This window comes from Streptomyces sp. NBC_01198 (genome assembly GCF_036010485.1).
Taxonomy (GTDB): domain Bacteria; phylum Actinomycetota; class Actinomycetes; order Streptomycetales; family Streptomycetaceae; genus Actinacidiphila.
This window is the reverse complement of record NZ_CP108568.1, coordinates 4492800-4954172: the sequence shown is the minus strand read 5'-3', so window position 1 is coordinate 4954172 and position 461373 is coordinate 4492800. Positions and strand designations below refer to the sequence as shown.

Below are 461373 nucleotides of genomic sequence, written 5' to 3'. Positions count from 1 at the left end.
AGGGGAGATCTTCAGCGGGACGCGGCGCGAAGGGGAAGCGGGTCGCGGGGAGGTACCGGGAAGCTCGGGGTCCCGGCTCCTCCGTGGGGGCTCCATGGGGAGGGACCAGGGAGGGAAAAGGCCGCCCCGGCGCCGTGATCACGGCGTCGGGGCGGCCCCTCGTGCGGGGAGGCGGCCGGCCTCCTGCTCTGCTACCGCCTGCTACCGCCTGGCGACGAAGACGTGCGAGGCGACCTCCGCGTCGAGCTCGGCGGCCTCGCCGCCGCTGCCGACCAGCACGCCGCCGGCCGAGGCGGTCACGCTCACCACGGCGCCGGGCTGCACACCCGCCCGCCGCAGCGTGTACATCACCTGGGCGTCGGTCTGGATCGGCTCACCGATCCTGCGCACGACCACGCTGGCCGCGACCGCGCCGGGCTTGAGCTCGCTCAGGCTGACCATGCCGTCCTCCAGGAACGGATCGGCCTCGCCCTTCTCCCCCAGCTCCTCCAGCCCCGGGATCGGGTTGCCGTAGGGCGACTCGGTCGGGTGCCGCAGCAGCTCGAGCACCCGCCGCTCCACGGCCTCGCTCATCACGTGTTCCCAGCGGCACGCCTCGGCGTGCACCTGCTCCCACTCCAGGCCGATCACGTCGACCAGCAGACACTCGGCGATGCGGTGCTTGCGCATCACGCGGGTGGCTGTGCGGCGCCCCTCGTCGGTCAGTTCCAGATGGCGGTCACCGGCCACGTGCAGCAGGCCGTCCCGCTCCATCCGCGCCACGGTCTGGGAGACCGTCGGGCCGCTCTGGTCGAGCCGCTCGGCGATTCGGGCGCGCATGGGGACCACACCCTCCTCCTCCAGCTCCAGGATGGTGCGGAGATACATCTCCGTCGTGTCGATCAATCCGGACATGCGCGCCCCTCGTTAATTCGTGCGTGGCCCTGAGGACAATTCTGACGCATAGCACCGACAACCGGCCCCGCCGTGAGAAGGCACACTCTTTACCGCCCGCCACCGGGGGCTCCGGGCGGCCGGGGAAAGCCCGAAAAGGGGCCTTACGCCGACTCTGAACCGCTGCGGAGCCGTCCTGCCCGGTGCCGGGAGCATGCGTGACCGCAGTCACGGGCCGCCCCGGCGGTCCACATGCCGGACGAACGGGTGGACGCGGCCGCCGCCCACGGCCGATACGGCTTTCGCGGGCGCCGGTTCCTTGACACCGGCAGCGCCCTGGCACCACGGTGATCCGCATGACTGAGCCCCGCGAGGACCTGGCCGACCGGTATTTCGAGGCAGCCATCGGCCTGCTGCGGCGGGTGCGCGACGAGGAGGCGCCCGGCATCAAGGCGGCCGCGGCCGCCGTCGCCGACGCCATCGCCGCCGGAGGCCGGGTCTTCGTCTTCGGCGCGGGGCACTCCTCGCTGCCCGCCCAGGACGTCGTCTACCGGGCAGGCGGGCTCGCCCTGATCAACCTGCTGGCGGTGCCCGGCGTGGTCGGCGTGGACGTGATGCCCGCGACCCTGGGCAGCGCCCTGGAACGGGTCGACGGCCTGGCCGGGGTGGTCCTGGACACCAGTCCCGTCCAGCGCGGCGACGTGCTGTTCGTGATCTCGCTGTCCGGCCGCAACGCCCTGCCGGTGGAGATGGCGCAGAACGCCCGCGCGCTCGGCCTGACCGTCGTCGGCGTGACCTCGGTCGCCTACGCGGAACAGACCAGCTCACGGCATGTGTCGGGCAGTTTCCTGCGGGACCACTGCCACATCGTGCTGGACTCCAAGATCGCCGTCGGCGACGCCGAGCTGTCCGACGACGCCATCCCCTCCCCCTTCGGACCGGCCTCCACCGTCGTCACCAGCGCCCTGATGCAGGCCGTGGTCGCCACCGCGGCCACCGACCTGGCCGAGCGCGGCATCACCCCGCCCATGCTGCGCTCGGGAAACGTGGACGGCGGCCACGACTGGAACGGCCGCATCTTCGAGCAGTACCGCGACCGGATCTTCTTCCGCCACTGACCCGCAGGCCCCGGACCCCGGCTGCCGCTCAGCACTCCCCGGCGAGCCCGGCCAGGTCCAGCGCCATCGCGACCCGCGCGGCCACGTCCTCGGCGTAGGCCGCGTCGGCGCGGTCGAAGAGGCGGCGCCCCGAGCCGCGCAGGAAGGTCAGCGCCCCGACCGTACGGCCGCGGCTGCGCAGCACCGTGACCAGCCCGTGCACCGTTCCCGGCGGCCAGCGCCTGGCCGCGGCCCATTCGTCGACGCGCGCCCTCGCCGCGTCCTCCGCCGCCGGCGGCGGCCCGAAACTGGTCCGTACGGTGCCGATCCGCTCCAGCGCCTGAAGCGCCGGATGGGCCACCGGGTAGCCCACCGGTATGCCGCTTTCCGCGGCACCGGGCGTCAGCTCGCAGGGGCCCGGCTCACCCGTGGGGGTGGCCGCGATCCGTATCAGGCGCTCGGCGTCGTCGGCGAGGTCGAGCAGCGCGTGGTCGGCGAATCCGGCGAGCGCGAAATCCAGTTGCAGCGCCGCCGCTTCCAGGGCGGTGCCGCATTCCGCCGCCGCCCGGTCGGCGCGGTGGAGCTGCTGATAGCGGAATCTGATCTGGGCGCCGTCGGTTTCCGTCGCTTTCTGCCGGGTGATGTCGATGAACAGCCAGCCGACGCCCAGCGGCACCGGTTCCTCGCCCAGCGGCGAGCCGAGCCGGACGAAACCGCTGCGCCAGCACCGCCGCCGGTTCTCCGGGTCGGCGCTGAGCGCCAGCCACAGGTCGGCGGTGGCCGGCGGCGCGCCCTCGGCGAGCACGTGCTGCAGCGCGTTCTCCAGCTCCTCCACGCCCTGGGTGAGCAGATCCCCCAGCGGACGCCCCAGCAGCTCGTCCCGGCCGGTCTGCAGCATCCGGGCGGCTTTCGTGTTGACGACCGCGGGGCGCAGGTCGGCGTCGATCAGCACCACGCCCCAGGAGGCGTCCGTGAACAGCGCCTCGCTGAGCGCGATGGAGCGCTCCAGGTCGATCTGCACATGGACCTCGGAAAAGGCGCAGTACACCCCCGCGGGCCGCCCGTCGGCGCCCAGGACCGCGGCGGACTGGGTGCGGACCAGGACGCGGCGGCCGTCTTTGGTCAGCAGGGCGAATTCGTGCACCTGGCGCCCGGCGGAATCCATCGCCCCCAGCAGCCTTTCCTCCGCCTCGGCCGCGTCCTGGGAGCGGGCCGCCCACCCGGCGAAACCGCGCCGCCCGACGGCGTCGTCCGCCGTCCAGCCGAGAATCCTGGTCGCCTCGGCATTCCAGTGCGTGATGACCCCGGTGCGGTCGAAGGCGCACAGACCCGCCTCCATGCCGTCCAGCAGTGCCGCGAGCAGCTGCTCGTCGCCCTCGTGCCCCTCGGCGGCCGCCGGGGCCGGAACCCCCGCTGAGCCGCCGGTGTCGTCATCGCCGCTGCCGTCGCCCAGCGGTTTCGGTTGCGCATCGAAAGGCTGCACGTCACGACATTCAACCCCCGTGTGGGGTGCGTCACACGCTTTTTACATAAATCGGTTGCCTGAGCTCCCGCCGTTTTCTTACTCTTGCGGCACACACGAAGGGAGGTGGTCTGAAGCATGAGTTGCAGTCGGACACGTGAGGTGACTGCGGGCTAGCTCCGCGCACTGGGCGTGCGCGTTGCGCGCCAATCCCACGCAGTTCACCCGACCCGCGGGCTCGTCGGACTTGTCCGGCCGGTGCTCGGAGCCGCCAGGCTCCGGGGAGCAGCCCGCGGGTCGTTCGCGTTCACCCGTACGCCGTGCCGCCGGCTACGGCGCCAGCCGCTCCACCGACCAGCCGTCCGCCTCGCGTACGTACCGCAGCCGGTCGTGCAGCCGGTTGTCCCGGCCCTGCCAGAACTCGACGGTGGCGGGCTCGACGCGGAAGCCGCCCCAGAAAGGCGGCACCGGGACCGCGGCGCCCTGCGGCCAGCGCGCTTCCAACTCCGCGTAACGCTTCTCCAGCACGGCCCGCGAGTCCACCACGCTGGACTGCTCGCTCGCCCAGGCTCCGATCTGCGAGCCGTGCGGGCGGCTGTGGAAGTAGGCGGCGGTCTCCTCCGGCGACACCCTTGTGACGTCCCCGCCGACGATGACCTGGCGGGCGATGGCGTGCCACGGGAAGAGCAGCGAGGCCCGCGGGTTGGCGGCCAGGGCGCGGCCCTTGCGGGACTCGTAGTTGCTGAAGAAGACGAATCCGCGCAGGTCGTAGCCCTTGAGCAGCACCGTACGGGAGCTGGGCAGGCCGTCCGCGTCGGCGGTGGACAGCACCATGGCGTTGGGTTCTGCGATCACACCGCCCCCGGTCGCGGCGACGGCGTCCGCGAACCAGCGGGTGAACTGGGCGTACGGTTCGGCCGCGAGGTCGTGTTCTGTCACGCCCGTGCTCCGGTAGCGCTCGCGCATCGCGGCCGGGTCCGGTCGGTCCTGCTGGTCGTCATGTGGTTCTGGCACCCGCACATCCTCGCAGTGCCCGCCCGGTACGCCCGCCGGGGACAGGTCGCGCAGATGTGCGGCATCTCACGCTTTCTGTCATGTCCACATGCCGGGAGAATGACTGGTCCGAATGGAGCAGGGTGCGCACTCCTGTGACGGGGCATGACCGGAGAGCCGTACCGCCGCGAGCATCGACAGCATCAAGAGGAGCCGCCGCATGTCCGACTTCGTACCCGGACTCGAAGGAGTCGTCGCGTTCGAGACGGAGATCGCCGAACCCGACAGGGAAGGCGGGTCGCTGCGCTACCGCGGAGTGGACATCGAGGAGCTGGTCGGGCATGTGAGCTTCGGCAACGTGTGGGGCCTGCTGGTCGACGGGCGGTTCGACCCCGGGCTGCCGCCGGCCGAGCCGTTCCCGATCCCCGTGCACTCCGGCGACATCCGGGTGGACGTGCAGTCCGCGCTGGCCATGCTCGCCCCGGTGTGGGGGCTGCGCCCGCTGCTGGACATCGACGCCGAGGAGGCCCGCGACGACCTCGCCCGCGCCGCGGTCATGGCCCTGTCGTACGTCGCCCAGTCCGCCCGCGGGCAGGGGCGGCCCATGGTCCCGCAGCGGGAGATCGACAAGGCGCAGTCCATCACCGAGCGTTTCATGATCCGCTGGCGCGGCGAGCCGGACCCGCGGCACGTCGCCGCGGTGGACGCGTACTGGACGTCGGCGGCCGAGCACGGCATGAACGCCTCCACCTTCACCGCCCGCGTCATCGCCTCCACCGGCGCGGACGTGGCAGCCGCGCTGTCCGGCGCCGTCGGCGCCATGTCGGGACCGCTGCACGGCGGCGCCCCGTCGCGCGTCCTCGGCATGATCGAGGAGATCGAACGCACCGGTGACGCCGAGGCCTATGTGAAGGCCGCCCTGGACAAGGGCGAGCGCCTGATGGGCTTCGGCCACCGCGTCTACCGCGCCGAGGACCCGCGGGCCCGCGTCCTGCGCCGCACGGCCCGCGAACTGGGCGCACCGCGTTACGAGGTGGCCGAGGCGCTGGAGAAGGCGGCGCTCGCCGAGCTGCACGAGCGGCGTCCCGACCGCGTCCTGGCCACGAACGTGGAGTTCTGGGCGGCGATCATGCTCGACTTCGCCGAGGTGCCCGCGCACATGTTCACCTCGATGTTCACCTGTGCGCGTACGGCCGGCTGGTCGGCGCACATCCTGGAGCAGAAGCGCACCGGCCGCCTGGTCCGCCCGTCGGCCCGCTACATCGGCCCGGGCTCGCGCAGCCTGCACGACATCGAGGGCGACCCCACCACCCGCTCCTGACCCCCGACGCGGCCTGGCTGCCCGGCGGACAGCACCCCGCCGGGCACCCGCTACGGCGTCAGCCGGTCGGCCTGGCCGCGCTAGCCATCCGGCGCGGCGCTAGGTCCGCCGGGCCGGATCCGGTCGCTGGTCCTGCTCGGCCAGCGCCTCCGCGAGGACTTCCGCGAGGTGGCGAGCCGTCGGGCCGCCGGCGAGCTGGGCGATCTGGGTGCGGCAGGAGAAACCGTCTGCCAGCACCGCCGCGTCGGGCCCGGCCGCCCGGAGCGCCGGCAGCAGCGCCTCCTGTGCGCAGGCCGCCGAGACCTCGTAGTGCCCGGCCTCGAAGCCGAAGTTGCCGGCCAGGCCGCAGCAGCCGCCGGTCAGGTCGCCGGTCAGGCCCGCGCGTTCGCGCAGCCGGCGGTCGGCGGCGTCGCCGAGCACCGCGTGCTGGTGGCAGTGCGTCTGGCCGACCGCCCTGCGGTCGAGGCGCGGCGGGTCCCAGCCGGGCGCGTACTCCTCCAGCGCCTCGGCGAAGGTACGCACCGACGCGGCGAGCCTGGCGGCCCGCGGGGCGCCGAGCAGTTCCGGCAGGTCGCTGCGCAGGGCGGCGGCACAGCTCGGTTCGAGGACGACCAGCGGCAGGCCCGCGTCGAGGACGGGGGCCAGCCGGTCGAGGGTGCGCCGCATGACGGTCCTCGCCCGGTCGAGCTGGCCGGTGGACACCCACGTCAGGCCGCAGCAGACCGCGGCAGGCGGGAGGGTGACGTGCAGTCCGGCCGCCCGCAGCACCCGCACCGCCGCCCGGCCGACCTCGGGCGAGAGGTGGTCGGTGAAGGTGTCGGGCCACAGGACGACCGTGCGAGCGGCGCCCGGCGACCCGTCGGCCGGCCCCCGGCGTCCCCCGTTCGTGTCGTCGGTATCCCACCATCGAGTGAATGTCTCGGGCGCCAGTTCGGGCATGTCGCGCTCGTTCGCGATGCCGGCGATACGTTTCGCCACCCACGCGGTTGGTCGGACCCTGCCAAGGAAATTGACCGGCCGGGCGAATCGTGCGGCGATTTTCAGCCACACCGGAAGCCAGCCCATCGAGTAGTGCGCGCGCGGCCGCAACCGCCCCCGATAGTGCTGGTGGAGGAATTCGGCTTTGTACGTTGCCATGTCCACCTCCACCGGGCAGTCCGACCTGCAGCCCTTGCAGGACAGGCACAGGTCCAGCGCTCCCTTGACTTCCTGGGACCGCCAGCCGTCCGTGACGACCTCGCCCGCCAGCATCTCGTGCAGCAGCCTGGCCCGGCCGCGGGTGGAGTGCCGCTCCTCGCCGGTGACCCGGAACGACGGGCACATGACAGCGGAACCGCCGTCCCCATCGACCGCCGGGGTACGACATTTGGCCACTCCGACGCAGCGGCGGACGGCGGCAACGAAATCACCGCCGTCACCCGGATAAGTGAATTCGACATCGACGGGTCCGGCCGCGCCGGACGGCAGCGCGGCGAAGCGAAGATTGCTATCAATGAGGTCGGGGCGAACAAGCGTTCCCGGGTTCATCCCGCCATCGGGGTCCCAGAGGTCCTTGAAATCTGAAAAGAGTGCGATCACATCCGGGCCGTACATCTTCGGCAGCAGTTCGGCGCGAGCCTGGCCGTCGCCGTGCTCGCCGGAGAGGGAGCCGCCGTGTGACACCACCAGGTCCGCGGCGGCCTCGGAGAAGCGGCGGAAGCGTGCGACGCCAGCCGGATCGACGAGGTCGAAGTCGATCCGCACATGCACGCATCCGTCGCCGAAGTGGCCGTAGGGCGCGCCGCGCAGCCCGTGCCCGGCCAGCAGGGCCCGGAAATCCCGCAGGTAGGCGCCCAGCCGGGCGGGGGGAACCGCGCAGTCCTCCCAGCCCGGCCATGCCTCGGTGCCGTCGGGCATGCGTGTGGCGATACCGGCGGCGTCCTCCCGGATCCGCCACAGGGCGCGCTGCCGCGCGGGGTCGGCGACGACGGCGTGACCGGTCACGCCGTCGGCCGTCCGGCAGATCTCCTGCGCCCGGGCCAGCGCCTCCGCCGGGGAGTCACCGCCGGTCTCCACGAACAGCCAGGCACCGCCGCGGGGCAGTTCCGCCGCGGCCTTCCCCACCAGGTCGGCGGCCATCCCCTCGACCGTCAACGGCCGCCACTGCAGCAGCAGGTGCGCGGCCTCGGCCGCCGCGCTCTCGTCGGCATAGCCGAGTACGGCGAGCGCCCGTGCGGCCGGCGCGGGCACCAGCGCCACGGTCGCCTCGGTCAGCACGCCGAGCGTCCCCTCGCTGCCGGTGAAGGCGCGCACCACGTCCCTGCCGTGCTCGGGCAGCAGCCGGTCCAGGGCGTATCCGGAGATGCGGCGCGGGAGTTGGGGAAAGCCGGTACGCAGCAGTGCCAGATTGCCGTCCACCAGCCGGGCGAGCCCGTCCCGCAGCCGGTCGGGCAGGGCGGAGGCGTCACCTGGGGCGCCCGGCCTGACGATCTCGCCGCGGTAGGTGAGCACGTCGAGCGCCCGTACGTTGTCGGCGGTGGTGCCCCAGGCCACCGAATGCGAGCCGCACGCGTTGTTGCCGATCATGCCGCCGAGGGTGCAGCGGCTGTGGGTGGAGGGGTCGGGTCCGAAGGTCAGGCCGTGCGGGGCGGCGGCCCGGCGCAGGGCGTCCAGCACCAGGCCCGGTTGCACCCGGGCGGTCCTGGCCTGCGGGTCGATCTCCAGCAGCCGGTTCATGTGCCGGGTGAAGTCCATGACGACGCCGGTGCCGACGGCCTGCCCGGCGATCGACGTCCCGCCGCCGCGGGCGGTCACCGGCACTCCGTACTCCCGGCACACCCCGAGCGCCGCCGCCACGTCCTCCGCGTCCACCGGCGCCACCACTCCCACCGGCACCTTGCGGTAGTTGGACGCGTCCATCGTCATCACCGACCGCGCCCCTGCGCCCCACTCCACAGCCCCGCGCACGGCTTCCCGCAGCGCCCGCTCCACCTCGCCGGCCTGGTCACCCGTCATACCCCCACCTTGCCCGACCCGCGGCGCTCCGGCCCGCCGAACACCCGTGCCCCGCACCCTCCGGCGGGCCGTCCGCAGCAGGTCGCGAGCACGCCGGCGATCCGCGTCTCACCGGATGGAACGCCCGCGGAAACCGCCCCGTAACGGGCTACGCTGCGGTCGTGGCCGATATCCAGATTCCCGCTGACATCAAGCCCGCCGACGGTCGATTCGGGTCGGGCCCCTCCAAGGTGCGGACGCAGGCGCTCGACGCGCTGGCCGCCACCGGGACGTCCCTGCTCGGCACCTCCCACCGCCAGGCGCCGGTGAAGAACCTGGTCGGGCAGGTCCGCGACGGCGTCAAGCAGCTGTTCTCCCTCCCCGACGGCTACGAGGTGGTGCTCGGCAACGGCGGCTCCACCGCGTTCTGGGACGTCGCGACCCACGGCCTGATCGGGACCAAGTCCCAGCATCTGTCCTTCGGTGAGTTCTCGTCGAAGTTCGCGAAGGCGGCGCAGCAGGCGCCGTGGCTGGACGAGCCCACGATCGTCAAGTCCGAGCCCGGTACCCACCCGGAGCCGGCCGCGGAAGCGGGCGTGGACGTCTACGCCCTGACGCACAACGAGACCTCGACCGGTGTCGCGGCCCCGATCCGCCGGGTCGCGGGCGCGGACGCCGGCGCGCTGGTCGTGGTGGACGCCACCTCGGGCGCAGGCGGCCTGCCGGTCGACATCGCGGAGACCGACGTCTACTACTTCGCGCCGCAGAAGTCCTTCGCGGCCGACGGCGGCCTGTGGATCGCCGTGTTCTCCCCCGCGGCCCTGGAGCGCGCCGCCTCGATCGCCGCGTCCGGGCGGCACATCCCGGCGTTCTTCGACCTGCCGACCGCGATCGACAACTCGCAGAAGAACCAGACGTACAACACGCCCGCGCTGGCCACTCTCTTCCTGCTCAAGGAGCAGCTGGAGTGGATCAACGGGCAGGGCGGCCTGAGCTGGGCGACCGAGCGCACCGCCGACTCCTCCTCGCGGCTGTACGGCTGGGCGGAGAAGGCGCCCTACGCGACGCCGTTCGTGGCGGAGCCCGCGCAGCGTTCGCAGGTCGTCGGCACCATCGACTTCGAGGACGGGATCGACGCGGCAGCCGTGGCGAAGGTGCTGCGGGCCAACGGCATCGTGGACACCGAGCCGTACCGCAAGCTGGGCCGCAACCAGCTGCGGGTGGCGATGTTCCCGGCCGTCGAGCCGTCCGACGTGGAGGCGCTGACCGCCTGCATCGACTACGTCATCGGTCAGCTCTGACCGGTCGGCTTCAGATCCGATCAGTCGGTTTCAGCTCTGACCGGCCGGCTTCGGCTACGGCCGGCTGACCGCACGTCACCGCACCGCCGCCGGGTTCAGGCCCGGCGGCGGCGTGTCGCCCGGCGCAGGCCGAGGCCCAGCAGGCCGACGAGTGCCAGCGCCCCGAGGCCCAGCGTCCGGTGGCCGCCGCCACCGGAGGACGAGTCCTGGCCGGCCGCGCCACCCTGGCTGCTTCCGCCGCTCTGCGGGGTGCCGGCGCCGCCCTTCGTGGGGGAAGGCGACGAGGTCCTTACGCTGTCGGGCAGTTCGCTGCCGGACAGCGGGGCCCGCCACACCTGGCTGTTCCTGCCCTCGCTGCTGTACATGACTGCTCTGCCGTCCGGCGTGAAGGTCACTCCCTCGCACTGCGGCTGCATGGGGACGGTGAGGTCGGTGAGCTTGTGCGGGGCGCCGCCGGTCCAGCGGTATTCCGCCGACCAGAAGTAGCCGCGCAGCACCAGGCGGCTGCCGTCGGGGGAGAAGGCGCCATCGGTCACCCACGGCACGTCGGCGATCCGCCGGAAGAGGTTGACCCCGTGGGCGCTGAGCTCGGCCGGGCCGCGGTAGAGGCCGCCGCCGTCCTCGTTCTTGCTGGCGATGTAGACCCGCCCGGTCTGCGGCTGGACCATCATCGCCTCGGCGTTGCGCGGGCCCGCGTCGTAACGGACGGTGTAGCGGGTGACGTCCACGGTCTGGTCGCGCAGGTGCGCCGGTTCGTGGAAGCGGTAGATCCACACCTCCGGCCAGGCGCCGCCGAGGTTGTCGCCGATGTCGCCGACGTAGAGGTCGCCGTCCGGGCCGATGGAGATGGCCTCCACGTCCCGCGGGTCGATGCCGCGCATCGTCACCCGGGCGACGGTCTTGCCGGTGGCCGAGTCGACGGCGTAGACGTAGGGGCCGTCGCTGCTGTCGTTGTGCGTCCAGTAGACCCCGGGGTGCAGGCGGCTGGCGGCCAGGCCGCTGGACTCGGTGATGCGGGGGTCGGTGATGGTGAAGGCGGTGGACGGCCCGGAGTCCGCGGCGGCGGGCACCGCGCAGCCCCAGGCCAGGGCGAGGGCGGCACAGGCGGCGGCCGTCGGAATGTACGCGCGCATGGACCCCAGTGTCCCTGGTCGGCCGGCGGTCGGGGATGATGCCCGGCATGCGTTACCTCTTCGTCGGCGACTCCATGACCGTTGGCGCCGCCGGCGACTACACCTGGCGCTACCGGATGTGGCAGCACCTGTGCACGCTGGGCGAGCCCTTCTCCGTGGTCGGCCCGCGCGACGGGCTCTACGACAGGGCGGCGGACGCGGCGGTCTCCGCCGACTACGCCGACCCGTCGTTCCCGCCGCGCGCCCGGCGCCATCTGGCGGGCTGGGGCGAGGGCTGGCAGCACCTGGCGCCGGTGATCGGCGACGTGGTCCGTGAGCACCGGCCGGACGTGCTGCTGGTCTCGCTCGGCCTGATCGACCTCGGCTTCTACACCGACCCCGGGCAGACCGCGGCCAACGTGGAGCGCTTCATCGCCGAGGCCCGCGGGGCCGCGCCCCGGCTGCGGATGGTGCTGCTGCCGGTGATCCCCAACACCCGCGCCGATCTGGATCCTGGCTTCGCCGACCAGTGCGCGGAGCTGAACACGCTGCTGGCCAAGGCGGTCGCCGACCACGACTCGCCCGTCTCCCCCTTGCTGCTGGCCTCCCGCCCTGAGGGGTACGACATCCTGCTCGACACCTACGACGGCACGCATCCGAACGCGGCGGGCGAGCACAAGCTGGCGGCGGCCTTCGCCGACGCCATGTATCAGGCCTGGGGCCTCGGGGCGCCCTACGCCGTGCCGTAGTCGCGCCGGTCGCCGGCGCGCGAAATGACGCGGCTCACGCGGCGCCGGCCGGAAAGCCCGCCCAGCCGGTCAGGGCGAAGCGGCTGCCCTCGCGGGCGACCTCGACCGCGCGGGCGCCTCCGAAGTGCGCAGGCACCAGCAACGCGCGCTCGTCGGCGGCCTGTTCGAGGACCCGTCGCCGGGTGCGGGCGGCAGTCGCCGGGTCGTGGCAGAAGCAACTGGAGACCTCTGGGGTGAGCACCTGAAGCGGGGAGTGCAGCAGGTCGCCGACGAAGAGCGCGCGTTCGCCGCCCGCGGTCAGCGAGAGGACGGCGTGCCCCGGGGTGTGGCCGGGGGCCGGCTCAAGGTGCAGGTGCTCGTCGATGACGTGGCCGCCCTCCCAGACGTCGGCCTGCCCGGCGCGCAGCACCGGCTCGATCGACTCGGCGTGCACGACGGCACTGCGGCCGGGCTGTTCTGTGAGCGTGCGCGAGTCGAAGAAGTCCAGGTCGGCGCGGGAGAAGAGGTAGCGGGCCCGGGGAAAGGCGGGAACCCGCTCGCCCGCGGAGCTGTCGAAGCGGGTGTTGCCGCCCACATGGTCGGCGTGCAGGTGGGTGTTCACCACCGTGTCGACGTCGTCGGCGGCCACCCCGGCAGCCGCGAGCGCCTCGACCAGCGAGACGCCGCCGGGGTGGACGCCGGTGCGGGCGCTGTCCGCCGCGAGCCCGGTGTCGACCAGGACCGTACGCCCGGCGCTGCGCAGCAGCCACGCCTGTACGGCGATCCGTACCCGGTCGGCGTCCGGGTCCCAGTGGGCGGGAGCCAGCCACGAACGGTTGGCCTCCCAGCGGGCCCGGTCGGTGGCGGGGAAGAAGGCGGCAGGCGGCAGCGGTGCGTTCTCGAACAGCCCGATACGCGTCACACGGACGCCGCCCCACTCGATGGTGTCCATGGGCCCCATCGTCCGTCCCGGGCCCGGGGCCGGAAAGAAGGCACATTCATGTCCACTGGAGGCAGTCATGTCCGCTGACGGCGGCACCGCCGACCGCCAGGTCCCGCTGGTCACCACCGCGGCGTACGAGAGCTGCCCGGTGACGGGTGTGCTGCGCACGGTCGGCGACAAGTGGAGCCCGGCGGTCATCCGGGTCCTGGCGGAACAGCCGTGCGGCTTCAACGAGCTGGACCGCGCCATCGAGGGGATCAGCCGCCGGATGCTGACCCGCACGCTGCGGAACCTGGAGGAGCGCGGCCTGGTCAGCCGTGCGCCGCAGGGGGGCGGCAGTACGCCCTCGCGCGTCGAGTACGCCTTGACCGCGCTCGGCCGGTCCCTGCGGGAGCAGTTGCGGGCGCTCGGGACGTGGGCGGCGGCCGGCGGGCAGGACGTGCCCGGGTGAGCTCTCGGCCCGAGGTGCCCGGGCCTTGGGGTCGGGTCCGGCCCGCGGGACTCCCGGGACGGCGGTAAGGGCCCCTTGATTCGAGCGCACTCGAAGGGCTTGGCTGGAAGCCATGAAGTACACACAGCTCGGACGTACGGGTCTCAAGGTCAGCCGTCTGGTGCTCGGCACCATGAACTTCGGTCCGGAGACCGACGAGGCGGACGGCCACGCGATCATGGACGCGGCACTCGACGCCGGCGTCAACTTCTTCGACACCGCGAACGTCTACGGAGCGGGCGCGAACAAGGGCCGCACCGAGGAGATCGTCGGCAGCTGGTTCGCCAAGGGCGACGGGCGCCGCGACAAGACCGTGCTGGCCACGAAGGTCTACGGCAACATGGCCGCCGAGGGCGACGCCTGGCCGAACCACGACAAGCTCTCGGCGCTGAACATCCGCCGGGCGGTCGACGCCAGCCTCAAGCGGCTGGGCACGGACTACATCGACCTCTACCAGTTCCACCACATCGACCGGGCGACACCCTGGGACGAGATCTGGCAGGCGATCGACGTCCTGGTCGCCCAGGGCAAGATCCTCTATGCCGGGTCGAGCAACTTCGCCGGCTGGCACATCGCCCAGGCCAACGAGGCCGCGCAGCGGCGCGGTTCGCTCGGGCTGACCTCCGAGCAGTGCCTGTACAACCTCGCGGAGCGGCGGGCGGAGATGGAGGTGATCCCGGCGGCAGAGCAGTACGGCCTCGGCGTGATCCCCTGGTCGCCGCTGAACGGCGGGCTGCTGGGTGGCGTGCTGCGCAAGCAGCGCGACGGCGGCGCGTCCCGCTCGGCCGGCGGGCGGGCCGCCGAAGCGCTGGCCGATCCGGCGCAGCGCGCACAGATCCAGGCCTACGAGGACCTGTGCGAGAAGCACGGGCAGGACGCGGGTGACGTGGGCCTGGCGTGGCTGCTCACCCGTCCCGCGGTGACCGGGCCGATCGTCGGGCCGCGCACCGCCGGGCAGCTGGAGTCGGCACTTCGGGCGGTGGAGCTGGAGCTGTCCGAGGAGTTCCTGGCATCGCTGGACGAGATCTTCCCCGGCACCGGCCCGTCCCCCGAGGCCTTCGCCTGGTAGCAGGACGGGCGGCGGGACGTTCCCGGCCCGGGCACGACCCGGGCGAACCCGATGAGCCCGATGAGGCGGTCAGCGCACCGCGGCGGCCACGACCACCACCACGAGCATCAGGACGAAGGCGGCGGTCATCACACGGGTTCGGGTCTTGGGGTCCACGCTCCGAAGGTTAACCGCCTGGGCCCGGTGTCCCGCGATCGGGCGGCGGGGCACCGGGGGCCCGGTGGCCGCGGCGGGTGCCGGACGGCACCGCCGCGGACGGCCGGACCGCCCTCCCCGGCCCTACACCGCCGGGGTCAGCTGCGGGGCGGTGTCGTCGGCACCGCTCGTACCGGTGCCCGTGCCGGAGGCCGAGCCCGTACCGGAGGCCGGGCCTGACCCGGAGTCCGAGCCCTGGCCGTCGCCCGAACCCGGGTCCCGGTCGGACGGGCCGCCGTCGTCAGCCTTGCCGGACCCGGAGCTGGAGCCGGTGCCGGTGCCGGTGCCGGTGCCGGTGCCGGCTGCGTCGGCAGGGGCTGCCGCGCCCGCCCGGGCGGGGTCACGCGGGACGAAGGCGACCAGCGGGCGGCCGCTGCCGCGCCTGAGGTCCAGGCGGGGGCGCAGGCCCGCCGCCCTGGCCAGCACCAGGCCCACCGAGATGGCGGCGGCAGCGGAGATCAGGCCGCCGGACAGGAAGCCGACCCGGGCCCCGTAGGTGTCGGTCACCCAGCCCATGACGGGGCCGCCGACGGGGGTGCCGCCGACGAAGACCATCATGTACAGGCTCATCACCCGGCCGCGCATGACGGGCTCGGTGGCGAGCTGCACGGTGGCGTTCGCGGTGGTGTTGAAGGTCAGCCCGAAGATGCCGATCGGCACCAGCAGCGCGGCGAAGAGCCAGAAGGCCGGCGCGAGGGCCGCGGCTCCCTCCAGCAGGCCGAAGACCGCGGCGGCTGCCACCAGCATCCTCAGCCGGGTACGGGTGCGGCGGGCGGCGAGCAGGGCGCCGATCAGGGAGCCGGCGGCCATCAGGGTGTTGAGCAGGCCGTAGGTGCCGGCGCCGCTGTCGAAGACCTTGTTGGCGAAGGCGGACAGCCAGATCGGGAAGTTGAAGCCGAAGGTGCCGATGAAGCCGACCATCACGATCGGCCAGATCAGCTCGGGCTTGCCGGCCACGTAGTGCAGGCCCTCGCGGAGCTGGCCCTTGGCGCGCGGGGCCCGTTCGATCTTGTGCAGGTCCGCGGTGCTCATCAGCAGCAGGCCGGTCAGCGGGGCGATGAAGGACAGGCCGTTGATCAGGAAGGCCCAGCCGCTGCCCACCGCGGTGATCAGCACACCGGCGACGGCCGGGCCGACCAGCCGGGCGGCCTGGAAGTTGGCGGCGTTGAGCGAGACGGCGTTGCGCATCACCGAGGGGCCGACCATCTCGACCACGAAGGTCTGCCGGGTCGGGTTGTCCACGACGGTGACCATGCCGAGCAGGAAGGCGATCAGGTAGACGTGCCAGACCTGGACGACACCGCCCAGGGTGAGTCCGGCCAGCAGCAGCCCGAGCAGGCCGAGCGCGGCCTGGGTGCACAGGAGGATCTGCCGCTTGGGGTAGCGGTCGGCGATCACTCCGCCGTAGAGGCCGAAGAGCAGCATCGGCAGGAACTGCAGCGCGGTGGTGATGCCCACCGCGAACGAGGAGCCGGTGATGCTGAGCACCAGCCAGTCCTGGGCGATCCGCGACATCCAGGTGCCGGTGTTGGACACCACGGCCCCGGTCGCGAAAAGCCGGTAGTTGCGGATCTTGAGAGCGCTGAAGGTGCCCGTTTTCGTGTCCGCGGGACGGTCAGGTTCGGTTGCGGCGTCTGGTCCGGCTGCCGAACTCAATCGGTACTCGCCTCCCCATTATCGGTTGCTGCGGTCGGATTACAGGTGCGCGAGCTTTTCGAGGACGGGGGCCGCCTGGCACATCACGGCCAGCTCCTCCTCCGTGAGGCCCTCGGCGAGCGAGGCCAGCCAGGCGTTCCGCTTGGTGCGGCTCTCGGCGAGGATCGCCGCGGCCTGATCGGTGCGGCTCACCACGACCTGGCGCCGGTCGTCGGGGTGCGGTTCCCTGCGGACCAGCCCTTTCGACTCCAGCATCGCCACGATGCGGGTCATCGACGGGGGCTGCACGTGCTCCTTGCGGGCCAGCTCCCCCGGCGTGGCGGAGCCGCAGCGGGCAAGGGTGCCGAGCACCGACATCTCGGTGGGGCTCAGCGTCTCGTCGACCCGCTGGTGGCGCAGCCGGCGGGAGAGCCGCATCACTGCGCCCCGCAGCTCGTTGACTGCGGCGCGGTCGTCCTCGGACAGTTCGGTCACGTTGCTTAGCCTAGCTCATTAGGTAGCCTAAGTACACTCTGCACGCAACACCCCCGCCCCGCGAGAGTTCCCCCGACCCGCACGTCCCTCCAGATCGTCCACTACGGCCCGGCCCCACGCCGCCCCCCGCGCGTTCAACCACCGGGCGCGCACATCTCACCCGAACGGGTGAGATGGCAGGCGAAAACGACACACATGGGCGCTCCTGCCCGCGACCGTGGGCACATGGCATCGAGAGTGCTCAGCCTGCGCATAGACGCAGACCTGTGGGACCGCATCCGCGAGCGTGCCGCCAAGCGCGGGATGACCGCACAGGACTACGTCGTCACGACGCTGGTCCGTGACGACTTCGACGAGCGGTTCACGGCCGCGGTCGAGGAGACCCGGCGTTTCTACGACCGCCGGCCGGACGGAACGGACCGGGACCAGGACCCCGACGAGGCCCCGGTCCCGGTCCCGGTCCCGCACCACGTCCCGCCCTACAGCAGCCCGAGCGCAGGCATCAGGTAGTAGAAGGCGAAGACGGCGGCGACCGCGTACAGCGCCACCGGGACCTGCTTGCCGCGCCCTGCCACCAGCCGCAGCGCGCAGAAGCTGATGAAGCCGATGCCGATGCCGTTGGTGATCGAGTAGGTGAACGGCATCAGCAGCATCGTCAGGAACGCCGGGATGGCGATGGTGAAGTCGCTCCAGTCGATCTCCTTGATCGACCCGGCCAGGATCAGGAAGCCCACCGCGACCAGCGCCGGAGTGGCCGCCTGCGCCGGGACCATGGTGGCCAGCGGCGTGAGGAACAGCGCGAAGACGAACATCAGCCCGGTGACGACGCTGGCGAGCCCGGTCCGCGCGCCCTCCCCGACGCCGGCGGTGGACTCCACGAAGCAGGTGTTCGCCGAGGACGAGCTGGCGCCGCCCACCGCGGTGGCGACACCGTCGATCATCAGCACCTTGTTGATGCCCGGCAGGTCGCCCTTGGCGTTGAGCAGCCCGGCCTCGTCGCTGACGCCGAGGATGGTGCCCATCGCGTCGAAGAAGCACGACAGCAGCACGGTGAAGACGAACAGCACCCCGGTCACGACGCCGACCTGCTGGAAGCCGCCGAAGAGGCTGACCTTGCCGATCAGGCCGAAGTCGGGGCTGGAGACCGGGTTGCCCGGCCACTTCGGCACCGTCAGGCCCCACTGGGCGGCCGGGACGTCGGCGACCGCGTCCACGATCAGGGCGAGCACCGTCATCGCGACGATGGAGATCAGGATCGCGCCCGCGACCTTGCGGATGATCAGCGCCAGGGTGAGCAGCGCGCCGAGGATGAAGATCAGCACCGGCCAGCCGTGCAGGTGTCCGTCGGAGCCGAGCTGCACGGGCACGGTGGTGTGCGCGGCGTCCGGGATGCGGGTGACGAACCCGGAGTCGACCAGGCCGATCAGCAGGATGAACAGGCCGATGCCGATCGCGATGCCCTTGCGCAGGCCCAGCGGCACCGCGGTCATCACCCGCTCCCGCAGCCCGGTGGCGACCATGATCATGATGGCGATGCCGGCCAGCACCACCATGCCCATCGCGTCGGGCCAGCTCATCCGGGGGGCGAGCTGCAGCGCCACCACCGTGTTGACGCCGAGCCCGGCGGCCAGTGCGATGGGCACGTTGCCGATGACGCCCATCAGCAGGGTGGTGAAGGCCGCGGTGATCACGGTCGCGGTGACCAGCTGGCCGCCGTCCAGGTGGTGGCCGAATTTGTCGACCGCGGAGCCCAGGATGATCGGGTTCAGCACGATGATGTACGCCATCGCGAAGAAGGTGGCCAGGCCGCCGCGGATCTCCCGTGGGATCGAGGAGCCGCGCTCCGAGATGCGGAAATAGCGGTCCAGGGCGTTGGCGGGCGGCCGGCCGGACGACCGACCCATGTCGACCGGAGCGGGGGCCGAGGTGGGCATGTGAGTCCTCAAAGGTGGCACGATCTCGCCCGCAGTTGGGCGATCATACGAATGTTTTCAGTCAACAGTGACGAGATTCAGTATGAATACCCAACTGGTCAAACACCATCTCCGCGCGTAGACCCCGGCCGTACGGCCTCCCTCCCGGCCCGGCGGGGCCGCCGCATACGATGGCGGGCATGAGCAAGCAGCGGAGTCCCCTGCGCGAGGCCCCCGAGCCGCTGGAGGCCAACGACGTGGCCACCGTCACGGTCGGCACGATCATCTGGTTCGCGCTCTTCGTCGTGCAGCTCCCCTTCTACGGCTGGTACTCCGACCACGGCCACACCTGGTTCATCTGGGCGTGCGCGGCCGGCGGCGTGCTGGGCCTGATCGGCCTGAAGTACGTGCGGGCCCGCCGCGACGCCATCGCGCGGGCGGCCGCGGCCGCCGAGGGGCAGACGCCCCAGCGCGCGTAACACCCCCGGCGCACAAGCACGCAGAACGGGGGGAAAGCCGCACTTGCCACGTACCGTCGGTCCATGACGGAACGCACGGGCGCCGGCGCGGGCTCGGGTACCGGCAACGACGCCGGCAGCGGTACGGACGCCGGGGTGGTCGCGCGGCACCCGGGGCTGAGCGGTGCGGAGGTGGCGCAGCGCATCGCGGCGGGCCAGGTCAACGACATCCCCGTGCGGTCCTCCCGCTCCACCGCAGGGATCGTCCGGGCCAACGTCCTCACCCGCTTCAACGCGATCATCGGCGGGCTCTTCCTGGTCATCCTGGTGGTGGGGCCGATCCAGGACGGCCTGTTCGGCTTCATCATCGTCGCCAACACCGCGATCGGCATCGTCCAGGAACTGCGCGCCAAGCGGACCCTGGACAGCCTCGCGGTGATCGGCGAGGCCAGGCCGTCGGTACGCAGGGACGGCGTGGCCAGCGAGATCTCCACCTCGCAGATCGTGCTCGGCGACCTGATCGAGATGGGCCCGGGCGACAAGGTGGTGGTCGACGGGGTGGTCGACGAGGCCGACCGCCTGGAGGTCGACGAGTCGCTGCTCACCGGCGAGGCGGACCCGGTGGTCAAGCACGCCGGCGACACGGTGATGTCCGGCAGCTTCGTGGTCGCCGGCGGCGGCGCCTTCACCGCCACCAAGGTCGGCCGGCAGGCCTACGCCGCCCAGCTCGCCGCCGAGGCGTCCCGCTTCACGCTGGTCGACTCCGAACTGCGCCAGGGCATCAGCCGGATCCTCAAGTACGTCACCTGGATGATGATCCCGACCGCGATCGGGCTGATCATCAGCCAGTTCACCGTGGACAGTCACGACACCCGCGAGGCGGTACGCCGTACGGTCGGCGGCATCACGCCGATGGTGCCGGAAGGCCTGGTGCTGCTCACCTCGATCGCCTTCGCGATCGGGGTGGTCAGGCTCGGCCGCAAGCAGTGCCTGGTGCAGGAACTGCCCGCTATCGAGGGCCTGGCCCGGGTCGACGTGGTGTGCCTGGACAAGACCGGCACCCTCACCGAGGGCGGCATGGACGTCACCGCGCTGCGGATCCTGGACGGTGGCGACGAGGCGTACGCGGTCCGCGCGCTGGCCGCGCTCGGCAGCGTCGACCGGCACCCGAACGCCAGCCTGCAGGCGGTCATCGACGCCTATCCGCCGGGCGGCGCGGCGGACTGGCGCGGCACCGGGACGCTGCCGTTCAGCTCGGTCCGCAAGTACAGCGGCGCGGCCTTCACCGAACCGGACGGCACGGACAGTACGTGGCTGCTCGGCGCGCCCGACGTGCTGCTGCCTGCCGGGCATCGCGCGCTCGGCGACATCGGCCGGCTCAACGACGAGGGGCTGCGGGTTCTGCTGCTGGCCCGCGCGGAGCGCCCGCTGGACGACCCGCAGGTCGCCGCCTCGGTGCTGCCGGTGGCGCTGGTGGTGCTCGAACAGCGGTTGCGGCCCGACGCCCGCGCGACCCTGCGCTACTTCGCCGAGCAGGACGTGCAGGCCAAGGTGATCTCCGGCGACAACGCCGTGTCGGTCGGCGCGGTCGCCGGCAAGCTCGGGCTGCCGGGGGCCGAGGACCCGGTGGACGCACGCGATCTGCCGCGCGAGCGCGACGCGCTGGCGGCGGCGCTGGAGCGCGGCGCGGTCTTCGGCCGGGTCGCCCCGCAGCAGAAGCGGGACATGGTGGGCGCCCTGCAGTCCCGCGGCCACACCGTGGCGATGACCGGTGACGGCGTCAACGACGTGCTGGCCCTCAAGGACGCGGACATCGGCGTGGCCATGGGCTCGGGTTCCGAGGCGACCCGGGCGGTCGCGCAGATCGTGCTGCTGGACAACAGCTTCGCGACGCTGCCCTCGGTGGTGGCCGAGGGGCGCCGGGTGATCGGCAACATCACCCGGGTCGCGACGCTGTTCCTCACCAAGACGGTGTTCTCCGTGCTGCTCGCGGTGCTCGTGGTGTGCTGGCAGGTGCCGTATCCGTTCCTGCCGCGGCATCTGACGCTGCTGTCGACGCTGACCATCGGGGTGCCGGCCTTCTTCCTGGCGCTGGCGCCCAACAAGGAGCGGGCCAGGCCGCACTTCGTCCACCGGGTCATGCGGTACTCGACACCCGCCGGGCTCATCTGCGGGGTCGCGGCCTTCGTGGCGTATCTGATGGCGCGCCACCACTACACGGGGGCTGGATCGTTGGGCGCGGAGACCAGTGCGGCGACGCTGACGCTGTTCCTGACCGAGATGTGGGTGCTGGCGATCGTCGCCCGCCCCTACACCTGGTGGCGGGTGACGCTGGTGCTCGCGATGGGCCTGCTGTTCGTGATCGTGCTGGTCACACCGTCGTTGCAGCGCTTCTTCGCGCTGCGCCTGGTCGGCACCCTGGTGCCGTGGTCGGCGGCCGGGATCGCGGTGCTGGGGGCGGTGGCGCTGGAGTTCTCCTGGGCGCTGGTGCGGCGCAGGGAGGCCGCGGCGGCGTGAGCGGCGGCGCCACCGCGGGCGGCGGGGTCAGTCGAACCAGCGGTCGCGGGCCAGCTCGTCGGTGCGCGACGGGTCCTCCAGCAGCGCGGCGAGCTCGAAGCGGCGCTCCCAGCGGCCCGCGGCCCAGGCCAGGCCGGCCGCGACGCCCTCGACGGTGGCGGCGTGCAGCGTGCCGTCGGCGTAACGCCAGTCGACCTCGACACCGCCGGCGAGCAGCAGCTCCTCGTGCTCGACGTAGGAGGCCGGGGCACCCGGCAGCAGGTCGTGGACGGCGGGAAGCACCTGGTGCGGCTCGCCCTGCGAGGTCACCGCGGCGTCCACGGCCTCGCTGAGGCGGCGCACCTGGAAGAGCTCGGCCAGGTCGGCGGCCAGCCGCGGGGGCACCGGCAGCAGCGCGAGGCCGCCGGACAGCGGCAGCAGGTCGGGGGCGTCGGCGACCAGGGCGTCGGCGGCGTCCACGACGACCGTCTCCCCGTCGAGCACCGCCCGCAGCTCGTCGGGCAGCGTGACCTGCTCGGGATCGAGCTCGGCCAGGGCCGCGTAGAGGCGGTGCAGCTGGGCCGGGGCGACCGTACGCTCCGGGTCGGCGAGCCGGGCGAGCAGTTCGGCGGCGCCGCCCGGTTCCGCCAGCAGCGCGGCCACCGTGGTGCGGACGCCGAGCGCCCGCAGCACCTGCTCGTCGACGGCGGTGTCGGTGTGGGCCTCGTCGTAGAGCCCGGCGAGCAGCCGGTCGCCGCCGGCCGCGCGCAGGCCGACCGGGCGGCGTCCGTCCAGGACGGGGTGGTCGCGCAGCCACCAGGCGGCGTAAGGGCGTACGGATTCGGTGGTGCCGTCGGGGAGCAGCACGCGGACCGGGGCGGTGACGGCGTCCCGCAGCGGCGGCCGGGAGAGCAGCGCGAGGGCCTGCGGCCAGGCGTCGTCGTCCACCAGGTCGAGGTCGCGCACGCCGATGATCTCGGTGGCGACCGGCGGCACGTCGGTCTCGGGCAGCTGGTCGAGTACGTCCTCGCACCAGACGTCCACGGCGTCGAGCAGGCCGACGTCGTCGGGTTCCGCCCAGTCGCTGTCGCGCGGTTCGAGGTCGTCGGGGTCCAGGACCACGTCGGCGGCCTGGACCAGGGCGAAGGTGGCAAGCACGCCGACCGCGGTCAGCGGCTGCTCGCCCCAGCGGTCGGCGAGTTCGGCGTCCACGGTGCCGAGTTCACCGGTCCGCAGGACGGCCTCCAGCGGGCTGCCGGGCAGGACGAGTTCGCCGGCCGGGGCCAGCTCGCCCTCGTCGTCGGGCAGCGCGAGCGCGGCCAGCCACGGTTCGTCGCCGGGCGCGAGGCCGGCGGCGCGGGCCAGCGCCAGGACGGTGTCGGCGAGTTCGTCGGCGTCCAGCCCCCGCTCGTCCTGGTCCCAGGCGGTGTCCTCGTCCAGGGAGGCGGCGACCGCGGCCCGTACCTGCGGGGTGGTCAGGACCGCGCGGGGTGTGGCGGGGGCGGCGCCGAGCTTCTCCAGCAGCGGGTGGGCGGCCTCCGGGTGCGCGACCCGCAGGCCGAGCCTGGCCAGCAGCGCGGGGTCGACGGCAGCCGGGTCGTCGCCCGGCACCGGCAGCAGCACCTGCCGCGGGCCGACCACCGTACGGCCGTCGGCGAGCGGTACGGGCAGGCCGCTGAGGACGTCGGCGTCGGTGCCCGCGAGGGCGTCGTAGAGGCGCCACCACCAGGCGGCGGGGCGCTCGGTGCCGGAGAGCCGGTCGACGGCGTCGGCCAGCGACAGCCGCGCGACACCCAACTGGCGCAGAGCGGGGCGGCGTTCCAGGGCGGACGGCACGAGGGTGGGCAGCACCTCGGCCAGGACGCGCACGGCCTCCGCGGTGGCGCCCTCGACGACCTCGGCCTCGACGGGCCGCAGCGCGTGGCTCTCGCCGGCGAGCGGGCCGCCGCCGTCCCAGCCGTCGGCGTCCGCGTCGGGAGCCACGAAGGAGGCGTCCGGCGGGACCTCGGCGGCACGCGGCAGGAAGGGGGTGCGCGGCAGCTGCGCCAGGATGCGGCGGCGCAGTTCGGCGTCCAGCACGCCCTTGCCGAGGGGCCCGGGCACCAGGTCGACCACGCCTGCGCCGCTCGGGCGCCAGCCGGCGAGCAGCCGGACGTAGGCGTCGGCGGCGCGCTCGACCAGGAAGTCGGTGAGCGGCCCCGGGGCGGAGTGCCTGCGGGTCGGGTCGAGCGGGAGCGAGGCAAGCAGCAGGGCGGGCAGGCCGAGCGGTTCGTCGGTCGGCGTCGGGGCGTGCACGACGTCGGCGGTGCGGGGCGCGGCGGGCGAGCCGTCGGGCGCCACGGGCACGGCCCAGGTCACCGACCAGACCGGGCGCAGGCGCTCCTCGACCGGGCGGTCGGCGAGCAGGTCGGCGGTCAGGGCGCCGCCGTCGCCGACGACCCGCCAGCGGGTGGCGGTGGGCGCGTCGGAGTCCTCCACCAGGACGTCGCCGTCCTCGGCCTGACGGCGGGTCAGGGTCCGCACGCCCGCCGGGGTGTCGACGACCACCTCGGACAGGCCGGGCAGGGCGAGCAGCAGCGCGTCGTCCACGGCGGCCAGCAGCCGCCCGGCCAGGTCCTCCGCGGCGCCGTCCCGCAGCGGCAGGACGACGACGGTGTCGTACGTGTCCGGCGCGCTGCCCTCCGCGGGCAGCGGCAGCCGCAGCAGCGGGACATGGCCGTCCCGGCGGCGCAACTCCTCGCCGAGGCCCGGGACTTGTGCGGCCAGCTCGCGCGCCTCGGCCAGCGACCAGCGGACACCGCCGCTGCGCCCGACCACGGCGGGCTCGTCGCTGACGGCGAGGACGGCGGCGAAGCCGACGCCGAAGCGGCCGACCGCGGCGGGTCCCTCGTCGCGCTTGGCGGAGGCGCGCAGGGTGGACAGCGACTCCACGGCGAGCGCGTCCAGCGGGGCGCCGGTGTTGGCGGCGGCGAGCAGCGCGGGGGCGTCGGCGGTGGGCTCGTGGTAGGTCAGCCGGAGGCGGCCGGGGACGCCGGCCCGGGTGGCGGCGTCCGCGGCGTTCTGGGCCAGCTCGATGATCAGCCGGTCGCGGTGGCCGCCGAGGGCGAGGTCCTCCTCGGCGTTGGCGTCCTCACGGAAGCGGGCGGCCGACGCGGCCCAGGCGGTGAGGACCGCCCGGCGCAGATCCGCGGTACGGAAGGGGTCGGGGTGGCCTTCCGGGGGCGTCCGGATTACGCCTGCGCGGGTCACGTGCGGTCCTTCGCTCGCCGGGTACGCCCCTGTCGGGGCCGTGCACGGTGACCGTACCGCCATTCGGCGTGCCCTTCATCCCACCGCCCGGGCCGCGGGAGGCCCGCCGGGTCCCCCCGCCGCCGCCGGGTGGCCGCGGGGCGCCGGGAGGGGCCGTGCAGGGCCTCAGGAGGGGCCGTGGTCCTCCCCGCCGGAGCTGCCGGGGCCGGCGGACGCGCCGGACCTGCCAGAGCCGCCCGGCCCGGCCGGATCGGCGCCGTCCGAGGCCTGGCCGGCCGCGCTGCCGCCCGTCGCCGCGGCGTCGCCCGCCGCGGCAGGGCGCAGCGACAGCGGGTCGGTGTCGTGCAGCTCGTCGAGGACCATCGGCGCGGGCTGCGGCGGACGCGGCATGACCGCGGCCTCGGAGTGGCCGCCGCATCCGTAGCCGAGCGAGACCACGTGGCCGTCGGCCGGCGAGAACTCGTTGGCGCAGATCCCGAAGGCCTGGCTGAGCGAGCCGGTGATCGGCACCAGGAAGCCGCAGCTGACGCAGTTGGCGGGCGCGGCCTGCGCCATCGCCGTCTTGGGCCCGAACTGCTCGTCCCAGCGGTCCGCGGCGGCGTGCAGCCCGTAGCGGGACAGCACCCGGGGGCGGCCGAGACCGAGCTGCCCGGCGATCGAGCCGATCGTCGCCACGGACGGCACGACCAGGTCGACGCCCTCCTCGGCGTCCGCGCCGGGCTCGCCGGCCGGCGGCTCGTCGTCGCCGGTCCAGCCCGGTTCGAGCCGCAGGTCGTCCGCCTCGGTGGGCAGCAGGTCGCCGGGGCCCATGTCGCCGGGCCGCAGCCGCTCGCTCCACGGCACCCACTCGGGCGCCAGGATGGAGTCGGCGCCTGGCAGCAGCACCGTTTCGTCGACGGTCACGGCCTTGGCACGGGACGCCCTGGTCAGCGTGGTGGCCCAGCGCCAGCCGCGGTAGGCGGGCTCGGTACAGGCGAAGAAGTGGGTGACGACCCGGTCGCCCTCCGCGGCGACCCCCAGGTGCGCACCCACCGACTGCGGCCCCGCCGCCTCCAGCGTGACCGCCAGGGCAACGTCGACGGCCTCGGCGCACAGGCGGTCAGGGGTACGGCTTCGCATCGCTGCACTCACAGAAATCGTTTCTCTCTCTACGCCGTCTCACGTGTGCGCTCGCGGGCGGAAGGACCCGACGCGGAGAGTTGCAGCGGAGCGGACCTGCGGACCGCTTCGACGCCTATTTTCCCTGCCTCATCCGGTCCTGCCCGAGCGTCCTCGGGCGCACCTGTTGCCACCCATTCTGCGTGATCGCACGGTACCTGTGCGCACCACGCCAGCAAAGGAGGGGGTGAGCTCTCTTCCGATTGGGGCAGGATTGCGTCATGGCAAGAACCGACACCGCCGCCCGAGGGCCTGTGCGCAGAGCCGGACACGTCCTCGTTCGGGGCGTGGGCGGTCCGGCCGGAGCGCTGGGCCGGCGTATCCGGCGTACGACACATGCCGGAGGCGCGGGCGAGTCCGGTCTGGCGAAGTTGATCGAGCTGCACGCGGTCAACTCCGCCGGCGACATGATGATCACCGTCGCTCTGGCCAGCACTGTCTTCTTCTCGGTGCCCAGCGGCGAGGCCCGTGGCCGGGTCGCGCTGTATCTGCTGGTGACGATGGCGCCCTTCGCGCTTCTCGCACCGGTGATCGGCCCGCTGCTCGACCGGCTGCAGCACGGACGCAGGGCCGCGATGGCGGTCTCGATGATGGCCAGGGCCGTGCTGGCCTGGACGATGGCCGGGGTGATCTCGACCGCCGGGCTCGGCCTGTATCCGGCGGCGCTCGGCGTGCTGGTGTCGTCGAAGGCCTACGGCGTGGTGCGCAGTGCGGTGGTGCCACGGCTCTTGCCGGGGCGTACGACCCTGGTCAAGGCGAATTCCCGGGTCACCCTGTCGGGCCTGCTGGCCACCGCTGTGGCGGCCCCGGTCGCCGCGGGGCTGAACGTGATCGGCCCGCAGTGGCCGCTCTACGGCGCTTTCGTGGTCTTCATCGGCGGCGCCCTGCTGTCGCTCTCGTTGCCCGGCAAGGTCGACTCGGCCCGCGGCGAGCAGCGGGTGCGGCTGTCGGCGGACGAGGAGGCGCAGCCCGAGCCGACCGGCATCCCGGGCCGCAAGCCGGGGCTGCTGGGCGTCGGCTCCTCGGTGCTGCACGCCCTGCAGGGCAACGGCGGGCTGCGCTCGCTGTCCGGCTTCCTGACGATGTTCCTGGCCTTCATGATGCGCGAGCACCCGCTCGGCGGGCTGTCGCCGGCGATGTCGCTGGGCGTGGTCGGCGTGGCGGCGGGTGTCGGCAACGCGTTCGGCACCGCGCTCGGCGCCTGGCTCAAGGCGCGCGGCCCCGAGGTGATCATCGCCGCCGTGCTGATCTGCGCGCTGACCGCGGCGACGCTGGCCGCGGGCTGGTACAGCCTGGTCACGGTGGCCGCGCTCACCGCGGTGGCCGGTATCTCGCAGGCGCTGGCGAAGCTGTCGCTGGACGCGCTGATCCAGCGCGACGTGCCGGAACTGGTGCGGACCTCCGCCTTCGCCCGCTCGGAGACCGCACTCCAGCTGTCCTGGGTGGTCGGCGGCGGCCTCGGCATACTGCTGCCGCTGAACGGCCCGCTGGGCATGGGGTGCGCCGCCGGCCTGGTGGCCCTGGCGTTCCTGCTGTCCGTACGCGGCCTGTTCGGGGCCGCCCGCCGCGGCAGTACGGCCCGCGCCCGGGTCGCCTAGCGCGGCCATACGCCCACGGCCCGCGCCCGGACGGCAACCGGGGAGTGCGGGGACGTACCGCGGCGGTAACCCGTACGGGTCGCGTCGCGGACGGCCGGGGCGGGCCCCACCTGGGGACACGCGCACCCCCGCGCGGACGGGGCGCAACCGCCCGGTAGCCTCCTGCCATGAGCATTCGCCGCGCTGCCACCACCATCGGTGCCCTCTCCCTCGGGCTCGTCGCCCTGACCGCCTGCGACAAGCCGACCGCGATGGCGACGGTGACCGTGGGCAGCAAAAGCGTGCAGGCGGAAGCCGCGGACAAGTGCTACGACGGCGGCAAGAAGCTGCCGCAGGCGATCTTCCTGGCGTGCCTGCAGACCACCCCTGTGCACCACATCACCGTCCCGGTCGGGGACCAGGTGCGGATCGGCGTCGACCCGTCGATCGCGAAGAAGGGCTGGCTGATCGCCCAGGGCACCACCCTGGTCACGCCGGAGCCGCTCAAGGACAAGACGTACTGGTCGGTGGACAGCGAGCAGCTGTTCAACTCCCAGGACCAGCAGACCGGCGGGACCACCACCGCCAAGAAGGTGACGCTGAACATCGTGGAGTCGGCCGACACCAGCGGCGAGGCATCCTTCCGGGTCATCCAGTTCACCCTGGTCCGGGGCAAGTAGGGCCGTGCGCGACCGCCGCAGGCGCGTGCTGGTGCTGACCGCGGTCGGCGCCGAGCGGGACGCTGTCGCAGCGGGTCTGGCGGCCGCGGGCGAGGCCGCCGGCGGCACCGAGGTGAGCGTGGCGGGCGTCGGCCCGGCAGCCGCGGCGGCCGGCGCGATGTACGCGCTGACGTGGGCGGCGGAGGGCGGCGAACGGCCCGCTCTGGTGGTCTCGGCGGGCATCGGCGGCGGTTTCGCGCCCATGGCGCCGGTGGGCTCGCTCGCCGTGGCGCGGACGATCGTGGCCGCCGACCTCGGCGCGCAGACCGGCGAGGGCTTCGTCCCGGTCGCCGACCTCGGTTTCGGCCGCTCCGAGCACCACCCGCCCGCGCGGCTGAGCCGTGCGGTGGCCGACGCCCTCGGCGCCGCCTACGGGCCGGTGCTGACGGTCTCCACGGTGACCGGGACCGCGGCCCGCGCCGCGGAGCTGGCGGGCCGTCATCCGGGGGCCGTGGCCGAGGCGATGGAGGGCTTCGGGGTGGCGGAGGCGGCGGCGCTGCTCGGCGTGCCGGTGCTGGAGATCCGCGCGGTGTCCAACCCCGTCGGCCCCCGGGACCGCGCGGCCTGGCGGATCGGCGAGGCGCTGGCGGCGCTGACGTCGGCGTTCGGGAAGCTCCCGGGCGTCTGGGAGGTTGAGGCAGCACATGACGACACCTAGCCGCGACACCAGCGAGGGCGCCGGGCCCGACCCGCTGCGGATCGCGTACTCCCCCTGTCCCAACGACACCTTCGTCTTCCACGCGTGGGCGCACGGCCTGGTGCCGGAGGCGCCGCCACTTGAGGTGACCTTCGCCGACATCGACATCACCAACGGGATGGCGGAGCGCGGCGAACTCGACGTCCTGAAGGTGTCCTACGCGGTGCTGCCGTGGGTGCTCGACGACTGGGCGCTGCTGCCGTGCGGCGGGGCGCTGGGGCGCGGCTGCGGGCCGCTGGTGCTGACCCGCGAGCCGGGCACGGACCTGGCGGGGCGGACGGTCGCGGTGCCCAGCGAGCGCTCGACGGCGTATCTGCTCTTCCGGCTGTGGGCGGCGGCCGAGGTCCAGGGCGGCGTCGGGGAGATCGTGGTGATGCCCTTCCACGAGATCATGCCCGCGGTGCGCGACGGCCGGGTGGACGCGGGCCTGGTGATCCACGAGGCGCGCTTCACCTACCAGAACTACGGGCTGCACAAGCTCGCGGACATGGGCGAGCACTGGGAGGCGACCACCGGCCTGCCCATCCCGCTCGGCGCGATCATCGCCCGCCGGTCGCTGGGCAAGGAGCGGCTGCACGCCCTCGCCGACGCGGCCCGCACCTCGGTGCGCATGGCGTGGGACGACCCGGCGGCCTCCCGCGACTATGTGCTGGCGCATTCCCAGGAGATGGATCCGCCGGTCGCCGACCAGCACATCGGCCTGTATGTGAACGAATTCACGGCCGACCTCGGCACGGACGGATACGCCGCCGTACGGGGGCTGCTCACTCGGGCGGCCGCCGAAGGCCTGGTGCCCGCGCTGAGCGCGGACGCGCTGGCTTTCTGAAATATTGCCCCGCCATTCGCGGGGGCCGAAAAAGGCGGTGCGGCGCTTTACCGGACTATGGGACTCCGGTAAAACGCCGCCTTCCGGCACCTCGGGTGTCGCCCCGCGTGTTACGGCGCGCCGCCGCTAAACGTCGAGCTGGTCGGCGACCACCCTCAGCACGGACGCGATCTTGTGGCCGTGGGCCTTGTCGGGATACCGGCCGCGCTGCAGCGACCTGGCGACGTCCTCGAGCAGCGTGGTGAGGTCCTGGACGATGGGCAGCAGCTCGTCCGGCTTGCGCCGCTGGGCCGCGGCGACCGAGGGTGCGGGGTCCAGCAGGGTCACAGAGAGCGCCTGATCACCGCGCTGGCCCGCGACGACCCCGAATTCCACGCGCTGGCCGGGCTTGAGCGCGGCGACCCCGTCGGGCAGCACAGAGGAGTGCACGAAGACATCGCCGCCGTCGTCGCGGGAGAGAAAGCCGAAGCCCTTCTCACTGTTGAACCACTTGACCTTGCCGGTAGGCACGTCCGACCTCGTCCTCATTGCTCGAAATTGCTCGAAACCGCTCGGTAAGACAGCGGCGGATCCACCGGAGACCCGCTGACACCAAGGCTAATGGCCAGGTGCTGTGTGACAAGACGGCGAGGTCCCGTTCCCGCGCGCCCCACAGCACGGACCTACCCTTGTGCGGTGAGCAAACAAACCAGGGCCGCCGGTGACCTGCTCGTCAGGATCGGCGCGATCGTCTTCATCGTCGGGGCAGCCGGCACGCTGGCCACCGTGGCGCCGCTGCTGCTCGGCACCCGCCGGCTGCCGACGCCGGCGTATTTCGTGTCGATGCTGATGGGGGTCGGGCTGGCGCTCGCGCTGCTCGGGCTGCTGCGGTCCGCGCTCGCGCAGCGTCACCCACAGGCGTGAATTGCGAGGTCAGGCGGCTGCCGAGGTGTGAGCAGCGAGCCAGCCGGGAAATTCTCTGAGGTCGGCAAGTACGACATCGGCCCCCGCCGCCCGCAGCTCCGCCGCGCTGCACGGCCCGGTGGCCACCCCCACCGACAGGGCGCCCGCCTTGTGGGCTCCCCTGACATCACCGGTGTGATCGCCGACGTAGACGGTCGCACCCCACTCGACCAGCGCCTCGGCCTTGGCTTCCGCCCAGAGCCAGCCGCGCAGCTCCGCCTCGATGCCGACATGGGCGAGGTGCAGCTCGGCGTTGGGACCGTATTTCGCGGTGACGACCACCGGACGCCCGCCCGCCGCCCGGACGGCCGCCACCGCCTCGGGGGCGCCCGGCATCGCGGGCGTCGGAAGGATGGCGTGGTCGGGGTAGAGCGTGCGGTAGCGCTCCGCCATCTCCGGGACGCGCTCGCGGGGGAACCAGTTGACCAACTCGTCGTCCAGCGGCGGGCCGAGCCGGGTGACGGCCAGACCGGAGTCGATGAAGACGCCCGTCTCCGCCGCGAGCCGGCCGTACACGGCCTTGATCCCGGGCCGGGAGTCGATCAGGGTCATGTCGAGGTCGAAGCCGACCGTCAGGGTCGGCGGAACGGAGGAGAAGTCGTTGGTCACAGCATCCATTGTCACCTGTGCGGTCAACCTCCCCCCGGAGGTCCGGGCGGCAGCCCGTATAGTTAGCGCAGCCTAAGCTAAGCCCTGCCCGGCGCCAGACGGTCGCCGCCTCCCGGAGGACCGCCTGACATGCACTTGCGCCGCCGCACCGGCTGGATGGCCGCGGCGACGGTGGCACTGCTGCTCGCGGTACTGCTCAGCCTGGCGGTCGGCAGCCGGGAGATACCGCCCTCGCAGGTGCTCGACGCGCTGCTGCACGGCGGCACCAGCCAGAACGCCGAGGTCGTCCGCAGCCTGCGGGTGCCGCGTACGGTGATCGGGATCATGGTCGGCGCCGCGCTGGCGGTGGCCGGGGTGGTCATGCAGGGCGTCACCCGCAACCCGATCGCCGAGCCCGGCATCCTCGGAGTGAGCCAGGGCGCCTCGCTCGGCGTGGTGTGCGCCATCGCCTACGCCGGGGTGGGCACGCTCAGCGGCTACGTCTGGTTCGCCTTCGCAGGCGCCGGAGCCGCGGCCGTCGCCGTCTACGCGGTCGCCGCCCGCGGCAGGGGCGGCGCCTCGCCGGTCAAGCTCGCGCTGGCGGGCGCGGCCATGAACGCGTTCCTGACCTCGATCGTGTCCGGGGTGCTGACCACCGACGCGCAGACGCTGGACACCTACCGCTTCTGGCAGGTGGGTTCGCTGTCCGGCCGGGACACCGACATCATCGCGATGATCTGGCCCTTCCTTGCGGTGGGCCTGCTGCTGGTGCTGGCGATGGCCCGCGGCCTGGACGCGCTCGCGCTCGGCGAGGACATCGCCAAGGGCCTGGGGCAGAACGTGGCGGTGCTGCGGCTGACCGGAGCGCTCGGCGCCACCGTCCTGACCGGCGCCGCGGTCGCCGCCGCGGGCCCGATCGCCTTCGTCGGCCTGGCCGTGCCGCACCTGGCCCGTGCGCTGGTCGGCACCGCACACCGCTGGGTGCTGCCGATGGCGGCGCTGCTTGGCCCGGTGATGATCCTGGTCTCCGACGTCGTCGGCCGGATCGTCTTCCCGCCCTCCGAGGTCCCGGTCGCGGTGATGACGGCGCTCATCGGCGTGCCGTTCCTGGTGGCGCTGGTGCGCCGCAGATCGGTGGTGGCGGCATGACCGCGACACGTACGGCCGCCGGGGCGCCGGAGCGCGTACGGCCCGCGGGCTACGCCGTCGTACGCCCCGGTGGGCGCGGGTCCTTCCTGGTACACCGGCGCTCGCTGGCCGTCACCTGCGTGCTGGCCGTGCTGCTGGCGGCGGTCTGCGTGGCGTATCTGTGCGTCGGGGAGTCCTTCGTGGCGCCCGGCGAGGTGGTGAAGGTGGTCTTCGGGCAGCCGAGCCCGGACCAGCTGGTGGTCGGCGAGCTGCGCGAACCGCGGCTCGCGCTCGGGCTGCTGGTCGGCGCCGCCTTCGGCGTGTCGGGCGCGCTGATCCAGACGGTCGCCCGCAATCCGCTGGCCAGCCCGGACGTGATCGGCGTGACCCATGGCGCGGGCGCGGTGACGGTGGCCGCGATGACCTACGGCGTGACCTCGTACAGCGCGCTGCCGTACCTCTCGATCACCGGCGGGCTCGGCGCGGCGGCCCTGGTCTACGTCTTCGCCTGGCGGCGCGGGCTGCACGCGGCCCGCTTCGTGCTGATCGGGATCGGCTTCTCGGTGGCGCTGTCGTCGGTGACGCAGCTCTTCTTGACCAAGGGCGACTACCTGGTCGCCCAGCAGGCCAAGGTCTGGCTGACCGGTTCGCTCAACGGCCGCGGCTACGCCGAGGCGCGGCCGCTGGCCAACTTCGTCCTGCTCGCGGTGCCGTGCGCGCTGTGGGCGGCGCGGGCGCAGCGCACGGTGTCCTTCGACGACGACACCGCGACCGCGCTGGGCATCAGGCTGGGCCGGATCAGATTCGGCCTGGTGGCGCTCGGCGTCGTCCTGGCGTCGGTCGCCACCGGGGCGGCCGGGCCGGTGGACTTCGTGGCGCTGCTCGCCCCGCAGATCGCCCGCCGGCTGACCAGGACCGCGCAGATCCCGCTGCTGGCCTCGGCGCTGACCGGCGCGCTGGTCGTGGTGGTCGCCGACCTGCTGGCCCGCAAGCTGTTCTCGCCGACCGAGCTGCCGGTCGGCGTGATGACCGCCGCCGTCGGCGCGCCCTACCTGATGTGGCTGATCGTCCGCAGCCGCAGCCGTTCCGGAGAGCCGTCATGACGACCCCAGAGTCCACGCCCGCGCGGCCCGTTCCCGCCCAGCAGGCCGCGCCCGCACCCCGGCTCGCGCCCTCGGCGGGCAACCGGCTCGCCGCCCGTGACCTCACCCTCGCCTACGAGGACCGGGTCGTGGTCGACGGGCTCGACCTGGAGATCCCCGACGGGCGGGTCACCGTCATCGTCGGCCCCAACGCCTGCGGCAAGTCCACCCTGCTGCGCGCCCTCGGCCGGCTGCTCAAGCCCCGGCACGGCTCCGTGCTGCTGGACGGCGCCGAGCTGGCCCGGGTCCCGACCCGGCAGATCGCCAGGACCCTGGGCCTGCTGCCGCAGTCGCCGGTGCCGCCGGAGGGCATCACGGTCGCCGACCTGGTCTCCCGCGGCCGCCAGCCGCACCAGAAGTGGTGGCAGCAGTGGTCGGAGTCCGACGAGCGGCTGGTCGCCGAAGCCATGGAGCGTACGGCGACGAGCGACCTGGCCGGCCGACTGGTGGACGAGCTGTCCGGCGGCCAGCGGCAGCGGGCGTGGATCGCGATGGCGCTGGCCCAGGACACCGACCTGCTGCTGCTCGACGAGCCGACGACCTTCCTCGACATCGCCCACCAGGTCGAGGTGCTCGATCTCGTACGCCGCCTCAACCGCGAGCGCGGGCGGACCGTCGTCGCGGTGCTGCACGACCTCAACCAGGCCGCCCGTTACGCCGACCACCTCATCGCGATGAAGGCCGGGCGGATCGTCGCCGAGGGCGCGCCCGGCGAGGTCGTCACCGCGGAGCTGGTCCGCGAGGTGTTCGGCCTGGCGTCGGTGGTCGTGCCCGACCCGGTGACCGGCAGCCCGCTGGTGGTCCCCGGCGCCCCCTGGCAACTCCCCGACGACGGCGCAGCGCAGGGCGTCACCGCAACTCCGCATCCCTGAACGGAGATCCGCCATGTCAGGTAGCCGCAGCACCCGTTCGACCCGCCTGCCGGCTGTCGCCGCCGTGCTGCTGTGCACGGCTCTGGCGGCGGCGTGCAGTTCACCGTCCACGTCCTCGGGCGGCGCCCCCGGCGACGCGTCCGGCAGCGCCTCGGGCACGCACACCGTGGACACCGCCATGGGTCCGGTGAAGGTGCCAAGCCATCCGCGCCGGGTGGTGGTCCTGGACACCGCGGAGCTGGACTCGGCGATCACCCTCGGAGTCAAGCCGGTCGGTGCGACCAGCGCGGGCACCAGCAGCGGCTTCCTGGACTACCTGCCGCAGGGCCAGGTCGCCGGCATCGCCGACGTCGGCGAGATCGCCGACCCCAACCTGGAGGCGGTCGCCGCGCTCAACCCCGACCTGATCCTCAGCAGCAAGGTCCGGGACGGCGCTCACTACGACGCCCTGTCGAAGATCGCACCGACCGTGCTGACGGAGTCCACCGGGGCGCCCTGGAAGGCCGACTTCCAGCTGCACGCGGCCGCGTTGGGCCGCACCGCGCAGGCCGCGCAGGCGGTCGCCGCGTATCAGGCGCACGTGGCGAGGGTCACCGCCGCGCTCGGCGGCAGCGCGAAGGCGGCGGCGACCACGGTGAGCATGGTGCGCTTCGTGGAGGGCGCGGACATCCGGCTGTACGGCAACGCCAGTTACATCGGCACGATCCTCAAGGACGTGGGCCTGGCCCGGCCTTCGGCCCAGGACGTCGACCGGCTCAACGTCGACGTCAGCCCCGAGCAGATCGGCACGGCGGACGGCGACGCGCTCTTCTACGCCACCTACGGCGATCCGAAGGCCGCCAAGGAGACACAGGTGACGGGGAGTCCGCTGTGGAAGCAGCTCACCGCGGTCGGCGCGGGACACGCCCACCGGGTGGACGACCAGCTCTGGTACCAGGGCATCGGCTACACCGCCGCCGGCAAGATCCTCGACGAGCTGCAGCAGGACCTCACCGCGAAGTGAGGCCGGGCTGTGGGGGGTTGGGGGCCGGGTCAGGCCGACCTGCGGTTCCGCCACAGCAGATACAGCGCGGTGCCGACGGCGGCCAGCCGCACCACCGGCGGGTAGGCGTCCTGGAAGGCGGGCCCCATCTGGCCCTGCGCGATCGGGGTGCCCCACTTGCCGACGTCCCGGCCCCAGATCCACACGACCATCCCGGCCGCGAAGGCGCCCGGGATGACCAGCACCGCGAATTTGGCCTGCGGCCGGCTGAGGCGGCGCGAGAGGTAGGCGACCAGCCAGCCCAGGCCGAGCGGGATGAGCGAGCCGATCGCGGCTCCCACGACCAGCAGTGCGGCGGCCAGCAGCAGTACCGGGCTGCCCCAGTTGCGGGGGACGCCTTCCGGGCGCGGGCCGCGCCGCAGCAGGCGGCGGCGGCGCGGTGCCGTTGCCGGCTCGCCGGTTTCGGCGTCGTCGGCCGCGTCGGCGTCCTCCGGGGCGGCCGGGGCGCCCGGCTTGCCCGACAGGCCCTCGGGGGTCAACTCCTCGTCGTCGAACGGGATGAAGACGCCGCCGGTCATCCCCGGCAGCCCGGCCAGCTCGTCCCCGGGCCGGGGCCGCCCGCCGCGGCCGTCCCCCTGCCACCACTCCCGGCCGTTGTCGTCCCGGCCCCGGCCCTGGTCCCCGTCGTCCGGGCGGCCCGGCTTCGGCACCTGCGGCCCCCGCGCTTTCGCGTAGGGCCCGTACGACCCGGGCGGCGGCTCCTCCACCGGGGGCGCCGCCTCGCGCCGCGACCCGGGCGTAGTCGCGGCGGCCTCCACCACGTCGTCCGGGCTGCCGATCCGGCCCAGGATCTGCCGCACCGCCGCCGCGGAGTCGGCTCCGCGCCGCTCCCGGTCGATGTCGTTGCGCAACTGCGCGACCAGTTGCATCCGCTGGGCGGCGGGCAGCGCGGTCTGAGCCAGGTCTCCGACCCGGCTCAGATAGTCGAACACCAGCCGATCGCTCTCGACCCCCACCGCCCAAACCCCCAGACGCCACCCGGGACTTCACCTCCGCCGACCGTACCGTGCGGCTGCCGCCGCGGCACGCCAGCCCACCCCGATTCCCCCGGGCACCGACCCGAAGGGGCAGCCCGGTCCGCCCCGGACCACCCGCCGGTGGTGGGCTGAGCACGCAGTTCCCCGCCCCCCCGACGGGGCACCCCCTCCCCCAGACCCGAGCCCCGAAGGGGCGGCCCGGACCGCCCCGGGCCAAGCGGCCGTGGGCGCGAGAGGGCTGGGCCTCCCCCGGAGGGGATGGGTGTCGGCGGGATCGGGTGGGCAGGGCCTAATGTGGGAGGGATGACGACCGGAGGCCACAGCGGTGCCCCGCGCACCCTCGCGGAGGACCTGCGCGCCCGTGACGACGGCGCGCTGGTGGTGCTGTTGCGCGCGCGGCCGGATCTGCTGGCCCCGGTGCCGACCGACCTGACGCAGCTGGCGACCCGGGCCGCGACCCGCACCTCGGTGCTGCGGGCGCTCGACCACCTCGACGCCTTCACCCAGCAGACAGCCGAGGCGCTGGCGCTGACCGCGGACGGGTGCCCGTACGAGACGTTGCGGGCGCTGATGACCGGGCGCTCGGACGGCGCGGGGCCCGGTGAGCCGCTGGACCCGGCGGTCGCCGACGCCGTGGCCGCCGCCCTGCCGGGGGCCGTCGCCGCGCTGCGGGAGCGCGGGCTCGTCTGGGGCGAGGACGACCGGCTGCGGCTGGTGCGTACCGCACGGGACCTGCTCGCGCCGTCCGCCGCGACGCCGTCCGCCACCGGGCTCGGCCCTTCCGTGGCCGAGGCGACGTCGGGGATGTCGCCCGCCAGGCTGCAGGAAGTGCTTTCGGACGCCGGGCTCGCCGGGACGCACGACCCGCAGAGCGCGATCACCGCGCTGGCGGAACTGTTCGCCGACCCGGTGCGCTTCGGGCAGCTGCTTGCGGCCGCACCCGACGGCGCCCGCGCGGTGCTCGACCGGCTGGTGTGGGGGCCGCCGTACGGCGAGGTCAGGGACGCGACGGCGGCCGTACGGGCGTCCGGCGCGGCCACCCCCGTGCAGTGGCTGCTGGCCCGCGGCCTGCTGCTGCCGGCCGGCCAGCACAATGTCGTGCTGCCCAGGGAGGCCGCGCTCGCCCTGCGCGGCGGCCGCGCCCACCGCACCCCGCAGCCGCTGCCGCCGCCGCTCGACCCGGTGGCGCGTACGGCGAAGACGGTGAACGCCACCGCCGCCGGCCAGGCCTTCACCGCCGTACGCACGATCACCGACGTGCTCAAGGAGTGGCAGTCCGGCGGCCCGGCGGTGCTGCGGGCCGGCGGCATCAGCGTCCGCGACCTGCGGCGTACGGCCGGCGCGCTGGACCTCACCGAGCCGCAGACCGCTTTCTGGCTGGAACTCGCCTACGCGGCCGGCCTCATCGCCACCGACGGCGAGCTCGACGAGGCCTACGCCCCCACCCCCGCCGCCGACGAGTGGCTGCTGCTGCCGGCCGAGCGGCAGTGGGCGGCGCTGGCGTCGGCCTGGCTGGCAGCGACCCGCACGCCGGGGCTGGTGGGCAGCCGCGACCCGAAGGGCAGGGCGCTGGCGGCGCTCGGCCCTGACCTGGACCGTTCGCTCGCGCCTCAGGTACGCAAAGGTGCGCTGCGGCTGCTCGCGGCACTGCCGGTCGGCTCCGTGGCCGGCCGGGAGGAACTGCTGGCCCGGCTGCGCTGGGAACGCCCGCTGCGGGCCGGCGCCGAGGCGCTGCGCGAGGACCTGCTGGGCTGGACGCTGCAGGACGCCGAGACCCTGGGCCTGACCGGCCGCGGCGCGCTCGCCGCGCACACCCGCCCGCTGCTCGGCGCCGAGCCTGACCGGGGCCGGGCCGCCGCGCTGCTCGCGCCGCTGCTGCCGGAACCGCTCGACCACGTGCTGCTGCAGGCGGACCTGACCGCGGTCGCGCCCGGCCCGCTGATCGCCCCGCTCGCCGAGACGCTGGGCGTGCTGGCCGACATCGAGTCCAAGGGCGGCGCGACCGTCTACCGCTTCACCCCCGAGTCCGTGCGCCGCGCCCTGGACGCCGGGCGTACGGCGGCGGAGTTGCAGGCCTTCCTGACCGAGCACTCCCGTACGCCGGTGCCGCAGCCGCTCAGCTATCTCATCGACGACGTGGCCCGCAGGCACGGCACGCTGCGGGTCGGGGCGGCAGCGGCGTATCTGCGCTGCGACGACGACGCGCTGCTGACCGAACTCCTCGCGGACCGCCGCGCCTCCGGGCTCGGCCTGCGCCGGCTGGCCCCCACGGTGCTCGCCGCGCAGACCGACCCGTCGACGCTGCTGGAGCGGCTGCGGGCGATGGGGCTTGCGCCGGCGGCGGAGTCCGCCGAGGGGGACGTGCTGATCACCCGGCCCGACGCCCGCCGTACGCCGCCGCGCAGCGCGCCCCTCCCCGTGCCGGACGGGCCGCCCGTCCCCGACCCGGCGCTGCTCGGGCTCGCGGTCAAGGCCATCAGGGCCGGCGACCGTGCGGTGACCGCGGTCCACCGCGCCCCCTCCGACCCGCCCGCCGGCCTCCCCCGCACGCCGGCGGCGGACACGCTGGCGACGATGCAGTCCGCGGTGCTGACCGGGGAGTCGCTCTGGATCGGGTACGTCAACGCGGAGGGCAACGCCACGCAGCGCGTCATCGCACCGGTGCGGGTCGAAGCCGGTTACGTCACCGCGTACGACCACACGGCCGACGAGGTCCGTACGTTCGCGATCCATCGCATCACGGGTGTGGCGGAACTCGCCGAAGACCCGGCCTGACCTTGGCCCATGCCGGGCCTTACCCCACCCCTCGGCCGGTGGGCCGCCCCGCACCGGGCTGCCGCCCGTTCCCCCCGCCCCTGACGGGCGCCGCCTGGCCGCGGAGGGCAACCCCCAAGGGGCGCGAGGAACCGCCCGCGCAACCCACCACCCGCCGATGGTCCGGAGCGGACCGAACAGCCCCTTCGGGCCGGTGACGAACCTCGCCCCGGTGGGGGCTGGTCGCGCAGTTCCCCGCGCCCCTGGGGTGGTGGCGGTCCGTCGCCACACTGCGGCAAGTGGGGGGCTTGTCGCGCAGTTCCTCGCGCCCCTGTGGGCTCGGGTCCTCCGCACAGGGCGAAAGGGCTAGCGCGGCGGATCGTTGCGGGAGCGTTGCCACCAGTGGGTGCGGTGGGGGTGGAGGGCGGAGCCCAGGCGGCGGCCCAGGAGGACGTAGCCGATCAGCGCGCCCAGCGTGTTGAGGATGACGTCGTCGATGTCGAACGCCCGGCCCTCCACCAGCGCACCCTGCGTCGCCTCGATGAGGACCATCACCAGCGCGGTGACGACGGCGACCCGGACAAAGCCGCGGGCGCGGGGGAAGAGCATCGGGAGCAGGACGCCGAAAGGGACGCCGAGCAGGACGTTGCCGCCGATCTGCTTGACCGTGTCGCGCAGGGCGGGCTGGTCGAGGTAGGCGCGGATGGACGCGCCGGGCCGCAGGTTGGTGTGGATGAGCGCGTCGGAGGCCGGTGACGGCACCAGCGTGACCTTCGCCAGCGCCACCGCGAACGCGACCATGCAGACGATGGCCACGGCCAGGACCGCGGCTCGCGCGAGCGTCGGGCCGAGGGTGCGGCGTTGCAGCACCGGCGGCGGGGTCTTACGTTCGCGGGGCCGCGGTCGCGGTCGTGCCGTCGGCGTCGGCTTCGGGGTTGCCCGGGCCTTCGGCTGGGACTTCGGCCGGGGCTTGGCAACCGCCCTCGGCTTCGGCTCCGCCTTGGGGGCGGGCGGGTCCTCGGGCTTCGGCCTGCGCATCCGGTCGAACAGTGCGACTCGGGTCGCCATTGCCGTACCCCCCTCAGTGAACGCCTTCAAGGCGCCGCTTACCCGGGTCCGGCCGCCGTACGCCGGGTGACGGCGTAGGCGGCCGGAAACCGTCTCCCCATCGCGAGGGGGTGGCCGCGATGGTTACCGGGTGTTACTGCGGTGGCAGCGTCAGCCGTGCTGCCCGCGGCGGCGTCGCGCCATGAAGATCAGCGTTCCGCCGGCCCCGAGCACCGCGACCGCCGAGGCGGCGATCCACTCCACCCCGTCGGCACCGGTGTGCGGCAGTCCCGGGGGTGTGGTGGGCGGGTGCGAGGGGTGGTGGTGACCCGGCGGGGTCGTCGGCGGCGTGCTGGTGGGCGGCGTCGTCGGCGGGTGGCTCGGGTGGTGCGTCGGCGGGTGCGACGGGTGGTGCGTGGGCGGGTGGCTCGGGTGGTGCGTCGGCGGCGTCGTGGGAGGCGTCGTCGGGGGCGTCGTCGGCGGGTGGCTCGGGTGGTGCGTCGGCGGGTGCGACGGGTGGTGGTGACCTGGCGGGTGGTGCGGCGGGTGGTGCGGCGGGTGGTGCGGCGGGTGGGACGGGTGGTGCGTCGGCGGCGTCGTCGGCGGGTGCGACGGGTGATGCGTCGGCGGGTGGCTCGGGTGGTGCGTCGGCGGGTGCGACGGGTGGTGGTGACCCGGCGGGTGGTGCGGCGGGTGGGACGGGTGGTGCGTCGGCGGCGTTGTCGGGGGGGTCGCCGGCGGGTGCGACGGGTGGTGGGACGGGTGATGCGAGGGGTGGTGGGGTGGCGGCTGGTGTGGGTGGTGATGCGAAGGGTGGTGCGGGTGGTGATGGGTCGGCGGGGCGTACGTCGGCGGGGTGGTGGGCGGACAGCTGGTCGTCTGGTCCGGCCACGAGGTGTCCGGGCCGGCGTCCTGCCACGAGGCGTCCGGGGCGGTGCCTGGCCATGAGGTGTCAGGACCGGTGGTCTGATCGGAGGGCTGGGAGTGCCCGAAGCCGGAGGACGGCCACCCGTCGCCCGGCCCACTGCCGCCGGCGCCGGCGGATGCGGAGGCGGAGGCGGGGAGCAGCAGGCCGGCCGCGGCCATGACTCCCGCGACGACGACAGCCGAGGAGGCCGCGAGCGCGCGGAACGTCCCCCGCCGGCGCGGCCCGGTGGAGGGATGCGTCTGCTGATGATCCATGGGGGCAGAAAACATCAAATACGACTAATCCCGATGTAAGCCACGGGTAAGAGCGGGCCAATTCCCACGGATGGCGCCGCCGCCCTGCGGCACCCGGGGCACTGGGGAGCGCCCCGCGCCCCGACCGGGCTGCACAAGGCCCCCGGGCTGCGGGCGCCGCGGGGAAGGCCGGGCCGCGTACAATCGTAAGTTCGCCCTCCACCCGGCCCGTCCGGAGGTACCACGCGTGTCCTGCCTGATCGTCCAGAGTGACAAGACCCTCCTGCTCGAGGTCGACCACGAGCAGGCCGACGCCTGCCGCCGAGCCATCGCCCCGTTCGCCGAGCTGGAGCGCGCACCCGAGCACATCCACACCTACCGCCTCACCCCGCTCGGGCTGTGGAACGCCCGGGCCGCGGGGCACGACGCCGAGCAGGTCGTCGACGCGCTCGTCGAATACTCCCGCTACCCGGTGCCGCACGCGCTGCTCGTCGACGTCGCCGAGACCATGGACCGCTACGGGCGGCTGCGGCTCAGCAAGGACCCGGCGCACGGGCTGGTGCTGACCAGCACCGACCGGCCGGTGCTTGAGGAGATCCTGCGCTCCAAGCGGGTCCAGCCGCTGGTCGGCGCGCGGATCGACCAGGACACCGTCGCCGTGCATCCGTCCGAGCGCGGGCAGATCAAGCAGGTGCTGCTCAAGCTGGGCTGGCCGGCCGAGGACTTCGCCGGCTACGTGGACGGCGAGGCGCACCCGATCGAGCTGGCCGAGGACGGCTGGGCGCTGCGGCCCTACCAGAAGCAGGCCGTGGAGGGCTTCTGGCACGGCGGCTCCGGTGTCGTCGTGCTGCCGTGCGGCGCGGGCAAGACGCTGGTCGGGGCCGGCGCGATGGCCGAGGCGAAGGCGACCACGCTGATCCTGGTGACGAACACGGTCTCGGCCCGCCAGTGGAAGCACGAGCTGGTCAAGCGGACCTCGCTCACCGAGGAGGAGATCGGCGAGTACAGCGGTACGCGCAAGGAGATCCGCCCGGTGACCATCGCCACCTACCAGGTGCTGACGACCCGGCGTAAGGGCGTCTATCCGCACCTGGAGCTGTTCGACTCCCGCGACTGGGGCCTGATCGTCTACGACGAGGTGCACCTGCTGCCCGCGCCGGTCTTCAAGTTCACCGCGGACCTCCAGGCGCGCCGGCGGCTGGGGCTGACCGCGACGCTGGTGCGGGAGGACGGCCGCGAGTCGGACGTCTTCTCGCTCATCGGCCCGAAGCGCTTCGACGCGCCCTGGAAGGAGATCGAGGCGCAGGGCTACATCGCGCCCGCCGACTGCGTCGAGGTGCGGGTCAACCTCACCGACGCGGAGCGGCTGGCCTACGCCACGGCCGAGACCGAGGAGAAGTACCGCTACTGCGCGACGACCGAGACCAAGCGCAAGGTCACCGAGGCGCTGGTGGCCAAGCACGCGGGGCAGCAGACGCTGGTCATCGGGCAGTACATCGACCAGCTGGACGAGCTGGGCGAGCATCTGAACGCCCCGGTGATCAAGGGCGAGACGCCGAACGCGCAGCGCGAGAAGCTTTTCGAGGCCTTCCGGCAGGGCGAGTTGTCGGTGCTGGTGGTGTCGAAGGTGGCCAACTTCTCGATCGACCTGCCCGAGGCGACGGTCGCGATCCAGGTCTCGGGCACTTTCGGGTCCCGCCAGGAGGAGGCGCAGCGGCTCGGCCGGGTGCTGCGGCCCAAGGCGGACGGGCACGAGGCCCGCTTCTACTCGGTGGTCGCGCGGGACACCATCGACCAGGACTTCGCCGCCCACCGCCAGCGGTTCCTGGCAGAGCAGGGCTACGCGTACCGGATCGTGGACGCGGACGATCTTCTGACGGGCGCGGACGAGGACAGCTGAGGCGGTCCGCGCGAGGTCGGCGTGCGGGTGGGCGGCCCGCGCGGGGTGGGTTCAGTAGCTTTCCTTGCCGAGCAGCACCACCTCCGCCGCGGCGACGGCGAAGACGCGGAGCGCATGCAAGGCGTTGCCGATCCGGTGCCGTGGGTGTTCGGGAATGGTGTCGTGCACGGTGGCACCGTGCACGGCCGGACCTGGGGTGAGGGTGGTGGAGGCCATGTCTCAACGGTACGAAATCGGACACCCCCGCCGCGTCGGACTGAGGGCGTAAATCTCGCCCCCGGAGATCACCCCCCGGTCGGACCTCCGACCCCTACCCCGGTCTCAGGGTCGTCCCTGAGTCTCCCCCCGGACGCGTAGCGGCAGGTCCGCGCCGCGTCGCCGGGCCGGGGCGCGTCGCTGCGCCGGGGCGCGGATAACCGTTCGCGTCCCCCGCCGCCGGGGCGTAACATCTCCGGTCTTGCCGCCTCCCGGACGCCTCCCGGACGGGAGTGCCGCCGGCCGGACGGAAACCGGTCGGCCTCCTCGCGTACACGTACCCCCGCCGGAGGCGAAGCCGTGCCCTCGCACGCCCCGATCCACGCCCACACCCCCGATCCCCTCCAGCGCGAGCGCGACCACCTGTCGTCGTCCCGGGCCGCACTGCGGGCCATGCGGGAGGACGTCGAGGCGCTCGACATCACCGATGTCACCGGCAACTGGGTGAACGCCAGGATCCTCGCCGGCGAGATCGAGGTCCGTATCAAGGCGCTCGCCGACCTGGTCCACACCCCGCTGTTCTTCGGCCGCCTCGACTACGGCCACGCGCCCGGCACGGAGCTGGCCGAGGGCGCGGAAGGGGAGAGCTTCTACATCGGGCGCCGCCATGTGCACGACGCCGAGGGCGATCCCATGGTGATCGACTGGCGCGCCCCGGTCTCGCAGCCGTTCTACCGCGCCTCGCGCGCCGAGCCGATGGACGTGCGGCTGCGCCGCCGCTTCGGCTACACCGGCGGGGAGCTGACCGCCTACGAGGACGAGCACCTGACGGACCCGGCGGAGGCCGACACGGCGAGCAAGCTGCTGCAGTCGGAGATCGAACGGCCCCGCGTCGGCCCGATGCGGGACATCGTGGCGACGATCCAGCCCGAGCAGGACGAGATCGTCCGTGCCGGGGTCGGCGGCACGGTCTGCGTGCAGGGTGCGCCCGGCACCGGGAAGACGGCGGTGGGCCTGCACCGGGTGGCGTACCTGCTGTACGCGCACCGTGAACGCCTGGCCCGTACGGGCACGTTGGTGATCGGGCCGAACGCCTCCTTCCTGCAGTACATCGAGCAGGTGCTGCCCGCTCTGGGCGAACTCCAGGTCAAGCAGGCCACGGTGGACGACCTGGTGGCCCATGTGCCGCTGCGGGGCGCCGACTCGGCGGGGACCGCCCGCGTCAAGGGCGACGCCCGGATGGCGGAGGTGCTGCGCCGGGCGGTGCGCTCCGGCATCAGGATGCCCACCGAGCCGGTGATGGTGGTCCGGGGGTCCCGGCGCTGGCGGGTGCCGGCCTACGAACTGGCGGAGATCGTCCAGGAGATGGCCGAGCGCGACATCCGCTACGGCGCCGCGCACGACGCGCTGCCGCAGCGGATCGCGCATGCGGTGCTGGTGCAGATGGAGCGGGCGGGCGAGGCGCCCGACGACCGTGTGCAGGACGCGGTGGCACGCAACGCGGCGGTCAAGGGGGCGGTCAAGGCGTGCTGGCCGCCGGTCGATCCGGCGAAGCTGGTGCTGCGGCTGCTGTCGGACCCGGAGTTCCTGGCCGAAGCGGCCGACGGGCTGCTCGACGCGGACGAGCAGAAGGCGATCCTGTGGGAGAAGCCCGCGCGGGGCCTCGCGTCGGCGAAGTGGTCGGCGGCCGACGCCGTGCTGGTCGACGAGGCACGGGACCTGGTGCAGCGCACGGCCTCGCTCGGCCATGTGGTGCTGGACGAGGCGCAGGACCTGTCACCGATGCAGTACCGGGCGGTCGGGCGGCGCTGCTCGACCGGCTCTGCGACCGTCCTGGGTGACATCGCGCAGGGCACCACGCCCTGGGCGACGGCCAGTTGGGCGGAGGCGCTGCGCCACCTCGGCAAACCGGACGCGAGGGTCGAGGAGTTGACCCGCGGCTTCCGCGTGCCGCGCGAGGTCATCGCGTACGCCTCCCGGCTGCTGCCGCAGATCGCCCCCGACCTGGCCCCGGCGTCCTCGGTACGCGAGGCAGGCGGCGACTTCGGCGTACGGGCGGTGCCGGAGGGCGAGTTGGAGGCGGCGGTGGTGGCCGCGTGCCAGGACGCACTGCGGCACGAGGGGTCGATCGGCCTGATCGCGGCGGACCCGCGGATCGCGGCACTGGGCGCGGCGCTGGCCGAGGCCGGGCTGGCGTATCTCCCGCCGGGAGCCGAGACCTCCGCGGAGGCGCGGCTGACGCTGGTGCCGGCGTCGCTCGCGAAGGGCCTGGAATACGACTACGTCGTGCTCGACGAGCCCGCGCGGATCGTGGCCGCCGAGCCCGACGCGCGCACCGGGCTGCGCCGCCTCTACGTCGCCCTGACCCGCGCGGTGTCCGGCCTGTCCGTCCTGCACGCGCAGCCGCTGCCCGCGGCGCTCGCGGACTGAACGCGACGCCGCCCTGACCTGGGCGGTGTCCCGGCGGTTCCGTAGGTGGAGCCGCCGGCCGGCGTCCGGGACCGTTTACGGACGCTGACGCGGGCGAGCCCGTCAGCCCACGGCGACGGGGGTGTCCAGGACGGTGCGCCAGGTCCGTACGGCGTCGGCGTCCACCGGGCCCGCCCAGCCGCCGGCCCTGACCGCGCCGCCGACGTGGAAGGCGTCCAGGCCGGCCGCCCGCAGCTCCGGCACGTGGTCGAGCAGCAGCCCGCCGCCGACCAGCAGCCGCGGCTCGTACCCCGGCTCGCCGCCGCGCGCGGCCTCCGCGCACAGCACGTCCATCCCGGCGGCCACGCCGTCCGCGGACCCGGCGGTCAGATACGTGTCGAGGCCGGGCAGCCCGGCGAGCTGGAGCCGTACGGCGTCCCGGTCGGTGGCGCGGTCGATGGCCCGGTGGAAGGTCCACCGGCAGCCGTCGAGCACGTCCACCAGCGCGTGGACGGCGTCGAGGTCGGCGGCCCCGAGCGGGTCGAGGAAGCCGAGCACGAACTCCTCGGCGCCCTCGGCGCGCAGGCCCTGGGCGGCCTCGCACAGGTCGTCCAGCCGGCTCGGGCCGCCGGCGCTGAAGCCGTCCGAGAGCCGCAGCATCACGCGGAGCGGGATGTCGACGGCGGCGCGGATCGTGCCGAAGGTCGCGCGGGAAGGGGTGAGGCCGTCCGCGGCCATATCGGTGACCAGTTCGAGGCGGTCGGCTCCGCCGGTTTGGGCTGCGACGGCGTCGTCCGGGCCGAGGGCGATCACCTCGAAGATTGGTCTAGACATATGGCCACCTTGCCACATGCCTACGCGGCACGCGACCCCCGGGTGCCCCTTGCCCCCCACGTCCCCCTTCGGCAGGGGCTGCCCACCCCTGGGCCGGGGTTGGGCGGCTCCCTCTCGGCGAGGGGTGCCCATCCGCTGGGCGCGGCGGCTGTGCGGTGCCCCTTCGGGAAGGGGGTGCCCGCGCGTGGCGGTACCCCCAGGCGAAGCGCTGGGGGAGAACGGAGCGACCGGCCGTCGACGGGGTGCACGTCGCCACCGGGCGAAAGGGGCTGTTGCTGTCGCATCCGGACCACCGGCCGGTGGACGGCTGAGCGCGCAGTTCCCCGCGCCCCCAGGTGACTGCCACTTGCGGTGGCATGCGCACGCGGCGCGCCGACCACCCGGTCCGCCGCGGTCGGCAGCCTCCGGCCCGGCCGGACCGTCGCCCTCACCTGCAAGACCACCGGCGAGGACGTCGAGGGCAACTCCCTCTGGTACCGCCTCGATCAGGACCCGGCCGGCTGGGCCACCGCACGCTACATCGACAACCTCGGCCCCGTCCCGGTCTGCCCGGACGCCTAGGACACGGTCACTGGCCGAAGGTGTCGCAACTCGCGGCCTTGCCCGACCTGTACCCCGTGCTGAACCACTGCTGGCGCTGTGCCGCGGAGCCGTGGGTCCAGGTGTCCGGGGTGACCTTGCCCTGGTACTTCTGCTGGATGCGGTCGTCCCCCACGGCGGCGGCCGCGTCCAGGCCCAGGTTGATGTCGGCCTGGGTCAGTTCGGTGATCAGCGGCTTTCCGCTCTTGGGATCCGGGGTGGTGGTGGCGTGGTGGGCCCACACCCCGGCGTAGCAGTCGGCCTGGAGCTCCAGTTTCACCGAGCCGCTGTTCTGGCCCTCGCCGCTGCCCCGGGAGATGGTGCCGCTCAAGTCCTGGATGTGGTGCCCGTATTCGTGCGCGATGACGTAGGCCTCGGCGAAGGGGCCGCCCTTGGCGCCGAATTTGCTGGTGAGCTCGTCGAAGAAGCCGAGGTCCAGGTAGACCTTGTCGTCGGCGGAGCAGTAGAAGGGCCCGACGTCGGACGTCGCGTTCCCGCAGCCGGTGTTCACGCTGCCGGTGAACAGCAGGGTCGGGGCCTGGGTGTACGACTTCCCGCCGGCCTCCTCGGTGTCCTTCCAGAACTCCTGCACGCTGTCGACCACGGCGACGACGCGGCACTCGTCCTTGGTGTTGGCGTCCGCGCCGGTGCGGCAGTTCGCCGCGAGGTCGCCGGAACCGGTGGCGCCGGCGCCCGTACCGGTACCGCTGCTGCTGCTGCTGCTGCTGTCGGAGCTGAACACGCCCGGGTTCACCCCGAAGACCACCGAGGCGATCACCACCAGCAGCCCGACCACCCCACCGCCCACGGTCCTCCCGCCACCGGGGATCCCGCCCAGCGCCCCGCCGCCCCTGTTGTCCTGGACCTCGGAGGTGTCCAGGCCGGCATTGTCGTCGAACTCCATCCGCTGACTCTCCTCAGGCAGCGCGCCGGCCCGCCCAGCGTCGCCCCGCTCGCCTACCCCCTCCCAGGGACCCCATCCGGCACCGGGCCGGTGGCGTAGAACGGGCCGGGTCAAGTGAAGTACGGGCGGCGGGCGTTGGGGCGCTGGACAATGGCGGCGCGGGAGCGGAGCAGCCCGGCGTGCGGGCGCCGACGGCAAGGGAGCAGCGGGATGGCCAGGCAGCGGGTGACCCGGCAGGAGCTGAACCGGCGGAAGTCCGCCCGCGGTTTCGTCGGCCGGACCGAGAAACTGACGATGTTCCGCGACAACCTCGGGCGCAATCCGCAGGACGAGGACTTCCAGTACCTCTTCCACGTGCACGGCAACGCAGGTGTGGGAAAGACGTCGCTGGTCCGGCAGTGGGAGAACGCCGCGCAGGCGCGGGAGGCGCAGACGGTCTACCTCGACGACGACGTGCACGGCCCGCTGGAGGCGATGGAGGCGATCGGCGTCCAGATGGAGCGCCAGGGGCTGCCGCTGCGGGCCTTCCAGGATCTGCTGGCCACCTACCGGCTGCGCCGCCACGAGGCGGAGACCGCTCCCCAGGCGCTCGGCGCGGCCGATCCGAGCGTGCCGGGCCAGGCGTCGGTGACCGGAACCGTCGTGGCCCAAGCGGGAGTTCTCGGCCTGTCCATGCTGCCGGTGCCCGGCGCGGGGGCGCTGGCCGGCGTGCTGGATCCGCAGCAGGTCGCGCAGAGCCTGGACCACAGCGCGGACCGGCTCCGGGCGATGGTCGCCTCCCGGCTGCGCAGCCACGACGACGTCCAGCTCGTCATCTCGCCCCTACGGGTGCTGACTCCGGTGTTCCTCCAGGATCTGGGCAAGGCGGCGGAGCGGCGGCCGTGGGTGGTGTTCTTCTTCGACGTCTTCGAGCGCACCGGGCCGCTGCTGAACGAGTGGCTGTCGGACGTGCTGGTCGGCGAGGAGTACGGGACGCTGCCGCTGAACGTGATCGCGGTGCTCTCCGGCCAGGGCCGGCTCGACGCCCGCCACTGGGCCGACCACCAGCGGCTCATCTGGGACGTGCCGCTGGAGGTCTTCACCCATGCGGAGGCCCGCGAACTGCTGGCCGCCCACGGCATCGTGGACGAGCAGGTCGTCGAGGTCATCGTGCGGCTGACCGGCCGGCTGCCGGTGCTGGTCGATCTGCTCGCGCAGACCCGCCCGCAGGATCCGACCGACGTCGAGGACCCCGCCGACACGGCCGTCGACCGCTTCCTGAAGTGGATCACCGACCCGGCGCGCCGCGACGCCGCCCTCGCCTGCGCGCTGCCGCTGCACCTCGACGAGGACGTCTACCGCGCCGCCGTCCCCGAGGCGGCCGCCGAGCAGTACACGTGGCTGCGCGGGCTGCCCTTCGTGACCGGCCGGGAGGGCCGCGCCCGCTACCACGACGTGGTCCGCACCCCCATGCTCCGCCTGCAGCGCGGCCGTTCTGCCGCCCGGTGGCAGCAGCAGCACCTGCGTCTGGCGGACGCGTACCGCCGCTGGCGGGAGGAGCGCGAACCCGGGGACGACCCGGAGGGCCAGGAGCACCGGCTCAGCGAGGCCTACCATCGCCTGTGCGCCAACCCGGCCACCGGCTGGCCCGCCGCCCTCCCGCACCTCGTGGCAGCCTGCGACCAGGGCATCCCGGTCCTGCGCCGCTGGGCCCAGATCCTCACCCAGGCCGGCCACGACAGCCCGTCCGCCGCGCTGACCAGTTGGGGCAACCGCCTGCAAGTGGCCGCCGGCGACGAGGCGAACGGCACGGTCACCGCCCTCACCCACCTGCTGGCGGCCCCCGAACTGACCCCGGCCGCCCGCGCCCTGGCCCACACCCTGCGCGGCCGCGACCACCGCATGGCGACCCGCTACGACCTGGCCCTCACCGACTACGCGGCAGCCCTCGCCCTCGCCCCCGACCTACCCCGCGCCCACTACGGCCGCGGCGAGACCCACCGCCTGGCCGGCCAGTACGACCAGGCCCTCGCCAGCCTCACCCGGGCAGTCGAACTCGAACCCGACGAGGCCGTGAACATAGCCTGCCGAGGGCTGACCTACTGCGCTCTGGAGCGCTACGACGACGCCCTCACCGACTTCACCGCCGCAATCCAACTCCACCACATCAGCGACTGGCTCGTCGCCAACCGAGGTGAGGCCCACCGCCTCGCCGGAAACTACGACGACGCCCTCACCGACTTCAACCGCGCCATCGAGATCGCCCCCCTATACGCCTGGGCCATCGCCAGCCGAGGACAGACCCACCGCGCGCTGGGTCGCTACGAGGACGCCCTCACCGACCACGACCGCGCCATCCAACTCGACCCCGCCAGCGACTGGATCGTCGCTGCCCGAGGCGAGACCCACCGCCTCGCCGGAAACTACGACGACGCCCTCACCGACTTCAACCGCGCCATCCAACTCAACCCCGCCAGCGACTGGACCATCGCCAGCCGAGGACAGACCTACCGCGCGCTGCAGCGGTACGACGACGCCCTCACCGACTTCAACCGCGCCATCGAACTCAACCCCAACGCCAAGTGGATGATCGGCAGCCGAGGCGAGACCCACCGCCTCGCCGGAAACTACGACGACGCCCTCACCGACTTCGACCGCGCCATCCAACTCAACCCCGCCAGCGACTGGAATATCGCCAGCCGCGGGCGGACCTGCCGCGCCGTCGGACGCTACGAGGAGGCCTTCGCCGAGCTCAGCCGGGCCATCGAGCTCGACGCCGGCGACGCTGCGTACCACGCGGATATGGCGCTCATCCTGCACCTGCTCGGCAGGCCGGAAGAGCCCGATCACTGGCGAACGGCAAGGGAGCTGCTTGCCGCTGAGGCATCGGCCGGAGACTCCCCGGGGGGCCGGGTGCGGGCGCAGTTGATGGCGGTCCACTGCGCCCTGGGCGAGTGGAACGAGGCCGCTGCCGAGCTGGACCGGTTCCTGGCGTGCGGGCCGCGCGTCTGGCACATCCGCGACGCGCTGGACGATCTGGCCGAGCTCGACACCGTGCTGGCGCTGGATCCCGCCGCGCTGGGGCCGCTGCGGCAGAAGCTGCACGACGCGCAGGCGGCACTCAGCTGTCAGCCGTGACGGGCTGCACCAAAGCCGGCCCAGCTGCGTACAGATTACTGCCCCGAGTCGCGTTCTTGCGGAAAAACTCGTTGATTTTGCGGCACCCCTCTGGTGGGATGTCCCGGCCGCCCGCCCGAGCGGGCAGCGGGCACGTACGGGAGGGCGACAGTGGCCGAGCAGGGCACGGCAGAAGGACCGCAGGCGGAGGCACCGCCCGAGACCGCGACCGTGGCGTTGATCGAGGCGGCAGGGCTGCGCAAGGTGCACAGCCCGCGCGGGGAGGGCGCGCCGACCGAGGCGGTGGCGGGGATCGACTTCACCGTGCGGCGCGGCGAGGCGTTCGGCTTTCTCGGGCCGAACGGCGCGGGCAAGTCCACGACGATGCGCATGATCGCCGCCGTCTCGCCGGTATCGGGCGGCCGGCTGCGCGTGCTGGGGATGGACCCGGCGACCCAGGGCCCGGCCATCCGCGCCCGGCTCGGGTCCGTACCGCAGGACGACACGCTCGACACCGAGTTGACCGTGCGGGAGAACCTGCTCGTCTACGGGCGCTACTTCGGCCTGCCACGCGCGGTGATCCGTGAACGCGCCGCCCAGCTGCTGGACTTCGCGCGGCTCGCGGACAAGGCGGACGAGCAGGTGGAGGCGCTGTCCGGCGGGATGCGGCGGCGGCTGACGATCGCCCGCTCGCTGATCAACCGGCCGGAGATCCTGCTGCTCGACGAGCCGACGACCGGCCTCGACCCGCAGGCCAGGCATCTGCTCTGGGAGCGGCTGTTCCGGCTCAAGCAGCAGGGCGTGACGCTGCTGCTGACCACGCACTACATGGACGAGGCCGAGCAGTTGTGCGACCGGATCGTGGTGATGGACCACGGCCGGATCGTCGCCGAGGGCAGCCCGCTCGAACTGATCGCCCGCCATTGCACCCGCGAGGTGCTGGAGTTGCGCTTCCCGCCGGACCGGCAGCAGGAGGTCACCGGCCTGCTCGACGGCATCGGTGACCGCGTCGAAGTGCTGCCCGACCGGCTGCTGGTCTACGCCGACGACGGTGAGGACGCGCTCGCGGCCGTGCACCGTGCGGGAGTCGAGCCGCTGACCGCGCTGGTGCGGCGGGCCGGGCTCGAAGACGTCTTCCTCACCCTCACCGGCCGGACGCTGGTGGACTGAGATGACCACCACCACGGAAACCGCCCCGCCGGCCGCCGACTTGCTCGACTCCCTGGTCGCCCGGGTCCCCGCGCTGCGCGAGTTCGGCTACTGGATGCGCCGCTACCGCCGCATATGGCGCGGCACCGTCGTGATGAGCGTGGCCAACCCGCTGCTCTTCCTGGCCGCGATGGGCGCGGGCCTGGGCAAGCTGGTGGACGCCAACCACAGCGGCTACCTGGCGGGTACGCCCTATCTCGACTTCCTCGCCCCCGGCCTGCTCGCCGCCTCCGCGATGCAGAACGGCTTCATCGAAGGCGCCTTCCCCGTCTTCCAGTCGTCCCGCGCCCGCGGCAACTACCCGGCGGCCGCGGCCACTCCGATGCGACCCGCCGACATCCTCGCGGGGCACCTGCTCTTCGTGGCCTTCCGGGTGCTGCTCAGCGGGCTGCTCTTCCTGGCGGTGGTCGTCGCCTTCGGGGTCGTCGGCCCGCTCCGCGCGCTGCTCACCGCCGGCCCAGTGCTGCTCACCGGGATGGCCTTCGCCGCGCCGCTGATGGCCTGGGCGGTGGCCGTGGAACGGCAGAGCCGCCTCAACGGGCTCTACCGCTTCGTGGTGATGCCGCTCTACATGTTCTCCGGCACGTTCTTCCCGGTGAGCCAACTCCCGCACTGGCTGCGGTCGGTGGCCGCCTGCACGCCGCTCTACCAGGGCGTGCAGCTGACCCGCGCGGCCGCCCTCGGCCACGCACATACCGGTGCCACCGCCGTGCACATCGGCTACCTGCTCGCACTCACCGCCGCCGGAGTCTGGGCGGCCCGCCGGGCCTACGCCCGCCGGCTGAACCGCTGAAAGGACCGCCGTGCTCAGCGCGTTGTGGAGGTCACCGGCCGTGGCGGGCCCCGTCGCCCTGGTCGAACGCAACCTCGTCATCTACCGCCACACCTGGTATCTGCTGCTGGCCGAGATCTTCGAACCGGTGCTGTACCTGCTGTCGATGGGCGTCGGCATCGGTGCGCTCGTCGGCCATGTCCCGGGCCTCGGCGACCCGTCCGTCGGCTACGTCGACTTCGTCGCGCCCGCGCTGCTGGCCACGGCGGCGATGAACGGGGCGATGAACGAGACGACGTTCAACATCTACGGCAAGCTCAAGATGCTGCACACCTACGACTCGATCCTCGCCACCCCGCTGCGGATCCGCGATGTGGCGCTCGGCGAGGTCGCGTGGGCGCTGCTGCGCGGCACCGCCGTCACCGTCGTCTTCGGCGCGGCCATCGCCGCGTTCGGGCTGGTGCACTCGGTCTGGGCGCTGCTGATCCTGCCGGGCGCGCTGCTGATCGCCTTCGCCTTCGCCGCGACGGGGCTGGCAGTCGTCACCTACATCCGCAGCTGGCAGGACTTCCAGCTGGTCCAGCTGGTGATGCTGCCGATGTTCCTCTTCGCGACGACCTTCTACCCGCTCGGCGTGTACGCCCGCCCGGTGCAGGTCGCGGTCGAGTGCCTGCCGCTCTACCAGAGCATCGAGCTGATCCGGGAGCCGTCCCTCGGCGTCATGAACGCCGGGGTCGGCCTCGCCGCGCTGTATCTGCTGGTTTTCGGGGCGGTCGCCCTGGCGGTCGCCTTGCGTCGGCTTGAGCGCACGCTCGTGCCGTAGCCGTGCCCGGGGCGTGCCGTGGTCCCCGCCGCTTCCGGCGCCTGTGTCGACGTGCGTCGCCGTTCCGGCGGCGCACGTGGGATCCGGCCGAGCCGTCGCCACCTCGCGTGGTCACGCCACGCCAGGTACCCCCACCGGCACCACGTTCACCATTCCGCCACAATGGCCCGCATGCCGCACACCAGGGCCGCCGCCCACCCCCGCTACGACGCACTGCTCGCCGAGTGGAACCACCTGCTGCGCCGCTGCCAGGCCGCCACCGACGACGACGGCCCCGACCCTGAGCCGTACGGGCGTGAGCTGCTGGAACGGTGGAGCGAGCCGCAGCGGCGCTACCACACCGTCGACCACCTGGTGGACGTCCTGGCCCGCGCCACCGAACTGACCGCCTACGCCGACGACCCCGACACGGTCGCGCTCGCCGTCTGGTTCCACGACGCCGTCTACCGCCCCGACCGCAGCGAGAACGAAGAGCGCAGCGCCGACCTCGCCCGCCGCGCCCTGTCCGAGGCCGGCGTCCCTGACGACCGCGCGTCCGAGGTCGTCCGCCTGGTGCGCCTCACCATCACCCACGACCCCGCCCTCGGCGACGCCAACGGCGAGGTGCTCTGCGACGCCGACCTCGCCGTCCTCGCCGGCGACCCGTCCTCCTATGCCTCCTACGCCGCCGCCGTCCGCGCCGAATACGCCTTCGTCCCCGACGCCGACTTCCGCGACGGCCGCGCGGCCGTCCTGCGCCAACTCCTCGACCTGCCCGAGCTGTTCCGCACTCCGTACGGCCAGGAGCACTGGGAACGCACCGCCCGCCGCAACCTCACGACCGAGCTGGAACTGCTGGAGGCGTAGCCGCCGGGGCGCGGGCGGGGGACGTATTCACCCATTCACGCCACACATTGCGTAGTACGCGCTACTGTCGGCCAGGGTGCGGGTCCCCCACGCCCCTTGAACGCACGGGAGTCACGAGATGGCCGAACGCAAGCCTTCCTCTGCGAAGAAGCTCGACCCCGCACAGTCGCCGCGCGCCATGTACGGCGCCGAGTTGCGCTACCAGCGCGAGCGCGCCGGGCTCAGCCAGGCCGCCCTGGGCGAGAAGCTGTTCGTGGGGCACTCGCTGATCGCGAAGATGGAATCCGGCGAGCGGCGCGTCCAGCCGGACATGGCGGAGCAGCTTGACCGCGTCCTGGACGCGGGAGGTTTCTTCGTGCGGAACATGGCCGCTGCCCGGGCCACGCCGTATCCCGAACACTTCGCCGACGTAGTCGAGTTGGAGGCCGACACGACGGGCATCCGGCAATGGGAGCCCCTGCTGGTCCCCGGCCTGCTCCAGACCGAGGCCTACGCGATGGCCGTCATCCGCGCCTACGACCCGGTACTCGCCCACGAGTTGGTACAGGAGAGGCTGGCTGCCCGGCTGGTCAGGGCACGCATCTTCGACAGCGCGACCCGACCGCTCTACTGGGCCATCGTGGACGAGGCTGCGATCCGCTGCCCGGTGGGCGGCCAAGCCGTCATGGCCGCACAGCTCCGTCACGTTGCCGCGATGATCCACCGCAACCGGATCATCTTCCAGGTCCTGCCGTTCAGTGCGGGCGCGCATCCAGGAATGGACGGCCCGCTCAAGCTGATGGCGTTCGAGGACGACGCCCCGATGGCATACCTCCCCGGCGCGGAAACCGGCATGCTCGTGGACGATCCGGCAACCGTCAAACGCCTCTCCCTGGCATACGATCTGCTCGGAGCGGCGGCCCTGCCGCCGGAAGCTTCCCTGACTTTCATCGAAGCGGTAGCCGAGGAGTACGAGCATGGACCCGAAGTACAGGCTGGCGGCGGTCACATGGCGTAAGAGCACGTACAGCGGCGGCAGCGGCGGGGAATGCATCGAGGCCAGCGACAGCCTGACCAGCGCCAGTTGGCGCAAGAGCACTTACAGCGGCGGCGACGGCGGCAACTGCGTCGAGGTCGCCGCCAACCTCCCCGGCGTCATCCCCGTCAGGGACAGCAAGGACCCCCAGGGTCCCGCCCTGGCCTTCACGCCCGCCGCGTGGACCGCGTTCGTGGATGCCGCCGCCAGGGGCGAATTCCCCACCGCCTGAGACCGCCTCGGGAACCGCCCGGTGGCGATCAGGCCGGCGCAGGCCACAGCGGGGACAAGATCTGCCGTCGGCATGGCTCGGCGCAATACTTGAATTGTGGGTGCCTGGCGTACTGAGTGGGACCACGTTGTTACGAGGCCATGGGGCCGCGCAACAGTAACGATACCGCTTGCGATCATCGCGGTGATCAGCGTGGTGGACATGATGTCCTCGACGGCCATCCACCTCGGACCGCTCGTCGCGCTGGCCCCTGCCCTCGCCGCCGCCTTCGCCGGGCCGCGGATGACCGCGCTCATCGGGCTGGTGGCGATCGGCGCCCAGGAACTCGTCGACGGGTTCAACGGACTGGGCATGGCCAACCACGTGGCGCAGTTCGCGGCCCTGGCAGGCCTCTGTGCTGCGATGGTCGCAACCAGTTACGTGCGGGAGCGCCGGAGCTGGCAGCTCACCCGCTTGCGGTCGGTGGCCGACGCGGCACAGAGATGCATCCTGCGGCCTCCGCCGGATGAGATGGGTCCGCTGCGGCTGGGATGGCTGTATCTGGCCGCCGAGGACGAGGCCAGGATCGGGGGCGATCTCTTCGCCACCGCCCGAGGGCCCGATCCCTGCACCCGGGTGATCATGGGCGACGTCCGGGGGAAAGGGGTGGGCGCGATAGGTGAGGTGTCGGTTGTCCTGGGAGCCTTCAGGGAAGGCGCCCACCGCTGTCATAGCCTGCCTGATCTCGTCGCGGCGATGGAGGAGAGCGTCAGCCGGGACATCGAGGACGTCGCCGATGTCGAGGTCGATCTCGGCGAGCACTTCATCACCGCGCTCATGCTGGAGATCCCCGATGACGACCACTCCGCCGATGTGATCAACTGCGGGCACCCGCCGCCCCTGCTGATCCGTCGGAGCCAGGTCACCACCGTCGACTTCGAGCACTCCTCGCCACCGCTGGGAATGGTCGGGCTGCCCACTGCGGGCCCGCACATCGACTCGATCGGCTTCGTGCCGGGCGACATCCTGCTGCTCTACACCGACGGCGTCATCGAGGCCCGTTCGCCGAGCGGGCAGTTCTACCCTCTCGCCGAGCGCCTGGACTCCTTCTCCGGGTCCACCCCCGACACCCTGCTGCGGGAGATCCAGAGCGACCTGATCAGCCACGTGGGAAAGGAACCAGGCGATGACGTCGCCCTCCTGGCGATCCAGCGCCTCCCGGCCGGGAAAGAGCACGGACGGCACACCGGCGCGTAGCCGCCACTGAGGTGCGCGCCTCCGATGCCGGGGGTCAGCCGGCGCCCGGGGCGTGTTTGCGGCGGCGCAGGCCGGCCTCGGTGAGGCGGTGGACGAGCTCCTTGCTGCCGACGGGCAGGGCGCCGAGGCGCACCGCGTCGGCGTAGCGCTCGGACGGGATGTCGTAGTGGTCGCGCTCGAAGGCGCGGGGCGGGGCGCCGAGGTCGGCGGCGAAGGCGTGGAGCTCCGCGTAGGACGTGTCCGAGACCAGGTGGGACCACAGGCGGCCGTGGCCCGGCCACGTCGGCGGGTCGACGTAGACGCTCATCGGGACGACCCCAGCGCGCCGACCGGGGCGACGGCCTCGCCGCGCGCCTCGCAGACCCAGTGCGGGTCCTCGCCGAGTTCTGGCTCGACGGCCAGCGCGTGGTCGTCCTCGCAGTGCGGGCACAGCGGCCAGCGGCCGTAGGTCTCCAGCAGGGCGTCCTGGACGTCCTGCGCGACGAGCCCGGGGACGAAGGCGGCGCCGTCCGGCCACTGGTCGAGCCACCAGCGGCGTTCCGCGACGGCGTCCTCCACGAGGGACACGACGGCGGGGCCCGCGATGTCGCGGGCGGTCAGGTCGGCGAGTACGAGGGCGCGGGCGCTGTGCAGCACCGCCTCTGCGGGGTCTTCCATGTGACCCATTGTCCCAGGGCTCCCCCCGCGCCGGGGGCCCCGGACCCCAGCACCCGCACCAGGCCCGGGGGCCGCCCCCAGACCGCGCCAGGCGGCTGTCCCCAGCCCCCGCCGTCGCGTGCGACGCCACCCCCCAGGGGCGCGTGGGGGTACCCCCAGGCGAAGCGCTGGGGGAGAACGGAGCGCTCAGCCCCCACCGGGCGCGCGGGTCGTCACCGACCCAAAGGGGCAATTGCTGTCGAAGACGGACCACCAGCCGGTGGTCGGCTGAGCGCGCAGTTCCCCGCGCCCCTGATGGGCACCCCCAGCGGCAGCTGCACCCTCGGAGCCGAGGCCCCCTCGCGGGGCGCGAGGTCGCCCCCCGGGCCGGAGCCGCCACCCTCCCGGGGGCGGGGGTTGATTCCTCAGTCCGGGCCGGAGGCCGGTGGTGCTGGAAAGTGCCTTGACGGTGGGCAGGGGTGAAAATACCTTTCATCGGGTGACCCACAGCGTGAAGGAAAATTTCCCCCCGAGCGTCCGCCCCCTCCGCGGCGCCGCGGACGCGCCCGTCATACCTGTCACGCCCCCCGACCCCGGGGCACTCGCCGCGAAGGTGCGGACGCTCGCGCCGTCCATGACGCGGTCGATGCAGCGCGTCGCGGAAACAGTCGCCGGGGATCCGGCGGGGTGCGCGCAGCAGACCGTGACTGCGCTGGCGATACGGACCGGCACGAGTGAGGCCACCGTCGTCAGGACCGCGCGGCTGCTGGGGTATCCCGGGTATCGGGACCTGCGGCTCGCGCTGGCCGCGCTCGCCGCGCAGCAGGCGGCCGGGGTGCCGCCGGCGGTCACCGCGGACATCGCCGTGGACGATCCGCTCGCCGACGTCGTCGCCAAGCTCGCACTGGAGGAGCAGCAGACCCTCGCCGACACCGCCGCGCAGCTGGACATGGCGCAGCTGGAGGCGGCGGTGGCCGCGCTGGCGGTGGCGCGCCGCACGGATGTGTACGGGATCGCCGCGTCCGGGCTCGTCGGCCAGGACCTGGCGCAGAAGCTGCTGCGGATCGGGCTGATCGCGCACGCGCACGCGGACCCGCACCTGGCGGTGACCAACGCCGTGCAGCTGCGGCCCGGCGATGTCGCCGTCGCGATCACCCACTCGGGCAACACGCACGACGTGATCGAGCCACTGCGGGCCGCCTTCGACCGCGGGGCGACGACCATCGCGCTGACCGGCCGTCCCGACGGCCCCGTCACCCAGTGGGCGGACATCGTGCTGACGACGTCGAGCTCGCGGGAGAGCGAGCTGCGGCCGGCCGCGATGTCGAGCAGGACCAGCCAGTTGCTGCTGGTGGACTGCCTGTTCGTGGGGGTCGCGCAGCGCACGTACGAGTCCACCGCACCGGCGCTGGCGGCGTCGTACGAGGCTCTGGCACACCGCCACCGGCCCCGCGCCGCTCGTGGCTGATATTCGCCCTGAGATAATGCGCTGAACCCATTTTCCGCGACCCCACCGCCACCACCCGCCTCTGAGTCCCCACCGCTCACCGGCCAGGAGGACGCCTGGCCGGCCCATCCCCCCATGCCCGCACCTGACCACTGCGAGAAGGATGAACGAGCCGCATATGCCCCAGTACACCGAGCTGCGCCGCGAGCTCGACACGTTGACCACCGAGGCGTTCCGGCCGGAGCTCGCCGAGATCGACCGGATGCCCACCCTGGAGATCGCGCGCACGATGAACGGTGAGGACGCCACCGTTCCCGCCGCCGTCGCCGCCCAACTGCCCCGGATCGCCGCCGCGATCGACGGCATCGCCGACCGGATGGCCCGCGGCGGCCGGCTCGTCTACGCGGGTGCCGGCACGGCGGGCCGGCTCGGCGTGCTGGATGCCAGCGAGTGCCCGCCGACCTTCAACACCACGCCGGGGCGGGAGGTCGTCGGCCTGATCGCGGGCGGGCCGACCGCGATGATCACCTCGATCGAGGGCGCCGAGGACAGCAAGGAGCTGGCCGCCGAGGACCTGGACGCGCTCGGGCTGACCGACGCCGACACCGTTGTCGGCGTCTCCGCGTCGGGGCGGACCCCTTACGCCGTCGGCGCCGTCGAGCACGCCCGTGCGCTGGGGGCGCTGACCGTGGGGCTGTCCTGCAACGCCGACTCGCCGCTGGCCGCCGCCGCCGACCACGGCATCGAGGTCGTCGTCGGCCCCGAGCTGGTCGTCGGGTCCACCCGGCTCAAGGCGGGCACCGCGCAGAAGCTGGTGCTCAACATGCTCTCGACCATCACCATGATCCGGCTCGGCAAGACCTACGGGAATCTGATGGTGGACGTGCGGGCGTCCAACGAGAAGCTGCGGGCCCGCTCGCGGCGGATCGTGTCGCTGGCCACCGGCGCGGACGAGCTGGCCATCGAGCGGGCGCTGACCGCCACCGACGGCGAGGTCAAGCCGGCCATCCTCACCCTGCTGGCCGAGGTCGACGCCCCGACCGCGGCCCGGCTGCTGACCGAGTCCGGCGGCCACCTCCGCAAGGCCCTGGAGTCCACCGGGAGCTGACCCCCCGTCCGGGCGAGGAACCCCCTCCGCCGGTCGTGCGTCCAACGGCCACACCGGACGAGGGGGGACCAGCCGTGAACGTGACACGACGGCGAAGAGCGGCCGCGACGGCCGCCGTACTGCTGCCGGCGCTGCTGCTGGCGCTGGGCGGCTGCTCGGGCGCCGCGGGGGCGGGGGCGGGCGCGGACTGCGCCTGGGAGCTGCACTACGGCGGGGCGCTGTACCTGCGGGCGCCGGGCGACGCCGCGGCCAAGACCGTGCCGCACCACGGCAGCCCGCTCGGGACGGGCTACTTCGAGGGCTGCCAGGACGGCGGCGGGCCGGAGAACCGGACGGACGTGAACGTCTACCCGGTCGCCGGGGTCGACCCGGCGCTCGCGGTGATGACCGAGGACGACGTCATCGGCGTCACCGACCCGGACCACGTCCCCGCGCCACTCGCGCTGCCCGCCAGCTGACCCGGGCGGCGTACGATCGGCGGCACGACAAGGCGGCGCCCCCTTCCCGTGGTAGGGGGAAGGGGGCGCCGCCTCGCGTGCTGGACGGTGATCCCTGGCGGGATCAGAAGTCCATGTCACCGCCGGGCATGCCACCCGGGGCGGCAGCGGACGCCTTCTCGGGCTTGTCCGCGATGACGGCCTCGGTGGTGAGGAAGAGCGCGGCGATGGACGCCGCGTTCTGCAGCGCCGAGCGGGTGACCTTCGCCGGGTCGATGATGCCCTCGGCGATCATGTCGACGTACTCGCCGGTCGCGGCGTTCAGGCCGTGGCCGATCGGCAGGTTGCGCACCTTCTCGACGATGACGCCGCCCTCGAGACCGCCGTTGATGGCGATCTGCTTGAGCGGGGCCTCCAGCGCGAGCTTCACGGCGTTGGCACCGGTCGCCTCGTCGCCTTCGAGCTCCAGCTTCTCGAACACCGCGGAGGCCTGCAGCAGGGCCACGCCACCACCGGCGACGATGCCCTCCTCGACGGCGGCCTTCGCGTTGCGCACCGCGTCCTCGATGCGGTGCTTGCGCTCCTTGAGCTCGACCTCGGTGGCGGCACCGGCCTTGATGACGGCCACGCCGCCGGCCAGCTTCGCCAGACGCTCCTGGAGCTTCTCGCGGTCGTAGTCCGAGTCGCTGTTGTCGATCTCGGCACGGATCTGGTTGACCCGGCCGGCGACCTGGTCGGTGTCGCCCGAGCCGTCCACGATGGTCGTCTCGTCCTTGGTGATGACGACCTTGCGGGCGCGGCCGAGCAGGTCGAGCCCGGCGTTCTCCAGCTTGAGGCCGACCTCCTCGGAGATGACCGTGCCACCGGTGAGGATGGCGATGTCACCGAGCATGGCCTTGCGGCGGTCGCCGAAGCCCGGGGCCTTGACGGCGACGGACTTGAAGGTGCCGCGGATCTTGTTGACGACCAGCGTCGACAGCGCCTCGCCCTCGACGTCCTCGGCGATGATCAGCAGCGGCTTGCCCGACTGCATGACCTTCTCCAGCAGCGGGAGCAGGTCCTTCACCGCGGAGACCTTGGAGTTGACGATCAGGATGTACGGGTCGTCGAGCGACGCCTCCATACGCTCCAGGTCGGTGGCGAAGTACGCCGAGATGAAGCCCTTGTCGAAGCGCATGCCCTCGGTGAGCTCGAGTTCGAGACCGAAGGTCTGCGACTCCTCGACGGTGATGACGCCTTCCTTGCCGACCTTGTCCATCGCCTCGGCGATGAGCTCGCCGATCTGCGTGTCGGCGGCGGAGATGGAGGCGGTCGAAGCGATCTGCTCCTTGGTCTCCACGTCCTTGGCCTGCTCGAGCAGGGCGGCGGACACGGCCTCGACGGCCTTCTCGATGCCGCGCTTGAGGGCCATCGGGTTGGCGCCGGCGGCGACGTTGCGCAGGCCTTCCTTGACCAGGGCCTGGGCCAGGACCGTCGCGGTCGTCGTGCCGTCACCGGCGACGTCGTCCGTCTTCTTCGCGACTTCCTTGACCAGCTCGGCGCCGATCTTCTCGTACGGGTCCTCCAGCTCGATCTCCTTGGCGATGGAGACACCATCGTTGGTGATCGTGGGGGCGCCCCACTTCTTCTCAAGGACGACGTTCCGGCCCTTGGGACCGAGGGTGACCTTAACGGCGTCGGCGAGCTGGTTCATCCCGCGCTCAAGGCCGCGCCGCGCCTCCTCATCGAACGCGATGATCTTAGCCATGTGAAGTGTCCTCCGCGGACTGGGGGTTCCCCCACCGAGGCGGGGGGCGGTGGATCGGACCGTGTTGGCGCCCGCGACGGACGGCCTGCCGGCCGCCGGTTCCTTCCCGACGTCCGGGCGGGCCTCACCGACCCGGTCCAAGTGGCACTCTCACTCGTAGAGTGCTAACGCCAATGATTAGCACTCACCCTCTGCGAGTGCAAGCGCCTCGGGGTCCCTGACCCCCGGGCGCGGAGGTTCCGACACCGCCCCCTCGGCAGGGGGTTGCCCTCCCCCGAGGCGCGGGGGGTTGCGCGCTTCCCTCTCGGCGAGGGGTGCATCCGCTGGCCGCGGGGGCTGTGCGGTACCCCTTCGGCAAGGGGGTGCCCGACAGGGGCGGGGGAACTGCGCGCTCAGCCGACCACCGGCCGGTGGTCCGTCTTCGACAGCAACAGCCCCTTTGGGGCGGTGACGACCCGCGCCCCCGGTGGGGGCTGGTCGCGCAGTTCCCCGCGCCCCTGAGGGGCCAGCTCCCGCGCAGGGGAGCCCGGGGGCGGCGGGGAGGTCGGGAGGGGTGCCCGGGGAAAGGTGAAGGGCCACCCCTGGTGGGGTGGCCCTTCGTGGTGGCGTCGCGTCGGTGGCCGAACGCGCCCGAGCCGATCAGCCGGCCAGCCGGACCATGTCCGCCTGCGGCCCCTTCTGACCCTGCGAGATCTCGAACTCGACTCGCTGGCCTTCTTCGAGGGTGCGGTATCCGTCCATCTGTATCGCGCTGTAGTGGACGAAGACATCCGCACCACCGTCGACCGCGATGAAGCCGTAGCCCTTCTCCGCGTTGAACCACTTGACGGTGCCCTGAGCCATTCCTAACTCCCCTATTACTGGCCCTATCGCGGCCCCGCGCTCCGCGGGCCCGGGTCAGACCTCACCCCCGCAGGGGGTGTGCGCCGGAACGCGTCGACCGCCGCTGAATGTATCTGCACGGATGCCGTCTGCAACAGGTCAATTGGACGAGAATTCTGGGTGCGACCGATCCGAAATACCCTAGGAAAAAATGATAATGCAGGGCAACTCGGACCGGACATAAAGGGTGTTGCGGGCTTTTCGCCGGCGACTTTGGCGATAAATCGCCGCAACCGCTGCACACCGGTGTCCGGGAGTTGCCACATGCCCCTGGCAACTGTACAGCGGTTCAACTACCGCCCCACATGCGGGCGCCCCACCCGGGGACGAAAGCAGTTCCCGGGTGGGGCGCAAGTTAAACGTCGGAGCCTCTGCGGATTCCCGTCAGATCGGGTACGGTGCCGGCTCAGCCGCCCGCGACGGCGGGAATGATCGAGACGCTGGCACCCTCGGGGACCACCGTGGCAAGACCCTCGGAAAAGCGGACATCGTCATCGTTGACATACACGTTCACGAAACGACGGAGTTTTCCGGTGTCGTCGAGAACCCGCGCGGAAATACCCGCATGATTCTTTTCCAGCGACTCGATCACCGCGGCCAGCGTCGCGCCCTCGGCCTGGACCTCGGCCTGGCCGCCGGTGTAGGTGCGGAGAATGGTGGGGATACGGACGGAAGCACTCATGCGAGGCCAGCCTCTCGGAAAGCGGCAACGGTGGGACGGATGGTCGCGGTCGGCCCGGTGGTCGGGGACACCGCGTCCAGGGTCTTCAGGCCGTCGCCGGTGTTCAGCACGACGGTCTCGGCGGCCGGGTCGAGCTGCCCGGACTCGATCAGCTTCCTGAGCACGCCGACGGTCACCCCGCCGGCCGTCTCGGCGAAGATGCCCTCGGTGCGGGCCAGCAGCTTGATGGCGTCGACGACCTGCTCGTCGGTGACGTCCTCGACCGCGCCGCCGGTGCGCCGGGTGATGTCCAGCACGTAGGGGCCGTCCGCCGGGTTGCCGATGGCCAGCGACTTGGCGATGGTGTCCGGCTTGACCGGGCGTACGACGTCGTGGCCGGCCTTGAATGCCGCGGAGACCGGCGAGCAGCCCTCGGCCTGGGCGCCGTAGATCCTGTAGGGCTTGTCCTCGACCAGGCCGAGCTTGATCAGCTCCTGGAGGCCCTTGTCGATCTTGGTGAGCTGGGAGCCGGAGGCGATCGGGATGACCAGCTGGTCCGGCAGCCGCCAGCCGAGCTGCTCGGCGATCTCGTACGCCAGCGTCTTGGAGCCCTCGCCGTAGTACGGCCGCAGGTTGACGTTGACGAAGCCCCAGTCCTCGCCGATCGGGTCGCCGATGAGCTCGGAGCAGAAGCGGTTCACGTCGTCGTACGAGCCCTCGATCGCGACCACTTCGCCACCGTAGACCGCAGCCATCACGACCTTGCCCTGCTCCAGGTCGTGCGGGATGAACACGCACGAGCGGAAGCCCGCCCTGGCCGCCGCGGCGCCGACCGCGCCTGCCAGGTTGCCGGTGGAGGAGCAGGACAGCGTGGTCAGGCCGAAGGTGCGGGCCGCCTCCAGGGCGATCGCGACGACCCGGTCCTTGAAGGAGTGCGTCGGGTTGCCGGTGTCGTCCTTGACGTACAGGCCGCCGGTGACGCCCAGCTCGCGCGCCAGGTTGTCGGCCTTGACCAGCTTGGTCCAGCCGGGGTTGAGATTCTGCTTCTCGGTGACGTCGGCGGGCACCGGCAGCAGCGGGGCGTAGCGCCAGATGTTCGCGGGGCCCGCCTCAATCCGCTTGCGCAGGCCCTCGGGGTCGCCCAGCGGCAGGTCGTAGGCCACCTCCAGCGGCCCGAAACACTCCTGGCAGGCGAACACCGGGCTCAGCGGGAAGCGGGTGCCGCACTCACGGCAGGACAGTGCGGCGGCGGGGCCGAACGGGGCGGGGGTCTCCGGGGCGGCGGAGTCGGTAGTGGTGGTGGTGCCGGCGTCGGTCTGCACAGCCATGATGGCGAGGCCCTTTCTCCTCATCTTCCTCGCGGCGGAATCGCCACAAGACGGAATTGGCACCTTCCCCACCATGACCTCGCGGTCGGCGGGAGGGTTGCCGGGGCTTCAACGGGCCGTTCCCTCTGCCCCTCTGGATGAGCGGTATGGCACCGGACGGCGGGGTCCGGGCGTTTGTCCTGCCGTGGCACCCCGGCATGCGGGGCGCACAGGCGTTGTTCAAGACTGTAACGGACGAGGGCGGCTGTTGAGATAGTCGTCCGAACCGCGAGATGGATCACACGGGAGACGCGCACGTGCTGGATGAGGTGGAGCGCTGGCTGACCACCCGGTCCTGGTCGGCCGCCGACCGGCCGCTTGACCTGCTGCTGGCCGCAAAACGGGCAGCGGGTTCCGCGGGGACGGTCAGTGTGGTACTGCCCGCGCTCGACGAGGAAGCCACGGTCGGGGAGATCGTCGGCGTGATCCGCCGCGACCTGATGACGGCGGACGTGCCGCTGGTGGACGAGGTCGTCGTCGTCGACTCCGGGTCGAGGGACGCCACCGCCCGGGTCGCCGCGGACGCCGGCGCCACGGTGGTGTCGCGGGACGCCATCCTGCCGCGGATGCCGGCGGTGGCCGGCAAGGGCGAGGTGCTGTGGCGGTCGCTGCTGGTCACCAGCGGGGAGATCGTGTGCTTCGTGGACGCGGACCTGCGGGAGTTCGACTCCCGCTTCGTGTCGGGGATCGTCGGGCCGCTGCTCACCGATCCGTCCCTGCACCTGGTCAAGGCGATGTACGACCGGCCGCTTGAGACCGGCGGCGGCGTCGTCGCGGCGGGCGGCGGCCGCGTCACCGAACTCGTCGCGCGCCCGCTGCTCAACCTGCACTGGCCGCGGCTGGCCGGTTTCGTGCAGCCGCTCGGGGGTGAGTACGCCGCCCGGCGCTCGCTGCTGGAGCAGTTGCCCTTCCCGGTCGGATACGGGGTCGAGCTCGGGATGCTCGTCGACTCCCTGGAGCTTGTCGGGCTCGACGCGCTCGGGCAGGTGGACGTCGGGGTGCGCCACCACCGGCACCAGGACGAGCAGGCACTCGGCCGGATGGCCGCGGCCATCTACCGCACCGCCCATCTTCGGCTGGCCCGCGGCCACCTCGTGCGCCCGCGGCTCACGCAGTACGACCGGGCGTCGTCGGGCTTCGTGGCGTCGACGTACCCGGTCGACACGGAGGAGCGCCCCCCGATGCGCCACATCCCGGAATACCTCCGCCGCCCGGCGGCCTAGCGCAGGCACCAGGGCGCGGATCCTTCCCGGATGGCGGGGATGATGGCTGGTCGCGGGCGCCCCGGGAGGTTTGAGGCGGGCGCAGGGTGGCAAGGTTCGGCGTATGGACGGATCATCGCGGGCTGCCCGAATCCTGGTCGCGTCCAACCGCGGCCCGGTGGCTTACAGCGTCGGGGACGACGGCGAGCTCCGCAGCAGACGCGGGGGCGGCGGCGTCGTGTCCGGGCTGAGCGCCATCGAGTCGGACAGCGCCTCGCTGTGGGTGTGCGCGGCTCTCACCGAAGGCGACCGGGAGGCGGTGCGGCGCGGTGTCGGCGAGCCCGGCTCGCGGATGATCGCCGTCGACCCCGACGTCTTCCATGCGGCCTACAACGACGTCGCCAATTCGGTGCTGTGGTTCGTGCACCACATGCTCTACCAGACCCCGCTCGAACCCGCCTTCGACGACGACTTCCGCACCCAGTGGGCGGCCTACGAGGCGTACAACGCCGCCTTCGCCGACGCTCTGGCTGAGGAGGCCGCGCCGGGGGCTTCGGTACTGGTGCAGGACTACCACCTGGTGCTGGTCCCCTCGCTGCTCCGGGAGCGCCGCCCCGACCTGCGGATCGGGCACTTCTCGCACACCCCGTGGGCCCCGCCCGACTACTTCCGGCTGCTGCCGGACGACATCGCGGCCGCCGTGCTCGAAGGCGTGCTGGGCGCGGACCGGGCGGCGTTCCTGACCCGGCGGTGGGCCGACGCCTTCGCCGCGTGCTGCGCCGACATCCTGGGCGCGACGGTGTCGGACGACGGCCGCTCGGTGACGCACCGCGGGCGTACGACCAGGCTGGGCGTGCACGGCCTCGGCGCGGACGGCGACTTCCTGCGTGAGCGCGCGCACCGCGACGACGTGGCCGAGCGGATGACGGCGCTGCGGGCCGAGACCGGGCCCGGCCGGCGGCTGATCGTCCGGGTGGACCGCACCGAGCTGTCGAAGAACATCGTGCGCGGCCTGTACGCGTACCGCAGGCTGCTGGCCGACCATCCGGGCTGGCGCAGCCGGGTGGTGCATGTGGCGTTCGCCTACCCGTCGCGCCAGGACCTGACGGTCTACCGGGAGTACACCGAGGAGGTGGGCCGGGTCGCGGCGGAGATCAACGCGGAGTTCGGCACGGCCGACTGGCAGCCGGTGCTGCTCAAGGTCGACGACGACTTCGCGCGCTCGCTCGCGGCCTACCGCCTGGCGGACGTGGCGCTGGTCAACCCGATCAGGGACGGGATGAACCTGGTCGCCAAGGAGATGCCGGTCGTCTCCGACAACGGCGTCGCCCTGGTGCTGTCCCGCGAGGCGGGCGCCTACGCCGAACTGGGCGACGACGCGATCGTCGTCAACCCCTACGACGTCCGGGCCACCGCCGAGGCGCTGAACACGGCGCTGACCCTGCCGGACGCCGAGCGCGCGGACCGCACCAAGCGGCTCGCGGCGGCGGCCACCGCGCTGCCGCCGACCCAGTGGTTTCTGGACCAGGTCACCGCGCTGGCCGAGGACACCGGGGCCGAGGAGACCCGGGCCGAGGACGGCGACGCGAGCTAGGGCCGGGTGATCGCGTCGGCCAGCGCGTCGAGCAGCGCCACCACGCCTGCCGGGCCCGGCACCACCAGGTCGGCCTGGGAGGTCAGTTCCTTCGGGGACTCGGGGGCGCCCGCGCTGGCCACCAGCAGGCCGGGCAGGCCCTGTTCGCGCAGCTCGTGCACCGCGGCGAAGGCGGCGAGGTCGCCGAGGTCGTCGCCGCCGTAGAGGACGCAGCCCGCGTCCACCTCGCGCAGATACGCCGCCAGGGCCACGCCCTTGTCCACGCCGGGCGGGCGCAGTTCGAGTACGTACCTGCCGGGCTCGACCACCAGGCCGTGGTGGGTGGCGAGTTCGGACAGCGGGGCGCGCAGCGCCTCGAACGCGGCGTCCGGGTCCTCGGTGCGGCGGGTGTGGACGGCGACCGCCCTGCCGCCCTTGTCCTCGATCCAGGTGCCCTGCCAGGCGCCGTTGCGGTCCAGGAAGCCGGGCAGCTCCGCGCGGACCGCCGTCACGCCGGGATGCGCGCCGGCGTTGTGCATCCCGGCGGTGTGCGCGTCCCAGCGCTCGGCGCCGTAGTGGCCGAGGACGACCAGGTGGTCGAGGGCGGCGACACCGGCGAAGCCGCCGTAGCGGACCGCCACGCCGGCCGGGCGGCCGGTGACGACCGCCACGGCCGCCACGTGCGGCGCCAGGCGGGCCAGCGCCGGGACCGCGCCGGGGTGGGCGCGGGCCTGCTCGGGGTCGGGCACGATCTGGGCGAGCGTGCCGTCGAAGTCGAGGGCGACGACCGCGCGGTTCGGCTGCGCCAGCAGGGCGGCGAGGCCTTCTTTGCCCTCGGGGGTGGTGGGAGTCGGGATCTCGGCCATGCCTTCGACCCTACCGCCGGGGATCCGCCCGGGCTGCCGGTTCCGGCCGCCGGGTGTGAGCCCTCAGCGTTGCCGGCGGCGGTCCGCGCGGCTGGCGCGGAGGCGGTTGACGGTGACCGGGGCGTGGGCGAGGGCTCGGGGGTCGTCGAGGAGGGCGTTGAGCAGCTGGAGGTAGGCCGTCGGCGACATCCCCAGCTGCTCGCGTATCGCGCGGTCGCGCGCCCCCGTGCCGGCCCACGTCCTGGACGCGAAGTCCAGGACGGCCAGGTCCCGCTGCGACAGCTCCGCCCCGCTCACGACAGCCCTATTCCCCGGCTCGCGCCACGGCGAACCGCTGCGGTGCGCCGGGCACCTGGCGGGGGTCGCCGTCCACGGCGGAGCCGGTCGCCTTCTCGACCCGGTCGCTGACGGGCCCCCAGGACGCCTTGCCGACGGGCTGGAAGACGGCCTCGGGCAGCCGGTCGGGGAACTGCAGCATGTCCGCGTCCTTCGGGTCGTGCTCCATCGCCGGGGAGGCGGAGGTGGTCACCGGGAGCAAACCGTACCCTTCCAGGACCTTCAGCGAATCGTCCGGGCTGTGGGCCCGCCGTACGGGTGGCCGGGCGGCGCGACGGATCTTCCTCGACGAGTGGACTAGACCTTTAGTGGGGTTACCCGCGAGACTGTCCCCCGTGAGACATGTCATCGCCCTTGATGTGGGCGGCACCGGGATGAAGGCCGCCTTGGTCGCAGCCGACGGCACCCTGCTGCACGAGGACCGCAGGGCCACCGGCAGGGAGCGCGGCCCGGACGCCGTCGTGACCGCGATCCTGGACTTCGCCGCCGACCTGCGCGCGCACGGCATACGCGAGTACGGCGGGCCCGCCGCCGCGGCCGGCGTCGCCGTACCCGGCATCGTGGACGACGTCAACGGCATCGCCGCCTACGCCGCCAACCTCGGCTGGACGGACGTGCCCCTGCGGGCGCTGCTGTCGCAGCGACTCGACGGCGTCCCCGTCGCCCTGGGCCACGACGTACGCACCGGCGGGCTCGCCGAGGGCAGGCTCGGCGCCGGCCGCGGCACCGACCGCTTCCTCTTCCTGGCCCTGGGCACCGGCATCGCCGGCGCCATCGGCATCGACGGGCGGATCGAGACGGGCGCGCACGGCTGCGCCGGTGAGCTCGGGCACGTCGTCGTACGGCCCGGGGGACCCGAGTGCGGCTGCGGCCAGCGCGGCTGCATGGAGGTGCTGGCCTCGGCCGCCGCCGTCTCCCGCGCCTGGGCCGCGGCCGCCGGCGACCCCGGCGCGGACGCGGCGGACTGCGCCCGCGCCGTCGATGCCGGCGACCCGCGCGCCATCGAGGTCTGGCGGGACGCCGTCGACGCGCTGGCCGCCGGCCTGGTCACCGGGATCACCCTGCTCGACCCGCGGGTGCTGATCATCGGCGGCGGCCTCGCGGAAGCCGGCGACACCCTCTTCGGCCCGCTGCGGGCGGCGGTCGAGGCGCGCGTGACCTTCCAGAAACTCCCCCTCATCGTCCCCGCCGCCCTCGGGGACACCGCTGGATGCCTGGGCGCCGGCCTGCTCGCCTGGGATCTACTCTCCGTGGAGGTATCCGCCTGATGGCCCCCGTAACGACGACGCAGCGCTCGGTGCTGGCGGGTGCCCGTGTGGTCCTGCCCTCGGGAGTGGTGGAAGGCGGCCGGATCACGGTCGAGGGCTCGCGCATCGCCGCCGACACCGGTCCGCTGCCGGACGACGTGGTGGTCGACCTGGCCGCCGGGCACACCGTCGTGCCCGGCTTCGTGGACATCCACAACCACGGCGGCGGCGGCGCGTCCTTCACCTCCGGCACCGCCGAGGAGGTGCTGACCGGCGCGCGCGCCCACCGCGAGCACGGGACGACCACGCTCGTCGTGTCGACCGTCACCGAGACGATGGACGCGCTGGTCCGGCAGGCCGGGCTGCTGTCGGAGATCGTGGAGCAGGGCGACATCGCCGGCATCCACTACGAGGGCCCGTTCATCTCGCCCTGCCGCAAGGGCGCCCACGACGAGGGGCTGCTGCGCCACCCCGACCCGGCCGACGTGCGCAAGCTCGTCGAGGCCGCGCGGGGCACCGCCAAGATGGTCACCCTGGCGGCGGAGCTGCCCGGCGGCATCGAGTCGGTACGCCTGCTCGCCGACCTCGGCGTCATCGCGGCGATCGGGCACACCGACGCCTCGTACGAGCAGACGGTCGAGGCCATCGACGCGGGGGCGACGGTCGCCACCCACCTGTTCAACGCGATGCCGCCGCTCGGCCACCGGGCGCCCGGGCCGATCGCGGCGCTCCTGGAGGACGAGCGGGTCACCGTCGAACTCATCAACGACGGCACGCACTTGCACCCGTCGGTGCTCGAACTCGCCTTCGGCACGGCGGGTGCCGGCCGGGTCGCCTTCATCACCGACGCGATGGACGCGGCCGGCTTCGGCGACGGCCTCTACGACCTCGGTCCGCTCAAGGTCCAGGTGGTGGAGGGCGTCGCCCGCCTGGTCGAGGGCGGCTCGATCGCCGGCTCCACCCTGACGATGGACACGGCCTTCAAGCGCGCGGTCACCCTGGACGGCCTGTCGCTGCCCGACACGGTGCGCGCGGTTTCCACGAACCCGGCGCGCTTGATCGGCCTCGCCGACCAGGTCGGCTCCCTTGAGCCGGGCAAGTACGCGGATCTCGTCGTCCTGGACGAGGCCTACGACGTGGTCGCGGTGATGCGCCAAGGCGAATGGCTCCGCCACCCCTGACCCCCACGGGCCGGTGGTCCGCCCACCCCCTCCGGGGGCTGGTCGCGCAGTTCCCCGCGCCCCTGATAGGCGCCGCCTGCCGCAGAGGGCAACCACCCCAGGGGCGCGGGGAACTGCGCGCTCAGCCCATCACCGGCCGGTGGGCCGGGAGGGCAGCCGCGCCCCGGTGGTCGGGGGCTGAGGGTGGGCTGGGACTATTTTCGGGTGATCATTACTGTCACCGTGAACGTCGCACTCGACGTCACCTACCGCGTACCCGCCCTGCTGCCGCAGGCATCTCATCGGGTGGCGGAGGCTGTTGAGCGGGCCGGGGGGAAAGGGGTGAACGTCGCGCGGGTGTTGGCCGCGCTCGGGCACTCCGTCGTGGTGACCGGGTTCGCCGGGGGGAGCGCCGGGGGCGAGGTGCGGCGGCGGCTCGCCGCGGACCCGCATGCCGGCCGGCTCCACGACGCGCTCGTGCCGATCGCCGGGCGGACCCGCCGTACCGTCGGCGTCGTGGACGAGGCCAGCGGCGGGGCGACGCTGTTCAACGAGCCCGGCCCCACCGTCAGCCCCGCCGAGTGGGAGGCCCTGCTGGGGGTGTACCGCGAAGCGCTGGCGGCGGGCGCGGACGCCGTGGCGCTGTGCGGCAGCCTGCCGCCGGGCGTGCCGGTCGGGGCGTACGCCGAGCTGATCAGGGAGGCCCGCGCGGCCGGCGTCTACGTGCTGCTCGACGCGGACGGCCCCGCGCTGCGGCGCGGCCTGGCCGCCAGGCCGGACCTGATCAAGCCGAACGCCGACGAACTGGCCGGCCTCACCGGCTTCGCCGAGCCGGTCAGGGCCGCCAGGGACGCCCGCAGGCGCGGGGCGCGGGCGGTCGCGGCGTCGCTGGGCGCGGACGGCATGCTGGTGCTCGCCGAGGAGGACGGCGGCTGGCGGGCCGCAGCGCCGGTCCGGCTGACCGGCAACCCCACCGGCGCCGGCGACTCCGCCGTCGCCGGCCTGCTCTCCGGGCTCGCCGAAGGCCTGCCGTGGCCGGCCAGGCTGGCCCGCGCGGTCGCCCTGTCGGCGGCGACCGTCCTGGCGCCCGGGGCCGGCGAGTACGACCGGGCGGCCTACGACGAGCTGCTGCCCCGCGTCCAGGTCGTACCGGCTACTTCTTGACCTTGCCCTGCTTGAGCCACGTCTGGTCCAGGTTGACCGCACCGGTGTTGCCCTGCTGGAAGGACAGCGCGAGCGTGTTCGCGCCCTTCTTGAGGGTGACATAGGCGTAGGTGGTGTTGTTCCACGCCTTGGACCAGTCGGTGGACGCGCCCCAGTTCTTGAGGTTGACCGGCGTGCTGCGCATCTTGCCGTTGACGGCGAGCGAGAGCGTCGCGTCGGGACCGGCGTTGCCGTAGTCGACGAAGAGGGTGTAGTCGCCGTCCTCCGGCACCGTCACCGTCCAGGTGGCGCTGGCACCCACCGCGTTCATGTGGTCGACGTACATGCCGTTCGCGGCGTTCGCACCCGGCCACTGGGTGCTGGTGACCGCCCCGCCGGCCAGGGCGAGGGTCGCCGCGTCGACCTTGTCCGACGCGAACTTCGTAGGCGCCGCGGAAGGCGTCGTCGGCTGCGTCGTGGGCGCGGAAGTGGCGGAGGGCGCGCTGCTCGGCTTGTCGCCGGCCGTGTCGTCCTTGCCGTCGCTCTGGCTCATGGCGAAGGCGATGCCGATCGCCACCGCGGCCACCACTGCGATCGCCCCGATGAGCAGGCCCTTGCGGTTGGGCGGGGTGCCGCCGCCGTGGCCCTGGCCCGCGCCCCGGCGCCCGCCGCCGTCACCCGGCTGGGCGGGGGCGTGCTGCGGCTGCTGCCGCGTGTACTGCTGCCGGCCTGCCGCTTGGCCGCCCTGGGGCTGGTCGTAGCCGTACGGCTGCTGCTGCGGCTGCGGGTACCCGTAGCCGCCGGTCTGCTGCGGCTGCGCCTGCTGCGGGTAGCCGTACCCGCCCTGCTGCTGCGGGCTGCGCCGCTCGCCGACGCGCTGCACCTGGTTGTACGAGCTGCGTGGCGCCGCCGGCTGCTCGGTGCCGTCCTCGGCCCGATAGAGGTACCCGAACGGGTCGTCGTTCTCCGGCGTGCCGTCGTGTCCGGCCGTCATCCGCTGTCCACTCCCTCGTACTGCCTTACCGCACATCCGCCGCCACCCGCATCGGCGCCATCGGCACTGTGGTATTCCGGAACCCTACCGGCCCCGGGCGGCAAGCCGCCCAGCCCTACGACGCAACTCCAGGTCAGGAAGGTTCCCGTGTGACCAGCCCCACCCCGCAGTGGCTGCCGTGGCGGACGGCGATGGAGCGGGCGCTGTACGGTCCCGGCGGGTTCTTCCTGCGCGAGCGGCCCGCCGGGCATTTCCGCACCTCGGTGCACGTCTCGCGACTTTACGCCGACGCCGTGGCCGAGCTGCTGTGCCGGGTCGACACCGCGCTCGGCCACCCCGCGGAGCTGGCCTTCACCGACATGGCCGCGGGGGGCGGGGAGCTTTGCGCCGGCGTGCTCGACGCGCTTCCGGCCGCGGTCGCCGCGCGGGTACGCCCCTACGCCGTCGACCTCGCCCCGCGCCCCGCCGGGCTCGACCCGCGGATCACCTGGGCCGCGGAGCCGCCACCCGACGCGCACGGCCTGCTCTTCGCCAACGAATGGCTCGACAACGTGCCGCCGGCGGTGGCGGAGGCGGACGAGGACGGCGCCGTCCGCTACGTCGAGGTCCGCCCGGCCGACGGGGAGGAACGGCTCGGCGCCGAGGTCGGCGGCGCGGACCTGGCGTGGCTGCGCCGCTGGTGGCCGCTGGAGCCCGGCGCCAGGGCCGAGATCGGGCGCTCCCGGGACGAGGCGTGGGCCGCGGCGGCCGGCTCGCTGGCGGCGGGGCTCGCGGTGGCCGTCGACTACTGCCACGTGCTGGCCGAGCGGCCCCCGTACGGCACCCTCACCGGTTACCGTGCCGGGCGCCAGGTCCCGCCCGTACCCGACGGCAGCTGCGACCTGACCGCGCATGTGGCCGCGGACTCCCTGCCGGGCGCCACGCCCGTGCCCCAGCGCACCGCCCTGCGCGCCCTGGGCCTGGCGGCGGCCCGGCCCCCGCTCGCCCTCGCGACGGCCGAACCGGCCGCGTACGTCCGCGCCCTTGCCGCCTCCGGTGAGGCCGCCGCGCTGACCGCGCGCGGCGGGCTCGGCGACTTCACCTGGGCGCTGACCCCGGTGACGGCCGCCTGCGCCGGGGTCGCCGCCGGGCTGGGCTGAGCGCGGACGGGGTCAGGCCACCAGGGTCGCGAAGACCGCCGCCAGCGCCGCACGCTCCTCGTCCGTGGGGTCGGGGGCCTCGTGCTTCACGGTCGCCCGGGGGTCGACGACGGCGACGGTGTCGTCGCGCCCGTGCGGCGCCCGCACGGCCAGGGCGAGCAGCGCCGCGGGGTCCAGGGGCGGGTCGCCGATACGGTCGCGCCAGGCGGCCAGCTCGGGCCGCAGGTCGACTTCGGGGAAGCGGGCGCTGCCGCCCGACCGGGCCAGCTGCTCGCGGTGGTCCGCGCCCCAGAAGTCCAGCCGCCAGTCCTCCCAGCCCGGCAAGGGCCAGTCGTGGATCCCCGGCACGATCCCCACCGTCCAGATGCCGAGGGTGCGGGTGGGCAGGTCGAAGTGCAGGCCGCCCGTCGGCATGACCGGCAGTTCCGGCGGCGGTATGCCGGCCGGCAGGTGGCCGGGCAGCCCGGGGCCGCCGCACAGCTCCTCGTCCACGTCGTAGATCGACCCCCAGGCGCCGGTCACACCGTCCTGGCCGGTCACCGTGACCAGGGTGTCGATCCTGCCCTCCGGCGGCTCCCAGAACGACGAACCCGTCTCGCGGAAGCCGGGCTCGCGGACGAAGGCGCGGCCGAGGCCGAGATACGCGTGCAGGTCGCCGATCCCGTCGAAGGCCCAGCGCACCTCCCAGCCGGCCCAGGCCCGCTCCAGTACGGCCCGGTGGGCGGCCTGCTCCACCCAGTGGTTCGCCTCGCCGCTGAACCACAGCAGCACCCGGCGGTCGGCGTCCACCAGTGCCGCGCCCTCGCACCACACGTCGTCCAGCCACCCGCCAGGGGCGGTCCGCTGCTCGGCCGGCACCTGCGGATTCGCCCGGAAGCAGCGGATCGCTGCCGCCGGCCCGTACGCCAGGTCGGTGGCCATCCCGGCCGCGCCCCAGCGCGAGGTGTGCAGGGTCCACGAACCGCCCTGCATCACCACGTAGTTGGCTCTCGCTCCCATAGCGGGGGACGCTAGCAGGCGCGTCTGCGCCGGTCGGCGCCGGTTCGGCTGCGGTCCGCTGCGGTCCGCCTCCGTCAGCCGAGCCCGGCGAGCACTCGCTGCTCGACCGCCGGGTCCAGGCCGAGCACCGGCCGGTCGGGGCGCTGCGGAGGCGGGCCGGGCAGCGAACGGAGCCAGGCCCAGGTGTCCGCGACGGTCTCCGTGACGTCCCGGCAGACCAGCCCGGAACGCAGCGCCTTGCCGACGTCCGAGCGGTGCATGCCGTCGTGGTCGGGACCCGGCGGCAGCCACACCGGCAGGTCCGTCCAGGGCTCGATGCCGGCCGCGGTGACCGTCTCCGGCTCGGCCCAGACGAGCTCGGCTCCCCCGCCGGTCTCCTGGACGCAGGCGTCCAGGAGCGAACCCATGGTGGCGTGGCCGGACGGGCTGACCAGGTCGTAGGGCCCGCCCAGCCCGGCCTCCAGCGCGTCCAGCGTCCACCGCGCCAGGTCGCGGGCGTCGACGTACTGCAACGGGAGGTCCCGCGGGCCCGGGGCCAGGACGCGGCCGCCGCGCGCGGTGCGGTTCAGCCACCACGGGAGGCGGCCGATGTCCTCGTACGGCCCGAGGATCAGGCCGGCCCGCACCAGCAGGGCGGCGTCGCCGAACGCCTCCTGCGCGGCCAGCTCGCCGCCGCGCTTGCTCGCCGCGTAGTCGGCTTCGCCGCCGGCCACCAGCGGGGCGCTCTCGTCCGCCCCGGCGGCCGGGGGGTAGGTGTAGACGGACCTGCTCGATACGTACGCGTAGCGGCCGACGCGGCCTTTCAGGGCGCGGGCCGAGGTCTCCACGACGGAGGGAGACGCGGACCAGGTGTCCAGGACGGCGTCCCATTCGGCCGCGCCACGCAGTTCGGCGAGGTCGCCCTGGCGGTCCCCCACCACGACGGCTGCCACGCCGTCCGGGGCGCGGCCCCGGCCCCGGTGGAAGACGGTCACTTCCCACCCGCGCCGTACCGCGGCCTCGGCCGCGGTTCTCCCGAGGAATCCTGTTCCGCCCAGCATCAGCAATCTCATCGCCCCACGATGGCTCGTGCCAGGCCTTTTGTGGCGTCCGGGCGGGACGCCATGAGCGAACACGAGCCCCTTGCCGGGCGGGCTTTGACGACGCGCAGTTCCCCGCGCCCCGGGGTGAGTGCCACTTGCTGTGGCGTTGCTCCTTTCCCGCCGTGGGGGCTTGTCGCGCAGTTCCCCGCGCCCCTTGAGGCCTGCGTCTTCCGCCGTCGGGCGTTGGATCCCCGGCAGGGGCCGCTACCGCAGAGGGTGAGCGTTTTTCAGGGGCGCGGGGAACTGCGCGACCAGCCACGACGCAGCGGCACTGCGAGCGCCACCGCACGTGGCGACCACCCGCGGGGCGCCGGGTCAGGGTGGGCGGGGGGGCTGAGAGGATGGGGGGATGACGGAGACCACGATCGGTATCGGCGGGGCGGCCGAGGGCACCGACATGGTGCTGAACATCGGCCCCCAGCACCCCTCCACGCACGGAGTGCTGCGGCTGCGGCTCGTGCTGGACGGGGAGCGGATCCGGACGGCGGAGCCGATCGTGGGGTACATGCACCGCGGCGCGGAGAAGCTGTTCGAGGCGCGGGACTACCGGCAGATCATCATGCTGGCCAACCGCCACGACTGGCTCTCCGCGTTCGCCAACGAGCTCGGCGTCGTCCTCGCCGTCGAGCGGATGCTCGGCATGGAGGTGCCGGAGCGTGCCGTGTGGACGCGGACGCTGCTCGCCGAGTTGAACCGGGTGCTGAACCACCTGATGTTCCTCGGGTCGTATCCGCTGGAGCTGGGCGGGATCACGCCGATCTTCTACGCGTTCACCGAGCGCGAGGAGCTGCAGCAGGTCATGGAGGAGGTCTCCGGCGGCCGGATGCACTACATGTTCAACCGGGTCGGCGGCCTCAAGGAGGATCTGCCGAACGGCTGGACCGGGCGGGCGCGGGCGACGGTCGCGGCGGTGCGGGCGCGGATGGCGCGGATCGACGACCTCGTGCTCGGCAACGAGATCTTCCGCGGCAGGACCCGCGGGGTCGGCGTGCTGTCGCGGCAGGACGTGCACGGCTTCGGGGTGAGCGGGCCGATCGCCCGGGCCTCGGGGGTGGACTTCGACCTGCGCAGGGACGAGCCGTATCTGGCGTACGGGGAGCTGGCCGGCACGATGCGGGTGGTGACCAGGACCGAGGGCGACTGCCTGGCCCGCTTCGAGGTGCTGCTCGAGCAGACGCATGTGGCGCTCGACCTGGCCGACGCGTGCCTGGACCGGCTGGCTGAGCTGCCGCCGGGGCCGATCAACCAGCGGCTGCCCAAGGTGGTCAAGGCCCCGGAGGGGCACACCTACGCCTGGACGGAGAATCCGCTCGGCCTGAACGGCTACTACCTGGTGTCGAAGGGCGAGAAGACCCCGTACCGCCTCAAGCTGCGCTCGGCGTCGTTCAACAACATCCAGGCGCTGACCGTGCTGCTGCCCGGCACCCTGGTGGCGGACATGGTGGCGATCCTCGGCTCGATGTTCTTCGTGGTCGGCGACGTCGACAAGTAGCGCGGCCCGCGGCGCCTGCACCGGCGCCGCGCCCCGTCACATCCCGGCCCCGCCGCTCGTCAAAGCGGTGACGGACCGCGACGGAGGAATGTGACCGATGGACGACGAGCTGCTCGCCGAACGATTCGAGGCCAATCGCAGCCGCCTGCGGGCGGTGGCCTACCGCATGCTGGGCTCGGCGACCGAGGCGGACGACGCCGTCCAGGAGGCGTGGCTGCGGCTCAGCCGTTCCGGCGGCGGCGAGGTCGCCAACCTCGCCGGCTGGCTCACCACCGTCGTCGGCCGGGTCTGCCTCGACATGCTGCGGTCGCGCAGGACACGCAGGGAGGAGCCGCTCGGCGCCGTTCCGGAGCCGGGGGCCGCCGACCCCGAGCAGGAGGCGGTGCTGGCCGACTCGGTGGGGGTCGCGCTGCTGGTGGTCCTGGAGACGCTGGAGCCCGCGGAGCGGCTGGCCTTCGTGCTGCACGACATGTTCGCGGTGCCGTTCGACGACATCGCGCCGATCGTGGACCGGACGCCGGCCGCCGCGCGCCAGCTGGCCAGCCGGGCCAGGCGGCGGATCCAGGGCGCGCCCGTCGCGGCCGAACCCGATCTCGCGTTGCAGCGGCAGGTGGTCGGCGCCTTCCTCGCCGCCTCGCGGGACGGCGACTTCGAGGCGCTGGTGGCCGTACTCGACCCGGACGCGGTCGTACGCTCCGACGCCCCCGCCGTGCCGGTGTCCCGGGGGGCGGCGACGGTGGCCAGGAACGCGATCAGGACCGCGGCGATGGTGCGCGACGCCCGGCTGGCCCTGGTGGACGGCGCCGTGGGCGTCGTGGCGTCCGCCGGGACGCCGGACCACCGGGTGCTCACCTTCACGATCGCCGGGGGCCGGGTCCGTACGATCGAGGTCGTCACGTCCCCGTCGGTGCTGGCCACCCTGACGGTGCAGCCGCTGGCCTGAGGCCGGCCTCAGGCCTGGGCGCGCAGGCCCGACATGTCGAGCTGCTCGGTCTCGTCGTGGGCGGTGAGGTCGATGACCTCGGTTTCCGGGTCCGCGGCCTGGGTGTGCTCGCCGGCGGAGTGCGCGTCCTCGGCGCCGGCGGCGTCCGCGTCGGGGGCCGGCAGCTCCTTCTGCGTACCGAAGAAGTCGAAGCCGCCGATCGTCCGCTGCGCGGAACCGCCCGACGAGGTGGACGGCTGGGCGTAGGGCAGGACGGCCGCGGCCACCGCGGGGACGAGCCGGTGCTCGCGCACCGGCAGGCCCGCCGCGGAGGTGCGCGCGTGGGACTCCGCGGTGTGCCGCCCCTGCGGCTCCTCCTCCGCGGGCGCCGCTGCCTCGCGGCGCCTGGCCTCCTCGACGGTGGCCTGCGCCTGCTGGCCCGCGGCGTTGCGGGACAGGTCGCGCAGCGCCTGCTCGGCCTTGAGGAAGGCCGCCGGGCCGATCGCGGAGGTGCCGCTGGTGAGGGCCAGCTGGTGGGGCACGTCGCCGACCCGCAGCTGGCGGTTCTTCTCCAGCGCCCGCGCCCGCTCGGCCTCGGCGGTGGCGTACCGCCGCAACAGGTCGGCGTGCTCGGTGCGGAGCCTGGCCAGTTCCGTGCGCTTGGCGCGCAGCTTCTTCTCCAGCCGGCCGCGCAGCTCGCGGGACTCCTCCAGGTCGGTCTCCAGCTCGGCGACCCGCTCGTCCGTACGCCATTCCTCGCGCACCCGGGCGGCCTCAAGCTCGGCGACCTCGCGTCCCGCGGACCGGTCCCAGGCCCGGGCGAGGGCGGCGCCGGCTATCGCGGTGAGCGCGGTGGCAGCCGTGAGGACCCGTATCACGCCCGTATCCGCGGCCATCAGTGAAGCGGCGGCGAGCACCGCGGCGCCGCCGGCGATGCTCAGCGGCGGCAGCATGCGGTGCAGTGGCTGGGAATGGCGGTGACGTCCACGGGGCATGGCCAGAAATTTAGCGTGCGTGACGGGCGCGTGGGGCGGCGGGTCACACTTTTTCTGTCCGATTCCGGTAACTAATGGCGGCCGAATACGGAGGGCATTCGGCGCGGCCCGTTGTGCCCCTTTTGCGACGGGGCGAATGTCGGGCATCGCCCCCGACGGCCGCTTGGGCCGGGCGGCCCCGACGGCCTCGGCCCGGCCCGGTCGGCGCCGATACCGCCGGTCCGCTTCGGCCCGGCAAATTCGATCTTGAGTGCGGGTGCGGCAAGATCGAAAAGCGGCGGCATATTCCGCTGGAACGTCGAACCGGCCTACGGCGTACGGCCTTTAGCCGGCCGCGTCCGGTGCCGCGACCGAGGGCGTCGGGCGGGTCGGGGTGCCGTCCGGCGGGGTGACCGGGAGGCCCGCCGCCCGCCACGCCTGGAAACCGCCCGCCAGGTCGGTGGCCCGGCTCAGGCCCAGCGTGTGCAGGGAGGCCGCGGCCAGGGTGGAGGCGTAGCCCTCGTTGCAGATCACCACCACCGGCAGGTCGTACGACACCGCCTGCGGCAGCCGGTGCGTGCCGGCCGGGTCGAGCCGCCACTCCAGCTCGTTGCGCTCGACGATCGCGGCGCCCGGTATCGTGCCGTCGCGGTCCCGCAGGGCCGCGTAGCGGATGTCGACCAGCAACGCGCCCTCCCGGGCCGCCCCGGCCGCCTCCGCGGGCTCCAGGCGGTGGTACGTCGTCCGCAGCGCGGCCAGTTGCTCGTCCAGGGACGCGGCCATCACCACTCCTCGGGGCGCTCGACCAGTTCGAGCCGGAAGGTGCTGCCCTTGCGGCTGTAGCGGCGGATCAGCGGCAGCGGCGGGTAGTAGGCGTGCACCGAGACGGCATGGGTGGTCTGCGAACGGTTCTCCACCTGGTGCACGTGGTGCCGCCCGAACGCGCGCCCCTCGCCTTCCGGCAGCACCCGGTCGCGGTCCAGGCCCTCGGCCAGTTCCAGCGAACGCCAGCCCTCCGAGGGCAGCGGGACCGCCAGCGACTGCTCGGTCAGCTCACCGGCGGCGGTCACGAACACGCCGTACGAGCCGCCGTGGTCGTGCCAGCCGGTCTCGGCGCCGGGTGGCCACCCGATCAGCCACGCCTCGGCCCCGCCGGGGCCTTCCAGCCGCACCCAGGTGCGGCCCTCCGGGTCGAGCGGGAGATCGCGCACCAGCTCGGTGTCCGCGGCGGTGCGCTTGGCGAAGTCCAGCAGTTCGGTGGCGGTGGGGGCGGTGGTGGTACGTGAGGTGGACAAGGTCTACCAGCCTGGGGGTGTGTGCCGCGGCGGATCACGCTTCGCGCGGCGGGGTGAACGGAGGGCCGGAGGCGCGCGTCAGCGCGCGGCCGTACACACGCAGCCCGCGTACCGGAGGAGGTCCAGGTGGACCCTCCGGTGAAGGCGGACCGCGAACACGTTCACGATCCGACCAAACCACGCACCCCCCACGCGGGTCAACTCACCCCCGCCCCGTCCGGGCGTGCGCCCCCGGCTCCCGGGGGAGTGCCCGCCACCCTGCGGTGAGCCCCCGCCTGCCGGCGCGCCGCGCGCTCCGCTGCCCGCGCCCCGGGGGTGACTGCCACTTGCGGTGGCGCGCTTGTCGGCTGCGCCGTCTCGGCTTGTCGCTCCGTTCTCCCCCGGCGCTCCGCGTGGGGGTACCCCCACGCGCCCCTGGAAACGCTCTCCCTCTGCGGCAGAGGGCAAGCCCCCCGCCAGGGGCCGACCCTGGGCGGAGGAGGACCCGAGCCCCGAAGGGGCGCGGGGAACTGCGCGACCAGCCAGGACGGCGGGAAAGGCGACAGGCCACCGCAAGGGGCAATCACCCGGGCTCAGCCACCGCGCCGGGAAAGCAGCGGCGTCAGCGCAAGGGGCAATCACCCGGGGGCGCGTGGGGGTACCCCCGGGCGAAGCGCTGGGGGAGAACGGAGCGCTCAGCCACCGTGGTGGGAGGGGCGCGGCCGGGAGGGCGGGCGGACCCCGGGGAAAGCTAGTGGTGGCGGCTGTGGGGGGTGGGGACGGGGGGATGCGTGTCCTCGTCGTCGGGGAGTTTGCAGATGCGCTCGAGGAATATGGCCGCGGCCACCACGGCCACGCCGGTGAGGAACGCCAGGCCGGCGTAGACGGCCTGCTGCTGCCGCGGGTCCATGTCCAGCTTGTACATGATCAGGTAGACGCACGCGCCCCCGTAGAGTCCCGCGACCAGCGAGGCGACCAGCGCGCTGGACTGCGCGAAGACCACCGCCCGGGCGGCGGCCAGCGGGTCGACGCCCTTGGCGCCGGGACGGCGTTCGCGCTGGGCGCGGAGCCGGGAGCGCAGGGAGAGGGCCGTCGCGAAGAGGGCCGTCGCGATGACGGCGAGAACGATGGGCGCGGCCAGCGGGACGCCGGGCAGCGTGCCGACCGTGTCCCACAGCCGGGCGATGGACCAGGCGATCACCAACGCGATCGCGAAGAGTCCCGCCAGCATCCTGATCCGCAGTGTCCTCACCGAGTGCCCGCCTCCACCATCGTTGTTGTCTACCGGTCGCAACGATTACTCGGGCAGCCGTAGTTCCACGTCGTCTCGGCGCTGCACGCCCTGCCGGTCGACGGTCGCGAGCAGCTCGGCGACCGGGCCGCGGCCGGGGACGACGGCGGCCGGGTCGATGTCGTACCACGGTACGAGGACGAAGGCGCGCTCGTGGGCGCGGGGGTGGGGCAGCGTGAGGGCGGGGTCGTCGGAGACGGCGCCCTGGTAGGCGACGATGTCGACGTCGATGGTGCGCGGGCCCCAGCGCTCGCCGCGTACGCGCAGGTAGGCCTCCTCGATGGCGTGGGCGCGCTCCAGCAGCGAGGCGGGCGGCAGGGTGGTGCGGATGAGGACGACGGCGTTGAAGTAGCCGGGCTGGGAGCGGGGGTCGACGCCCCACGGCTCGGTCTCGTAGACCGGGGAGACGGCCTTGACCCGGACGCCGGGGGTGTCCTCGAGCGCGTCCACGGCGCCCTGCAGGTTCTCCAGGCGGTTGCCGAGGTTGCCGCCGAGCGCGATGACGGCGGTCTTCGGGTTCTGCAGGGTGCTGTCGGCCGCGTCGACCGCCGCGACGACGGACGCCGGCACCGGCTGCACGGTGGGGTCGGCGGACTGCTCCGGCCATTCGGCGGTCACGGGCGGCTCCGGGTGATGGTCACGGTCACGTCGTCGAAGGGCACGGTGACCGGAGCGTCGGGTTTGTGCACGGTCACCTCGACCTCCTGCACCGCCTCGTGCCCCAGGCAGGTGTCGGCGATGCGCTGGGCAAGGGTCTCGATCAGGTCGACGGGCTCGCCGGCGACGACGGCCGCGACCTCCTCGGCGACCACACCGTAGTGCACGGTCCTGTGGAGGTCGTCACCGGCCGCCGCGGGGGCGGTGTCCAGGCCCATCACCACGTCGATCACGAAGATCTGGCCGTTCTCCCGCTCGTGCTGGAAGACCCCGTGGTTTCCGCGCACCTTCAGGCCGCGCAGGGCGACTCGGTCCACCGTCACTCCTCGTGTTCTGCTTCTTCGGTCTCGTCGTCCTCCTCGGCCAGCACCGGGGAGCCGTGGTGGACCCACAGCCGCCAGCCGTCGGCGGTGCGGCGGAAGACGTTGGTGGCCACCACCAGTCCGCCGACCAGCGAGCCGGCCGAGCCGTCGTCCTCGGCGGGGCCGCCGGTGAGGATGTTCTCGGTGCAGGTGACGACGGCGGCGTCGCCGTCGACGCCGACCTCTACGTCGGTGAGGAAGAACTGGATGTAGTCGGTGTTGGCCATGATCAGCGCGAAGGACCGCATCACCTCGCGGCGGCCGCGCAGCACCGGCCAGCCGGGGTGGACGACGGCGACGGACTCGGCGAGCGGCCCGTCGAGGACGACCGACTCCAGCGCGTCGAGGTCGGAGTTCTCCACGGCGTCGTAGAAGGCCTGGTTGGCCCGCTCCACGGCCCGCGCCTCCGCGGTGCGCGGCGTCATGCGCCCTCCCCCGTCGCGGGCGCTCCGGCGGCCCTCTCGATGGCGTGCGCGACCCGTACGGCGTCGGCGCTGGCGTGCACCTCGTGCACCCGTACCGCCCAGGCGCCCTCGCGGGCGGCGATGGCGGTCACCGCGGCGGTCGCCGCGTCCCGTTCGCGGGCCGGCGGCGGGTCGCCCGCGGCGCCGGCCAGGACGCGGCCGAGGAAGCGTTTGCGGGAGGCGGCCACCAGCAGCGGGCGGCCCAGCGCGCGCAGGGCGCGCAGGTGGGCGAGCAGCGTCAGGTCGTGCCCGGCGTCCTTGGCGAAACCCAGGCCCGGGTCGAGGATGATCCGCGCCGGGTCGATGCCGCCGGCCACCGCCCGGTCCAGGCCTACCCGCAGTTCGGCGAGGACGTCGGCGAGGACCTCGCCGTAGACGGCGCGGTTGTTCATGTCGATGCTCTGGCCGCGCCAGTGCATCACCACGAAGGGCACGCCGGCCGCGGCGACCACGGGGATCATCGCGGGGTCGGCCTGGCCGCCGCTGACGTCGTTGACCAGCGTGGCCCCGGCGGTGACGGCCTGCTCGGCGACGGACGCCCGCATGGTGTCGACGCTGACCAGCACCCCGGCCGCGGCCAGTTCGCGGACCACGGGGAGCACCCGGCGCAGTTCCTCGGCCTCGTCCACCCGGGCGGCCCCCGGCCGGGTGGACTCGCCGCCGACGTCGACCAGGTCGGCGCCCTCGGCGACCAGGTCGAGGCCGTGCTTGACGGCGACGTCCGGGTCGAACCAGCGCCCGCCGTCGGAGAACGAGTCGGGCGTGACGTTCACCACGCCCATGACCGCGCAGCGGTCCCACTCCGGTAGTCCGACGGGTCCGCCGGGACCCTGCTGGGTTGTCATGCGCCCCAGCGTAGGCGGTACGGGTCAGGCGACCGCACTCCGCTTGCCCGAGTCCCGCGACAAGGCCTCGGAGCCGCCGGGCGCGGCGGCGTAACCGGTGCGGTGCCGGTGCGGGGGGCGGGCGGCCCGGCCGGGCAGGAAGCGCTGGACGGCGGCGGGCAGCGGCAGCGACAGGGTGACGAAGCCCTCGGCCTGCATGATCGCGAAGCCGATCCTGGGCAGGTCACGGGAGTTGGGGAAGACCAGGAAGCGCGGCACCCACTCGGGCTGGAACTTCGCGTTGAACTTGTACAGCGACTCGATCTGGAACCAGCGGGACAGGAAGACCAGCAGCCCGCGCCAGCCGCGGAGCACGGGGCCCGCGCCGATCCGCTCGCCGCGGGCCAGCGCGGAGCGGAACATCGCGAAGTTCAGCGACACCCGCACCACGCCGAGCGCCGGGGCCTGCTGGAGGGCGGCGACGATCAGCAGCTCGTTGAGCCCCGGGTCGGCGGCGCGGTCGCGGCGCATCAGCTCCAGCGACATGCCGTCGGGGCCCCACGGCACGAAGTGCAGCACGGCCCGCAGGTCGCCCAGCTCGGGGTGCGGGGCGCCGGGCTCGCGGTCCTTGTGGGCGGTGACGACGACGCAGTCGCCGTCCAGGTCCTCGCCGAAGCGGCCGAGCGCCATCGAGAAGCCGCGCTCGGTGTCGGTGCCGCGCCAGGCGTCGGCGGCCAGCCGCACCTTCTGCTTCTCGCCCTCGGTCAGCTCCCGCACCCGGCGGACCCGGCACACGTAGCCGGACCGCTCGATGCGCTTGACCATCTGCCGCACATTGCGCATGGCGCGGCCTTCGAGGGTGAAGTCCGCGGCGTTGACGATGGCCTCGTCGCCCAGTTCCAGCGCGTCCAGACAGGTCTGCCGGGTCCACACCTCGCCGCCGGTCTCGCTGCACCCGACGACGGCCGGCAGCCAGGCGTGCGCGCGGGCCAGCTCCATGAAGCGCTCGATGGCGCCCGGCCACGCCTCGACGTCGCCGATCGGGTCGCCGCCGGCCAGCGCGACGCCGGAGACCACCCGGTAGCAGACCGCGGCCTTGCCGCTGGCGGAGAAGACCACGGACTTGTCGCGGCGCAGCGCGAAGTGGCCGAGCGAGTCGCGGGCGCCGTGCCGGGCAAGCAGGGCGCGCAGCCGGTCCTCCTCGGCCTCGCTGAGCTCGGCGACCGGGCGGGCCGGGCGCAGCGCGAGGTAGACGGTGGAGATCGCGATGAGCAGGCCGAGACCGCCGAGGGAGTAGCCGACCACGTCGTCGACCCGGTCGCTGGTGTACGTGACGGGGCCCTCGACGCCGAACAGCCCGAGCAGCACGTGCTCGCAGCGGTCCAGGAAGCCGGGGTTGCCGCGCTCGGAGGCGGGGTGGGCGCTGGTGATGACCAGGCCCAGGGAGAAGGCGACGGTGCTCAGGCCGGCGAAGTTCAGCAGCGCGCGCCAGCGGGTGCGCGGGTCGGACAGCGCGGTGAACTCCTGCCGGTGCAGCAGCAGCACCGTCATCAGCGCCAGCGACACGCCGACGCCGAAGAAGGAGTGGCGGTAGATCAGCTGGGTGGCGGCGCCGACCGGCAGCAGCGCCACGGCGGCCCACCAGGCGCGCTGCTTGCCGCGTTTGAGCGCGTGAGCCAGCATCAGCAGCAGGATGCCGGTGACCACGGAGGTGGCGGCGGCCAGCGAGCTGACGGTGCCGGGGAAGACCGCGGCCATGTGGTGCATCCGGCCGTTGCGGAAGGCCGGGAAGACCGCGGAGATCACGTCGAGCAGCCCGATCACCGCCGTGGCGCTGCCGATGATCTTGGGCACGGCGGCGGACCGCACCGGCCAGCGGTGCCGGCGCGGGGCCGGCTGCCGGTCAGCGGACATCGCCCACCGCCGACGGGACCCGGACCGGGCTATCGCCCTCAACCAGCACAGACATGGGCCACCAAACCACAGCATCAGCCGGAATCACGGGAATGTCCCGCAATCTGCTCCAGTACGAAGAATCCGCGCCCTCTAGGACGCGAACTCTGCCGTCCGGGTTCCTTCCCGGCCGGCGCGACTGGACGCCGACGCAGAAAGTACACCTGTCGACCTGGGTCTTACGAGTAAGGAGCTGCTGACGGCCCCGCGCCGGGTGTCAGCCGCGGCCGATGATCAGGCTCATCGCCTCGGAGCGGGTGGCCGGGTCGCGCAGCTGGCCGCGGACCGCCGAGGTGATCGTCTTGGCGCCGGGCTTGCGCACGCCCCGCATGGTCATGCACATGTGCTCGCACTCCACGACCACGATGACCCCGCGCGGTTCGAGTATCCGCATCAGGGACTCGGCGATCTGGGTGGTGAGACGTTCCTGCACCTGGGGGCGCCGGGCGTAGACGTCGACCAGCCGGGCCAGCTTCGACAGGCCGGTGATCTTGCCGCTGGTGGACGGGATGTAGCCCACATGGGCGACACCGACGAAGGGCACCAGGTGGTGCTCGCACGAGGACATCACCTCGATGTCCTTGACCAGCACCATCTCGTCGTGCCCGATGTCGAAGGTGGTGGTCAGGACGTCCTCGGGCTCCTGCCACAGGCCGGAGAAGATCTCCCGGTAGGCGCGGGCCACCCGGTTCGGGGTCTCCCGCAGGCCCTCGCGGTCGGGGTCCTCCCCCACCGCGAGCAGCAGCTCACGAACGGCGGCGGCGGCACGCTTCTCGTCGAACTCGGCGATCTTGTCCTCGCCGTCGAGTGTCACGGGGTCCGTCATGGTGCCTCGATCCTGCTGCTGGTGCGGTCGGCCGGTGCCGCGGCGGAAAAAGGCCACGGCCCCAGGGTAAAACCCCGAGGCCGTGGCCTTCATTCCGGGAGGAGCCCGGACCTGCGGTGACTCAGTTGTCCGACCGGCCGTCCTCGGGCAGGTCGACCGGGTCGGCCGGCGGCTTGGTCGTGGAGACCGCCGCGGGACCGTTGCCGTTGCCCGCCTGGCTGCCGTTGGTCAGCGCCAGTTCCTTCGGCGAGAGCACCGGAGGACGGGTGGACGGCGTACGACGGGCGGAGCCGGTCCAGGCCGGACGCGGCGGGCGCTTCACGATCCCGGCGAAGACCTCGGCGATCTCCTCCTTGTTCAGCGTCTCCCGCTCCAGCAGGGCCAGCACGAGGTTGTCCAGGACGTCGCGGTTCTCGACCAGGATCTCCCAGGCCTCGTTGTGCGCCGTCTCGATCAGCTTCTTGACCTCCTCGTCCACCAGCCCGGCGACCTCTTCCGAGTAGTCGCGCTGGTGACCCATCTCACGGCCGAGGAAGGGCTCGGAGTCGCTGGAGCCGAACTTGATCGCGCCCAGCCGCTCGGTCATGCCGTACTGGGTGACCATCGCGCGGGCCGTGGTGGTGGCCTTCTCGATGTCGTTGGACGCGCCGGTGGTCGGGTCGTGGAAGACCAGTTCCTCCGCCGCCCGGCCGCCCATCATGTAGGCGAGCTGGTCCAGCATCTCGTTGCGCGTGGTCGAGTACTTGTCCTCGTCCGGCAGCACCATCGTGTAGCCCAGGGCGCGGCCGCGGGACAGGATCGTCACCTTGTGCACCGGGTCGGAGTTCGGAGAGGCCGCCGCGACCAGGGCGTGTCCGCCCTCGTGGTACGCGGTGATCTTCTTCTCCTTGTCCGACATGATGCGGGTGCGCTTCTGCGGCCCGGCCACGACGCGGTCGATGGCCTCGTCGAGGACGTCGTTGTCGATCAGCTTCTTGTCGCCGCGGGCGGTGAGCAGCGCTGCTTCGTTCAGCACGTTGCTCAGGTCCGCGCCGGTGAAGCCGGGGGTGCGGCGCGCGACGGCCATCAGGTCGACGCCCGGCGCGATCGGCTTGCCCTTCTGGTGAACCGTGAGGATCTCCAGACGGCCCTGCAGGTCCGGCGGGTCGACCGCGATCTGCCGGTCGAAACGGCCCGGGCGCAGCAGCGCCGGGTCGAGGATGTCGGGCCGGTTGGTGGCGGCGATCAGGATCACGCCGCCCTTCACGTCGAAGCCGTCCATCTCGACCAGCAGCTGGTTGAGGGTCTGCTCACGCTCGTCGTGACCACCGCCGAGACCCGCACCGCGGTGCCGGCCGACGGCGTCGATCTCGTCGACGAAGACGATCGCCGGAGCGTTGGCCTTGGCCTGCTCGAACAGGTCGCGGACCCGGCTGGCGCCGACACCGACGAACATCTCGACGAAGTCGGAACCCGAGATCGAGTAGAACGGCACGCCCGCCTCACCGGCGACGGCCCGCGCGAGCAGGGTCTTGCCCGTACCGGGGCGGCCGTAGAGCAGCACGCCCTTGGGGATCTTGGCGCCGACGGCCTGGAACTTGGCGGGCTCCTGCAGGAACTCCTTGATCTCCTGGAGCTCCTCCACCGCCTCGTCGCAGCCGGCGACGTCGGAGAACGTCGTCTTGGGGGTGTCCTTGGTGATCAGCTTGGCCTTGGACTTCCCGAACTGCATGACGCGGGATCCGCCGCCCTGCATCTGATTCATCAGGAAGAGGAAGACCACCACGATCAGGACGAAGGGCAGCAGCGACAGCAGGATGCCGAGGAAGGCGTTCTGCTTGGACTGCGAGACGGTGTACTTGTCGGGGAGCTGGACTCCCGCGACCTTGCCGTCCACGATCCGCTGCAGGTCGTTGGCGATGTCGGCGCCCTGGTCGCCGATGTAGCTCGCCCGGACCTTGGAGCTGCCCTCGATCTTCACGCCGTTTTTGAGCTGCACCTTGATGGAGTTGTCGTCCCCGGTGGTCAGCTCGGCTGACTTGGCCTGGTTGGTGTCGATCGCATGCAGGACCGCGCCGGTGTCCACCGTCTTGTAGCCGCCGCCGGACCCGACGACCTGCATCAACACGATCACAGCGAGGACAACCAGCACGATCCACATCACTGGCCCACGGAAATAGCGCTTCACGTCCATCCATGCGGGGCGAACGCGCCCCGTCCCTCCTGCCACAGTGAGGCACCGCCGCCTGTTGGCGGCGCATGCATCCGGTGTTGTAATGACCCGACCTTCGGACGGTACCCCAGCATTGTCACCCGAGGGCGCCGCCGACTGTTAACCAACCCGCTTTCCCCTGCTCCAACGCCGGGAAAACGGCATCGGTTCCCCGGGCCGTCCGGGCGGCGGCTCAGCCGCCGTAGACGTGCGGGGCGAGCGTGCCGACGAAGGGGAGATTCCGGTACTTCTCGGCGTAGTCCAGGCCGTATCCGACGACGAACTCGTTGGGGATGTCGAAGCCGGTGTACTTCACGTCGAGCTCGACCTTGGCCGCCTCGGGCTTGCGCAGCAGCGTGCAGACCTCCAGCGAGGCCGGCCCGCGCGAACCCAGGTTGGTGATCAGCCAGGAGAGCGTCAGGCCCGAGTCGATGATGTCCTCGACGATCAGCACGTCCCGGCCGCCGATGTCGGTGTCCAGGTCCTTGAGGATCCGCACCACGCCGGAGGACTTGGTGCCCGCCCCGTAGGAGGACACCGCCATCCAGTCCATGGTGACCTCGCTCGACAGGGCACGGGCCAGGTCCGCCATCACCATGACCGCGCCCTTGAGCACGCCCACGATGAGCAGGTCCTTGCCCGCGTAGTCCCGGTCGATCTCCGCGGCGAGCTCCACCAGCTTCGCGTCGATCTCTGCCTTGGAGATGAGCACTTTCTCCAGGTCCGTGCCCATGTCGATCTCGTTCACTGCCTGGTACGTCCCTCAGCTGCTCGGGTCCACGTCGGCGCGTCTACGACGGCGAGAACACCAGTCTGCCATTGGCCCGCAGCACGGCGACGCCGCCCGGCAAGTTGAGCGCCTTCTGCCCGTGCCAGCCGGTGACCAGGCGGTCCACCTCCTCGATGTGCCGGGCGAAGAGGAAGCCCGGCGGTGAGCCGGCCGCGATGGCCGTCCTGCGCAGCACCCGGCGCCGCACCGCGGCGGGCAGCGTGGCCAGCCGGCGGACGTCCAGGCTGCCGTCGTCGCCCGCCGCGTCGGCCTGGGCGTCCGCCGCCCACTGGTCCAGCGCGTCGGCGTCGTCCCTGGACAGCTGGGCGGTACGGGCCAGCGCCTCGACGACGCCCTTGCCGAGCGACTTCTCCAGCACCGGCAGCGCCTCGTGCCGCACCCGGGAGCGGGTGTAGGCGGGGTCGTGGTTGTGCGGGTCCTCCCAGACGGTGATGCCCTGGGCCAGGCACCCCTGCCGGACGGTGTCGCGGTCCAGCAGCAGGAAGGGCCGCCGGTAGCGGCCGCCCGCCCCGGAGACCGCGGCCATGCCGGACAGCGAGCGGATGCCGGAGCCGCGGGCGAGCCCGAGGAGCACCGTTTCTGCCTGGTCGTCGCGGGTGTGGCCGAGCAGCACGGCGGCGGCGCCGCGCCGGTCGGCGGCGGCGTCGAGGGCCGCGTAGCGGGCGTCGCGGGCCGCGGCCTCGGGGCCGCCCTGGCGGCCGACGGTCACACCGACCGCGTCGACCGGGTCGAGGCCGAGGGCGCGCAGCCGGCCGGCCACTTCCTGGGCGCGGACGGCGGAGCCGACCTGCAGGCCGTGGTCGACGGTGACCGCGCCGGCCCGCACGCCGAGCCGTGGCCCTTCGAAGGCGAGGGCGGCGGCCAGCGCCATGGAGTCGGCCCCGCCGCTGCACGCGGCGAGCACCACGGGATGCGGGTCGGCGGACGAGCTGAGGACGTCGTGCAGGACGCGGCGGACCGCCAGGCGTATCGCCGCGACCGTGGGGTGGGGTCCCATGTCCGGTTCCCTCCTGAGGAGGCTGTGAAGGCTGCGCGAAGCAGGATCGGCGAGAGGAGATGACGCAGGGTATCCAGATGGTGACAGAACTCTGGGCATTACCCGAGCATCGCACGCCCTACCCTGCGTCTACGGTCCCTCGGACGGGTGAACCGGGGGCTCGCAGGGGGTCAGTTCTCGGTGCGCCGGTGCACTCGGGCGACCCATTCCGCCGGTTTGCCGATCTCCGCCTTCGTCGGCAGCGTGTTGGGCGACGTCCACACCTTGTTGAAGCCGTCCATGCCGACCTCGTCCACCACGGCCCGCACGAAGCGCTCGCCGTCGCGGTACTGCCGCAGCTTGGCGTCCAGGCCGAGCAGCCGGCGCAGCGCCTGGTCCAGGCGCCCGGCGCCGCTGGCACGGCGGCGGCTGAACTTCTCCCGGATCTCCGCGACGCTCGGCACCACGTCGGGGCCCACGCCGTCCATCACGTAGTCCGCGTGACCTTCGAGCAGCGACATCACGCCGGTCAGCCGGGCCAGGATCTCCCGCTGGGTGGGCGTCTGGACCAGGTCCACCAGGCTGCGGCCGTCGTCCGGCGCGTCGGCGGGCTCGCCGGCCTCCGGGTCCCTGCCGGCGTTGCCGCCGGTGAAGGACTGCACGGCCTGCCTGACCCGCTCGATCACCGTGGAGGCGTCGAGGTCGGTCTCGCCCAGGAACGACTGGATCTCGCCCTCGATGTGGTCGCGCAGCCACGGCACCGCGGAGAACTGCGTGCGGTGCGTCTCCTCGTGCAGGCACACCCACAGCCGGAAGTCGTGCGGGTCCACGTCCAGCTCCCGCTCGACCTGCACGATGTTCGGCGCCACCAGCAGCAGCCGGCCCGCCCGCGACTCGCCGGGACCCGGCTTGACCGGCCCGGCCGGCAGCTCGCGGGTGGGCGGCGCGAAGGTCTCGTACTGCCCGAGCACCCGGGAGGACAGGAAGCTCAGCAGCATCCCCACCTCCACGCCGGTGACCTTGCCGCCGACCGTGCCGAGCACCACCCCGCCGGGACCGCCCGGCCTGCGGGCCTGCATCTTGACCAGCAGCGGCTTGAGGACCTCGCGGAAGCCCGCCACGTTCGCCTTGACCCAGCCGGCCCGGTCCACGATCAGCACGGGGGTGCCGTGCGGTGGCGCGTCCACGTCGCCGTACATCCGGGTGTAGGCCCGCACGTGGGCCTCCGACTCCTGCGCGTGCCCGCGCAGCTCGGCCACGATCGCCCGGGCTTCGTCGCGGCTCACCTCAGGCCCCGGCCGGGTCAGCCTCTGGGCTGTCGCCACGGCGAGGTTCCAGTCGACCATCTCGCTTCCACCGATGCTCGTCATGTCTTCACGGTACGTTGCCGGTCCGCGCTTTGGGGCACGCGGCGGAAGGCGAAGGGGCGGGCCGGGGACATTCCCCGGGCCCGCCCCTCGGCGGCAGGTGACGCTCAGGCCTTCAGTGGCCAGGTCCGTGCTCCTTGAGCCGGCGGAAGGAGTCCTCGATCTCGGCCTCGGCCTCGGCGCGGCCCACCCAGTCGGCACCCTCGACGGACTTGCCGGGCTCCAGGTCCTTGTAGACCTCGAAGAAGTGCTGGATCTCCAGCCGGTCGAACTCGCTGACGTGGTGGATGTCCCGCAGGTGCTCCACGCGCGGGTCGGACGCCGGCACGCACAGCACCTTGTCGTCGCCGCCGGCCTCGTCGGTCATGCGGAACATGCCGATGGCGCGGCAGGTGATCAGGCAGCCGGGGAAGGTCGGCTCGTCCAGGATCACCAGCGCGTCCAGCGGGTCGCCGTCCTGGCCGAGGCTGTTCTCGATGAAGCCGTAGTCGGCGGGATAGCTGGTCGAGGTGAAGAGCCGGCGGTCCAGGCGGATACGACCGGTCTCGTGGTCCACCTCGTACTTGTTCCGCGAACCCTTCGGGATCTCGATCGTGACGTCGAACTCCAAGGCCCTACTCCTCCATGATCAGCGCATACTGCGGGTGATTAAGTGTCTCCCACGCAAGTGGGTGGTCGTGAAAGGGGCTGGTCGGGGGTGCCGCACGGCAGAAAAGTGCAGGTGGTGGCGATATCCGCGGCTATAGGCGCGGTGGTCGCCACGGGCGCGGTGGCCGAGGCGGGGCCGTGGGACGGCGGCCAGCGCACGGCCGAGCGGTCGCTGGCCGCCGCCAGGGACGGGCGCACGGCCGTGCCCGCCGCGCGGAAGCCGGCCGCGGAAGCGGCGGCGGGCGGCCGGCCGCGGGCCGCCGCCGCGCCGCCCGCCGCCGCCTCCGCGGCACCGGTGTTCGCCGCCGCCGGCACGGGGCCGGCGCCCGCCGCCGGCAGCCTGGCCCCCCGGCTCGCCCCGCTGATGAGCTCGCCGGACCTCGGCACCGTACGCACCGGGGCGGTGCTGGACGTCGCCGGCGGCACGCTGCTCTACGACCACCGGTCGGGCACCGCCTCCACCCCGGCGTCCACCACCAAGCTCGCCACCGCCGTCGCCGCGCTCGGCACCCTCGGCGGCTCCCGCACGCTGACGACCCGCACCGTCGCGGTCGGCGCCAAGCGCGTCGTGATCGTCGGCGGCGGCGACCCGACCCTGGAACTCGACGGCCTCGCCGCCGACACCGCGGCCGCGCTGCACGCCCGCGGCACCACGTCCGTACGGCTCGGCTACGACACGTCGCTCTACTCAGGCCCCGTGCTGCACCCCATCGGCGTGAACGAGAACCTCGCGCCGGTCACCGCGCTGATGGTCCGCGAAGGCCGGCTCGACCACAGCGCCAGCGGCCCGGCGACCCGCGCCGCCGATCCCGCGCTCGCCGCGGCCACGTCCTTCGCGGAGCTGCTCCGCTCGCACGGCATCACCGTGACCGGCACGCCAGAGCCGGCCGGCGGCAAGGGGGGTACGCGGCTGGCGGCGCACGAGTCCGCGCCGATGCGGTCGCTGGTGGAACGGATGCTCACCGACTCCGACAACGACCTCGCGGAGGCGCTGGGGCGTCAGGTCGCCCTGGCGGGCGGCCGGCCCGCCAGTTTCGCGGGCGCCGCGAAGGCGATACGTTCCGCTCTGCAGCGGTACGGGGTGCCGCTGGCGCGGGCCGTCTTCGCCGACGGCAGCGGGCTCGACCACGTCGACGCGCTGTCGCCCGCGACGCTCACCCGGATCCTCGCGCTGGCCGCGTCGCCGGCGCATCCGGAACTGCGGCCGGTCCTTGACGGCCTGCCCATCGCGTCCTTCACCGGGACGCTCGCGTCCCGGTTCGCCTCGACCCCCGGGGCGGGGGTCGTCCGTGCCAAGACCGGCACGCTGACCGGTACGAACACGATCGCCGGGGTGACGGTCACCCCCGGCGGGCGGGTGCTCGCCTTCTCCTTCATGACCCAGGGCGCCCCCTCCGCACCCGCGGCGCAAGCCGCTCTGGACGCCCTGGCCTCGGCCCTGTCCTCCCTCTGAACCCGGGGGCGGGGCCGGCGCCCCTGGGTGATTGCCACTTGCGGCGGCCGGTCGCCTGAAGCCCGGCGGGGACTGGTCGCGCGGTTCCCCGCGCCCCTGAAAAACGCTCACCCTCTGCGCTAGCGGCACCCCTGCCAGGGGGCAACGCCCAACGGCGGAAGACGCAGGCCCAAAGGGGCGCGGGGAACTGCGCGGCCAGCCACAGCGGCGGGAAAGCAGCGCTGCCACCGCAAGGGGCAATCGCCCAGGGGCGCGGGGAACTGCGCGGGCAAGCAGGACGTGTCGGCGCTGTGGGCGCCACAGGCGGTGGCGGGCGCTAGAAGCCGCGGGTGCGCTTGGCCGCGCGGCGTGGGGGGAGCGGGCCCGGAGTCGGGAGCGCCAGGCGGGCGATCTCGTTGCCTAGGTTGACGCCGATCGCCAGGGCCAGGGCGAGGGCGGCGGCCCGGGAGAGCTGGGTGAAGCCGGCGGACGCGTGGTTCTGGGTGAAGGCCAGCAGGCCGAAATACGTCGCAGAACCCGGCAGCAGCGGGCCGATCGCCGCTGTCACGTACGGCAGTACGGAGACGTAACGGTAGCGGGCCATGAGCTGGCCGAAGAGGCCGACGAGGCCGGCCGCCGCGGCCGTGGAGGCGACCGCGTTGCCGCCCGCCTGCTGGTGCAGGACGCCGAAGACCGTCCAGGCGACGCCCCCGTTGAGCGTGGCGAGCACAAGCACCGTGCGCTCGCACTGGAGCAGCACGGCGAAGGCCAGCGTCAGCACCATCGCCGCGACCAGCTGCACCCACGGGTGGTCGTACGCGCGGAGCGCCTGATCGGGGTTGAGGTCGGCGCCGAGCTTGACGCCGACGTAGAGGATCAGCGTGACGCCGACGACGATGCCGACCACGAGGTAGGCCACTTCGAGCAGCCGGGCGGACGCGGTGATGTAGAAGCCGGTCAGGCCGTCCTGGACGGCGGCCACCAGCGCGCGGCCGGGCAGCAGCGCGAAGAGCCCGCCGGTGATGACCGCGGAGGACTGGACGCCTGCGGCGCCGGGGATCCAGTGGGCGCGGTCCACCACGACCCCCATCGCGGCAGCGGGCATCGCGGCCGCCGCGAACTGGTAGAACTCCGGGATGCCGCGCCCGGCAAGCAGCCACGCGAGCCGGTCGCCGAGCATCGCGGCAAGCGCCGCGCCAAGGAAGATGATCAGGTTGCCGCCGACCAGCACGCTGGCCGCGCCCGCGAGCAGCCCCGCGGCGGCGGTGAGGCCCCAGCTGCCGTACGGGTGCCGGTTGCGCCGGATGTCGGCGAGCCGGCGATACGCGTCCTCCAGCGTGACCTCGTCCGCGGCGATGTCGTCGACGAGCCGGTAGACCGCGGCCAGCCGCGTGTAGTCGGTGCCGCGGCGCCGCACCGTGCGGCTCATGGTGAGCGGCGGTTCGGTCAGCGAGGGCTGGTAGGAGATGCCGAGCAGGGTGAAGGTGACGTTGGGCTCCACCCGCGCGAGACCGTACGCGTAGGCCACCCCGAGCATCGCCGCCTCGACGTCCTCCGCGCCCTCGCCGCCGGCCAGCAGCAGCTCGCCGATCCGCAGGGTCAGGTCGAGCACCCTGGGCACGGAGACGGTGTGCGGGCGGTCGAGTACGGTCTCCGGCCCGGGCCGCTCGGTGGCCGGCAGCCGTACGAAGGTCCGCATCCGGTCCTGCCAGCGGGCGTCCTCGGCCGGCAGGGCCACCACCGGGATGCCCTCCGGCGGGGTGAACGCCGAGCCGGCGGCGTACGAGACCGGTGGCGCGCCCGACGGCCGCCCGTTGTCCGGTCCGCGCTCCTCCCCCGGCCCAGGGCCGCCCGTCACCCGGCCGTCCTCAGTTCTTGTGCGCGCGGTGCCGGCCGCCGCGCGGCGCGGTGATGACCTCGGGGGTCTCCACGCCCTCGGCCGCCGCCGGCTCCTGCCGCGCGGGCGCGGACTTGCCGCGCGAGCGCAGGTACTCGATGCCCAGCGGCACCACGGACACCAGCACCACCAGGACGAGGATCGCCTCGATGTTGTTCTTGACGAATTCGATCTGTCCGAGCCAGTAACCCAGCAGGGTGACGCCGGCGCCCCACGAGGTGCCGCCGATGACATTGAAGGTGGCGAAGGTGCGGTAGTTCATTCGGCTGACGCCTGCGACGATCGGGGTGAACGTCCTGACGATCGGCACGAAGCAGGCCATCACGATGGCTTTGGACCCGTGGTGCTCGAAAAACGCGTGCGCCTTCTCGATGTTCTCCATCTTGAACAGGCGGGAGTCGGGGCGGCTGAACAGCGACGGGCCGACCTTGCGGCCGAACGCGTAGCCCACCTGCTGCCCCAGCACCGAGGCCACCGCGATCAGCGGGGCCACCAGCCACAGCGGGCGGTCCAGCGTCCCGCCGGCCACCAGCAGCCCCGTGGTGAACAGCAGGGAGTCGCCGGGCAGGAAGAATCCGATCAGCAGTCCGGACTCCGCGAACACGATCAGCAGCACGCCCCACAGGCCGTAGGTGTTGATCAGGTGGTCAGGAGAGAGCCAGGTCGGACCGAGCGCGAGGTTCATCACGATCCAAAAGTATCAATGCAGTGTTGATACAAACGTTCCGCAACCTGCGAGTAGTGGACTACCTTCTCCGCAGTGTCACCCGCGCACCACCGCATGTCCGGAAAGTCATCCCCCCACGTGCCCCGTCACTGCGTCCGAAACATCTGGCGGCTCCCGTTATGACTCGCGCCATCACCCTGCACGAAGTTTCCAAGTACTACCCGAAGCAGCCGCAGCCGGCCGTGGACCGGTTCTCGCTGGACATCGCGCCAGGGGAGTTCCTGGTGCTCCTCGGCCCTTCCGGCTGCGGCAAATCGACCGTTCTGCGGATGATCGCCGGGCTGGAGGACATCACCACCGGCGAGCTGCTGCTCGACGGGGAGTACTCCAACGACCTCGCGCCCGGCGACCGACGGATGGCCATGGTCTTCCAGAACTTCGCCCTCTACCCGAGCATGACCAGCAGGGAGAACATCGGTTTCCCGCTGCGGTTCGAGATGCCGGGCGAGGAGCACGGGCCACGGGTCGACGAGACCGCCCGCATCCTCGGCATCGAGGAGATCCTGGACCGCTACCCCGGCCAGCTCTCCGGTGGTGAGCGCCAGCGCGTCGCCATGGGGCGGGCCATCTCCCGCCACCCGTCGGTCTTCCTGATGGACGAGCCGCTGTCCAACCTGGACGCGAAGCTGCGCGCCCACCTGCGCGCCGAGATCGCCCGCCTCACCCACGGCATGGGCGTCACCACCGTCTACGTCACCCATGACCAGGCCGAGGCGATGTCGCTGGGCGACCGGGTCGCGATCATGCGCAGCGGCGTGCTGCAGCAGATCAGCACCCCGCGGGAGGCGTACCACCTGCCGGAGAACGTCTTCGTCGCCGCCTTCGTCGGCACCCCGCGGATCAATCTGCTGCAGGCCACCGTCATCGCCCCGCTCACCGGCGGCATGTGGATCGACTTCGGCCGGCAGCGGCTCGGGCTGCCGGAGCCGCTGAACGCCGACCACCAGATGCTGCGGATCCAGCAGGGCCGCCGGATCATCGTCGGGCTGCGCTCCGAGGCGGTGCGCATCGCCCAGCCCAGCCAGGCGCACGCCGGTGAGGTCGTGCTCAGCGGGATCGTCGAGCACGTCGAATACCAGGGCCACGAGTCGCTGGTGCACCTCAACACGGGGTCGCGTCCCGCGGTGGTCCCCGAACTGGAGGCGCCGCGGCCTGCCGCGGCCCCCAGGAGCGGGTCCCGGCGGGGGGCCAGCAGCGGTGTCGGCCTCGGCAAGCTCGCGCAGAAGGCTGCGCGGCGGATCCAGGCCAGCGTGATGGAGCGGGAGGGTTCCGCGTCGGGCGCGTCGGGCGCCTCGCCCTCGTCGGCCGGCGGGCCGCCGCCTCGTCCTGCGCACGCGCCGGTGTCGGTCATGGACCGGCCCACGACGCCGGAGACGCAGACGGGTGATCTCGTCGTCCGCACCGGACCGGATATCCGCGTACGCCGCGGAGACCGCGTCCCCCTGCTTGTCGACCTGGCCCACCTCTACGTCTTCGACCAGGATGGCCTCCGCATCTGCCCGGCCCCGGCCCAGCAGCCCCGCCTGGAGTAACCCCCTCCGGGGGCGGCCCTGCCGGAGGGGTGCGCGCCCGGAATGGGCGTAATGTCGGGGTGGGCTGAGCTCGCCCCGACACCGCAGGAGGTACGCCCATGGCCGACGTCAATGTCGCCGTCATCTACTACTCGGCCACCGGCACCATCGCCACCGTCGCCGACTCCATCGCGGACACCGCGCGGAAGGCCGGCGCCGAGGTGCGGTTGCGGCGGGTGGCCGAACTGGCGCCGGACTCCGCGATCGACTCGAACCCGGCCTGGCGGGCGAACATCGACGCGACCGCCGACATCCCGGAGGCGGAGGCCGCGGACATGGAGTGGGCCGACGCGGTGATCTTCGGGTCGCCGACCCGGTTCGGCAACATCACCAGCCAGCTCAAGCAGTTCCTCGACCGGCTCGGCCCGCTCTGGCTGGAGGGCAAGCTCGCCGACAAGGTCTACACCGGCTTCACGTCGTCGGCGACGACCCACGGCGGCCAGGAGACGACGCTGCTGGCGCTGTACAACACGATCCACCACTTCGGCGGCATCCTGGTCACGCCGGGCTACACCGACCCGTCGAAGTTCATCGACGGGAACCCGTACGGCACCTCGCACGTCGCCGGGCAGGGTGACATCCCGGTCGGGGAGCAGACGCTGACCGCGGCGCGGGTGCAGACCCAGCGGGTGGTCCGCTTCACCCGGGCGCTCAAGACCGGCCTGGCCGCGGGCACCTGAGGCGGCCGGACCGCCGCCCCCGCCGAGGCCCGCCGCCCCGCACTTCGTTGTTTCGACGGTCATCCGGCGGAATACGTTCCGCCGCCTGACGCCGGCTGTTCACTCGGCGACCATCGGGGTTTCCGCCGTCCTCTCCTAATGTTTCAGGCTCAACCACGGGTATCCGGGGCTGTTGACGCTTGGAGCACCATGACGAAGACGCTCGGCAGGCGCCTGTTCGGATTCGGCACGTCCGGCAGGGCCGCCGCCCGCACCCCGGCGGGGGCGACGACGGCCGCCGACTGCCTGCGGCTGTACGAGGAGGCGGGCGACGGCGACCCGGAGATGGCCGCCGCGGCCGCCACCGTACGGGAGGCGGCCGACGCCGACCTGACCGACGCGCTGCTCGCGCTCGGCGGCGCCGCCCTCACGCGGGACCTGCCGCCGCTGGCGCTGGCCGCGGCCGACGCGGTGCTCACCCGGCGCAAGGGCTCCCGGGCGGCCTGGCAGCTGCGCGGGCGGGCGCTGGAGGCGGCGGGCGACCTGCCGGCGGCCGTCGCGGCCTTCGAGGGCTATCTGGAGCGCACCGACGCCGCGTCCGCGGGGGCGGCCGAGGTGACGGCCAGGATCGGCGCGCTGCGCGCCGACCACCGCTGGCGGCAGGACGTGCTGCGCGCCCTGGACGGCTCCGCCCCGGATGTCGCCGCCCTGGCGGCCGGGCCGCTGCCGGCCTTCGAGTCGGCGGTCGAGCGCCACCTGGACGACCGGCTGACGGCGCCGGGCGGCGCCGGCGGTGCGGCGGCCGGCCTCGCCCCCGTCGTCGGGCTCTACGCGGACCGCCGCAGGCACCGGCTGCGCCCGCCGGTCGCGGATCCCCTCTACGGCGGTACGGGCCGGCTGCGGATCGGCGAGTTCCGCAACCTCATCGCGGGCCGCTCGGTCTGCCTGGTCGCCAACTCGGGGACCGTACGCGGCGGCGCGCTGGGCGCGGACATCGACGCGTACGACCTGGTGGTGCGCTTCAGCTCCTTCGTCCTCGACCCGGCGGCGACCGGTGAACGCACCGACGTCCACGTCACCGGCCACCGCGGCGCCCTCAACTGGGACCGGCAGGTCACCACCCGGCTGGTCTTCTGCGACAAGCCGGACGACTGGCGGCAGGCGCTGCGCACGCATCTGGTGCCCGGGGCGCAGCGCTTCACCGGCGACGACTCGCTCCGCCGCCCGGTGCGGGGTGTCGGCGGCCTCACCCCGGCGCTGTGGCCGCCCCGGCTGACCTGCGGCTTCGAGATGGTGTGGCTGCTCGACTTCCTCGACGTCAGCCCGCGCCTCGACCTGATCGGCTTCGACTTCTTCGCCACCGACCCCTACCGGCTGCCCGAGGCGTCGCACATCGCGACGCCGTCCGACTACACCAGCGAGAAAGCGTGGGTCATGGAACGCGCCCAGCACGTCACCGGCCCGGTGATCGCACTGCGATGAGCACCGCCGCCGCCCCCCACGACCCCGTCGTCCCTTCCGCCGCCGACCCCTCATCCGAGGTCCATTCCGCCGCCGCGCTGACCGGCAAGCGGCGGCTCGCCTTCGCCGCGTACGTCGACGAGCGGCGGCTGCCCGGCTTCCTCGCGCTGCTGCGCAGCCTGGCGCTGACCAACCCCGGGGTGTGCGAGGACTTCGTCGTGCTGCACGACGCGGCCCTGCCCGCCGCCGCGGCCGACCGCATCCGCGCCCTGCACCCCCGCGCCGACCTGCGCCCGGGCGAACCGGGCGAACCGGCCGAACCGGGCGGCCTGGACGGCCACCCGCTGCTGGCCGTCCTCGGCGTCCGCGGCTACGACACCGTCGTCGCCTTCTGCGCCGACACCGTGGTGACCGGCCCGCTCGGCGAGCTGCTGACGCTGCGTACGGGCGCGGCGGCCACGCCCGCCCCCGGCGCGCTGGTCGTCCAGCGCGACCTGCTGACCGATGCCTTCCGCGCCCGCCTGGCCGCGGCCGGGCCCGCCGCCACCCCCGGACCGCACCCCGACGCGCCCGCGCTCGCCCTGCTGCGGGCCGTACTCGGTACGGAGCTGGCCGAGCTGGACGGCGCCCCCTTCGCCCCGGCCTGCGCCCCGGAGGACGTCCCTGCGGCGGACATGGCGGCCGCGTATCTGCGGGCCAAGGGCGTCACCCACCCTGACCTGCTGGTGCACTTCGGCACCCCGCACGTCACGCGCACCGGCGACGCGACGACCGCACGCCGGGTCGCGGCGGCGCACATCGCCGCGGGGCGCTACCAGGAGGCCGTCGACCTGATGGCCTCCGTCCGGCTGCCGCTGGACGCGGCCTGGCCGCACGAGGTCTACGGGCACGCGCTGATGAGCGTGTCCCGCTACGCCGAGGCCCGCACCCACCTGCGGGTCGCGACCGCGGTGCCCGAGCACGCGGCTGCGGCCTTCGCCCGGCTGGCGCAGATCGAGTGGGTGCTGGGCGACGACGAGAAGGCGCAGCAGTACGCGCTGGCCGGCCTGGACGCGGACCCCGGCCACGCGCCGAGCAACAACGTACGGGTGATGACCGCGCCCGCCGCCGCGACCCGGGCAGGCGGCGCGAAGTCCAAGGCGAAGGCCGACAAGGAAGGTGCGCCGCGCAAGCAGCTCGCCCATGTCGCCTTCTACATGCCGCACCAGGGCAACGCCGGGGACAAGCTGCTGCCGGAGTCCGTACGGCTGGCGTTCGGGTCCGAGACCGGCCCGCGCCGCTGGCACTCCGTCCACGCCCACCGGCTCTTCGGCGAGGCGGCGCTCGCCGAGGCGAACTCGCGCCGGGCGCTGGTCGTCGGCGGCGGCGGGCTGTTCATCCCCGACACCGCGCCCAACGGCAACAGCGCCTGGCAGTGGAACGTCAGCGACGACGTGCTGCGCCGGGTCGAGGTGCCGGTGATCGTCTACGCGGTCGGCTTCAACGCCTTCGACGGCCAGTCCTACCGGCAGCGGCGGTTCGCGACGGCGCTGCGCACCCTGGTGGAGAAGTCCGCCTTCTTCGGGCTGCGCAACCACGGGTCGATCGAGAAGGTGCGGGCGCTGCTGCCCGCGCACCTGCACGACCGGGTGCGCTTCCAGCCGTGCCCCACCACCGTGACCCGGCAGCTCGTCGGCGGCTGGAGCGACCCGGCGTCCCGCGAGGACACCGTCCTGTTCAACGCCGCCTACGACCGCGCCGGGCTGCGCTTCGGCCACGACTACGGCCACTTCCTCGCCGAACTCGCCGCCGCGGTGCGCAGGATCGGCGACCGGGCCGAGGTCAGGTGCGTGGCGCACGCCCAGGAGGACGAGCGGGTCGTCTTCGACCTGCGCCGCGAGCACGGCATCTCGCTGCCGGTGGTCCCGATGTACGACTTCGACAACCCGCGGATCCTGGACGTCTACGCCCGCACCAAGCTGGTGATCGGGATGCGCGGGCACGCGAGCATGATCCCGTTCGGCTGCGGCACCCCGATCGTCAGCCTCATCTCGCACCCGAAGATGGCGTACTTCCTGGCCGACATCGACCGGCCCGAGTGGGGCGTGTCGGTCCACGACCGGCGGCTCGGGGCGCTGCTCACCGAGAAGGCGTTCGCGGTGCTCGACGACCACGAGGCGGCGGTCGCCGACGTGCACGGCCGCCAGCAGGAGCTGTGGAAGGTCACCCAGGCCAACGCGGCGGACCTGCGGACCCTGGTGGGCGGCCCGCTGGACTGACCGGCCGGGCCGCCCACGGGGCCGGGCGAAGAAAGGTCAGCCCGGCACCCGGCGAAGCGGTGGCGGCGCACGTATCGTGACCGGCATGTCACTGCACAAAGGCTCAGGCAGTCCGCGGGTGATGTCGGTCAACCCGTTCTTCGGCGAGGCCGACCCGGTCGGCGGCATGAACACCGCGCCGCCCAAGCACCATCTGCCGGACGGGCCGATGACACCGCACGCCGCCTACCAGCTGGTGCACGACGAGCTGATGCTTGACGGCAACTCGCGGCTGAACCTGGCGACCTTCGTCACCACCTGGATGGAGCCGCAGGCCGACGTCCTGATGGAGGAGTGCCGCGACAAGAACATGATCGACAAGGACGAGTACCCGCGCACGGCCGAGCTGGAGCGGCGGTGCGTGTCGATCCTCGCCGACCTGTGGAACGCGCCCGACCCCGGCGCGGTCATCGGCTGCTCGACCACCGGGTCCTCCGAGGCGTGCATGCTCGCCGGCATGGCGCTCAAGCGGCGCTGGATGAAGCGCACCAAGGGCTACCCGGCGACCGCCAGGCCCAACCTGGTGATGGGCGCGAACGTGCAGGTGTGCTGGGAGAAGTTCTGCGCCTTCTGGGAGGTCGAGGCCCGGCTGGCGCCGATGCGCGGCGACCGGCTGCACCTGGACGCGGAGGCGGCGCTGGCGCTGTGCGACGAGAACACGATCGGGGTCGTCGCGATCCTCGGCTCGACCTTCGACGGGTCCTACGAGCCGGTCGCGGAGATCTGCGCGGCCCTGGACTCCTACGAGGAGCGCACCGGTACGCATATCCCGGTGCACGTGGACGCGGCCTCCGGCGGGATGATCGCGCCCTTCCTCGACCGCGACCTGATCTGGGACTTCCGGCTGCCGCGGGTCGCCTCGATCAACACGTCCGGCCACAAGTACGGGCTGGTCTACCCCGGCGTGGGCTGGGCGCTGTGGCGCGACGCCGACGCGCTGCCCGACGAGCTGGTCTTCCGGGTGAACTACCTCGGCGGCGACATGCCGACCTTCGCGCTGAACTTCTCCCGCCCGGGTGCGCAGGTGGTGGCGCAGTATTACTCCTTCCTGCGGCTCGGCAAGGACGGCTACCGGGCGGTCCAGCAGAGCAGCAGGGACGTTGCGACGTCGCTGTCCGGGCGCTTCGCCGAGATGGACGAGTTCCGGCTGATCACCCGGGGGGAGGAGCTGCCGGTCTTCGCGGTCACCACCGCGCCCGACGTCACCTCCTTCGACGTCTTCGACGTCTCCCGCCGGCTCCGGGAGCGCGGCTGGCTGGTGCCCGCCTACACCTTCCCTGCCGACCGCCAGGATCTCGCGGTGCTGCGCGTGGTGTGCCGCAACGGCTTCTCCCAGGACCTGGCGGATCTCCTGATGGGCGATCTGGCCACCCTCCTCCCCGAACTGCGCCGCCAGCCGCACCCGCTGAACCGCCCCGAGTCCGTGGCGACGGCCTTCCACCACTGACCCGCTCCACGGGGGGTCACGCGCAACCACCCACCGGCCGGTGGTCCGGCACGAACCGAACAGCCCCTCCGGGCCGGTGACGACCCGCGCCCCCGGTGGGGGCTGGTCGCGCCGTTCCCCGCGCCCCTGGGGTGGTGGCCGTCCGTCGCCACACTGCCGGCGGGTGGTGGGCAGCCCCGCAGGGGCGGTGGCGCGGCGGGGTGGCGGAGTGCCAGAGTGGCCACCGCGGTGCGCTGACCCGCCGTCAGGCGGCTGGGCGCGGGACACGGGGGTTGCGGGAGATGGAAGCGCTGAGGGCGGACGACCCGGCACAGGTCGGCCCGTACGCACTGGTGGGCAGGCTCGACGCGGGTGAGCTGGGGCAGGCCTACGCGGGCCGGCATCCGGCCGGACCGCTGGTCACCGTCACGGTGCCGTATCCGCACCTGGCGGCCGACCCCGGCTTCCGGGACCGTTTCCGCGCCGACGTCGGCGTCACCCGCCGCGTCGCCGGGCCGTTCGTGCTGCCGGTCGACGCGGACACCGAGAGCCCGACGCCCTGGCTGGTCACCGCGGGGCCCGACGTGCCGACGCTGGCCTCGGCCGTCACCGGCGGCGGGCCGCTGCCGCCGTACCGGATACGTGAGCTGGCGGTGGCGCTGACCGGCGCCCTGGTCGGGGTGCGGGAGGCGGGAGCCGCCCTCGTCGGCCTTGAACCGTCCGCCGTGGTCATGACGCCGGACGGCCCGCGGCTCTCCCCCTTCGGGATCACCCGCCTGGCGCACGGCGACGCAGGGCGGTCGGACCCGGACGCCGTGTGGACCCTGGGCGCGGTGCTGCACTTCGCCGCCACCGGCCGCCCGCCGACCGCCGCCCCGGCGGGCTGGCAGCCGGGCCCGCCGGTGGTCGCCGAACCCGTCCTGGCGCAGCTGATATCCGACTGCCTCGCCGCGTCGCCGACCGCCCGGCCCACCCTGGCCGACCTGGTCGGCCGGCTGAACGCCACCGCGGTGCCCGGCGCCGTGCTGCTGCCCCCGGTACGCCCGCGGCCGTGGTGGCGGGACGTCCCGGCGTCGGTGGTGGCCACCGCGGTGGGGCTCGCGGTGATCGCCGTCCTCGTGCTGTCCGCGGGCGGCTCGCACGACTCCTTCGGGGCGCAGCCGCCCGGCGTGGCGGTGTCGGGTATCCCGGGACTGCCGGGCACCCTGCCCACCGACGACGGCGACGGCGGCGACGGCGGCGACGGCGGCGACCAGCCGGACGGCTCGCAGGACCCGTCCGACTCCCCCTCGGCCACGCAGGACCCGATCGGCACCGCGGCGACCGGCGACTGCTTCGACGACACCGGGGCCCCGCAGACCGCCGGCCTCCGGCCGACCGGCTGCGCGCCGCGGACGTTCAAGGTGGTCGACGTGCTGCACGGCACCACCGACACCGGCGGCTGCGCGAACGTCCCAGAGGACTCCTGGAACGTGCCCTACCCGGCTCAGAACCTCGTGCTGTGCCTCAGCTACCTGTACGACCACGGCAGCGCCTACCACGCCGTCCCCGGCGACTGCGTGTGGGGCACCAGCGCGGACAGCGCGTGGAACGGGATCGACTGCCAGAACGGCGCCTTCACCGTGCAGAAGCGCTACACCGGGACGACGGACGGCAGCCGCTGCAACAGCCTGCGGGACAACGACTGGGTGGAGCACTTCACCGTGGGCGGCCGGTCCGACCTCGACGTCACGCTCTGCCTGACGATGAACTACCCGGACGACGCCGGCCACGCCACCCAGCACGAGTGCATGCGCTTCACCGGCACGACCACCCGCCCGTCGCTGCACGCCTCGTCGTGCGGCTCCGCCAACGTGGTGGTGACCGGCCGCACGCCCACCTACAACAACGCCAAGTTCTGCGGCACGGACGCCTGGGCGACCTGGAAGCCGGACTACTACCCCAAGCTGGCGTACACCGTCTGCTACCGGCGGCGGTGACGGCCACAACGGCCGAGTGCGGCCCGGCGGCCGCAGCGGCTCGTGCGGTCGGTCCGCGTGCGTTCCGGCCCGCTCTGCGGCACCGTGGGAGACGCAACCCGACCCCCAGTGAAGGGCAGTCCGCCATGGCCGAGCACACCTACCGGGTGACGGAGATCGTCGGCACCTCCAAGGAGGGCGTGGACGACGCCGTACGCAACGGCATCCGCCGTGCCGCACAGACCCTGCGCGAACTCGACTGGTTCGAGGTGACGCAGGTGCGCGGGCACATCGTGGACGGCGAGATCGAGCACTACCAGGTGGGCCTCAAGGTCGGCTTCCGCCTGGAGTCCGGGGAGTAGTCCCGCCCCTTCCCGCGCCCGCCGCCCGCGCGGCTCCGCCCGACGGCGGCGGCGCGGGACCCCCGCATGGCGCAGCACCGGCGGCGCGAAACCCTCGCATGGCGCACTCCCGTACGGCCCAGTCCTGCTCGCATTATCCGACTGATCGTCAGATCATGTTGTCGTCAAGGCGGGTTTTGTACGGGTTCGTTCCGTTCCCGCCGTCTGCTGCAGACTCGGGAGCCGCAATGAGCCGATCCACCCCCTCCGCGCAACCGCCCACCGGACCCGGACACTCCGGGCACGACGCCGACCGCGAGGCCTGGGCGGCGAGCGGCACGGTCTTCGCGGCGATCCTGCTCCTGGTCGGCGGCGTCCTGGCGGTCCTCGAAGGCATCGTCGGCATCGCCAAGGACTCCGTCTACGTCATCACCCGGGGCGGCTCCGCCTACAACTTCAACGTGACGGCGTGGGGCTGGATCCACCTGGTGCTGGGCGTCATCGCGGCATTCATCGGCATGGGCCTGCTGCTGGGCGTGCCGCTGGCCAGGTTCGCGGGCATCGGCATCGCCTCGATCCAGATCATCGCGAACTTCATCTTCCTGCCCTACCAGCCCGTCTGGTCGGTGATCATGATCGCGATCGACCTGTTCGTGATCTGGTCGCTGGCCAGCTACCACCCGCACCGGAGCCACCAGCAGGGAGGCATGCGGTGATCGGCTTCCCCTCCAACCCCACGCTCGACCAGTTGCGCCGCTGCACGGTCGCGGTCGACCTGGGCGCCGCACGCACCCGGGTCTACCTGCGCGGCAGTGGGGTGGTCGCGGACGAGCCCAGCGTGGCCGCGGTCGACATCCGCACCGGCGCGCTCATCGCGGTCGGCGCGCAGGCCGAGCAGATGGCCGGCCGCACCCCCGAGCACATCAGGGTCGTCCGTCCGGTCGCGGGTGGCGCGGTGGTGGACATCGCGATGGCCCAGCGGATGCTGCGGCACATCCTCGGCGACAAGCTCGGCCGCCGCAGGCTCCGGGTGCCGATGATGCGGGCGGCGGTGTGCACCCCGCACGGCAGCGAGCCGATCGCCCGCAGGGCGGCGGTCGAGACGCTGTACGGGCTCGGCGCGCGCCGGGTCGAGCTGGTGGACACGCTGATCGCCGCGGCGGTGGGCTGCGGGCTGCCGGTGGAGCACCCCGAGGCCACCATGATCGTGGTGTGCGGCGCGGGCACCACCCAGGTCGCGGTCCTCTCGCTCGGCTCGATCGTGTCGGCGGAGACCGTGCCGGTCGGCGGCGACGCGATCGACCGGGCGGTCGTCCAGCACCTGCGCAACGCGCACGAGCTGATGCTGCCGAGCCAGTCGGTGCGCCCGCTGCACCAGATGCTCGGCGCCCCCGCGACCGGCGGCACCCCCACCACCGAGGTGCACGGGCGGGACGTCATCAGCGGCATGGCCCGCTCGGTGCTGGTCGAGACCGAGGGCGTCAGGCACGCGATGCGCACCCCGCTGACCGCGGTCCTCGACGCCATCACCGGGGTCCTCCGGCAGTGCCCGCCCGACCTGGTCGCCGACCTCGGCGACCGCGGCATCATGCTGGCCGGCGGCAGCGCGCTGATGCCGGGCCTCGACCTGATGCTCCGCGAGGCCACCGGCATGCCCGTGCACGTCGCCGACCGCCCCGACGTGGTCGCCGTCCAGGGCCTCGGCGCCATGATCGAGGGCCGCGTCCGCCCCCTCCTGCTCGATCCCCTGACCGTCTGAACCACCCTCACGAGGGCGGCCCGGGTGACGCGCCCGGGCCGCCCTCGGCGTGTCAGCTCCCGCCGCGCCCCGGGGCGGGGTTCCACCGGTGGGCGGTACGGGCGGGCCCGGGGGCGTCAGGCCGTACGGCGCCGGCCGGGGAGGCCGAATCGCACCTGGCGGAGCAGGGACGCCACACAGCTCAGCAGCACACCGCCCACCGCCCAGGCGCACAGCACCCACCAGGCGGTGAAGGTGTCGTGGCCGCCGAAGTAGACGTAGTTGCGCACCAGCGTCACCCCGGCGCCGCTGGGCAGCGCCGGGCCGATGTCCCGCCAGAACGGCGGCAGCAGCGACGCGGGGAAGACGCCGCCGGCGCTGGGATTGCCCAGCACCACGAAGATCAGTACGGACACGGCGATACCGAGCGGCCCCAGCAGCACCTGGAAGGCCATCCCGGCCGCGGCCGCGGCGAAGGTGATCAGCACCCCGATCCACCACAGCGGCGCGAAGTGGTTCGGCAGCGCGTCGAAGACCAGGTCGGCGATGACGGCCCCGCCGAGCCCGGACAGCACCGACAGCACGGCGAGCGCGGCCAGCCGGATCAGCGTCCGGTGCAGGTTGGCCGGCCGCGCCCCGAACGACATCGCGAGGGCGGCGGACGCCAGGTAGCCGCCGATGATCAGGCCGACAACGAGATAGAAGCTGCTCAGCCCGCGCCCGTCCGCCGAAGTCGGCGGCCGCAGGTCGGTGATCACCAGCCGGCCCGGGCCCTCCACCTTCTGGAAGACCAGCTGCAGCGACTGCACCCCCGCCGGTCCCGCGGCCGACGCCACCAGCAGCCGGTCGGCACCGCCGGCGGGCGCGACCACGAGTGCGGCCTCGACACGGCGGTCGAGCACCATCGCCCGTGCCTGCCCCACGCTCCCGGCCGGCCTGACGGACAGCGGCCGGCCGGGCAGCGCGTTCAGCTTCCCGACCAGCGCGGACTGCGCCTGCGCGGGAGCCACCACGACCAGCGCGATCCGGCTGGGCTTCGGCGAGTGGAAGGCGCCGATGTAGGAGACGACGAAGGCCAGTTCGAGGATCAGCACCCCGAGGATCATGATGGTGGCCCGCAGGCTCACCGCGTCCTTCACCTCTTGGGCGAAGCCCTTGGACGGCCGGAAATCCGAAGGGGTCGACGGTTCGGCCATGGCAACTCCACGCGGTGACTCGACAGCGCTGAGTGACCATAGAAGCACCTCACGGCGACGGAACGTGTCCGCCGCCCGCAGGGTCCGCCCCCGAACCGGCGTCAGATCCGGAAGTGCTCACCCTTCACAGCGGCCACGAAGGCCGCCCAGCTGTCGGCCGGGAAGACCAGGGCGGGGCCCTGGGGGTCCTTGGAGTCGCGCACCGGGACCAGGCCGGAGAAGCCGTCGGCGACCTCGATGCAGCTGTCGGGGTTCGAGTTGCCGCTGTATGACGACTTGCGCCACATGGCGGTGCTCAGGTCTGGCGTGGAGTTGCGCATGACGTGTGGTCCTCCAGCGTGGTCCGCAGCAGTGCGAGGGAGTCGGCAGTCGAGAGCGCGGCATCCCTCAGCAGATCGTAGGCCAACCGAAGCCGCTCCACGTCCTCGATTTCCTGGACCAGTTGGCCACTCCAGATGTTCTCGAAGTACGCGACCGTACGCCCGCTGGGCAGCCACAGGAGTTGGACCGCGTTGAAGACCAGCGCGTGCGGACCGATCCCGAACGGCACGATCTGCAAGGAGATGTTCGGCTCCTGGGCCACCTGCACGAGGTGTGCCAGCTGATCGCCCCATACCTGCGAGTCGGGGACCGGCCGGTGGATCACCGACTCGTCCAGCAGTCCCCGGTACTGAAGGGCCTTGAGGCCGGTGAGGCGATCCTGCCGCGCCATCCGGGCTTGCACCTGTTCCGCCAGCACCTCCTCGCTTGCCGGTCCGTCGAACCGCAGCACCGTCTCGGCGTATCCAGGCGTCTGCAACAGGCCCGGGACCGTACTCACGCTGAATTCGTGGATCCCGGTGGCTTCGGCCTCCACCTCGCTGAATCCCTCGTATCTGTTCGCGCCCGCCTCCCGCTTGGCCAACCGCCACAGGTGGGAGAGGAGTTCCCCAGTGCCGTACGTACGGTCGAGCATCCCGGCCGCATCGACCGAGCCCAACCGGCCGCCCTTTTCGAGCCGTTGCAGATACGACCCGTCGTATTTCGTGCGCTCGGACAGCTCGGCGAGCGTCCAGCCGCTGCGTTCCCGTTGCCTTAGCAGCTCGTTGCGGTAGACCGCGCGAGCTGACAGGCCGTCATCCCCGTTGCCGTCCATGCGAAGCTACGCACCCACTTCCCTTGCCTGACGGCCAGGCAATGCCCGCCTGGCCGAGCCGTTCAGCACGGCCGCGCGCTGGCGGAGCGTGACGGACACGCCCGGACGGCGGCAGCGTCGTGCCGGTCGGAGGGGGCAATGCCCCACCTCTGTCGATCGTAGGCGGCAGCCCCCACGCTTGCCTACGGAACGTCAGAAATCGATCACGCAGAGGCGGCTCACCGGATGGCGACCACGGCACACCCCTACACCCCGGCGCAGATCCTGTGGCCCGCCACCCCGCGCGGCGTCCACCAGGCGCGGCACTCGCTGGAACGCAGACTCGCCGAGTGGGGGCGCCCTGACCTGGCCCCCGTCGCGGGTCTCGTGCTCACCGAGCTGATGACCAACGCCTGCCAGCACGCCGCCGTGGAGGGGCGCAGGACCGGGGTGAGCGTGCTGCCGGTGCCCGGCGGCGTACGGATCGAGGTCCACGACCCGGCCGACCTGGCGGCGGGCGAACCGACCGTGCGGGCGGCGCCGCCGGAGGACGAGCGGGGGCGCGGCCTGGCCCTCGTGGACACCCTGACCGGGCACCGATGGGGCGTCACCGACCGCGACGGACCCGGCAAAGTCGTCTGGGCGGTCTGCGCCGACCCGGAGTCCTGACCGGCCGGACCCCTCTGCGTAGTACGCGGCACGCGGGTGGGCTGACCCCGGGGTGATGGTGCAGGTCGTGTCACAAAGTTGTTGATGCACTGTCAGGAGTGGCGCCGAGTGGCTAGCGTGGCGTCCATCGCCCCGGACCCTGCCGGCCAGCGGGCCGGTCTCGGTGCTCACCCGGGGCGGCTGAGCGCTTCGGGGGTGCGGGACGATGAGCAGCGGATTCGGGGGGCCGCCCCAGTGGCCGCCGATACCACCCAAGCCGGCCGCTCCGCCGACCGTGGGCCGCAGGCCCTGGTGGCGGCGGCACAAGGGCTGGCTGGGGCTCGGGGCGGGTGTCGTGGTGGTGGGACTGGTCGCCGGGGCGCTCGTCTGGCAGGGGTCCCGGCAGGCCGAGCCGGACCGGGCCGCGTTCGAGACGGCACTGGCGAGCCTGGCCGCGCAGCCCGCGATCCGGTACGACACCGGCGCCGGAGCCGGCACCTCGGCGGAGATCCAGGTCACGTACACCGGTGACGTCCTCGGCACGATGACCGTCGCCGGGCAGAAGGTCAGCACGATCACCGTGAACGGCACCACCTATGTGAAGATGCCGAACCTGCTGGGCGACAAGGCCGCCGACCCGACCGGGCTCGCCGGGAAGTGGATCACCGGCAGCAAGGCGTCGGCCACGGCGGGCACGAGCAGCACGGCGTCGGGGGTGCAGACGCCGGCGGCGCTGGCGAACCGCCTGTTCACCTCGCTGAACAGCAGGAAGACGGTGCTGTCTGACGGCAAGAGCCCGGCGGACGACGTGGACGGCACGCGGACGCGGAAGGCCAGCACACCGGACGGCGACCTCTTCATCACGCGGGACGAGCCGTACCGGCTGCTGCGGTACGTGCCGAAGTCGGTGGCGGGGGGCGGGCCGTCCGGGCTGCCGTCACTGCCGACGCTGCCGCCGATGCCGTCGCTGCCCTCGGGGATGCCCTCACTGCCGTCCGGCTTCCCCTCGCTGCCCTCGGCGTTCCCGTCACTGCCGTCCGGCTTCCCCTCGCTGCCGGGGCTGCCCTCCGACCTCGGGCTCGGCGCGCACGGCACCGCGTACACCGCGGTGGCGCCCGCTCGTTACGCCACGCCTGCGGGGACCCTGGACCTCACCGAGCTGGCCCCGCAGGACGTCGACGCCTTCTACCGGGAACTCCAGGACTCGACCAAGCAGTTGAAGACGGCGATCAACTCCGACATCGACTTCAGCCTCAAGGGCAAGGCGGACCTGTCCTGTTCGGCGGGCGGCTGCTCGGTGGTCGCCCATGTCAGCAGCGACGTCACGAGCGGCGCCCCCGGGACGAAGATCGCCGGCGGGCAGGTGAACGCGACGCTGACCGCGACCGTCGAGATCGAGGGCGAGCCCGCGGGCACCTGCACCGCGACCGCCGTCCTGCCGCTGAAGGGGACGAACGACATCGGCTGCGAGGACGGGACGGCCGGGGCGGTCTTCGCCGAGCAGGAGGCGCTGAAGAAGGAGGAGGCCGAGGCGCAGTCCGAGGCCGAGGGCGGCGAACCCGTCCCGTACAGCGTCAGTTCCAGCGGTCAGGCCATCGTCCAGGCGCTGGCCCAGGTCGACGTGGACGCGCTGCTGGCGATGGAGCAGGTGGAGCAGCAACTCCTCGACGCCTTCCGGCGGAACGCCACGCCGACACCGACACCGACCGCGACCGGCAGCGCGAACCCCACGCTCGCCCCGACCGACGCGCCCACCGGCCTGCCCAGTTCGTCGCCCACCGCCGTCCCCACCGCCCCGCCCGGCGACGACGACGGCAAGAAGAAGCCGACCTGCGTGGACCGGCCGCCCGCCGACCACGAGCCGAACGGCCCGGACGGCTGGACGTACTACTCCCCTGTCGGATGGCAGAAGCGCGCCACTGGAGCGGCGGTGTGCCTCAGCTTGGAGGCCGCCAGCGGAGCGCCGTCCAACTCCGGCAGTCCCGGCATGGACGTGGCCAAAGCGCGTGCGGCGAAGCTCTTCCCCAGCGAGCGGACGCCGGTGAACAGCTGCCACCTCATCCCGCAGGCACTGGGCGGCCGCGGCGTCATGGCCAACCTCTCGCCCTGCTGGACCAAGCCGGTCAACGTCGGGGAGATGACCCGCGTCCAGGGGTGCGTCACCGGCCTGATGAAGTCGGGGGTCGTGCAGATGCTGGTCGCGCCCGTCTACAAGACGCCCAACAGCCTGATCCCGTACCTCTACCGCTACCAGGTCGAGGCATGGGACCTCAACGGCAACACCGTCCCGCAGAACTGCTCCGCCGTCGTCTACAACGAGAAGGACGGGTATTTCCTCAACGGCGACGACTGAACGCCCGCGGCGGGGTTCGCGGTCGGGGACGGAGCATCGGTATGCGCGACGACATCGAGGAGTTCGGGCGGCTCGCCCAGCTCACCCCCCGCCAGGGGGAGGTGCTGCCCTGGGCGGCCGCGGCCACCGCCTACGGCGTCGAACTGCCCGCGGACTTCAGCGCGTTCGTCGACGCCTTCGGCGGCGGGGAGGTGTGCGGGCGGCTCAGCGTCAACACCCCCTGGCCGCTGGACGATCCGCCGGTGCCGGCCTCCGCGGTGGGGGCGATGCTGGACGACGCCGCCGAGACGAGCGCCCTGCTGCGCGACATCAGGGCCGACTACCCCGACCAGTTCCCCCACCCCTTCTTCCCCGAGCCCGGCGGCCTGCTCGCCTGGGGCAGCGGCATCGGCGGCGAGCAGTGCTTCTGGCTCACCGGCTCCCCCGACCCGGACGCCTGGCCGGTGGTGATGTGGGACAAGGCGCACTGGCGGGGCTACGACCCGGGCATGCTCCGCGTCCTGCTGCTGACGGTCACCGGCGCGGACGCCTTCCTGCGCGAGCAGTTCCACGACCCGGCCGCGCCGGTGTGGACCCCGCGCGGCTAACTGCCCTGCTGGCCGCGCAGGTTGGCGCTGTCCGCCGCCGACTCGCCGTGCTGCCAGCCGTCCGCGTCGCGCGCCTTCAGGCGGGAGGTGGTCGTCGTGGGGAAGAGCCGGCGGGTGGTGTCCTCCACCGCCAGGGCACGGGAGGCCAGCGCCGGGAGCAGGCCGGGGGTGGCCTCGGCCGACTCCTCCTCCGCCGTCGCGGCGGTCAGCCGCGCCCGGATCCGGGAGCCGTAGGCGATCAGGAACGACTCGCGGAAGTCGCGGGAGCGGGACGTACGGCCGCCCTGGAGGGCGCGGTCCGCCTGGACGAGGAGTGAGGTGTAGAGCAGTTCGACGGCGTCGAGGTCGGGGGCGTGGCCGACGACCGTCGAGAAGCCGATCTCCGAGGACCAGACGGACTGGGCGCGGTTCGCGGCGGCGACGGCGTCAAGCAGGAGGGCCTTGGCCGCCTCGTAAGGTCCGTCGATCCAGATCCGCCGCGCTCCCGCAGCGGCCCCGTCCGCGTGGGCGGCCGCCAGCAGCGCCGCGTCGATGCTGTGCCTGGCCATCAGGTGCTGGGCCTTGGCGGACAGGGCTTCCGCCTCCTCCGGATAACCGGTCGACTCCGCCTTCGCCAGCAGGGCCCGGATGCGGGCCAGCATCTTCGGCGGGGCGGCCTGCTCCGCCGGTGCGGCGAGGACGGGGAGCGCGGGCAGCCGGGCGTAGAGGCACAGCAGCTCCACGAAGGCGGTCGCCGCGGCGAATCCGGTGAGGCGCTCCTCGCGGGCGAAGTCGCCGAGGCTGCGGCCGTCCGGCCACTGCGCCAGGCGCTGATGCAGCGCGCCGAGCTCCCGCCCGGCCATCCGCCCGAGGTCGTCCCCCCGCCACCCCCTTCGCTCGCACCCGCCGACCACGTCACGCATCCACCGCGCGGCCACGGCGTCGCGCCCGCTGTCCGCGGCCAGCACGGAGGCGGCGGCGTCGACCTCGTCGGCCCCGCCGTGGATGGCGCGGGCGTAGGCGTCCCCGAAACGGTTGTCCACCCGCCCATTGTCCCTGGCGGGACGCCCCCGGGCCCGTTCGCCCCCGGCCGGGCGGCCGCCGGGCCTGCCGGCCGTGGGCGGCGACCGCCACGGGTCCCGCCCGACATCTTCGCTTCATGTGCCGAACGCCTCGCGACCATCCCCCGATCACCCGCCGGCGGAACGTTCTTGGCATGACCACTACTTCCTCGGCCCGTCGCCACCGCACCGCCGCCGCGGTCGGCCTCGCCGTGTCGTTCACCGCCTCACTCGTCGTCCTCGGCCCGGCGGCGCCGGCCTTCGCCGACTCGAACGCGAAGCCGACCTACGAGGTGAAGATCGACCTGACGACCGCCGCACTCGACGCCTCGCACGCGCCGCTCTCCGCGGTGAAGTCGGCCTTCGGGATCTCTGGCTCGGCCAAGTCGCGCTCCTATGAATACTTCGACACCTCGGCGCTCGCCCTGAACGCCCAGGGCTGGGACGTCCGGCTGCGTCACAAGTCGGGCTCGGACTTCGAGGAGTCCTACAAGAAGCGCTTCCCGGTCACCGGCGGCGACATCGACGCGGCCCTGGACGAGGCCGACGACGAGGGCTTCGACAGCAGCGACACCAACTACGACGCCGAGGTGGACTGGGGCTACGCCAAGCAGACGCTGAGCTTCAGCAACGAGAAGAGCCACAGCGACAGCGGCTACTCCGGCACCTCGATGCCGTCGAGCAGCACCGGCAGGTCCTGGCTGGCCGACGAGATCCCCGGCAAGCTGGAGGACTGGAACAGCAAGAACTGGGGTGCCGACACGCTGGACGCCGCCGCCGCCAACGGCCCGGTGACCTCGCAGGTCTGGTCCGGCGACTGGGAGTCCTCGGACGACGCCAGCATCGAGGTGCTGCCGGTGAAGGCCGCCAGCGGGACCGGCACCGAATACGTCGTGGAGGTGTCGTTCAAGACCGACGACCACGACGACGCCGCCGACCTGCACGCCGACGCCATCGCGGTCGCCGACGCGCACGGCTGGCTGTACCACGGCGACATCCTCAAGACGCAGCTGATCCTCGACCGCTACTGAGCGACCCGGCGGGCGTCCGCGCCCGCCAGCAGCGCCCGCAGCCTCGTCTCGCGCAGCCGCAGCACGACCGGTGCCGCCGCCTGCCGCGAGGCGAGGGCGAGGGGCCAGGCCAGCAGCGCGCCCAGCAGCAGGGCGGCCAGCACGTCGTGGGGGTAGTGGACCCCGATCCACACCCGCGACGCGGCCATCAGGACCGCGACCGGCACCGCGGCGAGCCCCACCCGCGGCGCGGCCAGCGCCAGCGCGACGGCGGCGGCCGCGGCGAGGGCCGAGTGATTGCTCGGGAAGGAATAGTCCCCGAGCGGCGGACACGCCTCCACCGTCACCACGTGCAGCGTCCTGCACGGCCGCTGCTCGGCGAACACCGACTTCACACCGTCGTTGACGAGGTAGACCGCGACCACGACCAGCGGCACGCACAGCGCCGCCGCCATCGTGCCCGCGTCCGCGGACCGTGCGCGCCACCACACCACGAGCATCATCACGGCGAAGACGCCGAGCCCGTAGTCGCTGAAGAGGCGGACCGCCTCGTCCACAGCATGCGGCGCCCGCTGCGCGAGCTCGGTGACCCAGCGGTAGGCCCCCGCGTCGAACCGCCCGGTCACAGGCCCTCCGCCGAGGAACCGCGGCGCCGGCTGCGTACGAGCTCCAGGACCAGCGGGGCCAGGGAGACCGCGACGATGACCGCCACGATCGGCAGCAGGTAGGTGTCGACGTGCGGGACCGACGAGCCGAGCGCGTATCCGCCCAGCACGAGCCCGACGCTCCACACGGTGCCGCCGGCGACCTGCCAGAAGGTGAACGCTCTGGCGGGCACGCCGAGCGCGCCGGCCAGCGGGTTGAGCACGGTGCGGACCACCGGGACGAAGCGGGCCAGGACGACGGCCTTGGCGTGCCCGTACCGTTCCAGCAGCTCACCCGCCCGCGCGGTGCCCTGGTGGATCTTGCGGCTCTTCGTCCTGGCCAGCAGCGCGGGCCCGCCGCGCCGCCCGATGACGTAACCGGTCTGCGCACCGAGCAGCGCCCCGGCCGTCGCGGCGACCAGCACCTGCCACAGCGTGAGGTGCACCACGTCGGAGGCACCGGACACGCTGAGCAGCCCGGCGGTGAACAGCAGCGAGTCGCCGGGGAGGAAGAAGCCGATGAGCAGACCGGTTTCGGCGAACATCACGACGGCGATGCCGACGGCGCCGAAGGACGACAGCAGCGAGGTCGCGTCGAGGACGTTCACCGCCTGGTGCAGTGCGGGCAGGGGCATGGCGGGGGAGCCCTCCCATAATGGGTCCGGGGGCGCGGTGCGGCACCCCTGCTGACTACAGTCCTGTAGTCGGTCTACAGCACTGTAGACGAATGAGCGGGAAGGAGCGATTCATGCCGGACGCCAGTGCGTCGGCCCGCCGCCCTTCGGGCGAGCTGGAGGCAAGCGTGCTCGCGGCCCTCTGGGCGGCGAACGGCCGGGCGCTCACCCCCGCCGACGTCCAGCGGGAACTGGTCGCCGCGGTCGGCGCCGACCTCGCACGCACCACCGTCACCACGATCCTCGCCCGCCTCCACGAGAAGGGTTCCGTCAGCCGCACCCGGGCCGGGCGCGGCTACGCCTACCTCCCCGCCCAGGACCCGCCCGGCCTCGCCGCCCGCCGCATGCGCACCGAGCTGGACAAATCCGCGGACGCGCTGCGCGGCACCGTGCTGGCCCGCTTCGTCTCGGAGCTGGACCCGGACGACGAGCAGCTGCTGCGGGAGCTGCTGGCGCAGGAGCCCGAGGATCCGGGCGGGCTTTCCGGCGGGCTTTCCCGCGGCGTCGCGGACTCGGGTGACGCCTCCCGCGGCGGCGGGGACGGTGCCGGTGACACTTCCACTCGCGGAGGTTCCGGCTCGTGAACTACGCCGTCTGGGCGCCCCTGCTGCTCCCGCTGCTCGCCGCGCCCGCCGCCCGGCGGCTGGCCGAGGCACTGTCGCCGCGCGCGGCGGCCTGGCTGCTGGCCGGCTCCGCCGTGGCGCTTGCCGCGTGCAGCACGGCCGCGCTTGCGCTGCTCGCCGGGGCCGGCGCGCTCCGGCTCCCCCCGGTGGCCGCGCTCGGCCACCTCGTCCTGCCGGTCGTCGGCGACCAGGTGACCGTGCCGGCCGCTTGCGTCGCCGCGGTGCTGCTGGCGGCGGTGGGCGCGGCCCTGGTCCACACCTCACGGCAGCGGGTGGTGCTGGCCGCCCGTGCCCGCCGCGCCGCCGCCGCGTCCGGTACGGAGGCCGGCGACCTCACCGTCCTGGACGAGGACGGGCCGGACGCGTACGCCCTCCCCGGGCGCCCCGGGCGGATCGTCGTCACCACCGGCATGCTCAAGGCGCTCGACCCGGTGGAGCGCGAGGTGCTGCTCGCCCACGAGCGCGCGCACCTGACCGGGCGCCACCACCTCTTCCTCACCGCCCTCGCGCTGGCCTGCGCCGGCCACCCGGCGCTGCGGGTGCTGCGGGCGCCGCTGTCGTACACGCTCGAACGCTGGGCCGACGAGGCCGCGGCGGCGTCCGTCGGTGACCGCCGGGTCGCCGCCCGGGCCATCGGGCGGGCGGCCCTGGCCACCCGCCCGTCCCTGCCCCGCCCCGCCGCGGCCCTGTCCGCGGCCGCCGGCCCCGTCCCCCGCCGGGTGGCCGCCCTCCTCACCCGCCCCCATCCCTCCCCCACCCCCCGCACGGTGGCCCTCCTCCTCGCCGCCTGCCTCACCCTCTCCGCGGCCTGCGCCCTTGAGGCCGCCCACGACCTCCACGGCTCGATCGAGGTGGCCCAGGCCGAATAGCCCGCCGGCTATGACCGGCGTCACGGGAACCGGGCGCGGGCGGGCGGACAGCTAGAGGGTATGGAGACGGATGAGCGCTCCCGCTTGCGCGCCGGGGATCCCGGCGCGTTCGGGCGGCTGTATGACGACTGGGCCCGCTCGGTGTACAACCACGCGTTCCGGCTGACGGGCAACTGGGCGACGGCCGAGGACGTGACGGCCGCGACCTTTCTCGAAGCGTGGCGGCTGCGGGTGCGGATCGACGCCGAGGGCGGCTCGTTGCGGCCGTGGCTGCTGGGGATCGCGACCAACGCCGCGCGCAACTCCTCGCGTACCGCCCGCAGATACGCGGCCGCCACGGCACGGCTGCCGCGCGAGGACGTGACGCCCGACTTCGCCGACGAGGTGGCCGGCAGGATCGACGACGTCCAGAGACTCGCCGCGGTCCAGGCGGCGTTGGCGACGCTGCGACGCGGCGAGCGGGAGGTCTTCGCGCTGTGCGTGTGGTCGGGGCTGGACTACCGGGAGGCCGCGCAGGCGCTGGGCGTGCCGGTCGGCACCGTACGGTCGCGGCTCTCCCGCGCCCGGCGGAAACTGCGGGAACTCACGGATACCTCGCTTTCCACCAGAAATCGGGAACTCCGCCCCGCCCGCGGACAGGTACCAGGAGGCCGCAGCACCGCGGCCCGGCCAGCACAGGAAGGAACCCGATGAACCGCCAGCCGAACGGGCCGAGCCCGGCAGAGCGCGAGGAGTTGGCGCGGATGGCGCCGGTACCGGCGGATCGGGACCTGCCCGCGGGCCGCCGACCCGTCCTGAAGGAACACCTCATGCACGAGATCGAGCAGACAGCCGCCGCCCCCGCCCCGCGGCGCCGGCGGCGCCTGACCGCGATCGCCGTCCCCGTGGCCATCGCGGCCGCGGTCGGCGTCGCCTTCACGGTGCTGGGCAGCACCGGCGCCAAGCCCTCACAGGCGGCGGGCGGAACGACCGAGAAGATCGTCAACGCCAACTACACCCTGGAGAAGGGCAGGGACGGCTGGGTCGAGGTCAGCGTGAAGATCACATCCAAGCTCGACCAGGCCAAGATCCGGGCCGACTTCGAGCGCGTGGGCATCCCGGCCGAGGGTATCTTCGTCGCGCGGGACGACTGCGACGCGGCTCCGCCTGGGGCGGGCCACCGCAAGAGCCTGCCGAATCGGCAGATCGACAAGATCTACTACCCGGGCAAGGTGGTCAATGAGGCCTTCGTCTGGCACGTCAAGCCCAGTGCGATCCCGGCCGGCTACTACTTCGACCTCACCTTGATGGAAGAGCCCGCGGACTCTCCTTCCGGTATTGCCGGGATCGCGGTCTCGGGCATCGCGCAAGGCCCCCCGCCCGCCTGCAGGTCCGCGCACCCGGGAGAGCGGCCCTTCGGCTCCTTCCCCCCCGGCCCCACCAGCAGCGGCGTCGGCCGCAAGGGCTGAGTACGCGAGTAGGCCGCCGCCCCGGCGGCGGCCGGCGCACCGGCGACGCCGCGGCCGGGCCCTCGCCGGCCAGCCGGTCATGGCGCCCTCCGTGGACGCCATGACCGCTGCTCCCCCCTGCTCCCCCGTGCCCCCGTTCCCCCCTGCCAACCGGTGGCGCATTGATCGTGGCAGGACCCGGGGACGCCGGGCATTGCCGCTTTCCGGCAGACTTCTTGCATCGATCGTGTCCGGGTCGTGCGGGAACCGAAACGCCACCGGCCGCCGTCCGCGTACTGAAGCGGAGGGCGGCCGGTGGCGATGGAGCCGTACTGCGGTGCCTGGGGTCAGGCCTGGGTGATGCCCGCCTCGATCTCCAGGGCGATCTTGATCTTGTCGCTGACCGCGGCACCGGCGGCGCCGCCGGTGACGCCGAAGTCGCCACGGCTGATCTCGGTGGCGGCCGAGAAGCCCGCGACGGCGTTGCCGTCGAAGCCCTTGCCGAAGCCGTTCAGCTCCAGCGTGAGGGTGACCGGCTTGGTGACGCCGTGCAGCGTCAGCTCACCGTCGACCTCGAACAGCTCGGAGGTCTGCGGGCGGACCCCGGTGGAGGTGAAGGTCATCTCCGGGAAGTTCTCGACGTCCAGGAAGTCCGCGCTGCGCACGTGGCCGTCCCGGGTCTCGTTGTTGGTGCTCACCGACGCGGTCTTGATCACCGCGTTGACGGTGGACTCCAGCGGGTCCTCGGCCGTGACGATGGTGCCCTCGAAGGTCGCGAAGTGGCCGCGGACCTTGGAAACGCCGAGGTGACGGACGTAGAACGACACGTCGGAGTGCACGGTGTCGATCGTCCACGTACCGGCGACATAGCCGTCGATCACTGCGGTCTGCGAGCTCATGGCTGATACTCCTTGGACGGAACCATCAATGGTTGCTGGTGATTGAAACCTCATTCACCATATCCCGATGGTGTTGAGAGTTCAACCACCGGTATGATGAACATATGAACGATGTGCGCTGGCTGAGTGCGGAGGAGCAGGAGATCTGGCGGGCCTACCTGTCCGCCAGTGTGGCCTTCTCCGCACACATAGACCGGCAGATGCGGCAGGACTCGGGCATGCCCATGGCCTACTACGAGATCCTCGTCCGCCTCTCGGAGGCACCGCACCGACGCCTCCGTATGAGTGAACTCGCGGATGCCTCGCTCTCTTCCCGGAGCCGGCTCTCCCATGCGGTGGCCGCACTGGAGCGCAACGGCTGGGTCGAGCGGCGCCCCGCCGACGGCGACCGCCGCGGGTGGGTCTGCGCGCTGACCGACGAGGGCTACGCGGCGCTGGCCGCGGCCGCCCCGGGGCACGTCACGACGGTGCGCGAGCACATCTTCGACGTGCTGACGCCCGAACAGCTGGCGTCCCTGCGGGACATCGGGCTGGCGATCAGTGCGGGGCTGCGCGCCGAGTGCGCCGCCGCGCGGGCCGAGGACGAGGAGGCCTGCGGCGCCTGAGCCGCGCCTGCTCAGGGTGAGGCCGGCGGCCAGCTGAGCAGCCGGGCGCCCAGGGCGGCGGTCTCCAGGGTGTAGCGCTGGAGCGGGTCGTCGGGGTCGAAGCCGGTGAGCGCGGCTATCCGCTCCAGGCGGTAGGACAGCGCGCGCACGCTGAGATCCAGCCGGCGGGCGGCCTCGGCGTTGACATAGCCGGCGGCCGCGTACGCCGAGATCGTCTCCAGCAGCGGGCCCGCGCCGCCCCGCGCCGCCAGCAGCGGCCCGAGCACCGACTGGACCAGGTCCGACATCGCCGCCCGGTCGCGCATCAGGACCGGGAAGACCAGCAGCTCCGCCACGTTCAGGACCCGGCCGTCCAGGGCGAGGCGCTCCGCGAGGTCCAGCGCGCTCAGCGCCTCCTCGTAGGAGCGCACCACACCCACCGCGCCGCTGTGCGTGCGGCTGACCGCGACCCGGGCGGGCTCGTGGGCGGAGGCCAGCCTCACGAACGCGTCCAGCACCTGCTGCTGCCCGGTGGGGGCCACGCACACCAGCCGCCCGTCCTTGGGGGCGATCAGCGCGTCGTGGTCGCCGAAGCGGCCGGCCAGCTCGCGTTCGATCCGCCGCAGCAGCGGGTGCGCCTCGTCATACGTCTCCCCCGGCGGCGCCGCGGCGACCGCGACGGTGTGCCGCTCGGCCAGCCGCAGCCCGAAGCCCTCGGCCTGCTCGGCGATCCGGCCCGGGTCGCTGCGGCCGTAGAGCAGGTCGTCGACGAAGGCGCGGCGGGCCGCGTCGGCCCGGCGCACCGCGTGCCGCTGGGCGCGGGCATGGCCCTCAGCCAGCGCGCCGATCCCCGCTTCGAGCGCGGCGAGCACCGCGGCCCCCGCCTTGCGCAGCTCGGCGGTGTCGCGGGCGGCGGCCACCCCCGGCAGCGACGACCAGGCCTGCCGGGCCGCGGCGAGATGGCTCGCGGTCAGTTCGCGCAGGCCGAAGCCCGCGTCGGCGGCCTGCTCGCCGAGCGCCCTGCGGCTCTCGCGCTCCGCCCGGGTCAGCGCCCGGCAGCTGCGGGAGACGTCGGCGAGCGTCTCGGGGAATCCGGCCAGGAACTCCGCCGGCACCGCGGGCGGGTGCGTCCCCGCGCCCTTGCCCTTACGCGCGGCCGCCGTCCCCACGCCCGTACCTGTCCCGGCCGCCACCACTGCCCCACCCCTGCTTCCAGAACCCGGACACGCGAACCTACCAAGGCTGCCGGATCCCGGCAGCGGCGGCCTGCCCCTCCCGGGCAGCGCGAAGCGTTTCCCCTCCCGGGCAGCGCGAAGCCCCGGACTCCCGTCCGGGGCTCGTCCCGCCTGGGGCGGGTGCGCTTACTTGGCCGTGGTGGTGGGCTGCAGCGTCGGGGTGGCCTCGTTCGCGGTCACCACGTCGGTGGGGGTGAGGGCGTCGGGCGCCGGCGTCGCCGAGGACCCGGGGGTCGGCGATGCGGTGGTGGCCGGGTCGTCGTGCTTCATCGCCCTGGCCTCGGACCTCAGGATGCGCATCGACTTGCCCAGGCCGCGGGCGGCCTCGGGGAGCTTCTTCGAACCGAAGACCAAGATGACGACGATCGCCACCAGGACCAGGTGCCACGGCTCCAGCCCGTTTCGAAACATGGGATCCTCGCTTCACTCAGGGGGCTAACTCTGCCTCGTACGTCTTGCGCCTCGACTTCGCATTGTCACCCGAAAGCCGCGGCAGACGGCACCCAGGTACTCAAAGCATGCGCAAAAAGCACGTGAACGGGAAGACCCCCAGGTCTGGCGCCCGCAGCCCGGCTGTGTCAGCCGGCGCCGTCACTTGCCCGGCACGGGCCCGCACTTCAGGCACTTCGCGGGGTCGGGGAGCGCGTCCAGGACCGGCTTCCAGAGGTCGCTGGTGACCATGGTGGTCATCTCGGTGACGTTCAGCGGCGGGTCCGTCCGGGTGGCCGAGGCCCCCTTCTCCCGGGTCGAATTCCACTGGCTCAGCTGGATCCCGGTGTCGTCCGACGTGACGAAGGTCGCCGTCCAGTCCTTCTCACCGCCACGGTGGTCCGGGTACTCCCAGCCCTTGAAGACCTTCAGGATGCCGCCCCTGACATGGGTGATCGAGCACCACGTGCCCGGGTTCTGGGCGGCCGGCGGGCAGTCGCCGACGGGACCCGCCCCGCGCTCCAGATTGATCGTGACCTCGCCGGGGCCGGCGCCGTCGTCGAACAGCGCGGTCGCGGAGGCGTACGGGCGGTACTCCGTGCCGACGCCCTCCAGGTCCTTGACGCTGCCGGCGGGCAGCAGGCGGCCGAAGATCTGGGCGACCTTCTGCCCGCTCACCGGGCGGACGGCCGAAGCCGACCCCACCAGCTGCGGCTGCTCAGGCGCGGCGGCCACTCCGCTGCCGTGGTCGCCGCTCCGCGCGATCCCGGAGCCCAGCACGCCGCCGACCGCGACCACCGCGAGGGCGGCGGCCCCCGCCACGACGGTGGCCGTACGCCGGCGGCGCAGCCGGCGGCCTCTGAGATGGCCCGCGCCCACGAGTTCCGCGGGGTGGTCGGGCTGGAAGGTGTCGGCGGTACGGCGCATCGCGTCGCCGAGGTCGTCTTCGAATTCCATGGGCATGGGTGTCCTCACAAGTGCGGGTTGTCATGACGGATGGGGGTGGGTGCACGCGGCTGGGCGCGGGTCAGCGTGCGGTCAAGTCCGAGAGCTCGCCGCCGAGTTCATCCCGCAGCCGGCCGAGGGCGCGTACGGAACGGGTGCGGATCGCGCCGGGTGACGCCTCCAGCGCGGCGGCGGTCTCCTCGATGCTGCGGTCCTCCCAGTACCGCAGCACCAGCACCGCCCGGTCCTTCGGGGCCAGCCGGGCGAGTGCCTCAAGCAAGGTGACGCGGAGAGTGGTGTCACTGCCGGGCGCCGCCGGGAGGTCGGGCGGCTCGGCGATCGGGCGCTCCCCGCTGCTGCGGCGGCGCTGATGCGTCAGGAACGCCCGCACCAGGACGGTCTGGGCGTACGCGGCCGGATTCCCGAGCTTGGCCGTCCGGCCCCAGACCAGGTACATCCGGCCCAGCGTCTCCTGGACCAGGTCCTCGGCCAGGTGCGTGTCGCCGCTGGCGAGCAGGCACGCCGAGCGGTACAGCGGGCCCGCGCGGGCCCGGGCGAACTCCAGGTAGGCCTGCGTCTGCACTTTTCGCACGCCTGCGGCTCCTTTCGGGGGGACGCGGTCTCACCCTCTTCGACGCGATGACGCTGCGCTTGCGTTACAGGGGGAGTGCCACCTGCGGTGGCGCCGCTACCTTTCCCACCCCGGCGGTGGCCCGCGCCGTCACCCGCGGCTGCCACTTGCGGTGGCGTCGCCGGCTTCCCGCCGCCGTGGCTGGGCGCGCAGTTCCCCGCGCCCCTGGGGTGGGTGCCCCGTCCTGTTGCGTTCACAGTGCCGCCGCACTCGGGCTGGGCGCGCAGTTCCCCGCGCCCCTGGGGTGGGTGCCACTTGCGGTGGCGTTCGCAGTGCCGGTGCGTGGGGGCTTGTCGCGCAGTTCCCCGCGCCCCTTGAGGCCTGCCTCTTCCGCCGTCGGGGGTTGGTCCCTGGCAGAGGTGTTGCTGGCGCAGAGGGTGAGCGTTTTTCAGGGGCGCGGGGAACTGCGCGACAAGCCACGACGGCGCAGAAGACGCATCGCGACTGCAAGTGGCACCCACCCAGGGGCGCGGGGAACTGCGCGTCAGGTCGGAGGGAGAGGGGGGTGGCCGCGGAGGAGGGAGGCGGTGGAGGCCAGGAGGCCCATCGCGGCCGCCGTCGCGAAGACGATCAGCAACCCGTGATGGAACGGCGCCGAAATCAAGTTCGGGAAGAACGACTTCCCCGTCAGCACCGCCCGGTTATGCGCGGGCAGCGTATCGAGCACCCCGCTCGGCCCGAGCAACGTCCGCACCGGGTTGATGCCGAGGAACGCCGAGAAGACCGTCGACACCGGCGGCAGGGACGCCGCGTGCTGGGCGGTCGCGGCCGGCACGCCCTGCGCCTGGAGCCCCGACGAGAGCGCCGCAGGCAACCGGTTGGCCAGGCCGATGATGAGCAGCGAGAAGAAGATGCCGATGGACAGCGACATCCCGCTGTTCTGGAAGGTGGACCGCATCCCGGACGCGGCCCCCCGGTGCGTGACCGGGACGCTGCTCATGATCGCCGACGTGTTCGGCGCGGAGAACATCCCCGACCCCATCCCGTTGGCCGTGATGAGCAGCGCGAAAGCCCAGTAGGGGAAGGTGATCGGCAGCAGCAGCAGGCCGACGAAGCTCGCCGAGAACAGCAGCAGCCCGCCGGTGGTGAAGAAGCGCACCCCGTAGCGGTCGGAGAGCCAGCCGCACAGCGGGCCCGCGATGAGGAAGCCGGCGGTCAGCGGCAGCAGGAAGATGCCGGCCCACAGCGGCGCGTCCTCGAAGTCGTAGCCGTGCAGCGGCAGCCAGATGCCCTGCAGCCAGATGATCAGCATGAACTGCAGGCCGCCGCGCGCGACGGAGGCCAGCAGCGAGGCGGCGTTGCCGGCCGCGAAGGCCCGGTTGCGGAACAGCGAGAGGTGGAACATCGGCTGCGGCACCCGGGATTCGATGACGCAGAAGACGACCAGCAGCAGCGCGCCGCCGATCAGCCCGGCGAGCACCTTGGGGCTGGTCCAGCCCATCGTGTGGCCGGCGTAGGGCTGGATGCCGTAGGTGATGGAGACCAGCAGCGCGCCGAGGCCGCCGGCGAAGGTGAGGTTGCCCCACCAGTCGATACGGGACTTCTGCCGGGCCGAGGTCTCCCGCAGCGAGCGGTAGGCCCACACCGTGCCGAGGATGCCGACCGGCAGGTTGACCCAGAAGACCGCCCGCCAGTCCCACGCGGAGAGCAGTCCGCCCAGCACCAGGCCGATGAACTGCCCGCTGAGCGCCGAGATCTGGTTGATGCCGAGCGCCATGCCGCGCTGGCGCGCGGGGAAGGCGTCGGTGATGATCGCGGCGGAGTTCGCCATCAGCATGGAGCCGCCGAGCGCCTGCACCACCCGCCAGCCGATCAGCCATAGCGCGCCGGACCCGCCGAGGAAGGGGTCGAAGGACAGCGCGACGGAGGCGAGGGTGAAGACGACGAAGCCGAGGTTGTACATCCGCACCCGGCCGACGATGTCGCCGAGCCGTCCGAGCGTGACCACCAGCACCGCGGTGACCAGCAGATACCCCATGATCATCCACAGCAGGTAGCTGATGTTGCCGGCCGCGAAGGGGTCCAGGTGGATGCCGCGGAAGATCGCCGGCATGGAGATGATCACGATGGAGGAGTCCACCGTGGCCATGAACATCCCCAGGCTGGTGTTGGACAGCGCCACCCACTTGTAGCGGTCCGGGCGTTCGCCCGCGGTGGCGCCGGAGGGGGCGACGCGGAGGTCCGCGGGCTCAGACACGTCGGGTGATCCTCTCCAGCAGCGGGAGGGCGGCGGCGAGGGTGACCTGCTCCTCGGGCGACAGCTCGTCGGCGATGGCGCGGGTCAGCCGCCTGGCCTTCTCCTGCCGGGCGCCGTGCAGGCCCGCCAGTCCGGTGGCCGACAGCGACACGACGATGCGGCGCCCGTCGTCCGGGTCCGATTCGCGGGCGACCAGGCCGCGTTCGTGCAGCACGTTGACGATCGTGCACATGCTCTGCGGGCGTACGCCCTCGCCCGCGGCCAGTTCGGAGGAGGTCGCGGGGCCCTCCCGGTCCAGCCGGACCAGCACCGAGGTCTGGGAGAGCGTCAGTTCGCCGTCCGGGCGGAACTGCCGCAGCCGCCGCACCAGCGGGCCGAGGGCCGCGCGCAGATCGGCGGCGAGACGGGCCGGGCCGGCGTCGGCGGGCGGCGCGGGCGCCGGGTCCGCCTGGTCCGGGTGCGTCTGCGTCCTGCTGCTGGCCGACATAATCATCAGTATAAACTGATCAGTTCAGCCTTATGGTATAGCTGGCGCCATGACTCAATACCCGGACACCTCCCCCGGCTCGCTCTTCGCGACAACCATTGCCATCGCCGGACACGACGGCGACCAGATCGAGGCGTATCTGGCCCGCCCGGCCGGCGAGAACACCCGCGGCGGGGTCGTCGTCATCCACCACATGCCCGGTTACGACCGGGAGACCAAGGAGATGGTGCGGCACTTCGCCGAGCTGGGTTACGACGCGATCTGCCCCAACCTCTACAGCCGCGAGGCGCCCGGCGCGGACCCCGCGGACGCCAGTGCGGTGGCCCGCGCGAACGGCGGCGTACCGGACGACCGGCTGGTCGGCGACGTCGCGGGCGCGGCCGCGTATCTGCGGGCGCTGCCCGCGGCCAGCGGGAAGGTCGGCGTCATCGGGCACTGCTCGGGCGGCCGGCAGGCCGTGCTCGCCGCCTGCCGGCTCGACCTGGACGCGGCGGTCGACTGCTACGGCGCCTTCGTCGTCGGCGAGGTGCCGCCGGGCCTGGGCCTGAAGGTCACCAACCTGCTGCCCGACCTGCCGAACCTGTCCGCCCCGCTGCTCGGCCTCTTCGGCACGGAGGACCAGCACCCGAGCCCGGAGCAGGTCGCGGAGCTCGGCCGGATCCTCACCGAGCACGGCAAGGACTTCGAATTCCACAGTTACGAGGACGCCGGGCACGGCTTCTTCGCCGTCAACCGTCCCGGTTACCGCGTCGCGGCGACCAATGACGGGTGGGAGCGGATTGCCGGGTTCTTCGCCAAGCACCTTGCGGAGGGCTGAGGTTTGTGCACGTACACGACGGTCAAGGACGCGGTTGACGGCAGTGCCAAGGGGCCGGGCGGGTCGTGGTTCCACGTCTCCGACGTGACGGTCTACTTCGACCATCCCGTCCATGCGATGGCCGAGCACACGCTGAACATCGATTTCACGGACCCCTCACGCGGGCCTGCGGCCCGCGTCGCGCTCGAACTCACCGCGGAGTCCGCGGAGCGGCTGGTGGCGGCGATCCAGTCCGCACTGGCGGCCGCGCCGGTCGAGATGCGGCACTGACTCCCGCCCCTATGGGCTCGGCCCCCCTCCGCGGAGGGGGGCCGTGGGGCACCCCCGGGTGTGGCCCGGGGGTGCGGGGGTGGCGTTCGGGATGGGGTGCGGGCGGCGAGGGGGCGCCGCCCGCACCGGTGCATCCGAAGGCACGACGTGCGCACTACTCAGCGCGCACGGCTACTGCTCGCCCTCGACTTGCCCATGAAGCCCAGCCCCATCGTGGCCAGCCCAAGCGCAATGGCCACACCACCTACAACCGCGTTGTTGACGATCGTGTGGGTGAACGCCGCGTTTGGTCCGGCGATGGCCCAGGGAGCCAGGATCGTCCAGACGCCGATCGCGATGGCGCACCATCCGAGACCGACCGTCCGCTCCAGCACCGAGCCGAAGCCCATGGCCAGCACGGCCAGCGCGATGCCGGTGATCAGGTTGCTGATCCGCAGGTTGGTGAAGCCGGCGAAATTGACCACCCATGGCGAGATCGCCAGGTACAGGCCGGTCAGCAGGCACAGGCCCTCGACAATTCCAGAGATCGGCTTCGCAGAAGCTTCCGCGTACCGGCCGCGGAGGGCCATGAGGTCCGGATGTTGCTCGATCCGCGATGTCGAATGAGTCGAATCGGTGGCCATTCCAGCCACCTCCTTCGCAGTGTGCAGTGTCGTTTCTACCGACGGATGTCCTCCGGGTCTCCGGCCCGAAGCTGCTGCATCCTCACTCAGCGTAAATCCGTAGGCAGCTCCCCTGCCACTTACACAGCCCTTAACTTTGTGCAGATTTGTCCGTTACGTTCCATGACCATGCCCCGGCGGGCCCCCTGCCGGGCCGAGGCTGCGTACCAGCAGGCAGCCGTTGAGTACCGGTACTCATGCGGTGCGGCGACCCCCGTCCGCACACTCCCCTCATGGATGCCTATCGCTGCCCGGACTGCAACGCGATCACCGGGCCCGCCGTCACCGACGGTGGCCCCGCCGCGTGCCCGCTGTGCCGGCTGCCGCTCGACGGCCCCGAGGTGGCGGAACTGCGGGCGCTGGACGCCGAGTTGCTGGTGGTCGAGACCAGGCGGGCGGTGCTGCACCGGCGCAGGGCAGCACTCGTCGGGGCGCTGCGGGCCCGGCGGCGGCCGGTAGCCACGGCGGTCGCGGCTACCGCCGGCCACGTACCGCCAGCGGACGGTCCCGCACGGTCCGCGCAGACCGTGCTGCTCACCCTCGGCGGGATGCTGATCGTGGTGGCCGGTCTGGTGTTCACGCTGGTCAGCTGGGGTCGGCTCGGCATCGGCGGCCGCGCGGCGGTGCTCACGGCACTCACCGCGCTCGTCCTGGCGGCACCGCTGGCGCTGCGCCGCCGCGGCCTCGACGCGACCGCGGAGACCGCTTCCGCGGTGGGCCTGGCGCTGGTGCTGCTCGACGCCTACGCGGCCAGGGCCGCGGACCTCGGCGGGCTGCTCGCGGCCAACGGCGCCGGCTACTGGGCGGCGGTCACCGGGCTCGGCGCGGTCGGCGCGGGCGCCTACGGCCGGCTCACCCGGTCGGTGCTCGCGCCGTACGCGGCCCTGCTGCTGCTCCAGTGCGCCGCCCCGCTCACCGCCGCCGCGCTGCACGCGCACGCGACCGGCCTGGCGTACGCCCTGCTGGCCGGCGCGGTGCTGGATCTGGCGGTGGCGGTCCGCATGCCGGTCGCGCTCGGCGCGGCCGCCGGGTGGACGGTGGCGGCGGGCGTCGTGGCGGCGGGGGCCGCGTACGGCTCCGGCGGCTACGGTCCGGCGCTGCGCGCCTGCGGGCCGCTGCTGCTGGCCGCCGCCCTGGCACTGGCCGCGGCCCGCTCACGGCGGCTGCCCGGCGGCGGCGGCGCGGCGGCCGCCTTCTGCGGGCTGGCCCTGGTCGCGGCGGCCGCCGTCACCCCGTGGCTGGCGCTGCCCCAGCGCTGGGCGCCGCTGGCCGCGGTGGCGCCCGCGGCGCTGCTGGCGGCGGCCGCACTGCTGCGGCTGCGCCAGGTGCCCGCGGTCGGGCCGCTCGGGCGGCCCCAACCGCCGCTGTGGGCGGGGCTGTTCTACGCGGCGGCGCTGGTGCTCGGGCTGTCCGCGCTCGACGTCCTGCCGCTCTTCCTGCGCGCGCTGCGGCACTTGACGTCCGCGGGTGTGGTCCCGGTGGTCGCCGCGGTCCTCGCGCTGGTGCTCGCGGGCGCCGCCGTACGGTTCGGGCGTGCCGGGTCGGTGCCGCGCTGCGCGGCCGTACTCGCCGCGGTCGCCGCGGTCGTGACGGCGCCGCTCGCGGCCGGGCTGCCGTACGCGGCCGCGCTCGCCGCGGCCGGGGTGCCCGCGCTGGGCGCCGGCGTCCACCTGCTGCGCAGGCCGACGGCCGACCCCGCGCCCCAACTGTGCGCGCTGCTGGCCTCGTCGGCGGTCGCGCTGGTCTGGTCGCTGCCGCACGACACGGCCGCGCTGACCGTCTGGGACGCCGCGGCCGTGCTCGCCGGCTGCCTCGCGGCCGGCGGCCGGATCCCCCTGCCGGCAGCGGCGTTCGCGGTCTGCGCGCTGGCCTACACGGCCGCCCGTGCGGGCGCCGCGGCCGGACTGCCCCTGCACCAGGCCGCGTTCGCGGTGCTGGGCGTCGCGGTGGCGACCGTGCCGGTCGCCGCGCGGCTGCCCCGGCGTCTCTCGGCCGCCGTCGAGCGCGCCGGCTACGCGGTGGGCGCGGTGGCGCTGCTGGCCACCGCGGGGCACCCGGACGCGCTCAGCCTCGCGCTGGCCGTCGCCGGCGCCGCCTGCGCCGGGCTCGCGCTGCGGCCGGACCGCCGTACCGAGGGCGCCCTCGGCGCGGCCGCGCTGCTGGCCGGGTCGTCCTGGGTGCGGCTGGTCCTCGCGGGCGTGGGGGCGCCCGAGCCGTACACGGTCAGCGTCTCGGTGGTCCTGCTCGCCCTGGGCCTGCTGCGGCGCCGCCGCGACCCCGCCCTGGGCTCCTGGCCCGCGTACGGCCCCGGGCTGGCCTTCTCGCTGCTGCCCAGCCTGGTCGCCGCGTGGTCCGGCACGGGCTGGCAGCGCCCGCTGCTGCTGGGCCTGGCCGCGCTGGCGGTCACCCTGCTGGGCGCCCACCACCGGCTGCGCGCTCCGCTGGCGCTGAGCGCCGGGGTCCTCCTCGCCGTCGCATTGCACGAGCTGGCCCCGGCCGTGGCCGGGTCCGTCAGCCGGCTCCCGCACTGGGCGCCGGTCGCGGCGGCCGGCGCGCTGCTGCTCTACGTGGGCGCCACCTACGAGCGGCGGCTGCTCGCCGCGCAGCGGTGGCGCCGGGAGTTCCGCGCCCTGCGCTGACCGCGTGCCTCACCGAGACCGCGCGGCGGGCGTGGGCCCGGTTGGTTGGCGCGGACGGCGCGGCCGGAAGCGCGGCGCCCGTGCCCGGGCGGCCCTCAGCGCGGCGGCCGTAGCGGGCCGGCCCGCCTCAGCCGGGGCGGTGCGCCGTCAGGGTCAGGGTGGCCAGTGCCTCGGGGGCGCCCGGCTGGTCGCGGACGCCGGGGAAAGCGTTCACGTCGACGATCAGCGGGCGGCCCGCGCCCGCGTCGATCACGTCGACGCCGTAGACGTCCAGGGCGAAGACCTCGCCGACGCGGCGGACGAGGGCGGGCCAGCCGGGGGGCAGGTCGGCGAGCGGGACGGGGCCGCCGCCCGGGGCGGCGGGGGAGAGTTCCGAGCGGCGGAGTGCCGCGAAGACGTGCGGGCCGATCGCCCACAGCTTGTGGTCCCAGCCGGGATTGGGGACGAAGTCCTGGACGACGAAGGGCTCGTGCGGCGCCGAGGAGGCGAAGTCCCGTATCCGTGCGGCCCCTTCGAGCCGCACGACCACGTCCTCCTTCCTGCTGCACCGGCTCTTGACGACCACCGGCCCGGCCGGCGGCATCTCGGCCAGGGCGAGGGCGAGTTCGCCGCCGGAGGCGTAGGTGCGGGTGGGCGCGAAGGGCAGGCCCGCCCGTAGCGCGTCCCGCGCCATCGCCGTACGGTCCTGCAACCGGGCCGTCGCGGCAGTGGAGTTGACGACCCGGGCGCCGGCCGCCTCCAGGTCGCGGGCCAGGGCGAGGGCCCGGGGCGTGCGGGACTTGAGCAGGTAGACGTCGGCGGGCCGGGCCGGCGCCCGCCCGACGGCCGGGTCGAGCACCTCGACCTCGTGCTCGCCCGAGGCGGTGAGCAGTGCGGCGGCCGCGGCCAGCAGCGGGTGGCCGGGGTCGGGGGTGATCAGGCCCACCCTCACAACGTGTCGCCGACCGCGACCGGTACGGGCACCGGCACGGCGGCCGCGTGCGGCCGGTCGCCCGCGGCCAGCGCGAGGACGGCACTGGCGACGCGGGACGCCGCGTCGGGGACCTGCCGGAAGCTGGGGAAGTCGTTGACGTCCACGACGACGGGCCCGTCGGGGCCCACCAGCACGTCCAGGCCGTAGAGGTCGAGCCCGTAGACCGCCCCGGCCTGCGCGGCGATCGCGGCGATCTCCCGCGGCAGCGGCACCCGGCGCTCGCGGTGCGGCCGGTCGGGGTGCAGCGGGGAGCGGCGCTCGGTGGCGTAGAAGTCGTCGCCGACGCAGTAGACCTTGATGTCGACGCCCGCGTTGGGCACGTACGGCTGCGCGATGAGGAAGCCCTCGCCCTGCAGCACCGGCGTCAGCGCGGGCAGCCGGTCGGGCGTGGCCACCAGGTGCACCGCACGCCCGGAGCTGCCGTCGGCGGGCTTGACGACCAGCGGGTAGTCCGACTCGGGTATGTCGGCGAGGAGTTCGGGGGTGGCGGCCGCGTAGGTCGTCGGCATGGGCAGGCCGCGGCTGCGCCCGATCGCCGCGGCGAGCGCCTTGTCGCGGACCCCGCGGATCGAGCGGGCGTCGTTGACGGTGGTCATCCCGGCGGAGGCGGCGGCTTCCAGCAGGGTGAGCCCGGGCCCGCCGGACACGGTCTTGAGCACCCAGGCGTCGTGGCTGCCGGCCCTGACCACGTCGGTCATCCGGTGCAGCGAACCCCCGGGCCGCAGCACGTCCACCTGGTGGCCCCAGGCGTGGAGTCGGCGGATCACCTCGACCGGCATCCCGTCGTGGCGGTAGTTCTCCTCCACGAGGAAGCAGAGCTTCATGCGACCTTCCCCCCAACCCCCCTGAGCGTTCGCCGGTCGCGGCCGGCGAAGCGTGAAGGTCACAGGATGCCACGCGTATCAGGGAGTTCTGACGCTGGTGCCAACTGCCGCCGGGGCAGGGCGTGACGGGGCGGAAGGCCGGCGCCCGGCGGGGCGCCGGGGGCTCACTTCCGGTGCCCCAGCGGGTCGAGCTGCTCGGGCGTCGCGTCGTCCGCCGCGGTGGACCTGCTCAGCTCGCCCCACCGCTCGTCCTCGGCCAGCAGCGCGCGGCCCGCGGCGGTGGCGTAGGCGTACGCGTCCGGGCCGACCAGCAGCCGCAGCGGCGGCTCGTCGAGCGCGACGACGTCCAGCACCAGCCGGGCCACCTTGGCCGGGTCGCTGGCCGCGGTCGTCTCCGGGTCGTGCAGCGCGGCCATCACGCCGACGGTGCCGGCGTACTCCGGGCGGACGGGGGCGATCCGCATCGAGGACCCGGCCCAGTCGGTGCGCATCCCGCCGGGCTCCAGCACCGTCACCTTGATGCCGAGCGGCCCGACCTCGCGGGCCAGCACCGAGGAGAAGCCGCCGACGGCCCACTTCGCCGACTGGTACGCCGACAGGCCCGGGGTCGCCATCCGGCCGCCGACCGAGGAGACCTGCACCACGTGCCCGGAGCCCTGCTCGCGCATCACCGGCAGCGCGGCCCGGGTGAGCCGGACCACACCGAGCAGGTTGGTGTCGATCTGGGCGCGGAAGTCGTCGAAGTCGACGTCCTCGACCGAGGCGACGTTGGCGTATCCGGCGTTGTTGACCAGCACGTCGAGCCGTCCGAAGCGGTCGACGGCGGTGCGTACGGCGGCGCGGGCGGCCTCGTCGTCGGTCACGTCGAGCGCGACGACGGCAAGCCGGTCGCCGTGCTCGGCGGCGAGGTCGTCCAGCGCGGTGACACTGCGTACACCGGCGACGACCTGGTGTCCGGCGTCCAGCGCGGCCGTGACGATCGCCCGGCCGAGGCCGCGGGAGGCGCCGCTGACCAGGAAGACGGTGGGGGTGGGCATGGGGTCGCTCCTCGTGAGTGCTTCCTTACTAACCGGTTGATTAGCAACATCTTCCATGGAACTGCACGGCGGGCCCTGTGTCAACTGTCTGGTTAGTTGATAGGCTGGGTGCCATGAAGAGGGACGTCATCGGCCGGGACGCGGACGCCACCCGCCGCCGCTTGCTGGACGCGGCGACCCGCGAATTCGCCGCGTACGGCATCGCCGGCAGCCGGGTCGACCGCATCGCGGCCGACGCCCGCAGCAACAAGGCGCAGATCTACCACTACTTCGGCAGCAAGGACGGCCTCTTCGACGCCGTCTTCGACGCCATGTGCGGCGAGACGGTCGACGCCGTGCCCATCGACACGGACGACCTGCCCGGATACGCCGGCCGCCTGCACGACTCGTACGTCGAGCGGCCCTGGGTGCAGCGGCTGGCCACCTGGTACCGCCTGGAGCGGGCCGGCAGCGGCGAGCTGCTGAGCGTGGTGCTGGACAGCAACGCGGCGAAGGTGCGGGCCATCGCGGAGGCACAGCGGGCCGGCCGGGTGCCCGACCGCTTCCCGGCGGCCGAGCTGCTGGGGCTGGTGCTGCACCTCTCCGGCTTCTGGAGCAGCAACGTGCCCGAGTACGAGGCCGTCGTCTCCGACGCCTCCGCGGCGCACCGCCGCGAGGTCGTCGTGGCGGCGGTGCGGGCGCTGCTCAACGGGTGACGGGGCCGGACGCCTGCGGCTCAGTCCTCCGCGTGCAGCCTGGACGCGCGCCACCTCGGCAGCAGGGGTCGCGTCTCGCCCATGTGTGCGGGCAGGTCCGGCGGTTGCCCGGTGGAGGACTCGTGGGCGAGGCGCCGCCAGTAGGTCAGCGCCTTGCCGGTGTCCACGACCCTGGGGTCCCGCTCGCTCAGGGCCGCTCTGCGTTCCGCGACCAGGTCGGTGAAGGCGGCGACCGCGCCCTCGGCGTCCCCCGCCTTGCCGCGGTACCAGGCGAGTTTGTGCCGGGTCAGGAGAGTGACGTCGTGGTCGGGGCCGAGGATCCGGCCCTGGTCGGCGGCGACCGCGGCGAGGTCGATGACGGCGCCCAGCGGGTCCCCTGCCTCGCCCCGGCACCTGCCCAGGTCCGACCGGGCGGACAGCGTGTCCAGGTGGTCGGGGCCGACCACCCGGCTGCGGCGGCTGACCAGCTCGGACAGCGCCACGACCGCACTCATGGCGTCCCCGCGCGAGCTGTGGTGGTCGGCCACCGCGTGCAGCGTCTCCAGCGTGCGGGGGTGGTCGGGCCCCAGGACGCGGCGGCGGTCCGCCAGCAGGGCGAGATATTCCTGGAACGCCCGTTCCGTGTCGCCGGAGTTCTCCCGCCAGACGGCCACGAAGCCCCGGGTGGACAGGGTGCCGGGGTGGTCGGGGCCGAGCAGCCGGAGCTGGTCGGCCAGCAGGTCGGTCAACTCCGCCCCCGCCTTCGCCTTGCCCTGGACGACATCCAGATACGCCGCCCACTTGCGGCAGTCGAGGGTGACCGGGTGCTCGGGCCCGAGCGCCGCGCGCGCGTCGGCGACCGCCTGCGCGGCGATCTCGGCCGCGCGGAGCGGTCCGTCCTGGAGCAGCTGGGCGACCGACAGGAGGTGCCGTGCCACGATGGTCTGCTGGTGGCCGGGGCGGGCGACCGCCTCCACGTCGGCGAGCAGCATCTCCGCGTCGACGAGCAGCGCGAAGGCGCCGGCCGAACCCTCCCGGTGGCCTTCGGCCAGCCGCCCGAAGAGCAGTTCCGCGCGGGTCCTCAGGGTGTCGAGGTGCTCGGGGCCGAGCACCCGCGTGCGGTCGTCGAGCACGCTCCGGAGGGCGGCCATGGCATCGGGCCCAGCGTCCGTCAGCATCCTTGCGAAGCGCGCGAGGACAAAGCGGGTCATCAGCGTGTCGGGCCGAAGCGCCCCGAGCCGCTCCTGCACCTCGCGCACCACCGCGAGTTCGGGGATCGCACCGAGCGTGTCCCCGGCCTCGCCGCGCCACCGCGCCGCGCAGGCACGGGCTTTCAGCACGTCGGGATGGTCGGCGCCGAGCACGTCGGCGGCCTCGGCGGCCAGCCGGGCGCAGAGGAACTGCGCTTCGGCGAACTGCCCCCACTCGCCCGCGCTGCGGCCGGCCCTGAAGGCCACCGGGTGGATGCCTCTACGCATCCCGTTGCCGTCACCGCGCCCCCACAGCAACGCGAAGGCGTTGGTCCTGAGGTTGCCGGCGAAGTGCTGGTTGTCCTCGACCTCGGGCCACCCGTCGAGCAGCGCCTCGGCGGCGCCGTACACGAGACCCGGCAGCACACCGGCGGGGACGTCGGCCAGCACGTCACGGCGTACGGGGGCTTCGACCGGCATCGTGACATGGGTCAGGTACTCCCGCCGATCGACCAGGCTCAGGTCGTAGAGCACCTGTGTCGCGCGGGTGACGTCGTCGGCGGTCACCGGCGCCCGGTCCGCCTTCTCCCCACCCCTGCTGGCCCGCAGCCAGGTGAGCAGTCTCAGCCCCGCCTCGCTGGTCAGCACCTGCTTCGGGGCTCCCTCCTCGGCCAGTACGGCGGCGAACTGCAGCAGCGGCAGGGCGACACCGGCCGGGTGCCTGCGGTTCGCCGCGTCGATCGTCAGCCGCAACGGGGCGTGGGCGGCTGAGACGTCGCTGCCGCGGTCCTCCAGCCGCCGCAGGTAGGCCTTGACGTCGATGTCCTCGGCGGCGATGTGGCGGACGGCCAGGGCCAGGGACGCGGGCAGCGCGCCGAGCCGCTCGGCCAGCACGGCCACGTCGGCGGAGCCGGGCGGGCCGGAACGGTGCGCGCCGAGCGCCCGTTCCAGGTAGGCGGCGGCCTCCTGGTCGGTGAACGACCGGACCGGCACGATCACCGGGCTCATGGCCCGGTCGAAGTCCCGGCGGCTGCTGGTGACCAGCACGCGTCCGACCGGGCTGGCCGGCGGCCACAGGCCCTCGGCGAGTTCGGCCGGCTCGGTCACCCCGTCCAGCACGATCAGCCACGGGCGCGGCTTCGTGCCGCCCGCCGGGCGCAGCCAGTTGAGGAACGCCTGGGCGCCTTCCGCCGGATCGGGGAAGTAGCGCCCCAGGATGTCCTGCGCGGCCTGCACGTAAGCGGCGGTGACCGTCTCGCGGCCGGCGTCGGCGACCCACAGCAGCAGCTGCAACTCGCCCCGCTCCCAGGCGGTTTCCGCGTACCGCACCGCGAGCTGGGTCTTGCCGGTGCCCGCGGTGCCGGTGAGGATCAGCGGCCGGCCGGGCGGCACGGACAGCGCCTCGGTCAGCTCGCGCTGCTGGAAGTGCGGCGCAAGGGCGGGGACGCGGCCGATGCGATGCGGCAGCGGCAAGGGGGTCAGCGGCGCCGCGCTCTGGTAGTGGTTGAAGGTGTGCGCCCGGCCGACGGCCACGCCGCCGTTGCTGCTCTCCACGTGCAGGGCGCCGCCCGCGGCGGGGGTCGGGGGTCCCGGCTGCGGGTGCTCAGGCGGTCGGACCGGCCGCCGTGATGGGCTCTGTGCCGCCGGATCGCTCAGCCCTGGGAGGCGTCCGGCGGAAGAGGGCGGTCCGGGCTCCCCGCGCCGCCGCCGGGTAGCGGGTGGCCGATGTGCACGTCGCCGTGCACGAGGCCCGCGGCCACCGAGCGCTCACCCTCCGCCCGTACGGTCAGATCACCGCCCACGGCGATGCCGCCGGGGCCTGCGCCCACCTGCGGCCGGGGGGCTGGCAGTCGCGCCAGCAGCGTCCCCAGCGCGTCAGCGGCCCCCGCGCGCTCGTCCTCGTCGTCGAAGTCCTCCAGCAGGTCCTGGATACGCGCCTGCCAGATCGCCCGGCACGTCGAGCGCAGGGTCTCGCGCTGCGCGAGGGGCGCCGCCACCAGCTCCGCCCCGGCCTGGTCGAGGCGTTCGAGCACCACGGCCTCGCGGCGCTCCACGCCGCGGCCGAACCAGCGGGCCAGACCGTCGCGGAGGGCGGGCCAGTCGCCGGTGCCCGGCACCGTGGCGACGGCTGCTCCCCCCGATGCCGCGAGTGCGGCGAGCGCTTCGTCCTGCATGTACACCCCTGTACGCAAAGGCCGTTGAGGAGACGGTAGCCGCTGGCGCGGGCGCTGTCCCGGCCATTGGCCAAGCGCGCCGCCGCCCTGCCGGCGACGGGCCGGCAGGGCAGGGGAGAACGGGGAAGGAGGGGACGGGCGGCGGTCAGTAGCCGGCCGGCGCGCCTCGCCGGGCCGGGGCGGCCGGGCGGCCGGCCCGCTCCCACTCGGTGAAGGTGTTGGTCCGCACGTGCACGAACCGCTTGAGCGGCTCGTCGGCGTACGTCCACGGGATGGCTCCCGCGTAACCGCCGATGGCCCGGAACTGCTCGGCCGCCTCCGCGTAACGGTGCAGCCGGAAGAGGGTGTTCGCCAGCAGGTGGCGCACCAGCGGGATCCGGAAGTATCCGGGGTGAGCCTCGTCGATCGCGTCCAGCATCGCGTCGGCGGCGGCCGTCACGAACGGCTGGTCGTAGATGCTGTAGTCGGGGTCGTTGAGCGCCTGCTCGTAGATCGCCAGCAGCGGCATGTACGCCAGCAGGCTGCCGCGCGGCGCCGAGGCCGCGGCCTGCTCGGCGAAGGCGAACATCAGCTCCCGCGACCCGCGCCACTTCTCGCACCAGTACTGCAGCGCGGCGTGGTGCGCGATGAAGTGGTGCGGGTCGCGCGCGGTGATCTGCGCCCACAGCTGCCGGAAGTCGTCGTGCGACCAGCCGAGCCCTTTTGCGATGGAGATCTGGGGCACCCAGGGGTTCGGGTCGTAGGGGGCAAGGCGCGCCGCCTCCTGGCAGGCCGGCAGCGCCCCGGCCAGCAGGCGGCGGAATCCGTCGAACTGCTCGGCCGTGGTGTTCTTCGCCTGCTGGCTGCCGCGTACGTCGCCGGCCAGTTTGACCAGGGCCATGGCATGCACCAGGGCGGCGCCCGGGTCACCGGGGAGCCGGCCGCGCCAGACGGTGAGCCACGTGTCGTCCTCCACGGCGACCTCCGCGAGCTGCGAGGCCCGGTAGCCGCGTACGTCCCAGTCGGTTCCGGCCGCCGCGAGATAGCCGGCCGCGTACTGCCAGTCGCCTGCGCGGGCGGCGGCCAGGGCGGCGTCGACCTCCGGGTCGGGACCAGGCCGGGTGATGTCCACCTGCGCGGCGGGCACGAGCCCGTAGGCGGCGGGGTCGATCCTGAGCGGGACGTCGGCCTTGGCTTGCGCCTTCAGGGCGCGCGCCTTCTTGATGTTGCGCGGGACGGTGACGGCGGCATAGACCAGCAGGGCCGCGCCGGCGATGGTCACGAGGACGTTCATGGAAGCCTTCGGGTGTGCGTGGCGATGAGCGCGTCCCCGGACGGGGGCGCGGTGTGGAAGAGCTCTCGTAGCGGGGCAGTGCGGGGCGGGTCGGCGATGGCCGCGTCGAGCGCCGGTTCCAGCGCCTCCGCCAGGCCCGCGGTCGTCAACCGCCGTACGGGCGGGCCGGACCAGGACAGTTCCCAGCGGATCCGCCCGGTGTCGGCGAGGGCGACGACGGTGAGCGCCCGCAGCGCGGAACGGAAGGCCGTACGGGCGAACTCGCGGGCGGCCCGGCCGCCGGCCCCGGCAGCGGCACTGGACTTGGGCAGCAGGTCGGCGATCTGCGGCCGCATCCCGGCGTCGACCAGGTCGAGCACCGTGCCGAGGCCCGGCGCCCCGCCCAGGGCGATCCGGCCGGCCGCGGCGGCGTCGGCCGTGGCGGACAGCAGCGGCTGCGCGGCACGGAGGTGGGCGGCGCGCTCTGCCTCGTGCGGCAGTTCGTGCCACGGCACCCGGTGCATCTCGTCGGCGGCCGCACCGAGCTGCAGGCGTTCGAGCGCCGCGAACGTGCCGTCGCGGTCGCGCAGCAGGGCGACCGCGGGACCGGCGGCCGGGGCGCCGCGCCCGTCGGGCGGCAGCGCCTCGACGACCGCGACCCGCTCCGCCAGCGGCGGGTGGCTGTCGTACGGCGTCCGCTCCTGCTGCGGCAACCACCGGAAGGCCTCGGCCATTTCGCGGCGGCGGTCCCCGTCGGCCAGCAGCAGCGCCAGGCCGCCGTGGAACTGCCCGGGCGGCGGGAGCAGTTCGTTCTCCCAGCCGAGGCCGGCGTAGTCCCGCACGTACAGCTCGGCGGCGGCGTCGAGCCCGGGGAGGCGGCGCAGCGCCGCGGCGGTGCTGTCCCGCCCGGCGACCCGGACGGCGACCAGGTCGGCGGCGTACTCCTGCCGCCGGCTGACGCCCTCGGTGCAGCGCAGGCCGAGCTTGGCGTAGGCGGCGTAGACCTTCGCCAGGTAGTGGTCGGGGCCGCGGGTGCCGCCGCCGACCGGCGCCGGTTTCCCCCGGGCCCTGCGCCGGGCCGCCCTGGCCGCCGCCTCCCGCTCCTCGCGCGCCTGGTAGGCGGCCGCGCGGCCGGTCAGCTCGCCGACCGTCCGCGCCAGCGCCGCCCGCCCCGCCCACACGGTGGTCGCCAGCCGGGTGTCGGCGTTGGCGTAGTGGCCGAGCTCGTGGGCGACGACCGCGTCGAGTTCCGGCCCGGTCAGGCCGATGAGCAGCGAGGTGCCCACGAAGAGCCGCCGCTTGCCGCGGACCAGGCCCAGCATCCTGGCGTCCTCGACCACCACGGCGTTGACGTCCGCGATCAGCCGGATCTCGGCGGGCGGTGCGGTGCGGGCCGCCCGCGCCAGCTCCCGTACCCGGTGCCACAGTTCGGGCTGTTCTGCGGGGGTCAGCGGCAGCCCGGGGAGCTCGTCACGGCCGGCGGAGTCCCCCCGGGTGAGGTAGACGACCCGGACCAGCGAGTAGGCGACGGCCACCGAACCCGCGTACCCCTCAAGGCTGATGGCGGTGAACGGGTGCGGACCGTGCAGCAGGAAAAGGTCCGCGCCGACCAGGGCGGCCAGGATCAGCGGCCCCAGCAGGTGGTAGCCCGCCAGCAGGAGGAGAGCCAGCAGGGCTCGCGGGAGCACAAAGTGGCCGTCGCGGCCGGACCTCGCCATGGGAGAAACCCCTCTTAGGGACGCACGCACGAACCCGTCGGCGGGCGTCGAGTACCGAACACCAGTGCAGGGGGAAGGCGGATAGTACAGGAGCCGCACCAAGCCCGGGTAAAGGCGCCGCCCTGCCGGAGAGGGGCCCGGCAGGGCGGCGCCAGAGGCCGGTCGTGCGGCTGGCGGACGAGGTCAGGACGGCTGCGGGGCCGTCCACTTCTGGGCGTTCGTGCCGTTGCAGTCGTAGAGCTGGAGCTGGGTGCCGTCGGCGGTGGAGGACGCCGGGTCGTCCAGGCAGCGGCCGGACACCGGGTTGCGGTAACCGCCGCGGAAGGTCTGCCACTGCTGGTTGCTACCGCCGTTGCAGTCCCAGATCTGGACCTTGGTGCCGTTGGCGGTGCCGGCGGCCGTGGCGTCAAGGCACTTGCCGAGCACGCGGAGCGTGCCGTCACCGGAGGCCGTCCACAGCTGGGCGTTGGTGCCGTTGCAGGTCCACAGCTGGACCGCGGTGCCGTTGGCGGCGGAACTGCCGTTGTCGTCCAGGCACTTGCCGCTGATGCCGGAGTGGACGACACCGGTGGCGAGACCGGCGGGCGGGTGGATCCAGCCGGCGGCGTCGGCCGCCTGGACCCCGGAGTTGAAGGCGGTGGCCATCTTGACGTAGCCGCCGTCGTTGGGGTGCAGGGCGTCGGAGAGGTCGGCGGCGGTCAGCGCGCCCATGTCCACGTAGCCGACGTGCCTGCCCGCCGCCTGCTCCGCCTGGACGATGCCCGGGATCGCCTGGTTGAAGGCCGGGCGGTTGGGCTCCTCCGTGGAGTTGGTGGAGATGATCAGCGAGGCGACCAGCACGGTCGCGTCGGGGACGTCCGCGGTGATCTGGTCGACCAGCGCGTGCAGCCGGTTGGTGGCGGTCGGCACCTGGTAGTTCTGGTTCAGGTCGTTGGTGCCGATCTCCAGGGTGATGACGTTGGGCCGGTAGCGGGCCAGGGTGGCGTCGGCGATACCGGCGATCTGGTCGATACGCCAGCCGGAATGGCCCTCGTTGTCGGGGTCGGACATGGTGCCGTTACGCCCGCTGCCGACGAAGTCCAGCGCGTGGCCCTCACCCGCGAGGTCGTTCCACAGCGTGGAGCGGTAGCTGTTGCCGGTGCTGCTGCCGACGCCCCAGGTGATCGAGTCGCCCAGCGGCATCAGCCGCAGCGAGGCGGGGGAGGCCGCCGCGGCGGGGGCCGCGTGCGCTGCTCCGGGTGCCGCGGCGGCCGCCGCAGCGCCGCCGGCCGCGGTCAGGGCCGCGACCGTGGTGAATGCCACGGCGAGAGCTGTGCCGAGTCGTCGTCTCATCGTCCGGTCCTCCAGATCGGGTTGGCGCCACCGGTGCAGGTCAGGATGTCCGGCGGCGTGCTGCTGGCCGTGCCGTTCATGGCCGGGGCGGGCCCCTCTCGCCAAGGGGTGGGGGGAGTCAGCCGGCCGCGTTGAGCAGGTCCAGGACGCTCTGCTGGCAGCCGTAGTCGCTGCTGCCGGCGCCGCCGGACCAGTGCGGGCCGTACTGGTCAGCGGCGTTGCGGTCGTGCGCGTAGGCGGAGTCGGCCCAACTGGACAGCACCGCGCTGTAAGGGTGGTCGGACAGCTGGGCGTTGAGCTTGCCGAGGCCGCGGACGTAGGCGCCCTTGAAGCTGGGGCCGTCGCCGGTGCACGAATCGCCCTCGCCCGGCTCGCGCAACACGCCGCCGGAGGCCAGCCGTACGGTCGAGGCGCCCGCCAGGCTGCGGGCGGTGGTCAGCAGGCCGGCGTCACCGGTGGCCCGGTAGAGCTCGCTGAGCCCGCCGAGCACCACGCCCTGGTTGTAGGTCCAGGTGGTCTGGCCGTTGTTGGCGCAGGACGAGGTGAGGCCGTCGTTGACCATGTGGTCGCCGTTGATCATCCCGCTGGCCTTGAACCAGTTCCACTCGGCCTACGCCTTGCCGAGGTAGCCGGTGTCCCCCGCGATGCGGTTGTGCAGGGCCGCGGTGAGCTGCAGGAACAGCTCGTTGGTGATGGCGTTCTTGTACGTGCTCGCCTGGCTCCACCACACCCCGCCGCCGCAGGTGCCGTTCCAGTAGGCGTACATGTGGTCGGCGTCGGCGCGGGCGGTCGCGAGGTAGCGGCTGTCACCGGTCAGGTCGTAGGCGTCGATCCACGCCAGGCCCCACCAACCGGTGTCGTCCAGATACTCGTTGGTGAAGTCGCCCTGCTGGGCGCCCAGGTTCCTGTCGTAGGTCTCGGCGACGGCGTAGCGGTAACTGCCCATGCCGGTCCCGCGGATGTTGTCGATGATCGCGGTGAGCGCGTTGGCGCCGGTCCACCAGCCGTTGCCGCCGAAGAGCTTGGTGGAGCGGTCGAAGGACATCATCAGCGCGGTGGCCGCCGCGGTGCGGCGGTTCCCGGCGTTCCAGGTGGTGCGCGCCCACGCCGTACACGCGACGTCGGCCCGGTCGCCGGCCTTGCCGTGGGCGCGCAGGGCGCCGACGCCCTCGGCGTTCCAGTCGTCCACGTTGTACATCTGGGTGCGCCAACCGCGCAGCCCGGCCGGGGTCTTGGTGTCGCCGAGCCGGCTGCCTGAGGACCAGGTCCTGCCGCCGTCGAAGGACCGGTCGAGCCACACCTCGTCACCCGGGTTGCCGTTGCCGATCGACGCCCAGCCCATCGCGTCGGCGTCGTCGAAGTGCAGGGCGATGGTGCGGGAGAAGACGCTCGCGGTGACCGGCATGCGGTCCTGGGTGCTCAGGCCGGGGTCGCGGGCGTCGCAGTAGGCGTTGCAGACGGTGGCCGCGGCCGCGCCGGCGGCACGTGGGCCGCTCGGGCCGCCGGTCGCGCCCTGCGCGGACTGCAGGGAGAGCGCCGCCAGCGCGGCGGCGAGGACCGCGGCGACGAGAGTACGCGGGGGTTTCATGGGGGGATTCCTGTCTGCCGTGGAGGGACGAACGACAACGTTGTCGAGCCGAGAGTGACCCTGAAAGCAACAGATCTCGCCAGGAAAACTGCTCCCGCCGGCCGGTACTGTCAATGCACCTGACAAGACGTCGGATGACCGGTGCGCGCGGTCATGGGACGCCGCGGGACCGCCCTGCCGGGCCCGGCCTGCGGGTTCGACCGCGCCGGGGCGCACTCGGGGACGCGGCCGGCGACGGGGCGGCGAGCGGGCCGTCCGAATGTGATCACACAGGCCCGATGGTGGCAATCTGGGAGATTATGTGCGAAGCCGTTGCCCATGCGAGCCGAGCACGAGCGCGCCGCCCGCTCGGAAGAGGTGGCTCGACGGGCGGGCCGGGGCAGCCTTGGTACCTCTGACGTGCTGAGAAGAGCCCGCCGCGGGGCATTTTGCCGATACGGGACCGGTGCCGGGCGGGACGGAATACGATCCCCATTCCGAGCGGTAGCAGACGGTACGGGCCGTGTGACGGTCCGGAGCGGCGGGGGAACGGTCAGATGGCGGACACCAGGGTCAGGCTGCACGGCCGTGAGCGGGTGGTGGAGTACGTCAGGGCGGCGCTGGTGCGCCACGGGGTGCCGGAGCAGCCGTCGCCGATAGTGCTGCTCGCCGGCTCGCGTGGCTCCGGCGGCTCGGTGCTGCTCGACGCGTTATGGGCGCAGTTCGCCGGCGACTGCCTGAGCGTGCGGCTCGACTTACGGTCGGCGCAGGGCGTCGAGGACATCGTGCTGGCGGCGGTGCGCGGCCTCGGCCGGCGTATCGCCGGGATCAGGGCGATCGACTTCCCGCGCACCGCGATGCTGCTCAAGGCGCTGAGCTTCGTGGACACCGGCGGGGGGCACACCGCCTTCGAGGCGTATCTGCGGGCCCGCGCCCAGGACGCGCAGACCCAGTCGTCGCTGAACGACTGGGCCAACAGGGCCGCCCCGCTGCTCAGTCCGGAGCAACGGGGGCTGCTGGAGGCGCTGACCGGGCTGCTCGGCGCGCTGCACTCGGCCGTGGGCAAGCACCGGGACAACAAGGCGCTGCGCTGGCTTGCCGAACGCGGCGACGGCGGCCGGGAGTATGACTCGCTGTGGGAGCTCTACCGGCAGCACCACGGCCAGGACGCGCCGACCGGCACCCCCCGGGTGGTGGCCCGCACCCTGTGCGCGGCCCTGCTGGCGGACCTGCGGTCCGACTTCAACGACTCCTGGCCGCGCATGCAGCGGCCCCGCAACTGCCTGCTCCTGCTGGACAACGCCGGCGGCAGGACCGCCGACCTCTTCCTGGAACTGCTCGCCGAGTGCCGCCGGGAGAGCGCCGCGGCCGGTGAACGCGCAGACCCCGCCGTGGTGGTGGCCGTGCAGCGCGGCCGGATGCGACCCGAGGCAGACCGCCTGCTGGACCCGACCGACGAGCGGCTGACGTTCGGCGTCCGGCACCCGCTGGCGCCGGGCGGCGACGGGCACCCGGTCTGGTGGTATCCGGTGGCGCTGGCCGACCTCAACGGCGAGCAGGTGCTTGCCCTGTGCACCAGCAGCGTGCTCGGGCGGCACAACCGCGACGCCGACTTCCTCTACGAACTGACCGGCGGGCACCCGGAGTCCACCGACCGGCTGGCGTATCTGCTGGCCCGCTTCGGCCGTACTCCCCCGCGCGACCCGCGGCGGCCGCCCGCGGAGGTGCCGGAACCCTTCGACCCGCGGCGGCTGCTCGCCGGGCCGCTGGCCGCCGACCAGGCACTCCCCGACCACTGGCCGCCGCCGAGCCGGGCCGACACGACCGTCGAGGACTACCTGCTCAGGCGCACCCTCGCCGACCACCTGACCGCCGCGCCCGACGGCACGGTGGCCCCCGAGGACAACGCGACCCTCAACACGATGGCCGCGCTCGCCGCGACCCCGGGCCTGCGCAGGGGCGCCTGCAACGCGGCGCTGCACTACCTGGGGTGGAGCGGTGTCGACGCGGACTCCGCGCAACTGCGCCTGACCGCCTCGATGTGGCTGGAGGAGACCGCGGAGGGCGAGGCCCTGCGGCTGCACCCGCTGGTGGAACTGCTGCTGCGGCACTGGCTGGCCAGGAACCCCGAGACCTGGCGGGCGGTGCACACCGGGTACGCGACGCACTACTCCAGCCGCACGGACGCGCCGCTGCGGCACCACCACACCCTGGCCCAGGTGGAGTTGGCGCGGCGAGAGCCGCTGACCACGGTGGTCGGCTACCTGGACGAGGAGTACGGGCGCAGCACGTCCTCGCAGGCCTGGCTCCGGGTGCTCGACCAGGTCACCGCGGCGCCCAACCGGCTGCGTACCGACCTCGACCCGCGGACCTTCGTCGCCTCGCTCGCCGGCCCGGCGGAGGCGCGCAACCGGCGGCGGGCCATCACCCGCCTGACCGTGGCGCGCTGGCTGCACGGCGACCGCTGCTTCGACCCCGCGCACCAGCTCGCGCACACCATCGCCAAGGAGTACGAGCACCTGGCGGAGATCACCGAGGACAACGAACTGCTCTACCGGCAGGCGGGGAAGTTCCGCCGTATCGAGAACAACTGGAAGGACTGACGTGCACCCCGTCGCCACCGTCCGCGCGTATGTCGCGCACCTCCCGGTCGGCGCCCGCCGGCTGCTGGCCGCGGTGTGCGTGCTGGCGCTCGCCGCGGTCGCCTACGCCGTCTACGTCCCGGTCGACCACCTGCTGAACAAGCCGTGCATGCGCAAGGGAGCGACCAACGTCACCCACCACGGCTCGAACGGCGAGTGCGTGGGCATCACCGACGGCTCGTACGTCTTCCACTCCTCGCTGCGGGACGCCGAGAGCGCCATACGCAAGGAGAACCGCGACGTCGTCAAGCACCACGCGACGAACTACGTGAGCGTCGTGCTGCTGCTGCCGATCTCGGCCGACAAGGGCAGCATCCTGTCGATGCCGAACGCGGTGGAGCAGCTCAAGGGCGCCTTCACCGCGCAGTATTACGCGAACCGCAACAACGTCGAGGGCATCAGCCCCTTCATCCAGCTGCTGATCGGCAGCGACGGCTACCAGGCCAACGAGTGGCAGGCGGCGGTCGACACCATCGAGCACGACAACGGCCGGCACATCGCCGCCGTGACCGGTTTCGGCCTGAGCCTGGCCGGGACCGAGAGCGCCATACGCGAGCTGACCGCGCAGAGCATCCCCACCTTCGGCGCGACCCTCACCTCGGACAACTACGACAACATCAAGGGCTTCGTGCGCGCCTCGCCCAGCAACGTCGACAACATGGCGGCCGCGCTGTCCTACGTCCAGTCCGACTACAAGCGAGCGGTGCTGGTCGAGGACGGCAACGCAGGCGACTCCTACGACGTCACCCTGGTCAGCGGCTTCAAGAAGTTCGCCGCCATACCGGGCCACAAGATCGTCGGCGTGGAGCCGTACGACACCACCGAGCGGGACAAGGACGGGCAGTCGGTCGACGAGCGCAAGCGGCACCAGACCGAAGTGGCCACCCGGATCAGCCAGATGACCACCAACATCTGCGCCGCGCAGCCCGCGGTGGTGCTCTTCGCCGGCCGCGGGCAGGACCTGGGGGTGCTGGTGCACGCGTTCTCCAACACCTGCCTTGACAAGCAGATCCGCATCGTCAGCGGCGACGACGTCACCAACCTGCCGGACAGCGGGCAGCTGCGGGCCGATCTGCGCGGCCACGTCACCGTCGACTACGCCGGCGTCGCGCATCCCCGCGAGTGGTCCGCGCCGGCCGGCCGCGACCAGAGCCACGCCGCCGCCGCGGCGGACGGTGCGCAGGGCTTCCGGATCTTCAACACGACCTTCCAGCAGCTCTTCCCCGGCGGCTACCTCGGCGACGGCAACACGATAATGGCCTACGACGCCACCCTGACCGCGACCTCGGCCATCCGGCTCACCGAGCAGCAGCAGCCGGAACCGGACGCGGTGACCAACGAGTTGGGCGCGCTGCATGGCGCGCACAAGGTGCTGGGCGCGAGCGGGCCCATCCAGTTCACCGCCAACTACCAGACCAGCCGCACGGGCAGCAATCCGGTCAGCAAGCCGATACCGATCATCCGCCTGACCCCGCAGGGCAACCCCGAGGTGCTGACGGTGAAATGGCCCGACGAGGCACCGGCGGTGGGCTGACCGGAGGGCGCCCGCACCCCTCCGCCAGGGCGGTGGTCGGCTAGGGTCTGTCGGGATCGGGACGACAGACCCCGGGGTCGGGACGAGATCACGGCCGGGGGGCCGGAGGGGGAGAGACGGTGCAGGCGAGCCCGCGCATACCGGCCGGCGACGGGCCGGTGGCCGCATCCGCGGTGACGTCCGTCGTGGTGCACTCCTCGGGTGCGGTCTGCACCCGGCTGGCCCGCCTCGACCTGCCGGAGCCGCCGCCCGGCGACGGCACGGCGACCGTCCGCGTCACCGGGCTGCCGCCGACCCTCGACGAGAACTCGCTGCGCGGGCGTGTCACCGCCGGGCCGGCCGGACTGCGGGTCACCGACATCCGGGTCGAGCTGGGCGCGACGCTGCGCCGCGGCGACGAACTGCCCCGGCTGCGGCTGGACCTGGAGGACGCCGAGGACCGGCAGTCGCGGCTGCGCGACCGCAGGGAGCGGCTGACCGCCGAGGTCGCGGAGGTCGCGGGCCTGCGCGCCGAGCCCCCGGCACCGCGCCGCGGCGACCCGCCCCGCTGGGCACCGGTCGAGTCGATCCTCGCGCTCGCGGGCTTCGTCGACTCCCGGCTCGCCGTGCTGCACCGCCGCCTGCGCACCGTCGAGGACGAACTCGCGCTGGCCGATCACGAGTCCGACGTGCTGCGGCACCGTCTCGCCGAGGCGTCCAGCGCGGTCGACACCGGCCGCGCGACCCCGTCGGCCACCGCGCTGGTGACCCTCGCCGGGGCCGGCGACGCGGATCCGCCCGGGGCGGAGGACGGCAACTCCCCCCGCACGCGGGACGGCGGCGACGCGGACGCGGACGCGGGCGGTGCCGGCACGGCCGCGGGTGCGGCCTCGGCCGCCACGGACGTGGACGCGCGCGCTGCCGGCTCGGACCCGGACGCACTCTCCGCCGGCTCGGACCCGGACGCACTCTCCGCCCGCTCGGACGCGGGCGCCGCCTCCGCCCGCACGGACCCGGACGCGCCCTCCGCCGCCACGGACCCGGACGCCGCCGGCCAACCCGCCCCCGTCGAGCTGGAGTTGGAGTACCACGTGCCCGGCGCCGGCTGGGTGCCGGTCTACCAGCTGCGGCTCGACGGCCGCAGCGGGGCCGGCACGCTGGTGCTGCGGGCCTGCGTGGCGCAGCGGACCGGCGAGGACTGGTCCGGGGTGCGGCTCGGGCTGTCCACCGCCGACCTGTTGCGGCGGGCCGACCTGCCCGAGCTGCGCTCGCTGCGGATCGGGCGGCGCCAGGAGGCGCCCGCCGACCTCAGCTGGCGGGAGCCGCCGGCCGGGCTCGCCGATCTCTTCACCGGTTACGACGCCGCCGTCGCCCCCAAGGCCCCGGCCCCGCTCCCGCCGCTGCCCGCGCCGATGGTCGGCGGCGGCTACGGCTCCGCGGCCGACATGCACGCCGCCGTGGGCGGTGTCCCCGAGCCCGGTGCGGCCCCGGTCGCCCGTAGCGCGCCCGCCGCGCCCTCCCGCCGCCGGGCGGTGCCGTACGCCTCGCTCTCGGCGCCCGCCCCCGCCGGTCCCGCCCAGGACGTGTCAGCCAAGTTCGGCGGCGCGCAGGGCGACGTGCCGGACGCCGCTCCCCCGGCACCCGGCGCCGACCTGCTGGACTACGCCCGGCTGGCCCTCGCCGGGCCCGACGCGCCCGAGGGCCGCGGCACCCTGCGGCCCGCGTCCCCTGCGGCGCACCCGATCGCCGTCGAGTACCGCAGGCGGGCCGAGTCGGTGGCCGCCCTCCCCCGGCCGCCGCACGCCGTGGACGTCCGGGCCTCCGCCGGGTCCTTCGACTACCGCTTCGACACCGCCGCCCCGGTGGACGTCGCCGCCGACGGGCGCTGGCACACCGTGCCGGTGACCGAGGTGCCGGTGAGCACCGAGTTCGAGTACGTGTGCGTGCCCGCCGTCGACCCGGCGGTCTTCGGCACCGTCCTGGTCACCAGCACCTCGCCGCACGCGCTGCTCGCCGGACCGGTGGACGTCATGGTCGACGGCGACTTCGTGCTCACCGCCCCGCTGCCGACGCTCGCCGCCGGGCAGCGCGAGGCCGTCGGCACAGGCGTGGCGGAGAGCGTGAAGGTCGCCCGCCGGGCGCACATGCGCGAGTCGACGGCCGGCATGCGCGGCGGGACGACCGTGCTCGACCACACCGTGGAGATCGACGTCGCCAACCGGCTGCCGTACCCGGTCGTCGTCCAGGTGCGCGAGCGCGTACCGGTCTCGACCGACAAGGACGTGCGGATCGAGGAGCACAGGGCGCGTCCGCCGTGGTCCGCGCCGGACCGGCCCGTCGACGGCCAGGAGGACGACTACGTGCGCGGCGTGCGCAGTTGGCGCGTGCCGCTGGAGCCGGGCGGCACCGCGACCCTGGCCGGCGGTTACGAGATACGGGTGCCCGCGGGCAAGGCCGTCGTCGGCGGCAACAGGAGGAACTGACCGTGGACGACACCCTGCACGCCCCGCCGGCCGGCGCCGGAGCGCCCGGCGGCCCGCCCGAGCTGACCGCGCTGCCCGTCACCGCCGTCACCTGCATGGAGGACCGCGCCCAGGTCGAGCGCTCGGGCACCGTCCGGCTCACCGCCGGCGTGGCCCGGCTGCGTATCGGCCCGGTCACCCCGCTGACCGCGGACCGCTCGCTGCGCGCGGACGTCACCGCGGGCGACGCGGCCCGGGTGGTCGACGCGCGCGTCGTCCGCGCGTACACCCCCGCCCCGCCCGGCGAACCGGACCAGGACGCCTCCGGGTTGCGCCGCGAGGTGCACGAGCTGGAGCAGGAGCTGGCCGGCGCCCGGCTGCTGCGGCAGCGGCAGGAGAGCGCACTTGAGGTGATCGGGCAGGCCAGGACCGACCTGCACCGCGACATCGTGCAGGGCGCGGGCGGCGGCGACGCCGACCCCGAGCGGTGGGCCGACCGGCTCGACCGGGTCGAGCAGGAGGCGGAGCCGCGGATCGGCGAACTCCACAAGCTGCGCCGCCGGCTGCACGACCTCGCCGAGGAACTGCGCGAAGCCCGCGAGGCGTTGGCGGTCATGGAGGCCGAGCCGCAGCAACTGACCGCTTATCTGGACCTGGTGGTCGAGGCCGAGCGGGACGGCACGGCGGAGCTGCGGGTGACGAGCCTGGTGCCGTGCGCGCTGTGGCGGCCCGCCTACCGGGCGACGCTGGCCGCCGACGGCCGGTCGGTGCGGGTGGAGACCGACGCCTTCGTGTGGCAGGAGACCGGCGAGGACTGGACCGGCGTCCGGCTGACGCTGTCCACCGCCCGCCCGACGCTGGCGGCGAGCCCGCCTGTGCTGGCCGACGACGTCCTGACGCTGCGGGAGCGCTCGGTGGAGGAGCGGCGCACGGTCGAGGTGAACCTGCGCGAGGAGGAGATCCGTACGGTCGGCGGCCCGTCCGCTGACGCGCCGGCCGGCCTGCCCGGCCTGCAGGACGGCGGCGACGTGCGGGTGCTGTCCGCGCCGCACCCGGTCACCGTGCCCTCCGACCACCGCCCGCACCGGGTGCACGTGACGTCCTTCACGGCTCCCTGCACCGTCGAGAGCAGCTGCGCCCCGGAGCTGTCGCCGCTGGTGGTGGCCACCGCCCGGCTCACCAACACCTCCGGCCACGTGCTGCTGGCCGGCCCGGTCGACCTGGTGCGCGGCAGCGGCTTCGTCGGCCGCGGGCGGCTCGACTTCGCGGGCGCGGGCGAGGAGTTCGAGATCGCCTTCGGCAGCGAGGACACCTTCCGGGTGGTCCGCCACACCGAGGAGAGCCGCGACACCACGGGCCTGGCGGCGATCAACCAGCGGACCGTACTGACCCGCCGGATAAGGCTGTTCGTCTCCCGGCTGGACGCACAGCCCGGTGCGCCGGAGCGCGAGATCACCGTGCGCGAGCGGGTCCCGGTCTCCGAAGTCTCCGCCGTCGAGGTCGAGTTGCGCACCGCGGACTGCCGGCCGGTGCCCGACGTCCTGGACGACGAGGGCATCGCCCGCTACGCCCTGCGGCTCGGCCCCGGCGACCACCGCGAGATCGAGCTGGCCTACGACATCACCGCCGCCAGCTCCGTGACGGGCCTGTAGGCCGGCTCTGGCACATCCCGCCCGGCCCGCGGCGACTGGCACGGCCTGGCGCCGGTCAGTCGCCGTCCGGCGGCGGGGCGTCGTCGTAGTCCTGCCACGCCTGGCGCTGGATCTTCGCGCTGTCGGCCAGCAGCCGGGCGACCCGCTCCGCGCCGCCCGGCGGGGGCGCGGGCAGCTCGGTGACCAGGTCGTAGAGCCGGGCGCAGGCCGCCGCCTCGGTGGCGTAGCGGCCGAGCACGGCGTCCTGGCCCCGCTGGCGCAGCACGACCAGCCAGCCGCCGCCGGGGTCGGGCAGCAGCACGTAGAAGGCGTCGAGCTGGATCGGCACCGGGTGCACGCCGGGGATGTCGTAGAGCGCGTCGGGGGCGCCCTCACGGGCGAGCCTGGCGGCGACCTGCGCTCGGTTCACCGGGTCCTCACCACCCGCGGCACGCTACAGGGGCGGGCCCCGGGTCGTCCCGGGGTCCGCCCCTGCGCGGTGCCTGTGCCAGCGGTCAGTTCAGTGCCGCCAGGCTCTGCGCGGCGACCAGGTCCGGAATGGGCACGCTGGTCTTGTACTGCAGCCCCATACCCGGCTGCCCGAACCACGGCCGGATCGGACCGGCCTCGACCGTGATGGCCGCGGTCACCCGGTAGAGGTGGTAGCTGGACGGGTAGTCGGTGGTGTACTCGTCCAGGTTGCTCGGCGGGATGGCGCGCTTGGCGTACGGTGTGCCGGCCGGCGCGAGGAAGTTGCCGCGCCCGCTGCCGAACAGGTCGACCAGCTGGCCGACGCGCAGCGTCAGCGGCTTCTCCCGGGGGTCGCCGTTCCTGTCCAGCGCGAAGCCGTCGTTGTCCGGGTACCACCAGCCCGACTTCTCGGTCACCGGGTCGGTCTGCCAGTAGCAGCCGAGGAACCAGTACGGCGAGGTGCCGCCGGTCCGCTGGTATCCGCGCAGCATCGCGCCGATCGGGCCGGTCTTCGGCAGGTCCTGCGGGCCGAGCCGCCAGTCGGTGCGGAAGTACGGCTCGAGCGGCGGCTTGGGGGCGGTGTTCGTCCCCCGGTTCCGCCCGTCGACCGGGCAGTTCGCCCCCGGCCGGGAGTGGGTGTCCGCCGCGACGGCGGTGGCCGGCGCGAGGCCGACCAGGAGCAGCGAAGTGATCGCGCTCCAGATGAGATAACGCAGTGCCCGCACGCAATGTCCCCTGTCCGCCCGGGCAGCAGCCGGCGGACCGGGTTTGCGTGCGCGGGCTTGGCGGCCGGACGGGGACGGCCGGATCCGCCCGGCCGCCCCCGCTTCTTGTGACGCCCAGTCAAGGACGCCGGCCACCCGGGCCGGGAGAACGCCGGGGCGTCGGCCACCCGGACGGCCGCCGGGTTTCACCCGTATGAGCGCAGGCCGGCGGGCTCGCCAGGTGGAGGCGCGGGTTTCGGGGCGAGGCGCGGGAGCGGGCGCGGGCTTCGGGTGAAGGCGCAGGGGAAGGTGTGCGCGCGGGTGGGGTGCGACGATCGGCTACGGCAGCCGGCGGCCGCCCTGCGCTCCGGCCGCCGCGCGCAGCCGGGCGGCGTCGAGTCCGGGCGGGGCGCCGAACAGCCTGCGGTACTCGCGGTTGAACTGCGACGGGCTGTCGTAGCCCACCAGATGCCCCACACCCGCCACGTCCCCCGGCCGCACCGCCAGCAGCGAGCGGGCCTCCTGCAACCGGATGCGCTTCTGGAACTGCAGCGGGCTCATCGCCGTGATGGCGCGGAAGTGCCGGTGGAAGGCCGACGGGCTCATGGCGGCCAGCGCGGCGAGGTCGGCGATCCGCAGCGGCTCGGCGTAGTTGTCGCGGATCCAGCGGATGGCCCGGCCGACCAGGGCCAGGCCGCTGTCGGTGCGGCCGATCTGCCGCACCGCCGCGGCGTGCGGGCCGGTGAGCAGCCGCCCCATGATCTCCTGCTCGATCAGCGGGGCCAGTACGGGCAGGTCCTCGGGGTGGTCGAGCAGCCGCAGCAGGCGCACCACGGCGTCGAGCAGGTCGGCTCCCGCCGGGCCGGTGCTGATCGCGGGCGGATCCGCCGCGGGGCGCGGCCGCGGCGCACCGGCGGACAAGGTCTCGGCCCCCGACCTGGACTACCCGGCCCCGATGCACGGCGCGCTGCGCGCGATGCTGCAGTTCGCGGGGGCGACGGTCGACGGCGAGACGTCGGCCGTCTATCCCCCGCTGCTGCAGAGCGACGTCCGTTACTGAGCGCAGCCGGGCCGCACCCGGAGTGCATTGCCAGGCTCTGCGGCGTCGATTACCGTCAGCCGTGTGCATCAGGGAATGAGGCTGGTCTGCCGCCTCCACGTCGACCTTCTGCGGTCGGCGAGCGCGCTGTGTCCGTAGCGCCGCCGGCACGCTGACTCCGCCGGCGGCCGCTCGTCGCGTTCCGCGCATCCGCCCGTTTCCCCGCACAGCAGCGCATCGGAGTCCTGGCATGAGCCGAGAGTTTCTCTGGTACATCCCCAACACCGTCGAGCCGGGCCACCGCGGCGACGACACCAAGGCGGGGTGGGGCACGCTCGACTTCTCCACCGAGCTCGCGCTCGCCGCCGAGGCCCACGGCTGGGGCGGGGCGCTGCTCGGCACCGGCTGGGGGCGGCCAGACACCTTCACGGTGGCCACCGCGCTGGCCGCCCGCACCACCAGCTTCAAGCCGCTGGTGGCGATCCGGCCCGGCTACTGGCAGCCCGCGCACTTCGCCAGCGCCGCGGCCACCCTCGACCAGCTCAGCCAGGGGCGGCTGCTGGTCAACATCGTCAGCGGCCTGGACAACGCGGCGGCGTACGGCGACGGCGAGGTCGACCCGGCCCGCCGCTACGACCGCACCAGGGAGTTCCTGCAGCTGGTCCGGCGGCTGTGGACCGAGGAGGACGTCACCTTCCGCGGCGAGTTCTTCGGCGTCGAGGGCTCGACGGTGAGCCCGCCGCCGTACGGCGCCGAGGACGGCCGCACCCCGCGGCTCTACTTCGGCGGTGCCTCGGCGGCGGCCGAGCGGGTCGCGGCCGCCGAGGCCGACGTGCAGCTCTTCTGGGGCGAACCGCTCGACGGGGTGGCCGAGCGGATCGACCGGCTCAGGGGGCTCAGCTCGTCGCTGGAACGCGCCCACGCGCCACTGGAGTTCGGCCTGCGGATCACCACGCTGGTCCGCGACACCACCGAGCAGGCCTGGCACGACGCCGAGGCGAAGGTCGCCTCGATGGCGGACCGCGCCGACTCGACCATCACCGCCCAGCGACGCCGGGCGGTCGGCCAGCAGCGGCTGCACGACCTGGCCGAGCGCGGCGAAGTGCTCGACAGCTGCCTCTACACCACGCCGGGCAAGTTCGGCGGCGGTGGCGCGGGCACCACGTGGCTGGTCGGCTCACCCGACGACGTGGCCGAGGCGCTGCGGGCGTACGGCAAGCTCGGCATCACGCACTTCGTGCTGTCCGACACCCCGTACAAGCCCGAAGTCGCCAGGATCGGCGACCAGTTGCTGAGCCGGCTCAAGGAGCCGAACCCGGTCTGACCTGCTCTACGGGGGTGGCGGCCCGCTCAGGCCGCGCCCCCGTTGGCGTACAGCGTCTGGCCGTTGGTCCAGCGGCCGCCCGGGCCGGCCAGGAAGGCGACGGTCTCGGCGATGTCCGCCGGGGTGCCGAGGCGCTGCATCGGGTTGAGGCCGGCGATGTGGTCGATGACCTCCTGCGGCTTGCCCTGCGTGAAGAGCGGGGTGTCGGTCGGGCCGGGCGCGACGGCGTTGACGGTGATGTCGCGGCCGCGCAGCTCGCGCGCCAGGATCAGCGTCATCGCCTCGACCGCGCCCTTGGAGGCGGCATAGCCGGCGTAACCGGGCTGCTGGAGCCGGGTGACCGAGGTGGAGAAGTTGATCAGCGCGCCCCCGGCCCGCAGCCGCCGCGCCGCCAGCTGCGAGACGACGAAGCTGCCGCGGATGTTGACCCGGTGCATACGGTCCAGGTCCGCGAGGTCCAGCTCGGCGACCGGGGCGAGGAACATCAGTCCCGCCGTGTTCACCACGACGTCGACGCCGCCGAACTCCTGCTCGGTGCGGTCGAAGACGGCGGCCATCTCGGTCTCGTCGGCGATGTCGGCGCCCAGCGCGATCGCCCGGCCGCCGCGCCCGGTGATGGCGGCGACGGTCTCGTCGGCGCGCTGCCGGCCGCCGCTGTAGAGCACGACGACGGCGTCGCCGTCGGCCGCAAGCCGCTCGGCCACCGCGCGGCCTATGCCGCCCGATGCGCCGGTGACCAGGGCGACCCGGGTGGCGGCGGCGGCCTGGCCGCTCGCCGCGGCCGTCGGGGTGGTTGTCATGGCGGTGCCTCCTCGCGATCATCTATGTGGACGGCACGTCCACATAGAGAATGTAGACGGATCGTCCATATAATGCAAGGGACCACCCGCCGACCACCCCGGAGGACGCGATGACCACCGAGCCCGCCACCTCGCGCCCCGGGCGGGGCCGCCGCCCGGCCGCCGAGGTCCGCTCGGCCGTGCTCGCGGCGGCCGGCGCGATGCTGCTTGAGGACGGCCTGCGCTGCATCACCTTCGAGAAGGTCGCCGCCCGCGCCGGGGCCAGCAAGATGACCCTGTACAAGTGGTGGCCCTCCCCGGGGGCGCTGGCCTTCGACGCCTACTTCGCCGCCACGAAGCAGACCTTCGCCTTCGACGACACCGGCGATCTCGAAGCCGACCTCGTCCGGCAACTGCGCGCCTTCATCGGCTTCCTCACCTCCCGCGGCCACGGCCCGGTGATCGCCGAGTTCGTCGGCGCCGCCCAGTCCGACCCCGACCTCGCCGCCGCCCTGACCGAGCGCTACACCCTCCCCCGCCGCGCCCTGGCCGTCACGCGGCTCCGCGGCGCCCGCGACGCCGGCCGGATCCGCCCCGACGTGGACCTGGAGAGCGTGGTCGACCAGCTGTGGGGCGCCTGCTACCACCGGCTGCTGCTCCCCGCCCTGCCGCTCACCCCCGACTTCGCGGACGCCCTGGTCCACAACCTGCTGCCCGGCATCCTCGCCGACCGGCCGTACGACGGGTGACGGGTGACGGGAGCCATCCGTCACCGGCTTGACTGGTGACGGAAGGGGTGCGAATGTGTGTGCAGACGCGCGGAAGCGCGGCACGCACAGAGCGGAGGGCGACGATGGATCGCGTCAGCACCAAGGACAGCGCCGCTGCGGCACGGCACGCACGGTTCGGCAGCCTGCCCGAGCGCATCCGGTTCGAGGACATGGTCGAGGAGCAGCGCCCCGCCACGAAGAACCCGGCCGGCGACGGCTACACCTCAGAGAGCTCCTGGATCTCCTACTCCTGCCTGGCCCTCGACCTGGGCCTGTGAGGCCGCCCCCGCCGAAATCGCCTGACGGCCGCCGCGCGGAGCGCTACGCTCATCGTGATGACGACTCGAATGCTGATCAGATCGGAGGCCCCGTCCGCGCAAGGTGAGTGCTGACGCTCACTCAGTTCGCGAAAGAGGACTCCCGGCTTTCCCTGTGGCTGCACGTGCGGACGTACGCCGTGCCGGCCCCCATGATCGAGACCGCGACCGCCCGCCGGCACGCCGGGGACTGGGCGGGCGCGTGTGCCGCCGCCGGTCTCGACCTCGACTCCACTCCACGCTCGGTCGCGCGCACCCACGGCCGCGAGTCGGCCGCGCGCCTACGGGCCGACCTGCGGCGGCTCGCTCCCGACCTGCTGCGCTGGCACATGCCGAGGGTCGCCCCCGACGGCCTGCTGCGCCCGGGCCTGACCGTGGCACTCGCCCGCTACGACACCGCGGAAGGCCCGCTGCACCTGGTCGCCAGGACGCCGCCCGCCTGGGCGGACGCCGGGCAGCGGATCAGCCTGGCCCTGTGGGACGGCACGGCGGCCGACCCCGCCGCCCGCCGCCATCCGCATCCCCGCCCCGACCGGCGCTTCCGGCTCGACCTGCACCGGCATCTGTGGGACGCCGGCCGGGCAGCTGAGCTGCCGGTACGGTCGGGGTCCTGCCTGCCGCCCGCCGGCAGCCGGGATCCCGCTGTGCCGGCGACCCTGCCGCGGCTCGGGTCCGGCGGCCTCGCCGACGCCGTGGCCTTCGCCCGCCGCGCGGTGTGCGAGTTCCTGACCGCCCGCCCCGCCCTGGTTCACCGGCTGCCCGCCAACGAGGCACGCAGGGGCGGGCCTTGGCCGTCGCCCAGGAGCTGGGAGATGACGCTGCGCCTTGTCGCCTTCGCCACCGCGGCCGGCTCCTCGCGGGAGGTGCTGTCGCTGCTGGTGCGCGGGACGGTCGGGGACGGCCCCGGGCTCGAACTGCTCGCCGGACTCGACCGGATGGACCTGCCGGACCCCGAAGTGCTGCTCGCCGACCCGGCGGGCGCGGTGCTGCCCGCGCGCGGCGACCTGCGGCAGGCCGTACTCGACGGCGTGGTGGCCGCGGTACGCGCGCGCCCCGAGCGGTCCCGCTGGGACGCGGCCTGGGCCCTGCTGGTACGGGCGTTGGAGACCGGCGCCCCCCGACCTGGTGGTGGTCCCGGCGACCACGCTGGCCACCCTGCGACGCGAGGACTGGGTCGTACCGGCGTCCATCGAGCGCCTCTCCGGGGTGGTGGCGATGTCCCGCCGCGCCGATCACGCGGCAGCGCGGGTGGCCGGCATCGCGAAGGACCGCAGGTGAACGGGCGCGTGACGTCCGGCGGCACTCGACCCGCAGCGCGCGGGCTGGACTTCGACAAGCTCTTCACCGCCCGGCTGCACGCCGCCCGGGCCCGGCCCTACCTGGCGTCGGCGCTGTTCGCGCTGCACGCGGTGGAGTCGCGGGCGGTGCTGACGATGGCCGTCGACCGCCACTGGCGGTGCTATGCCGCACCGGCGTTCGTCGACCGGACGCCGGTCGAGGAGCTGGCCGGCGTCTGGGTGCACGAGGTGTCGCACCTGTTGCGCGACCACCTCGGCCGCGGCGAGCGGCTGGCACGCGAGCAGGGGCTGACCGGCCCGGGCGAGCGGCCACAGCCCTGGCGGGACCTGCTGGGCGCGGCGATCCGCTCTGCCGCGTCTTCCGGCGGCGCGGGCGAGGACTACACCTACGGCAGGCCGTCCCGCCGGTCCGCCGGTGTGCCCGGCGCGGTGCTGCCGAGCCTGCGGCGCAGGCCGCCCCGGGTGTGCGTGGTCATCGACACCTCCGGCTCGGTCAGCGACAGCGAGTTGGGCAGCGCGCTGCTCGAAGTCGCCGCGATCTCCCGCGCGGTGGGCGGCCGCCGGGACCTGGTCAGCGTGCTGGCGTGCGACGCGGCGGCGGGCGAGGTGCACCGGCTGTGCGGCGCCGAGGGGATCCCGCTGGTCGGCGGCGGCGGTACGGATCTGCGCGCGGGCTTCGCCAGGGCCCTGCGCACCCGGCCCGACGTCATCGTGGCCCTGACCGACGGCCACACCCCCTGGCCCGCCGCCCGCCCCGGATGCCGTACGGCCGTCGGCCTCTTCCGCCCCGGCCCGTCCCGCGCGTACGACGACGGCTCCGGCTACCGCCCCGCGCCGCCACCGGACTGGGCCCGCGTGGTCTTCATCGGCCTCGCCGCCGGCTGAGCCGCCGCGTTCGCGGACCGGCGGCCGGGGCAGCCCGGGGGCAGGCAAGGGGGCGGGCCGGCCTGCGGATTCGGGGCGGCGTCGGGGTGCGCACCGGCGCTGTGCCCCAAGCCGACGCCAACCCGCTGGCAAGTCGGGTGGCAGATGCTGGACGCCGCACGGCAGCCGGAAGGGGATGCCGCCGCAAAGCGTCCGTCAAGCGGTGGTCCACAGCCGCCGGCCGGCCGATGTCAGATCTCGGTGCTCGTCGAGCGCGCCCGTGTGCGCCGCCGAGCCGGCGACGGCCCGAACTCCATCTCATTCCTGGAAAGGGAGCTGGTCCCGATGATGGGCTTCATGGTCGACCGTGCGATAGCCAAGCACGGTCTTCAGCTCGGCAGCATGCCGGAAATGGCCGCGGCCAAGAACAGTTCGACGCGGCTCACCCTCGACCACGACCTCGATGTGCTCCCGCAGGCCGACCGGCGGCTGACGGTGGGCCGGCTGGCCGAGTACGTGGACGACCTGGCGGGCCGGCTGTCGGCGGCCGGGGTCCGGTCGGGCGAGACCGTCGCCATCTACAAGTCCCCCAACTTCGACGTGTGGATGCTGGCGTCGGCCGCCGCCCGGGTCGGAGCGGTCCCGGTGATGCTCTCGCCTGCCCTGGACGGCGCGACCGTCGGCATCCTGCTCGGACGGCTCGACCAGCCGCACCTGCTCACCGACCTGCGCAAGCTCGACGTGCTGGCGGACGTGCCGGTCAAGGACCTGGCCAGGACCGTGATCATCGCGAGCGGCGAGTGGGCGGGCGCGGTCGCGCTCACCGACCTGGCCGGGTCCCCGCGGGTCGAGCCGGTCTTCCGCGGCCTGGACGACCCGGCGATGATCACCCACACCTCCGGCACCACCGGGGTGCCCAAGCTGGTCGTGCACACCCCGCGGACCATGGGCGTACGGCTGCGCCCGCAGTGGTGGCTGCTGTCGCTGATGTGGCGGCGCGACACCGTCGCGATCAACCTCCCCTTCGTGCACTCCCGGATGTACGCGGCGATGTCGCTGGTGCTGCTCAAGGCGATGCCGGTGCTGCTGATGAACAACCCGAAGTCCGACGACGTCGCCGTGCTGCTCGCCGCGCACAAGCCGACCTTCATCGAGGCGCTGCCCAACGCCTTCATGGACTGGGAGCCGCTGGCCGAGGACCCGCGCAAGCCGTTCGCCTCGGTCAAGTACTTCAGCAGCACCTTCGACGCGATCCACCCCAGGACCATCACCCGGCTGATCGCGTCCTCCAAGCGGCGGGTGCCGCTGTTCTTCCAGATCTACGGGCAGAGCGAGGTCGGCCCGGCGGTCGGCCGGCCGTACTTCAGCAAGTCCGTGCACCGTACGGACGGCCGCTGTGTCGGCTACCCGATGCCCGGCTGCGCGAAGATCCGGGTGGTCAGCCGGAACGGCAGGCGCCCCTCCAAGGCCAACCCCGGTGCCATCGAGGCCCGTTGGGACGGCATCGCGCACAGCTACTTCGGCGAGCAGGAGCGCTACGACGCCAACAAGCACGACGGCTGGTGGCGTACCGGCGATGTCGGCTACCGCACCAAGCGCGGCTGCCTGCACATGCTCGACCGCGAGGTCGACATGGTCCCCGACACCAGCAGCACGCTGGAGATCGAGGACCTGATGCTCAGCCGGCTTGACGAGCTGACCGAGCTGGTCGTGGTGATCGGCCCGAACGCCGAGCCGATCCCGGTGATCTGCACCGACGGCGACCTGCCGCTGGACCTGGAGCGCTGGCGCGCGGCCGCCACCGACTTCCCGCAGCTGGCCGACCCCGTGCAGATCCCGCAGGACGAACTGCCCAGGACCGCGACCATGAAGGTCCGCCGGATCGAGCTGTCGCAACTGCTCCAGAACCAGCTGGAGAAGCGGGCTTGAACCGCGGACTGCCGTACCACCCGGGGTCCGGCGCCCGCACCGGCGCCGGCTCCCGCGCGTTCGTCACCCGCACGTCTCGTCCGGCCTGAGGACGATCCCTCACGCACAGAAGGTGGATGGCAGCCATGTCAACGCTATGCAAGCCGTCGGTGAGCGTGCCGGAACAGGTCATCACCATGGAGGAGACGCTCGACTTCGCGGCCCGCGTGCACGCCGGCAAGCCGCAACTCCCCCTGGCCTTGCGGCTGATCCGGAACACCGGGGTGCTCAAACGGCACATCGTGCAGCCCATCGAGGAGACGCTCAGGCACCCGGGGCTCGAAGCGCGCAACCGGGTCTACGAGATCGAGTCCAAGAAGCGCTGCCCGGCGGTGATCGAGAGCGCGCTGCGGAACGCCGGCGTCGGGGTCGGGGACATCGACGCGATCATCTATGTGTCGTGCACCGGCTTCCTGATGCCGTCGCTCACCGCGTGGCTGATCAACGCGATGGGCTTCCGCTCCGGCACCCGGCAGATCCCGATAGCCCAGCTGGGCTGCGCGGCGGGCGCGGCGGCCATCAACCGCGCCCACGACTTCTGCCTGGCCTACCCCGAGGCGAACGTCCTGATCGTCTCCTGCGAGCTGTGCTCGCTGTGCTACCAGCCCACCGACGACGGCGTCGGTTCGCTGCTGTCCGACGGCCTGTTCGGCGACGCGGTCGCCGCCGCGGTGGTGCGCGGCAGCGGCGGCACCGGGATATCGCTGGAGCGCAACGGCTCCTACCTCATCCCGCACACCGAGGACTGGATCTCCTACGCCGTCCGCTCCACCGGCTTCCACTTCCAGCTGGACCGCCGGGTGCCGGGAACGATGGAACCGCTGGCGCCGGTCCTGCGCGAACTGGTCACCGCCCACGGCTGGGACGTCGGGAACCTGGACTACTACATCATCCACGCGGGCGGCCCGCGGATCCTGTCCGACCTGAGCAAATACCTCGGCGTCGACCTCGCGATGTTCCGGCACAGCTGGGCGACCCTGACCGAGTACGGGAACATCGCCAGCGCCGTGGTCTTCGACGCGCTGCGCAGGCTCTTCGACGAGGACACGATGCTGTCCGGCGCCACCGGACTGGTCGCGGGATTCGGTCCCGGTATCACCGCCGAGATGGCGGTCGGCAGCTGGACCACCGACGACTTCGAGCGCGACCTGCTGGCTGCCACCCGGGCAGCCGCGACGGCGACCACCGCGACGGCGACGGCCGCGACAGAGAGGGCAATCGTATGAAGGGCCTCATCGTCCCGCCGGGCCAGGGCAAGAAGCTGCTGACCAAGGCCCAGGACGTCACGTTCAAGGTCACCGGCGCGGACGGCGGCTTCGCGTCGACCTTCGAGGTGGTGGTGCCGCCGGGGTTCAACGTCGGTGCACACGTGCACGACCACTCGACCGAGTTCTTCTACGTCCTCGAAGGAGAGCTGGACGTCTTCGCGTTCGAGCCGGTGGAGCGCACGCCGGAGGACTGGCGGGACTGGAAGTCCCCGGACGGGGACCAGATCGTCCGGGCCGGCGCGGGCAGTTGCATGTTCGTGCCCAGCGGCACCCCGCACGCGTTCACCAACGCCACAGAAACGTCCGTCCGGATGCTCTTCCAGGCCTCCCCGCCGCCGGACCACGAGCGCTACTTCGAGGAGATCTGCGAGATCTTCGCGGAGGGCAGGACGGTGGACTCCGGCGCGGTGCAGCGGCTGCGCGACCGCTACGACGTCAACCAGATCACCCCGCTGCGCTTCGAACCGCCCACCTTGCGGGGCGCCGGGGCCGCGACAGACGGCGGGGCGTGAGGGCAGATGGCCACGAACGTTGCGGCGGCCCCGCGCACCGCGCTGCGGCGCCCCGCCCGCCCCTCCAGGTGAACGGAGTGTCCTTGTGACCGGAGGACCCATGGAAGTGTGCCTCGTCGGCGCCGGACCGCGCGGGCTGTCCCTGCTGGAACGGCTGTGCGCGCAGGAGCGCAGGTCGCCCCGGTGGTGCGCCGTCACCGTCCATGTGGTCGACCCCGACCCGCCGGGCGCGGGCCGGGTGTGGCGGCCCACCCAGTCCCGGCACCTGCTGATGAACACCGTCGCCTCGCAGGTGACGGTCTTCACCGACGCCAGCGTCCGGATCGAGGGACCGCTGGAGGAGGGCCCGAGCCTCTACCAGTGGGCCAAGGCACTCGAACACATCGCCGCCACCTCGGGCGCCACCTCCCCCGACGGCGCGGCGCTGTCCGAGGCGCGCGCTCTCGGCCCCGACACCTACCCCACCCGGGCCCTCTACGGGCAGTACCTGACCTGGGCCTTCCGGCACGTCGCCGCCAACGCGCCCGAGCATGTCGCGGTACGCGTCCACCCGGCGCGGGCGATCGGCCTGGTGGACGGCGACGCCGAACTCGGCGGCTCCGGGCCGCAGACGGTGCTGCTGGACAACGGCACGGTGCTGACCGGGCTGTCGGCGGTGATGCTGGCGCAGGGGCACGTGCCGGTCCGCCTCTCCGCCGCCGAGCAGGAACTCGCCGACTTCGCCACCCTGCACGGCCTGACGTACATCGCCCCGGCCAACCCCGCCGACGTGGACCTGTCGTCCGTCGCGCCGGGCGAGAACGTCCTGCTGCGCGGCCTCGGCCTCAACTTCTTCGACTACATGGCGCTGTTCACCCAGGCCAGGGGCGGCGTCTTCGAACGCGTCGACGGCCGCCTGGTCTACCGCCCCTCCGGCCGCGAGCCGCGCCTGCACGCCGGCTCCCGGCGGGGCGTGCCGTACCAGGCGCGCGGCGAGAACGAGAAGGGCGCGCACGGCCGTTACTCCCCCCGGCTGCTGACCGCCGCCTACGTCGCCGAGCTGCGCGACCCCGCTGCCGCCCGCGAGCCGATCCGCTTCGGCACAGGCCTGTGGTCGCTGATCGCCAGGGAGGTGCAGAGCGTCTACTACGAGACGCTGCTCGCCGCCCGCGAAACCCCGGCCCGCGCGGCCGAGTTCGCCCGCAGCTACCTCGACACCGCGCCGGGCGAGGCCGAGCGGCGGCTGCTGGACGAGGCCGGCATCGGCCCGGCCGAGCGCTGGGACTGGGAGCGGGTCGCCCGCCCGTACGACTCCGCCGCCCTGCGCGACCTGGACACCTTCCGCGGCTGGCTGCGCCGCCACCTCGACGAGGATGTGCGCAAGGCCCACGAGGGCAACGTCAGCGGCCCGTTCAAGGCGGCCCTCGACGTGCTGCGGGACCTGCGCAACGAGGTGCGGCTCGCCGTCGACCACGGCGGGCTGGACGCCGCCTCGCACCGCGACGAGCTGGACCGCTGGTACACCCCGCTCAACGCCTTCCTGTCGATCGGGCCGCCCGCCTCCCGCATCGAGGAGATGGCCGCGCTCATCGACGCGGGCGTGCTGGACGTGACCGGACCGGGGATGCGGGTCGGCACCGACCCGGACGAACCGGCCTTCGTGTGCACGTCGAGCGAGATCCCGGGGGTGCGGGTCCGCGCCACCGCGCTGGTCGAGGGCCGGCTGCCCGACATCGACCTGCGGCGCACCGCAGACCCGCTGATGGGCCAGCTGCTGCGCACCGGGCAGTGCCGCCCCTACCGCGTCCCCGGTGCGGACGGCCCGGACTACGAGACCGGCGGGCTCGCGGTCTCCGAGCGGCCGTACCGCCTGCTGGACGCCAGGGACCGGCCCCATCCGCGGCGCTTCGCCTACGGGGTGCCGACCGAGTCCGTGCACTGGGTGACGGCGGCGGGCATCAGGCCGGGCGTCGGCTCGGTGACCCTGGAGGACTCCGACGTCATCGCCGCCGCGGTCCTGGGGCTGCCCGCGCTGCCGCTGCCGCCGGTGCGGCTGCCCGAGCAGGTCGTGCTGAGCACCCACGGCACGGCCGCGGGGGCGACGGCGTGACCGCGGCCGATCCCGCCGCCCTGGACGCGGGCCTGCTCTCCCCGGTCAGGGCGGGCACCCCGGTGGAGGCGGCGGTGAGCGACACCGCCTGGCTGCAGGCGATGCTCGACGCGGAGGCGGCGCTGGTACGCGCCCAGGTCCGCTGCGGCACCGTCCCCGCGCACGCGGCCGCGTCGATCACCGCGGCGGCCCGCGCCGAGCACCTGGACGTACGCGAACTGGCCCTGGCGGCGCGGGAAACGGCGAATCCGGTCGTCGGGCTGGTCAAGGCGCTGACAGCGGTGGTGGCCGCACAGTCCCCGGAGGCGGCGGAGTACGTGCACCGGGGCTCGACCAGCCAGGACATCTTCGACACCGGCGCGATGCTGGTGGCCGCAAGGGCGCTGCGGCTGATAGGCGCCGACCTGCGGTCGGTGGCCGACGCGCTGGCCGGCACGGCCGCGGCGCACCGGGACACCGTGATGGCAGGCCGCACGCTGGCGCTGCACGCGGTGCCCACCACCTTCGGACTCAAGGCGGCGGGCTGGCGGCAGGTGGTGCTCGACGCGGCCGAGCGGCTCGACCGGGTGGCCGGCGGCGGGCTGCCCGTGTCGCTGGGCGGCGCGGCGGGCACGCTGGCCGGCTACCACCAGTACGCCGGCGAGGGCGCGGAACCGGCCGCCGTCGCGGACCTGGTGGCCGCCTTCGCCGACGAGACGGGCCTCGCGGTGCCGGTGCTGCCCTGGCACACCCTGCGGACGCCGATGGCCGACCTGGCCGCCGTGCTCGCGCACACCGCGGGCGCGCTCGGCAAGATCGCCGCGGACGTGCTGGTGCTGGCGCGGACCGAGATCGCCGAGGTGGCAGAGCCCGCCGGGGCGGGACGGGGCGTGTCCTCGGCGATGCCGCAGAAGCGCAACCCGGTGCTGGCCACGCTGATCCGCTCGGCCGCCGTCCAGGTCCCGGCGCTGGCCTCGGTCCTGACGCAGTGCATGGCGGCCGAGGACGAGCGCGCGGCCGGCCTGTGGCAGGCCGAGTGGCAGCCGCTGCGCGAGTGCCTGCGGCTGACCGGCGGGGCCGCGTACACCGCCGTCGAGCTGGTCACCGGGCTCACCGTGCACCCCGGGCGGATGCGCGCGAACCTCGCGGCGACCGGTGGCGCGATCGCAGCCGAGCGGGTGTCGGCGGTGCTTGCGCCCCGGCTGGGCAAGGCCGCCGCCAAGGAACTGCTGGCCGACGCCTCGCTGCGGGCCGCGCGGGCGTCCCGGCCGCTGGCCGACGTGCTGGCCGAACTGCCGGAACTCGACGGGGTGGTGAGCCGGGCGGAACTGGCCGCGCTGCTCGATCCCGCCGCCTACACCGGGGCGGCCGGGGCGCTGGTGGACCGGGCGCTGAAGCAGTGAGGGAGGGGACCGATGCCGGTCCCCTCCCCCGTTCACCGCGGCGGTCAGGCCTGCTCGGCCTCGCCCAGCGCCGCCTCGTCCGGCACGGCGGCGGCCGGCGCGGCCGCGGCCTGCTTGGTCGCCACGATCTCCAGCACCACCGTGGTGGTGTCGTTGATGAAGGAGGAGCCCTTCGTCACGCCGAGTTCCTTGTTGCTGAGCTGCGTGTCGGCGGTGAAGCGGGCCACCGGCTGCCCGTCGGTGCCGGTCTCCGAGCCCTTGGCCGCCAGCCTCAGCGTCACCTGCTTGGTGACGGCGAGGGCGGTGAGGTCGCCGTCGACCAGGAAGTCGTCGCCGTCGGCGCGCACCCCGGTCGAGTTGAAGGTGATCGTCGGGTACTGCTCGACGTTCAGGTATCCGGCGTGCTGGATGTCCTGGTCGCGCTTCTTGTTCTTGGTGTTCACCGACGCGGACCTGATGACCGCGTTCACCGACGAGTCGAGCGGGTTGGCGGCTATCACGATGGTGCCCTCGAAGTCATCGAAGGTGCCCCGGGACTTCATGAAACCGAGCATGCGCACGTGGAAGGCGACTTCGGAGCGGGCGGAGTCGATCACCCACGTGCCGGCGTCGTAACCGGGAATGTTGACCTGCGTGGACATGATGGTGAGTGCTCCTCGCGGTGAATCGAACCGGAACAGCTGGTGACGGTGGTTCTGCCGTGCTCACGCCGTCGTGCGCCGGGCGTCGCGCACTTCGGGCTTGCACTGTGCGTGACCAATGATGACATGACCCGCTCCGCGATCTCACACGGCGTCAGACATCGGGGACTCTGCGAGGTCAGCCCGCCTCCGGGCTGCGCGGGCCGGCCTCCTCGCCCGTTCAGTCGGCGAGTGGCGCCGCGGCCGCCCCGGACGAGGCGCGGGTGCGGGGCAGCACCACCAGGGCGATCAGGACGGCGACGACCAGGAGCCCGGCGCCGACCGCCATGCCGAGCGAGTAGCCGTCGTCGAGGGCGGCGGGTGTCGCGACCCGGCCGGTGCGGTCGTGGGCGACGGTGCCCAGGGCGGCGAGGCCGAGCGAGGCGCCGATCTGGCGTGAGCTGCTGAGCAGCCCGGACGCGCTGCCGGTCTCGTGCCGTGCGACACCGGCGGTGGCGGCCGAGGTGGCCGGCGCGAGGCAGACGCCGATGCCGATGCCGGCGACGACGGACGGGCCAAGCACGTCGGCGAGGAAGGAGCCGTCGGCGCTGATCAGGCCGAACCAGCCGAAGCCCGCCGCGGTCAGCAGCCCGCCGCCGACCAGCAGCGTACGGGGAGCCAAACGGTAGCCGAGCCTGACGGCGAGCACCGAGCCGACGACCACGCCGAGGGCGAACGGCAGGAACTCGATCCCGGTCCTGGCGGGTCCCGCCCCCAGCACGCCCTGGAGGTAGAGGGACACGAAGTAGAAGGCCGAGGTCATCGCGGCGCCGAGCAGCAGGGTGTACGCGTTCGCGCCCGCGACGGACCGGTTGGCGAGCAGCCCGAGCCGGATCAGCGGGTCGCGGGCGGTCGTGCGCTCCACCACGACGAAGGCCGCAAGCAGGGCGGCGGCGACCGCCAGTGTCCCCAGCGTGGCCGGCGAGGTCCAGGCGTGGCGGTCGGTGCTGACCACGCCGAAGACCAGCAGGGCCGCGCCCGCCGTGGCGAGGAAAGCGCCGAGCACGTCGGGCCTGCCCCGCCGGGCGACGGACCGGTCGGCGGCGACGCCGCGCCAGGCCACCGCGAACGCGACGGCGACCATGGGGACGTTCACGAACATCACCCACCGCCAGCCCGCGTACTGCGTGAGCAGGCCGCCGATCAGCACGCCGAGGGCGGCGCCGGCCGCGTTCGTGGCGCTCCACACACCGAAGGCCCGTACCCGCTCCCTGCCGGAGGGGAAGGCCGAGATCAGCAGCGCCATCGAGGCCGGCGCCAGCGTGGCGGCCCCGACGCCCTGCACGGCCCGGGCCGCCACCAGCTGGCCCGGTTCCTGCGCGAGGCCGCCGGCCAGCGAGGCCAGGCCGAACAGCGGCAGCCCGAGCAGCAGCACCCGCTTGTGGCCGTAGCGGTCGGCGACCTTGCCGCCCAGCATCAGCAGCCCGCCGAAGGTGAGGGCGTAGGCGTGGATGACCCAGGTCAGGCCCGGCGCGCTGAAGCCGAGCCCGGCGCCGATCCTCGGAAGTCCGACGTTCACGACGGACAGGTCGAGCGACACCATGAACTGCACGACCGCCACGGCGGCCAGGGTGAGCCCCGGCCGGCCGGCGGATCGCCGTCCACGCGTCGCTCCCGCGTTGTCTGTCATCGCGACAGCAGAGTTTTCGAACATGTTCTGAAATTAACACCGGGCTGCCCGGCTGTCGAGCACGGGCATGGCACGGCGGCGGCAAAAGCGTGGCGGGGGGGTGGTCCGCGGGGCGCCGGGGCGCGGCTGCCCGAAGGTCCTGTTCGGCGGAAGTGCATGATGGGAGGGTGTCCCGAACCCCAGCAGCGCACGGCCGCGTCGGCCGGCCACCCGTCACCTCGCGCGCCCAGATCCTGGCCGCGGCCCGCCGGCTCATCGATCAGGACGGCTGGGAGAAGCTGACGATCCGCGGGCTCGCCGCCGAGATCGGCATCGGGGCGACGACGCTGTACCACCATGTGCGGGACAAGGACGACCTGCTCTTCCTGCTGATCAACGAGTACGCGGACTCGATCCCGCACCCCGAGCTGCCCGCCGACCCGCGGGACCGGGTGATCGCGGCCGCCACCGCCATACACGACGCCCTCGCCGCCTGGCCGTGGGCCGCCGAGGTGCTGACCACCGACGGCTTCATCTCCCGGCTCGGCGAGTCGGCCCTGTGGCTGGTCGAGACGATCATCGCCGGCGCCGTCGAGAGCGGATGCACCCCCGAGCAGGCGGTGCTGGTCTTCCGCAGCGTCTGGTACTACACGGTCGGCGAGATCCTGATCCGCGTCCGGGCCTACTACAACCACCAGCTGGCGGGCGAGGAAGTACCCCTGAACGCCCAGGCCTTCCCCGACACCATCGACACCTCCCGGCTGCCGCACCTGGCGTCCCTCAGCGGCCAATGGGCCACGCTGGCCTGGCAGGACACCTATCCGCAGGGGCTGCCGGTCTTCGTCGACGGCCTGCTGGCGGCGTACGCCAGGCCGTAGCACCCCTCCGGCGGGGCGCCTTCCAACAGCCCCTGGGCACCGGGCAGTTACCGATCCCCGGCCTGGCGTCAGGCCTGGTCGCGCGGTTGTCGCGCTGTTATAGTCGAAGTCGGTTATTCGAACTCGGTCACCAGGAGGCCCGATGCCGCCAGGCGCGCTGCGGACACCGCTGACGCTCGCGGTGCTCAGCCTGTTGCGTGAACGCCCCCGGCACCCCTACGAGATCCAGGCGCTGGTCCGCGAGCGGCATGTGGACCAGGTCGTGAAGATGCGCGGCGGCTCGCTCTACGACGCGATCGCCCGGCTCGCCGAGGCCGGGCTCATCAGCCCTGTCACCTCGGAGCGGTCCGGCGCCCGGCCGGAACGCACGGTCTACGCGATCACCGCTGAAGGCACCTCGCTGGCCGAGGTGTTGCTGCGGGAGTATCTGCGCTTCCCTGCGCAGGACTATCCGGTGTTCGTGGCGGGCCTGGCCCACATCCTCGCCCTCGACGCGGCGACCGCGGCAGGCCTGCTGCGCGAACGCCGGGACGCGATCCGGGGCACCCACGACGGCGTCGCACGCCAACTGGCCGCCGACACCGGCGGACTGCCGCGGGTGGTGACCCTGGAGGCGGAGTACGCCCAGGCGTTGCGCGTCGCGGAGCTGGCCTGGCTGGACCGGGTCGTCCACGACATCGACGCGGGCGCGCTGCCCTGGCCGGCCGTGCCGGCCGCGCCGCCGGCCGGCACCTCGTAGCCGCGCCACGACAACTCGTCGCCGCGCCACGGACAAGCGGAGGATCACATGGGAACGGTCGTGCTGGCGGTCGACGTGGTTCGCGACGGTACCGGCACCCTGGGCGTCTCCTGGGAGCTGGCCGGCGCCGGTCCGGTGGAACTGGCGGTCGGGCCGTCGCCGGAGTCCGTCGACCACGACCACCCCGTCGCCCGCGTCGAAGGCGCGACGCGGATGTCGCTGCCCCAACTGGGCCCCGGCCGGCACTACATATCCGTCGCGCCGGTCGACGGCGGCGCCGCGGTGCTGGCGGCGGAACGGGTGATGCCGCTGGAGGGCGCGGCCAACTTCCGTGACCTGGGCGGCTATCGCACCCGCGACGGCGGCCGTACTCGATGGGGCCTGGTCTTCCGCGCCGACGCGCCCGACCGCCTCACCCCGGCCGACCTCGCCGCGATCGACCAGCTCGGCCTGCGGGTGGCGTACGACCTGCGCACCGACGACGAGCGCACGAAGGCGCCCTCCGCGCTGCCGGCCGCGGTCCGGCACGAGCCCTTCGCCATCGGCGGCGACGCCTCGCGGCCGAACCCGCTCGGCGACCTTTTCCGCAGCGGCCGCGGCGACGCCATCCCCGACGACTTCCTGCACCGGGTCTACCTGGACATGGGCGAGCAGGACGCGGCCGTCCTCGGCCAGGTCCTCACCGCACTCGCCGCACCGGACGGCGTGCCCGCGGTGATCCACTGCACGGCGGGCAAGGACCGTACGGGCATGGCGGCCGCGCTGTTGCTGTCGGTGCTCGGCGTGGACGACGCGACCGTGCTGGACGACTACGCGCTCAGCCGGGTCTACTTCAGCGAGCGCCGGATGGAACGGCTGCTGCCCAGGCTCGCCGCGCTCGGTCTGGACGCGGAGCGCTACCACGCGGTCTTCGGTGCGCCCCGGCACGCGATGGCGACGACGCTTGCGGCGCTGCGCGCCCGTTACGGCTCGCTGGAGGACTACCTGGCCGAGCGCGGCGGCGTGACGCCCGCGACGCTCGCCACGCTGCGGGCGCGGCTGGTGGCCCCGGCAGCCGGGTCCCGACCCGCGGGCGGCCGCGGGAACGCGTGAGGGGCGGGCGCCCGGCGGGAACGCCCGAGGGGCGCGGCGAACTCGCCGCGCCCCTCGGGCTGTTCACGGGTGGGGCCCGCTCAGACGCGGGCCGCCCAGTCGATCCGGTAGTCGAGCACCCAGTCCAGCGAGTTGTCGGGCGCCGCGTCGTTCAGCTTCGCCGCCGACGCGCGGGCGCCGAGCGCGACGATGCCCTCGACCCTTTCCCGGCGCAGCTGTTCGTAACGGGCCGCGGCCTGTGTCCTGGGCAGGTCGCGCAGGCACTTGGCCAGCACCACCGCGTCCTCCAGCGCCATCGAGGAGCCCTGCCCCGACGTCGGCGTGGTGGCGTGCGCCGCGTCGCCGAGGATGACCAGGTTGTCCCGCCACCAGGTCGGCACGGTGGGCAGGTCGTGGGTGGGCAGCGCGTAGAGGTCGGTGTAGGTGGAGCGCAGGACGTCCGCGACGAAGGGCGGCGCCTCGGCGAAGGTGTCGAGCAGGCGGGCGGTGAGGGAGGCGCGGTCCATCGCCGCCAGCTCGGCCCGGCTCGGCTCCGCGCCCCAGGGCAGGTTGGCGAACCACCACACCTCGCCCGTCCCCGAGGTCGCGTAGCCGAAGAAGCCCTTGGGGGCGCGGACGAACTGCAGTTGCGCCGGGTCGCCGGGAGCTTCCACCCCGGACGCGAAGCCGCCGAGGTTCAGCAGCGGGACGTAGCGGGTGGCCGGCGCGGCCGGATCGATGATCGACCTGGTCCGCGAGTGGACGCCGTCGCAGCCGACGAGCAGGTCGCCGTGCAGGGTCGAGCCGTCGGCGAACCGCGCGACCACGCCGTCCGCGGTGGTGTCGGCGTCCACCAGCTTCCTGTCGTGCTCGATCCGCGCGCCACGCGCCACCGCCGCCTCCCGCAGCAGCCGGTAGAGCCCCAGGCGGCGCACCGGCGCGAAGCCGGACGGCCCGACCTCGCCCGCCAGCGACTCGCGCAGCACGGTCTCCCGCAGGCCCAGCATGTCCAGCGCCGCCAGGCCGTTCGGGGCGACCATCACCCACAGCCCGGCGTCCTTGTCCTCGGCCGGGCGGGCCTCGCAGACGGTGACCTCGACACCGATCGAGCACAGGGCGACGGCGGTGGCCGGACCGGCCACCCCGCCACCGATGACCAGGACGTGCATCACTGGCTCCTCTCTCGTCGCGCGGCACGTCCGGCGGCAGGTCCGGGCGCGGTTCCGGCGGCAGGTCCGGGCGCGGTTCCAGTCGCGGTCCCGGCGGTGGCCGCCGTCGTTCCCGGCCGCCCGGACCCCGTGCCGGACGCGCGGGCGTGCACGATGCGCCCGCCGAACAGGTCGGGCAGCGACGGGTCGAGCCCGTAGCGGGCCAGGCACTCCCGCCAGCCGACGTCGGCGACGCCGTCGAAGCCGGCGTCGGCCAGCTCCGCGGCGATCTCGGGCGGGGTGAAGAACGACCGCCAGGGCTCGCCCATCCGCGCCATCGCCTCGGCCTGCGCGGCGAGCGCGGGCCTGCGGTGCGGCGGCATGGCTGCGGCGGGCTGGTTGTAGTCGAAGACCAGCTCAGCGGGTGCGGGCATCTCCGCCACGAAGCGCGCGGTGGCCAGCAGCGCGTCCCTGGTCAGGTAGGGGGCGACGCCGAGCAGCAGGAAGAACGCCGGTGCGTGCCGGTCGAATCCGGCCGCGGCGAGCCCGTCGCCCACGCTCTGCTCGGCGAAGTCGACCGGGCAGAACACCACCGTCTCCGGCACCTCGATACCGGCCTCGGCCAGCCGCCGGCGCTTCCACTCCTGCGTGGCCGGCAGGTCCACCTCGAAGACCCGCAGCGCCGGATCGCGGTTCCGGTAGGCGAAGGTGTCCAGGCCCGCCCCGAGGATGACCACCTGGCCGGTGTGCGGGGCGGCGGCCAGTGCGTCCTCGGCCACCCGGTGCCGCAGCGCCATGAACAGCCGCACCTCCGCGGGCATGCCGGGCGCGCCAGCCGGGAGCGGGGCGTCCTGGACACCGTCCACGCCGTCGATGATCCGCGCCGCCAGCGGGTCGGCGAACACCCGTGGTGTGTCCGCCACCTGGTGCACGGCGCGGGCGCGCGCCGAGCTCAACGCGGTACGGCTGGGCCGGCCCGTCTGCATCACCGATCGCCTCCTGTCGTGGTCAACCGCAGCCGCCGGGCGTAACTGATCAGCTCCGCCCGCCTGCTGACTCCGAGCTTCACCTTGATCGACGCGCGCTGCGCCTCGATGGTCCGCACCGACAGGCCGAGCTCGTCGGCGATCTGCTGGTGCGTCAGGCCGTCCGCGATCATCCCGAGCACCTCGCGTTCCCGCCGGCTCAGCGCGTCGTCGGTGTCGTCCTGCCGGTCGAGCAGCGCGGCGCCGAGCGCCGGGTCGAGGTAGCGGCCGCCGGCCGCGAGCGCGTCGACCGCGGCGACGAGTTCCCCGGCTGCGGCGTCCTTGGGCAGGAAGCCGTGCGCGCCGGCGGCGAGCGAACCGCGCGCCGAGTCCAAGTCGTTGTGCATGGTCAGGATCAGCACCCGGGTGGCGGGCGACAGCGCCCGCACGGTGGGCAGCACGCCGAGGCTCAGGGTGCCGAGGAAGCTCAGGTCGAGCAGCAGCACGGCGGGCCGGTGGAGGTCGACCTGCTCCACGGTGCCGGCCAGGTCCTCCGCCTCGCCCACCACCTGGTAGCGGTCGTCGGGGAGCAGCGTACGGATGCCGCAGCGCACCACCGGGTGGTCGTCGCAGATCAGGATGGTCGGCCGGTACGCGGGGTCGTACGGCGTCATCGCTCGGCCTCCCCCTGCGGCGCCGGGTTCCTGGGCAGCGAGAGGGTGACGAACGTGCCGGTGCGGCGGGACCGGACGGCCAGGTAGCCGCCCGCGTCCCGGGCCTGCGCGTACATCGCTGGCAGCCCGAAGTGCGGGCGGGCGGTGGGCGGTGCGAAGCCGCGGCCGTCGTCGGAGACCACGCAGACCAGCCGGTCCCGCCGCGCGGCCAGCGTCACCCAGGCGTGCCTGGCGCCGCTGTGCTTGGCGGTGTTGTGCAGCGCCTCGCGGGCGATCCGGTAGGCCACCAGGTCGTTGCCCGCCCAACGGCCGCGCGGCGCCGCGCTGTTCTCGACCCGGATGCGGATGCCGGTGACCGACTGGAGGTGTTCCGCGGTGGCCGCCAGCGCGCTGGGCAGGTCCGGGTGCGGCGGGGTGGGCGGCGCTGACCCGCTGATCAGCCGGCGCAGGCCGGCGATCTCACCGTCCACCAGCAGCCGAAGCTCCGTTGCGAGCTCGCGGGGCAGCGGGCCGGGCGTGGCGAGCGCCCGGTCCAGCCGGATACGGGCGACGGCCAGCGCCTGCAGCACGCCGTCGTGCAGCTGCTGCGCCAGCGGGTCCGGCTCGCGCAGCTGCTGGGCCGGCTGGTTCGGCTCGCCGCTCATCGCGCCCCCGGGAACCGTGCCGCGAACAGGCAGACCGCGCCGGACCTGACCGTCTCGACGTCGGTGAACCGGGCGCGCAGCTGCTCGTTCAGGTCCTCCAGGCGGTCGTCGAGGTTGCTGAAGACCTCACTGCGGTTGAGCTTGGCCAGCAGCTTGCCCGACCGCCTCGTGTGGTGCGGCCCGCTGCCCAGCACGGTGCTGCCGAACACCCGCGCCCCGGGGCGCAGGTACGGTCGCACGTGGTCGAAGACCACCGACTTCTGCCGCATGGTCCCCGGCAGGCAGTGCAGCAGGAAGTTCATGCCGACCGAGTCGTAGCGCTCGGTGCCCAGCGCGAGCGGTTTGAACGCGTCGCCGACCCGGGTCTGCGGGTGGTAGCGCCTGATCCGGTGGGCCGCGGTGGCGAGCACCACCTCGTTGAGATCGAGCAGGGTGATCGAGGGGGATTCCACCGGAAACCTGCTCCTGTCCAGGAACCAGCCGGTGCCGGGACCGATATCCAGGTGCGTCGCGCCGACCTGGCGGTCGTAATGCGCCAGCATTCTGCCGCGCGGGCAGCGCCACATGAACCGGCTCATCATGCCGAGCACGAACAGGTCGTAGGCCGCGAGCATCGGCCGCCGATAGGACTCGGCGGCAGCCTGAATACGTTCCTCTGTCGGATCGGGACGTTCGGTCTGCGCCTGGTTCGATTCCATATCCTTCGTCCCGGTCAGTCGCGGGTCGCGGTGATGAACTGCCCGCCGGGCAGCCGGTCGTCGGGCCGCCCGTAGCGCGGCCCGAGGTCGCCGCGCTCGGTGACGTGGATCGTCCAGCCCTGCCCGGCCACCCAGTCCCGGCCGCCCGGGCCGAGGCCGCCGCGGACCATCGCGCTGATCCGGTTCGCACCCGGCGTGCTCAGCGCCGCGGTCGCCGCGCGCGGGTCGGGCCCCGGCTTGTCGGAGTGCTCGAAGACCAGCCTGCTGCCCGGCGCGGACAGCCGGCCGACGTCGGTGATCACCTGCCGCGCCTGCTCGGCGGTCAGGTACGGCAGCACGCCCTCGGCGACCCACGCGGTCGGCCTGCCGGGGTCGAAGGTGCTGCCGGCCAGCCGTGCGGCGAAGTCCTCCCGCAGGTCGGCGTACACGGCGGTACGCGAGCGGGCGGTCGGCCGGGCGCCAGCGTCGGCCAGCACCTTGTCCTTGAAGCCGAACACCGAGGGCGTGTCCACCTCGAAGACGTCCGCCTCCGGCAGCGGCAGCCGGAAGGCCCGCGCGTCCAGGCCGGCGCCGAGGATGACCACCTGGCCGCAGCCGCCGGCCGCAGCCTCGGACACGAAGTCGTCGATGAAGCGGGTGCGCACCACCCCGCGGGAGTAGAACAGGTCCACCCAGGCGACCAGCGACGGCCACTCGTCCGCGTCGAGCACCGCCCTGGCCGCGTCGACGAAGGGCTGGGCGTACGGATCGTGGAACATCCGGTCGGCGCGGCCGGTCTCCGTGGCCCTGGCCATCGCCACGGCGACCGCGGTGACGCCGGCGCCCGCCGGTGCCTTTGTCGGTGCTGCTGACGCGTCCATTCCAATCTCCTCACAATCGGGGAAATCAATTGGAGCCAGTGAATCACCGATTCTGAAATGGCGTCAATAACTCCCGTGGTAGGCAATGAATCATTCGCGAGGATGGGTCGGCCTCGTTCTCGGGTATGAGCCGATTTAGTTCTCTGGGCTGAAGATAATCGGGCTAGTTATTGCGTAGCCTGAGTTGCCGGGTTCGTTGTCGAAATGTGAAGGGGAATCGCTGTGCCGACATTCACAATTAACGACCTGATGGAGATCCTGGTCGTCAAAGCCGGACTGCCGCGTTCCGCGGTGACCGCCGACCCGAGTGCCACGCTGAGCGACGTCGACCTGGACTCGCTGGCGCAACTGCAGGTCAAGGCGGAGATCGAGGACCGCTACGGCGTCGAGCTCGACGACGAGCACGCGAACGCGACCTTCGGTGAGCTGGTGACGCTGGTCAACGAGGGACTGAGCGAGCACGCGCGATGAGCGGCCCGCGACGCATCGTGGTCACCGGGATCGGTGTGGTGGCGCCCGGCGGCGCCACGCGGAAGGCCTTCTGGCAGCTCATCACCGACGGGCGCACCGCGACCCGGCGGATCTCGCTCTTCGACCCGGCGCAGTTCCGCTCCCAACTGGCCGCCGAGGTCGACTTCGACCCGCTCGCCGCGGGTCTGACCCGGCAGGAGGTCTTCCGCAACGACCGCTCCGTGCAGTTCGCGCTGGTCGCCGCCGACGAGGCGATGGCCGACTCGGGCCTGGTGCTCGACGGCGGCTTCGACCCCGACCGGATGGCGGTGTGCCTGGGCAGCGCGGTCGGCGCGAGCACCCGCCTGGAGGACGAGTACGCGGTGGCCAGCGACGGCGGCCAGAACTGGCTGGTGGACCCGCAGTTCGCCTCCGGATTCCTCCACCAGGCGTGGGTCCCCAGCACCATGGCCGCCGAGGTCGCCTACCGGTTCGGCGCGCACGGCCCGGCCTCGGTGGTCTCCACCGGCTGCACCTCGGGCATCGACGCGATCGGGCAGGCGTATCAGCTCATCCAGGACGACCTGGCCGACGTCATGCTGGCCGGCGCCAGCGACGCGCCCATCACACCGATCTCGATCGCCTGCTTCGACGCCATCGGCGCCACCAGCACCCGCAACGACGACCCCGAGCACGCCTCGCGGCCGTTCGACGCGACGCGCGACGGGTTCGTGATGGGAGAGGGCTCGGCCGTGCTCACCCTGGAGGAGTACGAGCACGCCCGGCGGCGGGACGCGCACATCTACGCGGAGATCGTCGGCTACGCCAACCGGTGCAACGCCTTCCACATGACCGGACTGCGCCCGGACGGGGTGGAGATGGCCGCCGCGATCGGCAGCGCGCTGGACCAGGCGCGGCGGGACCCCAGCGCGCTGGACTACGTCAACGCGCACGGCTCGGGCACCAAGCAGAACGACCGCCACGAGACCGCCGCGTTCAAGCTCAGCCTCGGCGCCCACGCCCACCGGGTGCCGGTCAGCTCCATCAAGTCCATGGTGGGGCACTCCCTCGGTGCGATCGGCTCCATCGAAGTGGCCGCCACCGCCCTGTCCATCGAGCACAACGTCGTGCCGCCCACCGCCAACTACGCCACCCCCGACCCGCTGTGCGACCTGGACTACGTGCCCAACACCGCGCGCGACCACCGGGTGGACCTCGCGCTGTCGGTCGGCAGCGGCTTCGGCGGCTTCCAGTCCGCCATCGTGCTGGCCGGGGTGCGCTGATGGCCGCCGTGATCACCGGACTCGGCGTGGTCGCGCCGACCGGCATCGGCGCCGACGAGCACTGGCGCGCCACCCTGGCAGGCGAGTTGGCCGTGCGGCCGATCGACACCTTCGACACCGGCCGCTACGCCACCACGCTGGCCGGCCAGGTGCCCGGATTCGACGTCGGCGAGCACGTACCCGACCGGCTGGCCATCCAGACCGACCGCTGGACCTGGCTGGCGTTCGCCGCGACCGGCATGGCGCTCGCCGACGCCGGCTACGACCCGTCCGCCCACGACCCGTACGCCACGTCGGTGATCCTGGGCAGCGGCTCAGGCGGCAACGAGTTCGGCCAGCGGGAGATCCAGGCGCTGTGGAGCCGGGGCCGCAAGGCGGTCGGCGCCTACCAGTCCATCGCCTGGTTCTACGCCGCGAGCACCGGCCAACTGGCCATCCACCACGGGGCGAAGGGACCGTGCGGGGTGCTGGTCTCCGACGCGGCGTCGGGCATCGACAGCCTCGGCTGGGCCGACCGGGCCATCCGGCGCGGCACCGGCGCCGTACTGGCCGGCGGCACCGAGGCCCCCATCGCCCCCTACGCGCTGACCGCTCAGATGGCCGGCGGCCAGCTGTCCACCGCCACCGACCCGAAGGCCGGCTACAAGCCCTTCGACCGGGCCGCCAACGGCCATCTGCCCGGCGAGGGCGGCGCGGTGCTGCTGGTGGAGGACGAGGCGGCGGCGCTGGCCCGGTCCGCCCCGGCCGGCTACGGGGTGATCGCCGGCTACGCGGCCACCCAGGACGCGCACCACTACCGGGACACCGCCACGGACGGGCGGCAGTACGCCCGGGCCATCGCGCTGGCCCTGCAGCGGGCCGGGGTGCGCCCGGAGGAAGTGGACCTGGTGGTCGCCGACGGAGCCGGCCGCCCCGACGCCGACGCGGCCGAAGCCCGGGCGCTGTGCTCGGTGTTCGGCCCACTCGCCGTCCCGGTCACCGCGCCGCAGGGCCTGGTCGGCCGGCTGCTGGCCGGCGGTTCCGCGCTCAACGTGGCCACCGCGCTGCTCGCGATGCGGGCCGGCGTCATCCCCCCGGTGGGCAATCTGGACGACCCCGACCCCTCCTACGGCCTCGACCTGGTCCGCGAGCCGCGCGAGCGCCGGCTCGGCACCGTCCTGGTCACCGCACGCGGCCACGGCGGCTTCAACAGCGCGGTGGTGCTGCGCGGCCACGCCCCGCGGCGCGCGGAGCGTCCGGCACCGAGGGGGCCGCTGGCCGGCTGACGACGACTTCCCCCCGACCGACCGGGGGCGGGACCGCGGCACGACGGTGGCCGCGCGGGCTTCTTCGAGTGTGCTCAAGAAGTGTGCCCGCGCGGCCTTGTCCATGCCCGGGACCCGCCCGCCCCGAGCACGTATCCCGTCCACCCTCTTCCGCGACTCCGCCGGCTGATTCCCACCAGCCGAACCGCCGGGCCCGCACACCCCGTTCCGGACACTATCGGCAGCATTCGGACAGCGGCCACGGCGTACCGGTATTCGGTGCACTTGCCGCGGACCATAAGCGAGTGCAGACACCGGTTACGAGAGTGCGCCGCAGGGGGAGCCAACTGCGGGTGGCGGTGTCGTCTGCCACACAAATCCACAGATGGTTTATCACTCTGCGGGGGTCTCGATGGATATTGTACGTGGTTTAGACGATTTGTTGCCGGTCGCAGTTTGTGGTGGTCCCGGCGTATATCGGGCAGGCATGATGACGGTACTGCGCGGTATACAGGGGATCGATGTGGTCGTCGAATTCGACACCGCGAGTTACAGTCCCAGGCTGCTGCGGGACCATCGGGCGCGCGTACTGCTGATGGACCTGGACAGTTTCGACATCGGGGACGTACTGGCCAGACAGGTGGTGAGCCGGACCGCGGAGCAGGAGGTGAAGGTCCTCGCACTGTCCGCCAACCTCGACCCCGGCACCGCGATCAAGGTGCTGCTCGGCGGCGCGCAGGGCTTCCTGCACAAGGACACACCGGTGCAGGGGCTGGTGGACGCGATCCGGGCGGTGGACCGCGGCGGGGTGGCGCTGGACCCGTGGGTGGCCGGTGAGCTGGTCACCGCGCTGCGCTACAACGGGCCCTCCGAGGTGCCGGCCGGCCCGGGCGACGGCGTCAAACTCACCCCGCGCCAGCGGCAGATACTCGGCCTGATCGGCCACGGCCTGACCAACGTGGAGATCGCCGACCAGCTGCAACTGGGCAGACCCACGGTCAAGACGCACATCTCCTCGCTGCTGCGCGCCCTGGACCTGCGCGACCGCACCCAACTGGCGGTCTACGCCTGCATGCACGGTTTCCGTGCGCACGCTGCGATGCCGATGAACTGAGCGCGCCGCGGGGCGGACCGGAACAGGTCCGCCCCGCGGCTCACCCGGGGTCCGCCGACGGCCGGACGCGCCCGTCGGGAAGCCGTTGCGGATTACCCGCGAAATGGTGCGGATCAGCCGCCGGATTTTCGCGGCAGATCGCTGATGCGGACCCGGGAGAGCGTCGGAGATGATTTCCCCATGAGTAATTCACAGGTGAGCCGAATACGGGCGGCGGAAATAGAGCCCTACCGGGCGCGCGGCGGCCAGTTGCGTATGGTGCTGCACCCCGGTTCGGTGGGCAGCAGGTCCGGCTACATGGGAACGGCGGTCCTGCAGCCCGGCGAACACGTCGTCGAGCATTTCCACCCCTATTCCGAGGAGTTCCTATTCGTCGTCAACGGCGATCTGGTACTCGAAGTGGAGGGCGAGAACTGGACGCTGGGCGCCGGTGAGGGCATCTACGTGCCCATCGGCAAGCGGCACCGGCTGCGCAACGTCGGCACGACCGAGTCGCTGACCGTCTACCACATCGGCCCGCTCGCGCCGGACCCGTCGCTGGCGCACGTGGACACCGAGGTGCTCGGCGAGCCGGCGGCCGGGGAGCAGGCCGACAGCGCCGCCGGCACGGCCCGCGTGCTGTTCATGATGAAGGTGGCCGAGGAGAAGCGGGAGGACTTCCTCACCGCCTACGAGAAGGTCAGGTTCAGCGTCGCGGCGACCCCCGGGCACATCCGCGACCAGATCTGCCAGTCGCCGGAGGACCCGCGGAGCTGGCTGATCGCCAGCGAGTGGACCTCGATCGCGGACTTCTTCAGCTGGGAGAAGTCCGAGGACCACAAGGAACTGGTGCGGCCCATGCGGGAGTGCTACTCCGAGCCGGAGTTCCGCAGCTTCACCGTGGTCGCCGAGACGCTGGCGACGTGGTCATGAGCACCATCTCCGCCGAAGAACGGCTGATGACCTACATCAACATCTTCCACTGCAAGCCGGAGAACCAGCAGGCGCTGTCCGCCGCGATCCGCAAGGAGACCGACGAGATCGTCCGGCACATGCCCGGCTTCGTCTCGGCCAACGTGCACTGCAGCGTCGACGGCAGCCGGGTGACCAACTACGCCCAGTGGAGCGAGCTGGCGGCCTTCCAGGAGCACATCCGCAGCGAGGCCGGCCGCGCGCTGATCCTCGAACTGCACAAGTACGCCGACGACGTGGACGTCCACGTCTACCAGGTCGACTGGATCGTCTCCGGCGAAAAGGAGGAGTGACCATGAGAACCGCACGCGAACTCTGGGAGTCCGTCTACACGGAGATCGACGCCGACAACGCCCCCGCGCTGTTCGAACTGTGCGCCGCGGACGTGGAGATCCGCACCGCCAGCCAGCACACCAAGGGCGCGAACCGGCTCGGCGAGATGTTCGCCCAGCAGCGCGGGCTCTACGACGAGCTGGAGCACAAGGTCGACGGGATCATCGAGTCCGCCGACGGCTCCGCGCTCTCGGTCGAACTGAGCCTGTCCGGCGTGCCCAAGGGCACCGACCGGCGGCTGGCGTGGAACGTGGTGGAGACGATCAGGGCCGACGCCGGCCACATCGTGTCCTGGCACGCCATGCTCGACCGCACCGGCCTGATCCAGCAGATCCGCGCCCTGCACGGATGACCGCCATGCCGGTCCTGATACCCGTGCGCCAGGAGGTCGAGGTCGCCGACGGCGTCGTGGCGGTGGTGAACGGCGACGGCAGCGCGGGCCAGTCCAACAGCGTGCTGCTGCTCGGCGGCCCCGCCACGGTGATCGACACCATGCTGCTGCCGGAGATGGCCTCCGGCATCGTCGACGCGCTGACCCGCCGCGGCCGTCGCGCCGAGCTGGTGGTCAACACCCACATCCACACCGACCACATCGGCGGCAACGTGCTGTTCGACGGGGTGCCGATCATCGCCCATCCGCGGACGGTGACCGGGATGCGCAAGATGATCGGCGAGCCCGGACTGCCCTCGCTGCTCGCCAAGGTGATGCCCAGGTTCGCGGCGCTGCTCGCGGACTGGGACAGCGTGGCCGCCAAACCGGTGCCGCCCGCCGGGATCGAGGCCGCCCTGCCCGAGGGGGCGCGGGTGCTCGCATTCACCGACACCCACTCGGCAGCCGACCTCGCGGTGTGGCTGCCCGCCGAACGCGTCCTGGTCAGCGGCGACCTGTGCTTCGCGGGGGTGACCCCGCTGGCCGTGCACGGGCGGGTCGGCCGCTGGCGGAGCGCGCTCGACCAGCTGATCGCGCTGGGCCCGCGGGTGATCGTGCCCGGGCACGGCCAGCCGGCCGGGATCGAGGCACTGCACGACCTGGCCGGCTACTTCGACCGGGTGCTCGCCGCCGCCCGGCTGGCACAAGCGGAGGGCCTGTCCGCGGAGGCGGTGTGGGCGCGGTTCGACCCGGGCCCGGCCGCGGTCTGGCTCGAACCGGAACGGACCCTCGTCAACATCCAGGTAGCCCTCTCCGAGACAACCGGCAAACAATTCCAAGGAGAACACCGTGTCCCACAAGATCCAGACCCGTCGCATTCTCGATGAGGCATTCTCCCAGGGCAATACGGACGTCCTCGACGAGCTGATGACCGAGGACTTCGTCAACCACAACGCGCCGCCCGGAATGGACACCAGCCGCGAGGGCGTCAAGTCGGTCATCCGGGTCGAGCGGGAGGGCTTCCCCGACCTCAAGGTCGACCTCATCCGCGATTTCGAGGACGGCGAATACGTCATCCAGCACGTCCGGCTGACCGGCACCCACAAGGGCACCGTCTTCGGCGCCGAGCCGACCGGCCGCACCATCAGCTGGAACGAGATCCACATCGCCCGCATCCGCGACGGCCGGGTCAGCGACCACTGGGCCTGCAACGACCTGCACGTCCTGATGATGCAGCTGGGCAAGATGACGCCGCCCGACACCTCCGCGTTCCGCCAGGCGGACGCCGGTTCCTGACCGGCAACTCCGCTCCGCCATCCGGGATTTCGTCGAGGAGATGCATCATGACAGACGGGTTCGCGATCATCGGCACAGCCGCCCGGCTGCCCCGGGCGAACGGACCGGCCGAGTTCTGGCGGCTGCTGCGTTCGGGCACCGACGCGGTCACCGACCCTCCCCCGGGGCGGCCGACCGCGCGGCGTGGTGCGTTCCTCGACGACATCACCGGCTTCGACGCCGGTTTCTTCGGCCTCTTCCCCCGGGAGGCCGCCGCCATGGACCCGCACCAGCGGCTGATGCTGGAGCTGGGCTGGGAGGCGCTGGAGAACGCCCGGCTGACCGAGGCCCGGCTGACCGGCACGCAGACCGGGGTGTTCGTGTCCGCGCCGGCCGAGTTCGCGCCGGCGGCCGCGCCCGGCCTCTACACCTTCACCGGGCGGCAACGCGGCATGGCCGCCAACCGGTTGTCCCACGCCCTGGGCCTGCGGGGCCCCAGCCTCACCGTGGACACCGGGCAGTCCTCGTCGCTGGTCGCGGTGCACCTGGCGGTGCAGTCGCTGCGCACCGGTGAGTGCGACCTGGCCGTCGCCGGCGGGGTCAGCCTGATCGTCGCCCCGGACGAGGGCAGCGGCCTGGCCGAGATGGGGGTGCTGTCCCCGGACGGCCGCTGCCACGTCTTCGACAGCCGCGCCAACGGCTTCGTCCGCGGCGAGGGCGGCGGCCTGGTCGTCGTCAAGCGGCTGGCCGACGCGCTCGCCGACGGCGACCCCGTGGCCGCGGTCATCCTCGGCAGCGCGGTGAACAACGACGGCCGTACGGACGGGCTGACCGTGCCCAGCGCGGCCGCGCAGCAGGCGCTGCTCACCCGGGCCTACCGGCAGGCCGGGGTCGACCCGGGCGCGGTGCAGTACGTCGAACTGCACGGAACCGGAACCGCCGTGGGCGACCCGATCGAGGCAGCGGGCCTCGGCGCCGCGCTAGGCAACGCCCCGACCCGGACGGCGCCGCTGCTGGTCGGCTCCGTGAAGACCAACATCGGCCACCTGGAAGCCGCCGCCGGGATCGCAGGACTGCTCAAGACCGTACTGAGCCTGCGGAACGGGCAGCTGCCCGCGAGCCTGCACTTCGCCGAGCCCAACCCGGCCATCCCGCTGGCCGAGTTGAACCTGCTGGTCAACACCCGCGCGCGGCCGTGGCCCGAGGGCGGCCCTGCTGTGGCGGGCGTCAGCTCGTTCGGCATCGGCGGCACGAACTGCCACGTCGTCCTCACCGAGGCGCCCCCGGCGCCGAGTTCGTCCGCGCCCTCGGGCCTGCGGGTGGTGCCATGGGTGCCGTGGGTGCTGTCGGCGAAGACCCCTGAGGCCCTGCGCGGGCAGGCGAGGCGGCTGCTGGACCAGACCACTGCCGGGTGCGACCCGGTGGACGTCGGCTACTCGCTGGCGACCACCCGCACGGTCTTCCCGGTCCGCGCGGTCGCCCTCGGCCGCGACCGGGCCGAACTGGACTCGGGGCTGCGGGCGTTGGCGGTGGGGGACGGGCCCGCGGTGCTCGGGGACGACCCTGCGGTGGCCGGTCCGGCCGGGGACGCCGCGCTGTCGGCGGCGGCGCACGACTTCGTGGCGGGCGGCGAGGTGGACTGGCCCGCGGTCTTCACCGGCACCGGGGCCCGGGCGGTGGACCTGCCCGGGTACGCCTTCGACCGGTCGGGGGCGGGTGATCGGTCGGGTGTGGGTGGCCGGTCGGGTGCGGCTGCCCAGTCGCCTCAGGATGACCGGCAGGGTGCGGCTGACCGGCCGACTCAGGGTGACCGGCCGGCCGGTGCGGTGGCTGTCCCTGCCGGCGACATGCTCGGGGTCGTCCGGGCCGAGGTCGCTGCCCAGTTGGGGCACCACGACGCCGACGGCGTACCGCGCGAGCGCAGTTTCCGGTCCCTCGGCTTCGGCTCGCTCAGCGCGGTCGAGCTGGCAGAACGGCTGTCGGCGGCGACCGGGAGGCCGGTCGAGGCGACCGCCGTCTTCGACTTCCCGACACCCGCCGCCCTCGCGGCGCACCTGGCCGAGCAGGCCGGCGAGGGTGAGCGGGACAACGGGCTCCCGGGCGGCGGCCTCCCGGGTGGCAAGACCCCCGGCGGTCCTTCGGCGGGCACGCTTCCCGCGAGTGGGCGGTCCGGCGGTGAGCTCCCGCCCGGCCGGCCAGCCGGCGCCCCGCAGCCCGCCGCCGACGACCCGATCGCGATCGTCGGCATCGGCTGCCGCTACCCCGGCGGCGTCACCTCGGCGGCCGGTCTGTGGGAGGTGGCGGCCGGCGGACGTGACGTGATCTCCGCGTTCCCCACCGACCGGGGCTGGGACCTGGCCGCGCTCTACGACCCCGATCCGGACCGTACGGGCACGACGTACGTCCGCGAGGGCGGCTTCGTCAGCGATGTCGCCGGGTTCGACGCGGGGTTCTTCGGGATCAGCCCCAGCGAGGCGGTCGCGATGGACCCGCAGCAGCGGCTGCTGCTCGAAGTCACCTGGGAGGCGCTGGAGAACGCCGGGATCGACCCGCTGTCGCTGGCCGGCAGCCGTACGGGCGCGTTCCTGGGCATGTACGGCTGGGACTCCAGCGAGTCCGTCGAGGGCTACCGGATCACCGGCGGCCTGTCGAGCGTCGCGTCCGGCCGGGTGGCGTACACGCTGGGTCTTGAGGGTCCCGCGGTGACCCTCGACACGGCGTGCTCCTCCTCGCTGGTCGCGATGCATCTGGCGAGCCGGTCGCTGCGGTCGGGCGAGTCCGACCTGGTGCTGGCCGGCGGTGCCACCGTGATGTCGACGCCGCGGGTCTTCCTCGAATTCGCCCGGCAGCGCGGCCTGTCGCCGGACGCACGCTGCAAGTCCTTCGCCGCGGCGGCCGACGGCACGGCCTGGGCGGAGGGCGTCGGCGTCGTCGTCCTGGAACGCCTCTCCGACGCGCGCCGCCACGGCCACGAGGTGCTGGCGCTCCTGCGGGGCAGCGCGATGAACCAGGACGGCGCCTCCAACGGGCTGACCGCGCCGAACGGCCCTTCCCAGCAACGGGTGATCCGCGCCGCGCTCGCCGACGCGGGCCTGTCCGCGCTCGACGTCGACGTGGTCGAGGCGCACGGCACCGGGACCACGCTGGGCGACCCGATCGAGGCGCAGGCGATCCTGGCGACGTACGGACGCGGGCGGCCGCGCGGCCGCGAACTCCTCCTCGGCTCGCTGAAGTCCAACATCGGCCACACCCAGGCGGCCGCGGGCGTGGCCGGCGTGATCAAGATGGTCGCCGCGATGCGGCACGGCGTCGTGCCCGCGACCTTGCACGTCGACGCGCCGAGCCCGCACGTCGACTGGTCATCCGGCGCGGTCCGGCTGGCCACCAGCGCCCAGGACTGGCCGGACACCGGGCGGCCGCGCCGCGCGGCCGTGTCGTCGTTCGGCATCTCCGGCACCAACGCGCACGTCATCCTCGAACAACCGCCCGCCCGTTCGCTGCCGCCCCGGAGCGAACCGCGCTGGCCCGCGGTGCCGTGGGTGCTGTCGGCCAAGACCGAGGACGCGCTGCGCGGCCAGGCCCGGCGGCTGCTCGACCACACCGCCACCGGGCACCACTCCGAGCACGACAGCGGGCCCGACTCCGGCCACGACACCGGCGGCGACACCGGGCACGACGCGGCCGACATCGGCCGGTCGCTGGCGTCCACCCGGTCGCGGTTCGCCCACCGTGCCGTCGTGGTGGGCGCGGACGAAGCCGACCTGGTCGCCGGGCTGTCGTCGGTGGCCGCCGGGCTGCCCGCCCCCCAGGTGACGTACGGCCGGGCGGAGGACGAGCCGGGCAGGACCGCGTTCGTCTTCCCCGGGCAGGGCATCGAGTGGCTGGGCATGGCCGCCGAACTGCTGGACACCGCACCGGTGTTCGCCGCCCGGATGGCCGACTGCGCCGCGGTCGTCGACCCGCTCGTCGACTGGTCGCTGCTCGACACGGTCCGGGAGACCGTCGACGACTCGTGGCTGGAGCGTGCCGACGTCGTGCAACCCGCGCTGTTCGCGGTGCTGGTGTCGCTGGCCGAGTTGTGGCGCTCGCTCGGCGTGCGGCCGGACGCCGTCGTGGGCACCTCGCAGGGGGAGATCGCGGCCGCCTGCGTCGCCGGTGCGCTGTCGCTGGAGGACGCCGGCCGGCTGATCGTCGCCAGGTCGCGGCTGATGGCCGAGCAACTGCCCGGCGCCATCGTGTCGGTGGCCGCCCCGGAGAGCGAGGTGGCCGGACGGCTGCTGCCCGGCCTGACGATCGCGGGCGTCAACGGCCCGAACGGGACGACGGTCGCAGGGCCCGCGGACGTGCTGGACGCCTTCGCCGCCGAGCTGCGCGCGAACGGCGTCCGGGCCAGGATCGTGGCCCGGCTCGCCTCGCACTCCCCGCTCGTCGATCCGCTGGAGGGCGAGTTCGCCCGCCTGACCGCGTTCGTCCGCCCCCGCGCCGCCGCGGTGCCGGTCTACTCGACGGTGACCGGGGCGCCCGTCGCGGGCGAGGAGCTGACGCCCGCGTACTGGTACCGCAACTGCCGGCAGCCGGTCGCCTTCCAGCGTTCCGTCGAGGCGCTGCTCGCCGACGGCTTCAGGCACTTCGTGGAGTGCTCGCCGCACCCGGCGCTGGGCATCCACATCGAGCAGACCGCCGAGCCGGCGGGCCGCACGGTCACCGTGGTCGGCTCGCTGCGGCGCGACGAGGGCGGCCCCGCGCGGCTGCTGGCCTCCGCCGCGGAGCGGTACGTGCGGGGCGGCGAGGTGGCGTGGGACGCGGCGTTCGGTGACGCCCGGCATGTGCCGCTGCCCACCTACGCCTTCGACCGCACGCGGTACTGGCTGGAAGCGGCGCCGCGGACGGACGTGACGGGTCTCGGCCTGACCGCCGCGGACCATGCGCTGGTCGGTGCCGTCGCGGAACTGCCGGACACCGGGGCGGTGTTGCTGTCGGGACAGCTGTCGCTCGGCATGCACGGCTGGCTCGCCGACCACGCGGTCACGGGCGCCCTGCTGGTGCCGGCCACCGCGTTCGTCGAGCTGGCGCTGCGCGCGGGCGCCGAAGTCGGCCTGGAGCGCGTAGGCGAACTGGTCGTGCAGGCACCGCTCGTGCTGCCCGAGCAGGGTGGTGTGGCCGTCCGGGTGGTCGTGGACGACGGCGAGATCGCGATCCACTCCCGCACCGGCGACGAGTGGGTGACCCACGCGCGAGGCGAGTTGACCGCCGCGGACCCGCCCGATCTGCCCCCGGAGCTCGGGGAGTGGCCCCCCGCGGCGGCGACCCCGGTGGACCTGGCCGGCGCCTACCAGCGGCTGGCGGAACGCGGTTACGGCTACGGTCCGGCCTTCCAGGGCCTGCGCGCGGTGTGGCGCCGCGGCGAGGACGTCTACGCAGAGGTCGCGCTGCCGGACGGCACCGATACGGCCGGGTTCGGCCTGCACCCGGCGCTGCTGGACGCGGCGTTGCACGCGGCGCTGGTGACCGTCGCCGGGGAGGGCCTTGCGCTGCCGTTCGCGTGGGCCGACGTCCGGCTGCTCGCGACCGGCGCGACCGCGCTGCGGGTGGTGATCACCCCGACCGGGCCGGAGGAGTTCTCCCTCGCGGCCTACGACCTCGGCGGCCGGCCGGTGTGCACGGCCGGGTCGGTCGTCCTGCGGCGGCTGTCGGCCGAGCAGCAGGCCGCGGTGTCCCGGGCCGGCCACGCCACCGCCCACCGCCTGCTGGAACTGACCTGGCCGCCGCTGGCCCGCCGTGACGCGCTCCCGGTGTCCGTCGCGAGCTGGGACGACCTGGACCGGACGGTGCCGCTGCCGAACGTCGTGCTCCTCGACGGCGGACCGGCCGCACCGGCCGGCCCCGATCTGCCCGCCGCCGTGCACGCCGCCACCCACCGGGTGCTGGGCGTGCTCCAGGACTGGCTCGCCGACGAGCGGACGGCGGGCAGCGTCCTGCTGGTCGCCACCCGTGGCGCGGTGCAGCCCCCCGGTGGCGGCGCGCCCGATCCGGTCGCCGCCGCGGTGTGGGGTCTGGTGCGGGCGGCGCAGGCCGAGGCGCCCGGCCGGATCGTGCTGGTGGACGCCGACACGGCCAGCGGCGCGGACATCGACATCGCCACCGTCGTGGCGAGCGGCGAACCGCAGGTGATGATCCGCGCCGGAGTGCTGCGCGCGGCCCGCCTCACGCCCGTACCGGACTCGGCCGCCGGAGGGTTCGACACCGGCGGACCGACACTGATCACCGGCGACACCGGCGGACCGACACTGATCACCGGCGGCACCGGCGGCCTCGGCTCGGCGCTGGCCCGCCACCTGGCGGCCCGGCACGGCGTGCGACGGCTCGTACTCGCCTCACGGCAGGGCCCGGACGCCCCCGGGGCCGCGGGACTGGTCGCGGACCTGGCGGAGTTGGGCGCGAAAGCCCAGGTGGTCCGGTGCGACGTCACCGACCGCGACGCGGTCGCCGCCCTGGTGACGCCGGAGCTGACCACGGTGATCCACGCGGCCGGGGTGCTCGACGACGGCGTCATCGACGCACTGACCCCGGACCGGATGGACGCCGTGCTGCGCCCCAAGGCCGATGCGGCCTGGTATCTGCACGAGGCGACCGAGCGGACCGGTGCCGCGCTGGTGCTGTTCTCCTCCGTGCTCGGCGTGTGCGGCGGCCCCGGGCAGGCCAACTACTCGGCGGCCAACGCCTTCCTCGACGCGCTGGCCGCGTACCGGCACGACCGCGGGCTGCCTGCGCTGTCCATCGGCTGGGGCCTGTGGGACCGCGGCGCCGGCATGGCAGGGCAGCTGCGCGACGCGGACCTCGTCCGGCTCAGGCGGCGCGGCCTGACCGAACTGCCGGTGGACGCGGGGCTTGCGCTCTTCGACGCCGCCGTCGCCCAGCACCGGCCGTCCGTGGTGGCGATGCCGGTCGACCGCGCGGTGCTCCAGATGTCCGCTGGCCTCGGCGAACTCCCCTCGGTGCTGGCCGACCTGGCGCCGAGCCGGCCCATGGCGGCACCCGCCACGGGCTCCGGGACCACGGACCTGCTCATGCTGACCAGGACCCAGGCCTCGCTCCTGCTGGGGCACGGCGGCGGCGCCCCCGTCGACCCGGACCGCAACTTCCGCGATCTGGGCTTCGATTCGCTGCTGGCCGTCGAACTGCGCAACCGGCTCAAGGCGGCCACCGGCATGGCGCTGCCCGCCGGCGTGGTCTTCGACTACCCCACGCCGACCGCCTTGGCCGGTTACCTGCGCGACCGCGCCGCCGGACGCGGCGGGAGCGCGGACGCGCCGCCCGCCGGCGTGGTGGACGACGCCGACCCGATCGTCGTGGTGGGCATGAGCTGCCGGTTCCCCGGCGGCATCGACTCCCCCGCCGACCTGTGGGAGGCCGTCGCCACCGGCCGGGACGCGATCGGCGACTTCCCGACCGACCGCGGCTGGCAGATCTCCGGACCGTCCACCCGGCAGGGCGGATTCCTCGCCGACGCGGGCGCGTTCGACGCCGCCTTCTTCGGCATCAACCCGCACGAGGCGGCCGCGATGGACCCGCAGCAGCGGCTGCTGCTCGAAGTGTGCTGGGAGGCGGTGGAACGCTCCGGCATCGCGCCGGAGTCGCTGGCCGGCAGCCGGACCGGGGTGTTCGCCGGGATCATGGCGCAGGACTACGGCGCCGGCGTGGACGACGCGGCCGCCGGGGTGGAGGGCTACCGGCTGATCGGCAGCCAGGGCAGTGTCGCGTCCGGCCGGGTCGCCTACGCGCTCGGCCTGGAGGGGCCCGCGGTCACCGTGGACACCGCCTGCTCCTCGTCGCTGGTCGCCGTGCACCTGGCCGCGCGCTCGCTGCGCTCCGACGAGTGCGACCTGGCACTGGTCGGCGCCGCCACGGTGATCGCCACCCCGCGGGTCTTCGTGGAGTTCGCCCGGCAGGGCGGGTTGGGCGCCGACGGCCGGTGCAAGTCGTTCGGCGCCGCGGCCGACGGCACCGGCTGGAGCGAGGGTGCGGGCGTGCTGGTGCTCGAACGGCTCTCGCGGGCCCGGGAGTCCGGGCACAAGGTGCTGGCGGTGGTGCGCGGCAGCGCGGTGAACCAGGACGGCGCCTCCAACGGCCTGACCGCGCCCAACGGCCCCTCCCAGCAACGGGTGATCCGCGCCGCCCTGGCCGACGCGGGCCTGTCCACCGGGGACGTCGACGTCCTCGAAGCGCACGGTACGGGCACGGTGCTCGGTGACCCCATCGAGGCGGAGGCGGTCCTGGCCACCTACGGCCAGGACAGGCCCGCCGACCGCCCGCTGCTGCTCGGCTCGGTCAAGTCGAACATCGGGCACACCCAGGCCGCCGCGGGGATGGCCGGCGTGATCAAGATGATCGGCGCGCTCAACCAGGGCGTGGTCCCGCCGACCCTGCACGCCGACCCGCCGACCCCCGCGGTGGACTGGTCGGCCGGGGGTGTCGCGCTGGCGACCGAGCCGGTCGACTGGCCGCACACCGGACGGCCGCGGCGCGCGGGCGTCTCCGCGTTCGGCATCTCCGGCACCAACGCCCATGTGATCCTCGAACAGCCGCCCGCGCAGCCGGAACCCGTGCCCTCCGAGCCCGACTGGCCGTTGCTGCCCTGGGTGTTGTCCGCGCGCAGCGAGCCCGCGCTGCGCGGCCAGGCCGCGCGGCTGCTGGCCCACGTGCGGGCGCACGGGGACGTGGACCCGGCGGCGATCGCCTCCGCGCTGGTCGCGACCCGATCGCACTTCCCGCACCGGACGGTCGTCACCGGCGCGGACCGCGCCGAGCTGATCGACCGGCTCGCCGAAGCCGCGCACGCGGAACCGGCCGCACCGGCCTCCGGGCCGCTCGTCTTCCTCTTCCCCGGCCACGGCAGCCAGTACGCGGCCATGGGCGCGGCGCTGTACGCGGAGTTCCCGGCGTATGCCGCCGCGCTGGACGACGTGCTCGCCGCACTCGACGCGAATCTGGAACGGCCGCTGGCGGAGCTGCTGTTCGCCGAGAAGGGCTCGCCTGAGGCGGGGCTTCTCCAGGACCAGACCGAGTTCACCCAGCCCGCGCTGTTCGCCGTCGAGGTCGCGCTGTTCCGGCTGGTCGAGTCCTTCGGGCTGCGTCCCGACTACCTGCTCGGCCACTCCTTCGGCGAGCTGGCCGCGGCGCATGTGGCCGGGATCCTGTCGCTGCCCGACGCGGCCAGGCTGATCACCGCACGCGGCCGCGCCATGGGCGCGCTGCCGCCCGGCGTGATGGTGCAGATCCAGGCGGGCGCCGACGAGATCGAACCCACCCTGGAAGCCGGGGTGTCCATCGCGGCGCTCAACGCGCCGCAGGCCACGGTGATCTCCGGGACGCCCGAGGCCGTCGAGCGGGTCGTCGCGCACTGGCGCGAGCGGGGGCGGCGGTCGGTCAAGCTGCGCAACCGGCACGCCTTCCACTCCGCCGAACTCGACGGCCGGCTGGAGGAGTTCGCCGCGGTGGCCCGGGAGGTGAGCTACCACCCGCCGACGATCCCGATCATGTCCAACGTCAGCGGCGGACCCGCCGCGCAGGGCGATCTGCGGTCCGCCGACTACTGGCTGCGGCACGCCAGGGGCAGCGTCCGCTTCCTGCCGTGCGTTAACGCCCTGGCGGAGCTGGGCGCGAGCACCTTCGTGGAGATCGGCCCCGGGCGGGCGCTGGCCACGCTGGCGGCGCAGACCATCCCGACCGAGGTCGTCGCGCTGTCGCTGCTGCGCCGCGACCTGCCGGAACTTGCCAGCCTGCTGCCGACGCTCGGCGAACTGTCCGCGCGGGGCCTGCCGGTGGACTGGCGGGCGGTGTTCGGCGTGCGGTCAGGGCCGTACGCGGAGCTGCCCACGTACGCCTTCGACCGGCAGCGCTACTGGCTGCGGCCCGAACCCCCGCTCGCCACCCCGGGACTCGGCTTCGTCGCGGCCGGCCACCCGGTCCTCAGCGCCCGGATGGAGCTGCCCGACGACGGGACGGTGGTCCTGTCCGGCACGGTCTCCCGCACCTCCCCCGGCTGGCTGACCGACCACGCGGTGGCCGGTACGGTGCTCGCCCCCGGCACCCTCTTCGCCGAACTGGCGCTGCGCGCGGCCGCCGACGTCGGGGCGGCCGCGGTACGCGAGTTGGTGATCCAGGCGCCGCTGGTGCTGCCCGAACAGGGCGCGGTGACCGTCCAGGTGGTCGCCCACCCGGCGGGCGAGGTGGTGCTGTCCGCCCGCGCCCACGAGCCGGCCGCGCCCTGGGTGGTGCACGCCAGGGGCTCGCTGGCCACCGCGGTCCACGCGGTACCCGCCGAACCGGCGGCCTGGCCGCCGGCCGGCGCGGTGCCGCTCGACCCGGCGGGTGCGTATTCCCGGCTGGCGGACCAGGGGCTCGGCTACGGCCCGGCCTTCCGCGGGCTGCGGGCCCTGTGGCGCGACGGCGACGACGTGCTCGCCGAGGTCGCCGCCGATCTCGACACCGTCGGCTACGGCCTGCACCCGGCGCTGCTGGACGCGGCGTTGCAGGCGTGGGTGGTGGGCACCGGGCGCGGCGGCACGGACGTACCTTTCGCGTGGGAGAACGTGGTGCTGCACCGGCCCGGGGCTGACGGCCTGCGGGTCCGGCTGTCCCCGGCCGGCCAGGACGGCGTCGCGCTGGCGGCGTACGACCAGGCGGGGAGGCCGGTGCTGACCGCAGGGCCGGTACGCCTGCGGCCGATGTCCGCGCCGGGCGGCCTGCTGCGGGAACTGGCCTGGACCCCGCTGGACTCCGCGCCCGCGCCCCGGCCGGCCGCGTTCGACGACGTCGTGGTGCTCGACGGCTTCACCACCGGCGCCGACGTCATCTCCTCCGTACACGCCGCCACCCGGCGGGCGTTGGACGCGCTGACCGCGCCGGGGACGCGGCGGGTGGTGGTGGTGACCCGTGGCGCGGTCGCGCTGCCGGGCGAGGACGTACCCGATCTGGCCGGGGCGGCGGTGTGGGGCCTGGTGCGGTCCGCGCAGGCCGAACAGCCGGGCCGGTTCTTCCTGGTGGACACCGACGGCGAAGTGGACCTGCCCGCGGTCCCGGCGACGGAGCAGCCGCAGGTGGTCGTCCGCTCGGGTGTGCCGCACGTGCCGCACCTCGCGCCGCTCGCCGAGCCGGCGGGGACAGGGTCCCCGTTCGGTCCCGAAGGGAAGGTGCTGATCACCGGCGGCAGCGGCGGTCTCGGCGCGCTGTTCGCCCGGCATCTCGTCGTCGGCCACGGGGTCCGGCGCCTGCTGCTGGTCAGCAGGCGCGGCCCGGCCGCGCCCGAGGCGCCCGCGCTGCGCGCGGAGTTGGCCGCGGCCGGCGCGCAGGTCGAGGTCGTGGCCTGCGACGTCTCCGACCGGGCCGCGGTGACGGACCTGGTGGCGTCCGCCGGAGTGACCGCGGTCGTGCACGCGGCGGGCATCCTCGACGACGGCGTCCTCGACTCGCTGACACCGCGGCGGCTCGCCGCGGTGCTCGCGGCCAAGGCGGACGCCGCCTGGCATCTGCACGAGGCGACCCGCGGTCTTGATCTCAGCGCTTTCGTGCTGTTCTCCTCGGTGGCCGGCGCGCTCGGCTCGCCGGGCCAGGCCAACTACGCGGCCGCGAACGCCTTCCTGGACGGTCTCGCCGCGCACCGCCGGGCCGGCGGCCTGCCCGCGGTGTCCATCGCGTGGGGGCTGTGGGCCGGTGAGCGCGGCATGACCGGGCAGCTGGGCGAGGCGGACCTGGCGCGGCTGCGCGACCGCGGGCTCGCGCCGATCTCCCGCTCCGACGGCCTGGCGATGTTCGACGCCGCCCTGACCGCGCCCCGCGCCCAGGTGGCCGCGGTGACGCTGCGCGCGCCGGTACGGCCGGGCGGCCAGGACGACGTGGTCCGGCTGCGGCGCGAACTGGCCGGGCTCGGCCGGGACGAGCAGCGGCAGCGCGTACTGGACCTGCTGAGCCGGAAGTTGGTGGCGGTGCTCGGCCACCGCGAGGGTCAGCCGCTCGACGCCGACCGCAACTTCCGCGACCTGGGGGTCGACTCGCTGATCGCGATCGAGCTGCGCAACGCCCTCGCACCGCTGACGGACGCGCCGCTGCCGGCCACGGCGGTCTTCGACTACCCGACTCCCGCGGCGCTCACCGACCACATACACCGCATCCTCGTCGTCGCGCCGGCGCCGCAGGCGCGGCCCAGCCAGAAGGAGTTGATCGAGGCGATGGACACCGAAGAGCTGATCGCGGCCGCGCTGGGCGAAGGCGGCCCGCGATGACCGGCCGCGGCCCCAGGGCGCGGACCGGCAAGGCACGGACCCTGCGGGCACGGGTCTTCGGGCCACGCGCCCCCGAGGTGTGGATCCCGCGGCAGCGGATCCCCCCGTCCCGGACCCCGTCCGCGCGGAGGCCGGTCGCCGGCTCCGGGACCCGGCCCGCGCCGCCCCGGCGGGAGCGGGACTTCCTGGACGCGCTGTGGCAGATCCTCGTCACCATGGGCGGCGCCTGGGTGCCGCTTCCGGTGGAGTACGCGGACGACCCGCAGGACCCCGGGCGGAGTGACCCGCGATGAGCCAGGACACCGAGGCCAGGCTGGTGAAGGCGCTGCGCGAGTCGCTGAAGGAGATCGAGCGGCTGCGCGGGAACGGCACGGGAGGCGGGAACGGCGGCGACGACCCGGTCGCGGTCGTCGGCATCGGCTGCCGCCTCCCCGGCGGCGCCGTCTCGGCCGCGGACCTGTGGGACCTGGTGGCCGACGGCCGCGACGTGATCTCCGGCTTCCCCTCCGACCGGGGCTGGGACCTGGACAACCTCTACGACCCCGATCCTGACCGGCCGGGCACGACGTATGTGCGCCACGGCGGATTCGTCGCCGGGGCCGCGGACTTCGACGCGGGATTCTTCGGCGTCGGCCCGGGCGAGGCCCTGGCGATGGACCCGCAGCAGCGGCTGGTGCTCGAAGCCGCCTGGGAGGCGCTGGAGAACGCCGGCATCGACCCGCAGTCCCTGGCCGGCAGCGCGACCGGCGTCTATCTCGGCCACATGGCGCAGGAGTACGGCCGCGACCTCGACGAAGCGGGCACCGAGGGCTACCGGTTGACCGGCACGGCGGGCAGCCTGATCTCCGGCCGACTGTCCTACACGCTGGGACTTGAGGGTCCCGCGGTGACCCTCGACACGGCGTGCTCCTCCTCGCTGGTCGCGGTGCACCTGGCGTGCAGGTCGCTGCGGTCGGGCGAGTCGGATCTGGCGATGGCCGGTGGGGCGACGGTGATGGCCACCCCGCGCGGCTTCGTGGACATGGCCCGGCAGCGCGGCCTGTCGCCGGACGGGCGGTGCAAGTCCTTCGCCGCCGCGGCCGACGGCACCGGATGGGCCGAGGGCGTCGGCGTCCTGGTGCTCGAACGGCTCTCCGACGCGCGGCAGCGCGGCCATCGGGTGCTGGCCCTGGTGCGCGGCAGCGCGGTGAACCAGGACGGCGCCTCCAACGGGCTGACCGCGCCCAACGGCCCCTCCCAGCAACGGGTGATCCGGGCCGCCCTCGCCGACGCGGGGCTGTCCGCGGTGGACGTCGACGTGGTGGAGGCGCACGGCACCGGGACCACGCTGGGCGATCCGATCGAGGCGCAGGCGGTGCTGGCGACGTACGGGCAGGACCGGCCCGCCGACCGGCCGCTGGTCCTGGGGTCGCTGAAGTCCAACATCGGGCACACCCAGGCCGCCGCGGGCGTCGCGGGCCTGATCAAGATGGTCGCCGCGATGCGCCACGGCGTGGTGCCCGCGACGCTGCACGTCGACGCGCCGAGCCCGCATGTCGACTGGTCCGCCGGGCGGGTGGAGCTGGCCGTGGAGCGGCGGAGCTGGCCGCGTACCGGACGGCCGCGCAGGGCGGGGGTGTCGTCGTTCGGCATCTCCGGCACCAACGCCCACGTCATCGTCGAGCAGGCGCCCCCCGAGCCGGAGCCGCCCCGGCGGCAACCGGCCGCGGTCCCTTGGGTGTTCTCGGCGAGGACCCCGGGCGCGCTGGCCCGTCAGGCGGCCCGGCTGCTGGCGTTGCTCGAGCGGTCCGACCTCGACCCGGCGGACGTCGGTCACACCCTGCTGTGCCGGGCGCGCTTCACCCACCGGGCCGTCGTGCTCGGCGCGGACCGGGACGAACTGCTGGCGGGGCTGCGGGCCTTCGCCGCCGCTCCCGAGCCGGGCGGCGTGTTCGGGCGGACGGCGCTGCGCGAGGCGGCCGAGCGGTTCGTGACCGGCGACGCCGTCGACTGGGCGGCGGTCTTCGCCGGTTCCGGCGCGCGGCCGGTCGACCTGCCCGCCTACCCCTTCGCCCGGCAGCGCTACTGGGCTGCTCCCGCGAGGACCCCGGCCGCCGCCATTGCGCCTGCCCCCGGCGGGGGTTCGGGCGACAACCTCACCACCGTGAGCACCGCGGTCGGCGACGTGCTCGGCGAGTACGGCACGGTCGGCCTGGACGACGACATCGTCGCGCACGGGCTGAACTCGCTGGCGGCCGTCGAGCTGCGGGGCCGGCTGCAGGCGCTGACCGACGCGCGGATCGGCCTGACCGACATCTTCGACAACCCGACCATCCGCTCGCTGGCCAGGTTCCTGGACGAGCGCTGACAGTTCCGGAGGCTCCGATGTCCCACGATCCCGTTGCCGCTCTCGGCTTCGACGAGCTGGTGCCGCCCCAGACGGTGAACCGGCGGTCGGCCCGCGAGGTGTTCGTCACCGACCACGCCCGCCTCGGCGCCCACGAGTTCGCGATCGCCGTGCGGATCGCGCACGACCACCCGCTGTGGTCCGACCAGCAGGCCCCCTGGCACGACCCGGTCGCGATGGTCGAGGCGTTCCGGCAGGCCTTCGTCGTGGTCAGGCACGAATACCTCGACGTCCGGCGGGGCACCCCCTCGGCGGTGCAGCAGGTGTCGCTGGCCGTGCCGGGGCTGGGGGCGTTCCGCGCCGACGGGACCTCCCCGCTGCGCGGCGTCATCAAGGTCCGGGTCACCGAGCGCGACGGCACGTTCGACATCGCGGGCGACTTCCTCGTCGGCCGGGAACCGGCGATGACGCTGTCGTTCGGCAGCATCCTCTTCCCCCGCGAGTCCTACCGCGAGATCCGCAGCTACCAACGGGCCCGCCGCGCCGGGGACGTGGGCGCCGCCGGTGACGTCAAGCCGGTCGACCCCGAGCTGGTCGGGCGGCGCGACCCGGCCAACGTGGTGATCGGCCCGGCCGTGCGGCCCGACCGGTACCCGCTGGTGGTGGACCGGAGCCACCCGTCGTTCTTCGACCGGGACTACGACCACATCCCCGCCTCGCTGCTCATCGAAGCCATGCGGCAGTCCGCGCTGCACAGCGCGGCCAGGTCCGGCCTGCGCACGGGCGAGGCGGCGCTGACCCGGGCCGAGTTGGACTTCGGCATCTTCGTGGAGATCGACGTACCCGCCGAATGCGTGGTCGCGGTGAGCGGCGGGCCTGACGCGCTCACCGCCTCGGTCGGCATCGACCAGGCCGGCGTCCGCGTCGCGAGCGGAACCCTGGAACTGACCGGGCTGCACCCGTGACCAGGCCGGCGAAGGCGGTGGCTCCCCTGGACGTCCGGCGCGAGGTCGCCCTGGTCTTCCCCGGGCAGGGCGCGCAGCAACCGAGGATGGGCGCCGATCTCTACCGCGTCGAGCCGACGTTCACCGCGGTGATGGACGAGTTCTTCGCCGCGGGCGGTGCCGAAGGGCGGCGGCTGCGTGCCGACTGGCTCGCCGAGCAGCCGGTGCCGGACTTCGACGACTGCTGCCGGGCGCAGCCGTTGCTGTTCGCGGTCGGCGCGGCCCTGGCGTTCGCGGTGATCGCGCGGGGCCTGCGCCCCACGGTCCTGGTCGGCCACAGCGTCGGCGAACTGGCCGCGGCCGCCGTGGCCGGGGTGTTCAGCATCGCCGAGGGCAGCCGGGTGATGGCCGCGAGGACCGCCGCGATGGCGGCCACGGAACCGGGAGGGATGCTCGCGGTCGCCGCGGGCGTCGGCCGGATCCGGGAGGTGCTCGGCGCCGACCTCGCCGAGCAGGGCATCGCGGTCGCGGCGATCAACAGCCCCTATCAGACGGTGCTCTCCGGCGCGACGGCCGAACTGCGGTCCGCAGAGCGGGCCCTGACCGCCGAGGTGGTGGCGTGCCGCCCGGTGAAGGCGCGGCAGGCGTTCCACAGCCCGCTGTGCGCGGGGGCCGCCGCCAGGTTCGGCGAACTGCTCGGACGTATCGAGCTGCGCCCGCCGGCCATCACGATCCGCTCCACCTGCACCGCCCGCGACGTGACCGCCGCGGAGTCGGTCACCCCGGAGTTCTGGTCGGCCCAGCTGTCCAGACCGGTGCTGTTCTGGCCCGCGATGGACGACCTGCTCAGGTCCGGCAGCCGCCTCTTCCTCGAAGCCGGCCCGAAGGGCAGCTGCGCGGCCGTGCTGCGCCTGCACCCCGCGGTCCAGTCCCGTACGCACGTCGTGCTGCCGCTGCTGCCGGCGGCGTCACGGGCCGACGCCCGCGCCGTCTTCGACGAGTCCGTCGGCGCCGCCCTGGCGATGACCGCCTGACCGGCGCCGCACGGGCACCTGGTCGCCGCCGGGTTCAGACCCGGTCGAGCCAGAGCACGATGCCCGTCAGGTCGTTGAGCACGGCCGCGACACCGGCCCTGATGGAGGCCGCGCAGCGCTCGGTGGTGAAGGAGGCCGGGTCGTAGGTGGAGGACATGCCGAGGCCTTCGCCGCGGAAGGACGCCCCCGACCAGTCGACGGCGGTGACGTTGGCGGTGGGCTCGGCCAACTCCGCGCCCACCACCAGGAACTGCTGCGAGAGGTGGTTCGGGGTGACGGTGGCGAGCGGGTCGATCAGGTCGTTGCCGGCGCTGACGATGAGGTCGGGGTGCATGTCCAGCGCCCTGGTGGCGCTGGGCAGCAGGTCGGCGGTGCCGTCGGCGGTCACCGTCCTGAGCCCGACGTGCTCGGCAGCCGCCCAGTCCTTGACCGCCGCCACCAGCGCGGCGGTCGGGCGGTCCCTGCCCGCGGTGAGCAGCACCACCCGGTAGCCCTCCGAGGGGCGCACGTGGTCCCACGAGCCGGGCTGCGGGGTCGCGGTCGCCTCCGGGGCGGGCGGGGCGGCGGGGTCGACGAAGCCGGGGCCGAGGGCGCCGACGGCGGACGGCCTGGGGTGCGGCCGCGACCAGTCGTCGCCGGAGCCGCATCCGGCGACCAGCGCGGCAGCCGCGGCCAGCGCCGCGACAGCTGGAAACGAGGGGCGCAACGGATCGTCCTTCCAGGTGGTGGCGGGGGTGTGCCGCCATCCTGCTATGCCGCGCCCTGCCGTATTCGTCACCGGGTGCCCTTCCCACGCTTGTTTTTCCATCATTCCCCGGCGGGCCCGCTCCTGTTCACCCGCGCCGTGCACGGTGCGCTGGCAAGCAAAGGAGCCACATGTCCTCACGAGTCCGCCGCAGCATCCTCGCCGTCACCGTGGCGGTGATCGCCTTCCTGGGGTTCGCACAGCCCGCCCTGGCCCACGGTTTCTCCTCGGTCGTCTACGTGCACGTCACGGCGGGCGACGACGGCCGCGTCCGTACGGAGCTGCAGCTCGAATACGACCTCTTCGTCGTGTCCGCCGCCGACTTCGAGCACGACGACCCGCTGTTCAAGGCGGGTACGGCCGCCTTCGACGCCGGTGACGCCGCCGCGCAGGCCGCCGCGCTCGACGGGCACGCCAGGTCGGCGGTCGGCTACGTCACGCGGCGCTTCTCGGTCAGTTCCGACGGCAGGCCCTGCACCCCGGCAAAGGCCGGCGGCTTCACGATGGGCCGGCAGGAGGGCGTCCCCTACGCCGGCCTGGTGCTCGACTGGACCTGCGGCAGGCAGGGCGAGGACCACGAGGTGCGCAGCGGGCTGTTCCCGGACGCCGAGCACTACGTCACCGGCACCAGGTCGATCGTCACCTACGACGTCGACGGCCGCTCCGGCAGCGCCGCCCTGGACGCCGGCCATCCGGCGTTCTCCACCCACCAGGCGTGGTACGAGCGCTTCTGGGAGTTCTTCCGGCTGGGCACCGAGCACCTGCTCACCGGGATCGACCACATCCTCTTCCTGCTGGCGCTCATCGCCGGTTCGCGGCGGCTGCGCGAGGTCGTGCTGGCAGCCACCAGCTTCACCCTGGCCCACTCGGTGACGTTCATGCTCGCCGCGCTCGGCCTGGTCGACGTGCCCTCCCGGGTCGTGGAACCGGTCATCGCGCTGTCGATCGCGGTGGTCGCCGGCTGGTACCTGTGGCGGATCTGGCGGCACGGCGGCCGGGCCACCGAGCTGGAGACGGCGAACCGCGGCCACTTCGGCCTGGATCGCGCGGGCTGGCTGCGGCTGGGGGTGGTGTTCTGCTTCGGGCTGGTGCACGGCCTGGGCTTCGCCGGCGCGCTGGGGATCGACAAGGCCTTCTCGTGGACGCTGCTGTGGTCGCTGCTGGTGTTCAACGTCGGTATCGAGGCGGTGCAGTTGTCGATCATCGCGCTGGTCTTCCCGCTGCTGACCGTGCTGCGGCACCGGTGGCCCGCGGCCGGGTTGCGGACCACCGGCGCGATATCCGCGGGCGTGTTCGTCATGGGACTGGTGTGGTTCACGCAACGGGCTTTCAACGTCTGAGTGAACGGCACCATTTTTTTTGCCCCGCCAAACGTTTAGCAATCACCAAGACCATGTTTAGCAGTGGTTAACCCGCCGCTGAGAGCTTGACGATCCCCACTTCATGTACTTTCCGTACGCAGAAGGAACAGGAACTGATGAAATCGAGACCCTCGATGCAGGCCTCAGGGCTTGTGCGGCGCCGCGTGGCCACCGGGACCGCCGCAGCGCTTCTGGGCCTGACCGTGGCGCTGGGCAGCGGCATGGTGTCCCCCGCCGGAGCCGCCGAACCGACCTCGGTGACCGGCATCATCCTCGGCGTGGGCGCCAACGAGACCCAGCGCACGGTGACCTGGTACTCCTCGACCGACACCGCGCAGCAGATCCAGGTCGTGCCGACCGCCGCCCTGGTGGCCGGTGAATTCCCGGCGGACGCCGCCACGTTCGACGCCACCGGCGGCCAGAACATCGCCGCCAGCGGCGGTTACAACCGGCACGCGACCGTCACCAACCTCAAGGAGAACACCCCGTACTCCTACCGCGTCGGCAGCGCGGGCAACTGGTCGGCCACGTACGCATTCAAGACGCAGGACTTCGAGGGCGACTACGACTTCCTGTTCTTCGGCGACCCGCAGATCGGCTCCTCGGGCGACCTGGCCCAGGACCAGGCCGGCTGGCAGGACACCGTGGACATCGCCACGGCGGCCAACCCGAACGCCGAGCTGCTGGTGTCCGGCGGCGACCAGGTCGAGAGCGCCAACAACGAGTCGCAGTGGAACTCCTTCCTCGCGCCCGACAAGCTGCGCCAGTACCCGTGGGCCGCGACCATCGGCAACCACGACGTCGGCGGCAAGGCGTACGAGCAGCACCTCTACACCCCGAACACCGACCGCACGGCGCCGTACTACTCCAACGGCAAGCCCGAGTCGGACAGTTCGGGCGGTGACTACTGGTACATCTACAAGGACGTGCTGTTCATCGACCTGAACAGCAACAGCTACGACACCGCGCAGGGCGGCGGCGGTGACGCGGCGCACATCAAGTACGTCACCGACGTCATCAACCAGCACGGCGCCGAGGCCAAGTGGAAGGTGCTCACCTACCACCACGCGATCTACTCGCCGGCCGACCACGCGAAGGACGGCGACAACAAGGTCCGCCGGGTGGACTTCCCGACGACGTTCTCCAAGCTCGGCGTCGACCTGGTCCTCCAGGGCCACGACCACAGCTACTCGCGCAGCTACCTGATCAAGAACGGCGCGAAGGCGAACCCGGACGAGCAGCCCGGCGACGCCGACGTCTACCCGGGCCCCGGCGGCGTCCTGTACGTGACGGCCAACTCCTCGTCCGGCTCGAAGTACTACGACATCACGGCCCCCGACAACAGCGGGACCAGCGGTGCGGGCAACGGCGCCGACCCGCTGAAGCCGGACGACTACTGGTACAACTCGGTCGAGAACCAGGAGCACGTCCGCACCTACGTCAAGGTCCAGGTGCGCAACGACAAGCTCGTCGTCGAGGACGTCCGCAGCGGCACCTGCGCTGCTCCGAACTCCTCGGTGTCGCACGGCAACTGGTGCAAGAACACCACCGCCGACCAGCCGGTCGGCTCGCTGGTCGACAAGGTCACCGTGCACCCGTTCCACGGTGACGGCCAGGACATCCAGGTCAACGTGCCCAACGCGGCGCCGGGCGAGTTCGGCTGGACGATCGACGGCTACAACGGCCTGGTGGACCTCGGTACCGCCACGGAGAACGGCGACCACTTCGAGGCCGCCGGCAAGATCAACCCCATCTCCGTGTCGGACACTCGCCGTTCGCTCGCCCCCTGGTCGATCTCGGCCGGCGTGAGCGACTTCCAGGACGCCGGCAAGACCTTCCCCGGCTCCTACCTCGGCTGGTCCCCGCGCGTGCTGCAGGCCGGCGCGGGCGCCGAGGCCGGCGACTCGGTGGCCTCCGGCTTCGACGGCAACGGCAAGGGCCTGTCCGTCTCCAGCGGCCTCGGCTCCGCCGACCAGGGCCACACCCGGGGTACGGCCAAGCTGGGCGCCGACCTCAGCCTGAAGATCCCTGACAGCGTGGAGAAGGGCAGCTACCAGGCCACTCTCACGATCACCGCGCTGAGCAGCTGACCCACCCCGGCGGGGCAGGCACCACGCGGTGCCTGCCCCGCCTCCCCCGCCAGGCACCGTGCCGCGCCCGACCCCCGCGCCAGGAGAACAAGAGATGCACGCGCCCACCGCGCGGCGGAAGACCGCCGCCACCGCCCTGATACGTCGCGTCGTCCTGGCGCTGCTCATGGCCCTCACCGTCGCCGGCCTGGCCGGCGGCCCCGCCGCCGCAGCCGGCGGCGACGTCACCTGGACGGTCAGGACCGCCGCCAACACCTTCGGTGCCGACCGCTCCAGCTTCAGCTACAGCGTCAATCCCGGCGGCCAGGTCAAGGACACCATGACCGTCGCCAACCGCGGCAAGGCCCCGCTCACCCTCGCGGTCTACGCCTCCGACGGCTACACCACCGGCAACGGCCAACTCGACCTGCTCACCCGGGACAAGAAGTCCGTGGGCATCGGCGCCTGGGTGCGGGCCGGCCGGGCCGACGTCGTCGTCAAGCCCGGGCAGTCCGCCGACGTCCCCTTCACCGTCACCGTCCCCGCCAACGCCACCCCCGGCGACTACGTGGGCGGCATCCTCACCTCGCTGAAGCAGCCCGACGCCGAGCAGGGCATCACCGTCGACCGGCGGCTCGGCATCCGGATCGCGGTACGGGTCAGCGGCGCGCTCAAGCCCAGCCTGGCGGTGGAGAACCTGCACACGCACTACAGCGGCACCCTCGACCCGTTCGCCAAGGGCGACGCCACCGTCACCTACACCGTCCACAACACCGGCAACGCCGTGCTGTCCGCCGAGCAGGCGGTGTCCGTCTCCGGTCCCTTCGGGTGGCTGCGGACCGACGCCGCCGAGATCGAGGCACCGCCGGCGCTGCTGCCCGGCGAGAGCTGGAAGGTCAAGGTGCCCGTGCACGGCGTGGCCCCCGGATTCCGGCTGACCGCGACCGCGACGCTCACCCCGCTGCTCACCGACGCCTCGGGCTCCACCACGGCGTTGCGGAAGGTCTCGGCGAGCACCCACACCGCCGCCGTCCCGTGGACGCTGACGCTGCTGGCCCTGATCCTGCTGGCGGCCGCGGGCTGCGCGTTCGTCCTGACCCGCCGCGCCCGCGCCCGTCGCAAGCTGCGCGAGGACGCCCGGGTCAGGGAGGCGGTCGAGCGCACCCTGCGCGAGCAGTCGGAGCCGGCGGGCCAGGCGGCGCCGGGCGCGTCCGACGCGCCCTGAAGAGCCCCGCCGCGAGCCGCCGTGGCCCCTGCCCGCGAGGCCGGCGTTCGCTGGCCCCGCGATGCCAGCGTTTGCGGCCCCGCCCGCCGGGACCCAGGCTGATGACAGGCATGCGCGGGACCTGGCGTGCCATGGCCTGGCCTGCCGGCTCCCCCACCCCCCGATCGGACAAGGACATGACCGAGATCAAGCCCCGGTTCCGTACGATCGACGGACTCTCGATCCGGTACGCCGAGAGCGACGGGCCAGGCGACAGCGAGGCCCTGCTGCTCAGCCCGTGGCCGGAGAGCCTGTACAGCTACGACCCGATCTGGTCCGAGCTGGCCGCGCACGCGCGTCTGACCGCGGTGGATCTGCCCGGTTTCGGGCATTCCGAGCTCCGGGAGGACCTGCTCTCCCCGACCGCGATGGGCGAGTTCGTCGTGCGGATCGCCGACGCCTTCGGGCTGGCGAAGCCGCACGTCGTGGGCCCGGACATCGGCACCGCGGCATCGCTTTTCGCCGCGGCCCGGCACCCGGACCGGTTCCGCAGCCTGGTGGTGGGCACCGGCGGGGCGGCGGTCCCGATCACGCTGGGCAGCCCGCTCGACGACTGGGTCCACGCCGAGGACCTGGGCCCGTACCTGGCCATGGGCCCCAAGGCCGCCGTGACGCTCGCGATGAGCACCATCAACGGCTACGAGCTGCCCGACGTCGTACGCGAGGACTACCTCGCGGCCTACTCGGGCCGCCGGTTCGTCGACCAGATGGCGTACGTCCGCGCGTACCCCGCGGAACTGCCGGTCCTCGGCGAACTGCTGCCCACCCTCCAGACGCCCGTCCAGCTCCTCGCCGGCCGCAACGACCAGGTCGTACCGCTGGCGAACGCCGAATACCTGCACGAGCGGCTGCCGAACAGCGCGCTCGACCCGATCGACGCGGGCCACTTCGCCTGGGAGGAAGCCGCCGACGCCTACGCCGGGGTGATCACCCGCTGGTGGCAGGCCAACTGAGGGGCGCCGGCTCCTGGGATGCGGTGGGCACGCCCAGTGCCTATCGTTTCCGTTATGGCCTCCAACAGGCGATTCGCTCCCGCGGGCCGGCGAGAGACACGGTCGGGGTGACCGGCGAGAGCAGTCACCCGCCGGAGCCGCCCGGCGATCCCCGCGGCGTCCGGGGCGACGTCGAGGCCGCCGGGGGCGCCTCCGGCCGTACCGCCTCGCAGCGGGCCGCGGCCGGGATACACCAGGCGCTGTCGCAGCTGACAGCGGATACGGGTTCGCACGTCGGGGCGGTGTATCTGCCGGTCCCCGACGAGCAGGTCCTGCGGATGGTCGCGGTCTTCGGAGTGTCGGCGAGGATCGCGCGGCCGTGGGCCCGGGTGGCGATGGCCGCGCCGGTCCCGGTGGCCGACGTGGCACGCCAGGGCCGTCCGGTATGGCTGCGCAGCCACGACGAGCTGGCCCGCCGCTACCCGCGGACCGGACTCGCGCTCCCCTACCAGGTCGCCATGGGCGTGTCGCCGGTGCTCTCGGGTGACGCGGTCAAAGGCGTGGTGCTCCTGCTGTGGCCCGGCACCCACCCGCCCGAGCTCTCCCCGCGGGAATCCGAGGCCATCACCGAGGCGGGCCGCCGCATCAGCCGCTTCCTGGACCAGGCCGAGAAGGCCGGTGATCCGCTCCGGCCCGGCGACGAACCGCACGCGGTGGCACCGCCCCCCTCGGACCCCTGGCCCGAGGCGGAGGCACGCTCGGGGGCCGGCCTCACGGAGCGGTTCCAGGAGGGTCACCTCTCGCTGGACCTGGACGGCCGGATCACGTTCCTCAGCAACAGGGCCGTCGAGTTGCTCGGCGGGGGCCGCGGGGAACTCCTCGGAGCCCGGTTCTGGGAGGTCCTGCCCTGGGCCCACGACCCCGTCCACGAGAACTGCTTCCTGGAGACGCTCTTCAGCCGGCTGCCGGCCTCCTTCAACGCGCTCAAGCCCCCGGACACGTGGCTGTCCTTCGCCCTCCACCCCGACATCACGGGTGTGAGCGTGCGCGTCACCGTCCTGGACCACCCCCCGGCGGGAAGCGAGCCGGCCACCGGCCCTCCCGCCACCCCCGAGGCCAGCGCAGGCACCCTCTTCTACCTGATGCACCTGTCCTCGTCACTGTCCGACGCCGTCGGGGTCAAGGACGTGACGGACGCGGTGACCGAGCAGATCATGCCGGTCCTCAACGCCCAGGCGCTGGCGCTGGTCGTCGCGGACAACGGCAGGCTCCGGGTGCTCGGTACCGGTGGTTTCCGCCGGGCAGCGCAGCGCCACTTCGACGGTCTCTCGCTGTCCTCGAACGTTCCGAGCATCCGGGTGCTGGCCACGGGCGTTCCCGAATTCTTCCCCGACAGCGGGGAACTGCTGCGCGCCCATCCGCAGGGGGCCTCCGTCTACGCGCAGCAGGCCTCCTTCGCCTACCTGCCCCTGATCGCCGCCGGGCGTCCGATCGGCTGCTGCGTGCTCGGCTACAGCGAAACGCACGCGTTCCCCGCGGACGAGCGTGCGGCCCTGACCGCACTGGCCGCGATGATCGCCCAGGCCCTGGAGCGGGCGAGCCTGTACGACACGAAGAACCAGGTGGCGTACGGACTCCAGGCCGCCCTGCTGCCCCGCCTGCTGCCCGCCGTCCCCGGCCTCGACAGCGCGGCCCGCTACCTGCCGGCAAGCCAGGGCATGGACATCGGCGGCGACTTCTACGACCTCGTCCGCCTCGACGAGACCACCGCGGCCGCCGTCATCGGCGACGTCCAGGGTCACAACGTCAACGCCGCCGCCCTCATGGGCCAGGTCCGCACCGCCGTCCACACCCACGCCGACTCCGGTGCGGGCCCCGGTGAGGTCCTCGCCCGAGCCAACCGGCTGCTGGTCGACCTGCAGTCGCAGCTGTTCGCCAGCTGCCTCTACGTCCAGCTGGACCTGCGCAACGGCAAGGCGCTGCTGGCCAGCGCCGGCCACCCGCCCCCTCTGCTGCGGCACCCCGACCACCGCGCGGAGGTCCTGGACCCGCCCCCCGGACTGCTCCTCGGCATCGAACCCGACGCCGACTACCCGACCACCGAGATCGCGCTGCCCCCCGGCGCCGTCCTGGCGCTGTACACCGACGGCCTGGTCGAAAGACCCGGCGTCGACCTCGGCGAGTCCATCGCCGACCTCGCCCGCCAACTGGCCGCCGCGCAGGCCCCGTCCTTGGACGCGCTCGCCGACACCCTCATCGACCACGTCCAGCAGACGGGCGGCGTCAGCGACGACGTGGCCCTCCTGCTGCTCCGCCCGCCCGCCCCCGCGACCCGCGGGCCCGCCCGCCGACCCTGACGCCGGTGGGGCGGCCCCCTCGTCGAGGAGACCGCCCCACCCGTGAGCTCGTACGCGCTTTGGGTGCGCGCTTCAGGTGCCGGCCTTACGTGCCCGCTTTACGTGTGCCTGCCGGCGTTTTCAGCCGGCCGCGGGCCCGCCCGCTGCGGGCTTGCGGCGGCGGACCAGGAAGACGGTGCCGGCCCCGATGACCACCACGGCGGCGCCGACAGCGGCGATGGCCGGCGTCGCGGACGACGAACCGGTCTCGGCCAAGTCGCCGCCGGACGTGTTCAGTTGGGTGTCACCGGCCGGCTTGACCGGCAGCGGCGTCTTGCTGCCGGTCTGCGTGCCGGTGCCCGAGCCGTCACCGCCCGAGTCCCCGCCGGTCGACCCGTCGGCGGCCACGACCGCGAACTCGGCCACGCCGTTGTCGCCGCCGGCCTCCACGCACTTGCCCTTGTCGTCGGCGTAGATGCCGAATCCGACCGCGAACCCGTCACTGGCCTTGGCCTTGGCGTCGACCTGGATGCGGGCCTTCAGCTTGAAGGAGGCGTGCGGCTTGACCTCGGTGTAGCCGAGGTAGCCCGCGCCGGGGTCGTCCTCGTCCAGCGACACGGCGGCCCAGTCGCCGGTGTCGGGATTCTGGAACTCCAACTTCAGGTGGCTGGTGTCCGAGTTCCAGGTGTCGGAGTCGACCTGGGTGGCGAACAGGCCGAAGTCCACGCGGCGGTAGTCGGTGCCGGAGGAGTTCGCGACCGCGAGGCTGAACCCGTGCCAGCCGCTGCCCGCCTTGATCTGCGCCGGCAGGCCGGTGATGTCGGCGGTCAGCTTGTCGTCGATCCGCGGCTCGTCGTCATCGGAGGAGTCGCACGTGGTCCCGTTCGGGGGCTCGGTGGTCGCGGAGGCGGACGGCGTCGGCGCGGTGGTCGGGGAGGACGTGGGCGTGACCGGCGGCGTCGACGCCGATGTCGTCGGGGTCGCGGAGGCCGACGCGCTCGGTGTCGCGGTCGCGGTGGCCGTGTCCGTCACCTCGGTACTGGCGCTCACGGACGGGCTCGCCGTCGCCGCGCCGGGCGCCGCGGACGCGGAACCGGCCGTGAAGAGGGCTGCGGGCGCTATCACGGCGGTCACAGCAGCCGACGCGAAGACATGACGGAGCTTCATGAAGACCTCATATGGTCTGGCAGACGCGAAAGAGAATGTGGGGCCGCCGCCGACAGGTCAGGCGAGCGACCAGCGGACTGTATCCGAGCCGTACGAACGCCCGGCCAACAATTCGCCGTCGCCGGCGGGCGGACCCCCGCGCCCAACGGGACAAATACCAGCAAGCCCGCACAGTTGCACTCTGGAAGGGACAATTCCGGGTGCTTAACGTCACACCGCCCCGCCCGGGTCCGAGGGTTCGAAGGCCGAGGCCGGCCCGCGGACCGACGCGCAGGACGGGCGAGTTGTCCCGACCGAGCCTCGCTCGCGAGCGCTTGGCCACTCCCGGACACCAGCATCCGTAGCTACTTGACTTTGCCGGGTAGTGGAGACAGTCTAGTTGCATGACACCGAGCCACGATCCCCAGCTGCTGAAGGGCGTCCTGTCCGTGGTGCTGCTGCACCTGCTGGCGGAGCAGGAGTCCTACGGGTACGAGGTGGTGCAGCGGCTCCAGGCGGCCGGCTTCTCCGACGTCCTGGAAGGCACGGTGTATCCGGCCCTGTCCCGCCTGCAGCGGGAGGGCGGGCTGAGCACCCGCCTCGTCGCCTCCCCGAGTGGCCCCGCACGCAAGTACTACCGGCTCACCCCGGCCGGCCACGAGGCCCTGGCGAGCGGGACCGCGGCCTGGGCCCGGCACGTAGCAGTCGTCGACTCCGTCCTGACCCGCCCCCTGCCGACCGACCCCCAGAAGGGACGCTGACACCATGCCGCACACCCTCTCGTTGCTCAGCCGACTGCGCATCGAACGCCTCGTGTGGGCCCTGGACCAACGGCTCTACGATCTGCCCCGCCGCGCGCGCATCTCCACCCGCCGCGAGGTCCGGGCGAACCTCGTGGCCGCCGCCGGGGACGTGGGAGCCGGCCAGGCGCTGCGCCGCATCGGCGGCAGCCGCCAGCTGGCGGACAGCTATCTGACCGCCGAGCTGGGCGAAGGCCCCCGGCACTCCTGGACGGCCGCAGCGTGCTTCCTCGCCGTCGTCCCCCTGGTGCTCAACTACGTGCTCTCGGAGGCGGCTTCGGCGTTCCAGCACGGGATCACCGTCCAGGACCCGCACGCGACCGGGACGTTCACCTGGAACGGCGTCAGCTTCCTGCAGAGCGGGATGACGTTCACCTTCGACCAAGGCCACAGCACCCATGCCGGCGGCGCCTGGACTCCGATGGTCTACCTGCTGTGGCTGGCCGGCACCATCGCCTGCGGCCGTCTCTGGCGACTCCTCCCCCTCCGCCGACCCCACCGCCGGCACCCGGCCCCCACCCCCTGACTCCCCCCGGCCCGCCACCGACACGAGGGCGGCCCCCGCCCCACCTGCCTCCCCCTGCACCTCGGGTGCCATGTCAGAGAAGGCCTGCCCCGCTCGTCGTTCCCGTCAGACGCTGAAGCGTTCGACGAGCATCTTCATCGTCTCGAAGGCGGGCTTGGGGGCGTAGTCATCGGTGGTGAGCCCGAATTGATGGAAAAGTCCTCTCTTGGCGCTGTCGGCATCTCGCAGCGCAAAATGCGTGTAACCGCTCAGGCGGAGTTGCTTCGACTGGGCGGCGACGACATTCACCACGGTCTCGACGACGTCGGCCTGCCGGCGCGGGGGGCGTTCGGGCCCGGTGGGCCAACCGTGCTCGGTGATGTGCAGCGGTAGGTGTCCCAAGCCGGCGGGTGCAAGTACCGCTTCACGGTGATGACGCAGCAGTCCCTCAACGGCCTGCGGGAGGTCGGACGCGTCGACGGGTCGGAAGACGTCGGGAAAGAAGTCCAGGCCCGCGTAGTCCAGATCGGCGATGAAGCCCCCTCCCCCGAGGTTCGTCAGGTCAGTGACGAAGGAGGTTGCCGGCCCGAAGAGAGGGGTGGTGTTGAACCCGACCCGTAGGCCGGTGTACCCGAGTTCACGTGCTGCCGCTTTGACGGCGGAAACCCCACGGACGATCGCCTCGCGCACCGCCGGGTAATAGCCGTCCAGCGTCGGGTTCGACGTGACGTTGGGCTCCTCCGTCACTTGCAACGTGCCCGTGACCGCGCCGTACTGCTCGACCAGCTCGCGCAGGAAGTCGCAGTAGCCGTCGACGTCTCCAGCTGCGGACTGGTACTGCGCCACCAGGTCCAAACGGCGCCCCCGGACGGCGTATTGGGCCGCGTCGGCCGGTGAAGCGGTCGCGTGTGGCTCGCCGAGGCGGGTGGCATCGTCGAAGCCGATGTAGGCGCGTACCAGGAACGGACGGCCTGGTCGGCCCTGGAGGCGGTCGAGCGCACTCGACACGAGGGCCGGCTCATCGGGCAGACCGCCGGCCAGGCCCCCGGTGTCATCACCGGCGACTCCGCCCGGGTAGATCCCGAAGAGCAAGCCGTCAGGCGCTGTCGGTGTCACGCGTTCGGTTCCTTTCGGTTCGGCGCAACAGGGGGCGTGGAGGTGGTCGCCGCTGCGGTCGGCCAGGGCAGTGAGCCGGTGCGGATCTCGTCGATGACCGAGTCGACCCACGCCATCTCGGCGCGAGCAAGGCACAGCGCGTATTCCGCCTCGATGACATGCAGGCGGGGCACGCCGGCCGCCAGTGCCTTCGCGAGGCGTTCTTCATCGGCGCCCGTGCGTTGCCGCAGGCGCTGGCCACGCTCAACCAGGGCCTCCACCGCGCCAGTCACCCCGAGGGCGCCGAGATAGGTGACCGCGCCCAGGAACTGCGAGAACTCCCGTTCCGGGTTGCGGATCTGGGAGTCCAGCCGCCGTACGAGTTCGCCAAGGCCCTCCTGCGTGAGGGCGTAGACGGTCCGCTCCGGACGGTTCCCCAAGCGCTGCTGGCCCTGCGAGGCAAGCCACCCCGCTTCGACCAGCGCGGCAACGGTGTTGTAGAGCGTGCCCCGCGTGATCGCGGCCGCGTGGTTGTCGCTGCGTTTTCGCAGCTCAGCAAGCATCTGGTGCGGGTGCGAGGGCTGTTCGAGCAGGAGGCCGAGAACTGCCAGAACGATCGGGTTGTCGAGAGCGCGACGTGGCATAGTCGAACTCTACCAGTCCAAATAAACTATATGACAACCCGTGGGAACCTGGACTCGCGTCAGAGGGCCCAGCGGCCTGCGGGCCGATGCCAGGTGCCCGAATCCTGTCGGCGGCTCCCGGGAACTCCAGTCCGGTCACCCCACCCGGCGACCCCCTCCGGCGGCACCCGCGAGCCACGACCTAAATACCATCGGGGCGGAAGAGCACCGGCAAGAGGAGAACCTGTGACCAGATCACCGTCCCCACGCTCCACCGTGGTCCTCTACACGGTGTCCGCGACGTGCGCCGCCCTGGGCGCCCTGCTGTGGATCCGCGACCGGTCGACCCACACACCCCCCAGGTTCTACGGGAACGTCCTGGTGGCCGACAGCCACACCACGTCGGCCTGGCGCGTCTGGTCCCGGGCGGTCACCGAGGAACGCCTGGGCCTCTACCTCGTCGTCGCCGGCCTGGTCCTGGCCCTCGCGACACGGCTGCTCTCCGCCCGGCGGGACTGACTGGCCCGTCCCACACCTCGGCAGATCCTCACGGCGGCACCCTCCGGTGCCCAGTAAGTCGCGAGACCTGTCGAGTGAAGTTCCCCCGTGATCTCGGACACTCGTTCTTGTGCGGCGAGGGTGTGTCGTTGTCGGGTCTCGTTTGGGGTCAGGTAGCCCCAGTCGGGGTGCTTGCGTAGCCGGCGGCGGTTGTAGAAGGTCTCGATGTAGGAGAACACCGCGGCGCGGGCGGTGGCCCGGTCGGGCCAGGTCCGGGTACCGATCTCGGCCTTCAGGACTGCCCACACTGAGCCTTTTCCAACCTCACGTTGAGGGTGCGAGATGGGAAGACCGCAGTGCTTCCTCCCGTATCGCTCGGCTGCGCCATCGGCCCGGCGCCGGTTATCAGGTGCGGTCTTCGGCGCTGCTCTCGGTGACCGCTCGGAAGAGCTCGCGAGCCCGCTCGCAGAAGTGCTCGACCGCTCATTTGCGGTGCCCGGTCCAGTCCTGGTGCCGGTCCTCGGAGCGTCAGCGGTCGTATTGGTCGCCCATCGCGGCGGCGTTGTGCACGGTGCGGGCGTCATGCACGGCCCGCGGTACGGCGGCCGTGGTGACCCCCATCGGACGTTTCTGTGACGAGGACGGCGAGCGGACGATGGGTACCGGTCAGGCCGGCCCGACGACGCTCGCTCTGCGCCGCCGCCTGGTCGACATCCGGCACGGCCGTGCGCCGGACCCTGCCGACTGGCTGCACCCTGTCCACCCGCCGGGCAGCGCGGGGTGATGTCCGCAGACTCCTTTCGGCCGGTCCAAAGGACCGGCCGAACCGCTGGGCACACAGTCCCCTCCTCGCGCCGGCGCCGGCGCGAGGCCCGCCACGCCGCCGTATCGCCTCACTCCCGCTTGAGGGTCGGCTGAAGCCGTTCGGCTGGGGCATGGGCCGAACGGTGCCTTTCCCCGCCCGCCCGCAGGCCCGTCAGGGAAATAGCCGCGGCCACCAGGTACAGCGCGGCCTGGCCGTCGAGCACGAAAGTGACATTGACGCGGTCTCCCAGCAGGCCTCCCACCAGCATGCCGAGGCACTGGAAACTGTTGTTGACCATGTAGAAGATGCTGAACACCCGGCCCAGCTCGCCGTTGGCCACCCGGCCCTGGACCAGCGAGAAGACACCGCTGTTCGAAGCGATTCCGGGGATGCCGACCGCGATGAACAGCGCGATGTACACCGCCTCGCTGTGGGTCACGTACGCGGTGTTCCACAGTACGAGACTCAGCAGTCCGAACGATGTCGCCCCTATGATCATGAGCCGCCGGGGCTCCGCCCGGTGGCCCAGTGTCGCGATGAACACCCCGCCCATCAGCCCGCCGATCGCCTGTACGCCGCGCAGCACGCCGGTGACGTCGGCACTGTCGCCGAGGACTCGGCTGACGAAGACCACGAAGAGCACGACGAACATGCCCTGGGACACCGACCAGGTGGCGGTGCTCAGGAACGCGACACGGATGTCCCGGTCGGCCCTGACCAGGCGGATTCCCTCCCGCCACGCACCAACAGCCGAGGTCCCCTGCCTCGCGGACACTTGGGCCGCCGGCCCCGATGCCCGGCGTCCGAGGTGCAGCAGCGCTCCGGCGGCCAGGAAGCACACGCCGGATCCGACGCACAGGAATCGGGTGCCGCCGTGGGCGAGCGCGAAGCCGCTGAGGGAACTGCCGACCAGTCGGCCCAGGTTGGTGTTGAACGCAACCATGCTGTTGGCCCGCACGGTCTCATCCGTGCCGACGAGGCTGGGCAGCAGTGTGTTCTTGGCCGGTTCGTAGGTCTGCGTCAGGATCGCCTCGGCTGCCGCCACCAGGTAGATGATCCACAGTTGGTGCGCCGAGCGGACGAACAGCAGCGGCACCAGCGCTCCGGCCTGCAGTGCGGTGACCGCTGTCATCAGGCGGAACCGGTCCAGCCGGTCCACGAGCACGCCGGCGAACGAGCCGCAGGAGATGCCCGCCGCCAGTTCCACGATGAGGACTGTCGAGGTGACAAAACTCGAATCGGTCAGCCCGAAGACATAGATGGGCAGACCGGTGATCAGCAGCCAACTCGCCGCGTCCGCTCCCAGCCCGGCCGTCCAGACCAGGCAGAAGGCCTTCCTGCGCAACAGCGACAGCATGGGGGTCAGAGGCATTCCGGGTTGAGGTGCGCCTGCACGCTCAGGTTCACCGGCCGTGCGTCCGGCGGCACGTACTTGCGCGTGGCCCGGATGTACGGGCGGATCACGGCGTCCAGCGTCACCACCAGGTGTGCGAGCTCCTCGGCAGTCAGCATCAGCGCGTAGTTGTTGAACGCCGCGCTGCTCTGCCACTCCTCGGGGAGCCGACCGGCGAGTTCCAGGTACTCGCGCATGGCGCGGAAGACCTCGTTCAGCTGGAGCGAGGACAGCGTCGCGCCGATCTCCTCGGCCTGCTCCGATTCCAGATCCGGCAGGAAGTCAAAGCCCGTCGCGCTGGCCCGCCATGGGCGCTCCCGTCGGTCCTGTCCGTCCGGCTCCGCCCGCTCCACCAGGCCGAACCGGGCCAGATTCCGCAGGTGGTATCCGCAGTTCGCGCCGGTGTCGTGCAGTGCCTCGGCGCACTGGGCCGCGGTGCGCGGCCCAGCAGCCAGGAGGTGGTGCAGCAGCCGCAGACGCAGCGGATGCCCGAGGCTGGTGAGGGCGCGGACATCGCGCACCGCCATTCTGCGCTCGGCCTCACCCATGGCAACCTCCAGATGCGAAGCAATCCTTTGTCATCTCAGCATATTCTATCCTAGTGCGGAAGACATGTTGCGCATCTGCCCGGGCGGCGCCGCACGCGGGATCCGGCCTGGGCAGAGCGCTCGGCTGCCGGGAGGCCGCCGGTCGGAAGCATCGGCCGTAGCAACTGCACGGAAGAAGGTCACCCCATGCGGACCCGCTGAACGCCTACGGAAGGCTTGCGCCCCGGATCCCCGGGTGCGGCAGGCGCGACGGGCCATACATCTGTGCCGCAGATCACACTCACGGAATATTCGACACGCAACGTGACAAGAATCCCCGGGTCTCCTCCGCGAAGAAAGCCGCTTTAGATTCAACCGGTCGAGCAACAGGGCTGGTTGAGGACGGTACACGTGGCGAGGATGGGTCGGCCGGGGATGTCGGGCAGGATGAAGGCCGACCTGTGGCGGCGGTGGAGGGCTGGGGAGTCGATCAGCGTCATCTCAGGGCAGATCGGCAAACCGCCCGGCTCGGTGTTCACCGTCCTCAAGCATCATGGAGGAATCGCTCCAGCGCCTCGCAAGGCGCGGCCTGGAAGCCTGACCGTGGGCGAGCGGGAGGAGATCTCCCGCGGACTGTGCGCCGGCGAGTCCTACCGGGCCATCGCCGGCCTCCTGGGACGCGCAGTGTCGACGATCAGCCGTGAAGTGAACAAGAACGGTGGACGCGACGTCTACCGGGCGATAGCTGCGCAGGAACGGGCACTTGACCGCGCCCGGCGCCCGAGGCAGTGCCTACTCGCTCGCAGACCCGAGTTGAGGCAGGCGGTCCTGACCCTGCTGAGGGAGGAGTGGGCGCCGGAGCAGATCACCGGGCACCTGCGTCTCCGTCACAGTGGCGGCCCGAAGCGGCAGACGACCGAAGCGAGTTCGGGCAACGGCCCGTGGCCGGCCCCCACGCGGTCCCGCGCCGTCTGGCACCACTCCAACGCGGGCCCGCCTTGTTCCGCTTCGCGCAGAGCACCCCTGCGCCAGATGGACAACGGGCACCAGCACAGGGTAAGCACGCGTATCGCCCTGTTCATCATCCCGGAACTCGAGGACAAGCCGTGCGTAGAACCCAACTCATACCCGGAGCGGTCGTCGTGCTGCTCGCAGCCGCTCTCGCGACCGGCTGCTCCGGTGGACACAGCAGTGAGGCCGGATCCGGGCCCGCGGAGTCCTCCGTCACGGCGACGCCGACACCCGGGAGCACTGCAGCAGAAAACGTCGGAAGTTCGACGGCACCGAGCACCGCCGCATCGAGTGGCTACCCGACCACCGCGGCCGCCCCGGGCGCGGCCGTCCCGCAGGTGCGAGACGCCTTCGCAGTACTGCAAGCAACATACAACGACAACTGTGGGGCCCCCGGGAACTGCGAGTACTTCCTCAACCGCCTCCTGACCAACCTCGACGACCTCGGCAACTCGATGAAGGCCAGCCCGAAGGGCACAGCCCACTTCAGGCACCCGCTCGCCTGGATCGGGCAGATGCAAGCCGCGTTGGACGGCGATTTCACGTTCGACAACCTCCACAAGCACCAGAGCCTGCTGGTCACGACCCGCGACAAGATCAACACTTGGATGCAGTCACACCCGGACGACTACCGCTAGTCAGACAACGTGTCACCCGCCGCAAACAAGGGCGAGACCGCGGGTGAGGACGGCCCCGTGCCGGACAGCCCAGCCGTCGGAATTCTCCGCAGACATGGTGGGGCACGGGCCGATGAGAAATTGTCCAGCCCGTCCTGCTGAGCACGGTCGAGGGCCGGGGCCCAGGGGCAGCCGCCCGGGGTCAGCGGAGTACCGTAGCCCGACGGTGCACTCACCGGCCACAATGAAGAGGTGAAAGCCCTGCCCCGTGGCCTGCCGCCGGCGAACTCCCGGAAATGGCACAGCCGTCGATGGTGGGATCAATTGGGATACCTGAGGGTTCGTTCCCTGGCGAACCCGAACTGGCCCCGAGACATGCCCTGGCTGATCCGGTGGTTCCGGCGCGAGCGTTCGGCCGCGCTCCCAGACGAACAGGTCCTCTACGACAGGGCCATCACCGCGGCTCAGGCCTATGCGCGTACCCCCATCGGCTCGGCGGACGCCGAACGGGCGTGGGACCGTGTTCTCATGCCCGTCGATGAGCTGCTCGCCCGGCGGCAGGCGATGCATCTCGACAGGGTCCGTCGAGTTCAAGCCGAACACGGTCATGCCAGTACCCAGGACCACCGGAACCCCTGACCGGGTGCGCTTCCGCCAGCGCGGCATCCGTGCGATCATTCCGCAGCCCTCCGACCAGGTCGGACACCGGCTGCGACGCGGCCGCGCGGGAGGCCGCCCGCCCCGATTCGATGTCGAGGACAACAAGCAGCGCAACACCGTCGAACGTTCCATCAACCGTTCTCAAACAATGGCGCGGCCTGGCGATGTGCACGGACAAGCTCGCCATCGGCTACCAGGCCGCACTCCGCCTCGCCGCCATCCTCATCTGGACACGGCGATAGCCCCTCCCTCAGCGATCGACGACCCAGCGCGCGTCCGGAGGCCAAGAGCCCTTGCCGACGATGTGGTGGACGATCCTGAATGCTTCCGCAAGGGGAACGGTGTCCTCATCCGGGTATTCGTCGTACTCCCCGTTGGACAGAAGGAAACCGTCGCTCGATCCCTCAGCTCCAGGGTCGGATGCATGCTCGCCGGGGTCTCCTTCACCATCCATCAGCACCAGCATTACGCGCCGGCTGTTGGTCACAAAGGCCAGCCTGCGACCGGACGAACTGGTCAGCCAGGTCTCGAGCTCGCCTCCCCCGATCCTTGCCTTGAGGGTCTCCAACACCACCTCGGGCGACACCACCGCGCTGCCGTCATCGATCACCCAGGAGCCGGTCATGAGCACGACGATCTCATAGCTGAGTTTGAGAGACAGACCCTGGCTAGTCGGGCACCCCGCCGGGTATGGCGGCGCCGGGCAGCGGAACAAGTCTGTCGGTCTCGATCACGGATTGAGTATGCCGGTGCCGTTGTCTCCGAGCGCCTGCCCGAACGGCCACTCCGAGCGGGAGGGGGCTGCCCCCTCGTACGACGGCATCGCTGACACGTGTCCGTCGTTCCCGACACTGAGTTGTCAGGACCAGACAGTCCCGTCGCTTCTGACCACACCATCAAAGATGGTCAAAGCGTTGGAGTACCGCTTCGCAGAGGCCGAGTCAGAGCTGTGGCGAGGAGCCGTCTGACCTGGTGCGTTGTTCTTCAGGATGAGGCGGCGATCGGCGGAGTACGCGCAGACGTATCCGACGTCTTTGAGAACTGTTCCCTCTTCACCCGCCTTCTGGTGATAAACGACTCCTTGCCGGAGGCTCTGGAGGGCGCGGCAGTGGTGGATTCCACTTTCCGTGCTCATCGAAGTGCGGCCGAGCACCACATGATGCCTCGGTCCAATGTCGGTCATGGATGACAGCGACCTACGAGCTCGTACGTGTTTAGCCTTCACCGATCCGGATCGGTACTCCCTGCTCGTTGCGCTCGTACACGCGGCGGGTGTTCTTGTCGATCTTGTGGGCCACCTCGTCGCCGAGGTCGATGCCGTTCATCTCGGCCAGGGCCACCAGGTAGAGGAAGACGTCGGCCAGCTCCTCGCCGAAGTCGGGCAGGCCCTTGCGCCAGGCGGTGAAGGCTTCGCCGACCTCGGCGGTGAGGAGGCCGAACTCCAGCGGCACGTCGGTTGTGTTGAAGCCCTTGGCGGTCTTGTTCTCCCAGGCGAGCTTCTGGGCGGACCGGATGTCCATGGCTCCTCCGACGGCGTGGCAGCAGGTGCGGTCGCAGCCTAGCGAGGTGAGGAACGCGTCCCGGGAGAGGGGTAGGGAAGTTCACCCTGTCGAGGGGATGTCCAGCGTGCTGGTGTCGATCGTCAGCACAGGTGCGTAGTCCGCCAGGGTGTCGAACACGCGCCGGTACGCCGCGATCAGAGCCGTGACGTCGTCCAGGCTGATGGCCTCGCCGTCGCGGGCGAGGAGCCGCTGGTGGACGACGGTCGGCGGGGCGGTGAGGTGGACGAGCAGGCCGTCTCGGGCGATGACGGTTTCGGCGAGGTCGATGGCCTCGCTCCACGCGATGCGTGAGCGGCCGCGGTTAAGAGGGCCGTAGACCAGTTCACTGAGAAAGCAGCGGTCGAACAGAAGGTGCCCCTCCTGGGCCAGGATCGCTCGGTATCGGCCGGCGAGGTCGAGGTGGTCGGGGGTTCGCGGGGAGTGCACCACGGTGAAGCCATGGTCGACGGACAGGCGTCGGGCCAGGGTGGTCTTTCCGACGCCGTCGCACCCTTCGAGGACCAGGGTCCGGTGGTCTGCGGCGATCTGTTCGACGCTCATGCCGACAGCCAGGCGGTGACGGCCTCCGGGGTGTCGAGCCGGGCCTGTACGGCGTACTGGATCATGAGGTTCCGCAAATTCGGCTCACGCCCGACGGCGTGGGTGAAGCCGGTTCGGCAGGCGTAGGCAGCAGTGGGCGTGCCGGAGGCGCACGCGGCGCCGATCAACAGTGCGCCACCGGGTGGGGTTTCCGGTCCGGAGACGTCGACAAGGAGTCGTCTCGCACCTACAGCGGCTGTCAGGTCTGCCAGACCAGCCGAGACGGGTTCAGGCGCGGCAAAACGCTGCGGCCCGACAATGCGGTGCCCGACTGAGACGCACGCCTGGACGAGATGATCGACACCCTGACGGCTGTACGGAGAGGGCTCCACGTACGCCTCCCCTCCAACCGGTGGGTGAGGTTCGTATCGAGCAGTCGCCGACAGTTCGAGCAGAGCCTCGACAGCGGTATCGAGTGCGGACGCCACTTGCACGAGGTTGCGCTCGCGGAAAGCGGTGAAACGTGAGGCCGTACCCGACCCCGACGCGGTACTCGGCGTGCCAAGGCGGGGTAGCCGGATGACGCGAGTCGCCGCCGCCTCGATCAACGGATCGGGGAATTCGAGCCGCGGACCGTCCTCCGTCAGCGAGTACGTCTGGAAGTCCGTCGTCAGTACGACGACCGGCACGCCGCACGCCCAGGCGTACCCGATCTCCATGCAGACGCCGTCGTCCAGGCTCGGGCCGTGCAGGATGGCCACCATCGCGTCGATGCGACGAAGGCGTTCACGGTCCAGCTCGAAGAGACGTCGTCCCTTGACGTCGGCGACCAGTTGTTCCTCGTCGGTGTCGCAGAACGGCAGGAAGACGCGGTCCGGGCCGGTCTTGTCGGCCAGGCGGTCAGCGAGGTCGGCGCCCAAGGCGCGGTCGTGCGCGGCGAAGAGCCGGTGAGCGATGTAATACACCGGGTGCTCCCAACGGATGGGTCAGGCGCGGCGGGGCGCCGGAATCGGCAGGGGCGGTGCTGTGACGTGCTCGGCGGCGGCGAACACCGCCCGGGCGAGAGCCTGCTGAGCCGTGGAGCCTTGGGCGCGCTGTGCACGGTAGGTGCCGGCCAGCGTGTCGCCCGCCCCGGTCACGTCGCGAGCAGCGCGGGTCGGCGGCCGGGCCTCGGCGACTGCCCGCCCGGACTCAAGGACGCGCGCCGTGCGGGGGCCGTCAGTGATCACGACTTCCCGCAAGTGGGCGGGATCGACCAGGCCCCGGAGTGCCTGGTATTCAGCCGCGTTGACGAAGACGGTGGACGCCTCCGCCAGCCAGGGAAGAGCCTCCCGGATCAGCGGTGCTGCGCTGGGCAGGTAGAAGTCGAGGCTGAAGTCGGCCCGTTGTCTGGTCAGCTCGGCGAGGACCGCGCGGACGCCGAGGGGGCGCCGGCAGCAGACGTGGTACGTGCCGTCGGCGGAGCGGGCCAGGTGTGCGAGCACGTGGTCGGTGAGTTTCTCGGCGACGCCGTAGTCAGCGGTGACCGCGAGCAGTTCACCGGTCACGTCGTAGGTGAGGCCGAACGACGGAGTCGGGCCTGTGAGTCGGGATGCCGCCGACCAGTCCAGTGCCGCGAAATCGGCTGCCTCCGGGAGGTGGGCGAGGTCGTCGCCCAGGACGCAGACCGGTCCGGCGCGGAGTCCGGCCCGGGTGGCGGCCAGCGAGATCAGCAGTGCCGCGCCGCCGAGGCTGGTGCCTCCCCGGCGTCGGGGTAGCGCGTCGTGTCGCGGGAGACGTTGCCGATCACGGCCAGCGCGGTCACCTTCCACGCTTCCGATGCGGGCAGTCGACCACCTGCGTGCACACCGGTCGGTGGGTGCACAGCCGAGGGGACGGGCCGTTGAGGTAGAGGCGCTTGAAATAGATGAGGACCAGGTGGACCCACCAGGTCGGCCTGACGCCGTCCGGGATAGTGACCGCGTACTCGTGCCGGAACGCGAGCGCCCGGAAGTCTTCGCGGTGCGCGTGGACCGCCGCTTCGAGGATGTGCCGGAACCTCTCGTGGGCGACCGCACCGTTCGGCAGCTCAATGCCGAGAGCGGGTGCGAGCTTGCCGACCATTCCGGAGTCCACCGGGATGATGCCGCTGTGGTAGCCGCGGGCGTTGAGCAGGGCGCACTGCGCGACCTTGAAGGAGGCACCGCGTACCCGTTCGGCATAGTCCGCCACGAGGTCATCGACGTCTGCGGTGGGAGATGACGGATCGATCGCGTGCTTGTCCCACAGCGTGCACAGGTCGGCGAGCGAGCGCAGGTAGTCGATCCGGGTTCGGGGCAGTCCGATCGGCCGGACCAGCGCGGCGAGGTCGCCGTCCGACGCGTTCGCCAGCGCGTCGAACCCGCGGGCGTCGGCCGTCAGGATCACCTGCCGGTAGGTCTCCACCATCCGGTAGGACACCCGGGTGGACCAGCCGGCGGCGAGCATGCGCATGCGGGGATCGGTGATGGACAACGGCCACCACCGGTTGTCGTCGTGGTTGGCCTCGACCTCGGTGCGGACGTCGGGCAGGGCGGCGGCCCGTTCGACAAGGCGGTGGATACGCCGGTTGTCGATCGAGCGGGGCCTTGGACGTTCGAGGGTCACAGGGCTGCTCCGGCGGAAATGCGGGCTGCCAGCAGCCCGATGGCGAGGTTGGACGTAACCACGGGCTTACCCGTTGCCTGCTCCACGTCCCGGACGACCGGAAGGGTGTGCCACCCGGTGCACGACAGCACGACGGCGTCAGCCGCCCGCACCGCCCCCTCCGGCAGGGCGCTGACCAGGGCCAGCACTTCCTCCGCACTGACCGCCGGATAGCCGTCATCGAGCCCCAGGCTCGCGTGGGCCAGGACATCGATGCCCATCTTGCTCAGAGCCTCGCTCTCCGCCGCGGTCACCGGGTGCGGATAGGGCGTGGCCAGGATGACCCGCCCCAGTCGGGCCGAGGCCAGGGCGCCGACCAAGGCGTCGAACGCCGTGATGACGCCGGGCGGCAACTCAGGACCGCCGGTGAATCCCGCCGAGGTGCAGGCGAGGACGACCGCGTCCAGCGGCACGTGCGACAACGAGTCCAGCGCTCCGGCGGCGGCTTCGCGCAGTCCGTTCCAGAAGGCGTCGTCGACCGCCGTGGTCCGTGACTCCGGCACGAGACGGGCGTGGTGGAAGACCGTGTGCGTCAGGCCCAGGCGCGGGAGTTCGGTCTCGACGGCGACGTTGGCCCAGGGCAGCAGCACCCCGACGCGGACCGTGCGGCTGCTGCCCTCGTCAAGCCTCGCGAGCAGGGCGAGGGTGCCCTCAGGCCGCTGCGGCAAAGCGCTCTCCATAGATCGTCCGAGGGGCATGGCCGGTGACGGTGAGGTCGCCGACGGTTCCCACGGGGGTGGCGGTGTCGCGCTCGATGATCTGGATCGAGTACGAGCCCAGGCGCCGCCACCAGGTGCCGCCCTGGCCGACGAAGTAGGAGTGCAGGCCCGGGACGCGCAATCCGGTGGGGTACACGCGCTCCTTCATCGGCTGGTCCCAGCCGAAGTCGATGTCCGCCTTCCACGAGGCGAAGTGCTCGGCGGACGGCAGGGGATCCTGCTGGCCGAGGGCGGCCAGCGGCGTTCCCGGGAAGGCTCGGGCCAACCGGACGTTGGTGCGGTGGCACAGGAGCCCCGCGTCGAGGATCCGGCTGAGGCCCAGAAGGTTGGCGACGTGGGTGCCGTGGGTTTCGCCGGGCAGTCCGTAGATCAGGTTCAGGCCGGGCAGGAGCTTCGGCAGTCCACCGGGGCCGCTGCCTGCGCCGGCCTCGTTGATGTGCTGGACGGCACGCATCAGGATGTCGGGGGTGCACGTGAGGTTGTTCCGGTCGACGACGGCCGGATCGAAGCTCTCGATGCCCATCGGCGCGCAGTTGCCCTCGGTGCAGTACTCGGCCACCAGCTTGGCGATCCTTGCCCCGACCGGGGCCGCCACGGCGAGCGGGTCCGCGTTGTCGATGTGGAGCACCTCCAGCTCCGGGCAACGCTCCCGGATGCCGCCGAGCAGTGCTCGGATCGCTTCCTCGTCCCGGTTGCGGTAGGAGAAGAAGCAGGTCTGCTGGCCGAGCCGGAAGTTGCGGATTCCGGCCGCGTAGAGCTGGGCGGCCTCCTCCACGACGTCCTCGACGTCCCGGAAGGCGACGAGCGGCGACTTGGCCGGCTCGTTGCAGAAGTCGCAGAACTTCCGGCGCGTGCACCCGCGGTACAGCTCCAGCTCGGCGATCGGTCGCCACGGCATTTGCGCGACCAGCCCGCTGAAGTCGTCCCGGTCTCCGCGCATCAGGTCGTACGGCGCCGCCTGGCGGCTGCCCAGGGTGACGTCCCTGGACGTGATGGTCGCCGCGTGCACGGCGTCGAACAGCCCGGCGTACTGCGCGGGAGCGTCGTTCACGTACGCCGACAGCGGCCCGAGAAGGCAGCGTCGGCCCCGGACGCACGCGAGGGCGCGGGCGATCTCCTCCGGCGAGCCGTTCACGGCGTGCAGGTGGACGGACGGCACCGCGTCACCGGCGACCACGACGACCAGCTCGGCGTCACGCAGGAGCTGGATGGCGTTGTCGCGGTTGGCGGTGACGGAGTACGTCAGGGGATCGCTCTGCGGCGGCTCCACAGCGGGCCTTCCGCCCGCGAGGCACCAGCGGACGTCGTCGATCGTCAGGTAACGCGCGTCTGCGTCCGGCCGGGACCGCCGCAGAGCCGACCATGCGCTCCGGACGTACGTCGACAGGTAGGGCGGCACACCGAGGCCGCTCGGCTCGACGGTGAAGCAATCCAAGATCACGACTGGGCTCATCGTTCCCCTCCCTCTGCCGGGGCTACCTCAGGCCACGGGATCCCCCGGAGCACTGGACCTTCGCCCCCGCGTTCTCAGTCTCGGGCGGGGACAGGCTCCCGACGAGGGGTCGTCAGGGTTGTTCGGTTGCATAGGGGTTGTAAATCAGCTACCCGCCGTACGAAGACTGGGACGCCGCGTGACCGACAGGGCATCATCAGAACATGGTCAGGAACAGAGGCCCTGCGGACGGGAACACCGCACTGGGGTCGGCGATCCTCGAAGCCGGTTGCTCACATGCGGCCTTGGCCCGCAAGGTCAACGAACTCGGACGGGCACAGGGCGTGGTGTCGCGGTACGACAAGGCGTCCGTCACCTGGTGGCTCGTCGGCATGATCCCGCGAGGGCGGGCTCCGGAGTTCATCGCCGCTGCCCTGGCGGGATTTCTCGGCCGCCCGGTGTCGCAGGTCGATCTCGCTTTCCCCACTGAGCCGCAACGCCCGGTCGTAGCAAAAGCACTGACGTATCGTGAAGATGTGGCCGAAACGCTGCACATCCTCGCGGAGCTCGGCTCCACCGACACCTCGCGCCGCAGTCTGCTCGGGACCGTTCCGTTCGTGGCGACGGCCTTGATGGATCCCCAGCGCCAGTGGCTGCTCTGGCTCCTGGAGGAGGACCAGGCGCCACGGCTGGCCGCTGTTGCGGGCGGAGGCCCTGCGCAGCGTGTGCGGGCGATGATCAGCATGTTCGATGAGATGGACAACAGGTTCGGTGGTGGCGGCGTCCGGGCCAGCATCGTGAATTACCTGAGCACAGAGCTGACGCCGATGCTCCAACAGCGCGGCACGCCTCCCCACCAGCGACGCCTTCTCTTCACGTCCGCGGCCAAACTCGCCGCGATGGCCGGGTGGTGCTCGTACGACTCCGCCGACTACGGCCTGGCACAGCGGTACATGACCCAGGCCCTCCGGCTGTGTGCCGAAGGCGGTGACCGCGTTCTCGGCGGTCAGATCCTGGCCGGCATGTCCCACCTGGCCACCAGCCTCGGAAATCCGGCCGAAGGGATCTCGCTTGCCCGCGCCGGGATCGCCACAGCCAAGTCCGCGGGCAGTCCGCTCGGGCTGATGCGCTTGCACGCGATGGCCGCCCGTGGCCACGCCGCTCTGGGCGACTCACAACCGGCGACCCGCTCCCTGGTCGCCGCGACCGCGGCTTTCGACCTGAGCCGCGGGACCGACGAGGAGTCCCGCTGGGTCGGATATCTGGATCATCACTATCTGGAAGCGGAGGCCGCGCTCGTCCACCGCGATCTCGGTGAGTCCGCGGAGGCGGAGCGCCTGGCGGAAGCGTCCGTGCGGGCCAACGCCAACCGGCGCCGCCGGCAGGCCATCAGCCGCTCCGTACTGGCGACGGCCCTCTTCCAGCAGAACCGTCTGGACGAGGCCATCGGAACGGCGACACGTGCGCTGGACCAGTTGGGAGACGTCCACAGCGAGCGGTCGGTGCAGGCGCTCAGAGACTTCCGGTCCCGGCTCGCTCCTCGCCGGACCGAGGCTCTCGTGCGTGACTTCGAGCGGAAGGCTCGGCCGATTCTCGGCGAGGCGGCCTGAGGTCCGCTGATCAGTACCCGTCGGGTGTAGGGGCGTTCTGCCCCCGGTCAACGGGGATGTTGGCCCCTGTCACCCCCCGGGACTCCGCCGACAGCAGGAAGGCGATCACGTCGGCGACCTCGCGCGGCTCGACCAGCTCACGGCCGGGGAACTCGTCACGGAACCTGTCGAAGGCGGCCGGGTCCTCCTCCCGCATTCGGTCCCAGCGCTTTCCCCGGATGAGCATCGACCCCGGGCTGACGGTGTTAACCCGGATGCCGTCGGCGCCCAGCTCCCGCGCCAGAGACGACACCATGTGGATCTGAGCGGCCTTGGCAGCCCCGTACTGAGCCTGGGGACCCGGCCGGGAGCCGGAGATCGACGAGACCACCACCACGGACCCGCCGCCGGCGGCCCGCAGGTGGGGAACCGCCGAGCCGATGAGCCGGGCAGCGTGTCCCGCGTTCATCTCCCAGGTCGTCGACCAGTCCTGATGCGTGGCTTCGGCGATACCGCGACCCCGCGCTCCACCGGCGCTCGCGACCGCACCGTCCAGGCCGCCGAGTTCGTCGGCTGCCTCCGCGACGAAGGTCTCGACAGCCCCAGATTCGACGAGGTCAAGAACTCGCGTGACCAGCCGGTGTCGATCGCCAGGCTCAACGGCGTCACGTAGGGCGTCGAGGTGATCGGCCGTCCGCCCGCAGGTTGCGACAACGGCCCCCTCGGAGAGCAGCAGCCGGACCACTTGCTCTCCAAGGCCACGGGAACCACCGGTCACCACCATTCGGCGCCCTTCGAAGCGACCGCCCCGCCCACCCGCTGCGCTGGTTTCCCTGATGGTGGACATCGCTTCCTCCTGGTGCCTTCCTGCATCCCCGCCTGCTTGATTACACCCCCTGTTGCCCCTGCTGCGAGCGGTGCCGAGACGGTTCTGTGGATGCCTACCACTTCAAGGGTCTACGGCGAGGCTGTCGCCAGTCCGTGTGCCGGCGATCCGCCTCGCCTCCGGGCAGGGCGACCCGAATCGAGAACGAGTCGAGAGCCAGCAGCCGAACGCTCCCCTCCGACCGGGAGGTACATCGTGTCCCAGGCATCACCCTTGATCAGCATCCTGACGTTGGCGGATACGCCCAGTTCGCCCGCCTCGGCTCGACGGCACGTCGCGGACGTGCTGCCGGGCTGGAAGGTGTGCTCCGAGGAGACCGTCGAGACGACCCGCCTCGTGGTGTCCGAGCTGGTCACCAACGCGATCCGCCACCCGGGGACGGCGGCGGGCTCACTCCCGTCCAACCCGGAGCCGGTCAGCACCGTCAAGCTGGTGCTGGAGGCCACCGACTCGATGGTGCGGATCTCGGTACGGGACCGAGATCCGACACCCCCTCGGTTGAAGGAGGTCGGTGTCGAAGCGGCCGGAGGAAGAGGCATCTTCCTCGTGGCAAGTCTGAGCACGCGATGGGGCCATTACCCCTGCCAGCCGGAGCTGGGGAAGGTCGTGTGGGCCGAGGTACCGCTCCTCTCTGAGAGCAGCGTCGGAAGCTCACCTACGTCCCTCCACCTGTCCGCCGATCTACGTCGTCCACGAGAGAGCCCCTTTCCATGAACACGCGAAACGTTGCACGAACGCCGACGCACAGGCTCGGCGGAGCCCAGAGCAAGGCGCGATCGCACGGGTCCCAGCGGAGCGCGGTGCCGTTCATCGCGCGGTGGAGCGGGGAGCGGGACGGGGACATGCCGATGGTGTTTCGTCGGGGCCTTCGGGGGATCGGCTACGCGAACGAGCGGTCGTTCGACCGGGACTCGTACGGGATTCTGTGGAGCAGGACTCCTTCCCAGCCCGGCCATGGTGTGCCCCAGTACGGGAAGGTGCACAGTCTGCGGCAGCGGTTGTGTATGGCGGGGCTCCGTTGCCAGGTCTGCGGCGGGCCGGCCGACCGCACCGCCGACGGCGTGCTCTGGATTGTCGACACACCTGCCGACGACCTGAGGCCCGGAGCGGAACACACCGCCCACCCGCCGGTCTGCCGCCCCTGCGCCCACCAGGCGGTACGGTCCTGCGTCCATCTACGAGCCCGATACGTGGCTGTGCGGGCCTCGGCCTTCACCTTCTACGGCGTCCAAGGCACCGTCTACCAGGCGGCCCTGTCCGGCCCCCGCGTGTACGACGCCGCAGCCGTCCGCCTGGGCGACCCTCGCCTGTCCTGGACACGGGCCAGCCAACTCCTCATGACTCTGACCGACTTCACCGTGATCGATCTGAGCGACCCGACCGCTTGAGCCCCTCGCCGACGCGGCCCGTCTCGACGTCTATGCCGCGCGTGAAGTGCTGCACCACCCGCCCGCCAGAGCCATCCCCAGCGCCGAGCGGGCATCCGCACTCGGCGCGGTGGTCGGGGCCGCAGGTCTCAGTGCCGGGACCATGCCCACGGGCCATCAGCGGTTTCTGTCCGACTCCGTCACCCTCGGCGAAGCCGACCTGAAGCGACTTCTGCGGGACAGAAGGCGGCACCAGGCAATCCCCTGACGGAGGTACCGGAACCCACATGAGTGATCGAACGCAGCATCACAGCCCGCCTGCCCGACCACAGAAGGAGAAGGCCGGGCATTCGAATTCAGGTTCTAGATTTCGCCCGCCTTCACCCGTTACGGCGACAGGAGAACCCCCGTTACCCGATTACCAGTCCGCACCTCACCCGAGGAGCCCCCATGAATCCCGTACGCTGCCCTGCGCTCGTTCATCCCGCGTTCGAAAACGCCACCGCCTTCTCGGGCACCACCCTGCACTCCACCGCCGACCGCAACACCCTGCCCACCCGTGGGTCACGACCGGATACGAGGTACCTGGCATGACCCGCGGCCCGTCCCACCGGGCCACCGACTGGCCTGCGGGAGGCGCCCGGTGAAGAGGTTCTTCGGACCGGTCACGATGGCCGACCCGCAGGTTTCCGACGCCGAACACGAGCTGTTCGGCGGGCCCCTGCGCTACGACATGGGCTGGTCCCAGCACGAGCACGCGAGCCTGGACCTGACGATGATGTCCGCGCTGCGCTCCATGCCCTCACTCGTCGGCGCCACGCTGCGCATGGCGTGGCAGGCCGACCGGCGTGCCCTGCTCTCGGTCGGCGTCAGCGAGATCTGCCAGGGCATCGCCGCAGCCGCCGGGCTGCTGGCCGTCAACGCCGTCATGCACGCGCTGCTCGCCGGCACCGGTAGCGCCCCCGAGCGGCTGCACGCGCTGCTGCCCGGTCTCCTGGCCGCCGCGGTCGTCGGTGTCGTCAACTCCGCCCTGTCCGCCTGGTCCACCTCCCGTGCCGGGCGGCTGGAGCCCAAGGTGGAGCGGATCGCCACCACCCAGTACCTGGCCGCGGCAGCCAAAGTCGAACTGGAGGCCATCGACGACCCCGACTTCCGTCGCCTCGTCGACATCGCCCAGCACGGCCCCGGCTCCGCCCGCCGCATGATCAGCGCCTGCGTCGCGGCGCTGAACGGCCTCATCTCGCTGATCACCACCGCCGGTGTCCTGGCCGTACTGCACCCGCTGCTGCTGCCCCTGCTGATCCTCATCGCCGCCCCGCGCGGCTGGGGGGCCATGCGCGTGGCCCAGGAGCGGTACGTGTCGGTGATGAGCTGGATCGAGCACGTACGGGCCAGCCGCCTGATCGGCAACCTGCTCACCGAACGCACCGCCGCCCAGGAGGTCCGACTCCACGCCGTCGGCCCCTTCCTCCTCAGCCGCTACGAGCGCATGGCCGAGAGCGCGGAGGCCGAACAAGAACGCCTCGCCTCCAGCAAGGCCCTGACCGAATGGGTCGCCTCAGCGCTGTCCGGCCTGGCCATGGCCGCGACCTACGGCGCCATGTTCTGGCTGGTCACGGCCGGGCACATGAGCCTCGCCGTCGCCGGGACCGCTGTCATCGCCGTGCGCACCGGCTCGGCGAGCCTGGGCGCACTGGTCATGAACATCAACCAGCTCCACGAGGAGAGCCTCTACGTCCGCGACCACGGCCGCTTCCTCGCCCAGGCCGGGCGGCGGACACTGCCGTCCGGCGGGGCGCCCGTACCGGAACGGGTCAAGGAGATCGTTCTGGACCAGGTCACCTACCGCTACCCCGACCGGGACACCGCTGCCCTGGACGGGGTGTCCCTGACCCTGCCGATGGGGTCGGTGACCGCGGTGGTGGGCGAGAACGGCTCCGGCAAGAGCACCCTGATGAAGGTCCTCTCCGGCATGCTGCTGCCCGCCTCCGGCGCGCTGCGCTGGGGCGAGGCGGACCTCACCGGCCTCGACCGCGCCCAGGTCTTCGAGCGGGTCTCCCTGCTGACCCAGGACTTCCAGCGCTGGCCCGTGACCGCCGCGATGAACATCCGCCTCGGGCGCCCCGACCACCCCGCAACAGACCAGGACCTGGGGCCCTCGGTCGACTACGCCGCCGCCGGCCCCGTCATCGCCAAACTCCCCGACGGCCTGCGCAGCCTGCTGGCCCGCATGTTCCGCGGCGCCATAGAACTGTCCGGCGGCGAATGGCAGAAAGTCGGCCTGGCCCGCACGCACTGGCGCAGTTCGACATCACAGGCAGACGGTGTCCTCATCGTCGACGAGCCGACCTCCGCCCTCGACCCCGAAGCCGAGATCGAAGCCTTCGACCGCATCCACCGCCTCGCCGCCCCGAACCGGGCTGTCGTCCTGGTCACCCACCGCATGTCCGGCGTCCGCCACGCCGACCACATATACGTCCTCGCAGGCGGGCACCTCGCCGAGCACGGCACCCACGACGAACTCATGGCCGCCCGCGGCCGGTACGCCGCCATGTTCGACGCCCAGGCCGCCCAGTACACCCCGACCGCGGCCATCCCCCACCCCGCCCCGCCCGCCGTCTCGGACCAGGTATGACCCGCTCGACCGAAAGGCCCGCCGTGACCACGTCGCCCACCACGGACCTCGACGACCCCACCGCCCTGCGCCACGGGCTGGCCGACCAGCTCGCCGCCGCAGGACACATCCGCACCCCCGCGGTCGACCACGCCCTGCGCACCGTGCCCCGTCACGCCTTCGCCCCCGAGGTCCCCCTCCACACCGCGTACGCCGACGACATCGTCGCCACCCGCCACAGCGACGACGGCACCGTCACCAGCTCCATCTCCGCGCCCTGGCTGCAGGCCGACATGCTCGAAGCAGCCCGGATCCAGCCAGGCCACCGCGTTCTGGAGATCGGCTCCGGCGGCTACAACGCCGCGCTCATCGCCGAACTCGCCGGCCCGAACGGCCAGGTCACCACCCTCGATATCGATCCCGCCGTCACCGACCGGGCCACCCGATTCCTGCGCCAGACCGGATACGACCAGGTCCGCGTGGTCACCGCGGACGCCGAGCACCTGCCCGCCGGTGTGGTGCCCGACGGCGGATTTGACGCCATCGTGGTCACCGTCGACACCTGGGACCTGCCCTGGATCGACGCCCTGGCCGAGGGCGGCCGTCTCGTCGCACCCTTGCGTCTGCACGGCTACCACTGGGCCATCGGCTTCACCAAGGACAAGGGAGCCCTGCACAGCGACGAGCCCCTCGTCGTCTGCGGCTTCGTCGCCATGCAGGGCGACGGCGTCTGGAACACGAACCGCCGCACCGTCCCCGGCACCGGCGTCCACCTCTCATGGGAAGACGGCACCCCGCTGCCCGTCGACCAGCTCGCCCCCGCCCTCACCCGCGAGCCGACCGTGACCCGCACCCACATCACCGTCGGCGGGCAGGAACCCTTCGACACCCTCACCCTCCACCTCGCCGGCGCCCTGCCCGGCTTCTGCCGCCTCTCGGTCGACCCCGACGCCGACAACGGGATCCTGAACCCGCCGCCCCGGCACTGGCCCGGCGCCGCCATCGTCCGCGGAGCCTCCCTCGCCCGGCTGGCCACCGAACGCATCGGCGACGGGACCGACGGCAAGGGCCTGTACGAGTTCGTCGTCCACGGCCACGGCACCCAAGGACACCTCGCCGCGCAAGAGATGGCCGAGCAGGTCGAGCACTGGCACCGCAACCACCGCAGCGCCCGCTGCCCCCTCATCACCGCCCGCCCGGCAGCCGGCTGTGCCCCGGCGGGCACGGACCACGAACCGCATGTGTTCGCCAAGAAGCACACCCGTATCACCGTGGACTGGCCGATCGTGCCCGGCAGCGCTGCCCTGCTCACCGACTCTGGGAGCTGCGGCGCCGGATGAACGGCGGTGCTTCCTGATCACCGTTCGCCGGGCCTCGCTGCACATTCGCCCCCCTACCGTCTCGGAAGGCAGAGCCACGTGACCTCTCCCGTCTCCCCTTCGGATCGCGTCGCCCGCGTTCTGCTCTGCCCGCGGCGCGGTATGCCGTCCCCCGGCATGCGGCGTGGCTCGGCGCCGCCGCGGTCATCACCGCCCGCGGCGGAGACGGCACGCGAGCAGTGGGGCCTGCCCACCGCTCGCGCCGCCGCCGTCGAGGAGATCCCTGCGGAGGGGATGCGGCTGAGCTGACACGAACGCCCACCCCGCCTCCGACTCGTCCCACCCCGCCTACCTCCGAGGTCGTCCCATGCCGTTGTCGCACGACCACATCCGCACGGCCGTCGCCACCTATCTCGCTCGCCAGCCTCAGGAGCGCGAGCAGCTCGGCATACTCCTGGACGCCCTCGACCGTCCCACCGACATCGCCAGCCGCTCCACCTTCACCGGACACGTCACCTGCGGCGCGATCGTCGTCGATCCGCTCGGCCGCGTCCTGCACGTGCTGCACCTTGCGAGCGGGAAGGTCCTCGCCCCCGGCGGACACCCCGAGCCCGCCGACGAGTCCCTGGTAGGGGCGGCGCTGCGGGAACTGCACGAGGAGACCGGGATCCCGCCCCAGGCCGTGGCACCGTGGCCCGGCTACGAGACCGTGCCGTTCGACATCGACATCCACACCATCGACGCCCGCCCGAGCAAAGGCGAACCCGGTCACCAGCACTTCGACCTCCGGTTCCTCTTCCGTCTGCACACCGCGGCAGAGGTGCCGGTGGTGCTGCAGGAAGACGAGGTCGGCGGTGTCGAGTGGCGGCCCATGGACAAGGTGACCTCACCCTCCCTGCGCGAGAAGCTGCTCAAGCTCACGCCCGAAGCCGAACCGGAGGCCGGCAACGCCTCCGCCCTGATCTACAACGACCGCGGCGAGTACCTGCTCCACCTGCGTGACTACTTCCCCAGCCGGATCCGGGAGCCTGGCATGTGGTCCCTGCTGGGCGGCGGCCGCGAACCCCAGGACGCCACCATGGAACACACCGTCCGGCGTGAACTGGCCGAGGAGGCCGGCCTCCACATCGCCGACCTGATTCCCTTCGGCACCGAGTACGCCGCCGACGACGCCGGCGCTACCGTGCCCATCGCCATCCACGCCGGCCGCTGGAACGGCGATCCCCGCGAACTCCACCTCACAGAAGGGGTGATGCTGGCCTGGTTCGCCCCCGACGACCTGCACCGTCTCCGTATCACAGACACGACCAGCGACCTCGTACGGCGCCACGCCGCCAGCCGCCCGGCCAGTACCGCGCCCCAGGACGGGCTCGCACCGCAGGAGGAGCGCCGAGCTTCGCCGCTCGGCACGGTCCTCAACGTCATCGGCGTCCATCTCTACCTGGAGCGGCCCGACGGGACGGTGCTGCTCGGGCTGCGTCACCCCGACTCCGCATTCGCGCCGTCCGCCTGGCATGTCCTGGCCGGCCACTGCGAGCAGGAGAGCGCCATCACCTGCCTGATCCGGGAGGCGCAAGAGGAAGCCGGCCTGCACATCGAGCCCCAAGACGTCGAACTCGTCCACGTCATCCACCACATCGACAAGGCCGGGGACCGGCCCCGCATGGGCTTGTTCTTCCGCGCCCGCGCCTGGAGCGGCGAGCCGGAACTGCGCGAGCCTGACAAGTGCACCCAGTGGAAATTCTGGGACCCGACCGCGCTCCCCGACGACCTCGTCCCCTACACCCGGGTGGCCATCGCAAAGATCCAGAACGGGGAGCTGTACAGCGAGACGGGCTGGCCCACATGACCGGCACGCCGAGTGGCGCACACCGTCGCCTGTCCACTGCAACCGCGGCCGGCCGCGAGGACACCCGCCTTGTGGTGATCCGCGGCAACTCGGCTTCAGGCAAGTCAAGCGTGGCCCAGAGCCTGCGAGATCACTACGGCCGCGGTATCGCGATCGTGGGGCAGGACGTGATCCGCCGGAACGTGCTCAGGGAACACGACACCGCGCGCGGCGCCAACATCGCCTTGCTGGCCCGGATCGCCCGCGAAGCACTGAACGCCGGCTTTCACGTGGTGCTCGAAGGGATCCTGTACGCCGACCGCTACGGCCACATGATCACGTCTCTGGTGCGGGACCACCGCGGCGTCTCCAGCTGCTACTACCTGGACGTGCCGTTGGAAACGACATTCGCCCGGCACGCGTCGAAGGCGGATGCCGCTTACCTGGCGCAAGTCACCGACAGCCACCTCGCCTCCTGGTACCGCGAGCTGGATCTGCTGCCCGGCGGTCTGGAGACCGTGATCCCGGCCGACAGCACACTGCGGGAAACCCTCGCGCGAATCGTGCGCGAAACCGGCCTGGCCGCTGCCTCCCCCATCCCGCCGCCGCAGTGCGAGCCGTCACAGGGAGACTCGATGAACGCTCTGGTGCTGATGTCCGATCCGCAGGTCGCCGCGATCCCGGTGCGCGAGTGCGGGGAGCCACTCGTCGACATGCGGGGCCACAGCTTCCGCGTCGATCCCCGTAAGCAGGACCCGCTCGGCGCGTTCACCCTCGTCCGCGAGGGCGTCCTGGCCCGGCTGGAGCACGCCCGCTCGCTCCTGCCCGCCGGCACCGACCTGCTGTTCATCGAGGGCTACCGGCCGCTCGCCCTCCAGCAGCGCTACTTCACCGAATACCGGGACGAGCTGGCCGCCGCCCACCCCGGCTGGACCGCTGAACAGCTGCACCAGGCCGCCGGCCGCTACGTATCGCCACCGCAGATCGCGCCCCACTCCGCGGGCGCGGCGGTGGACGTCACCCTCGTCGACCAGGACGGCCACGAAATCGACCTCGGCACCCGCGTCAACGCCTCCCCCGAGGAGAGCGACGGCGCCTGCTTCACTCACGCCACGAACCTCAGCCATTACGCACGCCACTACCGCGCGCTGCTGCTCAACGCCATGGAGACCGCCGGCTTTACGAACTACGGAACCGAGTTCTGGCACTTCTCGGTAGCGGACCGGTACGACGCGCTGATGCGGCAGGAGCCGCACGCGCGGTATGGGCCGATCGAACTGGCTTAGCACCTTGCAGCGTCGGCCGCTTCCTCGCCACCCGTGCCGAGCCGCGGGCACAGGAGTGTGGACATCGCCCCCGGCCCTGTTGCGATCCCAAGACCGCAACGGACGGAACGCATCGAACGGAGGCACGTATGCCTGACGACACCCAGCAGTCGATCCCGGCCGTCCCGGGTCCGACGGCCGGATACGAACCCCAAGAGCACCACATGCACCTGCTCGGGCGGTACTACCGCCAAATTGAAGCCGGCCGCAAGACGATCGAAGTGAGGGTCGCAACCCCGAACAAGCGCGCTGTCGCCGCCGGGGACACGGTCGTCTTCCACGACCGGGACACCGCACGGGAACTCGACGTCACCGTGCAGCGGATCACCCGGTACCACTCCTTCGAGGATCTGCTCACCTCCGAGGACCCCGCACGCGTCGACCCGGACGGGTTGCCCGAAGAGCAACTCGCCAACCTCCACAGCATCTACCCGCCGGCCAGAGAGGCGCTAGGCGTTCTCGCCCTCGCGTTCGATCACCGCCCTGCCCGGCCGGGCCGCCCCATGCCGATGACGCCCACGCAGTACGCGCAGACCGTCCCCCACCACACGGTTTACGGCTGCCTGTACATCCGCGACGAGCACGACCGGCCGGTCCAACTGCGCTCGGTCTACGGCTCGCGGCTCTGGCAGTTCCCGGGCGGCGATCTCGACGCCCCTGGCGAGGACCCTCTGCAGACCGCACAGCGCGAGACGGTCGAGGAGACGGGCCTCGAACTCGGTCTGGACACGCCGAAGCTGCTCCTGACGCACTTCCTGCACGCCGGGCCGCGCCTGCCGCTGAACAAGGTAGGGCTCATCTTCGACGGAGGGCATCTGACCGCCGACCAGCTCGGCCGGATCCACCTCGATCCCGCTGAGCACGACATGTGGGCCGTCCACGACCTCGCGACCTGGCAGGAACTGATGGGGGCGCGCGCCTTCGCCCGCCTCGACGCCGTCGAACGGGCTCGGCACGGCGAGGGCCCCGCCTACCTGATCACGCACACCTGACCCCCCGAACCCGCCCGCCCACCAGGAGGCAACCGGTGCCCGCCGAGGACACCGACACCCGGGCCTGGCAGATCTACGGCCAGCGCCAACTAGCTCGCGCCTTCACCCCGCCCATCCCCGACCGGCTCGGCTGGACGCCCTGGGAAGGGATCGGACCGGGAGCAGAAGTGCTCGGTGACATCACCGGCCGCCGCATCCTGGATATCGGATCCGGGGCCGGCCACCACGCCGTCCACCTCGCCCACGCTCATGGAGCCCGCGTCACCGGTATCGAGCTGTCCCCGACCCGGCACGAGCGCGCCGTCTCCACCCACGCAGACATCGGCGGCGTGGAGTTCGTCCGAGGAGACGTGGCCGAGTACCTGGCCGGAGCCCAGCCGTTCGACGCCCCGTACGCGATCGGGACGCTCGCCTTCATCGACCCGCACCGCTCGCTGCCGGCACTGCGCGATCGGCCACCGCCCGAACGTCAGGTATGTGATCATCGTCGGAATCGAAGCGGCTGCGTGAGATCTGTCGGCACCGGACAGTCCCGGCGCCGCCGACCCTCCATCGAGGATGGCCGCATACTCACCCGTCCGTTCAGGGACAGCGACAGACCCTGATGAAGCGTCATGCACACCTGTCCACCGGTTGTCCACCGAGACCCACTGCGTGCGCCCGCCTCACCCCTCCCAAATGCACAAAAGACCAGGTCAGAAGCCCTAGTCGTCTATGCGGTCACGGAAACCAAACCTGCGACCCGCGCATTGCGATGCATAGACCACACGTGTCCGATTAGGCCGGATTCCAAGGTCAACGAAAACAAGAAACCCCAGGTCAGAGGCCTGACCTGGGGTTCACCGTGGAGCCGCCTTCGGGATTCGAACCCGAGACCTACGCATTACGAGTGCGTTGCTCTGGCCAACTGAGCTAAGGCGGCATGCCGCGCGCTCGGGGCCAAGGGTGGCAGGCGCAGCGGCGCCAAGTCTACAGGGTTGTGGGGGGTGGTTCCGACCAGGTGGGGATCTTGGAAGGGTGCAGGTCAGGTGCACTTCTGGTGGGGCGGGGGGACCGTGCCGGACAGGAGGTAGGCGTTGACGGCGGAGTCGATGCAGGTGGAGCCGCGGGCGTAGGCGGTGTGGCCGTCGCCGTCGTAGGTGAGCAGGTGGCCGGAGGAGAGCTGGGAGGCGAGGGACTGGGCCCAGGCGTAGGGGGTGGCCGGGTCGCGGGTGGTGCCGACGACCAGGATCGGGGCGGCGCCCTTGGCGGGGATGCGTTCGGGGTGGCCGGTGGCGTGCAGCGGCCAGTAGCCGCAGATCAGCGAGGACCAGGCCAGGGCGGCGCCGAAGTGCGGGGAGGCGGCGCGGAAGCCGGCCAGCGCCTTGGTGACGTCGGCCGGGGAGTGGAAGGCCGGGGGGAGGTCGAGGCAGTTCACGGCGGCGTTGGCGTACATCAGATTGCTGTACTTGCCGGAGTCGTCCCGCTCGTAGTAGCTGTCGGAGAGCTGGAGGAGCGCGGCGCCGTTGCCCTTGTTGGCGGCGATCAGGGCGCCGCGTAGGGCCGGCCAGGCCTCCTGGTCGTACATGGCGGCGATCACGCCGGTGGTGCCGAGGGCCTCGGTGAGCGGGCGCTTGGTGCCGGTGGGCAGCGGGTGCTTGTCGAGGCCAGCGAAGAGGGCGTCGAGGCGGGTGCCCGCGTCGGCGGCGGAGGTGCGGCCGAGGGGGCAGTCGGAGCGGGTGACGCAGTCGCGGGCGAAGGCGTTGAAGGCGATCTCGAAGCCGCCGGCCTGGGTGCGGCTGCTCTGCAGCGCGTTCACCGAGGGGTCCATGGCGCCGTCGAGCACCAGCCGCCCGACGCGCTGCGGGAACAGGCCGGCGTAGGTGGCGCCGAGGAAGGTGCCGTAGGACTTGCCGACGTAGTTGAGTTTGGTGTCGCCGAGCAGCTGGCGCAGGACGTCCATGTCGCGGGCCGAGTCGACGGTCGAGACGTGGCCGATGAGGTCGGCGGACGTCTTCTTGCAGCCGGCGGCGAAGGAGCGGTCGGCGGTGGCCAGCTTGTCGGCCTCCGCGGTGGTGTCCGGGGTGGAGTCGACGGCGGTGTACGCGTCCATCTGCTTGTCGCTGAGGCACTTCACGGGCTCGCTGCGGGCGACGCCGCGCGGGTCGACGGCGGCCATGTCGTAGCGGCCGGTGACGGCTGCGGGGTAGCCGGTGGCCGCGTACTGCAGGTAGTCGATGGCGGAGCCGCCGGGGCCGCCGGGGTTGACGAGCAGCGAGCCGAGGCGCTTGCCGGGGCCGGGCGCCTTCTTGCGGGCGACGGCGAGCTTGAGGTCGTCCGCGGCGACGGGGTGGCTGTAGTCGAGCGGCACCTTCATGGCGGCGCACTGGAAGTCCGGGACGCCGCAGGAGCGCCAGGACAGCTTCTGCTTGTAGTACGGCGCCAGGTCGGCGGGGGTGGCGGCCGGCAGCGGGGCGAGCGTGGCCGTGCCGGTCGACGCCGTGTCGGACGGGGCCGGGGCGCCCGTCGCGTCCTGGGCGGCCGGGGCCTGGGTCGAGACGGACGCGGCGGCCCGGTGGCCTGCGCCGCTGGAACAGGCGGACAGCAGCAGCAACCCGGTCACCGCGATGACGGTGGCCGGGAGGCGGAGCGGGCGCGTGGGGTGCGTGGGGTGCATCGGCGGCTCAGGTCCTCCCGTCGGATGAATGCGAGCGTAGCTGGCGGCGAGGGGGGTCCACCGGGAACGGTGTCCCCTAATGAGTGATTACTGGCTTTGGGCCGGTTTGCGGGATTGCGGTGCGCTGTGGGGTGGGTAGGCAGTCGGTGGGGTCGCCGAGGAGGTGTGGGTGGCGGGGGACAAGCGGGATCGGGGAGGTGCGGGGGATGCGGGAACGGTGGGGGATACGGAGGCCGGCGGCGGGGTGACGGCCGTTGCGGGGCCGTCGAGCTTCTCCGTCAGGTAGCCGGCGATCAGAGCGAAGCGGTCGCGGTGGGCAGCGAGGGCGTCGATGACGCGTACCTGGTCGCCGTGCGGGTGCAGGGCGTCGCGCAAACGCAGGGCTGCGGCCTGGGCGGCGGTCTCACCGGGGGCGGTGGCGAGCAGCAAGGAGGGGTGCGGTGAGCGAGAGGGGACGAGACGTGGATACAGACCGGAGATCCCGACGGCGGCGCCGAAGCGGCCAGTGGTGGCAAGTGCTTCGCGTACGGCGCAAGGGGCGTCGGCGCCGGCCCCGATGACGCCGGCGGCGGTACGGGCGGGCAGCACGCGGTAGCGGCGCGCGACCTCGGCGATGACGGCGGGGTCCTGGGTGCAGCCGGTGGGCAGCACGAGGACGAAGGCGTCGGCGAGCCCGCGTTTCGCGGCCCGGGCGAAGCCCTCGTAGAGGTCCGCGTCCGCGCCGGCGGGCAGGTGCGCGACGACGACCGGGAAGCCGATCCGGGCCGCCTTCGCGGTGGCGTACTTCGGCGGGAGCCACACCCGGGTGCCGTCGCGCAACGCGTCGAGGGTGCCGCCCGCGGGATGCCCGAGGGTGTGGACCTCGGGCGGCGGGGGGGCGGGTTCGGGCGTACGGGCCGGCGGCGCCGGTGCGACGACGGGTGCGGGTGCGGGTGCGCTCATACCGGCTTCGGCCTGCCCGCGGCCACCGGCGAACAGTGGTACGGCCATCCCCGCGGCCAGCAGGGCAGCGGCCCCGGCGGCGCCCGCGCGCAGGGCGGTGCCGGTACGGTCCTCCGGCAGCTCGTACGCCCGCCCGGCGCGCTCGGCCCACCAGTGCCGCAACGCGCGATGCCCGAGCAGTACGGCGGCGGCAGCGGCCACCACCATCGTTACGGACCGCACGACGTCAGCCACGGCAACCCCTTCGGGACGGCTGCGGCCCCGCGGGGGACACGGCGGGCAGGACCACTGCCAGCACCTTGCAACGGCGACCGGCCCAGCTCCGGCTGCCGTTACGTTCGCGGGGCCGCGATCACCCGAACGCCACATCGCGGGCGGCCTGAGGCCGCAGCACGGTCTGGTTTGCGCCGCCGCGCGGGCGGGTTCGCGCTTCGCGCGGGGGCGCGGGCCAGGCGGCCTGGGGTGTGTTCGCGCTTCGCGCTTCGCGCGGGGGCGGGGCAGGCGGCCTGGGCGCCCGTGCCCCCGGGCTGGGGACGCCGCGGGCACGGGGGCCGGTTCGCCCCGGAGGTGGCGGCCCCTGGCGGGGCTCGGGGCTGCGGAGGAGGGGATCATCCGCCGGTGGTCTGACTCCGACCGCAACTGCCTGTCGGGGTGAGTGACGACCCGCGCGCCGGTGGGGGCTGGGCGCGCAGTTCCCCGCGCCCCTGAGAGCTCGGGCCTGCCGCGAGGGGGGGCCGGGGACTGCCGACCCGGGGGGGGGGAGGAGGACGGGGGACGGCCGCGGCGCGTGGCCTCGACGCGACGGATCAGGGGGCGGTTTTCACGTTTCAGGGTCTCGGGCGGGCGGGGGGTTGGCTCGGGTTGGGGGGTGGGGTCAGCCGGTGCGAAGGGCGAGGGTCATGGCCTCGACGGCCAGGAGGGGGGCGACGTTGCGGTCGAGGGCCTCGCGGCAGGCGAGCACGGCCTCGATGCGGCGCAGGCTGTGCTCGGGGCGGGAGGTGGCGGCGATCTGGCGGATGCCGTCGCCGACCTCGGTATTGGCGATGCGCTCGCCCGTACCGAACTGGACGGTGAGCACATCGCGATAGAAGGAGGCGAGGTCGGTGAGAGCGAGGTCGAGGGTGTCGCGCTGGGTCCGGGTGGAGCGGCGCTTCTGGCGGTCGGCGAGGTCCTTCATGACGCCCGCCGTGCCGCGCGGCATCCGGCTGCCCGCGCCGGCCGAGGCGCCGAGGGCGGCGCGCAGCTCCTCGGTCTCCTTGGCGTCGACGTCGTCGGCCACCGCCTTGGCGTCCTCGGCCGCCGCGTCGACGAGTTCCTGCGCCGCCCGCAGGCAGCCGCCGATATCGGCGACCCGCAGCGGCAGCCGCAGCACCGCCGCCCGGCGCTCGCGCGCCGACTCGTCGGTGGCCAGCCGCCTGGCCCGCCCGATGTGGCCCTGGGTGGCCCGTGCGACCTCCGCCGCCAGCCGCGGGTCGACACCGTCCCGCCGGGTCAGCACGTCCGCGACGGCCCCGGCGGACGGCGTACGCAGGCTGAGCAGCCGACAGCGCGAACGGATCGTCGGCAGGGCGTCCTCCACCGAGGGCGCGCACAGCAGCCAGACCGTACGGGGTGCGGGCTCCTCGACCGCCTTGAGCAGCACGTTGGCCGCGCCCTCGGTCAGCCGGTCGACGTCCTCCAGGACGATCACCTGCCAGCGGCCGCCCGCCGGCGACAGCGACGCCCGCCGCACCAGGTCACGGGTGTCCTTGACGCCGATGGACAGCAGGTCGGTGCGGACGAATTCGACGTCGGCGTGCGTGCCGACCAGCGTCGTATGGCAGCCGTCGCAGAATCCGCACCCGGGATCGGCGCCCAGCGCGCGGTCCGGGCTCACACACTGCAGCGCCGCGGCGAAGGCGCGGGCGGCGGTCGAGCAGCCGGAGCCGGGGGGGCCGGTGAAGAGCCAGGCGTGGGTCATACGCGACCCGGCACCACCGGACGTCACGACCGCGTCGGCGTCGGTCGCAGCCGCGGAGAGCTCGGCCACCACGTGAGGCTGGCCGACCACGTCGTCCCATACGGTCACCGCGTACTCCTTTCGCCGCCAGCTTCCATTCTGCGGCACGCATGGTGCGGGCTGAACGCCCGCCCACCCAGCGGTGACGGGTGCACGTCCGTGCGGGGTGCCTCGCGGCGGCGGTCCCGGGTGCGGGCCGCCACCGCCGGCGGGTGCACGTCCGTGGGGGTTTCCCGCGCCTGGCGGCGCGGGGTGTTTCCCACCCTCCCCCACGGCTCCGCGTGGGGGTGCCCCCAGACCCGTGCGGATACGACGTCGTCTGCAGGTCTTCTTGTGGGAGTGGCCCACCATCGGCGGCTGTTCCGCCCGTGCGTGACGGTGTGCCGTGGGCACGGATGGCGCCCCCGGGGAGACATCCAACGCCCCCGGGGGAAGGTGCGGGAGGGGGTGCCCCCGTCCGGACCCCCTCCTCCTCAGCCAGTGTCGGCAGGGAGCCGCCGGCGGCGGGGAGGGGACGGTCCGGGGGTGTCCCCGCAGGCATGCGCACAACTCCCGCTGGAAGGAACGGTCAGAGCAGAGGTGCGCAGGCCGAGGAGATACCCCCGGGGCGGCACCGACCCACCCACCAGCAGCACCCGCACCCGACCAAACACCCGCACGGGTGGGCGGGCGGGCAACACACCACCCCTCACAGAGAAAGCCGCTGCACCCCACTCGCAACCGCCCGCCGCCGAGGCGACTCCGTCCCGGTCCAGCAAGACCCCCGCCGCGCCAGCAACCGCCGCAGCCACAGCTCCACGGCAACCACCTCCCCCAACCCCTCCAGCGGCGCCCCAGGCGTGTCCACCGCCGCCCGCAGGGCATCGCGTACGACCCGCGCGTCCACCAGACCCGCGTCCGCGAGGAGCGGCGCCTCGAAGAGCTCGACCAGCGGGTCGATCGCGCACCGCATCCCGGCCCTGGCGGCGGCCGCCGCGGCCGAGGAGTGGGACGCGACGCCCCAGCCGGCCGGCAGCTCGCGTACTCCGGCGCTGGCGAGGACGTCGCGCAGGATGTCGGCGCGGGCGCCGGGCCGTACGCGCAGGGCGCCGGGGAGGGCGCGGGCGGCGCGGACGACGGCGTTGTCGAGGTAGGGCGCGTGCAGCCGCTGGCTGGGGACGGCGGCGGCCTGCTCCAGGACGCGGAAGTCGGCCGCGTGCCGGGCGAGCGCGGCCCGGGCGCGCCGCTCGCCGGGGCGCTCCATCGGCCACGGCCGCCTGGCGGCGTCCTGCAGGCGGACCGACACCTCGGCCAGCGCCTCCCCGGTGAGCCACCGGGCGGCGGGCCCGGGCCGCACCCAGGCCATCGCGGCGAGCGACGCGCCGATGGGCCCGTCGGAGCCGCCCACGGAGCCGAAAGAACCGAAAGAACCGAACGAACCGCCCGACACCCCGCCGGAGGCGTACCGCAGCAGCCGGGCCGCCGCGTCCTCCACACCCTGTTGATAGGGAGTGCGGGCCAGCCGCCGCGCGGCCCGGTAGACGGTGATGGGCACGGTGAAGGGGACCAGCACCGCGGGGCCCGCGGCCGGGCCGCCCGCCCGGGTCAACGCGGCGACGGGCCGTACGAGGTGGCGCCGGCGCCGGTCCATGAGCAGGTCGGCGAGCCGTGCGGGGTGCGCGTCGAGGACCTGCCGGGCGCCGAAGCCGATGAGGTGGTCGGCGCCGCCCGCGGCGAGCCTGCGCCGGTGGCGTTCTGCGACGATCAGCGACGGGCCTGGCTCGTCGGTGAGCGGTACGGCCGGGCCGCCGGTCAAGTCGGCGTAGGGCAGGGCTTCTTCGCCGCCGGGGACGACGACGTGCCGCAGCCGCGGGTCCGCGGCGAGTTCGCCCGCCCGGGCCAACTCGCCGTCCCGCAGCGGCAGTCCGCCGGCGGTGAGGTCGTTGAAGGTGACGGCGAGGAGACGTTCGCCGGCCAGCGAGCCGGGTGCGCCCGGCAGCATGCCGGGCATCCCGGGCAGGCCGGCGGCGAGCAGCGCCAGCGTGGCGGATGCGCTGCCACCGGACAGGTCGGCCCCGATGCCGGGCGCGGGCATCGGGCCGCCGCCGTGGCCGTCCGCCTCTTCCTGGCCGGGCATCGCGGTCCCGTCCGGCACGAACCGCGGCTGCGCCAGCCGGGCCCGTACCGACTCGACCAGCGCGTCGCGTATGGCGGCGATGGCCGCGTCCGCGTCGGCCGCGGTGGCGGGCTGGTGGCCGACGGCGAGCGAGGCGGTCGGTTCGTAGCCGGTGATCTCGGGGGCGCCGTCGCGCAGGGTCAGCGCGTGGCCCGGCGGGACCCGCCGCACCCCGAGGTACGGGGTCCCGTCGCCGAGGGCTTCGGGCGCGTCCGGGCAGGCGAGCATCGCGGCGAGGTGGGTGACGTCGAGCCCGGCCTCGATGAGGTCGGCGAGCGGCAACGCGGCGGTGGCGTAGGCCGTACCGCGGGAGAAGCGGGTGTGGAAGACCGGCCTGGCGCCGGCGAGGTCGCCCAGCACGGTGATGCGGCGGCCCAGTTGCAGGACGGCGGTGTAACTGCCCGGCCAGGCGGTCACGTGGCGCAGCGCGCCGCCGCGGGCGGCGACCAGGCCGAGCCTGAGCTGCGCGTCGCTGGCCCCGCAGCGCCCGAGCACCGCGAGCCGGGCGATCCCCTGCGGGCCGCCGCTCGGGCCGCCGTTCGCCCGCGACCCGTAACCGCCGCCGTAGGCGCTGCCGTTCGCGCCGGAACCGTAAGCACCGTAGGACGAGGAGCCGTACGTGCCGCCGGCGCCCGCGGCATGCGCGGAATCCGCCTGCACCACCCGGACCTCGTCGGGCCGCCAGTCGCCCACCGCCCACAGCGGATCGAGGTCGCCCCACAGCAGTTGGGCACCGACCGGCCGCAAGGTCGCGCCGCCATCGCCGGGAACGGGACCCGCGGTGGCACTGCTCCACCCCACCAACCACCGCATCGTCGCCTCCACAGGCTGTGGACAGCCGATGCGAAGGTAAGACCCACCGCTCCCTCGCGCGCGCCTCGCCCCGCCGTGCCGCCACGTCTGACGTCCGAAAGACCATGCTGCCACGTGGACGCGCGCAGAGAGGCGCATGAGGGCTCCCAGGTGCGCCGGTTCGTGCGCCGGACACCGGCCGGGTGTGACGTACGGGACACGGATCGACGTGGATCCCGGCGGATCGGCGTCGGCCGGCGGCCACCGGTGGTGCGTAATCGGGGCGTTGCGGACAGCGACGCGATCCGGAAGTCACCGCTCGGCCGAAACGTCGGGTTCGCGCCAAAGTTTTGGCGCGGCTGCGGCACATGCCGGGGGTGATATGCCGGGTAACCGGGACCGCTCGCGACGATCGTTTTCCGCCGCGGATCTTCGTCCTGGACGTTGCGGAACGCCCCGCCCGCCACCCGGGACCGACCGCGGCCGCCACCGTGAGCGACCTCGGGTGCGCCGTACAACTACCCTGCGTACTCGGCGGTACGTCCTTCCTCGCCGCCAACTGCCGTCCGTAGCAACCGAAATAGGGCCGCCGGCCCCCTGCCGGGTGGGCGGCCCGCGCACAACACACGGCCCGGGAAGCGACTCAACGCCCCCCGGGCCGGTCCGCCACCCGCGGGGATTGTGGCAGCGGAACTTGCTGGCCCGCCGCACCCCGCCATAGCCGCCTGACGGAAGCGCGGGCCGACCCACGGATCACCATGCAACCCCTCGCGGCCATTCCGGCACAGAGCGCACAGCCGGGCGCACGGCCACATATACCGGGAGCACGCGCCGCACGCCGCCGGCGGCCCTCCGCCCGCGCCCGTTCGAGTGGTCGGGACCGCCAATCATCGGATGGCCGCGGGATCTTCGGCAGGGGCACTTTCCGCGCCATCACGGCGTTCGAGTAAGGGGCTGGATTCGCGCCATCCGACACGAGACCCTTAACGGTCGGGAGGCGGCGAACTACGCTGGGTGCATCCGGTTCGCACCCGTACGTGCGGCTCGGTATTCCGGCACAGGCACCGCGGTCGCCGCCAACAGGCCCCCGCGGTGGCTGAATCGGGTTCCAGGGGAGGGTGGCCCCCACAGCCCCGACGACCGACCAGGCCCGCCGGCCTGCCCCAGCGGCATCACGAGGTGAACCGCAGTGAACAGAGAACACCGCGGGCCGAACGAGAAACTCGGCACCCTTCTCGGTCTGGCCGGCATCAGCAACGCCGGACTCGCCCGCCGGGTCAACGACCTGGGCGCGCAACGCGGTCTGACGCTGCGTTATGACAAGACGTCGGTCGCCCGCTGGGTCGCCAAGGGCATGGTCCCGCAGGGCGCCGCGCCGCATCTGATCGCCGCCGCGATCGGCAGCAAGCTCGGCCGCCCGGTGCCGCTGCACGAGATAGGGCTCGCGGACGCCGATCCCGCCCCGGAGGTCGGTCTCGCCTTCCCGCGCGACGTCGGCGAGGCGGTGAAATCGGCCACCGATCTGTGGCGGTTGGACCTCGCGGGGCGGCGCGGGCCGGGCGGATCCGGTATCTGGCAGAGTTTGGCTGGATCTTTCGCAGTGAGCGCTTACGTGACCCCCGCGTCGCGCTGGCTGATCACCCCCGCGGACGCGACAGTCGCCCGGGACGCGCCCGCACCGGGCATGGCGCACGTCGGGCACACCGATGTCTCCAAGCTCCGCGAGGCCGCCGAGGACGCCCGCCGCTGGGACTCCAAGTACGGCGGCGGCGACTGGCGTTCGGGCATGGTGCCGGAGTGCCTGCGGGTCGAGGCGGCGCCGCTGCTGCTCGGCTCGTACAGCGACGACGTCGGCCGCGCGCTCTTCGGCGCCACCGCCGAACTGACCAGGCTGGCCGGGTGGATGGCCTTCGACACCGGCCAGCAGGAGGCCGCGCAGCGGTACTACATCCAGGCGCTGCGGCTGGCCCGCGCCGCCGCGGACGTTCCGCTCGGCGGCTACGTGCTCGCGTCGATGTCGCTGCAGGCCACCTACCGCAACTTCGCCGACGAGGGCGTCGACCTGGCGCAGGCCGCGCTGGAGCGCAACCGGGGCCTGGCGACCGCCCGCACCATGAGCTTCTTCCACCTGGTCGAGGCGCGCGCCCACGCCAAGGCCGGCGAAGCCGCGGCCTGCGGGGCATCGCTCGCCGCCGCGGAGGCGCTGCTCGAACGGGCCAGGGAAGGCGACGCGGACCCGAGCTGGCTCGGCTTCTACTCCTACGACCGGCTCGCCGCCGACGCCGCCGAGTGCTACCGCGACCTGCGCATACCCCGCCAGGTGCAGCGCTTCACCGAACACGCGCTGGCCAAGCCGACGGAGGAGTTCGTCCGCTCCCACGGGCTGCGGCTCGTCGTGTCGGCCGTCGCCGAGCTGGAGTCGGGCAATCTGGACGCCGCGTGCGCCGCGGGGGTGAAGGCGGTCGAGGTCGCGGGCCGCATCTCCTCGGCCCGCACCACGGAATACGTCCGCGACCTGCTGCACCGCCTTGAGCCGTACAACGACGAGCCGCGGGTGCTCGAACTGCGGGAGCGGGCGCGGCCGTTGCTGGCGGCACCAGCGTAGGTGTTCCGCAACCCCCGGACGAGGATGCCGCTTTCGGACGGTGAGCACACGCCTCCCGGTCCGGGCTGGGCGCGCAGTCCGTCGCGCCCCTTCGACGTGGCCGTGACGCCCCACGCTTCCCGAACGTACCTGCCGCATTCGGACAGTGGGCATCCGCCGCCCGGTCCGGGGCCGGGCGCGCAGTCCGTCGCGCGCCTTCGGCGTCGCGGCGCCCCGCAGGGGTGCCCTCCTCCGCAGCGGGCACGCGAGGTGTGCGGCGCGGCGGGCACCGTACGCACCGCGACAGCCGACGCCCCGTTAAGTTGATCACCAGCACCCGGGAGGAGGCGCGCCATGACCGCGACCGGCGGCACCGCCGCGACCAGCGCGGCTCGGTCCGAGCCGTACGACGTCACCGTCGTCGGCGCCGGCATCGTCGGCCTCTCCACCGCCTACGCCCTCACCCGGGCCGCGCCCGCGCTCCGGGTCGCGGTGGTCGAGAAGGAGGCCGGTCCCGGGCGGCACCAGACCGGCCACAACAGCGGTGTCATCCACAGCGGCATCTACTACCGCCCCGGCTCGCTCAAGGCCCGTTACGCGATGGCCGGTTGCGCGGAGACGCCGGAGTTCTGCGCGAAGCACGGCGTCCCGTACGAGGTCACCGGCAAGCTCATCGTCGCCACCGAGCAGGCCGAACTCCCCCGGCTGCACGCGCTCGCCCAGCGCGGCCGTGAAAACGGCATCACCGTACGGGAGTTGGGTCCCGCGCAGATCGCGGCGCGCGAGCCCGAGGTCGCCGGCCTCGCGGCGATCCACGTCGGCTCCACCGGCATCTGCGACTTCGGCGCCGTCGCCGCCGCGCTGGCCGGCCTCGCGGCGGACGCGGGCTGCACGATCCGCTACGGCGTCCGGGTCACCGCCATCGGCCGGGCCGCGGACGGCACGGTCACCGTCTCCGCGGGTGCCACGCCGGCGCTGCGCACCAAGGTGCTGGTCAACTGCGCCGGCCTGTACAGCGACCGCGTCGCGCGGCTCGCGGGCGACGACCCCGGGATGCGCATCGTGCCCTTCCGCGGGGAGTTCTACGAGCTGGCGCCGGCCCGCCGCGGCCTCGTCCGCGGCCTGGTCTACCCGGTGCCCGACCCCGACTTCCCCTTCCTCGGCGTGCACCTCACCCGGGACGTCCACGGCGGCGTCCACCTCGGCCCGAACGCGGTGCCCGCGCTGGCCAGGGAGGGCTACGGCCGCTGGACCGTACGCCCGCGCGACCTGGCGGGCACCGCCGCGTACCCGGGCGCCTGGCGGATCGCCCGCAGGCACTGGCGGCAGGAGGCGGGCGAGGTGCTGCGCTCGCTGTCCAAGCGGGCCTTCACCGCGAACGCCCGCCGCCTGCTGCCCGCCCTGCGCTCCTCCGACCTGCGCCCGGCCCCCGCGGGCGTCCGCGCCCAGGCCGTGCTGCCCGACGGCACCCTCGTGGACGACTTCCGCTTCGCCGGCTCGCCCCCGTTCGTGCACGTGCTCAACGCCCCCTCCCCCGCCGCGACCGCCGCCCTGCCGATCGGCCGCGAGGTGGCCCGGCGGGTGCTGGCGGCGCTGTGACCTGCGGCGGGCCACCGGAGCGTTCCCGTAGAATCGGTGCCACTGTGTCCACGTCACCCCTCGCCCCCACCGTCGCGTCCGCCAATGCATCCGCTGGCGCGAAAGCCGACGCGCGATCCACCGCGCCCGCCGCCGAGGCGTCCCCCTCCGGGGCGCCCGCCCCCGCCGCGCCCGCCGCCGGTGCCTCCGCCCCCGCCGTGCCCGGCGCCCGCTTCCCCGAGGGGCCCGCCGCCGACCCGGCCGGTTCACGCGGTGAGCGCCGCATCCGCTCCTTCCACGCCCGCCGCGGCCGTATCACGCAGGCGCAGGCCGCCGCGATCGACCGGCACTGGGACACCTGGGGCGTCGAGCTGGACGGCAGCCCGCTGGACCTCCCCGCGCTCTACGGGGCCGGCGCAGGACCGGACGGGGCGGGCGCAGGGCCGGGCCGCCCGGGCATGCCCGTCGTGCTGGAGATCGGCTTCGGCATGGGCGACGCGACCGCGCAGATGGCCGCCGCCGACCCGGGCACCGGGATACTCGCCGTCGACGTCCACACCCCCGGCCAGGGCAATCTGCTGGCGCTGGCCGACCGGGCGGGCCTGACCAACGTCAGGGTGGCCAACGGCGACGCCATCGTCCTGCTGCGCGACATGCTGCCGCCAGCGTCGCTGTCCGGGCTGCGGGTGTACTTCCCCGACCCCTGGCCCAAGGCCAAGCACCACAAGCGCCGGCTGATCCAGCCGTCCTTCCTCGCCCTGGTCACCCCGCTGCTGCGGCCCGGCGCGGTCGTGCACTGCGCGACGGACTGGGAGCCGTACGCCGAGCAGATGCTGGAGGTGCTGAGCGCGGCGCCGGATCTGGCCAACATCCACCCGGCGGAGGGTTTCGCGCCGCGGCCGGACTTCCGGCCGATGACGAAGTTCGAGCGGCAGGGCCTCGCCAAGGGGCACGTGGTGCGCGACCTGCTCTTCACGCGGGTCTGACCCCCGGCCCGCCCGTACGACTCCCGTAGGACCTCCCTTAGGACTCCCGTCCCTCGCCCGTCCCCCCTCCCGTACGACTCCCGTACGAGCGCCGCGCCGCCCCGCCCGGCCTGAGCGCCCCCCGCCCGCGCCCCGGAGCACGCTCCCCGGCGCAGGCGGCGGCACACGTATCCACCTCCCCCGTACCCTCGCGGAGCAGGGCAGTCCCCCCGTACTGTCGACTGGTGGCCACGTACTCGTACTCGTCCTCACCCGAGCCCGGCTCGCCGTCCGGCAGCCCGCGGTCAGACGAGCAGATGTACGTACCGGCGCCCTCCACCTCCTGGCACTACGGCCCCCGACGGCCGTTCTGGGAGAGCCGGGCGGTGCGCACCGGTGCGCTGTTCACCGCGCTCGCGGTGTGCGGGGTCGTCATCCTCGCGGTGGTGCGGCAGCACATAGGCACCGAGCCGTTCCTGGTCGGCATGGCCCTGGCGGTGCTGCCGGTGCCGCTGCTGCTGTGGGCCTTCCTGTGGCTGGACCGGGTCGCGCCGAGCCCGTGGAAGAACGTCGTGTTCGCGTTCTCGTGGGGCGCCTGCGCCGCCACCCTCGTTGCGATCTTCGCCAACGAGTACGGCGCCAAACTCCTGGCCACGACGCTGTCCGCGAGCCCGACCCAGTCTGACCGGTGGGGTGCGATCTTCGTCGCGCCGCTCGTCGAGGAGACCGCCAAGGGCACCGCGATCCTGCTGCTCTTCCTCTTCCGGCGGCGCCACATCGAGTCACTGCTCGACGGCATCGTGCTCAGTGGCCTGGTCGCCACCGGCTTCGCCTTCACCGAGAACGTCCTCTACCTCGGCTCGGCCTTCGGCGAGGACAAGGCGGTGGGCGCCGGCGTCCTGGACTCCACCACCGCGGCGACCTTCTTCGTCCGGGTGCTCATGACGCCCTTCGCGCACCCGCTCTTCACATCCATGACCGGCATCGGGTTCGCGATCGCCGCCACCACCCGCCCCGGCCGCCCCTGGCGCTGGCTCGCGCCGATCGGCGGCTGGCTGCTCGCGATGGTGCTGCACGGCTCCTGGAACGGCTCCTCGCAGCTGTCCCCGGTGGGCTTCTTCGCCGTCTACGTGGCCGTGATGATCCCGGTCTTCGGCCTGGTCGTCTGGCTCGCCTTCTGGGCCCGCGCGGGCGAACTGCGCACCATCCGCACCCACCTGGCCGTCTACGCCACCGCCGGCTGGCTGCACCCGCGCGAGCCGGTCGCCCTGGGCTCCATGCGGATCCGCGGTGACGCCCGCGACGCGGCCCGCCGCCACCACGGCGACGCCGGTGCCCGCGCCGTACGCGACTACGCCGGTTACGCCACCCACCTCGCCTTCCTGCGCGCCGCCGCCACCCGGGGCCTGGCACCACCCGACTTCGCGGCCCGCGAGTCCGAACTGCTGCACCACCTCTGGCGCGACCGCCCCCTGGCGCAGCCCGCCCTCCTCCACTCCGCCCCCCTCCCCTGGCCCCCACCCGTCCCGGGCCCCCGCCCGTACCCGTACTGGCACCAGCACTCCCCCACACCCCCGACGCACCCACCAACCACGTGCGTCCCCCAGGCGTTCGGGCCCTCTACCTACGCACCGTCCGCGTACGCGCCACCCGCGTACGGGCCACCCGGTCCGAAGCAGCGCTAGGCCCCCCGGATCCGCCGACCGCCTGACGTGGTGTCCCGGGTGTCAGCCCCTGCTGTTACATATGGGGGCGGGATCTTGGCGGCACAGGGGGGACGTTTCGATGGCGGACATCGTGGGTGGCGTCGGGTTGGGGACCGGCGAGCCGGTGACCGGGATCTACGAGGAGCTGATCACCCGCCGGCTGGCCGAGCGGATCCGGGAACTCGACGCCGCGGGGCTGCTGGCGATCGACGAGCTGGTGGGTACGGAGTCCTCGCCGCACGTCCTCGCGCGACATGTCGGCGAGACCGTGCACCGCGTGCTGCAGGGCCTGCCGCCGGACGAGCAAGTGGCCGCAGCCAACCGGATCCTGGCGTCGGTCGGGACGGTACGCGGCGCCGAGGAGTGGATCAGCGCCGTGGTGGAGGGTCCGCGCCGGCTGATGGCCGTCGCGGAGCAGAAGGCACCCGGCGTGTACGAGATCCACCGGCCGGCGACACCGCTGTCCGAGACCGCCTTGATCACCAACGCCCCGGAAGACCCCAATCTCGGCTCCGAGTTGCGTGCCGAGCTGGCCACCGCCGACAGCATCGACCTGCTGTGCGCGTTCGTGAAGTGGCACGGCCTGCGGGTGCTGGAACGGCCGCTCAAGGCCGCGCGCGAGCGCGGCGCCAGGATCAGGGTCATCACCACGACGTATATCGGCGCCACCGAGCGCCGGGCCCTCGACCGCCTGGTGCGGGACTTCGGCGCCGAGGTGAAGGTCAACTACGAGACGCGCTCGACCCGCCTGCACGCGAAGGCGTGGCTCTTCCGCCGCAGGACCGGCTACGACACCGCGTACGTGGGCAGTTCGAACCTGTCCAAGGCGGCGCTCCTGGACGGTCTCGAGTGGAACGTACGCCTGTCGTCGGTGGCCACCCCCGCGGTGATGCGGAAGTTCGAGGCGACCTTCGACTCGTACTGGAGCGAACCGGCCTTCGAGTCGTACGACCCGGCACGCGACGGTGACCGCCTCTCCCGGGCGCTCTCGGCGGCCGGCGGCGGTACGGCGGGCGGCCGGTCCACGCTGAGACTCTCCGGTCTTGAGGTGCGGCCCTATCCGTACCAGCGGGACATGCTGGAACGCCTGGAGGTCGAGCGCGAGGTGCACGACCGGCACCGCAATCTGCTCGTCGCGGCGACCGGTACCGGGAAGACGGTCATGGCAGCGCTGGACTACCGCGCGCTGCGCCGGAAGCTCGGGCGGGACCTGCGGCTGCTGTTCGTGGCGCACCGCCGGGAGATCCTGGACCAGTCGATGCGCACCTACCAGGATGTGGTCGGGGACGCGAATCTCGGCGAGGCCCTGCACTCCGGTGACATCCCGGCGAGTTGGACGCATGTCTTCGCCAGCGTGCAGTCGCTCAATGCCGAGCGGCTGCGGCGGCTCGACCCGCGGCACTTCGACGTCGTCGTGATCGACGAGTTCCACCACGCTACGGCGAAGACCTACCGCCGCATCATCGAGCACTTCGCACCGCTCGAACTCCTCGGCCTCACCGCGACGCCCGAACGCACCGAGGGCGCAACCGTCCAGGACGAGTTCTTCGACGGCAGGATCGCCGCCGAACTGCGCCTGTGGGAGGCGCTGGAGAACGACCTGCTCAGCCCGTTCCACTACTTCGGCATCACCGACAACACCGACCTGACCGGGGTCACCTGGCGGCGGAGCTCCCAGGGGTACGACCGGGCGGAACTGACCGCCCTCTTCACCGGCGACAGCGCCCGCGCCCGGCTCGTCCTGCGCGCCGTCCGGGACAAGATCGCCGACCCGGGCGCGATGCGGGCTCTCGGCTTCTGCGTCTCCGTCGAGCACGCCCGCTACATGGCCGCCTGCTTCCGGGAGGCGAATCTGGCGGCCGTCGCGCTGTCCGCCGAGACGCCGAAGGCCGAGCGCCACGCGGCACTTGCGGGGCTGGCCGCCGGCGAGATCCAGGTGATCTTCTCCGTCGACCTGCTCAACGAGGGGGTGGACATCCCCGACGTCGACACCCTGCTCCTGCTGCGTCCGACGTCCAGCGCCACGGTCTTCCTCCAGCAGCTGGGCCGCGGGCTGCGCCGGACCGAGAGCAAAGCGGTGCTCACGGTGCTGGACTTCATCGGCCAGCACCGGGCCGACTTCCGCTTCGAGGAGCAGTTCGGCGCCCTGACCGACCTGCGCAGGAATCGGCTGGTCGCAGGCGTCGAGCAGGACTTCCCGCACCTGCCGTCCGGGTGCCAGATCATCCTGGAGCGCAAGGCCAAGGAGCGCGTCCTCAAGAACATCCGCGACCGGATCAGCATCAACGCCCCGCAACTGGCACGGGAGATCGCCTTCTACGCCCGGCCGGCCCTCGCCGACTACCTTGCCGAGAGCGGCCGCGACCTCAAGCAGCTCTACCGTGGCGGCAACTCCTGGACCGCGCTGCTGCGGCGCGCACGTCTGCTCCCGGAGAACGCACCGGCCGGGGAGGACGGACTCCTGCGGCGGACACCCGCCTTCCACCACGTCGACGACCCGGTACGGATCCACGCCTATTCCGTCCTGCTCGCCGACGACGCCGCGGACTACGACACCCTCGACCCGCAACTCCAGGCCTACGCCCGCATGCTGGTCTTCACGCTCTGGCCGAGCGGCGGCGGCTTCCCCGGATATGCCGCGGCCTTGGGGTCGTTGGCGGTGCAGGACGCCTTCCGCGACGAGGTGCGGCAGATCCTCGCGTACAACCTCGCGCGCACCGAGCACGTCCCCGTCCCGCTGCTCGGCGACCATGCCGGACTTCCGCTGACCGTGCACGGCTCCTACAACCGCGAGGAGATCCTGACCGCCCTCGGCCAGACGGCGCTCGGCGGCTACACACCCGTCACGTTCCAGGAGGGCGCCCGGTGGTGCCCGGACATCGCGACCGACGCGCTGTTCGTCACGCTGGAGAAGGACGCGAAGGACTTCTCCCCGCAGACCCGCTATCGCGACTACGCGATGAGCGAGACCCGATTCCACTGGGAGAGCCAGGGCCGGACCTCCGACACCTCGCCGACCGGCCTGCGCTACCGCACCCACGCCGAGCGGGGCACCCACGTCCTGCTGTTCGTCCGGCGCTTCAAGCGCACCGACATCGGCGGCCCCCAGCCCTGGATGCTGCTCGGCCCCGCCCGCTTCGTCGACCACCGCGGCAGCAAGCCGATGGGCATCGTCTGGGACCTCCGCCACCGCCTGCCGGCCGACGTCTGGACCTACTCCGCCATCGCGGCGGGCTGAACACCTCACGCCCGGCGCCGTTCACCGTGGTCCGCCCGGACCCGGCCGGCGATGTCGCGAAGCCGTCCCAGGACATGCCGGACGGCCCGCACGCCCAGCACGTCCGACGCGGGGCGGATCTCATCCCACTTCGCAGGAGGCGCGTGAGCGAACACGCCCGGGCGGAGCTCAACGGACACGAGGACGATGTCACGTTCGTCCTCATCCAGGAGTTGGAAGACATCCACGTCCAGCAAGACGCCGAACGACCGGGCTGCGACAAGTAGATGATCCAGGCACGACGAGTCGGTCCAGCCGGAGAGGGTCTCGACGGCGTCGCCGCATTCGACGCGAATGGCAAGGATCTGCGCCTCGGACACCATTACCGCGCGCCAACGGAATCAGCGAGTGAGGAGACCATTACGCTCGGCACGTCGCTATGGAGGGCGTCAGTCTCTGCCTCGAAGTGGGTCTGGGCTTGGTCCAGGACGGTGTCCGGGTCGCGGCCGTTCGCGGCGAGCCAGTGCAGCAGGTCGGTGATCAGGGTGACGGCTACCGCATCCGGCACCGCATGGCCGGTGGGGCTGTGGGCCAGGGGGACCTGCGGGCTGAAGCCGTAGCTCTCGATGAGCTCCGAGGCGCGGGCGACACGGTGGCCGAAGCGCCGCAGGTGGTCATCGGTTCTCACAGCGAACTCGCAGCAGACCGCCTTACCGCTGAGGGTAGGGGTGGCCACCCAGCCGCCCGAGCCGGCGGCGACAAGGGCGAGTCCACGACCGCGGGCCGGGACAGGCATGAGGTCAGTCCTTCACGTTCAGTACGCACTGCGGTCACGTCGGCACGTGTCGTGACCGGAGCACTGAGGATGACAGCTGACATCCCGTCATGCAATATGCACGGAAGAATTTGCACTGAGCGGTTGCGGCTTGGTAGGGCTCGGCTTGCTGCCGTCGCACGGATCTCGGGGGACTGATCCACCGCAACACCCGAAAGGCAGGCAGAAGTGGCCGGTTCACCCACTGCTCGTCGCCGTCGGCTGGCGATCGAGCTCAAGAAGCTCCGCGAGGACAGCAAGCTCACGTGTGCGCAGGTCGGGGAGGCGCTGGACTGGAGCGGGTCGAAGGTCAACCGTATGGAGACCGGCCAGGGGCGCGTGCAGCCCTCGGATGTTGACGCGCTGTGCAGGCATTATGGAGCCGCTGACGAACTGCGGCTGCTGCTGATGGGGCTGGCCAAGGACTCGAAGACGCGAGGTTGGTGGCATGCCCACGGTGACGCCGTCCCGGCGTGGTTCTCGGTCTACGTCGGACTTGAACAAGCAGCTTCCGGCCTGCGCACATACGAGAGCGAGTTCGTACCCGGCCTGCTCCAGACCGCCGACTACGCGAGGGAACTGCATCGAGCAACGGCCAGCCTGAGCGACGAGGAAACGCAGCGTGTCATCGCCGTACGGATGGAGCGGCAAGCGCTGCTCACCGGCCCGCGGCCGCTGGATTTGTGGGCAGTGGTGCACGAGAGCGTTCTTCGCCACACCATCGGCGACCGTCAGGTGATGCGCGGCCAGCTCGAACGCATACTGGAATCAGGCGGTTTGGCCAACGTCACTGTGCAGGTCCTGCCCTTTGACGCAGGAAGCTATCCGGCCACCGGCTCCTTCACCGTTCTGGGCTTCCCCGAGCAGGAGGATCCAGATGTGGTCTACCGCGACGGCCTGACGGACGCCGTCTACCTTGAACGTCCGCATGACATCGCGCAGTACACGAAGGCCTTCGACAACCTGCGGGCCCTCTCGCTGAGCCCGCAGCGATCCATTGACCTGATCAAAGCCACGATCCGAGGACTTGCTTCATGACCGACCGCACACGAGACGAATGGCTCAAGAGCAGCTACAGCAACGGCTCCGGCGGCAACTGCGTCGAGGTGTCGCATGCTTCCGAGCCCATACGGGTTCGGGACTCCAAGGATCCCGGCGGGACCGTCCTCGCCTTCTCTGCCGGCGAGTGGGACGCGTTCCTCCGGGAGGTAGGACGGGGCGACGGGGAGTTCGGACGGAGCTGAGCGCCCGGGGCCGGGCGTCCCGGGGGTGTCAGAGGAGGTGGGGACGGGGAGCAGGTCGTCTCCGAGGTCGAGGTGCCGCATGAGGTGTCGGGGGTCTTTCGGGCCGCTTCGTTCTGGACGGTGCGGGGAGGGTTGATCGTCCGGGAGACGGAATATCGGGACGACGGTCGGTGGAGAACCGGCGCAGGAGTGGCGTGCCGGGCTCATCGAAGCCATGGGAGGGAAATTGGCATATGCCACTGGACGTTCCGGCTCGTGGGAGCCGTGCGGGCGACCAGCGCAGTGTCCGCAATTCCATGGTTTACGCCGGTTGATTTCCTCGACGGATTCGCCCTGGAAAACGCGTGACACCCCTGTAACACTCTGTATCTGACGGGTCGACAGCACCGCACCGGGAGCTCGTACGCGCCCGGGCGGTGTGCGGCCGGCCGCCTGGTGGACGCGGATGCGAGCGAGGAGGACCGGGCAGTGCAGCCAGATGCGAGGGCCGGGAGGATGGCGGGCGCGGGGTGGTTCTGCCGGGTGCCCGGTGCGGTGTTCGAGACGGGGGCGGTGGTGGCCGGGGGGCCGGACCGGGCGCCCCGGGTGGTGGTGGAGGAGTATCCGCTGCCGCAGCAGCACGAGCAGGTGCTGCGCGAACTGACCGGCGGCGTAAGGGAGTCGGCGGACGCCCTGCGGCAGGGGGGAGGGTGGACGGGGGCGGCCGGGCTGGAGGTGGCGCTCGCGCTGGACGCCGCGATGGCCAGGCGCGGGGTGCGGGTCAGGGCGGTGTATCCGCGGGCGCTGCTCGCGGTGCCGCGGTATGCCGCGCATCTGCGGCAGGTGTCGGACGCCGGGGTGAGTGTCCGCGTCCTCGACCACGTGCCGCACGACCTGCTGGTCTGCGACCGGCAGACGGCGTGCCTGACCGCCGAGGGGGCGGTGGAGCCGGGTGCGGGGGGCCCGGCTCCACTGGTACGGATCAGGGAGCCGCTGCTGGCCGCGTCCTTCGTGGCGATCTACGAGTCGTACTGGCAGCGGGCCACCCCGCTGTCGCGTACGTCCGCCGGGCCGCACCACGCCCAACTCGGCACCCGGGAGAAGGCGGTGATACGGCTGATGACCAACGGCTACAGCGATGACAGGATCGCCAGGAGGCTCGGCATCACCACCCCGGACGTGCAGGCGGTGATGACGGCGCTGATGGAACGGCTGGACGCAGGCAGCCGTTTCGAGGCCGGGTACAAGCTCGCCCGCGAGGTCGACCCGCGGGACCTGTGACCGCCGCGGCAACGACCACCGCATCAAGGGCGACAGCGGGTACGGCGACGACGGCCGGTACGGCGAGGACCGTCTGGGGGCGGAAGGGAGCGGGCATGCGCGACCGCGAGGCGATGCAGACCCTGCTCGCCCGTGCCCGCGCGCGCGTCGACCCGGGGGAGTTCGGGCTCGCGCCGCGCGGCGACCCGCGGGGGCGCAAGGTCGCGGGGCTCACGCACGAGCACATGACGCGGCTGCTCGGCTGGCCCGAGCACAAGTACGGCTACGTCGAGCGCGGCCGGCTCGCGGGCATCGAGACGGAGTTGCTCGAACCCATCGCCCGCATCCTGCACCTGTCCGACCACGAGTGGGAGGCGCTGGTCCTCTACGCCACCGGGCTGCCGCCCGCCTACCGGCTCGATCCGCAGCTGGGGCGGGCGGTGCCGAGCCCCTGGGAGCGGGTGCTGCGCGGCTCGCGCGAGATGGCGTACGTGAACGACGCCGCCTGGGACCTGGTCGCGTACAACTCGGCCTTCTCCCGGCTCTTCCGGCGGCGCGAGGTGCCGGGCAACGTGATGCGCTGGATGCTGCTCGACCCGGAGGCCCGGGTCACCCTCGGGGACTGGGAACGCAGCTGGCTGCCGCTGCTCGTACCGCAGTTGCGGGCCGCGGTGGTCGCCAACCCGCACAACAGGACGCTGGCGCAACTGCAGGCGGACGCCGGGTGCGATCCGGTGGTGGCCCGGTATCTGCGGACGCCGACGACCGAGTACATCGGGCCGCGGGCGGAGAACGCCCTGCCGGTCGTGCACGCCGAACTCGGCCCGGGCTGGGCCACGCTGTGCACCGCGGGGCCGTTCGGGGTGCCCGGCGGGCGGCTGATGTTCGTGTTGTTCGACCAGGGCGAGCCGCCGTGCCACGAACCCGCCCTCTGCGCCCCGGCGACCGGGTCCGTGGACCCGACGTGGCCCGAACTCCCCTGCGGGCACACCCATACGGCCGCGTGTTCTGCCGGGCAGCACAATGAGGCACCATGAGCTTCCCTCTGCCGCACGCGCTCCAGGCGCTGACTCCGAACGTCCACGCATGGCTGCCTGACGGCCACGCCACCTGGGGCATGGCCAACTGCGTGGTCGTGACCGGGCGGAGCCCGGGGTCCGGCGCCGCGCTCCTGGTCGACACCCCGTACACCGCCGACATGACCCGGCGGTTGCGGCGGCTGATCGCCGGGCTCGGTGACCGACCCGCAGGCGGACCCGAGGTCCGCACGGTGATCAACACCCACGGCAACGGGGACCACTCGTACGGCAACGGCCTCTTCCCCGGCGCCGAGATCATCGCCACCGAGGCCAACGCCGAGCATCTGTGCGCCGAGCCGTCGCCCGCCGAGCTGGCCGGCCTGGTCGCCGGGAGCGACCCGGACTCCGCCCTCGGGGCTTACGTGCGGCAGCACTTCGGCCGCTACGGCGACTTCGGCGGCGTCAGCACCGTCCACCCGACCCGTACCTTCAGCGGCGAGGTGGAACTGGACGTCGACGGGGTGGCGGTGCGGCTGATCGAGGTGGGTCCCGCGCACACCGCGGGCGACCTGATCGTCCACCTGCCGGAGGAGGGCGTCGTCTGTGCGGGCGACGTCGTCTTCAACGAGGACCACCCGGTGCACTGGGCCGGGCCGTTGGAGTCGGTGGAGCGCGCCTGCCGGCGCATCCTGGACTGCGGCCCGCGGGTGGTGGTGCCCGGGCACGGCCCCGTGATGACGCCCGCGGACGTCCGCGGCTACGCCGACTACCTGCTGGAGCTGCGCGCGGCGGTGCACCGCGGGCACGCGGCGGGCCGCCCGCTGCCGGTGCTGGCCGCCGAGCTGATCGCCGGCGACCCGTACCCGCACTGGGGGCTGAACGAGCGGATGGCGATCCTCGCGGCGGTCGAGTACCGCGCGCTGGACGGCGAGACCGGGCGCGCCGATCTGGTCGGCCTGGTGGGCCTGGCCGCCGAGTTCGCGCACCGCCAGGAGACCGCACGGGGCCTCGGACAGGACCCCGGACCCGACGCCCGCCTCGGCGCCGGAGCGGACAGCGTGGCCGCCGGGAGCGTCAGGACCGGCGGCTGACCGACGCAGGCAGCCCGGCCGGGGCGACCCGGCCGGGCGGACATGCCGACGGCCCCGGCGTCGGGGGGGGTGTACGCCGGGGCCGCCGGCTGTTCTCGGGGCGGCGGGCCAGGGGGCCTGCGGGCGGAGGGTGCCGCGGAAGGCGGTGCGGAGCGGCCTACGGCCGGCCCTGCACCTCAGACCGCGACATCATGACCGTACAGCCACGGCACCGGATCGACGGGCGCGCCACCACCGGGTCGTACTTCGAGGTGCAGGTGCGGCCCCGGTACGTTGCCGGTCGCGCCGACCCGGCCGATGGTGTCGCCGGTGACGACCTCGCCGGACGTGGCGACCATCGTCGACAGGTGGCAGTACCACAGCTCGGTGCCGTCATCGAGGCGGAGGACCACCCGGTAGCCGAACGAGCCCGCCCAGCCGGCCGAGGTGACCGTGCCGCTGTGGACGGCGTGCACCGGGGTGCCGGTGGGGGCGGCGAAGTCCTGGCCGGTGTGGGTCGCCCACATGTTGCCGGACTCGCCGAAGGCGGTGGTGAGGGTGTAGGAGGCGACCGGCTTGACGTAGGAGACGGCGAGCCGGGCGAGCCGTTCGGCCTCCGCCCGCGCGGCGGCGTCCGCGGCCGCCTTGGCCTTCGCCTCGGCCTCGGCCTTCGCGGCTGCGGCCTGCTCGCGCACCTTGCGGGCGGCGGCCTCCTTGGCCGCCTGCTCGGCGGCGGACTTCTCGGCGGCCTCGCGCTCGGCGCGGGCGGCGGCGTCGCGCTGCCGGGTGACCTGGTCGACGATGCGGGTGCGCAGCGCCTCGCCGGGGTCGACGGGGGTCGCGGCGGCGGCCACGTCCTCCTCGCCGTGCGCGTCCTGGGCGGCGTCATTAGCAGCCGCCGTAACGGCCGGGTGTGGGGCGTCCGCCGTGCCGGTCGCCTGGACGACGGCGGAGGGGTCGTACGACGGTGTGCCGACCGAGACCTCGGGCTGCGGGGCCGGGACCGCCTGTGCGGGCAGTGCGTCGGGGAAGCCGGGCGAGTCCGGCAGCGATATCGGCGGCCCGGCGGGCGGCGCGTCGGCCGCCTCGGCCACTCCACCGGCACCGACCGCGGCCATGGCCGCCATGCCCAGCACGGCGCTGCCGACCGCCGCGCCACGGGCGGGCAGGCCGGTGCGCTGCCGCGGCAGGCGCAGCTGGCTGCGCAGGCCGGCGGGCTCCGAACCGTAGTCGTAGCCGTCGTGGGACGGCGCGGACGACGCCGGCGAGGACGAGGAAGGGGTGGCGGCGGAGCCGTCGGAGGGGGCGCCGGACGGCAGGGGCTCGTCCCGCTCCCCGAAGGGCCACTCCCCGGTCGGTTCTGCTACCGGGGCAGGAGCGTAGGCAGGCTGGTTGGACGCCACGGGGGCGCACTCCTTTCCTTCCTTCTCGCCTACCGGGTTAGCTGACGGGTTCGGAGCAGGAAGGTCTCCTACGGGCCTGACGGCTGCCCGATTCACCCCATTGGACCCCTCCCGCGGTAGCGGAAGGGCGGGTCCCCGGTTCCCGCGGACGGGATTCGGCAAGCGCACGGTGCCGCCTGTCGGCGGCGGTGACGACCGCGCTGCGTTATCGAACGTTAATAGAGCCGGAGAGGTTTTCCAAGCCGAATGGGAGAGTTGGGGACGGGAACCAATCGGGCAAGGTATACGTAGAGTGGAGGAACCGGACAGGTGGCGTGGCCGGGCAGTGATGTGAGTGTGCGTCAGTTGTTATCGGAGAGGCCGACATGGCTACGGGCGGTGAGCGGGTGACGGCGGGGCGCAGCGGCGTGCGGGCGCAGATATCCGCCTGACCGGCGCGGTACCAGTGGTCTGGACCTGTGCCAATTCGCGAACCACTTGGCATGCCAGGGGCGCGGGCCGCACGATGGGCGGGCCCGTTCTTGTCATGCACCCGCCCTCATCATGACGCCTCAGGGAGCCTTCGATGGAACGCCCCAATCCCGCCGTGCCCAGCCGCCGTTCGCTGCTGCGCGGCGGCCTCGGCCTCGGTGCCGCCGCCACCGCGGGCCTCACCGCCGGCCTCTGGCCCGCCGGAGCCGCGCAGGCAGCCGACGGACCCGCAGGTGCCGCGCTGACAGCCGACGGACCCGCCGACGCCGTGCGGGCGGTCGACCGACCCGCCGCCCTCCGCGCCGGGACGGTGGACTACCCGTCAGCCACCTGGGCGGCGGCCAGCACCGCCAACTACACCGCCGCCAGCAGGCCGACCACGTATCCGATCCAGATGGTGGTCATCCACGTCACCCAGGAGACCTTCGCCGACACGATCACGCTCTTCAAGGACCCGGCCCACGCCGCCTCGGCGCATTACGTGGTCCGGTCCGCCGACGGCGCCATCGACCAGTGCGTCCGCGAGCACGACGTCGCCTGGCACGCGGGGAACTGGGACTACAACACGCGCAGCATCGGCATCGAGCACGAGGGCTGGGTGGACCAGCCGTCCTACTTCACCACCGCGCTCTACCACGCCTCGGCGGCGCTCACGGCGGAGATCTGCGACAAGTACGGCATCCCCAAGGACCGCAACCACATCATCGGCCACTCCCAGGTCCCCGGCACCGACCACACCGACCCGGGGCCCAACTGGGACTGGGTGCGCTACATCCGCCTGGTCAACGGCGTCTGAGGCCCGCGGCCGCCGGCTCAACGCGGATCGGAGCCGGTGCCGGTGGGCCCGTCCAGCGGGAACATGACGCTGAGCCGGGGCAGCCGCCTGGCCGCCTCCTCCTCGTCACGGGCCGTCCAGCGGCTCCCTGACGGGTCGCGGCTGCCGTACGGGACCGGTGGGGCGCCGCCGTGCCCGGAGGGGCCGGCGGCGCGGCGTACGGCGGCGTAGAAGGCGTCGCCGAAGTCGTCGGACGGCCCGGTCGCCAGCTCGTACGCCTCCAGCCCGAGCCTGTCGAGGGTCGGCCAGCCGGGCCGGTCCTCGGCGGGCCAGGCGGACCTGGGGCGGCCGGCGAGCCGCAGGACCTCGGGGGCGTAGGCCAGGACGTCGGCGTCGTTGACCGCCGCCTCGAACGCGGCCCGGCCCAGGCCCATCATCCAGTGCTGGAAGGCGCGGAAATCGTCGTCGGAACACCAGCCGCCGAAGATCCGGTCGGCGGCACCCCACAGATTCCAGGTGAAGGCCTCGTCGGTCATCCGGTCGAGGCAGGCCTGAAAGCCCACGATCTCCCCGGCGGACAGGCACGCGAGCGCTTGGCGGAGCCAGGCATCACGCTTGTCACCGCCGAATCCATGCCGCCGGGAGTCCTCAAGGAGGGCCCAGAAGGAGTCGGTGTCCATGGCTGCTGACTATGCCAGGGGCGCCTGATCGCGCCAATTCCCGGGCCGGAAAGCCCAGTTGTTGGACAGGGGCGCCGGGTGCGATCGCCGGCCGGGCGCCGGATGCCGGGACCGGACGGCCGGACCGCGGGGTGCCGGGCCGCCGTGGCGCACCCGCCGACCCGCCTGCCGCGTGGCGTCGCTCGCTGCTCCCGCGCCCCGTCCGGCCCGCCTGTCCCGGCCGCCCCGCGCCCGACGCCCGCCCACGAGGCCGCCGCTGCCGCCCGCCCACGACACGTGAACCATCATTGGCACCGCCAAACATCCACCGGAAGCGCATACTTGTGCTGCACACGCGCGGGTCGCGCGCCCGGCTCGGCAATACTCCCGCCGAGCATTCCCGGTCGGAAACGCGCCGCGAAATCAGCGCCTTTCCGTGCCTTCGCGAAAACATCTGACGTATTGCTTTCATCGCTCCTTTCCTTTGGCCCGTTCGGGTGACTCACCGGCTTTTTCCTGTCACCTTGTTCGGCGGCGCGGGGCCCCCGTGACGGGCGCCCGCGCGTACCGAGACGAAGGTGGGGACATTCATGCTCCGGCTCCTACTCTCCCTTTCCGCGCACCCTCCGGCCCCGAGACCGCGCCGGTTAGCCGCGCGGGCCGCCGTCGCCGTGTCGGCGGCGCTGCTCGCGACGGCGGCCGCTTCGCTCTCCCCGGTCGTCGCCCAGGGCGCGGCCGGGACGCAGGCCCCGGCGGCCGCTCCGCTGAGCGGCGGCTCGACGCTGGTCAAGACCGCGCAGAACACCACCAGCCCCGGCGCCGCCCAGGCCCAGCACGCGGACACCCTCAACTGGGCCGTCGCCTACCACAGCGCGGCCACCGGCGACCCGGCCGCGGCGACCGTCACCGACCCGATCAGCGGCGCTGGCACCGGGCAGTCGTACGTACCCGGCTCGCTGCACGTGCCGCCCGGCTGGACTCCGCAGTGGTCCACCGACGGCAGCACCTTCACCGGCACCGACCAGGGCGCCGCGACCACCGCCGTGCGGGCCACCGATCCGTCGGCGACCGGCCCGGGCACCGGCGTGAGCAGTGACCTGCTGCCGCCGGTCCAGGCCGCCACCCGCACCACCGGCGGTGACGGCTTCACGCCGATCCTCTTCCGGGCGCCGTCCGGGGACGTCGAGGCGTGGAACATCTACCACCACAGCGGGCCCGCCGCCCCCCTGGTGGTCTGCAACGACCTGTCCTCCGGCCAGCCCTGCCCCGGCGGCCCGTGGCCACGACCGCTCAACACCGCGCCGGGGCCGCTCGGTTCGGGCAACACCGGCAACGTCTTCACGACGCTCACCCCGCAGTACGTGCAGGACCCGGGCCGGCCCGGCGTCGTCTACTACCCGGCCGTCGCTGCCGGTTCGGTCGGTGCCGGCTGCCTGGACATGGGCGCCCGCGCCGACTGCGGCTTCTTCCCGCTGGCCGCCGCGTCGGGCTCCCCGAGCAGCGCCAACGGGCTCGCCGGACTCGTCGCCCAGGGCGGCAAGCTCTACGGCGTCGCCAGCACGGGCCAGGTGCTGTGCCTGGACATCGCGTCCCAGTCCCCCTGCGCGGGGCAGCCGTTCGCCGCGATCGTGCCGCCCAACCACGACCTGCCGGGCAACACCAACGCCCTCTACCAGGGCTCCATGGTGGTCGGCGCCGGCAAAGTCTACGCGTCCTCGGCGCCGATGTCGTCCGGCTCCACCGCGCCGGGGCGCCCGGCGCTCGGCTGCTTCGACCCTGCCACCGGCGCGGTCTGCGCGGGCTGGACCACCCCGCACCCGGCGGGACCCAACGCGAACGCGTACACGTACAACGCCTTCCTGGCCTACGACACCGCCGGCCAGCCGACCGGTGTCTGCACGGCCGACAGCACCGGCGGTTCGCCGTCGACCAGTTGCTACGCGCTGGACGGCGGCCCGCTGGCCGCGCCGGCGACCGGGCTGGACGCGCTGCCCGCCGGGACGCTGATCTTCAATCCCGAGGTCGTCAACGCGGGCGGTGACAACCGCAGTTACTTCGGCGTCTGGGGCGGCCCGCTGCCCGGCGACACCGTCTGCTACAGCTGGACGCACGCCCAGCCGTGCGCCGGCTTCCCCGTGGTCGCCGGGCACCCGGCGGTCAACGGCGGTGTGACGCGGGACTACGGCTACGCCTACGACGCCACCACCCGCTGCCTGGTCGGCCTCGGTGACGCGGGCATCCTCTTCTCCATGGACCCGGCGACCGGCAGCTCCCCCTGCCTGCACACCGGCGCCTCGGTCACCCTCAAGCCCGCGGACTTCTACTGCGACGGCGGCACCGGGCACGTCGCCGCCTACACCGAGGCGCGGCTGACCGGCCTCGACCTCGCGCACACCGACCCGGCGGCCACCACCGTCTCGGTCACCGACCCCGACGGAACGGTCATCGCCACCCCGCCCCTGTCGCCGTCCGGCACCGTCGACCTGTCCGGCATCTCGGCGGCAGCCCACCCCTCGATCACCGTCACCGCGCAGTTCAGCCTCACCGACACCAGTGACTTCGGCGCCGGAAAGCATCCGGCGCTGACCGCCTCCTTCCAGGGCGACGACCCGCAGGTCTGCCTGCGTACGGTCGTCACCGCGGACTGCGCGACCAGCCAGGTCAGCGACACCGCCACCGGCAGCGACGCCACCGGCGCGCTGACCTCCAACACCGTCACCGTCCCGGTGCAGCCCGGGTCGGCGTGCCAGCCGCATGTCTCGATCAACAAGGAGATCTGCGCCGGCAGTTCCTCGCACTGCGGTCCCGGAGGGTCGGGCCCGTGGGTCAAGTCCAGTCCCGTCGGGCTGCTGCAGGTGCTCGGCACGGCCTACTGGCGGATCACCGTCAGCAACGCGGGACCGGTCGCCGCGACCGGCGTCACCGTCAACGATCCGACGACGCCGTCCTGTTCACAGGCGGCCGGCACCTTCACCCTGGCTGCGGGCGCCAGCCGGCAGGTCTACTGCAACTCCTTCCTGCTGGCGCTCCCGGTGAAGAACACGGCGACGGCGAGCTACACCGCCGCCAACTCCCCGCAGGGCACCCACCCGACGACCACGGACCCGTCATCGGCCGTGGCCTGCTCGCTGCTGTGCTTCCTGCTGCCGACCGAGCACCACTGACCCTCGTCCACGAACCGGTCTGCCCCGCCTCCCGGCGCCCTGCACGGCGCCGGGAGGCGGGGCCTCGGAACGGGCGGGGTCAGCCGGCGGTCGGGACGTCGTACGCCTCGCGCCACCTGTCGCCCAGGCGCGGCACGATCTGGCCGATCAGCACGTCCTGGAAATGCGCCGTCCGCTCGTGCTCGGCGAATGCCGCGCGCGAGGTGTAGCGCTCCAGGATCACCACGGAACGCTCGTCGTCCAGCTGCCGGAAGACCTCGAAGGAGACATTGCCCGGCTCCTTGCGGGCAGCTTCCGCGAGCTTCGGATAGAGGGCGAGCACCTCGTCCAGGTCCTGGTCGGGAGCGATGTGGTGGTGGGCGATGACCTGGTAGTGCGTCATGTCGAGCTCCGTCGGTTCTGTCCGGTGCGCTCTGGCCGGGGGCCTTCCGCTCCGGCCGCGGACCGCTCTGAATTCCCACGCTAGCACTGCTTTATGGGCTGTCAAGCCCATTTTGTCCGGTGCGGGATCCGCCGGGCCGGGCGGGCGGCGCGGTCGGGACGACCGGTGCGGGGGCGTCGGTCGGTGCGGTGGTCGCGAAGGTCGCGATGTACGAGACGGCGCCGTCCAGCGCCGCGCGCGACGCCCGGGTGTCGCCGGCGGCCTGGTCGAGCAGCATCCCGCCCTGGAACGCGGCCATCAGCAGGTGGGCGAGTCCTACGGGGTCGGCGTCCTGGGTGAGTTCGCCGCGGTCCGCCATCGCCTGCAGCCCCGCACGGAAGACCTCGCCCCAGCGGGCGAACCCCGCGGCCACCTCGTCCCGTATCTCCGGGTAGACCTTGAGCACTTCCGCCGCCAGCGCCCCGAACGGGCAGCCGCCACACGCCAGATCGTCCCGGTCGCCGTAGGACCGCGCCCACCGGCGCAGGGCCGGGACGCTGTCGAACGCGCCGAGTTCGCGAAGCGCGCCGACAACGGCCTCCGCCTGCCAGGCGATCACCCCTCGGACCAGGCTCTCCTTGGTCGGGAAGTGCCGCATCAGCTGGGACCCGCTCACTCCCGCCGCCTGCCGGACGTTCTCGTTGTTCGTGAGGTGGGCGCCCTGCTGGTGGATCAGCGTCGCCGCGGCGTCGAGGATGCGCGCCCGGGTGGCCAGGCCCTTCGGGGTGAGCCGGCGCTCGGGGGCGGCGGGTTCCGGCAGGTCACCCCGTGCGGCGGGGCCGCCGTGGGGCGGGCGCCGTTCCGGTATGGCCGAGGTGTCCATGAGGCCAGCTTAGATCGGAGTGGGCCTGGCGGCCCATACTCGGCGAGGCGCTGCGGATTCCGGATCGGGCCGCCCGGGCCGCCCGAAGGCGCCCCGAGGCCCCGCATTCCGCCGGTCGGCAGTACCCTCTTGATCCTCACGGCACCTCCGCTCCGGCCCTCCACCATTTCCCGGGCCCTGCCCGTGTCTTCGACGCGCAGCCCCTTCCGGGGGACGGACGACGGACGCCGTGGGCCCCGGCAGATCCGCTCGGCTGCCGGTGGAACCGGAGAACGGAACCGGGCGTCGAGGGGCTACGAACTGCGGCTCCGCCACAAGGGGCAGCGCGAGGGACGGGATCAGGTGGACGACGACCACGACGGCACGGGCATACCCGGCGAGAACAAGCAGCAACCCCCGGTGGCGAAGCCGCCCCGGGGACGGCGACCCCGCACGGCTCCGGCGGCGAAGCCGGCGGCCGGCGCACGGACCGCCAGGTCCGCCCAGCCGCCCGCGAAGGCCGCCCGGCCGGCGCAGAGCCCGGCCCGCCCGGCGGACCCACCCACCCAGGCCGCGACCCCGCAGCCGCCGACGGCCGACACCGCCCCCCAGGACCCGAGGACGGCTCTGGCCCAGCCGCCCACGACACCCCCGAAGCCGTCGGGGGCGTCGAAGCCGTCGGGGGCGTCGAAGCCGTCGGGGGCGCCGGGGGCGCCGGGGGCGCCGACTTCGACTGCCGCTGCAACTCCGGCGCAGCCCGCCGGTGCACCGCCGCAACCGGCGACGCCCCCGGCTTCGACAGGTACTCCAGCTCCGCCCCAGCCCACGGGTGCCGCGACAACTCCGGGCCTGCCCGCCGGTGCACCGCCACGACCGGCGACAGCTCCCGCACAGCCCGCCGACGCACTGCCGCAGCCCGCGACGCCCCCGGCCGGGACGGCGAAGTCCCGGAAGTCATCGACGGCCAGGAACCCGCAGGCGGGCCCGGCCAAGGCTTCGGGCCCCGGCGCCGCTGCCGCTTCCGGCAGCGCGACTCCGGCCACGCGCAAGCGGGCAGGTGGCCCGATGGCTGCGGGTGCTGGCGCCGCTACGAACGCGGGCGCGGCACCGGCCGCCGGTACGGACGCGGCCCCGGCTCAGGCTGCGGGTACGGGTACGCCCGCGGACGCTCCCCAGACGACCGCCCCCGGCACGGACGCAGCCCCAACGACGGCCGCAGGTAAGCCCGCAGCCGCGAACGCCGCTCCCGCCGCGTCTGGCGGGGACGCGGGGGCGACTCCCGCCGCCGCAGCCGCTGGGAGCGCCCCCGCCGCCAAGAAGCCGGCGGCCGCGCGGAAGAAGGTCGCCGCGAAGAAGGCCGTGCCCGCCAAGCGGGCGGTGCCCGGCAAGAAGGCGGCTGCGGCGAAGGCCACGAAGGTCACCGCCGCCGCCAAGACGGCTCAGCCTCAACGGTCCGCCCCGGCCATCGAGGAGCCGGTCGGCGGGGTCGGCCTCGACGTGTTGCTCGGGGAGAACGGCCTTCAGGCCGGGCCCGAGGCGGCGCTCGCCGTGTTGAAGGGCTCGCTGGTCGGGCTGGCCGCCGCCCATGCGGCGGGCCAGGCGCACAGCCGGTACCAGCCCGCGAACGTCCTGGTCACCGCCCAGGGCGCGATCAAGCTCGCCGGGGGCGCTCCGGTGGCCCCCAGCACGGAGGCGGCCACCGACGTCCAGGCTGCCACGGCCACCTTCTCCGCCTGCCTGGCAGGCACCGCGCCGGAGCCCGTACAGCCGCTGATCGCCCGGGGCCTGGCGGGCGAGCCCGCCGAACAGGCCCCGAGTGCCGTCGACTTCGCGGCCGAGGTCGATGCGGTCGCCGTCGCGGCCTACGGCGAGGACTGGGAGGCGCGCGGGCAGCACGAACTCGCGTTCCTCGTAGCCCCGTTGCTGGCCCCGGCCCCCGCCGAGCCGGTACCGCCGGCGCCCCCGGTGCCGCCGGCGCCCGTACCCGTCGCGGTCGGAACCGAGGACGAGCCGCCCGCGCGGCGGAGGTTCGGCCGCCGGGCCAAGCTCCTCGCGATCGCCGCAGCCGTGGTGATCGTCGCGGGCGCGGTCACCGTCACCGCCGTGGCGACCGGCAACAGCGACGACGTCGCGGCCACGGTGACCCCGTCCGCTACGGCCAGCGTGGCGCCCAGCTCGGCCCCGGCCGCCGCCCCGGCCACGACCGCCCCGTCCCCGACGGGCGCGCCGTCGACCACGCCTGCGACCAGCCCGTCCACCTCGCACGCGCCTGCCGTACCGCCCACGACGTCCAGCCCGGCCAAGGCGCCCACCAGCGCCGCGCCGCCGCCGACCGTGTCGCCGTCCAGTGACCCGACGAAGCCCGCGGGATCGGCGGGCGGGCCGCGCGTCTCCGGCATATCGACCCAGCTCACCTGCTCCGGCGGCCACAAGGCGCAGGCGGTCGTACGGGTGGACTACGACGGCACGGCATCCGGCACCCTGCACCTGACGTGGTGGCGCAACTCCACGGCCACGTCCCGGGGCGCGACCACGATGACCCCGCAGTCCGCGAAGCTCCCCAAGGGGTCCACGAGTTACATCTTCACGTCCAACTTCACCTACCAGGACAACCCGAGCCGGCCCTACATCGGCGTGACCGTCTCCACCGACCCGGCAGCGGCGGGCGGCGCTCGCACCGCGTCCGTCCTCTGCCACTGAGGCCACCGAGGCCACCGAGGCCACTAAGCCGTAGGCAGCCGAGGCCACCGCACAACGGCCCCGCCGCAGCGACAACACGTCGCTGCGGCGGGGCCGTTGCCCGTCCCGGCGCCCGAACCGGCGCCGGCGCCCAGGTCAGGCCCGGGCCTCGCGGGCGGTCGAGGTCTGCGACATGTCCGAGTAGCGGTCGCCCGCGACCTGCCCGGCGATCGGCTCCAGCAGCGCCAGCTCGTCGGCGGTCAGCGTGATCCGGGTGGCGGCTGCGTTCTCAAGCAGGCGGCTGCGCTTGCGCGTTCCGGGGATCGGTACGACCGCGAGACCGTGCACCTGGGACCGCTGCTGCACCCACGCCAGCGCGATCTGCGCCGCGGTGGCGTCGTGGACGCCCGCGATCTTGTGCAGCGGTTCGAGCAGCGCCGCGTTCGTCTTCGCGTTGTCGCCGCTGAAGCGCGGCTGCATCTGCCGGAAGTCGTCGCTTGACAGCTCCGTGCTCGCGTCGGTGAAGGACCCGGTCAGGAAGCCCCGGCCCAGGGGCGAGTAGGGCACCAGCGCCACCCCGAGCTCGGCGGCCGCGCCGACCGCGCTCTGCTCGACGTCGCGGCTGAAGAGCGACCACTCCGACTGCAGGGCGGCGATGGGGTGCACGGCGTACGCCTCGCGCAGCTCGGCGCCGGTGACCTCGCTCAGGCCGAGGTGCTTGACCTTGCCCTCGCGCACCAGCTCGGCCATGGCGCCCACGGAGTCGGCGAGCGGGACGGCGGGGTCGCGGCGGTGCATGTAGTAGAGGTCGATGACGTCGACCTTCAGCCGGCGCAGGCTCGCCTCGACGGCCGCTTTAACGTAGCCGGGGTCGTTGCGGACGGCACGGTACGCCGGGTCGTCGGGGCGCAGCTCGATGGCGAACTTCGTGGCCAGCGTGATCTCGTCGCGGTGCGCGGCGACGAAGGGCGCGAGAAACTCCTCGTTGGCGCCGATGCCGTACATGTCGGCGGTGTCGATGAGGGTGACGCCCGCCTCGACGGTGGCCGCCAGGGTGTCGCGGGCCGCCGCGTCGTCCGTCTGCCCGTAGGCGGCGCTGATGCCCATGGCACCGAAGCCCTGGACGCCGACGAGGGGTCCGCCGGTGCCCAGTTGGACCTTGCTGATCTTCTCGATGGTGTGGCTCATGATGGCTCTCAGGCCTTTCCGGCGCCCGCCGGGCGCCCGCGCGGAAGTCGTGCTCGGGAACTGCCGATCACCGGCGTGCCTGCCACGCTAGACCTTTGGAGTGCCCTCCAGGCAAGCGAGCGCCCCGCGCTCCACCTGAGGGGGGCGGCGCTCATCCCTCCCGCGGAGGGGTGTTCGGCGGGGCGGCCTGGGGGTCGGCCTGGCGGCAGGGCGTGGACCAGCGCTCGCCGTCCTGGGCCCAGTCGCCGTCGCGGGTGAAGCCGCAGCGCCGCAGCGTGCGGTCCAGTTCGGCCGCGGGGAACCCGGCAGCGGGGCGGTCCGGGGTCACCGTCACGACGACGGCGTCGACCTCGCCGCGGTCCGGGTGGTCGTGCAGGCTCTGCACGGTCACGTGCCACTTCCCGTCGTCGGGCACGGCCTCCACCCGGTAGGGGGCGGTCGTACGGGGCGGCACCCCGTCCGCGCCGTCCGACGCCTCGGCGCCCGCGGCCTCTGCACCTTTCTCGACCTCGTCGGCACTCTCCGTGCTCTCCGCGTCACTGTCCTGCGTCTCGGTCTTCGCCACCGATGTCTCCTCCCGGTGAACGGAACGTCACCATGTCTCTGCCCGACCGGCCTGCCGCCCGCTTCCCGCCTGCCGTCTTCCCCGGCCACACCCCGGAAACACCCAGGCGAGGGCCGGGTTCGGTGTACCCGTCCGGGTGCGGGAGAGAAACGAATGTACGCACGGGTCGGATGTTCTGTCCCTGAGCGGTAACGCGATGCCACAGAGACACGTCACGCGGGCAGGATGACGTACGGCAGCAGGCTTCACTGCCGGCACACAGGAAAGAGGGACACCATGGGCACCAGGAACAGCGGTCGTGGAATACCGGCACTTCTGTTCGTCGCGGCAGGGCTCGCGCTGACGGCGTGCGGCACCTCGGACGCCTCGGGCCCGGCTGCCGACTCGTCGCCGACCCCCTCCACCGCGGGCACCTCGGCCGCGTCCTCCCCGACCGACCCGGCCTCGACGCCCTCGTCGCCGGCCGGCACGGCCGCCACGTCCCCCTCGGCGGCCGGAGCGCCCAGCACCGCGGGCGGGGCCGCGGGGTCGACCGAACCGTCCTGCGCCACCAGCCACCTGAAGGTCACCGCGGGGCCCGCGGACAGCGGTGCGGGCAGCACCATGCTCCAGCTGGTCTTCCAGAACACCGGCAGCGCCCCCTGCACCCTGCACGGCTACCCGGGTGTCTCCTTCGTGAAGGCCCACAACACGCAGCTCGGCAAGGCGGCCGAGCGGACCGGCACCATCAAGTCCTCCCCGGTCACGCTGATCCCCAACGCCCACGCCTACGCCGACCTGCGGACCGTCAACGGGGTGGGCGGCTACGACCCGGGCAAGTGCGACCTGACCACCGTGCCCACCCTCCGCGTCTACCCGCCGAACCAGACCGAGTCCACGAACATCCCGTGGAACAAGAAGGAATGCGTCGGCTCCTCCGTGCAGAACCTCCAGGTGGGCCCGGTGCACTCCAACCGCTGACCCCGGCGCGTGCCCCGGCGCCGGATCCGGGCAGCTGAACCGCCGAGACGGCCGAGTGCCCCGCCCCCTGGCCGGGGACGGGGCACCTGGGTTCAGGCAGGGTCAGGTCGGACCAACTCAGGTCAGCCCGTCAGCAGGACAGGTTGCCGCCCGTCGGCACGCCCAGGACGGACGTGAAGCGCTGGTAGGCGTTCACGCGGTCCTGGACCTCGCCGGGGTTGCCGCCGTTGCACTCGATGCTGCCGTTGATGCTGCGGATGGTCTCGCCGAACCCGGCGCCGTTGACCATGGCGTTGTGCGGGGTCATTGTGCCGGGGCCGGACTGGGTGTTCCAGTACCACAGGCCGGTCTTCCAGGCGACGGCCGGATCGGTCTGGACGAGGTTGGGGCTGTCCAGCAGGTCGATGCCGAGCGAGTCGCCGGCCGCCTTGTAGTTGAAGTTCCAGCTGAGCTGGATGGGCCCGCGGCCGTAGTACGCCGACTGTCCCGCGGGGCAGCCGTAGGGCTGGCTCGCGTCGCAGTAGTGCGGGTAGTTGGCGGTGTTCTGCTCCACGATGTAGACCAGTCCGCCGGTCTCGTGGCTGACGTTGGCGAGGAAGGCCGCGGCCTCCTGCTTCTTCACCGTGTCGCTGCCGGTGGTGGCGAAGCCCGGGTACGCGCTGAGCGCCGCGGTCAGGCCGCCGTAGGTGTAGAAGGAGTTCCGGCCCGGGAACATCTGGTTGAACTGCGCCTCGCTGACCACGAATCCGCTGCTCGGCGGCGGGTTGGTGCCCCCCGAGGTGCCGCCGGTGATCGAGCCGGAGCAGGTGTAGGGGCTCCAGTACCAGGTGCTGATCGTCGGGTCGTAGCCCGGGTTGTCGTGGGTGGCGATGTAGTTGAGGCCGTTGCTGTACCGCACGATGTCACCGGTGACGTACGCGTGGCCGGCCGCCCAGGCCGGGTAACTGCAGCTGCCGGTACCGCCGGTGGAGCCGCCGGTGCCGCCCGAGCCGCCGCTGCATGTGCCCTGGTCGGCCCAGACGTCGGCGGCGCCCGGCGTCTCGCCCTGCGTCCACCACTTCGCGGACCAGTTGTGGCTGTTGTACGAGGCGGACATGCCGCCGGTGTAGACCGAGGACGACTTCCAGGCGGCGGCGCAGCTCGCCGCCGAGGCCGGGGACGACAGGGGCACGAGGACGACCAGGCCCACGACGGCCGCGAGCGCGGCGAGGAAGGCGATGAGACGCTGTCTCGACAACGTGACCACTCCTTATGGGGGTTGAGTGGGGTCGAGCACACTCCAACGCAATGGTCTGGACCTGTCAAGCACTCCGGCCACACCCGTCCCGTTTCCGCCGATGCGGCGGCCCTCAGGCCCCGTTGGAGGGCGCGACCGCCTTCCGGCGGCTGCGGCGCGGCGCCGGCGGGCCGGACGGGGTGCTGCGGGCGGGGGCGTCGTGGATGGTGAGGGCGAAGAGGGCCGAGACGAGGGCCATGACCGCGAGGACCAGGTAGACGGTGCGGTAGGCGGCGGGCGGCGCGATGTGCGTGGCCGCCGGGGTGCCGGCGATCAGCAGGGTGGCGACCAGCGCCGGGGCGACGGCCATGGAGAACTGGAAGATCACGCTGCTGAGGGTCGAGGCCTGGCCCATGTCGGCCTTGGGGATGGTGCTGAACGAGGCGACCGTGACGGGCATGAAGACCGCGCCCATCCCGAGGCCCAGCAGGAACATGTACAGCCGGAACGCCCAGGGCCCGGTGCCCGCGTCCACGGTGGCGGTCATCACGGCCAGGACGGCCGCGACGCCGACCAGTCCGGAGGCGATGATCAGCCGCGGGCCCACCCGGTCGTAGAGGCGGGCCACCAACTGGACGGTCAACAGCACCCCGACGGCCTCGGTGAAGGTGCTGCTGCCGGACTGGAGCGCGGTGTTGCCCTGCGCCTCCTGGATGAACAGCGGTGCCGCGTACATGGCGCCCATGAACGGCACCATGCCGATCAGGCCCACCACCTTGGTGTCGCGGAAGAGCGCGTCCTTGAAGAGCCGCAGCCGCAGGATCGGTGCGGGGGTGCGGAGTTCGACCACCACGGTCGCCGCCAGCAGCGCGGCTCCGCCGGCCAGGCTGCCGGTGATCAGCGGGTCAGACCAGCCCTGCTGCGCCCCCTCGCACAGCCCGTACATCAGCAGCGACATCGCCGCCGCTGACAGCAGCAGGCCGGGTATGTCGAGCCTGCTCGGTTCCCCGTGGCGGGGGTTGTCGAGGAAGAGCAGCCCGAAGAGCAGGGCGGCCGCGCCGAAGGGCAGGTTGACGTAGAAGACCCAGCGCCAGGAGAAGCCGTCGACCAGGACGCCGCCGAGCATCGGCGCCACCGAGGGGGCTATCTGCTGCGGGAGCGTCATGATGCGGGAGGCCCGTACGCGCTCCGCCGGGGTGAAGGTGCGGAAGAGCATCGCGCCGACCACCGGCGTCAGCAGGCCGCCGGCCAGGCCCTGCAGGCCACGGTAGGCGACGAGTTGGGAGAGGCTGCCGGCCATCCCGCAGAGCACGGAGGACGCGGTGAACAGGCCCATCGCGGCGAGCAGCACCGGCTTGCTGCCGAACCGGTCGCCGAGCCAGCCGGAGACGGGGATGCTGATGCCCACGCACACCGGGTACACGACGACGACGCTGTCGCTCCCGGCCGCCGACACCCCGAACTGGCGGGCGATGGAGGGCAGTGCCACGGTCGTGATGGCGCCGTCCATCACCACGAGGAAGAACGTGGCGACGAACATGACGGGTACGACCAGGCGCTGGTCGAGGCGGCGGCCGGGCATGTCTCTCCTTCGCGGGCCGGAGCGCGGCTCAGCACAGGTGGGCGGATATGCTGAGTATACTCACTATGAGTCGGCACACAATGGTGTTTCTGGTCGCGGAAGAGCAGAAGAAGCGAGGCGGGCCCGGTGGTGAACACCCGGAGCAGTGACGTACTGGTCGACGACCTCTTCAGGACGACCGTGCGCCTGCGCACCTACGTCGACGCCCAGCTGCGCGGGCACGGCCTGTCCGTCCCGCGGCTGCGGCTGCTGCGGGCGCTCGCCACCGCCGCGGAACCGCTGCGGATGCGGGACCTGGGCGACGTCCTGAACGTCGCCGCCCGCACGGTCACGTCACTGGTGGACGCCCTGGAGCGGGAGGGCCTGGTCGTGCGGCTGCCCCACCCCACGGACCGCCGGGCGTATCTGCTGGCGCTCACCGACCGCGGCCGCACCACCCACGCCAAGGCCGAGGAGATCGACCGGGCCGCCCTCGCCCTGGCGACCGGCAGCCTGAGCGCGGGGCAGCGGGGCGTCCTTCTCGAGCTCCTCGCGGTGCTCCGCGAGTCCCTTCCGGAGGCGGGGCCGGACCTGCCGGAGGAGTGACGGGCCCGTACCCGCCCGTACGGGGTCGCCGGCCCGGACATTCCGCCCTCTGTTCACTCCCCGCCACAGGGGTCACGACTGCCACGAGGACCACCCGTATCCCACTGGTCACGGAAGTTTTCCGGGCTCGGCCGTATGCCGGGCCGCAGGATGGGCACCCGAAGGCTGCACAGGCTCTGAGACACGCGTCCCGGCGCGGACGCCTGAGGAGACGGCCATGAGCAACGGATACATCGGTCCTGGCGGCCCCGGCGGCCCCGGTGACGACCCCCTGGGCGACTTCTTCGCACGATTCCTGGGCGGTGGCGCCAAGGGCCCGCGGCAGATCGACATCGGGCGGCTGATGAGCGAGCCGGCACGGCAGCTGGTCAGCGCAGCCGCCGCCTACGCCGCCGAGCACGGCAGCAGCGACCTGAACACCGAGCACCTGCTCAGGGCGGCGCTGGTCGGCGAGCCCACCCGCAGCCTGGTGGCCAGGGCCGGCGCCGACCCGGACGCGCTGGCGGCGGAGATCGACCGGCACTCGGGCGCCGCGGCGGCGCCGTCCGGCCAGCCGCCCGCCTCGCTGGCGATGGCCCCCTCGGTCAAGCGGGCGCTGATCGACGCACACGAGCTGGCCAGGGGCGCAGGCGCGGGCTACATCGGACCCGAGCACCTGCTCATGGCGCTGGCCGCCAACCCGGACTCCGCCGCCGGCCGGATCCTCAACGCCGACGGCTTCGGTTCCCGCCCCGGGCCCGTGCCCGGCGGCATCCCCGGTCCCGGCCCCGGCAGGCCCGTACCCGGTGGCGGCCCGGCCCCCGGGCCGGGGTGGGGGACGGGGCAGGGCGAGGGCGGCGGCACCACCCCCACCCTGGACAAGTACGGCCGCGACCTGACCGACCTGGCCCGGCAGGGCCGTATCGACCCGGTCGTCGGACGCGCCGAGGAGATCGAGCAGACCATCGAGGTGCTCTCCCGGCGCGGCAAGAACAACCCGGTGCTCATCGGCGACGCCGGGGTCGGCAAGACCGCCATCGTCGAGGGCCTGGCCCAGCGCATCGCCGACGGCGACGTGCCCGACATCCTGGCCGGACGCCGGGTGCTCGCGCTCGACCTGTCCGGCCTGGTGGCCGGCACCCGCTACCGGGGCGACTTCGAGGAACGGCTGACCAACGTCATCGACGAGATCCGCGCCGACTCCGACCGGCTCGTCGTCTTCATCGACGAGCTGCACACGGTGGTCGGCGCCGGCGGGGGCGGGGGCGGCGGCGAGGGCGGCTCGATGGACGCCGCGAACATCCTCAAGCCCGCACTGGCCCGCGGCGAGCTGCACATCATCGGGGCAACGACGCTGGAGGAGTACCGCCGTATCGAGAAAGACGCGGCGCTCGCCCGGCGCTTCCAGCCGATCCTGGTCCCCGAGCCGACCACCACCGACGCGATCGAGATCCTGCGCGGCCTGCGCGACCGCTACGAGGCCCACCACCAGGTGCGCTACACCGACGAGGCGCTGGTCGCGGCGGTGGAGCTGTCCGACCGCTACCTGACCGAGCGCTTCCTGCCGGACAAGGCCATCGACCTGATGGACCAGGCGGGCGCCCGGGTGCGGCTGCGTGCCCGTACCAAGGGCACCGACGTGCGGGCGCTGGAGCAGCAGGCGGAACAGCTCACCCGGGACAAGGACCAGGCCGTCGCGGCCGAGCAGTACGAGCGCGCCACCGAGCTGCGCGACCGCCTCGCCGAGCTGACCCGGCGCATCGAGGACGGCAACGGGCAGCCGCCCGGCGAGCCGACGATCACCGAGGTCACCGGCGAGGACATCGCCGAGGTGGTGTCCCGGCAGACCGGCATCCCGGTCAGCAGCCTGACCCGGGAGGAGAAGGAGCGCCTGCTGGGCCTCAAGGACCACCTGCACCGGCGGGTGATCGGCCAGGACGAGGCCGTCGACGCCGTCGCGGACGCGGTACTGCGCTCCCGCTCGGGACTGGCCAGCCCGGACCGCCCCATCGGCAGCTTCCTCTTCCTCGGCCCGACCGGCGTCGGCAAGACCGAACTGGCCCGGGCACTCGCCGAGGCCCTGTTCGGCAGCGACGAGCGCATGGTCCGCCTCGACATGAGCGAGTACCAGGAGCGGCACACAGTGAGCCGGCTGGTGGGCGCGCCCCCTGGTTACGTCGGCCACGACGAGGCAGGACAGCTCACCGAGGCGGTGCGCCGCAACCCGTACTCGCTGCTGCTGCTCGACGAGGTGGAGAAAGCACACCCCGACGTCTTCAACGTCCTGCTCCAGGTCCTGGACGACGGGCGTCTGACCGACGCGCAGGGACGTACGGTGAACTTCACCAACACCGTCGTCGTCATGACCAGCAACCTCGGCTCCGACGTGGTGAGCGGCCGCGGCGCCGTCCTCGGCTTCGGCACCGGCGATCCGTCGGCCGACGAGGAGAGCCGCAGGGAGCGCGTACTGCGGCCGCTGCGGGAGCACTTCAGGCCCGAGTTCCTCAACCGGATCGACGAGATCGTCGTCTTCCGCAGCCTGACCGAGGCGGAACTGCGCCAGATCACCGGCCTGCTGCTGGAGGAGACCCGCCGCCGCGTCCACGCCCAGGGCATGCAGTTGGACGTCACGCCGGAGGCGATCGACTGGCTCGCCGCCCGCGGCTACGAACCCGAATACGGCGCCAGGCCGCTGCGCCGCACCATCCAGCGCGAACTCGACAACCGGCTCTCCCGGATGCTCCTCAACGGCCAACTCTCCGAAGGCACGCACATCCGGGTGACGGCGGTGGACGACACCCTCACCATCGAACCGGAGCCCGCGCCCGCGGCGGACCCGGAACCCGAGGCGGCGGCGCCGCCCGAGCCGAAGTCCGACCCGGAGGCCGGGGAGAAGGCCGAGGACAAGCCCGGGCCGAAGCCCGGTGCCGACCCCGACCCGGGGGCGTGGGGCTCGCCCGGCTGACGGCGTCAGGGGCAGGATTCGCCGGTCTTCACCGCGGTGAAGGTCACGGGCTGCCCGGTGAACCGCGCTCCTGCCTTCGGATCCTGCGAGCACACCTTCCAGTTGGACTCCACGACGACCAGCCGGTGCTTCCCCAACGCGTCCTTCGACGTGACCGAGGCGTCGTCCGGCAGGCTGCCGCGAGCGGCCGCCAGGCCCTTCCCCACGAAGTCCGGCATCGTCCGGCCTGCCTTCGCCGGTGGCCGCGCGTCGGTCTTCGGGCACGTCTCAGCGACCTTGACGGCACCGAAGTCCAGCGTCGTGGCGGTGGCGGTCCGCGTGCCGGCCGCCGGGCTCTGGAAGCAGACCTTCCAGTCGCGGTCGAGGATCTGGTGGCGGGCCCGCCCGAGGGAGTCGTCACTGCTCAGGTCGTCGAATCCGGCGGCCTGCGCGGCGTCCTGGGCCGCTTGCAGGCCCTTGCCGACAACGTCCGGCACGGCCTTGACGGTGGTCCTGCCGGCGCTGGTCCCGGCACTGGTGTGGGACGCTCCTGAGTCCTTCGGGTCGGTGGTGGTCGGTCCGCACGCGGCAACGGAAAGCAGCGCGGCGGTGAGGGCGACGGCGACGGTGGCGGCGCGTGTGTGCATCTGTCCCCCTTGGGACGGTCACGCACAGCATCCCGGATCTGGGCGGTGTCGCGCCAGGATGCGACGGGTGCGCCACCGCCCCCGGGGGGGTACGCCGGCGTGCGGGTCGGTCCGCCCGGTCGAGCGGGGACCCGGGCACGCCGGCCGAGCGGGCGCGGCCGGCGAGCTTCCTGCGGGGCGATCTGAGTAGGGCTACTCATGTCATGGAACCAACAATGCACCGTAGTCTGATGCCGATGTTCCGCCGGGAGCGGTGGGGGTTCGGGAGGGGTGGGGGGCTGTGTCGTTCGAAGCGGAATGGGCCCGGATCAAGCAGGAGGTGTCCGCCGAGCCGGTGTCGACGCTGGCGCACGCCGACGTGGACGCCGTCGGCAGCGGCGGGGTGGCGTCGGACGCGGCCGCGTGGAAGGCGGCGGCGCAAGGCGTGGGCACGCTGGCCGAGAACCTGTCGAAGGCCGGCGGCAAGCTCTACGAGGCCCAGCAGGGCATGGACACCAGCCACCAGTCCTCCGCTGGCACCTTCGAGACGCTGGCGGCGCAGGCCGCGCTGCACCCCACCTGGAGCGGCTACGTCAGCAGCCTGCTGGGCCGATGCGCGGCCCTCAAGCAGCAGTTGGCCGCCGCGGGTGCGACCCTGGGCGCGAGCGACGACGTCGTCAAGTCCGAGTTCGACGCGCTGGACGACGACTACCAGGACACGCCCGCCGTCGGCGGCCAGAGCCAGGCGGGCTGACCTGTGGACGTACCGGCCCTCACCGCGCTCAGGACCGCCCAGTTCGAAGGCCTGGCGGACGGCTACCGGGCGCTGAGCGACATGGCCGACCAGGGCAGGGGCGACATCGAGAACGGCATCAGCGCGAGGATGCGCGGCTCCCTGCAGGGCGTCGCCGCGGACGCGGCGCACGCCCAACTCAGCCAGCTGACCGAGAACTTCCACTACGTCCAGGTGGAATGCGGCCTGGTCAGCACGGCGTTGCGGGCCTTCGCCTCCGACGTGGGCCCCGCGAAGGCGAAGTTCGACGCGGCCGTCGCGGACGCGGCCGCCCACAAGTTCACCGTCTCGGCCGACGGTTCGGTCAGCTACCCCGCCGGGGGCGGGACCAAGGGCAAGCCCGTCGCGGGCGGCACGGCGACCGGCCTCGCGGACCCGACAGCCCGGGCGATCTCCCACCAGGCTGCCCAGCAGGACCCCAACCCGCACCACACCGCGGCCCAGGACATCGCCGACCGGATCTCCGACGCGCTGCGGGAGGCCACCGCGGTCGACGGGAAGTGGGCGCCGCAGCTGCGCAAGCTGATGGCCGACGACGACCTGACGGTCTCCGCGGCGGACTGGGCGGACGCCCAGCAGGACATGGCAGGGGTCGACAAGGACGCGGCCGCCTATCTCGACCGCATCACCCCACCGCCGAAGAACGGCCGGCCCCAGGCCGACGCCGACTGGTGGCGGAGCCTGACCCCCCAGGAACAGGCCGACTACCTCGGGGCCCACCCCGCCCAGGTCGGCGCCCTCGACGGCCTGCCCGCCGCCGTCCGCGACCAGGCCAACCGCACGGTCCTTGCGGAGACCCGCGGCAGCTACCGCACGCAGGTGAACGCGGTCCCGCCGCCGCCTGCCGAATGGGCCGACATCGCCGACCCCTCGGGCCGCGGAGTGCACACCCCCGAATGGATGGTGTGGAACGCCGAGTACGGCGACAAGTACCGCGAACTCCAGCACGCCCGGGACCGGTTGAAGGGGATGGACGCCATCCAGGCCCGTTTCGACGCCACCGGCACCAACGGCCTGCCGGAGGCGTACCTGCTCGGATTCGACGCCGAGGGGAGAGGCGACGGCAAGGTCATCCTGGCCAACGGGAATCCGGACACCGCCGACCACACGGCCGTCTACGTACCAGGGACGACGTCGAAGCTCGACAAGATCGGCGGCGACATCGACCGGGGGGTGAACCTGTGGCAGGCGAGCCACGCCGAGGCGCCGACCGCGAACATCTCCACCATCACCTGGTTCGACTACAACGCTCCCGACAACATCCCCGCCGCCATCCACGACTCGTACGCGCACGACGGCGCCCCCGCGCTGCGCGGCTTCCTCGACGGCAACACGGTGGCCCACCAGAGCGCCACCGGCGGCCACGCCCACACCACGCTGATCGGCCACAGCTACGGCAGCACGCTCATCGGCGACACCGCCAAGTTCTCCTACGGGGACGGCGACTGGGGCGACAGGATGGACGCCGACGACGTGATCGCCCTCGGCAGCCCCGGCATGCAGGCCGAGCACGCCGGGGATCTGGGCATCGACCCCACGCACATGTGGGCCGAGGGAGCCGGCGGCCTCGACCACCTCGTCCGCGAGGGCGGGCGCCTCTTCGGGCTCGGCGGCGGCGGTGTCATCCCGACCGACGAGGAGTTCGGCGGCAACATCATGAGCTCCGACGCCGGCGACCACAGCGCGTACTGGAACACGCACAACGGCAAGCCGTCGGTCAGCCTGCAGAACCAGGCCGACGTCATCGTCGGCCGGTACGGTGACACCAAGCTCGATCACGCGTCGCCGTGGGGGAAACCGAGGTAATGGGAAAGGAGCGACGTGTCGGAGGAGTTCGGGTACGAGCCGCGGGTCCGTCCCGCCGGTGAAGTGAAGGCGGAGGTCGCCGCGTTGTCGAGCGCCGTGCTCGACATGGTGCGCGTCCAGGGCAGGATCACCGAAGCGGGCCCCATGGAGCTGCCGTGGGACGAGGGGGACGACCCCGACGCGTTCCACAACGTCACGCACCTCTGGTCGCTCTACGGAGTGGACAACTCGGTGCTCGAGCAGGGAATGGCCTTCCTCGCCGACCAGCTGCCCGCGCGTGACTGGACGGTGGTGAAGAACGGCCCCGACTCCAGCCGGAACCGCAACCAGGAGATCCTCGCCGTCCATACGCCGACCCGCGCCCAGCTCGAAGCCACCTGGAAGCAGGGCCTCGACGGCCACGAACCGCTGATCGCCTTCTCCGTCTACTCCCGCTTCTTCATCCCCGCAGCGGAGCCCGGCCGTTGAGGCCGCGCCACATGCCGCCGGCCGTGGCGCTCGCGAGCGTCCTCGCCCTTGCCGCGGGATGCGGCGGCGGCGCAGGCACGCCGAAGCGCGACCCGCGGACGGTCGAGAGCGAGGTCGGCGCGCAGTCCGTCGCCGTCCGGCAGATGACCCAGGTCACAGGCAGGACGACCGCGGGCGCTCCCCCGGACGGCACCCCTTCGGACGTGTCGTGCGACGAGGACGACGACAACAGCCCGGACCGCCAGCGGCTGCAGATGTGGTCTCTCTACGGAGTGGCCAACACCACGTTGTCCGAGGCGATGACCCACCTGGCCGCCGGCCTCCCCGCGCACGGCTGGAAGGTCGTCCAGAACGGCCCCGACTCCAGCAGGAACCGCAACCAGGAGATCCTCGCCGTCCACAAGGCCACGAAGATCCAGCTCGACGCCACCTGGATGAAGGGCCTCGACGGCCACGAGCCCCTGATCACCTTCTACGTCTCGTCCCCCTGCTTCCACGCCTCACCCACCGGCTGAACCCCGCCCCGGTGTCGGGGCCGGGTTCAGCCGGTGCCGGTCCCGGAAGCGTCGGAGGGGGTCAGCGCTGGGCTGCCGCCAGGGCCGCCTGGACGTCGGCCGCCGACGCGGGGCCCGCGGGCTCGGCCATGAAGTTCGGGACGGGCTTGGCCGCGTAGGGCATGCCGTAGGCCGCGGCGCCGGGCTGGAAGCGCCAGCCCTCGGCGAGCGGGCCGGCGTCCAGGGTGTCGAAGCCGAGCAGGCCGATGAGCTCCGCCGCGTGCTTCTTCGCACCGGCGTCGTCGCCGGCGATGGGCAGGACGGTGCGGTCGGCGGCTCCGGCGGGGCGCGGCAGCGCCGCCAGGTGCTGGAAGAAGATGTTGTTGAACGCCTTCACCACGTGGGCCCCGCCGCCCAGGTGCCCCTGCAGCAGCTCGCTGTCCGTACGCTCCCCGCTGTCGAGCTCGGCGATCTGGCCGTCGCGCTGCGGGTAGTAGTTGCCGGTGTCGATGACGGTCTTCCCGGCCAGCGGCTCGCGCGGGACCTGCGCGAAGGCCTTGAGCGGGATGGTCACCACCACCCAGTCGCCTGCGGCTGCCGCCTCCGCCGGGGTGCCCGCCCGGGCGCGCGGGCCGAGTTCGGCGACGAGGTCGGCGAGGGTCTCCGGTCCCCGCGAGTTGCTGAGCACCACGTCGAGCCCGCTGTCGACCGCCAGCCGGGCCAGAGTGCTGCCGATGTTTCCACTGCCGATGAGTCCCAAAGTAGCCATATCGGGAGCAACGAGATGAGTGACGGATCTGTTCCACCCGGGCCTGCGCGGCGTAATGCTCCCCGGGCGGGAAAAGGGTTGGAGGCGCGCTGATCGCTCTGATAGTTTCCGGTCGACCGTGACACCGCCGAGGAGGTGAGACCCATGACCGCTGTATCCCTGTGGGTGCTCCCCCTTGCCGTCACGGCCGGCGATTGACGTAGCTGTCGCCGGGAGCGCCTCGACAACGAAGCACTCCCGAAGGGCAACACACCATGTCTTCCTTGCAGTTCACCGCTGAGGCGTCCGCGAACGGCGTGCTCGAACGCGATTTCACCGTCGTCGGCCTCCCGGAAACGCCCGGCATCCCCGGCGTCCTCTGGTCCCCCTCCTCCGACGCGGCCGGCCGTGCGCCGCTGGTCCTGATGGCCCATGGCGGCGGCAACCACAAGAAGCATCCGGCCATGGCGGGCCGCGCGCGCCTCCTGGTCACCGCCTGCGGTTTCCACGTCGCCGTCATCGACGCGCCAGGACACGGCGACCGGCCGCGTACGGCACACGACGAGCGCGAGGTCGCCGAGCTGTTCCGGGCGAGGGCGGCGGGCGAGCCGGAGGGCCCGATCGTCGTGCGCTACAACGACCACCTCGCGGAGCTCGCCGTCCCCGAGTACCGGGCGACCCTGGACGCGCTCCAGGGGCTCCCGCAGATCGGCGCCGGCGGGCCGGTCGGCTTCTGGGGCATCAACATGGGCACCGCGATCGGGGTGCCGTTCGTGGCCGTCGAACCCAGGGTCACCGCCGCGGTCTTCGGCCAGCACTGGCCCGACGCGCTGGCCGAGAAGGCCCGGCAGATCACCGTCCCGGTCGAGTTCGACCTGCAGTGGGACGACGAGCACATCACGCGCGACCAGGGCCTCGCGCTGTTCGACGCCTTCGGCTCGAAGGAGAAGTCGCTGCACGTGAACTCGGGGCGGCACAAGGAGCTGCCCCGCTTCGAGGCGGACAGCGCGGTCCGCTTCTTCGCCCGGCACCTCGGCGGGGCAGCCGGCGCGTCGGCCTGACGCAGTTCACGGTCACGGCGTCCGGCCCGCAAGCCGGGCGCCGCGGCCGGACCACCCCGCCCGGGCCGAGCTCACCCCGCCCGCGGCCGGGTCCGGGCCGCGGCCTGGGTCCGGGCTGCGGCCCGGGTCCGGGCTGCCGCCTGACCACCCCGCCCGCCGCGCGCCGCTTCCCGCGTCTTCGCCCGCCCGTCACCTGCCGATGGCCTTCCCCTCACCGAGCATGCCCAAAGTTGGCTGTACAACTTTCGCCCACCTGGATCACCGAGGGAACCGCCATGACAGATCAGCCGGGGGCCGCAGCCGCCTCCCACCTGTCCGCACGGGTCGCGGCGCTGCCGCCGGCCTGGCTGCGGGACAACTGCCCGTGCCCCGAGTGCCGGGACCCGCGCTCGGGCCAGAAGCTCTTCCAGATCACCGACCTGCCGCACGGACTCGCCGTGGGCGAGGTCGTGGAGCCGGCCGCCGGCGGGGAAGCCCCGGTCGAGGTCCGGTGGGTCCCGGACGGCCACCGCTCGTCCTTCCCCGTCACCTGGCTGGACGCCCACCGGCCGGCGGACTCCGCCCTCACCGGTGACCGGCGTACCGAGACGGGCAAGGAGCTGTGGACCGCGGCGGACCTGACCGGGCGCGTGCCGGAGGCCCGCTGGGACGACTACCTGGCCGGCCCCGTACGGCGGGCCCGTGTGCTCGACGCGGTGCAGCGGCTGGGCTTCGCGCTGCTGCGCGGAGTGCCGCGGCAGGAAGGGCAGGTGCTGGCCGTCGCCGAGACCTTCGGCCACGTCCGGGAGACCAACTACGGCAGGCTCTTCGACGTCAGGGTCGAGCCCGACCCCAACAACCTGGCCTTCACCTCGGCGCGGATAACCCCGCACACCGACAACCCGTACCGCGACCCGGTCCCCACCCTGCAACTGCTGCACTGCCTGGAGAACTCCGCGACCGGCGGCGACTCCGGGCTCGTCGACGGCTTCGCCGCGGCGGCGGCGCTGCGGGCCGAGGACCCGGCGTCGTTCGCGGTGCTGACCCGTACCCCGGTCCCCTTCGTCTTCCGCGACGACCGTACGGAACTGCGCGCCGACCGCCCGCTGATCGACGTGGACCCGCTCGGGCGTATCCGCGAAGTGCGGTTCAACAACCGGTCGATCGGCACGCTGCGGCTGCCGGCGGCGGCGCTGGAGGAGTTCTACGCCGCCTACCGCGGCTTCGGCGAGCTGCTGCTCCGGCCCGGGCTCCAGCTGGACTTCCGGCTCGCGCCGGGCGACTGCCTGATCTTCGACAACACCCGGCTGCTGCACACCCGTACCGCCTTCGCGCAGGACGGTTGCCGGCACCTCCAGGGCGCCTACGCCGACCTGGACGGCCTGGCCTCCTCCCTCGCCGTCCTGCGCCGGGCGGACGACCTCGACGCGCTGACCGGGCTGTTCCACGGCCCCGGCGCCGCGGAGTATCTGGGTGAGGAGGTCACCATGGCCGAGCACATGCTCCAGGCCGGCGCCCTGGCGGAGGCCGCGGGGGCGCCCGCGCACCTGGTGGCCGCGGCGCTGCTGCACGACGTCGGCCACCTCAGCGGCCACGCGGCCGAGGAAGCGGGGGACGGCGACCACCGGCACGGGCAGGCGGGCGCCGACCTGCTGTCCCGCTGGTTCGGTCCCGAGGTCACCGAGCCGGTACGCCTGCACGTCGCCGCGAAGCGCTACCTGTGCACGGCCGAGCCCGGCTACCGGGCCGGCCTGTCAGCGGCCTCGGAGCACACCCTCCGGCTGCAGGGCGGTCCGATGACCGAGGCGGAGGCGGCGGCTTTCGCCGCGATGCCGCAGGCGGCCGGCGCGGTGGCCGTCCGGCGCTGGGACGAGCAGGCCAAGGAGCCCGGCGCCGCGATGCCTGGGTTCGACCACTTCCTGCCGCTGCTCACCCGGCTGCTGCGCGGGTAGGGGGCGCCGCTCCCGGCCGCTCCGACGGCGGGCCCGGCGTACCCCGCCCCACCGGCCGTACGCCGCTCCCGCGACCTGCGGGTGCCCCGCCGCGCTGCGGCTCAGACCGGGCGGCGGTGGCGGCGGGAGAGCGCCGAGGTGGCGATCGAGTTGTGCACCGTGAAGGCGACGGTGCCGTGCAGATACCGGTCCTCCGACCACTCGACGGGTGCTCCCACCGGGTCGGTGGAGCGGCGGCGCTCGCGGAGCAGCGCGTCACCGGCGCGGCACCCCAGCAGCCGGGCGTCGTCGGCGTCGGCGAGCACGATGTCGATGGTGTGGTCGGCGTCGGCGAAGACCACGCCCTGCTCCTGGAGCGGCTCGGTGTGCGAGACCGCGTCCGCCGGTATCCGCGCCACCAGCTCGCCGACCCACAGGGGGTAGACGCTGCGCTCCACCATCACCGGCCGGCCGGACAGCGTCCGTACCCGCAGCACGACGACGACCTCCGCGCCCGGCTCCAGGCGCAGTTGCTCGCTCTCCCTGGCGTCCGCAGGACGCCGTTCCAGGCGCTCCACCCGGCCGCCCGGGTCCTCGCCGACCGAGCGGGCCCAGGTGGTGAAGCTCACCAGTTCCGAGAAGCTCTGCACGCGCGTCGTGCCGAGCACCACGCGCCGGGTCCCGCGCCTTGAGGTGACCAGGCCGTCGGCGCGCAGGGCCGCGAGTGCCTGCCTGACGGTGCCGCGGGAGACGCCGTAGCGCTCGGCCAGTGCGCTCTCGGCGGGCAGCTTGCCGCCCGAGCCGTACGCGCCGGCGGCTATGGCCTCGCGGAGGTCGGCCGCGACGGTGCGATAGAGCGTGCCCCTGGCCGGCTCCGCGCTGTCGTCCCGCACCGTCCCCCCTCGATCCCGCACCACGATCCGGGTGCCTCCGTCCCGCTGGACCCTATCCGCTGCCCGGCACCGGGCGACGTCCCAGGTGGACCGGGAGCCGCAGGCGGACTACGACATTCCGCCGCCATCCCTCTGAAGTCGCCGGATTGTTCACCTGCCGGACACCGGCACCCGGCGTACTGGCAAAAGTTGTACAGCCAACCTCGGCACTCCGTCGGCGGGCCGTCCGACTGCCCGCCGTTCACACGTCGCTTTCCAGGAGAACCCCGTGATAGTCCCTCGTGTCCGAGTCGCCGCCATGGCTGCCGGGCTCACCGCCGCCGCGCTCGCCCTGACCGCCTGCGGCTCCTCCTCGTCCTCCACCGGCTCGGCATCGGCCGGCGGCGGCAAGAACGCCGCAACGGCCACCTCCGCCACGGACTTCGGCGGCATCACCGCGCTGATCGCCGCCGCCAAGAAGGAGGGGACGCTGAACGCCATCGCCCTTCCGCCGGACTGGGCCAACTACGGCGCCCTCACCAGCGCCTTCGAGAAGAAGTACGGGATCAAGGTCGCGGACGAGAACCCGGACGGCGCCAGCCAGGACGAGATCACCGCGATCACCTCCCGCAAGGGCCAGAGCCGCGCCCCCGACGTGGTCGACCTGGGCAACTCCTTCGCGCTGAAGGCCGCCGCGCAGGGCATCCTCGCCCCCTACAAGGTCGCCTCGTGGGACGACATCCCGGACGCGCAGAAGGACGCGGGCGGCCTGCGGTACGACGACTACGGCGGCTACGTCTCGATCGGCTGCGACGCCAAGGCCGTCAAGGTCTGCCCGACCACCTTCGCCGACCTGCTCAAGCCCGAGTACAAGGGCAAGGTCGCGATGAACGGCGACCCCACCAAGTCGGGTTCCGCGTTCGGCGGCGTCTTCGCGGCCGCGCTGGCCAACGGCGGCTCGCTGGACGACATCCAGCCCGGCCTGGACTTCTTCCACAAGCTGAAGGCGAACGGCAACTTCAACCCGGTCGAGTCCACCCCGGCGACCGTCGAGAAGGGCGAGACGCCGATCAGCATCGACTGGGACTACCTGAACGCCGGCTACGCCAAGGAGTTCGCGGGCAAGGGCGTGGACTGGAAGGTGACCGTGCCGGCCGACGGCCAGTACGCGCAGTACTACAGCCAGGCCATCAACAAGTACGCCCCGCACCCGGCCGCCGCCCGCCTGTGGGAGGAGTTCCTCTACAGCGCCGAGGGCCAGAACCTGTGGCTCCAGGGCTTCTCCCGCCCCGCCGAGATGCCGGCCATGACGCAGAACGGCACCGTCGACAAGGCGGCCGCCGCCAAGCTCCCCGCGGTCACCGGCAGCCCCACCTTCCCGACCACCGCCCAGGTCGACGCCGCCCAGCAGGCCGTGGTGGCCGGCTGGGCGAAGGCCGTGAGCTGACCGGCGCCATGACCACGGCTCGCGTCGCAGCCCCCTCCCCCGCCGCCGGCCCCTCCTCGGAGAAGGCCCGCGGCGGGGTGGCCGCCGTACCCGCACCGCGCAAGGCCGGAACCCGCCGCCGGCCGCGCGCCGCCGGATGGCTCGCCGTCCTGCCACTGATCGTCTTCGTCCTCGTCGTCTTCGGACTGCCCGCCTTCGCGATCCTCACCAACGCCTTCAAGACCTCACCGGGTTCGCCCGGCGGCCGGCACTGGACCACCGGCAACCTCAGCCAGTCGGTGCACGGCGCCTACCTCACCGCGCTGTGGGGCAGCGTGAAGCTGTCCGCGCTCACCGCGGCGATCGGCGTGCTGCTCGGACTGCCGCTCGCCCACGCCGTCGTGACCTCGCGCTTCCGCGCGCTGCGCGAAGGGGTGCTCGCCGCCTCCGGCGTGCTGGCCAACTTCGGCGGTGTGCCGCTGGCCTTCGCCTTCGTCGCCACCCTCGGCAACTCCGGCGAGCTCACGCACGCCCTGGACCTCGACAAACACGGGTGGAGCCTCTACTCCTTCACCGGTCTCGCCGTCGTCTACCTGTACTTCCTGGTGCCGCTGATGGTGCTCACCATCACCCCGGCGCTGGACGGCCTGCGCACCCAGTTGCGGGAGGCGGCGCAGAACAACGGGGCGACCGGCCGCCAGTACTGGCTGCACGTCGCGCTGCCCATCCTCGCCCCCTCGCTGATCGGCGGGTTCGTCCTGCTTTTCGGCAGCGCCTTCGCCGCCTACGCCACCGCGGCCGCCATCGTCGGCAGTTCCGTACCGCTGATCACGCTGCAGATCGCCAACGCGCTGTCCGGCAACGTCCTGGCCGGCCAGGGCAACGTCGCGCTGGCGCTGAGCCTCGACATGATCGTGATCGCCGGTGTGGTGATGGCCCTGTACATCCCCCTCCAGCGCAGGAGCGCACGATGGCTGCACTGACCCCGCCCGCGGGCACCGCCCCCGCAGCCACCGCCGCACGGCCGGCCCGCGAACGGGCCGGGCGCCGCCGTCCCCGGCTGTGGCGCGGCGTCGTCGGCCTGATCGCCGTGCTGTACTTCCTCGGCCCGATGGTCTCCTCGCTGATCTTCACCGTGGACGTGCCCGGCGAGGGCTTCACCCTCAGCTCCTACAGCGGCATCCTCGGCGCCGAGGGATTCTGGCCCAGCCTGCGGCTGACCCTCGAACTCGCCGCCGCCACCATCGCGGTGACGATGCTGCTGCTGGTGCCCGCGCTGATCGCCGTACGGCTCACCGCCCCCCGGCTGCGGGTGCTGGTGGAGGTGCTCTGCTCGCTGCCGCTGGTGGTGCCCGCGGTGGCGCTGACGGCGGGCATCAGCTCGGTGCTGCAGTGGGGGCCCGACGACTTCGCCGGCACCCCGCTGTTCGAGACCTTCAACTCCATCCAGAAGCCCGGCTTCCCGGTGGTCCTGCTGCTCGCCTACGTACTGATGGCGCTGCCGCTCGCGTACCGGACGCTGGACGCGGGACTGCGGGCCATCGACCTCAGCACCCTGATGGAGGCCGCCCGCAACTGCGGTGCGAGCTGGCCGCGGGCCGTCGTCCAGGCCGTGCTGCCCAACCTGCGCGGCGCCCTGCTCAACACCGGTTTCCTCACCCTGGCCCTGGTCCTGGGCGAGTACACCGTCGCATCGATCCTCGGCTACCAGCCGTTCGCGGTGTGGATCGTCTCCATCGGCGGCAGCAACGCCCAGATGTCGGTCTCGGTGTCGATGCTCAGCCTCGTCCTCACCTGGGTCCTGCTGCTGGTGCTGGCCGCCGCGGGCCGCGGGCGGTCGACCCGTGCCCCGCGCGAGAACCGCAGGACCCGCGGGGCCCGCGGGAGTTCCGCCGTCCCGGCGCCCACCGTCCAGGAGGAATCATGACCGCGACCACCGTAGAAACGTCCCTGCCGGCCCGCGGGCTCGACAGCGCCACCGTGGAATTCCGCGGGCTGTACCGGAGGTTCGGCGCCACCGTCGCGCTGGACGGCCTGGACCTCACCGCCCACCCGGGTGAACTGCTCGCGCTGCTCGGCCCCTCCGGCTGCGGCAAGACCACCGCGCTGCGCATGCTGGCCGGCTTCGAGCACCAGGACGCGGGCGAGGTGCTGGTCGACGGCCAGGACATCACCGGCGTGCCCGCCCACCGGCGCGGCGCGGGCATGGTGTTCCAGTCGTACAGCCTCTTCCCGCACCTGACCGCCGCGGGGAACGTCGCCTTCGGCATGCGCATGCGCGGCGCCGGCAGGGCGGAACGGCAGCGCAGGTCCGCGGAGTTGCTGGACCTGGTCGGCCTCGCGGGACTCGCCGACCGCTTCCCGCACCAGATGTCCGGCGGGCAGCAGCAGCGGGTCGCGCTGGCCCGCGCGCTGGCGCTCGAACCCCGCGTGCTGCTGCTGGACGAACCCCTGTCCGCACTCGACGCCAAGGTCCGGCTGACGCTGCGCGAGGAGATCCGCCGGCTCCAGCAGGAGCTGGGCATCACCACGTTGTTCGTGACGCACGACCAGGAGGAGGCGCTGTCGATGGCCGACCGGGTGGCCGTGCTGCGCGCCGGCCGGCTGGAACAGGTCGCGGCACCCGCGGAGTTGTACGCCCGCCCCGCCACGGCCTTCGTCGCGGAGTTCGTGGGCACCATGAGCCGCATCCCGGCGGTCAGGAGCGGCACGCAGGTCGAGGTACTGGGTGTGAGGCTGCCCGTGCAGGGCGAACTCCCCCCGGACGGCGAGCTGGACGCCCTGCTCCGGCCCGAGGCCGTCCGCGTCACCCCCGATCCGCGGGGCGGTGCGACAGTGGTGGCGGCCTCCTTCCTCGGCGCGATCACCCGGGTCACCGTGCGGCTGCCGGACGGCACCGGGGTCAAGGCCGACATGGCGACCGAGACCGCCGCCGCCCTGCCGCTCGGCTCCACGGCCGCGCTCACCCTGCCGGAACGCCCCGTTCTGGTGGACCGCAGAGCCGCCTGACCCGCTGCCCCACCCCAACTCCTCCCGTCCGGAAAGGCATTCGTGCACACGCCCAGCACCCCGGCCCGCCCCGCCGCCGTCCTGTTCGACATGGACGGCACCCTCGTCGACACCGAGCACCTGTGGTGGGGGGCGGTCAGCGAGGTCGCGGACCGGCTGGGGTACGGGTTGACCGACGTCGACCTGCCGGACGTCCTCGGCCGCCCGGTCGCGCACACCGCGAGGTATCTGCGCCGGACGGCCGCCCCCGCCGTGCCCGAGGCGGAGATCGCCCGCGACCTCGACGGCGCCTTCGCCGCACGGGTGGCCGGCGACGTACGCCCGCGGCCCGGCGCGCTGCGGCTGCTCGCGGAGCTCCGGGACGCCGCGGTGCCCGCCGCCCTGGTCACCGCGTCCCCGCGGCGGGTCGTGGACCTGGTGCTGCGGACGCTGGGGGCGCACTGGTTCGCCCTGACCGTGACGGCCGAGGACACCGCCCGTACCAAGCCCGCCCCGGACCCGTATCTCGCCGCGGCGGCCCGTCTCGGGGTCCCGCCGCGGGACTGCGTCGCGGTGGAGGACAGCCCGCTCGGCCTGTCCTCCGCGCGGGCGGCCGGCTGCCACGTGGTGGCGGTGCCGTCGACGGTGCCGATCGCCGGGGAGCCGGGGGTGCTGGTGGTCGGCAGCCTGGAGGAGGTCGACCTGGCGCTGCTCGCGTCACTCGCCGCCGGCGGGGCCTGAGCCCGCCGGGGGGCCGGGCCCGCTCGGCGTCCGGGCCCCTTTTGGGGGCCGAGCCCGCCCGCCTACCTTCTACGGGAGTCACCTTGCCGTACGTGCTGCTCGGCCTCGCCATCGTCTCCGAGGTCTGCGCGACCAGCTGCCTCAAACTCACCGACGGGTATACCCGCTTGCTCCCCACCATCGCCGTGGTGATCGGGTACGTGGTGTCGTTCGTGCTGCTCGGCCGGGCCCTGACCCAGATCCCGGTGTCGGTGGCCTACGCCGTCTGGTCGGGTGTCGGTACCGCGGTCGTCGCGGGCGTCGGGGCGGCGGCGTTCGGCGAGTCCCTCGGCTGGCCCCAGTGGACGGGCATCGCCCTGATCATCGTCGGCGTCGTGGCGCTGAACATCCACCGGGCCCACTGACGCCGGCTCCCCTTCTCCCGCTACCACCTCAGCGGGGGCGCCACTGCGGGGACACCCCAGCCGGGAACGCCCGGGCCACCGCGGCCATGCGGTGCGAGACGTGCAGCCGGCGGTAGGCGTTCTCCAGGTGCTTGCGGACCGTGCCTTCCGACAGGCCCAGCCGGCGCGCGATCTGGCTGTTGGTGTGCCCTTCGGCGAGCAGGTGCAGCAACTGCCACTGCCGGGGCGTCAGCTGGGGTGTGGGATGCCGGCGCCGCTCGGCGTCCAGGTAGGCCTCGTGCAGGTGCGGCCGCAGCAACGTGAGCAGCGCGCGGTCGCGCTCGGAGAAGTCCGGGCCGGGCCCGCGGAAGAGGAAGATCCGCAAGGTCCGGCCGGGGCCGCCGGTCCCCGGCGTACCGGCGGGCATGCAGAGCATGAGCTCGTGCTCGATCCCCAGCGGCCGGTAGTAGTCGGTGTACATCCCGGTGCTGTGCCACTGCCTGGCCGAGTAGAAGTCCGCGATCGTCACGACGCTGCGCAGGTCGCCGCTGCGGTCGGGGTGACTGCACGGCCGGCAGTCCCAGTAGTGCTCCCAGTGCCTCAAGTCCGCGTCGGTGTCAGCCTCGTTGTCCGCCCGGTCGTCGGCCAGGTCACCGGCCACGTCCCTCGTCTCGCCGCCACCGGCCAGCGACTGCCCCAGCCACCACGCCTGCCGGTGGCTGTCGAAGCCCGCGACGGTCAGCTCGTCACAGCGGATCTGGCCCATCAGGTCGCCGAGCAACGACGGTGGCAGCCCCTGCGCCGGCACGTCGGTGCGTTCCTCCTGGACGATCCCCGCCAGGGCGCGCAGATCCAGGTCGCTGATCGCGCTCACGCTGCGCATCCGGGCCCCCCGTCACCGGTTCCAGCGTATCCGGCCGCCGTGGCCCGGGGGATACGCAGAGCCGCGTATGGCGACCGGTCACCGGCCGAACCATGCTGCACGGGACCGACGTTGCAACATTCGCACGCTCGCACGTTCACACGGAGGGGAGTTCGTACGATGCCAGGGACCTTGACCGCCCGGCTGTCCGGTACGGTGACCGCGCTGGCCACCGCCGTCGTCCTGGTGGCCGCGAGCGGTTCGACGCCCGCCCAGGCCGCCTCGATCGGGGATTTCACCGGCTACGCGGGTTACGTGAAGCAGGCCTATGACGCCTACCAGAAGTTCTTCGGCGGGGCGCTCACCCTCGACCAGGCGACGACGCAGATCGAGAACGCGATCACCGTCGCCAAGACCCAGATCCTCAACGAGATCGACGCGGTCCAGGCGGCCGACGTGCAGGCCTGCGCCCGCAGCGCGGTGATCGAGGTCGCCGACATCCGGGTGCTGTCACCGGACAACGCGCAGGCGTTCGCCGCCGCCACGACGAGCTGCGTCACGCTCGCCCAGGCGGACGTCAACGCCTTCTCCGACCTGCACGCGGTCGACAGCGTCGGGTTCGCGATCAACACCGTTGGTCCCATCGCCCTGTTCGCCCGCACCTACGCGGGCGAGAGCACCGTGTTGCTCAGGTCCACGCTCGCCTCGGCCGAGCAGTCCGTCATCACCCGGCTCACACCGCACTGCTTCGGCACGCCGTTGTGGGGCGACACCGAGCCCGGCGCCAAGTTCGTCGAAGTCCAGCTCCAATGCACGGCGTTCAACGGCACCTCCGGCTTCGACTGGGTCACCGTCCAGCTCAAGCGCGGCCAGCCGCTGCCGCCACTGGACTACTCGTACGCCATCGAGCAGGCGATGACGGCGACGAGCTATCCGGTGGCCGAAGCGGCACTCCCCGCCCTGGCGGGCTGACCCGCGGCTCCGAGCAGGGAGGCGGGGAGTCCTCCCCCACCCGCCTCCCTGGTCCGCAGGCCGGCACCCGTGTGTCGGGCTCCGCTCAGGAGCGGTCACCGAGGTCCAGATCGAGCGCGGCGGCCCGGCCGACGGTGGCGAGGAGTTCGAGCGGAAGCTCCTTGTCCCCTTGGCCGATCGACAGCGCGAGCCAGCGATCGCCGTCCCCCAGCGGCCACACCTGCATGCTCACCGCCTGCTGGCAGAGGAAGTCGATCGGCTCTGGCACGGCTTCTCCCGTGCAACTGGCGCTGAGGTACGGCCCCAGCTCCACGGCGACCGGATTCCCCCAACGCGTCCCCAGCCGTGCGCTCAGGGCGTCGAGGCAGGCCCGCAGCCCGGCCTCGGCCTCCACCCGTGCCTGCCCGTCGTCGTCCGCCCAGAAGTCCCGGCTGACCTGCAGGACGCGCACCCGGTACCCCGGGCCCCCAACCCGGTCACGTCGGCGAAGTCCGCCTCGGGCAACGGCTGCGCGAGCAACGCGTCAATCGTCGCGAGGTGCTGCTCAACAGCCGTACCCGGTGCGGTTCCTGGCTGGGCATGGGTCATGCGCGCACGCCATGGGACCGCGCCGACAACCGTCAGCCGCGCCTCGCGGCCGGTGCTGGTTGTCGTGGACGTCCCGGTTACTGAGGGTCCTTCCGGGACCTGCGGGGGTGGAGGGATTCGCCGCGCGCGAGCATGTCGACGTACTCGGCCAGCTTGCGCTCACGGGTGGCCGGGCGCTTGACGGCGTTGAGCCGGTAGACGATGGAGTAGCGGTTGGCCGCGTCCAGTTGGTCGAACGTCGCGGCCGCGGCCGGGTCGGCCGCCAGCGCCTGAGCCAGGTCGGACGGGATCTGCATGTCGGCCTGCCCGCGATAGGCCGCCTGCCACTGTCCTGACGCCTTGGCCGCATCGACTGCCGCGATTCCGGCCGGCCGCATCCGTCCGGCCGCGGTAAGGCGGGCGACGTACTCGACGTTCCTGGCGGACCAGGGGCTGTTCGGCCGACGAGGGGTGAAGCGCTGGCGGTAGCTGCCGTCGTCACGCCGGGCGATCTGCCCGTCGATCCAGCCGACGCACAACGCCTCGTCGAGCGCTTGCGCGTAGGTCAGGGCCGTCACCCGGCCGCCCTTCTTGTGCAGCACCAGCCAGACCCCTGGGTGGTCGTCGTGGTGACCGTCCAGCCAGGCATGCCACGCCTCGGCGTCCTGGACAAGCAACTCCTCGAGATCGGTCACGGCGGCGCTACGGTGCGGCCACCGGACGGGGGCTCAGGCGGAACGGCCGACCGCCTGGCGAGCCCGTGCGCTGCCCTGTAGACTGTGTGTGACTCATGCACATAAAGTAGAGCCGTGACGCAATCCCGGTCAAGCCACCAGCACACAGCCAACGTCCTGGGCGCCCTGAGCCTCGTGGTCGCCGACCGGATGAACTCCGCCGTCGAAGCGGTCGCGTCGCTCGGCCCGTCGACCCCGGCCGCACTCGCCGCGCTGCACGAGTTCCTCGACGGCGGCACGGTCACCCAGTTGAGTTCCGTACTCGGCCTGAGCCACTCGGGCACCGTCCGCCTCGTCGACCGCCTCACCGCGGAAGGCCTGGTCGAACGCGGCGGAGCGGACGACGGACGGGCCGTCTCCGTCGTCCTGACCCCACGTGGCCGGGACGCGGCCGCACGCGTCCTTCAAGCGCGCGAGCAGTCACTGGCGGGCGCGCTTGCGGCGCTCTCCTTGGACGAGCTGGAGAGTCTTGCGACAACGCTGGACAGGATGCTGACCACAGTGACCCTCGCCCGAGCCGAGGAGCGCTCCGCCCGCACCAACGGCCGTCCACAGCCGTGGCTGTGCCGGCTGTGCGACTTCGCCGCATGCGGCCGGAGCGAGGGTGACTGCCCGGTCAACAACGCGGCAACGACCGGCGACGGCAGTTGACCACGCTCTAACCGAAGTAGAACTCCTGGTGGTCATTGGTGCCGAAATCGCTGCAGGGGGCATCGCGCAGATGGAGTGTCGGGCTGTCGTCGAGACACCTGCCCCTTGCGGCACTCACGATCGCCCAGGACGAATTGCCGGTGAAGACCCATTGGAAATGCTGGTGGATGTTATTCGTCGTGCAGTCGATGGTACGCAGTTTCAACGTCTCGCTGTCGTCCAGGCAGCGGCCCGTTCCCAGGTTGCGGAAGGTCCGGTTGCCTGGGTTGCCCGAGGTGTCCTCCCATAACTGGTGAAGGTTTCCGGCGTAACCGTTGCAGTTCGTATCGCGCAGATCGGTCGTCATGCCGTCGTCCACGCACAGCTGCGTGTTGAAGTCCTGTGCCACCGGCAACGCGACCGCCAGCGCTACGAAGTTCCCGACGGTCTGGGTAGTCGGGCCGCGAGACCGTCGAGTACGCAGTCCAGGCCGAAGGCGAACTCGACGTCGGGGTCGACCTCCTCGCCTTCGTGGACGCGGCGGGCGAGCATCGGGTGCTCGCCCGCCGCGAGGACCTCGCTGATGTACGGGCCCACGCTGCGCTGCCACTGCTCCTCGGTCAGGCCGGTGCGCTGCTCGGCCCGCCGAGCGGCCTGCTGCGTGGCCACCGAGCCGAGCACGTACGAATGCACGGTGCCGAGCGCCTGTGAGGCCAGGGTGATGTCGGGCGTGAGCGCGACGGCGGCACGCAGCGCGGATTCGGACCGGCGCAACGAGTTGGGGCCGAGTGAGGGCCGGCCCGCCAGTTCTCCCGCCAGCCACGGGTGCCGCATCAGAGTCGCGCGCAGCGCGGTGGCGAACGCGGCCAGATCGGTGCGCCAGTCCCGGGTGGGCTCGGGAAGCGGTTCCTCGCCCCGCACGGCGTCGACCATCAGGTCCACCAGCTCGTCGCGGTTGGCGATGTAGCGGTAGAGGGTGGCCGTTCCGGACGCGACGTCGCCCGCGACCCGGCGCATCGACACCGCGGCCAGGCCCTCCGCGTCGGCGACGGCCAGCGCGGCGGCCACGTAGCGGTCCACCCCCGGGGCGCGCCGGCGTGGTTCGGGGCGAGGGCGGGCCCACACCGTCGGAGGGGCAGGGTCGGTCATCGCGTGGTTCCTTTCCTCGTTGTCCGGCATTCTCTCTTATGGCTACGATGTAGCCATGACGGAGACAGTGTATCCAGATGTGCCGGTGCTCGTGGTCGGAGGCGGCAGCGTCGGACTGCTCACCGCCGCGCTGCTCGTCCACCACGGCGTCCCCGCGGTGCTCGTCGAACGCCGGTCAGGGCCGTCCGTCCACCCGCGCGCCACCGGCATCGGGGCGCGTACCGTCGAGATCCTGCGCGAACTCGGGCTCGACGCGGCCGTCGACGCCGGCGCGGTCGACCTCAGGGGCGCCACCGGCAAGGCGGTGGCGCGGACCGTCGTCGACATGGGTGCGGGCGACGTCGTGACCATGGCCATGGCGACCCCGCCCGCCGCCGAACTTGACCTGACGCCGTTCCGGCTGCGCGGCGTCTGCGCGCAGGACCGCCTCGACGCCGTGGTGGCGGCCCACCTGGAGCGCCGCGGAGCGGATCTGCGCTGGTCGACCCGCCTGGTCGGCATCGCGCAGGACGCCGAGGGGGCCGACGTCGAACTGGCGGGCCCCGACGGCCACTACTCGCTGCGCTGCGCGCACGTGGTGGCCGCGGACGGCGCGCACAGCTCCGTGCGGACCGCACTCGGCGTGGGCGCCTCGGGGGCCGGCGACCTGGGCAAGTCGAAGATCAACATACTGTTCCGCGCTGATCTGCGCCCCCATCTGCGGGGGATGTCCTTCGGCACCTGCACGATCACCACGCCGGAGGCGCCGGGCCTGCTGGTGACCGTGGACGGCGAGACGAACTGGGTCCTGCACGTCGGTTGCGACATCGAAGGAGGCGAGCGCCCCGACGACTTCACATCCGAGCGCTGCGCCGCGCTCGTCCGGGCGGCGGTCGGCGATCCCGAACTCGACGTCGAGGTCCGCAGCGTGCTCCCGTGGCGCCCCCGGAGCTCGCTGGCCGACCGCTTCGCCGCCGGCCGCGTCTTCCTCGTCGGCGACGCCGCGCACACCGTGGCGCCCCTGGGCGCGTTCGGCCTCAACACCGGCGTCGCCGACGCCCACAACCTGGCGTGGAAACTGGCCGCCGTCCACCACGGCGAGGCGGGCGCCGGCCTGCTCGACACCTACGCCCAGGAGCGCGAGCCGGTCGCCGCGGCGACGCTGGACCAGGCAATGCGCCGGTACGCCGACCCGAAGCTGCACTGGGGCCGTGGCCCCGAGGCCGACGCCGCCAGGGCCGCGGCAGGAGTGTGGGCAGCGCCCGTCGTGCACCTCGGCCAGCGGTACGCCTCGGCCGCCGTCGTCGACCCGCAGCCCGAACTCCCGTCCACCGTCGACCTGGCGGCGGCACTCGACGGGTCGCCGGGCTCGCGGGTGCCCCACGCGTGGGTCGACGGGGTCTCCACGCTCGACCTGGTCGCCTCCCGCTGGACCCTGCTGGTGGGCGCCGCCGGCGACCGCTGGCTCGCCGCGGCTTCGCACGCCGGCCTCCCGGCCCACCGGGTCCCCGCCCCCTGGCTCCCCGCCACCGGAGCCCTGCTCGTACGTCCGGACGCGATCGTCGCGCTGCGCACCACGACGCCGCCCCCGGACCCGGCACGCTTCCTCACCGACGTCCTCGACCAGGTGCTGTCCCGACCGGCCGCGGTGCCGAGCGCGTGACCGGTCGGCGGCGAGGCGCCCTCGCGCCTGGTACGTGCCGCCGGCCACGCGTCCAGCCGGCAGCTCGCCGCCGCCCGGTGCTGGCCCCGGCGTCCGCCTGCGCAAATGATCAGCCCGCGCCCGCCGGCGTTCAGGCTGGGACGAGGAGTCCGCGCAGCTCGGCCAGTTTGCTCTCGGCGGGCGAGCCGGCGGGGGCGCTGTGGACGTTCATCTTCTGGACCGCGCTGCCCGGTACGGGGAAGGCCTCGCAGTCGAGCCGGAACTCGCCGACCGCGGGGTGGCGCATCAGCTTGCTGGCGAAGGTGCACTCGAAAGCGCCCTGCTTCGCCCACATCAGGCGGAAGTCCGCACTGCGGTCGCGCAGCGTCGCGATCACCTCGGCCACCCGGGGGTCGTCGGGGTGGCTTGCCGCCTGCATGCGCAGGCCGTGGGCCATGCCCTCGGCGATCTGCTCCCACTCGACGAACCGCTCCCCTGCCTCCGGGACCAGGAAGGTCCACACCGCGAGGTTCCGCCCGGAGGCCGGCACGGTGGCGGAGTCGAAGAAGATCTCGGCTGCCAGGGCGTTCACCGCCAGGACATCCATGCCGCGGCCCGTCACCATCACGGGTACGTCGGCGAAGGCGTCCACGAGGCGCCGGATCGTCGGCCGCGCCCGTTCACCCCGAGACGGCGAGGTGCCGACGCGGGACGCCGTGGAGGGGCGGCGCGGCCCCTCCATCAGATCGCGCAGATAGCGGCGCTCCGCCTGGTCGAGGCTGAGGGCGTCCGCGACGCCTGCCAGCACCGCGTCGGAGACATGGCCGATGCGGCCCTGCTCGAGCCGGGCGTAGTAGTCGAAGCTGACGCCGGCGAGCTGGGCGACCTCTTCGCGGCGCAGACCTTTGACCCGGCGCTGCCGAGGACCGTCGCCGGGACCGCCGGCCGCAAGCCCGGCGACCGTGGTGGGCGCCGTACGGGCGCGGGCGGCACGGAGGAAGCTGCCGAACTCTTCCCTGCCGTCCATCGCGCCTCCAGCTCCGCTGCCTGCCCTGATGAGCACTGCCAGTCCTAGGTAACGCAGGGCTGACCAGCATGCATTCCTGACCGCTCGGTCCCGGTTGTGATGGGTGGACGCGGAAAACAGCGTCCGCCCGTCGCATCCCGACCGAGGAGATCCCATGTCCAAGGTGCTCATCATGCTCACCGGCGCGCGCGTTTGGAGCCAGAACGACGGCACCGAGCGTCCGACCGGCTTCTGGGCGGAGGAATTCGCCGTCCCGCACCAGCTGCTCACCGAGGCGGGCGTCGAGCTCACGCTGGCCACCCCGGGCGGCGCTGTGCCCGTCGCCGACGAACACAGCCTGTCGGCCGGGGCCAACAGCGGTGACGCGGACGCCGCGGCGCGCTTCCGCTCCTACCTCGAACAGGTGCGCGAATTCCTGGAGAGTCCGCTGCGCCTGGAGGACATCGACCCGGCGGCGTACGACGCGGTACTCATCCCCGGCGGCCACGGGCCGATGCAGGATCTGGCGGTGAACGCCGAGTCCGGCCATATCCTCGCCGCGATGCTGCCGGACGGCAGCAAGACGGTGGCCGCGCTCTGCCACGGCCAGGCCGCCTTCCTCTCCGCGGGCGACGCGGAGGGTAACTGGCTCTTCACCGGCCGCAAGATGACCTCGTTCACCGACGAGGAGGAGCACATCACCGGTCTCGACGCGAACGCACCCTGGCTCCTGGAGTCGCGCCTGCGCGCGGGCGGCGCCGAGTTCACCGGCGGCCCGGCCTGGCAGTCGCACGTCGTCGTCGACGGCAACTTGATCACCGGCCAGAATCCCGCATCCGGCGCGGCCGTCACCAGGAAGCTCCTGGCAGCCCTCGCCGTCCAGAAGCCCGCCGCCACGACCGGCACTCCGTTCCATGCGGCACCGCGGTCCGTCGAGGAGACCAACAAGGCGATCGTCCGGCGGGCCTACGAACTCGCCGCGGCCGACGACCTCGAAGCCCTCTTCGAGGTCCGCGCGGCGGACTACCGCCTGACGCTGCCCGAGGGCCATCCGGTCCCCGGCTCGTGGACCGGACCCGACGCCAACGCGGCCCGGGAGCGGATATTCGCCGCGATCGGCGCCGACGGGATGACCACCCGCGAACTCGTCGCGGACGGCCCCCACCGCGTGATCGCCATCGTCGAGCCGACCGGCCTCGACGGCGCAGGCAACCGCTGGTCGATGCTGTTGACCGAGCTGTTCCGGATCGAGGACGGAAAGGTCACGGACATCAAGCCGTTCTGGTGGGACATCGTCGAACTCAACCGGATCGCTGCCAGCAGGCGTTGAGCCCCCGCGGTGACAACGTGCGGTGCCGCCCATGCGAAATGCAGGGCGGCCCGCCCCGGACGCCGCACCGGACGCCGCACCGCCGCTGACGCACGACACCTGGCGCAGATCCGTGGCGGTTTCTGCATGTTACTTCCTGTTACCGCTTGTTACTGCGAGCCTGTGGCCACCAGGGCCGCAGCGATGGGTTCGAGCTCGGTGATCAGTTCGTCGAGTTCGGCGGGGGACAGGACGTCGTAGGGCGCGGTGGCGAGTTCGTCGGTGAGGGATTCGATGCGTTGCTTGGTCGCGCGGCCGGCGTCGGTGAAGTGGCCGTCCGTGTCGATGAGTCCGCGTTCACGCAAGCCCTCCATGACCGTGGCCAGGCGCTCTTTCGGCAGGTGATGGATGCGTCCGAACGACTCCGGAGGGTGGATGCCCTGTTCCAGAGCGGAGAGCACGTGGGCCTCCGTGCCACCGATGCGCACGCTGACGAGAGCGGCGATGTGCCCGTCGCCGCGGTGCTCGCGCAGCATGGTCGCGGAATGCCACAGCCGGGCGACGGGGTCGCCGGGTACCTCAAGGGTGCGCATGCCGGCGTACATCACCCGTCCGTCGGCGGGGGCGCTCGTCGCGGCCTTGGTGGTCAGGTCCGCGGCGCGCACCAGGCCCGGGGAGCCGGCCAGCTCGTCGCCGAGGATGCGTCGTAGGGAAGCCGCGCTGCCCCGCTCCCGCGCGGCGACGGAGGCCTCCGGCGGGATCGTCTCCCAGGCGCTGGGGATGTGCCGTGCGGCTTCCCCGTCGGCGAAGTTGTAGAAGGCTGCGTGCACGACCTGGGCCGGCACCCGTCCCAGTGGTGCGGCACGGCTGGCGAAGTAACCGTCCCAGTAGGTGCGGTGGCCGAGAGCGGCCAGTTCCTCGTTGCACTCGTCGGCGCAGAAGGTGACCAGGCAGATCGGCTCCAGGAGCTCGAACATACGACGGGCGAGGTGAGGCGTCGGATGCAAGCGCGTCTTGCCCATCGGGTTCTCCCCTTGTTAGGTGTGCCGACTTGGACCGTCCGGCACGGCGAAACTCATCGGCGACGGAGGGGAAGCAGCACAGACGGGCCGGCGCCGTCCTCCCGCTCACGCGTACCCGGACCGCTCACCCGCCGATCACGGCTGGACCGGTCCCGCTGCCGGAGAGCCGCTGAGGTGCACGGCCGCGGGTTCTCACGTCCGTGGCTGGACCGGGCGTGGACGCATGACGAGTGCGGCGACGTAGTACGTGCAGGGCCCAGGACCCGCGTTTGCATAGGCGTGGGTGACGTCCGCGGCGAAGTAGGCCGAGTCGCCCTCGCTCAGGTCCAGGGACGTGTCGTCGATGGTCAGCCGGAGCGTGCCGGACTCGACGACGATGTACTCGTGGGAGCCCGGAGCGTACGCCGGGAATCGGCCGGCGTCGCAGTCCGGCGGCAGGGTCGTGCGGATCCACTCGAAGTTCACGCCGGGCACCACCGGTGTGAGGATCGTCCGCCGCCATCCGCCTGGCTCGTCGATGCTGTCCTGGTCGGCGGCGCGGCGCACGATGATCCGCGTGTCGTCGGGCTGGGCGACGAGATCGACGAGAGGCACGCCGAGGCCGTCCGCGATGCGGGCCAGGACCACGATCGTGGGCGCCTTCTGCCCGCGCTCGACCGAGGACAGCATGCTCACGCTCACGTCGGCTGCTTCGGCCAGTTGCTGAAGGGTCAGGCCCCGGTCGCGTCGCAGCCCCTGAATGTGGGCGCCCAGTGCCACAAGCTCAACCATTCCTCTATAATAGCATTTAGTTTCGCTATAGAGAAATGAGCACGCCGTGGCAGTTCCCGAAGCGATCATCCGCCCCGCGGTCCCCGCAGACCTGGCGGCCGTGACCGAGATCTTCGCGCACTACGTCTCCCAGACCGTGATCACCTTCGAGCAGACTCCGCCGACCGTCGCGGAATGGCAGCGACGGCTCCACGACCTCGCCGATCGCGGTCTGCCCTTCCTGGTCGCCGACCTGGACGGCGACGTGGCCGGGTACGCCTACGCCGGCCCCTGGCGCCCCAAGCCGGCCTACCGGCACACCGTGGAGAACTCCATCTATCTCGCGCCGGACCAGACAGGCCGAGGGCTGGGCGGAGCCCTGCTCGGCGCCCTGTTGACCGGATGCGCCCAGGCGGGCGTGCGCCAGATGATCGCGGTCATCGCGGACACCGGAAGCGGCGCTTCCACCGCGCTGCACAAGCGTTTCGCCTTCACCCACGCCGGCCGGCTGACCGGAGTCGGATACAAGCACGGCCGCTCGATCGACACGGTGCTCATGCAGCGGGCCCTGACCACCGACCAGAACGGATGAGCCTGCACCGACCCGTCCCGCATTTGCTCACGCATTGAGCGCGAGAACTTCGACCGGGGAGACCGCTGATTCAAGCAGAGCCATGGGCGGCGGCTCGTGGTGGCGGCCGTCGGCGAGACCGTTCGAAGGCTCGACGGTCAGCAGGTGCTGGAGGGGACCGGGACGCCGGCCGGTCTCCTCCAGCACCTCGCGAGCGGCTGCCGCTTCGATGTCCTCGCCGTGCTCGACGACCCCGGCGACCACGCTGGGGAGTGGGCGGATCCAGGCGCCCACGCAGGGTCCAAGGATAGGAGTACCATCTGGTACCAGGAGGCGACACATGGAGATCGCAGAAGGAACGCGAAGTCGAGCAACTCGCACAACGGCACCCCTGAAGGTGGATGCAGCGGTGGACGAGCTGATCTCCGATGGTGCCCACTTCCTCGGGATGACCAAGAAGGACTTGGTCGCCGCAGCAGTCCGGACATATCTGGAGCTCCGCCGTGAGGAGGTCCGCGCCAGCATGAAGGAGAAGATGCGCAAGCTCGACGGATCCGTTGAGTCGAGCGTTTCGCTCCTGACTGGGCTGTCACCTGAGCGGATAAGGGAACTCGGCGGCGTAGGCGAGGACGACTGACCGTGCCACCCGCTCGCCCCACCCTTCGCACGCTCCGCGACGACCTGAAGCTTCCGCTGCCCTCGGCACGGACGCCACTCGACGAACTGGACCACCCCCTCCTCGTAAAGGCCCGGGAGCTCTTCGGCGACGACGAGGCAGGCCACGAGCTAATCCGCGCCATCGACGACGAGATTCTTTTCAAGGTCAAGGTCCAGAGGTGGCGCGGAGCAGCCTGGAGCGACAAGGATCTGGACCTGCCCTGGCTCATAGCCGCCGGACAACGCGAGGACGGGTCGTTAGACGACTTCTACTCTGCGCTGGAGACCAACGCACAAGCACGAGCCCGCTACAACGCCGACCACCGCCAACCCCTGGCCGGCAAGACCTACGTGGGCCATCTCCTGCCCGACCACGACGATCGTGATCGCTACCAGCTCGAAGCCGGCACCCGCCTCGTGCGCCGGCTCGCTTCGGCGATCCGTGATCTGACCCGTGGATCACTGCACGACGGACACGAGCACGCCGCGGACTTCGCCACGTTCCGTCTCGGCATCCTGGTACGCGCCGAGGACGGCCATGAGACCTACGTGGCGGTACGTATCACCGGCTCCGTCCCCGACGACCTGACCGCCGTCGTCCTGCGCCATGTCCCGGGGTGTGAGCCCGCCGACTGGTACCCCGAATACGCCCTCCCCAGCCGCTCCCTCCTCCCAGCCGAACAGGCCTGGTCGACCCTGATGGATCCCAAGGCGGCCGCAGAACTCCTGAACGAGGAGTGACCCGGACAGCTGATCTCGCGCCACGCCCGTTCGGTATGAGTTCTGCCATGCCCGAAGCCACCATCACACCGCAAACGGTCACCATCCCCACGTGCGACCACGGAGTCGTCACCATCCCCGAGCCCGACTGGTGCACGGGCGAAAATCACCAGCCCGGTGGCTACCGCGTGGACATCACTCACTCAAGCGCTGACGACGAGTTCGCGGTCCCGACCGCCCACGGCACTGCGGTGCTCCTGCGCACCTGCTTGCAGCAATACCCGTTCACCGAGCGATCGCCTGGTCTCGAACCCTTCCTCTCCGTCGAGTTGGACGGCCAGTGGTACCCGATCGAGCCCGATGAGCTGTGCGATCTCGCAGACGGCCTCGCCGGATTGGCGGACCGGCTCCGGTCTGTAGCCGGCCATTTCAATGAACTAACCGGCGCGGCTGATCCGACACCGCCAGCGGTCTGCCCAAGCTGAGCAGCGCGCTGAACGGTGCAAGCCGGCAACCGCCCCCGGTGTCCGAGGGCGTGTGCCTCGTCAAGCGGAGCCACGCATCACACATCGCTCACGCATCCGGCGCGAGAACTCCGTCCTGGCGACCGCTGATCAAGCAGAGCCGTGGCGGCTCTCTACCCTCCGGCGTGCATGTGGTGGAGCAGGAGAAGCGCCGCCACCGCATTGGCGGACCTGATCTCGCCGCGCCCGATGAGGGACGGGACGGAGGCCAGCGGCACCCACTCACGGCGGTCGGATTCGAAGTCGTCCTCGGGGTGGCCGACGTATTCTGCGGTGGTGGACCAGTAGACGTGGTGGCGGCCGTCGGCGAGACCGTTGGAGGGCTCGACGGTCAGCAGGTGCTGGAGGGCACCGGGACGCCAGCCAGTCTCCTCCAGCATTTCGCGAGCGGCTGCCGCTTCGATGTCCTCGCCGTGCTCGACGACCCCGGCGGCCAACTCCCAGCCCCAGGAGTCGGTGATGAAGCGGTGTCGCCACAGCAGCAGTGCCTCACCAGCCTCGTTGACGGTGGTGGCGAGGGCGACCGGCCGTTGCCGGATGAGGTAGTGGTCGAGGTGGCGGCCGTCGGGGAGTTCGACATCGGCGAGGTTGAGAGTGAGCCAGGCGTTCTGGTAAACGGTCTTCTCGCCGTGGTTCTTCCAAACCGACACGTGCCCTCTCCGTACCTGATCGTCCGCTTCGGTGCCTGGGACGCTATCGCACCGGACAACCCCTGTGCCCATCACAACGGCAGCGACAGTGAGACGTCGATCTGCTCGACCGCATCACGGCCTGCGGCAGAACCGTGGTCAGCGAGCAGGCCACGGAGTCTGGTGAAGCGGTCCCGTAGCCGCCGCGACTCCTGCCCTCTGGCCAGGTTCAGTGCGGCCAGGCTGTGTGCGGCGGCCTGTTCGGGATTGCCAAGGCCGAGGTCGGCGGTGGCAAGTGTCGCCAGGCGGTGTACGGAGCCGCGGGCGTGCGCGCGGGCTCGTACCGCTTCGGTGGCGTACGTCTGGGCCGGAGCCCAATCGCCGAGGCTGATGAGGGCCTCCGCCAACTGCGCTTCGACCAGGCCAGGTTGAACGTAACCCAGCTCGGCCGGCTCGTCAGCGGGCCGGATGCGCGCGGCGGCAGATTCGGCGAGAAGCATGCAGCGGCGGGCCGCGGCCTGGTCACCCATGCGGGAGAACGCCTTGGCCTGCATGGCGTACAGGTCGGTGGCCAGCGCTGGGGACATGTGAGCGCCAGCGGTACGGATACCGGCTTCGGCGAAGGCCACCGCCTGCCGGAAGTCCCGCACGAACACGGCCTGGTTGACCAGGAGCGCTATGACGTAGCCGCCAAAGGCGCGGTCACCGGACGCCTTGGCAAGGCGTAATGCCTGGTGGAAGTAGCGCTGAGCGAGCCCCTGGGCGTCGGAGTCGTACGCGCAGATTCCGGCAACTGCCGCCAAGCCGCCTACCGCGCGGTGGAGTTCACGGCCAGTGGCATCCGTGTAGGCACCCCGAACCAGCGGGGACGTGTGCTCGGCGAGGAACCTTACGATTCGGCCTCGCGTGGCGACGCCGCCCGTCTGGCGGTACATCGCCTCGTAGTGCGTTCGGGCGATGCGTAGCACCTCCACGTCGACGCGCCCCACATGAAGGCTGCCCCCACGCGAGACGTCGAGGTCCTCCGGTGGGTTCTCCCACTCCCAGACCGGGCTGATCGCGGCCATGCCGGTGAGGAGTGGGGCGCACACGAGATCGTCGCGCTGCTGGCCGTCTCCCCGCCACAGCGCGGTGGAGTGCTCAATGGATCCGGACAACGGCGAGGCGTGCCCACCGGTCCCGGGAAGGCCCATGCCGATGTCATCGAGGCTCACCGGTCGGCCCAGGCGCTCGGAGAGAACATCGCAGATCAGGTCGGGCGCGATGCCGCGTGGACGTTGCCCGCGCAACCAGCGAATCACCGAGGAGTGGTCATAGCGCATCTGCCTGCCCCGAAACCTGCCAGCGGCGTTCACGCGCGCGGCCAAGCCGATCCGGGACATACCGGCTTCGTCAAGCAGAGCGTCGAGCAGGGTGTTCGGCTCCATGTAGTCCTCGCATCACTCAGTGCAGCCGAGCGTAACCAATTCGCCTTCACACAGTGTGTGTTCGCGAACCCCGTACCCGGACCCCGCACACACTCCCGCCGGGCGGACCGTCGGCGGAGTCTCTTCTTATCGCTACGCCACCTGCGTGCTCCGTCTCCTCCCCGAAGGGTCTCCACGACATGTCACACACCATTGCGCCGGGTGAGGCGGCGCACTCCGCTCCCCCTGCCCCGTCGAACCTGAGCGACCTGCGCCTCGCCTTCAGCCACGGATTCCGCGTGTCCGCGGACGAGGCGGCTGTCGCGGCAGCCCGGCGAGAAGTGCCCGACGTGGCACGTGGCTGGGGCGTCCCGCTCACAGAAGAGACGTTCAGCGATCTGGGCCTACTGTCCAGCGAGGTCATCACCAACGCGATCCGGCACACCAACGCTCCTTGTGCCGTGGTCGTGCGCTGGACCGGCGTACGGGTCCGGGTCGAGGTCACCGACGTAAGTCCAGCCCGCCCGCACCGACGCCACAGCTCGCCGGAAGCGGAGGGCGGACGCGGCCTGCTCCTGGTCGAGTCCCTGGCCACCGCTTGGGGAAGCGCCCCCGATCCGGCTGGGAAGGTCGTCTGGTTCGAACTCGGGCCCTCCGACGGGACGCCTCCTCCCTGGAGCACTCCGGGGAAGTGGACGATCACCACCGACACCGGATCGGCGACGTCCGGCTACCTTCCCGCCTGGGCCGAGGACGACCCGACCGAGGCCAATGTGCCCCTGGGCCAGCTGCCGGAACGGCTGGCCGGCATCAACCACCGGAACCTCTTCGAAGGCCCGATGCTGCCCCTCACAGCCCCGGACGTATGGCAAGGGGCGGAGGAGGACGCGGTCTTCGAGGGCAGCATCGACTGCAACCCCTACGACCCCGACCCCGGCCTCCGTGTGCCGGTCGTCAACCTCCAGGTCTGCGTGGGGCGCTGGATTCTCGGCCTGGACCCGTTGGGAGTCGCCGAGGTCGCCGCGAAGCTCCGCGTCCACGCCGACTTTCTCGACGAGAAGGTACGCCCCGCGCTCGACGCCGCGCGCGAGGACTGGGCCGCCCACCACCCGTCAGCCCAGCAGTGCTCCCCAGCCTCAGGCCCGGGGGGCCGCACGTAACCGGCACACTCGCCGCCCCGGCCCCTCCCCGCTGGCGCGGCTGTGCGAGCGCCGCCTAGGGAGCCCGGGTGCCGGTGGATGTCACCGGTTGCCCGGAGACCCGACTGCAAAACGTCACGCCTTCAGGGCGCCATGCGGGCCCCCAGCAGCCGCTGGAGATCAGAAACCTTATCCACCCCCAAAATAGGAGGACAGCACCATGACTACAGCCGTCCAGATCGACACCGGTATCGGGTTACGCACTCGGGACCCGAAGGAACTCCTCAACGCCGTCCTGCCCCACATCGCGCACCTGACCGTCAACATCCTCGACAGCGGCATGACCCTCTGGGACCGCGAGATCGCCCTCCTGCTGCGTGACCACACCATGGTCCGCGACATGGCCGAACGGATCCTCGGCAACGCCGTCATGTACACCCTCGCCTGCATCGAGCACCCCGAGGTGCACCTGGGCGTCGGCAAACTCGTCGACATCGGCGTCCACCAGCTCATCCTCGACACGCCCGTGTGGTTCGCGATCTGCGGCCTGTACAACGGCGGTCGGTACAAGCACCACGCCCCGTTCATCGAGCGCCGCAGCGACGGACTGTGCCTGCGCACTGCGGACTTCCTCACCTCGATCGGATTCGCCATCGACGAGGAGCTGTGGGCGATCGACGGAACGGACTGCTCGCCGTGCGACAACAAGGTCCCCGACAGCCACTGAACGGCACTGTGCCCTGCCCCTTCCGATGCTCGCGGGCATCATGGGGCGGGGCACAGCCCCTTCCCGCAAGCAGAGGACACAGATGCCTGCGCAACACGACATCACCGCCGAGACCGAACTGTGGGACACCTACGCCCGCACCGCCTTCAAGGACGAAGCCGAGCCAGTCTTCCGCTGGACGCAGTACGCCGGCCACGGCCCCGGCCCTGAGCTCCTGGGCGACCCGGGCAGCGTCCTGGAGATCGGCTGCGGCACCGGACGCGCTCTCGCCCACCTTGCGCAGAACGGCGTGAAGGCCACAGGCGTGGACCTGTCTCCGGTGATGGTCGAGAAGATCGCTGAGCGCTGGGCGCCGTCAGGAGCGCAGTTCCACTGCGCCGAAGTGCTGGACTACCTCGACTCCACAGCGGAGACCTACGACGCGGTGTACTCGATCTTCGGCGCGGCCTGGTTCGCCGACCCGTCGAAGCTCTTCCCACTCATCCGCCGCCGACTCAATCCCGGCGGGACCTTCGTCTTCTCCCAGCCACCCGCGATCCCGGGCGCCTACGGCCCACAGGGCATGTACAAGGGTGGCTTCGCGGGGAAGGCCATGTTCACCTACCGCTACAGCTACCGCCCGCCCGTATGGGAACGCCTGCTTGCCCGGGCCGGTTTCACCGCTTCCCAAGCCCGCGTCCTAGACGCCCCCGAGCCTGACCACATTGGCACGCTCCTGGTCCGCGCCCGGGCGTAACGCCGTGAGGGAACCCGGCGGCATGAGCGAGGACGACTGGCGGCGCAGCCCGCTCGCCCCACCCTTCGCACCCTCCGAGACGACAACACGGCTGCTTCCGCGGCCTTGTGTGCTTTGACGACGGCCTGCAGTACTTCCCTCGCTTCCGGAGGGAGCTGGGTCTCCACCTCGACCTCGATGCTGTCAGCTCGACATCCAGCATCAAGCTAATGGCTTCCCGTGTCTCGCTGGCAGCGCGGTCCAGTCGCTTCGTCTGGCTGTGAACTCCGGGCAGGTCGGGAACTTCGAGAGCCCCCCAATCGCCGCTGCGGCGTGCCGTGACGCGATATGTACTCATCGCCACCGCCCCTCTCCGAGTTCGGTTTCCAGCGTCTTGCAGATGCTTGCTGCTGTGAGGCGTTGACTTCGCTGTGTGTCAAGTCAAGCGAGACTAGACACAACTACCCCGACGGCGGAGGCCTGCCCCGGGGTGACGACTCAGCCCTCGGAGCGCCTCAGCGCGCTGATGGACGGGTGACCCATCGACTCATGCTGCAACTGCGTGGACGTCGCCCTCAAGGTGCCCCGCCGACCGGCAGTCGACATCAGAGCGGGACGGACCGGCGAAGTCAGCAGGCACGGTTCGCTACCCCCACTCACGCATCGCTCACGCACGGCCCCCGGACATGGCTGTGCCCCGGCCGTCCGAGGACGACCGGGGCACCGTAACCGCAGGTCAGCGACCCCGTAGAGGGATCGGCCTGGTAGGCCGTGTGGGACTCGAACCCACAACCAATGGATTAAAAGTCCTGGCCAGGGCGTGCCAGGCGGTGGTGGACGGTGGGCCGACACCCGAAAGCCGCAGCTCAGGTGGACAGAGGTTGCCGCCCTGTCCGCTGCGCGTTGCCCTGTGCCAGCACATCCGCTCACGCATCGCTCACGCATGGGAACCGGAGGAGCACCGGCCAGCACGCACCGCCATCCGTTGAACGAGCTTCCCGCAAAGTCCCTGGAACCTCAATTACCCGGCAAGGGCCAGAACATTCTGCAGTAGCAGTCGAAGAAGCAACGGGGGTTCGGAGTCGGCTGTGCGCGCCGCCTCGCGGTACGTCGCGGCGTTCTTGCCGGCGAATCCCTCGCCTTCCCGGACCATCCCTTGTTTCCGCTCCACCCAATCCGGCCAGTGAGAGCCCAAGTAACCCTCCAGGTCGTCATGGAAAACGGTGTACGCACATGCGGACTCATCGGCCGGGTCGCCTGTTGGCGTGCCGCCGAGATAGCCGAGCAAGTTGGTGTTGTCCAGCATGTTCCTTCGTACAGCCTCATCAATCTTGCGCAGCGCGTCGGCCCGCTCCTTGCCCTCAAGGTGCGCCTGCAAGCCTTCCCGTTTCCGCTCGTCCATCCCGGCGTCGCCATCGAAAACCGTGTAGCAACGCACGTTCAACGCATGCAGAATTGCGTGACAGAGCATCAATTTGCTTTTGCTTCCGGCGCTGACAATGTGAATCCCCTGCGCACCAAGGTTGACGTTCTGCCGCTCAGCACAGCCGAGGATCACCGCAGCGTCAGTGTCCCCCTCTACCAGCACAGCGACATCAGCGAAGAAACCCTCAGCCAGGGTGCTCACGCATCTGAGACCTGTCTGCCTCCGCACCGAGTCGGCTTGTACACCATAGGGCTCCAGAGCCTCGCACAGCTTCAGATCAGACACTTGATTCACAGTCGTCGTCGGGTGCCTGTCAGTGAAGTCACGACTCAGGCGACGTACTTCCCGATAATGGCGATGGTCAATGAAGACCGGACTATGGGTCGCGTACATGACCTGGGCGAGACCCTCCGAGGACGTTACCAGGCCCCTGAGAACCTCGGCGAAAGTTCGCGCCTGGGCCGGGTGCTGGAACAACTCAGGCTCTTCGACCGCAAGGCACAATGTCCGCGTACCAGCCTCCGGATGCCGCCGCTCCGCCAGATACTTCAGGGCCGCAATGATCAGAGCTCGCTGGAATCCATGCCCTTGACGATAGACAGAGGTCTCAGCCGCCCCGTCTTGAACGCGAACTCGGAAGACGGTTCGCACGGGCTTCGGGACCTGCACAAGAGGAAGTACGCGCACAGACCGTCCGAATGTAAGCAGCGAGACTTCACGCGAAAGTGCCGTCGAGATACCGTCCAGCACCTCCCCGTAAACCTTCTCGTGGATCTTTTCTCGCTCTTGAGCGATACCTTCCTCGGCCGATCTGATCTCGTTGGCGGCTTCACTCCGGTCCACTGCGTGATCGAGAATCCGTCCGAGCGCCGAGGCCTTGCTATCGTCGGCCTCTTCATAAGCGCGTAGGTCAGCGGAGACAAAAACGAAGTCGATGAGCTCGGCCAACTTGCTCTGGCCGGCGAAGCCGAAAAAATGCGTCCCTTCAATCTCTGTCTCCATCAGCTGACTTCGGTTATCCAACTCCCACGCCCGCATGGATTCTTCAACCGCAGCAACGGTGCCAGCCGCCGGCAGTCCGAGGCCAGGCTGCTCTTCTCGGAGCTTGCTGTAGGCCCTGCGCTTGTCCATCGCCGAACCCTCCTGACGAACGGCCTCGAAGGGCGGGAAGGCGAGTCCTTTACCCGTGATCTTGTCTTCGCCCTCCTCCCATGTGCGCCAGACGATCATGCTGTCGGTCTCGGGCGACGCATAATGCCCGAGCGTCTCTCGGTCATGACTTGTCAGCCCATCGAATTCAACTTCAACGCTGATACGTCGATTTCCACGAGCCGAGTGCAAGTCCTCGTCACTCAAGGCGACGGACTTCTCGCCGTTGAAGAACCAATCAAGCGCACGCAGCACTGTGGACTTACCGGCGCCCGTGGGCCCCAAGAAGGACGTGACGTCTTCCATCTCTATATCTACCTTGCACAGGCAGCGGAAGTTCTCGATGCGGACGCGCTTGATCTTCATGCTTCTCACTGTTCCGAGGGCCGGCAACGCAAAGGTATTCCACGAGTCAGAAGAGCCGACTGACCGGGGTTGCGATGCTAACCGCTATCCGCAGTGCCGCGCGAAGGATTATGAAATCTCAGCAAACTGAACGTAGCTGTGCTATAGGGTATTCTGGAAGCACGTCCGGTGCAAAATGGCCCCACCGAAAGGCGTTGCAGACCGTCATACGCTCTGCGGACAGCTACACGATGGTGCCGCCGTCGTGCAGATACCGGGGGGCAGACGCCATGCAGGTGGCGATTGCAGCACGGAAGCGGTCGCGTAGGCGTTCTCGAAGTGCGCCGATTGCCTCCTCGGTCGGAACAAGTCGCGCTTCGGCGAGTTCACTGTCATGCGGTCGCAGAGCAGCAGCTTGTTCTCCAGTGAGCATGCCCCCGTCGAAGATGAAGGCGAGCTGGTCGTCCCAGGGGCCGTGTGGGGGGACCCAGTCGACGACCAGGAGGCCGTGGAGGGTGACGTCCAGGCCCAGTTCCTCCTTCAGCTCGCGACGGGCCGCGTCGTCGGGGGCCTCGTTCGCCTCGGCCATGCCACCGGGGAGGTCCCAGCCGGGCTTGTAGGTGGGCTTCACCAGGAGGATGCGGCCGGCGTCGTCGCGGAGGAGGACGTCGGCGGAGACCCGTTTGCGGGCCTGGGTGGCGTTGCCCTCGGCGAGGTAGGCGTTCCAGGCTTCGGGGTCGGCGGGGGTGGGCCTCATAGGGTGACGCCTTTGCTGGACGGGGGAACGATGTCGGCGAGTAAGAGCATTCTCGCCCGTCTCGTCTCGTCGAATCGCGTCAGCAGTGCGCGGACTGGTGGGTGACTGCGGTGGGGTGCGAGCAGTGCGCGAAGGTCGTCGAGTTGGCGGAGGACGCGGATCGAGCCGAGGTTGGGGTCCGCTGCGAGCACGTCGTGGCCTACCGTGACCGCGGCGTCCAGCTCATCGCAGCTCAGGTGAAGGCGAACCAGGGTGATCCGGCTCAAGGCCAGCGATCGGGCACGGCTCGACTCGCGCAGGCGGATGGCGTGTTCGGCCCGTGCGCGTGCCTGGTCGTGGCGTTGGAGGTCGCGCAGGACGAGGGCGGATTCGAGGGCCAGTGCCGCTGCGTCGAACGGACTCAGCCAGGGGCGTTCCGCATCGGCCGCCCCTTCGAGAGCTTCTTCGGCGCGGCCGAGGGCTCGTAGAGCTGGATCGGGTTGGTTGGCTGCGGCCAGGGCTCGGGCGGACATGGTGTGCAGGCGGGCAATCAGCGTGGGGACGACGGGGCCGGCCAACGCCAAGTCGAGGCCTGTCCGCGCCCAATGCACGGCTGCAGCGGGGTCGCCGGTCTGCAGGGCAAGGTGGCTAGTGCTCGCCGCGATGCTGGCCGCGAGCGGGGTGTCACCCGAGGCGCGAGCCAGTGGAAGCGCGCGGGTGAAGTGGCGTCCGGCCAAGCCGTCCTGCCCTGAGTCGTGGGCCATCCAACCCGCCATCTCGGTGAGCACCGCGGAGATGGCGAAGACGTGCGGGGTGCCGTCAGCGTCGACAAGCCGCGGTCCGATGTTGTCACGCAGGTGCCGGACGACGGCGTTGTAGAGGCGTCCGCCACCGGCCTGCCGGTCTGCGGTCCGGAAGGCGTCCATCGCAGCCAGGTCGTCGCCGTCCGGCAGGGGATCGCCAACTGCGGGAGGCGGTGGCGGCGCGGCCGGCTCCCAGGGGCGATTCGCCAGGCCGAGGAGGTGGCCGGGGATGTGGAAGGCGTCAGCGATCTGCTCGAAGATGGCCAGCTTCTCGACCCGGCTCTTGCCGTTCATGTAGTCGTATAGCCGCCCCTGAGTGATGTCGACGACCGCGGCGATGCGGCGAGTGCTGATCCCGCGGTGGTTGAGCAGCCGGAAGAGCGTGCCCATGTCGCGCTCCGCGCAGGCAACGAGCAGGCGCTGGTCCGCGAGAAGTCCCGCGACAACCTCCTGCGGTTCTCGCTCCGCACCGGTCACGAGCACCTTCTTCCGTACCGTACGGCCTGGTCCGAGGCTACGACCCGGGTCCGCCCGCTGACTCCAAGTTGGGATCACGCGCTGGAGTCTCTTGCGTGCGGCACGCAGTCGTCTACTGAGGGTGCTCCGTTGCACCAGATGACGCAACGGTGCGTCACCACTCCCTCCGCCGCACTCCCGAAAGGTCAAGCACCATGCCCCGCACCGTACTTCCGCGTCATCGCGGCCGACTTCACGTGAAGGGCCGCGGATGATGACCGGCCATCACACGAGCCCGTACGGATTCCGCGTCGAAGCCGAATCCGAGGCGGTGCCCGAAGCCCGGCGCAAGATCGTCGCGTTGGTGCGGGACTGGGACGTGCCGCTGCCGGACGACACCCTGGGCGACCTGGAGTTGCTGTCCACCGAACTGATCACGAATGCCGTCCGGCACACCGATTCCTCCTGCGCTGTGGCCGTGCGCTGGACCGGCGTGCGGGTCCGGGTCGAGGTCACCGACGTGAGTCCTGTCCGCCCGCACCGACGCCACAGCTCGCCGGAGGCGGAGGGCGGACGCGGCCTGCTCCTGGTCGAGTCCTTGGCCACCGCTTGGGGAAGCGCCCCCGATCCCGCTGGGAAGGTCGTCTGGTTCGAACTCGGGCCGTCAGACGGGACGCCTCCTCCCTGGAGCACTCCGGGGAAGTGGACGATCACCACCGACACGGGATCGGCGACGTCCGGCTACCTTCCCGCCTGGGCCGAGGACGACCCGACCGAGGCCAATGTGCCCCTGAACCGACTTCCGGAACGGCTGGCCGGCATCAACCACCGGAACTTCTTCGAAGGCCCGATGATGCCCCTCACCGCCCCGGATGTATGGGAAGGGGTCGAGGAGGACGCAGTCTTCGAGGGCAGCGTCGACTGCAACCCCTACGACTCAGACCCCCGCCTCCGCGTACCGGTCGTCAACCTCCAGGTCTGCGTGGGGCGCTGGATCCTCGGCCTGGATCCGCAGGGAGTCGCCGGGATCGCCGCAAAGCTCCGTGCCCACGCCGACTTTCTTGACGAGAAGGTACGCCCCGCGCTCGTCGCCGCCCGCGAGGACTGGGCCGCCCACCACCCGGATTAACCGCTCGCCTACCCGTGGAGGTCGTCGTGACCGCACACCCGCTCGTCACCACAGACAGAGAGACGTCGTATAGTCCGGCACCACTCCTCGTCGCCAGCCCGTTCCTCGGCCAGTACCTGCTCGTCCAGCCCGGTCACGCCGCGGGCGTGCGCATCCCCGAAGTCCGTTACGAAGAGCTGCGGCGCGCTAGCGACAACGATCAGAAGATCCCGGCCTGGCTGATCGACGCCGCCGCGCGAGCGTGGGGCACGGAGCTTCCGCAGACCGGACTCCGTAACGTTCTTCTCGTCCGGGAGCGGTCCCGGTACGGCTACGCCAAAGCGTCGTGGGAGATCAACCTCGGCTGTGACTACGACTGCGAGTTCTGCTATCTCGGAGAGAAGCGCTTCGCGGGCTTGGACTGGGACGGCAAGCAGCAGCTCCTCCGCGTGATGCGGGACGCCGGGGTCCTGTGGTTGCAGATCACCGGCGGGGAGGCCCTGATCGACCGCGAGTTCGGCGCTGCGTACGAGTACGCCCACCAGCTCGGCATGATGGTCCAGGTCTCATCGAACGGCAGCTCACTGCGGAAGCGGCCGATCCGGGAGCTGTTCGCCCGACTCCGCCCGTACCGCCTGACCGTGAGCCTGTACGGGGCGACCGCCGAGACGTACGACGCGGTCACCAGGAACCGCGGTGCCTTCGGCAGGTTCGTGGAGGGCCTGGACGCCGCCCGCGAGGACAGGCTGCCGATCCGGCTCAACGTGATCGTCTCGGACGACAACGCCCACGAGGTCGGCGCCATGGTCCGGCTGGCCGAGGCATACGGCTTCCCACACCAGGTGTACACGAGCATGTCGCCCACGATCGACGGTGAAGCGAACCCGCTGGCTACTCAGGCGTACGACCACCTGCGGCCCCGCAGCGTCTTCACCGGCTGCAACGCCGGCCACACCTTCTTCCACGTCGACCCGCACGGCATCGCGTCGATCTGCAAGGTCGGCCGCGACCCGAGCGTGAACCTCATCGCCGAGGGCGTCGAAGCCCTCCGCCGGCTCGGCGCGATCGCCGAGTCCCTTCAGCTCCGCGCCGGTGGCTGCTCCGGCTGCACGAAGACCGGCACCTGCCGTACGTGTCGGCCGCTGGCCAAGCTCTACCAGGAGGCGGGGGACCGCAGAGATCTCTACTGCCAACACGGAGGTTATGGATCATGACACCACCCACCGCAGCCCTGGCCCCGCCGCGTCAGCCGGTGCCGGTCACCATCGGCTTGCGCCCGCCCACTGAGCCGACCGGCATCCTGCGGGTACCGCTGACCGTCACTCCGATCGGCGACGACGAGTTCCAGATCATCGCCGACCTGGACGAAGCCGCCGAGGGAGCCGAGTGCTCCTGCTCGGCAGGCGACGACCAGCCGTACTAATCCCCAGCGGGCGTGCCCGGTGCCGCTCCGGCCTTACCCTGGCCGGGGCGGCACCCCCATTCCCCGAGCAGCCGAGGAACCGCGCATCGTGTCCATGTCCCGTATCCCCTTCGAGCAGCTTCCCGCCGACGTCCGCCAGGCGATCGCCGGCAAGACCGGCGCCGTGCACCGGGCGGTGACCGCGCCCGGCGGAATGAACTCCGGCATCGCCTCCGTGGTCGACACGGACAGCGGCCCCGTCTTCGTGAAGGGCATCCCGGCCGACCACCCCCAGGTCGGTGCGCAGCGCCGTGAGGCGGCGGTGGCCGCGCACCTGCCTTTCTCCTGCCCGCGCCTGCACTGGCACCTGGAGCTGGACGGCTGGAGCCTCCTCGGCTACGAGGTCATCGACGGCCGCCATGCCGACTACGCGCCCGGCTCTCCCGACCTGCCGCTCGTGGAAGCGGCACTCTCCGAACTGCAAGGGATCACCGCACCGGCGGACGTGGAGATCAAACAGGCCGTCGACCGGTGGGCGCAGTACGCGCCGCCAGACGCCGTTCAGCACTTCGACGGTGACGCACTTCTGCACACGGACTTCGCCCCGGACAACGTCCTGATCGCCGGAGGTCGGGCGCGGCTCATCGACTGGGCGTGGCCGACGCGCGGCGCGGCGTGGATCGACCCGGGCGCGCTGGCATTGCGTCTCATGGAAGCCGGCCACCCGGTCGGGGCCGCGATCGAATCCGCCCGCCGCTTCCCGTCCTGGCGCAGCGCAGCTCCCGAAGCGCTCACGGCGTTCGGCACCGCGACGGCATCTCTGTGGCGGGAGATCGCCGAACAGGACCATGCCCCCTGGAAAAGGGCGATGGCAGGGCAGGCCGCCACGCTGGAACGCGCCCTCAGCACTAACCCGTAGGCGCCGCAGGAGAAACCTGGTAGGCGTCCAGGAGGGCTTGCCCCAGGGATTGTTGCCAGCTCGGCCCACGGGGCATGATCCTCGATCTTCCGGCCCAGCAGGGGCCCAGCAAGTGCTCTCCACGGTCCCGCAAACGCCGTGGAGCCCCCGGCCAGATGATTCTGACCTGGGGCTCCAGCGGTAGGCCGTGTGGGACTCGAACCCACAACCAATGGATTAAAAGTCCACTGCTCTGCCAATTGAGCTAACGGCCCGCACGGACAGCATAACCGGGTCCCCGGAGGGGGTCCGCAGGGTTGTGGGGTGTCGGGGGGGGTGGCGATGCCGTCGGGGGGCCGGGGCGGGTCCGGGCTCTGCCGGGGGGCAGGGCGCGGACCCGGGCCGGGGGTCAGGCGGGGGGTGGGGTCAGCCGTTGCGCTTCCAGCGCGGCTTGCGGTCGTTGTAGGAGGACGACGGGGCGTTGCCGTCGCGGGTGTACGACGGGCGGCTGTCGCGGTCGTCGCGCGGGGCGCCGTACGAGGGACGCTCGTCGCGCGAGTTGCCGTAGGACGGGCGGGAGTCGTTGCGGTTGCCGTACGACGCGGGACGCGAGTCCGTGCGGTTGCCGTAGGACGGGCGGCTGTCGCGGCGGTCGTAGGAGGACGGGCGGCGGTCGTCGCGGTCGCGGTTGCCGTACGCCGGACGGGAGTCGCTGCGGTTGCCGTACGCGGGGCGCGACTCGGTGCGGTTGCCGTACGCCGGGCGGCTGTCGCGGCGGTCGTCACGGTTGCCGTAGGACGGGCGGCTGTCGCGGCGGTCGTCGCGGTTGCCGTACGCGGGGCGGCGGTCGTCACGCGAGGCGCCGTAGGAGGGGCGGTCGTCGCGGGAGTTGCCGTAGGACGGGCGGTCGTCGCGGGAGTTGCCGTAGGACGGGCGGTCGTCGCGCGAATTGCCGTACGACGGGCGGGAGTCGCTGCGGTTGCCGTAGGAGGAGCGGTTGTCGCGGCGGTCGAAGTTGCCGCGGTCGTCACGGCGTTGGTACGACGACGACTGCTGGCGCTCCTCGCGCGGGGCGGGCACCGCGGCGGCGGCCGCGGCCGACGCCGACTCGGCGGCGAGCTCGGCCATCTCGGCGGCCTTGGCCGCGATCGCCTCGTCCGGGTCCTCGCCGCGCTCGCGGGCCGAGCGGGCGGTGAGGCGGTCGGCCTCCTCGCGCAGTTCGGTGGCGCGGCGCTGGACGCGTTCGAGCTGCCGGGTGAGGTCGGCGACCTCGCGCTCGGCCTGGGCGGCGGCGTTCTGCACGGCGTCGGCCTGGACGTCGGTGAGGGAGCGGGCGCCGGTGATCTTGGCGACGTCCTCGTCGAAGACGCCCGCGCCGCCGATGATGTGGCGCGAGGCGTCCACGCCCGCGTCCTCCATCAGCCGGAAGATCTGCTTGCGCTGGTGCGGCAGGGCCAGCGAGACGACCGTGCCGGACTTGCCCGCGCGAGCGGTACGGCCGCTGCGGTGCAGGTAGTCCTTGTGGTCGCCGGCCGGGTCGACGTTGAGGACCAGGTCGATGCCGTCGACGTGGATGCCGCGGGCGGCGACGTCGGTGGCGACCAGGACGTTGACCTGGCCGGCCTTGAAGTCCTCCAGGGTGCGGGTGCGCGCGCCCTGCGTCATGCCGCCGTGCAGCGCGTCGGCGCGCACGCCGGACTCGATCAGCTGCTCGGCGACCCGGTCGGCGCCCATCTGGGTGCGGACGAAGATGATCGTGCGGCCCTTGCGGGCGGCGATGGCGGCGGTGACCGGCGCCTTGTCCTTGGGCTTCACCACGAGCACGTGGTGGGTCATGGTGGTGACCGCGCCCTGGGCGGCGTCGACCTCGTGCGTGACCGGGCTGACCAGGTAGCGCTTGACGAGGCTGTCGATCTCGTTCTCCAGCGTCGCGGAGAACAGCAGGCGCTGGCCGCCGGCCGGGATGAGGTCGAGGATCTCGGTGACCTCGGGCAGGAAGCCCATGTCCGACATCTGGTCGGCCTCGTCCAGCACCGCGATCTGGACCTGGTCCAGGATGGCCGCGCCCCGGTTGATCAGGTCGCGCAGCCGGCCCGGGGTGGCGACGAGGACGTCGACGCCGCGCTCCAGGGCGTAGATCTGGTTCTGCATGGACGTGCCGCCGCAGACGACCTTCATCTTCAGCCCGAGGACGTCGCCGTACGGCTGGAGCGCGTCGGCGACCTGCATGGCCAGCTCGCGGGTCGGGGTGAGGATGACGCCACGGGGGCGGCGCTTGTCGGTGTGGCCGCCGGAGAGCTGGGTCAGCAGCGGCAGGCCGAAGGACAGCGTCTTGCCGGAGCCGGTGCGGCCGCGGCCCAGGATGTCCCGGCCGGCCAGGGCGTCCGGGATGGTCGCGGCCTGGATCGGGAAGGGGGTGACCACGCCGTTCTGGTTGAGCTTGCGGACGATGCCCTCGGCCAGGCCCAGGTCGCCGAAGGTGACACCGGCCTCGGCGGCTCCGGTGGCCTCGTCCGACTCGGCGTAATCGTCCGACCCGGCGGACTCCGCGGCGACCGGACCGGGCTCGATGATCTCTGCTGCCTTTTCTGCTGCTGCGGCGTCGGCGTTCTCGGGCATGGTGGAACGGTCGGCACTGTCAATGGACATGCTGAAGCTAAACCTCTCGGAGACTTACGGCACGCGCCAGCTCCGCAGGTTGCTTACAACCGCCTCGATGCGGTCAGCCACAGGAGAAAAGGAACGCGCCACGCGGCGCGCAACGGATCAGGCGCCAGGCAATGGGATCAGGGGATCAAACGATCTACCAGCATACGCATGAGCCGCCGCTTTAGCGAATCCCTTCCGGGAACCGGCTCTGACCTGCCAGTACGTCCTACAGCGACGCCCTGCACGTACAGCTTACGGCCCCGTGGGCTCCTGACCGCCGCCCGGGTCGGACGCGGACGGGGACGGGTCGTCCGGCGGCTGGGTCGTCGGGTCCGCGGTCGGCGGCGGGCCGCTGGTCGGCTCGGCGGTCGGCGGGGTGCCCGCGGTCGGCTGCGGTACGGAGGCGTCGCCGCCCGGGGGCGATGCGGCGTGGCCACCGGGGCGGCCGCCGGCGGAGTGCCCGGGGCCCGGCGTGCCGGAGGCCCCGGGCGAGGTACGCCCGCCGGGGGCCGCGGGGGACGGCGACATCCCGTCCTTCCCGCCGCCTGACCGGTCCGCGCCCGGCCCCGCGTGGCCGCCGCCCCGGACGTCGGCGCTCCCGCTGACCCCGGCGGGGGACGGCCTGGTGTGACCGGGTTCACTGCCCGCACTGACGCACGACGCGACGGCGGCCGCGACCAGCGCGACGAGCACGGCGGAACGCAGCCCGGCGCCTCGGGTCCGGGTGGCGCCGGCGGGCGGCGGTGGGGGTGCGGCCGCCACGGCATCGTCTGAGGGGGCGGGTACGGCTGCGTGCACGTGCGCTGGGGGCATCGGGCGCGGACCTCGGGGGCTCGTGACGGGAGCGGACGCACGCAACGCGCGTACGACGCCGGGCGGTGTCTCCCCGTGTCCAACGCCCCGCACCCGCGCCAGGACACGCGCCCGTGCCCGTACGGCTCACCGGCGCGAGTGCCGTAGGGGTGCCTCGTGGGTGTCGTACGGGTGCCTTGCGGGTGCCCGCCGCCGGGTCACGGGTGCCGTTCCGATGCCGCCGACCTCGCGGCTGACGCCTCCCACCTCGGGCCGGCCGGAGGCGTCAGCCGTAGCCGAGCGCGTGCAGCCGCGCGTCGTCGATACCGAAGTGGTGGGCGATCTCGTGGACGACGGTGATCTCCGTCTCGGCGACCACGTCCTCCCGGGACTCGCACATCCGCAGCGTGGGCCCGCGGTAGACGGTGATCCGGTCGGGCAGCACCCCGGCGTACCACTCGCCGCGCTCGGTCAGCGGTGTGCCCTCGTACAGGCCCAGCAGATCGGGTTCGCCCGCGGGCGGCTCGTCCTCGACGAAGACGGCCACGTTGTCCATCAGGCGGGTCAATTCTGGCGGGATCCGGTCGAGGGCTTCCCCGACCAGCTCCTCGAACTCCTCGCGGCTCATCTCCAGCACACCGCCCATTGTCCCGGCCCGCGCCGTCCGCGGACCCCTTGGGACGCCCCGCGCGCCGGAGCCGCCGCCCCGGGCGCAGCGCCGGACCCGTCCCCGGCCCGCGCCGCCTCGAACCCGCGTGCGGCCGGGTCCGCCCGGCCGGAACGCCTCGGGCCGAACGCGTTTGGATTAGCCCCCGCGGATCCTCTATGCTCCTCACGTCCCCGAACTGCGTCGCAAGGCGCTGACGGCTGGCCGATTAGCCCTCATCGTCTAGTGGCCCAGGACGCCGCCCTTTCAAGGCGGTAGCACGGGTTCGAATCCCGTTGGGGGCACCACCGATTCCTGCGCCTGGCGCCGCGCGCTGCCCCGTCCCTGCGGGCGCGACCACTCTCACGTACGGCCAGCCCACGGGGCCGGACCGTCGCGGACTTCCCCGGCCGGGTGCTCAGCCGGCGCCCACGCGCCGGCCTCGCTCATCAACCGCGCCACGCGCCGACTCCTCGGCGCCGGGCCGGTCTTCGTACGCGTGTGTGACGGGTCCTGCACCCCTTCGGAGGGGGCGCCGGACCCGTCACGTAGCCGTACGAGCGCGGGCTCAGGCGACCAGCTGCGGCGCCTCCGCCGTGGCCGGGTCGGCGGACGGCTTCGTGTCCCGCATCAGCACCGCGGCCACCGCGGAGGCGGCCAGCACGCCGATCGCGCTGACGGTGAACGTCGTGGACATCGAGGTGGTGAACGCCTCCCGTGCGGTACGGATCAGGCCGGTGTCGCCGTGCGCGGCGGCCAGGGCGCCCGCGATGGAGTGCCGGGCCTCGTCAGGGGCGGCGGCCGGCATGTGGCGGGTGTAGCCGCTGGTCAGCAGCGAGCCGAGGATGGCGATGCCCAGGGCCGTACCGGCCTGCTGGACGGTGTCGTTGAGGGCGGAGCCGACGCCTGCCTTGTCGGCCGGGATGGTGTTCATCAGCGCACCGACCGCGGCCGGCATCGCCAGCCCCGCGCCCACCCCGAGCAGGCCGAGCGCGGCGGCGGGGACGGCGAAGCCGGTACCGGTCGTCACGGTGGCCAGCAGGGCGAAGGAGCCGGCCATCGCGACCATGCCGGCCAGCACCAGCGGGCGGTTGCCGACCTTCGCGGCGGCCTGCGCACCGACGATGTTGGCGCCGAGCGCGGCGACGGCGAGCGGCACGAAGGCGAGGCCGGCCTTGACCGGCGAGTAGCCGAGCACGAACTGCAGGTACTGCGTGAGGACCAGCAGCAGCCCGCCGTTGCCGATCTGGACCAGGGCGAGGGAGAGCGAACCGCCGCTGAAGTTGCGGTGCTTGAACAGGACCAGCGGCACCATCGGCGCATCGGTGACGTTCTCCCAGACCACGAACCCGGCGAGGGCGAGGACCGCGACGGCGACCGTGAGGGTGGAGCGGCCGCCGAAGGCGCCCTGCTGCGGGATCTCGATGATCCACCAGACCAGCGCGGTCATTCCGGCTGCCGAGAGCAGCGCGCCGAGCGGATCGGGCTTCTGCCAGGGCGCCTTGGACTCCGGCATGAGGGTGATGCCGGCGACGATCGCCAGCGCGACGACCGGCACGTTGACCAGGAAGATGGCGTGCCAGGAGAAGTGGTCGATCAGCACACCACCGAGCACCGGGCTGCCGACCAGTCCGAGCATCGACACCGAACTCCAGGCCGCCATCGCCTTGTTGCGCTCGCGCTCGTCGAAGACGGTGATGAGGATCGACAGCGTCGAGGGCATGATCAGCGCTCCGCCGACGCCCATCGCGACCCGCACGCCGATGACTTGGCCCGGCGTGGTGCAGAAGACGGCGGCCAGCGAGGCCGCGCCGAACAGCAGCAGGCCGATCAGCATGACCTTCCGGCGGCCGAAGCGGTCGCCGAGGCTGCCCGAGGTCAGCAGGAGGCCGGCGAAGACCAGGATGTAGGAGTCGAGGATCCACTGGGTGTCCTGGGCGCTCGCGCCGATGCCGGCGGTCATGTCGGGCACCGCGACGGTCAGCGCCATGCTGTCGATCACCAGGACCAGCGAGCTCAGGCACAGGACGACGAGGATCCACCACCGGCGGGGGTCGCGAGTTGCTGTCGTGGTCATGAGGTGTCCTTTTCGGTCTGCGCACACTGTTCCTTCGGTGCGCACACTGTACGCACGACGGAACAGCGTACGCAAGGGGCGTTCCCTGTACGCTGGACGCGAACGCCGTACGCAGAGCAGGTGAGGAGCGCGCCATGGCCGCAAGGACCCAGCCGGCACCGTCCGTGTGGACCCGCAAGCAGCCGGAATCCGACCAGCCCGCGCTCAGCCGGGACGCGATCGTCCGCGAGGCCATCGCGATGCTCGACACCGACGGCATCGAGGCGCTCAGCATGCGCAAGCTCGGCGCCCGGCTGAACGCGGGCGCGACCTCCCTCTACCGCCATGTCGCCACCAAGGACGAGCTCATGGAAGTCGCGGTCGACGAGGTCTTCGGCGAGATCGCCGTCCCGGCGGCCGGCGACGGCTCGAACTGGCGCTCCGCCGCGACCGAGGCGGCCGGCTCCTTCCGCGCGACGGCCCTGCGCCACCCCTGGCTCGCCTCGGTCCTCGGCCAGGCGGGCCTGGCCTACCTCGGCCCCAACCTGATGTCCTTCTCAGAACGCCTCGCCGCACTCTTCGCGGCGGCGGGCTTCCCCGAGCCGAGCCGCGCGATCGACGCGCTGCTCTCCTACGTCATCGGCATGAGCACGACCGAGGCCGCCTGGCTCACCACGGTCGCCCGATCCGGCAGCACCGAGGCCGACTTCACCGCGAGCCTGATGCCCGCCGCCCAGCGCGCCGCCGCCGACCACGACCACCTGGCCGTCGCCTACGCCACCGACGTCCCGGACCCGGTCGCCCTGCGCGACGCCAAATTCACCTACGGCCTCGACGTCGTCCTCGACGGCCTCTCGTTCCGCCTCCCCACCCCCTAGCCTGCGGGCCGACGCGCGCCGGCACCGGTGAGGCGCTCGCACCGCGGACTTCACCCGGCCGTCCGGCCGCCTGTGAAAGGATCACCGGGTCAGCTAGAACGGGAGGAGGCAGACATGATCAACAGGTTCAGCGACGGGCTCCTCACTCCCAAGGAGACGTCCTCGTATCTGCAGATCCCGCACTCCACGCTGTCCGACTGGCTGACCGGCAGAGCCGCCGGCGCCCCGCTCGTCCACCAGGTCGAACCGGTGCGCAGCGGGCAGCCGTCGGTACCGTTCGTCGCGGTGGCCGAGGCCTACGTACTGCGGTCGCTACGGACCGAGGGCCTGCGCATGCGGCAGATCCGGGAGGCGGCCGAAGCGGTCAGGGACGCCTTCGACACCCCCTACGGCCTGGTGTCGCGGCGGATCGCCACCGACGGGGTCGACATCTTCGTCGAGCACGGACTCGGTGACCTGCGCCGGGCGAGGGACGGGCAGGCTCCCATCCGCGAGGTGGTCGACCAGTACCTGCGGTACCTGTCCTGGGACGCCGGTGACGACTTCCCCTCCAGTCTCCAACTCCGGCAGTACGGCGAGGCGGTCCCCGTCGTCATCGATCCCCGGTTCGGCCACGGCCTGCCCGTGGTGTCGGCCAACCGGGTTCCGGTGAAGGCCGTGATCGACCTCTGGGAGGCCGGCGAATCGGTCGAGGACATCGCCTACGAGTACGACATGGAGCCGGACCAGGTGGACGAGTTGTGCCGGGCTGTGGTGCGCCTTGCCGCATGAGTTCTTCCTCGACCGGAATCTGGGGCGCAAGGTCGCGGACGAACTGCGCGCGCTCGGCTGGGCGGTCCACCGCATCGGCGACGTCTTCCCGTCCGACGCCCAGGACATATCCGACCAGGACTGGATAGCGCACGGCCTGGACCAGGGCTGGGTCCCGCTGTCCAAGGACGGGCGGATCAAGACCCGCGACCTGGAGATCCAGCCGGTGTTCGACCGCTCAGCCGTGCTCTTCTACCTGAACAACCAGCAATTGCGCAGCATTGAGATGGTCGAACGCCTTCACCTGTGCCGTGACGCCATCCTCCGGGCGGTCGACAAGGGCGGCCCGGCCGCATACGCCGTCGGTGCGGACGGAATCGAGCGCACCTGGCCCTGAGAGCCATACCGCTACTGCTGCGGTTGGGCAGAGGGCTGCGTCGGGGCGGGGCGTTGATCGGGTGGCTGAGGGGGACGTAGGTTCCGGGGCATGACGAAGCTACGGATCGGCGTGATGTACGACCGCGACTGGGTGCCGGCGGGGTTGCCCGGGTTCGCGCGGGAGGTCGAGGCGCTCGGGGTGGACGATCTGTGGGTCGTCGAGGACCTGGGGTGGAACGGGGGGATCTCCGCGGCCGCCGTGGCGCTCGGGGCGACGGAGCGGTTGCGGGTGGGGATCGGGATCGCGCCCGCGCCGTTGCGCAGTCCGGCCCTGCTGGCGATGGAACTGGCCACGCTGGCTCGGGTGTTCCCCGGGCGGCTGGTGGCGGGCATCGGGCACGGCGTGCCGGAGTGGATGGAAGCGGTCGGTGTGGCGGCACGTTCGCCGCTCGCGCTGCTCGAGGAGACCGTCACCTCGGTGCGGGCCCTGCTGCGCGGGGAGAAGGTCGAGCTGCGGGGTCGGGAAGTGCGGCTGGACGGCGTCCAGTTGGTGCACCCCGCCGTCGAACCGCCGCCCGTCGTCTCGGGCGTGGTGCGGCCCCGCTCGCTGGAACTGTCCGGGCGGGTCGCCGACGGGACGCTGCTCGCCGAGGGCCACGGGGCGGCCGACGTGGCGAACGCCCTGTCCCTCATCCGCAAGGGCGGCGGTACCGCCGACCACAGCTTGACTGTGTATGCGTACTGCGCTGTCGGCGACGACGCCGAGCAGGTGGCACGGTCCCTGCGTCCCGCCGTCGAGGGCCAGGCCGCCTGGCTCGGCCGCCCGCCGGAGGAGGTCTTCACCGTCTCCGGTACGGCCGCGGACGCCGCCGAGCGCGTCCGCGAACTGGAGGCGGCCGGGGTGGACACGGTCGTGCTGCGGATCTACGGGCCGGAGCCCGCACGGCAACTCGAAGCTGTGCTCGGTGTGCTGGCGGCTGGCTGAGGCCGGTGGCCACGCGCTGCCGGTGAGTCGGCGGCCTCTCGCGGCCGGACGGGACCTGGCGTTCTCCGGATGGCGCCCGGGCCGCCGCACTATCGTGGTGGCGGGCCGGGCCGGGGGAAGGCCGGTCCCTGCCAGGGGGGTTGGGGGGCTCATGGAGCTGATGCCGGTTCCGCCGGACGGCGGCGGGACCGTAGTGGCGGCGGACGCGCAGGGCGCCGGGGCCGTACGCGGCGAGGCCGCGCGCCTTCCGCAGGCGGCTGCCGCAGACGCCGGCTGATCACCGCGTGAGACCAGCCGAGGACGACGTGCCGGCGGGGGCCCTGCCGTTGTCCGGGGACGACCTGCCGGCGGCCGGCGGCCCGCCGTCGCCCGGGGACTTCCCGCGCGGGGTCGCGCGGATCGCCGCGGCCGGCGGAGCGGTGTGCGGGGCGGGCTTCCTGGTGGCGGACGGCCTGGTCGTCACCTGCGCGCACGTGCTGACCGCCGCGGGCGCGCGGCCCGGCGGCCGGGTACGGCTGGCCTTCCCGCAGGCGCCGGGTGCCCCCGAGGTCGGCGGGCTCGTGGTGGCCGAGGCGTGGTCGACCGGCGAGGACATCGCCGCTGTCCGCTGCGATACGCCGCCGCCTGGCGTGCGGCCGCTGCGGTTGGGGCGACGCATCACGCCGGGCAGCCCGGTGTCGTCGTTCGGCTTCCCCGAACAGACCTTCGCGGACGGCCACTTCGGCTACGCGACGGTCGGGGACACGCTGAACTCGGCTGCCGGGGCGCGCCCGTTGCTGCAGTTACGGAACGCCAACGACGTCACGCGCGGCTTCAGCGGAGCGCCCGTGGTGGACCGGACGAGCGGCCTCGTGGTCGGCATGGTCACGTCGATCACCGCACCCGACGGTTACGCACGCGGCCAGAACGTCGCCTACGCCACTCCGGTGGCACGGCTGCGGGCCGCCCTCCCGGGCGTCGGGCCCGAACCGGTGAACCCTTACCGGGGGCTGGCCGCGTTCTCCGCCGAGGACGCGGAACGGTTCCATGGCCGCGACGACGCCGTCGGCGCCGTGCTGGCGGCGCTGGACCGGCGTCCGCGCGTCCTCGTACTTCTCGGCCCGTCGGGGTCGGGCAAGTCCTCGCTGCTCAGGGCGGGGGTGCTGCCCGCGCTGCCCGCGCTGTCCGCGCGCGGGACCGAGCGCTGGGTTCCGCTGCTCGCGGACCGCCCCTCCGACGGCGTCCTCGCTGCCGCGGCCGCCGAACCCGCCGGCGCGAGCGGCGCCGGCGGCCTCGTCGCAGCCGCCGGCTGGCACCTGGCTCGGGCCGGCCGCGACGCCCGACTGCTGCTCGTGGTCGACCAGTTCGAAGAGGTCTTCACCAGGGAGGCCGCGGCCACCACCGCCCCCGCGGGCGAGACGCTCGCCGGCTGCGGCCCCGGCCCGCTGGGGACACCGCCGGACGAGGCTCCGGGAGCCGCATCGCGCTCCCAACCCCCGCCGGGCGCGCGGGTCGTCACCGACCCGAAGGGGTGGTTCGGTTCGCTCCGGACCCCCGGCCGGTGGTGGGTCGCGCGCGCAGTTCCCCGCGCCCCTGTCAGGCACCCTCCTGCGGAAGAGGCACCGCCGAACCCCCTCAGCCCCGGCACGGCACCCGGCGCGCCCCCCGCCCCAGAGCCACCTGCGGCGGCAGACGCACTGCACCGCCTCCGCACACCACCCGACAGCACCTCTCCCCATGCGGACGCACCCCCCGCACCACCACCCGCGGCGGCAGACTCACCCCACCACCCCCGCACACCACCCGACCGCACCGCTCACCATTCCGACGCGGCACCCGAAAGCCCCACCCCCGGCGCGCCCCCCGGCGTCGGGCTCGTCAGGGAGCTTGCCGCGCTCGCCCGGGCTGACGTGCCGGTCACCGTCGTCGTGGTCGTGCGGGACGACTTCTACGCGCATCTTGCCGCGCAGGCGGGCGAGTTGCTGGAGGCGGCCGCGCAGAACCTGCTGAACCTTCCCGCCACCGTCGGCCCGGCCGACCTGCGGGAGATCGTGGCGGCGCCCGCGCCCCGCGCGGGGCTGGTCTTCGAGGACCGGCTGGTGGACCGCATCGTCGCCGACGTCCTCGGGGCCGGTCCGGCCGGGCCGGCCGGCACGCCCCGCACCGCGGAACCGCGAGCGCGAGCGACCTTGCTCGCGCCGTTGCAGGTGGCGTTGCGGGACCTCGCCGACCGGCACCGGGACGGCGTCATGACGCATGCGGCGTACGAGTCGCTCGGCACCCTGTCCGGGACGATCGCCCGCTGGGGGAACGCCACGGTCGAGGCCCTGCCGGGTGACCAGCGGGAGCCCGCCCGCCGGCTGCTCACCGCGCTGGTCAGGCCCGCGGACCCGGAGCGCGGCGTGCCCGCGACCCGGCAGCAGGTGGACCTCGACACCCTGCTGGAGCTGGCGTCGGCGGCACCGGGGAGCGGCGGCGGCCGGGAGCCGGAGCGGGACCGTACCGCCGCGACGGGGGCGCTGCGCGCGCTCACCGGCTCGCGGATCGTGACGACCTTCGCCCGCCGCCCCGGCCCCCCGCCGGAGGGGACGGTCGCCGAGCTCATCCACGACGCGGTGATCCGCGAGTGGCCGGAGCTCCAGGCGTGGGCCGAGGCCGACACCGCCTTCGCGGGCTGGCTGCAGCGCGCGCAGGAACGGCTGCGGCTGTGGCGGCGCGACGGCGGCGAGGGGAACCTGCTGCACGGTTCCGACCTGGCGGACGGCCTGGACTGGGGTGCCCGCAGGCCGCTGCCCGCGCCGGTGGCGGCCTTCGTGACCGACAGCCGCCGCAAGCAGCAGGCGTCGCTGCGGCGCAGCCGCGTGCTGGCGTCGGTGCTCGCGCTCCTGCTGGTGGCGGCCGTCGGGGCGTGGGGGCTGCTGCTGCGGCAGCGCGGGGCGCTGGAGGACCAGCGGCGGCAGGCCCAGTCGCAGCTGCTGGCCCGCGAGTCCGTCGCTGCGGCCGGCTCCGACCCGGACCTGGCCTCGCTCCTCGCGGTGCTCGCGTACCGGACGGACCCCACCCGGCAGGCACAGGACGCGCTGACCGCGGCCCGTGAACAGCCCTCCTACCAGCGGGTGGACGCCCGTGGCGTGACACCGGCCGCCCTGGCGTTCAGCCCTGACGGTCAGCGGCTGGCGGTGGCCGGCCAGGGCGGGGTGGTCACGTGGAGCGCCGGCGCGGGCGTCTCGGAGCCTGCCGAGGGCAGCCGCACGGCCATCCGTCCGTCGGACGGCAGGCCCGACGTCTCCATATTCACCGGGGCCGCCTTCACCCCCGGCGGGGATGTCGTGGGCGCCGACGACTCCGGCGGGATCCTGCGCTGGACCGGGGGGCCCGCCACCTCCCCGCACCACGTCACCCCGACCGGCACGGACGGCTCCTTCACGCTGACGGCGCTGGCCCCCGCCGCGGGGCGCTACGCCGTGTCCCGTGACAACGCCGTCGTGGTGGGCGACCTGGCCACCGGCCGCGTCCTCAGGCGTTTTCCCGCGGCCCCGAGCGCGGTCGAGACGCTCACCTTCACCGACGACGGCGGGCTGCTCGCGCTCGGCCTGGCCGACGGGCGCCTGCAGACCGACGACCTGCGCACCGGCCGGCAGCACCTGCCCACGGAGCCGGACGCGAACGTCAGCGCGGTCGTCGACGTCGCCTTCTCCGCCAACAGGACGCTCGCGGGTGTCGTCCACGCCGACGGCGAGGCGCGGCTGGTGGACCTCGCCTCGGGCCGCAGCTCCTACCGCGTCACGGCCGACGAAGGACCCGTTCGGCAGCTGGCGTTCAGCCCGGACGGGGTGACCGTCGCGGCCGGGACGGCGAACGGGGAGGTCCAGCTGTGGAGTGCGGGGCCCGGCCTGCGCCGCGGCACCTTGCGCGGGCCGCAGTCGGCCGTGGCGGCACTGCGGTTCAGCCCGGACGGGCGCTCCCTCGCCGTCGCCTGCGACGACGGTTCGGTGCGCATGTGGTCCACCACTCTCGGACGCGCGCAGGCGGGCCTGCGCGACGACCGGCTCAGCGTGCAGGACGTGGCCTTCGCCGCCGGCGGCAGGAGCGTCACCACGCTCGGCTCCGACGGCGCCGTCAGCAGCTGGGCGGTGGCGGGCCGCGCGATCCGCCCGCTCGGCAGGACCGCGATGGCGCCCGGGGGCGGCTACCTGCCCGGCAGCGCGCTGTCCCGCGACGGCCGGACCGTCGCGCTGGCCGGCGAGGACGGCAGCGTGGACGTACGCGACGCCGCCGGCGGGCGCCTGCTGCGTACGCTGCCCGGCGCGGGCCGGGCGGTCGACGGTCTCGTGCTGGACGCGGACGGCGGCCGGGTCGCGGTGCTCCACCCCCTCGACGTGGAGGTGTGGGACGTCCGCACCGGCCGGCGGTTGCTCAGGGTGCCCGTGTCCACCGCCCCGCTCCCCGCCCTCGCACTCGCCCCGTCCGGGAAGGCGGTCGCCGTGGTGGCCGACGGGAAGACGGTGCTGGCCGACGTCGCGACCGGCCGCTTCCGCACGGTGCCGGAACCCCCGGTCTCCGGGGCGGTGTCGGTGCGCTTCTCCGCTGCCGAGGACGTCCTGGCGGTCGGCGACTCCTACGGCGTCTCCCTGCTGGACGCCGCCACCGGCAGGCAGCGGCTCCTGGTGCGCGGCGACTTCCGCTCGACACCGACCAACCACCCGACCATGACCCTCCCGGCTCCCGCCCTGGCGTTCAGCCCGGACGGCCGCTCGGTGGCGTCCCGTACCGCCGACGGCGTCGTCCGCCTGTGGGACACGGCGACCGGCCAGCCGTACGCCGCGATGACGACGCTCGACGCCGACCTCGGGCCCGGCGGGCTGGCGTTCAGTCCCGACGGCGGCGCGCTCGTCGCCGCGGCCGGCGACACCCTCACGGTCTGGCGGGTGCGCGAGGACCCCGCCGCGTCCGCCGCCGGGCTGTGCCGCCAGGTCGGCCGCGACCTGACGGCGGAGGAGCGCGCCGCGTACGTACCCCCGGGGGCGCCGGGACGCGCCTGTCCCTGACCTCGCGCCTGCCGCCGCCTGGCGGTACCGGCGCGACAAGCGCGACGAGCGCCGCCAGGGAGGGCTCCCGGGGTCTGATACGCTGATCCAGCGACAACGGCCTGTCAGGCAGTGCTCATCCGGTCACGGAGGGCAAGCCCCGGGAGCGTCGCAAAAACCAGTGCGTGAGCATGGCACAGCATGTGTCAGACTTGTCCCGCACGAAGCAGTACGCAGTAAAAGCAGTGAGCAGTAGAGGCAGTACAGCAAGGTCCTGTGGAGCAGTTTGGAGTGCTCGCCACCCTGTCAAGGTGGAGGCCGCGGGTTCAAATCCCGTCAGGACCGCTGCGGCTGGGTAGCTCAGTTGGTACGAGCGACCGCCTGAAAAGCGGTAGGTCGCCGGTTCGACCCCGGCCCCAGCCACCGCACGGCGTAGGCCCCGTCCCCGGACGGGGCCTACGCCGTTTTCCGTGTCTCCCGCGTCCCGGTGCCGCAGCGGGCCGCGCTTCGGCGGCGCCCGCAGGCACCCCCGGGAAACCGGGTCGCCGGGCGTGCCGGACAAGTGCGAGCATGGGTCGCGTATGTCTACTTACGCGACCACGGCTGAACTGGCCCAACGCCTCCCCGCCCTCTCCCTGCGCGACGAGCAGCGGCTCGGGCGGCGGCTCGACGGTGCCCGGCGCATCAAGAAGCCGGAGGCCCGCGCCGCGGTGCTCGCGGAGATCGACGCCGAGATCGGCAGGGGCGAGCAGCGCATAGCGGCCCGCAGGGCGGCCGTGCCGCGGATCACGTATCCGGAAGCGCTGCCGGTCAGCCAGAAGAAGGACGACATCCTGGCGGCGGTGCGCGACCACCAGGTGGTGATCGTGGCCGGCGAGACCGGCTCGGGCAAGACGACGCAGATCCCGAAGATCTGCCTGGAGCTCGGCCGCGGGGTGCGCGGCCTGATCGGGCACACGCAGCCGCGCAGGATCGCGGCCCGTACGGTCGCCGAGCGCGTCGCGGAGGAGCTGTGTACGCCGCTGGGCGAGGCGGTCGGCTGGAAGGTGCGGTTCACCGACCAGGTCGGGGACTCCACGCTGGTGAAGCTGATGACCGACGGCATCATGCTCGCGGAGATCCAGACCGACCGCGAACTGCGCGCGTACGACACGATCATCATCGACGAGGCGCACGAGCGTAGCCTCAACATCGACTTCATCCTCGGCTATCTGGCCCAGCTGCTGCCCCGCCGCCCTGACCTGAAGGTGATCATCACCTCGGCGACGATCGATCCGCAGCGCTTCTCGCGGCACTTCGGGGACGCGCCGGTCGTGGAGGTGAGCGGGCGCACGTATCCGGTGGAGGTCCGCTACCGGCCGCTGCTCGAAGAGGGCGCCGAGGACACCGACCGGGACCAGATCACCGCCATCGGCGACGCCGTGGACGAGCTGCAGGCGGCGGGCCCCGGCGACATCCTGGTCTTCCTCTCCGGCGAACGGGAGATCCGCGACACCGCCGACGCGCTGGTCAAGAAGAACCTCAGGCACACCGAAGTGCTGCCGCTGTACGCCCGGCTGTCGTCGGCCGAGCAGCACCGGGTCTTCCAGCAGCACACCGGCCGCCGGATCGTGCTGGCGACGAACGTGGCGGAGACCTCGCTCACCGTCCCCGGCATCCGCTACGTCATCGACCCGGGCACCGCCCGGATCTCCCGCTACAGCCACCGCACGAAGGTGCAGCGGCTGCCGATCGAGCCGATCAGCCAGGCCAGCGCGAACCAGCGCAAGGGGCGCTGCGGGCGTACGTCGGACGGCATCTGCATCCGGCTCTACGACGAGGACGACTTCCTGTCCCGGCCGGAGTTCACCGACGCGGAGATCCTGCGGACGAACCTGGCGTCGGTGATCCTGCAGATGACCGCGGCGGGGCTCGGCGACATCGCGCGCTTCCCCTTCATCGACCCGCCGGACAGCCGCAACATCAAGGACGGCGTCCAACTCCTGGAGGAGCTGGGCGCGCTGGAGCCCCAGCAGAAGGACCCGCGCAGGCGGCTGACGCAGACCGGCCGCAAGCTCGCCCAGCTCCCGGTCGACCCGCGGCTGGCCCGGATGGTGCTTGAGGCGGAGCGCAACGGCTGCGCGCGCGAGGTGATGGTGATCGCGGCGGCGCTGTCGATCCAGGACCCGCGCGAGAGGCCGTCGGACAAGCAGCAGCAGGCCGACCAGCAACACGCCCGCTTCCGGGACGAGAGCAGCGACTTCCTGTCCTTCCTGCACCTGTGGACGTATGTCAGGGGCCGGCAGAAGGAGTTGTCGTCCTCGGCCTTCCGCCGCATGTGCCGGGGCGAGTTCCTGAACTACCTGCGCATCCGCGAATGGCAGGACATCTACAGCCAGTTGCGCTCGGTCGCGAAGTCGCTCGGCATCGAGGTGACCGAGCCGAAGTCCGCGGAGGACGCGATCGACCCGGTGCGGGTCCACCAGTCGCTGCTGGCCGGGCTGCTGTCCCACCTGGGGCTCAAGGACACCGACAAGAACGAGTATCTGGGCGCCCGCAGCGCCAAATTCGCGGTCTTCCCGGGCTCGGCGCTGTTCAAGAAGCCGCCGCGCTGGATCATGTCGGCCGAGCTGGTGGAGACCTCCCGGCTGTGGGCGCGGGTCAACGCGCGGATCGAGCCGGAGTGGGTCGAGCCGCTGGCCCAGCACCTGATCAAGCGCACCTACAGCGAGCCGCACTGGGAGAAGGACCAGGCGGCGGTGATGGCGTTCGAGAAGGTGACCCTCTACGGCGTCCCGCTGATCGCCCAGCGCAAGGTCAACTACGGGCGGATCGACCCCGAGGTCTCCCGCGAGCTGTTCATCCGCAACGCCCTGGTCGAGGGCGACTGGCGCACCCACCACCAGTTCTTCCACGACAACCGCAAGCTGCTCGGCGAGGTCGAGGAGCTGGAACACCGCGCCAGGCGGCGGGACATCCTGGTCGACGACGAGACGCTCTACGACTTCTACGACCGCAAGCTGCCGGAACACGTCGTGTCCGGCGCCCACTTCGACTCCTGGTGGAAGCACAAGCGGCGCGAGGAACCGGAGTTGCTCAACTTCGAGCACGCCATGCTGATCAACGAGGGCGCCGAGGCGGTCACCAAGGCCGACTACCCCGACTCCTGGCGGCAGGGCGCGCTGAAGTTCCGCGTCACCTACCAGTTCGAGCCGGGCACGGACGCGGACGGCGTGACCGTGCACATCCCGCTCCAGGTGCTCAACCAGGCGGTGCCCGACGGCTTCGACTGGCAGATCCCGGGCCTGCGCGAGCAGGTCGTCACCGAGCTGATCCGCTCGCTGCCCAAGCCGATCCGGCGGCACTACGTGCCGGCGCCGAACTACGCGAAGGCGTTCCTGGACCGGGCGGTGGCCGGCCCCGACCCGCTGCCCTGGGTGCTGGCGCGGGAGTTGCAACGGATGGTCGGGGTGCCGGTCACCGCGGAGGACTTCGACCTGGCGAAGGTGCCCGACCACCTCAAGGTCACCTTCCGGGTGACCGACGACCGGCGCCGCACGATCGCCGAGGACAAGGACCTGGACGCGCTGAAGCTGCGGCTCAAGCCGAGGACGCGGGAGGCCATCACGAAGGCCTTCGAGCGCGCCTCCGACCCGGCGCTGGCGTCGGTCGAGCAGCGCACCGGCCTGAAGGACTGGACGATCGGCACGCTGCCCCGCACGTTCGAGACCCGGCGGGCCGGGCAGCCGGTCAAGGCGTATCCGGCACTGGTCGACGACGGCACCTCGGTGTCGGTGCGGCTCTTCGACACCGAGCCGGAGCAGGCCGCGGCGATGTGGCGCGGCACGCGCCGGCTGATCCTGCTCAACGTGCCGGTGAATCCGGCCAAATTCGTCGCCGACCAGCTGTCCAACCAGCAGAAGCTGGCCCTGTCCAGGAATCCGCACGGCAGCGTGCAGGCGCTGTTCGAGGACTGCGCCACCGCGGCGGCCGACCGGCTGATCGCCGAGCACGGCGGTCCCGCGTGGGACGAAGAGGCGTACCGCAAGCTCTACGACGCGGTGCGGGCTGACCTGGTCGAGCTGACCGGCCGCAGCGTCCAGCGGGTCCAGCAGGTGCTGGCCGCCTGGCACTCCTGCGAGCGGCGGCTGAAGGACACGAAGTCGCTGGTGCTGGTGGCCAACCTCCAGGACGTCAAGGAGCAGCTGGCGGGGCTCGTGCACCCCGGTTTCGTGACGGAGGCGGGCCTCAAGCGCCTGCCCGACCTGATGCGCTACCTGGTCGCCGCCGACCGCCGCCTCCAGCAGATGCCGACGGGGGCGCAGCGCGACGCCACCCGGATGGAGAAGGTCCGCGAGATCCAGACGGAGTACGCGCAGCTGCTGGCCTCGCAGCCCGCAGGGCGCCCCGTGCCGGCCGCGGTGCGGGACATCCGCTGGATGATCGAGGAGCTGCGGGTCAGCTACTTCGCCCACGCGCTGGGCACGGCGTTCCCGGTCTCCGACAAACGCGTCTTCAAGGCCCTGGACGAGGCATGGAGCTGACCGGCCCGCCCGCCGCCGGCCCCCTCGCGATCGAGTTCGACCGCACCCCCTGACCTGCTGTACAGTCTGTCTCGCAGCAAGGTCCTGTGGAGCAGTTTGGAGTGCTCGCCACCCTGTCAAGGTGGAGGCCGCGGGTTCAAATCCCGTCAGGACCGCACAACATGAGCCCGGCCCGTCGTCCCCCTGGACACGGGCCGTTCGCATGTCCCGGCCCGTCGTCCCCCCGGACACGGGCCGTTCGCATGTCCGGACGCCCTCAGGGGCCGGGCCCGTGCCCCCCTTCCGCCGGCGTACGCGTACCCGCGGTACCCACGCGTGCCCCGGGCGGTGCGTGTGCCCCCTCCTGGCGCGGGAGTTCACTACCGCACCGCACACAAGATCCACAACCCCCCTGCATGTGACGGGAGTCACGTAAAGTCGATTCGGAATCGCGGAACCCGACGCCCTCCGGAGGGCTGTCGATTTAATATGTGCAATGGCACCCCGTCCGGGACGTACACCCAAGGCACGAAAAAGGACCGCATCGGACCCGGCGGAGTCCGATGCGATCCCGGTGACGCTGCAATGCTGGAGGTGCTGTTACGCGCGGATCCGGCGGGATCCGGGTGGTACAGGTGGTGCGGGGTGGTACGAGGTGGTGCGGGGTACTGCGGGTGGATCCGGTGGATCCGGTGGTGCACGAGCCTCGGGCCGTCCCTGATGGGGGCAGGTGAGCCGTTCGGCCGGGCGCCGTTAAGGGGGACGGCGCCCCGAAGAGCTGTCAGGCCTCGCTGCGCTGCTGCGGAATACCCGCGAGCAGTGCGCGGACCTCCGCTTCGCGGTAGCGGCGGTGGCCGCCCAGCGTGCGGATGGACGTGAGCTTGCCTGCCTTGGCCCAGCGCGTGACCGTCTTGGGGTCGACGCGGAACATGGTCGCGACCTCGGCAGGGGTTAGCAACGGCTCGGCATCAGGGGTGCGAGCGGTCATGAGCGGCCTCCTTGAGAGAACCGAACCAACGCGGTTCTTTCCTCTAAATTCTGCACCTTGACCCACGTTGCCCGAAATGGCAGACGCGGGCCGAGTCGGTAATAGGACGAACGGCTTGTCCTCGGCACTACAACTACACCATCCGTCCAGCCGCGTCGGCCAAACCGATGGATTTGCCCTCTCAGGTGTTCAAGCTCGACGGAAGCCGATGGACCGTGTCATAACGGACAGTCACACGAGCGTGACGATCAGTCACAGGACGATCATCTGCAACATCCCCACCTTCGAGGCGCGCCCGAGGCGGACCCGTTGTCCCATTTTGGCATGACACATGGTGATGCAGGCAAGACTCCGGGTACGTGCTCTCCGTCACCCTTGGGCCAAAGATCCGGAAACACCCCCCGCCCCCAGGGGGCGGCTCAGCTGGAGAACTGGCGTTCCCGTACCGCCCGCCACCGCTCGGTCAGGCGTTCGTACGCCACCCCGGCCGCGCCCGAGTCGCCGGCCCGCAGCGCGGCCAGGCCCTCGGCGACGTCGGCCGCCGAGCGGTCGTCGACCAGCTGCTCGGGGCCCATCACATGGACCAGGCCGCCGTAGTCCAGCTCCACCAGCGAGCGCGGGTGGAACTCCTCCAGCCAGCGGCCGACGTCGATCAGCCCGTCGATCAGCGGGCCGCCGTCGTCCAGCGCGTCCTTGAGCACCCGCAGGCCCCGGGCCACCCGGCGCCTGGCCTGCACCATGGGGGTGCGGTAGCGCAGCAGCGGCTCCTTGGACTCGCCGGCGCCCGCCGGCTCGTACTCCCGCTCGTCGTCGCCGACCAGCACGAACCAGCGCACCGGCACGTGCCAGGTGGCGGTACGGATCCAGGGCCGCGCGTCGGGGTTGCGTTCACGCCACGAGTCGTGGTCGGCGGCGGCCTGCAGCCGTACGACCGGCGGCAGCATCGCGTCGAGCACCGACTCGGGCACCAGCGCGCCGGCCTGCTCCAGCGCCAGCCAGCCGCGCAGCCGGGTGCGCCACGGGCAGACGTGGGTCACCCCGCCCACCACGGCGACGAAGGCGTCCGCGCTCTCGTGCACGGGGACGGCGATCGGCGGCACCGGGACCAGGCCGGCCAGCGACTGCCGCAGTTCGTCCTGTGCGGTCCGCTCGGAGCCGGCCGCGGCATAGCGGTACCAATGGCTGCGTTCGGGCTCGGGAAAGGCCGCCAGCGGCTCGTACACCCGCAAGTACGCCGCGTAGGGGACCACTACCGGTGAACCGCCCACGCCCGCTCCCTCGCGCCACCGTGCCGACATCACGATCGTCCCACGCGACCACGCCGACCGGACGTGATCCCGGCCACCCGGGCGGGCCCGCAGGGCCTACGCTGTGCCCATCAACCCCTCCGCCACCCGCACGGGGGGCGCGACAACCCGAAAGCACTAGGGACCACTGGACTATGGGAGTCACCACCGTGACCGACGTACGACAGACCGAGAGTGTCGTCGCCACGCTGTTCCGATCGGAGCAGGGCGGACACGAGCAGGTCGTCCTCTGCCAGGACCGCACGTCAGGGCTGAAGGCCGTGATCGCGCTCCACTCCACCGCCCTGGGCCCCGCCCTGGGCGGTACCCGTTTCTTCCCCTACGCCTCGGACGACGCGGCCGTCGAGGACGCGCTGAACCTCGCCCGCGGCATGTCGTACAAGAACGCGCTGGCCGGCCTCGACCACGGCGGCGGCAAGGCCGTCATCATCGGCGACCCCGACCTGGACAAGACCGAGCAGCTGCTGCTGGCCTACGGCCGCTTCGTCGCCTCGCTCGGCGGCCGCTACGTGACCGCGTGCGACGTCGGCACCTACGTCGCCGACATGGACGTCGTCGCCCGCGAGAACCGCTGGACCACCGGCCGCTCCCCCGAGAACGGCGGCGCGGGCGACTCCTCCGTGCTCACCGCCTTCGGCGTCTTCCAGGGCATGCGCGCCGCCGCCCGCGTCCAGTGGGGCGAGCCGTCGCTGCGCGGCCGCCGGGTCGGCGTGGCCGGCGTCGGCAAGGTCGGCAAGCACCTGGTGCAGCACCTGCTCGACGACGGGGCCGAGGTCGTGGTCACCGACGTGCGGGCCGACGCGGTGGACGCGATCACCGCACGCCACCCGCAGGTCGGCGCGGTCGTCGACGCCGACGTGCTGGTGCGCACCCCGCTCGACGTCTACGCCCCCTGCGCGCTCGGCCACGCCCTGGACGACGCGACGGTGGCCGCGCTGACCGCGACGGTGGTGTGCGGCGCGGCCAACAACCAGCTCGCCCACCCCGGGGTCGAGAAGGACCTCGCCGACCGCGGCATCCTCTACGCGCCCGACTACGTCGTGAACGCCGGCGGTGTGATCCAGGTCGCGGACGAACTGCACGGTTTCGATTTCGACCGGGCCAAGGCCAAGGCGACGAAGATCTACGACACGACACTGGCCATTTTCGACCGTGCGAAGGCCGACGGTGTGCCCCCCGCGGTCGCCGCCGACCGGCTCGCCGAGCAGCGGATGGCGGAGCGCACCGCGGCAGCGCAATGGCTGCGTCCTTGAGTGACGCACGTGACCGAACGCACGGCCCGATAGCAAGTTCGCGCTAGAAGAAGGTAAAATCGGGCCTGACCAGGCAGGACAGGGTCGTGAACGACCCCTGATCCGACGCGCGTCGTGCGGGCGACGTACCGTGCGGCGTCGGAAGCAGGTACCGTTGAGGCCCTACGGACCGGTCTCTCCCCGGAGAGACCGCTCCGCATCATGAACGCGTGTCAAGACTCGGGGCCGTTGAGCCCCGCCGTTAAGGGGGTCGAGCCATGGGGCGCGGCCGGGCCAAGGCCAAGCAGACGAAGGTCGCCCGCCAGCTGAAGTACAACAGCGGCGGTACAGATCTCTCACGTCTGGCCGACGAGCTGGGCGCATCGCCGTCGAGGCCGGTTAATCCGGAGCCTGTCGAGGACGATGACGACGAGTTGGACGACGACGACCCGTACGCTCAGTACGCGGAGCTGTACAACGACGACGACGATGACGAGGACGACCAGTCCTCCGACTCCTCGTCCTCGTCACAGCGCCGTCGCGCTTGACGCAGCGAAGAGACCGCACACGCTGACCCGGCCGGGGGCGATCAGCCCCGGACCGGGTTTCGTCGTGCCCGAGCACGGCCGGCCGGGCGGACGAATCCGGCCACCGGGGGGATCCCCGGGTGCGCCGGCGTGGCCGCCACCTGGCCGGTCACCGGGTCAGCCGGCGTAGTCACCGACGAGCTCCACGGTGGCCGCGCCGCTCTCGCGTGCCGTGACCTCGCCCGCGACCCAGGCCTCCACGCCCCGGTCGGCCAGCGTGGCCAGGGCCACCTCGACCGACTCCTGCGGCACCACCGCGACCATGCCGACGCCCATGTTCAGCGTCTTCTCCAGCTCGCCGCGCGCGACCCGGCCCGCGTCGCCGACCAGGCCGAAGATCGGCGCAGGCGTCCAGGTGGAGCGGTCGACCGAGGCGTGCAGGCCGTCCGGCAGTACCCGGGCCAGGTTGTTGGCCAGCCCGCCGCCGGTGACGTGCGAGAAGGCGTGCACCTCGGCGGTGCGGGTCAGCGACAGGCAGTCCAGCGAGTAGATCCTGGTCGGTTCGAGCAGCTCCTCGCCGAGGGTCCTGCCCAGCTCCGGGACCTCCCGGTCCAGCGCCCAGCCGGCCCGGTCGAAGAGCACATGGCGGACCAGGCTGTACCCGTTCGAGTGAAGCCCGGAGGACTCGATCGCGATCACCGCGTCACCCATACGGACGCGCTCGGCGCCCAGCAGGTCGTCGGCCTCGACCACTCCGGTGCCCGCGCCCGCGACGTCGAAGTCGTCGGGGCCCAGCAGCCCGGGGTGCTCGGCGGTCTCGCCGCCGACCAGCGCGCAGCCGGCCAGCACGCAGCCCTCGGCGATGCCCTTGACGATGGCCGCGACCCGCTCGGGGTGCAGCTTGCCGACACAGATGTAGTCGGTCATGAACAGCGGCTCGGCCCCGCACACCACCAGGTCGTCCACGACCATGCCGACCAGGTCGTGGCCGATGGTGTCGTAGACGCCCATCCGGCGGGCGATGTCCACCTTGGTGCCGACGCCGTCGGTCGCGGAGGCCAGCAGCGGCTGCTCGTAGCGCTTGAGCGCGGAGGCGTCGAAGAGGCCCGCGAAGCCGCCGATGCCGCCGACCACCTCGGGGCGGGTCGCCTTGCGCACCCACTCCTTCATCAGCGCCACGGCGTGGTCGCCGGCCTCGATGTCGACGCCCGCGGCGGCGTAGCTGGCACCTGTCGTTCCGGTTGTCTCAGACATTGCTGGCACTTTCGTGTCGGGTGAGAGGTCGGAAGCTCACGGCCTGCGCAGGGCGTCGGCCGCGTCCGCGCCTCCGGCCAGCTCGACCTCGAGCAGCTGCTTGCCCAGCAGCTCCGGGTCGGGCAGGTCCATGGGGTATTCGCCGTCGAAGCAGGCCCGGCACAGGTTGGGCTTGGCGATGGTGGTCGCCTCGACCATGGCGTCGAGCGAGATGTACGCGAGCGAGTCGGCGCCCAGCGAGGTGCCGATCTCCTCGACCGACATGCCGTTGGCGATGAGTTCCGCCCGGGTGGCGAAGTCGATGCCGAAGAAGCACGGCCATTTCACCGGCGGCGACGAGATCCGTACGTGCACCTCGGCCGCGCCCGCCTCGCGCAGCATCCGCACCAGGGCGCGCTGGGTGTTGCCGCGGACGATCGAGTCGTCCACCACCACGAGGCGCTTGCCGCGGATGACTTCCTTGAGCGGGTTGAGCTTGAGCCGGATGCCGAGCTGCCTGATGGTCTGCGAGGGCTGGATGAAGGTCCGGCCGACGTAGCTGTTCTTGACCAGGCCCGAGCCGTACGGGATACCGCTGGCCTCGGCGTAGCCGACCGCGGCCGGGGTGCCGGACTCCGGCGTCGGTATCACCAGGTCGGCGTCGACCGGCGCCTCCTTGGCCAGCCGGCGGCCCATCTCGACCCGGGAGAGGTAGACGTTGCGGCCCGCGATGTCGGTGTCGGGCCTGGCCAGGTAGACGTATTCGAACACGCAGCCCTTGGGGCGGGCCTCGGCGAAGCGGGACGTCCGCAGCCCCTGCTCGTCGATCGCGACCATTTCGCCGGGCTCGATCTCCCGGACGAAGCTGGCGCCGCAGATGTCCAGCGCGGCGCTCTCCGACGCGACGACCCAGCCGCGCTCCAGCCGGCCGAGTACCAGCGGGCGGATGCCCTGCGGGTCACGGGCGGCGTAGAGGGTGTGCTCGTCCATGTAGACGAGGCTGAAAGCACCCTTGATTTTCGGCAGCACCTGCAGTCCGGCCTGCTCGACCGACAGCGGGGTGCCGTCGGGGCCGGTCTGCCCGGCGAGCAGGGCGGTGATGAGATCGGTGTCGTTGGTCGCGGCCACCCGGGTGGTACGCCCCGGGGTCTGCGGCAGGTCGGCGACCATCCCGGCCAGTTCGGCCGTGTTGACCAGGTTGCCGTTGTGCCCGAGCGCGATGGAGCCCTGGGCGGTGGCGCGGAAGGTGGGCTGCGCGTTCTCCCACACCGATGCGCCGGTGGTCGAGTAGCGGGCGTGGCCGACGGCGATGTGGCCGGTCAGCGAGCCGAGCGAGGTCTCGTCGAAGACCTGGGAGACCAGGCCCATGTCCTTGAAGACCAGAATCTGGGAGCCGTTGCTCACTGCGATGCCCGCGGATTCCTGTCCGCGGTGCTGCAGGGCGTACAGCCCGAAATAGGTGAGTTTGGCGACCTCTTCGCCGGGGGCCCAGACACCGAAGACGCCACACGCGTCCTGGGGGCCCTTCTCGCCGGGGAGCAGGTCGTGGCTGAGTCGTCCGTCACCACGAGGCACATCACCGAGTCTAGGGCAGGTTCGCCGATCGGCCGAACGAGGGACCCGCATGATCAGCGCTTCTATGCGCGTAGCGCCTTGGGGGACACGGGGGTGTGACGTGCCCCCCAAGGTACGTGCTTGCCGGCCGGTAAGGGGGTTCGCACCCGGCCGACGACTGCGCCCCGCATCATAGGGCCGCCGTGCCGCCCGCGGACGCACACGTCGTCGCCCGGCGGGCAATCCCCGCCGGGGTCGGCGCGGAAGCGTCGCGGAATGGCTGGAAATGATCGCCGCCGGGCGGCGGGCAGCCGGCCGCTCCCGGGGTTCAGGCGGGCACCTTCCCTGGTCGGGCCGGGTGGCCGGAATTCGGAATTCCGGGTGAGTTCCTGGGTGAATTTTCGGGAGCAGATCGCCCGGGCATATGCGGGAGAGACGACCGGCATCATTCCGTCACGCCATTACCGCGCATTCAGGGGCATCACGGGCGGGAAATGCGCGGCGGCCGGACCGCGGCCGGATCACGGCAGGATCGCCGCCGGATCGCTGTGACGCGGCGGTCAGCGCATGACCGGCAGATACGGGCCCAGGTCCGCGCGTTCCCCGCTGGCCGCGACGGCGGCCGCCGCCAGCGCCTCGGACCAGGCAGTACGCCCGGTCGCGAGCCGGATCCAGGTCAGCGGGTCGGTCTCCACGACGTTCGGCGGTGTGCCACGGGTGTGCCGCGGCCCCTCGACGCACTGCACCGCCGCGTAGGGCGGCACCCGTACCTCGACCGCGTTGCCCGGCGCCTTCGCGGCGAGCGCGTCGGCGAGCAGCCGGACCACCGCGGCCAGCGCCTGCCGGTCGAAGGCCACGGCGTGGCCCGTCGCCCGCGCCAGGTCGTCGCCGTGCACCACCAGTTCGACCAGCCGCGTCACGGTGAAGTCCAGCGCCCGCATGCCGCCGAAGGGTTCAGCGAGCGCCCTCCCGGACCGCAGGGCCTCCTCGCGCAGCCCGCCGAGGCCGTCCACCGCCGCCTCCATCGCGGCCACCGGGTCCCCCATCGCCTGCTCGGCCTCGCGCGTCGAGGCGTCCAGCTTCGCGGCCATCGGCCCGGTCTCCTGCGTCCACGCGTCGAGCCCGGTCAGCTTCGCGCCGGGCGCGGGCCGCGGGCCGGCCAGCAGCGCCCCGAGCAGATCGACCTGCCGCGCCACGTGCGCGACCAGCGTCCGCACGTCCCACCCGGGCAGCCCGGACGGCCCGGCGAACGCCTCGGCCGGCAACTCCCTCACGGCGTCGCGCAGGTGGCCCGCCTGCGCGATCAGCGCGTCCCAGGTGCGGTCGGGGTCGTAGGTCCGCGCGCGGCGGCGGTTGGCAGGCGGCATGGCGCGAGCCTAACCGCCGCCGGCGCGGCTGCCGGCGGCACTCGGCCCCGGGGTGGCCCCGGGGTGGCCCCGGGGTGGTCCCGGGAGGCGGTCAGGCCTGGCGGGGCCGCTCGAAGGTGAGGAGCAGGCCCTCGACGGCGCCGGGGCCTATCCGGCCCTTCACGTCGGCCGCGGTGATGGACTTCAGCGCCCAGCCGTCGTCCGCGTGCTTGTTGAGGGTCTTCTCCAGCTTGTCGCCGTCGAGCGCGTCACCGATCAGCGATTCACGGAAGGAGACGACCTTGTACTCGTACATGCTCTGGTCCTCGCTCGGGTTCGTTGTGCGTTGTCCGTTGTCAGGGGAGGGCGGGCAGCCGTCGACACGACCGTCCCGCCCGTCCTCGCGACAGCCAACCACGGACGGCCGCACCGCGTCAGGCCGCCCCGGCGGCCACTGCCGGGCCGGCGCCCGCCGGGCGGCCGAGGGGGATGTCGCGCAGGCGGCGCAGCGGCGAGAAGAACAGCCACAGGCCCGCGGAACAGCCGCCGGTCACCGCGATCCACAGCGTCGCGCGCACCCCGAGCGTCGTCGCGAGCGCCCCGCCGACCAGCCCGCCCAGCGGCAGCGTGCCCCAGTTGATCCAGCGGGCCGCCGCGCTGACCCGGCCGAGCAGTTCCGGCGGGCAGGTCGCCTGGCGGTAGCTGACCAGCGAGATCCCGGTGACGGTGGAGGCGAAGGTCCAGGAGATCCAGCCCGCGCCGAACAGCAGCACCGCCCAGCCGTGCCCGGCCAGCGGGATCAGCAGTCCGGGCAGCGACAGCAGGGTCATGGCGACCCAGCTGATCCGGGCGGAACCGACCCGCCGGGCCAGCGACTTGGCGGCCACCCCGCCCGCGACCCCGCCGACCGCGCCCAGCGCGAGCAGCAGCCCGACCAGGCCGGGACGCAGGTGCAGGGTGCGGATCAGGAAGACCGGGCCGAGTGTCTCGACCATGATCACGAAGAAGTTGGCGGTGCCGTTGAAGGCCACGGAGTTGCGCAGGATCGGGTCCCGCAGCACGTGCGCGAGCCCGGCGCCGATCTGCGCCCGCAGGGTGGGCCGCGGCCCCGCGGCGGGCGGCCTGGCCGGCTCGCGGGTGCGTATCGCGGCCAGCGAGGCCGCCGACACCGCGAAGGACAGCGCGTCCGCGGTCATCGCGGCGGCCGCGCCGACCAGCGTGACCAGCCCCGCCCCTGCCCCCGGCCCGGCGATCTGGGCGGCGGACTGCGACGCGGCGAGCTTGCCGTTGCCGTCCATCAGCTGCTCGCGGTCCAGCAGCGTCGGGAGATAGCTCTGGTAGGCGACCGAGAAGAAGACCGACAGCACGCCGGCCACGAGCGCGACCCCGTACAGCTGTCCGAGCGTCAGCGCCCCCGCCGCGTGTGCCACCGGCACCGAGCCGATGACGGCGAGCAGCCCGAGGTTGCACCCGATCATCAACCGCCGTTTGGCGACCCGGTCCACCACGGCCCCTGCGGGCAGCGCCACCAGGAGATACGCGCTGGTCTGCGCCGCCGACAGCAGTCCGACCTGGAAGGCACTGGCGCCGAGCACGACGACGGCGACCAGCGGCAGCGCGAGCACGGAGATCTGCGAGCCGATCTCGCTGACGGTCTGCCCGCCCCACAGCAGCGCGAAGTCCCGTTGCCGGTGGAGGGGTCTGCGTTCTGGATCGTTGACAGCCACCGTTCCGATGCTTGCACCGCGCACGCACTGATGTCCACGAATTCCGGGGAACGTTCGCATGTGGGGGTGGGAGCTTCCGCTCCCCGGCTTCCGGCGTCCGCGGTGCCAGCCCGGCTACGTCCCGACCGTGCCGTCGATCGCCTCGCGGAGGAGATCCGCGTGGCCGTTGTGGCGGCCGTACTCCAGGATCACGTGGATCATCACCGTACGCAGCGAAACGTCCTCCCCGCCGCGGGAGTTGTGGACGACGAGGTCCAGGTCGGGGGCGGCGGCCTCGATGCGGCGGGCGTGGTCGATCTCGGCCTGCCAGGCCGGGAAGGCCTCCTCGCGGGTGGCGCCGGACGCGTCGTAGGCGACCTGGAAGTCCATGGCGTCGGACCAGACGAGCGGGATGTCCTCGCCGCCGACGACCCGGCGGAACCAGGCGCGCTCGACCTCCGCCATGTGCCGCAGCAGGCCGAGCAGGCTCAGCGTCGACGGCGGCACGGACTGCCTGCGCAGGTCCTCGTCGGTCAGGCCGTCGCACTTGGCGGCGAGCGTCGCCCGGTGGTGGTCGAGGAAGCCGCGCAGCGTCTCGCGCTCGCCGGCGATGGAGGGCGGCCAGGGCCGTTCGATGGTCACCGGCTCATTGTGGCGGCCGCCGAGGGGGCCGCCCGCCGCTGGTGACCGGCGTCACTGCTCGCCGAGGGCCATCCACTTGTCCGGCTCGGCGATCGGCTCGAAGCCGATCTTCGCGTAGACCCCGTGCGCGTCGGCGGTGGCCAGCATGAGCCGCCGCAGGCCGTACGGGGCCAGGTGGTCGCGCACGGCGGCGGTCAGCCCGGTGCCGATGCCCTTGCCGCGCGCGGCGGGAGCCACGTAGACGTCGCACAGCCACCCGAAGGTCGCCCTGTCGGTGACGACCCGCGCGTATGCGAGCTGTGCGCCCGAAGCGCTGTCGTAGACGCCGAAGTTGAGCGATCCCGCGATGGCCGCATCCACCTTCTCGCGCGTACGCCCGAGGGCCCAGTACGCATCCTGCGAGAGCCACTGGTGGATCAGCGCGACGTCGAGCCGCGCGGTGTCGGTGGATATCTCGTACCCGTCAGGGAGCTTGTCGTTCATCCCTTCACCCAACCAGCCCCGTCCACCCCCGGACCACTGCTTATCCCGCCGCACGCGGGGGCCCGTACGTCAGCAGGCCACCGGTGTCGAGCTTCCACGGACCGACGCTGACGGTGTCGCCGAAGACGAAGGCCGTCCGCTGCCGGTAGCCGGGCAGCGAGTGCACGATGCCGGTGCCGTCGCGGGGGTCGACGATCACGTAGTGCGGAATGCCCATGGCGGAGTAGTCCGCCACCTTGTCGCGGTAGTCGTTCCGCGGGTTGGAGCGGGAGACGATCTCGACGACGAGCAGCACCTCGTCCGGCCGCAGGGCCGCCTCGGTGTTCTCCAGGCTGGCTTCGGGAAAGACCATGATGTCCGGGCACCGGAGCTTCCCGAGGCCGGGGTCCTCGACGTCGGCACCGGCGTGGGCGATGTAGCCGGGATGCGTCCTGCTCACCTGTGCGTCGAGCTGACGGCGCAGGCGCAGGACCGCGAGCTCGTGCCGGTTGACGGGGGCCGTCATGACGATGACCTCGCCGTCGGCGATCTCGACCTTGCCGAGGCCCGGCAGCTCGGCCAGATCCTCGGCCACGCGGCGCAGAGCGGCGTACGACTCGGGGTCCATGCCGTCCACGTTAGCCGGAAGGCGGTCCGGGAGTCCGTAGCCCCCGGTCGCAGTGCGCTTGGTCATGATCGACATCATGCCGATCCCAGCGCGATGAATATGCCAAAAGCATAACCACCACCCGAACGAGTGAATGTGGACACGTTCCGCCGAGGTCGGCTCGGGCAGGCCGCCGGGGCGGCGAGGTCGTGGAAGGGGGTGGGGATGCCGGGTGGCGGGAGGCAGACGAAGAGGTGGGCGCCAGGGGTGGGGAGGGGCAGCAGGGTGTACGGGCGGGTGGTGGCGGTCATCCTCGGGCGGTGTAGGGCCAGTTCGCACTCACCCGGGGCGGCAGCCCGCTGCGTGGCGAATTCCGGGCTGGCGGCCGAGAGCCGGTTGCGCCCCCGGGTAGCGTCGGGCGGATCCACCGGGAAAAGAGGGGCTCATGAGTGCAGGTGCGGGTGGCGAGCGGCTCGCCGGGGGGATGGCGAACGCCGGCGGGGTCTTCCGGCGGGGCGGGGTGGTGGACCGGCCCGCGTCGAGGAACGCGGCGGGGGTGCACGCCTATCTGGCCGGTCTGCGCGAGCGCGGCTTCGACGGCGCGCCCCTCGGGGTCGCGTTGGGGGGCGGGCGGGAGCAACTGACGTACGTCGAGGGGGATGTGGCCCTGCCGCCCTTCCCTGCCCGGGTGATGACGGACGGCGCCCTGCGCTCGGTGGGCCGGCTGCTGCGGCGGCTGCACGACGCGGGCGCGGACGTGCCGTTCGACCCGGGGGCGGACTGGGACCGCGCGCTGGCCGATCCGGCGGGCGGGCCCCTGCTGTGCCACAACGACGTGTGCCCGGAGAACGTCGTCTTCCGCGGCGGGCACGCCGTCGCGCTGATCGACTTCGACCTCGCCGCGCCCGGCCGCCCGTTGTGGGACGTGGCGATGGCGGCCCGCTTCTGGGTCCCGATGCTCGACCCGGTCTCGGCGGCCGCGCAGTATCCGGCCGGCCTCGACCCGCTGCGGCGGCTGCGGCTGCTGGCCGACGCGTACGGGCTGACGCCGGACGAACGCGCCGACCTGCCCGCGGTGGTCGAGCAGACCGCGGCCGCGGGCCGGTGCTTCGTCGAACGCCGGGTCGCGGACGGCGACTTGGCTTACGCCGAGGCGGTCGCCCGGCAGGGCGGCTGGGCGCGCTGGGACCGCGCGCAGGCCTGGCTGGTCAGCCGGCGGAACGCGTACGCGGCGGCGCTGCGCGACTGAACGCGCGGCGCCGCCGCGTACCGACGCGGGGATCTCAGGCCAGCAGGCCGGGGATGGTGCCCTCGTGCACGGCACCCAGTTCGGCCAGCGGGATCTCGAACTCCCCCTGGACCTCCACCGCTTCACCGTCGATCACGCCGATGCGGGCGACCGGCAGGCCGCGTGCACCGCACATGTCGGTGAAACGCAGCTCCTCGGAGCGCGGGACGGCGACGATCGCGCGGCCCGCGGACTCGGAGAAGAGGAAGGTGAAGGCGTCGAGCCCGTCGGGCACGACCAGCCGGGCACCCTGGCCGCCCCGCAGGCAGGACTCGGTCACCGCCTGGATCAGGCCGCCGTCGGAGAGGTCGTGGGCGGCGTCGATCATGCCGTCCCGCGAGCCGGAGATCAGGATCTCGGCCAGCAGCTTCTCCCGCTCCAGGTCCACCGCGGGCGGCAGGCCGCCGAGGTGGTCGTGCACGACCTGCGACCAGGCCGAGCCGCCGAACTCCTCACGGGTGTCGCCGAGCAGCAGGATCAGCTGGCCCTGCTCCTTGAACGCCATCGGCGTGCGCCGGTTGACGTCGTCGATCACGCCGAGGACGGCGACCACCGGGGTCGGGTGGATGGCGGCGTCCCCGGTCTGGTTGTAGAGCGAGACGTTGCCGCCGGTCACCGGCGTACCCAGCGCCAGGCAGCCGTCGGCCAGACCGCGGGTGGCCTCGGCGAACTGCCACATCACCGCCGGGTCCTCCGGCGAGCCGAAGTTCAGGCAGTCAGAGACGGCCAGCGGCTTGGCACCGGTCGCCGCGACGTTGCGATACGCCTCCGCCAGCGCGAGCTGAGCGCCGGTGTAGGGGTCGAGCTTGGCGAAGCGCCCGTTGCCGTCGGTGGCGATGGCGACGCCCAGGTCGGTGTCGGCGTCGATGCGCACCACCCCGGAGTCCTCCGGCTGCGCCAGCACCGTGTTGCCCTGCACGAAGCGGTCGTACTGGTCGGTGACCCACGCCTTGGACGCCTGGTTGGGCGAGCCGACCAGCGCGAGCACCTGCTCGCGCAGCTCCTCGGCGTCGGCGGGCCGCGCCAGCCTGCCGGCGTCGTCGGCCTGGAGCGTGTCCTGCCAGTCGGGGCGGGCGTAGGGGCGGTTGTAGGTGGGGCCCTCGTGCGCGACCGACCGCGGCGGTACGTCCACGATCTGCTCGCCGTGCCAGAAGATCTCCAGCCGGGTGCCCTCGGTGACCTCACCGATGACGGTGGCGATGACGTCCCACTTCTCGCAGATCTCCAGGAAGCGGTCGACCTTCGCCGGTTCGACGATCGCGCACATCCGCTCCTGCGACTCGCTCATGAGGATCTCCTCGGGCGAGAGCGTCGCGTCACGCAGCGGCACGGTGTCCAGCTCGACCCGCATGCCGCCGGAGCCGGCCGAGGCCAGCTCGGAGGTCGCGCAGGACAGGCCCGCCCCGCCGAGGTCCTGGATGCCCGCGACCAGCTGCTCGCGGAAGATCTCCAGGGTGCACTCGATGAGCAGCTTCTCCTGGAAGGGGTCGCCGACCTGGACGGCGGGCCGCCGCGAGGGGCCGGTCGCGTCGAAGGTCTCGCTGGCCAGCACCGAGACGCCGCCGATGCCGTCGCCGCCGGTCCTGGCGCCGTAGAGGATCACCTTGTTGCCGGTGCCCGACGCCTGCGCGAGGTGGATGTCCTCGTGCTTCATGACGCCCACGCACAGCGCGTTGACCAGCGGGTTGCCCTGGTAGCAGGGGTCGAAGACGACCTCGCCGCCGATGTTGGGCAGGCCCAGGCAGTTGCCGTAGCCGCCGACGCCGGCGACGACACCGGGCAGCACGCGCTTGGTGTCGGGGTGGTCGGCCGCGCCGAAGCGCAGCGGGTCCATGACCGCGATCGGCCGCGCGCCCATCGCCAGGATGTCCCGCACGATGCCGCCGACGCCGGTGGCCGCGCCCTGGTAGGGCTCGATGTACGAGGGGTGGTTGTGCGACTCGATCTTGAAGGTGACGGCGTAGCCCTGCCCGACGTCCACCACCCCGGCGTTCTCACCGATGCCGACCAGCAGCGCGTCGGTCTGCGGTGCCTTGTCGCCGAACTGCTTGAGGTGCACCTTGCTCGACTTGTACGAGCAGTGCTCGGACCACATGACCGAGTACATCGCCAGCTCGGCGCCGGTCGGACGGCGCCCCAGGATCTCCCGGATCCGCGCGTACTCGTCCTCCTTGAGTCCGAGCTCCTTCCACGGCTGCCCCGTCTCGGGGCTCTGCTCCGCCTGCTTGACGGTGTCGAGGGTCACGCTCGGTCGCTCCTTCGCGCGAGGTTGAACTGGCGTCGTGCTCCGGGGCGCTCAGTCACTCTCTCGGCTGCTCCGGTGTCGAGGGTCATGCGTTGACCAGCCTCTTCAGTACCGACGTGAAGAACGGCAGGCCGTCGGTGCGGCCGGTGCCGATCAGCGACTCCACGGCGTGCTCGGGGTGCGGCATCAGGCCGACGACGTTGCCGGCCGCGTTGGTGATGCCGGCGATGTCGCGCTGCGACCCGTTGGGGTTGCCGTCCAGGTAGCGGAAGGCCACCCGGCCCTCGGCCTCCAGCTCGTCCAGGGTGCGCTCGTCGGCGGTGTAGCGGCCGTCGATGTTCTTGAGCGGGATGGAGATCTCCTGGCCGGCCGCGTAGTCCGCGGTCCAGGCGGTGGCGGCGGTCTCGACCCGCAGTTTCTGGTCGCGGCAGACGAAGTGCAGGCCGGTGTTCCTGAGCATCGCGCCCGGCAGCAGATGCGCTTCGCACAGCACCTGGAAACCGTTGCAGATGCCGAGCACCGGCATTCCGGCGTTCGCCTGCTCGACAATCGTCCCCATCACCGGCGAGAAGCGGGAGATCGCGCCGGCCCGCAGATAGTCGCCGTAGGAGAAGCCGCCCGGCAGAACGACCGCGTCGACCTGCTTGAGGTCCTTGTCGCGGTGCCACAGCGGCACGGCTTCCGCGCCCGCGATGCCGATCGCCCGCTGCGTGTCGCGGTCGTCGAGCGTGCCGGGAAATGTGACGACGCCAATGCGGGCAGTCACGACTCGACCTTTACGTCGAAGTCCTCGATCACGGTGTTGGCGAGAAAGGTTTCCGCCATCTCCCGAATGCGGGCGAGGGCGGCGTCGTCGACGGGCCCCTCGACCTCGAGTTCAAAGCGCTTTCCCTGGCGGACGTCGGAGATCCCGGCGAAGCCGAGGCGTGGCAGCGCGCGCTGTACCGCCTGGCCCTGCGGGTCGAGGATCTCCGGCTTGAGCATGACGTCGACTACGACGCGTGCCACTGGCACTCCCGGTGGTGTGGTGCGTGAGGTTCCTCCAGCGTACCCGGTGCGAAACTCTACGCGAGTAGATATGGGATGCCCGTCCGATCAGCGGCAGATCATGCATCACGTTTATGTATCGGCTGTCAAAATGCCTGGGGAAACGCGGCGGAAAATCATAGGGTCCCGATGGCGTACAGGCTTGGGATGACCCACGGCCGGGAATTATCAGTAACATCTGCCGTCCCATTCCGTGACACCGCACAGCACCGCCCTGAATGCACATTTGTCGACACCTGCGCGTCGGCGTGCCCGCGACACCACTGCCGGGCCGGACCCCGAACCGCACCGGGCCGCACCACGCCCGCGCGGCAAGGCACCGGTCACCGGCCCCGGCAACACCGGCCGGTCTTCGCGGCGGCATGCCGGCGGCGTACGAAAGGACCGATTCCCATGGCGCAACGCGTACTGGTCACCCTCGCCGATGATCTCGACGGCGGCGAGGCCGCGGAAACGATCGCATTCGGCGTCGACGGGCAGTGGTACGAGATCGACCTCTCGTCCGAGAACGCGGACAAACTGCGTCACGAGCTGGCGCCCTACGTCGAGGCCGGCCGCCGCCGCACCCTTTCCGGCCGCGCCTACAAGCGCACCCCGATCGCCCCCACCCCGGCGACGGTCCGGGCCTGGGCCCAGTCCAACGGATTCGAGGTCCCCGCCCGCGGCCGCATTCCCAAGAAGGTCTACGAGGCGTTCAACAAGGCGGGCTGAGCGCACGGCAGTTGGGGTGTGCGGCCGGTCCGGCCGCACACCCGCGGGTCGTCCGACACGGCTGGTCCAAGCCGACTGGACAGCCACCCCCACCTGTCCGCTAGTGTGTGGAGCACGCCGAGGGCAGGACCGAAAGGCCAGGTCAACGGACATGCGGGTGTAGCTCAGTAGTAGAGCGCCCCCCTTCCAGGGGGGAGGCGCAGTGTGCAATTCCTGTCGCCCGCTCCGATCGCTTGCGCGAAAGCGCCACCGTCTCTGACCTCAGGTCATTGACAGGTGGCGCATCGGGTAGAGTGGTCTGCACGACCTGCGGACGTGGCTCAGTTGGTAGAGCATCACCTTGCCAAGGTGAGGGTCGCGAGTTCGAATCTCGTCGTCCGCTCCAGTCAGATGAAGGCCCCGGTTCTCGTGACCGGGGCTTTCGCCGTGTTCCCGGCTCCTCGCTCCGTGCTGCCTGCGCGCGGGACTTCTGCCGCGGATACCCGTTTCCTGGGCGCTGGGCCGATCGGGTAGAGTATCTGGCACCACCTGCGGACGTGGCTCAGTTGGTAGAGCATCACCTTGCCAAGGTGAGGGTCGCGAGTTCGAATCTCGTCGTCCGCTCCAGTGAGGCGAAGGCCCCGGTTCTCGTGACCGGGGCCTTCGTGCTGCGTGAGCGCGGCTACGTCAAGAAGTCATGACCAGGGAAGGCCGGTCAGCCGCTCGTACGCCTCGATGTAGCGCGCCCGCGACTGCTCGACGATCTCGGCCGGGAGCTGCGGCGGCGGGGTGTCGCCGGTGCGGTCCCAGCCGGACGCGTCCGAGGTCAGCCAGTCGCGGATGAACTGCTTGTCGAACGACGGCTGCGGGTGCCCCGGCTCCCACTGGTCGGCCGGCCAGTAGCGGGACGAGTCGGGGGTCAGCACCTCGTCGGCGATGACCAGCCCGCCCTGCTCGTCGAACCCGAACTCGAACTTCGTGTCCGCCAGGATCAGCCCGCGCTCCCTGGCCACCTCGCGCGCCCGGCCGTAGACCGCGAGGGTCTTCTGCCGCAGCTGGGTCGCCGTCTCGGCGCCGACCTGGCGGGCGACCTCCTCGTACGGCACGTTCTCGTCGTGACTGCCGACGTCGGCCTTCGTCGCCGGGGTGAAGATGGGCGCCGGCAGCTCGGAACCGTCGACCAGGCCCTCGGGCAGCGCCAGACCGCAGACCGTGCGGAACTCGTTGTATTCGAGCAGCCCAGAACCGGTCAGATAACCGCGGGCCACGCATTCCACCGGCACCATCTGCAGCGACCTGCACACCATCGTCCGGCCCGCCCAGTCCGCGGGCGCGCCCTCGGGCACGTCGGTGGAGATCACATGGTTCGGCACCAGGTCGACGAGCTGCTCGAACCACCACAGCGACAGCTGGGTCAGCACCCGGCCCTTGTCCGGGATGTCGGTGGGCAGCACCCAGTCGTATGCCGAGGTGCGGTCGCTGGCCACCATCACCAGGTCGCCGGCGTCGTTGCGGTACAGCTCCCGGACCTTCCCGGTGTGCAGATGGACCAGTCCGGGCACCTGCACGGGCTCCGGCTTGTCGACGAATCCGGGCATCGGTCGTCCTCCCCAATAGGTGGTTCAGCTGCTGATTCTGGCGTACCCGGGAGGGTGCGGGGCCCCCGGGGCGCGCCGGGGGAACCCGAAGGGACGCGTCGCAGCAGCGGATCGCCTCAGTGGTGCTTGCAGATACGGTCCAGCAGATTGGCCGTCGCCCGCTGGATGCGCGGCTCCACATGCCCGGGACGGTCGAGCGCGGGCGACCAGGCGAAGGTGCCGGACGCGAAGACGTACGCGCCGCTGGGCGAGCGGTAGAGGGACGTCTCCTGGTGGCAGCGGCGGCCGTCCGCCGACTCGTACGGCGAGTGCGCCAGCAGGATGCGCTCGGTGGACTCCGGCAGTGCGACACGCGGGAAGTAACGGTCCGCCTCGCCGGCCACCAGGCCCTCCACCAAGTCGCCCTCGGCCGCGCCGGTGGCCTCCCAGAGCCAGTGCCCGGCATTGCGCACCACCAGCGGCGACGGCTGCGGGACCCGGCCCGCGTACTGCACGCCGAGCAGCTGCTGCTCCGGCTCGCCGAGGTCGCGCCACAGGCCGCTGCGGCCCCGGGCGTCGCTGCGCGGCTTGCGGCAGCTCAGCAGCCGGTCGGCGTCGCCGGCCGGCGAGGGCGCCAGATCGACCTGCCAGTACATCGTGTTGGCCGACAGGAAGATCAGCGACGTGCCCATGTCGCGGGCGGCCTCCACGGCCCTGCGCATCGGCACCGACCAGTATTCGTCGTGCCCGGGGAAGACCATCCCCCGGTACAGCGCCGGATCCACCCGGCCCGCGTGCAGGTCGCGGGCGTCGGCGTAGGCGAGGTCGTAGCCGTAGCGCTCGGCGAAGCGCACGAAGTCGTAGGCGTGCCCGATGTGCAGCGGCAGGCCCGCGCCGGCGTAGGGCCGGTCGAAGGACACCGTCCCGGCCGCCTCCTCCTCGCCCAGCAGCCGGCCCGCCCCGTCCCACGCGTGATAGAGGCTGGCGCCCGTCCTGCCGTCCTCGGGATACAGGTTGTACGCCTGCCACGTCACGTCGGGCAGCAGCAGGAGCAGGTCGGCGTGGGCCGCCGGATCCCGCACGGTGAACGGCACGTGGCTGCGGTAGCCGTCGACGGTGGTGAGGACCGCGACGTAGGCGCCGGTCCGCCAGTGCGGCGGGATCTGCAGCCGCCAGGACTGCCACCAGTGGTGGCAGGAGATCGTCTTCCCCGCCGCGAGCGGCGCCGGCTGCACGATGCCCGACAGCCGGGGGCTCGCACTGACCTGCGCGGCGCCGTCACCGCCGTAGTGCCCGATCCGGTAGACGTCGACGGTAAACTCCTGCGGCGGGTCCACGGTGATCCGGAAGTCCATCGCCTCCCCCGGCGCCACCGCCCCGGCCGACGCGAACCCCTTGATCTGCCGCCGCACGTCGTCCGCGGTCCGCGGCCCCGGCAGATGCGGCCGCCGCGGCGCCTCCCCGCTGCTCGCCGCCAGATCCACGTACCAGGGCACGACCTGCCCGTCGTCCCCGAGATACTCCGGCTCCCCCCGCAGCCACGGCAACGGCCCCTGGCCGAACGGATCCGACACCCCGTGCGCGAGCGCACCGGACTCCCACCGCCTGATCTGATCCGCCGCCATCACCCATCCCCTCCGTCCCCACCGCACCCCCCACCGCGGGCGGCGGGGCAATGGTGCGGTACGAGGCAAGCACATCACAGAATGCGGCACGGCTGTCACCGTTCGTGGTGAAAATATGCACCGATTTGATGGGCCCCCAGCACGAATTTCCGATCCGGCCCCGACCCCCACGACCCCCGGACTCCCACGGCCCCCGGACCACTGCGGCCCGGGGCCCCGGACCACCGCCCGGTGGTCCGCCTCCGACGGCAGGTGCCCCTCCCGGCCGGCGCCCCTATGGGGCTCACCAGGCCGCAGAGGGCAGCGGAACGGCGCGCGCAACCACGACGGCGGTCAGCAGGCAATGCCACAGCAAGTGGCACCCCCCGAGACGCGCCAGCCCCCCGCAGGGGAGCGGCGCGCCGCCCCGCAGGGCGAACCCCCGTCGTTTGGCCTAAGCCAAACGAATGGTCTGCTCGGCCCGGACCCCGATCGCCGAGAGCCACGCCCGCAGGGGCGCCGCATCCCCGTTCTCCACCAACCGCAGCACCGGCCACCCCAGGTCGCTGCGGCGCGCGCCGTCCACGACGAGGGTGGGGCCGTCCAGCCAGTCGAGCCCGGCGCCCGCCCCGGCCGTGTCCACGGCCGCGCAGCACACCATCGCGGTGACGTGGTCGGCGAGCAGTTCCCGTCCCGTCCTGGGCGGCAGCAGCTGGTAGACCGGCGTCGTGATCTCCACCGCCGCCCCGGCACCCAGGGCCGGTAGGGGCGCCGGGGCCGTCGAAGCGGCAGCCCGCCCTGCCTCGTCCGCCGCGACCAACGCCCCGATCCGCGCCGCCAGTTCCTCGCTGCCCCCGGACGCGAGCCGGTCGATCACCCGGTCCAGTGTGGCCCGGCCCGGCTCGTCCCGCAGTGCCGGGACCACGCTGCGGTCCACCGCCGTGCGCGGCACCGTACGGCCGCCCAGCAGCAGCCCGCGCCCTCGCGACCCGAGCGCCGGCGGCGGCCCCCCGATGTCGTCCAGGTCACCGCCGGCGACCTCGGGCACCTCCACCTCCGCAGCGGGAAGGGAAGCGCGGGCGGGGCCCGGCCGTACTTCGTCCAGCACGCATATGAGGCGCGCGGCCTCCGCCCGCCAGATGCGGTCCACGACCTCCTCCGGATAGCGCGCCCAGCTCACCGGCGCCCAGTCGGGGCCGGTGCGGCGCGGGCCGCCGTGGAAGAGGCGGGCCGCCAGCAGCGACACGGCCTCGTCGACGACACCTGGCTCTTCGAGCAGGTCGCAGGCGGGCCGCTCGCCGAGCCTGGTCTCGAAGCCGTCGGCCAGCCGGTCGCGGCGGGAGAGCTCGGTCAGCGCGGCGACCACGCCGGCGTCCAGCCGGGACGGCCAGCGGCCCATCCGCCAGGCGGGCAGCGCGACCCGGGTCAGCAGCCGGTCCCACCCGGCGTAGGCGAGCCCGACCTGCTCCTGGGCGACGATCCGCAGCCCGTAGTCGACCGCCTGCGCCCGCTCGGACGCGGACGCGGCGACACCCCGCTCCATCTCGGCGACGTGCGGACCGCACCCGCGCAGCAGCAGCCGGGCGGCCCAGCCGAGGACGCCGTACGCGGGCCGCAGCAGCACCGAACGCCGCTGCCTGCCCTGCCCGGCCACGCCGACCGCGGCGTCCAGACCCCGTACGAACCGGCGGGCCGCGTATATCTCCGGGTCGGCCGCGGCACCGGTGCCGGCGACCACCGGGGCCAGCAGCGCCCGCAGCTCGGCGACCCGCATCCACCACAGGAACGGTGAGCCGATCACCAGCACCGGGGCCGGGCGGCGGTCCGCCTCACCCGCGGCCGGCCTGCGGTCCTCCAGCCAGCTGTCGCAGTCCGGCGTCAGCTCTATCGCCGAGGGCAGCGGGACCTGCAGCTTCTCCGCCAGCTCCTGGACCATCCGGTGCAGGTCGGGTGCCGCGGTCGCGGAGACCGCCACCGCGGGGCTCACGGCGGGCCGGGCCCGTACGATCACGGCGGCCACCGCCGCGGCCACCGCGATCACGACGAGCGCGGCGCCCGTCAGTCCCCACCGCACCCCGTCCCACGCCCCACCGCCGAGCCGGCCGGTCGCACCGGCCACATGCAGCACCACCGCGGCCGCCGCGGGCAGCAGCACCGCGCCGACCGCGGCCCCGCGAATACGCAGCACCGCCAGCGCGCGGGTCCGCGCCACTGCCTCGCCTGCTTCTCCAGCCATCGGGCGGCTCACCCCCTGCGCTGTGGTGACCGCCCCGGTGACGGCCTCCCCCCACTGTCGCACCGCCCACCGACATCGCAATGGCCGTACGGCTGTTTGCCGCAATGTCCCGCAGTGCGCCTCCGCGGCACCCTAGTTCGCCCCCGCGAACGAGTCATCCATACGGCCTACGCATCACTCCTTGGAGTGGCTTCCCCCCGAACTCCCAGCGAGTACGTACGCCTCCCACCACCCCCGGGGGGGCCGGGGCCCGGGTCCCCGAGGCGCGCGCAGCGCTGCCGCAGGCGCGGCCACCACCCCAGGGCCGCGTGGGGGTGCCCGCGGGTGAAGCGCTGGGGGAAGAAGGCGCGCCCAGCCACGCACACGCCGCAGGCGACAGGCCACCACAGATGGCACCCACCTCAGGGCCGCCTGGGGGTGCCCCCAGGCGAAGCGCAGGGGGAGAACGGAGCGACCAGCCACGACGACGCCGAGGAAGCCACGCCACCTCAGGTGGCAGGCACCCAGGGGCGCGTGGGGGTGCCCCCAGGCGAAGCGCCTGGGGGAAAACGGAGCGACCAGCCACGACGACGCCGAGGAAGCCACGCCACCTCAGGTGGCACCCACCTGGCGTACCCCCCAAAAAAGCTACGCGCCCGTGGCCGCCGCAGCGATGTCGGTACGGTGGTGGCCGCCGTCGAGGCCGACGCGGTCGACCGCCCGGTAGGCCCGCTCGCGGGCCACTGCGAGGTCCGCGCCGGTCGCGGTCACCGAGAGAACGCGACCGCCGGCGCTGACGACGCGCCCGTCGTCCTCACGCCGCGTCCCGGCGTGCAGGACGTACGCGTGGTCACCCTGCTCCGCGATGGCGTCGAGACCGGTGATCGGATCACCGGTGCGCGGCGTGTCCGGGTAGTTGTAGGAGGCGATGACCACCGTCACCGCTGCACCCTCGCTCCACCGCAGCGCGGGGAACGCCGCGAGCTGCCCGGTCGCGGCGGCCCTGAGCAGCCCGGCGAGCGGGGTGCGGAGCCGGGCCAGGACGACCTGCGTCTCGGGATCGCCGAAGCGGGCGTTGAACTCGATGACCCGCACCCCGCGCGAGGTGATCGCGAGCCCGGCGTAGAGCAGGCCCGCGAAGGGCGTACCGCGGCGCCGCAGCTCGTCGACGGTCGGCTGGAGCACGGTCCGCTCGACCTCGTCGACCAGTTTCGGGTCGGCCCACGGCAGCGGCGAATACGCGCCCATGCCGCCGGTGTTGGGACCCTCGTCGCCGTCGAGCGCCCGCTTGAAGTCCTGCGCGGGCTGCAGCGGTACGACGGTCTCGCCGTCGGTGACGGCGAAGAGCGAGACCTCGGGGCCGTCCAGGTACTCCTCGATGACCACCCGGCCGGGCGCGGCCACGCATGCGAGGGCGTGCGCCCGCGCCCCTGCGAGGTCACCGGTGACGACGACGCCCTTGCCCGCCGCGAGCCCGTCGTCCTTGACGACGTACGGCGCGCCGAAGGCGTCCAGCGCCCGGTCGATCTCGTCCGCGGTCGTGCAGACGTAGGAGCGGGCGGTCGGCACGCCGGCCGTCGCCATGACGTCCTTGGCGAAGGCCTTGGAGCCCTCCAGCTCCGCCGCCTCCTTGCTGGGCCCGAAGCAGTCGATGCCCCGCGCGCGTACGGCGTCGGCGACCCCGGCGACCAGCGGGGCCTCGGGGCCGACGACGACGAAGTCCGCCCCGAGCGAGACGGCGAGCCCGGCGACCGCCGCACCGTCGAGCGCGTCGACCGGGTGCAGCTCGGCCACCTCGGCGATCCCGGCGTTGCCGGGAGCGCAGTGCAGTGACGTCACGTCGGGGTCGAGGGACAGGGAACGGCACAGGGCGTGCTCGCGGGCGCCGCCGCCGATGACAAGGACCTTCACGCGCACCAGGGTAGTGGCCCGTGCGGCCACCGGCCGCCCTCACTCTTTCGGGTGACCGCATCCGCGGCCTATACCTGATCACGCAGCCCATACGGGCGGAAATCCCGCCCCACGCACCCCACGCTCAGCCGTTCGGCGCTAAGAAGAGACGTTCATCACGGCCCGGAAGCGCCGGAAGCCATCGAGGGAGCGTGCAGTGAGCCAGCCGGACATGTTTCCCGAGGAAGCCCCTCGGGAGGAGCCTGAGCGGCGGGCGCTGCACCACCAGCAAGAGGACCTGCGGCCGCTGCCGTTCCCGCTGGGCGACTGGGGCGAGCCCGCGGAACGCCTCGAAGAGCTCTACCGCTGGGCGGAGTCCGGCGCCCTGCGTACGGCCGACTGGTATCTGCGGGACCGGCTGTGGAAGCGCCGCGGCGCCCGCGCACTGCGCTGCGGCGCCACGCTGTTCGCCGCGGTGGGCGCGGCGCTGCCGCTGGTCGAGCTGACCGGCGCCGGCGGCGCGACGGTGGCCTGGGGCTATCTCGCGCTGCTGGTGGCCACGGTGTGCGTGGCCGCGGACCGCGTCCTGGGTCTGACGGCGGGATGGATGCGCGACGTCGGCACCGCGCAGAGCGTCGAGCGGCGCCTTGAGCAGCTGCGCTTCGACTGGGCGTCGGAAAGCGTCCGCGAGGTCCTCGGCCCGACGGAGGGCACCGCGGCGGAGGCCGCCGAGCGCTGCCTGGCGATCCTGCGCCGCTTCTGCGACGACGTTGCCGATCTGGTGCGGATGGAAACCGCGGACTGGATGCTGGATTTCGGCTCCCGCACGTCCGCGCCGCCCTTGCGTACGCAGTCCCCCGCCTGGTCCCCCACCCGCCCCGAGCCCCCCTTCTCCCCCCGCCTCCCCCACCCGAGCACCCGCCCGAACATGCCCCGCCAACGCCCCCCGGAGAACCCCCGCCAGGGGTGACGCGGCCGGCGTTCGCCCCCATGTCTCGGGCTGAGCCCGTCCCCCACGACCTTTCCCCGGTCGACCCCGTGTCGGCGGTGAGCCGAAGGGCGCGCCACCCCTCCCCCCGGACACGCCAAAAAACCACCCCGGGCTCGCCGGTAGCTGGGGAACCGAAGGGCGCGCCACCCCTCCCCCCGGACACGCCAAAAAACCACCCCGGGCTCGCCGGTAGCCGGGGAACCGAAGGGCGCGCCGGCGTCGAAAGGGAGAACGCGCGGAGGTCGCGAGGAACGAGCGACCGAGCACGATCGAGTGTCGACACCGGATCAAAAGCGCCCGGAGGCGAGCCGGCGGCAAAAAAGGCAGTTGATGCGGCACCGAACTCGGAAGACGGCTCCCCCGCACGCTCACCCCGCCCAAGAGGGCAAGCCCGGGGGGCGAGCACGGTGGGGGGGACGCCTTACATGCCCGGCACCCTGCTGGGCTCACCCGGGGCAGCACCCGCACCCTGCGGGGGAACCGCCCTACGGGCCGCACCCCACCGGGCCCACCCGGGCAGGACCCGCACCCCACCATGGAACCCCCCTACCGACTCGGCACCGCCCACTGCCTTATTGCCGCCGGCTCGCCTCCGGGCGCTTTAAATCCGGCGTCGACACTCGATCGTGCTCGACCCCCTCGTCCCTCGGGGGCCTCCGCGCGTTCTCCCTTTCGACGCCGGCGCGCCCTTCGGCTCCCCGGCTACACGGGGGCGACCGGGCGGAAATCATGCGGGCCCGGGCCGGCCCCACCCACACACGCCCTCCCCCCACCCGCGCGGCGCCGCGCGCAGCCCCGGACACCGCGCCGCCGGGGGAAAGGTGCCCCGGGGCCGGCGGGTCAGCTGAAGACGATCATGGAGCCCTGGGCCAGGGATCGGGTGGCTGCCGCGTGGAGGCCCAGCCAGACGTGGTGTTCGCGGGCGAAGGGGCCGGACAGGGCGGTGGGGGGGTGGAGGGCGGGCTCCTCCAGGGTGGTGTGGCGGGACGGGGGGGCCGGGGGGAGGGGCGGGTTGGCGGGGTCGATGCCGATCGCGGGGGCGACGAACTCCAGCTCGCGCAGCAGGCCGTGGCTGGAGCCGAGCGGGCCGCCGCCTTCGAGCAGCTCGTCGTTGACGACGGGCTGCGGGAAGTCCAGCGGCACGTACGCGCCGGCGTGGTCGTAGTGCCACACCAGGTGGGAGCGCTGGGCGGTGCCCTCGAACATCTCGAGCAGCTGCTCGTAGTCGCCGCCGAGCGCGTCGACCGGGGAGACCTCCAGGCCCTGGAGGCTCAGCAGGTAGGCGCGGCGCAGGAAGTGCAGCGCGTCGTAGTCGAAGCAGGCGACGGGTCCGACGTCGCCCGACAGCCCGGGCATGTAGGCGTAAACGGGGACGGGCGGCTGCCCGGCGTCGCTCAGGGCCTTGTCGTAGCGGGCGAGTTCCTCGGAGAACGGGTTTTCCGGGCTGTGGCAGAGCACGTCCACCAGCGGCACCAGCCACAGGTCGCAGGCCACGAACACTCCATCCGGTCGGGGGCGTACAGCGTAAATCGGCCGCGCCCGTCGCGTCAGGAGCGTGCGGGGGCCAGCTTCTCGATCAAGGCGCGGGTATGGGCGTCGCATTCGGTCGTCAGGGCGTACGCGGCGGCCGTGTCGCGGGCGGCGACGGCGTTCACCAGGTCGACGTGGCCGGCCCAGCAGACGCCGGCGGGGTCGCTGAGCGCGCGCAGGTGCGGCACCGCGTAGACCCAGGTCTGGGTGCGGATGCGGTCCAGGAATTCGCAGATGTGCGGGTTGCCGCCGATGCCCGTCAGCTCCCGCCAGAAGCGCAGGTCGCAGCCGACCAGCACGTCGAGGCTGCCGGACTGGGCGGCGCGGGCGGCGGCCTCGGCGCGGCGGCGTACGGAGGCCACCGCGTCGGCCGGCAGGTCGCCCATGCCGCGGTCGGCCATCTGCCGGAAGGCGGCCTCGACGATGAAGAGCTGGGCCTTGCTGAGCGAGCGGAAATCGGCCGCGGTCAACCTGCGCACCTGGAAGCCGCGGTGCTGTTCGACGTCGAGCAGCCCCTGGGCGGCGAGGTCGACCAGCGCCTCGCGGACGGGGGTGGCGGAGACGCCGTAGAGCTCGGCGATCTCCTTGACGGTGAAGTGCCGCCCGGCCTGGAGCCTGCCGGTGAGCACCTCGTCGCGCAGGGCGTCGGCGATCTGCTGGCGCAGGCTGCTGCGCCGCACCGGCGTGGCCGGACCGCCGACCTCCGCCATGCCGTCTCCTTGTCGCGTCGCGGCTGCGGGTGGGTTCCCGCCGCACGTCCGCCGCACACGATACGGCGAGGCGCGGCGGGGTGGCGCCGGTGCGTGCGCGAGGTACGCCCGGCGCCGCCCCCGCGCGCGGTCGGGACCGCGTGGCGCGGGCGGGCGGAAACCGTGCCGCGTACCGCCCCGGTGGCCTCGTACGGAGGTCGCGGCTTCCGGTGAAAGACCGTCTGGTAGCCCCTGGCGTTCATACGCATATTCTTCGCTCTGGGGTTCGGGAGCCGATGACAGCGGCGGGGGAGACGACATGGAGCAGCTCAGGGCGGAGGATCCGCAGCGGATCGGGGCATATCGGCTGCTCGGCAGGCTGGGCACCGGGGGGATGGGCCGGGTCTTCCTGGCCCGCTCGGAGCGGGGCCGCACCGTCGCGGTGAAACTGGTACGGGCGGAACTCGCCGCACAGGAGGAGTTCCGCACGCGTTTCCGCCGCGAGGTGCTTGCGGCGCGGCGGGTGGGCGGCACGTGGACCGCACCGGTGCTCGACGCCGACACCGAGGCCGGGATCCCGTGGGTGGCGACCGGATACGTCGCGGGCCCCTCCCTGCAGCAGGTGCTCAAGGACTACGGGCCGCTGCCTGAGCGTTCGGTGTGGGTGCTGGCCGCCGGGCTCGCGCACGCGCTGGCCGACATCCACACCGCGGGTCTGGTGCACCGCGACCTCAAACCGTCGAACGTGATGATCACCATCGACGGCCCCCGGGTGATCGACTTCGGGATCGCCCGGGCGCTGGAGACGGTCGCCGACGGTTCTGCGACGCTCACCTACACCGGGGCGATGGTCGGCTCCCCCGCCTTCATGTCGCCGGAGCAGGTGCGTGGCGACCGGGTGACCCCGGCCTGCGACGTCTTCTGCCTCGGCTCGGTGCTCGCCTACGCCGCCACCGGGCTGCAGCCCTTCGGCGCGGCCAGCAGCGGGGTGCACGCCCAGATGTTCCGCATCGTCCAGGAGCCGCCCGACCTGCACGCGGTGCCCGACGGGTTGCGCGCCCTGGTGACGGCCTGCCTGGTCAAGGAGCCCGAGGAGCGTCCGTCGCTGGACGAGGTGCTTGCGCTGATCGAGAGCGCCGAGGAGGAGACACCGAAGGACACGCCGGCCGGACGCGTCGAACCGTGGCTGCCCGGCGCGATCGTCGCCCAGCTGGGCCGGCGCGCGGTGCAGTTGCTCGAGCTGGAGGCGGAAGCCGAGGTCGAGGTCGAGGCACCCGTCCCGGCCGGCGCGGCCGTCGCGGAGGTGGCCGCGGGCGCGGCCGCCGGGCCGGGGGGCGGGTCGGGGGGCGGGTCGTCGGAGGGCGGGTCGGTCCCGCCCGGCCGTACGGGCAAGGCGCCCACCGCGGGTGCCGGGCAGGCCGCTGTCCTCGCGGCCGAATCCGTGCCTGGCGCGGGTGCGGGCCAGGTCGCGCCCCCGCCGCCGGGACCCGGTGACGGCACGTCCGGCGCGGGCGGGCCGCGGGAGCCCGCCGGGCCGCGGCGTGGCAGGCGCGGCGCGCTCGTGGCCGTACTGGCGCTGCTCGCGGTGACCGCCGGCGCCACCACCGCCTACGTCGTCGTCCATGAGACCGGCGGTGGCGGCGCGGCGGCGCACGCCGCGCCACCGGCCACCGCGAACCCGCCCGCCGCCACCAGCGGGACGCCGACCGCGACGCCCAGCGCCACCTCGACGCCCAGCAGCACGCCGACCAGCGCTGGCGCGACGGCGACCAAGCCCACCTCGAAGCCGACGCAGACTCCCACGCCGACCGGCGCGGCCGGCACCACGCCCGCCACGCCGGTGACGGTGGTCGCGGCGCCCGCCGGCCTCGTCGGCACCTGGCAGGCGTCGTACCGCACCCCGCCGGCGATCTACGACAACCGGACGCTGACCGTGCGCGCGAACGGCTCCGTGGAGCTGTCCGGCTCCCGCTCGGACGGCACGGACACCCTCTACAAGTGCGTCTGGTCGATGTCGGTCGTCTCCGTCGGGCCGCCGGCGAGGCTGAGCCCGTCGCTGGTGACCGGCGACTCCCCCGCCGGCTCGTGCCAGGCGGGCACCACGACGACCACGCTGACCCTGATCGACGACACCCACCTGCAACGCGACGGGGTCGCCGGCGAGAAGAAGCCGCTGACGTACTACGAGAAGGTCAGCTGACCGCCCGTACGAGAACGTCCGCCGACCCGCCGACCCCGGACGCCGGTAAGCCCCGCACACCAGGGTGGCGGGGCTTACGGCTTACCGCTTAGCGCTTACGGCTCGCTCAGAGGAAGGAGTTGATCTCGATGGTCTCGGTGCGGCCGGGGCCGACGCCGATCGCGGAGACCGGGGCGCCGGACATCTCCTCCAGCGCCTTGACGTAGCTCTGCGCGTTCTTGGGCAGGTCGGCGAAGGTCTGCGCCTTGGTGATGTCCTCCGACCATCCGGGCAGGTATTCGTAGATCGGCTTGGCGTGGTGGAAGTCGCTCTGGCTGTACGGCAGTTCCTCCACCCGGCGGCCGTCGATCTCATAGGCGACGCACACCGGGATGCGCTCCCAGCCGGTGAGGATGTCCAGCTTGGTGAGGAAGAAGTCGGTCAGGCCGTTGACGCGGGTGGCGTAGCGGGCGATGACCGCGTCGAACCAGCCGCAGCGCCGGTTGCGCCCGGTGGTGACGCCGAACTCGTGGCCGACGGTGCGCAGTCGCTCGCCGTCCTCGTCGAACAGCTCGGTGGGGAACGGTCCCGAGCCCACACGCGTTGTGTACGCCTTGAGGATGCCGATCACCCGGGTGATCTTCGTGGGACCCACCCCGCTGCCGGTGCAGGCTCCGCCGGCGGTCGGGTTGGACGAGGTGACGAAGGGATACGTGCCGTGGTCGACGTCGAGGAGCGTGCCCTGCCCGCCCTCCATGAGCACGACCTTGCCCTCGTCCAGCGCCTGGTTGAGCACCAGCGTGGTGTCGGCGACGTAACCCCTCAGCCGGTCGGCGTAGCCCAGGTATTCCTCGACGACCTGGTCGGTGCTGATCGCCCGCCGGTTGAAGATCTTGACCAGCACCTGGTTCTTGTCCTGCAGCGCCGCGTCGACCTTCTGGTGGAGGATCGATTCGTCGAAGAGGTCCTGGACCCTGATGCCGACCCGGTTGATCTTGTCCGCGTACGCCGGGCCGATGCCGCGCCCCGTGGTGCCGATCTTCCGGTTGCCCAGGAAGCGTTCCGTCACCTTGTCGATGGTCTGGTGGTAGGGCGTGATCAGATGGGCGTTACCGCTGATCAGCAGTTTGGACGTGTCCACGCCGCGCTCGTCGAGTCCGCTCAGCTCGGAGAGCAGGACCGCCGGGTCGACCACGACACCGTTGCCGATCACCGGAGTGCATCCCGGTGACAGGATGCCGGAGGGGAGGAGATGCAGTGCGTATTTCTGGTCGCCGACGACCACCGTGTGGCCGGCGTTGTTGCCGCCCTGGTAGCGGACCACGTAGTCGACGGAGCCGCCGAGCAGGTCGGTGGCCTTCCCCTTGCCCTCGTCACCCCACTGAGCACCGAGCAGCACAAGTGCGGGCACAGGCGTACACCCCTTCCGGGCGGGGCATGTCCAACGTGCAGAGAGCCGTCGAACCTGCCCCGGAATAGACGAAGCCCCTGACGCAAAGGCGCAAGGGGCTCTTGCACCGAGATTTTACCTGAGGAAGGACCAAGGTGTCGGCTCACCCTCCCGGGCATCCTCCGCCGGACTCCGTCCAGCGGTGGCCCCTGCTGCTGGTCATCGATCCGGCGGCACGCGCGACCGACGGCGAGTCCGTACGTATCGCGAAGGATGTCCTGTGTGCGGGCGCGCCCTCGGTGAAGATCGTCTTCCCCGAGTCCGCGGAGGAGGCCGAACGCGCCCTGGCCCACCGCGGCCGGCGGCACCCCGTGGTGCTCGGCGACGACCTGGCCCTGCTGCGTACGGTCCGCGCGCTGCACCGTGACCGGACCCTGCACGAGGCGCCGGTCTCGCTGGTGCCGATCGGGCCGCGTTCGGCGCTGGCCCGCGCGCTCGGCGTACCGGGCGACGTGCCCGCGGCGGCCCGCGCGGTGCTCGACGGCATGCAGCGCGAACTCGACCTGCTGGTCGACGAGAGCGGCGGCATCGTGCTCGGCGCGCTGAGCATCCCGTGCGACAGCCCGGTCTCGCCGTCCGGCGCGCACTGGTGGACGCCGGTGGAGAAGACCGCCCGCTCGCTGGTGCGCACCCTGACCGCGCCGATCCCGGCGGGCAGCCACCAGCCGCCCCGGCAGCGGTTGCGGGTGGAGGCGGACGGCGTGCTGCTCGCCGACCTCGACCAGCCGGTGCAGGAGGTCTCGGTCCGCCCGGCCCCGGCCGGCTTCGCCGAGGTCTACGTCCGGCGGATGGAGGGCGCCTCGCACGTACGGGCCAGGGCGCGCACGATCACCGTCTCGGGGCGGGACTTCCGCTACCGCGCCGACTCGGCGGTCACCGGTCCGGTGCGGACCAGGACGTGGACGGTGGAGCCGGCGGCCTGGCGGCTGACGGTGCCGCGCCACTGACGGGACGTCATCCCGCGGCGGCCGGACCTGCGGGCGGCCCGACCCGCGGGCGGCGGGGCCCGGGCCTCACCAGCCGACCAGCAGCTCCTCCACCCCGCGGATCACGTAGTTGGGCCGCCAGCGCGGCTCCGACAGCAGCTTCATACCGGGGGCGTGCCGCAGGAAGGTGCCGAAGGACGCGCCGAGTTCGACCCGGGCCAGCGGGGCGCCCAGGCAGTAGTGGATGCCCGCGCCGAAGCTGACATGCCGGTTGTCGGCGGCCGGGCGGCCGACGTCGAAGCGGTCGGGCGCCTCGAAGCGGGCCGGGTCGCGGTTGGCCGAGCCGAAGAGCAGGGCGACCTCCGAGCCGCGCGGGATCACCGTGCCGCCGACCTCGATGTCGTCGAGGACCCAGCGCTCGAAGAGCTGCAAGGGGGTGTCGTAGCGCAGGATCTCCTCCACGCCGTCCTGCAGCCGCTCCGGCCGGTCCTGGAGGATCCGCAGCTGGTCGGGATGCCGGAAGAGGCTCAGCCAGCCCAGGGTGGTGCTGTTGACGGTGGCCTCGTGGCCGGCGTTGAGCAGCAGCACGCAGGTCGAGACCATCTCCTGCTCGCTGAGCACGTCGCCGTCGTCCTGGACCGCGATCAGCGCGCTGATCAGGTCCTCGCCCGGTTCGGTGCGCCGGGCGGCGATCAGCTCCCGCAGATAGCCGGAGAACTCCTCACTGGCCGTCACCGCGGCACGGGCGGCGTCCTCGCCCGGGTTGAGCTCGAACATCCCGGTCATCGCCGCCGACCAGGGCCGCAACTGGTCGCGGTCCGAGGCCGGTATGCCCAGCATCTCGGCGATGACCGCCACCGGCAGCGGCTCGGCGACCCTGGCGTGCAGGTCGCCGCCGCCGTCGGCGTGGAAGGCGGTGATCAGTTCGGCGGCCAGCCGCTGCACGGTGGGCACCAGTTCCTCCACCGTGCGGGGGGTGAAGGCCTTGGCGACCAGCCGGCGGATCCGGGAGTGCGCGGGCGCCTCCAGGTCGAGCAGGCCGTTGTTGTTCAGCACGGTGAACGGTTCGAGCTCGGCGGGCGGCGGGGTCCGGCCGAACTCCTCGTGCGTGAAGCGGTGCAGATACGTACGGCCGAGCCGCCGGTCCCGCAGCAGCGCGTTGACGTCGTCGTAGTGCGGGATCAGCCACTGCCGGGTCGGCTCGTAGTAGTGCGCGCGGCCGGCCGCGCGCAGTTCCCCGTAGGCCGGGTAGGGGTCGGCGGCGAAGGCGCGGGAGCCGGGGGTGAAGACGCTGGAAGGAAGAGTCATGGCAGGTCGATGAGTCCGTGTTCGCGCAGGTAGTCGAGTTGCGCGCGGACTGAGAGCTCCGCGGCGGGCCACAGTGCCCGGTCGACGTCGGCGTAGACGCGGGCGACCACCTCGGCCGGGGTGCGCAGCCCGGACTCGATGGCGGTCTCGACCTGGGCGAGCCGGTGGGCACGGTGGGCGAGATAGAACTCGACGGCGCCCCGGGCGTCGCCGAGCACCGGGCCGTGGCCCGGCAGGACGGTGTCCACGGCGCCGTCGACGGTGAGCGCCTGGAGCCGCCGCAGCGAGTCCAGGTAGTCGCCGAGCCGGCCGTCGGGGTGCGCGACCACGGTGGTGCCGCGGCCCAGCACGGTGTCGCCGGTCAGCACCGCGGCGTCCGCTGGCAGCAGGAAGGACAGCGAGTCGGCGGTGTGGCCCGGGGTGGCCACCACCCGCAGTTCCAGGCCGCCGGTGGTCACGGTGTCGCCCGCGCCCAGCCCCTCGTCGCCCAGCCGCAGCGCCGGGTCCAGCGCGCGGACCGGCGTACGGGTCAGCTCGGCGAAGCGGGCCGCGCCCTCGGCGTGGTCGGGGTGGCCGTGGGTGAGCAGGGTCAGGGCGACCCGCTTGCCCGCCTGCTCGGCAGCCGCGACGACCCGTGCCAGATGGGCCTCGTCCAGCGGGCCGGGGTCGATGACCACGGCCAGCGGGGAGTCCGGTTCAGCGACGATCCAGGTGTTGGTGCCGTCCAGCGTCATCGGTGAGGCGTTCGGGGCGAGCACGCACAGCGCGCGGGCGGTCGCCCATCCGCCGACCGTGTCCCGCGGCTGCCCCGGCACCGTCCCGGCGGTCACCGGCCCCCATCCCCGGGGGCGGCGGTGCGGGTGAAGTCGTCATGGCCCGGCCAGGTCAGCACGACCGCGCCCGCGGGGTCGACGGTGGCCGTCGCGATGACCGGGGTGAGGTCACCTACCGGTGCGGCGGCCAGCGCGGCGGCGGCCGAACCGTACGGGAGCAGGTCGCGCAGCATCGTGACGGTCGGCGGCAGCATCGTCAGCTCGCCGCCGTCGTAGCCGGCCAGGGCGTCGGCGGGCCGCAGCCAGACGGTGCGGTCCGCCTCGCCCGACACGTCCCGGGTGCGCTGGCCCGCGGGCAGCAGGGCCAGGAAGAACCAGGTGTCGTAACGGCGCTCCTCGAACTCCGGGGTGATCCAGCGCGCGCACGGCCGCAGCAGATCCGTGCGCAGCACCAGGCCGCGGCGGTCCAGGAAGTCGGCGAAAGCCAGCTCGTGGCCGACCAGGGCGTTGCGGTCGGCCTCCCAGTCCTCGCCGGTGGTGTCGGCGACGACGGTGCCGGCGTCCGGGCCGGCCAGCAGCACGCCGGACTCCTCGAACGTCTCGCGCACCGCCGCGCACACCACCGCCTGGGCCGCGGCCGCCCCGACGCCCAGCAGCCCGGCCCACTCCTCCAGCGCCGGCCCGGCCCAGCGCACCGGCCGCTCGTCGCGCGGGTCGACCCCGCCGCCAGGGAAGGCGTAGGCGCCGGCGGCGAAGGCCATCGACGCGCGGCGCCGCAGCATGTGCACCGCCGGGCCACCGTCTTCGCCGGTGTCCCGCAACAGCAGCACGGTGGCCGCACGCCGCGGCACCACCGGCGTCAGCTCCCCCCGGGCCAGCGCCCGGATGCGCTCCGGCCAGGCCGCGGGCACGGCCCCGCCGCTCATCATGCTCATGCGGCGGAGCCTACGTGGCTGCGCCGCCATGTTCGACCCCCCGCCTCAACCCCCACCGGGGGCGCGGGTCGCCCTCTCACCCCACCGGGGCGCGGGTCGTCCCCGACCCGAAGGGACTATTGCTGCCGAACCCGTACCACCGGCCGGCCGGTGGGGGTTGGGCGCGCGGCAGGTCCCCGCGCCCCTGGTGGTTGGCCCCCGCCGAGGAGCCGAGCCCTCAGGGGCGCGGGGAACGGCGCGACCAGCCCCCACCGTCGGTCGCGTGGCGACGCACCGCCACCACCCCAGGGGCGCGGGGAACTGCGCGAGGAGCCCACCACCGGGGCGCGGGTCGTCACCGGCCCGGAAGGGCACTTGCTGTCGGAGACGGACCACCGGCCGGTGGCGGGCGGAGCGGAGTCCCCCGGACCGGAGGTCACGGTGCCAGTTCGACCTGGAGTTCGACTTCGACGGGAGCGTCGAGGGGAAGCACCGCGACGCCCACCGCGCTGCGCGCGTGGACGCCGCGGTCGCCCAGCACCTCGCCGAGCAGCTCGCTCGCCCCGTTGACGACACCGGGCTGCCCGGTGAAGGAGGGGTCGGACGCGACGAAGCCGACGACCTTCACCACCCGCGCGATGCGGTCGAGGTCACCGGCGACCGACTTCACCGCCGCCAGCGCGTTGAGCGCGCAGACCCGCGCCAGCTCCTTGGCCTGCTCCGGCGTGACCTCCGCGCCAACCTTGCCGGTGGCCGGCAGCTTGCCGTCCACCATCGGGAGCTGGCCGGAGGTGTAGACGTAGTTCCCCGACCGTACGGCCGGCTGGTAGGCCGCCAGCGGGGGCACGACCTCGGGCAGCGTCAGGCCCAGCTCGGCGAGCCGGGTCGCGACCGTCCCGCTCACGCCTGCTTCTCCCGCTTGAGGTACGCCACCAGCTGCTCGGAGTTGTTGGGCCCGGGCACCACCTGGACCAGCTCCCAGCCGTCCTCGCCCCAGGTGTCGAGGATCTGCTTCGTCGCGTGCACGAGCAGCGGCACGGTCGCGTATTCCCACTTCTTCGCCATGCCGCGACTTTATCGCCTCGCCGGGACCCAGGGCGTGGCCCGCCCCATCAGTGGTTAGGCTCGCAAGGTGAGCGCTCATCAGTCATCCGCCGTCAGGCTCCACATCGTGACCGGCAAGGGCGGCACGGGTAAGACCACGGTCGCCGCCTCGCTGGCACTCGCCCTCGCGGCGGAGGGCCGGCGCGTACTGCTGGTCGAGGTCGAGGAGCGGCAGGGCGTGTCCCAGCTGTTCGAGACCGAGGCGCTGCCGTACGAGGAGCGCCGGATCGCCTCCGCTTCCGGTGGCGGGGAGGTGCACGCCCTCGCCATCGACGCCGAGCTGGCGATGCTGGACTACCTGGACATGTTCTACAAGCTCGGCCGGGCGGGCCGCGCCCTGAAGAAGCTCGGGGCGATCGACTTCGCCACCACCGTCGCCCCCGGCATCCGGGACGTCCTGCTCACCGGCAAGGTGTGCGAGGCGGTCCGCCGCAAGGACAAGGCGGGCTGGCCGGTCTACGACGCCGTCGTGCTCGACGCCCCGCCCACCGGACGTATCACCCGCTTCCTCAACGTCAACGACGAGGTCGCGGGCCTGGCCAGGATGGGCCCGATACACAACCAGGCGCAGGCGGTGATGCGGGTGATCAAGTCGCCGCAGACCGCGATCCACCTGGTGACGCTGCTGGAGGAGATGCCGGTCCAGGAGACCATGGACGGCGTCGCCGAGCTGCGGGCCGCCGGCCTCCCGGTGGGCGCGGTGATCGTCAACATGGTGCGCCCGGTGCTGCTGGGCGACGCGGACCTGGCCAAGGCCGCCGCCGACCGCAGCGCCGTGGCCGTCGGCAAGCGGCGCACGGCGGTGGCCAAGGCGCTGTCGCAGGCCGGGCTGGGCGGCGCCCGGCGCGGCGGTGTGGCCGAGCGGCTGGTCGACCCGCTGCTCGCGCAGGCCCACGAGCACGCCCAGCGGGTGGTCCTGGAGCGCGAGCAGCGCGCCGAGATCGCCGCGCTCGGCCTGCCGGTGCGCGAGCTGGACCTGCTGAGCGACGGCGTCGACCTTGGCGGCCTCTACCGGCTGGCCGACAGCCTGCGCAAGCAGGCCGTGCCTGGCCTGACGGACGCGCCGGGTCCGGTGGAGGTCGGCGAGGAGCTCGACGAGCTGGCCCACACGGTGGCACAGGAAGAGGATCCGGACGAGGACGAGGAAGCGTGAGATGAGCCTGGAGAGCCCCGTACTGGCGATCGACCCGCTGCTCGACGACCAGAGGACCCGGATCGTCGTCTGCTGCGGCTCCGGCGGCGTCGGCAAGACCACGACGGCCGCGGCTCTGGGCGTACGGGCGGCGGAGCGCGGGCGTACGGCGGTGGTGCTGACCATCGACCCGGCCCGCAGGCTGGCCCAGTCCATGGGGCTGACGGAGTTGGACAACACCCCGCGCGAGGTGGCTGGAATCGATCGGTCCGCCGGCGGCTCGCTGCACGCGATGATGCTGGACATGAAACGGACGTTCGACGAGGTCGTGGTCCAGCACTCCGACCCCGAACGGGCCAGGGCGATCCTGGAAAACCCTTTCTACAAGTCGCTGTCCGCCGGTTTCGCCGGCACGCAGGAGTACATGGCGATGGAGAAGCTGGGCCAGCTGCGTGCCCAGGACGCCTGGGACCTGATCATCGTGGACACCCCGCCGAGCCGCAGCGCGCTGGACTTCCTCGACGCCCCCAAGCGCCTCGGCTCGTTCCTCGACGGCCGCTTCATCAAGCTGCTGATGGCCCCGGCGAAGGTCGGCGGCCGGGCCGGGGTGAAGTTCCTCAACATCGGGATGTCGATGATGACCGGCACCCTGAGCAAGGTGATGGGCGCGGGCCTGCTGCGTGACATCCAGACCTTCGTCGCGGCGATGGACACGATGTTCGGCGGTTTCCGCACCCGCGCGGACGCCACGTATCGGCTGCTGCAGGCGCCGGGCACCGCGTTCCTGGTGGTCGCGGCGCCGGAGCGGGACGCGCTGCGGGAGGCGGCGTACTTCGTGGAGCGGCTGGCCGACGAGGACATGCCGCTGGCCGGGCTGGTGCTGAACCGGGTGCATGGCAGCGGGGCGGCCCAGCTGACCGCGGAGCGCGCGCTGGCGGCGGCGGAGGCGCTGGAGGACTACGCGGCCGACAGCGCCGAGGAGGGCGGCGCGGAGGGCTCGGACGGCGCCGGCGGCGCGGAAGAGGCCAGGTCCGGGGCCGCCGCGGAAAATCTTGCCGGCGGCGGCATTGTCGATCACGGTGCCGGGCATGCTGACTCCCGGCAGAGCAGCCGCGGGGGCACCGGCAGCACCGCCGGTACCACAGGCACTGCCGGCACCGACCGGGCGGATGGCGCCGACGACGCCGACAGCACCGGCGGTACGGAGCGGCTCGCCGCCGGACTGCTGCGCCTCCATGCGGAACGCATGCAGGTGGTCGCGCGTGAACGACGCACCCGCGACCGCTTCGTGTCGGTCCATCCGGAGGTGCCCATGGTGGATGTCACCGCCCTGCCGGGCGACGTGCACGACCTGGAGGGCTTGCGGGCGATCGGACAGGAACTCGCGGAGGGTCAGCCCGCCGCGGCGTAGTCGTCCTCGTCACCGAGGGGCAGCAGGCCGGTGCTGCGCTCGTACTCGGTGCGGGCGGTCTCCAGCAGCCGTCGCCAGGAGGTCACCATCGGGCGGCGGCGCAGCAGTGCCCGGCGCTCCCGCTCGGTCATGCCCCCCCACACCCCGAACTCCACCCGGTTGTCGAGCGCGTCGGCCAGGCACTCGGTGCGGACCGGGCAGCCGGTGCACACCGCCTTCGCCCGATTCTGCGCCGCACCCTGGACGAACAGTTCGTCCGGATCCGTCGTCCTGCATGCGGCCTGCGTGCTCCAGTCGGTTACCCAGCTGCTCATGCTGGCGCCGTCCTCTCCCGAATCGAGGCTCCCCCACGGCGGCAACCGGCATATTCACCGGTGCCAGTTGGGACGTTACGGAAGGTAGGCGCGACGCAACAGCCCTTTCAGGCCCAATCTTGCATGGCCCGAATGGACTATGCGTGCCCAGCAGATCACCCAACGGAGTGACCGCAGGTCATATGGGAACTATGGGGTGATCCAGTGAGGTATCACCCGCCGAATGGACCAAGTCCTCCGGCATATACCGAATTTCGGGCACTTCTCATCACTCACACGAGTGACGACGGGGGACAGTGATGCGCCGACGTTCGCATCCTGTCTGTTACACACTAGGCGAACACCTGGGCGTACGTCCGGGGAATCGCCACGTAGGCTGCCTCCATGGCTCACAAGCGTTCGGGCGGGGGGCTCACGACGGCCCAGCAGGCCGCCAAGTTCCTCGGCGTCAGCGTCCTGGCCGGCGCGGTCCTGGCAGGAATAGCCCTGCCGGCCGCCGGTGCACTCGGCCTGTCCGCGAAAGGTACGGCGGCAGGCTTCGACGACCTACCGGGAGAGCTGAAGGCTCCGCCCCTCAGCCAGGCGTCCAAGATCCTGGACTCCAAGGGCGGGCTGATCGCCACCGTCTACTCGCGCGACCGCACCGTGGTCCCGATCACGGCCATGAGCCCGAACATCCTCAACGCCCTGGTGGACATCGAGGACTCGCGTTACTACGAGCACGGCGCCCTCGACGTCAAGGGCATCCTGCGCGCGCTCAGCAACAACGCCTCCGACGGCGGCACCCAGGGCGCGTCCACGCTGACCCAGCAGTACGTCAAGAACGTCTTCGTGGAGGAGGCGGGCGACGACGCCACCAAGGTCGCCCAGGCCACCCAGCAGACCGTCGGCCGCAAGATCAAGGAGATGAAGTACGCGATCCAGGTCGAGAAGGAACTCGGCAAGAAGAAGATCCTGGAGAACTACCTCAACATCACCTTCTTCGGCGAGCAGGCCTACGGCGTCGAGGCCGCCGCGCAGCGCTATTTCAGCACCACCTCGAAGAACCTCACCCTGACCCAGGCCGCGCTGCTGGCCGGCCTGGTGCAGTCGCCGAGCCGCTACGACCCGATCAACGACGTGAAGGCCGCCACCGACCGGCGCAACACGGTGCTCGCCCGGATGGCCCAGCTCAAGGACATCACCCCGGCGCAGGCGGCGGCCGCCGAGAAGGCCCCGCTCGGCCTCAAGGTCAGCTCGCCGAAGAACGGGTGCATCACCGCCGTGAACGGCGCCGGCTTCTTCTGCGACTACGTGCGCGAGACGTTCCTGCAGAACGCGGCCTTCGGCAAGACCAAGACCGCCCGGCAGCAGGCCTGGGACATCGGCGGTCTGACGATCAGGACCACGCTCGACCCCAAGGCGCAGGCGTCGCTGCTCAAGGGCCTCGGCAAGCACGTGTACAAGACGGACAAGTTCGTCGCCGCCGACACCATGGTGCAGCCAGGCACCGGCAAGATCATCGCCATGGGCCAGAGCAAGCCGTACGGCTTCGGCAAGAACCAGACCCAGCTCAACCTGTCGGTCGACAAGAACATGGGCAACAGCGGCGGCTTCCAGAACGGCTCGACCTTCAAGCCGATCACGGCGGCCGCGGCCCTGGAGGCGGGGTTCAAGCCCGACCAGTCCTACCCGTCGCCGTACAAGCTGGACACCTACCCCGACGTCAAGAACTGCGCCGGACAGACGCTCCACTACAAGGACGTCGGCACGCAGAACGAGATGCCGAGCGAGGTCGGCCCCTTTGCCATGCCGGACGCGCTCAAACACTCGATCAACACCTATTTCGTCGCGCTTGAGGCGGACGTCGGCCTCTGCCCGATCGTGAACATGGCCGCCAAGCTCGGCTTCGCCCGGGCCGACGGCCGGCCCCTTGAGCAGAGCGCCGCGCTCACCCTCGGTGTCAACGAGGTGTCGCCCCTCACCGTCGCCGCCGCCTACGCGGCCTTCGCCAACCGCGGCGTCTACTGCACGCCCATCGCCATCGAGTCGGCCACCGGCCCGAACGGCAAGAAGATGACCGTGCCGAAGAGCCTGTGCAGCAGGGCCATGTCGCAGAACACCGCGGACACGCTGAACAGCATGCTCAAGGGCGTCGTCGACGACGGCACCGGCAAGGCGGCCGACCTCCCCGGCCGCGACACGGCGGGCAAGACCGGTACGACCGACGACCGCAAGGACGCCTGGTTCGCCGGCTACACCCCCTCGCTGGCCTCCGCGGTCTGGCTGGGCGACCCCTTCGGCCAGGGCATCAAGGGCATGCGCCTGGCGATGGACGACGCCCACCCCAAGATCAACGGCAACAGCGACCCGGTCAAGATCGGCCCGAAGTCGTACGCCAAGGTCGAGGGTGCGACCGGCCCGGCGCCGATCTGGCGCGACGCGATCCTCGGCGCGCTGAAGGGCACGCCGAACGAGCACTTCATCACCGTGCCGCTGCCCGACTCGCCATCGAAGAACAAGCCGGGCGACCCCGGTGACCCCACCCAGCCCCCCGGTGACGGCAACGGCGACGGGAACGGCGACGGCAAGGGCCACGGCCCCGGCGGCACCACGACAATCGGCGCCACCACCGGCGGCCAGCCGAGCCTCCCGGGCTTCCCGCCCGGCCAGACCACGGGCGGCGGCGGCACGGCGGGCGCCGCAGGCGGCGGAGCCGCCGGAGGAGCCACGGCCGGCGGCAACGGCCGCTCCGGCGGGAGCAGCGGCGGCGGGCCGTGAGGCCGGCGGTAGGCGGCTGCTGAGCAGGCTGAGCAGGTAAGGGGCGCCCTCTTGGGAGGGCGCCCCTTACGTTGTGCGTTGGACGGGCGGGGGGCGGGCGTGGCCGCGGTTCGGCCGGGCAGCGGGCGTACCCGCGGGTTCGGCCGGGAGCGGCGCGTTCGGGCAGGCGCGGGCAGGCGCGCGGGTACAGGCGTCAGGCCACAGGGCTCAGGCCCCAGGCTCCCGGCCCCCAGCCCCCAGGCTTCAGCCCGCGAGCTGGCGCTTGACCTCGGCGGCGACCCGGCCGCCCTCGGCGCGCTTGGCGACCTTGGGGTTGACCAGCTTCATGACGGCGCCCATGTTCTTCGGCCCGGTGGCGCCGGACTCGGCCACGGCCTCCCGTACGATCGCGGCGATCTCCTCGTCGGTGAGCTGCTGCGGCAGATACCCGGCCAGCACCTCGCCCTCGGCCCGCTCCCGCTGCGCCGACTCGGCCCGGCCGCCCTGCTCGAACGCCTCGGCCGCCTCGCGCCGCTTCTTCGCCTCCCGGGTGATCACCGTCAGCACCTCGTCGTCGGAGAGCTGCCGGGCGGTGGTGCCGGCGACCTCCTCCTTGGTGATGGCGGTCAGCGTGAGCCGGAGCGTGGCGGAGCGCAGTTCGTCACGGCCCTTGATCGCCGTGGTGAGGTCGTCCTGAAGTCGCTGCTTGAGCGTCGTGGTCATACCCCGATTTTCGCACCACCGCGACCGGCCGCCCCGCATTAACCCCGCCCGTTCCCCTCTCACCCCTCCCGGCCCGTCCGACCCGGCCGCCCCGTATCCCGCCCCCGTCGCCCGTACCTGCGGCGTCCCGGACTCTGACACGATGGGGGCATGCGCGCGCGATACGGAGTACCCCTCGGAGTGACGGCGGCAGGCGCGGCCTGCCTGGCCTATGCGGCCGGTTTCGAGGCGAGGTCGTACCGGCTGCGCCGGGTGGACGTCCCGGTGCTGCCGCCCGGGATGCGGCCGATCCGTATCCTCCAGCTGTCCGACATCCACATGGTCTCGGGCCAGCACAAGAAGCGCCGCTGGCTGCAGTCGCTGGCCGGCCTGCGCCCGGACCTGGTGGTGAACACCGGCGACAACCTGTCCGACCCCACGGCGGTCCCCGAAGTCCTCGACGCCCTGGGCCCGTTGCTGCGGTTCCCGGGCACGTACGTCTTCGGGTCGAACGACTACTACGGCCCGAAATTCCGCAACCCGGGCCGCTACCTGGTCGAGAAGGCCCGCGGCCAGCACGGCCTGAACGGCAAGAGCGGCGGCGGCCACGGCATCATCCGCAACCCCTGGGGCGACCTGCGCGACGCCTTCGACGCGGCCGGCTGGGTCGGCCTGAGCAACACCCGCGGCCAGGTCAAGCTCGACCACGGTCCGATCCTGGGCCTGACCGGCCTGGACGACCCGCACATCAAGCGCGACCGCTACTCAGCGGTAGCCGGCGGCCCCGACCCGGACTCCGACTTCAACCTGGCCCTCGTCCACGCCCCCTACCTGCGCGTTCTCGACGCCTTCACGGCCGACCGCTACCCCCTGATCCTGGCCGGCCACACCCACGGCGGCCAGCTCTGCATCCCCTTCTACGGCGCCCTGGTCACCAACTGCGACCTCGACACCGACCGCGTGAAGGGCCTCTCCACCCACACCGCCACCGGCTCCACCTCCTACCTCCACGTCTCCGCAGGCTGCGGCACCAACCGCTACACCCCCCTCCGCTTCGCCTGCCCCCCCGAGGCCACCCTCCTGACCCTGACCCCCGCCAAAACCGGATTTCGCTCCCAGCCCCAGGTCCGCTAAAGTAAACCCCGTTGCACCGGGGTGTGGCGCAGCTTGGTAGCGCGCTTCGTTCGGGACGAAGAGGCCGTGGGTTCAAATCCCGCCACCCCGACGGTATAGCAGCAGGTCAGGGCCCCGATCCTTCCGAGGATCGGGGCCCTGAGTCGTTCCCGGGGGCGTCTTGGGAGCCATTTGGGAGCCAACCTCAACATGCGGCTCCCCGGCGGGAGAGGCCCGGCTCGGCGGAACGCCTGAGACGGCCCTCACGACGGCGCTACGGTCGCCTCCACGGATTGCCGACCCGGGGGGATGCCACATGCAGGAAAGATCAGCGGAACGGGGCTTGGGGGCCGTGACGACATCCGGACCTCTCATCGCCGGCGAAGTCTCCCTGCCGGAGGTCATGGCCCGGCTTCAGCAGGACCGCCCGGTCTTCCACTCCGAGCGGGACCTCCAGCACAGCTTCGCGCGCGTGCTCTGGGAGCTGGCGCCCAAGATCCAGTCCAGGCTGGAGGTCCGCCAGAACGCCCGGGATGCCGTCGGCGCCGAATACCTCGACCTGCTTTGCATCGGCCCCTTGGGCCGTACGGCCATCGAGTTCAAGTACTTCACAACGCAGTGGACCGGAACGGCCGGGCAACCCCCGGAGGAGTACGCGCTGAAGTCCCACGCCGCCACCGACCTGGCCCGCTTGGGCTTCGTCTCCGACATCGCCCGCCTGGAGCGCTTCGGCAACCGCCCCGACCAGAACGGCCTGGCCCTCCTCATCACCAACGCAGTTGGCCTGTGGACACCGCCGAAGCAGAGGAGCAGCCGCGACCGCGACTTCCGCCTCCACGAGGGCCGCACCCTCCCGAACGAACTGCTCTGGGCCGGCGGCGACTACCCAGACAACACGCGAAACCTAAGCGGCTCCTACACGCTCCACTGGCAGCCCTACTCACTGCAAGACGGACTCGGGGGCGAATTCCGCTATCTCGCCGTCGTCACCGACCCCGCCCACCAAGCCCCACGGTAGAGCCGTAGTGCCAGACCAACGGCAGCAGCCACGGAGCACCGATGACCGTCGAGGCTGCGTGTCTGCCCCGCCTCAGTCGTAACGGCATCAAGTCCAGCGCGGAAGGCGAGATCGTCTGGCGCCAGCCCACGTTAAGTGGGGCCGATCTCGCTCTTGTGTCGGCGGTTCTTCGCGATCTGGAAGGCGCAGCGCACCGAGCCTGGACGGCAAACGCGCCATACTGACAACCCTTGATGGGCTACTGCTGGTAGGGCCAAGCGTGTCCGGTATGGCGGTACTCCGCCATGGCGCGCACACCCAACGGATCGAGCCATCGCCCCCGACCGAGAGGCTGTCACGGGCGGGCAGAGTGCGCCGGGCAGCAACGAGGAGGGTGGGCCCTCAACCGTGCCGAGGGCCCACCCATAACCGATCTGACCGGTCAGACCTTCAGAATCAGCGCTTCCACCTGTTCGAGCGTCGTCACACTGGCCTGTGCGGCGGCCCGTGCCTTCGACAACTTCTCCATCCACTCGATCCGCTGCTGCGCCGGGAGGGGTTCTTCTCCGAGCTGGATGCGCAGGCGGTGCGCCTCTTCGAAATCCATCATTAGGGTGTGAGCGGCGTCCACCGCTTTCTGGTAGCTCCCCTCGACGAGTTCGACCCTCGCTGGCAGCTCCCGGCGCAGCTTGGCCAGTTGGTCGCGTGGGTCGGCAGCCGCCTCGCCATTCGCGGTGGTCGGAGCGCCGGCGCCCGCCGTGTTCCCCGCGCCGGCAGGTGCATTGGCGGGGCCTCCGGACGTGGCCGGTACCGGGGTGCAAAGGTCGACGGGGAAGAGCTCGTCGAACCACGCCTTGTCAGCAACGTAGCGGGTGGATCGGCCCTCGCTGTCCGGAGCGATCACCATCCCCGCAGTGATCGTCGTCCGCTCCGACTCGGCCCAGTGCTGCTCGCCGTAGCAGACCAGGGGCGTGTCGTCGTCGGCCTCGGGCGGCCGCAGCGCGTCAGGGTGCTCCAGCACGGCCTTCGCGAACGCCAGGAGAAGTGCCCGGCTAACACCCGGTGCACCTACCGTATATGCCAGCGTCAGGGCGGCGAGGGCGCTCTTGGGGGTGCGGCGCACGCCCTTGCGCCCGGCTCCCGCCTCGCTGCCCTGGCCGGGGGTGATGAACGGCTGCGGGGCGTGCATCAGCACTGGCGCCATCCGCTGGACCAGGGAGGCCCAGGCGGCCGCGTCACCGGCCTCCGCCCCGAGGAGCAGCTCCGTGAGCGGCCTCGGATCCTGTCCGGCGCCTTCCTTGGTCTCAGTGGTGCCGAAGAGACCGAGGGCGGAGAGGATGTTGCCCCGGTGTACGAACAGCTGCGCGACGGCGGCGGACCACAAACGCGTGCGTCCCTCGGCCGTCTTTGCTCGGATCTGGCTCCACGCCGGTTCCTGCAGCGTCCCCCTGACGACCGGCCAGAACCGTCCTGTGTCTCGAACGGTGCGCACGTTCGCCTTCTCCGGGGCCTCGGCCGGGATTCCGGGAAACACCAGCGCGGTGATGGCGCGTACCGCGACGTCCCGCAGCACGACCGGGGAGACGTCGGCGCCTGCAGGCACGAGCGGTTCCAGCGGGTCGAGCGGCCCGTTGACCGTCAGCGCGTCACGCACCCCCGCCAGATCGAGGAGGTCCGCGGCGCGCGCGTCAGGGAACGCCTCGGCAAGCGCGTCCGCGAGGAGGGACTCCCTGGCATAGGCGTCGACGAGCGTCGCGAACAGGGCGATCAGGCGCGCGTCCTCGTCGTAAGGCTGGATGCCGCGCAGGTGGTCGTTGACGTTCAGGGCTCGCAGAACGTGTTCCAGAGCTTCGGGCTTGGTGCAGCCGATCACGATCTCCGCGGACACCGTGGCGATCTTCGCCGCCCTCCGCGACGGGTCAGTCGCCTCCGTCTCCGGCTTCGCACCGTCCCGGTTGAGCCGGGCGGAGAGCCGGTTCAGGACCTCTCGCAGACTCAGCAGCAGCGGCTCGGGGCCGTCCTTCTTGTCCTTCGGCATGGGCACAAGGGACTGTGGCATCCCCGTAACCAGGTGCTCCGGACGCACCCGGAAGACGTCAAGACGGGCCAGAGCGCGGTTGTTCCCGGTCACGGCGGCCAGCCGCCACAGCTTCGACACCGTGCCGTCGGAGTGGGCGATCTGCCACTGCTGCAGGACACTCATGCCCTTGGACAGCTGACCCGTGTCCGCGAGGGACTCGGCCAAGTCGTATCCGCGGGTTTTCCCGGCACGCTGAAGGTTGTCGGCAGCGTACCGCTGCATGTGCACGGCGACCGCGTACGGCTGCTCGGCGAGGGTGAGCGCCGCCTTCGGCTGCCCGTCCTCCTGGGTGGCGCGGACCACCGGGCGCGGCCGTCGGTGGCCCAGCGCGGCGAGCAACGCGTGCTTCTCGGCCTCGACCTCGTGCATGCGGCGTACGGCGTCCTGATACTTCTGCGTGGCCGCAGCCAGCGCCTGCGCCGCGTACGTATCGTCCCCCGGCGCCCGGCGCAGAGCATCCCGCTCCTTCTCGGCGGACTTCGTGCTCTTCGTCGCCTCCTGGAGCGCCAGCTCGGCGGCGACGAGGCCCTTGACTCGGTTGCTGGCCTCTGGGGCGGGCGAAGACCAGCAGACGGCGGTGCGGTCGTTGAGGTCCCACGGGACCACCGCGGCGCCGTGGACATCGCAGGTCAGCAGGAGCACCTGCTCGTCTCCGGCCTGCACGATCCGGTAGGCGTTGGGCTTGAGGACCTTCCTGCCACGCTGGGTGGCGATCAGGGCCTTGATCTCTGTGTCGGGAAGCCCGGCGGCCAGACCCTCAAGGATCGCCTGCCGCGGCGGCGGCACGACCTCGTGATCCGCGCAAGTGTTCTCGATCGCGTCCGCGAGTCGTTCGGCCCAGAGGGCGTTGCCGATCTGCGGGTAGATGTCGTCGGACCGTTTCACGGCCATGGTGTCGCGTCCTTCCACCCAGGCGTCCCGGGCGGCCACAGAAGCTCCCGTCCGTCGGGAGCGTGTCACGCGCCCGAGTGCAGAAGCCTCGTGCCGGCGAGGAATTGGGCCGACACCCGTGAAGGTGTGCAGCGGTCCTCGCCCCGTACGGTCCACCTGCCAGCGTCCGAAGAACGATCAGCCCCAACAGCGCCTCGGTGGCACCTGGACCTCTCGCAGCCTGCTCCTGCTCCACCGAAGGTGGCATGAGGCGGACGCCGGTGATGAGCCACCGACGTGCGTCACGGAATTTGCCACTGTCTGCGACACAACCGCCACTCACAACGGTCGAGTTAACCCATTTAGGTGAACGACCGCCTCAACCAGGCTGCGTGAAGCCTGAGTTGAGGTATGAGCGCGGCGTGGGGGACGGGGTGCCTGGCTCTGGCCCCTATGTGGTCCGGCGGGCTCTCCAGTTGTCGATGTCACCAAGGGCGCTAGCCTCCCGATCCTGCGGTTTGGACACGAGATCTGGCAGGCCACCGAAAGCCCTGGACTGAACGCTGGATGCCAGACGCGGCCGGTGCCACCGAGGCCCCCCGAGGTGACACCCGCCGCACCCGGCGACTCGCCCCTACCTGGACGCCGCTCGCGCGTGCAGAAGCTGGTTCAGCGAGTCGACCGGCGAGGCTGGATGCATGGTCAGCCGGGCGTCCAGCGCGGCCTCCCACTCTGCGGTGAGGCCGGCCGTCAGCCGCTTTCGCATGCTCGGCGTCACGTGGGCGTACCGCGCCGAGACCGAGCCGTCGAAGTGACCCATGCGGTCGTCCATGAGGACCTTCTCCGTGCCCAGGTCCTCCATCACCGTCCGGTGGGTGTGCCGCAGGCCGTGCGGGGTGAGCCCCTCGGCGATCGGGGTCCAGCAAGCGTCAGCTCGGCCCTGGGAGTTGCGTCCCCGCACCGGGATGCCTGGCCAGGGCTCGCCGACGAGCGGCACAGGTCCGGACCCACCCCTCGCCGGGTACCGTCCCGAGACGGCCGGCGCGAACAGCCACGTGGCGAAGCTGCTGCGGCGCCAGTGTGGGGTGTGCCCGACGATGGTGCCGCCACGTACGAAGCCAAGGTCGGCGATGGCCTTCTCCACGCGGGTACGGGTGGCCTCGGTGACCCGGTCCGGGTGGTTGAGGACGTTGGACACGGTGCCGGCGGAGGTGCCGGCCCGTCGGGCGACGTCGACGAGCTTCGCGCCGTGGTGGCCTCCGGTGCGTGCTGCCCGCTGGCCTCGGAAGACGTACGTCTTGCCGTGGCAGGTGCACGGAGTCGGCTTGGTTCGGGCGATGTGGTCGGCCAGCAGGGCCCTCAGCCAGGGCGGCAGGTCGATGGTGCGGTAGCTGTCGTCCTTGGGCGGACAGCGCACCATTTCGCCGTCGTCGAGCTGGTACAGCTGCCACTCGACGCGTATGGCGCCGGGGCGTACGAAGCCGGTCTCCAGGCCGACGACTTCGCCCCAGCGCATGCCGGTGAAGGCCATGAGGACGACGGCGACGAACTCGTCGTCACGCCCGGACAGGAGAGCCGCCCGCTCGGCGATGAGCAGGGCTCCGAGCGGATCCGTGATGGCCTTTTCCGGTCCGCGGTTGCGGGAGCGGCCGGCGCGCTTGCCCCGTCCGCGCCGTGTCGTAGCCGGATTGGCCTCGATGAGGCCTTCGTCGACGGCGTCGGCCAGGATGAGGTGGAGCACCGCCCGCCAGGTCTTCACGCTGGTGGCGGCGTACTGTGCCTTCTCCTTCTTCTCCCACAGCGCGACGTCGGTCCGCAGGATGCCGCCGAGTGCCTTGTCCTCGAAGTCCGGGAGCAGGTGCTCCTCGATGTGCCGCCGATAGTTCTGCATGGTCGATGCGGCCAGGTCCTGAACGGCGTACCAGCGACTGGCGTACTCGCCGAACGTCTCCTGACCGAGCCCCGGATCGCGCCACTTGCCGCGCCGAAACGCGAACTCTGCCTCATCCGCGGCCCGCTTCGCCTCCCGCTTGGTCGGGAACTTGACCACCGAGCCCGCCGCGTCGACGACAGTGCCGTGCTTGCCTGGTGCGGTCTTGAACCGGCCGCGCCAGTAGCTTCCCCGCTTCTCCGCGAAACCCATGGGTCCTCCTCTCCAGTGTCGCTCTACGCGGCCGTATCGAACTGGTCGCGGCGTAGGCGGCGGGGAGAACGCGCGCGAAGGCGTTCCACTTGGACGGGATGGGCAGCCCTGGACACGGGTGGCTGGGGAACCGGCCTCTGAGCGGCCACGTCGGGCGTCGGTATCCGCGCCGGGCGCTCTTCGTTGAGGCGGATGATCTCGGCGAGGTGTTCGGCGGTGAAGCGGTACGCGCGGCCGACCCGTGTGAAGGGGATGAGGCGTCGGCGGGCACGGTCCTGGACCCACCAGGCGGAGCAGCCGAGGACGTGGGCTAGGTCCTCGGGGCGGTAGAGCCGGGGCACCGGGGCCTCGTGCTGGGGGCGTTCAGGCATGGGCGGTCGCCTCCTCCGCGCGGGCGCGGGCAGGGGAGGTCGCGGGCATGGCGGGATGACGCACGGGGTGTCCTCTTCTGGCGGCGTGTGGAGCGGCAACTCCGTGGGCTCGCCGGTGTGGTGCTCAGGGATGGGCGGTGCGGTGCGGGGGCTTGCAGGCGGGGCTATTCGGTGTCCTTCTGGTTGGGGCTGGGGCGGTTGCGCAGTTGGTACGGCTGGGGCAGGCCGATGAGTTCTTCGGCGACGGCGAGGGACGCGGCGGCTTCGGCTTCTTCGCGGACATCTGGGTGTTCGTCGAGGTAGGCGTCGAGGGCGTCGCGGGCCTGGGCGGCGGCGAGGTTGGCCATGTGGGAGGCGCGGTAGGCGCGTCTGATGTCCTCGACGAGCTCCGTCGCGCGGGCGTGGGCGGCGAGCCTCGGGGGGCCGACGAGGTTGGCCAGGGAGATGCCGAAGACCTCGGCGAAGCCGAGGGCGTCGTCGACGGTGACCCGGCGCTGGCCGTTCTCGATCCGCCACACGGCGGAGGGGTTCATCTCGTAGCCGGCGGCGTTGAGGCGGTCGGACAGGGCGTTGGTGCTCCAGCCGCGGGAGTCCCGTTCGAGCTTGATGCGCACCGCGACGTTCTCCTCGCCGGCGAGCTGGTTGATGCTCGGGCCTGGCAGGTCCTCCTCGTTGTCGCCCACCCACCACTCCTTCCGTTCGTAGTATCTCACTGCAATCCGCAGGGAGACTACTAGGATACACGCCGTTCTGCCGATTGCAACTAGTTGCTGCGATCCGCAGAGATGTGGTATTCTCCTACCATCCCCCGCACCCTGCCCACCGACCACCCACACACGACAAAGCCCCCGGCGCTGATACGCCGGGGGCTGAAGCAGAACCCTCGAAGACCGCCCATCCCTGAACGACCAGTACCGGCATACGGCCCCGGGGTTGCCGCCCCGAAGCCCGCCAGGAGAGGAACTTCTGTGAACCAGCGTACGGCCCTGCCCGCCGTGCTCGCATCCCCCTCGCCACAGCCCGCCCCGAAGGCGGGGTGCTGAGGCATGGCCCGGATACGCACGATCAAGCCCGAGGCCTTCGCCTCGGAGTCCCTGGCCGCGGTGTCGCTGTCGGCCGAGCGGACCTTCTTCGGCCTGCTCACCCAGGCCGACGACCACGGCCGCTTCCGCGACCAACCCGCCGTCATCGCCGGACTGCTGTGGTCGCTGCGCCCCGACCACGGCCCCCTCGGCGTCGAGGACGACCTCACACAGCTCGCCGGCGCCGACCTCATCTGCCGCTACGAAGGCGACGACGCCAAGCAGTACCTGCACATCGTCACCTGGCACCACCACCAGAAGATCAACCGCCCCAGCGGCGTCCGCGCACCCGTCTGCCCCCGCCACGAGGCCGCCGGGAGCAGTGAGCCGTCACGACGAGATCGGCGAGTCCTCCGTGAGGAGTCAGTGAGCCCTCACGGAGGACTCGCTGAGGACTCACAGCAAACGCATGCACTCTCACTGAATCGCGAACCCGGAGGTCAGGTGGGGTTCAACGAGCCCTCACCGAGGGCTCACGGAGGACTCAGTGAGCCCTCGGTGAGGGCTCACTGTCCGGATCTAGGACCTAGGATCCTGGACCTAGGATCTGTCCCTTCGGGGAGCGCGAGCGCCCCCGCGCCCAGCCCCACCGTCTCGGCGAAGCAGCTCATCGGCGAGTACGTCGCGGCATGCGCGCACCGCCCGCCGGAGAAAGTCCTCGGGCACCTCGGCCGGGAAGTCCACCAGCTCCTGGGCGAGGACATCGCCGCCGACCACATCCGCGCCGGACTGGACCGGCTGCGGACCAAGGGGCTGAGCCCGAGCGTCCTGCCGAGCCTGGTCAACGAAGCGATGAACGCCACTCCGGCACGGACCGACCCCCGGACGGTGCACCGTGCGTGGACCAACCCGGCAGACGTCGAGGACGCCTACGGCGGTGACCTGTGACCACCGCAACCCGCGAACCCCGCACCGCCGCCGGGGCGGTGAGCCGTCTCACCGCGATCCTCGCCGACCGGGGCATTGACCCACGAGCCGAGGTCATCCCGGAGCCGGAGCCGGTCACTGCGCTGCAGCTTGCCGATGCCCGCATCCCGCCCCGGTACCGCCACGCGCTGGCCGACCACCCGCGTATCACCGCCTGGACCGACGAGATCGCCCGCACCGGCCGGCGCGGGCCGGGCGGCGTACCCGGCATCGCGACAGGGCCGTCGCTGCTGATCGCGGGGCCGACCGGCACCGGCAAGACCCACCAGGCGTACGGCGCGATCCGCGCCCTCCTGGCTGCCGGTGTCCGGCTGCGGTGGGAGGCAACGACCGCCGCCGACCTCTACGCCGCCCAACGCCCCCAACAGGGCAGCGACCCCGAGCAGCAACTCTGGCGCCTGGCCCGCAGCCCGCTCCTGCTGCTGGACGACCTCGGCGCGGCCAAGCAGTCCCCGTGGACGGAAGAGCTGACCTACCGCCTGGTCAACCACCGCTACAACCAGCTCCTGCCGACCCTGATCACCACCAACCTGCCCGTCGCCGAGCTCCGCGACGCCGTCGGCGACCGCGTCGCCTCACGCCTCGCCGAGATGACCGACCGCGTCATCCTCACCGGCCACGACCGCAGAAGGCGCACCGCCGCCTCGTAACCGGCCCCGGGCCGCCCCGCGGACCCGCCGTCACGCCACTCCCACGCCTCGCTCCTGCGCTGACGCCTGCCCGCGCGCGGAAGCAGAACCCACACCCGGAGTTCCCGCATGCCCCCGAACACCCCCGCCACAGCCCACCGGGCAACCGCCTGGGACCGCGCAGCCGTCGCGCTCCTCGGTGCCGCCGGCTGCACCCTGTCCTACGACGCTCTCCAGCAGATCGCCATCGCCATCCACATACGCCCCGCCCTGACCTACCTCTTCCCCCTGGTCATCGACGGCTTCATCGCCTACGGCGTCCGCGCGCTCCTCGTCCTGCGCACCGCACCCTTCCGCGCCCGCCTCTACATCTGGACCCTGTTCGCAACCGCCACCACCGCCAGCATCTGGGCCAACGCCCTCCACGCCGTCCGCCTCAACCAGCAAACCCCCACCACCGGCCTCCACCTGGGCGACACCACCGTCGGCATCCTGTCCACCATCGCCCCGCTGGCCCTCGCCGGAGCCGTCCACCTCCACATCCTCATCACCCGCGCCGACACCACCTCGCCGACGACCGGCAGCGGCACACGGCCCGAGACCGCCGAGCGCGAGCCCGACATCCCCGTCGAGGTGCCGGGCGGCTCCGATCAGGAGATCCAGCACACCCACCCCGAACTCCCGCCGGCACGCCACAGAAGCGACCACCCGGTCCGCCGCATCGGCAGGCCTCCCAGCGCGGAACTCGACGAGCTCCTCGTCCTCGCCCGCCCCGCCTTCCATCTGCACGAAACCCCCACCCGCGCCGTGGTCCGCGACGCCATCCGCGACGCCGGCCACACCATCAGCGAGGACCGCCTCACCCAGCTCATCGCCACGCTGCGCCGCGAACGCGACGGCCACTGACCGGAAGTCTCCCCAGCTCAACCGGCGGACCAGCCCCAGCTGGTCCGCCCATCCGGTCAATACGCCAAACGGCGGTCCCCCACCCGAATGCCTCCGGACCACCACCCACGCCCTCTCCACACGGCCCGCCGGCCTCTGCTCAGTTTCTGAACAGGCGGGCCGTTCAGAAACTGAGCAGAGGCCGGGCTCAGAAACTGAACGCACGCCCCTTCCCTGTCCCGCCACGGAGCAAGACCTCCGCTCCGCCGCGGAACCCGCTCCCGCTGCCTGTTCCGCGACGGAACACAGCGCCCCAAGCAGTCAGCAAGAGACCGGCCGCGCAGCAGCGTCCGGCCCGCCCACCCACACGCCCTTCAGCGCCGAAACGAGCCCCTGATGCCCCTCCGCAACGAAACGCCCGTCATCCCCACTCCACACACCCGCCCTGTCCCCGACGAGACCAGTACCGCCTCCGCCCGCTCCCTCAACGGCACAGACAGCACCGAACGCCATGCCTCCGGCGGAGCAAGCTGGAGCGGTCGACACTCCTTTCGGGTTTCGTCCGCGCTTGCCTCCGCCCCGGCGGGGGCGGAGGAGGCCCGGCGCCAGGGGGCGCCGGACCAGGTGAGTGAGGCCGAGCGCGGCCTCACCCAGGACAACCCGCCGATGCCCATCGGCAACCGCTGCCCGGCCTGCGGCCACCGCCCGCCCCTCACGCCTACCGACGAGCCGTTGTCTGCGCGCGATTCGGCTGATCCGCCGCTGCCAACACCGCTGTACCGCAAGCGCACCAAGGAGACCCGCGACCGGGTGCACAGCATCCGCTTCACCCCGACCGCGGACGCGGTGATCCAGGCCGCCGCCCAAGCGCGCGGCCAGTTCTTCGCCGGCTACGTCGGTGACGTCGCCTACGCCCACGCCCTCGGCAAGACCACGACCAGCAGCCCCGAGGACGACCCGGCACGCCCGCTCGTCGAGGCCGTCGAGCAGCTGATCGCCCAGCTGCGGCGGACCGGCAACAACCTCAACCAGATCACCCACGCCATCAACTCCGGTGTCATCCCCGACCACGCCGAGCACATCCTGGACCGCGTCGATCAGACCGTGGAGAACGCCTTCACGCTTCTCGACGGGTTCGTCGGCAAGCAGCAGGCGGCCTGATGGTCCCTGACGTCTCCACCGGCTCCCACACCGCCGGCCTGCTCTACTACCTGTTCGGACCGGGCCGCCGTGACGAGCACACCGACCCGCACATCGTCGCCGCCTGGGACATGACGGGCGCCCCCGACCCCGGGCGCGACCCGAACGCCACCATCGGCCGACTTGCCGGCCGCCTCGACCTGCACGCGCGGCTGCGGGCGAAGGAGACCGGGAAGATGCCGGCCAAGCACGTCTGGCACTGCCCCGTGCGCACCGCGCCCGGCGACCGCTACCTCACCGATCCGGAGTGGGCCGAGGTCGCCCGCCGGATTGTCGCAGCCACCGGCATCGCCCCCGAGGGCGATGACTTGTCCTGCCGGTGGATCGCGGTCCGGCACGCCCACGACCACATCCACATCGCCGCCATCTCCGTACGCGCCGACGGCCGCCGCGCCCGCACCAACCGCGACGGCATGCGCGCCCAAGCCGAATGCCGCCTGATCGAAGCCGAGTTCGGGATGCGGCAGCTCAAGACCGGCGACATGACCGCCCCCAAGACCCCCACCAGTGCCGAACGCGCGAAGGCCGAGCGCCTCGGTCGGACGGTGACCAGCAGGGAGTGGCTACGCGAGCAGGCATACGCCGTGCTGGCCGCCGTCGGCAGCGAGCAGGAGTTCTTCGACGTCCTGGGCAGCCTCGGCATCACCGTCAACAAGCGCCTCGGACCGCAGACCGGGGACGTCACCGGCTACAGCCTCGCCGCCCCCGGCGACACCAACACCCACGGCGAACCCGTCTTCTACGGCGGCTCGAAACTCGCCCCCGATCTATCCATCGTCCGCATCCGCGAAACCCTCACCCACCCCGAACAAGCCCCGGCCCGACGATCCCGTCCCCACCCCCGCGAAACCTGGCAGCACGCCGATAACGCCCTACGCCAGACAGCGAAGATCCTCGACAGCGGCGACGACGCCGCAGCCCAGGCGCACCTCGCCGCCTACAGCACCATGCTCCACAACACCGCCCTGCACGCCCCACCCACCTACAAGGCCGAACTCCGCGCCGCAGCCGTCGCCTTCAACCGCGCCCGACGCTCCGCGATCCGCGCCGACCACCACAAAGCAACCGCCCTACGCGAAGCAGCGAAGGACCTCATCTACGCCTCCCACGACGCCGGCGGCCTGCCCGTCGCAGTGATCGCCACCCTCCTCCACCTGGCCATCGCCGCCACCCGCTGGTACGAGCAACGCGGCTACCAGCAGCAAGCAGCCGCCGCGCACCAGACCCTCACCCACCTCCAGGCCGGCTACCACCACGCCGCCGCCCCCGTCCTGGCCGACCTCGCCCGCAGCACCCCACGCCCCCACACCACCCACCGCCTGGAGACCACCGTCCGCCGGGCCATCCCTGACCACGCAGACCGCATCCTCACCGACCCGGCCTGGCCCGCCCTGGCCACCACCCTCGCCCAAGCCGAAACTGCCGGCCACCACCTCCCCACTCTCCTCCAGCAAGTAACCGCCGAACGCGAACTCGACACCGCCCACTCACCCGCCGAAGTCCTCACCTGGCGCCTCACCACCACCCCCAACCGCCGGGTCCAAGCAGCCCAAGCCCGCACGGCCATAGGAGTTGCGCGACCCAGCCCCGGCTCCACGCCAGCACCTTCCGGGAACGTCCCGCCGGAACTGGGGTCGCTTCACCGCCGATAGGAGGAGCGAAGCCATTGGGGCCGGGCACATCTGACGCCGGTCACCGCGGCCGTCAAGAGAGCGTGGATGCTCTCCGCGGAGGCGGAAGCTCACGCAGCACTTCCCATATGGGCTGTGAACCCGACGCCCACATGCCCAGCAGGCGCCGGTCGACCAAGTGGAGTCTCTGGGACTTGGCCAGGGGCGGGCAGTTGGCGGAGAAGCGGCCGTTGGTGACCAGGACGACGACGTCCGCGCCGTGCAACTGCCGGGCGGTGCCGTTCAGGACGTGCAGGTCTGGTGTTCCGACGGCGGATCCGCGGTCGCCGTCGCGGCGGTGCTTGCACTGGATGACCCAGCGGCGGCCGAAGGGATCGGTGGCCTTGACGTCAGCACCGTTGTCGCCGGTGCCACCGACCTGGACGGCGTTGCGACAGCCGTCCCTGCGCATGAGGTCTCGTATGGCGTACTCGAACTGGCGGTGGTGGAGGGCGTCGAGCTGCGTGAGCGCGTAGCGCAGGCTCTGGGACCGTACGGTCTCCCACTGCGCGTTCTGGAAACGCTGATAGCCCCATGTCCCACCACCGGCCGCCACCACGACTAGGAGAAGGAGAAGGATCCACCAGTGGGCGAACAGCCAGGCGAGCACCGTCACCACGAGCCAGATCGCTGCGACGGCCACCCCGAGAAGTACGAGCAGGTCGGCCTCGCGGTTCTTCTTCGTGCGCCGGTGCCTGGCCGGCTTCTTGGCGCTCACCGTGCGGCTCCGGGCGAGGGGAACCTGATCGGATAGGACACCGTCGACCGCGGCACCGCCGATTGGCGCTTGGGTGCCACGGGCGGGAAGGTGATCGGATAGTGCACGGTGCTGGCGGGGCGTGGGACCACGTGTCCCGTATCAGCCGGGGCGTGGCCGCCGTGGTAACTGGCGGCGGCGATCAGAATCACGCCGAACAAGACCCCGCTGCTTGATCCCGCAGCGGGGCGGAAATGGGCCCGCACCTTCGTTCCGTCGGACCTGGCATAGCTGTCTATCCAGGGCATGCCGCCCCCCTCCATTCGTCAACCGTCCCCGCACGTATGGATGCTGACAGCCACCACTGACAATCAGTGGCGGCAAGATCGCAAAGAGTAACCAATTCGCGCCATGATCGGCACGCCGCTGGCCTTGCGCTGGAGCAGATGCTCCACGCCAGCAGTTCCGGGCGGAGTCAGGGCTTGCGACGCTGGCGCCGGTGCCTGCCCGACTGCTTCGCAGCAGTGGAGTGCTGGACCCCGGTCCTGCTGGGCTGGGCGGGAAGCGGGGGATCGTCCTTCAGGAGAATGGCCTGCCAGATGCGCTCCTGCAGTTCGCGAAGGCAGGATCCGCACGCGTACATCGGCGCCTCGGCTCCAGCGACGCTGGCAGGGCCGATCCACAGGACGCGGCTCCACTGCCGACCGCAGAACAGCCAGCAGTGCCCGTCACTCCACTCGTTGCCGTCATCGGTCACGGCGGGTTCCGGCAGCCCGCCGCGGACGAACGCCGCTATGCCCGGGATCACGCGGTGCTGGCGGGAGACCTCCGTCAGCACGACTTCGTCCCAGCTTTCACCGGCCGGGTGCGGATAGCCCGCAGTGCCTCGTCCCGCGCCGTGTCGGCGAACAGGAGGGTGGGCTCGGTGAGGATGTCGCGGCCGGCCTCACTCTTGTAGATGGCGTCCACGCTGCCGAAGCGCGCCTGGGCGTACTCCAGTCCGAGCTCGGCTGCCGCCTGGCGGACCGACTGCTCGTCGGGGCCTTCGATCTCCAGGAAAGTGGGGAGGTCGGGCCAGGTGTCGAAGTCGAAAGCGACATCGCCAAGCTGCCATTCCTCGCGGTAGTTCTCCTGGTAGCGCACCTCACGCAGACCCAGGTTGGTGAGGATCTCGGCCATAGCGCCCAGGTCACTCACCTCGGTCTCGATCTCGGTGGTGCCGTGGATGGAGCCGGCGTCGGTGACCTGCTTAAGGGTGAGCGTCGTACGCGTCCCCTCGTCGCGCAGCCGCACCCACTGGGAGCCGTCCAGGGCGTCGCTCTCGAAGATCTTCCGGGTGAGCAGGGTGCGAGGGAAGGCCCGAACCGCTCCCAGGGACGTCAGCTTGGCCTGGAGGTCGACGACATCCACGGCCAGGAACTTCGCTTCGTACTCGTGCTTCATGGTGTCGTGCCTCTCTGTGTTCGGCGGAGCACCGCTCAACCCTGAACGGTCGTGGTCTCGGCATTCTGGTGTCGCTCCGGCCTGCTTGCGAGGAAGAGAGCCAGAGGGCCAGCAGGGAGGAGGAAGCGGCCTTCGGCTGCGGCGTCCAAGGCTTGATCCATAGGCCACCAGGCAAGCTTGAAGTCCTGCTCGGTGGGGGTCAGTTCCTGCGCTCCGAGGGTGAGGTGCCGGGCTTCGTAAAGGTGGATGCGGGCGGCAGAGGCGAGCGTGAGCGCGTATGTGCCGAGGGGGCGCCAGAGCGTCGCGGTGATGCCGGCCTCTTCGCGTAGTTCGCGGCGCGCGCAATCCTCGTCGGTTTCACCGGGTTCCTTGCGGCCGCCTGGGAGGAAGAGGTAGTCACCTCCGTGGTCGGGGAAGTGGGCGCTGAGGAGGGCTACGAGGCCGCTTTCGTCGCGGGCTACGACGACGGAGGCGTCGCGGGCCGGACCACGGTCGGGCTGGGTTGTGCTCACAGCGGCCGAGGCTAGCGCTGGCCGGGGGCGGGTCAGCGGACCGTCGCGCCGTGCGGTACTCGTCGGCTCGGCGGCAACCCACCGCCGAGTTGCCCGGGTGCTCCATGAGTCCTTGGACGCTGTGACGGACAACCAGGCCTTGATCACCTCTTCGCTGGAATTCAGGCCATAGGCCAGCGAGTCGGAGTGCTCCGAGGCCAGGAGCCCAGAGTCGAGGCCGCAGGCGTAGACCAGATCACGGCAGTCCCGGGTCTGGTCCTCGGTGGCGACGACGGCCCACAGGGGGTCTGCCAGCAACTCGCGGGCTGCATAGCCGTCGCGCGCGGCCATCGTCCGGCGGGCCAGGTCCTCCACGAGGGCACGGGCGGCCGGATGGTCCGTGGACACTGCGATGTCGAGCACGGTGAGGCCGAGGCGTGTGTCGAAGACGGTCATCCCCGGACTGGCCTCTCGGGCGCGGCAGTAGTCGACCAAGTTGCTCAGCAGGGTGGACGTCTCCCGGCCGGCGTCGTTGAGGCACAGGACAACCAGCGCGTCGGTGACGGCCTGCTCCCACGGGTCGCCGGGTGCGGTGGTGTTGAGGAGCTGCTGGGCACGTCCGGTGTCGCCTTCGGTGAGGGCGGCGACGACGGCGACTTGGCGGCCGTCGAGCATGCGGGTGCCGATGCCGCGGTGCTGCTCGATGTGGGCGAGGGCTTCGCGCCACCGGCCGGTGTTGGTCAGGGTGCGGGTGCCGTCGGCGAGGACGACCCGCCACAGCCACGCCCGGACCTCCTGCCGATCCTTCTCAGTGCGGGTCAGGTCGCCTGGCACCTCGGTTCCTTCGAAGGCGACGGGTTCGCCGGCGCTGACTGCCTCGTACAGGGCCAGGAGGCGGGCGCGACCGTCGTCGCCGTGGCCGGCGCGGATCTGCAGGCGGGCGAGGTTGACCAGGGGCTCCAGGCCCCGGATGGCGCTCATGGCCGGGAGCGGACACGCCTGGAGGTAGGCGCTGGCGTGCCGGTGGCACATCGTGCGGGCGAGGTCGGGCAGGCCCACGTCGGAGGCGAGCAGCGCGGATTGGTTGAAGACCGTCGAGGCGGTTCCCGGATGGGAGCGCTTCGCTGCCTGAACCGCCAGTTCTGCCAGGGTTCGCAGGCGGTCGGGTAGCGGCAGGCAGGCGGGGCGGTGGCGGGCGATGAGCGGGAAACGCCGGGCTATCTGGCCGTGTGGGTCCATATCTCCCCCTGGGGTGTGCGGCGCGGCGTGGGCCGGTGGAGCGCGTGGGCCCCACCGGCGGGACATCGGCTGCTACTGCCAGTCGACGACCATGCGGTTCAGCGGGGTGTCCAGGGCGAACCGGCCCGGTCGCTCCTCGATCGTGGGGGCGTCCAGCGGCTGGATCTCGAAGCTGGCTTCGCGGCCGCGGTAGTCGCGGTCCCAGGTGCGGATGGCGTCGGCGACCTTGGCGGCCAGCTCGTCGCTGCCGGGGCCGTGCCCGATGGCGCCGAACTCCCAGAGCTTGCCGCCGTCCGGCGTCGTCTGTTTCAACAGGCGGCGCGCGAGGTAGGTGACGGCGCCCTTGTCGACGGCGGCGGTCGCCGACGGGTAGGGGTCGTCGGTGAGCAGCGTGCCCTTGGCGGCCGCGGGGAACAGCATCCGGACCAGACCGGATGGCAGGCTCGCGGAGACGAACAGCTCCATCCACTCCGGGGACTCCATGGCGCGGACCGTCATGCCGGTCCACTCCTCCACGCGCGGCTGGTCGAGCACGCTCGCGAGCGCGTCTGCGTCGATGCCGTGGCCGGCCGGGGCCTGGAGACGCACCTTGCCGTCGGCGCTGAGGGGGATGATGCGCCGGTCGTCGTCGGCGATGCCGCGCCGCAGCGGCATGAAGGTGTTCATCTGGCTGCTGACGCTCCGCCAACGCCCGTCGTGCGACTCGTAGGCGATGGACCGGGAGACGCTGCCCTTGAGGCGCTGCGGGACGACGAGCCGGCCGCCGGGGGCCAGCTGGTCGAGCCAGGCGTGGGGGACGCCGTGCGCGCCGACCGTGGCGATGATCCGGTCGTACGGTCCGCTGCCGGCGTGGCCGAGCGCCCCGTCTCGCGTCAGGGCCTCGACGTGGGGGAACCCGGCGGCGGCCAGGTGCGCGCGGGCTCCTTCCACCAAGTCCTCGTCGACGTCGATGGTCGTGACGTGACCGGCGTTGCCGACCAGTTGCGCGAGGAGCGCGGCGTTGTAACCGGTGCCCGCGCCGAGTTCGAGGACACGCATCCCGGGCAGCACTCCGAGCTGGTCGAGCATGAGGGCGACCACCGTGGGCTGCGAGGCGCAGGAGATGGCGGTGCCGTCGTCGTCGTACTTGATGTTGACCGGGCTGTTGGCGTAGGCGTCTTCCAGGGACGCGTCGGGCACGAACAGATGCCGCGGTACGGCGCGCAGCGCGGCCTCGACGGCGGCCGATCGGGCCTGTCCGGCCTGCCGGATCTGGTCGACCAGGGCATTACGGAGCTGCGTGGCGTCGGCCCCGTTGGTGGCGAGGGTGTCGGTAGTCACCGCTCCGACGCTAGCGGCTTGCGGCGTGCCCTCGGCGGACGGCGCGGTGTTGTCGCTGGATCCCATGACTGCCTCTCGTGCGATGGCGAACAGGGCGCTCTGGTCTCCGAGACGGAGACCGGCGCGGTTGGCGTGGAAGATCACGTGGTGGGCCAGGACGGCGCGCACACCGCGCGTCAGTCCGGCCCCGGTGGCGAGGTAGGCCAGCCTGGTTCCGGCCCGCTCGAAGGCGGCCACCCACTCGGCGTGCCCGTCCAGCGGGCGGCCCGGTCGGCACAGGCTGCGGGCGTCGACGGTCATCAGGGTCCGCATCGCCGGTATCAGGGCTGACACTTCGGGGGCGGGAGCGGCCGGCCGCAGCGCGGCGGCTTTCGCCCACACGTCGCCCTGCTCGAACCAGTCCAGGTTGGCGGCGCGCAACATGGCGCTGATGAGCAAGACCGCGCTCTCTTTGCGTCCGAGCCGACCGGGGCCGGGCTGGTAGGTGAGCAGGTGCCGGCTGTCCTCGTGGAACAGGTCGTGGGCGGCGTCCATCGACAGGGGCCCACCGAAGGCCGCGGATTCCGGCTCGTACAGGCCGGGCAGCCACGACGTCACCGTGCCGTCGTCGACGAGCTCGCTCAGCACGTTCTCCACAAGCGGCGAGGGCTGCACGGCCCGGTAACGCAGCGGCCACGGCTGCTTGTTCATGAACCACCAGCCGTTGATCTGTCCGGCGCTCTCGGCCGCGAGGAGAGCGGGGCCGAGCCGCTCGGTAATGGCGCGCTTGCCGCTGTCGCGGTCGGTGAAGGTCACGTTGTGCTGGTGCCAGCGTTCCGGGTCCATGGGGTCCTTCGATCTGGTCAGGCGATGAGCAGGCAGGCGTCCCAGCGGGATATGGGCGTGGAGTCGGATTGGGCCAGGGCGACACCGGCCGCGCCGTCGAGGAAGCCGGGCGATGCGAGGTCCGGCGGTCCGATCTGGTCCAGCAGGGCCGGGATCGCGGCACGTAGCCGCGAGGCGGTGGCCGGGTCGGCGTCTTCGGCGGCGCGGGTGGCGATGTGGGCGAGGCCGGCGAAGCCGTGGCACAGACCGTCGTCGGTGGTGGCCTGCATCTGCGGGAGGTCGGTGAAAGCGGCGAGGAGCGTGATCTCGGCCTCCACTTGCAGGGCCTGGTCGCCGAGCGCGATAGCGGCGAGCTGCCGGGCGCGGGCCAGGCCCGCGGTGCCGTAGCACCAGGAGGGGCGTCGCGCTGCAGTCGGTGCCAGGCGCCTGGCTCGCAGCTCGCGGAGGGTCACCCAGTACGGCCAGCTGATCCCCGGGCTCCCGGCTTCCCGCCAGCTGTCCAACCACGTCAGGATGCTGCGTATCGCGTCGAGGTGGCCGTGCACGACGGTGCCGCGCCGGGCAGCGAGTGCTAGGAATGCCAGGACACCGCCGATGCCGTGCGCGAGGCCGCTGTTGGCGTGCCCGCGGGGGAACAGCGGGTCGCGCCTGCCTGACGGGCCGTCGCTGGTCCACCAGCCAGGCAGCCGCTCCCCTTCGACGTGGACGGGGTCGACCAGGCGGACCAGATACTCAAGTACGTCCCGCACGATGGGGGCGGACGGGTCGCGGTGCAGGAGGTACGCGCCGTATCCAGTCAGGCCCCGGATGGTGTCGAACTCCGACAGGCGGGGCAGCTCGCCGGCGTCGATACGCCGGTGTGCGGCGTCCAAGCGGTGCCGGGCGTCCCTGGTGATCTGCGCGTCCAGTGCGGCCAGCGTGGGCTGGTAGCGGCCGGGTTGGTGGTCGGCAGCGCAGGCGACGACGTGGGCCAGTGCAGGGGCGCCGTAGAAGGGGTGGCTGTCGGGTCCGGCGGTGAACGGCTGGACGGTCGCGACGGCCATCCAGTCGTGGGCGCGCTGCCACGGGCCGAGGCCGGCGGCGGCACGCTCGATGTGCAGCAGCGCGATCCCCAGCGGCCCGTACGCCAGGTGCTGCCGGTCGGCGGTCAGCGTCCTGGCCGGCATAGGGGCGGTCGCGGGGTCGGCGAGCAGGTCGGCGACGGACGGCGCGGTGCGGATGGTCATCGACGGCTCCGGGACATCCAGGCCAGGGCGGCGGCTCGTGTCAGGTGCAGGCAGACTTCTTCCTCGGGGAAGTCGACTGCCAAGTGGCGCACGAAGTGGACGTGCAGCAGCGAGGACACGACGTCGTCCAGGCGGATGCCGTCGGTGTCCAGGCCGGGCAGGTGCGGCCGGTACGCGGCGAGCGCCGCGGCCCGATCGGCCCACGCCTCGATGACGGCCTGCCCGCCCGGGACACCGCGCAGCGCCGCCCAGTCGTCCGTGGGGTCGGCGAGGTGGACGACGTCGGCGAACTGCGGTCGGGCGACCGGCGTGGGACAGGTGGCCGGGATGTGGTCGATCAGCCAGCGCATTCCGGCTTCCGTGGTCCCGAGGAAGGCGTTGGTGATGGCGACGGAGTGGGCGGCAACCAGCACGCGGTGGTGCGGGCGTTGCGCAAGGCCGAGCTGGGCGGCGACGGCGCGGGAGTCGGCTCGGAAGACGTCCTCAGCGGCGTTCCACGCCGTCCCGGAGCCCCAGCGGCCCATCTCCCGGAAGGAGGTGGGGAACCGCACGTCGGCCAGCAGCCGCGCGGCGCGCAGCTCGTCCGCCCACGCCGCCACAGTCTGCGCGGTCGCGGCGAACGCCCCGGGGTCGGGCAGGGCGATCCGCAGGCGCAGGTGGTGGTCGGGGTCGCGGAAGCGAATGAACCACCACGGCGGCCCCCCGAGGTGTTCCAGCAGGCCCGGGATGTGCCGGGCTAACAGGTCGTCCTGGCGGCGGCGGTCGCCGTACAGGGTGGCCAGCAGGACGGAGGAGACGCCCGGGGTCTGGGTCTGGTCGGGTGACAGGGTGCGGGCGGGTGTCGGCGTCGGCAGCGGGGGCCACGCGGGCGGGCGGGTTGCCTTGAGCGGCACGACGAGCTCGTGCGCCCGGCCGCCGCACCATCCGTACGCGTCGGCGTCCGGTGTTTCGGTCAGCACGGCGGAACCGGTGTGCTGCAGGTGCTGGCGCAGGAGGCTGCGGTGCGCGGCGTCGTCGAGGTCCAGGAGCAGTCGGCGATCGTCCTCGACGAGCTCGACGCGGGCCGGCATGCGGCGCCGTTCTCGCCACTCCTGCAGATCGGCCGACCAGTTGGCGTGGTCCTCGTCGCGGCCGAGAAGCTCCGCAGCGTCGAGTCGCCACCGGGCCGGTGCGAGGATCGTGCGCCCGTAGCGGACCCGTGGCAGGAACGGCATCGCGTTTGCCGCCCCCCAGTCGAAGGCGGTGACCTGCGCGCACTGCGCCCGGGACAGCTCGGTGAGGAACCGCACGAGCGGCGGGGTGTGCTCGTGCAGGTTCAGGGCGTGCATCCCGGCCGGTTCGATGCGCAGGCCGTGCCGGGGCGCGGCCAGGTACATGCGGCGGCCGTCGCAGGCCACGGCCAGGTCGTCGGGGCCGAGCATGCCGGCGGCTGCGGGGCGGTGCTCCCCGACGCTGATCACGATGGGCAGGACCCGCGGGGCCCGGGTGACGTGCGCGGTGGACGCCAGCAGCGGCGGGAACGAGATCTGGGCGGCCACGCTGCGCGGGTCGGCGGTGGGCAGGTCGGCCAGCTCCGCGGTCAGGCGCTTGCAGTCGCCCGGCGCGAGGACGGGCAGGAACCGGCCGGTGGTGACGCCGGCACCGCGGGAGACGCTGGCGACTTCCAGGCGGAACCGTCCCCGGGCTAACTCCTCGGTGCTGGTGGCGTGAACGCGCACGCCGATCTCGATGTGCGGCGGGACGCGGGGCGTGTCCAGGCCCAGGTCCAGGGCGTCGATCACCTCGTCGGTGAGCACGATCTCGTCGCGGCTGTCCAGGACCGCTGTCTGTGCCAGCCGCAGCAGGGCGTCGTGCCGCTCGTTCAGGCGGGACCGGCGCGTATCAGGAGCGCCCGGGTAGCCGTCGGGGAAGCCGGTGCCGCTGTCCACGATGACTTCGGCCAAGGGCACCATCGTGCCGATGCCGTACCGCTCGTAGAAGCGGCGCTGATACGCCTTCCACGCCTCCGTCCCGTACGGCAGGGCGCTGACCCGGGCCAGGACGCCAGCGGCACGCTCGATCTCCCGGACCACGCCTTCGGGCAACTCGACGTCGGCATCGAGGCGCAGGTCCAGGGCCAGCGGGTGGCGGCGCAGTTCCGGCACGAGGCCGCGCATACGGGCCGTGGCGCGCTTGCGCCCGTCCGCAGTGTCACAGTGCTCCAAGGCCTGGTAGACGGCCTGTAGTTGGCTGGTGACATGGGCTACACCGATCGCCTCCGACTGCCGCAGCAGGTGGGCCAGGGCGTCAGTCTCGGTGCTCGGCGCGCGCAGGTTCGTGATCAGAACCTCGTTGCGGATCAGCTCCCCGACCAGGCGGCGAGCCCGAGCGACGTCGGCGGCCGGGAACTCGGTCGCCAGCTTCTCGACCAGAAGCCCCGCGCGGATCGGCTCCCGGGCCACCTCCACCACCAGCTGCACGGGCCCGGTCAAAGCCACGGACGCCTCGACCGCCCGCCGGCGTGTGCCATCGACGTCCGAGCGGTAGGGCACCACCAGGCGGTCGCCGCGGCGCGCGGCGGTGTTGTTGAGGACCACGTGCAGGCGGTCAACCAGCTCGGGCGAGGACTCCAGCTCCTCGACCACGGCAGCCAGCCACTCTGCGCTCGCGCGGCCGATGACGGTGTGGCCCGTCCCCCAACGGGCGGCCGTCCTCGCCCCCAGCCTGGCTGTCGTCACCCCGGCGAACAGGCCGAACGGGGTAGCCCGATGCTCGGCACGTAACGCGTAGCGGGCGACGGAGGAGACCGCGCGCCGCACGTCACGCGCGGGCGGCGTGGTGGCGGCGCACAGGGCTTCCACCTGGGAGGCAAGAGCAGGACTCGCGTGCGTCAGGGCCTCGGCGACATCCGGCCGCGACCAGGTGTCGCGGAGCCAAGCGAGACGAGCCGCCGCGGCGTGCGGTGAGGTGTCGTCCAGGTCCGGGCACGCGGACAGGGCAAGGTCCGGGCGGGCCACCGCGCGGACGAGCGCGGTACGGCCGGCACGGAACGCGGTGCTCGAAGCCATCTCATCCTCCTGGTCCAGCCGGCGGCCGGTGCCCTTGAGGCAGGGCACCGGCCTGGGGTGGGTGCGCTCTGAGTCAGGCCACGTTGGTGGTGCAGGCGCCGCAGGTCGAGCCGCAGCCGTCGTCGGTCAGGTTGACCAGCCCGGCGGTGTCGCCGACCTCGACCAGGTACACGTCCAGGTCGAAGCCGTCCGATCCGGCCGGGGCGGTCGTAGAGGCTGCGCTGGTGATGGGCGTGATGTTTGGGCTCATGCCAACTCCTCATGTGAAAGGGACTGGTGCTGCCCGGCCCGAGGTGCCATGCCCGCAACGGGGAGGTGCTGGCTGCTTGTCTCGGGCCGGGGTCTTTCGCCACCCCGACGCGCCGGGCTCGCGGCATCCGGTGCGCCGGGGCGGCAGTCTGTGGTCCGCTCAGTGGGGTGTGAGCAGAGCGGCGAACGCCCCGGCGAAGATGAGGGTGGGTATGGCCAGTCGGCTGACTATGCGGCGCCGGATGCTGGGCTTCTTGCGGCCGTGAGTGTGCCTGCTGCGAGGGACCTGGGGGATCGGCCCCGCCGGAGCGCGGTATCCCCCCTCGGCCACGGGCAGGCCCTGCACGAACACCTCGTACCTGGCCTGGTCGTCGCTGAGGAGGAACGTTACCGGCCGACCGTCCCGCAGCCTGGAGAGCGTCATCTGCTGTGCGCGGGGGTCGTTCAGCCAAGCCCTGGCGATCTTCTGCGCGGGGCCGTCGAGCTGCACCGCGGTCTCCCGTACACGGCGGCGGATCCACTCCTGTGCCGCCTCTGGCGTGCGCGCCGTGCAGCCGGCTAACCAGTAGCGTCGCCGGTATCCGTCGCGCTCGAACGCGGTGTGGTTGCCGCGGTACTCCAGGCGCGGATGCACGTGCGGGGAGCGCCATGCGTTAGCGGAGCCCGGCATCATCGGCGGCTCTTTCCCACGGTCGCCCAGACGGTCTTGCCATCCGGCTCACGGTCGCGTGCCCCGAAGCCGGCGGCAGCGGCCCGCACCAGCATCAGGCCGCGCCCACTCTCGGCATCGCTCGTAGCGGTGCCCGGCCGGGGACGCACACGGCTGGGGTCGGACACCTCCAGCCGTAGTTCGGTGCCCTCATCGGTGATGCGCACGAGCACGAGGTGAGCGGGGTCGTCGTAGTGGCAGTGCCGAATCGCGTTGGTCAGCAGTTCGCTGGTGACCAACACAGCCGTCTCCACCGCGTCTTCAGGTACGCCCCAGGCAGTCAAGGCCCGACTCACTTGGTGACGTGCGGTCCGGACCGCCTTCGGTATCGGCGTGAACCACATGCTCCACGTCTCGGGCGCGGGGACCGCCGGCACCGCCGGTACCGCTCTCTCTCCAACGTCGTTCACGCCTGTACTCACCCGGCCCCCTGGCCTGAAGATGGCGAGAGAAAGCGTGCTTACGGCGCTCCTCTCCGTGATGAGAGTCAGATTGGAGGTGGAGCGGATATCGCCGCCATGCCGTGGGGCGCATCATTTGTTCGCCGTTGACGATGCCCGGGTATCGCCGAGGTGTCGCATGGCTATCTCTTCACGGTGAAGCGTTGCGACGCACCGTCTGCGCGGGTACTCCTGTCTGGGGAGTCTCACACCTGCCTGTCTCGCCGCACCGAAAGCGAGGAGCCGGCCACGGCCGACGTCCCGACATTATTGAAGGCGCTCGTGATCGAGCGCGTCTGGAGCTACCGGGACTTCGAGGACATGTTCCGGCGAACCGCTCGACGAGTCGTCGGTTTCGAGCTGACCGTCTCCGAGCCGCAATTCAGGCGATGGACCAGCGGATCACTGACGAAACTGCCTCGTGCAGAGGCGTGCCGAGTGCTGGAAGAGATTTTCGGGGTGGTGCCGGCCGGGCGTCTGTTCCAGGCGCCGGAGCTGCAACTCGCCGAGACTCAACCCTCGTACGACCTGGAAGCAGAGATCGCAATGACCGCACGTGACGCCCAAGACCGAGCCGGTGCCGCCGCACAGTCCGTCTCGGACATCTCCCTCGACCAGCTGCGCGAAGACGTGCTCACGCTGGCCCGCGGGTACAACACCATCACTTCGGCGGACGTCTTTCACCGCGCAAAGGCGTTGCGGGACGAGGCGGAGGCTCTCCGCGACCGCACCGCGGTCCCGACCCAGCAACAGGAACTGGTCATAATCGCCGGCCAGACCTGCGCTTTGCTGGCTGTGTCCGCCTTCGACCTGGGGTCCCTGGACGGCGCGAAACGCCTGTCCCGTACCGCGGCTCTGTACGGGGAGATCGCCCGGTTCACGCCGCTGCAGGCGTTCGCCGGAGGCACCCTCGCGTACATCGCCTACTTCAACGATCAGCCCGCCGAGGCTGTCCGCTTCGCCCAGGCCGCGCAGGCGATCCCCGGACTGGGAGACATCGCGCGACGCCGCCTCGCCACGATCGAGGCGCGGGCGTACGGGCACCTGGGCAACGTCGAAGCCGCCCTCCAGGCCCTGCGCACATCCGAAGAGCCCGTGGGCACCCGTCGCGATGATCTTCACGAAGGCGTCGGCGGCGAATTCGGGTTCTCCGACGAGCGGCTGGCAATGTCCAACGGCTCCACGTACCTGCTCCTCGGCGACGGTCCCAACGCCGAGGCCGCAGCGCAGCGGGCCCTCCAACTCATCGAGAGCCGTCCCACCGCGCAGCAGTCCCCGCCCGTGCTCGGCGGTGCCGCGGCCAACCATGCCGCAGCACGCCTGCTGAGTGGCGATCTCGACGGAGCCGAAGACGCCCTGCACCGGGTGTGGGTCATCCCCGCCCAGCAGCGAGTCCACGGACTGCTGGAGCGCACCTCCAGCGTCCGCCACGCCCTGACAGCGCAGCAGTTCCACGGTTCGGCCACCGCTGCGGCGCTCGGTGAGCGCCTGGAGGACTTCCACCGGGCTCCTGCCGGCGCGCAGCGCGGGGTGGCGCCGGGTAGCCGTTCGGCGCTGGAAGGGTGAGCGGACTCAGCTGAGCCCGCTGCCGAGCGCGGCCAGAATGCGAGCCTCCTGCTCGGGATCCATGCCGTGCTCGGCCCACCGCGGGTGGTCAACCGGCCGCCCGTCAGCCTGGAGCCACGCCCAGGTGTCCTCTACGGTCTGTTCCAGCGGCCGGCAGGTCAGGCCCGCTGCGTACGCGCCTGCCGAGTCGATCCGCCACACCCCGGCGTGAGTGCGCCACAGCGGCAGTTCCGTCCACTGCCGCACGCCCTGGTCCACAAGGAAGGCGTCGGGGGCCCACACCAATTCGCCCGTGCTGCCGGTGACTTCCAGGCACGAGCGGAGGAAGCCGCCCATCGTCTCCCGGCCCACTGGCGCCGTCACGTTGTAGACCCCGCCGGTAGGAGCTTGAGCCTGGTCGACGGCGAAGGCCGCGACGTCGCGCACGTCCACAGGCTGGATGCTCCGGGCAGGATCGCCCGGCGCCAGGATCCGGCCGCCGGTCTCGGTGCGGCGCAACCACCACGGCAGCCGCCCCACATACTCGCCCGGCCCCAGAATCACGCCCGGCCGCAGCACCACCGACCGGTCCTTGAACACCTCCAGGACGGCGTTCTCCGCCCCGGCCTTCTGGGTGCCGTAGTGCGTGTTCGGGCCGTCAGCGCCGGGCGGCATGGCCCCGTACTCGGGGCCGGCGTCTGCCGGGCACGGTAGCACCGGCGACGTCTCGGTGAGCGCCTCGTCAGGCCAGCCCTGATACACCGACACCGTCGACACATACACGTACCGCCCGGTGGCACCTGCCAGCGCCCGCGTGCCCTCCAGGACCACCTTCGGAGGCATCTCCGATGCGGAAGTGTCCACCACCGCATCCCACGGCCCCAGCTCGGCCAGATACGCCAGGCTCGCCGGATCGGACCGGTCCCCGTGAACAGCGGTCACACCTTCCGGATCCGGCGCCGACCGGCCCCGGTTGAAGGTGGTGACTTCCCACCCGCGCTGTTTCGCCTCCTCGACGACTTCCCGTCCGAGGAACCAACTGCCGCCCAGCACCAACAGCTTCATGGTGGCGATCCTGCCGGTAATGGACCAGGTGTCGCTACCACCTCCACTGCCTTGGGATGCGTGGCGTTGGCGTAAGAGCCACGCCAGGACCCAGGGTCACAGAATCTCTCTCGGCTGGCGGAGAGCCCCGTCCGAACTACGCAGACGGCACGCCCCGTAGGTCGTAGTAGGCGCGCAGCGCGGCCTCACTACCCGAGCCGGTTGCGGCCATGATGCGCTGGAAGCGGGCCGAGCGCAGGTCTCCGGCAGTGATGATGCGCGGGTGCTGGCGGTCGGGCGGACAGTAGCCGGAGCTGTCGCGCACGATGTCGCCTGGCGGGGATGCTGGGGAACTGCCGAGGTTGAGGTAAGCCGCGTCGACTGTTTGGGCGCCGTGGCGGCCCTCTCTGTCGACCCACTCTGCAGTGACCGCGGAGGCGCCCTGAGCACGAACCGACAAGCAGGCGACCGGCATTAGCGCGACGCGAGCGTCGTGGCCTACTTCGTCGACCTTATAGTCGTCGACCGGCGGATAGGCGACCAGGACCGTCGCATCGAGAGCCGGGTGGGCGCGGAGGAAAGTGCCCAAGGGACGGTCAGCGCCAATCACGAGGACGGAAGTGGTCGGTCTCTCTGCGACTTTGGCACCCCAGAGAGTGGGCAGAGCCGAGTCCGTCGACACCGTGAGCCAAGGAGCTGCTGCTGTGGACAGCGGGCCCACTCCGGTTGCCACGACCGCATACGGGGCTGCGACCTCGCGGCCGGCGTCGGTGGTGACCGTCACGTGGTCGGCAAAGGCGTGGACCTCGCTCGCCCGTGCCCCGAGGTCGGCCTCGCAGAGTTCAGTGCGGGCAACGTCTCTCGCGATGGCGGCGGCGAGTTCGGGTCCAGTGGTGTGACCGCCTACGACGTTATCGATAGCAGCGATATGCCGAATTTTGGCGCACAAGGCGTCTGGCTCGAATAGGACGGACCGCATGCCGACGCTTGCGGCCATCACCGCCGCGGCGCAGCCGGCAGGGCCCCCACCTACGATGATCAGGTCTGTGGAGGCGTGGCCGGGAGGGGCGGTCGCTGTCATGGTGCTATTCCAGCACCGGAGCCTCCACCTCCGGGATCAGCTGCGCCAAGAGGCATTCCGTGAGCATCAGTTGGCGCGGGCCGATCATCCGGCGAGCCACCACGAGTCCCGAGTCATGGACGGCTGGCCCCGCGTCGCTGGCGGAGGCGTCGGTGACGATCCAGGGAGCGTGGCCCCGCTCGAAGGCATCCGCGGCGGACTTCAGAACACAGGAGTCCGTAGCGATGCCGCAGAAGACGAGATCGGTCCAGCCTGCGTCCGCGAGCAGGGCGACTGCCTCGTCGGTAAATAAGGAGTACCCAGCCTTGTCGAGCACGGCGTATGCGGACGCAGCGTGCGTAACCAGCTCTGGAGCGATCTCCGTTTCAGGTGGGTCTTGAAGCCGGGTCCAGCCGAAGAAGCGCTCGAAAGGGCTGCCGGGGTAATTGTGGTAGCGAGTGAAGACGACAGGACGGCCCGCAGCCGACCACCGGGATACGAGTTCGGAGACCACCGGCACGATGTGCCGACTGTGGTGGTTGATGAAGCCGTTCTGCATGTCGATGACGACCAGGGCCGCGCCATCGATGTTCACCACAGCATCCGTGACGGCCACGTCGTTCTCTCCCGTCGTTCCCTGTGAGGACCCAGTGCAGGGCAGTCGATCTGAGGTCTGCTCGTCTTCATCATGATCTCCTTGCATGGAGGCGTACTGGGCTCTGTTTCCGCCGTGCGCTCTCGCTCATCACGTGGGTGGCGATCATCCGCCGTTGAGCTCCGTCGGTGGCCTCTGGGGCAGTCGGACCGAAGCTCCGTGATCAGCTGCTCGGCTGCCAGTCGGACTGGCTGGAGTCGTGGGTCTTCTGGGTGTGCGTACGGGCCCGCGATCTTGGCGCAGGAGAACAGCGCCATCACCTCGCCGTCCTGGCTGCTGAGGTCACTGTCACGCTCCCTGCGCACCCGCTCGGCCAACTACGGGACGGCGAGGGACTGCGCCCACAGCGATGCCGAATCCAGCCCGCGTGGGGCCATGCCCCAGTCCTCCCAGTCGACCGGGCAGAACCGCGGTCCCGTCACGTTCGCCCAGTTCAGGTCGGCGTGAGGGGGACGCCATTGCTCCCCCCGTAGCCCGGAGGCCGGGGAGGGCCGCCCGGATGACTTCGTCTACGTGACCCTGAGTGATCGTGACGGTGTCCGGTGTGGCGACCCCTGGTGGTGTGGGCGCTCGCCAGGGCGTCCAGGGAGGCGTTCAGCGTCGCCCACCACTCGCCGGGCAGCTCAGCTGATGCATATGAACGACGAAACCCGACCTACGCCGGATCCGGAGCGCCTACGCTGTTCCGGTGCCCGATCCTGGTGTGCAGGCGCTCGGGTGGGTGAGGGAGCGCTGAGCGGTAGATGGTGGGGATGTCTGAGCGAATCGGCCGGTACACCGTGGCCAAGGAGCTGGGCTCGGGGGGCATGGGTGAGGTCTACCTCGCCTACACTCCGGGCGGTGATCCGGTGGCAGTGAAGCGGATCCGCAGCGACAAGCTGGATCCCTTGATGCGAGCGCGCTTCGAGAAAGAGGCGCTCATCGCGCGAACCGTTGTCGGCACAAACAGGGTCGCGCGGTTCCTGGATGCGGACCCGTTTGCCGACAGGCCCTGGCTAGCGATGGAGTACGTGGCCGGACGGACCCTCCTCGCCTGCGTTGATGAGGACGGGACACTGCCCCTTCCTCTCGTCGCCAGCCTCGGTGCGCTGCTCGCCGAAGGGCTGAGCGCCGTACACGAGGCGGGGCTGCTCCATCGGGACCTCAAGCCCCAGAACGTGATCATGGGTAAGGAAGGGCCCATGATCATCGACTTCGGACTCGGCGCGTTCATGGACGCCGCGAAGGAGTCGCTGTCGCACAGCGGCATGATCATCGGCACGGTGCGCTGCATGCCCCCTGAGCAGGCGAGCGGGCACCCAAAGGTGACGGCCGCGGCGGATGTCTACGCGTTGGGCACGGTGCTGCTGTACGCAGCGGCTCGCCACTACCCGTACGACGGGGCGGGGTGGGAGGCCATCGCCGTTCAGGTCGCGAATCCCGATATCGGCCCGGATCTGAGCGGCGTACCGGAGGAGCTCAAGCCGCTGATTGCGGCGACGCTCGCCCATCTCCCGGAAGACAGGCCAACCCTGGAAGCCGTGGCCGACGCATGCGCGGACATGCTGAACGTCGCCGGGCTGGCGCCGGCCGATGCCCGCCTTGCCCTGATCTCGCGTACGACCGGAGGCAGTACGCGGGATCCGGCGGCGCAGCCGTTGTCCGCGTCGTTCGAACGGGTGCTGGAGGACCAGGCCAGGGTCGAAGCAGGCGGTCCCGACTCACCCCTCGACGGTCTTTCGACGAGTCCTGCCTCTGAGACATCCGACGCGGAGGAGGAGCAGCCGTCCGTGCCCCTCCCGCAGCCCGCGGGGCCGGACCTGCTGGAACAGGCAGAGCCGAAGCCGCGGCGATCGAGCGGGAGGCCACCGGCGTCCAAGCGCGTGGCGGACGAACTGCGGGCGGACTATGCGGTGAACGCCAAGCTGTGACCGCGGCCTGTCAGAGCCGAGTGAGAAACTAGGCGGAATAGGTGTATAGAGCGGCTCGGAACCGCTCGCATGCCAGATGCGGTAAAGACCCACGTGGGGTTCAGGCGCAGAGCATGCGTCGAGGGTGATGATTCGGAGCGGGTGTTGAGCGTCGAGACGGGAACCGTGAGCGGTCGGAGCGATTCGGAGGGACGCGCCGACCGGCCCGACGAGGATGCGCGGCAGAGGTGGCTCCCGTCGTCAGGCGGGTATGCGCCGGGTGCTCAGGTCCTCATCCGCGACGAGCTGTGGCTCGTGCGCCAGTGCATCCGCACCGACCACGACGGATGGATGGTGGAAGTCACTGGCATCTCGTCGTTCGTCCGGGGTGTGGACGCCACCTTCTACGACCGCCTCGACGTGGTGCAGGAGCTGGACCCCCGCGAAACGGAGCTGGTGTCGGACGACTCGCCGAACCACCGCCGGTCCCGGCTCTTCCTCGAAGCGATCATGCGCAAGGCGTACCTGCCGCAGACCGAGCACGGCCTGGCGTTGGCGGACAACTTCCTCATGGACCAGCAGGTCCACCAGTTGCGGCCGGCGGAGCTGGCGCTGTCCATGAAGAACCCGCAGCCGCGAATCCTCGTCGCCGATGTCGTGGGTCTCGGCAAGACCCTGGAGATCGGGGTGCTCCTGGCGGAGCTGATCAGGCGAGGGCGTGGCGAGCGGATTTTGGTGGTGACACCGCAGCACGTGCTGGAGCAGTTCCAGCGAGAGCTGTGGACGAGGTTCGGGATTCCGCTCGTGCGCCTGGACTCGACCGGCATTCAGCGCGTGCAGCAGGACATTCCCGCGGGGCGCAATCCGTTCGCGTACTTCAAGCGCGTGATCATCTCGGTCGACACGCTGAAGAGCGATGTCTATGCGCACCACCTGGAGCGCACCGACTGGGACGCCGTCGTCATCGACGAGTCGCACAACCTCGTCAACCGTGGCACGAAGAACAACGCGCTCGCCCGCCTGCTGGCCCGCAAGACCGACGCGCTCGTCCTGGCCTCGGCCACCCCGCACAACGGCGACGCCGCATCGTTCGCCGAACTGGTCGGGATGCTCGACGAGGCCGCCATCGCCGACCCCTCGAAGTACGACGTGGAGGATCTCGGCCACCTCTACATCCGGCGGACGAAGAGGTCGCCGGAGGTGCGAGAGTCGCTCAAGGGCGCGTGGGCGGACCGCGGTCCCTCCTTGCCCATCCACGTGCCGGCCACTGCGAAGGAACTTGCGGTCTTCGAGGAATTGGCCACGCGATGGATCCCCGCGAGCCCATCGGCGGCATCGGTCAGCAGGCATCAGCTCGTCCCCTACCGGTTGCTGAAGTCGTTCCTGTCCTCGCACAGGGCCCTGCTGGAAACGATCAAGACTCGCATCGGCACTCTCGACAGCCCGCCTACGGAGAAGCCGAGCAGCGGCGCGAAACGCCAGACCCGCCCCGAGGACCCGGCGGCACGTGAAGTGGCGAGGAGGATCGAGCGGGCAGCACTAGTCGACCTGCAGGGCCTGGCCGAGCGGATCGAGGACCAGGACTCGGCGAAGCTCACCGCGCTGGTGGACGAACTGCGCACCATGGGTGTCGGGCCAGGCTCCGATGTCCGAGTCGTCGTGTTCTCCGAGAGCATTCCCACCCTGAAATGGCTGGCCGGGAAAGTGCCGGCCGCCCTGGGCTTCAAAGCCACCACGAGCCCGGACGACAAGAAGCCGTGGCTGGCGTTCGGCGGCGTGGTGCAGGTCATGCACGGCGAGGCGACCACCGACCAGGAGCAGCAGGACATCGTCGAGAAGTTCGGCCTGAGCGACGACCCCGTGCGCCTCCTGTTCACCGGCGACGTGGCCTCCGAGGGGGTCAACCTTCACCAGCAGTGCCACCGGCTGATCCACTACGACCTGCCCTGGTCCCTGATCCGTATTGAGCAGCGCAACGGGCGCATCGACCGGTACGGGCAGGAGCACCCACCCGAGTTCCGCGCGCTGATCCTCACCAGTGACGTCCCATGGCGCACGGACGAGGCCACTGGCCGCCCGCGGACGCTGGACGACCGGCTGGTGGGGGAGAAGCTCCTCAGGCGTGAGGAGGAAGCCCACAAGATCGAGGGATCGGCTGAGGCCGTCACCGGCCTGTACCGGGCCAAGGAGGAGGAGAACCGCCTTACCCAGGACCTGGTCGCCGGCCGCACGGTCGAGCAGTCCATCAAGCAGTCGCAGCAGGGCGGTGCCGCCTTCCTCGCCGGGCTGCTCGGACAGGTCGGAGCGGTGCACGAACACCCCGAGGTGGCACGGGCAGAAGTGCCGAAGCTCTTCCCCTCCACGGCCGACTACTTCGACGAGGCGCTGCGGCAGGTCTGCCATCCCAACCCCGAGGACATGCTCTCCCTGCGGCGCGAGGACAACGGCACCATCGCCTTCGAACCGCCGAGGGACCTGCTATACCGCCTCAAGGCGCTGCCCAAGTCGTACCTCGACGAGCAGGAGATCCTGCCGCGCAAGAACGCGCCCGGCCGTATCCGCGTCACCTTCTCCAAGGGCCTCGCCGGTGCGCGTCTGAAGGCGGCACGGGAGACCACCGCCTCCCAGTGGCCGAACGTCTCCTACGTCACCGACATCCACCCCGTCCTGGACTGGCTGACGGACAAGGTGCTGGTCGAGATCGGGCGACACAAGGCCCCCGTGCTCGCCGCCACCGTGGACAGCCCGACGTACCTGGTGCAGGGCGTCTACTCGAACGCCCTGGGCAAGCCCACCATCGTCGAGTGGATGGCCGTTTCCGGCCTCTCCGGCGACCCCGTCGTGGAGAAGCTGACCGCGGACACTCTGGAGCGCTACGGGGTGGGCCCGAACATGCCGGGCCGCGCTACCCCCCGCGACCTTCCCGGCCTCGGAGCACTCGTCCCCAACGCTATCGACGCCGCGCAGGACCATCTGGTCACGCTGGAGGCCGACTACCGCAGGAAGATCGACGAGACGCTCGCCCCCTACCGTCGCCGCGTCGCCGAATGGCGGCAAGACGCGATCTTCGCCAGCGCCCGCCCGAAGGAAGCCGAACTCGACCGCACGGCACGGCGGCGACTGCAACTGATCACGTCCCTGCAGACCGCCAGCGAGCCCATGCTCCGCCTACTGGCCGTCCTCGAACCCCACGACGCCGCTGAAGGAGGCACCGCGCGATGAGCACCGAGTTCGACTCCTTCACCAACCGCGGCGAGTACCTGTCCGCGCACTACTTCGCCGAACAGCTCGGCACCGACCTCAAGAAGGGTCTGTTCACGCGCTGGACAGTGCGCGAGACGGACGAGAACGACCCGCGCAGGACACCGCGCGAGCTGGTACGCACCCTGCGCACGCCCTACCTCGCCGAGGAAGTGCGCGGCTACTTCGCCCAGGCGGCCCTGGCCGACGCCGAGGATGAAGCCCGCCTCCACACATACAACGACCCCGAGTGGACGAAGCGGCTCGCCGAGTGGCACCAGACGGTCCTGCGCGCGCTCGGCTACGACCCCGCGCCGACCGAGCTCACCGTGCACCGCGCTGGGCGCGACCACACCGTGCCCATCGCCCACCACGGCCACGGCATCATCGCCCTCGACTGCGGCTGGACCGCGGACAACGACAGCGCGCTCAACGCCGACGGCGCGGGACGGCTGCTCGCGCCCTTCCGCGCAGCCGCCGGCGAGTCGTACGACACCGGAGCCGCCCTGGCCTCCTGGCTCTTCCAGAGCGAGATCGGAGAAGCGGGCGGGCCGCACCCCCGCTTCGTCCTGCTGCTGTGCGGCGGCGTGCTCGTCCTCGCCGACCGCCAGGCGTGGAGCGAAGGCCGCTACATCGCCGTCAACCTCGACGCCGCCCTCGAACGCAACGACGGCACCCAGCACGGCGAACTCGCCACCATCGCAGCGCTGTTCAGCCTGGACATGCTCCGACCCGGCGAGAACGACCAGAGCCGGGGGATCGATGCCCTCCTGAAGTCCTCCGGCGCCAACGCGGCCGGCGTGTCCACCGAACTGCGCTACGGACTGCAGCGCTCCGTCGAGATCATCGCCAATGGAGTCCTGCGCCGGATGGCCGAAGCGGGAAGCGACGTCACCCCGGCCGCCATCGAAGACCCCAAGATCCCCTTTGCCCGGGAACTCACTCGCGAAGCCCTCCGCTACCTCTACCGCATCCTGTTCTTGCTGTATGCCGAGGCCCGGCCCGAACTCGGCATTCTTCCCGCCGACGATGGCTCCTACGAGGCCGGCTACTCCATGACCCGGCTGCGGGAACTCGTGGAGCGCGACGAGGAACTCGTCGAAGAGGAGGCACGCAGCGGCTTCCACCTCTACGAGTCCCTCGACGTCCTGTTCAACAAGGTCAACTACGGCCACCGCGAGTACGGCAGCGAGCCCGACGACGACCAGCCGGGCGACGACGAGGAGACCCGCAGGGCCAAGGCCGCCCGCCGCACCGAGGACCGGGGCCTGCGCTTCGAGCCCCTGAGCAGTGCACTCTTCGAACCCAGCGCCATCCGCCTCATCGGCCGGGGCGTCCTCGACCCCCGCAGCGACGAGGACGACGACCCCCGCTGGCTCGACCTGCGCCTGCGCAACGAAGCCCTACACGAGGTACTGCGGCTTCTCACCATGAAGAAGGGCAAGCGCGGAGAGCGCGGCGGCTTCATCTCCTACCGAAACCTCGGCATCAACCAGCTGGGCGCGGTCTACGAGGGCCTGATGTCCTACACCGGCATCATCGCCGACGAGGAACTGTGCGAGGTGGCCCGCGGCGGAGATCCGGAACAGGGCTCGTGGCTCGTCCCGTCCCGCAAACAGGACCAATACCCGGACAGCACTCTGGTCCACTACGGCGAGGACGACGCCCGCAAGGGCCTGCGCGGCGTGAAGAGATACCCCAAGGGCTCCTTCGTGTACCGGCTCGCCGGCCGCGACCGCGAGACCTCCGCCTCGTACTACACCCCCGAGTCACTGACCAAGGTCACCGTCGAACTCGCCCTCGAACACCGCCTCGACCAGGAGCGGGACGAGCACAAGAACATCATCAAGACCCGGGCCTCGGAACTGCTGAAGTTCAAGATCTGTGAGCCCGCGCTCGGCTCAGGCGCCTTCCTCAACGAGGCCATCAACCAGGTCGCCGACGAATACCTGCGCCGCCGGCAGGAAGAACTCGGCATCAGCATCCCGGCCGACACCGCCATCACCGAGAAGCAGAAGGTCAAGGCGTACGTCGCCTTGCACAACGCCTACGGGGTCGACCTCAACCCCACCGGCGTCGAACTGGCCGAGGTGTCCCTCTGGCTCAACACCATGCACCCCGGCATGCGCGCCCCCTGGTTCGGCCTGCACCTGCGTCGCGGCAACTCCCTCATCGGCGCCCGCCGCGCGGTCTTCGCGGGTGACGACGTCGCGAGCGCGGACAAGGCGTGGCTCAAGGCGAAGGACGCCCTGGCCCCGACATCGCTGCCCTTCCTGAAGGACGGTGAGCCGCAACTGCTTCCCGAGGGAGCGGTTCACCAGTTCCTGCTGCCGAGCCCCGGTTGGGCCGCGGTCGCTGGCTCGAAGGAAGCACGGGAGCTCGCGCCGGAGGATGTGGCGCGGCTCGCCGCCTGGAAGAAGGGCATCCTCAAGCGGCCCAAGCGCAGCACCGCCCACCTCAACAAGGACGGCACGGTCGCCCTCAACCCGCGCACCAGGAAGCCGAAGACGGAAGCGACGTCGCAGTACACGCGACTGCGGGACGCCGCCCGGCGAGCCGAGTTCCTGTGGGCAGCCGTCGTCAAGCGCATGGAGCTCTCCGAGAAAGAAATCGCCCGACACATCGACGTCTGGCGGGCCGACCCCGACGACCCCGAGTACGCCTTCCTCCAGCGCCCCCGGCAGGCGGTGCCCAAGGAGAAGGTCCTGGAAGACCTCTTCAATGCCGTCGACACCCCGTACTGGCGGCTGAAGAAGGTCATGGACGCCTGGTGCGCGCTGTGGTTCTGGCCTGTGGAGAAGGCTGCGCAACTCGACGGGACGGACGCGGAGTACGCCGCGCCGATCGAGGCCGGCGACGTGGACGGTCTCGGCGAACTGCTGGGCACCGTCCCGCCGATGAGGGAGTCGGACGAGGCCGCGGCCCCGGCCGTGGAGGCCCCGGAAACGTCGGCTCCCGCGAGCCCGCGGTACGTCGAGGTGTCGGCTCTGTTCGCCATGGGGCCCGAGCAGACCTCCTTCGACGATCTCCGCGACGAGGTTGTCGAGGTGAAGGAGATCCTTCCGAAGCAGGTGAAAGCAGGCCCGGCAAAGCCGAAGGCGCCGGGACGGCGAGCGTCCGTGCCCCTCCGGGACCTGGACGATTGGCTGGAGTTCGTTGAGGCCATGCTCGGCACAGCCGACCTACCCGACGGCAACACTCTCATCGACGGCTTCCAGAGCCTCGGCGACCTCAAGGCGTGGGAAGAGGCCCTGCCCGGCTTCATGGGCATGGACGCCGGCAACCCGGAGGACCGCTTCCCCTGGTTGCGGACGGTACGGGACGTTGCCGACGAGCAGGGCTTCCTGCACTGGGAGCTGGAGTTCGCACTCGTGTTTGCCCGGAGAGGAGGCTTTGACCTCCAGGTCGGGAATCCGCCGTGGGTGCGGCCCCGGTGGGACGAGTCCGCGCTGCTGGCCGAGCATGAGCCGTGGTTCGAGCTGGAGGCGAAGGCGTCGACGGCGGACAGGGATCGAAGGCGCCGGGAGGTGCTGGGGAAGAGCGAGGCGCGGCGGTACGTGCTGGGGGAGCTCACCAGCACCAGCGCGCAGGTTGCGGTGTTCGGGTCGCCACAGGTGTACCCGCTGCTGGCGGGGACGCAGCCGGACTTGTATCGGGCGTTCATGTCCCAGGTATGGGCGCACACGTCAGCGGACGGGACAGCGGGGATGGTGCATCCGGACACGCACTTCACCGGAGACAAGGAAGGGGCGATTCGGGAGGCGGCGTACCAGAGGCTCCGGATCCATGGGGACTTCGTAAACTCGGGGCAGCGCTTCTTCCCACGACCGGTCGGGGATACCGCCCACTTCGGTGTGCACGTCTACGGGCGGCCCCGGGGGATCGGCTTCGATCACCTCTCCTGGCTGGTTTCCGCGGACGCGTTGCGAAACTCGTCGAAGCACGACGGCTCCGGTGAGATTCCGGGGGTCCGGTATCGGAACGGTGAGTTTGACGAACGGGCGCATCGGGCCCGCGTGGTACGGGTGGACGCCCGTCAGCTTGAGGTGTGGCAACGGCTGCTGGATGAGACCGACCAGCCGGTCGAGCAGGCGCGCTTGCTGTTTCCGGTGAGCACGGCTGAGGCCGTGGCGATCGAAGCCTTGGCGGACTACCCGGTGCGGTTGGGGGCCATGGGGCCACAGATCACGCCGGGTTACCACGAGAGCGGAGCCAAGAAGGATAAACTGATCGACTACAACCGGCCCGATACCAGGACGGGTGAGGAGTACCAGCCGGACCGGTGGCGCCAGGTGATCGTTAAGGGAACCCAGATCAGTGTTGCCACGCCGGTGTTCAAACGGCATGACGCGAACAGCAATGACCCTTATGGCGCGGATCTCGTTACCTTGGCCCCGGATTTTGTGCCCGACACCGAGTACGTGCGGGCCCGAGGCAGGAACCTCCAGTACCTGGCCGCCCAGGACCGATGGGTCGATTACCAGGCACTCGCCCGTCTGCGAGCGAGTGAGAAGGCGTTGGGCCGCGCCCGTCGGCAGGTCGCTCGCGCGCGGCTCATTCCCGAGGAAGAGGTGACTTCGGAGCAGATCGATGCCGCACTGACGGAGCGGGCTCGGCGGCGCTTCGCGGTTTTCCCCCGGCTGGCGTGGCGTTCCATGATCGCACCAAACACCGAACGGGCCTTGTACGCAGCCATGGTCCCTCGGGGCATGGCACATGTTGACAACGTCCATAGCCTTGCTATGCCGTCACTTGCTGCCACCGCCCTGGTGGGAGGGTTTTGGGCATCCTTGCCGATGGACTACTTCTTGCGGGCGACTGGAAGAGGACACCTGCGTAACGCCGGCGTCAAAGCTATGCCCGCCCCCACCCCCGACCACCCCCTGGCCTCCGCCCTCCTCCTCCGTACCCTCCGCCTCAACTGCTTGACCACCGCCTACTCCGACCTCTGGGCGGAGCTCTACGAGCCCGCCTGGCAGACTGACGAACCCTGGGCGCGCGACTGGCCCGACCTCCAGCCGCTCAACGACGTCACCCCGGGCTGGCAGCGAGAGACGCCCCTCCGGACCGAGCGTGCACGTCGTTCCGCCCTCGTCGAGATCGACGCTCTCGTTGCTGTGTGGCTCGGCATGGACGCGGACGCGCTGATCGCCGCTTACAAGGGACGGTTTCCCGTGCTCCAGAAGTACGAGGCCGTGACGTGGTTCGACGCTGACGGGTGGAAGATCGCCGGGAATGCCCGCACCATCGGCCAGCGGCAGAGCAAGGACTCCTGGAAGGACTTCGAGCCCTACCGGATGGCCGTGGAGCAGGGCCGGGACACGGAGGGCTTGCCCGTCCCGGTTGGCTACCGCGCCCCGTTCTACCAGGCCAAGCGCGAGCTTGAGATGCGCGAGGCGCACGTCCACTTCAAGGAGCGCCTGGACGCGGCGGTTGCCGCCGGTACGTGGGCGCCGCCGGCACGGGAAGTGGAGCAACCGTGAGGCCGACGCTCCAGGCGCGAGGGCTCAAGGAAAGCCTGCTGCAGTACCTGTCAACGACCTATGCGCTCAGCGACGAGGGTGCGCGTGAGGCGCTGCACCGGTTCCTCGGGGATGAGACGGCGGGGATGTTCCGTGGGCCGTACCTGCGTATCCGGACGCCTTTCACCACAGCCGATGTCGGCTGGCGCGAGCATCTGGACTGGCAGCGCGAGGGGTTCGTACCCTACGTGCATCAGGCCGCCGCCTTCGCCCGGCTGACGTCCGCGAACGGGCACATCCCGCAGCCGACCCTCGTCACCACGGGCACGGGCTCGGGCAAGACGGAAGCCTTCCTCTACCCGGTACTCGACCACTGCCGCAGGGAGCGCGACGCAGGTAAGGCCGGCGTCAAGGCGGTGTTCCTGTATCCGATGAACGCGCTCGCTACCGACCAAGCGCAGCGCATCAACGAACTGCTTACGCAGAACGGCGACCTGGGCAAGCTGCGGGCGGGCTTGTACATCGGGGACAGGGCGGCCACGCAGTACGAGAAGGTGCGGACTCGGCGTGCCGACATGCAGTTGTCGCCGCCGGACATCCTGATCACCAACTACAAGATGCTCGACCTGCTCCTCCAGCGTGAGGAGGACGCCCCGCTGTGGCGGGAGGCGGACATCCGGTACGTCGTGGTGGATGAGTTCCACACCTACGACGGGGCGCAGGGCACGGACGTGGCGATGCTGCTGCGTCGTCTCGCGTCCGCGGTCGGCGCGTCCGAGAAGGGCCGCCCTCTGGGGAGCATCTGCCCGGTCGCCACCTCGGCCACGCTCGCGTCCGGGACGGACGAGGACGGCGTGGCACGCCTGCTGGAGGTGGCGACCGACGTCTTCGGCACCGAGTTCACCCGGGAGTCCGTCGTCGGGGAGAACCGGATGTCGGTGGAGGAGTTCATCCCTCGCCTCGACGTGCAGATGCAGCGGCTGCCTAACCCCGACGAGCTGCTGGCGCTGCCCGACCCCGCGTCCGGCGATGAGGCCCTGCTCGACCTCATCGAGGCCGTAACAGGAGTACGCGACGCCGATCCCGTCGTACTTGGAAGAAACCTGAAACAGCACCTGTTCACGCGTGCCGTGATGGAGGCGCTGGACGGCGAAGTGAAGAACAGCGCCGAGGTACTGGACGTCATGTGGCGGGTGGGCGCGGCCGGCTGGGCGGAGGCCGTGGCGCGGCAGCCCGAGAAGGCGGCCGAGGCGCTGGCCCGGTTCGTGGCGCTGCTGTCGTATGCGCGGGACCCGAAGTCACCGCCGGGGGAGCCTCGGCCGTTCGTGCACGTCGAGGTGCATCAGTGGGCGCGGTCGGTGTCGCGGCTGCTGCGCGGAGTCTTGCCGTGGCCGAAGGCGGAGTTCCGCTGGGACGTCGCCGGGCTGGCCGATGCGAGTGCCGTGGACGGCGATCGCGCAGCGCCGGTGACGACGGCGACGTCCGGGCAGAGCGCCAACCTCTTCCTGCCGGCCGTCTACTGCCGTGACTGCGGGCGGTCTGGCTGGGCGGTGTTCTCGCCGGAGAGCGACGACCACGACGTGCAGTTCGACACGTTCAAGGTCCGGCGGGCCTCCCTGGGGCAGGACAAGGCCCGGGTGCGGAACCTGATCGCGGCGACCGACGAGGAGGCGCGGGAGGGCTCCGGCGCTGGGCTGATGTCGGCCGCGGGACGGCGGGCGGGCTCCGCCGCCGCAGGAGGGCAGGGCACCGGCGGGGTGCTGATGGTGCTGGACGGGGCGCGCAAGCGGCTCCGCCTGCCCGACCCGCTCAACGACTACGACCAGGAGACGAAGGAGCCGCGGCTGACCGCCCGCGACTCGGCGTTCGTACTGGTGCACTTCGGCGGCACGGTGGCGAACACCGCGGCCAAGGAGGACTGGTGTCCGGCGTGTGGGGAGCGCAACGCGATCCGCTACCTCGGTACCGGCTCGGCGGCGATGGCCGCGGCGTCGATCACGCAGCTCTTCACCGGCGGGGAGCTGGACAAGGAGCTGCACGAGGACAAGACGCTGATGTTCAACGACTCGGTGCAGGATGCCGCGCACCGAGCCGGGTTCGTCGCCAACCGCTCCTACACGTTCTCCCTGCGCGCGCTGCTGGCCAAGCACCTCACGAACCAGCAGCCGAAGGCGCTCAACGACCTGATCGCCGACGTGGTCGAGGCCACCACGGACAAGGACACCCTCGCGGCGGTGGTCCCTCCGGACCTCCACGTCTACAAAGGCGTCGACAAGCTGCTGTCCGGCAAGGGACGTGGCGGCAGCATGCGGGTGTGGCAGTTGATCGGACAGCGACTGGCCTTCGAGACGCTCATGGAGTTCGGCTTCCGCTCCCGCAACGGCCGGACCCTGGAACTGACCCGAACAGCCGCCGCACAGGTGCGTATTGAGGACCCGGCGGCAGTCGTCGCGCTGGTCAGGCGTATCCATGAGGAGTGCGTCGGCGACCGGGTGCCGCTGGTGGCGCAGGACGACGCGCGCTACTTGGCGTTCGTGCGGATCTTCCTGGAGCGGCTGCGTACCCGTGGCGCGGTCGCCCACCACTGGCTGGACAAGTACATCGACGAGGCCGGCACGAGCCGGTACTTCATCTGGGGGAAGCGGGCCCGGGGGATGCGCGCGTTCCCCAAGCGGGTCGCGGCCCCAGTGTTCCTGCTCGGGCAGCCCAAGAACGGCAGCGAGTTCGACTTCGCCACCGGCCGGCTGTCCTGGTACGAGCGGTGGGCGGGGCGCTGTCTGAGCCTGCCGCGCGAGCTGGCACCGGAGTTCTGGTCCGCGCTGCTGCCCGAGCTGGCTGCGCTGGGCCTTCTGTCGGTGCGCACCCCGAACGACACCTCGCTGAGGGTCTACGGGCTCAAGCCCGGCAACGTCGAAGCCTGGTTGCTGGACGACCAGCACGTGCGGCACGCGTACGTGCGCTGTCCGGTCTGCTTCTGGGAGCAGACCGTCCACCCATCCCTACTGGATCAGTGGCACGACCAGCCCTGCCCCTCCTACCGCTGCCGCAGGGGCCGACTGGTGGCCGGTGACCGCCCCGAAGGGCTGGGCGTCCACCACCGCGACCGCGACTACACCCGTGACTACTACCGGAGCCTGTACCGCAGGGCAGGCACGTACCAGGTGGTCACCGCCGAACACACCGGCATGCTCACCCGCCCGCAGCGCGAGAAGGTGGAGAACGCCTTCAAGCAGCGCGAAGGCTTCAAGGACCCCAACGTGCTGTCCTGCACACCCACGCTGGAGATGGGCATCGACATCGGTGACCTGGCCGCCGTGGTGCTCGCCGCGCTACCCCGACGCCCCGCCTCCTACGCCCAGCAGGTGGGGCGGGCCGGTCGCCGCACCGGCAACGCGTTCCTGCTGACGATCCCGGACCGCCGGCGCCGCGACCTGTACTTCCTGGAACGACCGAAGGAGTTGATCGCGGGCACCATCGTGCCGCCGGGCTGCTACCTCTCGGCCGTCGAGATCCTGCGCCGCCAGTATCTGGCGCACCTGCTGGACCTTGCCGCGGCCGGACGGCTGATACGTGCCGACGGCGTCGCGCTGCGTGCCATGCCGCGCAAGGCGCCGCGGTTGTTCGGGCCGTCGGGCTACCTCACCGACCTGGTCGAGGTGGCCCTCACCCGGGGCGAGGAACTCGTCAAGGGCTTCCTCGACCTCTTCCCCACCGGCGTCAGCGACCAGGCGCGCAACGATCTCATCGCGTTCGCCACGCACGACCTGCGCGGCAAGGTCGAGGAAGCCGAGCGCGAGTGGTTCCGGGACCAGCACGCCCTGCGGGCCCGGATCAAGGACATCGACGAGGCTCACGACGAGCTGCACGACTCCGACCCGGACCAGCTCCGGCAGAAAGCGGAGCTCGATGCCGAACGGCGCGGCGTCGGCCGGCGACTGATGAACCTGGGCGAGACCGCCGCGCAGACGGCGCTGTGCGACCTCGGCCTACTGCCGAACTACGCGCTCATCGACACGACCACCGTCCTGGCGGCGACGCTGTACGGCGAGAACGAGGCCGACCCGACGAAGTTCGACTCCGACACCTACTCCTACGAGCGGCCTCGCCGCCTGGCCCTGCAGGAGCTGGCCCCCGGCAACACCTTCTACGTCAATGGCTACAAGCACGAGATCAGCGGCCTGGAGATCTCCACCGGCGGCCGGCAGGAGTGGCGCACCTGGCGAGTGTGCCCCGGCTGTGGCTACGTCCGCACCGAGAACGCCGCCGAGGACCGCTCGCCGTGCCCGCGCTGCAAGACCACGCACATCGCCGACGACGGCTCCTGCCTGTTCCAGATCGTCGAACCCGCTACCGTCACCTCGCGCGACAAGCGGGAGGACGCTCGCATCCGCGACGACAAGGACGACCGAGACCGCCGCACGTACACCGTGGTGGACGCGGTGGACATCCCGCTCGGCGACATCGAGCCCGGCTCCTGGCGGCACAAGCACCAGACCTTCGGGGTCGACTACTGCCGCCGCGCCATGATCCGGCGGATCAACGTCGGACCGGTTCGCTACGACGCGCAGGCCCGCGACGACTTCGCCGGCAACCTTGTGCGCCTCAACCCCTTCCACGTGTGCACGGCGTGCGGGGCCGCCAGCGCGGACGGTCGGCCGGTCTTCGACCACGACACCGACCAGGTGGACTCGCTGGCCGCCCGCAGCGGGCTGCTCAAGCACCACCGCCCGTGGTGCCCGTTGCGTCGGGGCAAGAAGACCGAGGCGCGGGAGGAGCCGGTGCTGCTCGCCCATCAGTTGCAGACCGAGGCCCTGCGCGTACTGATCCCGGCCGCCACCGCCGACGTCGACTCCAAAGTGCATTCCTTCCGTGCCGCCCTGCGGCTCGGCGTGGACCTGCACTTCGGCGGCGACCCGCAGCACCTGTCCACCACGGTGGCGTCCATGCCCGACAACGACAGCGGCGAGCGCCGCTGGTTTCTGGTGCTGTTCGACTCCCTGCCCGGCGGCACCGGCTACCTGGACCGGCTCACGAACCCCGACACCTTCCGCGACACGCTGACCGCCGCGTACGAGATGCTCAAGGGATGCCCGTGCGCCGAGGAGCAGCGCCGGGCCTGCCACCGCTGCCTGCACCGCTACACCCCGGAGCCCTTCCAGGACGTCGTCTCCCGGCAGGCGGCGCTGACCATGCTGGAGTCGCTGCTGTTCACCAAGGACGGCGGGGACGGCTGGGAGACCTCCGAGGTGGAGCACACCGGGCTGGTCGGCTTGGACGCCCAGGTGGAATCCGACCTGGAAGCCCGCTTTCTGGCCGCCCTGCGCGGCTGGGTGAAGGTCACCGACGACGCTTCGCTCGACGAGGACGGCCACGCCAGCGGACACCTCCGGTTCGCCGACACCACCGGCGTGACCCACTGGAGGCTGACAGCGCAGCAGCAACTCAAGGGCACCGTAAGCGACTTCACCTTCACCCGAGTCGATGGCCCGGCCCAGAGCGTCAAGGTCTACCTCGAAGGCTTCCGCTTCCACGCCAGCCGTGAGCACAACCGCATCGCGGACGACGCCGCCAAGCGCACGCGCCTACGCGCGGACGGCGCGACCGTCTTCCAGATCACCTGGGCGGACATCGATCTGTTCGAGAAGAACCCCACGCGCAGCAAGCCCGTCTGGCCGCCCTACAAGGGGATCGCTCAGGAGGGAGCCAAATCGGCCTATGAGCAGTACGGCGGCCAGCGCGCCCACTTCGCCGGCGCTGTCTTCGCCAACCCGATCGATACGCTGATCGCCTTCCTGCGCGACCCCGACCCCGAGACCTGGACCCGCCGGGCCCGCGCCCTCGTCACCGGGCTCACCGCCCAGCCCGGCACCGCGCCGGTGGCCGCCACGGGACGCCGCAGCGAACTCGTCGCCGCTCTACGCGGTCAGCTGGCCGCCTTCTCCACCGCCCCGCGCCGGGACGAGCCGGTGACGCTGGACGCGGCAAGCATCGGACCCGTCCACGTCTTCCGCACCCACGACGAGGCCGGCCTGCCCACCGTGTTCACCCTCGACGCGGCCGATCCCGAGAACCTGAAGTGGACCGCGATCACCGTCCTGGACGACAGCGACGCCGCGCTGGACACCGAGGAGCACAAGGAACGCTGGCGGTCCTGGCTCTACTGGACCAACCTCACCCAGTTCCTGTCTCAGGCCGGCGGCGACGGTGTGCAGCTCGCCGCCAGCAAGGCCGCGGACTTCGAGGTGGAGATCCTGGCGGTGTGCGGGGGACTCGGCGAACTCGACTCCCTCGTGGGCGCCCCCGCTCCCGCAGGGGTCGGGGTGCCAGCCGCCGTGGTTAAGCCTGTCGACCCGGACCCGGCGCGCCTCTCGACCGTCGAGGCCGTCCTGGTCCGAGCCCTGCGGGACACCGCGTGGGACGAGGACATCCTGGAGATCCTCCGCGACGACCCCGATGAGTCGCCGGCCCTCCTCCGGCTCGCCGAGACCCTCGCCGACCTCGGCAAGCAGGCACCGGTCTTCGGCTACGAGCTCGGCGACAGCCGCTGGCAGGCCGACTTCGCCTGGCACACGAACGGCATCAAGATCGCCGTCGTGTCCGCCCACGAAGGCGCTGACGACGTCGAAGCAGGACGACGCGACGACGCGTTCACCAAGGACGCCTGGACGGTCCGCACCGCCGCCGAATGGCTCGCCCACCTCGACGAACTGCTCGAACAGCTCCCCGACACGGAAGAAGGCACGCTCCGATGACCGCCCGGCTCAGCCTGTACCGCAAGGCCGAAGAGGAGCTGTACAGGCTCGACCGCTCGGTCAAGGCTCAGTTCTACGACTTCTCCCACAACTTCCGGAAGAACCCCGACCTGCCGGGCCTGCGGAGGAAGCGGCTCAAGGGCGACTCGCGGATCTTCTCCGCTCGCGTCAACCACGACTACCGGGCCCTGCTCACCCCCACCGGCACCGACGCCGACGGCACCGAGAGCTGGCTCGTCATCGCCGTCCGCCACCGCAGGGACGTCTACGAAGAGCTCCAGGTCGCCGTCAACCGCGTCACCGGCGAGATCGAGTTCGTCGACCTCGCCGTCGTCGGTGACAGCGCCCTGCGCCGGGCCGGCATCACCCTCACCCCTGCCGAGCCGGAGCAGGCCGAGCAGGCCCCGAAGCCGAGTCCCGCACTCGAGTCGGCGGCCCGGCCGCTGCTGGCCGACTACCAAGCCGAGCAGTTGCGCAACCTCGGCGTCGCCGAGCAGCTCCTCGAACTCGCGCTCGCCGTGACCACCAGCGCCGAACTCGACCAGCTCCTCGAAGGCGCACCGCTGCTGTCGAAGGACGTCCTGTACGGTCTCGCCGCCGGCATGGACTACGACGAGGTGCGGAAGGAGATCACTGCACCGGTCAAGCTCGACGAGGAGCCTGATACCGAGGACTTCGCCACCGCACTCACCCGCACCAAGGTGACCACCGTGGACGATGCCGTACGCGCCGTCATCGAAGAGGGCGACTTCCGCGCCTGGAAGGTTTTCCTCCACCCCACGCAGGAACGGATCGTCCACCGCCACAACAACGGCCCCGCGCGGGTCTCGGGCGGCCCCGGCACCGGCAAGACCATCGTCGCCCTGCACCGCGTCAAGCACCTGGCCGAGCAACTGCCCCCCGGCCACAACAAGCCCATCCTGCTGACGACCTTCACCAAGAACCTCACCACCGACCTGCGGCTGCGTCTTGCCTCCCTCGTCGGCCCCGAATTGCTGGCCCGTGTCGACATCGCCCACATCGACCAGCTCGCCGCCCGCGTCCTCGGCGAGAACACAGCCCCAGGACGCAACAAGCAGCGCGTCTACGACCATGTAGCCCTGAACGAGATGCGCCAGCTGCTTGCCGAACTCGACGACCAGCGCTTCGAACCCGACTTCCTCTTCGAAGAGTGGGAGCAGGTCATCCTCGGACAGTCGATCCCCACCCGCTCCGACTACTTCAAGGCCCGTCGCGCCGGCCGCGGCCGTGCCCTGACCCGCCCCGAGCGCAACCACGCCTGGAAGCTCGTCGAGCAGTTCACCGCCCGCCTCGACAAGCTCGGCGTAGAGACCTGGGGCCAGGCCGCCGAGCGGGCCGCCCGCTTCGAGATCGAACGCGCCTCGAAGATCAAGGCGCGCCAGGAGCACAAGGACGAGATCGGCGGCAAGGATCTCATCCACCGCGACGATAGTTCCGGCATGCGCTACCTCGGACACCGCTACCGACACATCGTCGTCGATGAGGCCCAGGACCTTCGCCCCGCCCACTGGAAGATGCTGCGGGCCATGGCCGACCCGGATCTGCCCAACGACATGTTCATCGCAGGCGACACCCACCAGCGCATCTACGACCACCAAGTGGCCCTCGGAGCCCTCGGCATCAACATCCGCGGCCGAGCCGACCGCCTGACCCTCAGCTACCGCACCACCAAGGAAATCCTCGCCGAGGCGCTCCGAGTCGTCGACCCTAAGGGAAAGAGCGGGAAGGTCGTCTACGACGACCTCGACGATGGTTCTGACACGCTCGCCGGCTATCGCTCCGTCCTGCACGGCCCCGAGCCCAGCCTCAGCCAGTACGACACGTGGGACAAGGAACTCGCCGCCCTCGGCACCACGTTGCGCACCTGGCTCGGGGAACTGTCCACCGACGACAGCGGAGCCCCCCGCGACCCCGGCGGCCGCATCGCCGTGTGCGTCGCCGACCGCGAGATGGTCAGCCAGACCATGTACTCCCTGGCTACGAAGGCCGGCATCACATGCGCGGAACTCACCAAGGACGGGCCCAAGGGGGACGGTGAAGTCCACGTCGGCACCATGCATCGTTTCAAGGGCCTCGAATACCAGCGCCTGGCCATCATCGGCGCCAGCGACGGCATCATCCCCCGCACCAGCGTCATCGAGCGCTACCGCACCGAGGACCCACCCCGCTACGAGCGCGAACAGCGCAAGGCCCGATCCCTGCTCTTCGTCGCCGCCACGCGGGCCCGAGACGCCCTTCGAATCAGCTGGCACGGAAAGCCCAGTCCATATCTGCCGGACGCATGAGGAGCGGAGTCCGGGTCCAGACACTGAGTGACCGAACTTCCCAGCGGGGTTCCGTAATACGTAGCGTCCTGGCTTTCGGTCCGGTAAGTCCCGGTAACCATCACCCTTCTTGCGTCCGCTCAGGACATAGCATGATGCTTTGATCACGCAGACCTCTCCGTTTGCCACCACCGGTCGACGGACCGCATCAAGGATGGGGGATTCGTGGAGATTGGCCTGACGGAGACCATTAGGGCACTGCGCAGCGACCTGGCCCAGGCAATGGCGGACGGAGAAGGCCATCTGGTCCGGCTCCGCGTGCAGTCGGTGAAGCTCGACGTGCAGGTCGCCGTTACGGCGTCGAAAGAAGCCGACGGCGGGGTCAAATTCTGGGTCGTTTCAGGCGGCGGCAAAGCTGCCGAAGGGGTCACCGCCACACACACGGTCTCGCTGGAGTTCACCGCCGAGAGGGCCGACGGCGGCTCGATCCTGACGAGCTCCGGACGTGCGGCCCTTTTGGAGGACTGACACCGTGCATCCTTCGGCTCGTAAGAACCAGCCTGGGCCATGCCCGAACTGATCGCCGCGCCGGACACAGCGGACCGTCTGGCCATGGTCGTCAGTCGCGGCTCCAACGGCTCTGCTCTCTTCGCGCGGTCCGGCTACCTACTGGCCACACGCTTGGTGGTAACTGCTGGGCACGAGCTCGCCCGGTCCGGTTCCGGCTACGAGGTGCGGTTTCCTGGACGGTCCGCGCTTCGGGTTCCCGTGACGGCGGTGATTCGGCACCGGATTCAGGAGGTGGATCTGGCCCTGCTGGTCCTCGGAGAGGGCGTGCCTCCCATCGCTCCCGCCCGATGGGCCGAACTCCCCCGGGCTGCGGCCTCCGTTCCGTTCGTCGCCGTCGGCTTCCCCGATCATGCGTTCCAGGAGGGCGTACCGATTACGCGTCAGCTGACTGGGGCGATCCTCCCGGGCTCGTTTCTGGGCAGCCACAAGATGGAGCTCTCCCTGAGCAGCCCCGCGCCGCAGAAGGCAGGTAAGTCTCCCTGGCGGGGCATCTCCGGGGCAGGTGTGACCACGGCGGACGGAGTTCTGGTCGGCCTGTGCACGAGCCACCATGTCCCATCCGGGACGGCGAGCCTGACGGCGACGGACCTCTCCCGTATGACCGATGACGCGGAGTTCGCGCGCTTGCTAGCAGAGCACGGTGTGAAACCGGTCGCGCTGGGCGGTCACGTGTCGTCTGCCGATGCTGCGGTCGGGCACGATTGCGTTCGGACCCACGCCGATGTGAGGCGCGGGCTTCTCGGACGGCGCAGTTTCCTCGACCAGGAGCGCCTGCCCTTCGTCCATCCGGGAACGGACCACCTCTCGCACCCGGACAGGCTGTTCGGTCGGCTGAGCGGAGCCGGCACCCGCGGAGTCCTGCTGATCGGCCCGGCGGGTTCGGGGAAGACCAGGACATCCTTCGAAGTGGCGCGCCGAGCGCACCGTGCCGGATGGCAGATCCTGCACGTGCAAGCTGACACTGCGGCAACCGTCGACGACGTGGCCGCCGCGGTTCTGTCGTGCGAGCGGCGGCGGATCCTGCTGATACTGGACTACATCGACGCCTGTCCTCAGCTGGACCTGCGCGCCCTCAGCGAAGTGGTTCTCCCCGAGGCGCGCCGGCGTGGGATCACGCTGTCTCTGCTTGCAGCAGTCCGCCCCGGGTCGCTTCGGGCCGTCCAACTACGGGGCAGCGCCGCCGTCCTCGACGAGGTCCATCTCCGCGACGACTGGCCCCATCAAGCCGCCATCATCACCCAAGTCATCCAGCACTCAGCCCCGAAGACCGTGCACCTGTGGGGCGCGGAGGCACTGGCCCGCCTCTGTGGCCGTCGCCCGATCACCGCGCTTCTGATCGCCCGGACGATCGAGGAGCCGGGTTTGGCCGAGCTCCAGCTGCCAATCCCGGCCTCGGCCCGACCGGGCGAACTGCTGGACTGGCTGCGTGAGGGGATGCGGCGGGACGCTCTTGCGACCGCCGAACCCGGCCCCTCGCCTCTGCACGCCGCCTCCCCCGACACCACCCACCTTGCGCTCTCCGTGGCTGTCGCCGCCACCCCCCAGCCCAGAGAAGCGGTCGAGCAAGCCGTCAACGAGCTGCTGGAGACTGTCGACAGTCCGGCAGGGTCGTATACCGGCCGGCGGGTCGTCGACACGCTCGTCTCCTTGGGGTGGCTGGACGACTCAGATGGCCGGTTGATCGTGGTTCACGACGTCGTCACCGATGAACTTCTGTTGCAGTCGCTGTTGCCCCCTCCGGGATGGAGTGTCGACGTGCACCCCGCCACCTCGGTCTTCTCGGCGCTGGCGCGGCAGCCCCGTACCTTCGCGGTGCTGACCGGGCATGTGCGGCGGCTGGCCGCCGACATGGAGGAAAGCGGATCGTCCCGTCAAATCGCAGCCCTGGAACGATTCTGCGCGGAATGGATCACCGTGCACGCGGATCCGCTGGGCCGCCTCCTGGCGAACGCTGGCCGCGACGGTGGGCAGGCGCTGCTGACGCTCGTGACAAGCCGCCCTTGGCGGGGGTTCGACCACGCGGTGTGGGAGCGCCTCGTGGAACCGTGGCTCGTTCAGGCCGAAGCCGACCGCATCGCGCAGCCGTTCTTGACGGCCGCCCTGCAGAGTGTGGACCGCGCACCCTCTTGCCTCGTCGAGGCGTCCCTGGGCTGGCTCACCCGACGCGGCGATCAGACCGACACCGAGCATCTGCTGCTCGCGCTGCTGGACAGACCCGATCTCACGCCTGAAGCCGAGGACGCGGCGGTCGACCACACCCTCGCCTGGGTCTCTTCCCGGCCAGACTGGCGCCACACGCCCGCCCTGCTGAAGCGGCTGCTCAGGATGCGCCACCCAGACGCCCGCCTGGGGCGGGTAGTGGAGGTCGCGCGAGATTGGCTGACCTCCTACCGCAGTTTCGGGGTCGCCCCGGTGGTTCGTGTCTTCCTCCAGCGTGCGGATACCGGCGCAGCTGCGCGCCAGGAGATCATCGACCGGACGCTGACATGGCTGCGCACTGCTTATCGCACCGGTTCGGACATGGGTCCAGAGCTGTGCGCACTCCTCGAACACGACGGTCTCCCCGCTCCTGACCGTGCGCGCCTAGCTCGCTGTGCAGTGGACTGGTTGGAGCGACAAGGGACGCACCCAAGGTCGGGCCGGGTTCTGCGTAGTCTCCTTTCCCAGGACAGCTGCCCCTCGGACCTCAGACCCAGGTTGATCACCGTCGCCCAGCGCTGGGCCACCGAGAGGTCGGCAGGCCTGTCGGGGCGGCCCTCCGTCATCGGCGCGCTGCTGTCCGACGTCAGCGCACAGGGAACAATTGTTTCCCTTCTGGACAATTTGGCCGAGCAGCCAGATGCTCCGTCGGCCCCGGCTCAGCTCCAAAGCCTTCTGCTTCACTACGAGCACCTCGGCTCGGACCACAAGGGGACCATCGTCACGTACGCTTTTGCTTGGCTCGACGGCCATCCGGCACACGAAGAGTGGGTTGGGGTTCTCGGCCTTCTCCTGAACGTGCCAGATCTATCCTTCGCTCAGCTTCGACACGCCGTCCACCTGGGAATCACGGCACTCCGCAAGCGTCAGCACGACAACAAGCTGATGGCCGTCCTGCTCAGCCAACTGGAGGGCCTGACGGCCGAGCAGGCATCGGCCATTGCGGACGTCAGTCTGGAGTGGCTGACATGCCGCGGGGGGAAAGTACAGCGCGCGGTGCTCGCAGCATTTCTCACGCGCCCGGACCTGTCCGTCGAGCAGGCACGCAGGGGCATCGACATCGCCCTGGACCGGCTGAGCACCGAGACGCCGGCCAAGGATCGCACCATACTCTCGGGCGTTCTCCGTCATCCTGCGCTGAACGAGAGCCGACGGTCACGCACGGTGGACTGTGCTCTGCGATGGCTCTCAGCCAATGGCACCCTCGTGAGGGCGCGTCTGATCATCGAAGACCTCCTCACGCTCCCGGCCCTCCCTGCTGACGTCAGACGTATTGCGATCCGCTCCGCCGAGGACTGGTTGGCGCTCCACAGCGAAGGCAGCGAGGCCTTCGCCTCTCAGCTGCGCGCCGCGCTCGACAGTGGCCGCGTGGAATCGCTCGCTGAGGCCCCGCCGCCGACCGCCCTGTGATGCGTTCCGGCGACAATGAATGGGAGAAATGCCCCAAGTTCAAGTATCGGCCCGCCTTATTGTCCCGTTCAACAGCGGGCTACTTTGTGAGTTTATGCCGCGGAGTGATCAGGCAACGTGCATCAACGGGTTCTCGTCCAAGCCATGAGCCCGGTCGAGATCTTCATCCGGCTCGCCCTGTCCGGCCCTCCCGTCGGGGGGCCGAAAGTTCACATGAATTGGCCACGACAAGGGGCTCGATAGAGCTCCCTGTCGTGGTGTCGCGAGACTGGCATCTACTTCGCCGATCAGGCGTGCTGTATGGCCAACCTTTGGCAGCTTGCGCCGCAATTACTTGGCGACAGGGCCCACTTCGACGCTAATGAGCTGACCGGCCGACGGCCAGATTCTCAGGGCCAGCGACGCAAGGTACGCGCCACGCTCCCGGATACTGTGCTCGTTCCAGGACACCGCCCAACCCTCGGCAGCCACGGTCGGTGGAGCGTTGAGCAGCGTGCCATGGGTGAGGCGGAGCAGGCTGTGCTCTCCCAGCCAGCGTTTCTTGTCGTCCCAGCCCATATTGCCGAGGGCCGGGTTCAGGCGGGCGGTGACCAGGGTGAGGTTGCCCAGGGTGTGGACGAGTTCGTGGCGGTCGGCGCCTTCGCCGGCGTCGTCCGCCAGCACGGGCCAGTTCTCCTCCCAGCTCTGTGGCATGACGTGCTCGATGGTGAGCTTCGCGCCGAAGTGCTCGCCAACAGGCACGGTGAGCTGTTCGGTGTGCCCGGTACGGAGTTCGTCCTCAAGACCCTCGAGGAGAATGCGGACGCGATGCCGGTAGAGGCGGGCATAGATGGGGTCCTGTTCCAGAGCTGCCTGAAACGCGGCATCGGTCGGCCATTCGCGGTGCTGTCCCTGCATCGCACGGAGAGCGTCGATGATCAGTTCGTCGGCCCGCTCGGGCTGCTGTGAGGCAGCGGCGACGAGATCGCGGAACACGTGGTTGAAGTCCCGGTTGCTCAGATTGAGGACGGCGCGGCGGACGATGTAGCTGTCGATCGCCCGGATGGCCCGTTGACGCCGCTCAGGCGGCAGTACGGCGTCACCGAGTCCGTAGAGGAACAGCAGAAGGGGCATCGGGGTGGAGGTCTGCAGGACTTTCATCCTGTACAGGAACCTGCCCTCGACGCCGTCGAACGGGTGCTGGTCGATCTGGTCGTAGATCTCGGCATACTGTGCCAGTTCCGCGAAGACGTCCTCTGTGGCGGGAGCATCTGACCGCAGCCAGTGCTCGAACTCCTTGAACAAGGCGGAGGACGTGAATTCGCGGCGGGTCCTCATGGTGAGCCAGTAGGTGAGGAAGACATCGAGGCGACTGCGGGTGATGCGCCCTGTGGTCTGCTCCACCCGCCACTCCGCCTGGTCGAACGGAGACCAGTAGGTCTTGTAGAGCCGGTCGACGTCGGCGCCGGCGTGCTCGGCGTCGCGGAAGAGGAGGTTCTTCACCAGATCCGCATGCTCCAGTGGTGTCCCACGGCTGTTGAGCGTCTCGAACACGACCTGGGCGTCGTCATGCTCCTCCAGGTCGATGATGACCAGGCGTAACTGCTCCCGCATCGTCTGGACCAGGGCGCCGAGACGATCTGCCGGCTCGGCTGCTTCTGCCACCCAGGTGTCGATCTCCCCCCGGAAGTAGCTCACCGCCTGGGCCAGGACCCCGTCGCCGCCCTGCCCGCTCATGACAGCCCTGAACTGGTCCCGGTCCGCGTTAGTGGGCCAGACCTTGTATCGGTGATCCGGGTGCTGACCGATGTCGAACAGGTCCTCGTCGTTCTCAAGAAACTTGCTCAGCAGACGTACGGAGCGCTCGTGGTCCATCCCCGCAGCGGACAACCGAGCTGCGTACAAAAAGAGCTGCAGGGTCGTGAGCCGCTGCTGCCCGTCGATGACCTGCCGAGTCTCCAGGTTCGATGACAAGTACGGCGTCTTGTCGAACACCACCGCACCCAGGAAGTGCGGCGCCACGGTATCCCCGCTGTCGCCCGCCCGCTCGGTCCGCTCGATCACCCGCCGGATGTCCTCCCACAGTGCCGTCCAGTTCTCGTCCCTGTTCCAGACATACGGTCGCTGGAACAGCGGCACCGTGTACCGCACGTCCTTGCCGAAGATCCGCCGCAAGTCGACCGTATCCGCCTTCACAGGCCGCCCCTTTCGTCCATGATTCCGCTCTCCACGGTATCGACCGACCAGCTGCCGGCGTCGGCTGTTGACCAAGCCGACGGCTCCGTTGGCAGAGTTGGAGGGCGTCACAGTTGTCGGTAGGAGCACCTGGCCCTCCGGTGTCCGCGTGGTGCTGATGAACCTCTGACGCCGGCGTCTCGGTGTCGAGTCCGTGTCAGTCCCGCACATGGCGGACACGGACATGGCTGCGGCCGCCTCTGCCGTCGGTGTACTCGACGAGGGTGCCCGCCTCGCTCCACAGCAGCGCGGCACCGAGTTCGGTGAACGGACTCAGGACCTGGATGTCGTCAACAGACGGTCGCTGCGAGGTGATCTCGTACTCCTCGACGGCATCGGTCCCGTCGAAGATCAACCCCACCAACCGGCCGGGGGCCACCACCGGGCGGCCGGATGTCCGCTGCGCCGCAGGCACCGCCCGGAGGACTCTCTGCAAGTAGCTGGCCCGCTCTTCGAGCTGTTCACGGCGCTTCTCACGCTTGCGCCAGCTGGCGTCCGTTTCCCGCGGTACTGGTAGTTGCAGTTCTGCCAGAGTCGCGCGGATTTGAGTGAGCTCGTGCGTGAGGCGCTGACGCGATGTACCCGCGAGAGCGGTGATGGGGAAGGTCTCCCGCGTCACCGGGATGGCTGGACCGTTGTGGGTAGCGCCAATCGGCGGACGGACGGGGGAGCGACGCCGCGCCGATCCGCTCGCAGATCCACCGTTGGACCGTGCGGCCGGCGCGGAGACTTCCGGCAGGCCTGACCCTTGGGGGGTCATCCTCGTGCTGTGTTCCATGGGCCGGATGACCGGGGCCTCCGGCACGACAGCACGCGCTATCGCGCTTTCGACCGCCGCACGTAGCCGGGACTCAGCCCCGGCACGGTCCCGGTACCAGTCGGTGCCCCAGATGCGATGGAGCTCCCAGCCGAGACCCCGCAGTACGCCTTCTCGAAGCCTGTCGCGATCTCGTGCCGCCTTCGATGAGTGGTACATGGCGCCATCGCACTCAACGCCGAGCACAAAACGCCCTGGAAGCTTGGGGTGGCGGATGCCGAGATCGATGCGGTAGCCGGCAACTCCGACCTGTGGCTGTACGTCGTATCCCAGCTTTTGCAGAACGGCGAGCACCGACTCCTCGAACGGACTCTCCGGTAGGGCGTCTCCGTCCACCGCTGATTGAGCCAGGGCCGGCAGGCCGCTCTGGGCGTACCGGAGGTAGCGCTGGAAATACCGGAAGCTCTCGCTGGCGGTCTCCCGCATCTGCCCCGGGTCGAAGGAGGCGATGACCTCCATCCGGTAGCGAGCCCGAGTCGCGGCGACGTTGAGGCGACGCCACCCGTCGGGCTTGTTCATCGGGCCGAAGTTCATGGAGAACTTGCCGTTCGCGTCCGCCCCGTACCCGACGGACATGATCATCACATCGCGTTCGTCGCCCTGCACGCTTTCCAGATTCTTCACGAAGAAGCCGTCCAGTCGGCCCTCGGAGAAGCTGTCGTCGAGGTCGGGCCTGGCACGTCGGGCGACGTCCACCGCATCCTGGATCGCCACCGCCTGTGGCTGCGACAGTGCCACCACACCCAGTGACTTGCCTTTGCGGGTGGTGAAGTGGTGGATCACCCGTCGGGCGACCTCGGCGGCCTCGCCGGGGTTGTCCCGTGCTGCGCCGCCGGACCGGTAGACGCCCTCCGGCGCGCGGAAGAACGCGACACCGACATCGTCTCCCTCGGCGTGGGCGCCGGGGAAGGTGGTCATCGACTCCTTGTAGAACTCGTGGTTGCTGAAGGCGATCAGAGCTTCGTGGCGGCTGCGGTAGTGCCACCGCAGCGACAGGCTGGGGAGCAGGCCACTCGCTTTGCACATGTCGAGCACGGAATCGAACCGCTCGGGCAGCTCTTCGTCTTCGGCGTCCGCGTCGTCATCGCCGGTCGAGGAGAAGAAGGAGGTCGGGGGCAGCTGCTTCTGGTCGCCCGCGACGATGAGCGAACGTCCGCGGTAGACGCAGTTCACAGCGTCCTGAGGGAGGACCTGCGACGCCTCGTCGAAGATCACGACGTCGAAGTCGATGTCCGGTGGGAGGAAGCGGCTGACGGTCAGAGGACTCATCATGAAACACGGCTTGATCAGCCGCACGGTGTCGCGAGCCGTGTTGAGCAGTTCCCGTACCGGCTTGTGCCGGGTCTTCTTCTCTCCCTCTCGGCGGATCAGCACCGCGCCGGGGTCGGTCACTGTCCGAGGCCTACGTGCGTCGCATGCCTGGATGACCCGTGCGCGGGCATGATCGGTGAGCTTGGCGTCCAGCTGCTGGAACCGCTTCACCAGTCCGTCGCGATCCACGGAACGTGTCGTCGCCAACCGTTTGTCCACGCTCAATTGCCTGTCCACCCAGGCCCGCAGCACTGCTCGTACCACCACACGGGGAAAGTCGTCGGGCGCGACGCTGCGGCGCACCGCACGGTCCACCAGATCGCCCAGACTCAGCTCGTCGAGGACGCTGCGTCCCTCGTCGTAGGCACGCCACTCGTCCGGACCGCCTCGATCGGTGCCCAGGACGTCGAGAGCCTGCCTCGCGGCATCGGCGCTCCGCTGCAACGCTGCACGGAGGGGATCCGCCCTCGCCACACGGAACAGGTCGACCAGACCCTCGGAAGTCTGGGACCACCTTCGTTCCGCGGCCTCCAGCTCGGGATCGGCGTCGGCTTCGTAGAGGATCTCGGCGACCGCTGTTCCCAACACCGCGCTTCTGTCCAAGCCACAGGCACTACGGAGATCGGCGACCCACGCGACGGCCGCCGTAAGCGCGGTCCCGCCAGTTGCACGACCCTCGTAGAGGCCACCGAGCAGCTTCCGATCGGCATCCGCTGTGGACTCGAAAGCAGCGGACGCAGATCGCGCGTCCCGCACCCTCTGAACTGCGGCACGGGATGTGGAAAGTGTCCACACCCCTGGAGCGAGATCCCCACCGCCACCCGCCGCCGCGGTTTCCTCAACGACGCGGATGAGCGGTTCCGCCGCCCGCAGCGGTGCGAGATGCGCGCGACTCCAGGCCGCGGCCGCAAGCAGGCCGCCGGCCTCCAGTTCGTATGAAGGTCCTGGAGCCGGTGGGAGCACCAATGAGTTCCGCCACTCGGCCAGCCACGCAACCGTCTCTTCGGCGCTACGTTGCGCCGCATGTCGAGGTGCACCGCCGGCGGCCAACTCACGAGCCAGCGACTCCCGACTGAGCACCCTGGGAGCGAGCGTCACGATCTCCTCGGCCCGGGCGACTATGGCATCCAGGGTGGCGAAGTCGGTTTCCTCACCCTTCCACAGCGGGCCCAGTGCCGGAGCATGCTTGAGCGTGGCAGCGCCGAGCGCCTGCGCCGCCTGCTGCCACGCCACGGCAGCCGGAAGCGCGCCGACTACGACCTTGGTGACTTTGCCCTCTCCGACAACCCAGGATCTGACAAGCTGGCGATCAGCTCGCCGAGCAGCCGAAAGGGTCCCGGCAATGGAGCGGTGCACGGTGGCAAAGCGCTCTGCGACTTCACCCAGCGATGGTTCGGCCAGCACTCGCTCGTTGAAGATCGCCCCCGCTTGCTGCCGGGCCCCCACCAGCACTCGCACTGACTCGCGTAGGGCCTGAGCAGCCCTACGGGCGTCAGCAAGCCCCTCAGCCGTGAGCCAGGAAGGTTGCGGCTTCGCATCGTCCGGGAGTGCGGCGAACGCCGCAAGGCGGCCGAGACGGAGGGCTTCCTCACAGGTCTCCGGCTCCGGCAACCCGTACATACGAGCTACGGAAACCATCGATCGGGCCGCCTGCTCCAACCCGACCGCATCCCTCTCCAGCCGTTGCGCAAGATCTCGGACGTCATCGGCGGTGAGCTGAGTCAAGTCCACTTGTACTGGAACCAACGAGGAAAGGGCTATCTCAGCGGGACTCGGCTCCGGATCCACGCCTTGGGGCAACCGATCCCAAACCGAGCCCAGCGTCCGCTCGGCGGGACGTTCCGCCTCCGTCACCGCTTCCATGCGCTGCAGGAAGGCCCGCACATCGTCGCCCAGCGACTCCGGATCCGCCGTAAGCCACTCGCGGGGCATGGGCGGACGCCTACCTGCAATCCGCAGCACCTCTGTCAGTCGGGCAGCGGCCCCAGGACCCTCCCAGTCCAGCGCGCTCAGCAGGCCGCCGTGAACGGTGAGGGCCGAGTCGAGTTGGCTCAGCGCTTCGGAGGCCAGGTCCAGTGCCAGAAGTGGATTCCCGCTGTCCTTCAGGCCGTACCAGGAGAAGCCGGTGCCTTCGAGCGCCGGGCGCCAGGATGTGGCTACCTGGATCGCGGCATTCTCCGCGTCGCTGAGAAGCTGCTCCGAAAGCGCGGTTACGTCGAAAGAGTCGTTCGCCGGCAGTGGGTCGGCTGTGTCCAGCAGCGCTATTCGTCCCAAGGCGTCATGCAGGGACATCCCGAGTCCCGGCCTGATGTCGTTCATCGCCGAGGCGTATTCGGAGAGCTCCTCGCGCAGCTTCCTTGCACGCCCGAGTTCCACCTGGCTGCCGCCCGACAGGGTACGCCGCGGAGCTGCAAGCGCCCTGCCGAGCTCCTGCGCCACCTGCTTGCGTCCGGCAGTGTTGCTGTGCAACGCCAGGACGTAATCTCCGAGGCCGACATCACTCAGGCGATTGCGAACCACGTCGAGAGCTGCGGCCTTCTCGCTCACGAAGAGCACGGTTCGGCCCTGTTCGATCAATCCGGCGATCATGTTGGTGATCGTCTGGCTCTTACCCGTTCCTGGCGGACCGTCCATCACGAAACTACGACCGTCGAGCGCTGCGGCGACGCACTGCCGCTGTGACGAGTCGGCGTCCAGGACCATCGGAGCCTTCTCGGGCGGCTGCACCGTGTCAATGCGCTCGAGGTCAGCGGGCTCAAAGTCGAACGTCGCGGCCAGAAGACCAGAATCCGCGCCGAGGCCAAGAGCACGGACCAGGCTGCTGCCCATAACCCGGTGCGAATTTTCCAACAGGTCCCGGTACATGACCTCTTTGCTGGAATTGAAGGTGTCCAACACGATGCGCGTCGTCACCGTCCAGCCTCGGTGCTTCGCCACCGCTCGCCGCACCCTGTCGATCAGGTCCGGGATGCCCGCGAGCTCTACCTGGTCAGGACGTGGCCAGTTGACACTGAGCTCGCCCATCTTGATTCCGAGGGCCGGGTTGAGCACCGGCTCCTCATCCGTGTTGAGCTTGAGGACGTAGGTATTCCCACGCCGCTCCAGCACTACTGGGACCATGACCAGCGGCGAGCTTAGACCCTTCTCCGCAGAAGGCGACGGCCTCCACTCGAGGAAGCCCACGCCGACATACAACACCCACAGGCCATAATCGTTGTACTTCTCGCGCGTCACCACCGCCAGGCGTTTGAGATGACGGTCCTGCTCGGCCTGGGAGGTCTTGGAGGTGGTCAGGTTCACGGCCGGCCGACGACCGGCCACTCCCTGGCGAGAGGCAGGCGTGTCAATGGGTCGGCTGTCCGCCGGGACCGCCACCGAATTGGTCTTGGCCAGCGCCACTCCGCCGCCGGGCCTTCTCCCGTCGTTCGTCTCAGCCTCCTTCACCTCGGCAAAGCCACAGACGCGGCTGAGCCCTTCGAGGACCGAGAGCAGACCAGGCGCGGCGATATCCATCCCGACCGACGTCGACCGACGCTGGTAGCTGAGCAATCGGTTGCGGAAGCTGAGATCGATGAGCGAGTCCCGCCAGGAACCCAGCAGGTTCTCCAGCCGCTTCCGATCCGCCGGGCCCATCGGAGGTCGGACATTCATACGGCGGAGCTCCTCACAGTGGCACTACGGCAGTTGTGGAGATTTAGTGAACGGAGCATAGCGGCGCATGGCCGCATGCGTCCGTGATTGTCCGAAGTCGAACCGGTTCTGCGCGGTTCCAGGTCTACGAAGCGCTCGTGGCCCTGCGCGCAGCGCCCCCGCAGTGGGACCAGCCCATCTCGCGCACCACCTTCCGGACCTTCCGACCGCCCGCCTGGCGGAGTGGAGACGCCGCTGCTGTCAGTACGGCGTGCTAGGCATGGCTTCATGCCCTCTGCCGCACCCCTGCCCCATCTGGATCTCACAGAAGCGCAGTGGCGATTCCTCGCACGATTGGCCGAGGGGTCGGTCCCGGACCCGAGCGATCGGCCGGCCTTTGTCGAGGCGCTGGCCTTGGACGGGCTAGACGCGGATCTGGCCCGAGACGACTTGCCGACGCTCCGTTGGATGAAGCTGGTCGACCTGGCCGACGGTTCGCTGGCGCTGACAGATCTGGGTGCCGCGGCCCACTTCCGGGCGTTGTACGAGTCCTCGCAGGAGCGGCTGGCCGAAATTGCCCGCCTGGCCGACATCCGCGAGGCGGTGGCCCCGCTCTTCGCACGGGCTGTGCGAAGTGTGGCTGATGGCTCCTGCTCGCTGCCAGAGGCACTGGCGGGAATGGACGAAACCCAGTGACATGCGGTTGGGGTCACGGCACCTCGTGCCCCTCGAAGAGGACATCGACCGCAGCGTGGCGCGCCTTCCGGGCAGCCGCGGCAACAGGCAACACTCCAGATGCAGTCAGCTCCGCCTCCGTGATCACGGGGCCCGCGAGAATCTCCCCCAACAGCTCGCTCTGGCGCGGTTCGAGGTCGGTGAGACGGCGGAGTACCGAGAGCAGGTCGATGAGTTCCGTCGTCCATTCGTGGGGCCAGCGCTCCGCGTGTATGTCGTCCAGGGGGCTCGTCCGCTTGCTGGTCGGCGCGGCTTTCCGGTATCCGAACCACTTGCTGACGATCTTCATGCCGCCCACGTCATAGGCCCACACGACGTCGGGAACAGGAGCGAGTGACCCGTCCCCGAGGTGGAGCGTCCTTGTCGCTGCGTCGTACTCCAGTCGATCGGGCATGCGGCTGCCGATCTGCGTCAAGTAGCGGACCTGCCGCTCGTCCCCCAATGGGAACTGCACTTCACCGGCGATCCGCCCCAGCGCGGGATCAGCGCACCGGTCACCGTAGGTCGAGGCCCACAGGATCTCCCGGCCGAGTCCGACGGCGCGTGCCCACAACGCTCCGTCTCGGGTGAGAGGTATGCGTACGCCCGGCGTCAGTAGTTCCTCGGCGAACCTCTGTGTGAAGGCGTCGTGGCCGGCCACGGCCACGACATAAGCGGCGAGGTCGGTGGCCGTGACCCCGTCCTGGTTCGCTGCGCGAGCCAGGTACGCGAGCAGTCCCGACGGCAAGTTCGGCGACCCGTCCGGGTGCAGGAGCGGCAGGATCCGGCCTCCACGGCCATTGAAGTGGTGCGTGTCCGGGACGAGGTGTGTGGCCACGACCGCAGGGCCGGAGTCGATCTCATGGGACGACTGCTGGTTGAGGAAAATCTGCCCTGCCTGGAGGGACGCCCACAGGTCGGGGCGCGGGTAGTCGAGTACGCGGTTGTCGGCGATCAGCCACTGGCGGTCGAAGCTGCGGAGGGCCGTGCGCATGAGCGCTGGGCGGACGCTTGTCTCTCGACCGATCGGCTGTATTCGATTGTCCTGTCCGGGCAGTGGGTTCTTCTTGCTGGCAAGCTTGCGGTCTCTCGTCTCCTTGAACAGCCTCGCCTTCTCAACCTGATCGGCCTCACGGATCAGAGTGGTCCATCGTCGACGCAGATCCTCCTCCGATGGACTGCTCACCCATGAGCGGTTCGAGGTGATCCCAAGCGTCCCCCATGGGAAAAGATCATCTAGCGCCAAAAAGTCTTCCCACCCAGACTGGGTATCTGGTGTGAACGGCCGCGGACTCCGGGAGTGCGCGTCACGCCAGCCGTTGTCATCGATATGCACCGCGTGCAACTGACGGAACTTGTCCGCCCGGCGGCCGGCAAGTGCCCGGTAGTGCACCCTCGCCCGGTGGTCCCCGCCCCGTTCTACTCCCGCCTTGCGAACGAATATGGAGATCGCCAACGGCTGCGCGACGCCAGGGAAGGGCCGCGTGGCAACGTCGGAGCGGTGTCCCTCCGGCGACAGGTTGATGATCCAGCCCTCGTCGCAGGTGCGGCGCAGATAGTCCCGCATGCCGCGACCGCCAGGACCAGTGGCCCAGCCTGAAGGCGTGATGAAGCAGACCACGCCGTGGCGTTCGCCGTCGTCCGCGTCGAAGACCTTCCAGGTGGCCCAACGCCAGAAGTACACGTACATGTTCTTGAGTACGTGCTCGTATCGCCCGTTGCCTGGGTAGCGAAAAGCGTCGAGCAACGGCACCTCGTCGCGGCCGGTGCGCTTCTCCACCCAGCCGCCACGGTCTTCGGCCTTGTCGTCGTACGGAGGGTTGGCAATCACGACGGTCACGGGAACGTTGGCTTTGACGTTGTTCGCTCGCCGTCGGGACTCGGACAGGGCCTCGTACGTAGAGGCCAGGTATTCATCCTCGACGAACGGGTTGTCCAGCGTGTCGGTGACGAAGAGGTTGAGGCCTCCCTCAGGTAGCGGAGTGTCGTAGCGCTTGAGCAGCTCGGAGGCCCGCAACTCCGCAACAGCGAACGGTCCCATCTGCATCTCGAACCCGTACAGCCGCGGGGCGAGGCGCGAGATGGCGTCGGCGGACATTGCCCGTCCGGAGCCCTCGGCGGCCTGCTCGGCGACCCGCTCGATGATCGTATGGAGAAAGGTCCCGGTGCCCATGGCGGGATCGACGATCCGAACGCCGTCGCTGCGGAACCCTCCGGGTTGACCGAGCCGCGTGCGCAGCACGTCCTCGGTGAGACGCACCATCTCCTGGACGACCTCGTGCGGGGTGTAGTAGGAGCCGCTCCGCTGGCGCAGCACCGGGTCATAGATCGTGAGGAAGTGCTCGTAGAGGTGGAGGTAGGCGTCACGGTTGCCGGTGCGGATGGCCGGCCAGTCCACCTGGGCAATGGTTCGGCGCAGCAGTTCCAACGTGACGGTGAACCGCTCGTTGACATTGTCGGTGAGGAGTTGGAGGGCCTTTCCCATGAGGGCGTGGTCGGCATCGAGGCGGCGGCCAATGTCGTGGAGGCCAATTCCCTCTTCAAGCACGTCTTCGGAACGGGCGAGCAGCAGGGCGAAGGTGACCGCCTGGGCGTAGCCGTCGGCGAAGGTCGCATCGTCTGCGGACGGGAACAGCATCCGCCGCCAGTCGTTCTTGAGCCCCGTGAACGGCCGGGCGCGGACATCGTCGTCCCTCTTGGACGATCGGGCCTCGGCTGACAACTGCTCAAGGACGGCAGCGCGCAGCAATCGGCAGAGCGGAGCAACGTGCTGCACGAGCCGCGCAACGCGCCTGATGGCCGGGGGCCTCCACCCCAGGAAGTGCTTCAGCAGCGCATCCAGCGCGCCCGGGTCCACCGGCGCCAGGCTCTCGCCCGCAGAGTAGAGCGATCCTGTGAAGTAGACCGTCTCGCCGAGCTGCCGACCGTCGCGGAACAACCGCCACTCGATGCCATTGGTGTACAGCAAATTGGGCAGGTTCCGCAGTTTCTCCCACTGCTCACGGTTGCTCTTGCTGAAGGTGTCGGGGTCGACCGGCAACCCCGGCTTCTTGAGCTCGATATAGCCCGCCAACTCACCACTCGCGCGGATGGCGTAGTCGGGTCGGACGCCGAGGTCGGGGACGCGGAACTCGTCGTGCCAGGAGACCTCGTGCTGCTCGTGGCGCTCGCCGACGGTTTGGAGCAGACCCTCAAGGGGCGCGCGTATGGCGGCTTCCGAACTGCCGCCGCCCGACAGTTTGACCTTGCAGGCACGTCCGAACTCCGACACGGCAGCGAGCAGCCAGCTGTCTAACCCCCCTGACATCTTCCCCCCAAGGATCGAGCCAGGGCGCCGATGGTATCTACGTACGGTCATCAGGGGAAGACAGATGGTCAACAAGCATCCGAACCGCCGGAGCACTGTGGGGGCGCACTCGCCCCGACCGGCATAGCCGGGCCGCGCCAGCACCATAATCGGCTCGTGACCATCACACGCCGAGTCCTTGAGGAGCGCGGATTCCGAGGATTCGCACCGTTCTCCCTTCTGGCGACCCAGCTACTCCCCCTCGATGGCGGGATCTACGTAGTGATCAGGACCTCCGACGCCGCACCGACGTTCCTGGTTGCCAGCACGGCGGGGTGGCGCAAGGGCAAAAACCCGGCGGTGAGTACGTCGCAGCTTGCGGCCAAGTGGGTCGAAGGCGCCGAGATCCTGTACATCGGCAAGGCGGACGCGGGCCGCGCTGCTGCCGACCACGGCCTCCGCGGTCGGCTCATGCAGTACGCCCGCCACGGCCTCGGCGGAACCAGTCACCACGGCGGCCGGTACATCTGGCAGTTGCAAGATTCCACGGACTTGCTGGTGGCGTGGAAGCCGACAACTGACAGTGATGATGTTCGTGGTGACGCTACGGGTGGGCCTGACTCGCCAACTGACTGACGTCTCGACTGTCCTGTTTGGGATTTGTCGGCCCGCCGGGCGTCACCACGCACGCGGCCGGACGGGCGCTTGTGACTTCATAGGAGCTTGGTCCAGAAGCCCCGTCACTGTCTTGTCCACCCGCCCGACCGGCGCGTGCCGCCCTCGGAACGGACACGCCACAAGGACGGACATGACCAGCATGACGCACGACGGCCCGCAGATCACCGGCGGAGTCGACACCCACGGCCTGACCCACCACGCGGCGGTGATCGACACCATCGGCCGGCACCTGGCTGACCAGGAGTTCCCGGCCACGATCCGCGGCTACCGGGATCTGCTGGCCTGGATGCGTTCACTCGGCGAGCTGGCCGCGGTGGGTGTGGAGGGCACCGGCGCCTACGGGGCCGAACTCGCCCGGGTGCTCACCGCCGCAGGAGTCACAGTCATCGATGTCGACCGTCCGGACCGCAAAACCCGGCGGATGAAGGGCAAGTCCGACCCGATCGACGCCTACGCCGCCGCGACAGCCGTACTGTCCGGGCGGGCCACCGGCACCCCCAAGAGCCGGGACGGCGTGGTCGAGGCCGTGCGCGTGCTGCGGACCGCTCGCCGCAGCGCGGTCAAGGCCCGCACCCAGGCGATGAACCAGATCCGGGGCCTGCTGGTCTCGGCGCCTGCGATGCTGCGCGAGCAGGTCGCGGGAGTGGACCGGGCCACGCTGATACGCACGCTCGCCCGGCTGCGGCCCGGCGACGACCTGTCCCGCCCGCTGACCGCCACCCGGGCAGCCCTGCGCCGCCTGGCCCGCCGCCACCAGGCGATGGACGCCGAGATCGCCGAGCTGGACGCGGAACTCGGTCCGCTGACCCGGCAGGCCGCTCCCGCACTGCTGGAACTGTTCGGCGTCGGCCCCGAAACCGCCGGCCAACTGCTGGTCTCGGCCGGGGACAACCCCGAACGTATGCGTTCGGAGGCCGCCTTCGCGCACCTGGCCGGGGTCGCACCGATCCCGGCATCCTCCGGCCGCACCCACCGCCACCGCCTCAACCGAGGCGGCGACCGGGCCGCGAACAACGCCCTGCACACCATCGTGCTCGTCCGCATGCGCTACGACGAGCGCACCCGCACCTACGTCGAACGCCGCACCAAGGAAGGCCTGTCCAAAAAGGACATCATGCGCTGCCTCAAACGATTCGTCGCCCGCGAGGTCTACCGCGCCCTGACCAGCACACCGACCGAACAAGCCACACAAACCGACCTTGCTCCTGCCGCTTGACATCTATAGGAGCATCCCCCGTAGCGAGGAGAACGCCCTGCTGGCCGAGTTCGAGACGCTGCACCACGCTCTGCCTTTCGCCAACCTCAGGCACTGACGGCTCGATGGCCCAGCCGCCCGCGGCGAAAACTGTGACTCGGCCCGGAGGGAATCCGGAAGTGAGTCTCGTAGGGGAATCCGCGCTCGCCGCGGGGCGGCCTCCCGTACTCTGCGGCAGTGAACGCCGACGACGTCGGGCTGTTACCCGCCCCTGGGGGAGGACATCGCATGCAGGATCCTTCGGACTCGATGGAGGCCGCCGAGCCCGAGGACAAGGGCCGGAGCGATACCGCCGACGCACGTGCTGCGGACAGCCCAGCGTCCCCCTCTGGAAGCGACTCGACCGCGGCATCGACGGTCCTGGTCGAGGTACGGCCGGGGATTGCTATCGCTTTCGGGGAGGTCCCCGCAGAGCTCATTGCGGAACTCACGCTGGACCCCCTGGACATGGGGCTCATATCGGTCGAGGACCGCACGCGACTGTCGGCAGCGGCCCTGGCCTCGATCGGCAACGCGGCCACAGTAGGCGGCAACCTCGCCAACGCGTTCGCCGGTGTGGAAGGCCTCTACAGACTCGGCGACACGACGAGGGCGTTTTTGAGCGCCGGCGGAGCGCTCGCGGTCAAGGACGGCGCGAATCTCGGAGCGGTGTTCGCCAAGGGCCGGATAGTCCATCAAGCCCGCTTGATCCCTGTGACAGGGGTAAGCGCGGCGGAGTTCGCGGCCGCGACCGGGCCGGCGCTGGCCATGGTCGCGCTGCAGGCGATGCTGAGCGAAGTCACCGGCCTTGTCAGGACCAACATCGCGCTGACAAGCGAAGTCCTCACGACCTTGCGCAACGAACAGTGGGCCGAACTGACGTCGCTCGTCGACACCGTCGATCGCGCGGTCAGTCGCGCGCGTGAGCTCGAATCGGTCACGGCGACCGAGTGGGACAAGGTCGCAGCCAAAGAGGACGCTCTGCGTAAGCAGCGGGAGACGTACCGGCTGAACGTCGGTGAACATGTTCGGCAGCTCGGCCGGCTGGACACGCCCAGTCGACGTGAATACCTCGAGACGAACGCCAGGGCAATTGTCTTCGACGCCCACGCCCTCCTGTCTTCGCTCAAGGCGTGGACCGGCTACCAGACGCTTCACGCTGCCCGCGCCAGGGCCGCCGGCCGCGAAGAGGCCGACGAGGCACGGCTCGTTGAGATCATTGAGCGCGAGACCAGCGAGGAGCTCAACTCCGCGCTGGCACAGACGACGAGCCTCGTCGACTCGCTGACGCGGGAGCTACGCATCATCGCCGAGCTCCCCGGACGTGCAACAGTGCCGCTGATAGGGAAGCGGAAGGACGCGAAGAAGGCCCGCCTCAGCAGTACCCACCTTCTGGAGGCGATCCAGCCGCTTGCCGACGCCCTCCATCCGCCGGCCCCTCCGCTTGAGATTCCCGAGGTCGTCTGCGCGCCCACGTCACTGGATCTCGAACGGTATCTCCGCATTCTGCGCTGGCGCATCGAGGACGGTGAAACCCTCCGTGCCCTCGGCCTCGACGCCCCCGCACGGATCGGTGCGATCATTGATGGAGCAAAGGAGAAGGTAGCGCCGGCGATGGACAAGGCGGCGGCAAGGAATTTGGTCGCCGTTACCGATCGCCGCATCATCACGGCCAAGGCGAACGCCTTCCTCGGGCAGGGCGAGATCGGTCAGGACATCCCGATCGACCGTGTGCGATACGTCCGGGCACCGGCCGCACGAGACGGAAACGGGCGCTCGGTGATCGACCTCATCACGTCCGAAGACAACCTCCGGTGGCTCTTCGATTCCGACGTCGACAGCACTCACGTCGCCGCGCTCGCCGCCGTACTGGCCGAGTCGATGAACATCCCGGACGAGGAACGAGCTCAGCTCCAACGGCCACAACTCGCCTCGCTGAAATCGGGCACAAAAGGCGAGAGCGTCGGTACGGAGTCCGGGGAACCTTCTGGATCTGAGGCCACAGCCGCCGCTGCCGAGTAACTCTCAAGCCGAGCTGCACCGCAGACGACCGCGCGCACCAATCCCTGTTGCGTGCGGTGGCGCCCTTGGTTCGGTTCAAGGCGCAGGTGCCCGGCCGGCTGCAGTTCCGCGACATCAACTGGCCGACGGCTCGCCGGCTGAGGCGGCTGGCTTCTGGCTTCCTGCAGTCCGTTGAAAGGGCGGCTACACCGCGGTGATGGTGCCGTCCGCCTCGAACCGAAGCACCCGGTGCCGATGCATGGCCGCCACTCGCTGCCGCATCTCCGCTTCGGTCCTGGCGGGGTCGGGGCCGTTCGGGTTGGTGACCCGGTAGCCGTTAAGCGGGACTTCGTCCGGGTCCGCGTCGGCGGGCGATGGGAGACCCTCCAGCACGAACCCGGCGAACGCTCGCAGCGCCTCCTCGCCCAGTTCGAGGGGGTGGAAGGCCAGAGGGTACGGCGGCTGGTCGTCGCCCCATCTCAGAACCGGCTCGACCGGATGCTCTCCCGCCCAATACGACGCCTCGAAGTCGTACGGGACGCCGATGTTCTCGACGATCCCGCCGTCCGGCGAGAGGCTGAGGGAACGCACCAGCCGGCCGTTCTCCCAGACAGCGAAGGTGAGGGCGTCCGAGACGCTGTGCATCGCGTGGAAGAAGACTCGGCCTCTGCCGGCCGCTTCCAGCACATGCTCGGGCATGGACGACGGGCGGAGGCTCATCAGACGCCGATCGCAGACGACATCCACATCCGAGAAGCTGGCCGCATAGCAAACGCCGTCAGGCGGATACGTCGCCTCCACCAGGGTCGTGCCGTCGTCGGGCTCCACAACCCAGCCCGGATACAGGCGCTGGAGCAGGTCGGCCGTCGCCGAATCGTCGACGACGCGGGCACCCCGTAGCGCGGACGGCGCATCCCCGTCCGAAAAGATCAGCAAACTTGTTTTGGCACCCATGACGCCGTCCCACTCCCCTGCTTTCGTTCCAACGCCCCGACGCTATCCGAGGGTTCTGACACGGCTAACGTCTCCGATAGCGGAAGCTCTGCGGTTGATCCGGATCCGCCCGACAACTGGCTTTGGAGGCCGCGTGACTGACCTGGCACGGCTCTTCGAGCGCGTACGTGCGCGCGCCGAGCAGGAGTCGGCTGACCTTCCGCCGCGTGTCGGCGAACAGGAGATCGCGCAGGCTGAATCCGTTCTCGGCTTCACGCTTCCACCCGTACTGAACGGGCTGTACTGCCACGTCGCCAACGGCGGCTTCGGCCCCGAGTACCACCTACTGCCACTGACCGGGAACGGGCGGACAACTGTCGCCGAGTACGGGCCACTGCGCGCAGCCTCCGACGGGTACTGGCCCCACGGTGTCCTCCCGATCCTGGACTGGGGCTGCGGCATGTACGCCGCCGTCGACTGCCTTCACCCCGACGCACCCGTCCTCCTCTTCGAACCCAACGCCGGACCGGAGGACTGGGCAGACGCCTGGTTCCTGGACTCGCCGTCACTCGCCCAGTGGCTGTCCACCTGGTTGGAGGGGACGGGTTGGTGGGAGGAGGACGGCATGGTGGCCGACGACGCACCCGAGCCCACGCCCTGGGCCGACGCTGCGGCGCGCATCGCGGCGACGCGCTGAGACGCCGCCGATGGGCTGCGGAGGGCGATGCTGGGGTTCCGCATCTCAGCGGAGCGGTTCCAGTCCGGTCAATAGATAGGCGACGTCGAGGCCCGCGGTGAGGTACTGCTCGAACACCTCATTGTTCAACGCCCAGGGCGACCGCTTCTGCCGGATCAGATCCACGGCCGCGCTCGGGTCGCTGCCCAGGTCGATCAGCGCCTGGCCGACGACCAGGCCCGAGCGGTTGTAGCCGGAGTGGCAGCGTACGAGGACGGAACGCGCTGCCCTGACGGCGGCGGAGACGCGGACGGTCAGTTGCTGGACCGCACCGATCTGGTCCGGTGCCAGCGGGCCGTCCGGGAGTTCGACGACCACATGCTCGACGGCGGGCGGCGGACCGTGACCAGCGAGGGTGAAGAGGCTCACCACGAGGTCGAACTCACCGCGCACGACCGCCGGCTGCAACTCGCCCGCTCTGTCGGTCCAGTAGTGGGCACCCATCCACAGGCAGGGGCTGATCTCACTCCACGGCTCGTCGGGCTCAGGGACGTCTCGATTTTTCTGGCGCGTCTTCATCGGCGCTCCCCTCTGGCGAGGAGAACGAGCGCCCGCTGTACAGAGGTTCCCCGCCGCTACGACTGGACGGCGTCACCTCCCCCGCTACAGGCCGAGAGACGACAACGACGAAGAGGCCCATCCGCAAGCAGCGTTGACCGCGTTGCCAGGGGGTAGAGGGTCGCTGGGGCTTCTGCGGGGAGGGGATCCGCCGGGCCATACTGACGCCGGTGCGGAGAGCAGTTTGGCCGACGTCACCTTCTCTCCGGAACGGACGACAAGACTCGGCGGGTCCGGCTGGTGTCATGGGGTCAGCGAGCGAGCTTCCAGAAAGCCGACCTCCCCTCCGACAACCGCTGACAAGGTGGGTGCGTGATACCCGCAAACGTGAGAGACGCCCCTCCACCGGTCTACGCCGACAGCGTCGACATTCCCGTACTCTTCCGCGACGGACCTGCCAGACGGCCGTATAAGAAGTGGCGCACCGCGACCGCCGGCAGGTGGCTCTCCCCAGGAGCGTTCCCAGAGTCGGACGGCTGGTATCTGCCCGCCACAACGTGGCGGGATGTCGTCAAGGCAGCCACAGAGGTAGGCCGTGACGTCACACCCTGGCTTCACCGGGCCCAGCAACTGGCGCGAAGCGAACTCGTTGCCCGAGTCGCCCCGCTCTATGCATATCTCGGTATCCACACATACGCGGGGCAATACGCCCATAACGCGGGCCGCCGCCTGACCGTCAACGCGATATACGAGCACGGGACCGAGCGCACCGCCAAGAGTGCCCTGGGCTACCGCCTGGGCATGACGATGACGGAGTGGGCCTGCCGTTACCTCATGGGCCTGGGCCAGACCTGGCATATCGAGGACGGTGGCCCCGATCCCGCCCTGCGCGATCTGTTCCGAGACCCGGCGCGGAGCCTGCCGGATCTGTGGGGCCTACACACCGGCGAGGACGCCTACTGGCTGATCGAGGCCAAGGGAGGGAACGTCCGAAAGAACTCACTTGACGAGGGTTGGCACCAGCTGAAGGAAGGCAGCAAGATCCTCCACTCCTACCAGCACAGACTGATCCTGTGCGGTGCTTCTGTTCAGCGCCAGGGAGATCTCTTCCTGACCATTGATCATGAACGGCACAGCGGCAAACCACCCTCCGCGGCACATAGGGAAAGTTCGAGCCGCCCGCAGTCGGTCGGCGTATCCGAGGACTACATCGGCAACAGCGATGATGCACTCATGGGAGCCGCCCGCACCCAGATGCTTGTCTACCTGGCCATGCGCTCCGCGCCTCGGCAGCGGGTGCGGGCGGTGGGTGTGAGTGCCGACCGGTCCACTCACCGTGCTCGATTCGGCGGCCTCACTACCCCTCTGGAGCGCGTTGGGTCCACTCAGGAGATGCGCCGGGCAGCACGCGCCAGAACCGAGAACGAGGACGCCCGCCGCGCCCTCTCCCGCAGCATGGGATTGGACGACTTCCTCAGTTACCGCATTCCCGGTACCGAGTTGCGCTTGGGCATGTCCCGGAGCTTGTTCGCTGCATGCGCGCAACTTCACCGGGAGGACGCTCTGATCGCCGAACGCACTCCCGGCCTGCGCGCCGAGGACCAGCGAGTCGCTGACGAGCCGGCCGACGAGGACCTCCAGGAGGAACGGCGGCGCAGGGAGCGGCATCTCTTCCGCGACCAGCAGGAGGAACTTCGCACCCGCGTCGCACTCCGCGTCCGGAATGCCTACGAGCAAGGCGCAGAACGGACCTGGCGGGAACTGCTGGCCAACGGGCAGGAACCCGCACTGGATCTTGAGGAGCACCCTGGGCTTCTCGAATCGGCTACGTCCGAAACCTATCTCGCGGTACGCCAGGAGGACCTTCCGTACGAGGACCGCTGAATCCCGGCGGGAGGTCCCCCCACTTCGACCGTCGTCACCTACCCCGCCGAGTACCTCCGGCTCGACCCCACCATCGACAAGCACCCGACAACGCTGTCGGCCCTATAACGGCTGACGATCTCCGCCACCCACTCCTGTCCCGTCGTGACGGAGCCGTCGGGAGTCGTCGTCATGTCGCAGAACACCAGTCCGTCCACCAGCAGTTGGTCCTCCAGCAGGGGGAACTCGGCCTCCAGCACCTCACGCAGCCCCCGCTCCTCCGCCTCCAACAGCGCGAAGGAGTGGTTCGCCACCAGCCGGCACAGCCGCTCTGCGAGCGGCCTCCCCACCCGGGCCACTACGGGCTGCACACAAGGGATACCAGGGAGGCGCGAGAAGGGAGTTGTTACCCTGAACAGCCCGGCCACTTACCGGACCCAGGGGGGATCTTGAGTGATCTGACGGCGGACACCAACCGCATTCGCGACTGCTCTCGCGAACTGCAGAGGATCTACGACGAGTTCACGGCTCACGCCGACCCTGCCGACGGCTACTCCGTGGCCGAGCTGGGAGATTCCCGGATCGCGGGCGCGTTCCACTCCTTCGGCAGCAACTGGAAGATCCACCGGGAACACCTGGCCGGCCAGATCCGGACGCTCGGCGTCGCCACTGAAGATGCGGCCGACACCTATGACGGGGTGGACAAGGCCCTTGCGGATGCGCTGCGCCGCGAAGACGCCGCCGCAAAGAAGCAGGGCCCGCCCGAATGAGGCGTCCGCCCGTTCACGAGTGGGCCGTTCTCGACGAGGACACAGATCCGATACCGGGAGACCCGGATGCCGTCGCCCTTCTCGGAGCGGCGCTCCGCGAGACCGCGGAGCGGATCTGGCGCCAGGCGGGTGAGATCAAAGCCCTCGCCTCGGTGGAATCGTGGAAGTCCAAGGCCGCCGACCGCTTCAGGGACGCCGCGGGTTCAGCCGAGGAGACCTTGCGCAAGGCGTACCACCGCTACCACATTGCCGCGCAGGCCATGGGCTCGCAGGTCCGGGAGGATAGTGAAGCAGACTGGGCGAGCGCACTCGAACGTGCGCAGAAGATGGCTGACAAGGCGCTCAAGGACGCGCAGACCGCCGACACGGACCACAAGGCTGCATCAAGCAAGATCGCGGCGCTGCCCACAGGCACCGAACCATCTGATCCGACGCTGACCGGCCTCAAGAAGCAGCAGCAGTCCGCCGCGTCAGCCCTCGGCAACGCGAAATCAGCATTGCAGGCGGCGAAGGACGTACGGGACAACGCCGCCAAAGCCGCCGAGCAGCGCATCCACCGAGCCATCACTCACGACGGGCTTCATGACAGCCGGTGGGACAAGGTGAGTCATTCCGTGGGTGATGCCCTGTCCGATGTCGGTCATGCGCTGGAGGATGTCGGCGAGACCGCGCTCTCGGACCTCGCCTCGATCGGCAACGCGATGGCCCACGACGCGGGCGCCGTGATGGAGGTCCTCGGGGGCATCGGGTTGGCCACCCTCGGGGCCGGCGGTGAGATCGGCGGGGTCGTTCTCGACGCCACGGGCATCGGCGCGCTTCTGGGCGTTCCCACCGCTGTGGTGTCGGCAGCGGCTATCACGGGCGGGCTGAGCCTCGCCGGTCTCGGCGCGAGCACCATCGCCCACGACGCGGCGGGCCCGGACCGTGTGAACATGACCTCCGACGGGGGGTCGGGCGGCGGGGGCGACTGGGACCCGTCCGCGACCGAGTCGCACACGGGCCCTTCGAACGAACCGAATCCTGACGCCGCCCCGCGCGGGCGCCGGACTCCGATCAACGACGGCGATGCCCCGGAGAACAAACTGGCGCTGCAGCGTGAGAACGAGTCGGCCGATACCCTGGCAAAATCGGGGTACGACGTGGAGCAGAACCCCGATATTCCAGGTGACAAGAACCCTGACTACCGTGTGGAAGGCCAGGTGTTCGACAACGTCGCTCCCTCGACGGGAAACCCTCGCAACATCGCCAGCAGGATCTCCCAGAAAGTGGAGGACGGCCAGACCGACCGCGTTGTGGTGAACCTCGCCGACAGCTCCGCAGACGTCGGGAAACTCCGCTCCCAGCTTCACGACTGGCCGATCGACGGGCTGAAAGAGGTCATCGTCATCGACAAGCAGGGCAACGTCCTGCATCTGTACCCGTAGAACCATCGAGACGGACACATCTGACATGGCAATTTCCCACAGCTTCAGCATCGCCACGACAATGCCGACGGCAGAGGTCGCAGGAGTGCTGAAGGATCGCGGTGCCGACAAGGGCCTGCTGGCGGCAACCGTGACGCCCGAGCTTCTGCTCGACCCCGGGGCGGTCTCGGAGCACGGCACCTGGATCCGGGTCGTCGCGACCCGCCCCCAGCCGTGGAGCCCGCTGATCACAGACCTCGGTATCACCCCGAGCGTGCGG

376 protein-coding genes, 10 tRNA genes, 9 pseudogenes and 2 riboswitches (1 of these 397 cut by a window edge) are annotated in these 461373 nt (G+C 72.1%); of the genes and pseudogenes, 208 read left to right on the top strand and 187 right to left on the bottom strand.

Annotated elements, in window-relative coordinates; genetic code table 11:
* Positions 1-201: 201 nt before the first annotated feature.
* The gene (locus OG702_RS22175; protein WP_327290660.1) at positions 202-894 is read right to left on the bottom strand and encodes a metal-dependent transcriptional regulator; all 693 of its coding nucleotides are present in this window, start codon (positions 892-894) and stop codon (positions 202-204) included.
* 335 nt (positions 895-1229) lie between these two features.
* On the opposite strand from OG702_RS22175, the gene OG702_RS22170 reads away from it, so the two are divergent.
* Positions 1230-1991, top strand: coding sequence for an SIS domain-containing protein (locus tag OG702_RS22170; protein WP_327290659.1), 762 nt, complete (start codon positions 1230-1232; stop codon positions 1989-1991).
* Between the two features lie 28 nt (positions 1992-2019).
* On the opposite strand, the gene OG702_RS22165 is transcribed toward OG702_RS22170, so the two are convergent.
* On the bottom strand, positions 2020-3309 hold the full coding sequence (locus tag OG702_RS22165; RefSeq protein ID WP_442814726.1) for a PAS domain-containing protein: 1290 nt from the start codon (positions 3307-3309) through the stop codon (positions 2020-2022).
* 453 nt (positions 3310-3762) lie between these two features.
* A complete protein-coding gene (pdxH, locus tag OG702_RS22160) occupies positions 3763-4398 on the bottom strand; it encodes a pyridoxamine 5'-phosphate oxidase (RefSeq protein WP_327293319.1) in 636 nt (211 codons plus the stop codon).
* 247 nt (positions 4399-4645) lie between these two features.
* On the opposite strand from pdxH, the gene OG702_RS22155 reads away from it, so the two are divergent.
* Positions 4646-5746: a citrate synthase 2 gene (locus tag OG702_RS22155; RefSeq protein ID WP_327290658.1), complete on the top strand. Its 1101-nt coding sequence runs from the start codon at positions 4646-4648 to the stop codon at positions 5744-5746.
* A gap of 99 nt (positions 5747-5845) precedes the next feature.
* Here the strand turns inward: OG702_RS22155 and OG702_RS22150 are convergent, their stop codons facing one another.
* Positions 5846-8740 carry an FAD-binding and (Fe-S)-binding domain-containing protein gene (locus OG702_RS22150; RefSeq protein WP_327290657.1) on the bottom strand — a complete coding sequence of 965 codons (2895 nt, stop codon included), beginning with the start codon at positions 8738-8740 and terminating at the stop codon, positions 5846-5848.
* Between the two features lie 161 nt (positions 8741-8901).
* On the opposite strand from OG702_RS22150, the gene serC reads away from it, so the two are divergent.
* Complete coding sequence (gene serC / locus OG702_RS22145) at positions 8902-10020, top strand: phosphoserine transaminase (protein ID WP_327290656.1); 1119 nt, start codon at positions 8902-8904, stop codon at positions 10018-10020.
* 95 nt (positions 10021-10115) lie between these two features.
* Here the strand turns inward: serC and OG702_RS22140 are convergent, their stop codons facing one another.
* A complete protein-coding gene (locus OG702_RS22140) occupies positions 10116-11153 on the bottom strand; it encodes a hypothetical protein (RefSeq protein WP_327290655.1) in 1038 nt (345 codons plus the stop codon).
* Between the two features lie 47 nt (positions 11154-11200).
* On the opposite strand from OG702_RS22140, the gene OG702_RS22135 reads away from it, so the two are divergent.
* Positions 11201-11881, top strand: coding sequence for a GDSL-type esterase/lipase family protein (locus tag OG702_RS22135; RefSeq protein ID WP_327290654.1), 681 nt, complete (start codon positions 11201-11203; stop codon positions 11879-11881).
* 34 nt (positions 11882-11915) lie between these two features.
* Here the strand turns inward: OG702_RS22135 and OG702_RS22130 are convergent, their stop codons facing one another.
* Positions 11916-12812, bottom strand: coding sequence for an MBL fold metallo-hydrolase (locus tag OG702_RS22130; RefSeq protein ID WP_327290653.1), 897 nt, complete (start codon positions 12810-12812; stop codon positions 11916-11918).
* 67 nt (positions 12813-12879) lie between these two features.
* On the opposite strand from OG702_RS22130, the gene OG702_RS22125 reads away from it, so the two are divergent.
* Positions 12880-13254, top strand: a complete 375-nt coding sequence (locus OG702_RS22125) for a winged helix-turn-helix transcriptional regulator (protein WP_327290652.1) — start codon at positions 12880-12882, stop codon at positions 13252-13254.
* Positions 13255-13366: 112 nt separating this feature from the next.
* On the top strand, positions 13367-14362 hold the full coding sequence (locus OG702_RS22120; protein WP_327290651.1) for an aldo/keto reductase: 996 nt from the start codon (positions 13367-13369) through the stop codon (positions 14360-14362).
* A gap of 516 nt (positions 14363-14878) precedes the next feature.
* On the opposite strand, the pseudogene OG702_RS22115 reads toward OG702_RS22120, so the two are convergent.
* Both OG702_RS22115 and OG702_RS22110 read right to left on the bottom strand, forming a co-directional pair.
* A pseudogene (locus OG702_RS22115) lies at positions 14879-16213 on the bottom strand (MFS transporter); the annotation flags it as partial.
* 39 nt (positions 16214-16252) lie between these two features.
* A complete protein-coding gene (locus OG702_RS22110; protein WP_327293318.1) occupies positions 16253-16630 on the bottom strand; it encodes a MarR family winged helix-turn-helix transcriptional regulator in 378 nt (125 codons plus the stop codon).
* 282 nt (positions 16631-16912) lie between these two features.
* On the opposite strand from OG702_RS22110, the gene OG702_RS22105 reads away from it, so the two are divergent.
* Positions 16913-17197: a hypothetical protein gene (locus tag OG702_RS22105; RefSeq protein WP_327290650.1), complete on the top strand. Its 285-nt coding sequence runs from the start codon at positions 16913-16915 to the stop codon at positions 17195-17197.
* Here the strand turns inward: OG702_RS22105 and OG702_RS22100 are convergent.
* Positions 17167-18621 (bottom strand): NCS2 family permease, encoded by a 1455-nt coding sequence (locus OG702_RS22100; protein WP_327290649.1) that lies wholly within the window; start codon positions 18619-18621, stop codon positions 17167-17169. The genes OG702_RS22105 and OG702_RS22100 overlap by 31 nt on opposite strands.
* A 179-nt stretch (positions 18622-18800) precedes the next feature.
* Here OG702_RS22100 and OG702_RS22095 point away from each other — a divergent pair, with 179 nt between their 5' ends.
* Together OG702_RS22095 and OG702_RS22090 are read left to right on the top strand one after the other, a co-directional pair.
* Entirely contained in the window at positions 18801-19079 is a 279-nt protein-coding gene (locus OG702_RS22095) for a DUF2530 domain-containing protein (RefSeq protein WP_327290648.1), read from the top strand.
* 63 nt (positions 19080-19142) lie between these two features.
* On the top strand, positions 19143-21575 hold the full coding sequence (locus tag OG702_RS22090) for an HAD-IC family P-type ATPase (protein ID WP_327290647.1): 2433 nt from the start codon (positions 19143-19145) through the stop codon (positions 21573-21575).
* 27 nt (positions 21576-21602) lie between these two features.
* On the opposite strand, the gene OG702_RS22085 is transcribed toward OG702_RS22090, so the two are convergent.
* Both OG702_RS22085 and OG702_RS22080 read right to left on the bottom strand, forming a co-directional pair.
* Positions 21603-24803: a sacsin N-terminal ATP-binding-like domain-containing protein gene (locus OG702_RS22085; protein ID WP_327290645.1), complete on the bottom strand. Its 3201-nt coding sequence runs from the start codon at positions 24801-24803 to the stop codon at positions 21603-21605.
* Between the two features lie 165 nt (positions 24804-24968).
* On the bottom strand, positions 24969-25922 hold the full coding sequence (locus OG702_RS22080) for a DUF3027 domain-containing protein (RefSeq protein ID WP_327290644.1): 954 nt from the start codon (positions 25920-25922) through the stop codon (positions 24969-24971).
* Positions 25923-26182: 260 nt separating this feature from the next.
* On the opposite strand from OG702_RS22080, the gene OG702_RS22075 reads away from it, so the two are divergent.
* From OG702_RS22075 to OG702_RS22060, 4 genes are all read left to right on the top strand, one after another.
* On the top strand, positions 26183-27559 hold the full coding sequence (locus OG702_RS22075; protein ID WP_327290643.1) for an MFS transporter: 1377 nt from the start codon (positions 26183-26185) through the stop codon (positions 27557-27559).
* A 167-nt stretch (positions 27560-27726) separates the two neighbouring features.
* Positions 27727-28218, top strand: coding sequence for a hypothetical protein (locus OG702_RS22070; protein ID WP_327290642.1), 492 nt, complete (start codon positions 27727-27729; stop codon positions 28216-28218).
* 4 nt (positions 28219-28222) lie between these two features.
* Positions 28223-28915 (top strand): futalosine hydrolase, encoded by a 693-nt coding sequence (locus tag OG702_RS22065; RefSeq protein WP_327290641.1) that lies wholly within the window; start codon positions 28223-28225, stop codon positions 28913-28915.
* Positions 28902-29780, top strand: a complete 879-nt coding sequence (locus OG702_RS22060) for a 1,4-dihydroxy-6-naphthoate synthase (RefSeq protein ID WP_327290640.1) — start codon at positions 28902-28904, stop codon at positions 29778-29780. Before OG702_RS22065 ends, OG702_RS22060 begins: the two co-directional genes overlap by 14 nt.
* A gap of 126 nt (positions 29781-29906) precedes the next feature.
* Here the strand turns inward: OG702_RS22060 and OG702_RS22055 are convergent, their stop codons facing one another.
* Complete coding sequence (locus tag OG702_RS22055) at positions 29907-30290, bottom strand: cold-shock protein (protein ID WP_033173507.1); 384 nt, start codon at positions 30288-30290, stop codon at positions 29907-29909.
* 165 nt (positions 30291-30455) lie between these two features.
* Here OG702_RS22055 and OG702_RS22050 point away from each other — a divergent pair, with 165 nt between their 5' ends.
* Positions 30456-30683 (top strand): hypothetical protein, encoded by a 228-nt coding sequence (locus tag OG702_RS22050; RefSeq protein WP_327290639.1) that lies wholly within the window; start codon positions 30456-30458, stop codon positions 30681-30683.
* Positions 30684-30692: 9 nt separating this feature from the next.
* Here OG702_RS22050 and OG702_RS22045 read toward each other — a convergent pair whose 3' ends face one another.
* Positions 30693-31340: an HAD family hydrolase gene (locus OG702_RS22045; RefSeq protein ID WP_442814498.1), complete on the bottom strand. Its 648-nt coding sequence runs from the start codon at positions 31338-31340 to the stop codon at positions 30693-30695.
* Positions 31341-31460: 120 nt separating this feature from the next.
* Here OG702_RS22045 and OG702_RS22040 point away from each other — a divergent pair, with 120 nt between their 5' ends.
* Genes OG702_RS22040 through OG702_RS22025 form a run of 4 tightly spaced genes read left to right on the top strand, consistent with a single transcriptional unit; the run spans position 31461 to position 35455 of the window.
* The gene (locus OG702_RS22040) at positions 31461-32459 is read left to right on the top strand and encodes a FecCD family ABC transporter permease (RefSeq protein ID WP_327290637.1); all 999 of its coding nucleotides are present in this window, start codon (positions 31461-31463) and stop codon (positions 32457-32459) included.
* Positions 32456-33541, top strand: coding sequence for a FecCD family ABC transporter permease (locus OG702_RS22035; RefSeq protein WP_327290636.1), 1086 nt, complete (start codon positions 32456-32458; stop codon positions 33539-33541). Before OG702_RS22040 ends, OG702_RS22035 begins: the two co-directional genes overlap by 4 nt.
* The gene (locus OG702_RS22030) at positions 33538-34452 is read left to right on the top strand and encodes an ABC transporter ATP-binding protein (protein WP_327290635.1); all 915 of its coding nucleotides are present in this window, start codon (positions 33538-33540) and stop codon (positions 34450-34452) included. Before OG702_RS22035 ends, OG702_RS22030 begins: the two co-directional genes overlap by 4 nt.
* 13 nt (positions 34453-34465) lie before the next feature.
* Positions 34466-35455 (top strand): ABC transporter substrate-binding protein, encoded by a 990-nt coding sequence (locus OG702_RS22025; RefSeq protein ID WP_327290634.1) that lies wholly within the window; start codon positions 34466-34468, stop codon positions 35453-35455.
* 29 nt (positions 35456-35484) lie between these two features.
* On the opposite strand, the gene OG702_RS22020 is transcribed toward OG702_RS22025, so the two are convergent.
* The gene (locus tag OG702_RS22020) at positions 35485-36450 is read right to left on the bottom strand and encodes a hypothetical protein (RefSeq protein ID WP_327290633.1); all 966 of its coding nucleotides are present in this window, start codon (positions 36448-36450) and stop codon (positions 35485-35487) included.
* Between the two features lie 324 nt (positions 36451-36774).
* On the opposite strand from OG702_RS22020, the gene OG702_RS22015 reads away from it, so the two are divergent.
* Entirely contained in the window at positions 36775-39246 is a 2472-nt protein-coding gene (locus OG702_RS22015) for a helicase C-terminal domain-containing protein (RefSeq protein ID WP_327290632.1), read from the top strand.
* A gap of 345 nt (positions 39247-39591) precedes the next feature.
* Here OG702_RS22015 and OG702_RS22010 read toward each other — a convergent pair whose 3' ends face one another.
* On the bottom strand, positions 39592-40293 hold the full coding sequence (locus OG702_RS22010) for a VanZ family protein (RefSeq protein WP_327290631.1): 702 nt from the start codon (positions 40291-40293) through the stop codon (positions 39592-39594).
* 150 nt (positions 40294-40443) lie between these two features.
* A complete protein-coding gene (locus OG702_RS22005; protein ID WP_327290630.1) occupies positions 40444-41454 on the bottom strand; it encodes an LPXTG cell wall anchor domain-containing protein in 1011 nt (336 codons plus the stop codon).
* Between the two features lie 226 nt (positions 41455-41680).
* Here OG702_RS22005 and OG702_RS22000 point away from each other — a divergent pair, with 226 nt between their 5' ends.
* On the top strand, positions 41681-43333 hold the full coding sequence (locus OG702_RS22000; protein WP_327290629.1) for a DNA repair helicase XPB: 1653 nt from the start codon (positions 41681-41683) through the stop codon (positions 43331-43333).
* Between the two features lie 51 nt (positions 43334-43384).
* Here OG702_RS22000 and OG702_RS21995 read toward each other — a convergent pair whose 3' ends face one another.
* The gene (locus tag OG702_RS21995) at positions 43385-43549 is read right to left on the bottom strand and encodes a hypothetical protein (RefSeq protein WP_327290628.1); all 165 of its coding nucleotides are present in this window, start codon (positions 43547-43549) and stop codon (positions 43385-43387) included.
* Between the two features lie 339 nt (positions 43550-43888).
* Between OG702_RS21995 and OG702_RS21990 the strand changes: the two genes are divergently transcribed.
* Positions 43889-45958, top strand: coding sequence for a HelD family protein (locus tag OG702_RS21990; RefSeq protein ID WP_327290627.1), 2070 nt, complete (start codon positions 43889-43891; stop codon positions 45956-45958).
* A gap of 102 nt (positions 45959-46060) precedes the next feature.
* On the opposite strand, the gene OG702_RS21985 is transcribed toward OG702_RS21990, so the two are convergent.
* Positions 46061-46771, bottom strand: a complete 711-nt coding sequence (locus OG702_RS21985) for a copper homeostasis protein CutC (RefSeq protein ID WP_327290626.1) — start codon at positions 46769-46771, stop codon at positions 46061-46063.
* A gap of 351 nt (positions 46772-47122) precedes the next feature.
* Between OG702_RS21985 and OG702_RS21980 the strand changes: the two genes are divergently transcribed.
* Complete coding sequence (locus OG702_RS21980) at positions 47123-47332, top strand: SH3 domain-containing protein (RefSeq protein ID WP_327290625.1); 210 nt, start codon at positions 47123-47125, stop codon at positions 47330-47332.
* A 7-nt stretch (positions 47333-47339) separates the two neighbouring features.
* Here the strand turns inward: OG702_RS21980 and ypfJ are convergent, their stop codons facing one another.
* Positions 47340-48254 (bottom strand): KPN_02809 family neutral zinc metallopeptidase, encoded by a 915-nt coding sequence (gene ypfJ / locus OG702_RS21975; RefSeq protein WP_327290624.1) that lies wholly within the window; start codon positions 48252-48254, stop codon positions 47340-47342.
* 210 nt (positions 48255-48464) lie between these two features.
* On the opposite strand from ypfJ, the gene OG702_RS21970 reads away from it, so the two are divergent.
* The 8 genes from OG702_RS21970 (at position 48465) to OG702_RS21935 (ending at position 57483) form a co-directional block, all read left to right on the top strand.
* Positions 48465-51371 (top strand): tetratricopeptide repeat protein, encoded by a 2907-nt coding sequence (locus tag OG702_RS21970; RefSeq protein ID WP_327290623.1) that lies wholly within the window; start codon positions 48465-48467, stop codon positions 51369-51371.
* Positions 51372-51521: 150 nt separating this feature from the next.
* Complete coding sequence (locus OG702_RS21965) at positions 51522-52520, top strand: ABC transporter ATP-binding protein (RefSeq protein ID WP_327290622.1); 999 nt, start codon at positions 51522-51524, stop codon at positions 52518-52520.
* Between the two features lies 1 nt (position 52521).
* Complete coding sequence (locus OG702_RS21960; RefSeq protein ID WP_327290620.1) at positions 52522-53352, top strand: ABC transporter permease; 831 nt, start codon at positions 52522-52524, stop codon at positions 53350-53352.
* Between the two features lie 40 nt (positions 53353-53392).
* On the top strand, positions 53393-54154 hold the full coding sequence (locus OG702_RS21955; protein ID WP_327290619.1) for an ABC transporter permease: 762 nt from the start codon (positions 53393-53395) through the stop codon (positions 54152-54154).
* 171 nt (positions 54155-54325) lie between these two features.
* Positions 54326-55000 carry an HD domain-containing protein gene (locus OG702_RS21950; protein ID WP_327290618.1) on the top strand — a complete coding sequence of 225 codons (675 nt, stop codon included), beginning with the start codon at positions 54326-54328 and terminating at the stop codon, positions 54998-55000.
* A gap of 118 nt (positions 55001-55118) precedes the next feature.
* Positions 55119-55997, top strand: a complete 879-nt coding sequence (locus OG702_RS21945; RefSeq protein WP_327290617.1) for a helix-turn-helix domain-containing protein — start codon at positions 55119-55121, stop codon at positions 55995-55997.
* Complete coding sequence (locus tag OG702_RS21940) at positions 55957-56247, top strand: DUF397 domain-containing protein (RefSeq protein ID WP_327290616.1); 291 nt, start codon at positions 55957-55959, stop codon at positions 56245-56247. The genes OG702_RS21945 and OG702_RS21940 overlap by 41 nt, the downstream gene beginning before the upstream one ends.
* A 183-nt stretch (positions 56248-56430) precedes the next feature.
* On the top strand, positions 56431-57483 hold the full coding sequence (locus OG702_RS21935) for a PP2C family protein-serine/threonine phosphatase (RefSeq protein WP_327290615.1): 1053 nt from the start codon (positions 56431-56433) through the stop codon (positions 57481-57483).
* 34 nt (positions 57484-57517) lie between these two features.
* Here OG702_RS21935 and OG702_RS21930 read toward each other — a convergent pair whose 3' ends face one another.
* Both OG702_RS21930 and OG702_RS21925 read right to left on the bottom strand, forming a co-directional pair.
* Positions 57518-57790, bottom strand: a complete 273-nt coding sequence (locus OG702_RS21930; RefSeq protein WP_327290614.1) for a DUF4031 domain-containing protein — start codon at positions 57788-57790, stop codon at positions 57518-57520.
* The gene (locus OG702_RS21925; RefSeq protein ID WP_327290613.1) at positions 57787-58140 is read right to left on the bottom strand and encodes a hypothetical protein; all 354 of its coding nucleotides are present in this window, start codon (positions 58138-58140) and stop codon (positions 57787-57789) included. Before OG702_RS21925 ends, OG702_RS21930 begins: the two co-directional genes overlap by 4 nt.
* A gap of 478 nt (positions 58141-58618) precedes the next feature.
* Between OG702_RS21925 and OG702_RS21920 the strand changes: the two genes are divergently transcribed.
* The 3 genes from OG702_RS21920 (at position 58619) to OG702_RS21910 (ending at position 61132) form a co-directional block, all read left to right on the top strand.
* Positions 58619-59587: a MurR/RpiR family transcriptional regulator gene (locus tag OG702_RS21920; protein WP_442814497.1), complete on the top strand. Its 969-nt coding sequence runs from the start codon at positions 58619-58621 to the stop codon at positions 59585-59587.
* Between the two features lie 157 nt (positions 59588-59744).
* On the top strand, positions 59745-60674 hold the full coding sequence (gene murQ / locus OG702_RS21915; RefSeq protein ID WP_327290612.1) for an N-acetylmuramic acid 6-phosphate etherase: 930 nt from the start codon (positions 59745-59747) through the stop codon (positions 60672-60674).
* Between the two features lie 74 nt (positions 60675-60748).
* The gene (locus OG702_RS21910) at positions 60749-61132 is read left to right on the top strand and encodes a DUF6281 family protein (RefSeq protein WP_327290611.1); all 384 of its coding nucleotides are present in this window, start codon (positions 60749-60751) and stop codon (positions 61130-61132) included.
* A 103-nt stretch (positions 61133-61235) separates the two neighbouring features.
* Here the strand turns inward: OG702_RS21910 and groL are convergent, their stop codons facing one another.
* The 4 genes from groL to thrC form a co-directional block, all read right to left on the bottom strand.
* Entirely contained in the window at positions 61236-62858 is a 1623-nt protein-coding gene (groL, locus tag OG702_RS21905) for a chaperonin GroEL (RefSeq protein ID WP_327290610.1), read from the bottom strand.
* Between the two features lie 639 nt (positions 62859-63497).
* Positions 63498-63701: a cold-shock protein gene (locus tag OG702_RS21900; RefSeq protein WP_009339379.1), complete on the bottom strand. Its 204-nt coding sequence runs from the start codon at positions 63699-63701 to the stop codon at positions 63498-63500.
* 445 nt (positions 63702-64146) lie between these two features.
* Positions 64147-64422 carry a MoaD/ThiS family protein gene (locus OG702_RS21895; protein ID WP_327290609.1) on the bottom strand — a complete coding sequence of 92 codons (276 nt, stop codon included), beginning with the start codon at positions 64420-64422 and terminating at the stop codon, positions 64147-64149.
* Positions 64419-65729 carry a threonine synthase gene (gene thrC, locus OG702_RS21890; RefSeq protein ID WP_327290608.1) on the bottom strand — a complete coding sequence of 437 codons (1311 nt, stop codon included), beginning with the start codon at positions 65727-65729 and terminating at the stop codon, positions 64419-64421. Before thrC ends, OG702_RS21895 begins: the two co-directional genes overlap by 4 nt.
* A gap of 17 nt (positions 65730-65746) precedes the next feature.
* Positions 65747-65873, bottom strand: a riboswitch (SAM riboswitch).
* 152 nt (positions 65874-66025) lie between these two features.
* Here thrC and OG702_RS21885 point away from each other — a divergent pair.
* Positions 66026-66991, top strand: a complete 966-nt coding sequence (locus tag OG702_RS21885) for a glucosyl-3-phosphoglycerate synthase (protein WP_327293316.1) — start codon at positions 66026-66028, stop codon at positions 66989-66991.
* A gap of 103 nt (positions 66992-67094) precedes the next feature.
* Positions 67095-68564, top strand: coding sequence for an alpha,alpha-trehalose-phosphate synthase (UDP-forming) (locus OG702_RS21880; RefSeq protein ID WP_327290607.1), 1470 nt, complete (start codon positions 67095-67097; stop codon positions 68562-68564).
* On the opposite strand, the gene otsB is transcribed toward OG702_RS21880, so the two are convergent.
* From otsB to OG702_RS21865, 3 genes are all read right to left on the bottom strand, one after another.
* Positions 68561-69409 carry a trehalose-phosphatase gene (gene otsB / locus OG702_RS21875; protein ID WP_327290606.1) on the bottom strand — a complete coding sequence of 283 codons (849 nt, stop codon included), beginning with the start codon at positions 69407-69409 and terminating at the stop codon, positions 68561-68563. The genes OG702_RS21880 and otsB overlap by 4 nt on opposite strands.
* A 63-nt stretch (positions 69410-69472) precedes the next feature.
* Positions 69473-69706, bottom strand: a complete 234-nt coding sequence (locus OG702_RS21870) for a DUF3263 domain-containing protein (protein ID WP_327290605.1) — start codon at positions 69704-69706, stop codon at positions 69473-69475.
* 7 nt (positions 69707-69713) lie between these two features.
* Positions 69714-69938 carry a hypothetical protein gene (locus OG702_RS21865; protein ID WP_327290604.1) on the bottom strand — a complete coding sequence of 75 codons (225 nt, stop codon included), beginning with the start codon at positions 69936-69938 and terminating at the stop codon, positions 69714-69716.
* Between the two features lie 142 nt (positions 69939-70080).
* Between OG702_RS21865 and OG702_RS21860 the strand changes: the two genes are divergently transcribed.
* From OG702_RS21860 to OG702_RS21850, 3 genes are all read left to right on the top strand, one after another.
* Positions 70081-71013 (top strand): ROK family protein, encoded by a 933-nt coding sequence (locus OG702_RS21860; protein WP_327290603.1) that lies wholly within the window; start codon positions 70081-70083, stop codon positions 71011-71013.
* Positions 71013-72173: an N-acetylglucosamine-6-phosphate deacetylase gene (gene nagA, locus OG702_RS21855; RefSeq protein WP_327290602.1), complete on the top strand. Its 1161-nt coding sequence runs from the start codon at positions 71013-71015 to the stop codon at positions 72171-72173. The genes OG702_RS21860 and nagA overlap by 1 nt, the downstream gene beginning before the upstream one ends.
* 204 nt (positions 72174-72377) lie before the next feature.
* The gene (locus OG702_RS21850; protein ID WP_327290601.1) at positions 72378-73316 is read left to right on the top strand and encodes a 1-phosphofructokinase family hexose kinase; all 939 of its coding nucleotides are present in this window, start codon (positions 72378-72380) and stop codon (positions 73314-73316) included.
* Here the strand turns inward: OG702_RS21850 and OG702_RS21845 are convergent.
* Complete coding sequence (locus tag OG702_RS21845) at positions 73306-74289, bottom strand: hypothetical protein (protein ID WP_327290600.1); 984 nt, start codon at positions 74287-74289, stop codon at positions 73306-73308. The genes OG702_RS21850 and OG702_RS21845 overlap by 11 nt on opposite strands.
* A 191-nt stretch (positions 74290-74480) precedes the next feature.
* On the opposite strand from OG702_RS21845, the gene OG702_RS21840 reads away from it, so the two are divergent.
* A complete protein-coding gene (locus OG702_RS21840; protein ID WP_327293315.1) occupies positions 74481-75428 on the top strand; it encodes an SAM-dependent methyltransferase in 948 nt (315 codons plus the stop codon).
* A 12-nt stretch (positions 75429-75440) separates the two neighbouring features.
* Here the strand turns inward: OG702_RS21840 and OG702_RS21835 are convergent, their stop codons facing one another.
* Together OG702_RS21835 and OG702_RS21830 are read right to left on the bottom strand one after the other, a co-directional pair.
* Positions 75441-76427: a hypothetical protein gene (locus OG702_RS21835; RefSeq protein WP_327290599.1), complete on the bottom strand. Its 987-nt coding sequence runs from the start codon at positions 76425-76427 to the stop codon at positions 75441-75443.
* A gap of 74 nt (positions 76428-76501) precedes the next feature.
* Entirely contained in the window at positions 76502-77479 is a 978-nt protein-coding gene (locus tag OG702_RS21830) for an NAD-dependent epimerase/dehydratase family protein (RefSeq protein WP_327290598.1), read from the bottom strand.
* A 379-nt stretch (positions 77480-77858) separates the two neighbouring features.
* Here OG702_RS21830 and OG702_RS21825 point away from each other — a divergent pair, with 379 nt between their 5' ends.
* Together OG702_RS21825 and OG702_RS21820 are read left to right on the top strand one after the other, a co-directional pair.
* Positions 77859-79001, top strand: coding sequence for an NADH-quinone oxidoreductase subunit D (locus OG702_RS21825; RefSeq protein WP_327290597.1), 1143 nt, complete (start codon positions 77859-77861; stop codon positions 78999-79001).
* Positions 79002-79098: 97 nt separating this feature from the next.
* Positions 79099-79944 (top strand): sigma-70 family RNA polymerase sigma factor, encoded by an 846-nt coding sequence (locus OG702_RS21820; protein ID WP_327290596.1) that lies wholly within the window; start codon positions 79099-79101, stop codon positions 79942-79944.
* Positions 79945-79952: 8 nt separating this feature from the next.
* Here the strand turns inward: OG702_RS21820 and OG702_RS21815 are convergent, their stop codons facing one another.
* The 15 genes from OG702_RS21815 to OG702_RS21745 form a co-directional block, all read right to left on the bottom strand.
* A complete protein-coding gene (locus OG702_RS21815) occupies positions 79953-80918 on the bottom strand; it encodes a hypothetical protein (RefSeq protein ID WP_327290595.1) in 966 nt (321 codons plus the stop codon).
* A 324-nt stretch (positions 80919-81242) separates the two neighbouring features.
* On the bottom strand, positions 81243-81680 hold the full coding sequence (locus OG702_RS21810) for a rhodanese-like domain-containing protein (protein ID WP_327290594.1): 438 nt from the start codon (positions 81678-81680) through the stop codon (positions 81243-81245).
* The gene (locus tag OG702_RS21805) at positions 81680-82192 is read right to left on the bottom strand and encodes a cysteine dioxygenase (RefSeq protein WP_327290593.1); all 513 of its coding nucleotides are present in this window, start codon (positions 82190-82192) and stop codon (positions 81680-81682) included. Before OG702_RS21805 ends, OG702_RS21810 begins: the two co-directional genes overlap by 1 nt.
* Positions 82193-82922: 730 nt before the next feature.
* Positions 82923-83423: a DUF3180 domain-containing protein gene (locus OG702_RS21800; protein ID WP_327290592.1), complete on the bottom strand. Its 501-nt coding sequence runs from the start codon at positions 83421-83423 to the stop codon at positions 82923-82925.
* Between the two features lie 45 nt (positions 83424-83468).
* Positions 83469-84080 carry a 2-amino-4-hydroxy-6-hydroxymethyldihydropteridine diphosphokinase gene (gene folK / locus OG702_RS21795; RefSeq protein ID WP_327290591.1) on the bottom strand — a complete coding sequence of 204 codons (612 nt, stop codon included), beginning with the start codon at positions 84078-84080 and terminating at the stop codon, positions 83469-83471.
* A complete protein-coding gene (folB, locus tag OG702_RS21790; protein WP_327290590.1) occupies positions 84077-84436 on the bottom strand; it encodes a dihydroneopterin aldolase in 360 nt (119 codons plus the stop codon). Before folB ends, folK begins: the two co-directional genes overlap by 4 nt.
* A 2-nt stretch (positions 84437-84438) precedes the next feature.
* Positions 84439-84906 (bottom strand): nuclear transport factor 2 family protein, encoded by a 468-nt coding sequence (locus OG702_RS21785; protein ID WP_327290589.1) that lies wholly within the window; start codon positions 84904-84906, stop codon positions 84439-84441.
* The gene (gene folP / locus OG702_RS21780) at positions 84903-85790 is read right to left on the bottom strand and encodes a dihydropteroate synthase (RefSeq protein WP_327290588.1); all 888 of its coding nucleotides are present in this window, start codon (positions 85788-85790) and stop codon (positions 84903-84905) included. Before folP ends, OG702_RS21785 begins: the two co-directional genes overlap by 4 nt.
* A 24-nt stretch (positions 85791-85814) precedes the next feature.
* A complete protein-coding gene (locus OG702_RS21775) occupies positions 85815-87683 on the bottom strand; it encodes a phosphatidylglycerol lysyltransferase domain-containing protein (RefSeq protein ID WP_327290587.1) in 1869 nt (622 codons plus the stop codon).
* A gap of 256 nt (positions 87684-87939) precedes the next feature.
* Positions 87940-88548, bottom strand: a complete 609-nt coding sequence (gene folE / locus OG702_RS21770; RefSeq protein ID WP_327290586.1) for a GTP cyclohydrolase I FolE — start codon at positions 88546-88548, stop codon at positions 87940-87942.
* 121 nt (positions 88549-88669) lie between these two features.
* Complete coding sequence (gene ftsH / locus OG702_RS21765; RefSeq protein WP_327290585.1) at positions 88670-90721, bottom strand: ATP-dependent zinc metalloprotease FtsH; 2052 nt, start codon at positions 90719-90721, stop codon at positions 88670-88672.
* A gap of 211 nt (positions 90722-90932) precedes the next feature.
* Positions 90933-91487, bottom strand: a complete 555-nt coding sequence (hpt, locus tag OG702_RS21760; protein WP_327290584.1) for a hypoxanthine phosphoribosyltransferase — start codon at positions 91485-91487, stop codon at positions 90933-90935.
* A 43-nt stretch (positions 91488-91530) separates the two neighbouring features.
* Complete coding sequence (tilS, locus tag OG702_RS21755) at positions 91531-92526, bottom strand: tRNA lysidine(34) synthetase TilS (RefSeq protein ID WP_327290583.1); 996 nt, start codon at positions 92524-92526, stop codon at positions 91531-91533.
* Between the two features lie 170 nt (positions 92527-92696).
* Positions 92697-93875 (bottom strand): zinc-dependent metalloprotease, encoded by a 1179-nt coding sequence (locus tag OG702_RS21750; RefSeq protein ID WP_327290582.1) that lies wholly within the window; start codon positions 93873-93875, stop codon positions 92697-92699.
* A gap of 112 nt (positions 93876-93987) precedes the next feature.
* Positions 93988-94482, bottom strand: coding sequence for an inorganic diphosphatase (locus OG702_RS21745; protein WP_033173553.1), 495 nt, complete (start codon positions 94480-94482; stop codon positions 93988-93990).
* Positions 94483-94593: 111 nt separating this feature from the next.
* Here OG702_RS21745 and dacB point away from each other — a divergent pair, with 111 nt between their 5' ends.
* The gene (dacB, locus tag OG702_RS21740; RefSeq protein WP_327290581.1) at positions 94594-95973 is read left to right on the top strand and encodes a D-alanyl-D-alanine carboxypeptidase/D-alanyl-D-alanine endopeptidase; all 1380 of its coding nucleotides are present in this window, start codon (positions 94594-94596) and stop codon (positions 95971-95973) included.
* Positions 95974-96289: 316 nt separating this feature from the next.
* On the opposite strand, the gene OG702_RS21735 is transcribed toward dacB, so the two are convergent.
* Together OG702_RS21735 and OG702_RS21730 are read right to left on the bottom strand one after the other, a co-directional pair.
* Positions 96290-97810 carry a threonine/serine ThrE exporter family protein gene (locus OG702_RS21735; RefSeq protein WP_327290580.1) on the bottom strand — a complete coding sequence of 507 codons (1521 nt, stop codon included), beginning with the start codon at positions 97808-97810 and terminating at the stop codon, positions 96290-96292.
* Between the two features lie 10 nt (positions 97811-97820).
* Positions 97821-98534 carry a DedA family protein gene (locus OG702_RS21730; RefSeq protein WP_327293314.1) on the bottom strand — a complete coding sequence of 238 codons (714 nt, stop codon included), beginning with the start codon at positions 98532-98534 and terminating at the stop codon, positions 97821-97823.
* Positions 98535-98695: 161 nt separating this feature from the next.
* On the opposite strand from OG702_RS21730, the gene OG702_RS21725 reads away from it, so the two are divergent.
* The 9 genes from OG702_RS21725 to OG702_RS21685 all read left to right on the top strand — a co-directional run bounded on the left by OG702_RS21725 (position 98696) and on the right by OG702_RS21685 (position 110048).
* Positions 98696-100108: an ABC transporter ATP-binding protein gene (locus OG702_RS21725; protein WP_327290579.1), complete on the top strand. Its 1413-nt coding sequence runs from the start codon at positions 98696-98698 to the stop codon at positions 100106-100108.
* Between the two features lie 98 nt (positions 100109-100206).
* The gene (wrbA, locus tag OG702_RS21720; RefSeq protein WP_327290578.1) at positions 100207-100827 is read left to right on the top strand and encodes an NAD(P)H:quinone oxidoreductase; all 621 of its coding nucleotides are present in this window, start codon (positions 100207-100209) and stop codon (positions 100825-100827) included.
* Positions 100828-101016: 189 nt separating this feature from the next.
* A complete protein-coding gene (locus tag OG702_RS21715; protein ID WP_327290577.1) occupies positions 101017-102288 on the top strand; it encodes a hypothetical protein in 1272 nt (423 codons plus the stop codon).
* Positions 102285-104525 carry a polysaccharide pyruvyl transferase family protein gene (locus tag OG702_RS21710; protein ID WP_327290576.1) on the top strand — a complete coding sequence of 747 codons (2241 nt, stop codon included), beginning with the start codon at positions 102285-102287 and terminating at the stop codon, positions 104523-104525. The genes OG702_RS21715 and OG702_RS21710 overlap by 4 nt, the downstream gene beginning before the upstream one ends.
* An 85-nt stretch (positions 104526-104610) precedes the next feature.
* The gene (locus tag OG702_RS21705) at positions 104611-106011 is read left to right on the top strand and encodes a glutamate decarboxylase (RefSeq protein WP_327290575.1); all 1401 of its coding nucleotides are present in this window, start codon (positions 104611-104613) and stop codon (positions 106009-106011) included.
* Positions 106012-106292: 281 nt separating this feature from the next.
* Complete coding sequence (locus OG702_RS21700; protein ID WP_327290574.1) at positions 106293-107969, top strand: LppU/SCO3897 family protein; 1677 nt, start codon at positions 106293-106295, stop codon at positions 107967-107969.
* A 125-nt stretch (positions 107970-108094) separates the two neighbouring features.
* Positions 108095-108310 carry a dodecin gene (locus OG702_RS21695; RefSeq protein ID WP_327290573.1) on the top strand — a complete coding sequence of 72 codons (216 nt, stop codon included), beginning with the start codon at positions 108095-108097 and terminating at the stop codon, positions 108308-108310.
* 227 nt (positions 108311-108537) lie between these two features.
* Entirely contained in the window at positions 108538-109005 is a 468-nt protein-coding gene (locus tag OG702_RS21690) for a DUF7144 family membrane protein (protein ID WP_327290572.1), read from the top strand.
* Positions 109002-110048: a rod shape-determining protein gene (locus tag OG702_RS21685; protein ID WP_327290571.1), complete on the top strand. Its 1047-nt coding sequence runs from the start codon at positions 109002-109004 to the stop codon at positions 110046-110048. Before OG702_RS21690 ends, OG702_RS21685 begins: the two co-directional genes overlap by 4 nt.
* A 116-nt stretch (positions 110049-110164) precedes the next feature.
* Here OG702_RS21685 and OG702_RS21680 read toward each other — a convergent pair whose 3' ends face one another.
* The 3 genes from OG702_RS21680 to OG702_RS21670 all read right to left on the bottom strand — a co-directional run bounded on the left by OG702_RS21680 (position 110165) and on the right by OG702_RS21670 (position 112358).
* Positions 110165-111223: a DUF3533 domain-containing protein gene (locus tag OG702_RS21680; protein ID WP_327290570.1), complete on the bottom strand. Its 1059-nt coding sequence runs from the start codon at positions 111221-111223 to the stop codon at positions 110165-110167.
* A 101-nt stretch (positions 111224-111324) separates the two neighbouring features.
* Entirely contained in the window at positions 111325-111543 is a 219-nt protein-coding gene (locus OG702_RS21675) for a DUF397 domain-containing protein (protein ID WP_327290569.1), read from the bottom strand.
* Positions 111519-112358 carry a helix-turn-helix domain-containing protein gene (locus OG702_RS21670; protein ID WP_327290568.1) on the bottom strand — a complete coding sequence of 280 codons (840 nt, stop codon included), beginning with the start codon at positions 112356-112358 and terminating at the stop codon, positions 111519-111521. Before OG702_RS21670 ends, OG702_RS21675 begins: the two co-directional genes overlap by 25 nt.
* 225 nt (positions 112359-112583) lie before the next feature.
* On the opposite strand from OG702_RS21670, the gene OG702_RS21665 reads away from it, so the two are divergent.
* The 3 genes from OG702_RS21665 (at position 112584) to OG702_RS21655 (ending at position 115925) form a co-directional block, all read left to right on the top strand.
* Positions 112584-113006 carry an ATP-binding protein gene (locus tag OG702_RS21665; RefSeq protein ID WP_327290566.1) on the top strand — a complete coding sequence of 141 codons (423 nt, stop codon included), beginning with the start codon at positions 112584-112586 and terminating at the stop codon, positions 113004-113006.
* A gap of 205 nt (positions 113007-113211) precedes the next feature.
* A complete protein-coding gene (locus tag OG702_RS21660; RefSeq protein WP_327290565.1) occupies positions 113212-115338 on the top strand; it encodes a hypothetical protein in 2127 nt (708 codons plus the stop codon).
* Positions 115339-115379: 41 nt separating this feature from the next.
* Positions 115380-115925: a hypothetical protein gene (locus OG702_RS21655; RefSeq protein ID WP_327290564.1), complete on the top strand. Its 546-nt coding sequence runs from the start codon at positions 115380-115382 to the stop codon at positions 115923-115925.
* On the opposite strand, the gene OG702_RS21650 is transcribed toward OG702_RS21655, so the two are convergent.
* The gene (locus OG702_RS21650; RefSeq protein WP_327290563.1) at positions 115922-116947 is read right to left on the bottom strand and encodes a DUF2786 domain-containing protein; all 1026 of its coding nucleotides are present in this window, start codon (positions 116945-116947) and stop codon (positions 115922-115924) included. The two genes, OG702_RS21655 and OG702_RS21650, sit on opposite strands and share 4 nt — an antisense overlap.
* A gap of 173 nt (positions 116948-117120) precedes the next feature.
* Here OG702_RS21650 and OG702_RS21645 point away from each other — a divergent pair, with 173 nt between their 5' ends.
* Positions 117121-117996, top strand: coding sequence for a hypothetical protein (locus OG702_RS21645; RefSeq protein WP_327290562.1), 876 nt, complete (start codon positions 117121-117123; stop codon positions 117994-117996).
* Here OG702_RS21645 and OG702_RS21640 read toward each other — a convergent pair.
* Positions 117990-118601: a phosphatase PAP2 family protein gene (locus OG702_RS21640; RefSeq protein ID WP_327290561.1), complete on the bottom strand. Its 612-nt coding sequence runs from the start codon at positions 118599-118601 to the stop codon at positions 117990-117992. The two genes, OG702_RS21645 and OG702_RS21640, sit on opposite strands and share 7 nt — an antisense overlap.
* Positions 118598-119254 carry a DedA family protein gene (locus OG702_RS21635; RefSeq protein WP_327290560.1) on the bottom strand — a complete coding sequence of 219 codons (657 nt, stop codon included), beginning with the start codon at positions 119252-119254 and terminating at the stop codon, positions 118598-118600. Before OG702_RS21635 ends, OG702_RS21640 begins: the two co-directional genes overlap by 4 nt.
* A 113-nt stretch (positions 119255-119367) precedes the next feature.
* On the opposite strand from OG702_RS21635, the pseudogene OG702_RS21630 reads away from it, so the two are divergent.
* The 4 genes and pseudogenes from OG702_RS21630 to OG702_RS21615 all read left to right on the top strand — a co-directional run.
* Positions 119368-119757 (top strand): annotated as a pseudogene (locus OG702_RS21630) (BlaI/MecI/CopY family transcriptional regulator); the annotation flags it as partial.
* Between the two features lie 116 nt (positions 119758-119873).
* Positions 119874-120785, top strand: a complete 912-nt coding sequence (locus OG702_RS21625; protein ID WP_327290559.1) for a M56 family metallopeptidase — start codon at positions 119874-119876, stop codon at positions 120783-120785.
* 60 nt (positions 120786-120845) lie between these two features.
* Complete coding sequence (locus tag OG702_RS21620) at positions 120846-121478, top strand: RNA polymerase sigma factor (protein WP_327290558.1); 633 nt, start codon at positions 120846-120848, stop codon at positions 121476-121478.
* The gene (locus tag OG702_RS21615; RefSeq protein WP_327290557.1) at positions 121475-122233 is read left to right on the top strand and encodes a hypothetical protein; all 759 of its coding nucleotides are present in this window, start codon (positions 121475-121477) and stop codon (positions 122231-122233) included. The genes OG702_RS21620 and OG702_RS21615 overlap by 4 nt, the downstream gene beginning before the upstream one ends.
* Before the next feature lie 326 nt (positions 122234-122559).
* Here OG702_RS21615 and OG702_RS21610 read toward each other — a convergent pair whose 3' ends face one another.
* Complete coding sequence (locus OG702_RS21610) at positions 122560-123111, bottom strand: YceI family protein (protein WP_327290556.1); 552 nt, start codon at positions 123109-123111, stop codon at positions 122560-122562.
* 104 nt (positions 123112-123215) lie between these two features.
* Between OG702_RS21610 and OG702_RS21605 the strand changes: the two genes are divergently transcribed.
* Entirely contained in the window at positions 123216-123716 is a 501-nt protein-coding gene (locus OG702_RS21605; RefSeq protein WP_327290555.1) for a MarR family winged helix-turn-helix transcriptional regulator, read from the top strand.
* Positions 123717-123727: 11 nt separating this feature from the next.
* Here the strand turns inward: OG702_RS21605 and OG702_RS21600 are convergent, their stop codons facing one another.
* The 6 genes from OG702_RS21600 to OG702_RS21575 all read right to left on the bottom strand — a co-directional run bounded on the left by OG702_RS21600 (position 123728) and on the right by OG702_RS21575 (position 129619).
* Positions 123728-124864 carry a PucR family transcriptional regulator gene (locus OG702_RS21600; protein WP_327290554.1) on the bottom strand — a complete coding sequence of 379 codons (1137 nt, stop codon included), beginning with the start codon at positions 124862-124864 and terminating at the stop codon, positions 123728-123730.
* Between the two features lie 192 nt (positions 124865-125056).
* On the bottom strand, positions 125057-125341 hold the full coding sequence (gene tatA, locus OG702_RS21595; protein WP_327290553.1) for a Sec-independent protein translocase subunit TatA: 285 nt from the start codon (positions 125339-125341) through the stop codon (positions 125057-125059).
* Positions 125342-125521: 180 nt separating this feature from the next.
* On the bottom strand, positions 125522-126316 hold the full coding sequence (locus OG702_RS21590) for a hypothetical protein (RefSeq protein WP_327290552.1): 795 nt from the start codon (positions 126314-126316) through the stop codon (positions 125522-125524).
* A 70-nt stretch (positions 126317-126386) separates the two neighbouring features.
* Complete coding sequence (locus tag OG702_RS21585) at positions 126387-126896, bottom strand: SigE family RNA polymerase sigma factor (protein WP_327290551.1); 510 nt, start codon at positions 126894-126896, stop codon at positions 126387-126389.
* A 523-nt stretch (positions 126897-127419) separates the two neighbouring features.
* Complete coding sequence (locus tag OG702_RS21580; protein WP_327293313.1) at positions 127420-129030, bottom strand: MFS transporter; 1611 nt, start codon at positions 129028-129030, stop codon at positions 127420-127422.
* 94 nt (positions 129031-129124) lie between these two features.
* Positions 129125-129619 (bottom strand): MarR family winged helix-turn-helix transcriptional regulator, encoded by a 495-nt coding sequence (locus OG702_RS21575; RefSeq protein WP_327290550.1) that lies wholly within the window; start codon positions 129617-129619, stop codon positions 129125-129127.
* Between the two features lie 49 nt (positions 129620-129668).
* Between OG702_RS21575 and OG702_RS21570 the strand changes: the two genes are divergently transcribed.
* A complete protein-coding gene (locus tag OG702_RS21570; RefSeq protein ID WP_327290549.1) occupies positions 129669-130436 on the top strand; it encodes a dienelactone hydrolase family protein in 768 nt (255 codons plus the stop codon).
* A 3-nt stretch (positions 130437-130439) separates the two neighbouring features.
* Positions 130440-130706, top strand: a complete 267-nt coding sequence (locus OG702_RS21565; RefSeq protein WP_327290548.1) for a DUF6295 family protein — start codon at positions 130440-130442, stop codon at positions 130704-130706.
* A gap of 158 nt (positions 130707-130864) precedes the next feature.
* Here OG702_RS21565 and OG702_RS21560 read toward each other — a convergent pair whose 3' ends face one another.
* The gene (locus OG702_RS21560; RefSeq protein WP_327290547.1) at positions 130865-131329 is read right to left on the bottom strand and encodes an SPW repeat protein; all 465 of its coding nucleotides are present in this window, start codon (positions 131327-131329) and stop codon (positions 130865-130867) included.
* Between the two features lie 272 nt (positions 131330-131601).
* Here OG702_RS21560 and OG702_RS21555 point away from each other — a divergent pair, with 272 nt between their 5' ends.
* Complete coding sequence (locus tag OG702_RS21555) at positions 131602-134007, top strand: SCO7613 C-terminal domain-containing membrane protein (protein WP_327290546.1); 2406 nt, start codon at positions 131602-131604, stop codon at positions 134005-134007.
* A gap of 127 nt (positions 134008-134134) precedes the next feature.
* Here the strand turns inward: OG702_RS21555 and OG702_RS21550 are convergent, their stop codons facing one another.
* The 3 genes from OG702_RS21550 to OG702_RS21540 all read right to left on the bottom strand — a co-directional run bounded on the left by OG702_RS21550 (position 134135) and on the right by OG702_RS21540 (position 136841).
* Positions 134135-134938 carry an ATP-grasp domain-containing protein gene (locus OG702_RS21550; protein ID WP_442814495.1) on the bottom strand — a complete coding sequence of 268 codons (804 nt, stop codon included), beginning with the start codon at positions 134936-134938 and terminating at the stop codon, positions 134135-134137.
* Complete coding sequence (locus OG702_RS21545) at positions 134935-135804, bottom strand: ATP-grasp domain-containing protein (protein ID WP_327290544.1); 870 nt, start codon at positions 135802-135804, stop codon at positions 134935-134937. The genes OG702_RS21550 and OG702_RS21545 overlap by 4 nt, the downstream gene beginning before the upstream one ends.
* Positions 135805-135968: 164 nt before the next feature.
* Positions 135969-136841 (bottom strand): SDR family NAD(P)-dependent oxidoreductase, encoded by an 873-nt coding sequence (locus OG702_RS21540; protein ID WP_327290543.1) that lies wholly within the window; start codon positions 136839-136841, stop codon positions 135969-135971.
* Positions 136842-136954: 113 nt separating this feature from the next.
* Here OG702_RS21540 and OG702_RS21535 point away from each other — a divergent pair, with 113 nt between their 5' ends.
* On the top strand, positions 136955-137536 hold the full coding sequence (locus tag OG702_RS21535; protein WP_327290542.1) for a TetR family transcriptional regulator: 582 nt from the start codon (positions 136955-136957) through the stop codon (positions 137534-137536).
* 20 nt (positions 137537-137556) lie between these two features.
* Here OG702_RS21535 and OG702_RS21530 read toward each other — a convergent pair whose 3' ends face one another.
* The 6 genes and pseudogenes from OG702_RS21530 to OG702_RS21505 form a co-directional block, all read right to left on the bottom strand.
* Entirely contained in the window at positions 137557-140259 is a 2703-nt protein-coding gene (locus OG702_RS21530; protein ID WP_327290541.1) for a tetratricopeptide repeat protein, read from the bottom strand.
* A gap of 98 nt (positions 140260-140357) precedes the next feature.
* Positions 140358-140879, bottom strand: coding sequence for a hypothetical protein (locus OG702_RS21525; protein WP_327290540.1), 522 nt, complete (start codon positions 140877-140879; stop codon positions 140358-140360).
* A 145-nt stretch (positions 140880-141024) separates the two neighbouring features.
* A complete protein-coding gene (locus OG702_RS21520; protein ID WP_327290539.1) occupies positions 141025-142152 on the bottom strand; it encodes a hypothetical protein in 1128 nt (375 codons plus the stop codon).
* Positions 142149-143849: a M48 family metalloprotease gene (locus OG702_RS21515; protein ID WP_327290538.1), complete on the bottom strand. Its 1701-nt coding sequence runs from the start codon at positions 143847-143849 to the stop codon at positions 142149-142151. Before OG702_RS21515 ends, OG702_RS21520 begins: the two co-directional genes overlap by 4 nt.
* A 183-nt stretch (positions 143850-144032) precedes the next feature.
* Positions 144033-145181, bottom strand: coding sequence for a ricin-type beta-trefoil lectin domain protein (locus OG702_RS21510; protein WP_327290537.1), 1149 nt, complete (start codon positions 145179-145181; stop codon positions 144033-144035).
* Between the two features lie 118 nt (positions 145182-145299).
* Positions 145300-146769 (bottom strand): annotated as a pseudogene (locus OG702_RS21505) (glycoside hydrolase family 76 protein).
* Positions 146770-147305: 536 nt separating this feature from the next.
* Here OG702_RS21505 and OG702_RS21500 point away from each other — a divergent pair.
* From OG702_RS21500 to OG702_RS21485, 4 genes are all read left to right on the top strand, one after another.
* A complete protein-coding gene (locus OG702_RS21500) occupies positions 147306-149351 on the top strand; it encodes an ATP-binding protein (RefSeq protein WP_327290535.1) in 2046 nt (681 codons plus the stop codon).
* Between the two features lies 1 nt (position 149352).
* Positions 149353-150924, top strand: a complete 1572-nt coding sequence (locus OG702_RS21495) for an ABC transporter substrate-binding protein (RefSeq protein WP_327290534.1) — start codon at positions 149353-149355, stop codon at positions 150922-150924.
* A 119-nt stretch (positions 150925-151043) separates the two neighbouring features.
* On the top strand, positions 151044-153386 hold the full coding sequence (locus OG702_RS21490; RefSeq protein WP_327290533.1) for a DUF4139 domain-containing protein: 2343 nt from the start codon (positions 151044-151046) through the stop codon (positions 153384-153386).
* Between the two features lie 2 nt (positions 153387-153388).
* Positions 153389-155017, top strand: coding sequence for a mucoidy inhibitor MuiA family protein (locus OG702_RS21485; protein WP_327290532.1), 1629 nt, complete (start codon positions 153389-153391; stop codon positions 155015-155017).
* Positions 155018-155072: 55 nt separating this feature from the next.
* On the opposite strand, the gene OG702_RS21480 is transcribed toward OG702_RS21485, so the two are convergent.
* The 3 genes from OG702_RS21480 to OG702_RS21470 form a co-directional block, all read right to left on the bottom strand.
* A complete protein-coding gene (locus OG702_RS21480) occupies positions 155073-155426 on the bottom strand; it encodes a hypothetical protein (RefSeq protein WP_327290531.1) in 354 nt (117 codons plus the stop codon).
* Positions 155427-155511: 85 nt separating this feature from the next.
* On the bottom strand, positions 155512-156192 hold the full coding sequence (locus OG702_RS21475; RefSeq protein WP_327290530.1) for a TNT domain-containing protein: 681 nt from the start codon (positions 156190-156192) through the stop codon (positions 155512-155514).
* A gap of 318 nt (positions 156193-156510) precedes the next feature.
* A complete protein-coding gene (locus OG702_RS21470; protein ID WP_442814493.1) occupies positions 156511-157092 on the bottom strand; it encodes an AraC family transcriptional regulator in 582 nt (193 codons plus the stop codon).
* Between OG702_RS21470 and OG702_RS21465 the strand changes: the two genes are divergently transcribed.
* A complete protein-coding gene (locus OG702_RS21465; RefSeq protein ID WP_327293494.1) occupies positions 157037-157231 on the top strand; it encodes a hypothetical protein in 195 nt (64 codons plus the stop codon). The two genes, OG702_RS21470 and OG702_RS21465, sit on opposite strands and share 56 nt — an antisense overlap.
* 229 nt (positions 157232-157460) lie before the next feature.
* Entirely contained in the window at positions 157461-158534 is a 1074-nt protein-coding gene (locus tag OG702_RS21460) for an LLM class flavin-dependent oxidoreductase (RefSeq protein WP_327290529.1), read from the top strand.
* Between the two features lie 26 nt (positions 158535-158560).
* Here OG702_RS21460 and OG702_RS21455 read toward each other — a convergent pair whose 3' ends face one another.
* A complete protein-coding gene (locus tag OG702_RS21455; protein WP_327290528.1) occupies positions 158561-159334 on the bottom strand; it encodes an SDR family oxidoreductase in 774 nt (257 codons plus the stop codon).
* Positions 159335-159444: 110 nt separating this feature from the next.
* On the opposite strand from OG702_RS21455, the gene OG702_RS21450 reads away from it, so the two are divergent.
* The 9 genes and pseudogenes from OG702_RS21450 (at position 159445) to pcaB (ending at position 169781) form a co-directional block, all read left to right on the top strand.
* The gene (locus tag OG702_RS21450; protein WP_327290527.1) at positions 159445-160062 is read left to right on the top strand and encodes a TetR/AcrR family transcriptional regulator; all 618 of its coding nucleotides are present in this window, start codon (positions 159445-159447) and stop codon (positions 160060-160062) included.
* 104 nt (positions 160063-160166) lie between these two features.
* On the top strand, positions 160167-160361 hold the full coding sequence (locus tag OG702_RS21445) for a hypothetical protein (protein WP_327290526.1): 195 nt from the start codon (positions 160167-160169) through the stop codon (positions 160359-160361).
* 107 nt (positions 160362-160468) lie between these two features.
* Positions 160469-161678: pseudogene (locus tag OG702_RS35540) on the top strand (hypothetical protein).
* A gap of 8 nt (positions 161679-161686) precedes the next feature.
* Complete coding sequence (locus OG702_RS21430) at positions 161687-162583, top strand: vWA domain-containing protein (protein ID WP_327293312.1); 897 nt, start codon at positions 161687-161689, stop codon at positions 162581-162583.
* Positions 162584-162907: 324 nt separating this feature from the next.
* Complete coding sequence (locus OG702_RS21425; protein WP_327293311.1) at positions 162908-164491, top strand: class I adenylate-forming enzyme family protein; 1584 nt, start codon at positions 162908-162910, stop codon at positions 164489-164491.
* A gap of 125 nt (positions 164492-164616) precedes the next feature.
* The gene (locus OG702_RS21420; protein WP_327290525.1) at positions 164617-165756 is read left to right on the top strand and encodes a type III polyketide synthase; all 1140 of its coding nucleotides are present in this window, start codon (positions 164617-164619) and stop codon (positions 165754-165756) included.
* A complete protein-coding gene (locus tag OG702_RS21415; protein ID WP_327290524.1) occupies positions 165753-166310 on the top strand; it encodes a cupin domain-containing protein in 558 nt (185 codons plus the stop codon). Before OG702_RS21420 ends, OG702_RS21415 begins: the two co-directional genes overlap by 4 nt.
* A gap of 85 nt (positions 166311-166395) precedes the next feature.
* Positions 166396-168399 carry an FAD/NAD(P)-binding protein gene (locus tag OG702_RS21410; RefSeq protein ID WP_442814492.1) on the top strand — a complete coding sequence of 668 codons (2004 nt, stop codon included), beginning with the start codon at positions 166396-166398 and terminating at the stop codon, positions 168397-168399.
* A complete protein-coding gene (gene pcaB / locus OG702_RS21405) occupies positions 168396-169781 on the top strand; it encodes a 3-carboxy-cis,cis-muconate cycloisomerase (RefSeq protein ID WP_327290523.1) in 1386 nt (461 codons plus the stop codon). Before OG702_RS21410 ends, pcaB begins: the two co-directional genes overlap by 4 nt.
* A 44-nt stretch (positions 169782-169825) precedes the next feature.
* Here the strand turns inward: pcaB and OG702_RS21400 are convergent, their stop codons facing one another.
* Entirely contained in the window at positions 169826-170422 is a 597-nt protein-coding gene (locus OG702_RS21400; RefSeq protein ID WP_327290522.1) for a YceI family protein, read from the bottom strand.
* 220 nt (positions 170423-170642) lie between these two features.
* Positions 170643-172022: a DHA2 family efflux MFS transporter permease subunit gene (locus OG702_RS21395; RefSeq protein WP_327290521.1), complete on the bottom strand. Its 1380-nt coding sequence runs from the start codon at positions 172020-172022 to the stop codon at positions 170643-170645.
* Between the two features lie 236 nt (positions 172023-172258).
* Between OG702_RS21395 and OG702_RS21390 the strand changes: the two genes are divergently transcribed.
* The 3 genes from OG702_RS21390 to OG702_RS21380 all read left to right on the top strand — a co-directional run bounded on the left by OG702_RS21390 (position 172259) and on the right by OG702_RS21380 (position 174779).
* Positions 172259-172948 carry a TetR/AcrR family transcriptional regulator gene (locus OG702_RS21390; RefSeq protein WP_327290520.1) on the top strand — a complete coding sequence of 230 codons (690 nt, stop codon included), beginning with the start codon at positions 172259-172261 and terminating at the stop codon, positions 172946-172948.
* A 142-nt stretch (positions 172949-173090) separates the two neighbouring features.
* Positions 173091-173687: a PadR family transcriptional regulator gene (locus OG702_RS21385; protein WP_327290519.1), complete on the top strand. Its 597-nt coding sequence runs from the start codon at positions 173091-173093 to the stop codon at positions 173685-173687.
* A gap of 48 nt (positions 173688-173735) precedes the next feature.
* The gene (locus OG702_RS21380) at positions 173736-174779 is read left to right on the top strand and encodes a tyrosine-protein phosphatase (protein ID WP_327290518.1); all 1044 of its coding nucleotides are present in this window, start codon (positions 173736-173738) and stop codon (positions 174777-174779) included.
* Between the two features lie 80 nt (positions 174780-174859).
* Here OG702_RS21380 and OG702_RS21375 read toward each other — a convergent pair whose 3' ends face one another.
* From OG702_RS21375 to OG702_RS21350, 6 genes are read right to left on the bottom strand one after another with little or no spacing between them, the layout of a single operon-like run.
* Positions 174860-175927, bottom strand: coding sequence for an FAD-dependent oxidoreductase (locus OG702_RS21375; RefSeq protein WP_327290517.1), 1068 nt, complete (start codon positions 175925-175927; stop codon positions 174860-174862).
* Positions 175927-176892 carry a class I SAM-dependent methyltransferase gene (locus tag OG702_RS21370; protein WP_327293309.1) on the bottom strand — a complete coding sequence of 322 codons (966 nt, stop codon included), beginning with the start codon at positions 176890-176892 and terminating at the stop codon, positions 175927-175929. Before OG702_RS21370 ends, OG702_RS21375 begins: the two co-directional genes overlap by 1 nt.
* Positions 176892-177545, bottom strand: a complete 654-nt coding sequence (locus tag OG702_RS21365) for a response regulator transcription factor (protein ID WP_327290516.1) — start codon at positions 177543-177545, stop codon at positions 176892-176894. The genes OG702_RS21370 and OG702_RS21365 overlap by 1 nt, the downstream gene beginning before the upstream one ends.
* Positions 177542-178189, bottom strand: coding sequence for a sensor histidine kinase (locus tag OG702_RS21360; protein ID WP_327290515.1), 648 nt, complete (start codon positions 178187-178189; stop codon positions 177542-177544). The genes OG702_RS21365 and OG702_RS21360 overlap by 4 nt, the downstream gene beginning before the upstream one ends.
* On the bottom strand, positions 178186-178887 hold the full coding sequence (locus OG702_RS21355) for a class I SAM-dependent methyltransferase (RefSeq protein WP_327290514.1): 702 nt from the start codon (positions 178885-178887) through the stop codon (positions 178186-178188). Before OG702_RS21355 ends, OG702_RS21360 begins: the two co-directional genes overlap by 4 nt.
* Positions 178888-178901: 14 nt before the next feature.
* On the bottom strand, positions 178902-179747 hold the full coding sequence (locus OG702_RS21350; protein WP_327290513.1) for an SAM-dependent methyltransferase: 846 nt from the start codon (positions 179745-179747) through the stop codon (positions 178902-178904).
* 222 nt (positions 179748-179969) lie between these two features.
* Here OG702_RS21350 and OG702_RS21345 point away from each other — a divergent pair, with 222 nt between their 5' ends.
* From OG702_RS21345 to OG702_RS21280, 14 genes are all read left to right on the top strand, one after another.
* Positions 179970-180218: an acyl carrier protein gene (locus tag OG702_RS21345; RefSeq protein WP_327290512.1), complete on the top strand. Its 249-nt coding sequence runs from the start codon at positions 179970-179972 to the stop codon at positions 180216-180218.
* Positions 180215-181480, top strand: a complete 1266-nt coding sequence (locus tag OG702_RS21340) for a beta-ketoacyl-[acyl-carrier-protein] synthase family protein (protein ID WP_327290511.1) — start codon at positions 180215-180217, stop codon at positions 181478-181480. The genes OG702_RS21345 and OG702_RS21340 overlap by 4 nt, the downstream gene beginning before the upstream one ends.
* The gene (locus OG702_RS21335) at positions 181480-182745 is read left to right on the top strand and encodes a beta-ketoacyl synthase N-terminal-like domain-containing protein (protein ID WP_327290510.1); all 1266 of its coding nucleotides are present in this window, start codon (positions 181480-181482) and stop codon (positions 182743-182745) included. Before OG702_RS21340 ends, OG702_RS21335 begins: the two co-directional genes overlap by 1 nt.
* 466 nt (positions 182746-183211) lie before the next feature.
* Positions 183212-183838: a response regulator transcription factor gene (locus tag OG702_RS21330; RefSeq protein WP_327290509.1), complete on the top strand. Its 627-nt coding sequence runs from the start codon at positions 183212-183214 to the stop codon at positions 183836-183838.
* Positions 183839-184018: 180 nt separating this feature from the next.
* Positions 184019-184750 carry a cupin domain-containing protein gene (locus OG702_RS21325; RefSeq protein ID WP_327290508.1) on the top strand — a complete coding sequence of 244 codons (732 nt, stop codon included), beginning with the start codon at positions 184019-184021 and terminating at the stop codon, positions 184748-184750.
* On the top strand, positions 184747-185082 hold the full coding sequence (locus tag OG702_RS21320; protein ID WP_327293308.1) for an antibiotic biosynthesis monooxygenase family protein: 336 nt from the start codon (positions 184747-184749) through the stop codon (positions 185080-185082). The genes OG702_RS21325 and OG702_RS21320 overlap by 4 nt, the downstream gene beginning before the upstream one ends.
* Positions 185083-185084: 2 nt before the next feature.
* Entirely contained in the window at positions 185085-185474 is a 390-nt protein-coding gene (locus OG702_RS21315; protein WP_327290507.1) for a nuclear transport factor 2 family protein, read from the top strand.
* Entirely contained in the window at positions 185471-186379 is a 909-nt protein-coding gene (locus tag OG702_RS21310; RefSeq protein ID WP_327290506.1) for an MBL fold metallo-hydrolase, read from the top strand. Before OG702_RS21315 ends, OG702_RS21310 begins: the two co-directional genes overlap by 4 nt.
* Positions 186342-186788 (top strand): ester cyclase, encoded by a 447-nt coding sequence (locus tag OG702_RS21305; RefSeq protein ID WP_327290505.1) that lies wholly within the window; start codon positions 186342-186344, stop codon positions 186786-186788. The genes OG702_RS21310 and OG702_RS21305 overlap by 38 nt, the downstream gene beginning before the upstream one ends.
* A 47-nt stretch (positions 186789-186835) precedes the next feature.
* Positions 186836-199048: an SDR family NAD(P)-dependent oxidoreductase gene (locus tag OG702_RS21300; RefSeq protein WP_327290504.1), complete on the top strand. Its 12213-nt coding sequence runs from the start codon at positions 186836-186838 to the stop codon at positions 199046-199048.
* Complete coding sequence (locus tag OG702_RS21295; protein WP_327290503.1) at positions 199045-199341, top strand: hypothetical protein; 297 nt, start codon at positions 199045-199047, stop codon at positions 199339-199341. The genes OG702_RS21300 and OG702_RS21295 overlap by 4 nt, the downstream gene beginning before the upstream one ends.
* A 23-nt stretch (positions 199342-199364) precedes the next feature.
* Positions 199365-201395 carry a type I polyketide synthase gene (locus tag OG702_RS21290; protein WP_442814725.1) on the top strand — a complete coding sequence of 677 codons (2031 nt, stop codon included), beginning with the start codon at positions 199365-199367 and terminating at the stop codon, positions 201393-201395.
* 17 nt (positions 201396-201412) lie between these two features.
* Complete coding sequence (locus OG702_RS21285; protein ID WP_327290501.1) at positions 201413-202339, top strand: AfsA-related hotdog domain-containing protein; 927 nt, start codon at positions 201413-201415, stop codon at positions 202337-202339.
* Positions 202336-203352, top strand: a complete 1017-nt coding sequence (locus tag OG702_RS21280; RefSeq protein ID WP_327290500.1) for an acyltransferase domain-containing protein — start codon at positions 202336-202338, stop codon at positions 203350-203352. The genes OG702_RS21285 and OG702_RS21280 overlap by 4 nt, the downstream gene beginning before the upstream one ends.
* Before the next feature lie 34 nt (positions 203353-203386).
* Here the strand turns inward: OG702_RS21280 and OG702_RS21275 are convergent, their stop codons facing one another.
* Positions 203387-204130, bottom strand: coding sequence for a hypothetical protein (locus tag OG702_RS21275; RefSeq protein WP_327290499.1), 744 nt, complete (start codon positions 204128-204130; stop codon positions 203387-203389).
* Positions 204131-204228: 98 nt separating this feature from the next.
* Between OG702_RS21275 and OG702_RS21270 the strand changes: the two genes are divergently transcribed.
* The 5 genes from OG702_RS21270 to OG702_RS21250 all read left to right on the top strand — a co-directional run bounded on the left by OG702_RS21270 (position 204229) and on the right by OG702_RS21250 (position 212080).
* Complete coding sequence (locus tag OG702_RS21270) at positions 204229-205437, top strand: HupE/UreJ family protein (protein ID WP_327290498.1); 1209 nt, start codon at positions 204229-204231, stop codon at positions 205435-205437.
* A 137-nt stretch (positions 205438-205574) separates the two neighbouring features.
* Positions 205575-207548: a metallophosphoesterase family protein gene (locus tag OG702_RS21265; RefSeq protein ID WP_327290497.1), complete on the top strand. Its 1974-nt coding sequence runs from the start codon at positions 205575-205577 to the stop codon at positions 207546-207548.
* Between the two features lie 94 nt (positions 207549-207642).
* Positions 207643-208752, top strand: a complete 1110-nt coding sequence (locus tag OG702_RS21260) for a WxL protein peptidoglycan domain-containing protein (RefSeq protein WP_327290496.1) — start codon at positions 207643-207645, stop codon at positions 208750-208752.
* 176 nt (positions 208753-208928) lie between these two features.
* Positions 208929-209744: an alpha/beta fold hydrolase gene (locus OG702_RS21255; RefSeq protein ID WP_327290495.1), complete on the top strand. Its 816-nt coding sequence runs from the start codon at positions 208929-208931 to the stop codon at positions 209742-209744.
* A 107-nt stretch (positions 209745-209851) separates the two neighbouring features.
* Complete coding sequence (locus tag OG702_RS21250; protein ID WP_327290494.1) at positions 209852-212080, top strand: GAF domain-containing SpoIIE family protein phosphatase; 2229 nt, start codon at positions 209852-209854, stop codon at positions 212078-212080.
* Between the two features lie 120 nt (positions 212081-212200).
* Here the strand turns inward: OG702_RS21250 and OG702_RS21245 are convergent, their stop codons facing one another.
* Entirely contained in the window at positions 212201-213226 is a 1026-nt protein-coding gene (locus OG702_RS21245) for an LAETG motif-containing sortase-dependent surface protein (protein ID WP_327290493.1), read from the bottom strand.
* 383 nt (positions 213227-213609) lie between these two features.
* Here OG702_RS21245 and OG702_RS21240 point away from each other — a divergent pair, with 383 nt between their 5' ends.
* Positions 213610-213966, top strand: a complete 357-nt coding sequence (locus OG702_RS21240) for a PadR family transcriptional regulator (RefSeq protein WP_327290492.1) — start codon at positions 213610-213612, stop codon at positions 213964-213966.
* Positions 213967-213970: 4 nt separating this feature from the next.
* Entirely contained in the window at positions 213971-214531 is a 561-nt protein-coding gene (locus OG702_RS21235; RefSeq protein WP_327290491.1) for a hypothetical protein, read from the top strand.
* A 105-nt stretch (positions 214532-214636) separates the two neighbouring features.
* Here OG702_RS21235 and OG702_RS21230 read toward each other — a convergent pair whose 3' ends face one another.
* Together OG702_RS21230 and OG702_RS21225 are read right to left on the bottom strand one after the other, a co-directional pair.
* Positions 214637-215626, bottom strand: coding sequence for a hypothetical protein (locus tag OG702_RS21230; protein ID WP_327290490.1), 990 nt, complete (start codon positions 215624-215626; stop codon positions 214637-214639).
* Positions 215623-216249 carry a PadR family transcriptional regulator gene (locus OG702_RS21225; RefSeq protein ID WP_327290489.1) on the bottom strand — a complete coding sequence of 209 codons (627 nt, stop codon included), beginning with the start codon at positions 216247-216249 and terminating at the stop codon, positions 215623-215625. The genes OG702_RS21230 and OG702_RS21225 overlap by 4 nt, the downstream gene beginning before the upstream one ends.
* 225 nt (positions 216250-216474) lie before the next feature.
* Between OG702_RS21225 and OG702_RS21220 the strand changes: the two genes are divergently transcribed.
* Positions 216475-216747 carry a hypothetical protein gene (locus tag OG702_RS21220; RefSeq protein ID WP_327290488.1) on the top strand — a complete coding sequence of 91 codons (273 nt, stop codon included), beginning with the start codon at positions 216475-216477 and terminating at the stop codon, positions 216745-216747.
* 872 nt (positions 216748-217619) lie between these two features.
* Here OG702_RS21220 and OG702_RS21215 read toward each other — a convergent pair.
* Both OG702_RS21215 and OG702_RS21210 read right to left on the bottom strand, forming a co-directional pair.
* The gene (locus OG702_RS21215; RefSeq protein ID WP_327290487.1) at positions 217620-218903 is read right to left on the bottom strand and encodes an MFS transporter; all 1284 of its coding nucleotides are present in this window, start codon (positions 218901-218903) and stop codon (positions 217620-217622) included.
* The gene (locus tag OG702_RS21210) at positions 218894-219472 is read right to left on the bottom strand and encodes a helix-turn-helix domain-containing protein (protein ID WP_327290486.1); all 579 of its coding nucleotides are present in this window, start codon (positions 219470-219472) and stop codon (positions 218894-218896) included. The genes OG702_RS21215 and OG702_RS21210 overlap by 10 nt, the downstream gene beginning before the upstream one ends.
* A 399-nt stretch (positions 219473-219871) precedes the next feature.
* Between OG702_RS21210 and OG702_RS21205 the strand changes: the two are divergent.
* The 4 genes and pseudogenes from OG702_RS21205 to OG702_RS21190 form a co-directional block, all read left to right on the top strand.
* A pseudogene (locus OG702_RS21205) lies at positions 219872-220156 on the top strand (helix-turn-helix domain-containing protein); the annotation flags it as partial.
* Positions 220157-220593: 437 nt separating this feature from the next.
* A complete protein-coding gene (locus tag OG702_RS21200) occupies positions 220594-221100 on the top strand; it encodes a hypothetical protein (protein WP_327290485.1) in 507 nt (168 codons plus the stop codon).
* Positions 221101-221331: 231 nt separating this feature from the next.
* A complete protein-coding gene (locus OG702_RS21195) occupies positions 221332-221718 on the top strand; it encodes a hypothetical protein (RefSeq protein WP_327290484.1) in 387 nt (128 codons plus the stop codon).
* A gap of 10 nt (positions 221719-221728) precedes the next feature.
* Positions 221729-221981, top strand: a pseudogene (locus OG702_RS21190) (IS5/IS1182 family transposase); the annotation flags it as partial.
* An 8-nt stretch (positions 221982-221989) separates the two neighbouring features.
* On the opposite strand, the gene OG702_RS21185 reads toward OG702_RS21190, so the two are convergent.
* The 8 genes from OG702_RS21185 to OG702_RS21150 all read right to left on the bottom strand — a co-directional run bounded on the left by OG702_RS21185 (position 221990) and on the right by OG702_RS21150 (position 228656).
* Positions 221990-222364: a hypothetical protein gene (locus OG702_RS21185; protein ID WP_327290483.1), complete on the bottom strand. Its 375-nt coding sequence runs from the start codon at positions 222362-222364 to the stop codon at positions 221990-221992.
* Positions 222365-222953: 589 nt separating this feature from the next.
* A complete protein-coding gene (locus OG702_RS21180) occupies positions 222954-223259 on the bottom strand; it encodes a MazG nucleotide pyrophosphohydrolase domain-containing protein (protein WP_327290482.1) in 306 nt (101 codons plus the stop codon).
* An 81-nt stretch (positions 223260-223340) separates the two neighbouring features.
* Positions 223341-223841, bottom strand: a complete 501-nt coding sequence (locus OG702_RS21175) for a hypothetical protein (protein WP_327290481.1) — start codon at positions 223839-223841, stop codon at positions 223341-223343.
* The gene (locus tag OG702_RS21170; protein ID WP_327290480.1) at positions 223838-224785 is read right to left on the bottom strand and encodes a nucleoside 2-deoxyribosyltransferase; all 948 of its coding nucleotides are present in this window, start codon (positions 224783-224785) and stop codon (positions 223838-223840) included. Before OG702_RS21170 ends, OG702_RS21175 begins: the two co-directional genes overlap by 4 nt.
* Before the next feature lie 21 nt (positions 224786-224806).
* On the bottom strand, positions 224807-225631 hold the full coding sequence (locus tag OG702_RS21165) for a carbohydrate kinase family protein (protein ID WP_327290479.1): 825 nt from the start codon (positions 225629-225631) through the stop codon (positions 224807-224809).
* Entirely contained in the window at positions 225621-226445 is an 825-nt protein-coding gene (locus tag OG702_RS21160) for a hypothetical protein (RefSeq protein ID WP_327290478.1), read from the bottom strand. Before OG702_RS21160 ends, OG702_RS21165 begins: the two co-directional genes overlap by 11 nt.
* Complete coding sequence (locus OG702_RS21155; RefSeq protein ID WP_327290477.1) at positions 226442-227152, bottom strand: maleate cis-trans isomerase family protein; 711 nt, start codon at positions 227150-227152, stop codon at positions 226442-226444. The genes OG702_RS21160 and OG702_RS21155 overlap by 4 nt, the downstream gene beginning before the upstream one ends.
* The gene (locus OG702_RS21150; RefSeq protein WP_327290476.1) at positions 227136-228656 is read right to left on the bottom strand and encodes a radical SAM protein; all 1521 of its coding nucleotides are present in this window, start codon (positions 228654-228656) and stop codon (positions 227136-227138) included. Before OG702_RS21150 ends, OG702_RS21155 begins: the two co-directional genes overlap by 17 nt.
* A 203-nt stretch (positions 228657-228859) precedes the next feature.
* Between OG702_RS21150 and OG702_RS21145 the strand changes: the two genes are divergently transcribed.
* Positions 228860-230245 (top strand): hypothetical protein, encoded by a 1386-nt coding sequence (locus tag OG702_RS21145; RefSeq protein WP_442814489.1) that lies wholly within the window; start codon positions 228860-228862, stop codon positions 230243-230245.
* 10 nt (positions 230246-230255) lie between these two features.
* Here the strand turns inward: OG702_RS21145 and OG702_RS21140 are convergent, their stop codons facing one another.
* Positions 230256-231071: an SDR family NAD(P)-dependent oxidoreductase gene (locus OG702_RS21140; RefSeq protein WP_327290474.1), complete on the bottom strand. Its 816-nt coding sequence runs from the start codon at positions 231069-231071 to the stop codon at positions 230256-230258.
* Between the two features lie 234 nt (positions 231072-231305).
* On the opposite strand from OG702_RS21140, the gene OG702_RS21135 reads away from it, so the two are divergent.
* The 8 genes from OG702_RS21135 (at position 231306) to OG702_RS21100 (ending at position 241160) form a co-directional block, all read left to right on the top strand.
* Positions 231306-231824 (top strand): ATP-binding protein, encoded by a 519-nt coding sequence (locus OG702_RS21135; protein WP_327290473.1) that lies wholly within the window; start codon positions 231306-231308, stop codon positions 231822-231824.
* 476 nt (positions 231825-232300) lie between these two features.
* On the top strand, positions 232301-232498 hold the full coding sequence (locus OG702_RS21130) for a hypothetical protein (protein ID WP_327290472.1): 198 nt from the start codon (positions 232301-232303) through the stop codon (positions 232496-232498).
* 622 nt (positions 232499-233120) lie between these two features.
* Positions 233121-235112: an ABC transporter ATP-binding protein gene (locus OG702_RS21125; RefSeq protein WP_327290471.1), complete on the top strand. Its 1992-nt coding sequence runs from the start codon at positions 233121-233123 to the stop codon at positions 235110-235112.
* Between the two features lie 23 nt (positions 235113-235135).
* A complete protein-coding gene (gene fxlM / locus OG702_RS21120) occupies positions 235136-236431 on the top strand; it encodes a methyltransferase, FxLD system (RefSeq protein ID WP_327290470.1) in 1296 nt (431 codons plus the stop codon).
* 346 nt (positions 236432-236777) lie between these two features.
* Positions 236778-238259, top strand: coding sequence for an NUDIX domain-containing protein (locus OG702_RS21115; protein WP_327290469.1), 1482 nt, complete (start codon positions 236778-236780; stop codon positions 238257-238259).
* The gene (locus OG702_RS21110; protein ID WP_327290468.1) at positions 238256-239524 is read left to right on the top strand and encodes a M15 family metallopeptidase; all 1269 of its coding nucleotides are present in this window, start codon (positions 238256-238258) and stop codon (positions 239522-239524) included. The genes OG702_RS21115 and OG702_RS21110 overlap by 4 nt, the downstream gene beginning before the upstream one ends.
* Before the next feature lie 128 nt (positions 239525-239652).
* Positions 239653-240555, top strand: coding sequence for an NUDIX domain-containing protein (locus OG702_RS21105; RefSeq protein WP_327290467.1), 903 nt, complete (start codon positions 239653-239655; stop codon positions 240553-240555).
* A gap of 35 nt (positions 240556-240590) precedes the next feature.
* Positions 240591-241160 carry a methyltransferase domain-containing protein gene (locus OG702_RS21100; protein ID WP_327290466.1) on the top strand — a complete coding sequence of 190 codons (570 nt, stop codon included), beginning with the start codon at positions 240591-240593 and terminating at the stop codon, positions 241158-241160.
* Positions 241161-241400: 240 nt separating this feature from the next.
* Here OG702_RS21100 and OG702_RS21095 read toward each other — a convergent pair.
* The 5 genes from OG702_RS21095 to OG702_RS21075 all read right to left on the bottom strand — a co-directional run bounded on the left by OG702_RS21095 (position 241401) and on the right by OG702_RS21075 (position 249120).
* Positions 241401-241477 (bottom strand) — tRNA-Thr (locus OG702_RS21095).
* A 102-nt stretch (positions 241478-241579) separates the two neighbouring features.
* Complete coding sequence (locus tag OG702_RS21090) at positions 241580-243211, bottom strand: alpha/beta hydrolase (protein WP_327290465.1); 1632 nt, start codon at positions 243209-243211, stop codon at positions 241580-241582.
* An 87-nt stretch (positions 243212-243298) separates the two neighbouring features.
* Entirely contained in the window at positions 243299-244387 is a 1089-nt protein-coding gene (locus tag OG702_RS21085; RefSeq protein ID WP_327290464.1) for a hypothetical protein, read from the bottom strand.
* A 640-nt stretch (positions 244388-245027) separates the two neighbouring features.
* The gene (locus OG702_RS21080) at positions 245028-246221 is read right to left on the bottom strand and encodes a DNA polymerase III subunit delta' (protein ID WP_327290463.1); all 1194 of its coding nucleotides are present in this window, start codon (positions 246219-246221) and stop codon (positions 245028-245030) included.
* 619 nt (positions 246222-246840) lie between these two features.
* Positions 246841-249120, bottom strand: a complete 2280-nt coding sequence (locus tag OG702_RS21075; protein WP_327290462.1) for an asparagine synthase — start codon at positions 249118-249120, stop codon at positions 246841-246843.
* Positions 249121-250288: 1168 nt separating this feature from the next.
* On the opposite strand from OG702_RS21075, the gene OG702_RS21070 reads away from it, so the two are divergent.
* The 5 genes from OG702_RS21070 to OG702_RS21050 all read left to right on the top strand — a co-directional run bounded on the left by OG702_RS21070 (position 250289) and on the right by OG702_RS21050 (position 259170).
* The gene (locus OG702_RS21070) at positions 250289-251704 is read left to right on the top strand and encodes an MFS transporter (RefSeq protein WP_327290461.1); all 1416 of its coding nucleotides are present in this window, start codon (positions 250289-250291) and stop codon (positions 251702-251704) included.
* Between the two features lie 333 nt (positions 251705-252037).
* Positions 252038-253282: an L-2-hydroxyglutarate oxidase gene (gene lhgO / locus OG702_RS21065; protein WP_327290460.1), complete on the top strand. Its 1245-nt coding sequence runs from the start codon at positions 252038-252040 to the stop codon at positions 253280-253282.
* A gap of 44 nt (positions 253283-253326) precedes the next feature.
* Positions 253327-254247, top strand: coding sequence for a tRNA (guanosine(46)-N7)-methyltransferase TrmB (gene trmB, locus OG702_RS21060; protein WP_442814488.1), 921 nt, complete (start codon positions 253327-253329; stop codon positions 254245-254247).
* A gap of 296 nt (positions 254248-254543) precedes the next feature.
* Positions 254544-255911, top strand: a complete 1368-nt coding sequence (locus OG702_RS21055; protein ID WP_442814724.1) for a PrsW family intramembrane metalloprotease — start codon at positions 254544-254546, stop codon at positions 255909-255911.
* Between the two features lie 100 nt (positions 255912-256011).
* Positions 256012-259170: a DUF3427 domain-containing protein gene (locus OG702_RS21050; protein WP_327290458.1), complete on the top strand. Its 3159-nt coding sequence runs from the start codon at positions 256012-256014 to the stop codon at positions 259168-259170.
* Positions 259171-259175: 5 nt separating this feature from the next.
* On the opposite strand, the gene OG702_RS21045 is transcribed toward OG702_RS21050, so the two are convergent.
* Entirely contained in the window at positions 259176-259532 is a 357-nt protein-coding gene (locus OG702_RS21045) for a hypothetical protein (RefSeq protein WP_327290457.1), read from the bottom strand.
* Complete coding sequence (locus OG702_RS21040) at positions 259532-259945, bottom strand: hypothetical protein (RefSeq protein ID WP_327290456.1); 414 nt, start codon at positions 259943-259945, stop codon at positions 259532-259534. The genes OG702_RS21045 and OG702_RS21040 overlap by 1 nt, the downstream gene beginning before the upstream one ends.
* Before the next feature lie 207 nt (positions 259946-260152).
* On the opposite strand from OG702_RS21040, the gene OG702_RS21035 reads away from it, so the two are divergent.
* The 5 genes from OG702_RS21035 (at position 260153) to OG702_RS21015 (ending at position 264556) form a co-directional block, all read left to right on the top strand.
* Positions 260153-261001, top strand: coding sequence for a helix-turn-helix domain-containing protein (locus OG702_RS21035; protein ID WP_327290455.1), 849 nt, complete (start codon positions 260153-260155; stop codon positions 260999-261001).
* Positions 260998-261207 carry a DUF397 domain-containing protein gene (locus OG702_RS21030; protein ID WP_327290454.1) on the top strand — a complete coding sequence of 70 codons (210 nt, stop codon included), beginning with the start codon at positions 260998-261000 and terminating at the stop codon, positions 261205-261207. Before OG702_RS21035 ends, OG702_RS21030 begins: the two co-directional genes overlap by 4 nt.
* 495 nt (positions 261208-261702) lie before the next feature.
* Positions 261703-262467, top strand: a complete 765-nt coding sequence (locus OG702_RS21025) for a helix-turn-helix transcriptional regulator (RefSeq protein WP_327290453.1) — start codon at positions 261703-261705, stop codon at positions 262465-262467.
* 95 nt (positions 262468-262562) lie between these two features.
* Complete coding sequence (locus OG702_RS21020) at positions 262563-263483, top strand: MmyB family transcriptional regulator (protein ID WP_327290452.1); 921 nt, start codon at positions 262563-262565, stop codon at positions 263481-263483.
* The gene (locus tag OG702_RS21015) at positions 263480-264556 is read left to right on the top strand and encodes an MBL fold metallo-hydrolase (RefSeq protein ID WP_327290451.1); all 1077 of its coding nucleotides are present in this window, start codon (positions 263480-263482) and stop codon (positions 264554-264556) included. Before OG702_RS21020 ends, OG702_RS21015 begins: the two co-directional genes overlap by 4 nt.
* A 176-nt stretch (positions 264557-264732) precedes the next feature.
* Here OG702_RS21015 and OG702_RS21010 read toward each other — a convergent pair whose 3' ends face one another.
* On the bottom strand, positions 264733-265938 hold the full coding sequence (locus tag OG702_RS21010; RefSeq protein WP_327290450.1) for a M23 family metallopeptidase: 1206 nt from the start codon (positions 265936-265938) through the stop codon (positions 264733-264735).
* Positions 265939-265950: 12 nt separating this feature from the next.
* Positions 265951-266109, bottom strand: a riboswitch (cyclic di-AMP (ydaO/yuaA leader).
* Positions 266110-266503: 394 nt separating this feature from the next.
* On the opposite strand from OG702_RS21010, the gene OG702_RS21005 reads away from it, so the two are divergent.
* Positions 266504-267205: an N-acetylmuramoyl-L-alanine amidase gene (locus OG702_RS21005; protein ID WP_327290449.1), complete on the top strand. Its 702-nt coding sequence runs from the start codon at positions 266504-266506 to the stop codon at positions 267203-267205.
* Between the two features lie 17 nt (positions 267206-267222).
* Here OG702_RS21005 and OG702_RS21000 read toward each other — a convergent pair whose 3' ends face one another.
* Complete coding sequence (locus OG702_RS21000) at positions 267223-267864, bottom strand: DUF4240 domain-containing protein (protein WP_327290448.1); 642 nt, start codon at positions 267862-267864, stop codon at positions 267223-267225.
* A gap of 569 nt (positions 267865-268433) precedes the next feature.
* Here OG702_RS21000 and OG702_RS20995 point away from each other — a divergent pair.
* Positions 268434-271007 (top strand): DUF7617 domain-containing protein, encoded by a 2574-nt coding sequence (locus OG702_RS20995; protein WP_327290447.1) that lies wholly within the window; start codon positions 268434-268436, stop codon positions 271005-271007.
* 79 nt (positions 271008-271086) lie between these two features.
* On the opposite strand, the gene OG702_RS20990 is transcribed toward OG702_RS20995, so the two are convergent.
* Positions 271087-271389, bottom strand: a complete 303-nt coding sequence (locus OG702_RS20990) for a putative quinol monooxygenase (RefSeq protein WP_327290446.1) — start codon at positions 271387-271389, stop codon at positions 271087-271089.
* Positions 271390-271480: 91 nt separating this feature from the next.
* A complete protein-coding gene (locus OG702_RS20985) occupies positions 271481-272251 on the bottom strand; it encodes a TetR/AcrR family transcriptional regulator (protein ID WP_327290445.1) in 771 nt (256 codons plus the stop codon).
* Between the two features lie 1044 nt (positions 272252-273295).
* Here OG702_RS20985 and OG702_RS20980 point away from each other — a divergent pair.
* Entirely contained in the window at positions 273296-274930 is a 1635-nt protein-coding gene (locus OG702_RS20980) for a hypothetical protein (RefSeq protein WP_327290444.1), read from the top strand.
* A gap of 135 nt (positions 274931-275065) precedes the next feature.
* Here the strand turns inward: OG702_RS20980 and OG702_RS20975 are convergent, their stop codons facing one another.
* The 3 genes from OG702_RS20975 to OG702_RS20965 all read right to left on the bottom strand — a co-directional run bounded on the left by OG702_RS20975 (position 275066) and on the right by OG702_RS20965 (position 277291).
* Positions 275066-276097, bottom strand: coding sequence for an aldo/keto reductase (locus tag OG702_RS20975; protein ID WP_327290443.1), 1032 nt, complete (start codon positions 276095-276097; stop codon positions 275066-275068).
* A gap of 151 nt (positions 276098-276248) precedes the next feature.
* Entirely contained in the window at positions 276249-276662 is a 414-nt protein-coding gene (locus OG702_RS20970) for a hypothetical protein (protein WP_327290442.1), read from the bottom strand.
* A 245-nt stretch (positions 276663-276907) separates the two neighbouring features.
* Positions 276908-277291, bottom strand: a complete 384-nt coding sequence (locus tag OG702_RS20965; RefSeq protein WP_327290441.1) for a hypothetical protein — start codon at positions 277289-277291, stop codon at positions 276908-276910.
* Between OG702_RS20965 and OG702_RS20960 the strand changes: the two genes are divergently transcribed.
* The gene (locus OG702_RS20960) at positions 277266-277622 is read left to right on the top strand and encodes a DUF4232 domain-containing protein (protein ID WP_327290440.1); all 357 of its coding nucleotides are present in this window, start codon (positions 277266-277268) and stop codon (positions 277620-277622) included. The genes OG702_RS20965 and OG702_RS20960 overlap by 26 nt on opposite strands.
* 130 nt (positions 277623-277752) lie before the next feature.
* Here the strand turns inward: OG702_RS20960 and OG702_RS20955 are convergent, their stop codons facing one another.
* Together OG702_RS20955 and OG702_RS20950 are read right to left on the bottom strand one after the other, a co-directional pair.
* The gene (locus OG702_RS20955; protein WP_327290439.1) at positions 277753-278859 is read right to left on the bottom strand and encodes a glycoside hydrolase family 19 protein; all 1107 of its coding nucleotides are present in this window, start codon (positions 278857-278859) and stop codon (positions 277753-277755) included.
* 112 nt (positions 278860-278971) lie between these two features.
* Complete coding sequence (locus OG702_RS20950) at positions 278972-280420, bottom strand: DHA2 family efflux MFS transporter permease subunit (RefSeq protein ID WP_327290438.1); 1449 nt, start codon at positions 280418-280420, stop codon at positions 278972-278974.
* Positions 280421-280546: 126 nt separating this feature from the next.
* Here OG702_RS20950 and OG702_RS20945 point away from each other — a divergent pair, with 126 nt between their 5' ends.
* Positions 280547-281005, top strand: coding sequence for a MarR family winged helix-turn-helix transcriptional regulator (locus tag OG702_RS20945; protein WP_327290437.1), 459 nt, complete (start codon positions 280547-280549; stop codon positions 281003-281005).
* A 217-nt stretch (positions 281006-281222) separates the two neighbouring features.
* A complete protein-coding gene (locus OG702_RS20940; RefSeq protein ID WP_327290436.1) occupies positions 281223-283949 on the top strand; it encodes an ATP-dependent Clp protease ATP-binding subunit in 2727 nt (908 codons plus the stop codon).
* A 5-nt stretch (positions 283950-283954) separates the two neighbouring features.
* Here OG702_RS20940 and OG702_RS20935 read toward each other — a convergent pair whose 3' ends face one another.
* Entirely contained in the window at positions 283955-284575 is a 621-nt protein-coding gene (locus OG702_RS20935) for a hypothetical protein (protein WP_327290435.1), read from the bottom strand.
* Positions 284576-284855: 280 nt separating this feature from the next.
* On the opposite strand from OG702_RS20935, the gene OG702_RS20930 reads away from it, so the two are divergent.
* The 4 genes from OG702_RS20930 to OG702_RS20915 are packed head-to-tail and all read left to right on the top strand — an operon-like array spanning position 284856 to position 288136.
* Entirely contained in the window at positions 284856-285308 is a 453-nt protein-coding gene (locus OG702_RS20930) for a hypothetical protein (RefSeq protein ID WP_327290434.1), read from the top strand.
* Positions 285309-285311: 3 nt separating this feature from the next.
* Positions 285312-287153 carry an alpha/beta hydrolase gene (locus OG702_RS20925; protein ID WP_327290433.1) on the top strand — a complete coding sequence of 614 codons (1842 nt, stop codon included), beginning with the start codon at positions 285312-285314 and terminating at the stop codon, positions 287151-287153.
* A gap of 15 nt (positions 287154-287168) precedes the next feature.
* Positions 287169-287621, top strand: coding sequence for a hypothetical protein (locus tag OG702_RS20920; RefSeq protein WP_327290432.1), 453 nt, complete (start codon positions 287169-287171; stop codon positions 287619-287621).
* Positions 287622-287632: 11 nt separating this feature from the next.
* Positions 287633-288136, top strand: coding sequence for a hypothetical protein (locus OG702_RS20915; RefSeq protein WP_327290430.1), 504 nt, complete (start codon positions 287633-287635; stop codon positions 288134-288136).
* A 61-nt stretch (positions 288137-288197) separates the two neighbouring features.
* Here the strand turns inward: OG702_RS20915 and OG702_RS20910 are convergent, their stop codons facing one another.
* Positions 288198-288884 carry an NADPH-dependent F420 reductase gene (locus OG702_RS20910; protein ID WP_327290429.1) on the bottom strand — a complete coding sequence of 229 codons (687 nt, stop codon included), beginning with the start codon at positions 288882-288884 and terminating at the stop codon, positions 288198-288200.
* Positions 288885-289138: 254 nt separating this feature from the next.
* Here OG702_RS20910 and OG702_RS20905 point away from each other — a divergent pair, with 254 nt between their 5' ends.
* Entirely contained in the window at positions 289139-289924 is a 786-nt protein-coding gene (locus OG702_RS20905; protein WP_327290428.1) for an alpha/beta hydrolase, read from the top strand.
* Between the two features lie 275 nt (positions 289925-290199).
* Positions 290200-291855, top strand: a complete 1656-nt coding sequence (gene tmpA / locus OG702_RS20900) for a 2-trimethylaminoethylphosphonate dioxygenase (RefSeq protein ID WP_327290427.1) — start codon at positions 290200-290202, stop codon at positions 291853-291855.
* 101 nt (positions 291856-291956) lie between these two features.
* On the opposite strand, the gene OG702_RS20895 is transcribed toward tmpA, so the two are convergent.
* On the bottom strand, positions 291957-292727 hold the full coding sequence (locus OG702_RS20895; RefSeq protein ID WP_327290426.1) for a GntR family transcriptional regulator: 771 nt from the start codon (positions 292725-292727) through the stop codon (positions 291957-291959).
* Positions 292728-293025: 298 nt separating this feature from the next.
* Here OG702_RS20895 and OG702_RS20890 point away from each other — a divergent pair, with 298 nt between their 5' ends.
* The 6 genes from OG702_RS20890 to OG702_RS20865 all read left to right on the top strand — a co-directional run bounded on the left by OG702_RS20890 (position 293026) and on the right by OG702_RS20865 (position 298265).
* Entirely contained in the window at positions 293026-294153 is a 1128-nt protein-coding gene (locus tag OG702_RS20890; protein ID WP_327293306.1) for an ABC transporter substrate-binding protein, read from the top strand.
* A gap of 8 nt (positions 294154-294161) precedes the next feature.
* Complete coding sequence (locus tag OG702_RS20885; RefSeq protein WP_327290425.1) at positions 294162-295115, top strand: ABC transporter permease; 954 nt, start codon at positions 294162-294164, stop codon at positions 295113-295115.
* Positions 295103-296059 (top strand): ABC transporter permease, encoded by a 957-nt coding sequence (locus OG702_RS20880; RefSeq protein WP_327290424.1) that lies wholly within the window; start codon positions 295103-295105, stop codon positions 296057-296059. Before OG702_RS20885 ends, OG702_RS20880 begins: the two co-directional genes overlap by 13 nt.
* Positions 296056-297141 carry an ABC transporter ATP-binding protein gene (locus OG702_RS20875; protein WP_327290423.1) on the top strand — a complete coding sequence of 362 codons (1086 nt, stop codon included), beginning with the start codon at positions 296056-296058 and terminating at the stop codon, positions 297139-297141. Before OG702_RS20880 ends, OG702_RS20875 begins: the two co-directional genes overlap by 4 nt.
* 42 nt (positions 297142-297183) lie before the next feature.
* Positions 297184-297861 carry an HAD family hydrolase gene (locus OG702_RS20870; RefSeq protein ID WP_327290422.1) on the top strand — a complete coding sequence of 226 codons (678 nt, stop codon included), beginning with the start codon at positions 297184-297186 and terminating at the stop codon, positions 297859-297861.
* Positions 297862-297953: 92 nt separating this feature from the next.
* Entirely contained in the window at positions 297954-298265 is a 312-nt protein-coding gene (locus tag OG702_RS20865) for a DMT family transporter (RefSeq protein WP_327293305.1), read from the top strand.
* A gap of 28 nt (positions 298266-298293) precedes the next feature.
* Here the strand turns inward: OG702_RS20865 and OG702_RS20860 are convergent, their stop codons facing one another.
* Positions 298294-299118 carry a helix-turn-helix transcriptional regulator gene (locus OG702_RS20860; protein WP_327290421.1) on the bottom strand — a complete coding sequence of 275 codons (825 nt, stop codon included), beginning with the start codon at positions 299116-299118 and terminating at the stop codon, positions 298294-298296.
* Positions 299119-299286: 168 nt separating this feature from the next.
* Between OG702_RS20860 and OG702_RS20855 the strand changes: the two genes are divergently transcribed.
* Entirely contained in the window at positions 299287-300078 is a 792-nt protein-coding gene (locus tag OG702_RS20855; RefSeq protein ID WP_327290420.1) for a hypothetical protein, read from the top strand.
* An 85-nt stretch (positions 300079-300163) separates the two neighbouring features.
* Here the strand turns inward: OG702_RS20855 and OG702_RS20850 are convergent, their stop codons facing one another.
* A complete protein-coding gene (locus tag OG702_RS20850) occupies positions 300164-300529 on the bottom strand; it encodes a hypothetical protein (RefSeq protein WP_327290419.1) in 366 nt (121 codons plus the stop codon).
* Positions 300530-300743: 214 nt separating this feature from the next.
* Positions 300744-301340, bottom strand: coding sequence for a YdeI/OmpD-associated family protein (locus OG702_RS20845; protein WP_327290418.1), 597 nt, complete (start codon positions 301338-301340; stop codon positions 300744-300746).
* Positions 301341-301454: 114 nt separating this feature from the next.
* Here OG702_RS20845 and OG702_RS20840 point away from each other — a divergent pair, with 114 nt between their 5' ends.
* Positions 301455-302030: a MarR family winged helix-turn-helix transcriptional regulator gene (locus OG702_RS20840; RefSeq protein ID WP_327290417.1), complete on the top strand. Its 576-nt coding sequence runs from the start codon at positions 301455-301457 to the stop codon at positions 302028-302030.
* A gap of 7 nt (positions 302031-302037) precedes the next feature.
* Here the strand turns inward: OG702_RS20840 and OG702_RS20835 are convergent, their stop codons facing one another.
* Both OG702_RS20835 and OG702_RS20830 read right to left on the bottom strand, forming a co-directional pair.
* Positions 302038-302418 carry an RICIN domain-containing protein gene (locus OG702_RS20835; RefSeq protein ID WP_327290416.1) on the bottom strand — a complete coding sequence of 127 codons (381 nt, stop codon included), beginning with the start codon at positions 302416-302418 and terminating at the stop codon, positions 302038-302040.
* Between the two features lie 20 nt (positions 302419-302438).
* Entirely contained in the window at positions 302439-303158 is a 720-nt protein-coding gene (locus OG702_RS20830; protein WP_327290415.1) for a TetR/AcrR family transcriptional regulator C-terminal domain-containing protein, read from the bottom strand.
* A 55-nt stretch (positions 303159-303213) separates the two neighbouring features.
* Here OG702_RS20830 and OG702_RS20825 point away from each other — a divergent pair, with 55 nt between their 5' ends.
* Positions 303214-304800 (top strand): FAD-dependent monooxygenase, encoded by a 1587-nt coding sequence (locus OG702_RS20825; RefSeq protein ID WP_327290414.1) that lies wholly within the window; start codon positions 303214-303216, stop codon positions 304798-304800.
* Positions 304801-304930: 130 nt separating this feature from the next.
* Here OG702_RS20825 and OG702_RS20820 read toward each other — a convergent pair whose 3' ends face one another.
* Positions 304931-305806 (bottom strand): helix-turn-helix transcriptional regulator, encoded by an 876-nt coding sequence (locus OG702_RS20820; protein WP_327290413.1) that lies wholly within the window; start codon positions 305804-305806, stop codon positions 304931-304933.
* 154 nt (positions 305807-305960) lie between these two features.
* Here OG702_RS20820 and OG702_RS20815 point away from each other — a divergent pair, with 154 nt between their 5' ends.
* Positions 305961-307115 carry a DJ-1/PfpI family protein gene (locus OG702_RS20815; protein WP_327290412.1) on the top strand — a complete coding sequence of 385 codons (1155 nt, stop codon included), beginning with the start codon at positions 305961-305963 and terminating at the stop codon, positions 307113-307115.
* Positions 307116-307264: 149 nt separating this feature from the next.
* Here the strand turns inward: OG702_RS20815 and OG702_RS20810 are convergent, their stop codons facing one another.
* Both OG702_RS20810 and OG702_RS20805 read right to left on the bottom strand, forming a co-directional pair.
* Positions 307265-308071: an SCO6745 family protein gene (locus OG702_RS20810; protein WP_327290411.1), complete on the bottom strand. Its 807-nt coding sequence runs from the start codon at positions 308069-308071 to the stop codon at positions 307265-307267.
* 237 nt (positions 308072-308308) lie between these two features.
* The gene (locus OG702_RS20805) at positions 308309-308887 is read right to left on the bottom strand and encodes a helix-turn-helix domain-containing protein (protein WP_327290410.1); all 579 of its coding nucleotides are present in this window, start codon (positions 308885-308887) and stop codon (positions 308309-308311) included.
* A gap of 46 nt (positions 308888-308933) precedes the next feature.
* Between OG702_RS20805 and OG702_RS20800 the strand changes: the two genes are divergently transcribed.
* Complete coding sequence (locus tag OG702_RS20800; RefSeq protein WP_327290409.1) at positions 308934-309458, top strand: GNAT family N-acetyltransferase; 525 nt, start codon at positions 308934-308936, stop codon at positions 309456-309458.
* A gap of 96 nt (positions 309459-309554) precedes the next feature.
* Here the strand turns inward: OG702_RS20800 and OG702_RS20795 are convergent.
* A pseudogene (locus tag OG702_RS20795) lies at positions 309555-309779 on the bottom strand (NUDIX domain-containing protein); the annotation flags it as partial.
* Between the two features lie 67 nt (positions 309780-309846).
* Between OG702_RS20795 and OG702_RS20790 the strand changes: the two are divergent.
* From OG702_RS20790 to OG702_RS20780, 3 genes are read left to right on the top strand one after another with little or no spacing between them, the layout of a single operon-like run.
* Positions 309847-310074, top strand: coding sequence for a hypothetical protein (locus OG702_RS20790; protein WP_327290407.1), 228 nt, complete (start codon positions 309847-309849; stop codon positions 310072-310074).
* A 2-nt stretch (positions 310075-310076) separates the two neighbouring features.
* On the top strand, positions 310077-310835 hold the full coding sequence (locus OG702_RS20785) for a hypothetical protein (RefSeq protein WP_327290406.1): 759 nt from the start codon (positions 310077-310079) through the stop codon (positions 310833-310835).
* A gap of 47 nt (positions 310836-310882) precedes the next feature.
* Entirely contained in the window at positions 310883-311299 is a 417-nt protein-coding gene (locus tag OG702_RS20780) for a DUF6907 domain-containing protein (protein WP_327290405.1), read from the top strand.
* A 152-nt stretch (positions 311300-311451) separates the two neighbouring features.
* On the opposite strand, the gene OG702_RS20775 is transcribed toward OG702_RS20780, so the two are convergent.
* Positions 311452-311988 carry an NUDIX hydrolase gene (locus OG702_RS20775; protein WP_327290404.1) on the bottom strand — a complete coding sequence of 179 codons (537 nt, stop codon included), beginning with the start codon at positions 311986-311988 and terminating at the stop codon, positions 311452-311454.
* A gap of 71 nt (positions 311989-312059) precedes the next feature.
* Positions 312060-313394: a transcriptional regulator gene (locus OG702_RS20770; RefSeq protein ID WP_327290403.1), complete on the bottom strand. Its 1335-nt coding sequence runs from the start codon at positions 313392-313394 to the stop codon at positions 312060-312062.
* 179 nt (positions 313395-313573) lie between these two features.
* Between OG702_RS20770 and OG702_RS20765 the strand changes: the two genes are divergently transcribed.
* The 3 genes from OG702_RS20765 (at position 313574) to OG702_RS20755 (ending at position 315975) form a co-directional block, all read left to right on the top strand.
* Positions 313574-314533, top strand: a complete 960-nt coding sequence (locus tag OG702_RS20765; RefSeq protein WP_327290402.1) for an ATP-binding protein — start codon at positions 313574-313576, stop codon at positions 314531-314533.
* Positions 314534-314732: 199 nt separating this feature from the next.
* Entirely contained in the window at positions 314733-315239 is a 507-nt protein-coding gene (locus OG702_RS20760) for a hypothetical protein (RefSeq protein ID WP_327290401.1), read from the top strand.
* An 82-nt stretch (positions 315240-315321) separates the two neighbouring features.
* On the top strand, positions 315322-315975 hold the full coding sequence (locus OG702_RS20755; protein WP_327290400.1) for a class I SAM-dependent methyltransferase: 654 nt from the start codon (positions 315322-315324) through the stop codon (positions 315973-315975).
* 1000 nt (positions 315976-316975) lie between these two features.
* Here OG702_RS20755 and OG702_RS20750 read toward each other — a convergent pair.
* From OG702_RS20750 to OG702_RS20740, 3 genes are all read right to left on the bottom strand, one after another.
* On the bottom strand, positions 316976-318895 hold the full coding sequence (locus OG702_RS20750; RefSeq protein ID WP_327290399.1) for an ATP-dependent nuclease: 1920 nt from the start codon (positions 318893-318895) through the stop codon (positions 316976-316978).
* Positions 318896-319118: 223 nt separating this feature from the next.
* Entirely contained in the window at positions 319119-319631 is a 513-nt protein-coding gene (locus OG702_RS20745; RefSeq protein WP_327290398.1) for an NUDIX hydrolase, read from the bottom strand.
* A complete protein-coding gene (locus OG702_RS20740; protein WP_327290397.1) occupies positions 319628-320890 on the bottom strand; it encodes a helix-turn-helix domain-containing protein in 1263 nt (420 codons plus the stop codon). The genes OG702_RS20745 and OG702_RS20740 overlap by 4 nt, the downstream gene beginning before the upstream one ends.
* Positions 320891-321140: 250 nt before the next feature.
* Here OG702_RS20740 and OG702_RS20735 point away from each other — a divergent pair, with 250 nt between their 5' ends.
* The 4 genes from OG702_RS20735 (at position 321141) to OG702_RS20720 (ending at position 324298) form a co-directional block, all read left to right on the top strand.
* Positions 321141-321998 carry an ATP-binding protein gene (locus tag OG702_RS20735; RefSeq protein ID WP_327290396.1) on the top strand — a complete coding sequence of 286 codons (858 nt, stop codon included), beginning with the start codon at positions 321141-321143 and terminating at the stop codon, positions 321996-321998.
* Positions 321999-322114: 116 nt separating this feature from the next.
* A complete protein-coding gene (locus OG702_RS20730) occupies positions 322115-323191 on the top strand; it encodes a radical SAM protein (protein ID WP_327293304.1) in 1077 nt (358 codons plus the stop codon).
* Complete coding sequence (locus OG702_RS20725) at positions 323188-323400, top strand: hypothetical protein (RefSeq protein WP_327290395.1); 213 nt, start codon at positions 323188-323190, stop codon at positions 323398-323400. Before OG702_RS20730 ends, OG702_RS20725 begins: the two co-directional genes overlap by 4 nt.
* Before the next feature lie 94 nt (positions 323401-323494).
* Positions 323495-324298: an aminoglycoside phosphotransferase gene (locus tag OG702_RS20720; protein WP_327293303.1), complete on the top strand. Its 804-nt coding sequence runs from the start codon at positions 323495-323497 to the stop codon at positions 324296-324298.
* A 181-nt stretch (positions 324299-324479) separates the two neighbouring features.
* Here OG702_RS20720 and OG702_RS20715 read toward each other — a convergent pair.
* The 4 genes from OG702_RS20715 to OG702_RS20700 form a co-directional block, all read right to left on the bottom strand.
* Positions 324480-324552 (bottom strand) — tRNA-Lys (locus tag OG702_RS20715).
* Positions 324553-324703: 151 nt separating this feature from the next.
* Positions 324704-326926: a DEAD/DEAH box helicase gene (locus tag OG702_RS20710; protein ID WP_327290394.1), complete on the bottom strand. Its 2223-nt coding sequence runs from the start codon at positions 326924-326926 to the stop codon at positions 324704-324706.
* 252 nt (positions 326927-327178) lie between these two features.
* Positions 327179-327739, bottom strand: coding sequence for a hypothetical protein (locus tag OG702_RS20705; protein WP_327290393.1), 561 nt, complete (start codon positions 327737-327739; stop codon positions 327179-327181).
* Positions 327740-328004: 265 nt separating this feature from the next.
* Positions 328005-328355 carry a metallopeptidase family protein gene (locus OG702_RS20700; protein WP_327290392.1) on the bottom strand — a complete coding sequence of 117 codons (351 nt, stop codon included), beginning with the start codon at positions 328353-328355 and terminating at the stop codon, positions 328005-328007.
* A gap of 241 nt (positions 328356-328596) precedes the next feature.
* Here OG702_RS20700 and OG702_RS20695 point away from each other — a divergent pair.
* Positions 328597-328672 (top strand) — tRNA-Glu (locus OG702_RS20695).
* Positions 328673-328932: 260 nt separating this feature from the next.
* Here OG702_RS20695 and OG702_RS20690 read toward each other — a convergent pair.
* Complete coding sequence (locus tag OG702_RS20690; protein ID WP_327290391.1) at positions 328933-330441, bottom strand: MFS transporter; 1509 nt, start codon at positions 330439-330441, stop codon at positions 328933-328935.
* Between the two features lie 134 nt (positions 330442-330575).
* Between OG702_RS20690 and OG702_RS20685 the strand changes: the two genes are divergently transcribed.
* From OG702_RS20685 to OG702_RS20645, 9 genes are all read left to right on the top strand, one after another.
* The gene (locus OG702_RS20685; RefSeq protein ID WP_327290390.1) at positions 330576-331298 is read left to right on the top strand and encodes a TetR/AcrR family transcriptional regulator; all 723 of its coding nucleotides are present in this window, start codon (positions 330576-330578) and stop codon (positions 331296-331298) included.
* Between the two features lie 114 nt (positions 331299-331412).
* Positions 331413-332069: a DUF433 domain-containing protein gene (locus OG702_RS20680; protein WP_327290389.1), complete on the top strand. Its 657-nt coding sequence runs from the start codon at positions 331413-331415 to the stop codon at positions 332067-332069.
* Entirely contained in the window at positions 332059-332445 is a 387-nt protein-coding gene (locus OG702_RS20675) for a toxin-antitoxin system, toxin component, PIN family protein (RefSeq protein ID WP_327290388.1), read from the top strand. The genes OG702_RS20680 and OG702_RS20675 overlap by 11 nt, the downstream gene beginning before the upstream one ends.
* Positions 332446-332535: 90 nt before the next feature.
* Positions 332536-333411, top strand: coding sequence for an LLM class flavin-dependent oxidoreductase (locus OG702_RS20670; RefSeq protein ID WP_327290387.1), 876 nt, complete (start codon positions 332536-332538; stop codon positions 333409-333411).
* Positions 333412-333695: 284 nt separating this feature from the next.
* Positions 333696-338438 carry an nSTAND1 domain-containing NTPase gene (locus OG702_RS20665; RefSeq protein WP_327290386.1) on the top strand — a complete coding sequence of 1581 codons (4743 nt, stop codon included), beginning with the start codon at positions 333696-333698 and terminating at the stop codon, positions 338436-338438.
* 249 nt (positions 338439-338687) lie between these two features.
* Positions 338688-338762 (top strand) — tRNA-Asp (locus OG702_RS20660).
* A gap of 4 nt (positions 338763-338766) precedes the next feature.
* A tRNA-Phe gene (locus OG702_RS20655) sits at positions 338767-338840 on the top strand.
* Positions 338841-338998: 158 nt separating this feature from the next.
* Positions 338999-342940, top strand: coding sequence for an ATP-dependent RNA helicase HrpA (hrpA, locus tag OG702_RS20650; RefSeq protein ID WP_327290385.1), 3942 nt, complete (start codon positions 338999-339001; stop codon positions 342938-342940).
* An 80-nt stretch (positions 342941-343020) separates the two neighbouring features.
* A tRNA-Asp gene (locus OG702_RS20645) sits at positions 343021-343095 on the top strand.
* A 605-nt stretch (positions 343096-343700) separates the two neighbouring features.
* Here the strand turns inward: OG702_RS20645 and bldC are convergent.
* The gene (bldC, locus tag OG702_RS20640) at positions 343701-343907 is read right to left on the bottom strand and encodes a developmental transcriptional regulator BldC (RefSeq protein ID WP_003949541.1); all 207 of its coding nucleotides are present in this window, start codon (positions 343905-343907) and stop codon (positions 343701-343703) included.
* 419 nt (positions 343908-344326) lie between these two features.
* On the bottom strand, positions 344327-345205 hold the full coding sequence (locus OG702_RS20635; protein WP_327290384.1) for a hypothetical protein: 879 nt from the start codon (positions 345203-345205) through the stop codon (positions 344327-344329).
* Between the two features lie 143 nt (positions 345206-345348).
* On the opposite strand from OG702_RS20635, the gene OG702_RS20630 reads away from it, so the two are divergent.
* Both OG702_RS20630 and OG702_RS20625 read left to right on the top strand, forming a co-directional pair.
* Entirely contained in the window at positions 345349-346467 is a 1119-nt protein-coding gene (locus OG702_RS20630; protein WP_327290383.1) for a Leu/Phe/Val dehydrogenase, read from the top strand.
* A 257-nt stretch (positions 346468-346724) separates the two neighbouring features.
* Positions 346725-346994, top strand: a complete 270-nt coding sequence (locus tag OG702_RS20625; RefSeq protein WP_327290382.1) for a DUF3073 domain-containing protein — start codon at positions 346725-346727, stop codon at positions 346992-346994.
* Positions 346995-347150: 156 nt separating this feature from the next.
* Here OG702_RS20625 and purM read toward each other — a convergent pair whose 3' ends face one another.
* From purM to OG702_RS20585, 8 genes are all read right to left on the bottom strand, one after another.
* Positions 347151-348227 carry a phosphoribosylformylglycinamidine cyclo-ligase gene (gene purM, locus OG702_RS20620; RefSeq protein ID WP_327290381.1) on the bottom strand — a complete coding sequence of 359 codons (1077 nt, stop codon included), beginning with the start codon at positions 348225-348227 and terminating at the stop codon, positions 347151-347153.
* A gap of 36 nt (positions 348228-348263) precedes the next feature.
* Positions 348264-349781 carry an amidophosphoribosyltransferase gene (purF, locus tag OG702_RS20615; RefSeq protein WP_327290380.1) on the bottom strand — a complete coding sequence of 506 codons (1518 nt, stop codon included), beginning with the start codon at positions 349779-349781 and terminating at the stop codon, positions 348264-348266.
* 539 nt (positions 349782-350320) lie between these two features.
* Positions 350321-351127, bottom strand: a complete 807-nt coding sequence (locus tag OG702_RS20610) for a maleylpyruvate isomerase family mycothiol-dependent enzyme (protein WP_327290379.1) — start codon at positions 351125-351127, stop codon at positions 350321-350323.
* 91 nt (positions 351128-351218) lie between these two features.
* Positions 351219-351422, bottom strand: coding sequence for a DUF4177 domain-containing protein (locus OG702_RS20605; RefSeq protein WP_327290378.1), 204 nt, complete (start codon positions 351420-351422; stop codon positions 351219-351221).
* 118 nt (positions 351423-351540) lie between these two features.
* Positions 351541-352833 (bottom strand): MFS transporter, encoded by a 1293-nt coding sequence (locus tag OG702_RS20600; protein WP_327290377.1) that lies wholly within the window; start codon positions 352831-352833, stop codon positions 351541-351543.
* Between the two features lie 114 nt (positions 352834-352947).
* Entirely contained in the window at positions 352948-353454 is a 507-nt protein-coding gene (locus tag OG702_RS20595) for a DinB family protein (RefSeq protein ID WP_327290376.1), read from the bottom strand.
* Between the two features lie 51 nt (positions 353455-353505).
* Positions 353506-353937, bottom strand: coding sequence for a GNAT family N-acetyltransferase (locus OG702_RS20590; RefSeq protein ID WP_327290375.1), 432 nt, complete (start codon positions 353935-353937; stop codon positions 353506-353508).
* A 40-nt stretch (positions 353938-353977) separates the two neighbouring features.
* A complete protein-coding gene (locus tag OG702_RS20585) occupies positions 353978-354610 on the bottom strand; it encodes a Uma2 family endonuclease (RefSeq protein WP_327290374.1) in 633 nt (210 codons plus the stop codon).
* A 358-nt stretch (positions 354611-354968) separates the two neighbouring features.
* On the opposite strand from OG702_RS20585, the gene OG702_RS20580 reads away from it, so the two are divergent.
* Entirely contained in the window at positions 354969-355772 is an 804-nt protein-coding gene (locus OG702_RS20580; RefSeq protein ID WP_327290373.1) for a phosphotransferase, read from the top strand.
* Between the two features lie 34 nt (positions 355773-355806).
* Here the strand turns inward: OG702_RS20580 and purL are convergent, their stop codons facing one another.
* The 3 genes from purL to purS form a co-directional block, all read right to left on the bottom strand.
* The gene (gene purL / locus OG702_RS20575) at positions 355807-358056 is read right to left on the bottom strand and encodes a phosphoribosylformylglycinamidine synthase subunit PurL (RefSeq protein WP_327290372.1); all 2250 of its coding nucleotides are present in this window, start codon (positions 358054-358056) and stop codon (positions 355807-355809) included.
* A gap of 85 nt (positions 358057-358141) precedes the next feature.
* On the bottom strand, positions 358142-358822 hold the full coding sequence (purQ, locus tag OG702_RS20570; protein ID WP_327290371.1) for a phosphoribosylformylglycinamidine synthase subunit PurQ: 681 nt from the start codon (positions 358820-358822) through the stop codon (positions 358142-358144).
* Entirely contained in the window at positions 358819-359064 is a 246-nt protein-coding gene (gene purS, locus OG702_RS20565; RefSeq protein WP_031516589.1) for a phosphoribosylformylglycinamidine synthase subunit PurS, read from the bottom strand. The genes purQ and purS overlap by 4 nt, the downstream gene beginning before the upstream one ends.
* Positions 359065-359496: 432 nt before the next feature.
* Here purS and OG702_RS20560 point away from each other — a divergent pair, with 432 nt between their 5' ends.
* The 4 genes from OG702_RS20560 to OG702_RS20545 all read left to right on the top strand — a co-directional run bounded on the left by OG702_RS20560 (position 359497) and on the right by OG702_RS20545 (position 360420).
* Entirely contained in the window at positions 359497-359814 is a 318-nt protein-coding gene (locus tag OG702_RS20560) for a histone-like nucleoid-structuring protein Lsr2 (RefSeq protein WP_033177966.1), read from the top strand.
* A gap of 153 nt (positions 359815-359967) precedes the next feature.
* A tRNA-Gly gene (locus OG702_RS20555) sits at positions 359968-360039 on the top strand.
* Positions 360040-360123: 84 nt separating this feature from the next.
* Positions 360124-360199, top strand: a tRNA-Gly gene (locus tag OG702_RS20550).
* 145 nt (positions 360200-360344) lie between these two features.
* Positions 360345-360420 (top strand) — tRNA-Gly (locus OG702_RS20545).
* Positions 360421-360488: 68 nt separating this feature from the next.
* Here the strand turns inward: OG702_RS20545 and OG702_RS20540 are convergent.
* The 4 genes from OG702_RS20540 to purD form a co-directional block, all read right to left on the bottom strand.
* On the bottom strand, positions 360489-361391 hold the full coding sequence (locus OG702_RS20540; protein WP_327290370.1) for a phosphoribosylaminoimidazolesuccinocarboxamide synthase: 903 nt from the start codon (positions 361389-361391) through the stop codon (positions 360489-360491).
* A gap of 116 nt (positions 361392-361507) precedes the next feature.
* On the bottom strand, positions 361508-362995 hold the full coding sequence (locus OG702_RS20535) for a N,N-dimethylformamidase beta subunit family domain-containing protein (RefSeq protein ID WP_327290369.1): 1488 nt from the start codon (positions 362993-362995) through the stop codon (positions 361508-361510).
* 433 nt (positions 362996-363428) lie between these two features.
* A complete protein-coding gene (locus OG702_RS20530; protein ID WP_327290368.1) occupies positions 363429-365210 on the bottom strand; it encodes a hypothetical protein in 1782 nt (593 codons plus the stop codon).
* 627 nt (positions 365211-365837) lie between these two features.
* Complete coding sequence (gene purD, locus OG702_RS20525) at positions 365838-367100, bottom strand: phosphoribosylamine--glycine ligase (protein ID WP_327290367.1); 1263 nt, start codon at positions 367098-367100, stop codon at positions 365838-365840.
* Positions 367101-367296: 196 nt separating this feature from the next.
* Between purD and OG702_RS20520 the strand changes: the two genes are divergently transcribed.
* A complete protein-coding gene (locus tag OG702_RS20520) occupies positions 367297-368049 on the top strand; it encodes an SLATT domain-containing protein (protein ID WP_327290366.1) in 753 nt (250 codons plus the stop codon).
* 861 nt (positions 368050-368910) lie between these two features.
* On the opposite strand, the gene OG702_RS20515 is transcribed toward OG702_RS20520, so the two are convergent.
* Both OG702_RS20515 and OG702_RS20510 read right to left on the bottom strand, forming a co-directional pair.
* Complete coding sequence (locus OG702_RS20515; protein ID WP_327290365.1) at positions 368911-369564, bottom strand: hypothetical protein; 654 nt, start codon at positions 369562-369564, stop codon at positions 368911-368913.
* 53 nt (positions 369565-369617) lie between these two features.
* A complete protein-coding gene (locus OG702_RS20510) occupies positions 369618-370310 on the bottom strand; it encodes a GntR family transcriptional regulator (protein ID WP_327290364.1) in 693 nt (230 codons plus the stop codon).
* Positions 370311-370608: 298 nt separating this feature from the next.
* Here OG702_RS20510 and OG702_RS20505 point away from each other — a divergent pair, with 298 nt between their 5' ends.
* Positions 370609-372489, top strand: a complete 1881-nt coding sequence (locus tag OG702_RS20505; protein WP_327290362.1) for a serine/threonine-protein kinase — start codon at positions 370609-370611, stop codon at positions 372487-372489.
* Between the two features lie 106 nt (positions 372490-372595).
* Here OG702_RS20505 and OG702_RS20500 read toward each other — a convergent pair whose 3' ends face one another.
* Entirely contained in the window at positions 372596-373879 is a 1284-nt protein-coding gene (locus OG702_RS20500; RefSeq protein WP_327290361.1) for an adenylosuccinate synthase, read from the bottom strand.
* 134 nt (positions 373880-374013) lie between these two features.
* On the opposite strand from OG702_RS20500, the gene OG702_RS20495 reads away from it, so the two are divergent.
* A complete protein-coding gene (locus OG702_RS20495; RefSeq protein WP_327290360.1) occupies positions 374014-374865 on the top strand; it encodes a diacylglycerol kinase family protein in 852 nt (283 codons plus the stop codon).
* Between the two features lie 66 nt (positions 374866-374931).
* Here the strand turns inward: OG702_RS20495 and OG702_RS20490 are convergent, their stop codons facing one another.
* The 5 genes from OG702_RS20490 to OG702_RS20470 form a co-directional block, all read right to left on the bottom strand.
* Complete coding sequence (locus OG702_RS20490; protein WP_327290358.1) at positions 374932-376152, bottom strand: cytochrome P450; 1221 nt, start codon at positions 376150-376152, stop codon at positions 374932-374934.
* Entirely contained in the window at positions 376149-376982 is an 834-nt protein-coding gene (locus OG702_RS20485; RefSeq protein ID WP_327290357.1) for an MBL fold metallo-hydrolase, read from the bottom strand. The genes OG702_RS20490 and OG702_RS20485 overlap by 4 nt, the downstream gene beginning before the upstream one ends.
* Complete coding sequence (locus OG702_RS20480) at positions 376979-377860, bottom strand: NUDIX hydrolase (RefSeq protein WP_327290356.1); 882 nt, start codon at positions 377858-377860, stop codon at positions 376979-376981. Before OG702_RS20480 ends, OG702_RS20485 begins: the two co-directional genes overlap by 4 nt.
* Before the next feature lie 415 nt (positions 377861-378275).
* The gene (locus OG702_RS20475) at positions 378276-378743 is read right to left on the bottom strand and encodes a RidA family protein (protein ID WP_327290355.1); all 468 of its coding nucleotides are present in this window, start codon (positions 378741-378743) and stop codon (positions 378276-378278) included.
* The gene (locus OG702_RS20470) at positions 378740-378904 is read right to left on the bottom strand and encodes a DUF4177 domain-containing protein (RefSeq protein WP_327290353.1); all 165 of its coding nucleotides are present in this window, start codon (positions 378902-378904) and stop codon (positions 378740-378742) included. Before OG702_RS20470 ends, OG702_RS20475 begins: the two co-directional genes overlap by 4 nt.
* Positions 378905-378971: 67 nt before the next feature.
* On the opposite strand from OG702_RS20470, the gene OG702_RS20465 reads away from it, so the two are divergent.
* Both OG702_RS20465 and OG702_RS20460 read left to right on the top strand, forming a co-directional pair.
* Positions 378972-380096 carry an ArsA-related P-loop ATPase gene (locus OG702_RS20465; protein WP_327290352.1) on the top strand — a complete coding sequence of 375 codons (1125 nt, stop codon included), beginning with the start codon at positions 378972-378974 and terminating at the stop codon, positions 380094-380096.
* Position 380097: 1 nt separating this feature from the next.
* Positions 380098-381486, top strand: a complete 1389-nt coding sequence (locus tag OG702_RS20460) for an ArsA family ATPase (RefSeq protein ID WP_327290350.1) — start codon at positions 380098-380100, stop codon at positions 381484-381486.
* Here the strand turns inward: OG702_RS20460 and OG702_RS20455 are convergent.
* Complete coding sequence (locus tag OG702_RS20455; protein WP_033175459.1) at positions 381468-381800, bottom strand: WhiB family transcriptional regulator; 333 nt, start codon at positions 381798-381800, stop codon at positions 381468-381470. The genes OG702_RS20460 and OG702_RS20455 overlap by 19 nt on opposite strands.
* 384 nt (positions 381801-382184) lie before the next feature.
* On the opposite strand from OG702_RS20455, the gene OG702_RS20450 reads away from it, so the two are divergent.
* Positions 382185-384560: a transglycosylase domain-containing protein gene (locus tag OG702_RS20450; RefSeq protein ID WP_327290349.1), complete on the top strand. Its 2376-nt coding sequence runs from the start codon at positions 382185-382187 to the stop codon at positions 384558-384560.
* Between the two features lie 243 nt (positions 384561-384803).
* Here the strand turns inward: OG702_RS20450 and OG702_RS20445 are convergent, their stop codons facing one another.
* Complete coding sequence (locus tag OG702_RS20445; protein WP_327290348.1) at positions 384804-385262, bottom strand: GatB/YqeY domain-containing protein; 459 nt, start codon at positions 385260-385262, stop codon at positions 384804-384806.
* Positions 385263-385412: 150 nt separating this feature from the next.
* On the opposite strand from OG702_RS20445, the gene OG702_RS20440 reads away from it, so the two are divergent.
* From OG702_RS20440 to OG702_RS20430, 3 genes are all read left to right on the top strand, one after another.
* Positions 385413-386375 (top strand): metallophosphoesterase, encoded by a 963-nt coding sequence (locus tag OG702_RS20440; RefSeq protein ID WP_327290347.1) that lies wholly within the window; start codon positions 385413-385415, stop codon positions 386373-386375.
* Positions 386376-386392: 17 nt separating this feature from the next.
* A tRNA-Pro gene (locus OG702_RS20435) sits at positions 386393-386466 on the top strand.
* 240 nt (positions 386467-386706) lie between these two features.
* On the top strand, positions 386707-387372 hold the full coding sequence (locus OG702_RS20430) for a hypothetical protein (protein ID WP_327290346.1): 666 nt from the start codon (positions 386707-386709) through the stop codon (positions 387370-387372).
* Positions 387373-387793: 421 nt separating this feature from the next.
* Here OG702_RS20430 and OG702_RS20425 read toward each other — a convergent pair whose 3' ends face one another.
* The 4 genes from OG702_RS20425 to OG702_RS20410 form a co-directional block, all read right to left on the bottom strand.
* Entirely contained in the window at positions 387794-390322 is a 2529-nt protein-coding gene (locus tag OG702_RS20425; RefSeq protein ID WP_327290345.1) for a hypothetical protein, read from the bottom strand.
* A 613-nt stretch (positions 390323-390935) separates the two neighbouring features.
* Complete coding sequence (locus OG702_RS20420) at positions 390936-392444, bottom strand: tyrosine-type recombinase/integrase (protein ID WP_327290344.1); 1509 nt, start codon at positions 392442-392444, stop codon at positions 390936-390938.
* Positions 392445-392467: 23 nt separating this feature from the next.
* On the bottom strand, positions 392468-392815 hold the full coding sequence (locus OG702_RS20415) for a helix-turn-helix domain-containing protein (protein ID WP_327290343.1): 348 nt from the start codon (positions 392813-392815) through the stop codon (positions 392468-392470).
* Between the two features lie 164 nt (positions 392816-392979).
* A complete protein-coding gene (locus tag OG702_RS20410; RefSeq protein ID WP_327290342.1) occupies positions 392980-393498 on the bottom strand; it encodes a helix-turn-helix domain-containing protein in 519 nt (172 codons plus the stop codon).
* Positions 393499-393861: 363 nt separating this feature from the next.
* Between OG702_RS20410 and OG702_RS20405 the strand changes: the two genes are divergently transcribed.
* The 5 genes from OG702_RS20405 to OG702_RS20385 all read left to right on the top strand — a co-directional run bounded on the left by OG702_RS20405 (position 393862) and on the right by OG702_RS20385 (position 399190).
* Positions 393862-394785 carry a hypothetical protein gene (locus OG702_RS20405; protein WP_327290341.1) on the top strand — a complete coding sequence of 308 codons (924 nt, stop codon included), beginning with the start codon at positions 393862-393864 and terminating at the stop codon, positions 394783-394785.
* On the top strand, positions 394782-395474 hold the full coding sequence (locus tag OG702_RS20400; RefSeq protein ID WP_327290340.1) for an ATP-binding protein: 693 nt from the start codon (positions 394782-394784) through the stop codon (positions 395472-395474). Before OG702_RS20405 ends, OG702_RS20400 begins: the two co-directional genes overlap by 4 nt.
* A 108-nt stretch (positions 395475-395582) precedes the next feature.
* A complete protein-coding gene (locus tag OG702_RS20395) occupies positions 395583-396359 on the top strand; it encodes a DUF2637 domain-containing protein (RefSeq protein ID WP_327290339.1) in 777 nt (258 codons plus the stop codon).
* Between the two features lie 603 nt (positions 396360-396962).
* Entirely contained in the window at positions 396963-397499 is a 537-nt protein-coding gene (locus OG702_RS20390) for a MobC family plasmid mobilization relaxosome protein (protein WP_327290338.1), read from the top strand.
* Positions 397499-399190 (top strand): relaxase/mobilization nuclease domain-containing protein, encoded by a 1692-nt coding sequence (locus OG702_RS20385; RefSeq protein ID WP_327290337.1) that lies wholly within the window; start codon positions 397499-397501, stop codon positions 399188-399190. Before OG702_RS20390 ends, OG702_RS20385 begins: the two co-directional genes overlap by 1 nt.
* 52 nt (positions 399191-399242) lie before the next feature.
* On the opposite strand, the gene OG702_RS20380 is transcribed toward OG702_RS20385, so the two are convergent.
* The 10 genes from OG702_RS20380 to OG702_RS20335 all read right to left on the bottom strand — a co-directional run bounded on the left by OG702_RS20380 (position 399243) and on the right by OG702_RS20335 (position 410798).
* Positions 399243-399926 carry a restriction endonuclease gene (locus tag OG702_RS20380; RefSeq protein WP_327290336.1) on the bottom strand — a complete coding sequence of 228 codons (684 nt, stop codon included), beginning with the start codon at positions 399924-399926 and terminating at the stop codon, positions 399243-399245.
* Positions 399927-400380: 454 nt separating this feature from the next.
* The gene (locus OG702_RS20375; RefSeq protein WP_327290335.1) at positions 400381-400743 is read right to left on the bottom strand and encodes a hypothetical protein; all 363 of its coding nucleotides are present in this window, start codon (positions 400741-400743) and stop codon (positions 400381-400383) included.
* A complete protein-coding gene (locus OG702_RS20370; RefSeq protein WP_327290334.1) occupies positions 400737-401348 on the bottom strand; it encodes a class IV adenylate cyclase in 612 nt (203 codons plus the stop codon). The genes OG702_RS20375 and OG702_RS20370 overlap by 7 nt, the downstream gene beginning before the upstream one ends.
* A 35-nt stretch (positions 401349-401383) precedes the next feature.
* Positions 401384-403078 carry an NUDIX hydrolase gene (locus OG702_RS20365; RefSeq protein WP_327290333.1) on the bottom strand — a complete coding sequence of 565 codons (1695 nt, stop codon included), beginning with the start codon at positions 403076-403078 and terminating at the stop codon, positions 401384-401386.
* Between the two features lie 72 nt (positions 403079-403150).
* A complete protein-coding gene (fxlM, locus tag OG702_RS20360; RefSeq protein WP_327290332.1) occupies positions 403151-405223 on the bottom strand; it encodes a methyltransferase, FxLD system in 2073 nt (690 codons plus the stop codon).
* 17 nt (positions 405224-405240) lie between these two features.
* Positions 405241-406449: a lanthionine synthetase C family protein gene (locus OG702_RS20355; protein WP_327290331.1), complete on the bottom strand. Its 1209-nt coding sequence runs from the start codon at positions 406447-406449 to the stop codon at positions 405241-405243.
* Complete coding sequence (locus OG702_RS20350; protein ID WP_327290330.1) at positions 406446-409496, bottom strand: lantibiotic dehydratase; 3051 nt, start codon at positions 409494-409496, stop codon at positions 406446-406448. Before OG702_RS20350 ends, OG702_RS20355 begins: the two co-directional genes overlap by 4 nt.
* 73 nt (positions 409497-409569) lie before the next feature.
* Complete coding sequence (locus tag OG702_RS20345; RefSeq protein WP_327290329.1) at positions 409570-409746, bottom strand: FxLD family lanthipeptide; 177 nt, start codon at positions 409744-409746, stop codon at positions 409570-409572.
* A gap of 159 nt (positions 409747-409905) precedes the next feature.
* Positions 409906-410418, bottom strand: a complete 513-nt coding sequence (locus OG702_RS20340; protein WP_327290328.1) for a hypothetical protein — start codon at positions 410416-410418, stop codon at positions 409906-409908.
* The gene (locus tag OG702_RS20335) at positions 410415-410798 is read right to left on the bottom strand and encodes an ATP-binding protein (protein ID WP_327290327.1); all 384 of its coding nucleotides are present in this window, start codon (positions 410796-410798) and stop codon (positions 410415-410417) included. Before OG702_RS20335 ends, OG702_RS20340 begins: the two co-directional genes overlap by 4 nt.
* A gap of 228 nt (positions 410799-411026) precedes the next feature.
* On the opposite strand from OG702_RS20335, the gene OG702_RS20330 reads away from it, so the two are divergent.
* Positions 411027-412460, top strand: a complete 1434-nt coding sequence (locus tag OG702_RS20330; protein WP_327290326.1) for a DNA-binding protein — start codon at positions 411027-411029, stop codon at positions 412458-412460.
* Between the two features lie 6 nt (positions 412461-412466).
* Here the strand turns inward: OG702_RS20330 and OG702_RS20325 are convergent, their stop codons facing one another.
* From OG702_RS20325 to OG702_RS20310, 4 genes and pseudogenes are all read right to left on the bottom strand, one after another.
* Entirely contained in the window at positions 412467-413504 is a 1038-nt protein-coding gene (locus OG702_RS20325; protein ID WP_327290325.1) for an NAD-dependent epimerase/dehydratase family protein, read from the bottom strand.
* A gap of 136 nt (positions 413505-413640) precedes the next feature.
* Entirely contained in the window at positions 413641-414564 is a 924-nt protein-coding gene (locus OG702_RS20320) for a pyridine nucleotide-disulfide oxidoreductase (protein ID WP_327290324.1), read from the bottom strand.
* A 4-nt stretch (positions 414565-414568) separates the two neighbouring features.
* Positions 414569-415138 (bottom strand): cysteine hydrolase family protein, encoded by a 570-nt coding sequence (locus OG702_RS20315; protein WP_327293302.1) that lies wholly within the window; start codon positions 415136-415138, stop codon positions 414569-414571.
* Between the two features lie 203 nt (positions 415139-415341).
* Positions 415342-415823: pseudogene (locus tag OG702_RS20310) on the bottom strand (hypothetical protein); the annotation flags it as partial.
* Between the two features lie 127 nt (positions 415824-415950).
* On the opposite strand from OG702_RS20310, the gene OG702_RS20305 reads away from it, so the two are divergent.
* The 7 genes from OG702_RS20305 to OG702_RS20275 all read left to right on the top strand — a co-directional run bounded on the left by OG702_RS20305 (position 415951) and on the right by OG702_RS20275 (position 439005).
* Entirely contained in the window at positions 415951-417108 is a 1158-nt protein-coding gene (locus OG702_RS20305) for a serine/threonine-protein kinase (RefSeq protein WP_327290323.1), read from the top strand.
* A gap of 330 nt (positions 417109-417438) precedes the next feature.
* The gene (locus OG702_RS20300) at positions 417439-420309 is read left to right on the top strand and encodes an SNF2-related protein (RefSeq protein ID WP_327290322.1); all 2871 of its coding nucleotides are present in this window, start codon (positions 417439-417441) and stop codon (positions 420307-420309) included.
* Positions 420306-425810 (top strand): hypothetical protein, encoded by a 5505-nt coding sequence (locus OG702_RS20295; RefSeq protein ID WP_327290321.1) that lies wholly within the window; start codon positions 420306-420308, stop codon positions 425808-425810. Before OG702_RS20300 ends, OG702_RS20295 begins: the two co-directional genes overlap by 4 nt.
* Complete coding sequence (locus OG702_RS20290; protein WP_327290320.1) at positions 425807-432541, top strand: DEAD/DEAH box helicase; 6735 nt, start codon at positions 425807-425809, stop codon at positions 432539-432541. Before OG702_RS20295 ends, OG702_RS20290 begins: the two co-directional genes overlap by 4 nt.
* On the top strand, positions 432538-434847 hold the full coding sequence (locus OG702_RS20285) for a UvrD-helicase domain-containing protein (RefSeq protein WP_327290319.1): 2310 nt from the start codon (positions 432538-432540) through the stop codon (positions 434845-434847). Before OG702_RS20290 ends, OG702_RS20285 begins: the two co-directional genes overlap by 4 nt.
* Before the next feature lie 204 nt (positions 434848-435051).
* Complete coding sequence (locus OG702_RS20280; protein ID WP_327290318.1) at positions 435052-435354, top strand: trypco2 family protein; 303 nt, start codon at positions 435052-435054, stop codon at positions 435352-435354.
* Between the two features lie 39 nt (positions 435355-435393).
* Positions 435394-439005, top strand: a complete 3612-nt coding sequence (locus tag OG702_RS20275) for a serine protease (RefSeq protein WP_327290317.1) — start codon at positions 435394-435396, stop codon at positions 439003-439005.
* Between the two features lie 330 nt (positions 439006-439335).
* On the opposite strand, the gene OG702_RS20270 is transcribed toward OG702_RS20275, so the two are convergent.
* Both OG702_RS20270 and OG702_RS20265 read right to left on the bottom strand, forming a co-directional pair.
* Complete coding sequence (locus tag OG702_RS20270; protein WP_327290316.1) at positions 439336-441180, bottom strand: DUF262 domain-containing protein; 1845 nt, start codon at positions 441178-441180, stop codon at positions 439336-439338.
* Between the two features lie 196 nt (positions 441181-441376).
* Positions 441377-446998, bottom strand: coding sequence for a DUF4011 domain-containing protein (locus OG702_RS20265; RefSeq protein ID WP_327290315.1), 5622 nt, complete (start codon positions 446996-446998; stop codon positions 441377-441379).
* Between the two features lie 447 nt (positions 446999-447445).
* Between OG702_RS20265 and OG702_RS20260 the strand changes: the two genes are divergently transcribed.
* Entirely contained in the window at positions 447446-447673 is a 228-nt protein-coding gene (locus tag OG702_RS20260; RefSeq protein WP_327290314.1) for a hypothetical protein, read from the top strand.
* A 13-nt stretch (positions 447674-447686) separates the two neighbouring features.
* Here the strand turns inward: OG702_RS20260 and OG702_RS20255 are convergent, their stop codons facing one another.
* Entirely contained in the window at positions 447687-450962 is a 3276-nt protein-coding gene (locus tag OG702_RS20255) for a type ISP restriction/modification enzyme (protein WP_327290313.1), read from the bottom strand.
* Between the two features lie 192 nt (positions 450963-451154).
* On the opposite strand from OG702_RS20255, the gene OG702_RS20250 reads away from it, so the two are divergent.
* The 3 genes from OG702_RS20250 (at position 451155) to OG702_RS20240 (ending at position 454911) form a co-directional block, all read left to right on the top strand.
* Positions 451155-451613: a hypothetical protein gene (locus tag OG702_RS20250; protein WP_327290312.1), complete on the top strand. Its 459-nt coding sequence runs from the start codon at positions 451155-451157 to the stop codon at positions 451611-451613.
* A gap of 181 nt (positions 451614-451794) precedes the next feature.
* A complete protein-coding gene (locus OG702_RS20245) occupies positions 451795-452871 on the top strand; it encodes an IS110 family transposase (RefSeq protein ID WP_327293072.1) in 1077 nt (358 codons plus the stop codon).
* A 216-nt stretch (positions 452872-453087) separates the two neighbouring features.
* Complete coding sequence (locus OG702_RS20240; RefSeq protein ID WP_327290311.1) at positions 453088-454911, top strand: hypothetical protein; 1824 nt, start codon at positions 453088-453090, stop codon at positions 454909-454911.
* Positions 454912-455094: 183 nt separating this feature from the next.
* On the opposite strand, the gene OG702_RS20235 is transcribed toward OG702_RS20240, so the two are convergent.
* Positions 455095-455844: a DUF6928 family protein gene (locus OG702_RS20235; protein ID WP_327290310.1), complete on the bottom strand. Its 750-nt coding sequence runs from the start codon at positions 455842-455844 to the stop codon at positions 455095-455097.
* A 133-nt stretch (positions 455845-455977) separates the two neighbouring features.
* Between OG702_RS20235 and OG702_RS20230 the strand changes: the two genes are divergently transcribed.
* On the top strand, positions 455978-456520 hold the full coding sequence (locus OG702_RS20230) for an SMI1/KNR4 family protein (RefSeq protein ID WP_327290309.1): 543 nt from the start codon (positions 455978-455980) through the stop codon (positions 456518-456520).
* A gap of 45 nt (positions 456521-456565) precedes the next feature.
* On the opposite strand, the gene OG702_RS20225 is transcribed toward OG702_RS20230, so the two are convergent.
* Positions 456566-457078: a protein-tyrosine phosphatase family protein gene (locus tag OG702_RS20225; RefSeq protein ID WP_327290308.1), complete on the bottom strand. Its 513-nt coding sequence runs from the start codon at positions 457076-457078 to the stop codon at positions 456566-456568.
* 780 nt (positions 457079-457858) lie between these two features.
* Here OG702_RS20225 and OG702_RS20220 point away from each other — a divergent pair.
* Positions 457859-458941: a hypothetical protein gene (locus OG702_RS20220; protein ID WP_327290307.1), complete on the top strand. Its 1083-nt coding sequence runs from the start codon at positions 457859-457861 to the stop codon at positions 458939-458941.
* Between the two features lie 83 nt (positions 458942-459024).
* On the opposite strand, the pseudogene OG702_RS20215 reads toward OG702_RS20220, so the two are convergent.
* Positions 459025-459252: pseudogene (locus OG702_RS20215) on the bottom strand (metal-dependent phosphohydrolase); the annotation flags it as partial.
* 117 nt (positions 459253-459369) lie between these two features.
* Between OG702_RS20215 and OG702_RS20210 the strand changes: the two are divergent.
* The 3 genes in view from OG702_RS20210 to OG702_RS20200 are tightly spaced (at most 25 nt apart) and all read left to right on the top strand, a layout consistent with a single transcriptional unit that may run on beyond the window.
* Positions 459370-459690 (top strand): hypothetical protein, encoded by a 321-nt coding sequence (locus OG702_RS20210; RefSeq protein ID WP_327290306.1) that lies wholly within the window; start codon positions 459370-459372, stop codon positions 459688-459690.
* Positions 459687-461114, top strand: a complete 1428-nt coding sequence (locus tag OG702_RS20205) for a hypothetical protein (RefSeq protein WP_327290305.1) — start codon at positions 459687-459689, stop codon at positions 461112-461114. The genes OG702_RS20210 and OG702_RS20205 overlap by 4 nt, the downstream gene beginning before the upstream one ends.
* A 25-nt stretch (positions 461115-461139) precedes the next feature.
* On the top strand, positions 461140-461373 hold the start of the coding sequence (locus OG702_RS20200) for a SitI3 family protein (protein WP_327290304.1). Its footprint extends 249 nt past the window's final position; 234 of the gene's 483 nt are visible here — the first part of the coding sequence; it begins with the start codon at positions 461140-461142; its stop codon lies beyond the right edge, outside the window.

Coding starts and splice junctions, on each gene's coding strand:
- OG702_RS21210 (WP_327290486.1), bottom strand. CDS start 219,472: ATGGGTGAGGCCGAGCGCAGAATGGCGGTGCGCGATGTCCGCGCCCTC.
- OG702_RS22175 (WP_327290660.1), bottom strand. CDS start 894: ATGTCCGGATTGATCGACACGACGGAGATGTATCTCCGCACCATCCTG.
- OG702_RS21385 (WP_327290519.1), top strand. CDS start 173,091: ATGCCGCCAGGCGCGCTGCGGACACCGCTGACGCTCGCGGTGCTCAGC.
- OG702_RS20935 (WP_327290435.1), bottom strand. CDS start 284,575: ATGCACACACGCGCCGCCACCGTCGCCGTCGCCCTCACCGCCGCGCTG.
- OG702_RS21150 (WP_327290476.1), bottom strand. CDS start 228,656: ATGAGCCCAGTCGTGATCTTGGATTGCTTCACCGTCGAGCCGAGCGGC.
- OG702_RS21940 (WP_327290616.1), top strand. CDS start 55,957: ATGGACCCGAAGTACAGGCTGGCGGCGGTCACATGGCGTAAGAGCACG.
- OG702_RS20625 (WP_327290382.1), top strand. CDS start 346,725: ATGGGGCGCGGCCGGGCCAAGGCCAAGCAGACGAAGGTCGCCCGCCAG.
- OG702_RS21680 (WP_327290570.1), bottom strand. CDS start 111,223: ATGGCCGAACCGTCGACCCCTTCGGATTTCCGGCCGTCCAAGGGCTTC.
- OG702_RS20635 (WP_327290384.1), bottom strand. CDS start 345,205: ATGTCGGCACGGTGGCGCGAGGGAGCGGGCGTGGGCGGTTCACCGGTA.
- OG702_RS21365 (WP_327290516.1), bottom strand. CDS start 177,545: ATGACGCCGTACGACCCCGCGTACCGGCCGACCATCCTGATCTGCGAC.
- OG702_RS21985 (WP_327290626.1), bottom strand. CDS start 46,771: ATGTCTAGACCAATCTTCGAGGTGATCGCCCTCGGCCCGGACGACGCC.
- OG702_RS21265 (WP_327290497.1), top strand. CDS start 205,575: ATGAAATCGAGACCCTCGATGCAGGCCTCAGGGCTTGTGCGGCGCCGC.
- OG702_RS20405 (WP_327290341.1), top strand. CDS start 393,862: ATGGCCCGGATACGCACGATCAAGCCCGAGGCCTTCGCCTCGGAGTCC.
- OG702_RS21215 (WP_327290487.1), bottom strand. CDS start 218,903: ATGCCTCTGACCCCCATGCTGTCGCTGTTGCGCAGGAAGGCCTTCTGC.
- tatA (WP_327290553.1), bottom strand. CDS start 125,341: ATGTTTCGAAACGGGCTGGAGCCGTGGCACCTGGTCCTGGTGGCGATC.
- OG702_RS20345 (WP_327290329.1), bottom strand. CDS start 409,746: ATGAGCCCAAACATCACGCCCATCACCAGCGCAGCCTCTACGACCGCC.
- OG702_RS21335 (WP_327290510.1), top strand. CDS start 181,480: ATGGCCGCCGTGATCACCGGACTCGGCGTGGTCGCGCCGACCGGCATC.
- OG702_RS20885 (WP_327290425.1), top strand. CDS start 294,162: ATGACCACGGCTCGCGTCGCAGCCCCCTCCCCCGCCGCCGGCCCCTCC.
- OG702_RS22140 (WP_327290655.1), bottom strand. CDS start 11,153: ATGCGCGCGTACATTCCGACGGCCGCCGCCTGTGCCGCCCTCGCCCTG.
- OG702_RS21510 (WP_327290537.1), bottom strand. CDS start 145,181: ATGAGACGACGACTCGGCACAGCTCTCGCCGTGGCATTCACCACGGTC.
- OG702_RS20470 (WP_327290353.1), bottom strand. CDS start 378,904: ATGGCGAAGAAGTGGGAATACGCGACCGTGCCGCTGCTCGTGCACGCG.
- OG702_RS21420 (WP_327290525.1), top strand. CDS start 164,617: ATGTCAACGCTATGCAAGCCGTCGGTGAGCGTGCCGGAACAGGTCATC.
- OG702_RS21310 (WP_327290506.1), top strand. CDS start 185,471: ATGACCGCCATGCCGGTCCTGATACCCGTGCGCCAGGAGGTCGAGGTC.
- OG702_RS21105 (WP_327290467.1), top strand. CDS start 239,653: ATGCCTGACGACACCCAGCAGTCGATCCCGGCCGTCCCGGGTCCGACG.
- OG702_RS20990 (WP_327290446.1), bottom strand. CDS start 271,389: ATGACGCACTACCAGGTCATCGCCCACCACCACATCGCTCCCGACCAG.
- OG702_RS21570 (WP_327290549.1), top strand. CDS start 129,669: ATGACTCAATACCCGGACACCTCCCCCGGCTCGCTCTTCGCGACAACC.
- OG702_RS21970 (WP_327290623.1), top strand. CDS start 48,465: ATGGCCAGGCAGCGGGTGACCCGGCAGGAGCTGAACCGGCGGAAGTCC.
- OG702_RS20910 (WP_327290429.1), bottom strand. CDS start 288,884: ATGGCTACTTTGGGACTCATCGGCAGTGGAAACATCGGCAGCACTCTG.
- lhgO (WP_327290460.1), top strand. CDS start 252,038: ATGACCGCGACCGGCGGCACCGCCGCGACCAGCGCGGCTCGGTCCGAG.
- OG702_RS20340 (WP_327290328.1), bottom strand. CDS start 410,418: ATGATGCCGGGCTCCGCTAACGCATGGCGCTCCCCGCACGTGCATCCG.
- OG702_RS20260 (WP_327290314.1), top strand. CDS start 447,446: ATGAAGCTGGTCGACCTGGCCGACGGTTCGCTGGCGCTGACAGATCTG.
- OG702_RS21750 (WP_327290582.1), bottom strand. CDS start 93,875: ATGACGAGCATCGGTGGAAGCGAGATGGTCGACTGGAACCTCGCCGTG.
- OG702_RS21995 (WP_327290628.1), bottom strand. CDS start 43,549: ATGGCCTCCACCACCCTCACCCCAGGTCCGGCCGTGCACGGTGCCACC.
- OG702_RS22040 (WP_327290637.1), top strand. CDS start 31,461: ATGCACTTGCGCCGCCGCACCGGCTGGATGGCCGCGGCGACGGTGGCA.
- OG702_RS20365 (WP_327290333.1), bottom strand. CDS start 403,078: ATGGACCCACACGGCCAGATAGCCCGGCGTTTCCCGCTCATCGCCCGC.
- OG702_RS22090 (WP_327290647.1), top strand. CDS start 19,143: ATGACGGAACGCACGGGCGCCGGCGCGGGCTCGGGTACCGGCAACGAC.
- OG702_RS21665 (WP_327290566.1), top strand. CDS start 112,584: ATGGCGACCACGGCACACCCCTACACCCCGGCGCAGATCCTGTGGCCC.
- OG702_RS22070 (WP_327290642.1), top strand. CDS start 27,727: ATGAGCATTCGCCGCGCTGCCACCACCATCGGTGCCCTCTCCCTCGGG.
- OG702_RS20480 (WP_327290356.1), bottom strand. CDS start 377,860: ATGAGCATGATGAGCGGCGGGGCCGTGCCCGCGGCCTGGCCGGAGCGC.
- OG702_RS21360 (WP_327290515.1), bottom strand. CDS start 178,189: ATGAGCGGCGAGCCGAACCAGCCGGCCCAGCAGCTGCGCGAGCCGGAC.
- OG702_RS20585 (WP_327290374.1), bottom strand. CDS start 354,610: ATGACCAAGCGCACTGCGACCGGGGGCTACGGACTCCCGGACCGCCTT.
- OG702_RS21785 (WP_327290589.1), bottom strand. CDS start 84,906: ATGACGCCGCGCACCGCGGAGGCGCGGGCCGTGGAGCGGGCCAACCAG.
- OG702_RS21560 (WP_327290547.1), bottom strand. CDS start 131,329: ATGGCCACCGATTCGACTCATTCGACATCGCGGATCGAGCAACATCCG.
- OG702_RS21670 (WP_327290568.1), bottom strand. CDS start 112,358: ATGGACGGCAACGGGGATGACGGCCTGTCAGCTCGCGCGGTCTACCGC.
- OG702_RS21255 (WP_327290495.1), top strand. CDS start 208,929: ATGACCGAGATCAAGCCCCGGTTCCGTACGATCGACGGACTCTCGATC.
- OG702_RS20370 (WP_327290334.1), bottom strand. CDS start 401,348: ATGAAGCACGAGTACGAAGCGAAGTTCCTGGCCGTGGATGTCGTCGAC.
- OG702_RS22125 (WP_327290652.1), top strand. CDS start 12,880: ATGTCCGCTGACGGCGGCACCGCCGACCGCCAGGTCCCGCTGGTCACC.
- OG702_RS22015 (WP_327290632.1), top strand. CDS start 36,775: ATGACGACCGGAGGCCACAGCGGTGCCCCGCGCACCCTCGCGGAGGAC.
- OG702_RS22130 (WP_327290653.1), bottom strand. CDS start 12,812: ATGGACACCATCGAGTGGGGCGGCGTCCGTGTGACGCGTATCGGGCTG.
- hrpA (WP_327290385.1), top strand. CDS start 338,999: ATGTCTACTTACGCGACCACGGCTGAACTGGCCCAACGCCTCCCCGCC.
- OG702_RS21830 (WP_327290598.1), bottom strand. CDS start 77,479: ATGAGATTGCTGATGCTGGGCGGAACAGGATTCCTCGGGAGAACCGCG.
- OG702_RS21235 (WP_327290491.1), top strand. CDS start 213,971: ATGCCGCACACCCTCTCGTTGCTCAGCCGACTGCGCATCGAACGCCTC.
- OG702_RS21460 (WP_327290529.1), top strand. CDS start 157,461: ATGAGCCGAGAGTTTCTCTGGTACATCCCCAACACCGTCGAGCCGGGC.
- OG702_RS21140 (WP_327290474.1), bottom strand. CDS start 231,071: ATGTCCACCATCAGGGAAACCAGCGCAGCGGGTGGGCGGGGCGGTCGC.
- OG702_RS20490 (WP_327290358.1), bottom strand. CDS start 376,152: ATGACTCTTCCTTCCAGCGTCTTCACCCCCGGCTCCCGCGCCTTCGCC.
- OG702_RS21025 (WP_327290453.1), top strand. CDS start 261,703: ATGGCGGGCGCGGGGTGGTTCTGCCGGGTGCCCGGTGCGGTGTTCGAG.
- OG702_RS20760 (WP_327290401.1), top strand. CDS start 314,733: ATGACTACAGCCGTCCAGATCGACACCGGTATCGGGTTACGCACTCGG.
- OG702_RS20425 (WP_327290345.1), bottom strand. CDS start 390,322: ATGGCCGTGAAACGGTCCGACGACATCTACCCGCAGATCGGCAACGCC.
- OG702_RS20755 (WP_327290400.1), top strand. CDS start 315,322: ATGCCTGCGCAACACGACATCACCGCCGAGACCGAACTGTGGGACACC.
- OG702_RS21895 (WP_327290609.1), bottom strand. CDS start 64,422: ATGAGTGCTTCCGTCCGTATCCCCACCATTCTCCGCACCTACACCGGC.
- OG702_RS21055 (WP_442814724.1), top strand. CDS start 254,544: ATGTACGTACCGGCGCCCTCCACCTCCTGGCACTACGGCCCCCGACGG.
- OG702_RS20750 (WP_327290399.1), bottom strand. CDS start 318,895: ATGAAGATCAAGCGCGTCCGCATCGAGAACTTCCGCTGCCTGTGCAAG.
- OG702_RS20720 (WP_327293303.1), top strand. CDS start 323,495: ATGTCCCGTATCCCCTTCGAGCAGCTTCCCGCCGACGTCCGCCAGGCG.
- OG702_RS22080 (WP_327290644.1), bottom strand. CDS start 25,922: ATGCGAAGCCGTACCCCTGACCGCCTGTGCGCCGAGGCCGTCGACGTT.
- OG702_RS21675 (WP_327290569.1), bottom strand. CDS start 111,543: ATGCGCAACTCCACGCCAGACCTGAGCACCGCCATGTGGCGCAAGTCG.
- OG702_RS22060 (WP_327290640.1), top strand. CDS start 28,902: ATGACGACACCTAGCCGCGACACCAGCGAGGGCGCCGGGCCCGACCCG.
- OG702_RS20420 (WP_327290344.1), bottom strand. CDS start 392,444: ATGGGTTTCGCGGAGAAGCGGGGAAGCTACTGGCGCGGCCGGTTCAAG.
- OG702_RS21145 (WP_442814489.1), top strand. CDS start 228,860: ATGGTCAGGAACAGAGGCCCTGCGGACGGGAACACCGCACTGGGGTCG.
- OG702_RS21455 (WP_327290528.1), bottom strand. CDS start 159,334: ATGACAACCACCCCGACGGCCGCGGCGAGCGGCCAGGCCGCCGCCGCC.
- OG702_RS20805 (WP_327290410.1), bottom strand. CDS start 308,887: ATGGTTGAGCTTGTGGCACTGGGCGCCCACATTCAGGGGCTGCGACGC.
- OG702_RS20450 (WP_327290349.1), top strand. CDS start 382,185: ATGGCTCACAAGCGTTCGGGCGGGGGGCTCACGACGGCCCAGCAGGCC.
- OG702_RS21005 (WP_327290449.1), top strand. CDS start 266,504: ATGGAACGCCCCAATCCCGCCGTGCCCAGCCGCCGTTCGCTGCTGCGC.
- pdxH (WP_327293319.1), bottom strand. CDS start 4,398: ATGCGCGAGCGCTACCGGAGCACGGGCGTGACAGAACACGACCTCGCG.
- OG702_RS21030 (WP_327290454.1), top strand. CDS start 260,998: ATGACCGACCGCACACGAGACGAATGGCTCAAGAGCAGCTACAGCAAC.
- OG702_RS20205 (WP_327290305.1), top strand. CDS start 459,687: ATGAGGCGTCCGCCCGTTCACGAGTGGGCCGTTCTCGACGAGGACACA.
- OG702_RS21715 (WP_327290577.1), top strand. CDS start 101,017: ATGACGAAGACGCTCGGCAGGCGCCTGTTCGGATTCGGCACGTCCGGC.
- OG702_RS20225 (WP_327290308.1), bottom strand. CDS start 457,078: ATGAAGACGCGCCAGAAAAATCGAGACGTCCCTGAGCCCGACGAGCCG.
- groL (WP_327290610.1), bottom strand. CDS start 62,858: ATGGCTAAGATCATCGCGTTCGATGAGGAGGCGCGGCGCGGCCTTGAG.
- OG702_RS20605 (WP_327290378.1), bottom strand. CDS start 351,422: ATGTACGAGTACAAGGTCGTCTCCTTCCGTGAATCGCTGATCGGTGAC.
- OG702_RS21090 (WP_327290465.1), bottom strand. CDS start 243,211: ATGCACCCCACGCACCCCACGCGCCCGCTCCGCCTCCCGGCCACCGTC.
- OG702_RS21175 (WP_327290481.1), bottom strand. CDS start 223,841: ATGAGCGTCGAACAGATCGCCGCAGACCACCGGACCCTGGTCCTCGAA.
- OG702_RS21605 (WP_327290555.1), top strand. CDS start 123,216: ATGAACGATGTGCGCTGGCTGAGTGCGGAGGAGCAGGAGATCTGGCGG.
- OG702_RS20735 (WP_327290396.1), top strand. CDS start 321,141: ATGATGACCGGCCATCACACGAGCCCGTACGGATTCCGCGTCGAAGCC.
- otsB (WP_327290606.1), bottom strand. CDS start 69,409: ATGGCCGAGATCCCGACTCCCACCACCCCCGAGGGCAAAGAAGGCCTC.
- OG702_RS20220 (WP_327290307.1), top strand. CDS start 457,859: ATGACGATGACGGAGTGGGCCTGCCGTTACCTCATGGGCCTGGGCCAG.
- OG702_RS20685 (WP_327290390.1), top strand. CDS start 330,576: ATGGCCGCAAGGACCCAGCCGGCACCGTCCGTGTGGACCCGCAAGCAG.
- OG702_RS21845 (WP_327290600.1), bottom strand. CDS start 74,289: ATGACGGCCGGACACGACGGCACGCCGGAGAACGACGACCCGTTCGGG.
- OG702_RS20580 (WP_327290373.1), top strand. CDS start 354,969: ATGAGTGCAGGTGCGGGTGGCGAGCGGCTCGCCGGGGGGATGGCGAAC.
- OG702_RS21050 (WP_327290458.1), top strand. CDS start 256,012: ATGGCGGACATCGTGGGTGGCGTCGGGTTGGGGACCGGCGAGCCGGTG.
- OG702_RS21930 (WP_327290614.1), bottom strand. CDS start 57,790: ATGAGCGTCTACGTCGACCCGCCGACGTGGCCGGGCCACGGCCGCCTG.
- OG702_RS21815 (WP_327290595.1), bottom strand. CDS start 80,918: ATGCCCCGTGGACGTCACCGCCATTCCCAGCCACTGCACCGCATGCTG.
- OG702_RS21270 (WP_327290498.1), top strand. CDS start 204,229: ATGTCCTCACGAGTCCGCCGCAGCATCCTCGCCGTCACCGTGGCGGTG.
- OG702_RS22165 (WP_442814726.1), bottom strand. CDS start 3,309: ATGGAGGCGGGTCTGTGCGCCTTCGACCGCACCGGGGTCATCACGCAC.
- OG702_RS20245 (WP_327293072.1), top strand. CDS start 451,795: ATGACGCACGACGGCCCGCAGATCACCGGCGGAGTCGACACCCACGGC.
- OG702_RS20540 (WP_327290370.1), bottom strand. CDS start 361,391: ATGCCCGGATTCGTCGACAAGCCGGAGCCCGTGCAGGTGCCCGGACTG.
- OG702_RS20705 (WP_327290393.1), bottom strand. CDS start 327,739: ATGCCCCCAGCGCACGTGCACGCAGCCGTACCCGCCCCCTCAGACGAT.
- OG702_RS21710 (WP_327290576.1), top strand. CDS start 102,285: ATGAGCACCGCCGCCGCCCCCCACGACCCCGTCGTCCCTTCCGCCGCC.
- OG702_RS21380 (WP_327290518.1), top strand. CDS start 173,736: ATGGGAACGGTCGTGCTGGCGGTCGACGTGGTTCGCGACGGTACCGGC.
- OG702_RS20530 (WP_327290368.1), bottom strand. CDS start 365,210: ATGGCTGGAGAAGCAGGCGAGGCAGTGGCGCGGACCCGCGCGCTGGCG.
- OG702_RS20830 (WP_327290415.1), bottom strand. CDS start 303,158: ATGACCGACCCTGCCCCTCCGACGGTGTGGGCCCGCCCTCGCCCCGAA.
- OG702_RS22100 (WP_327290649.1), bottom strand. CDS start 18,621: ATGCCCACCTCGGCCCCCGCTCCGGTCGACATGGGTCGGTCGTCCGGC.
- OG702_RS22045 (WP_442814498.1), bottom strand. CDS start 31,340: ATGGATGCTGTGACCAACGACTTCTCCTCCGTTCCGCCGACCCTGACG.
- OG702_RS21810 (WP_327290594.1), bottom strand. CDS start 81,680: ATGGCCGCGTCCCTGGACGAGCAACTGGCCGCGCTGCGGACGACGTAC.
- OG702_RS22105 (WP_327290650.1), top strand. CDS start 16,913: ATGGCATCGAGAGTGCTCAGCCTGCGCATAGACGCAGACCTGTGGGAC.
- OG702_RS21900 (WP_009339379.1), bottom strand. CDS start 63,701: ATGGCTCAGGGCACCGTCAAGTGGTTCAACGCGGAGAAGGGCTACGGC.
- OG702_RS21110 (WP_327290468.1), top strand. CDS start 238,256: ATGACCGGCACGCCGAGTGGCGCACACCGTCGCCTGTCCACTGCAACC.
- OG702_RS20455 (WP_033175459.1), bottom strand. CDS start 381,800: ATGAGCAGCTGGGTAACCGACTGGAGCACGCAGGCCGCATGCAGGACG.
- OG702_RS21045 (WP_327290457.1), bottom strand. CDS start 259,532: ATGGTGTCCGAGGCGCAGATCCTTGCCATTCGCGTCGAATGCGGCGAC.
- OG702_RS22010 (WP_327290631.1), bottom strand. CDS start 40,293: ATGGCGACCCGAGTCGCACTGTTCGACCGGATGCGCAGGCCGAAGCCC.
- OG702_RS21315 (WP_327290507.1), top strand. CDS start 185,085: ATGAGAACCGCACGCGAACTCTGGGAGTCCGTCTACACGGAGATCGAC.
- OG702_RS20415 (WP_327290343.1), bottom strand. CDS start 392,815: ATGCCTGAACGCCCCCAGCACGAGGCCCCGGTGCCCCGGCTCTACCGC.
- OG702_RS21660 (WP_327290565.1), top strand. CDS start 113,212: ATGAGCAGCGGATTCGGGGGGCCGCCCCAGTGGCCGCCGATACCACCC.
- OG702_RS21330 (WP_327290509.1), top strand. CDS start 183,212: ATGATGACGGTACTGCGCGGTATACAGGGGATCGATGTGGTCGTCGAA.
- OG702_RS20385 (WP_327290337.1), top strand. CDS start 397,499: ATGGTCCCTGACGTCTCCACCGGCTCCCACACCGCCGGCCTGCTCTAC.
- OG702_RS20905 (WP_327290428.1), top strand. CDS start 289,139: ATGTCTTCCTTGCAGTTCACCGCTGAGGCGTCCGCGAACGGCGTGCTC.
- tilS (WP_327290583.1), bottom strand. CDS start 92,526: ATGGGACCCCACCCCACGGTCGCGGCGATACGCCTGGCGGTCCGCCGC.
- OG702_RS20980 (WP_327290444.1), top strand. CDS start 273,296: ATGGCTGCGGGTGCTGGCGCCGCTACGAACGCGGGCGCGGCACCGGCC.
- OG702_RS21180 (WP_327290482.1), bottom strand. CDS start 223,259: ATGGACATCCGGTCCGCCCAGAAGCTCGCCTGGGAGAACAAGACCGCC.
- OG702_RS21185 (WP_327290483.1), bottom strand. CDS start 222,364: ATGACCGGCTCCTGGGTGATCGATGACGGCAGCGCGGTGGTGTCGCCC.
- OG702_RS22030 (WP_327290635.1), top strand. CDS start 33,538: ATGACGACCCCAGAGTCCACGCCCGCGCGGCCCGTTCCCGCCCAGCAG.
- OG702_RS21950 (WP_327290618.1), top strand. CDS start 54,326: ATGCCGCACACCAGGGCCGCCGCCCACCCCCGCTACGACGCACTGCTC.
- OG702_RS21450 (WP_327290527.1), top strand. CDS start 159,445: ATGACCACCGAGCCCGCCACCTCGCGCCCCGGGCGGGGCCGCCGCCCG.
- OG702_RS21340 (WP_327290511.1), top strand. CDS start 180,215: ATGAGCGGCCCGCGACGCATCGTGGTCACCGGGATCGGTGTGGTGGCG.
- OG702_RS20445 (WP_327290348.1), bottom strand. CDS start 385,262: ATGACCACGACGCTCAAGCAGCGACTTCAGGACGACCTCACCACGGCG.
- OG702_RS21695 (WP_327290573.1), top strand. CDS start 108,095: ATGGCCGAGCACACCTACCGGGTGACGGAGATCGTCGGCACCTCCAAG.
- OG702_RS20940 (WP_327290436.1), top strand. CDS start 281,223: ATGAGCAACGGATACATCGGTCCTGGCGGCCCCGGCGGCCCCGGTGAC.
- OG702_RS21300 (WP_327290504.1), top strand. CDS start 186,836: ATGACAGACGGGTTCGCGATCATCGGCACAGCCGCCCGGCTGCCCCGG.
- OG702_RS21540 (WP_327290543.1), bottom strand. CDS start 136,841: ATGCCCACCCCCACCGTCTTCCTGGTCAGCGGCGCCTCCCGCGGCCTC.
- OG702_RS20770 (WP_327290403.1), bottom strand. CDS start 313,394: ATGGAGCCGAACACCCTGCTCGACGCTCTGCTTGACGAAGCCGGTATG.
- OG702_RS21400 (WP_327290522.1), bottom strand. CDS start 170,422: ATGTCCACGCAGGTCAACATTCCCGGTTACGACGCCGGCACGTGGGTG.
- OG702_RS20815 (WP_327290412.1), top strand. CDS start 305,961: ATGTCCAAGGTGCTCATCATGCTCACCGGCGCGCGCGTTTGGAGCCAG.
- OG702_RS21015 (WP_327290451.1), top strand. CDS start 263,480: ATGAGCTTCCCTCTGCCGCACGCGCTCCAGGCGCTGACTCCGAACGTC.
- OG702_RS21245 (WP_327290493.1), bottom strand. CDS start 213,226: ATGAAGCTCCGTCATGTCTTCGCGTCGGCTGCTGTGACCGCCGTGATA.
- OG702_RS21635 (WP_327290560.1), bottom strand. CDS start 119,254: ATGCCCCTGCCCGCACTGCACCAGGCGGTGAACGTCCTCGACGCGACC.
- OG702_RS21575 (WP_327290550.1), bottom strand. CDS start 129,619: ATGTCGGCCAGCAGCAGGACGCAGACGCACCCGGACCAGGCGGACCCG.
- OG702_RS21415 (WP_327290524.1), top strand. CDS start 165,753: ATGAAGGGCCTCATCGTCCCGCCGGGCCAGGGCAAGAAGCTGCTGACC.
- OG702_RS21655 (WP_327290564.1), top strand. CDS start 115,380: ATGCGCGACGACATCGAGGAGTTCGGGCGGCTCGCCCAGCTCACCCCC.
- OG702_RS21240 (WP_327290492.1), top strand. CDS start 213,610: ATGACACCGAGCCACGATCCCCAGCTGCTGAAGGGCGTCCTGTCCGTG.
- OG702_RS21610 (WP_327290556.1), bottom strand. CDS start 123,111: ATGAGCTCGCAGACCGCAGTGATCGACGGCTATGTCGCCGGTACGTGG.
- OG702_RS21925 (WP_327290613.1), bottom strand. CDS start 58,140: ATGGAAGACCCCGCAGAGGCGGTGCTGCACAGCGCCCGCGCCCTCGTA.
- OG702_RS20825 (WP_327290414.1), top strand. CDS start 303,214: ATGACGGAGACAGTGTATCCAGATGTGCCGGTGCTCGTGGTCGGAGGC.
- OG702_RS22170 (WP_327290659.1), top strand. CDS start 1,230: ATGACTGAGCCCCGCGAGGACCTGGCCGACCGGTATTTCGAGGCAGCC.
- OG702_RS20440 (WP_327290347.1), top strand. CDS start 385,413: ATGCGCGCGCGATACGGAGTACCCCTCGGAGTGACGGCGGCAGGCGCG.
- OG702_RS21355 (WP_327290514.1), bottom strand. CDS start 178,887: ATGGAATCGAACCAGGCGCAGACCGAACGTCCCGATCCGACAGAGGAA.
- OG702_RS21590 (WP_327290552.1), bottom strand. CDS start 126,316: ATGGAATTCGAAGACGACCTCGGCGACGCGATGCGCCGTACCGCCGAC.
- OG702_RS20880 (WP_327290424.1), top strand. CDS start 295,103: ATGGCTGCACTGACCCCGCCCGCGGGCACCGCCCCCGCAGCCACCGCC.
- OG702_RS20820 (WP_327290413.1), bottom strand. CDS start 305,806: ATGGACGGCAGGGAAGAGTTCGGCAGCTTCCTCCGTGCCGCCCGCGCC.
- OG702_RS21260 (WP_327290496.1), top strand. CDS start 207,643: ATGCACGCGCCCACCGCGCGGCGGAAGACCGCCGCCACCGCCCTGATA.
- OG702_RS21000 (WP_327290448.1), bottom strand. CDS start 267,864: ATGGACACCGACTCCTTCTGGGCCCTCCTTGAGGACTCCCGGCGGCAT.
- OG702_RS21225 (WP_327290489.1), bottom strand. CDS start 216,249: ATGCCACGTCGCGCTCTCGACAACCCGATCGTTCTGGCAGTTCTCGGC.
- fxlM (WP_327290332.1), bottom strand. CDS start 405,223: ATGGACCCGGAACGCTGGCACCAGCACAACGTGACCTTCACCGACCGC.
- OG702_RS21370 (WP_327293309.1), bottom strand. CDS start 176,892: ATGCAGACGGGCCGGCCCAGCCGTACCGCGTTGAGCTCGGCGCGCGCC.
- OG702_RS21525 (WP_327290540.1), bottom strand. CDS start 140,879: ATGCAGGACGAAGCGCTCGCCGCACTCGCGGCATCGGGGGGAGCAGCC.
- OG702_RS21825 (WP_327290597.1), top strand. CDS start 77,859: ATGACGGAGACCACGATCGGTATCGGCGGGGCGGCCGAGGGCACCGAC.
- folE (WP_327290586.1), bottom strand. CDS start 88,548: ATGACGGACCCCGTGACACTCGACGGCGAGGACAAGATCGCCGAGTTC.
- OG702_RS20985 (WP_327290445.1), bottom strand. CDS start 272,251: ATGGACACCTCGGCCATACCGGAACGGCGCCCGCCCCACGGCGGCCCC.
- OG702_RS21020 (WP_327290452.1), top strand. CDS start 262,563: ATGCGCGACCGCGAGGCGATGCAGACCCTGCTCGCCCGTGCCCGCGCG.
- OG702_RS20875 (WP_327290423.1), top strand. CDS start 296,056: ATGACCGCGACCACCGTAGAAACGTCCCTGCCGGCCCGCGGGCTCGAC.
- OG702_RS20535 (WP_327290369.1), bottom strand. CDS start 362,995: ATGGCGGCGGATCAGATCAGGCGGTGGGAGTCCGGTGCGCTCGCGCAC.
- OG702_RS20890 (WP_327293306.1), top strand. CDS start 293,026: ATGGCTGCCGGGCTCACCGCCGCCGCGCTCGCCCTGACCGCCTGCGGC.
- ypfJ (WP_327290624.1), bottom strand. CDS start 48,254: ATGGAGTTCGACGACAATGCCGGCCTGGACACCTCCGAGGTCCAGGAC.
- tmpA (WP_327290427.1), top strand. CDS start 290,200: ATGACAGATCAGCCGGGGGCCGCAGCCGCCTCCCACCTGTCCGCACGG.
- OG702_RS21960 (WP_327290620.1), top strand. CDS start 52,522: ATGACCACCACCACGGAAACCGCCCCGCCGGCCGCCGACTTGCTCGAC.
- OG702_RS21445 (WP_327290526.1), top strand. CDS start 160,167: ATGGATCGCGTCAGCACCAAGGACAGCGCCGCTGCGGCACGGCACGCA.
- OG702_RS20725 (WP_327290395.1), top strand. CDS start 323,188: ATGACACCACCCACCGCAGCCCTGGCCCCGCCGCGTCAGCCGGTGCCG.
- OG702_RS20670 (WP_327290387.1), top strand. CDS start 332,536: ATGACGAAGCTACGGATCGGCGTGATGTACGACCGCGACTGGGTGCCG.
- thrC (WP_327290608.1), bottom strand. CDS start 65,729: ATGGCTGTGCAGACCGACGCCGGCACCACCACCACTACCGACTCCGCC.
- OG702_RS21690 (WP_327290572.1), top strand. CDS start 108,538: ATGAGCCGATCCACCCCCTCCGCGCAACCGCCCACCGGACCCGGACAC.
- OG702_RS21500 (WP_327290535.1), top strand. CDS start 147,306: ATGGCGGACACCAGGGTCAGGCTGCACGGCCGTGAGCGGGTGGTGGAG.
- OG702_RS22135 (WP_327290654.1), top strand. CDS start 11,201: ATGCGTTACCTCTTCGTCGGCGACTCCATGACCGTTGGCGCCGCCGGC.
- OG702_RS20995 (WP_327290447.1), top strand. CDS start 268,434: ATGCTCCGGCTCCTACTCTCCCTTTCCGCGCACCCTCCGGCCCCGAGA.
- OG702_RS20355 (WP_327290331.1), bottom strand. CDS start 406,449: ATGACCATCCGCACCGCGCCGTCCGTCGCCGACCTGCTCGCCGACCCC.
- OG702_RS20300 (WP_327290322.1), top strand. CDS start 417,439: ATGGTGGAAGTCACTGGCATCTCGTCGTTCGTCCGGGGTGTGGACGCC.
- OG702_RS21580 (WP_327293313.1), bottom strand. CDS start 129,030: ATGTTCATGGCCACGGTGGACTCCTCCATCGTGATCATCTCCATGCCG.
- ftsH (WP_327290585.1), bottom strand. CDS start 90,721: ATGGACGTGAAGCGCTATTTCCGTGGGCCAGTGATGTGGATCGTGCTG.
- OG702_RS20590 (WP_327290375.1), bottom strand. CDS start 353,937: ATGAACGACAAGCTCCCTGACGGGTACGAGATATCCACCGACACCGCG.
- OG702_RS22025 (WP_327290634.1), top strand. CDS start 34,466: ATGTCAGGTAGCCGCAGCACCCGTTCGACCCGCCTGCCGGCTGTCGCC.
- OG702_RS22110 (WP_327293318.1), bottom strand. CDS start 16,630: ATGCGGCTCTCCCGCCGGCTGCGCCACCAGCGGGTCGACGAGACGCTG.
- OG702_RS20505 (WP_327290362.1), top strand. CDS start 370,609: ATGGAGCAGCTCAGGGCGGAGGATCCGCAGCGGATCGGGGCATATCGG.
- OG702_RS20950 (WP_327290438.1), bottom strand. CDS start 280,420: ATGCCCGGCCGCCGCCTCGACCAGCGCCTGGTCGTACCCGTCATGTTC.
- OG702_RS21295 (WP_327290503.1), top strand. CDS start 199,045: ATGACCGGCCGCGGCCCCAGGGCGCGGACCGGCAAGGCACGGACCCTG.
- OG702_RS21700 (WP_327290574.1), top strand. CDS start 106,293: ATGGAAGCGCTGAGGGCGGACGACCCGGCACAGGTCGGCCCGTACGCA.
- OG702_RS20915 (WP_327290430.1), top strand. CDS start 287,633: ATGCCGCCGGCCGTGGCGCTCGCGAGCGTCCTCGCCCTTGCCGCGGGA.
- OG702_RS22005 (WP_327290630.1), bottom strand. CDS start 41,454: ATGGATCATCAGCAGACGCATCCCTCCACCGGGCCGCGCCGGCGGGGG.
- OG702_RS21775 (WP_327290587.1), bottom strand. CDS start 87,683: ATGTCCGCTGACCGGCAGCCGGCCCCGCGCCGGCACCGCTGGCCGGTG.
- OG702_RS22155 (WP_327290658.1), top strand. CDS start 4,646: ATGTCCGACTTCGTACCCGGACTCGAAGGAGTCGTCGCGTTCGAGACG.
- OG702_RS20285 (WP_327290319.1), top strand. CDS start 432,538: ATGACCGCCCGGCTCAGCCTGTACCGCAAGGCCGAAGAGGAGCTGTAC.
- OG702_RS20395 (WP_327290339.1), top strand. CDS start 395,583: ATGCCCCCGAACACCCCCGCCACAGCCCACCGGGCAACCGCCTGGGAC.
- OG702_RS20630 (WP_327290383.1), top strand. CDS start 345,349: ATGGGAGTCACCACCGTGACCGACGTACGACAGACCGAGAGTGTCGTC.
- OG702_RS21555 (WP_327290546.1), top strand. CDS start 131,602: ATGGATGCCTATCGCTGCCCGGACTGCAACGCGATCACCGGGCCCGCC.
- OG702_RS20510 (WP_327290364.1), bottom strand. CDS start 370,310: ATGGCGGAGGTCGGCGGTCCGGCCACGCCGGTGCGGCGCAGCAGCCTG.
- OG702_RS20560 (WP_033177966.1), top strand. CDS start 359,497: ATGGCGCAACGCGTACTGGTCACCCTCGCCGATGATCTCGACGGCGGC.
- OG702_RS21730 (WP_327293314.1), bottom strand. CDS start 98,534: ATGAACCTCGCGCTCGGTCCGACCTGGCTCTCTCCTGACCACCTGATC.
- OG702_RS22150 (WP_327290657.1), bottom strand. CDS start 8,740: ATGACGGGTGACCAGGCCGGCGAGGTGGAGCGGGCGCTGCGGGAAGCC.
- OG702_RS20325 (WP_327290325.1), bottom strand. CDS start 413,504: ATGAAGCTGTTGGTGCTGGGCGGCAGTTGGTTCCTCGGACGGGAAGTC.
- OG702_RS20780 (WP_327290405.1), top strand. CDS start 310,883: ATGCCCGAAGCCACCATCACACCGCAAACGGTCACCATCCCCACGTGC.
- OG702_RS21645 (WP_327290562.1), top strand. CDS start 117,121: ATGACCACTACTTCCTCGGCCCGTCGCCACCGCACCGCCGCCGCGGTC.
- OG702_RS21840 (WP_327293315.1), top strand. CDS start 74,481: ATGGAGCGGGCGCTGTACGGTCCCGGCGGGTTCTTCCTGCGCGAGCGG.
- OG702_RS20275 (WP_327290317.1), top strand. CDS start 435,394: ATGCCCGAACTGATCGCCGCGCCGGACACAGCGGACCGTCTGGCCATG.
- OG702_RS21350 (WP_327290513.1), bottom strand. CDS start 179,747: ATGGACGCGTCAGCAGCACCGACAAAGGCACCGGCGGGCGCCGGCGTC.
- OG702_RS21425 (WP_327293311.1), top strand. CDS start 162,908: ATGATGGGCTTCATGGTCGACCGTGCGATAGCCAAGCACGGTCTTCAG.
- OG702_RS21285 (WP_327290501.1), top strand. CDS start 201,413: ATGTCCCACGATCCCGTTGCCGCTCTCGGCTTCGACGAGCTGGTGCCG.
- OG702_RS20690 (WP_327290391.1), bottom strand. CDS start 330,441: ATGACCACGACAGCAACTCGCGACCCCCGCCGGTGGTGGATCCTCGTC.
- OG702_RS20975 (WP_327290443.1), bottom strand. CDS start 276,097: ATGAGCCACACCATCGAGAAGATCAGCAAGGTCCAACTGGGCACCGGC.
- OG702_RS20235 (WP_327290310.1), bottom strand. CDS start 455,844: ATGGGTGCCAAAACAAGTTTGCTGATCTTTTCGGACGGGGATGCGCCG.
- OG702_RS21620 (WP_327290558.1), top strand. CDS start 120,846: ATGGAGACGGATGAGCGCTCCCGCTTGCGCGCCGGGGATCCCGGCGCG.
- OG702_RS20335 (WP_327290327.1), bottom strand. CDS start 410,798: ATGTGGTTCACGCCGATACCGAAGGCGGTCCGGACCGCACGTCACCAA.
- OG702_RS21325 (WP_327290508.1), top strand. CDS start 184,019: ATGAGTAATTCACAGGTGAGCCGAATACGGGCGGCGGAAATAGAGCCC.
- OG702_RS21535 (WP_327290542.1), top strand. CDS start 136,955: ATGAAGAGGGACGTCATCGGCCGGGACGCGGACGCCACCCGCCGCCGC.
- OG702_RS21075 (WP_327290462.1), bottom strand. CDS start 249,120: ATGCGGTGGTTGGTGGGGTGGAGCAGTGCCACCGCGGGTCCCGTTCCC.
- OG702_RS22075 (WP_327290643.1), top strand. CDS start 26,183: ATGGCAAGAACCGACACCGCCGCCCGAGGGCCTGTGCGCAGAGCCGGA.
- OG702_RS21820 (WP_327290596.1), top strand. CDS start 79,099: ATGGACGACGAGCTGCTCGCCGAACGATTCGAGGCCAATCGCAGCCGC.
- OG702_RS21705 (WP_327290575.1), top strand. CDS start 104,611: ATGTCACTGCACAAAGGCTCAGGCAGTCCGCGGGTGATGTCGGTCAAC.
- OG702_RS21725 (WP_327290579.1), top strand. CDS start 98,696: ATGACTCGCGCCATCACCCTGCACGAAGTTTCCAAGTACTACCCGAAG.
- OG702_RS20350 (WP_327290330.1), bottom strand. CDS start 409,496: ATGGCTTCGAGCACCGCGTTCCGTGCCGGCCGTACCGCGCTCGTCCGC.
- OG702_RS20710 (WP_327290394.1), bottom strand. CDS start 326,926: ATGTCCATTGACAGTGCCGACCGTTCCACCATGCCCGAGAACGCCGAC.
- OG702_RS21945 (WP_327290617.1), top strand. CDS start 55,119: ATGGCCGAACGCAAGCCTTCCTCTGCGAAGAAGCTCGACCCCGCACAG.
- OG702_RS22095 (WP_327290648.1), top strand. CDS start 18,801: ATGAGCAAGCAGCGGAGTCCCCTGCGCGAGGCCCCCGAGCCGCTGGAG.
- OG702_RS21835 (WP_327290599.1), bottom strand. CDS start 76,427: ATGGGAGCGAGAGCCAACTACGTGGTGATGCAGGGCGGTTCGTGGACC.
- OG702_RS20960 (WP_327290440.1), top strand. CDS start 277,266: ATGCTCCAGCTGGTCTTCCAGAACACCGGCAGCGCCCCCTGCACCCTG.
- OG702_RS21880 (WP_327290607.1), top strand. CDS start 67,095: ATGGACGGATCATCGCGGGCTGCCCGAATCCTGGTCGCGTCCAACCGC.
- OG702_RS21520 (WP_327290539.1), bottom strand. CDS start 142,152: ATGAACGTCCTCGTGACCATCGCCGGCGCGGCCCTGCTGGTCTATGCC.
- OG702_RS21615 (WP_327290557.1), top strand. CDS start 121,475: ATGAACCGCCAGCCGAACGGGCCGAGCCCGGCAGAGCGCGAGGAGTTG.
- OG702_RS20320 (WP_327290324.1), bottom strand. CDS start 414,564: ATGACAGCGACCGCCCCTCCCGGCCACGCCTCCACAGACCTGATCATC.
- OG702_RS20855 (WP_327290420.1), top strand. CDS start 299,287: ATGCCAGGGACCTTGACCGCCCGGCTGTCCGGTACGGTGACCGCGCTG.
- OG702_RS22035 (WP_327290636.1), top strand. CDS start 32,456: ATGACCGCGACACGTACGGCCGCCGGGGCGCCGGAGCGCGTACGGCCC.
- OG702_RS20265 (WP_327290315.1), bottom strand. CDS start 446,998: ATGAATGTCCGACCTCCGATGGGCCCGGCGGATCGGAAGCGGCTGGAG.
- nagA (WP_327290602.1), top strand. CDS start 71,013: ATGGCCCCCGTAACGACGACGCAGCGCTCGGTGCTGGCGGGTGCCCGT.
- OG702_RS20680 (WP_327290389.1), top strand. CDS start 331,413: ATGATCAACAGGTTCAGCGACGGGCTCCTCACTCCCAAGGAGACGTCC.
- folP (WP_327290588.1), bottom strand. CDS start 85,790: ATGACAACCCAGCAGGGTCCCGGCGGACCCGTCGGACTACCGGAGTGG.
- OG702_RS20305 (WP_327290323.1), top strand. CDS start 415,951: ATGTCTGAGCGAATCGGCCGGTACACCGTGGCCAAGGAGCTGGGCTCG.
- OG702_RS21040 (WP_327290456.1), bottom strand. CDS start 259,945: ATGCCTGTCCCGGCCCGCGGTCGTGGACTCGCCCTTGTCGCCGCCGGC.
- wrbA (WP_327290578.1), top strand. CDS start 100,207: ATGGCCGACGTCAATGTCGCCGTCATCTACTACTCGGCCACCGGCACC.
- OG702_RS21320 (WP_327293308.1), top strand. CDS start 184,747: ATGAGCACCATCTCCGCCGAAGAACGGCTGATGACCTACATCAACATC.
- OG702_RS20745 (WP_327290398.1), bottom strand. CDS start 319,631: ATGAGGCCCACCCCCGCCGACCCCGAAGCCTGGAACGCCTACCTCGCC.
- OG702_RS20295 (WP_327290321.1), top strand. CDS start 420,306: ATGAGCACCGAGTTCGACTCCTTCACCAACCGCGGCGAGTACCTGTCC.
- purM (WP_327290381.1), bottom strand. CDS start 348,227: ATGTCTGAGACAACCGGAACGACAGGTGCCAGCTACGCCGCCGCGGGC.
- OG702_RS21375 (WP_327290517.1), bottom strand. CDS start 175,927: ATGCACGTCCTGGTCATCGGTGGCGGGGTGGCCGGTCCGGCCACCGCC.
- bldC (WP_003949541.1), bottom strand. CDS start 343,907: ATGACCGCTCGCACCCCTGATGCCGAGCCGTTGCTAACCCCTGCCGAG.
- OG702_RS21545 (WP_327290544.1), bottom strand. CDS start 135,804: ATGAAGCTCTGCTTCCTCGTGGAGGAGAACTACCGCCACGACGGGATG.
- OG702_RS21515 (WP_327290538.1), bottom strand. CDS start 143,849: ATGGCGAGGTCCGGCCGCGACGGCCACTTTGTGCTCCCGCGAGCCCTG.
- OG702_RS21115 (WP_327290469.1), top strand. CDS start 236,778: ATGCCGTTGTCGCACGACCACATCCGCACGGCCGTCGCCACCTATCTC.
- OG702_RS20810 (WP_327290411.1), bottom strand. CDS start 308,071: ATGTTCGAGCTCCTGGAGCCGATCTGCCTGGTCACCTTCTGCGCCGAC.
- OG702_RS22120 (WP_327290651.1), top strand. CDS start 13,367: ATGAAGTACACACAGCTCGGACGTACGGGTCTCAAGGTCAGCCGTCTG.
- murQ (WP_327290612.1), top strand. CDS start 59,745: ATGCCCCAGTACACCGAGCTGCGCCGCGAGCTCGACACGTTGACCACC.
- OG702_RS20765 (WP_327290402.1), top strand. CDS start 313,574: ATGTCACACACCATTGCGCCGGGTGAGGCGGCGCACTCCGCTCCCCCT.
- OG702_RS20610 (WP_327290379.1), bottom strand. CDS start 351,127: ATGCCGCCTGCCAACCGCCGCCGCGCGCGGACCTACGACCCCGACCGC.
- OG702_RS20460 (WP_327290350.1), top strand. CDS start 380,098: ATGAGCCTGGAGAGCCCCGTACTGGCGATCGACCCGCTGCTCGACGAC.